The sequence below is a fragment of the Paenibacillus sp. DCT19 genome (assembly GCF_003268635.1).
In the GTDB taxonomy this organism is placed as follows: domain Bacteria; phylum Bacillota; class Bacilli; order Paenibacillales; family Paenibacillaceae; genus Paenibacillus.
In genome coordinates, this window is the sequence record NZ_CP029639.1 from 5,084,724 (window position 1) to 5,537,500 (window position 452,777).

General features: G+C 45.0%; 362 protein-coding genes, 26 tRNA genes, 4 rRNA genes, 21 pseudogenes, 1 riboswitch and 2 other annotated features (2 of these 416 cut by a window edge). Of the genes and pseudogenes, 78 read left to right on the forward strand and 335 right to left on the reverse strand.

The window, feature by feature from the left end:
* The 3 genes from DMB88_RS23235 to DMB88_RS23245 form a co-directional block, all read right to left on the reverse strand.
* Positions 1–214, reverse strand: the 5' portion of a protein-coding gene (locus DMB88_RS23235; protein WP_128103257.1) for a PRC-barrel domain-containing protein. The gene continues 308 nt to the left of window position 1, outside the view; 214 of the gene's 522 nt are visible here — the first part of the coding sequence; the start codon lies at positions 212–214; its stop codon lies beyond the left edge, outside the window.
* A gap of 164 nt (positions 215–378) precedes the next feature.
* Complete coding sequence (locus DMB88_RS23240) at positions 379–1,530, reverse strand: cysteine desulfurase family protein (RefSeq protein WP_128103258.1); 1,152 nt, start codon at positions 1,528–1,530, stop codon at positions 379–381.
* 143 nt (positions 1,531–1,673) lie between these two features.
* Entirely contained in the window at positions 1,674–2,093 is a 420-nt protein-coding gene (locus DMB88_RS23245) for a cysteine metabolism transcriptional regulator CymR (RefSeq protein ID WP_128103259.1), read from the reverse strand.
* A gap of 439 nt (positions 2,094–2,532) precedes the next feature.
* On the opposite strand from DMB88_RS23245, the gene mnmA reads away from it, so the two are divergent.
* On the forward strand, positions 2,533–3,657 hold the full coding sequence (gene mnmA / locus DMB88_RS23250) for a tRNA 2-thiouridine(34) synthase MnmA (protein WP_128103260.1): 1,125 nt from the start codon (positions 2,533–2,535) through the stop codon (positions 3,655–3,657).
* A gap of 185 nt (positions 3,658–3,842) precedes the next feature.
* Here mnmA and crcB (DMB88_RS23255) read toward each other — a convergent pair whose 3' ends face one another.
* The 4 genes from crcB (DMB88_RS23255) to DMB88_RS23270 are packed head-to-tail and all read right to left on the reverse strand — an operon-like array spanning position 3,843 to position 6,804.
* Positions 3,843–4,199: a fluoride efflux transporter CrcB gene (gene crcB / locus DMB88_RS23255; RefSeq protein WP_128103261.1), complete on the reverse strand. Its 357-nt coding sequence runs from the start codon at positions 4,197–4,199 to the stop codon at positions 3,843–3,845.
* Positions 4,196–4,594, reverse strand: coding sequence for a fluoride efflux transporter CrcB (gene crcB / locus DMB88_RS23260; RefSeq protein WP_128103262.1), 399 nt, complete (start codon positions 4,592–4,594; stop codon positions 4,196–4,198). Before crcB (DMB88_RS23260) ends, crcB (DMB88_RS23255) begins: the two co-directional genes overlap by 4 nt.
* Before the next feature lie 2 nt (positions 4,595–4,596).
* A complete protein-coding gene (locus tag DMB88_RS23265) occupies positions 4,597–5,904 on the reverse strand; it encodes a replication-associated recombination protein A (RefSeq protein ID WP_128103263.1) in 1,308 nt (435 codons plus the stop codon).
* Positions 5,905–5,922: 18 nt separating this feature from the next.
* A complete protein-coding gene (locus tag DMB88_RS23270; RefSeq protein ID WP_128103264.1) occupies positions 5,923–6,804 on the reverse strand; it encodes a LysR family transcriptional regulator in 882 nt (293 codons plus the stop codon).
* A 170-nt stretch (positions 6,805–6,974) separates the two neighbouring features.
* On the opposite strand from DMB88_RS23270, the gene DMB88_RS23275 reads away from it, so the two are divergent.
* Positions 6,975–7,850: a DMT family transporter gene (locus DMB88_RS23275; RefSeq protein ID WP_128103265.1), complete on the forward strand. Its 876-nt coding sequence runs from the start codon at positions 6,975–6,977 to the stop codon at positions 7,848–7,850.
* Positions 7,851–8,043: 193 nt separating this feature from the next.
* Here DMB88_RS23275 and DMB88_RS23280 read toward each other — a convergent pair whose 3' ends face one another.
* From DMB88_RS23280 to DMB88_RS23325, 11 genes and pseudogenes are all read right to left on the reverse strand, one after another.
* Entirely contained in the window at positions 8,044–10,221 is a 2,178-nt protein-coding gene (locus DMB88_RS23280; RefSeq protein ID WP_128103266.1) for a HelD family protein, read from the reverse strand.
* A gap of 228 nt (positions 10,222–10,449) precedes the next feature.
* On the reverse strand, positions 10,450–12,108 hold the full coding sequence (locus DMB88_RS23285; RefSeq protein WP_254438321.1) for an ABC transporter ATP-binding protein: 1,659 nt from the start codon (positions 12,106–12,108) through the stop codon (positions 10,450–10,452).
* A 188-nt stretch (positions 12,109–12,296) separates the two neighbouring features.
* A pseudogene (locus DMB88_RS23290) lies at positions 12,297–13,592 on the reverse strand (NCS2 family permease).
* 312 nt (positions 13,593–13,904) lie between these two features.
* Positions 13,905–14,663, reverse strand: a complete 759-nt coding sequence (locus DMB88_RS23295) for a tRNA threonylcarbamoyladenosine dehydratase (RefSeq protein WP_128103267.1) — start codon at positions 14,661–14,663, stop codon at positions 13,905–13,907.
* A gap of 17 nt (positions 14,664–14,680) precedes the next feature.
* Positions 14,681–16,459: an aspartate--tRNA ligase gene (gene aspS, locus DMB88_RS23300; RefSeq protein ID WP_063567716.1), complete on the reverse strand. Its 1,779-nt coding sequence runs from the start codon at positions 16,457–16,459 to the stop codon at positions 14,681–14,683.
* 241 nt (positions 16,460–16,700) lie between these two features.
* Positions 16,701–17,951, reverse strand: coding sequence for a histidine--tRNA ligase (gene hisS / locus DMB88_RS23305; RefSeq protein ID WP_128104574.1), 1,251 nt, complete (start codon positions 17,949–17,951; stop codon positions 16,701–16,703).
* 722 nt (positions 17,952–18,673) lie between these two features.
* Positions 18,674–19,123: a hypothetical protein gene (locus DMB88_RS23310; RefSeq protein WP_128103268.1), complete on the reverse strand. Its 450-nt coding sequence runs from the start codon at positions 19,121–19,123 to the stop codon at positions 18,674–18,676.
* A gap of 105 nt (positions 19,124–19,228) precedes the next feature.
* Positions 19,229–19,735, reverse strand: coding sequence for a type 1 glutamine amidotransferase domain-containing protein (locus DMB88_RS23315; protein WP_128103269.1), 507 nt, complete (start codon positions 19,733–19,735; stop codon positions 19,229–19,231).
* 345 nt (positions 19,736–20,080) lie between these two features.
* A complete protein-coding gene (locus tag DMB88_RS30350) occupies positions 20,081–20,248 on the reverse strand; it encodes a hypothetical protein (RefSeq protein ID WP_164848778.1) in 168 nt (55 codons plus the stop codon).
* A gap of 79 nt (positions 20,249–20,327) precedes the next feature.
* Entirely contained in the window at positions 20,328–20,783 is a 456-nt protein-coding gene (gene dtd / locus DMB88_RS23320; RefSeq protein ID WP_128103270.1) for a D-aminoacyl-tRNA deacylase, read from the reverse strand.
* A 12-nt stretch (positions 20,784–20,795) separates the two neighbouring features.
* On the reverse strand, positions 20,796–22,973 hold the full coding sequence (locus tag DMB88_RS23325; RefSeq protein WP_128103271.1) for a RelA/SpoT family protein: 2,178 nt from the start codon (positions 22,971–22,973) through the stop codon (positions 20,796–20,798).
* 382 nt (positions 22,974–23,355) lie between these two features.
* Here DMB88_RS23325 and uraA point away from each other — a divergent pair, with 382 nt between their 5' ends.
* Positions 23,356–24,672 (forward strand): uracil permease, encoded by a 1,317-nt coding sequence (gene uraA / locus DMB88_RS23330; RefSeq protein ID WP_128103272.1) that lies wholly within the window; start codon positions 23,356–23,358, stop codon positions 24,670–24,672.
* Between the two features lie 205 nt (positions 24,673–24,877).
* Here uraA and DMB88_RS23335 read toward each other — a convergent pair whose 3' ends face one another.
* The 6 genes from DMB88_RS23335 to DMB88_RS23360 all read right to left on the reverse strand — a co-directional run bounded on the left by DMB88_RS23335 (position 24,878) and on the right by DMB88_RS23360 (position 31,402).
* Entirely contained in the window at positions 24,878–25,390 is a 513-nt protein-coding gene (locus tag DMB88_RS23335) for an adenine phosphoribosyltransferase (RefSeq protein ID WP_128103273.1), read from the reverse strand.
* A 37-nt stretch (positions 25,391–25,427) separates the two neighbouring features.
* Positions 25,428–27,836: a single-stranded-DNA-specific exonuclease RecJ gene (recJ, locus tag DMB88_RS23340; RefSeq protein WP_128103274.1), complete on the reverse strand. Its 2,409-nt coding sequence runs from the start codon at positions 27,834–27,836 to the stop codon at positions 25,428–25,430.
* Positions 27,837–27,876: 40 nt separating this feature from the next.
* On the reverse strand, positions 27,877–28,851 hold the full coding sequence (locus DMB88_RS23345; RefSeq protein WP_128103275.1) for a cation diffusion facilitator family transporter: 975 nt from the start codon (positions 28,849–28,851) through the stop codon (positions 27,877–27,879).
* A 72-nt stretch (positions 28,852–28,923) separates the two neighbouring features.
* Positions 28,924–29,832 (reverse strand): protein translocase subunit SecF, encoded by a 909-nt coding sequence (gene secF, locus DMB88_RS23350; RefSeq protein WP_128103276.1) that lies wholly within the window; start codon positions 29,830–29,832, stop codon positions 28,924–28,926.
* Positions 29,822–31,072 (reverse strand): protein translocase subunit SecD, encoded by a 1,251-nt coding sequence (gene secD, locus DMB88_RS23355; protein ID WP_128103277.1) that lies wholly within the window; start codon positions 31,070–31,072, stop codon positions 29,822–29,824. Before secD ends, secF begins: the two co-directional genes overlap by 11 nt.
* A 90-nt stretch (positions 31,073–31,162) precedes the next feature.
* Positions 31,163–31,402 carry a post-transcriptional regulator gene (locus DMB88_RS23360; RefSeq protein ID WP_056701711.1) on the reverse strand — a complete coding sequence of 80 codons (240 nt, stop codon included), beginning with the start codon at positions 31,400–31,402 and terminating at the stop codon, positions 31,163–31,165.
* A 227-nt stretch (positions 31,403–31,629) separates the two neighbouring features.
* On the opposite strand from DMB88_RS23360, the gene spoVB reads away from it, so the two are divergent.
* On the forward strand, positions 31,630–33,243 hold the full coding sequence (spoVB, locus tag DMB88_RS23365) for a stage V sporulation protein B (protein WP_128103278.1): 1,614 nt from the start codon (positions 31,630–31,632) through the stop codon (positions 33,241–33,243).
* Positions 33,244–33,251: 8 nt separating this feature from the next.
* Here the strand turns inward: spoVB and DMB88_RS23370 are convergent, their stop codons facing one another.
* Positions 33,252–33,959, reverse strand: coding sequence for a YetF domain-containing protein (locus DMB88_RS23370; protein ID WP_128104575.1), 708 nt, complete (start codon positions 33,957–33,959; stop codon positions 33,252–33,254).
* Between the two features lie 226 nt (positions 33,960–34,185).
* On the opposite strand from DMB88_RS23370, the gene DMB88_RS23375 reads away from it, so the two are divergent.
* Positions 34,186–34,578 carry a TIGR04086 family membrane protein gene (locus tag DMB88_RS23375; RefSeq protein ID WP_128103279.1) on the forward strand — a complete coding sequence of 131 codons (393 nt, stop codon included), beginning with the start codon at positions 34,186–34,188 and terminating at the stop codon, positions 34,576–34,578.
* A gap of 165 nt (positions 34,579–34,743) precedes the next feature.
* Here DMB88_RS23375 and yajC read toward each other — a convergent pair whose 3' ends face one another.
* The 65 genes and pseudogenes from yajC to DMB88_RS23700 all read right to left on the reverse strand — a co-directional run bounded on the left by yajC (position 34,744) and on the right by DMB88_RS23700 (position 100,105).
* Positions 34,744–35,055: a preprotein translocase subunit YajC gene (yajC, locus tag DMB88_RS23380; RefSeq protein ID WP_128103280.1), complete on the reverse strand. Its 312-nt coding sequence runs from the start codon at positions 35,053–35,055 to the stop codon at positions 34,744–34,746.
* A 67-nt stretch (positions 35,056–35,122) separates the two neighbouring features.
* A pseudogene (gene tgt / locus DMB88_RS23385) lies at positions 35,123–36,258 on the reverse strand (tRNA guanosine(34) transglycosylase Tgt).
* Positions 36,259–36,311: 53 nt separating this feature from the next.
* Positions 36,312–37,340, reverse strand: a complete 1,029-nt coding sequence (gene queA, locus DMB88_RS23390; RefSeq protein WP_128103281.1) for a tRNA preQ1(34) S-adenosylmethionine ribosyltransferase-isomerase QueA — start codon at positions 37,338–37,340, stop codon at positions 36,312–36,314.
* Positions 37,341–37,347: 7 nt separating this feature from the next.
* Positions 37,348–39,435 (reverse strand): SpoIID/LytB domain-containing protein, encoded by a 2,088-nt coding sequence (locus DMB88_RS23395; protein ID WP_128103282.1) that lies wholly within the window; start codon positions 39,433–39,435, stop codon positions 37,348–37,350.
* 168 nt (positions 39,436–39,603) lie between these two features.
* Positions 39,604–40,614, reverse strand: coding sequence for a Holliday junction branch migration DNA helicase RuvB (gene ruvB / locus DMB88_RS23400; RefSeq protein WP_056701201.1), 1,011 nt, complete (start codon positions 40,612–40,614; stop codon positions 39,604–39,606).
* Between the two features lie 55 nt (positions 40,615–40,669).
* Complete coding sequence (ruvA, locus tag DMB88_RS23405; RefSeq protein WP_056701199.1) at positions 40,670–41,284, reverse strand: Holliday junction branch migration protein RuvA; 615 nt, start codon at positions 41,282–41,284, stop codon at positions 40,670–40,672.
* Positions 41,281–41,784 (reverse strand): crossover junction endodeoxyribonuclease RuvC, encoded by a 504-nt coding sequence (ruvC, locus tag DMB88_RS23410; RefSeq protein ID WP_056701196.1) that lies wholly within the window; start codon positions 41,782–41,784, stop codon positions 41,281–41,283. The genes ruvA and ruvC overlap by 4 nt, the downstream gene beginning before the upstream one ends.
* Before the next feature lie 374 nt (positions 41,785–42,158).
* The gene (locus DMB88_RS23415; protein ID WP_128103283.1) at positions 42,159–42,857 is read right to left on the reverse strand and encodes a BofC C-terminal domain-containing protein; all 699 of its coding nucleotides are present in this window, start codon (positions 42,855–42,857) and stop codon (positions 42,159–42,161) included.
* A 139-nt stretch (positions 42,858–42,996) separates the two neighbouring features.
* Positions 42,997–43,070 (reverse strand) — tRNA-Pro (locus DMB88_RS23420).
* Positions 43,071–43,077: 7 nt separating this feature from the next.
* Positions 43,078–43,156: transfer RNA gene (locus DMB88_RS23425), tRNA-Leu, on the reverse strand.
* A gap of 14 nt (positions 43,157–43,170) precedes the next feature.
* Positions 43,171–43,247: transfer RNA gene (locus DMB88_RS23430), tRNA-Arg, on the reverse strand.
* 4 nt (positions 43,248–43,251) lie between these two features.
* Positions 43,252–43,326, reverse strand: a tRNA-Gly gene (locus DMB88_RS23435).
* Positions 43,327–43,385: 59 nt separating this feature from the next.
* Positions 43,386–43,463: transfer RNA gene (locus tag DMB88_RS23440), tRNA-Asp, on the reverse strand.
* A gap of 11 nt (positions 43,464–43,474) precedes the next feature.
* Positions 43,475–43,548, reverse strand: a tRNA-Met gene (locus DMB88_RS23445).
* Positions 43,549–43,567: 19 nt separating this feature from the next.
* A tRNA-Val gene (locus DMB88_RS23450) sits at positions 43,568–43,643 on the reverse strand.
* A gap of 122 nt (positions 43,644–43,765) precedes the next feature.
* Positions 43,766–43,837: transfer RNA gene (locus tag DMB88_RS23455), tRNA-Glu, on the reverse strand.
* Between the two features lie 4 nt (positions 43,838–43,841).
* Positions 43,842–43,917: transfer RNA gene (locus tag DMB88_RS23460), tRNA-Asn, on the reverse strand.
* Positions 43,918–43,997: 80 nt separating this feature from the next.
* Positions 43,998–44,114 (reverse strand): 5S ribosomal RNA (gene rrf, locus DMB88_RS23465).
* A 77-nt stretch (positions 44,115–44,191) separates the two neighbouring features.
* Positions 44,192–47,114: ribosomal RNA gene (locus DMB88_RS23470) — 23S ribosomal RNA — on the reverse strand.
* A gap of 307 nt (positions 47,115–47,421) precedes the next feature.
* Positions 47,422–48,974: ribosomal RNA gene (locus tag DMB88_RS23475) — 16S ribosomal RNA — on the reverse strand.
* The 16S, 23S and 5S rRNA genes sit together here with 9 tRNA genes alongside, the layout of an rRNA operon.
* 536 nt (positions 48,975–49,510) lie before the next feature.
* Positions 49,511–51,130 carry a LysM peptidoglycan-binding domain-containing protein gene (locus DMB88_RS23480; RefSeq protein ID WP_128103284.1) on the reverse strand — a complete coding sequence of 540 codons (1,620 nt, stop codon included), beginning with the start codon at positions 51,128–51,130 and terminating at the stop codon, positions 49,511–49,513.
* 204 nt (positions 51,131–51,334) lie between these two features.
* Entirely contained in the window at positions 51,335–52,213 is an 879-nt protein-coding gene (ilvE, locus tag DMB88_RS23485; RefSeq protein WP_128103285.1) for a branched-chain-amino-acid transaminase, read from the reverse strand.
* Between the two features lie 144 nt (positions 52,214–52,357).
* Positions 52,358–53,239: a prephenate dehydratase gene (gene pheA / locus DMB88_RS23490; RefSeq protein WP_128103286.1), complete on the reverse strand. Its 882-nt coding sequence runs from the start codon at positions 53,237–53,239 to the stop codon at positions 52,358–52,360.
* Positions 53,236–54,204, reverse strand: coding sequence for a homoserine kinase (gene thrB, locus DMB88_RS23495; protein WP_128103287.1), 969 nt, complete (start codon positions 54,202–54,204; stop codon positions 53,236–53,238). Before thrB ends, pheA begins: the two co-directional genes overlap by 4 nt.
* A complete protein-coding gene (gene thrC / locus DMB88_RS23500) occupies positions 54,201–55,271 on the reverse strand; it encodes a threonine synthase (protein ID WP_056697925.1) in 1,071 nt (356 codons plus the stop codon). The genes thrB and thrC overlap by 4 nt, the downstream gene beginning before the upstream one ends.
* A 286-nt stretch (positions 55,272–55,557) precedes the next feature.
* Entirely contained in the window at positions 55,558–56,844 is a 1,287-nt protein-coding gene (locus DMB88_RS23505; protein ID WP_128103288.1) for a homoserine dehydrogenase, read from the reverse strand.
* Positions 56,845–56,946: 102 nt separating this feature from the next.
* Positions 56,947–57,384 carry an ACT domain-containing protein gene (locus DMB88_RS23510; protein WP_128103289.1) on the reverse strand — a complete coding sequence of 146 codons (438 nt, stop codon included), beginning with the start codon at positions 57,382–57,384 and terminating at the stop codon, positions 56,947–56,949.
* A gap of 235 nt (positions 57,385–57,619) precedes the next feature.
* Positions 57,620–58,928 (reverse strand): annotated as a pseudogene (gene obgE / locus DMB88_RS23515) (GTPase ObgE).
* Between the two features lie 17 nt (positions 58,929–58,945).
* Complete coding sequence (locus DMB88_RS23520; RefSeq protein ID WP_128103290.1) at positions 58,946–59,683, reverse strand: Spo0B domain-containing protein; 738 nt, start codon at positions 59,681–59,683, stop codon at positions 58,946–58,948.
* A gap of 151 nt (positions 59,684–59,834) precedes the next feature.
* The gene (gene rpmA, locus DMB88_RS23525) at positions 59,835–60,146 is read right to left on the reverse strand and encodes a 50S ribosomal protein L27 (RefSeq protein ID WP_128103291.1); all 312 of its coding nucleotides are present in this window, start codon (positions 60,144–60,146) and stop codon (positions 59,835–59,837) included.
* Between the two features lie 23 nt (positions 60,147–60,169).
* On the reverse strand, positions 60,170–60,499 hold the full coding sequence (locus tag DMB88_RS23530; protein ID WP_128103292.1) for a ribosomal-processing cysteine protease Prp: 330 nt from the start codon (positions 60,497–60,499) through the stop codon (positions 60,170–60,172).
* Positions 60,500–60,513: 14 nt separating this feature from the next.
* A complete protein-coding gene (gene rplU / locus DMB88_RS23535) occupies positions 60,514–60,825 on the reverse strand; it encodes a 50S ribosomal protein L21 (protein WP_128103293.1) in 312 nt (103 codons plus the stop codon).
* A gap of 155 nt (positions 60,826–60,980) precedes the next feature.
* Entirely contained in the window at positions 60,981–62,231 is a 1,251-nt protein-coding gene (locus DMB88_RS23540; protein WP_128103294.1) for an Rne/Rng family ribonuclease, read from the reverse strand.
* 107 nt (positions 62,232–62,338) lie between these two features.
* Complete coding sequence (locus DMB88_RS23545) at positions 62,339–63,199, reverse strand: M50 family metallopeptidase (protein ID WP_128103295.1); 861 nt, start codon at positions 63,197–63,199, stop codon at positions 62,339–62,341.
* Positions 63,192–64,076 (reverse strand): M23 family metallopeptidase, encoded by an 885-nt coding sequence (locus tag DMB88_RS23550; RefSeq protein WP_128103296.1) that lies wholly within the window; start codon positions 64,074–64,076, stop codon positions 63,192–63,194. The genes DMB88_RS23545 and DMB88_RS23550 overlap by 8 nt, the downstream gene beginning before the upstream one ends.
* A gap of 225 nt (positions 64,077–64,301) precedes the next feature.
* A complete protein-coding gene (minD, locus tag DMB88_RS23555) occupies positions 64,302–65,096 on the reverse strand; it encodes a septum site-determining protein MinD (protein ID WP_056697960.1) in 795 nt (264 codons plus the stop codon).
* 3 nt (positions 65,097–65,099) lie between these two features.
* Positions 65,100–65,762 (reverse strand): septum site-determining protein MinC, encoded by a 663-nt coding sequence (minC, locus tag DMB88_RS23560; protein WP_128103297.1) that lies wholly within the window; start codon positions 65,760–65,762, stop codon positions 65,100–65,102.
* 73 nt (positions 65,763–65,835) lie between these two features.
* On the reverse strand, positions 65,836–66,369 hold the full coding sequence (mreD, locus tag DMB88_RS23565) for a rod shape-determining protein MreD (RefSeq protein WP_128103298.1): 534 nt from the start codon (positions 66,367–66,369) through the stop codon (positions 65,836–65,838).
* Positions 66,369–67,241, reverse strand: a complete 873-nt coding sequence (mreC, locus tag DMB88_RS23570) for a rod shape-determining protein MreC (RefSeq protein WP_128103299.1) — start codon at positions 67,239–67,241, stop codon at positions 66,369–66,371. Before mreC ends, mreD begins: the two co-directional genes overlap by 1 nt.
* Before the next feature lie 220 nt (positions 67,242–67,461).
* The gene (locus DMB88_RS23575) at positions 67,462–68,496 is read right to left on the reverse strand and encodes a rod shape-determining protein (protein ID WP_056697973.1); all 1,035 of its coding nucleotides are present in this window, start codon (positions 68,494–68,496) and stop codon (positions 67,462–67,464) included.
* 205 nt (positions 68,497–68,701) lie between these two features.
* Positions 68,702–69,391 (reverse strand): RadC family protein, encoded by a 690-nt coding sequence (radC, locus tag DMB88_RS23580; protein ID WP_128103300.1) that lies wholly within the window; start codon positions 69,389–69,391, stop codon positions 68,702–68,704.
* Positions 69,392–69,426: 35 nt separating this feature from the next.
* Positions 69,427–70,038, reverse strand: a complete 612-nt coding sequence (locus DMB88_RS23585; RefSeq protein ID WP_128103301.1) for a Maf family protein — start codon at positions 70,036–70,038, stop codon at positions 69,427–69,429.
* A gap of 95 nt (positions 70,039–70,133) precedes the next feature.
* Complete coding sequence (locus tag DMB88_RS23590; protein WP_056697981.1) at positions 70,134–70,376, reverse strand: DUF4321 domain-containing protein; 243 nt, start codon at positions 70,374–70,376, stop codon at positions 70,134–70,136.
* Positions 70,377–70,519: 143 nt separating this feature from the next.
* Entirely contained in the window at positions 70,520–71,110 is a 591-nt protein-coding gene (locus tag DMB88_RS23595; protein ID WP_128103302.1) for an SPOR domain-containing protein, read from the reverse strand.
* The gene (locus DMB88_RS23600; protein WP_128103303.1) at positions 71,038–71,739 is read right to left on the reverse strand and encodes a hypothetical protein; all 702 of its coding nucleotides are present in this window, start codon (positions 71,737–71,739) and stop codon (positions 71,038–71,040) included. Before DMB88_RS23600 ends, DMB88_RS23595 begins: the two co-directional genes overlap by 73 nt.
* A gap of 221 nt (positions 71,740–71,960) precedes the next feature.
* Positions 71,961–73,280 carry a UDP-N-acetylmuramate--L-alanine ligase gene (gene murC, locus DMB88_RS23605; RefSeq protein WP_251384244.1) on the reverse strand — a complete coding sequence of 440 codons (1,320 nt, stop codon included), beginning with the start codon at positions 73,278–73,280 and terminating at the stop codon, positions 71,961–71,963.
* A gap of 56 nt (positions 73,281–73,336) precedes the next feature.
* Positions 73,337–74,712, reverse strand: a pseudogene (locus DMB88_RS23610) (folylpolyglutamate synthase/dihydrofolate synthase family protein).
* Between the two features lie 79 nt (positions 74,713–74,791).
* Positions 74,792–77,458, reverse strand: a complete 2,667-nt coding sequence (locus DMB88_RS23615) for a valine--tRNA ligase (protein ID WP_128103305.1) — start codon at positions 77,456–77,458, stop codon at positions 74,792–74,794.
* Positions 77,459–77,516: 58 nt separating this feature from the next.
* Positions 77,517–77,794 (reverse strand) — a binding site (T-box leader).
* 392 nt (positions 77,795–78,186) lie between these two features.
* On the reverse strand, positions 78,187–79,716 hold the full coding sequence (locus tag DMB88_RS23620; RefSeq protein ID WP_128103306.1) for a LysM peptidoglycan-binding domain-containing protein: 1,530 nt from the start codon (positions 79,714–79,716) through the stop codon (positions 78,187–78,189).
* 328 nt (positions 79,717–80,044) lie between these two features.
* Entirely contained in the window at positions 80,045–80,944 is a 900-nt protein-coding gene (locus DMB88_RS23625) for an RluA family pseudouridine synthase (RefSeq protein WP_128103307.1), read from the reverse strand.
* Positions 80,941–82,245 (reverse strand): glutamate-1-semialdehyde 2,1-aminomutase, encoded by a 1,305-nt coding sequence (gene hemL / locus DMB88_RS23630; protein ID WP_128103308.1) that lies wholly within the window; start codon positions 82,243–82,245, stop codon positions 80,941–80,943. Before hemL ends, DMB88_RS23625 begins: the two co-directional genes overlap by 4 nt.
* A gap of 39 nt (positions 82,246–82,284) precedes the next feature.
* Positions 82,285–83,286, reverse strand: a complete 1,002-nt coding sequence (hemB, locus tag DMB88_RS23635; RefSeq protein WP_128103309.1) for a porphobilinogen synthase — start codon at positions 83,284–83,286, stop codon at positions 82,285–82,287.
* A 146-nt stretch (positions 83,287–83,432) separates the two neighbouring features.
* Entirely contained in the window at positions 83,433–84,995 is a 1,563-nt protein-coding gene (gene cobA, locus DMB88_RS23640) for a uroporphyrinogen-III C-methyltransferase (protein WP_128103310.1), read from the reverse strand.
* 4 nt (positions 84,996–84,999) lie between these two features.
* The gene (gene hemC, locus DMB88_RS23645) at positions 85,000–85,956 is read right to left on the reverse strand and encodes a hydroxymethylbilane synthase (protein ID WP_128103311.1); all 957 of its coding nucleotides are present in this window, start codon (positions 85,954–85,956) and stop codon (positions 85,000–85,002) included.
* 2 nt (positions 85,957–85,958) lie between these two features.
* On the reverse strand, positions 85,959–86,609 hold the full coding sequence (locus tag DMB88_RS23650) for a precorrin-2 dehydrogenase/sirohydrochlorin ferrochelatase family protein (protein WP_128103312.1): 651 nt from the start codon (positions 86,607–86,609) through the stop codon (positions 85,959–85,961).
* Positions 86,610–86,614: 5 nt separating this feature from the next.
* Entirely contained in the window at positions 86,615–87,442 is an 828-nt protein-coding gene (gene ccsA, locus DMB88_RS23655; protein WP_128104576.1) for a cytochrome c biogenesis protein CcsA, read from the reverse strand.
* A 14-nt stretch (positions 87,443–87,456) separates the two neighbouring features.
* Positions 87,457–88,845, reverse strand: coding sequence for a glutamyl-tRNA reductase (gene hemA, locus DMB88_RS23660; protein ID WP_056698023.1), 1,389 nt, complete (start codon positions 88,843–88,845; stop codon positions 87,457–87,459).
* 296 nt (positions 88,846–89,141) lie between these two features.
* Positions 89,142–89,786: a ribosome biogenesis GTP-binding protein YihA/YsxC gene (gene yihA, locus DMB88_RS23665; RefSeq protein ID WP_128103313.1), complete on the reverse strand. Its 645-nt coding sequence runs from the start codon at positions 89,784–89,786 to the stop codon at positions 89,142–89,144.
* A 152-nt stretch (positions 89,787–89,938) separates the two neighbouring features.
* Positions 89,939–92,277 (reverse strand): annotated as a pseudogene (lon, locus tag DMB88_RS23670) (endopeptidase La).
* A gap of 86 nt (positions 92,278–92,363) precedes the next feature.
* Positions 92,364–94,121, reverse strand: a complete 1,758-nt coding sequence (lonB, locus tag DMB88_RS23675) for an ATP-dependent protease LonB (protein WP_174715314.1) — start codon at positions 94,119–94,121, stop codon at positions 92,364–92,366.
* 214 nt (positions 94,122–94,335) lie between these two features.
* Entirely contained in the window at positions 94,336–95,433 is a 1,098-nt protein-coding gene (ispG, locus tag DMB88_RS23680) for a flavodoxin-dependent (E)-4-hydroxy-3-methylbut-2-enyl-diphosphate synthase (RefSeq protein WP_128103314.1), read from the reverse strand.
* Positions 95,434–95,555: 122 nt separating this feature from the next.
* Complete coding sequence (clpX, locus tag DMB88_RS23685; protein WP_128103315.1) at positions 95,556–96,809, reverse strand: ATP-dependent protease ATP-binding subunit ClpX; 1,254 nt, start codon at positions 96,807–96,809, stop codon at positions 95,556–95,558.
* Positions 96,810–96,821: 12 nt separating this feature from the next.
* Positions 96,822–97,412, reverse strand: coding sequence for an ATP-dependent Clp endopeptidase proteolytic subunit ClpP (gene clpP / locus DMB88_RS23690; RefSeq protein ID WP_056698043.1), 591 nt, complete (start codon positions 97,410–97,412; stop codon positions 96,822–96,824).
* A gap of 374 nt (positions 97,413–97,786) precedes the next feature.
* Positions 97,787–99,127 (reverse strand): trigger factor, encoded by a 1,341-nt coding sequence (tig, locus tag DMB88_RS23695; protein ID WP_128103316.1) that lies wholly within the window; start codon positions 99,125–99,127, stop codon positions 97,787–97,789.
* A gap of 138 nt (positions 99,128–99,265) precedes the next feature.
* On the reverse strand, positions 99,266–100,105 hold the full coding sequence (locus tag DMB88_RS23700; protein WP_251384242.1) for a hypothetical protein: 840 nt from the start codon (positions 100,103–100,105) through the stop codon (positions 99,266–99,268).
* Positions 100,106–100,558: 453 nt separating this feature from the next.
* On the opposite strand from DMB88_RS23700, the gene DMB88_RS23705 reads away from it, so the two are divergent.
* Positions 100,559–100,632 (forward strand) — tRNA-Arg (locus tag DMB88_RS23705).
* Between the two features lie 289 nt (positions 100,633–100,921).
* Positions 100,922–102,151, forward strand: a complete 1,230-nt coding sequence (locus tag DMB88_RS23710; RefSeq protein WP_128103317.1) for a CynX/NimT family MFS transporter — start codon at positions 100,922–100,924, stop codon at positions 102,149–102,151.
* 140 nt (positions 102,152–102,291) lie between these two features.
* Here the strand turns inward: DMB88_RS23710 and DMB88_RS23715 are convergent, their stop codons facing one another.
* The 3 genes from DMB88_RS23715 to DMB88_RS23725 all read right to left on the reverse strand — a co-directional run bounded on the left by DMB88_RS23715 (position 102,292) and on the right by DMB88_RS23725 (position 107,913).
* On the reverse strand, positions 102,292–106,338 hold the full coding sequence (locus DMB88_RS23715) for a S8 family serine peptidase (protein WP_128103318.1): 4,047 nt from the start codon (positions 106,336–106,338) through the stop codon (positions 102,292–102,294).
* A 401-nt stretch (positions 106,339–106,739) separates the two neighbouring features.
* Positions 106,740–107,513: a class I SAM-dependent methyltransferase gene (locus DMB88_RS23720; protein ID WP_128103319.1), complete on the reverse strand. Its 774-nt coding sequence runs from the start codon at positions 107,511–107,513 to the stop codon at positions 106,740–106,742.
* Positions 107,514–107,839: 326 nt separating this feature from the next.
* Positions 107,840–107,913, reverse strand: a tRNA-Arg gene (locus tag DMB88_RS23725).
* A gap of 310 nt (positions 107,914–108,223) precedes the next feature.
* Between DMB88_RS23725 and DMB88_RS23730 the strand changes: the two genes are divergently transcribed.
* Positions 108,224–108,517, forward strand: a complete 294-nt coding sequence (locus DMB88_RS23730; RefSeq protein ID WP_056702834.1) for a magnetosome magnetite crystal formation protein family — start codon at positions 108,224–108,226, stop codon at positions 108,515–108,517.
* A gap of 78 nt (positions 108,518–108,595) precedes the next feature.
* On the opposite strand, the gene DMB88_RS23735 is transcribed toward DMB88_RS23730, so the two are convergent.
* Positions 108,596–108,952, reverse strand: a complete 357-nt coding sequence (locus DMB88_RS23735; protein ID WP_128103320.1) for a hypothetical protein — start codon at positions 108,950–108,952, stop codon at positions 108,596–108,598.
* Between the two features lie 24 nt (positions 108,953–108,976).
* Entirely contained in the window at positions 108,977–109,276 is a 300-nt protein-coding gene (locus DMB88_RS23740) for a hypothetical protein (RefSeq protein ID WP_128103321.1), read from the reverse strand.
* A 190-nt stretch (positions 109,277–109,466) separates the two neighbouring features.
* Here DMB88_RS23740 and asnB point away from each other — a divergent pair, with 190 nt between their 5' ends.
* The gene (asnB, locus tag DMB88_RS23745; protein WP_128103322.1) at positions 109,467–111,311 is read left to right on the forward strand and encodes an asparagine synthase (glutamine-hydrolyzing); all 1,845 of its coding nucleotides are present in this window, start codon (positions 109,467–109,469) and stop codon (positions 111,309–111,311) included.
* Between the two features lie 177 nt (positions 111,312–111,488).
* Here asnB and DMB88_RS23750 read toward each other — a convergent pair whose 3' ends face one another.
* From DMB88_RS23750 to DMB88_RS23790, 9 genes and pseudogenes are all read right to left on the reverse strand, one after another.
* On the reverse strand, positions 111,489–113,183 hold the full coding sequence (locus DMB88_RS23750) for a methyl-accepting chemotaxis protein (protein WP_128103323.1): 1,695 nt from the start codon (positions 113,181–113,183) through the stop codon (positions 111,489–111,491).
* Between the two features lie 328 nt (positions 113,184–113,511).
* Entirely contained in the window at positions 113,512–114,375 is an 864-nt protein-coding gene (locus DMB88_RS23755) for an STM4011 family radical SAM protein (RefSeq protein ID WP_128103324.1), read from the reverse strand.
* Positions 114,372–115,748, reverse strand: a complete 1,377-nt coding sequence (locus DMB88_RS23760; protein ID WP_128104579.1) for an STM4012 family radical SAM protein — start codon at positions 115,746–115,748, stop codon at positions 114,372–114,374. Before DMB88_RS23760 ends, DMB88_RS23755 begins: the two co-directional genes overlap by 4 nt.
* 94 nt (positions 115,749–115,842) lie before the next feature.
* Positions 115,843–116,628: an STM4013/SEN3800 family hydrolase gene (locus DMB88_RS23765; RefSeq protein WP_128103325.1), complete on the reverse strand. Its 786-nt coding sequence runs from the start codon at positions 116,626–116,628 to the stop codon at positions 115,843–115,845.
* On the reverse strand, positions 116,621–117,859 hold the full coding sequence (locus DMB88_RS23770; RefSeq protein ID WP_254438322.1) for an STM4014 family protein: 1,239 nt from the start codon (positions 117,857–117,859) through the stop codon (positions 116,621–116,623). Before DMB88_RS23770 ends, DMB88_RS23765 begins: the two co-directional genes overlap by 8 nt.
* 2 nt (positions 117,860–117,861) lie before the next feature.
* Complete coding sequence (locus DMB88_RS23775; RefSeq protein WP_128103326.1) at positions 117,862–118,704, reverse strand: STM4015 family protein; 843 nt, start codon at positions 118,702–118,704, stop codon at positions 117,862–117,864.
* Positions 118,705–118,941: 237 nt separating this feature from the next.
* Positions 118,942–119,564, reverse strand: a pseudogene (locus DMB88_RS23780) (XTP/dITP diphosphatase).
* Positions 119,565–119,566: 2 nt separating this feature from the next.
* Positions 119,567–120,325 (reverse strand): ribonuclease PH, encoded by a 759-nt coding sequence (gene rph / locus DMB88_RS23785; RefSeq protein WP_056702812.1) that lies wholly within the window; start codon positions 120,323–120,325, stop codon positions 119,567–119,569.
* A gap of 173 nt (positions 120,326–120,498) precedes the next feature.
* On the reverse strand, positions 120,499–121,554 hold the full coding sequence (locus tag DMB88_RS23790) for a GerMN domain-containing protein (RefSeq protein WP_128103327.1): 1,056 nt from the start codon (positions 121,552–121,554) through the stop codon (positions 120,499–120,501).
* 157 nt (positions 121,555–121,711) lie between these two features.
* On the opposite strand from DMB88_RS23790, the gene DMB88_RS23795 reads away from it, so the two are divergent.
* On the forward strand, positions 121,712–122,278 hold the full coding sequence (locus DMB88_RS23795) for a phosphatidylglycerophosphatase A family protein (protein ID WP_128103328.1): 567 nt from the start codon (positions 121,712–121,714) through the stop codon (positions 122,276–122,278).
* Between the two features lie 308 nt (positions 122,279–122,586).
* Here the strand turns inward: DMB88_RS23795 and DMB88_RS23800 are convergent, their stop codons facing one another.
* The 5 genes from DMB88_RS23800 to DMB88_RS23820 all read right to left on the reverse strand — a co-directional run bounded on the left by DMB88_RS23800 (position 122,587) and on the right by DMB88_RS23820 (position 126,682).
* Positions 122,587–123,246 carry a ferric reductase-like transmembrane domain-containing protein gene (locus tag DMB88_RS23800; RefSeq protein ID WP_128103329.1) on the reverse strand — a complete coding sequence of 220 codons (660 nt, stop codon included), beginning with the start codon at positions 123,244–123,246 and terminating at the stop codon, positions 122,587–122,589.
* A 70-nt stretch (positions 123,247–123,316) separates the two neighbouring features.
* Positions 123,317–124,366 carry an FAD:protein FMN transferase gene (locus DMB88_RS23805; RefSeq protein WP_128103330.1) on the reverse strand — a complete coding sequence of 350 codons (1,050 nt, stop codon included), beginning with the start codon at positions 124,364–124,366 and terminating at the stop codon, positions 123,317–123,319.
* Entirely contained in the window at positions 124,363–124,689 is a 327-nt protein-coding gene (locus tag DMB88_RS23810) for a hypothetical protein (protein WP_128103331.1), read from the reverse strand. The genes DMB88_RS23805 and DMB88_RS23810 overlap by 4 nt, the downstream gene beginning before the upstream one ends.
* Before the next feature lie 236 nt (positions 124,690–124,925).
* Positions 124,926–125,915, reverse strand: a complete 990-nt coding sequence (locus DMB88_RS23815) for an MBL fold metallo-hydrolase (RefSeq protein ID WP_128103332.1) — start codon at positions 125,913–125,915, stop codon at positions 124,926–124,928.
* 20 nt (positions 125,916–125,935) lie between these two features.
* Complete coding sequence (locus DMB88_RS23820; protein WP_128103333.1) at positions 125,936–126,682, reverse strand: class I SAM-dependent methyltransferase; 747 nt, start codon at positions 126,680–126,682, stop codon at positions 125,936–125,938.
* Between the two features lie 242 nt (positions 126,683–126,924).
* Here DMB88_RS23820 and DMB88_RS23825 point away from each other — a divergent pair, with 242 nt between their 5' ends.
* Positions 126,925–127,800, forward strand: a complete 876-nt coding sequence (locus DMB88_RS23825; RefSeq protein WP_128104581.1) for a DUF72 domain-containing protein — start codon at positions 126,925–126,927, stop codon at positions 127,798–127,800.
* A gap of 353 nt (positions 127,801–128,153) precedes the next feature.
* Here the strand turns inward: DMB88_RS23825 and DMB88_RS23830 are convergent, their stop codons facing one another.
* The 9 genes from DMB88_RS23830 to DMB88_RS23870 form a co-directional block, all read right to left on the reverse strand.
* Complete coding sequence (locus tag DMB88_RS23830; RefSeq protein WP_254438323.1) at positions 128,154–130,472, reverse strand: glycoside hydrolase family 88/105 protein; 2,319 nt, start codon at positions 130,470–130,472, stop codon at positions 128,154–128,156.
* On the reverse strand, positions 130,382–131,215 hold the full coding sequence (locus DMB88_RS23835) for a polysaccharide deacetylase family protein (protein WP_128103334.1): 834 nt from the start codon (positions 131,213–131,215) through the stop codon (positions 130,382–130,384). The genes DMB88_RS23830 and DMB88_RS23835 overlap by 91 nt, the downstream gene beginning before the upstream one ends.
* Before the next feature lie 49 nt (positions 131,216–131,264).
* Positions 131,265–132,551, reverse strand: a complete 1,287-nt coding sequence (locus tag DMB88_RS23840) for a Gfo/Idh/MocA family protein (RefSeq protein WP_128103335.1) — start codon at positions 132,549–132,551, stop codon at positions 131,265–131,267.
* A 99-nt stretch (positions 132,552–132,650) separates the two neighbouring features.
* A complete protein-coding gene (locus tag DMB88_RS23845; protein WP_128103336.1) occupies positions 132,651–134,267 on the reverse strand; it encodes a glycoside hydrolase family 43 protein in 1,617 nt (538 codons plus the stop codon).
* 103 nt (positions 134,268–134,370) lie between these two features.
* Entirely contained in the window at positions 134,371–137,721 is a 3,351-nt protein-coding gene (locus tag DMB88_RS23850; RefSeq protein ID WP_164848779.1) for a glycosyl hydrolase, read from the reverse strand.
* Between the two features lie 429 nt (positions 137,722–138,150).
* Positions 138,151–139,662 (reverse strand): extracellular solute-binding protein, encoded by a 1,512-nt coding sequence (locus DMB88_RS23855; protein ID WP_128103338.1) that lies wholly within the window; start codon positions 139,660–139,662, stop codon positions 138,151–138,153.
* An 18-nt stretch (positions 139,663–139,680) separates the two neighbouring features.
* On the reverse strand, positions 139,681–140,568 hold the full coding sequence (locus tag DMB88_RS23860; RefSeq protein WP_056702765.1) for a carbohydrate ABC transporter permease: 888 nt from the start codon (positions 140,566–140,568) through the stop codon (positions 139,681–139,683).
* A 23-nt stretch (positions 140,569–140,591) separates the two neighbouring features.
* Positions 140,592–141,566, reverse strand: a complete 975-nt coding sequence (locus DMB88_RS23865; protein ID WP_128103339.1) for an ABC transporter permease — start codon at positions 141,564–141,566, stop codon at positions 140,592–140,594.
* A 285-nt stretch (positions 141,567–141,851) separates the two neighbouring features.
* Positions 141,852–144,257 carry an AraC family transcriptional regulator gene (locus tag DMB88_RS23870; protein WP_128103340.1) on the reverse strand — a complete coding sequence of 802 codons (2,406 nt, stop codon included), beginning with the start codon at positions 144,255–144,257 and terminating at the stop codon, positions 141,852–141,854.
* A 229-nt stretch (positions 144,258–144,486) separates the two neighbouring features.
* Here DMB88_RS23870 and DMB88_RS23875 point away from each other — a divergent pair, with 229 nt between their 5' ends.
* From DMB88_RS23875 to DMB88_RS23885, 3 genes are all read left to right on the forward strand, one after another.
* Positions 144,487–145,842 carry a dipeptidase gene (locus DMB88_RS23875; RefSeq protein WP_128103341.1) on the forward strand — a complete coding sequence of 452 codons (1,356 nt, stop codon included), beginning with the start codon at positions 144,487–144,489 and terminating at the stop codon, positions 145,840–145,842.
* Between the two features lie 731 nt (positions 145,843–146,573).
* On the forward strand, positions 146,574–147,149 hold the full coding sequence (gene dhaS / locus DMB88_RS23880; RefSeq protein WP_128103342.1) for a dihydroxyacetone kinase transcriptional activator DhaS: 576 nt from the start codon (positions 146,574–146,576) through the stop codon (positions 147,147–147,149).
* Between the two features lie 215 nt (positions 147,150–147,364).
* A complete protein-coding gene (locus tag DMB88_RS23885) occupies positions 147,365–148,951 on the forward strand; it encodes an oleate hydratase (protein ID WP_128103343.1) in 1,587 nt (528 codons plus the stop codon).
* Positions 148,952–149,157: 206 nt separating this feature from the next.
* On the opposite strand, the gene DMB88_RS23890 is transcribed toward DMB88_RS23885, so the two are convergent.
* From DMB88_RS23890 to DMB88_RS23905, 4 genes are all read right to left on the reverse strand, one after another.
* Positions 149,158–149,529, reverse strand: a complete 372-nt coding sequence (locus DMB88_RS23890) for a hypothetical protein (RefSeq protein WP_128103344.1) — start codon at positions 149,527–149,529, stop codon at positions 149,158–149,160.
* Between the two features lie 141 nt (positions 149,530–149,670).
* Positions 149,671–150,888, reverse strand: a complete 1,218-nt coding sequence (nagA, locus tag DMB88_RS23895) for an N-acetylglucosamine-6-phosphate deacetylase (protein WP_128103345.1) — start codon at positions 150,886–150,888, stop codon at positions 149,671–149,673.
* A gap of 70 nt (positions 150,889–150,958) precedes the next feature.
* On the reverse strand, positions 150,959–151,687 hold the full coding sequence (gene nagB / locus DMB88_RS23900; protein WP_128103346.1) for a glucosamine-6-phosphate deaminase: 729 nt from the start codon (positions 151,685–151,687) through the stop codon (positions 150,959–150,961).
* Between the two features lie 4 nt (positions 151,688–151,691).
* Entirely contained in the window at positions 151,692–152,555 is an 864-nt protein-coding gene (locus tag DMB88_RS23905; protein ID WP_128103347.1) for a MurR/RpiR family transcriptional regulator, read from the reverse strand.
* Between the two features lie 178 nt (positions 152,556–152,733).
* On the opposite strand from DMB88_RS23905, the gene DMB88_RS23910 reads away from it, so the two are divergent.
* On the forward strand, positions 152,734–153,099 hold the full coding sequence (locus DMB88_RS23910) for a hypothetical protein (protein ID WP_128103348.1): 366 nt from the start codon (positions 152,734–152,736) through the stop codon (positions 153,097–153,099).
* 105 nt (positions 153,100–153,204) lie between these two features.
* Here the strand turns inward: DMB88_RS23910 and DMB88_RS23915 are convergent, their stop codons facing one another.
* From DMB88_RS23915 to DMB88_RS23940, 6 genes are all read right to left on the reverse strand, one after another.
* Positions 153,205–153,429 (reverse strand): helix-turn-helix domain-containing protein, encoded by a 225-nt coding sequence (locus DMB88_RS23915; RefSeq protein ID WP_017692532.1) that lies wholly within the window; start codon positions 153,427–153,429, stop codon positions 153,205–153,207.
* A gap of 241 nt (positions 153,430–153,670) precedes the next feature.
* Complete coding sequence (locus tag DMB88_RS23920; protein WP_128103349.1) at positions 153,671–154,651, reverse strand: YhcN/YlaJ family sporulation lipoprotein; 981 nt, start codon at positions 154,649–154,651, stop codon at positions 153,671–153,673.
* A 227-nt stretch (positions 154,652–154,878) separates the two neighbouring features.
* Entirely contained in the window at positions 154,879–155,829 is a 951-nt protein-coding gene (locus tag DMB88_RS23925; protein WP_128103350.1) for a DUF4340 domain-containing protein, read from the reverse strand.
* Positions 155,826–157,220, reverse strand: coding sequence for a GldG family protein (locus DMB88_RS23930; protein ID WP_128103351.1), 1,395 nt, complete (start codon positions 157,218–157,220; stop codon positions 155,826–155,828). Before DMB88_RS23930 ends, DMB88_RS23925 begins: the two co-directional genes overlap by 4 nt.
* A 4-nt stretch (positions 157,221–157,224) precedes the next feature.
* The gene (locus tag DMB88_RS23935) at positions 157,225–157,941 is read right to left on the reverse strand and encodes an ABC transporter permease subunit (protein ID WP_128103352.1); all 717 of its coding nucleotides are present in this window, start codon (positions 157,939–157,941) and stop codon (positions 157,225–157,227) included.
* Positions 157,938–159,086 carry an ABC transporter ATP-binding protein gene (locus DMB88_RS23940; RefSeq protein WP_217363758.1) on the reverse strand — a complete coding sequence of 383 codons (1,149 nt, stop codon included), beginning with the start codon at positions 159,084–159,086 and terminating at the stop codon, positions 157,938–157,940. Before DMB88_RS23940 ends, DMB88_RS23935 begins: the two co-directional genes overlap by 4 nt.
* Positions 159,087–159,431: 345 nt before the next feature.
* Here DMB88_RS23940 and DMB88_RS23945 point away from each other — a divergent pair, with 345 nt between their 5' ends.
* The 5 genes from DMB88_RS23945 (at position 159,432) to DMB88_RS31525 (ending at position 165,685) form a co-directional block, all read left to right on the forward strand.
* Complete coding sequence (locus DMB88_RS23945; protein ID WP_128103354.1) at positions 159,432–160,505, forward strand: glycosyltransferase family 4 protein; 1,074 nt, start codon at positions 159,432–159,434, stop codon at positions 160,503–160,505.
* A 458-nt stretch (positions 160,506–160,963) separates the two neighbouring features.
* Complete coding sequence (locus tag DMB88_RS23950; RefSeq protein WP_128103355.1) at positions 160,964–161,977, forward strand: S-layer homology domain-containing protein; 1,014 nt, start codon at positions 160,964–160,966, stop codon at positions 161,975–161,977.
* Positions 161,941–162,300 carry a hypothetical protein gene (locus DMB88_RS23955; protein WP_128103356.1) on the forward strand — a complete coding sequence of 120 codons (360 nt, stop codon included), beginning with the start codon at positions 161,941–161,943 and terminating at the stop codon, positions 162,298–162,300. Before DMB88_RS23950 ends, DMB88_RS23955 begins: the two co-directional genes overlap by 37 nt.
* A gap of 821 nt (positions 162,301–163,121) precedes the next feature.
* Positions 163,122–165,305, forward strand: a complete 2,184-nt coding sequence (locus DMB88_RS23960; protein WP_254438324.1) for a DUF5704 domain-containing protein — start codon at positions 163,122–163,124, stop codon at positions 165,303–165,305.
* Positions 165,302–165,685, forward strand: coding sequence for a hypothetical protein (locus DMB88_RS31525; RefSeq protein ID WP_254438325.1), 384 nt, complete (start codon positions 165,302–165,304; stop codon positions 165,683–165,685). The genes DMB88_RS23960 and DMB88_RS31525 overlap by 4 nt, the downstream gene beginning before the upstream one ends.
* Before the next feature lie 212 nt (positions 165,686–165,897).
* On the opposite strand, the gene DMB88_RS23965 is transcribed toward DMB88_RS31525, so the two are convergent.
* Both DMB88_RS23965 and DMB88_RS23970 read right to left on the reverse strand, forming a co-directional pair.
* On the reverse strand, positions 165,898–167,382 hold the full coding sequence (locus tag DMB88_RS23965; RefSeq protein ID WP_128103357.1) for a DHA2 family efflux MFS transporter permease subunit: 1,485 nt from the start codon (positions 167,380–167,382) through the stop codon (positions 165,898–165,900).
* 401 nt (positions 167,383–167,783) lie between these two features.
* On the reverse strand, positions 167,784–168,143 hold the full coding sequence (locus tag DMB88_RS23970) for a hypothetical protein (RefSeq protein ID WP_128103358.1): 360 nt from the start codon (positions 168,141–168,143) through the stop codon (positions 167,784–167,786).
* Between the two features lie 187 nt (positions 168,144–168,330).
* Here DMB88_RS23970 and DMB88_RS23975 point away from each other — a divergent pair, with 187 nt between their 5' ends.
* Complete coding sequence (locus DMB88_RS23975) at positions 168,331–169,569, forward strand: glycosyltransferase family 4 protein (protein ID WP_128103359.1); 1,239 nt, start codon at positions 168,331–168,333, stop codon at positions 169,567–169,569.
* On the forward strand, positions 169,566–169,736 hold the full coding sequence (locus tag DMB88_RS30355; RefSeq protein WP_164848780.1) for a hypothetical protein: 171 nt from the start codon (positions 169,566–169,568) through the stop codon (positions 169,734–169,736). Before DMB88_RS23975 ends, DMB88_RS30355 begins: the two co-directional genes overlap by 4 nt.
* A gap of 276 nt (positions 169,737–170,012) precedes the next feature.
* On the opposite strand, the gene DMB88_RS23980 is transcribed toward DMB88_RS30355, so the two are convergent.
* The 18 genes and pseudogenes from DMB88_RS23980 to DMB88_RS24065 form a co-directional block, all read right to left on the reverse strand.
* Positions 170,013–170,729, reverse strand: a complete 717-nt coding sequence (locus DMB88_RS23980; RefSeq protein ID WP_164848781.1) for a glycosyltransferase — start codon at positions 170,727–170,729, stop codon at positions 170,013–170,015.
* A 290-nt stretch (positions 170,730–171,019) separates the two neighbouring features.
* Positions 171,020–171,775 (reverse strand): glycosyltransferase family 2 protein, encoded by a 756-nt coding sequence (locus DMB88_RS23985; protein WP_128103361.1) that lies wholly within the window; start codon positions 171,773–171,775, stop codon positions 171,020–171,022.
* The gene (locus tag DMB88_RS23990) at positions 171,772–172,713 is read right to left on the reverse strand and encodes an NAD-dependent epimerase/dehydratase family protein (protein WP_128103362.1); all 942 of its coding nucleotides are present in this window, start codon (positions 172,711–172,713) and stop codon (positions 171,772–171,774) included. Before DMB88_RS23990 ends, DMB88_RS23985 begins: the two co-directional genes overlap by 4 nt.
* Entirely contained in the window at positions 172,695–173,522 is an 828-nt protein-coding gene (locus DMB88_RS23995) for a dTDP-4-dehydrorhamnose reductase family protein (protein WP_128103363.1), read from the reverse strand. Before DMB88_RS23995 ends, DMB88_RS23990 begins: the two co-directional genes overlap by 19 nt.
* Positions 173,519–174,505: a polysaccharide biosynthesis protein gene (locus DMB88_RS24000; RefSeq protein WP_128103364.1), complete on the reverse strand. Its 987-nt coding sequence runs from the start codon at positions 174,503–174,505 to the stop codon at positions 173,519–173,521. The genes DMB88_RS23995 and DMB88_RS24000 overlap by 4 nt, the downstream gene beginning before the upstream one ends.
* Positions 174,498–175,589 carry a non-hydrolyzing UDP-N-acetylglucosamine 2-epimerase gene (wecB, locus tag DMB88_RS24005; RefSeq protein WP_128103365.1) on the reverse strand — a complete coding sequence of 364 codons (1,092 nt, stop codon included), beginning with the start codon at positions 175,587–175,589 and terminating at the stop codon, positions 174,498–174,500. The genes DMB88_RS24000 and wecB overlap by 8 nt, the downstream gene beginning before the upstream one ends.
* A gap of 14 nt (positions 175,590–175,603) precedes the next feature.
* Complete coding sequence (locus tag DMB88_RS24010) at positions 175,604–177,235, reverse strand: glycosyltransferase family 4 protein (protein ID WP_128103366.1); 1,632 nt, start codon at positions 177,233–177,235, stop codon at positions 175,604–175,606.
* A 63-nt stretch (positions 177,236–177,298) separates the two neighbouring features.
* The gene (locus tag DMB88_RS24015; RefSeq protein ID WP_251384176.1) at positions 177,299–178,438 is read right to left on the reverse strand and encodes a CgeB family protein; all 1,140 of its coding nucleotides are present in this window, start codon (positions 178,436–178,438) and stop codon (positions 177,299–177,301) included.
* A 165-nt stretch (positions 178,439–178,603) separates the two neighbouring features.
* The gene (locus tag DMB88_RS24020) at positions 178,604–179,698 is read right to left on the reverse strand and encodes a CgeB family protein (RefSeq protein WP_251384175.1); all 1,095 of its coding nucleotides are present in this window, start codon (positions 179,696–179,698) and stop codon (positions 178,604–178,606) included.
* A 353-nt stretch (positions 179,699–180,051) separates the two neighbouring features.
* Positions 180,052–180,396 carry a hypothetical protein gene (locus DMB88_RS24025; protein ID WP_128103367.1) on the reverse strand — a complete coding sequence of 115 codons (345 nt, stop codon included), beginning with the start codon at positions 180,394–180,396 and terminating at the stop codon, positions 180,052–180,054.
* Between the two features lie 4 nt (positions 180,397–180,400).
* Entirely contained in the window at positions 180,401–180,697 is a 297-nt protein-coding gene (locus tag DMB88_RS24030; protein ID WP_128103368.1) for a hypothetical protein, read from the reverse strand.
* Complete coding sequence (locus DMB88_RS24035; RefSeq protein ID WP_128103369.1) at positions 180,694–181,035, reverse strand: alpha-helical endospore appendage domain-containing protein; 342 nt, start codon at positions 181,033–181,035, stop codon at positions 180,694–180,696. Before DMB88_RS24035 ends, DMB88_RS24030 begins: the two co-directional genes overlap by 4 nt.
* Positions 181,036–181,058: 23 nt before the next feature.
* A complete protein-coding gene (locus tag DMB88_RS24040; protein ID WP_056702634.1) occupies positions 181,059–181,346 on the reverse strand; it encodes a hypothetical protein in 288 nt (95 codons plus the stop codon).
* A 122-nt stretch (positions 181,347–181,468) separates the two neighbouring features.
* Positions 181,469–182,221, reverse strand: a complete 753-nt coding sequence (locus DMB88_RS24045) for an amino acid ABC transporter ATP-binding protein (RefSeq protein WP_128103370.1) — start codon at positions 182,219–182,221, stop codon at positions 181,469–181,471.
* Positions 182,218–182,928 (reverse strand): amino acid ABC transporter permease, encoded by a 711-nt coding sequence (locus DMB88_RS24050; protein ID WP_128103371.1) that lies wholly within the window; start codon positions 182,926–182,928, stop codon positions 182,218–182,220. Before DMB88_RS24050 ends, DMB88_RS24045 begins: the two co-directional genes overlap by 4 nt.
* A gap of 4 nt (positions 182,929–182,932) precedes the next feature.
* Positions 182,933–183,674, reverse strand: a pseudogene (locus DMB88_RS24055) (amino acid ABC transporter permease).
* Between the two features lie 24 nt (positions 183,675–183,698).
* On the reverse strand, positions 183,699–184,538 hold the full coding sequence (locus tag DMB88_RS24060; protein WP_128103372.1) for a transporter substrate-binding domain-containing protein: 840 nt from the start codon (positions 184,536–184,538) through the stop codon (positions 183,699–183,701).
* A 485-nt stretch (positions 184,539–185,023) separates the two neighbouring features.
* Positions 185,024–185,230: a hypothetical protein gene (locus DMB88_RS24065; protein WP_128103373.1), complete on the reverse strand. Its 207-nt coding sequence runs from the start codon at positions 185,228–185,230 to the stop codon at positions 185,024–185,026.
* A gap of 266 nt (positions 185,231–185,496) precedes the next feature.
* On the opposite strand from DMB88_RS24065, the gene DMB88_RS24070 reads away from it, so the two are divergent.
* Entirely contained in the window at positions 185,497–186,033 is a 537-nt protein-coding gene (locus tag DMB88_RS24070) for a GNAT family N-acetyltransferase (protein WP_128103374.1), read from the forward strand.
* Between the two features lie 119 nt (positions 186,034–186,152).
* Here the strand turns inward: DMB88_RS24070 and modB are convergent, their stop codons facing one another.
* Entirely contained in the window at positions 186,153–186,836 is a 684-nt protein-coding gene (modB, locus tag DMB88_RS24075; protein ID WP_128103375.1) for a molybdate ABC transporter permease subunit, read from the reverse strand.
* Positions 186,833–187,705 carry a molybdate ABC transporter substrate-binding protein gene (modA, locus tag DMB88_RS24080; protein ID WP_128103376.1) on the reverse strand — a complete coding sequence of 291 codons (873 nt, stop codon included), beginning with the start codon at positions 187,703–187,705 and terminating at the stop codon, positions 186,833–186,835. The genes modB and modA overlap by 4 nt, the downstream gene beginning before the upstream one ends.
* A gap of 352 nt (positions 187,706–188,057) precedes the next feature.
* On the opposite strand from modA, the gene DMB88_RS24085 reads away from it, so the two are divergent.
* On the forward strand, positions 188,058–189,116 hold the full coding sequence (locus DMB88_RS24085) for a substrate-binding domain-containing protein (protein WP_128103377.1): 1,059 nt from the start codon (positions 188,058–188,060) through the stop codon (positions 189,114–189,116).
* A gap of 155 nt (positions 189,117–189,271) precedes the next feature.
* On the opposite strand, the gene DMB88_RS24090 is transcribed toward DMB88_RS24085, so the two are convergent.
* The 14 genes and pseudogenes from DMB88_RS24090 to DMB88_RS32205 form a co-directional block, all read right to left on the reverse strand.
* Positions 189,272–189,604 carry a DUF3024 domain-containing protein gene (locus DMB88_RS24090; protein ID WP_128103378.1) on the reverse strand — a complete coding sequence of 111 codons (333 nt, stop codon included), beginning with the start codon at positions 189,602–189,604 and terminating at the stop codon, positions 189,272–189,274.
* A 103-nt stretch (positions 189,605–189,707) separates the two neighbouring features.
* On the reverse strand, positions 189,708–189,977 hold the full coding sequence (gene rpsN / locus DMB88_RS24095) for a 30S ribosomal protein S14 (protein ID WP_128103379.1): 270 nt from the start codon (positions 189,975–189,977) through the stop codon (positions 189,708–189,710).
* A gap of 34 nt (positions 189,978–190,011) precedes the next feature.
* A pseudogene (locus DMB88_RS24100) lies at positions 190,012–191,210 on the reverse strand (GTP-binding protein).
* A gap of 252 nt (positions 191,211–191,462) precedes the next feature.
* Positions 191,463–192,677, reverse strand: coding sequence for a staphylopine family metallophore export MFS transporter CntE (locus tag DMB88_RS24105; protein ID WP_368028216.1), 1,215 nt, complete (start codon positions 192,675–192,677; stop codon positions 191,463–191,465).
* Positions 192,678–192,721: 44 nt separating this feature from the next.
* Positions 192,722–193,915 carry a staphylopine family metallophore export MFS transporter CntE gene (locus DMB88_RS24110; RefSeq protein WP_128103380.1) on the reverse strand — a complete coding sequence of 398 codons (1,194 nt, stop codon included), beginning with the start codon at positions 193,913–193,915 and terminating at the stop codon, positions 192,722–192,724.
* A gap of 14 nt (positions 193,916–193,929) precedes the next feature.
* Positions 193,930–194,676 carry an ABC transporter ATP-binding protein gene (locus tag DMB88_RS24115; RefSeq protein ID WP_128103381.1) on the reverse strand — a complete coding sequence of 249 codons (747 nt, stop codon included), beginning with the start codon at positions 194,674–194,676 and terminating at the stop codon, positions 193,930–193,932.
* On the reverse strand, positions 194,677–195,486 hold the full coding sequence (locus DMB88_RS24120; RefSeq protein WP_128103382.1) for a staphylopine uptake ABC transporter ATP-binding protein CntD: 810 nt from the start codon (positions 195,484–195,486) through the stop codon (positions 194,677–194,679).
* Positions 195,467–196,363 carry a staphylopine uptake ABC transporter permease subunit CntC gene (opp1C, locus tag DMB88_RS24125; RefSeq protein WP_128103383.1) on the reverse strand — a complete coding sequence of 299 codons (897 nt, stop codon included), beginning with the start codon at positions 196,361–196,363 and terminating at the stop codon, positions 195,467–195,469. Before opp1C ends, DMB88_RS24120 begins: the two co-directional genes overlap by 20 nt.
* Positions 196,363–197,295, reverse strand: a complete 933-nt coding sequence (opp1B, locus tag DMB88_RS24130; protein WP_128103384.1) for a nickel/cobalt ABC transporter permease — start codon at positions 197,293–197,295, stop codon at positions 196,363–196,365. Before opp1B ends, opp1C begins: the two co-directional genes overlap by 1 nt.
* A 13-nt stretch (positions 197,296–197,308) precedes the next feature.
* Positions 197,309–198,898, reverse strand: coding sequence for a staphylopine-dependent metal ABC transporter substrate-binding lipoprotein (gene nikA / locus DMB88_RS24135; protein ID WP_128104586.1), 1,590 nt, complete (start codon positions 198,896–198,898; stop codon positions 197,309–197,311).
* 194 nt (positions 198,899–199,092) lie between these two features.
* A pseudogene (locus DMB88_RS24140) lies at positions 199,093–200,411 on the reverse strand (opine metallophore biosynthesis dehydrogenase).
* 136 nt (positions 200,412–200,547) lie between these two features.
* Positions 200,548–201,342, reverse strand: a complete 795-nt coding sequence (locus tag DMB88_RS24145) for an SAM-dependent methyltransferase (RefSeq protein WP_128103385.1) — start codon at positions 201,340–201,342, stop codon at positions 200,548–200,550.
* 29 nt (positions 201,343–201,371) lie between these two features.
* Positions 201,372–201,677: a histidine racemase CntK family protein gene (locus tag DMB88_RS32200; RefSeq protein ID WP_368028217.1), complete on the reverse strand. Its 306-nt coding sequence runs from the start codon at positions 201,675–201,677 to the stop codon at positions 201,372–201,374.
* An 8-nt stretch (positions 201,678–201,685) separates the two neighbouring features.
* A complete protein-coding gene (locus DMB88_RS32205; RefSeq protein ID WP_368028218.1) occupies positions 201,686–202,237 on the reverse strand; it encodes a histidine racemase CntK family protein in 552 nt (183 codons plus the stop codon).
* A gap of 325 nt (positions 202,238–202,562) precedes the next feature.
* Here DMB88_RS32205 and DMB88_RS24155 point away from each other — a divergent pair, with 325 nt between their 5' ends.
* A complete protein-coding gene (locus DMB88_RS24155; RefSeq protein ID WP_128103386.1) occupies positions 202,563–203,291 on the forward strand; it encodes a biotin--[acetyl-CoA-carboxylase] ligase in 729 nt (242 codons plus the stop codon).
* Between the two features lie 314 nt (positions 203,292–203,605).
* Here the strand turns inward: DMB88_RS24155 and DMB88_RS24160 are convergent, their stop codons facing one another.
* From DMB88_RS24160 to DMB88_RS24210, 11 genes are all read right to left on the reverse strand, one after another.
* A complete protein-coding gene (locus DMB88_RS24160; RefSeq protein ID WP_128103387.1) occupies positions 203,606–204,862 on the reverse strand; it encodes an amidohydrolase in 1,257 nt (418 codons plus the stop codon).
* A gap of 73 nt (positions 204,863–204,935) precedes the next feature.
* Positions 204,936–205,994: an LLM class flavin-dependent oxidoreductase gene (locus DMB88_RS24165; RefSeq protein WP_128103388.1), complete on the reverse strand. Its 1,059-nt coding sequence runs from the start codon at positions 205,992–205,994 to the stop codon at positions 204,936–204,938.
* A gap of 67 nt (positions 205,995–206,061) precedes the next feature.
* A complete protein-coding gene (locus DMB88_RS24170; RefSeq protein ID WP_128103389.1) occupies positions 206,062–206,934 on the reverse strand; it encodes a LysR family transcriptional regulator in 873 nt (290 codons plus the stop codon).
* Positions 206,935–207,023: 89 nt separating this feature from the next.
* Positions 207,024–207,572: an NADPH-dependent FMN reductase gene (gene ssuE / locus DMB88_RS24175; protein WP_128103390.1), complete on the reverse strand. Its 549-nt coding sequence runs from the start codon at positions 207,570–207,572 to the stop codon at positions 207,024–207,026.
* Positions 207,573–207,696: 124 nt separating this feature from the next.
* A complete protein-coding gene (locus tag DMB88_RS24180) occupies positions 207,697–208,614 on the reverse strand; it encodes an ABC transporter permease (protein ID WP_128103391.1) in 918 nt (305 codons plus the stop codon).
* Between the two features lie 18 nt (positions 208,615–208,632).
* The gene (locus tag DMB88_RS24185; protein WP_128103392.1) at positions 208,633–209,565 is read right to left on the reverse strand and encodes an ABC transporter permease; all 933 of its coding nucleotides are present in this window, start codon (positions 209,563–209,565) and stop codon (positions 208,633–208,635) included.
* 42 nt (positions 209,566–209,607) lie between these two features.
* Positions 209,608–211,248, reverse strand: coding sequence for an ABC transporter substrate-binding protein (locus tag DMB88_RS24190; protein WP_128103393.1), 1,641 nt, complete (start codon positions 211,246–211,248; stop codon positions 209,608–209,610).
* A 690-nt stretch (positions 211,249–211,938) separates the two neighbouring features.
* Positions 211,939–213,282 carry an LLM class flavin-dependent oxidoreductase gene (locus DMB88_RS24195; protein WP_128103394.1) on the reverse strand — a complete coding sequence of 448 codons (1,344 nt, stop codon included), beginning with the start codon at positions 213,280–213,282 and terminating at the stop codon, positions 211,939–211,941.
* A 460-nt stretch (positions 213,283–213,742) separates the two neighbouring features.
* Positions 213,743–214,021: a glutaredoxin family protein gene (locus tag DMB88_RS24200; protein WP_128103395.1), complete on the reverse strand. Its 279-nt coding sequence runs from the start codon at positions 214,019–214,021 to the stop codon at positions 213,743–213,745.
* A 630-nt stretch (positions 214,022–214,651) separates the two neighbouring features.
* A complete protein-coding gene (locus DMB88_RS24205; RefSeq protein WP_254438326.1) occupies positions 214,652–216,223 on the reverse strand; it encodes a glycosyltransferase family 2 protein in 1,572 nt (523 codons plus the stop codon).
* 67 nt (positions 216,224–216,290) lie between these two features.
* Positions 216,291–217,115: a GT-D fold domain-containing protein gene (locus DMB88_RS24210; protein WP_254438327.1), complete on the reverse strand. Its 825-nt coding sequence runs from the start codon at positions 217,113–217,115 to the stop codon at positions 216,291–216,293.
* 193 nt (positions 217,116–217,308) lie between these two features.
* On the opposite strand from DMB88_RS24210, the gene DMB88_RS24215 reads away from it, so the two are divergent.
* Complete coding sequence (locus tag DMB88_RS24215) at positions 217,309–217,593, forward strand: hypothetical protein (protein ID WP_128103396.1); 285 nt, start codon at positions 217,309–217,311, stop codon at positions 217,591–217,593.
* A gap of 322 nt (positions 217,594–217,915) precedes the next feature.
* On the opposite strand, the gene DMB88_RS24220 is transcribed toward DMB88_RS24215, so the two are convergent.
* The 4 genes from DMB88_RS24220 to DMB88_RS24235 all read right to left on the reverse strand — a co-directional run bounded on the left by DMB88_RS24220 (position 217,916) and on the right by DMB88_RS24235 (position 221,548).
* Positions 217,916–218,647 carry a sugar phosphate nucleotidyltransferase gene (locus DMB88_RS24220; protein WP_128103397.1) on the reverse strand — a complete coding sequence of 244 codons (732 nt, stop codon included), beginning with the start codon at positions 218,645–218,647 and terminating at the stop codon, positions 217,916–217,918.
* The gene (locus tag DMB88_RS24225; protein ID WP_128103398.1) at positions 218,644–219,417 is read right to left on the reverse strand and encodes a glycosyltransferase family 2 protein; all 774 of its coding nucleotides are present in this window, start codon (positions 219,415–219,417) and stop codon (positions 218,644–218,646) included. The genes DMB88_RS24220 and DMB88_RS24225 overlap by 4 nt, the downstream gene beginning before the upstream one ends.
* Positions 219,417–220,496, reverse strand: coding sequence for a glycosyltransferase (locus DMB88_RS24230; RefSeq protein WP_254438328.1), 1,080 nt, complete (start codon positions 220,494–220,496; stop codon positions 219,417–219,419). Before DMB88_RS24230 ends, DMB88_RS24225 begins: the two co-directional genes overlap by 1 nt.
* 167 nt (positions 220,497–220,663) lie before the next feature.
* Positions 220,664–221,548: a glycosyltransferase family 2 protein gene (locus tag DMB88_RS24235; RefSeq protein WP_254438329.1), complete on the reverse strand. Its 885-nt coding sequence runs from the start codon at positions 221,546–221,548 to the stop codon at positions 220,664–220,666.
* Between the two features lie 733 nt (positions 221,549–222,281).
* Here DMB88_RS24235 and DMB88_RS24240 point away from each other — a divergent pair.
* The gene (locus DMB88_RS24240) at positions 222,282–223,847 is read left to right on the forward strand and encodes a M4 family metallopeptidase (protein WP_128103399.1); all 1,566 of its coding nucleotides are present in this window, start codon (positions 222,282–222,284) and stop codon (positions 223,845–223,847) included.
* A gap of 220 nt (positions 223,848–224,067) precedes the next feature.
* Here DMB88_RS24240 and DMB88_RS24245 read toward each other — a convergent pair whose 3' ends face one another.
* Complete coding sequence (locus DMB88_RS24245) at positions 224,068–229,011, reverse strand: WIAG-tail domain (RefSeq protein WP_128103400.1); 4,944 nt, start codon at positions 229,009–229,011, stop codon at positions 224,068–224,070.
* Between the two features lie 279 nt (positions 229,012–229,290).
* On the opposite strand from DMB88_RS24245, the gene DMB88_RS24250 reads away from it, so the two are divergent.
* Entirely contained in the window at positions 229,291–230,421 is a 1,131-nt protein-coding gene (locus tag DMB88_RS24250) for a YheC/YheD family endospore coat-associated protein (protein ID WP_128103401.1), read from the forward strand.
* Positions 230,422–230,507: 86 nt separating this feature from the next.
* A complete protein-coding gene (asd, locus tag DMB88_RS24255) occupies positions 230,508–231,299 on the forward strand; it encodes an archaetidylserine decarboxylase (RefSeq protein WP_128103402.1) in 792 nt (263 codons plus the stop codon).
* Positions 231,300–231,696: 397 nt separating this feature from the next.
* On the opposite strand, the gene DMB88_RS24260 is transcribed toward asd, so the two are convergent.
* Both DMB88_RS24260 and DMB88_RS24265 read right to left on the reverse strand, forming a co-directional pair.
* Positions 231,697–232,482: a helix-turn-helix domain-containing protein gene (locus DMB88_RS24260; protein WP_128103403.1), complete on the reverse strand. Its 786-nt coding sequence runs from the start codon at positions 232,480–232,482 to the stop codon at positions 231,697–231,699.
* A gap of 199 nt (positions 232,483–232,681) precedes the next feature.
* The gene (locus DMB88_RS24265) at positions 232,682–234,136 is read right to left on the reverse strand and encodes a MocR-like pyridoxine biosynthesis transcription factor PdxR (protein WP_368028219.1); all 1,455 of its coding nucleotides are present in this window, start codon (positions 234,134–234,136) and stop codon (positions 232,682–232,684) included.
* A gap of 141 nt (positions 234,137–234,277) precedes the next feature.
* Between DMB88_RS24265 and DMB88_RS24270 the strand changes: the two genes are divergently transcribed.
* The 3 genes from DMB88_RS24270 (at position 234,278) to DMB88_RS30610 (ending at position 236,783) form a co-directional block, all read left to right on the forward strand.
* On the forward strand, positions 234,278–234,895 hold the full coding sequence (locus tag DMB88_RS24270) for a pyridoxamine 5'-phosphate oxidase family protein (RefSeq protein ID WP_128103404.1): 618 nt from the start codon (positions 234,278–234,280) through the stop codon (positions 234,893–234,895).
* Between the two features lie 133 nt (positions 234,896–235,028).
* Positions 235,029–236,327 (forward strand): aminotransferase class I/II-fold pyridoxal phosphate-dependent enzyme, encoded by a 1,299-nt coding sequence (locus DMB88_RS24275; protein ID WP_128103405.1) that lies wholly within the window; start codon positions 235,029–235,031, stop codon positions 236,325–236,327.
* Positions 236,328–236,660: 333 nt separating this feature from the next.
* The gene (locus DMB88_RS30610; RefSeq protein ID WP_217363759.1) at positions 236,661–236,783 is read left to right on the forward strand and encodes a YjcZ family sporulation protein; all 123 of its coding nucleotides are present in this window, start codon (positions 236,661–236,663) and stop codon (positions 236,781–236,783) included.
* A 231-nt stretch (positions 236,784–237,014) separates the two neighbouring features.
* On the opposite strand, the gene DMB88_RS24280 is transcribed toward DMB88_RS30610, so the two are convergent.
* The 5 genes from DMB88_RS24280 to DMB88_RS24300 all read right to left on the reverse strand — a co-directional run bounded on the left by DMB88_RS24280 (position 237,015) and on the right by DMB88_RS24300 (position 241,921).
* The gene (locus tag DMB88_RS24280; protein WP_128103406.1) at positions 237,015–238,232 is read right to left on the reverse strand and encodes an ABC transporter permease; all 1,218 of its coding nucleotides are present in this window, start codon (positions 238,230–238,232) and stop codon (positions 237,015–237,017) included.
* 2 nt (positions 238,233–238,234) lie between these two features.
* Complete coding sequence (locus DMB88_RS24285; RefSeq protein ID WP_056702492.1) at positions 238,235–238,987, reverse strand: ABC transporter ATP-binding protein; 753 nt, start codon at positions 238,985–238,987, stop codon at positions 238,235–238,237.
* 27 nt (positions 238,988–239,014) lie between these two features.
* Positions 239,015–240,385, reverse strand: a complete 1,371-nt coding sequence (locus DMB88_RS24290; RefSeq protein WP_128103407.1) for a DEAD/DEAH box helicase — start codon at positions 240,383–240,385, stop codon at positions 239,015–239,017.
* Positions 240,386–240,632: 247 nt separating this feature from the next.
* Entirely contained in the window at positions 240,633–241,406 is a 774-nt protein-coding gene (locus DMB88_RS24295) for an SDR family NAD(P)-dependent oxidoreductase (protein WP_128103408.1), read from the reverse strand.
* A 56-nt stretch (positions 241,407–241,462) separates the two neighbouring features.
* Positions 241,463–241,921 (reverse strand): chemotaxis protein CheX, encoded by a 459-nt coding sequence (locus tag DMB88_RS24300; RefSeq protein ID WP_056702483.1) that lies wholly within the window; start codon positions 241,919–241,921, stop codon positions 241,463–241,465.
* A 425-nt stretch (positions 241,922–242,346) separates the two neighbouring features.
* Here DMB88_RS24300 and DMB88_RS24305 point away from each other — a divergent pair, with 425 nt between their 5' ends.
* From DMB88_RS24305 to DMB88_RS24315, 3 genes are all read left to right on the forward strand, one after another.
* Positions 242,347–242,727, forward strand: coding sequence for a VOC family protein (locus DMB88_RS24305; protein ID WP_128103409.1), 381 nt, complete (start codon positions 242,347–242,349; stop codon positions 242,725–242,727).
* Positions 242,728–242,983: 256 nt separating this feature from the next.
* Positions 242,984–243,886 (forward strand): LysR family transcriptional regulator, encoded by a 903-nt coding sequence (locus DMB88_RS24310; protein ID WP_056702477.1) that lies wholly within the window; start codon positions 242,984–242,986, stop codon positions 243,884–243,886.
* Positions 243,887–243,917: 31 nt separating this feature from the next.
* Positions 243,918–244,727 carry a histidinol-phosphatase gene (locus tag DMB88_RS24315; RefSeq protein ID WP_128103410.1) on the forward strand — a complete coding sequence of 270 codons (810 nt, stop codon included), beginning with the start codon at positions 243,918–243,920 and terminating at the stop codon, positions 244,725–244,727.
* Positions 244,728–244,988: 261 nt separating this feature from the next.
* Here the strand turns inward: DMB88_RS24315 and DMB88_RS24320 are convergent, their stop codons facing one another.
* The 6 genes from DMB88_RS24320 to DMB88_RS24345 form a co-directional block, all read right to left on the reverse strand.
* Positions 244,989–245,630: a GNAT family N-acetyltransferase gene (locus DMB88_RS24320; RefSeq protein ID WP_128103411.1), complete on the reverse strand. Its 642-nt coding sequence runs from the start codon at positions 245,628–245,630 to the stop codon at positions 244,989–244,991.
* A gap of 163 nt (positions 245,631–245,793) precedes the next feature.
* Positions 245,794–246,543 (reverse strand): metallophosphoesterase family protein, encoded by a 750-nt coding sequence (locus DMB88_RS24325; protein WP_128103412.1) that lies wholly within the window; start codon positions 246,541–246,543, stop codon positions 245,794–245,796.
* A gap of 59 nt (positions 246,544–246,602) precedes the next feature.
* A complete protein-coding gene (locus tag DMB88_RS24330) occupies positions 246,603–247,550 on the reverse strand; it encodes a metallophosphoesterase (protein WP_128103413.1) in 948 nt (315 codons plus the stop codon).
* 204 nt (positions 247,551–247,754) lie between these two features.
* Complete coding sequence (sdhB, locus tag DMB88_RS24335) at positions 247,755–248,519, reverse strand: succinate dehydrogenase iron-sulfur subunit (RefSeq protein WP_056702459.1); 765 nt, start codon at positions 248,517–248,519, stop codon at positions 247,755–247,757.
* Positions 248,520–248,955: 436 nt separating this feature from the next.
* On the reverse strand, positions 248,956–250,698 hold the full coding sequence (gene sdhA / locus DMB88_RS24340) for a succinate dehydrogenase flavoprotein subunit (RefSeq protein ID WP_128103414.1): 1,743 nt from the start codon (positions 250,696–250,698) through the stop codon (positions 248,956–248,958).
* An 82-nt stretch (positions 250,699–250,780) separates the two neighbouring features.
* The gene (locus DMB88_RS24345; RefSeq protein WP_128103415.1) at positions 250,781–251,449 is read right to left on the reverse strand and encodes a succinate dehydrogenase cytochrome b558 subunit; all 669 of its coding nucleotides are present in this window, start codon (positions 251,447–251,449) and stop codon (positions 250,781–250,783) included.
* A gap of 572 nt (positions 251,450–252,021) precedes the next feature.
* On the opposite strand from DMB88_RS24345, the pseudogene DMB88_RS24350 reads away from it, so the two are divergent.
* Positions 252,022–252,944, forward strand: a pseudogene (locus DMB88_RS24350) (LysR family transcriptional regulator).
* Between the two features lie 48 nt (positions 252,945–252,992).
* On the opposite strand, the gene DMB88_RS24355 reads toward DMB88_RS24350, so the two are convergent.
* Positions 252,993–253,664 carry a potassium channel family protein gene (locus tag DMB88_RS24355; RefSeq protein ID WP_128103416.1) on the reverse strand — a complete coding sequence of 224 codons (672 nt, stop codon included), beginning with the start codon at positions 253,662–253,664 and terminating at the stop codon, positions 252,993–252,995.
* A gap of 17 nt (positions 253,665–253,681) precedes the next feature.
* Positions 253,682–255,022: a TrkH family potassium uptake protein gene (locus DMB88_RS24360; protein ID WP_128103417.1), complete on the reverse strand. Its 1,341-nt coding sequence runs from the start codon at positions 255,020–255,022 to the stop codon at positions 253,682–253,684.
* Between the two features lie 398 nt (positions 255,023–255,420).
* Between DMB88_RS24360 and DMB88_RS24365 the strand changes: the two genes are divergently transcribed.
* Positions 255,421–257,118: a CPBP family intramembrane glutamic endopeptidase gene (locus tag DMB88_RS24365; protein WP_128103418.1), complete on the forward strand. Its 1,698-nt coding sequence runs from the start codon at positions 255,421–255,423 to the stop codon at positions 257,116–257,118.
* Here the strand turns inward: DMB88_RS24365 and uvrC are convergent.
* Positions 257,087–259,189, reverse strand: a complete 2,103-nt coding sequence (gene uvrC / locus DMB88_RS24370) for an excinuclease ABC subunit UvrC (RefSeq protein WP_128104592.1) — start codon at positions 259,187–259,189, stop codon at positions 257,087–257,089. The two genes, DMB88_RS24365 and uvrC, sit on opposite strands and share 32 nt — an antisense overlap.
* A 226-nt stretch (positions 259,190–259,415) precedes the next feature.
* Entirely contained in the window at positions 259,416–259,733 is a 318-nt protein-coding gene (gene trxA / locus DMB88_RS24375; protein ID WP_036605788.1) for a thioredoxin, read from the reverse strand.
* 443 nt (positions 259,734–260,176) lie between these two features.
* On the opposite strand from trxA, the gene DMB88_RS24380 reads away from it, so the two are divergent.
* On the forward strand, positions 260,177–260,332 hold the full coding sequence (locus DMB88_RS24380; RefSeq protein ID WP_095292061.1) for a YqzM family protein: 156 nt from the start codon (positions 260,177–260,179) through the stop codon (positions 260,330–260,332).
* A gap of 102 nt (positions 260,333–260,434) precedes the next feature.
* Here the strand turns inward: DMB88_RS24380 and dnaI are convergent, their stop codons facing one another.
* The 11 genes and pseudogenes from dnaI to DMB88_RS24435 all read right to left on the reverse strand — a co-directional run bounded on the left by dnaI (position 260,435) and on the right by DMB88_RS24435 (position 281,532).
* The gene (dnaI, locus tag DMB88_RS24385) at positions 260,435–261,385 is read right to left on the reverse strand and encodes a primosomal protein DnaI (RefSeq protein WP_128103419.1); all 951 of its coding nucleotides are present in this window, start codon (positions 261,383–261,385) and stop codon (positions 260,435–260,437) included.
* 224 nt (positions 261,386–261,609) lie between these two features.
* Complete coding sequence (locus DMB88_RS24390) at positions 261,610–264,474, reverse strand: alpha-mannosidase (RefSeq protein WP_128103420.1); 2,865 nt, start codon at positions 264,472–264,474, stop codon at positions 261,610–261,612.
* Between the two features lie 4 nt (positions 264,475–264,478).
* Positions 264,479–267,636: pseudogene (locus tag DMB88_RS24395) on the reverse strand (beta-galactosidase).
* An 11-nt stretch (positions 267,637–267,647) separates the two neighbouring features.
* Positions 267,648–268,967: a glycoside hydrolase family 125 protein gene (locus tag DMB88_RS24400; protein WP_128103421.1), complete on the reverse strand. Its 1,320-nt coding sequence runs from the start codon at positions 268,965–268,967 to the stop codon at positions 267,648–267,650.
* Between the two features lie 82 nt (positions 268,968–269,049).
* Positions 269,050–272,157 carry an alpha-mannosidase gene (locus DMB88_RS24405; protein ID WP_128103422.1) on the reverse strand — a complete coding sequence of 1,036 codons (3,108 nt, stop codon included), beginning with the start codon at positions 272,155–272,157 and terminating at the stop codon, positions 269,050–269,052.
* A gap of 3 nt (positions 272,158–272,160) precedes the next feature.
* Complete coding sequence (locus DMB88_RS24410) at positions 272,161–274,479, reverse strand: glycoside hydrolase family 3 N-terminal domain-containing protein (protein WP_174715315.1); 2,319 nt, start codon at positions 274,477–274,479, stop codon at positions 272,161–272,163.
* A gap of 33 nt (positions 274,480–274,512) precedes the next feature.
* Positions 274,513–275,433: a carbohydrate ABC transporter permease gene (locus DMB88_RS24415; protein WP_128103423.1), complete on the reverse strand. Its 921-nt coding sequence runs from the start codon at positions 275,431–275,433 to the stop codon at positions 274,513–274,515.
* A gap of 24 nt (positions 275,434–275,457) precedes the next feature.
* The gene (locus DMB88_RS24420; RefSeq protein WP_128103424.1) at positions 275,458–276,387 is read right to left on the reverse strand and encodes an ABC transporter permease; all 930 of its coding nucleotides are present in this window, start codon (positions 276,385–276,387) and stop codon (positions 275,458–275,460) included.
* Between the two features lie 78 nt (positions 276,388–276,465).
* A pseudogene (locus DMB88_RS24425) lies at positions 276,466–277,937 on the reverse strand (ABC transporter substrate-binding protein).
* 282 nt (positions 277,938–278,219) lie between these two features.
* Positions 278,220–279,743, reverse strand: coding sequence for a response regulator transcription factor (locus DMB88_RS24430; protein ID WP_128103425.1), 1,524 nt, complete (start codon positions 279,741–279,743; stop codon positions 278,220–278,222).
* Between the two features lies 1 nt (position 279,744).
* Positions 279,745–281,532, reverse strand: a complete 1,788-nt coding sequence (locus DMB88_RS24435; protein WP_174715352.1) for a sensor histidine kinase — start codon at positions 281,530–281,532, stop codon at positions 279,745–279,747.
* Positions 281,533–281,786: 254 nt separating this feature from the next.
* On the opposite strand from DMB88_RS24435, the gene DMB88_RS24440 reads away from it, so the two are divergent.
* A complete protein-coding gene (locus DMB88_RS24440; RefSeq protein WP_128103427.1) occupies positions 281,787–284,543 on the forward strand; it encodes an endo-beta-N-acetylglucosaminidase in 2,757 nt (918 codons plus the stop codon).
* Between the two features lie 369 nt (positions 284,544–284,912).
* Here the strand turns inward: DMB88_RS24440 and DMB88_RS24445 are convergent, their stop codons facing one another.
* On the reverse strand, positions 284,913–286,448 hold the full coding sequence (locus tag DMB88_RS24445) for a replication initiation and membrane attachment family protein (RefSeq protein WP_128103428.1): 1,536 nt from the start codon (positions 286,446–286,448) through the stop codon (positions 284,913–284,915).
* A 665-nt stretch (positions 286,449–287,113) separates the two neighbouring features.
* Positions 287,114–287,407 (reverse strand): YuiB family protein, encoded by a 294-nt coding sequence (locus DMB88_RS24450; RefSeq protein WP_128103429.1) that lies wholly within the window; start codon positions 287,405–287,407, stop codon positions 287,114–287,116.
* A 266-nt stretch (positions 287,408–287,673) separates the two neighbouring features.
* Between DMB88_RS24450 and hemQ the strand changes: the two genes are divergently transcribed.
* A complete protein-coding gene (gene hemQ, locus DMB88_RS24455; RefSeq protein ID WP_128103430.1) occupies positions 287,674–288,420 on the forward strand; it encodes a hydrogen peroxide-dependent heme synthase in 747 nt (248 codons plus the stop codon).
* Positions 288,421–288,508: 88 nt separating this feature from the next.
* On the opposite strand, the gene DMB88_RS24460 is transcribed toward hemQ, so the two are convergent.
* Together DMB88_RS24460 and DMB88_RS24465 are read right to left on the reverse strand one after the other, a co-directional pair.
* Positions 288,509–288,757 carry a hypothetical protein gene (locus tag DMB88_RS24460; protein WP_128103431.1) on the reverse strand — a complete coding sequence of 83 codons (249 nt, stop codon included), beginning with the start codon at positions 288,755–288,757 and terminating at the stop codon, positions 288,509–288,511.
* Positions 288,754–289,947 (reverse strand): NAD(P)/FAD-dependent oxidoreductase, encoded by a 1,194-nt coding sequence (locus DMB88_RS24465; protein ID WP_128103432.1) that lies wholly within the window; start codon positions 289,945–289,947, stop codon positions 288,754–288,756. Before DMB88_RS24465 ends, DMB88_RS24460 begins: the two co-directional genes overlap by 4 nt.
* 592 nt (positions 289,948–290,539) lie before the next feature.
* On the opposite strand from DMB88_RS24465, the gene DMB88_RS24470 reads away from it, so the two are divergent.
* Both DMB88_RS24470 and DMB88_RS24475 read left to right on the forward strand, forming a co-directional pair.
* Positions 290,540–291,541 (forward strand): NAD(P)/FAD-dependent oxidoreductase, encoded by a 1,002-nt coding sequence (locus tag DMB88_RS24470; protein ID WP_128103433.1) that lies wholly within the window; start codon positions 290,540–290,542, stop codon positions 291,539–291,541.
* A gap of 153 nt (positions 291,542–291,694) precedes the next feature.
* Complete coding sequence (locus DMB88_RS24475) at positions 291,695–291,946, forward strand: hypothetical protein (protein WP_082560585.1); 252 nt, start codon at positions 291,695–291,697, stop codon at positions 291,944–291,946.
* A 22-nt stretch (positions 291,947–291,968) separates the two neighbouring features.
* Here the strand turns inward: DMB88_RS24475 and DMB88_RS24480 are convergent, their stop codons facing one another.
* Both DMB88_RS24480 and DMB88_RS24485 read right to left on the reverse strand, forming a co-directional pair.
* Positions 291,969–292,112, reverse strand: coding sequence for a sporulation histidine kinase inhibitor Sda (locus DMB88_RS24480; protein WP_024632651.1), 144 nt, complete (start codon positions 292,110–292,112; stop codon positions 291,969–291,971).
* 353 nt (positions 292,113–292,465) lie between these two features.
* Positions 292,466–293,125, reverse strand: coding sequence for a YheC/YheD family protein (locus tag DMB88_RS24485; RefSeq protein WP_128103434.1), 660 nt, complete (start codon positions 293,123–293,125; stop codon positions 292,466–292,468).
* Positions 293,126–293,582: 457 nt separating this feature from the next.
* Here DMB88_RS24485 and DMB88_RS24490 point away from each other — a divergent pair, with 457 nt between their 5' ends.
* Both DMB88_RS24490 and DMB88_RS24495 read left to right on the forward strand, forming a co-directional pair.
* Positions 293,583–293,837: a hypothetical protein gene (locus DMB88_RS24490; RefSeq protein WP_128103435.1), complete on the forward strand. Its 255-nt coding sequence runs from the start codon at positions 293,583–293,585 to the stop codon at positions 293,835–293,837.
* A gap of 26 nt (positions 293,838–293,863) precedes the next feature.
* Positions 293,864–295,390, forward strand: a complete 1,527-nt coding sequence (locus DMB88_RS24495) for a Ppx/GppA phosphatase family protein (RefSeq protein ID WP_128103436.1) — start codon at positions 293,864–293,866, stop codon at positions 295,388–295,390.
* On the opposite strand, the gene ppk1 is transcribed toward DMB88_RS24495, so the two are convergent.
* Positions 295,350–297,431, reverse strand: coding sequence for a polyphosphate kinase 1 (gene ppk1 / locus DMB88_RS24500; protein ID WP_128103437.1), 2,082 nt, complete (start codon positions 297,429–297,431; stop codon positions 295,350–295,352). The two genes, DMB88_RS24495 and ppk1, sit on opposite strands and share 41 nt — an antisense overlap.
* Positions 297,432–297,678: 247 nt before the next feature.
* On the opposite strand from ppk1, the gene DMB88_RS24505 reads away from it, so the two are divergent.
* Positions 297,679–297,906, forward strand: coding sequence for a hypothetical protein (locus tag DMB88_RS24505; RefSeq protein ID WP_128103438.1), 228 nt, complete (start codon positions 297,679–297,681; stop codon positions 297,904–297,906).
* A 512-nt stretch (positions 297,907–298,418) separates the two neighbouring features.
* A pseudogene (locus DMB88_RS24510) lies at positions 298,419–299,398 on the forward strand (arabinogalactan endo-beta-1,4-galactanase).
* A 624-nt stretch (positions 299,399–300,022) separates the two neighbouring features.
* On the opposite strand, the gene DMB88_RS24515 reads toward DMB88_RS24510, so the two are convergent.
* From DMB88_RS24515 to DMB88_RS24525, 3 genes are all read right to left on the reverse strand, one after another.
* On the reverse strand, positions 300,023–300,952 hold the full coding sequence (locus DMB88_RS24515; protein ID WP_128103439.1) for a response regulator: 930 nt from the start codon (positions 300,950–300,952) through the stop codon (positions 300,023–300,025).
* Positions 300,949–302,772, reverse strand: coding sequence for a histidine kinase (locus DMB88_RS24520; RefSeq protein WP_164848782.1), 1,824 nt, complete (start codon positions 302,770–302,772; stop codon positions 300,949–300,951). The genes DMB88_RS24515 and DMB88_RS24520 overlap by 4 nt, the downstream gene beginning before the upstream one ends.
* 206 nt (positions 302,773–302,978) lie before the next feature.
* On the reverse strand, positions 302,979–303,620 hold the full coding sequence (locus DMB88_RS24525) for an NAD(P)-dependent oxidoreductase (protein ID WP_128103441.1): 642 nt from the start codon (positions 303,618–303,620) through the stop codon (positions 302,979–302,981).
* Between the two features lie 251 nt (positions 303,621–303,871).
* Between DMB88_RS24525 and DMB88_RS24530 the strand changes: the two genes are divergently transcribed.
* Entirely contained in the window at positions 303,872–304,189 is a 318-nt protein-coding gene (locus DMB88_RS24530; protein ID WP_128103442.1) for a hypothetical protein, read from the forward strand.
* A gap of 115 nt (positions 304,190–304,304) precedes the next feature.
* Here DMB88_RS24530 and DMB88_RS24535 read toward each other — a convergent pair.
* Positions 304,305–304,660: pseudogene (locus tag DMB88_RS24535) on the reverse strand (HesB/IscA family protein).
* Between the two features lie 562 nt (positions 304,661–305,222).
* On the opposite strand from DMB88_RS24535, the gene mqnE reads away from it, so the two are divergent.
* Both mqnE and DMB88_RS24545 read left to right on the forward strand, forming a co-directional pair.
* Positions 305,223–306,329: an aminofutalosine synthase MqnE gene (mqnE, locus tag DMB88_RS24540; RefSeq protein ID WP_056702363.1), complete on the forward strand. Its 1,107-nt coding sequence runs from the start codon at positions 305,223–305,225 to the stop codon at positions 306,327–306,329.
* Positions 306,330–306,627: 298 nt separating this feature from the next.
* Positions 306,628–307,689 carry an NAD(P)/FAD-dependent oxidoreductase gene (locus tag DMB88_RS24545; protein ID WP_128103443.1) on the forward strand — a complete coding sequence of 354 codons (1,062 nt, stop codon included), beginning with the start codon at positions 306,628–306,630 and terminating at the stop codon, positions 307,687–307,689.
* Here the strand turns inward: DMB88_RS24545 and DMB88_RS24550 are convergent.
* On the reverse strand, positions 307,686–307,940 hold the full coding sequence (locus DMB88_RS24550; RefSeq protein ID WP_128103444.1) for a YuzB family protein: 255 nt from the start codon (positions 307,938–307,940) through the stop codon (positions 307,686–307,688). The two genes, DMB88_RS24545 and DMB88_RS24550, sit on opposite strands and share 4 nt — an antisense overlap.
* 80 nt (positions 307,941–308,020) lie before the next feature.
* On the opposite strand from DMB88_RS24550, the gene DMB88_RS24555 reads away from it, so the two are divergent.
* Positions 308,021–308,269 (forward strand): NifU family protein, encoded by a 249-nt coding sequence (locus DMB88_RS24555; RefSeq protein ID WP_128103445.1) that lies wholly within the window; start codon positions 308,021–308,023, stop codon positions 308,267–308,269.
* 127 nt (positions 308,270–308,396) lie between these two features.
* Here DMB88_RS24555 and DMB88_RS24560 read toward each other — a convergent pair whose 3' ends face one another.
* Positions 308,397–309,161 (reverse strand): SDR family oxidoreductase, encoded by a 765-nt coding sequence (locus DMB88_RS24560; protein WP_128103446.1) that lies wholly within the window; start codon positions 309,159–309,161, stop codon positions 308,397–308,399.
* Positions 309,162–309,376: 215 nt separating this feature from the next.
* Between DMB88_RS24560 and DMB88_RS24565 the strand changes: the two genes are divergently transcribed.
* Positions 309,377–310,324 carry a DUF2167 domain-containing protein gene (locus DMB88_RS24565; RefSeq protein WP_164848783.1) on the forward strand — a complete coding sequence of 316 codons (948 nt, stop codon included), beginning with the start codon at positions 309,377–309,379 and terminating at the stop codon, positions 310,322–310,324.
* Positions 310,325–310,641: 317 nt separating this feature from the next.
* Positions 310,642–311,646 (forward strand): DUF2167 domain-containing protein, encoded by a 1,005-nt coding sequence (locus DMB88_RS24570; RefSeq protein WP_128103448.1) that lies wholly within the window; start codon positions 310,642–310,644, stop codon positions 311,644–311,646.
* Positions 311,647–311,785: 139 nt separating this feature from the next.
* On the opposite strand, the gene DMB88_RS24575 is transcribed toward DMB88_RS24570, so the two are convergent.
* From DMB88_RS24575 to DMB88_RS24600, 6 genes and pseudogenes are all read right to left on the reverse strand, one after another.
* Positions 311,786–312,622 carry a MetQ/NlpA family ABC transporter substrate-binding protein gene (locus tag DMB88_RS24575; protein ID WP_128103449.1) on the reverse strand — a complete coding sequence of 279 codons (837 nt, stop codon included), beginning with the start codon at positions 312,620–312,622 and terminating at the stop codon, positions 311,786–311,788.
* Positions 312,623–312,707: 85 nt separating this feature from the next.
* On the reverse strand, positions 312,708–313,367 hold the full coding sequence (locus tag DMB88_RS24580; protein WP_128103450.1) for a methionine ABC transporter permease: 660 nt from the start codon (positions 313,365–313,367) through the stop codon (positions 312,708–312,710).
* Position 313,368: 1 nt separating this feature from the next.
* Positions 313,369–314,405, reverse strand: a pseudogene (locus DMB88_RS24585) (methionine ABC transporter ATP-binding protein).
* 125 nt (positions 314,406–314,530) lie between these two features.
* Positions 314,531–314,673: riboswitch (SAM riboswitch) on the reverse strand.
* 140 nt (positions 314,674–314,813) lie between these two features.
* Complete coding sequence (locus DMB88_RS24590; protein ID WP_128103451.1) at positions 314,814–315,554, reverse strand: Cthe_2314 family HEPN domain-containing protein; 741 nt, start codon at positions 315,552–315,554, stop codon at positions 314,814–314,816.
* A gap of 218 nt (positions 315,555–315,772) precedes the next feature.
* Positions 315,773–316,711 carry a COX15/CtaA family protein gene (locus DMB88_RS24595; RefSeq protein WP_128103452.1) on the reverse strand — a complete coding sequence of 313 codons (939 nt, stop codon included), beginning with the start codon at positions 316,709–316,711 and terminating at the stop codon, positions 315,773–315,775.
* A gap of 434 nt (positions 316,712–317,145) precedes the next feature.
* On the reverse strand, positions 317,146–317,490 hold the full coding sequence (locus tag DMB88_RS24600) for a thioredoxin family protein (RefSeq protein WP_128103453.1): 345 nt from the start codon (positions 317,488–317,490) through the stop codon (positions 317,146–317,148).
* A 116-nt stretch (positions 317,491–317,606) separates the two neighbouring features.
* Here DMB88_RS24600 and DMB88_RS24605 point away from each other — a divergent pair, with 116 nt between their 5' ends.
* Positions 317,607–318,878 carry a DUF2515 family protein gene (locus tag DMB88_RS24605; RefSeq protein ID WP_128103454.1) on the forward strand — a complete coding sequence of 424 codons (1,272 nt, stop codon included), beginning with the start codon at positions 317,607–317,609 and terminating at the stop codon, positions 318,876–318,878.
* Positions 318,879–318,998: 120 nt separating this feature from the next.
* On the opposite strand, the gene DMB88_RS24610 is transcribed toward DMB88_RS24605, so the two are convergent.
* The 11 genes and pseudogenes from DMB88_RS24610 to DMB88_RS24660 form a co-directional block, all read right to left on the reverse strand.
* Positions 318,999–320,627 (reverse strand): putative polysaccharide biosynthesis protein, encoded by a 1,629-nt coding sequence (locus DMB88_RS24610; RefSeq protein WP_128103455.1) that lies wholly within the window; start codon positions 320,625–320,627, stop codon positions 318,999–319,001.
* Between the two features lie 63 nt (positions 320,628–320,690).
* The gene (locus tag DMB88_RS24615) at positions 320,691–321,131 is read right to left on the reverse strand and encodes a DUF456 domain-containing protein (protein WP_056702865.1); all 441 of its coding nucleotides are present in this window, start codon (positions 321,129–321,131) and stop codon (positions 320,691–320,693) included.
* Between the two features lie 54 nt (positions 321,132–321,185).
* A pseudogene (locus DMB88_RS24620) lies at positions 321,186–321,934 on the reverse strand (Cof-type HAD-IIB family hydrolase).
* A 279-nt stretch (positions 321,935–322,213) separates the two neighbouring features.
* Positions 322,214–323,085 (reverse strand): annotated as a pseudogene (locus DMB88_RS24625) (metal ABC transporter permease).
* The gene (locus tag DMB88_RS24630) at positions 323,085–324,047 is read right to left on the reverse strand and encodes a metal ABC transporter permease (protein ID WP_128103456.1); all 963 of its coding nucleotides are present in this window, start codon (positions 324,045–324,047) and stop codon (positions 323,085–323,087) included. Before DMB88_RS24630 ends, DMB88_RS24625 begins: the two are co-directional and overlap by 1 nt.
* A gap of 3 nt (positions 324,048–324,050) precedes the next feature.
* Complete coding sequence (locus DMB88_RS24635; RefSeq protein ID WP_128104594.1) at positions 324,051–324,836, reverse strand: metal ABC transporter ATP-binding protein; 786 nt, start codon at positions 324,834–324,836, stop codon at positions 324,051–324,053.
* An 81-nt stretch (positions 324,837–324,917) separates the two neighbouring features.
* Positions 324,918–325,829 carry a metal ABC transporter solute-binding protein, Zn/Mn family gene (locus DMB88_RS24640; protein ID WP_174715353.1) on the reverse strand — a complete coding sequence of 304 codons (912 nt, stop codon included), beginning with the start codon at positions 325,827–325,829 and terminating at the stop codon, positions 324,918–324,920.
* A 267-nt stretch (positions 325,830–326,096) separates the two neighbouring features.
* Positions 326,097–328,064 (reverse strand): peptidoglycan D,D-transpeptidase FtsI family protein, encoded by a 1,968-nt coding sequence (locus DMB88_RS24645; RefSeq protein WP_128103457.1) that lies wholly within the window; start codon positions 328,062–328,064, stop codon positions 326,097–326,099.
* A 210-nt stretch (positions 328,065–328,274) separates the two neighbouring features.
* Positions 328,275–330,302 (reverse strand): peptidoglycan D,D-transpeptidase FtsI family protein, encoded by a 2,028-nt coding sequence (locus DMB88_RS24650; protein WP_128103458.1) that lies wholly within the window; start codon positions 330,300–330,302, stop codon positions 328,275–328,277.
* Between the two features lie 102 nt (positions 330,303–330,404).
* Positions 330,405–331,550 (reverse strand): transglutaminase domain-containing protein, encoded by a 1,146-nt coding sequence (locus DMB88_RS24655; protein WP_128103459.1) that lies wholly within the window; start codon positions 331,548–331,550, stop codon positions 330,405–330,407.
* Between the two features lie 202 nt (positions 331,551–331,752).
* Positions 331,753–332,208: an ATPase gene (locus DMB88_RS24660; RefSeq protein WP_128103460.1), complete on the reverse strand. Its 456-nt coding sequence runs from the start codon at positions 332,206–332,208 to the stop codon at positions 331,753–331,755.
* Positions 332,209–332,421: 213 nt separating this feature from the next.
* On the opposite strand from DMB88_RS24660, the gene DMB88_RS24665 reads away from it, so the two are divergent.
* Together DMB88_RS24665 and DMB88_RS24670 are read left to right on the forward strand one after the other, a co-directional pair.
* Positions 332,422–333,603 carry an MFS transporter gene (locus DMB88_RS24665; RefSeq protein ID WP_128103461.1) on the forward strand — a complete coding sequence of 394 codons (1,182 nt, stop codon included), beginning with the start codon at positions 332,422–332,424 and terminating at the stop codon, positions 333,601–333,603.
* Positions 333,604–333,772: 169 nt separating this feature from the next.
* Positions 333,773–334,120 (forward strand): toprim domain-containing protein, encoded by a 348-nt coding sequence (locus DMB88_RS24670; protein ID WP_056702325.1) that lies wholly within the window; start codon positions 333,773–333,775, stop codon positions 334,118–334,120.
* 122 nt (positions 334,121–334,242) lie between these two features.
* On the opposite strand, the gene DMB88_RS24675 is transcribed toward DMB88_RS24670, so the two are convergent.
* Entirely contained in the window at positions 334,243–334,854 is a 612-nt protein-coding gene (locus tag DMB88_RS24675) for an SCO family protein (protein WP_128103462.1), read from the reverse strand.
* A gap of 467 nt (positions 334,855–335,321) precedes the next feature.
* Between DMB88_RS24675 and DMB88_RS24680 the strand changes: the two genes are divergently transcribed.
* Positions 335,322–336,302, forward strand: a complete 981-nt coding sequence (locus tag DMB88_RS24680; protein ID WP_128103463.1) for a metal-dependent hydrolase — start codon at positions 335,322–335,324, stop codon at positions 336,300–336,302.
* A gap of 107 nt (positions 336,303–336,409) precedes the next feature.
* Here the strand turns inward: DMB88_RS24680 and DMB88_RS24685 are convergent, their stop codons facing one another.
* The gene (locus tag DMB88_RS24685) at positions 336,410–336,631 is read right to left on the reverse strand and encodes an alpha/beta-type small acid-soluble spore protein (RefSeq protein ID WP_056702318.1); all 222 of its coding nucleotides are present in this window, start codon (positions 336,629–336,631) and stop codon (positions 336,410–336,412) included.
* A 118-nt stretch (positions 336,632–336,749) separates the two neighbouring features.
* Here DMB88_RS24685 and DMB88_RS24690 point away from each other — a divergent pair, with 118 nt between their 5' ends.
* The gene (locus DMB88_RS24690; RefSeq protein WP_128103464.1) at positions 336,750–336,947 is read left to right on the forward strand and encodes a hypothetical protein; all 198 of its coding nucleotides are present in this window, start codon (positions 336,750–336,752) and stop codon (positions 336,945–336,947) included.
* A 119-nt stretch (positions 336,948–337,066) separates the two neighbouring features.
* Here the strand turns inward: DMB88_RS24690 and trpS are convergent, their stop codons facing one another.
* Positions 337,067–338,059 (reverse strand): tryptophan--tRNA ligase, encoded by a 993-nt coding sequence (gene trpS / locus DMB88_RS24695; RefSeq protein ID WP_128103465.1) that lies wholly within the window; start codon positions 338,057–338,059, stop codon positions 337,067–337,069.
* An 89-nt stretch (positions 338,060–338,148) separates the two neighbouring features.
* Positions 338,149–338,427 (reverse strand) — a binding site (T-box leader).
* 330 nt (positions 338,428–338,757) lie between these two features.
* Here trpS and DMB88_RS24700 point away from each other — a divergent pair.
* Both DMB88_RS24700 and DMB88_RS24705 read left to right on the forward strand, forming a co-directional pair.
* Positions 338,758–339,732, forward strand: coding sequence for an aldose 1-epimerase (locus DMB88_RS24700; protein WP_128103466.1), 975 nt, complete (start codon positions 338,758–338,760; stop codon positions 339,730–339,732).
* Between the two features lie 217 nt (positions 339,733–339,949).
* A complete protein-coding gene (locus tag DMB88_RS24705) occupies positions 339,950–340,183 on the forward strand; it encodes an alpha/beta-type small acid-soluble spore protein (protein ID WP_024634588.1) in 234 nt (77 codons plus the stop codon).
* Positions 340,184–340,260: 77 nt separating this feature from the next.
* On the opposite strand, the gene DMB88_RS24710 is transcribed toward DMB88_RS24705, so the two are convergent.
* Both DMB88_RS24710 and DMB88_RS24715 read right to left on the reverse strand, forming a co-directional pair.
* Positions 340,261–340,674: an O-methyltransferase gene (locus tag DMB88_RS24710; RefSeq protein WP_128103467.1), complete on the reverse strand. Its 414-nt coding sequence runs from the start codon at positions 340,672–340,674 to the stop codon at positions 340,261–340,263.
* A 357-nt stretch (positions 340,675–341,031) separates the two neighbouring features.
* Positions 341,032–342,831, reverse strand: coding sequence for a M3 family oligoendopeptidase (locus DMB88_RS24715; RefSeq protein WP_128103468.1), 1,800 nt, complete (start codon positions 342,829–342,831; stop codon positions 341,032–341,034).
* A 180-nt stretch (positions 342,832–343,011) separates the two neighbouring features.
* Here DMB88_RS24715 and DMB88_RS24720 point away from each other — a divergent pair, with 180 nt between their 5' ends.
* Entirely contained in the window at positions 343,012–343,194 is a 183-nt protein-coding gene (locus DMB88_RS24720; protein WP_128103469.1) for a YycC family protein, read from the forward strand.
* Positions 343,191–343,424, forward strand: coding sequence for a hypothetical protein (locus DMB88_RS24725; protein ID WP_056702306.1), 234 nt, complete (start codon positions 343,191–343,193; stop codon positions 343,422–343,424). The genes DMB88_RS24720 and DMB88_RS24725 overlap by 4 nt, the downstream gene beginning before the upstream one ends.
* Positions 343,425–343,447: 23 nt before the next feature.
* On the opposite strand, the gene DMB88_RS24730 is transcribed toward DMB88_RS24725, so the two are convergent.
* From DMB88_RS24730 to DMB88_RS30360, 3 genes are all read right to left on the reverse strand, one after another.
* Positions 343,448–344,179 (reverse strand): DUF2225 domain-containing protein, encoded by a 732-nt coding sequence (locus DMB88_RS24730; protein WP_128103470.1) that lies wholly within the window; start codon positions 344,177–344,179, stop codon positions 343,448–343,450.
* Positions 344,180–344,220: 41 nt separating this feature from the next.
* Complete coding sequence (locus DMB88_RS24735; protein ID WP_128103471.1) at positions 344,221–344,598, reverse strand: globin domain-containing protein; 378 nt, start codon at positions 344,596–344,598, stop codon at positions 344,221–344,223.
* 264 nt (positions 344,599–344,862) lie between these two features.
* Positions 344,863–345,027 (reverse strand): hypothetical protein, encoded by a 165-nt coding sequence (locus DMB88_RS30360; RefSeq protein ID WP_164848569.1) that lies wholly within the window; start codon positions 345,025–345,027, stop codon positions 344,863–344,865.
* A 155-nt stretch (positions 345,028–345,182) separates the two neighbouring features.
* Between DMB88_RS30360 and ylbJ the strand changes: the two genes are divergently transcribed.
* Entirely contained in the window at positions 345,183–346,460 is a 1,278-nt protein-coding gene (gene ylbJ / locus DMB88_RS24740; protein ID WP_128103472.1) for a sporulation integral membrane protein YlbJ, read from the forward strand.
* Positions 346,461–346,563: 103 nt separating this feature from the next.
* Positions 346,564–347,367 (forward strand): NAD kinase, encoded by an 804-nt coding sequence (locus DMB88_RS24745; RefSeq protein ID WP_128103473.1) that lies wholly within the window; start codon positions 346,564–346,566, stop codon positions 347,365–347,367.
* Positions 347,368–347,431: 64 nt separating this feature from the next.
* On the opposite strand, the gene DMB88_RS31530 is transcribed toward DMB88_RS24745, so the two are convergent.
* Together DMB88_RS31530 and lipA are read right to left on the reverse strand one after the other, a co-directional pair.
* Positions 347,432–347,854 carry a YutD family protein gene (locus DMB88_RS31530; RefSeq protein WP_251384583.1) on the reverse strand — a complete coding sequence of 141 codons (423 nt, stop codon included), beginning with the start codon at positions 347,852–347,854 and terminating at the stop codon, positions 347,432–347,434.
* Between the two features lie 10 nt (positions 347,855–347,864).
* Positions 347,865–348,764 (reverse strand): lipoyl synthase, encoded by a 900-nt coding sequence (gene lipA / locus DMB88_RS24755; protein ID WP_128103474.1) that lies wholly within the window; start codon positions 348,762–348,764, stop codon positions 347,865–347,867.
* A gap of 216 nt (positions 348,765–348,980) precedes the next feature.
* On the opposite strand from lipA, the gene DMB88_RS24760 reads away from it, so the two are divergent.
* Positions 348,981–350,057, forward strand: a complete 1,077-nt coding sequence (locus DMB88_RS24760) for a M23 family metallopeptidase (RefSeq protein WP_174715316.1) — start codon at positions 348,981–348,983, stop codon at positions 350,055–350,057.
* 104 nt (positions 350,058–350,161) lie between these two features.
* Here DMB88_RS24760 and yunB read toward each other — a convergent pair whose 3' ends face one another.
* The 3 genes from yunB to zwf (DMB88_RS24775) all read right to left on the reverse strand — a co-directional run bounded on the left by yunB (position 350,162) and on the right by zwf (DMB88_RS24775) (position 353,937).
* Entirely contained in the window at positions 350,162–351,058 is an 897-nt protein-coding gene (yunB, locus tag DMB88_RS24765; RefSeq protein WP_128103475.1) for a sporulation protein YunB, read from the reverse strand.
* 224 nt (positions 351,059–351,282) lie between these two features.
* Positions 351,283–352,176 carry a phosphogluconate dehydrogenase (NAD(+)-dependent, decarboxylating) gene (gnd, locus tag DMB88_RS24770; protein ID WP_128103476.1) on the reverse strand — a complete coding sequence of 298 codons (894 nt, stop codon included), beginning with the start codon at positions 352,174–352,176 and terminating at the stop codon, positions 351,283–351,285.
* Between the two features lie 306 nt (positions 352,177–352,482).
* On the reverse strand, positions 352,483–353,937 hold the full coding sequence (zwf, locus tag DMB88_RS24775) for a glucose-6-phosphate dehydrogenase (protein ID WP_128103477.1): 1,455 nt from the start codon (positions 353,935–353,937) through the stop codon (positions 352,483–352,485).
* Positions 353,938–354,351: 414 nt separating this feature from the next.
* Between zwf (DMB88_RS24775) and DMB88_RS24780 the strand changes: the two genes are divergently transcribed.
* On the forward strand, positions 354,352–354,672 hold the full coding sequence (locus DMB88_RS24780; protein WP_056702287.1) for a winged helix-turn-helix transcriptional regulator: 321 nt from the start codon (positions 354,352–354,354) through the stop codon (positions 354,670–354,672).
* Positions 354,673–354,886: 214 nt separating this feature from the next.
* Here the strand turns inward: DMB88_RS24780 and DMB88_RS24785 are convergent, their stop codons facing one another.
* The 10 genes from DMB88_RS24785 to DMB88_RS24830 form a co-directional block, all read right to left on the reverse strand.
* Complete coding sequence (locus DMB88_RS24785; protein ID WP_128103478.1) at positions 354,887–355,702, reverse strand: hypothetical protein; 816 nt, start codon at positions 355,700–355,702, stop codon at positions 354,887–354,889.
* Positions 355,695–356,183, reverse strand: coding sequence for a hypothetical protein (locus tag DMB88_RS24790; protein WP_128103479.1), 489 nt, complete (start codon positions 356,181–356,183; stop codon positions 355,695–355,697). The genes DMB88_RS24785 and DMB88_RS24790 overlap by 8 nt, the downstream gene beginning before the upstream one ends.
* Before the next feature lie 71 nt (positions 356,184–356,254).
* Entirely contained in the window at positions 356,255–356,650 is a 396-nt protein-coding gene (locus DMB88_RS24795; RefSeq protein ID WP_128103480.1) for a DUF6258 family protein, read from the reverse strand.
* 38 nt (positions 356,651–356,688) lie between these two features.
* Positions 356,689–357,543, reverse strand: coding sequence for an SMI1/KNR4 family protein (locus tag DMB88_RS24800; RefSeq protein WP_128103481.1), 855 nt, complete (start codon positions 357,541–357,543; stop codon positions 356,689–356,691).
* 49 nt (positions 357,544–357,592) lie between these two features.
* On the reverse strand, positions 357,593–357,874 hold the full coding sequence (locus DMB88_RS24805) for a DUF7660 family protein (RefSeq protein ID WP_254438330.1): 282 nt from the start codon (positions 357,872–357,874) through the stop codon (positions 357,593–357,595).
* Between the two features lie 50 nt (positions 357,875–357,924).
* Complete coding sequence (locus DMB88_RS24810) at positions 357,925–358,215, reverse strand: hypothetical protein (protein WP_128103482.1); 291 nt, start codon at positions 358,213–358,215, stop codon at positions 357,925–357,927.
* An 84-nt stretch (positions 358,216–358,299) separates the two neighbouring features.
* Positions 358,300–358,596 (reverse strand): barstar family protein, encoded by a 297-nt coding sequence (locus tag DMB88_RS24815; RefSeq protein ID WP_128103483.1) that lies wholly within the window; start codon positions 358,594–358,596, stop codon positions 358,300–358,302.
* A gap of 213 nt (positions 358,597–358,809) precedes the next feature.
* Entirely contained in the window at positions 358,810–359,553 is a 744-nt protein-coding gene (locus DMB88_RS24820; protein WP_128103484.1) for a DUF3600 domain-containing protein, read from the reverse strand.
* Positions 359,550–360,131 (reverse strand): sigma-70 family RNA polymerase sigma factor, encoded by a 582-nt coding sequence (locus DMB88_RS24825; protein ID WP_128103485.1) that lies wholly within the window; start codon positions 360,129–360,131, stop codon positions 359,550–359,552. The genes DMB88_RS24820 and DMB88_RS24825 overlap by 4 nt, the downstream gene beginning before the upstream one ends.
* A gap of 502 nt (positions 360,132–360,633) precedes the next feature.
* A complete protein-coding gene (locus DMB88_RS24830; protein WP_128103486.1) occupies positions 360,634–361,044 on the reverse strand; it encodes a hypothetical protein in 411 nt (136 codons plus the stop codon).
* Between the two features lie 725 nt (positions 361,045–361,769).
* Here DMB88_RS24830 and DMB88_RS24835 point away from each other — a divergent pair.
* Positions 361,770–362,309, forward strand: a pseudogene (locus DMB88_RS24835) (ATP-binding cassette domain-containing protein); the annotation flags it as partial.
* 423 nt (positions 362,310–362,732) lie between these two features.
* Here the strand turns inward: DMB88_RS24835 and DMB88_RS24845 are convergent.
* Positions 362,733–363,512, reverse strand: a complete 780-nt coding sequence (locus tag DMB88_RS24845; protein ID WP_128103487.1) for a hypothetical protein — start codon at positions 363,510–363,512, stop codon at positions 362,733–362,735.
* Between the two features lie 240 nt (positions 363,513–363,752).
* Here DMB88_RS24845 and mprF point away from each other — a divergent pair, with 240 nt between their 5' ends.
* From mprF to DMB88_RS24885, 8 genes are all read left to right on the forward strand, one after another.
* On the forward strand, positions 363,753–366,383 hold the full coding sequence (gene mprF / locus DMB88_RS24850) for a bifunctional lysylphosphatidylglycerol flippase/synthetase MprF (protein WP_128103488.1): 2,631 nt from the start codon (positions 363,753–363,755) through the stop codon (positions 366,381–366,383).
* A gap of 50 nt (positions 366,384–366,433) precedes the next feature.
* Entirely contained in the window at positions 366,434–367,081 is a 648-nt protein-coding gene (locus DMB88_RS24855) for a phosphatase PAP2 family protein (protein WP_128103489.1), read from the forward strand.
* Between the two features lie 8 nt (positions 367,082–367,089).
* Complete coding sequence (locus DMB88_RS24860) at positions 367,090–368,175, forward strand: sensor histidine kinase (protein WP_128103490.1); 1,086 nt, start codon at positions 367,090–367,092, stop codon at positions 368,173–368,175.
* A gap of 163 nt (positions 368,176–368,338) precedes the next feature.
* Positions 368,339–368,842: a DedA family protein gene (locus DMB88_RS24865; RefSeq protein WP_128103491.1), complete on the forward strand. Its 504-nt coding sequence runs from the start codon at positions 368,339–368,341 to the stop codon at positions 368,840–368,842.
* 28 nt (positions 368,843–368,870) lie between these two features.
* Positions 368,871–369,452, forward strand: a complete 582-nt coding sequence (locus DMB88_RS24870; protein ID WP_128104598.1) for a class I SAM-dependent methyltransferase — start codon at positions 368,871–368,873, stop codon at positions 369,450–369,452.
* A 90-nt stretch (positions 369,453–369,542) separates the two neighbouring features.
* Complete coding sequence (locus DMB88_RS24875; protein ID WP_056702257.1) at positions 369,543–370,223, forward strand: response regulator transcription factor; 681 nt, start codon at positions 369,543–369,545, stop codon at positions 370,221–370,223.
* Positions 370,224–370,272: 49 nt separating this feature from the next.
* On the forward strand, positions 370,273–371,316 hold the full coding sequence (locus DMB88_RS24880) for a sensor histidine kinase (RefSeq protein ID WP_128104599.1): 1,044 nt from the start codon (positions 370,273–370,275) through the stop codon (positions 371,314–371,316).
* Positions 371,317–371,349: 33 nt separating this feature from the next.
* Positions 371,350–371,949, forward strand: a complete 600-nt coding sequence (locus DMB88_RS24885) for a class I SAM-dependent methyltransferase (protein ID WP_128103492.1) — start codon at positions 371,350–371,352, stop codon at positions 371,947–371,949.
* Positions 371,950–372,004: 55 nt separating this feature from the next.
* Here the strand turns inward: DMB88_RS24885 and DMB88_RS24890 are convergent, their stop codons facing one another.
* The 6 genes from DMB88_RS24890 to DMB88_RS24915 all read right to left on the reverse strand — a co-directional run bounded on the left by DMB88_RS24890 (position 372,005) and on the right by DMB88_RS24915 (position 376,905).
* Positions 372,005–372,397, reverse strand: a complete 393-nt coding sequence (locus tag DMB88_RS24890) for a hypothetical protein (RefSeq protein ID WP_128103493.1) — start codon at positions 372,395–372,397, stop codon at positions 372,005–372,007.
* Between the two features lie 25 nt (positions 372,398–372,422).
* Complete coding sequence (locus DMB88_RS24895; protein ID WP_128103494.1) at positions 372,423–373,205, reverse strand: SDR family NAD(P)-dependent oxidoreductase; 783 nt, start codon at positions 373,203–373,205, stop codon at positions 372,423–372,425.
* Positions 373,206–373,293: 88 nt separating this feature from the next.
* Complete coding sequence (locus DMB88_RS24900; protein WP_128103495.1) at positions 373,294–373,872, reverse strand: TetR/AcrR family transcriptional regulator; 579 nt, start codon at positions 373,870–373,872, stop codon at positions 373,294–373,296.
* Between the two features lie 55 nt (positions 373,873–373,927).
* Positions 373,928–374,926 (reverse strand): NADP-dependent oxidoreductase, encoded by a 999-nt coding sequence (locus DMB88_RS24905; RefSeq protein ID WP_128103496.1) that lies wholly within the window; start codon positions 374,924–374,926, stop codon positions 373,928–373,930.
* An 84-nt stretch (positions 374,927–375,010) separates the two neighbouring features.
* On the reverse strand, positions 375,011–376,096 hold the full coding sequence (locus DMB88_RS24910; RefSeq protein WP_128103497.1) for an alkene reductase: 1,086 nt from the start codon (positions 376,094–376,096) through the stop codon (positions 375,011–375,013).
* Between the two features lie 50 nt (positions 376,097–376,146).
* A complete protein-coding gene (locus tag DMB88_RS24915; protein ID WP_128103498.1) occupies positions 376,147–376,905 on the reverse strand; it encodes an SDR family NAD(P)-dependent oxidoreductase in 759 nt (252 codons plus the stop codon).
* A gap of 791 nt (positions 376,906–377,696) precedes the next feature.
* Here DMB88_RS24915 and DMB88_RS24920 point away from each other — a divergent pair.
* Positions 377,697–379,175 carry an Lsa family ABC-F type ribosomal protection protein gene (locus DMB88_RS24920; RefSeq protein WP_128103499.1) on the forward strand — a complete coding sequence of 493 codons (1,479 nt, stop codon included), beginning with the start codon at positions 377,697–377,699 and terminating at the stop codon, positions 379,173–379,175.
* 252 nt (positions 379,176–379,427) lie between these two features.
* Here DMB88_RS24920 and DMB88_RS24925 read toward each other — a convergent pair whose 3' ends face one another.
* From DMB88_RS24925 to DMB88_RS25035, 22 genes and pseudogenes are all read right to left on the reverse strand, one after another.
* Positions 379,428–381,278, reverse strand: a complete 1,851-nt coding sequence (locus DMB88_RS24925; protein ID WP_128103500.1) for a hypothetical protein — start codon at positions 381,276–381,278, stop codon at positions 379,428–379,430.
* Positions 381,279–381,510: 232 nt separating this feature from the next.
* Positions 381,511–382,800: a cyclic GMP-AMP synthase DncV-like nucleotidyltransferase gene (locus tag DMB88_RS24930; RefSeq protein WP_254438331.1), complete on the reverse strand. Its 1,290-nt coding sequence runs from the start codon at positions 382,798–382,800 to the stop codon at positions 381,511–381,513.
* A gap of 14 nt (positions 382,801–382,814) precedes the next feature.
* The gene (locus DMB88_RS24935) at positions 382,815–383,888 is read right to left on the reverse strand and encodes an SAVED domain-containing protein (protein WP_128103501.1); all 1,074 of its coding nucleotides are present in this window, start codon (positions 383,886–383,888) and stop codon (positions 382,815–382,817) included.
* A 250-nt stretch (positions 383,889–384,138) separates the two neighbouring features.
* Complete coding sequence (locus DMB88_RS24940; protein WP_128103502.1) at positions 384,139–384,423, reverse strand: nitronate monooxygenase family protein; 285 nt, start codon at positions 384,421–384,423, stop codon at positions 384,139–384,141.
* Between the two features lie 340 nt (positions 384,424–384,763).
* Entirely contained in the window at positions 384,764–385,987 is a 1,224-nt protein-coding gene (locus DMB88_RS24945) for a cytochrome P450 family protein (protein ID WP_128103503.1), read from the reverse strand.
* A 326-nt stretch (positions 385,988–386,313) separates the two neighbouring features.
* Positions 386,314–386,658 (reverse strand): hypothetical protein, encoded by a 345-nt coding sequence (locus tag DMB88_RS24950; RefSeq protein ID WP_128103504.1) that lies wholly within the window; start codon positions 386,656–386,658, stop codon positions 386,314–386,316.
* Between the two features lie 9 nt (positions 386,659–386,667).
* Positions 386,668–387,609, reverse strand: a pseudogene (locus DMB88_RS24955) (IS30 family transposase).
* A gap of 322 nt (positions 387,610–387,931) precedes the next feature.
* The gene (locus tag DMB88_RS30365; RefSeq protein ID WP_164848785.1) at positions 387,932–388,108 is read right to left on the reverse strand and encodes a hypothetical protein; all 177 of its coding nucleotides are present in this window, start codon (positions 388,106–388,108) and stop codon (positions 387,932–387,934) included.
* Positions 388,109–388,311: 203 nt separating this feature from the next.
* Positions 388,312–389,839, reverse strand: a pseudogene (locus DMB88_RS24970) (DUF5597 domain-containing protein).
* An 81-nt stretch (positions 389,840–389,920) separates the two neighbouring features.
* Complete coding sequence (locus DMB88_RS24975; protein WP_128103507.1) at positions 389,921–392,746, reverse strand: alpha-L-rhamnosidase; 2,826 nt, start codon at positions 392,744–392,746, stop codon at positions 389,921–389,923.
* A 48-nt stretch (positions 392,747–392,794) separates the two neighbouring features.
* Entirely contained in the window at positions 392,795–394,318 is a 1,524-nt protein-coding gene (locus DMB88_RS24980; RefSeq protein WP_128103508.1) for an ABC transporter substrate-binding protein, read from the reverse strand.
* Positions 394,319–394,529: 211 nt separating this feature from the next.
* On the reverse strand, positions 394,530–396,848 hold the full coding sequence (locus DMB88_RS24985) for a GH36-type glycosyl hydrolase domain-containing protein (protein ID WP_128103509.1): 2,319 nt from the start codon (positions 396,846–396,848) through the stop codon (positions 394,530–394,532).
* 20 nt (positions 396,849–396,868) lie between these two features.
* Entirely contained in the window at positions 396,869–399,310 is a 2,442-nt protein-coding gene (locus DMB88_RS24990; RefSeq protein WP_128103510.1) for a glycoside hydrolase family 2 TIM barrel-domain containing protein, read from the reverse strand.
* Between the two features lie 10 nt (positions 399,311–399,320).
* Complete coding sequence (locus DMB88_RS24995) at positions 399,321–401,795, reverse strand: glycoside hydrolase family 3 N-terminal domain-containing protein (RefSeq protein ID WP_128103511.1); 2,475 nt, start codon at positions 401,793–401,795, stop codon at positions 399,321–399,323.
* 152 nt (positions 401,796–401,947) lie between these two features.
* Positions 401,948–404,503 carry a glycoside hydrolase family 3 N-terminal domain-containing protein gene (locus DMB88_RS25000; RefSeq protein ID WP_254438332.1) on the reverse strand — a complete coding sequence of 852 codons (2,556 nt, stop codon included), beginning with the start codon at positions 404,501–404,503 and terminating at the stop codon, positions 401,948–401,950.
* Positions 404,504–404,658: 155 nt separating this feature from the next.
* Positions 404,659–406,227 carry an ABC transporter substrate-binding protein gene (locus DMB88_RS25005; protein ID WP_128103512.1) on the reverse strand — a complete coding sequence of 523 codons (1,569 nt, stop codon included), beginning with the start codon at positions 406,225–406,227 and terminating at the stop codon, positions 404,659–404,661.
* 84 nt (positions 406,228–406,311) lie between these two features.
* Positions 406,312–407,196: a carbohydrate ABC transporter permease gene (locus DMB88_RS25010; protein WP_056690827.1), complete on the reverse strand. Its 885-nt coding sequence runs from the start codon at positions 407,194–407,196 to the stop codon at positions 406,312–406,314.
* 26 nt (positions 407,197–407,222) lie between these two features.
* Positions 407,223–408,188, reverse strand: coding sequence for an ABC transporter permease (locus DMB88_RS25015; RefSeq protein ID WP_128103513.1), 966 nt, complete (start codon positions 408,186–408,188; stop codon positions 407,223–407,225).
* 189 nt (positions 408,189–408,377) lie between these two features.
* Positions 408,378–410,072, reverse strand: a complete 1,695-nt coding sequence (locus tag DMB88_RS25020) for a sensor histidine kinase (protein ID WP_254438333.1) — start codon at positions 410,070–410,072, stop codon at positions 408,378–408,380.
* Positions 410,069–411,664, reverse strand: a complete 1,596-nt coding sequence (locus DMB88_RS25025) for a response regulator (RefSeq protein WP_128103514.1) — start codon at positions 411,662–411,664, stop codon at positions 410,069–410,071. The genes DMB88_RS25020 and DMB88_RS25025 overlap by 4 nt, the downstream gene beginning before the upstream one ends.
* A 283-nt stretch (positions 411,665–411,947) precedes the next feature.
* Entirely contained in the window at positions 411,948–414,356 is a 2,409-nt protein-coding gene (locus DMB88_RS25030; protein ID WP_128103515.1) for a cellulase family glycosylhydrolase, read from the reverse strand.
* A gap of 18 nt (positions 414,357–414,374) precedes the next feature.
* Positions 414,375–415,130: an SDR family NAD(P)-dependent oxidoreductase gene (locus DMB88_RS25035; protein WP_254438669.1), complete on the reverse strand. Its 756-nt coding sequence runs from the start codon at positions 415,128–415,130 to the stop codon at positions 414,375–414,377.
* 386 nt (positions 415,131–415,516) lie between these two features.
* Between DMB88_RS25035 and DMB88_RS25040 the strand changes: the two genes are divergently transcribed.
* The gene (locus DMB88_RS25040) at positions 415,517–416,779 is read left to right on the forward strand and encodes a helix-turn-helix domain-containing protein (RefSeq protein ID WP_128103516.1); all 1,263 of its coding nucleotides are present in this window, start codon (positions 415,517–415,519) and stop codon (positions 416,777–416,779) included.
* 94 nt (positions 416,780–416,873) lie between these two features.
* Here DMB88_RS25040 and DMB88_RS25045 read toward each other — a convergent pair whose 3' ends face one another.
* The 15 genes from DMB88_RS25045 to DMB88_RS25110 form a co-directional block, all read right to left on the reverse strand.
* Positions 416,874–417,764, reverse strand: a complete 891-nt coding sequence (locus tag DMB88_RS25045; RefSeq protein ID WP_128103517.1) for a carbohydrate ABC transporter permease — start codon at positions 417,762–417,764, stop codon at positions 416,874–416,876.
* Between the two features lie 11 nt (positions 417,765–417,775).
* The gene (locus DMB88_RS25050) at positions 417,776–418,708 is read right to left on the reverse strand and encodes an ABC transporter permease (RefSeq protein ID WP_254438334.1); all 933 of its coding nucleotides are present in this window, start codon (positions 418,706–418,708) and stop codon (positions 417,776–417,778) included.
* Between the two features lie 49 nt (positions 418,709–418,757).
* Positions 418,758–419,081 (reverse strand): DUF3502 domain-containing protein, encoded by a 324-nt coding sequence (locus DMB88_RS31535; protein ID WP_368028220.1) that lies wholly within the window; start codon positions 419,079–419,081, stop codon positions 418,758–418,760.
* A 230-nt stretch (positions 419,082–419,311) separates the two neighbouring features.
* A complete protein-coding gene (locus DMB88_RS31540; RefSeq protein WP_254438336.1) occupies positions 419,312–419,926 on the reverse strand; it encodes a type 2 periplasmic-binding domain-containing protein in 615 nt (204 codons plus the stop codon).
* 11 nt (positions 419,927–419,937) lie between these two features.
* Positions 419,938–420,159: a hypothetical protein gene (locus DMB88_RS25060; RefSeq protein ID WP_128103518.1), complete on the reverse strand. Its 222-nt coding sequence runs from the start codon at positions 420,157–420,159 to the stop codon at positions 419,938–419,940.
* Between the two features lie 264 nt (positions 420,160–420,423).
* A complete protein-coding gene (locus DMB88_RS25065; RefSeq protein ID WP_254438337.1) occupies positions 420,424–422,031 on the reverse strand; it encodes a response regulator transcription factor in 1,608 nt (535 codons plus the stop codon).
* A gap of 16 nt (positions 422,032–422,047) precedes the next feature.
* A complete protein-coding gene (locus tag DMB88_RS25070) occupies positions 422,048–423,784 on the reverse strand; it encodes a sensor histidine kinase (RefSeq protein ID WP_128103519.1) in 1,737 nt (578 codons plus the stop codon).
* Positions 423,785–424,042: 258 nt separating this feature from the next.
* Positions 424,043–424,897, reverse strand: a complete 855-nt coding sequence (locus tag DMB88_RS25075) for a DegV family protein (protein WP_128103520.1) — start codon at positions 424,895–424,897, stop codon at positions 424,043–424,045.
* Positions 424,898–424,909: 12 nt separating this feature from the next.
* Entirely contained in the window at positions 424,910–427,081 is a 2,172-nt protein-coding gene (locus tag DMB88_RS25080; protein ID WP_128103521.1) for an MMPL family transporter, read from the reverse strand.
* A 342-nt stretch (positions 427,082–427,423) separates the two neighbouring features.
* Positions 427,424–427,693, reverse strand: a complete 270-nt coding sequence (locus DMB88_RS32210) for an Asp23/Gls24 family envelope stress response protein (RefSeq protein ID WP_128104605.1) — start codon at positions 427,691–427,693, stop codon at positions 427,424–427,426.
* Between the two features lie 134 nt (positions 427,694–427,827).
* Positions 427,828–428,481, reverse strand: coding sequence for a response regulator (locus DMB88_RS25090; protein ID WP_128103522.1), 654 nt, complete (start codon positions 428,479–428,481; stop codon positions 427,828–427,830).
* Positions 428,482–428,486: 5 nt separating this feature from the next.
* Positions 428,487–429,704, reverse strand: a complete 1,218-nt coding sequence (locus tag DMB88_RS25095; RefSeq protein ID WP_254438338.1) for a sensor histidine kinase — start codon at positions 429,702–429,704, stop codon at positions 428,487–428,489.
* Between the two features lie 786 nt (positions 429,705–430,490).
* Positions 430,491–430,850 (reverse strand): helix-turn-helix domain-containing protein, encoded by a 360-nt coding sequence (locus DMB88_RS25100; RefSeq protein ID WP_128103523.1) that lies wholly within the window; start codon positions 430,848–430,850, stop codon positions 430,491–430,493.
* Between the two features lie 339 nt (positions 430,851–431,189).
* Positions 431,190–431,978: a TrmH family RNA methyltransferase gene (locus DMB88_RS25105; RefSeq protein ID WP_128103524.1), complete on the reverse strand. Its 789-nt coding sequence runs from the start codon at positions 431,976–431,978 to the stop codon at positions 431,190–431,192.
* A gap of 21 nt (positions 431,979–431,999) precedes the next feature.
* A complete protein-coding gene (locus tag DMB88_RS25110; protein ID WP_128103525.1) occupies positions 432,000–432,662 on the reverse strand; it encodes a potassium channel family protein in 663 nt (220 codons plus the stop codon).
* Between the two features lie 188 nt (positions 432,663–432,850).
* On the opposite strand from DMB88_RS25110, the gene sspI reads away from it, so the two are divergent.
* Entirely contained in the window at positions 432,851–433,084 is a 234-nt protein-coding gene (gene sspI / locus DMB88_RS25115; protein ID WP_056698227.1) for a small acid-soluble spore protein SspI, read from the forward strand.
* Between the two features lie 368 nt (positions 433,085–433,452).
* Here the strand turns inward: sspI and DMB88_RS25120 are convergent.
* The 13 genes and pseudogenes from DMB88_RS25120 to DMB88_RS25175 all read right to left on the reverse strand — a co-directional run bounded on the left by DMB88_RS25120 (position 433,453) and on the right by DMB88_RS25175 (position 444,212).
* Positions 433,453–435,035: pseudogene (locus DMB88_RS25120) on the reverse strand (peptide chain release factor 3).
* A gap of 352 nt (positions 435,036–435,387) precedes the next feature.
* Positions 435,388–435,786, reverse strand: a complete 399-nt coding sequence (locus DMB88_RS25125) for a DoxX family protein (protein WP_053783291.1) — start codon at positions 435,784–435,786, stop codon at positions 435,388–435,390.
* 520 nt (positions 435,787–436,306) lie between these two features.
* Positions 436,307–437,857 carry a glucose-6-phosphate dehydrogenase gene (gene zwf / locus DMB88_RS25130; RefSeq protein ID WP_128103526.1) on the reverse strand — a complete coding sequence of 517 codons (1,551 nt, stop codon included), beginning with the start codon at positions 437,855–437,857 and terminating at the stop codon, positions 436,307–436,309.
* Between the two features lie 320 nt (positions 437,858–438,177).
* Complete coding sequence (locus tag DMB88_RS25135; protein ID WP_128103527.1) at positions 438,178–438,948, reverse strand: YwmB family TATA-box binding protein; 771 nt, start codon at positions 438,946–438,948, stop codon at positions 438,178–438,180.
* A 236-nt stretch (positions 438,949–439,184) separates the two neighbouring features.
* Positions 439,185–439,856 carry a response regulator transcription factor gene (locus tag DMB88_RS25140; RefSeq protein WP_128103528.1) on the reverse strand — a complete coding sequence of 224 codons (672 nt, stop codon included), beginning with the start codon at positions 439,854–439,856 and terminating at the stop codon, positions 439,185–439,187.
* Entirely contained in the window at positions 439,813–440,913 is a 1,101-nt protein-coding gene (locus DMB88_RS25145; protein WP_128103529.1) for a sensor histidine kinase, read from the reverse strand. The genes DMB88_RS25140 and DMB88_RS25145 overlap by 44 nt, the downstream gene beginning before the upstream one ends.
* A 30-nt stretch (positions 440,914–440,943) precedes the next feature.
* Positions 440,944–441,237 (reverse strand): cell wall-active antibiotics response protein LiaF, encoded by a 294-nt coding sequence (liaF, locus tag DMB88_RS25150; RefSeq protein ID WP_254438670.1) that lies wholly within the window; start codon positions 441,235–441,237, stop codon positions 440,944–440,946.
* Positions 441,135–441,590: a hypothetical protein gene (locus DMB88_RS31545; protein ID WP_254438677.1), complete on the reverse strand. Its 456-nt coding sequence runs from the start codon at positions 441,588–441,590 to the stop codon at positions 441,135–441,137. The genes liaF and DMB88_RS31545 overlap by 103 nt, the downstream gene beginning before the upstream one ends.
* 150 nt (positions 441,591–441,740) lie before the next feature.
* The gene (locus tag DMB88_RS25155) at positions 441,741–442,448 is read right to left on the reverse strand and encodes a PspA/IM30 family protein (protein WP_128103531.1); all 708 of its coding nucleotides are present in this window, start codon (positions 442,446–442,448) and stop codon (positions 441,741–441,743) included.
* A gap of 1 nt (position 442,449) precedes the next feature.
* On the reverse strand, positions 442,450–442,947 hold the full coding sequence (locus tag DMB88_RS25160) for a PspC domain-containing protein (RefSeq protein ID WP_128103532.1): 498 nt from the start codon (positions 442,945–442,947) through the stop codon (positions 442,450–442,452).
* 17 nt (positions 442,948–442,964) lie between these two features.
* A complete protein-coding gene (locus tag DMB88_RS25165) occupies positions 442,965–443,189 on the reverse strand; it encodes a PspC domain-containing protein (RefSeq protein WP_128103533.1) in 225 nt (74 codons plus the stop codon).
* Positions 443,190–443,194: 5 nt separating this feature from the next.
* Positions 443,195–443,869 (reverse strand): PspA/IM30 family protein, encoded by a 675-nt coding sequence (locus DMB88_RS25170; protein ID WP_128103534.1) that lies wholly within the window; start codon positions 443,867–443,869, stop codon positions 443,195–443,197.
* A 34-nt stretch (positions 443,870–443,903) separates the two neighbouring features.
* Positions 443,904–444,212: a LiaF transmembrane domain-containing protein gene (locus tag DMB88_RS25175; RefSeq protein WP_128103535.1), complete on the reverse strand. Its 309-nt coding sequence runs from the start codon at positions 444,210–444,212 to the stop codon at positions 443,904–443,906.
* A 434-nt stretch (positions 444,213–444,646) separates the two neighbouring features.
* Here DMB88_RS25175 and DMB88_RS25180 point away from each other — a divergent pair, with 434 nt between their 5' ends.
* Entirely contained in the window at positions 444,647–447,058 is a 2,412-nt protein-coding gene (locus DMB88_RS25180) for a helix-turn-helix domain-containing protein (protein WP_128103536.1), read from the forward strand.
* A 265-nt stretch (positions 447,059–447,323) separates the two neighbouring features.
* Here DMB88_RS25180 and DMB88_RS25185 read toward each other — a convergent pair whose 3' ends face one another.
* The 17 genes from DMB88_RS25185 to DMB88_RS25265 form a co-directional block, all read right to left on the reverse strand.
* A complete protein-coding gene (locus DMB88_RS25185; RefSeq protein ID WP_164848787.1) occupies positions 447,324–448,250 on the reverse strand; it encodes a class I SAM-dependent methyltransferase in 927 nt (308 codons plus the stop codon).
* Between the two features lie 554 nt (positions 448,251–448,804).
* A tRNA-Leu gene (locus DMB88_RS25190) sits at positions 448,805–448,883 on the reverse strand.
* A 29-nt stretch (positions 448,884–448,912) separates the two neighbouring features.
* Positions 448,913–448,986: transfer RNA gene (locus DMB88_RS25195), tRNA-Cys, on the reverse strand.
* Between the two features lie 9 nt (positions 448,987–448,995).
* Positions 448,996–449,070, reverse strand: a tRNA-Gly gene (locus DMB88_RS25200).
* Positions 449,071–449,074: 4 nt separating this feature from the next.
* A tRNA-Gln gene (locus DMB88_RS25205) sits at positions 449,075–449,149 on the reverse strand.
* Positions 449,150–449,164: 15 nt separating this feature from the next.
* Positions 449,165–449,237, reverse strand: a tRNA-His gene (locus DMB88_RS25210).
* Positions 449,238–449,264: 27 nt separating this feature from the next.
* Positions 449,265–449,338 (reverse strand) — tRNA-Trp (locus DMB88_RS25215).
* 6 nt (positions 449,339–449,344) lie between these two features.
* Positions 449,345–449,430, reverse strand: a tRNA-Tyr gene (locus DMB88_RS25220).
* 5 nt (positions 449,431–449,435) lie between these two features.
* Positions 449,436–449,511 (reverse strand) — tRNA-Thr (locus DMB88_RS25225).
* A gap of 15 nt (positions 449,512–449,526) precedes the next feature.
* Positions 449,527–449,602 (reverse strand) — tRNA-Phe (locus DMB88_RS25230).
* Positions 449,603–449,693: 91 nt separating this feature from the next.
* Positions 449,694–449,771: transfer RNA gene (locus tag DMB88_RS25235), tRNA-Asp, on the reverse strand.
* A gap of 25 nt (positions 449,772–449,796) precedes the next feature.
* Positions 449,797–449,870 (reverse strand) — tRNA-Met (locus tag DMB88_RS25240).
* A gap of 17 nt (positions 449,871–449,887) precedes the next feature.
* Positions 449,888–449,963: transfer RNA gene (locus tag DMB88_RS25245), tRNA-Val, on the reverse strand.
* A 69-nt stretch (positions 449,964–450,032) separates the two neighbouring features.
* A tRNA-Glu gene (locus tag DMB88_RS25250) sits at positions 450,033–450,104 on the reverse strand.
* Positions 450,105–450,121: 17 nt separating this feature from the next.
* A tRNA-Ser gene (locus tag DMB88_RS25255) sits at positions 450,122–450,213 on the reverse strand.
* Between the two features lie 3 nt (positions 450,214–450,216).
* Positions 450,217–450,292, reverse strand: a tRNA-Asn gene (locus DMB88_RS25260).
* Positions 450,293–450,363: 71 nt separating this feature from the next.
* Positions 450,364–452,777, reverse strand: a 23S ribosomal RNA gene (locus tag DMB88_RS25265) (it continues 509 nt past the right edge of the window).

Below are 452,777 nucleotides of genomic sequence, written 5' to 3' on the forward strand. Positions count from 1 at the left end.
CCTGTTGATTACGGATCATGACGGCATCTTCGCCGTAGGCAACGATATCTTGCCACTGCACGATTTTGACATGACTGGTAAACAGGCCTTTGTTCTCAAGTTCAATGCCTTCAATTTTCCAATCGTCACTCACAATGAAATCCTGGATTTTGCCGACCTGTTTGCCATCCTCAACATCAAAAACAGCTAGACCGATCATTTCCTGAAGCTTCATCGTAGGGTCCCCCTCATCTTCTTATCATTAAATAGGCGCGGTGTTATCCTTGTTAGGTATGCCCAAAGCTTATGAATTGCAATCAGATACCCACATCCAAACCGCTCTATCCAACCGATGAAATGGAACTTCTTCCCTCCTTATGTCCCAGTGTAAAGATCCCCTTAGGGTCTATTACGCAGTCGCCCAAGAATGGTTCCAATTTTTTCGGCGGTTATCCTGATTTCTTCCGTAGTATTACCCAATCCCCAACTAAAACGAATCGCTGAGTGCAAAAATGCCTCTGGAAGCTTCATCGCTTTGAGTACATGGGACAATTCAAGAGAACCCGATGTACATGCCGAGCCGCTGGCAACAGCGATCCCCTCCATATCGAGGTTCATTAACATCGTCTCTGTGGACACTTCCGGGAAGCTGATATTTATAATGTTGGGAAGCGTAAATTCGGGGTGGCCGTTCACATGAAAATGCTCTGTTCCCACGTGCTGCTCCAACTGTTGAAGCAATAATGCTCTAAGCTGCAGATCATGCTCGTAACGCATTTGTTGTTCTGCCGAAACAAGTCGTAATGCTTCAGCGAATCCGGCAATGCCCGCCATGTTCTCTGTTCCTGCACGTCTCTGCCGCTCCTGCAACCCTCCGTGTGCTCTTGCTTCCAGCACGATTCCACGCCGCACATAGAGTGCACCGACACCTTGTGGTCCATTGATTTTGTGAGCAGAGAAGCTAATCAGATCCACAGGCAAATCATGGCATGAGATCTGTTGTGTACCCAGTGCTTGAACCGCATCGGTATGGAACCAGATATCATGTTGTCTTGCAAGCTCACCAATCTCACGTATCGGCTGAATTGTTCCTACTTCATTGTTGGCAAACATAATCGTAATCAGAATTGTGTCTGGACGAATCGCATCACGTAATTCATCCACGTTAATTCTTCCATACTGATCAACAGGCAGATAAGTTACTTCGTATCCTTGACGCTCCAATTCCTGACATGTATGCAATACAGCATGGTGTTCAATAGCCGTTGTAATGACATGACGTCCACGATCTTTTCTTGCTGATACGGCACCAAAAACAGCTAGATTATCACTTTCCGTTCCACCTCCGGTGAACACCAGCTCATCTGGCAAACAGCCCAAAGCCTTCGCTACAGCATCTCTCGCGCCGCTGACAACGCGTTTGGCATCACGTCCAAATGCATGAATGCTGGATGCATTACCATATTGCCCTGTCATAACTTTCATCATCGCTTCTGCGACCTGTGGATGCATTGGTGTGGATGCAGCATGATCCAGGTAGATTCTTTGCATTTCACTTCACTCCGTTTATCGTTAAATTACGAATTCGCAATTAAATTACATGTATACACATACGACTTAAATAGCTCGTTGCATGGCTAAAGCCCCATAATGGGGGCTTTATTATGTGTGATCTCTGATGCTCGTCATCTTATTTAGATATAGAACATGTAGCTATCTTTTTTCTCCTGATCCTCGAACGAAATGAGATCCTTCAATGTTGTAGAGTCCAGCACCTCTGCAATGCTATCACGAATACGCAGCCACAGATCTCGCTTAGCTGGGTCATCCTCTTCGGTGAAGTCCACCGGGGAGATTGGTCCTTCTAGAACGCGGATCACGTCACCTGCGGTTACTGTTGCAGGATCGCCTGCGAGAATGTAGCCACCGTAGGCACCGCGAATACTTTTAACCAGTCCTGCATTACGCAGCGGAGCGATCAATTGCTCCAGATAATGCTCGGAGAGCTGGTTGCGCTCGGCAATGCTTTTAAGTGATGTAGGGCCTTCGCCTGTTCTGGCAGCCAGCTCCATCATGATTGTGAGACCGTAACGGCCTTTTGTTGATATCTTCAAAGGAGTCACCTCTTTCAATTTTCGAAAAAACGCACGATAAATCTTAACTTACCCTATGTGATTCATGACCGTCTTTCCCTTACTGTGTGGTTAAGGATGGGAAAATACAGGTCTTATACTTCTAATCCTACGTATTCCGATCATAACCCTCAGCTAATGTTAACATATCTGTCTGTGTTATGGAAAACAAAGATTGACGATTTTCAAAAAATGTACGCCTACAGTGGACACTATCCAAAGTTAGCCGGGTGTATCGTAACTTAGACCGGGTTATGCTAGAATAAGAAAAGCGTCTATTGACGTGCTTCACAGAAGCTTGATCGCATTCAGCCAAAATGTTTCTTACCCTATTTAGAAAGATGGTGCTCCGAGACTTACACTTTCTGATATGATAAGGAACGAGAACGAAACACATTTATTTATAGAAGTGGTGATAACGATGTCCAAAACAATTGAAAATACACGGGTCGTCGTTGGCATGTCCGGGGGTGTCGATTCTTCCGTAACTGCGCTCCTATTGAAAGAGCAAGGATACGATGTCATCGGCATTTTCATGAAAAACTGGGATGACACAGACGAGTTCGGCCACTGTACCGCTGAAGAAGATTCAGAGGATGTGCGCCGGGTATGTGAACAGATCGGCATTCCATACTACACTGTCAACTTCGAGAAAGAATACTTTGATAAAGTATTTTCCTATTTCCTTGATGAATATAAGTCAGGTCGCACGCCAAATCCTGATGTCATGTGCAACCGCGAGATCAAGTTCGGCGAATTCCTTAACAAAGCGCTTGATCTGGGTGCAGATTATGTAGCAACAGGTCACTATGCCCGCCTGGTTGAAGAGGATGGCCAATTCAAACTGCTGCGTGGTGTGGACAATAACAAGGATCAGACTTATTTCCTTAACGCACTCAATCAGAACCAGCTATCCAAAGCAATGTTCCCAATCGGTCATCTTCCCAAACCGGAAGTGCGTAAAATCGCTGAAGCAGCCGGTCTGTACACTGCGAAGAAAAAAGATAGCACAGGTGTCTGCTTTATTGGCGAGCGCAACTTCAAAGAGTTCCTGAGTAACTACCTACCTGCCAAAGGTGGAGATATGGTAGATATCGTTACTGGTGAAGTAAAAGGTCGCCATGATGGCCTCATGTACTACACACTTGGACAACGCCAAGGTCTCGGAATTGGTGGGTCTGGTAATGGTGAGCCTTGGTTTGTTGCTGATAAGGATCTGGAGCGTAATCAACTGCTTGTTGTACAGGGCGATGCCCATGCAAGCTTGTACTCAACAGGTCTCACAGCAACCGGTGTAAACTGGATTGCTGGTGCAGAGAAGGTGCCTAACGTACCATTCCGCTGTACCGCAAAATTCCGCTATCGCCAGCCAGATCAAGGCGTAACGCTGACATGGCAAGAAGACGGTAGTGTCGATGTACAATTCGACCAGCAGCAAAAAGCCATTACACCAGGACAAGCTGTCGTTTTCTACGACGGAGAAGTGTGTCTGGGCGGCGGAACGATAGATCAGGTGCAAAAAGTACCTGTACCCGCAATGCAATAAAAACGCTCTTTATGATGTACTGTAGGGCTGTTTGCACAGTCCTTCCTTCCTCATAAAGAAAGCCTTGTATCTCGATAAGAAAAGCCATCTTTCATGTATACCATGAAGGATGGCTTTTTTCCTGCTTTTTATTGCAAAAAAAATAAATTTTTCTATCTTGGCAACCCGACTGATTTTCCCGCTCGTCACCCGACCCAGGTTCCTACATAAGCGGCGGTTACACCTAGCACAACTGAACTAGCTACATACACAGCAGCTCGGGCATACCTTGCTTGATTCAACAAGCCAAGTGTTTCATATCCGAAGGTGGAGAAGGTAGTATATGCTCCGCAGAACCCTGTACCTCCTACCACCCATAACCAATCCGGTATTATCGCCGACTGATGCCAGCTATACAGCAAACCCAATAATAGAGAACCACTGATATTAATCATCCAGGTTCCCCACGGAAATCCTGTACTGATGGAGCCCGTAATCCATTTTCCGAGACTATAACGAAGCACTGCACCCACCATACCGGCACACCCAATCCACAGGATCATGAAGCACCTCCTGCCGACGATTTGCTGAGCATACGATGTCCAATTTTCATGCCAAGCCCACAGAGAAGCAGTCCTGCAACCAAACTAACTAACAGGTATATGAGAGCTCTCTCCCATAGTCCTCCCTCGATCAACCGCACGATATCTAGACTGAACGTGGAAAATGTAGTGAACGCCCCTGTAAATCCAGTGCCGATTGCTAGGCGGAGTTGAGGTGTTATTTTACCCGGGACAGCAACGGTGAAGAACCATCCCAGGAACAAGCTGCCAAGCGCATTAATCAACAGCACCGCCCAAGGAAAACCTTCATTCGCTGCAGGCATCCAGACCTGTACTCCATACCGGGTAAGTGTTCCTACCAATCCACCACACGCCACATATATGAATTCTTTCATAATTACAGATCTCTGCGTCGCTGTTGATTCAGCCGAATTTTCGATTCATTCCCCTGCTCTGTCGCTTCGTAAAATACACGGCGTGATAGTTGCTTAGGTAGGTATTCCTGCTTCACATAATGTCCTGGATAGTTATGCGGGTATTGATAACCTTCATGTCCAAGTTTGACTGCACCAGAGTAATGCGTATCCCTCAAATGAAGAGGAACCTCTGCCGATTTCACTTCATCAATGGCATTCATCGCTTTGGATATGGCCGTATAAACCGCATTCGATTTAGGGCTCTCTACCGCGAATAGAATCGCTTGAGCAATGTTCAGCTTGGCTTCAGGCCATCCGTTGTTCCGGTATGCATCCAATGCGCCAATGGCTTGTGTCATCGCTTGTGGATTAGCAAGTCCAATGTCCTCACTGCTCGCTGCAATCAGGCGACGAATAAACGTCATCGGGTCCATGCCGAGCTTCTCCACTGCATATAAAAACCAGAATAACGCCGCATCACTAGAACCACGAATACTCTTGTGGAAGGCAGATAACACATCATATTGCGTTGATTCATCCGCTTTTACGATGGGACGCCGAATCGACTCCTCCGCTACACCAAGCGTAATATGAATCGTACCATCCTTCTCCGGTGGTGTCGTCAGGGCAGCCAGTTCAAGTGCATTTAACGCTCGGCGAATATCCCCATTAGCCATCGTAGCAATATGCTCCAACGCTTCCTCGTCTACCTGCAGCTCCATAAAGCCTAGCCCTTTGTCCGCATCCGCAAGCGCACGACGCATCGCAATTAGAGAATGCTCCTTGTTCAAGGACTCTAACTGGAACAGGGTGGAACGACTCATTAAGGCTCCATTAACATAGTGAAAGGGATTCTCCGTCGTAGCTCCGATAAAAATAATGGTGCCTTTCTCAACTGCCGGAAGAAGAGCATCCTGTCTAGAGCTATTGAAGCGATGAACTTCGTCCAGAAACAGAATCGTTTTGGAACCATACAGCTGTTTGTTCGTCTGCGCCTGTTCGATCACTTCACGCACATCTTTGACAGAGGCATCCACTGCGTTAAGACGCACAAACTGCCCTTGTGTATGCTTGGAGATGATGTTGGCAAGAGTTGTTTTGCCACAGCCTGGAGGGCCGTATAATAAGATGGAGGAAATCTGATCCGCTTCGATTGCACGTCGCAGCAATTTCCCCTGTCCGATAATGTGTTCTTGTCCAATATATTCATCAAGCTGCTCTGGCCGCATCCGGTCAGCGAGCAGTCTTGCCTGTGGCTGTGAATCTTGTTGAAATGAAAATAAATCCATAACCTATCACTTCCTTAACTAATGACCTCTACTCTCTATCATATCATACTCTTTCGGTAACAAATCCATAAATGCACGTAGAGCACTACTCACAAAGGCATCTTTGCGAGTGATAAAATACGTCATCATATGACTCATACCCAAAGGAAGTGAATGTTTACGCAATAATCCTTGTTGCAAATGATGTCGAATTACAATTTCAGGTAACAATGAAATCCCCATACCTGAAGTCACCCCACTAATGATGGCTTCAAGCGTACCAAACTCCATAATTACGGGACGATTAACACCATTGCTTCGTAGCCAGTCTTCTAAAATTTGACGGTAGGAGCACCCCATACTGTACACTAAAACAGGCTTCTCAACGAGTTCTTGATTCTCTGGACGAATGCCAGAGGATACAATAAATAATTCCTCTTCGTAGACGGGTACCCCGGAAAGATCAGGATGATCACATAAGCAGCTTATAAAAGCTCCTTCCAGTTCATATCCCAGCACCTGATCTATTAGATATTGTGAGTTGCCTGTGCTTAATGACAGGGAAACCGATGGATACAGCGTATAATAACTCGCAAACAGTTCTGGCAATCGTACAGCCGCAGCCGTCTGTGTAGAGCCTATTCGTAGCGGGCCTGTTGGCTCATTGGTGGCCCATAGTGCTTTCTCTGCCTCATTCAGTAATCCGATAATCTTATCGGCATAGGTAAGCAACAACTCCCCCGCAGGAGATAATGTCATCCCCCGATTATGACGAATGAATAATAACGTACCGACCTCGGCCTCCAGGTATTTGATTCTTGCTGTGACATTGGACTGCACATATCCCAGGCGCTCCGCTGCCTTGGTTAGATTGCCTTCCTGGGCTACAACTTGAAATATTCGTAGATCTCCGCTCTCCATATGATCATCATATCCTCCTCACTTGACATCATTATTAATGATACCAAGATCACTAACAATCATTATACAGCATGACAGATCAGCCCTACAATTGAGGATATCAGGATACAGCACATAACCGTTGCTGGTCAGATTTTGTAACGTAATTCATTTAAAGGAGTACTTTTGGTATGAAAACCGGACGATACACACTACTGATTATCATCACTACGTTCATTATGGGAACTTCATTTCCTGTTGGTAAAATAGGCATGCACTACGCTCCGCCCTTCTTGCTTATGGGACTGCGTTATATCCTAGCCAGCATCATAATGGTCTATATTGTGCGTAAACGCCCGCTGCCCGTAGGATGTCGACAATGGTTCCAGGTAGCCTTGATCGGACTATTCCAGTCCGCCGGTGTCATGGGCTGCGCGTACTACAGTATGAATTGGATCACTTCGGGAGAGTCAGCCATTCTGACCTTCACTAATCCCCTACTGGTCATTCTATTCAGTGCAGTTTTATATGGGGTGAGCTACCGCTTGAGCCAGTGGGCTGGTGTGCTGCTAGGTTTTATAGGAGTTGTGTTAACGTTTGGTCTGCAGCTGAGCGTAAGTCCTGGAACATGGATTGGTCTTGCCGGCTCCTTTTGTTTTGCCGTGTCCACATTACTGATTAAACGCTGGGGAGCTGCGCAGGATACATTTGTACTTACCGCATACCAAATGCTCGCTGGTGGCATAGCTCTCCTGATCTTAAGTGCTTGGACGGAAGAACCCCATTTTGTTCTAAATGTGACCTCTGTCTTTGTCCTGCTGTGGCTGGCACTCATCTGTTCGATCATTCAATTCTCACTCTGGTTCTATCTGCTACAACACAGTGATCCCGCCAAAACAAGTTCTTTCCTCTTCTTGGCTCCGTTCTTTGGTGTACTTTCAAGCTGGATTTTGCTATCCGAACGCATGGCGTGGATGATGGGTGTAGGTGGATCGTTCATCTGTATCGGTATTTATCTGGTCAATCGACGTCAACGTATGATACAGCTGAGTACAACGAATTCGTAATAGCTGACATAAGTAGCTAGTACGAGTGGTCATACATGGGCTCTAAACGAACGGTCAGCACAAGTAGACAGTACGAATAAGTAATATGAGTAGGTAATACCAGTAACTTATACAAGTACAAAAAAAGTCATGGGGCTCTCTAAGCACCATGACTTGTCGCATTTATTTATCGATGAATCAATTTCATCTCGCTCTAAACTTCAGGCCACTGCTGAATCGATACCAGGTCACCGTCCGAATTATGCGTTGCAGAAGCATAAGCTGGTAGATCACCTTCATGAAACAGCCATAGCTCATGCAAGGCACGTGTACACCCTACATATAGCAACTTCGCATCCCCTGCATTAGGCAGATAATGCGTCTGATCCACATCCGCCACAATGGCTGCATCAAACTCCAGCCCTTTGGACAAATACACAGGCAGGACGGAGTGACCACCAGTATACTCTTTTTTGCCGCCATCAATCAGATTAAGCTCCCACCCCGCCTGCACTAAATCACGATGTAACTCCTTCGCTTCATGCAAGGTACGCGTTAGAATAGAAACTGTCCGATAATCCTTGACTGTGAGCAGCTTCAAAGCACGCTCTAGACTCGCAGTCCGCCCCTCACTACCATAAGGCAGTGTCCGGACAGGATCACCACTCCGAAACACAGGGATCGCTGTAATCCCACTCTTAACGCCCTGTTCCAGAATGGTATTCGCATAATCAATGATCTCCATTGTCGAACGATAACTACGTGTTAGTGCAAAATAAGCATTCTGCTCTGCTGGAAACAAAGAACTCATCTCTTCCCATGTGTGTACACCACGGTACTCATGAATGCCTTGCGAGAGATCGCCAAGAATCGTGAAGGAATGCCCTTTTACAAACAGATCCAGCAATGCCACGTGAAACGGGGAAAAATCCTGCGCTTCATCAATAACGACGTGATCGAACCGATCATTGCCTTCGATATCATTAACCAACGTATGAATATAAACGAGCGCAGGCAAATCCTCTTCCCGCACACGATTTTCCTTCAGGTCTGCTGCCGTCTGCTTCATAACCATCTTCGGAATCGCTTGCTGTGCAGATGCTGGTACTGAACCACCTTTAATCACTTTGAACAATTGCTTATACAGCGTTAGCGGCTCATATTGCGGCCACTTTTTGGCATAAGCCTTTTCCCGGGTAGCTGCTTTCTTTTTGCGTTCCTTGCGTACAGCCTCCGGTGCAGGTTTTTTGAGTTCCATCTCAATCCAGCGATGAATACGTGCCATGACGCGTTCTTTTCGTTTGGCGAGTGGGTAGTGCTTGTATTCGTCTCCAAACCAACCCTCGATCTCGGCTTTACTGAGCACTGCCCCATCCCATGGGCTGAAGTCCATATCTGGCACGGAATCCTCTTCCATCCCGGACAGCCATTCCTTAATCAGCTCCATGAAGCGGATCGATCCTTTGTAGCGCCCAGGAACATCATCATTCAGCTCAGGACGAGCGGCTGGTGTTTCGAACCATGTGTTTAATGTCTCCGCCGTATCTGCCAAAGGCATCTCTAGACCGAGCAGATTCATCGCCCAATCCGGGAAAGTTTGCTGCTGGATATCACCTACACCCAGTTCGGGCAGTACATCGGAGATGTAGTCAAGGAACATATGGTTCGGTGCAAAAATAACCATTTTCTCCGCAGATACCTGCTCCTTATATTGATACAGCAAGAAGGCAAGGCGGTGCAGGGCAACTGTTGTTTTTCCAGATCCAGCCACACCCTGGATAATCAAAGCGGTGTTTCTTGCCGCCCGAATGATCTGATCCTGCTCTGCCTGAATAGTAGAGACAATATCACGAAGCTTGTTATCCTTGTTCTCACCCAACCGATACACGAGGAATTCATCCGATACGGCTGGCTGGTCGCTGTCGCGATTATACGTATCTGCCACACGCTCCAATATCCGCTGCCGAATGACAACGTTTCGTTTCAAGTACACTAGACCTTCAATAAGCCCTTCCGGGGCTTCATACGTAGCGGAGGCTTCACCTCCTGTAAAAGAGTAAAACAGACTCGCGACAGGAGCACGCCAATCGATGACGAGCGGATGCTCGCCCACCTCTTCGCGGTCTACGCCGATCTTGCCAATATACAGCGGTTTCCGTGCACCGCTGCCCTGCTCTTCGAAATCCAAGCGTCCGAAATAGGGTTGCTGCGCGCTCTTGGACAAGGCGGTGCGGCGCTCTTCGCGTCCCGCTTCCAACACTTGCTCTGTGAAGTCGTGGCCGGTATAGACCGGAACATTCCGCAGTCGTTCCAACTGACGATCCACTTCCTCCATCGTTCGCTCTAACCTGTACTCTTCTTCTTGATAGGCACTTTGAAAGCTGTCTGACATGTTTCAGTTACCTCCTAAGAATATGTTTGCTCTGCATAGCCAATCACTGACCACGCAAAAGGATACCCAATATATCACATTGATCTGCAAAAAGCTACAGGCACACCCCATACCAGCAAACTAAAAACCGCTGTTCTCGTTTGTAAGAAACGAAAGAACAACGGTGTATAGCTTCAGCTTGTTGAATATCTGTGGTGAAATACGCACAACTGTACCTGTAATTAGAAATTAATTATTCTGACCTTCCTGAGCCACAAACTGTTTCTGAGCCAGCTCACGGTACACCGGATGATTGCTGATCAATTCCGCATGTGTTCCTGTTCCAGTCACATGTCCATGCTCCAACACAACAATCTGATCCGAATCGACGACCGTAGACAACCGGTGTGCAATCACAATCGTAGTTCTTCCCTCCATAAGATTGGACAAGGCCTGTTGAACTTCATGTTCTGAGGTACTATCCAAGCTGGATGTCGCTTCATCCAACATGAGAATATCCGGGCTGCGGAGCAGTGCACGAGCAATAGCGATCCGTTGACGCTGGCCCCCAGATAACTTGATACCCCTTTCGCCCACTTCTGTCTCATAACCCTGAGGTAGCTTGTCGATGAAGTCAGCCGAATACGCCATCTCCGCAGCCCGCCTGATCTCATCCATCGTAACCTCACGAGTCAAGCCGTATGTAATGTTGTCCTTGACCGTACCAGCCATGAGCGGACTTTCCTGTGATACATACCCGATCTTGCCCCGCCAAGAGGATAAAGAATACTCCGAAATCTGTTGTCCACCATACGAAATGTGACCTGAATCCGGCATATAGAACTGCTCCAATAAGGAGAACAACGTCGATTTACCACTCCCACTTGGTCCAACAATAGCCGTTACCTTCCGTGTAGGAACCGTTAGATCAATTCCATGTAGCACTTCTTCCCCTGTGACATAGGAAAAATGCACATTGTGAAATTCAATGGTTTCATTCCCCTTAGGCGCTACCTTTGTGCTGTGGTTCTGTTCTTCTTCATCGGCAAGAATAGCCTGAATGCGTTCCGTTGCTCCGACTACCTTTTGCAAACGAGAATATAATGTCGTGAACTGTCCCATAGGCATGATGACTTGGAACAAGAGCAGTATGAAAGCTACCAGCTCTCCTGGCGACAGAATACCAGACGCTACGCGCATTCCCCCAACACCTAGAATAACGACCAACACAGCCGTCATGACAAATGAAAACAACGGACCGATCAGAGCCAGAATGCGTGCTTCCTGCAAACCAAAAGCAAACATTTTGCGAATCCGGGAATCTCCTGCTTCTGCCTCCTGTTTCTCCGTACCATAGGCTTTAACCAATCGAATCTCGCCAATCACTTGGCTAAGTACCGACGTCAGACCCGCCATCTCATCCTGCTGTTTCTTGGAGATCTTGTACATCTTCTTCCCAACCGGTAACAAAATTAATAACGTAAGTGGCACAAGACTTAGGATAATGAGCGACATCACCCAATCCAGATAAAATAACAACGCCACCCCACCAATAACGGCAATGATATTAGATACAAACGATACAAGATAATCCGCAATTAAAGTCATGATCTGACTTGTATCATTGGTGATCCGACTCATCGTATCCCCGGTGCGATTGCGGTCAAAATACGGCATTCGTAGAGATAACACCTTGTTCCATAGCTTGGTTCGCAATGTTGCGACCACTCGTTGCCCTGCATAATTCAACATATAAATACTGATGCCCGAAGCAATGGCCTGAATGACAAATGCCCCAACCAATAACATAATAATGGACTTATCCAGTGCGGAAGTCGTCAGTCCATCGATCAGACCCTTGGTCATCAGAGGCACAATCAGTCCGGCTGTAGTCTGAATCAAAGTCAAAATGAGAGCCAGAACCAGAATTAATTTGGGTGGATTCGTGGAAGCGATGAGCTTAACGAAATCCTTAAATCCTTTTTTCCAACCTTAGGCTCATTCAATTCTTGTTGTTGCTGCTCTTCCATTCCCGTTCCTCCCGTTCTCATCTACCTAGGATCATACGTATGAACTTACATTAGGTTCCTGCCCTTTTACAACACCCCATGCAGCACGAAATTAGCCAAAAATAAAATGGAGATACCATACATCACTACCGGCACCTGTTTCCCTTGACCTGCGGCCAGCTTCGCTAGTGGATAAGCGATGAATCCAAACGCCATACCATCCACGATACTATACGTAAAGGGAATCATGACCATGATTAAAAAGGCCGGGAATGCCTCTGTGAAGTCGCCAAAATCCATGTCCTTCACACCTTGTACCATCAAACCACCTATAATAATTAAGATCGGTGCAATCGCACTATCTGGAATATAACCAAGCAATGGGATGAAGAAAAAGGTTGCTCCGAACAGCAATGCTGTCACGAGCGGTGTCAAACCCGTGCGGCCCCCTGCAGCAATACCAGCAGTCGTCTCCGCTGCCGCAACCGGCGGGCTGCTTCCGAATATACCTGCCAGCACCGTGCTAATGGAGAGTGCCCGTAGACTGCCTTTGAATCGTTCCGGGCGGCCAATCATCTGCGTCTGAGCGGTAATGAGTCCAATATTTTCGAACACTACAATGAGTAACAATAGGAACACGGCAATCCAGAAAGCGATGTCCGCCAGCTTCATCAATGATAACTCGCCAAACAAGTCCCATACTGGCGTAGCGCCTCCATTGCAGATACCGACTCGCCTGGGTGTACTGCACCGAGGACATAGGCAAGTCCTGTACCAATCAGAATACTGATGAGTAATCCACCTTGTACATTACGGATAAACAAAATTACCGCAAGAATTAGCGTTACGCAGGCAGTAATTACATTTGGATCGTTGAAATGCCCAATTGCTACAAACGTAGTCTGGTGCGCGATTACGATCCCGCTTTTTGCAAACCGATGAACGTCAAAAACAAGCCAATCCCTACGGTAATACCATGCTGTAGATTTTTGGGGATTGCTTCGCTGATTATTTTATATAATGACGTGAATGCAACGATTGCAAACAACACCCCTGTAACGGCTACAACAGCCAGCGCTTCCTGCCAGCTCAGCTTCATCGAATGTACCAATGTATACGTAAAGAAAGCATTAATCCCCATACCAGGCACAACCACAATAGGCGACTTCCCGCCAAATGCCATAAGTAAACAACCTGCAATAGATGTGAGTAACGTGCCTACCATAGCCGCCTGTAATGGCATTCCGGCATCAGATAGAATTGTAGCATTGACCATAACGATATAGACCACGGCAAAGTAAGAAATGGCTCCTGCCACAATCTCCTTTTTCCACTGATCCCCGGCTCGATACCGAGTCGTCTGGACATCCATCCATGTTTCATTCGTTCTATTCCCCTCTCAAGCTGCGAATCTCTATGTATTTATCATCATTTCGCACAGCAATCCATATCATACACGGTTTTCACATTGAAGTACATGACGTAATCCTGACATATCTAAATGCACGTCTAATTCACTTATCACAGCATATACGTGACTGATATAGATGGGTATGTCGATTGAGCTTTTCAGAAGATAGGTAGTAAACAAACACCAAAAAACGCAGGTGCACAAAGGCACCCACGTTCTATAAGGTAGAGGAATTTATTCAATAGATATACCTCTTACTTGCTGCTTGCTTCTTATTGTTTCTGTTATGCCTCTTGCTTCTCTGCTTTTTCAAGCAGTTCTTTCACCGCAACGCTGACCATAATCAGTCCAGCTACCGGTGGAACAAAGGCATTACTCGCTGGTGGCTGTTTGGCTTTACGTATTTCTGGTGCGTTCTCCGGTACGATTTTCTGCGTAACATCTGCGCGTGGTTTGAGTGGCTCTTCTGTTGAGAATACCACCTTCACGCCTTTTTTGATACCGTCTTTACGAAGCTTCGTACGCACTACACGAGCAATCGGGTCCATGGATGTCTTGGAAATATCCGCAACCTGGAATTTCGTCGGATCCATTTTATTTGCCGCACCCATGCTGGAGATCACTGGAATGTTACGTTTCAGGCACTCTTTAATGAGGTGGACTTTATAGATGATTGTGTCGGATGCATCCAACACATAATCCAATTCATATTTGAACAGTTCCTCGTACGTTTCTTCCGTGTAAAACATATTCAGCGCAATCGCATCACACTCAGGATTGATCAGCTTCACCCGTTCAACCATCAGATCGGCTTTTTTCTGACCTACGGTTGTTGTCAACGCGTGAATCTGGCGGTTGATATTCGTGATATCCACCACGTCTTTATCAATCAGGATGATACGTCCAATACCGCTGCGCGCAAGGGCTTCTACTGCAATACCGCCTACGCCGCCAATGCCGAGTACAGCTACGGTACTATTTTTGAGAGCATCTAGACCTGCAGGTCCGATGGCCAGCTCTGTTCTGGAAAATTGATGGAGCATTGAGATCGAAACCTCCTTTATTTCTTTTCCGCTACCGGTTTACGGGCTACACGGATGTGAAGTTGTTCCAATTGCGAGTTGTCTACTTCAGAAGGTGCATTCATGAGCAGATCGGTTGCACTTGCCGTTTTCGGGAAGGCAATCGTTTCACGCAGGTTCGTACGACCAGCAAGCAACATCACGAGACGGTCAAGACCAAAGGCAATACCGCCATGTGGTGGCGTTCCGTATTCGAATGCTTCGAGCAAGTAACCGAATTTCTCATTAGCCACTTCTGGAGACAATCCCAGGGCTGCAAACATTTTTTCTTGCACGTCACGTTTGTAGATACGCATCGAACCGCCACCGACTTCATAACCATTCAGAACAAGGTCATAGGCTTGAGCGCGAATTGCACCTGGGTCTGTGTCGAACAAATGTACATCTTCATCTTTTGGACGTGTGAACGGATGGTGTTCCGCCACATAACGTTTCGCATCTTCATCATATCCAAGCAGTGGGAAGTCTACAACCCAAGCAAACTTGAATTTGCTATCATCAATCAGACCGAGTTGACGGCCAATTTTCAGACGCAATGCGCCCAGAACGTCAGCAACGACTTTTTTCGTGTCAGCGGAGAAGAGCAACAAGTCGCCTTCCTCTGCACCTGTACGTTCTTTAACGGCTTCAATCTCTTCAGGCGTGAAGAACTTCACGATTGGCCCTTTGAACTCGCCATCTTTCACTTGAATCCATGCCAGACCTTTAGCACCGTAACGCGCTGCGAATGGTCCGAGGTCGTCGATTTCTTTACGGCTCCATGTACCACAGCCTTTAGCGTTCAGTACTTTTACTTCTCCGCCTTTTTCGATGACAGAAGCAAATACTTTAACACCGCTATTCGCTACGATATCGTTCATTTCTACCAGCTCCATGCCAAAACGCAGATCTGGTTTGTCTGAGCCGTATTTACCCATTGCATCTGCATACGTGATACGTTGGAATGGCAGTTCAAGCTCAATACCTTTTGTTTCACGAAGCAATTTAGCCATAAGCTCTTCCATCATTGGCAGCAGGTCATCCTGTTGCAAGAAGGAAGTCTCGATGTCGACTTGCGTGAATTCCGGTTGACGGTCTGCACGCAGATCCTCATCACGGAAACAACGTGCGATTTGATAATAGCGCTCCAATCCACCGACCATCAGCAATTGCTTGTAGATCTGTGGGGATTGTGGCAGGGCGAAGAATTCACCTTCATGCACACGGCTTGGTACAAGATAGTCACGCGCACCTTCCGGGGAGCTCTTAGTCAAGATTGGTGTTTCTACCTCAACGAACTCTTCTCCATCCAGATAATCACGGAATACTTTAGATGCTTTGGAACGCAGTTTCAATGTTTCGAACATTTCCGGACGACGCAGGTCCAGGTAACGATATTTCAAACGAAGTGATTCATCAACTTCAACGCCATCTTCGATGAAGAATGGAGGTGTTTTGGCTGCATTCAGCACTTCGATTTCTGTAATTTGAACTTCAATCTCGCCTGTAGGCAAGTTTTTGTTTACCGTCTCTTCGTCACGCTTAACGACTTTACCGGTAACAGCGATTACGTACTCACTACGTACACGGTCTGCGATTTGCAGAGCTTCGCCTGAGTAAGCTGGGTTAAAGACAACTTGTACAATTCCACTACGGTCACGTAGATCAATGAAGAGTACGCCCCCAAGGTCACGGCGAGTCTGAACCCAACCGTTTAATGTTACTGTTTCACCGATGTGTGCGGGTGTTAATGCGCCGCAATGATGACTTCTTTTCATAACCAAACTCCTCATTATGTGAATTTCCGTTCTGTGTTGATAGCAGGCAGATCCCGTTATCACCAGTGCGGTTGTGTGAAGACGATTTTATTAGAAAAGGCGTTTTTCTTACAGAATCACTCAACCTTCCACATCAAATCGTGTTTAGTCTACGTTCGTCTGTAAGATCGCCGGATCATATGTTACTTCTTATGTTTTGTTGCATTAGATACAGTTTTCAAAAGATTTTACTTACCCTGATCTACTTACCTTGGATTGCAGTGACCAAGTCTTCAAGCTTCACTGTCTGTTGTTCACCGGTATCCATGGATTTCAGTGCAATCTCACCGCGCTCTAGCTCATCATCACCGAGAATGGCGGTGTAACGTGCTTTGAAGCGGTCTGCCGACTTCATCTGAGCTTTCATCTTACGACCCAGGTAGTCACGTTCTCCAGATAAACCGGATTGGCGAAGTTTGAACAGCTGACGGTTCACTTCGCGATCCGCTGCCTCGCCTAAAGCGACAAAGTAAACATCGAGCGGAGCAAGCGTGGTAACGTCAATGTTTTGGTGTTCCAGAATGAGCTGAATCCGCTCCAAACCAATCCCGAATCCAATCCCTGGCTGATCTGGCCCGCCGATATCTCCGACAAGACCGTTATATCGACCACCGCCACCTACAGTATCAATTGCACCAATACCTTGTGCCTTCAACTCAAAAGCAGTGAGTGTATAATAATCCAGTCCACGTACGAGACGATTGTTCACGGCATAGTCTACACCGAAGTCATCCAGATATGCTTTTAGCTTGGCAAAGTGATTCAGAGACTCTTCATCAAGACTGTCCAGAATGGACGGTGCACCAACGAATTTATCCTGATCTACTTTGCAATCGAGCACACGCAGGGGGTTACGCTCCATCCGAGATTGGCAATCTTTGCAGAGGGTATCCTTCATCGGTCTGAGGAAGCCCAGCAATTGTTCGCGGTAAGCCGCACGACTGGTTGGATTGCCCACGGAGTTGATCTCAACTTTGACATCCTTCAAGCCAAGCTCTACACATAGTTGGTAACCGAGTGCAATTACTTCTGCATCAATAGCTGGATCAAGTGCTCCGATCGCCTCTACGCCAAACTGATGAAACTGACGCTGACGCCCTGCTTGCGGACGCTCATAACGGAACATCGGACCAATATAGTACAGTTTGCTTACATCGGGTTCACCATAGATTTTATTCTCCACATAAGCTCGCACCACACCAGCAGTGCCCTCAGGACGAAGAGTCATACTTCGATTACCCTTATCGTCAAACGTGTACATTTCCTTCTCGACAATATCCGTCGTCTCTCCTACACCTCGCACAAACAAAGAAGTCTGTTCGAAAATCGGTGTGCGAATTTCACGATAGTTGAAGCGGCGGCAGAGGTCACGTGCTTTTTCTTCTACGTACTGCCACTTCTCTACAACGCCAGGCAACAAATCTTGTGTACCTGTTGGTTTTTGAAAAGCCATCATTCATCCCTCCAGCATTGATATATTTTGGAACAATCTCTTTAAATAGCAAAAAATCCCTCGCCCTGTCGCTGTATACAGCAAACAAAGGGACGAGAGATTGTGTTTAACATTCACCCGTGGTACCACCCACATTTCGGAAACCTGAAACATTAGCCGTTCAGGTGATTCGTCTGATCATACAACAAGTGCACTTGTATGAATTCATTCAGAACCATTCCGCTCAACGTGTAACGCACGTCTGCGCAGGGCTGCTACTGACCATCATAAGAAGCTCAGAAGTGTTCGCAGTCTGTTCTCGGGGAAGTCATTCGTCCGCTCATCAAGAGAATCCTTACAGCCTGGGGATTCCTCTCTGGTCATGTGGGCACGGAGTACTTGGTCCCGTCATCAAATCATCGTTATATGTCCTTTAACGCTCTAATCTAACGTTTGAAGTCAATATTATTTCCTGATTGTAATGGACCGCAGTGCTAAAGTCAAGGGTTAACCTGAAAAGACTGCAAAAAAAAGCCCGCACACGGTGTGCGGGCTCAAATCATATATAAAAAAAGGGGGTCATGTGTGTTATTATAAGCCCACTATGTTAAAGCCTTATGTAACTAATATTACAGTAATATTACAAAAATGATAGCGCTTTATAAACAAGCTATTTTACATGTGCAAAGCCCCTGCAACGCCTGAAAGTCAGACGTTACAGGGGCTTGCTAGCCTTGAATATATTATTCGTCCAATTCCTCTACATAGGCATGGTTAGAGCGGAGCTTATGAACGATATCATCATAGTCCTCATCGCTCACTTTGGCAGACAAAACGTAATGCAGATCACTATAATCTCCCGGAGACACATCCGCAGCATTTAGCAAGTCTCCATCCTCATTGATCCGATCACGAGGATCTTTCTCTGCATCACGATCTACATCCGCGACTACAGGAACAACGTTCCCCGCTCCTGGAGCACCAGGTGCTGTTCCCACACCTATACCTCCACTCGTTCCTGCACCACCCGTGGCGGTGTATGGCACCAAAGGTATCAGTATGCGATTATTTCTACCTACCGCACCATCCAGTTGTCCTACCTCCAAATGCTCTGTGCGATACGCTTGAAGTGAGATTCTTGCTCCCTCTGCCTCATCTTCTGTTCGAAAATACGCCTGAATATGTTTTGCCATGTCAAACCCTCCTTTATCGAGTTGAACTGCCATAGTTCTAAGCTAAAACATCGTTTAGGAATTCTAAAATTCTAAACTATATTAGGCTCATTCATTTAATGGAAATTAAATGACTTTCAACAATTCACGGACAAATGCTGGCTCATCCTCAGGTGTTCTGGATGTAATATAGTTTCCATCCACTACAGCTTCATGATCCTTAAATTCTGCCCCAGCATTCACCATATCATCCTTAAGCGGTGGATATGACGTCACGGTACGACCTTTGAGCAAATCAGCACTTGCCAAAATCTGTGGACCATGGCAGATTGCCGCGATTGGTTTCTTCGCACTATTAATCTCCGTTACAAACTTCAAAATGTTTGCATCTGTCCGCAGATTTTCAGGAGAAGAACCACCAGGTATAACTACCGCATCATAATCGGATGAGGAAACCTCTGAGATCGCCTTATCTGAGGTATAGGTTACTTTTCCTCCCTTACCTTTTAGCGATTCTCCTGCTTTCAAACCAATGATCTCTACTTCATGTCCAGCTTTTTTCACTTCATCATATGGCACCTGCATTTCCGAATCTTCAAAATCATTCGCCAATAAAAAAGCAACTTTACTCATAACGTATGTTCTCCTTTCCGTGTTCGAAATTTCTTGAAATCGGGGTTCTGCAGAACTGTGTATATTTATCCTATCTGTTCTTTACCCGTTAGGTTGTCGTATGACTTGGCGCATCCCTGCGCCTCGTTTTGTTATTACCCTAACTGAAGGCGTTTATAACAATTCGTCTTCTTTTCTTTGCAACTCCATTTATGTTTCAATCGTGCCTCTCGCTCCGTACCAAAAAGACCTGATTCATATCAAATGAATTCAGGTCTTCTCTGTGGCAGTGGTTATTTCAAACGGAATTCCGTTCATTAATCCGTTTCAGGCTAACTCTAAGTTCCATGCAATATCACTCTTAACTCAGCTACGTGGAAGCCTGTTCTGCTCCCCTTTATCTGCATTCTCCAGCTCCCACACTGTTGATGCATATTCAGCAGCCGCACGAGCCAATTGGAGCGATTCATATAAGTTTCCTGGAAGAAGTAAAGGTTCAACGCGTGATCTTGTTTCCTTGACAGATTGACGCATAATGGCAGGATACTCCTTTGACAATAAATTTCATCGACTGGATATCCTTCATTATGACCAGATCACGATCTGAATATGCTCATGCGCTTGGATTATTAGGACTTTCAAGCATCAGGGTGACTGGCCCCCAATTCGTGAAGGTCACATCCATCATAGCGCCGAAACGCCCCGTTTCCACCTGAATCCCTTTATCCCGTAGTAACTGATTGAACAGCTCATATAATGTTTCAGCTATATCTGGTTTAGCTGCAGCCGCGAAGCTTGGACGTTTCCCTTTGCGGCAGTCACCGTATAACGTAAATTGAGATACAGACAACACGGCTCCGCCCACATCCAATAAGCTAAGATTCATCTTCTCCTGCTCATCTTCGAAAATGCGAAGTCCTGCAACTTTGTCAGCCAAATACTGAGCGTCCTTTTCCGTATCCTCATGTGTAATGCCAACGAGCAGCATTAGTCCCGACTCAATTCGTCCCGTCAATTCGTTATCCACAGTAACCTGAGCCTCTTTACAGCGTTGCACAAGCACTCTCATTGCACAGGCTCCTTACTGCATGATCCGGTGCACCGAATAAACATCCTTCACCCGTTTGATTCGTTCTACCACGGAATGCAGATGATCTGTATTACGAATCAAAATAGTGACATGCACCAATGCTAATTTATTTTTGTCTGTCCGTCCTGTAACGGCAGAAATATTCGTTTTACTTTCAGAGACAGCTTGAAGTACCTCATTAAGCAAGCCATTGCGATCATGACCTGTAATTTCAATATCCACACTGTAGCTCGCTTCAATATTCTCTTCCCACTCGACCTCAATTACACGTGCTGCTTCTTCTCCATCTGCGCTTGTTGGGATATTTGGACAGTCGCTTCGATGGACAGAAACGCCGCGTCCACGTGTAACATATCCGATAATTTCATCTCCAGGCACAGGGTTGCAACAGCGGGCAAAACGAACGAGCAGATTATCTATTCCTTTGACACGAATGCCATTTGTCGGACGATTTTTGCGTTCTGGTGCAGGCTTCAACTCACGCATCTCGGAATTCAGTTCCAGCAAGCTGGATTCTTCCTGCTCTTTGCGCAGCTTCTCTGTTGCTTTGGTCACAATCTGCGCAGCCGTGATTCCGCCGAACCCAACAGCTGCAAGCATATCGTCAATGTCGTTAAATGCGTATTTTTTGGCTGCTTCCTGTAACTTGTCGTCCGTCATCCAAGCAGATGGATCAAGCCCCATACGTTTGAGCTCACGTTCACAGCTCTCGCGTCCTTTTTCCACATTCTCTTCACGTCGTTCCTTCTTAAACCATTGCTTGATTTTAGCTCGCGCATGTGACGACTTGGCGATTTTGAGCCAGTCCTGACTCGGACCATACGAATGCTTGGACGTCAAAATCTCAATAATGTCACCGGTCTTCAGGTGATAATCGAGTGGTACAATACGACCATTCACCTTAGCTCCAATCGTACGATTACCTACTTCCGTATGAATCCTGTACGCAAAATCGAGTGGCACAGAGCCTGTCGGAAGTTCAATGACTTCTCCCTTCGGTGTAAATACAAACACGAGATCAGAGAAAAAGTCCATTTTGAGCGATTCCACAAACTCAGAAGCATCTTGAGCCTCATTCTGAAGTTCGAGAATTTCACGGAAGAACGTAATTTTATCCTCAAAATTATTGCCTGAAGCCACGCCTTCCTTGTACGCCCAGTGGGCAGCGATACCGAACTCAGCGGTACGGTGCATATCCCAAGTTCTGATCTGAACCTCGGTTGGTTCACCGTTAGGGCCAACGACCGTTGTATGCAAGGATTGATACATGTTGGCCTTCGGCATGGCGATATAATCTTTAAAACGTCCTGGCATCGGTTTCCATAACGTGTGTATAATTCCGAGCGTAGCATAACAATCCTTAATATTATCCACAATAATACGGATGGCAAGCAGGTCATATATCTCATTGAACTGCTTGTTCTTCGTTGTCATTTTCTTAAAGACGCTGTAGATATGTTTCGGACGACCTGATAGGTCTGCCTGAATTCCCATCTCTTCGAGCTTGCTCGTAATTCCGTCCATAACCGTATCAATGTATTGCTCTCGTTCTGCACGCTTCTTGTGCATCAGATTCGCAATACGGTAGTATTGCTGCGGATTCAAATAACGGAGGGCGATGTCCTCCATTTCCCATTTGATTGCAGATATACCAAGGCGGTTGGCAATTGGACAGAAAATCTCCAACGTTTCATACGAGATGCGACGCTGGCTTTCTTCCGATTGAAATTTCAACGTCCGCATATTATGCAGTCGGTCTGCTAATTTAATGACGATTACACGAATATCCTGCGCCATAGCAATAAACATCTTACGATAGTTCTCGTTCTGTTGCTCTTCTTTGGAGCGGAACTGAATTCGTTCCAGCTTCGTCAAGCCGTCAACAAGCATAGCACACGTATTGCCAAAATGATTGCGAATTTCTTCAAGGGACACCGTAGTGTCTTCTACTACATCATGAAGAAGCGCTGCAATAATGGAGATGGTGTCCATCTGCATGTTCACAACAATATCGGCAACCGCAAGCGGATGCAGAATATAAGGTTCTCCCGATTTTCGCGTCTGTCCGTGATGTGCCTGATCCGCAAATTCGTAAGCTTCACGTATGCGAATCAGATCGGGTTCTTTGATGTAGGCTCCGGCCTTCTCGAGTAATTGCTCTATGCCCATTCTGATCTGTTCCGTGTCCTTTCTATACAAAATGGAACCCGTGACATTGCATGAACACAGGTTCCCCGTAAAAGTAATTTCCTATAATTATGACGCTTCACCCGTTTCCCGTCAACTGCTGACGAATAAGAGTAAGTTTTCCATTTTTTTAGGTTAAAATATGTATTCTGTCCCCATGATGACGCTTCGTATAAATGTTCGGTTTAATCAAAGAAAAATAGGTATTCCTCTGTATTATTATTCCCCATCCTAGCTGAAATAGAATATAAAGTATAAAAAAACACCTCAAACCCATGCTATTACACAAAATGTTATTGCTTAATTAAGAGAAACTCTGTAATCTATTGAAAGTTTGTGTTTCGGAAAAGGAGATGAACATTCAGTGCAACGCGAAATTCAGGTTAATCAAAAGATGCCGCTCGGCTCAGGTTCACTGCTAAGCCTTCAGCATTTGTTCGCCATGTTTGGAAGTACGGTGCTTGTGCCGAATCTCTTCGGTGTTGACCCAAGTATGATTTTGCTAATGAACGGTATTGGTACATTACTTTACATACTCATGTGTAAGGGAAAGATTCCTGCGTACCTCGGTTCCAGCTTTGCCTTTATTGCACCAGTACAGTCTGTCTTGCTCACTCATCCAGGCAACGGATATTCAATGGCTCTTGGTGCTTTTATCATCACAGGTATCGTGTTCTGCCTTGTAGCTCTCATTATTAAGTATGCAGGCACAGGTTGGATTAACGTTGTGTTTCCACCAGCAGCTATGGGTGCGATTGTAGCGTTAATTGGGTTAGAGCTCATTCCTGTTGCAGCCGGAATGGCTGGGCTGATTAATCCAGAACCTCTTAAAAATCCTGACTGGGTTCCACAGGCTAAACCTATTATTTTATCGATGGTAACCTTAGGTGTGACTGTACTGGGTGCTGTAACGTTCCGTGGCTTTCCCAAAATCATTCATATTTTGATTGGGATTATATCCGGTTACGCACTTGGTTTCTTAATGAAAGCTGTCGAAACGGATAAGATTGCTGAAGCTAGTATTGTCTCTCTTCCGACAATCACCACACCAACGTTTGATTGGTCGGTCATTCTAACCATTTTACCTGTAGCTCTCGTTGTTATTGTAGAACATATTGGTCACTTGCTGGTAACGAGCAGTATTGTAGGTAAAGATCTGTCCAAAGACCCAGGTCTGCATCGCTCCTTGCTTGGTAACGGCGTCTCCACCATTCTATCTGGTTTTGTTGGATCTACTCCAAACACAACCTATGGCGAAAATATCGGCGTTATGGCCTTAACCAAAGTATACTCGATCTATGTGATTGGTGGCGCAGCCATTATAGCGATTGTACTTTCCTTCTCAGGTACATTCTCGGCCCTGATCTCGTATATCCCTCCAGCAGTTATGGGTGGTGTCTCACTACTTCTGTTTGGAGTCATTGCAGCATCCGGATTACGTATTCTGGTTGAACAAAAAGTGGACTTTACTAAACCAACCAATTTGATTCTGACAACCCTCGTGCTCGTGGTTGGATTAAGTGGAGCGGAAATAAGCTTCTATGGTGTTCATCTCAAAGGTATGGCACTTGCAACAATTGTTGGTATATTTATGAGCCTGCTATTCAAACTGTTTGAAGTGATAGGCTGGTCTAACGATAAGTCAGAGAAACAACCTTTGACAGAGAAAACACCAGACTAATATATAATTGGGTTCAAAATAATACTTAAACACGAAATAGCCCTCGCCCATAATAAAACCTAACCAACGCAAAAAAAGCCTGTTCTCTCACACCATCAAGGAATGAGGGAACAGGCTTCTTTATAATAGTTAATGCTGTATATTATTTCCCGGGAAACGGGAGATCCAATTCTTGTTCAATCACAGCAAGCACTATGCTGAAATCTTAGTAATTCATCAGTGTAAATACGTCAATTTCAGGCAACTTGGAACGACCATTCAGATCAGACAGCTCAATCAGGAAAGCTGCACCAACAACTTTACCACCCAATTGTTCAATCAGATTGATCGAAGTCGCAATCGTTCCACCCGTTGCAAGCAGATCGTCAGCAATCAGAACATTTTGTCCCTTTTCGATCGCATCTGTATGCATAGCGAGCGTATCTTTGCCATACTCGAGATCATATCCAACTTCAATCGTCTCTCCTGGCAATTTTCCGCTTTTACGGATCGGGGCAAAACCGACACCAAGAGCATAAGCCAGAGGAGCGCCTACAACGAAACCACGTGCTTCAGGTCCGGCAATTACATCAATTTTGAGATCAGAAACCATTGTTTTGAGCTCATTGATCGCATTGCGGTACATTTCTCCATCCTTCAACAATGTCGTAATGTCCTTGAAGCTGATTCCTGGTTGTGGAAAGTCAGGAATGACACGAATATACTCTTTAAAATCCAAAATAATCTCCTCCTAAAATAAATAGCACAACTTCCATCTAAGATACGCCCTTCATCCGGGATATCATCCATTGTGTCAGCTGAGGCGTAGATGCATCCAGCATCACTTGCTCCGTCTCGGCCATACTTTCCAGCGCCTGATAATGACGCGACGCGGTTAGCTCACGTTTGGGTGGGTTATCCACAAACGCAATTTTTCCAAAGTCTCTTGTAATGAAGGATAACTCCTCAAATACATCAAGCATCATGGTGATCATACGTGGAGAACAGCCACACTGACGGCTGAGTACAGGAGTAATCTCTTTTTCCTCCACCGGTTCAGCTCTCCATTTCGATACCAGCATATAGATGCGCTTGAAAAGTTCTCTGGAAGGCATCTGAAGGCGATCTCGGCGGTTGCCTGATCCGTGCAGAAGGATGATATTCTCGGCTCCGCTGAACATAGCCAGCATAGCATCAAGTTGTTCCGGTGTTTCCGGCGTATCAAACACAAATAACGTCCGGATCTGTTCCTGTCCATATTGCTGCGCAGCAGCATTACACGGAAATAACCCGACCTTTCTATCATATACCCAAAGGCACGGTTCATACAATGAATTTCCCTCAGAAACATTCGTTTCGTTCTTCACAATTGCACCAACCGAACCTGATTTGTATCTTAAATGTACTTCTAGTGTGCTCAGGAACTGCTTCATTGTACTCAGCGGCTCACCATTTCCTCTCAAATCAAACACCTGTGCTTGAGGCACATGAATATCCTGGAGCATCAATTGTGGCTTGCGCATTCCATTCCACTCGTTAATCGACAGCTCGCCCATAACGTCAATAATGGAACCCACCGGTAAAAACTCAGCGAGTGCTCCTTTGCCAAAGGCCACGGTCTCTAATTGGTGTCCTTCTTGCTCCAGCACAAGTTTCAGATGACGTTTCTCTCGCCCCATCGTTCGGGTCTCTTTAACCGTAACATTTCTAAATACGAAACGAGGAGAAGGATTGCTCATCCCGAACGGTTGCAGTCTGTCAATCTCTTGAATCACTTTCAAAGGCACATCACTGATACAACATTCATCATCAGCAAGACGCTGAGGTACAAAATCCTCTTCGGTTAAAACATTAGCAGCAAACTCATTCAAGCCTCTCTCCAGCTCTTCCAACTGATTTCGATGAAGTGTCATGCCTGCCGCAGCTGGATGCCCTCCATAATGATCCATGGAGTCTTTGCAAGCCGTTAATGCTTCGTAGATATCCAATCCATCGATGGAACGAGCAGAGCCTTTGCAAACCCCACTCTGCGCGTCAATGCCCAGAATGAGTGTTGGCCGATAGTAACGTTCCAGCAACTTAGATGCAACGATACCTACAACCCCAACATTCCACCCTTCTCCCGCAAGAACGATCACATCGGGAACCGCACCAGAGTTAAGCTCAATTTTCTGTTCTAACTGAGCTGTTGCTTCCTGAAGAATCCCCTCAACAACCTGTTGCCGCTCTCTGTTAAGCAGATCCAGTTGTCCTGCAAGGGTATGAGCTTCGTCCAAATCTTCAGTCGTTAGAAGAGATACAGCTCGTCCTGCATGATCCAAGCGTCCACTCGCATTAATACGGGGTGCCATTGCAAAAGCAATGTTAATCGAGGTTACCTGACTCTGATCCACACCACTGATTTCAAGAAGAGCACTTACACCAGGAAGACGTGAGCCACGCATGGACTCAATTCCATAACTGACAATAACTCGATTCTCACCTTCGAGTGGCATCAAGTCAGCGATGGTGCCAATGGCTGCAATCTCCATCCATTCACCTGGCACTTCACCAATAAGAGCCTGAGCCAGCTTTAGAGCCACGCCTGCGCCCGCCAACCCCTTAAATGGATAAGGGCACTCCGGTAGTTTCGGATTAATGAGTGTGTACGCCTCGGGAAGTATTTCAGGAGGTTCATGGTGGTCAGTAACGATTACTTCTATCCCTAGCGTAGACGCATAGGCAATCTGTTCTACTGCACTTATGCCAGTATCGACGGTAATCACCAGCGTCACACCCTGTTGATGCGCCCAATCTAATGCATGATTGTGAAGTCCATAACCTTCGTTGGAACGATGCGGAATGTAAATATCGTAGGACGCACCCAGATGGCGCATCAGATGGATCATCAGTGAAGTACTGGAAACACCATCTGCGTCATAATCTCCATAAATCAAAATATGTTCTTCTCGTTCAATAGCCTGGCGGATTCGAGGTACAGCTTCTTTCATACCAAGCAGCAGATAAGGATCATGCATCTGATTCAGATCTGGATGTAAAAACCGTTCGGCCTCCATTTCATTATGAACCCCGCGACTAACTAACAAACGTCCAACAAGAGATGACACGGAAAGCGCCTGCGAGAGTCCCGCAGCCGCATCCAAATCGATATGTCGTGTATTCCACCGGTATTGCGAATAAAGCAATAATAACGCTCCTTTCTTGATCTACAGGATCCGAGCTCCATTACTGAATTAATGTCGCTTCATGATCGGGCAGTTCATGATTGGATTTATACGGATACCCAGGGTCATAGGGTACTGCCTGAATTTGTACTTCCTTGACATGGCTGAACCGAGTGAAGAGCAGCGTTTTGGCTCGATTAGATATCTCCTGAGCCTCTAATACGGAGATCCGTGGATTTACGCTAATAATGAGTTCAATGGTAACGGCATGCTCCTGTTCGCGGGCAACCAATTGTTCAATTGTAATGACGCCGTACACTCGCTGTACAGTCTCTTTGAAATCCAGGGCCTCTTCCTGTTGCAGCTCTTGAACTAGAGAACCATATACTGTGTCTACAATCATTCTATAACCTTTATGAAACACGAAACAAGATGCAATTAATGCCGCTGCTGGATCCATGTACAGAAGCATACTCCATCCTGACATCTCCCCGATCATTGAACCAATGATCCCAACCAATACCGTAAGGGAGCAGTAAAGCGCTCGGCGATGCTGCTGAGCATAGGTCAGTGCTTGTGCTTGATTTCTTTTCCGGAAATACCTGTATTGAAATTGGAAAATGGCTTCCTTAATAGCTAAGGCTGCAAAGGCTGCGACAAGTGCATGCTGATATTTATCTGATGCCACAGGAGTATCACCTATCAGGCTACTTAAGGCTGAAATTGCAATCTGTAATCCTCCCATAAGAATGAGAACAGACAGCAAAACCGAGATTCCAGGTCTCGCTACACGTGAATGCTCCTTAGAGCGCGTAGCTGCTCGTTCTGTATCCCTACTCTTATGCCGTACAGAATGGGAAGGGAATAGTCCTGCCAGTGAAGAGGCAGCTTCTGAGGCAGAGTACAGACCATCTGCAAGCAACGATTTGCTATTGGCCAAATACCCGACAACAGCCTTAATTACTGCAAGCGTCATATTCCCAGCAATACCGCTCCACGTTGCCGCTTGAACCGTTGGAATATGTTCTCTGGCCATGGAAATTCCCCTTGTTTCTGTCTCTAAAGTTACAAAGCCGCGCCTAGTAGACGCGGCTTCACAATAAGATGTTTAGTTAGATGCTTTAGCCGCTGTTTTTGGCTTATCAATTTGTTTACCTTTAAGCGTCAGCCATAGTGGAGCAGCGATAAAGATGGAAGAATACGCACCGAACAGCGTTCCGATTACCATGGCAAGCGAGAACATCCGAATGGACTCCCCACCGAAAATGAACAAACAGATGGAAGCTGCAAATACGGTGAATGTCGTATTTAGGGAACGTGTCATCGTTTGTGCCAAACTGCTGTTAACGATCTGGCGTAAATCTGCCTTGGTAGTCTTTTTGGCAAAACGTAAATTTTCACGAATTCGGTCAAAGATAACGATCGTATCGTTGATGGAGAAACCGACGATGGTTAATACAGCGGTAATAAAGGTTAGATCCACTTCCAGACGGAAGATCGAGAACACACTTATTACAACAAATGCGTCATGGAAGAGAGCAATTACTGCCGCCAAACCGAAGCGCCACTCGAAGCGAATCGCTACATAAATCATGATCCCGACACTTGCAATGAGAACGGCATAAATCGCATTACGTTCCAGTTCCTTTGCCATTTCAGGGTCTACCGTGTTTACTTCGTAAGAAGCAGTGGAATCCAGTTTGCTGAATTCCTGCTTGAATGTACTCTCTTGCGTCTCATCAAGCTCATTGGAAAAACGAACATTAACCCGATCTGAACCCGGTGTGATCGTTACATCGCCCTCATCAACACCAAGATCAGCAACGATAGGTCTAATCTGTTCCGTTGTAATCGCCTTGGATACTGAAATATCAACATTCGATCCAGCACGGAAATCAACCGCATAGTTCAAACCAAGCGTTAGAATACTAACAATTCCAGCTACGGTTAGGATAATTGAGAAAATATAGGCAAATTTACTGCCTTTAATATAATCATAATTCCAATTAAAGCGCACGAATTTCACTCTCCTTCACTCCGAAGTACTTAGGCTTCTTCAAGACGTTACCCCGTACGAGCAAGGTTAACAGGAAGCGGGAGAAGAAAATATTCGTGATAATACTTGTGACGATGTCAAAAATCAACACAAGTGCGAAGCCTTTAACTGCACCCGTACCAAAGTAGAACATAACAGCAGCAGCAATGATCGTAGTTATGTTAGAGTCAATAATTGTGCGGAAGGAATGCTTACTACCCGCTTTGACCGATGACAAGATCGACTTACCACTCCGCATTTCTTCTTTGATCCGTTCGTACGTGATGATATTGGCGTCAACCGCCATCCCTATACCTAGAATAAATGCCGCGATACCCGGAAGGGTAAGGACAAACTCCCCTAAGTAGAAAATAGCAAGCACCAACCACGTATGTGTAATCAACGCAAAGCTCGCAATGATCCCCGGAATACGGTAAATCCCAATCATAAATACAAGGATGAGCACTGACCCAATCAAACCTGCTTTGATCGTCTGATCCAATGACAATTTACCCAGCGTTGCACCAACACTTTGGGAATACTTCTCTGTCAGTTTCAGCGGAAGCGCACCTAGGTTAATCGTATCACGAAGCTGATTTGCTTCTTCGCGCGTATAAGAACCTGAGATTTGAGCAGAACCATCTGTTAGTTGTTGTCTGACCGTAGGCGCAGACAGCAGCTCATCATCCAAATAAATCGCGAGTGGTTGTCCAACCAAACGTTTGGTGATCTCAGAGAATTTAGCTTTGTCTTTCACTTGAATGTCAATCATCGGTTCATTCAATTGCGTGAATACAACTTTTGCAGCATTCTCTACAAATTCATTACCACGAAGCTCAATCTTGGTGTACTCGCCTTCCTTGTCGTTCTCTGCTTTACTACGGAAGGTCAAGACGGCAGGTTCTTTCATTTTGGCTCTAACTTCAGCCTCATCCGTAACCCCAGCCAACTTCAATCGAATCCGGTTAGTTCCTTCAGTAGTTACCTCCGGTTCGCTTGTTCCGAGCGCATTGGCACGGCTTTCTAGACTCTTGGCCGTTTGCACCAAAGATGCTTTGGTGACTTGTTGTCCCCCATCAAGCGGCTCCGCTTCATATAAGATCTCGTAGCCTCCCTTTAAATCAAGGCCCAAGCGTATATTTTTGAGCAGCTCCGGGCTTGTTCCCACCATTACCCCTGTGGTGACAAGCACGACCAGAATGAAACTGATAATTCTTTTCATGCCGTTCCTAGATCCCCTTTCGTTCTCAATATTCCTATTATAGCGATGCCGTAAAAAGCAGTCAATTTTCAACAAAAAAGATCCCTTTCGCTAGAAAGAGGATCCCCGGTATGCAGACACGGTCATAAAGTTCATAAAGCTTGTTGCTTTCAGTGACAAAATGTCGTTCACCAGCTGGTGAAGCGGTGGAATGCCCTGCTTTTCATATTTATGACTGACGCAATTCCAGACATCTTTGCTGGTCACATATTCATAACCTACAAGCCTAAACTCTTCCGCCTTGCTGCAGCAGAGCATCTCAATGGACTGTTCCATCTCCATATCGTTCATTTCCTCCAACGGGGATTAGCCTCCCTTCCCACACACAAGCCTTTATGCGGCATCAATATTACATCATTCGACTTCACCTGGTCATATTCCTTCTTGCTGGTGATGGATCTTTTTGTTAATCGTGATCAAATTGTCATGAGAGGATCATGGACTGGCATAGGATGAAGAACAACGGCTTTGTCCCATTAACGAAACCTGTTATTTTCATTCGGGAAAGAGGGGTAGTCTTGAAGAAGCAGACATTTATCCAGGGAGCTATGATCCTGCTCGCCGCAGGCATTATTAATCGTATTCTCGGATTCATCCCACGTATTGCATTACCACGGGTTATCGGAGCAGAAGGCGTCGGAATCTATCAGTTAAGTTACCCCTTCTTCATTGTGCTCGTAACCTTAATTACCGGCGGCATACCACTTGCCGTCGCTAAACTCGTAGCTGAAGCAGACACAGGTGCAAATCGTTTTTCTCCTCAACGGATCCTGCAGATTAGTTTAGCCTTTACGTTGACGCTTGGTGTAATTTTTATGTTTCTATGCATTGTTTTTGCCCCTTGGGTCACCCGTTATGTTCTTACCGATGAACGAGTATACCACACATTTGTTAGCATGAGTCCCATGATTGCAATTATCGCTGTGTCGGCTGTTTACAGAGGTTACTTCCAAGGTAAGCAAAATATGATTCCTACGGCAGCTTCCTCTATTGTTGAAACGATTGTTCGTATTATTTGCGTGATTTGGTTTGCTTGGTTGTTGCTTCCCCAAGGTATTGCTCAAGCTGCCGCTGGTGCAATGCTAGGTGCTTTGGTTGGTGAATTCATTGGCATGCTCGTACTGTTATGGAGCTACCATAGACAAAAAAACGATACAGAACACCTCTACATTCCAAAATCAGTCGTGCCTCAAGAAAAAAACAATCTCGGTGCAGTTCCTCAAACGGATCATTCACAGCACAGCCTTATTCGCCGGTTGTTAGCCATCTCTGTACCTGTTACAGCAGGACGATTGGTTGGTTCCTTATCCTATCTTGCCGAAACCATTGTAACCGCGCAAAGCTTGGCCATTGCAGGAATTTCACGAGGGTTAGCTACCGCCCAATACGGAGCACTGCAAGGCATGATTATTCCATTATTATTGCTTCCAGGAGCACTTACCTCATCGCTGGCAACATCTCTCGTCCCTTCATTGTCTGAAGCCTCTGCGCAGGGTGATCGTGCCTTGATTCATAAACGCATGCATCAAGCTCTGAGGCTTGCACTCGTTACAGGTGCTCCTTTTTCTGTTTTTATGTATGTGCTTGCCGAACCGATGTGTCTTATTCTCTACAATGATGCATCGATTGGAAGCATGCTGAAACTGATGGCTCCTTTTGCTCTCTTTATTTACATTCAGGCTCCTCTGCAGGCTGCATTACAGGCACTCGATCGTCCGGGAAAAGCATTGCTCAATACATTTATCGGTGCTGTAATCAAAATCACACTGATTCTACTGCTCGCTTCACGTCCTGAATACGGCATCTTTGGTGCTATTATTGCTATATGTGCTAACTCGACAATCGTAACTTTATTACATGCAAGAAGTGTGCGTACTTTGCTCCAATTTCGTTTCAAATTGATGGACTGGGTTAAGACAGGCACAGGCATGTTCATCATGGGTGCAGCAACTCTTCTTGTTTATGAGCATACGATCGTTATTCTGCCACTATGGGCAAGAATGATTCTTGCTCCTTCGATAGGATTAATCGTGTATTTAATCGTAATGGGTTTGACACGTATGATTGATTTTCATGATTTGTCCCGTGTGCCTATTATCGGTTCATGGTTTGAACGTAGATCACGTAAATAAGCGATATCTTATTTGGAATCATCCTTCAGGCTAACATAGACTTTGCCATTATGATCAATGGAACAGATAAATACTTCCTTGAAATCAAGAATGCCTTTTTGCTGAATCTGATTTTTAAGCCAGAATCTTGTTTTCTGAATAAGTTCAAGATTTTGATCCTGAACTTTGCCATCCATGATTAGTGGCAAGGGCAGACCTTCATATTTGATATTCTGGAATCCATCCACTCGTTCTTGCCTAGCTTTTTGTTTGGTATGGGAGCTGCCTCCATTATTTGATGATCCGTTTCCACCTGAATTGCTCTGATTGCTCGGAAATACTGTTAATTTACCTGTTGTCTCAAGAATGGCAAACTCGACGTCGCCAATGCTATCTATATTTTGCTCACGCAACTGAAGTAACAGATCATCCAGATTGTATCGTTGCTTACGCATCTCATCCCGATGCAGAGTACCTTTGGAGATGAGAACCGTCGGTTTGCCATCAATCATTAGGCGAAGTCTACGACTCTTGAGACTGATAAATGCCACACCAATCTGCATTATAAGTACAGTTAGCATGGGCACTATTCCGTGAGAAAGAGGTTTTTCCATATCCTCGATGACGAAGGCCGCAATCTCTGCAAGCATAATGGACACGACGAGGTCAAACATGGACAGCTTTCCAATTTCCCTCTTCCCCATCACCCTGATCGCGCCATAGACAATGAAATACATGAGGATTGTTCGAAAAATATGGGCTCCGATATCTGAGAAGTTCACGACAAGGTTCCTCCTTTGTTTGAGTTATCCATAGGCACCTGTAGCGTAATCCCTATTTTGACCCGAAGCTAACATGCTCATGCAGAGCAAATCCATTCATTTAATGGAAAATTCAGTTCATAAGTCCGAAGGCTTGACCATACACTGTATTAATTTCAAACTTGTACAAGGGGGATGCTTCATGCAGCTGATTCGCCGAGTGATCTCGTTTCGAATGTCCAACCCAATTTTGTCGGGACTCTGTCATGCCTTTGTTTGGATGTTACTAGGAGCATTGGTTCTTTCTTTATTTCTCTGGATGACTGGAATGCGGGAGCAGGATCTTTCCCTGTATACTTACGTTGTTCATGGGCTGTCGCTACTCATTGGTGGATTTGTAGCTGGCAAAAGATCTGGTGAAAAAGGATGGTATCACGGTGGTCTTACGGGTGTCGTTTATGGCTTCATTGTACTGGTCATTGGTTTCCTGGCATTGGATGCCTCGTTCAACTGGAAAGATAGCTTACAACTCGCAAGTGCATTTCTAATCTCTGCTCTGGGTGGAATTTTTGGGGTAAACACACGGCGGAACTAACAGCTAACGAGTGTTTGTCTGACATGGGGCATAAAGGCATCTGGGTCATTCTAAAAACAAAAAAAGAACCGGAGCCCTATAGCAGGAGCTCCGGTTCTGTAATAAATAAAATTAACTACTGTGAGCGAGATCTAAGTACGTCTACAACTTCTCGCTCATTTATAATTATTCAGCAGTTTCACGACTTACTGCACTGCTGATCGCATTACGATCAAATGTAAGCTTCGTTACATCGTTTACGCGTAGAACAACCACGTCTTCTGTAATTTCAGCGATTGTACCATGGAGACCACCGATTGTTACGATTTTATCGCCTTTTTTCAACTGGCTAAGCATCGAATTACGCTGTTTTTGCTTCTTGTTCTGTGGACGAATCATCAAGAAGTAGAAAATCGCAACCATAAGTACCAAAGGTACAATCAAAGATACAATACCTCCGCCTGGATTAGCCGCTTGTAGTGCCATTCCTTGAAACATGTAAACTCCCCTTATCGACTATACGTACAAGATAATGCTTGTTCCTCCGGTTCCGCAATAAACCACATTAGAAACCTTTGTCATTGTCATGAAGACCATATTGATCGAAAAATTCATCCCGGAAATCAAGCAGACGATCTTCCATAATGGCTTTACGCACGTTGCGCATCAAATTCTGCAAGAAATGAAGATTATGGATGGTCGTCAGACGCAAGCCAAACGTTTCATCCGCCTTGATTAAATGACGCAAATAGGCTCTGGAATAGTTACGACAAGTGTAGCAATCACATTCAGGGTCAAGTGGCCCAAAATCAGTTGCAAACTTGGCATTTCGAACTACAAGCCGTCCTTGGCTAGTCATCGTTGTTCCGTTACGGGCAATTCGCGTTGGAAGTACGCAATCGAACATGTCTACTCCACGAATCGATCCCTCAATCAATGCATCGGGTGAACCTACCCCATTAAATAACGTGGTTTGTTGGAAGGCAACAAAGGCACCGTATAATCCAACACGCCATACATTAAATGTTTCGGTTCTCCAACACTCAGTCCACCAATAGCATACCCCGGGAAATCCATGGAAGTCAAATCTGCCGCGCTTTGGCGGCGCAGATCTTCGTGCATTCCGCCCTGCACGATGGCGAACAGACCTTGGTCATGTGGACGGGCATGACTTTCCAAGCAACGCTCAGCCCAGCGGCTAGTACGTTCAAGAGATTTTTTCACATATTCATATTCTGCAGGGTATGGCGGACATTCATCAAATGCCATCATAATATCGGAACCCAGTGCGTTCTGTATTTCCATAGCCACTTCTGGGGACAAGAACTTTTTGTCTCCATTCAGATGTGAGCGGAAATTCACGCCTTCCTCTGTGATTTTACGCATTTCACTGAGAGAGAATACTTGGAATCCACCACTATCGGTCAGAATTGGGCGATCCCAATTCATGAATTTGTGCAAGCCACCAGCTTGACGAATAATCTCATGTCCGGGTCTCAGAAACAGATGATACGTATTACTCAGAATAATCTGCGCATCCATTTCCTTTAACTCTTCAGGACTCATCGTTTTAACGGTTGCTTGCGTGCCTACTGGCATGAACGTTGGTGTCTCAATGATTCCGTGAGGTGTATGTACACGTCCTAATCGGGCACCAGATTGTTTACAAGTTTTAATATGTTCGTACGTAATTGCTGCCATTGGTTTTAATCATCCTCTAAAAGTTAATCGTTAGACCTGTATTCGTGAATCAATTAATAGATCAACATTGCATCGCCAAAGCTGAAAAATCTATACTCTTGCGCAATAGCTTCCTCATAGGCGTGCATAATGTGTTCTCTACCTGCAAGCGCACTTACCAGCATGACCAATGTAGATTTCGGAAGATGGAAATTCGTCAGCATGCCATCAATAACCTTGAAGGTATATCCAGGATAGATGAAAATTTTAGTCCAGCCACTGCTCTCCTGCAATATCCCATGCTCAAATTTACTTCCTACCGTTTCAAGTGTACGACAACTTGTCGTACCTACGGCAAAAACACGATTCCCACGTTGCTTCGTTTCGTTAATGAGATCCGCCGTCTCCTGTGAGATAGAGTAATACTCCTCATGCATAACATGATCCTCTACCACATCTACGGACATCGGGCGGAATGTTCCCAGCCCCACATGAAGCGTAATGAAGGTTACGTTAACACCTTTTGCTCGAATCTGATCAAGTAGTGCATCTGTAAAATGAAGCCCAGCTGTTGGTGCGGCCGCAGACCCTTCATGCTTCGCATATACCGTCTGATAGCGTTCACGATCATCCAGTGTTTCTTTAATATATGGAGGCAACGGCATTTCACCGAGTCGATCTAAGATTTCCTGAAAGATTCCCTCATACGAAAATGTAAGCATACGCGCGCCCATTTCGCCTTCTTCGTCGATCACGGCTTTCAGTTCATCTCCAAAAACGATAACAGAACCGGCTTTCAGCTTTTTACCTGGCTTAACCAGTGCTTCCCAGCGATCACCTTCCACGTTTTTGAGAAGTAACACTTCCGCTTTGGCTCCAGTATCCTCTTTTGTTCCAAACAAACGAGCTGGCAATACCCGTGTATCGTTGAGCACAAGTGTGTCACCAGGCTGTAGAAAATTAATAATATCCGGAAACGTGTGATGGTTAACTTCACCGCTCTCCTTATTCAACGTAAGCAAGCGAGACGCTGTCCGATCAAGCAACGGCGTCTGTGCAATAAGCTGTTCCGGCAATTCAAAATCATATAAGTTCACATTCATGTTCAATTCATTCCTTAACAATAGTCGCATTTTGGTAATAGTGTTTCAATATTTCCTGGTAATCATACCCTTCATCTGCCATGCCTTTGGCTCCCCATTGTGACAAACCTAATCCATGACCATTTCCTTGGCCAATGAACATAAAGTTCTGTCCCTGAGTTACGGCTCTTGCCTGACCATCACCGCTCATGACAACAAGGGCATTACCGGAAGAAGTCCCTGTACCTGAGGCAGACAATACGGCCGCCCCTTGAGACCCGGTCTTACTCGCTGTATTCCCGTCAGCGCCTAATACAGTATAACTTCCAGTACCTGCAATATCAAATAAAGTACTAGGCAATCCACCTAGCGCCGAGCGGTACGTATCTGCATATTTAACAGTTAGCGCTTGTCCATTCGCACTTACTTCAAGTGCTCGACCAGAAGGTCCGCGCTTCGTGACTTCTAATGTTGAGATAGATGAAGGAACAGCCGTTGTTGTTTTACCTTGTAACGTTTTGACTAATTGAGCAGAGGTAAATGGCCCTCTCACCCAAGCGTAATCATTGGATTGCGCTACTTTTGCCAAAACAACGGCTTCGTTTCCTGGATTCATTTTGGCTACCGGCTCAACGGTAGATTGAATTAGCGGGATGGCACGAACATTCGTATTCTGTGCCGTAACGGTAACCTTGGAAAGACCTGCATCAGTTTTGGAGCTTAGCTCCTTCACATTGTCCTCACGGATATATCCACTGATGCCTGAGTTGAGCAGTACATGATACCACGTATGCAATCCAGCCTGCGCTGATGTATCTCCAGAGCTATCCACATTGGTGAAGACTCCTGCTCCCCCGTTCCAAACCTCGGAAGGATGTGCCGTTTGTCCACCCGCATTAGATGAGAACACAGCCTCTACAATTTTATCCCCACTTTTGACAACTTCTCCTGCCGTAGCATCCACTGCGCTGGTTACTTTATCATTCTCCGAATCAATGCCGTTATAGGCTTGACTTAGTGTAGTATCCACAACATTAGCAATTTGGAAGCGAGTGCCCTGTTGAAGAGCATAGGATCGAGCAGCAACTGCTTGTACTTTCAGAGCCTCTGCTGGCCAGGAGGAATACACCTCTGCTCCAACAACGGAGTACAAATATTGTTCTAGTGGAACGACATTCACTAAGGCCAAGTCACCATTTACGATACTTAGTTCCATATTCCCTCGATATGTCCGCTGGGAACGTTCCAACACTTTGATACCACTTCCATCTCCTTGTACCCAAGCTTTGGCTACCGTACCTGCAATCGTGTAGTGTACCGCGGTCTTAGGCGTGTCAAGGCTTAACCCTGCATCCTGCCGGATGATTAGAGCGGAGCTATTATTAGCTACAGGAGATAGACTGATACCAGCTGCTTGTGCCTCAACTGACTTTTTCACAGCAGTCAGCTCCGCATCTGTTACAGCTTCACCGACCCATACACTGTACCCCGAACTACCAGCGTCCAATGACAGTACGGTATAGGAAGTGACGCCTGATACTGAGAGAGAAGCTTGCGCCGCTTGTGCTTCTTGTAAGGAGCTATAGTTTCCAGTAGATAAATGTTTAGTTCCGGTTATGACTGGTTTCTGTCCACCCAATTGAGCTGCTGCAACTTTCTGAACACGAGCAACTGCTTGTCCAGCAAGTGCCTCTGTAGCATAGTTTCCGGTATAGAGCTGATACACCGTTTTGCCACTCACACTTGAGCTGAAGAGTAGCGGCTTATCGCTGGTTGGTTGCAATAATTTGGCTGCTGCCGCCGCTGTTTTGAAATCTGCTGTCTCCAACACCTTCACACGGAAACCATCCGCACTGAATCGAACCTGCCCAGCTGGAAGACTTACATTAGTACCCGTCTCAGATCCAACTGTCCAACTTCCATTAGATTCAAGAGTAATTAATGGTGTTGTTGATTTATATGTGCTTCCTAGATTTGCAAACATCGCAACCCGAATTAACTGTCCATCATTTTCTGCTGCATAAGCGGGTACCTGCAGACATCCTGCCATCAATACAGCAGCAGCCAAAACCTTTAACCGGCGACTCCATTTTTTATTTTGTATTGCTTTCCCCACGATCAAGCTCCTCTCCGCACTTTTCCTTGTGTATATAAGTTCAACTAAAAAGTTTAGTTGAACTTATATACATTATAGATACATCTATAAATTTTAAAATTCATTATATTTTATTAGCTGGTTGATGTACTAGAAGAGTGTCCTTCCCACTGCCCATCGCACTACTTGTTACTTTCCATCTCGTGGCGGAATCGGCAAACCTAAATGATGGTAAGCCATATCTGTAACAATCCGACCTCTTGGTGTACGTTGAATCATACCGATCTGCAATAAATAAGGCTCATAGACATCCTCAATCGTTTGACTCTCTTCACCAATCGTAGCTGCAATCGTATCCAGACCAACCGGGCCTCCCCGGAAGCTATTGATCATAGATTTAAGCATCTTATGGTCGATTTCGTCCAATCCTCTAGGATCAATCTGTAGACGTTTAAGCGCTTCTTCTGCTAATGCCTGTGTAATGACTCCATCGCCTCGTACCTGAGCGAAATCTCGAACCCGCTTCAATAAACGATTGGCAATCCTCGGCGTTCCACGGGAACGGAGGGCAATCTCTTCTGCAGCGTCTCCAACAATCTCAACCCCAAGAATCTCTGTAGAGCGAGAGACAATGTAGGCTAGCTCATCAACCGTATAAAATTCCAGACGGCTAATGACACCAAAACGATCCCGCAGAGGCGCAGACAGCAAACCAGCGCGTGTTGTAGCCCCAATAAGAGTGAACGGTGGTAGGTCAAGACGCACAGATCGCGCACTAGGCCCTTTACCGATCATAATATCCAATGCAGAGTCTTCCATCGCAGGGTACATCACTTCTTCAACTGTACGATGCAGGCGATGAATTTCGTCAATAAATAACACATCACCCTCCTGAAGATTGGTCAGCAATGCTGCCAGATCTCCTGGTCGCTCAATCGCAGGCCCTGACGTGGTGCGCAGGTTAACGCCCAATTCATTGGCAACGATGTTGGCAAGTGTCGTTTTACCGAGCCCTGGTGGACCATACAATAAAACATGATCCAAGGCTTCATTACGCATTTTGGCTGCTTCAATATATACTTTTAAATTTTCCTTAACCTGATTTTGTCCAATATATTCATTCAAATACCGGGGACGAAGACTCAGCTCAACAGCTTGATCATCCATCATCAGGTTAGCGGAAATAATACGCTCATCCATATTTATCCCTACCTTTTTAGTACGAGCCACTGTGCTGTCGTGGTGGTAAAGTTAGTTATCCAGTGAATAGCATTTGCAGTGCTCGTTTCATCAACACATCAACCGAATCCGCAGATGTAACATCTTTTTTCAACTTGAGCCATACTTTATCCAACTCGCTGTCTGTGTAACCAAGTGCTTTGAGACCATCACGTGCCTCATCCCAAGCAGAGCCGCTTCCTGCTTCTTCTGAAGGAGGGGCAAATAAACCTGTTGCATACGCCGCGGCACCGAACCCGTCCAGCTTATCCTTCAGATCCAAAATCATACGCTGAGCTGTCTTTTTACCGATTCCCGGCAGCTTGGTCAGGAACGTCAGATTCTCTTGGTAAATCGCTGTAACGACATGATCAGGCGTGCCTCCCGCCAAAATGCCCAGGGCAACTCGTGGTCCAATACCGGACACCTCGATCAACTTACGAAACAAGCGCTGTTCTTCTCTTGTAACAAAACCATATAGCAACATGGCATCTTCACGCACGTGATGATGGGTGTAGACCATGATCTCACCTTCTTGCTTCGCGAACGCATACGGATTAGGACAAAATACACGATAGCCCACACCTTGAACATCAAGCACAATATATTCATTCTCCACATGCACGAACTGTCCTCTAAGAAAATCAATCATTTTCGCAATACCTCATTTAACTTAGAATTTAATGTATATGAATGTGCATGACATACAGCTACTGCTAACGCATCTGCTACGTCATCTGGCTTGGGAATCGCCTGTAAACGCAGAAACATTTTGACCATCTCTTGCACTTGACGTTTCTCCGCCTTGCCGTATCCTACAATCGCCTGTTTAATCTGCATCGGCGTGTACTCAGCAATAGGTAGCCCTTTCTGTGCAGCCGCCAAGACCATTACCCCTCTGGCCTGACTGACGGACATCGCTGTTGTAACGTTCCGATTGAAGAAAAGTTTCTCCAGTGCGACTGCATCTGGCTTATATTTATCGATGAGCTGCACCATGCCCTCATATACGTGAAGCAATCGTTCCTCTTCAGGTGTATGTGCCTCTGTCTGAATGCAGCCATATTGTACAGGAACCACTTTACTACCGATCTTATCCACAAAACCAAACCCAACAATCGCAATTCCCGGGTCTATCCCCAAAAAACGCAAACCCATCTCTCCCTTACAATAAAGCGAACATATGTATCGTTCATTTCATTATAACAAAAAGATAGACCCTGCGGCAGGAAACTTTGACTACATTTTAATCCTCAAACAAACTACCCCTCACTCTCCTATCGAGCCATAGAAAACACTGTCGTTTAGCCTTTATCGATGTAACAAAACATATTCCAATCCTTCGGTGCCCAAAGTAGATCAAGGCCTAGAATATTTTCAGACCAGTAGTGTATCACGCTGTTCCATAGGCGAACTTATTTCCCCAGGATCACTCAACACACGACAAAAAGGACATCTTTTCGATGCCCTCCTCCAGCAAACTCATATCCCGTCTTAGATTTTATGCTGTTCGAAATTTATTGGAGTCAGCCACCATTTCGAATGACTTCTTCCGTCTCTCGATCAATCGCATAGTCACTAAATGTCGAAATCACACTGTTATACTCATCTTTATCCTGTACTCGGATTCCTTGCTGCAGCTGCTCCCATACTCCTTCAGGCAGAGAAGACTCAAGTGACCCAACATCCATCTGAAAAAAAGTACGGATTACTTTGTCTTCTGCAGGGCGACCTTCGTACAGATTTAGATTACCCAAAGCATCTATGCTAATATAAGCCTGCTCTTTGCATAGAGGAGAAAGGTCGTCAACGTGTTGCTTAACCCGTAATGCATCTGCTGCAACTTCTGCATCCCATTCAGGATGTTGAATTAACAATACTTCGATTTGCGAAGCTGTCATTTTGCCTAATTGCTCTGTCTCGACTCCACAGACATAGTGGACTTCCAGTACAACAGCAGTTAAATCATCAGGCGCATTAGATACTAGTTGTTTAAGTATGGCTTGTACCTCTGCTTCTGAACGTTTCTCTTCTATAGGAGCTGCCCCCATAACAGTAACGGTCTCACTAAAATTAGTTGTTAATAAACGTTGAATGTGAGAGGAGATGGACAGTCCACTATACGCCAGTAATGTTACAGCCACTAAAGCTAGACTCATCCATGCAGTTCGTTTCCAACGTCGCCAACGTCTCTTCCATTGTTTCTTTAATTTAAACGTGTTCACGTGAACCCCTTCTATCACTTTTTTAAAACTAGTGTGACCGAAAGGGTTATCGTTTATGCACAATCAATTCTGCATTTAAACATCACTTACACAAATACAAAAAGAGACTATCCTATTATAGATAGTCTCTTTTCTCAGATCGGGATGACACGATTTGAACATGCGACCCCCTGGTCCCAAACCAGGTGCTCTACCAAGCTGAGCTACATCCCGTTATGTATACCGGCGAGAGGACTCGAACCTCCACGGTTTCCCACTCGATTTTGAGTCGAGCGCGTCTGCCATTCCGCCACGCCGGCATATAAAGTTATAATGGCGCGCCCTGAGAGATTCGAACTCCCGGCCTTTTGATTCGTAGTCAAACGCTCTATCCAGCTGAGCTAAGGGCGCAAATTGGAGCGGAAGACGGGAATCGAACCCGCGACCCTCGCCTTGGCAAGGCGATGCTCTACCGCTGAGCCACTTCCGCATACGGTAAGGTGTAGACAAAAACAAAATGGATTCTCATCCCTGAAGCATAAACTTAAATGGCGGAACCGACGGGATTCGAACCCGCGATCTCCTGCGTGACAGGCAGGCATGTTAGGCCAACTACACCACGGTTCCAAAATAAAAAATTGCGGGGGCAGGATTTGAACCTGCGGCCTTCGGGTTATGAGCCCGACGAGCTACCGGGCTGCTCCACCCCGCGTCGTTAAAAAAAGTATATATGGTGGAGGCTGAGGGGATCGAACCCCCGACCCTCTGCTTGTAAGGCAGATGCTCTCCCAGCTGAGCTAAGCCTCCATCTATATGACCCGTAGGGGATACTCTCACTTCGTTCGAGACTGCGATGCAGTGCTAACGAAGTTTATCCTCCGACGAACCTTTGGGATTCTCATCCCTTGTTGAAGCAATAGAAATTGCTATGACCCGTAGGGGATTCGAACCCCTGTTACCTCCGTGAAAGGGAGGTGTCTTAACCCCTTGACCAACGGGCCTTAATGGCTCCCCGAACAGGGCTCGAACCTGTGACAACTCGATTAACAGTCGAGTGCTCTACCAACTGAGCTATCAGGGAATAACATACATTTACATAAGTAAATGTAATTCATCGTACAATGTATACAAGTAAAACTTGTACCTATGTAAGAAAAATTTGCTTGGCGGCGTCCTACTCTCCCAGGACCCTGCGGTCCAAGTACCATCGGCGCTAGAGGGCTTAACGGTCGTGTTCGGGATGGGTACGTGTGGAACCCCTCCGCCATCGCCACCAAACGCGTAGCTTACATCTCAGAGTGTTGTTCTCTGAAAACTAGATTCGAAACGAAAGTCTGCGATTTAAAACGTGCTAATTGGATAAGCCCTCGACCGATTAGTACTGGTCAGCTCCATGCATTACTGCACTTCCACCCCCAGCCTATCTACCTCGTCGTCTTCAAGGGGTCTTACATACTGGGAAATCTCATCTTGAGGGGGCTTCACGCTTAGATGCTTTCAGCGCTTATCCCGTCCGTACATAGCTACCCAGCGGTGCTCCTGGCGGAACAACTGGTACACCAGCGGTACGTCCATCCCGGTCCTCTCGTACTAAGGACAGCTCCTCTCAAATTTCCTACGCCCACGACAGATAGGGACCGAACTGTCTCACGACGTTCTGAACCCAGCTCGCGTACCGCTTTAATGGGCGAACAGCCCAACCCTTGGGACCTACTTCAGCCCCAGGATGCGATGAGCCGACATCGAGGTGCCAAACCTCCCCGTCGATGTGGACTCTTGGGGGAGATAAGCCTGTTATCCCCAGGGTAGCTTTTATCCGTTGAGCGATGGCCCTTCCATGCGGTACCACCGGATCACTAAGCCCGACTTTCGTCCCTGCTCGACTTGTAGGTCTCGCAGTCAAGCTCCCTTATGCCTTTGCACTCTTCGAATGATTTCCAACCATTCTGAGGGAACCTTTGGGCGCCTCCGTTACTCTTTAGGAGGCGACCGCCCCAGTCAAACTGCCCACCTGACACTGTCCCCGCACCGGATTACGGTACCAGGTTAGAACCTAGATACGATCAGGGTGGTATCCCAACGGTGCCTCCACCGAAGCTGGCGCTCCGGCTTCAAAGGCTCCCACCTATCCTGTACAGATCGTACCCAAATTCAATATCAAGCTGCAGTAAAGCTCCATGGGGTCTTTCCGTCTTGTCGCGGGTAACCTGCATCTTCACAGGTATTAAAATTTCACCGGATCTCTCGTTGAGACAGCGCCCAAGTCGTTACGCCATTCGTGCGGGTCAGAATTTACCTGACAAGGAATTTCGCTACCTTAGGACCGTTATAGTTACGGCCGCCGTTTACTGGGGCTTCGGTTCACAGCTTCGGATTACTCCTAACCGCTCCCCTTAACCTTCCAGCACCGGGCAGGCGTCAGCCCGTATACTTCGCCTTACGGCTTCGCACAGACCTGTGTTTTTGCTAAACAGTCGCTTGGGCCTTTTCACTGCGGCCCCCTCGTGCTATTCACACTACCGGGGCACCCCTTCTCCCGAAGTTACGGGGTCATTTTGCCGAGTTCCTTAACGAGAGTTCTTCCGCGCGCCTTAGAATTCTCTTCTCGCCTACCTGTGTCGGTTTGCGGTACGGGCACCATCACCTGGCTAGAGGCTTTTCTTGGCAGTGTGAGATCATGACCTTCGCTACTGTAATTTTCACTCCCCATCACAGCCCAGCCTTACGATGTGCGGATTTGCCTACACATCAGCCTCACTGCTTGGACAGACATCCATCCGTCTGCGTCACTACCCTACTGCGTCCCCCATTGCTCATAACGGCTTACGGTGGTACAGGAATTTCGACCTGTTGTCCTTCGACTACGCCTTTCGGCCTCGCCTTAGGTCCCGACTTACCCTGAGTGGACGAGCCTTCCTCAGGAACCCTTAGGCTTTCGGCGGATCAGATTCTCACTGATCTTTTCGTTACTCATACCGGCATTCTCACTTGTATAATGTCCAGCGCTCCTTACGGTACACCTTCAACCCTTATACAACGCTCCCCTACCCCTGATGCAAGCATCAAGCCATAGCTTCGGTGGTGTGTTTAGCCCCGTTACATTTTCGGCGCAGAGTCACTCGACCAGTGAGCTATTACGCACTCTTTAAATGGTGGCTGCTTCTAAGCCAACATCCTGGTTGTCTGTGCAACTCCACATCCTTTCCCACTTAACACACACTTGGGGACCTTAGCTGATGGTCTGGGCTGTTTCCCTTTTGACAATGGATCTTAGCACTCACTGTCTGACTCCCGGAAGTAAGTCTATGGCATTCGGAGTTTGACTGAGCTTGGTAACCCTTGCGGGCCCCGCACCCAATCAGTGCTCTACCTCCACGACTCTGTTTTCCGAGGCTAGCCCTAAAGCTATTTCGGGGAGAACCAGCTATCTCCGAGTTCGATTGGAATTTCTCCGCTACCCCCACCTCATCCCCGCACTTTTCAACGTGCGTGGGTTCGGGCCTCCAGTGCGTGTTACCGCACCTTCACCCTGGACAGGGGTAGATCACCCGGTTTCGGGTCTACGTCCACGTACTACATCGCCCTATTCAGACTCGCTTTCGCTGCGGCTCCGGCTCTTCACCTTAACCTTGCACGGGAACGTAACTCGCCGGTTCATTCTACAAAAGGCACGCCATCACCCCTAAAACGGGCTCTGACTTTTTGTAAGCACACGGTTTCAGGTTCTATTTCACTCCCCTTCCGGGGTGCTTTTCACCTTTCCCTCACGGTACTGCTTCACTATCGGTCGCTAGGAAGTATTTAGCCTTGGCAGATGGTCCTGCCGGATTCATACGGGGTTTCACGTGCCCCGCACTACTCGGGATCCGTCTCGGAGGGAACAGACTTTCAATTACAGGGCTTTTACCTTCTTTGGCGGGCCTTTCCAGACCTCTTCGTTTAACCGGTTCCTTTGTAACTCCATGTGAGACGTCCCACAACCCCAAAGAGCAAGCTCCTTGGTTTGGGCTGTTCCGCGTTCGCTCGCCGCTACTGACGGAATCACTATTGTTTTCTCTTCCTCAAGGTACTTAGATGTTTCAGTTCCCCTGGTATGCCTCACACTAACCTATGTATTCAGTTAGGTGTAACTGGAAATTACCCCAGCTGGGTTTCCCCATTCGGACACCCCCGGATCAAAGCTTGCTTACAGCTCCCCGAGGCAGTTTCGTTGTTCGCCACGTCCTTCATCGGCTCCTAGCGCCTAGGCATCCTCCGTGTGCTCTTAGTAGCTTAACCATTCGCTCGTGTTCGAGCTGTCGCTCCGCTTGGTTTGGACTACGTCCAAATCCAAAAGTCGCTCCATTTCGATCACTCGCTCCAGCAATCTACCGTTTTTATTGAAACTTGTTTACACAAGTTCAGCTAAAAAGGAATGTTCTAATTCGCATTTACTTTCGTTTCGATATCTAGTTTTCAAAGAACAAGCTCCATGCAAAAGCAAGCTGTTTGAGAGTTTGAGCTCTCAAAACTGAGCAACGAGTGAGTAGTTTGCAGCGAAGCTGCATATTTGAATGTTTCCGCTACGGGAAACGATTCTCCATAGAAAGGAGGTGATCCAGCCGCACCTTCCGATACGGCTACCTTGTTACGACTTCACCCCAATCATCTATCCCACCTTCGGCGGCTGGCTCCTTGCGGTTACCCCACCGACTTCGGGTGTTATAAACTCTCGTGGTGTGACGGGCGGTGTGTACAAGACCCGGGAACGTATTCACCGCGGCATGCTGATCCGCGATTACTAGCAATTCCGACTTCATGCAGGCGAGTTGCAGCCTGCAATCCGAACTGAGACCGGCTTTGTTGGGATTGGCTCCACCTCGCGGTTTCGCAGCCCGTTGTACCGGCCATTGTAGTACGTGTGTAGCCCAGGTCATAAGGGGCATGATGATTTGACGTCATCCCCACCTTCCTCCGGTTTGTCACCGGCAGTCTATCTAGAGTGCCCACCCGAAGTGCTGGCAACTAAATATAAGGGTTGCGCTCGTTGCGGGACTTAACCCAACATCTCACGACACGAGCTGACGACAACCATGCACCACCTGTCTCCTCTGTCCCGAAGGAAAGGTACATCTCTGTACCGGTCAGAGGGATGTCAAGACCTGGTAAGGTTCTTCGCGTTGCTTCGAATTAAACCACATACTCCACTGCTTGTGCGGGTCCCCGTCAATTCCTTTGAGTTTCAGTCTTGCGACCGTACTCCCCAGGCGGAATGCTTAATGTGTTAACTTCGGCACCAAGGGTATCGAAACCCCTAACACCTAGCATTCATCGTTTACGGCGTGGACTACCAGGGTATCTAATCCTGTTTGCTCCCCACGCTTTCGCGCCTCAGCGTCAGTTACAGCCCAGAGAGTCGCCTTCGCCACTGGTGTTCCTCCACATATCTACGCATTTCACCGCTACACGTGGAATTCCACTCTCCTCTTCTGCACTCAAGTCACCCAGTTTCCAGTGCGATCCGGGGTTGAGCCCCGGGATTAAACACCAGACTTAAATGACCGCCTGCGCGCGCTTTACGCCCAATAATTCCGGACAACGCTTGCCCCCTACGTATTACCGCGGCTGCTGGCACGTAGTTAGCCGGGGCTTTCTTCTCAGGTACCGTCACCTCAGGAGCAGTTACTCTCCTAAGCGTTCTTCCCTGGCAACAGAGCTTTACGATCCGAAAACCTTCATCACTCACGCGGCATTGCTCCGTCAGGCTTTCGCCCATTGCGGAAGATTCCCTACTGCTGCCTCCCGTAGGAGTCTGGGCCGTGTCTCAGTCCCAGTGTGGCCGATCACCCTCTCAGGTCGGCTACGCATCGTCGCCTTGGTGAGCCGTTACCTCACCAACTAGCTAATGCGCCGCAGGCCCATCCTCAAGTGACAGATTGCTCCGTCTTTCCAATTTCCTTCAGGAGAAGAAAACAAATATTCGGTATTAGCTACCGTTTCCGGTAGTTGTCCCAAGCTTGAGGGCAGGTTGCCTACGTGTTACTCACCCGTCCGCCGCTAACCATCAGAGAAGCAAGCTTCTCTTCAAGTTCGCTCGACTTGCATGTATTAGGCATGCCGCCAGCGTTCGTCCTGAGCCAGGATCAAACTCTCCAATAAAGTATTGAAAAGAGCGATTAGCTCATTTTGAATCTGACGAGATTAAAAATCTCATTTATGCTTCGAAATCATCCAGTCCGAAGACATGTACTGATTTCTTAGCGTCGATCTTGCAAGCAAGATCGTTACTCACTCGTTGTTCAGTTTTCAAAGATCAAACTTTATTGCGTCAGCGCTGCATTTCAGCGGCGACTTAAATAATATATCATATCCGCGAATCCAATGCAACACCTTTTTTATAATTTATTAATTTGGTAGATTCAGTATCCTCTATACCACATTAACTACAAAAAAGCACATCGTCATCACGTATTCATTATACTATCATACTTACAACACAGTTTCCAATTGTTTTACATTTTCCTTCAATTTTTTTATACATACACTTCAGTATAGTTAGATGCATGACACCGCTTCTATAATGCAGACTCACTCAAAGTAATTATCGACGGCATAGTCAAAGAGAGCCAACCCGTAACGGTTGACTCTCAATTCGTACTAAATCCAACACTTTATCTCAATATTTGCTACCGCACTTATTGCTGTATCCAGGGGTTACGACGGCTCTTTGCTGAGCTGCGTTTATTGGTTTGCGTTTTGCGAGTTTCAGCTTCTTTGGAAGATACCGATACTTTTGAAGTACTTTTGCCTGCTGACTTGGCAGTTCTTCGTTTCGCTACCCCGCTTTTCCCCGTTGTTTGTTTCGCCTTGCCACCACTGTTGTGACTTTCGTTATCTTCTACATTAGTATGATTAAGATTAGCTTCCTCAAGTCCACCTTTTTTACCACCCGTATGCTCTTGAGATGGATAAAGTTCACCAAAAGCGCCTAACGGAGATGGCGGCACCATATTTTGTGATGGATACGGATTTTGATAGGCGTACTCAACAGGTTGATACGGAACTACCGATGGAGCCATATTGGGATGCCCACCGTATGGACTGTACATCCCCCAAGCAGGATCGTTATATCCTGGAGATACATGGCCGTAATGTGATCCATGCATATGTCCTCCGCATCCACATGGTGGATAAGGAAGTACCGAATATGGCGAGATAAATGGCGGCTGATTCATGGAATGCTCAGGAGCGAATGAAGGAAACGGACTATTCACCTGTGCAGAAGGCGCTATCGGATATGCATTATTACCCACCGCAGGAGCAGTATTCGGCATCATATTGTTATGATTAAAATCCGGTTCATTATTAGTTGATAAGTGTTGCGCCTCATATGGATTGATTTCCGTTATTCCAGGGAATCCAGCATTGTTACTATACCCAGCAATATACGTTGCTTGTTGCGTCGTATACACCTCTTGTGCGGGTACAGGAACCTGAGTATACGGATATTCGGCTGGCGCATGGTGAAGCTTACTTCCACAACCACATGGAGATTTGGTAGCAGGTGACACCTCAACTGGCGCTTTTGTATTCGGGATGGCTGGTAGAGGCATAATCTCAGGTGACAAATTCGGCATGGTGTACTTTGGCGCTTCTGGAAGAGGCTTTACTTCTGCAATTGGCGCAAGGTTTTCTTTTTTCTCCACTTCCTTGGCTGGCTTAACTTCTGGAATCTCAGGTAATTGAGGTAGCACTTCCAGCTCTGGCATTACATTAGGTACGGGATTAGCCGGTTTAGGCGTTGGCGCAGGTTGTTCATTGATTGGTTCAGGTACAACCGGTGTAGGCGGTGGTGATGATGGTAGTGGAGCTTCTGGTTTTGCTGGCTCCTCTTTTACACCTGTATGTTCTTTTCCTTCAGGAGAAAGTTTTTCATGAGCTGCAACATTACTTGCTCCGTTCTCCGATCCTGTGTTCCCCTGAACTTGCATGGAAGGAATGTATACTGTCTCCCCCACCAGAAGTGCATTTGGATTTTTCAGTTGTGGATTGGCATTAATCATATCCTTCAGCGGGACACCCCATGCCTGCGACAACTTCCACAATGAATCTCCTTGCTGAACTTTATGACTGTGCAATACTCCCTCAGGTTTGGGTGTTACAGGCGCAGCAGGAATCTTTACCTTCATCCCAATATCCAGCTTATCCGGATTGCTGATTTGCGGATTGGCCGCAATAATTTTGTCGAGCGCCACATTATATTTTTGGGACAGCAGGTACAATGTGTCGCCTTTTTTCACCATGTGTATTTTCACTGGGAACTAACCTCCTAGACGTGATACTTGGGCAGTACATTCGCCCATACCGTTACTACATCCTATGCAGAAACTAGGCTAATGACATCACCTAAACAAAAAAAATCCTTCTCTCTTCAAAAACCGCATACTTTGGGGTATGACGATCCCTGATAGATCAGAAGGATTTCACGTTCTATATTCAGCTATATTCGTTGTTTAGGCTTACCAAACTTTGTATCCGTCTTTGTCCACAATTTGTCGGAACGCTTCAAGAAGTTGCAATGTTATCGGGCCAGCAACCCCTGAACCGATGGTTCTTCCATCAACCTCATAAGCAGCGATAACTTCTGCAGCCGTACCTGTGAAAAAGACCTCGTCCGCGATGTATACATCATGGAGGGTAAACGGAATCTCTTTCAGCTCAATGTTCAGCTCACCACATAGATCAATAATTGCCTGACGCGTAATGCCTTCCAGAGCACCAAGGTAACAAGGTGGTGTGTAGACGACCCCATTTTTAATAATAAAAATGTTATCACTAGAACCTTCTGTTACATAGCCTTGGGAGTTCAACATGATCGCTTCACCAGCACCTGCATAGTTGGACTGAATTTTGACAAGTACGTTATTAAGATAGTTCAACGATTTAATTTTGGGATTAAGTGCATCCGGAATATTACGACGTTGGGAGACAGATACAGCTTTCAAACCAGTAAGATACGCTTCTTCTGGATAGATGGCCAGTTGCTCCACAATAATAATGACAGAGGCTTTTGGACAACGCAGTGGATCCAATCCTAAGTTACCAGGACCCCGCGAAACAATCAAACGAATATAACCATTACGCATATCGTTACGACGCACCGTTTCAGCCATCACGTCTAACATTTCTTCATAAGACAGAGGGATGTTTAGATTAATGGATTTTGCTGAATCATACAGTCGATCCAAATGCGCCTTACATCTGAAAATGTTTCCGTTATAGATTCGAATACCTTCGAAGATCCCATCTCCATACAAAAAACCATGATCGTATACCGAAACTGTTGCGTTCTCCTTGGTCACAAATTGACCATCCAAATAAATCCATTGCTCTGACATGGATGACTGCACCTCCGTTAAATGTCCTAATCCTTCACTCTCGAAAAATATCATCAGTCTCACTGTATTGTACAACAATTGACAAGCATTAACGTGTGAGATTTACCCTTTTTTTAGCTCCTATCTCTATTAATCCAGCCCATATTAGGTTGTCTTCAAAGACGGATAAGTAAAACAAGGATAGCTGCCAAGGACACGCACCTGGCAATTCAAAGCCTCAATCTCTGCCATCGCTGCAGTCAGCAGCACAGAATCAACAGCTTCTTTTACATCAATATAAAAATAATAACTGCCAAGCCGCTTCTTCGTTGGACGCGATTCAAGCCTGGTCAGATTCAGCTTACGCCAAGCAAACGCGGACAACACCTGATGAAGAGCACCCGGTGCATCCTCAGGTAATGTAACCAATAGACTTGTCTTTACATGATCCGGCTCACGAGGAATCTGAACAGGTTCATGACCAATCAAAACAAAACGAGTGTAGTTATTATCATGATCGGTAACTCGCTCAGCCATAATATCCAAGCCATGCTTCTGAGCAGCCAATCTTGTACCAATCGCAGCCCAGCCTTTACCTGGGTTCTTCTTAACCAGCTCCACCGCTTCGGCTGTACTGTTTACACCCTCTAGATCCGCATCAGGGGAATGTGTACGAATGAAGTTCTGGCACTGCGGGATAGCCACCGGATGTGACATGAGCTTAGTAATTTTACCAAAATCATATCCACCCTCTTCATTCCTGAACTCCGAGCCATGTCCGATGACATTCTGAATCGATGGGTATACCCATTCGGCTTGCATCGCAATATCCACTTCATTAACGAGCCAGTCCATATGTAGACTAACCGAGCCTTCAATCGTATTTTCGATTGGAATGACGCTATATTGAGAATTCCCGCTATCCGTCGCACGGAAAACATCTGAAATGAGTTTGGAGTGAAGCAATTCTAACGGTTCACCATTAAACAGGAAATCGACTGCTTCATGGGAGACTGAACCTTCTGGCAATACTGCAATTCGTTTCATGCATTAACGTCCCCTTTAACTCTGTGCAAAAAAGGTGTTTCGTCTTGATCAGGCAACACCGTGACACCATCCAGATCCGGATCAAGCCACATCGCTGTCGCTGTGATGCCTTCACGCCCCATGGTATCGATTAAATATTGCTCAAGTTCATTTTTTCGTTGACTATGGCGATCTACAAAGGTAATGACAGTTGGACCAGCACCACTCAATGCAGCACCAAGCGCTCCGTGATCTACCGCATGCTCCAAAATCTCTGCCATCCCTGGAACTAATGAAGCTCTGTAGGGTTGATGCAAACGATCAGACATCGCTTTATGAATCATATCTAACCGGCCACTCGACAGTGCAGCAACCAAAAGAGAAGACCTGCTGATGTTGTGCACAATATCAGACATGCCGAACTGCTGTGGAATGATACCTCTCGCTTTGGTTGTGGATAGTTGAAAGTCCGGGACAATGACAAGCGCCTCTAAATCCTGTGCCGGCTCAATGCGAATATGATCTACATGATGTCCATCCCAGGCCGCTGCGATAATGCCGCCATACAAGGAAGCACCCACGTTGTCTGGATGTTTCTCTAGCGATGTAGCCATATCCAGAAGCTTCGCGTCCGATAAAGGTGTACCAATTAACGCATTAGCTGCGGCCAGAGCACCGACAATGGCGGATGCACTACTTCCCAAACCACGTGTCAGTGGAATATTGGACAGCATGGATATCTCCAGTTCAGGAACGGAGACTCCTGCTTCATTGAATACCATCTGTGCAACCTCATAGATCAGGTTAGATTTATCCGTAGGTAAACCAGTTAGATGATCTCCATGCAGATGAAAGCTCGTCTGCTCAGCTGGTTTCATCTCAAGCCAGGCATATAAAGATAAAGCCATACCCAGGGTATCAAACCCTGGGCCTAAATTTGCTGTACTTGCAGGTACTTTGACTGTAACTTTTTGTTTCAAGCTCATACGGATTGTTGCTCCAGTTGTGCAATTGCCGCCATAACCGCTTCTTCAGTATCTTCCACGACAAGTGGTTCCGTTGCTACTGTTTTGATCGCGATATTTGGATCTTTCAAGCCGTGACCTGTCAATACACAGACAACAGTCTCTCCACCTTTAAAGTATCCTTCTTGTTTCAATTTATATACTCCTGCCACTGAAGCAGCAGATGCAGGTTCGGCAAAGATACCCTCACGAGCCGCAATAGTGCGGTATGCTGTCAAAATTTCTTCATCGGTTACATAGTTGATCTGTCCACCGGACTCTTCAGCTGCAGCAACCGCTGTTTTCCAGCTTGCTGGATTACCAATTCGAATAGCTGTAGCCACAGTTTCAGGTTCCAGGATCGGTTCACCTTTAACGATAGCCATAGCACCCTCAGCCTCAAAACCAACCATACGTGGCAAGGAATTCGATTTACCGGCCTCTTTGTATTCTTTGAAGCCTTTCCAGTATGCAGAGATATTCCCCGCATTACCCACAGGAATCGCCAATACGTCAGGAGCTTGACCCAATTGATCTACCACTTCGAACGCAGCTGTCTTTTGTCCTTCAATACGGAACGGATTGACAGAGTTTACAAGCGTGATAGGATGTTTGGCAGTGATCTCACGGACAATCTCCAGGGCACGGTCAAAGTTACCATTGATCGCAATGACTTTAGCTCCGTAGATCATAGCTTGAGCAAGCTTACCCAGAGCGATGTTGTTATTCGGAATCAACACGATACAATTCAATCCACCGCGAGCCGCATAGGCAGCAGCAGCAGCAGACGTATTACCTGTTGAAGCACACATGATCGTGCGGCTTCCTTCTTCCATTGCTTTTGCTACAGCCATAACCATACCACGGTCTTTGAATGAACCACTTGGATTCAAGCCTTCGTATTTGAAATATAAGTTCAAGCCAAGTTCTTTGGACAGATTCTCTGCATGAACCAGAGGTGTATTTCCTTCCTGCAGCGTAAGCATAGGTGTGTTTTCATTAACCGGAAGGTATTCTTTGTAAGTTTGCAATAGTCCTTGATATCTCATTGTAAGTAAGCTCCTTTGTCGTTTAAAGTTCCAATTTGGGTTCTATATAGGTTCAACCAAAGAATGTTTACACTTGCCACTCCGATGACAGAATAACCTTCCGATCGCTGTTATCCCCAGATTTTTTTGAATCCCTTTCTAAAAGGGGAAATCCGGGGATAAAGGCGAACGCTCCGCTTCTCCATGTTATTTCTGTCCTCTCCGTTCTCGTGTAAAAAGTTTAGTTGAACCTATATACATTCACTAAATATAGAACATTACATTTATTGTAATTCGATGCTGAATGTTAGCCTTCAACTCGGTATACACTCTTAATTCGGCGAATAACGTTAAGTGATTCGAAGTGCTTAAGCACCTTGTCCATGCTGGCCTTGCTTGCATTATGGGTAACAATAATGATCTCGGCATCAGGGTTAGTCTCATTAGGCTGCTGAACAACCGATGCTAGACTCACCTCATACTCTGCAAAAATTTGCGTGATTTGCGCCAATACTCCTGCCTTATCGTCTACATGCAACAAGATGAAGTTCTTTGACAAAATCTGTTCGTCGCTTTGTAGTCTTTTAGGTTTATAAGGCACGATCGCTTTTAGACCATTTACGCCAAGCTTTAAGTTTTTGATGACGGCCACAATGTCAGCTACTACAGACGTTGCTGTAGGAAGCTCCCCTGCTCCTGCACCATAGAACATCGTCTCACCTACCGCTTCACCATGAACATAAACGGCGTTGAATACCCCATTAACGGAGGCAATCGGATGATTTTGTCTAACCATCGTAGGCTGAACACTAATCGTGATCTCATCATCTTGACGATCAGCAATACCGAGTAGCTTCATTTCATATCCAAGTCTTCTAGCATACGTAATATCTTCACGAGTCACGGATGATATACCGCGGACTGTCACATCCTGCAGCTCAACATTGGTACGAAAACCTAAAGTACTCAATATCGCCATTTTACGAGCGGCATCAAGTCCCTCTACATCTGAGGTTGGGTCAGTCTCTGCGTAACCAAGTGCCTGAGCCTCTGCCAAAACCTCCTCATATGAGGCGCCTTCCTGGCTCATTTTAGTCAAAATATAGTTCGTTGTCCCATTCACGATCCCCATAATTCGGGTTATTCGATCCGACGAAAATCCCTCAATTAGTGTACGGATGATTGGAATCCCACCAGCTACGCTGGCTTCATAAAATACGTCACATTGTTTCTCCTGTGCCTTCGCCAATATCTCCGAACCATGCAGAGCCATCAGATCTTTGTTCGCTGTTACAATATGTTTGCCACGCTCCAGCGCTTCAAGAATGTACGCTTTTGTCTGATCAATGCCACCCATAACTTCAACGATAACATCGATATCGGGGTGTCGAATAACTTCCCAAGGATCCTCTGTGAGCTTCGCACGATCAACAGGAATAACGCGATCTTTCTCCGTATTCTTTACAGCAATCTTCTCTATAACAATGGGAGAGCCGACCTGACTACTCAGATCTTCCTGGTTCCCCTCCACGATGCGGACGACCCCTGTACCTACAGTTCCCAAACCCAACAATCCTACTTTTACCGGTTTCACTAACGACATACCCCCTATATCTCTTCTTGCTGTCACCTCTGTACATTTATACATTTGAACAACTTGTTCAACTATATTGAACGTTATGAAGATAACGTCTCGTTAACCTTGACCTACAATGCGGGTTCGACGAACGCCAGGCATTTCTTGCATTTGCTCCAACATGTCTCCAATCTCTCCGTGAAGATGCGATGTTTCTACCGAAATAACAACGTTCGCTCTTCCTTGAAGAGGAATACTCTGATTAATGGTAAGAACGTTAGCACCATAACCAGCGACATGTCCTAATACACGAGACAATATGCCAGACTGATGCTCCAGATCAATGGAAATGGTAACGATTCGTTCTCGCTCCAATTGATTGATCAGATGAATGCCGTCCTTGTATTTATAAAAAGCACTGCGGCTTAATCCAACCTGCTCTACGGCTTCATGCACCGTTTTGACATCTCCCGAAGCAAGAAGCTCTTTCACTTGCATGGTCTTCACAACAGCTTCAGGCAAAATGTCCTCACGTACCAAGTAATAGCGTTCGTTCACAGAACGTCCTCTCCTCAAAGACTCATGTATTCATATAGTGGACATTATATAGGATGTGGCGCAAAAGGGCAATACATTACATGTCTATTTTTGAAAATATGTTCCTCACAGTATACAGCTTATCCTACTTCCATGTTAGTAAAAAAACAAAAAAGCACAGAGCTGCGGGTTGTTACCCCACTACTCTGTGCAATTATTTAAATCACCTTATGCATCAAATCAACGTGAATGACGCTTAATAGTAACTGCTGCTCTCAACGAATTCAAATTCAAACTCGCCAATACGTACAATCGTACCCTCTTCTGCACCACGTTTACGCAACTCATCATCCACACCCATATAACGCAATGTACGCGCAAGTTTGAGAATTGCCTCGTGGGAGTTCAGCTGCATACGTTTCATCATACGTTCAATTTTGGCACTTTCAACAATGAAGGTATCATTCTCACGTACGATACGGAAGCCTTCATCCTCTTTTTTGTCCAAACTAAACACTTTACGTTCCGAAATATCTGCTACTTCTTCCACAACCGGTTCATCCGGGATCTGATCCAACAGATCAGCCGCGCGGTACAACAGCTCTTGAATCCCTTGGCGAGTAAGCGACGAAATTGGCATAACTTCAATATCCGGCTTCACTTCACGAACCTGCTGCAGGAACTTCTCTAGATTCTCTGCAGATTCCGGCATATCCATTTTGTTTGCTGCCACGATCTGTGGTCTCTCAGCCAATGTAGGATTGTAGAGTTTTAATTCATCATTGATTTTTTGCCAATCTTCAAAAGGATCGCGTCCTTCCGAACCAGACATGTCAACCACATGCACAATGATACGTGTACGTTCAACATGGCGTAGGAACTCATGTCCAAGTCCGACACCTTCATGTGCACCTTCAATAAGTCCTGGCAAATCCGCCATAACGAAACTGCGACCTTCACCAACACCAACCACACCCAGATTAGGTGTTATCGTTGTAAAGTGATATGCACCAATCTTCGGCTTGGCTGCCGAAACGACAGACAGCAATGTTGATTTACCAACACTCGGGAAACCAACAAGCCCCACATCTGCCATGACTTTAAGTTCAAGCACGATGTAACGCTCTTCGCCTTCTTCACCGTTCTCAGCAAGTTCAGGCGCTGGATTCTTCGGAGTGGCAAAACGAATGTTACCCCGACCACCTCGGCCACCCTTGGCAACAACGACTTGCTGACCATGACGTGTCAGATCTGCCAATACTTCCCCGCTGTCCTCATCAACAACGATTGTACCCGGCGGGATACGAACAATCATATTCTCCGCATTGGCACCATGTTGACTTTTGTTCCGGCCTTTTTCACCACGAGGAGCCTTGAAGTGTCGTTGGTACCGGAAATCCATTAATGTCCGCAAACCTTCATCCACGCGGAAAATGATGTCAGCTCCTCGGCCTCCATCCCCCCGGCAGGTCCGCCGTTTGGTACATATTTCTCACGACGGAACGAAACAATTCCGTCCCCCCGTCTCCGGCTTTCACATAAATCTTCGCTTTATCTACAAACATTGGTTAACCCCTTCTTCCTATATTCCACACGGCATTCGGAATTGTATAAACGTATCCTCAGACGGAAGCTGCTCCGTCCTGACTTTTTTCCCTTTAAGTACAGCCTCAAGATGCCGCACTGTTTCTGGATCGGGTGTTTGATCCCCGTCCAATCGGACGACCACATCTCCATGATCCTGTCCAAAGCTCAAGGTCAGTTTGCGAACCTCTCCCCAAGACGACCGGCCGCCGCCAAATTGATAGGCTCGAATTGCATCAGCAATCGCCCCTGTAAGTGACTCGCCATCCTCGGGAGAAACCAGAGCATTAAGCTGCAACTCTTCCTCAACTTCAACATGCAATTCCAATGCAACTCCACTAGCTCGAAAAGATTGCAGGTAAAACACGAGTGAAGGAATACCTAATTTCGAAATTCGGCTTTCCTCAGTAACTCGTTCCTTTATTCTTTCCACACATTGCACTGATTTATCAAGTTTGCCTAGTCGAAGATATCCATACAATACCTGAAGATCGTTCATCCAGTCATGCCGATGATGATTTAATGATGCGATTGCTGTTTTTTCCATAGATTGTACAATTGTTCTGCGTTCTGCCTCCGCTTGTCTGTTCATCCAATAGAGCGAAACCACCAGCACTGCAACGGACCACAACGCACATACAATACCTGAAATGACTGATGGATACAGCATAACGAAAACCAAAGGAATCAGAAGCGAACATGCCGCAATCCACGGCACTCTTTTCCAAGATTTCATGGCTTCTCCCCGTTCTACACTAACTCGGCTAATTTAACCCCACCGTATCCAAGTATAACATGTCTTTTCTGTCAGTTCATTAGCGATTACTCTTAAAATACAAAAAGCCTCCGGCAAAAATGCCGAAGGCTCCTTAGGCGGAATGCCGATATTATGCTTCTACTGTAGCTGCTACTGGAGCAACGTCTACAGGATAGATGCTTACTTTTTTACGATCGCGTCCCCAACGTTCGAATTTCACAACGCCGTCAACTTTCGCAAACAAAGTGTCATCTTTACCGATACCCACGTTAGTACCTGGGTGGATTTTCGTTCCGCGTTGGCGAACGAGAATGCTACCACCAGTTACTCTTTGGCCGTCAGCACGCTTAACGCCAAGGCGTTGTGCATTACTGTCACGTCCGTTCTTCGTGGAACCTACACCTTTTTTCGATGCGAACAACTGAAGATTTAATTTCAACATGATTGGTTTTCCTCCTTCTTAAATTATTTGGATTGCTCTATCTTAATATACTTTCCGTATGACTCTGCAATATTAGAGAGCATAACTACCATGGATTCGAGTAACAATTGTACCTGAGCAAAAGTTTCCTCTCTTGGGAGCGAAGGTAAAGAACCACTTAAAAAGCCATTCTTCATTTTGGTATCCATCTCGACACCAGTCAATGCCTCAATCGAGTTAACTGTACCTACTGTAACAGCAGATACCCCGGCACATACGATATCTTCTCCCCGTTTGGCAAAATTAGCATGCCCTTGGATCGAGAAGCGTTCGATGCTCCCGTCCTCATTACGAAAGATTTGAACGATAATCACTTATCGCACCTACCTTACGCTTTGATTTTTTCGATAGTTACTTTAGTGTACGGTTGACGGTGACCTTGCTTCACATGGTAGTTCTTTTTCGGTTTGTATTTGTATACAACAACCTTTTGACCTTTGCCATGTTTCTCCACTTTAGCCGTTACAGTAGCTCCGGAAACCAACGGTGTACCTGCTGTCAAACCTTGATCGTTAGATACAGCCAGGACACGGTCGAACGTTACGCTTTCGCCATCGTTCGCAGCCAATTTCTCGATGAACAGAACATCGCCCTCTTGGACTTTGTACTGTTTACCACCTGTTTCAATAATTGCGTACATTTGCCTTGCACCTCCTCATGTCTCAGACTCGCCCGGTCTCAGGTGACAGCTCCTCGCGGAACCATTCTTGTACCCGGCCAGTGCGGTTACAGCATGTGCAAGACCGAATAGGCTAAACACATACTTGAAGATTATATCACGCAATATATTAAAAATCAATGCAAAGGTGAAATATATCTTTTACCCGTTCCATGACAAGATGTACACAGCTCTACATAAGGTAGGGTGCTCTCTTCACGCACCTTTTTACGCGTTAGCTCCAACAGTCCCAACTTGGTCCAGCCCATTACAAAAGCTTTGGTGCGATCCTTCTTGAGCTCACTCTCCAGCGCTGCGGATACTTCTTGACGATTGGAGGCTTCCGTCATATCAATGAAATCTACGATAATCATGCCACCGATATCTCTTAGCCGCATGAGACGCGCAATCTCAATCGCTGCCTGCATGTTCGTTTCCGTCACGGTCTCCTCAAGACTATCTCCACCCGCGCCAGTGTATTTGCCCGTATTCACATCGACCACCGTAAGCGCCTCTGTATGCTCTATGACGATGTATCCACCTCCAGGTAACCACACCTTACGAGCAAAATCCTTATTCAATTGCTCCTGCACGCCATAAGCGGCAAATATCGGTTCTGATCCCCGATGTACCTGTACTTCTGGCTGGTGACCTGGACAGATCTCCTCAAGCAGAGCTGTCACCTCACGGGCTTGCTCCTCGCTATCCGTAATCACTACATCACTGCCTGGCGTGTACACATCCCTGATGATTCGCTGTACCATACTTTGATCCCGATGAAGCAAGCTTGGAGAAGGCAAACTGTTCGCTTTTTCACGAATCAAACGCCACTGCTCACGCAATGTTTCGAGGTCAGATTCAATCGCCTCGCGCTGTTCCTCTGCAGATACGGTACGGATAATAAGCCCTTCTTCATCCCTCTTGAGCTGATCACCAAGTGCTTTGAGGCGGGAACGATCCCCTTCACGGGCGATCTTCTTGGACACGGCTATGTAATCTGCCATCGGCATATAGACAAGCCATCGACCAGGCAGAGAATAATGAGTCGTCACCCGAGCACCTTTACCTCCTACGGGTTCCTTCAGAACCTGAACAATCACATCCTGACCTGGACGAAGCAATTCGGAAATAGAAGGCTTCACTTTAGGCTGTTTCTCCAGATGAGGATGCAACACGTCATCAACATATAGGAAAGCATTTTTTCTCTGACCAATATCCACAAAAGCAGCCTGCATACCCGGTAATACGTTGACTACACGCCCTTTGAAAAAGGAGCCTAGTAGCCCTCGCTCTCGTGTACGCTCTGCTGTAAACTCCACAGCTTTGCCTTCTTCCAGAAGCGCCATTTGCATGAGGTTATGTTCGTTATGTACAATCATTTGTTTCATGGCTTCACCTCTAGAAGACAATTCACATCATCCACATCCATTTCTATATCATTGCAATACCCATATGTATATGTATTACCCCAATGAAGAGCAGGTTCACCAGCAACTTATGACTTATCAGCATTTTGTTTAAAATAGGAACTGATAATCCGTTGCTCAGGCAACACAGCTAAAATTCGCCCCTGTCGATTCATCACATATACCATATGGTATCTCTCTCTCTTTAATAGACGCAAAATGGTGTCCAAAGGTTTCGCGGGAAATGAGATTATCGGCTGCGCCAAACTACCTATAGCCGCATGATGGACAAAAGCCGCTTCTCTATTCATTAAGAAGCGGATAAATCGATATGGAATATTCCGGTAATCAGTAACATTGGAGTAGAACAGAAACAGCCCCACTAACAGGATATTTAAGGGGAGTCCGTAATCGCCAGCAATCCAGCGCCCTACAGCATATACAATAACCCCTATACTGACGAGAATACTTATTCTGTACGTCCACATGAGGGTTGTATAATAAGGAGCGACCAGGCTGACTAGTGCCTGTACAATTTTCCCACCATCAAGTGGCAAGATCGGCAGCAGGTTGAATAAAGCAATAAGCAAGTTCCCTTGGATAATGTAGGACAAGAAGATTGGATCTCCAACATGCATGTACTGCAATAGCAATACCACGCCCACCATCAATATGTTCTGCATGGGTCCGGCGAGCGCAATCACAATCTCTCGCCAAGCCGTAAGTTTGCCCCCATCCTCAATTACCGCTACCCCACCAAAAGGGAGCATCTGAATAGATACAACACGGCAACCCAGAAGAGCTGCCGCTGCCGCATGTCCACACTCATGGATAAACACAATGGCAAACAATGTGATGAGCTCAATAAAATGACCGGTTACAAGCGAAGCCAGCATGATGATAACAAAGAATGGATGCATGGAAACGCGGACACCCCATAATCTAATCAAGGGCAACCACTTCAGCGGGATCTACGTACTGTTCGCCCTCTTTAACAGCAAAATATAATGTAGCGGGTTGTCCATCATTACTTGATTGTAGGTTCCCCACAGGAGACCCTGCCTCTACCCAATCATTCACTTCAACTTCGCTCTCATGTAATCGTCCATATATAGCAGTCACATTGCCCGTATGCTGAATCACAACCGTTATGCCACTTTCCGCTTCCCCCAGAACCTGAAGCACGCGTCCAGCATCCGAGCTGGCTACTTGTATGAGGCTTGAACCAGCAGCTTCCGGCACGATTTCCACACCCTTCATGCTCAAGGCAAAAGGCTGAACAATGGTTCCCGAGATCGGTTTGGCCAATAGTGAACGAATACCTGAGCCATTGACAGCATCTGTTGTATGTCCTAACACAGGTAGAAAGGATGGCGGACCGCCAAAGTTCTGATTATACCATGCGGCCATGGAGGCAAAGTCCATATCTCGATGAAGAGCGTCCGTGATCACTGTTTTGGGGGAGACGCTCCATGTGTTGTTCAACTGAAACAAGCCCCATACTGCACCAAAAATAACAATACTAATCACCGTACGACGCACAAACGATTTAACTAGATTAAAACGAACCGGATGATCTGATCCATAGTAGCCGTTCTCTTTTTTCCACAAAATCTCCGGATCTCGCTCTTGCTCCGCTACCGAATTCTTCACATTGAAAAATCCATTCTGACGATCTGCAACCGGCTCGTTCGGCTGTTTCCTCCATACATTCGCATCTGTCCTCGAATTGACTTCCCGCTCTTGAATAATCTCCCTCGTTGCATCATTCAGTAAACGCCGGATGCGCTCTTCTCTTCTCTGCTTGATTCTGAGTTTCGCATTCATAATATATCCTCCCGCCGAGGCTTGTTTAAGATATTCACTTGGATAAGCATCACAATTCTCTTACTACATCCTATGAAGGTTCCACTCATAATATGAACAAGCCCTAGGTTATTGCAGAAGACATTCTATAACTAGGTCGTGTCTGAAAAATCGCTGAAGAAAATGCAAAAAAACCGGGCTGATTGCCCGGCTTTATGTAATAGATATCTCATCATGGGAATGTAATTAACCCATACCAAAGAATTTTTTGAAGCGTGTGAACGCGCCTTTTTTCTGCTCTAGCTGCATCAAAGGAACTGTGTCCCCCAGAATACGACGAGCAATATTGCGGTACGCAATCGCTGCATTCGAATCTGGATTCATGACCGTAGGTTCTCCAGAATTCGCGGCTTTGATAACCAGTTCATCATCAGGGACAATGCCGATTAGATCAATGTTAAGCACCTGCAGTATACCGTCAATATCGAGCATATCGCCCGACTTCACCATGTTGTTACGAATCCGGTTCACAACGAGCTTTGGAGATTGGATGTGCGAGCTCTCCAGCAAGCCGATTACACGATCCGCGTCACGCACAGCAGCGTTCTCAGGTGTAGTTACTACGATCGCTTGGTCTGCACCTGCAACTGCGTTCTTGAATCCCTGCTCAATCCCAGCGGGACAGTCAATAATAACGTACTCAAAATCTTTTTTTAGCTCCAAAATAATATCCTTCACCTGTTCTGGTGATACGGAGTTCTTATCTCTCGTTTGTGCTGCAGGCAGCATATATAATTCTTCGAAACGCTTATCTTTAACTAAAGCTTGATTCAGACGGCAGCGGCCATCTGCCACATCACATAGATCATAAATGATCCGATTTTCGAGTCCCATTACGACATCAAGATTTCGAAGACCGATATCTGTATCTACTAGACAAACTTTTTTTCCGAGCAATGCCAGCGCAGTCCCGATATTTGCTGAGGTGGTGGTTTTACCTACGCCGCCCTTACCCGAAGTGATCACGATTGCCTCTCCCATGAGCTACACTCCTTTAAACACATTAAAATCTCGGCGCAACCGAACGATATTGCTCATCTTGTCGATCTGCATCTGATTGTCCTGCAAATAAGCAAATTCCATCCCAGCCTCTCGGCTCTCCCATTCATCAGGTGGACGACTGATAATATCCGCAATACGTAGCTGAGTCGGTGCAAAGACCGATGCCGCGATAATCGCTGTTTCGTCCCCACTGATGCCTGCGTGAGCCATGCCTCTGAGTGAACCCATTACATATATATCCCCGGTACACGTTACTGTGCCGCCCGGGTTGATATCTCCAAGGAACAAGAGATTTCCATCATGATGAAGCACCTGACCTGAACGCACCATACCACACATCGTCATAATCGGCGGTGGCCCTTTAACCTCAGGTTTAAGGGCTGGTGAATCAATGGAACGAATGAGCAAATTACCTTTTTGCTTCAATATATCCAGAATCGCTTCTTTCTGGTTCTCCGTGACCTCGCGACTGCCTAACTTAATATCCACATGAACGATCGGCCCGGTCAAAATATTTTGATGGCTGTGTTCCAGCTTATAGCGGAGCTCATAGAGCAATTCCTCGAATTCACATTGATCGTCCAACAGGAAAACCAAGCCGTCTCGGATGCCTTTAATCGTTACGTGATTCGATTTTACCGTCATAAGCCTGTCCCTCCCATCTCATTACATTTCGTGCCGGAGTCCCTAAGTTCCTGCTTCTCGTCTCACAAATGGTTTAGGATGCTTCTTGTGACTTTTTCTGTCTCTTCGTAATTCGCTCCAATTGCTTGCGCAATGGAACATAAATGATCAATGTGAAAACAAAATGAATAAATAAATTAGGAATCATATATTCAAACAATGCCCAGTCAAATGTCACATGGTTCAGACGGAAAAGCTTATATAGGAAAAATAGTACCGTGTCATTGAGCAAACTCCCTAAAAAGACAACCGTAACCATGATGGGCAGCGGTGCTCGTGGAGCTTGAAAAATGAGTCCGATCATATAAGCAGACAGCCCCATGGAGAATCCGTAAGGTCCGATCATTTCACCATAGAATACCACATCATGGAGCAATCCAAACAGTATACCGAGCACTAACGCTGTATGCCGATGATGATAGACTGCGAAAAAGAGAATCACAATATACACGAGATTAGCAGAAATCCGCATCTGCCATGCCTCAGGAATCAGCAGGGGAAGTATCGTTCCTTCCGCAATGAACAGCACGAACAACAACAGAATCAAGACTTGCTTCCGCGTAACCACTATTCCTTCACCTCAGGTGGAATGATTACGATCAGCTCTTTCCAATCTAGAAAACTCGCATAAGGCTCAATCGTCGCCGTGCTTGTTAAACCGAACTCGCTCTTCTCAACACTTTTGACCTCGCCAATGCGCATGTACTTCGGAAAGTTATTGATGATGCCTGAAGAAATAATCTCGTCGCCTGCTTTGATATTCGAATCTTCGGCGATCTTGGTCATTTTCAGCATGCCTGTCTTCGGATCATAACTCTCGATCATACCAAACACTTTCTCTTTGCCAACGGCTGTAGCCGCAATAGCATTCGAATTGGGATCATTCGCATCCATTGAAGTCAACAAATTAACGGTTGAAGTGTATGAGCTGACATGACTGACTACACCAACAAGTCCCTGCTGTGAAGTTACCGCCATACCCGGCTGGATACCTGCATTTTCACCAATGTCGATGTTAATCGTTCTGCTGTTTGGATCAGAATTGGCACTAATAACTTGTGCAATACGTGACCCGTAGTTATACCGGTTCTTCTGTTCATCTGTAAAATTAAGTGCTTCTTGTAATTGCTTGTTCACTTGCTCCATATCATTATACTTCAATCGATCTCGGGTGTAGTGCCCCAGTGCGATCCGCAGTTCTTCATTCTCTGAATATACCGCACGCATGTTCGCTACATCTTTGAAAAAGCCCGCTACATAAGAAGCGGGCTTGTAAAATACGTATTGTACAAATCCGACTGAATCCTTCAGGAATTTCTCCGGCCAGGATAGAGCGGTTCGCGGTCCGAGCGTAAAGCCCATCAACGCGATAAATGTAACAAGGCCCACCAGCAAAACAAAAAGTCTTTTGTTGCCCAGCAGCTTAAACAGTTCCAACACCCTCTAACATCCATTATTCTCTTCCGAGCCATGCCCGGTGGGGAGACTGTCAGATCATAGTCCCGTCGAGAATATTCACAGGCCTCCCCGGGCAGCGGGTAATAGCTCTTTCGGCTGTACCGACCCTCTTCATTGGCTAGGTCGTTTCTGAAAACTCCCTAATGTCTCTTGAAGGTAATCCATCTACAACAGAATACCTCAATAGACAATTCGAATATGATTATCGTTTAGAACGAACTGCTGAACTGCTTCTGCTTTTGAATAAATGGATGTTCTCAAGAGCTTTTCCTGTCCCGATTGCTACGCAATCAAGTGGGTTCTCCGCTACAATAACCGGCATGCCAGTCTCACCTGCAAGCAACTTGTCCAAGTTACGCAGCAAAGCGCCGCCGCCTGTCAGAACGATTCCGCGATCCATAATATCCGCAGCAAGCTCAGGTGGACACTTCTCCAGTGTCACTTTAACTGCGTCAACGATTGCATTTACCGTATCTGCCAGTGCTTCACTGATTTCGTCGGATGTGATCGTAATTGTTTTTGGCAGCCCCGTAACAAGATCACGGCCGCGAATTTCCATAGTCTCCACTTGCTCAAGCGGCATAGCTGAACCGATATCCATTTTCAGTTGTTCGGATGTACGCTCACCAATCATCAGGTTGTATTGACGTTTAATGTACTGGATAACGGATTCATCCATCTCGTCACCTGCCACACGTACCGAACGGCTTGTTACAATCCCGCCAAGAGAAATAACGGCTACTTCCGTCGTACCGCCACCGATATCTACAACCATGCTGCCTGTTGGCTCCCAAACTGGAAGATCTGCACCAATTGCAGCAGCAAAAGGCTCTTCAATGGTGTATGCTTCACGAGCTCCAGCTTGTTTGGTTGCATCTTCTACAGCACGTTGTTCAACGGCTGTAATCCCGGAAGGTACACATACCATTACATTGGGATGACGCTGAAACATCGAACGTTGTTTTTGTGCCTGACGAATGAAATATTTAATCATCGTTGCTGTTGTATCGAAATCAGCAATAACGCCGTCTTTCATTGGACGAATGGCACGGATATTCCCCGGTGTACGACCAATCATTTTTTTAGCAGATTCACCTACAGCTTCAATGCTTTTAGTATCTGTGCGCAGAGCAACTACGGAAGGTTCCCGCACCACGATTCCTTTTCCACGTACATAAACCAATGTATTTGCTGTCCCCAAATCAATCCCCAAATCTTTCGTAAAACCACCAAACATAACGTAATCTCCTTTTCTGCCTCATATAGCCGCTCCAGCTTGAAAGCTAGAGCGTTTCATTTGCATTCATACCGCAATCGCGGAGCTAATATTTGCATTCATTTTTTTGTTGTATCCATTGTTTAGTTGCATCAGTAAAGTGAACCTATCTTCTACGGACAACGCCGTCATCATTCATAGGAAAACATCAACGCCAACCATTATATTATACTAAGCCCTTCTCCTTCAAACTTACGTATGTTCCATCTCCGATAATAAGGTGATCTAGCACGTCTATACCTACAATGCTACCGGCTTCAATCAGTCTCTTGGTGATTTGGATATCCTCCGGGCTTGGCGTTGGATCACCGCTAGGATGGTTGTGCGCACAGACAATAGAGGCGCTACTACATTTGATGGCAGCCCGAAATACTTCACGTGGATGGACAATCGAAGCATTAAGGCTACCCATGGAGAGTGTTTCCTGGGCAATAATATGATTTTTGCTATTCAAAAAAAGGCAAACAAAATGTTCTTTTTGCAAATAACGCATCTGTTCAACCAGAATATCTGCCGCATCTCGTGGTGTCCGGATGGAAGGCGATTGCGTTAACTTGCTCTTGGCAATACGATGTCCAAGCTCAATGCTCGCTTTCAATTGCACTGCCTTAGCTTTTCCGATCCCCTTCATGGCCGTCAGCTCTTCGAGACTTTGATCCATTAACGAGCGGATTCCGCCTGCGTCAGTTATAATCCGCTGTGCCAGATGCACTGCTGATTCATTCTTCGTACCTGTGCGAAGTAAAATAGCCAGCAGCTCTGCATGGCTTAATGCGCCCGCCCCATATTCCATCAAGCGTTCTCTCGGGCGTTCTTCTTGGGGGATGTCGCGCATCATATACTGAGCCGACTCCATAGGTTCCCTCTTTTCACATCGTCAATCCCCAAAATTTATGCTCTTGGCAGTACATGGATTCCGAATCCATCTAACATGTCACTTAGCAAAGGTAAAGACAAGCCTACCACATTAAAGTAACATCCTTCAATGCGGTCTACTAGTGAAGCGCCAATACCCTGAATCGCATATGAACCAGCCTTATCCATCGGTTCACCTGTCTGAACGTACCCACGAATGGTCGCATCAGACAATTCCTTCATGGTCACATCTGTCTGTCGGTAATTCACTACAGATTGCCCATTACCTGCATCAATACACGCTATCCCTGTAAACACGCGATGTGTGCGACCCTGAAGTTTGGTCAGCATTCGTTCAGCATCCTGTTCATCTACGGGTTTCCCTAAAATCTTGCCATCCAGAACCACAATGGTGTCGCTACCTACAATGACTGCATCCGATCCACGACCGTCAAGATCCCGAAAAACTGCGAGTGCTTTGCGCATAGCGAGTTCCTGAACCGTCTGTTCAGGAGTCCATTCTACTGGCGTATCTTCATCTGCATGACTTGGTATTACTTCAAAAGCTAAATGAAGTGAAGCGATCAGCTCTTTGCGCCGCGGCGAAGTGGAGGCAAGAATTATAGGGCGCTGTTGTACATTTTCCACAATAAATGGCTCCTTATGCTACAGCGACATCTGCTCCTCGTATCACAAAAATTGATGTCGTTGGTCTATTTTTTTCGTCATAATCCGTCATTCTCCTACAGTCTGCGGTACAACCACACGGCAAAAATAATGCCAAACAGACTTAGGAGGCTCATTTGAAATTGAAGTGAAATGTCATAACTAAAAATATCTAGATCAGCCTGAGGCGACCAACGGATGGTCGTGGCTTTAGTAAGAAAAGCTACAGCCTTAACGGGCTGTAGTGCCTTGGCGATCCAAGCTCCAGCTAACCAGCCGAGCAATAGGAACAATATTAACATGCCGAAGTTTTTTTTCATCGGTTATCTTCCCTCGCCATTTTTTGACACCCACATTATTATACGGGGTTTTGTACGTCAATACAAACACAAATCCGGCAAGGGGAACTATTTCCAGTTCCTTGCCGGACAGGGATTCCAAGCGACTGTTATAAGAAGAAAATTTATTGTTTCATCATCTCAATCCACTGCTTCTGTTCCAAAACATATTCCATCAAGTTAGCCTGAACCGTCCACATGTGCACATCAGCCGGATTTTTATTATATTCAGTTACAGCCGTAATTGCATTGTGCATTGACTTCTCCATGTTAGCAACGATCGCACTTGCCTCTTGATTAAGCCCTTGAGCCAAGCTGTTGATCCCACTCAACCACGATTGATGCTGGTTCTCCAATACAGTCATTGCTTCAGCAGAAACGGCCTGAGGTGTGGTTTGTCCAAGTTGACTGATCGATAGAGTAGATAACTGATCTACCAGCGCAGAGCTGCTCGCAAATAGATTCTCCACATCCTTTTCTAATCCGCCCCATGCAGATAAATTAATAGCAGGTACTGCGATTTCTTTGACATACAATTCAACGCCCTCAGCCTTCAATCTTGTGCTTAGCAATTTGGCTTCTTCCCGATCTGCAGAGATACCTGCATACACCCGATTTCCATCCTCTGGATCAGTACCTGCAGCTATCCCCACCTGAGCCAATTCAAGCTTGGCTTGTTCCGCACGTTCAGGTGAACTGAAGACGCCATATTGCAGAGCATAGTAACTGCCCCGGTCATTGCCGCCTGATTTACATCTCCTGCCCCGGTTGTTACTTCTTGCTCCGCCACGGTAGACACCGTCTGATTCCCTGGTAAGTTCACAATGGAGTCCGTGCCATCTTTATTAAAAAAGGAAAGGATCACTATTCCGAAAAGTGCCCCGGTTACTAGAGCACCTGTCACTGATCCAATCATTTTCCAACCTCTTGGAGGACGATTACGCTTATACGAATACTGATCATGGCTTGCTAACCAATCATGGTCTGTGAATTCCGGGTTATTCCTTGCAGTTGTTTGGTCATCTTCAGGCAAGTAATCATATGGTTCTGAATACCCATAAGGAGACTCTGTAGCCACAGGCTTGTGATCTTGTCCTCTTTTGGAAATGGAACGAAAATCAGAATCAGGCTCGGGTGGGTTCACGCTAGTTAGAACCGTCTCCCCCCAATCTACCGGGATATCTTCTGGTTCCCATGCTGGTGTTTTCGCTATATGCAAAGGCTCTTGGTTCCGTGGAATCTCCTCTTTTAACACAAAAGGTTCCTCTACCATTGACTGTACCTTGCTTACAGGCTTGTCCGACTCCTTATCCCCAAAACGAAACGTCATTCTAGCATTACTCACCCCGAACCCTCTCCTTTGTCCCATAATAGAGGTTGCTCAAAAAGGATCATCCTACCTTTCCGAATACTGAAACCGGTCTTTTTGAACAAGCATGTATTACAGCTATATGCAGTAAACGGGTAGAATAGAACCTTTTACATGCAAAAACCGCCTGCTTCACGAAGAAGACAGACGGCCCTGAACACATATGTTGTTGATGACTTAATTACATTACACAGGAGTTACTTCAAAGATTTGGCCAACGTGTCGCCAACCTTCCAAATATCCCCTGCACCCATTGTAAGTACAAGATCTCCTGGCTGTAAACGGTGCTGCAGATCAGCCACAACATCTTCCTTCGTTGGAAGATATCGTGCAGAAGCATTGCTGTTCTGAACAATCAATTCTACCAATTTCGCAGAATGAACACCTTCGATTTCTTTTTCACCAGCAGGCGAATAAATGTCTGTAATCAGCACCTCATCCGCTTCGGCAAAAGCACGACTGAACGCATCCAGCAAGAAGAACGTCCGGGTGTAACGCTGCGGCTGGAACACGGCAATAATCCGTTTTCCTGTCGCTTTGGCTGCACTAATGGTCGCTTCGATTTCCGTTGGATGGTGGGCATAATCGTCGATAATCAACATATCACGGGCTTCACCCAGCACCTGGAATCTGCGTTTGGCTCCATGAAACTGAATAATCGCAGCCGTAATTTGCTCGAATGGAATACCTGCTTCCAGACAAGTAATGACAGTAGCCATCGCATTATAAACGTTATGTTTACCTGGTACAGACAGTTCGACGGTTCCCATCGCAGCACCTTGGTGATTCATTGTGAATGAAATGCGGCGATCGCCCAGTACAATATCTGTTGCTGTATAATCCGCAGCATGATCGATACCATACGTGGTCACACGTGACTTCAATGCCGGAAGAATGGCTTGCACATTCTCATCGTCAGCACATACAATCGCCGTGCCTTCTGGACGAATCTGACTTAGAAACTGTACATACGCTTTTTTGAGTTCCTCAAAGTCGCTGTTGTAGTTTTCCAAATGGTCAGCTTCTATGTTCGTCACAATACCAAGCCAAGGATGATATTGCAAAAATGAACCATCACTCTCGTCGGCTTCAGCAACGACCCAGTCGCCTTGACCAGCCTTCGCGTTGGTGCCCACATTCATGATCTCCCCACCAATAATATACGTTGGGTCTGTATCACATTTTTCCATAACAAGGGCAATCATGGACGAGGTTGTTGTTTTACCGTGCGCCCCAGCAACAGCTACTCCCTTACGCTCGTTCAACAAACGCGCAAGCATCTGAGCTCTGTGCAAAATTGGGATATTGAGCTGCTCTGCCGCAACCCGTTCCACATTGTCCGCCGGAGCTGCCGTTGAATAAACAACCAAGTCTGCTCCGTTGACGTGCTCCGCCGTATGTCCGATATATATTTTCGCTCCTTTGGCTGCCAACTTCTCGGTCAACTCCTGTGAAGCGACATCCGATCCGGTAACGGTGTATCCCATCTCAAGCATAACTCTGGCGATGGCACTCATACCATATCCGCCAATTCCTATAAAATGAACGTGTTCCGATGTATTTAACAAAACTTTCACCAACCTTTTTCAGAATCGGTTTGATGCAAAAGGGCTGCTCGCACATCTGCAATTAAATACAGTGTACCAGACACTACCCCCAGATCCTCCGCTTCCGTCCGTGACTTTAATAAATCAAGTGCCTTCGCCCATTCAGGCTCGACGATGATTTCCAGCTCCGGCTTCGCAATGGCAGGACGCACCCGTTCGACGATCTGCAGCAGATCGGCTGCATCCATTTTGCGGCGGAAGTCTGGTTCAGTCAGGATCAGCGTATCCACTAGTGGCAGTATATGCTGCAAATACGCTTCGTGATGCTTATTCGCCAGCATACCCATCATCAAATTTAACTTGTTGTGGGGATATACGTCGATAATGCTCTTGGCTAGTGATTCGGCACCTTCAGGATTATGTGCTCCGTCCAGAACAATTCGAGGTTCATCGATGACTTTCTCGAACCGTCCTGCCCAGAAGGCATGCTCCATTCCAAGTAGAATATCTTCTTCATCCAACATAAATGCCATGTACTGGCGTAGCAATTCAAGTACCATAAGCGCACCCGCTGCATTGTCACATTGATGGACACCTTGCATACGGATACGTACGTCAAGCTCACGGAAAGGTCCTGTAAAATGGAAAGATTGACCCTTCACGTCGCTATCCAGCCTATGATAAGTAAACTGTCTACCAGCCAAGTACATGGTTGATCGGAGTCGCTCTGCCGTCTCTTCAATCACCCTCACTGCTTCTGGTTGAGTTGCAAGAGTAACGACCGGCACACCCGGTTTAATGATCCCCGCCTTCTCGCTTGCAATCAATTCAATGGTATCGCCGAGTACATCCGTATGATCCATACCAATGTTAGTGATAATCGATACGACGGGTGTAACGATGTTCGTTACGTCCATCCTTCCCCCAGCCCGGTTTCCCATACTACAACATCGGGGTAACACTCTTCAGCGTAATAAAGGAGGGCAAGTGCCGTCGACACCTCAAACATCGTAGGTGAACCAAGCTCGGTAGCTGCCATATCATGTACCAAAGGATGTAATCGATTAGACAATTTCAACAACGTCTCTTCAGGAATATCTTCCCCGTTATACTGGAAACGGTTCGTAAACTTCGTAATATACGGAGATGTAAATGTGCCAACATCATATCCCGCCTGAAGAAGAACTGACGTCAAAAAAGCGCAAGTCGAACCTTTGCCGTTCGTTCCCGCGACATGAATAAATTTAAGACGTTGATGTGGATTACCGAGCCGGGACATCAATTCTATGATTCGTTCCAGTCCGGGTCTGATCCCAAAAGGAATAAGGCCATTAATCCAGTCCACAGCCTCATTATACGTTCGTAAAGGCGTATTCACACCTGTCTCATTAAGTTCAGTCATCTGCTTCACCTTCGGTCATGAGTTTGATTGAAAAAAGCGGCCGGATGGCGTCATTCATCTCCACCCGACCCAGTTATTCTTAACCTTTCAGTTCCTTGATCCGGGCAATGACTTTATCCCGTTTATCCGAATAATCCGCTTGTTTGGCACGTTCTTCTTCAATAACTTTGGCCGGAGCCTTAGCAACAAAGCCTTCGTTTGCCAGCTTTTTCTCTACACGGAGTACTTCGCCTTCAAGGTTCTGTAACTCTTTCTCCAGGCGAGCCACTTCCTGCTCAATATCAATAAGTCCTGCCAGTGGCAAATACAGCTCAGCCCCTGTAATGACAGCAGTCATTGCTTTATCGGGTGAATTGAGATCAAGCCCGCTGTCGAACTCAGACGTATTACAGAATCGTTGGATGTAATGGCTATTGCGCTCAATGATGCTATACGCCTCTGGGCTGTTCGCTTTCACCATCAACTCAATCTTCTTACTCATTGGCACGTTCACTTCAGCGCGAATGTTACGAACGGCACGAATTGTGTCCATCAACAGATTCATCTCTGCAACGGCTTCCGGGTTCTCCAATGCTGGATCATATACCGGCCAAGCAGCCAGTGTAATGGTCTCGCCTTCATGCGGTAGATGCTGCCAAATTTCCTCGGAGATATATGGCATAAACGGATGAATCAAGCGCATGGTCTGGTCGAGCACATAAGCCAGTACGGACTGTATCTTTTTCTTCGCCACAGGATCTTCGCCGTAGAATGACAGTTTGGCAAACTCAATATACCAGTCACAGAGATCATCCCAGATGAAGTTATACAGCAAACGGCCTGTTTCCCCAAATTCGTATGCTTCGATTAGACGCGTAATATCTCGGGAAGTTTCGTTCAGACGGTGCAAAATCCAATAGTCTGCTGTTCCGAGCTCTCCAGAGATGTCGCGATCTTCGAACGTGAAGCCTTCCAGATTCATCAGAGCGAAACGAGAAGCGTTCCAGATTTTGTTCGCAAAGTTACGCGCCTGCTCTACACGTTCCCAGCGGAAACGTAAATCCTGACCCGGTGTGCTGCTCGTTGAGATCATATAACGCATCGCATCCGCGCCATATTTCTCGATAACATCAAGCGGATCTACACCGTTGCCCAGTGATTTGGACATTTTGCGTCCATCTGCATCACGAACAAGACCGTGCATCAGAACATCCTTAAACGGAATTTCATCCGTGAATTCCAATGCCGTAAAGATCATACGGGATACCCAGAAGTAAATAATGTCATACCCCGTTACAAGTACACTTGTTGGGTAATAACGTTGCAGATCTTCTGTGTCTTCCGGCCATCCGAGTGTGGAGAACGGCCATAGAGCAGAACTGAACCATGTATCCAATACATCCTCATCTTGTCTAAGTTTACGTCCCGCGTTTTCAGGCAAGATTGTTGGATCTTCTGCGGATACGATGATTTCACCTGTCTCTTCGTCATACCATGCAGGGATACGATGTCCCCACCACAACTGACGGGAAATACACCAATCGCGAACATTTTCGATCCAGTTCAGATATGTTTTCTCAAAACGGTCTGGGACGAAGTTTACGCCATCTCCACCTTTTTGCTTCTGAATGGCTCTTTCTGCAAGAGGTTTCATCTCTACGAACCATTGTGTGGACAGATATGGCTCAACTACAGCTCCAGTCCGTTCACTGTGTCCAACTTGGTGTGTATGATCCTCAATGTTAATCAGTACACCGAGTCCCTTCAGATCGGCTACGATCTGCTTACGGCAGTCACTGCGATCAAGTCCTTGATATTTGCCAGCCTCTTCATTCATCGTACCGGTCTCATCCATCACCGTGATCTGAGGCAGATTATGACGCTGACCTACTTCAAAGTCATTCGGATCATGTGCAGGCGTAATTTTAACCGCGCCACTTCCGAACTCTTTATCCACATAATCATCGGCAACAATCGGAATTTCGCGTCCGATAATAGGCAACACGAGCATTTTGCCAACCATATCTGCATAGCGCTCATCCTTCGGATGGACAGCAACCGCTGTATCGCCAAGCATCGTTTCAGGACGTGTTGTTGCTACAGTAACGTAACCACTTCCGTCTTTGAGTGGATAACGCAGATGATACAAGTGACCCTGTACTTCTTTGTATTCAACTTCAATATCGGACAAGGCCGTCCGGTTTACTGGATCCCAGTTAATAATACGTTTGCCTCTGTAGATGAGACCTTTCTCATACAATTGAACAAAGACTTTACGTACAGCTTGAGACAACCCTTCATCCAGCGTAAAACGCTCACGGGAATAATCGAGAGAAAGCCCCATTTTACCCCATTGCTGACGAATGGTTGTTGCATACTGATCTTTCCAGTCCCATACTTTATCCAAAAACTTCTCGCGTCCAAGGTCATAACGAGTTAGACCTTCTTCACGTAGTTTCTGCTCAACCTTGGTTTGTGTAGCGATACCGGCATGGTCTGAACCTGGCAACCATAGCGCATCATATCCTTGCATCCGTTTCGTACGAATCAGAATATCCTGTAGTGTAAAATCAAGTGCGTGCCCAATATGCAGCATTCCTGTTACGTTAGGTGGCGGGATTACAATTGTGAAAGGCTCAGCGTCCTTACGTTGTCCTGCCTTGAAATATCCACGCTCTGTCCAAAAGGAGTACCATTTCTGCTCGGCAGCTTTTGGATCATAGGTTGTTGGCATTTCAGGTGTAGCTGATTTTTTTTGTTCAGACATGTGTCATTCCTCCGTTACTTCATCATCATCGCCAAAAAACAAAAAAACCTTTCATCCATCAAAGGACGAAAGGTTAGCTTTCGCGGTACCACCTTTGTTTCACGCAGACCAATAGATACAGATCTCCCTTACGGGTACACGTGACACTTCAAGCAGATAACGGCTGCTACCGGCCTATCCTACCTCACAATGAAATCATCCGTCAGATCATTTCGTGAATTCAAATAGGCAACTCCCGGGCGACTTCGAACAGTTGGTTCCTGCGGAATTTCTCAGCGATACAATCCCACTCTCTGAAAGGTCATCCTGTCTACTACTCCCGATCCAAGTTATTCTTCAAAAAAACCTAAACACATCATACCCTGACCATGCGCGATAGTCAACCTGGCAACAGCGGAATAAGGCAAGCCCGCTCACACTTAGCACTTAAGACGTCATCAAGAAAGCCTGCTTGAGATTATAAACGATGAATACACAGCACACCAGGTGAAATAACCGACGTCCAATATAGGAGTTCAGCTATAATACGAAGGGATTGGGAGAATTGTTCCACTGCCACCTGGGAGCATTACATGGCTCATATTCTTAACTTCTTTAGTTCATTTCTAGATTTGCAGCATATCCTTACGAACAACCAGATTGGTTGGAGCACACGTTTCGTTTCAAAAAAAGTAGCAAAAACCCGTCATCCCTAGGGATAACGGGTTAAGTTAACTTACTAGTTACAACTACGGTATATATAAGATCTGTCCTTCTTCAACAACCTGTTCAGATAAACGATTGTAGAGCTGAAGCTCCCGTGTGCTTAACTGATACCGATCCGCAATCGTATCCAGTGTCTCTTCTCGCTGAACAATGCATAATTTCACTTTACGGAATGGAGTCTGTTCCACGATCGTACCAAGGAATAGATTTTTCCATTGTCCATCGTCAGACGAGTAAGCCTCGACAGGTACTGCATCTGTGGCTGCTTCATCTTCTCGATCTGTATCTGCCTCACGTACGGCTCTGCCAGAGGATAACAAGGAGGAGATGCCCACCCCATTTTCCTCTCTTAGAGAAGATTCCTTTTTGCTACCAAAAGCCACTTTAAGCTCCGGCTTGTCTTCCGTCTCAGCTACAGGTTCAGGGATCACTGCACTTGCTTCAGCGAACCCTTCCTCATCCGAAGCCTCCTGTAAAGGTCGGTCTGCTCCTGCCGTTTCTAATTCAGAAGGGGCAAACACTTCCTGCCAATTCTCCTGAGCCTCGGCAACTTGGGAATTATCCTGTTCAGGAGCCGATCGAGCAGATTCAAAATGCCACACATTAGGTGTCTCTTCTTGCACTGTCGGCTGATCTAATCCAGCATTCGTATGTAAGGTCTCCACAGAAGGCTCGGACCAAACAGACGATGGTTCTTCAGCCAGCGGCACTAAGGGTTCTGACTCAGGATAAGAGGCTAGACGATCCGCAGTTTCAGCCATAAAGGAAGATACCGGTGATGGTGTATCAGCGACATCATTCTGAGCCGGTTCCTCTCCTTGAAAAATGAAGGAAGTATACGCCTCGTCCACAGCATTTGGTCTGTATGCTTCTTCCTCGGCTTCCGGTTGCTCCGCATAGGTAGGTTCCGTGAATGACTGGGATACAAGCTCTGGGTGCTCTGCGTCTTCGCCGCGAATAGACTCATCCGTCGCTTGCTGTGAATTATCCTCGAACTGACCGGCCAACGCGGCATTGCCTGACTCGATCAATCCTTCCTCTTCACTACGTTGCAGCAGGTATTCTTGTGCGAAGGTATTCAGATTATTTTCCTGTTCTAACTCTGACTCTGTGGAACGCTGACCCTGCTGTGGGTCTGGTGAATGTACAACCGTAAACTCATCAGCTGTCCACACTTGTGGTTCTTCCACCGGGAAACCCTCAATACCTCGAAGGGATAGAACTCCAGTAATGTTCAGACTGCGATTCGTTAACAAGTCGACATCAAAATTTTCGATTTCGATAGAAATGTCCTCAATGGATCTTACTCGATTCAAGGGTACCGTGATTTCAACAGGAATAAAATGTTTCAGCTCCTCTGCCACTGTATCCTCACCGCGGTACGTACCTGTGAGTAGAAGATGGCCTCGCAATGTGGCATGATCGTCCTGACCGATGACTTGAATACGCGGGTATAACTCAATTTCCTCTAACTCTTCAATTGCAGGGACTCCCTCAGACAAATGAACGCGCTCATAAATATCGAACCGTAAACCATAGGGTTGATTCAACAAAGGTGGCGTCCTCCTTTCGGCATATGTTCACCATGATCCTTCTCATGGGACTGATCCATGGTCTAAATCCTTCGTTACCCAATCTATATGCCATGGATGAGATGAGCATGCCACCTTTGTTCAAACCTTCTATATTTATTAGTTGTTAGAGGTTGTTCAAAAAGTCCGCTTTTGATTACGAGGGATGCCTGACGGCATCTCAGCATCGAAGATGGAATTCAGCCGAAATGTCCGTTGCTCACGTAGCTCAATCTACGCTCCGCTACTCCATTTCTAACTTCATTCCATCTTCTCGGTACTGAAAACCGACCTTTTTGAACACGAACTATTACTTTTCACGATCAATCAGTTGTTTAAAATCATCGGGCCAAGGATCTGCAACCTCAATTGTTGCTCCGGTAAGAGGGTGCTTGAACACCAATAGCTCTCCATGGAGAGCTTGACGTCCAATGTGGTCCGGCTTCCCTCCATACAGTTCATCTCCAATTAGAGCATGTCCCGCATAACTCAGATGAACCCGGATCTGATGTGTTCGCCCGGTATCCAGCGTAAGTCGAACTAAGGTCGCTTTCGGAAAGACTTCTACAATCTGAACGTGAGTGATCGCCTCCTGTCCATTCGGAGAGACACGTCTACGTTGCTTATGATGTCTATCCTTGCCAATTGACGCATTAATCAGCTGTAGCGTCTTGGGTACCTGTCCCCCAGCAATCGCCACGTAATGGCGTCCGATCTCTTTACTACGCATCGCTTCATCCAGTTTGGCGAGGGCAAAAGCATTTTTGGCATATAACACAGGGCCAGTTGTATCCTCATCTAATCGGTGCACATGACGTACGCTCGCCTCAATACCGTTCATCTCATAATACGAAGCAACCGCATGATCCAGCGTAATTGCAGTGTCTGCTCGGCTCCCATCGGGATGCAACTTCATTCCAGCAGGTTTGTGCACAACCAGGCAGAAGTCATCCTCATATAACACATCAATCTCTGCCCACAGTGGTTCAACATCAAGTGGGCGAGATGCAAAAAGGGCCAGCCGAAGCCGGTCCCCTGCAAGTTGTATACCCTGATTCGCTTGTAGCTGACGTAGCATCTTCTCGGGGAGCTGGAGTTCAGATTGCAGCCATTGCTCCACAGCCATCTGCTTATCTGAACTACCTGTCACCACTTTGCCAGGCATCAGTTCAAGCCAATCGCCTCGGCGTTTCCAACTTTTGATGCTCATAAGGACAAGAGAGCTTTACGATTAGCTTCGATGGTATCATCGATGTCTTGCTCTGTGTGCACACCAGAGACGAACATTCCTTCATATTGAGAAGGAGCAACACTCACACCCTGATCAACCATTGCAGCAAAGTAACGACGGAATTGATCCAGATTGCTTTCTTTTGCGATATCATAATTTGTTACTGGAACGCTACTGAAGAATGGGCATACCATCGAACCCACCCGGTTAATCGTTATCGCCACACCTGCTTCTGCTGCATTCTTCTCAAATCCAGCCTGCAAACGAGCCGATAATGTCTCCAAACGATCATAAACCTCAGGTGTCAGTAGCTTGAGGGTTGTGTAACCTGCTGCCATTGCGAGCGGATTGCCACTGAGTGTACCTGCCTGATAGATCGGTCCAGATGGTGCCATTTGCTCCATTAGATCACGTCGGCCGCCATATGCACCTACAGGTAGTCCACCACCAATGACTTTACCAAGACATGTTAGATCTGGTGTCACACCATAACGCCCCTGTGCACAGTTCAGACCCACACGGAATCCCGTCATCACTTCATCAAAAATAAGCAAGCTGCCATACTTCGTTGTTAAGCTGCGCAGCCCTTCAAGAAAACCTGGAGCCGGAGGAACAACACCCATATTACCTGCAACTGGCTCCACAATTACAGCTGCCAGCTCTTCACCAAAGCGTTCAAAAGCAAGACTCACAGACTCCAAATCGTTGTAAGGTACTGTAATCGTATTTGTAGCCACACCTTCAGGTACACCCGGACTATCTGGAAGACCCAGTGTTGCAACACCTGAGCCTGCTTTGATGAGCAAGCTGTCCGCATGTCCATGATAAGAGCCTTCAAATTTCAAAATTTTGCTGCGTCCGGTTACACCACGAGCCAATCGAATTGCACTCATCGTTGCTTCCGTACCCGAATTCACCATCCGCACAATATCAATCGATGGTACACGTTCACATACAAGCTTAGCCATCTCGGTTTCAAGCAACGTTGGTGCACCAAAACTTGTTCCTTTGAGCGCTGTTTCCCGGAGGGCTTCTACAACATCAGGATGTGCGTGTCCCATAATGAGCGGACCCCATGAACCTACATAATCAATAAAGACATTGCCATCAATATCGTAAATCTTAGAGCCTTCGCCACGTTCTGCATAAATAGGCGTTAGCCCTACCGATTTGAACGCCCGAACCGGGCTATTCACCCCTCCCGGTATGTACTGCTTCGCTTCTTCAAATGCGCTGCGTGAGCGCTCATCATTTCGACGATTTCCTTGTTGTGCAGTCATGAATATCCTCCTTAATATCCTGTAATCAAACGCAAACTATTACTTCTCTGCCAACCAGCGTGAAGCATCTTTTCCGTAGTAGGTAATAATCATATCTGCGCCTGCACGCTTCATACTAAGCAGGATCTCCATCGCAACCTTTTTCTCATCAATCCACCCTTGGAGGGCTGCTGCTTTAACCATCGCGTACTCACCACTTACGTTATAGGCTACGAGAGGCAGATCGAACTGATCTCTAATCGTACGCAACACGTCCAAATAGGAAAGTGATGGTTTTACCATAAGCATGTCTGCACCTTCAAGCACATCGGTTTCGGCTTCACGTAGAGCTTCACGTGCGTTGGCGGGATCCATTTGATATGATTTGCGGTCTCCAAACTGCGGTGTAGAGTCGGCAGCTTCACGGAATGGGCCATAGAATGCCGAGGCGTATTTTACCGAGTATGACATGATTGGAATATGACTGAATCCATTCTCATCGAGTCCCGCTCGAATGGCTTGTACAAATCCATCCATCATGTTGGAAGGAGCAATAATGTCCGCCCCTGCTTTAGCTTGGGATACTGCTGTCTTCACCAATAGCTCCAATGACTCATCATTTAGAACATCCCCGCAAGTATGACCATCTACCTCAAAAGTGTGCACCATACCGCAATGTCCGTGATCTGTGAATTCGCACAGACAGGTATCTGCGATAACGAGCAGCTCTGGATACCAGGATTTGATCAATCTCGTAGCTTCCTGCACAATACCATCTTCGGCAAAACCCGATGAACCAACACTATCCTTCGTCTCTGGAATACCAAACAGCAGCACAGCCGGAATACCTAGTTCCGCAATCTCGGTCACTTCTTCTTGAAGACGATCTAACGAGAAACGGAATACACCTGGCATCGATTTTATTTCGGATTTTACATTCTCTCCATACGTCACATAAATGGGCTGAATAAAATCATCCACACTTAGCTGATTCTCTCTGACCATGTTACGGATACCTACAGATTGACGCAAACGACGATGTCGTACAATTGGAAAACTCATCGTTAAAACCTCCTTCAAAAGTTATATAGAGCAAAAAGGGAAGCGCGCTGGTTCTTAACGAATTCAGCACGCTTCAGCCATCCGGATCTATGCAAACGCTACGTGAAATCGCAATGCATATCAACTTGCGATTCTGAAGTATTTAATCAATGTGAGGAAGATTCAACCGTCGTCGGTGTCCGCTTCCAATCACACAATACGGAGATCATACTCTCGATTGTTGCCTGTTCTGCCATCAAGGTCACCTTCAACCCAGCAGTTTCTGCCGTCTTGGCCGTGACTGGTCCGATGCAAGCAATCTCCACATTTTCTAATAAAGGTAGTGGATCTTGAATCCCCATACGCTTCAGAATGTTCATAAAGTTCGTAACTGTAGATGAGCTTGTAAATGTTACGGCATGAATACCGCCCTCTTCTAACAGTTTCAGTAATTCATCGTCATCCTCACCAGCAAGAATTGTATCGTAGATGATCGCTTCAGTGACATGAAGCCCTCGTTCCTTCAGTTGCTCTGGCAACCAGGAGCGCGCAAGGTCTCCATGAGGAAGCAACACACGCTGTCCTTCCTTCAGCTCGCTTTCGAATGCTTCAAGCATGCCTTCCGCCTGGAAAGGCCCTTTTACCATTTCGGCTGCAATGCCATGTTTGCGCAAAGCTTCTGCTGTAGAAGGACCTACGGCTGCAATTCGAGCACGATGGATGGAGCGAATATCTTGGCCTTCTTGTTCCAGATGACGGAAGAAAAATTCAACGCCATTCACACTCGTGAAAAATACCCAGTCAAATGTATTTAACGCATCAAAGGCTTGTTTGACACTTTGCTTGGAAGACTCGCTTGTTGGCATAATCGTCTCAATGACTGGGAACTCGTAAGGTTCGCCGCCAAGCTCCTCAATCCGATCTACTAATTCGCTGGCCTGACTACGAGCCCTCGTCACCAAAATCCGTTTACCAAACAACGGAAGCGCCTCTGCCCACTTCAATTGTTCCCGTTGATTCACCACATCACCGACAACAATGACAGCAGGAGGCTGAAAATTAGCAGCCAGCACTTTAGCTTCTATATTTTCAAGCGTACCCGTAATTGTATCCTGCTCCGCTCTCGTGCCCCAGCGTACTAATGCCACTGGCGTCTGAGCTGGTCGACCATGGCGAATCAATTGTTCGCTAATATAACCAATTTTGGCGACACCCATCATAAATACAAGTGTACCCGTTGCATTCGTTACTTTATCCCAATGGATGCTGCGATCCAGCTTGTCCGGGCTCTCATGTCCTGTAATAATAGAAATCGACGAAGCATAGTCGCGGTGGGTCACTGGAATTCCGGCATAAGCAGGCACACTAATCGCTGCTGTTACACCAGGCACGATCTCAAAAGGAACGCCGTTTTTACGTAACAAATCCGCTTCTTCGCCAACGCGTCCAAATATGGTTGGATCCCCGCCCTTGAGTCTCACAACCACTTTTCCTTCTAGCGCAAGATCCACCAACAACTGATTGATCTCTTCCTGTTTCATTGTATGTCGGTCAGGTCGCTTGCCCACGTAAATCTTGACAGCTCCTGGCTTCATTTGTTTCAACAGCCTTGGACTAGCCAAGCGATCATATACCACCGCGTCTGCCTTGCCAATTGACTCCCATCCTTTTACGGTAATCAGCTTAGCATCTCCCGGGCCTGCTCCTACCAAAAAGACCTTTCCCACCATGTCTTCATCCCCTAACTTCTGCCAGTATCTGCTCTGCTCCCCGTTCAATTAGCCTCCACGCGACTTCTTCTCCTAGACGAACCGGATCTTTACCGGTCAGAGCTTCTTTCAGTATCAGTCCGCCATCAGGCGTACCAACCATACCTGTTAATTGTAACTTGTTTTGTCCATTCGGGGAATCTGTATCTTCCTGTGGCACCCAGACGGCATACGCCCCAATCGGAACCTGACAACCGCCATTCAACACGCTCAGGAAACGACGCTCCGCCAGTACAGGCCCGGCGGTCTCTGGATCATTGTACAACTGCAATAAATGCAACAATTCTGCATCATCTTCACGGCATTCGATACCCAATGCACCTTGACCTACAGCAGGTAGGCAAGCTGTCTCAGACAGATATTCTGTAATGCGATCCTCCCAGCCCATACGGTACAGCCCAGCAGCAGCCAATATAATCGCATCCAAACCTTCTGTCTCCAGCTTGCGTAGACGAGAATCAATGTTGCCACGCAGTGACTCCAGTTGAAGGTCGGGACGATAAGCTTTCAACTGGCTGGAACGACGCAAGCTACTTGTTCCGACTCTAGCACCCTCTGGCAATTGATCCAGTGTGAGACCTCCATTCGAGATCAAGGCATCGCGGGGATCGGCACGACGAGGCACTGCACCATTAATCAAGCCCTCGGGTAATTCGGACGGCATATCCTTCATGCTGTGTACAGCCATATCAATTTTGTGATCTAACATGGCTTGCTCAATTTCTTTTACAAACAGCCCTTTGCCTCCCACTTTGGACAGTGTCACATCGAGAATCAGATCTCCCTTAGTCACGATCTTATGTACTTCAAAATCAAATGCTAATCCTTCTCGCTCACAAATCTGGCGCAAATCGTTAATAACATGACCTGTCTGGGTTAAAGCAAGAGCGCTCTGTCTACTTCCAACTTTAATTGTACGCATGTCTATATTTCCTCCTGATTGCGGGATATCCATTCCCCGATTTGTTCTTCTGTCCACCATTGAAATCGTCCGCTGCGAATATCTTCAAGTACGTTCATTTCCGTCAATTGACGAAGTAAAAAGCTGCGCTGACGCGAGGACGAGACACGCGCCTTCACTTCGCCCCTCATCTGATGCAAAAATTCAATATACGTCTCGTATTCATCTCCGAATTGTTCCTCCAGTACGGCACGGATCTCAGCCGCAGCCGCTGGCCCTGCTCCAGCTGTTGAGATAGCTATGCTCAATCTTCCTCGCCTCACGACACTGGGCGTAATAAATGAACTGTTGTAAGAGGAACTGGCGTCATTCACCAGTATGCCCTCTTTCATCGCCTCTTGGACTACAGCCGTGTTAACTTCAACATGGTTGGTCGCCGCATATACGAGAAAGGCCCCCCGCAAATCACCTTTGCGGTAGGACCGGTCTATCCACTCCAATCGGGAATCTTGATGCAGTTGTTTCAGCTCAGCTGTGATGTCCGGACTTATCACTTTGATATGTGCGTCCGCATGGAGCAGACCTTTAATTTTACGTTCAGCGACACGGCCGCCGCCAATGATACAACACATTTTGCCTGAAGTATTCACATATATCGGGGTGTACCGATCCATAGGATTCACTCTCCCGTCCAACGATGAAACGCTGAATACGCATTGGATAAAAAACTGATAATGACTAAGGCATAACCAATCAATGTCCATCTCGCCATAATGATCATGGAAAATTGTTTGCGTTGCTTCGCAACAAAGTATCCTACATATATCGCTATCGCAAGAAATGTCGCAATCACTTTAAGATCCAAAAGTAAACTCCAACGTGTCTCCGCAACAATTGATAATACCGCCAACATCACCGAAACACCTAACAGTGGGGTTCCGATTAACGTTGCTCCGTCCATATATTTGCCGATCACTTCAAGGCTAGGCATACGCCGTACGGTATCATTCCATTTCTTGTTCTTCAGTTTACGATGCAAAAACAGATATAACAGAGCAAATACCGTTCCTACCGTCAAAGCGGCAAAGCCTAGATTCGCTAGTGTAATATGCATGATCAGCAACCCGTGTACGGTCTGCCAATTATGCAAAGAAATTTCTCCGGCTGTAAACCATAACCGGTTCAGCACGGTAACCGAGAACCCAACAACATTCAGTAGCAAAATGGCGAACTCAGAACGCTGTACACGCGTCATCACTAATGACATCAGTACAATGCTGAATGAAAATAAAAATAAAAAGTCAAACGTTGTATAGATCGGAAAATGTCCTTCATCCCACATTCGCATAATTACATGCGCAATCTGCAGCAGAAGTACAACTACAAGAAACCCTGTGCCCGTTCGCTTCGCCCCCGCATTGCGTCGAATGCAGTCCGAGAAATAGAACAGAAGGCTCAGGGCATACAAGTAAATTAGAGCTTCGTAAATTTGTTCAGCGAGGGTCAAGCTGCCCACCCGCCTTATACGCCTGCCGGGACATAAGCCGGCATAGCATCTTGCCGGTTGTCGTTAAGATGAACAGCGGCTGGTTTGCGTAAAGCTGAGGCGTCGCTTTGATTTACTTTCTCCGCGGCCGTCTCCACTGCATCCTCCAAGGCAAAAATTTGAGTGAACATGTTCAAAGCTTCATCACCATGCTTCGTACCAGCCATTTCCTTGATTCGATTAATCGGATCTGTCGTCATTTGGTTGACGATGCTCTTGGTCAAACGACGGATCACTTTGCGTTGATGTTCATCAAGCTCTGGCAATTTGTTGAACAGACTCTCCATTGTCTCTTCATGAATCGAGGCACCCTTCTCCTGCAAAGCACGAATGACAGGGCGAACACCTAATGTTTTGAGCCAGTGATAATAATCTTCCATCTCCAGTTCAATCATCTTCTCAATCTTGGCCGCTTCGACCTTGCGCATCTCCAGGTTGCTCTCCACGATTCCCTCCAGATCATCAATATCATAGAGGAAGACATTAGAGATCTCACCAATCGCCGGATCAATGTCACGAGGAACAGCAATATCAATCAAGAACAATGGGCGAGACTGCCGACGCTTCATGCTATCGCGAACAACGGATGCGTCCAATACATAGCGATCAGCCCCAGTGGAACTAATAACAATATCCACTTCATTCAGTCTCTCTAGTGCTCTTTCCATCGTGCAAGGCGTTCCTCGAAACTTCGCTGCAAGCTCCTCTGCCCGTGCAAGTGTACGGTTGGCAACGATCACCTCGGAAGCACCGTTGGCGTACAGATGTTTGACGGTCAATTCACTCATCTTACCAGCTCCCAGAATGAGAACCTTCTTATCCGTGAACATCCCAAAGATCCGCTTGCCTAGCTCCACTGCTGCATAACTGACAGATACCGCACTCTCGCCAATCGACGTCTCAGAATGCGCTCGTTTACCTAAGGTAACCGCCTGCTTGAACAGCATATTAAACCATGTTCCCGTCGCTTTCTCTTGCTGTGCAGTGAGAAAAGCCTGTTTCACCTGTCCGAGAATCTGCGTTTCTCCAATGACCATTGAATCCAATCCGCAAATGACCCGGAACAAATGACGGATCGCTGTATCATCTTCATATATATATAAGTGTTGCGTAAATTCTTCCCGCGGAACATTAAACCATTGTTCCATAAACGTACGAATGAAATAACCACACATGTGCAGACGGTCTACCACAACATACAATTCTGTACGGTTGCATGTGGCCACGATTACACCTTCCAATACACTCTTGGTCAGCTTGAGCTGCTGCAGCGCTTCGGATAAATCCTTTTCTGCAAATGTGAATCGTTCCCTAATCTCTACAGGCGCCGTGCGATAATTCAAACCAACAACAACGATGTGCATTGCAAGTTCACCTGCCTAATAAATTTCCAATCAAAGTGTTTTCTACATATATACATCCATCTATAACGGACATGGTTAATTATATCACACATCATGTCCCCCACCGGGGATTTTTATGAAATGTTTATGAAATTCACATGTAAATCATCTTATGCATTGTCATTTATTGTAGTGTCTCACCAATCTTCGCCGTTATGCGTTACGATTCTATTTCGTAGATTTCCATATTATAATTCGATACTAAAACAAATAGCCATGGAATGTTTCCATGACTATAGTATGATCGTCCGTTCCCATTAAGCTTCGTTGTTTTCTTCGAGTTCAGAAGCTTCGAGAGCCTCAGGTGCATACTTGCCTACAGCCGCATGACGAGAGATGATCTCCCATAACTCCTCTTTGCCTATTCCTTCTTCTGATGAAAATGCTACAAACAGATCTCCCGAACGAAGACCTAGTCCTTCTTTGATGATCTTGATATGTTTTGGTCGACGAGTTTTGGGGATCTTATCCAGCTTGGTCGCTACAACAACAAGAGGAAGCCCGTGATGGCGCAGCCACTCATTCATCATCTTGTCATCTTTGGATGGCTCATGCCGAATATCTACCATCTGCATAACAAGCTTCAATTCTTTGCGCTGTAGCAGATATTTCTCCATCATTTTTCCCCAAGCAAAACGTTGCTCCTTGGATACCTTCGCGTAACCATACCCCGGGAAATCGACGAAATAGAGATCCTGATTAATTTTATAGTAGTTGAGTTGCTGCGTCTTACCCGGCGTAGAGCTTGTCCGTGCCAAATTTTTACGACTGATCAAACGGTTGATGAGGGATGACTTTCCCACATTGGAACGTCCCGCCAGAGCAATCTCTGGCAACCCGTCATCTGGGTATTGTTCAGGCCGAACGGCGCTGATTATAAATTCGGATTGGTTTACTTTCATGATATATCTGTCCTCTCTTGATCTCCTGTAAAACGTACTGAAGGTATTATGCCATGGTTTGTTGTTCTATCATACCAAAAAAACCGTTCTTGCGGACGCCGAAGCCTCCGCAAAACGGTTTATTCTTCATACGCTCCCTTAGATGTTATGGATTACAGGTGAATTCCTGCCTGCTCTACAAGTGCGTGCTCTAACACCTGATCCATATGGGCAACCGGGACAAATTCCACATCTTCCTTGATGCTGTCTGGAATATCCCGTAAGTCCCGTTCATTATCTTTGGGCAATAATATTTTTTTGTAGCCTGCACGGTGAGCTGCGAGTGATTTTTCCTTCAGTCCACCAATTGGCAATACACGACCACGAAGTGTGATTTCTCCAGTCATGGCAATGTCTTTGGATACATGCTTGTTCGTGAGTGCAGAGATCAATGCCGTTGCCATTGTGATCCCCGCAGACGGGCCATCCTTCGGAATAGCACCTTCCGGTACATGGATGTGGATATCATTTTTCTCATGGAAGTCAGATGCAATCCCTAGTTGAGCCGCTTTGGAGCGAGTATAACTGAAAGCGGCCTGAGCCGATTCCTTCATGACATCTCCCAATTTACCGGTCAGCGTAAGTTTGCCTGATCCAGGCACAACGGTGACTTCAATAACAAGAGTATCTCCGCCCACCTCAGTCCACGCGAGTCCAGTTACGGTACCAATCTGATCTTCCAGTTCAGCCATTCCATAACGGAACTTGCCTGGGCCAAGGTAATCCTTCACTTCATCAGCTGAAATATTAATCTGGCCTTCTACGCCAGATACAATATTCTTAGCTGCCTTACGGCATAAAGACGCCATCTGTTGCTCCAGATTCCGCACACCGGATTCACGTGTGTATTCACGAATGACTCGAAGTAAGCTATCGTCTCCTACATTCAGCTGATCCTCTTGCAGACCATGATCTTGCTTCTGCTTCGGCAACAGATAGTTTTTGGCGATCTGCAGCTTCTCCAGTTCAGTGTATCCAGGAATATTCAGCATTTCCATCCGATCCAGAAGTGGACGCGGAATACTGTGCACGGTATTCGCCGTTGTAATAAACATGACGTTGGATAAGTCAAACGGCAATTCTACAAAATGATCACTAAACGTATTGTTCTGTTCCGGGTCAAGCACTTCTAGCAACGCTGCCGAAGGATCACCACGGAAGTCTGAAGCCATTTTGTCAATCTCATCCAGCAGGAACACAGGATTAAGCGAGCCCGCTGTCTTCATTCCTTGAATAATACGTCCCGGCATTGCCCCAACATACGTCCGTCGGTGACCGCGGATCTCTGCTTCGTCCCGTACCCCACCAAGTGAGATACGAACGAATTCTCGTCCCAGCGATCTGGCAATCGAGCGAGCAAGTGATGTTTTACCTACGCCTGGAGGGCCTACAAGACATAGAATCGGTCCTTTGAGCTTTTTCACGAGCTTTTGCACAGCCAAGTATTCAAGTACACGTTCTTTAGGTTTTTCCAAACCATAATGATCGGCATTCAGGACATCCTCGGCCTTCTGAATATCGAGGTCATCCTCCGTCATCTGACTCCATGGAAGAGCAAGCAGCCAATCCACGTAGTTGCGGATCACTCCGCCCTCAGCAGAGCTTGCAGGCATTTTCTCTAAGCGATCAATTTCTTTTTCTACCTTTTCCTTCACCTTCTCTGGCAGATCAAGAGCTTCCATCTGATTGCGAAGTTCCTCGACTTCACCAGCACGACCTTCTTTTTCACCCAGTTCTTTCTGGATCGCCTTCATTTGCTCACGCAAATAATATTCCTTCTGGGTTTTCTCCATCTGCTTTTTCACACGTTGACTGATTTTGCGTTCAAGCTCCAGCACTTCACGTTCATTGTTAAGAATATCGAGAAGTTTCTCCAAGCGTTCACGCACGTCCACCGTCTCTAAAATCTCCTGCTTATCCTTAATCTTCAGAGACAAGTGACTTGTAATCACATCAGCTAACCGACCAGGCTCTTCAATATCAGACACGGCTGCCAATGTCTCGGGGTCACTTTTTTGGACAGATTAATATAATTTTCAAACTGGTTGAGAACAGTCCGCATCAGAGCATCCGTCTCTGGATGGTTATTCTCCTCCTCAGGCAACTCCTGCGCCAGTACCTCGTAATATTCCTCGTTGTCCATATATTCAATGATTTCAGCCCGTTCCAAGCCTTCTACGAGTACACGAATCGTACCGTTAGGAAGCTTCAGCATCTGTCTGACCTTGGCTACGGTTCCGATTCTGAAAATATCTTCTTGTGTTGGTTCCTCAATATTTACTTCGGCTTGAGAACATAGGAGAATCAAATGTTCCTCTACCATCGCTTTTTCTAAAGCCTTGACCGATTTCTCCCGGCCCACATCGAGATGCAGTACCATACTCGGGTAGACGAGAAGTCCTCTTAAAGGCAGTAAAGGAAAACGACGACCTTTCGCTTTGCTCGGTCCCATCGCTTTCGCACCTCCAATGGCTCTCAGGTTGTAGTCATTCATTATTCTATCAAATGTTCACATAAAAAACCAATGAAGGGAAGCGCTTAGCAGCTTCCCGAATCCGTAACTCGCCCTGAACGAGGCACATCCGCACGCAATAATGATGCTGAAGCTGGTGGGAAGATCTCGGTTGCTGGAACTGGAGATTCTTCAACAAGCTGTGCCTGCTCCGATGATTGTATATCTGGAACCCACGCGAAAACTTCACGAAATACATCTTCAACCGTATCTACTGCAACGACACGTAAGCCCTCCAAATTTTCAAAAATGGATTGCCAGTTCTCCGCGGGAATGATCACGGTCTTCGCTCCTGCCTGGAAAGCCGCCTCCACTTTAGCCAGTACACCGCCAATAGGCTTCACGCGTCCATGAATACTAACTTCACCCGTCATCGCCGTCTCATGATCAACAGGACGTCCCTGAATCGCTGAGGTAATCGCAGTTGCCATCGCAATCCCTGCAGACGGCCCATCAATCGGCGTGCCTCCCGGGAAGTTGATATGCAAGTCATAATCCGTTGGACGAAGACCCATCGCTTTTAGAACAGTTATGACGTTTTCAACAGAACCTCTGGCCATACTTTTTCGCCGGAGCGTGCGTGAACCGCCTCCAATCTCTTCCTCATCCACAACTCCTGTAATATTAATTACACCTTGATCCTTATGCACAGGCACAGCGGACACTTCAATTTCGAGGAGTGTGCCCATATTCGGTCCATACACAGCCAGCCCATTCACAAAACCAACTTGTGGTCGCGAGGGCACTTTACGATCTGGCCGTGGTTGAATCTGACTACTACCTGCCACCCACTCCACATCAGAAGCTTGAAGCGTTTCACGCTTTTCAGTTAATGCCAGTCCCGCAGCTAACTGTATGATATTAACCGCCTCACGACCATTCGTTGCATACCGCTTAACTACCTCCACGGCTTCCGGACAAGGGCTAAAGCCAATTTTCTGTACCGCATCCTTGGCAATTTCTCCGATCTCTTCTGGCAATAACGAGCGGAAATACACTTCCATACAACGCGAACGCAAAGCTGGTGGTAACTCATGAGGTGAACGGGTTGTCGCTCCAACCAGACGAAAATCGGCCGGTAAACCATTTTGGAAAATATCGTGGATATAAGCAGGAGTATGCGTGTCTTCCGAGTTATAGTACGCACTCTCCAAAAAGACCTTGCGGTCTTCAAGCACTTTCAACAGTTTATTCATCTGAATAGAATGCAATTCACCGATTTCATCAATAAAAAGCATTCCTCCATGCGCCTTCGTTACAGCTCCAGGCTTAGGCTGAGGAATACCGGCCACTCCCATTGCACCTGCACCCTGATAGATCGGATCATGCACCGAGCCAATCAACGGGTCAGCAATACCCCGTTCATCAAAACGGGCTGTTGTCGCATCCAGCTCCGTGAATTTTGCATCTGGTTTAAACGGAGAAGTTGGATTTTTCTTCGCTTCCTCTAAAACCACCCTCGCTGCTGCCGTTTTCCCCACTCCGGGAGGACCGTAAATAATAACATGCTGTGGATTAGCACTGCATAACGCCGCTTTCAGTGCACGTAGTCCATCTTTTTGCCCGACAATATCGTTAATTGTGGTTGGACGTGTCTTCTCCGCAAGCGGCTTGGTTAAGGAGATGGAGCGCAGCTTGCGCAATTTCTCCAGCTCTTTGCGTGACTCACGCTCGACCGCACTGCGGTTCGTTTTCTGTCCCCTTAACAGGTTCCAGAAATATAGACCTATCACCACACCAAAAAATAACTGAATCAACATGAAGACCATTCCAAAATCACCCATGTCTCAACATCCTCCTATTCTGTCTCCTATTCATATGTGATCATGCTAATACTTGGTAGTATGACCTTTTCGCGGAGACGTAAACGGGAAATTCAGAATTTCTGTTGGGAAACACACAAAAAGCCCGTCATGGCTGACGGGCTTTCTCCGTAATATATTAAGGTAAGTTCACAAATCGAGAAGCGATTCTCGAAACAACCTTTGTATAAATTAATTAGTGCGAGCGACCAGGAATGACTCCTGTAGCTTCATAGGATTCCACAATTTTATCGATTTCTTTTTTCAATTCTTCGACCATCGTTTCTTCCGGCACTTTACGAATCATCTTACCATGCCGGAACAACAGACCCTCGCCTCTAGCACCTGCTATGCCGATATCGGCTTCCTTCGCTTCACCTGGACCGTTAACTGCACAACCGAGCACGGATACCTTGATTGGCACCTTAAGCTTGGAGATGTACTCTTCGACTTCGTTAGCGATGGAGAACAAATCGATATCCAAACGACCACAAGTCGGGCAGGAAATCAATGTCGCTGCATTCGAAATCAGTCCAAAGGTTTTGAGCAAATCACGTGCTACTTTAATCTCTTCTACCGGGTCTGCACTCAGAGAGATTCTCATTGTTGAACCAATCCCCATGGATAACAGAGCCCCCATACCTGCGGAGCTTTTGATTGTACCCGAGAACAGTGTACCCGCCTCAGTGATCCCCAGATGCAACGGGTATTGAATAACCTGAGCGGCTTTCGTGTAAGCTTCAATGGCCATTGGCACATCCGATGCCTTGAGGGAAACGATAATATCATGGAAATCAAGCTCTTCCAAAATACCAATGTGATACAATGCACTTTCTACCATAGCATCAGCCGTAGGATAACCGTACTTATCTAGCAAATGGTTCTCTAACGAGCCCGCATTTACACCAATTCGAATAGGAATTCCACGTGCTTTACATGCTTTTACAACTTCTTCGACTTTTGCACGTTTACCGATATTACCCGGATTAATCCGTACTTTATCAATACCGTTCTCAATCGCCAGAAGAGCGAGCTTATAGTTAAAATGAATATCTGCTACCAGCGGAATGTTAATGCGTTTCTTGATCTCTTTGATCGCCGCCGCAGCTTCTTCATTATTTACTGTTACACGAACCACCTGACAGCCTGCTTCCTCAAGTCGCAAAATCTCTGCCACGGTTGCCTCAACGTCTGCCGTTTTCGTTGTACACATACTCTGGATTATGACATCATTATTGCCACCAATCGTTAAGTTCCCAACTTTGACTGGACGTGTATCTTGTCTTAAATACATGAGTGATTTCTCTCCCCACAACGTCAAATCTCCACCCTGACAGAGACATCAAATTCGTCTTCTGCCAAAGTGGAGGACTGACAAGTCTATATTTCAGAGCTTAATGGAATAGGCCACCTAAATTAGGCGCTTTCTTCCTGCTTATCGTCCTTAGATTGGCCGAGTTCAGGCACAACTCTTTTCTCAACGACTTCTTCTGTGATCACACAGTTGGTAACATCTTCACGTGAAGGCACTTCATACATGATTTCAAGCATGATACCCTCAATGATTGCACGCAATCCACGCGCGCCTGTGTTACGTTTGATTGCTTCTTTTGCAATGGCAAGCAATGCACCCGGTTCGAATACCAAGTTAACATTGTCCAGCTCAAGCAATTTTTGATATTGCTTCGTAAGTGCGTTTTTTGGTTCGGACAGAATCCGTACCAATGTATCTTCATCCAGCGGCTCCAATGTGGAGATTACTGGCAGACGACCTACGAACTCTGGAATCAGACCGAATTTCAGCAAATCTTCCGGCAATACCATGCCAAGATATTCGCCTGGTTTCAGATCTTTTTGCTCTGCGACTGTATTGAAGCCAATGACTTTTTTGCCGATCCGGCGTTTAATCATTTGCTCCAAGCCATCAAATGCACCACCGCAGATGAATAGAATATTCGTAGTATCGATCTGGATGAATTCTTGATGTGGATGCTTACGTCCACCTTGTGGTGGTACTGAAGCAACCGTTCCTTCCAAAATTTTCAGCAATGCTTGCTGAACACCTTCACCGGAAACATCACGTGTGATAGAAGGATTCTCGGATTTACGAGCAACTTTATCAATCTCATCGATATAAATAATGCCGCGCTCTGCTTTTTCAACATCATAGTCAGCAGCTTGGATCAGCTTGAGAAGGATATTCTCGACGTCCTCACCAACATAACCTGCTTCTGTCAAGGAAGTTGCATCTGCAATCGCAAACGGAACATTAAGAATTTTCGCCATCGTTTGCGCAAGTAATGTTTTACCGGAACCCGTAGGTCCTAACAGCAAAATGTTACTCTTCGACAACTCAACATCTTCAATTTTGCTTTGGGTGTTGATCCGTTTGTAGTGGTTATACACCGCAACAGACAACGACTTCTTCGCTTGTTCTTGGCCAATAACATATTGATCCAGAATTCCACGAATTTCTTTTGGTTTCGGAATATCTTTCAGGTCGAGTTCTTCATCATGACCCAATTCTTCCTCAACGATCTCGGTGCACAATTCGATACATTCATCACAAATGTAGACGCCTGGTCCTGCAACCAGTTTACGCACCTGTTCCTGAGATTTACCGCAAAAAGAGCATTTCAGTTGCCCTTTCTCATCGTTAAATTTAAACATGAAACCACCCCTTTAGGAATTGATCGGTCTACTGAGCACCTGGTCAATAATGCCGTACGTCTTGGCTTCTTCAGCACTCATGAAAAAGTCACGGTCTGTATCCCGCTCAATTTTCTCAAGGGACTGACCTGTACGATCGACGTATATTTGATTCAGTTTCTGACGTGTTTTAATAATCCATTCTGCGTGTATCTTGATATCCGCAGCCTGTCCTTGAATGCCGCCGAGCGGCTGGTGAATCATTACTTCACTGTTCGTCAGCGCATATCTCTTGCCAGGTGCGCCGGCTGTCAGCAATAACGAACCCATACTTGCTGCCATTCCTACGCAGATGGTAGATACATCCGGCTTGATATATTGCATCGTATCGTATATACCCATCCCCGCAGTAACAGAACCACCAGGTGAGTTAATGTACAAGCTGATGTCCTTTTCAGGATCGTCCGCTGCCAAAAACAAAAGCTGAGCTATGACAAGATTGGCTACATCGTCATCAATCGCACTGGTTAGGAAAATAATGCGATCCTTCAGCAAACGGGAATATATATCGTAAGACCGCTCGCCTCGATTGGTTTGTTCTACAACCATTGGCACCAGACTCATGAGACCAACCTCTTTTCTACATGTAATTAGACATAGGCTATCTGTAAAGCAAACCCAAATTCATTTTATCACGTTCCTGTGCCAATGTCATTTCTCACAGGTCGTGTACAGCATAGGTGAGTTTACTTTATAGCCTGATCATATTTAACCATGTTTTCTATGTATGTGCAAATCGAAGCATTCCTATGCCGTTTAACCATTTTTTATTTGCATTAAGCACATAGGTAAGTATGCCATAAAAACATTATGAATATGTTAACCATCCATTTTATTAATCTTTTTCCTATAAAATGGATGTCATAATTTAAAAATAAGGCACGCAATGACTCACGTGCCTTATCGTTTATTCAACTGTTCATCAATAACAGCTTGTCTTATTTTTCAGCAGATTCTGCAGCAGCTTCTTCAGCTGGAGCTTCAACTGGCTCAACCACTGTGCTGTTCTCAACGAGAACATCAATCGTTTTGCGCAGTTTCACTTCATCACGAAGGCTGTCAAGGGAACCATTACCTTCGAGAATGCCACGAATCTCTTCAACAGGACGTTTGTAAGATTCAGCCATTTTCTCGAGCTCTTGATTCACTTCTTCGTCAGATACTTCGATGTTTTCCGCTTTACCTACAGCTTCGAGAACCAGGTTGTTGCGAACACGTTTAGAAGCATCTTCTTGCATTTGTGCTCTCAGGTCAGCTTGAGTTTGACCGGAGAAGCTCAGGAACATTTCAAGGTTCATACCTTGGTTGCGAAGACGATTGTCGAAATCGCGCATCATGTTCTGTACTTCGCTGTCAACCATTGCAGAAGGGATGTCCACTTCAGCGTTTTCAGCCACTTTTTCTACAACTGCGTTTTCTTGTGCACCTTTGAACTCATCCGCTTTGCGGGATTCCAATTGTGTTTTAAGATCAGCTTTGTATTCTTCAAGTGTTTCGAATTCGCTCACATCTTTTGCAAACTCATCATCCAATTCTGGAAGCTGTTTGCGTTTGATTTCGTGTACTTTCACTTTGAATACCGCTTGTTTGCCAGCCAGTTCAGCTGCATGGTAGCTCTCTGGGAAAGTTACTTCAACGTCTTTGAAGTCGCCTGTGGACAGACCCACAACTTGCTCTTCAAATCCTGGAATGAATGTGTTGGAACCCAGTTCCAAGGAATAACGCTCTGCTTGTCCACCTTCGAAAGGTACACCATCAACAGAACCGTCGAAGTCGATTACAGCAACATCGCCGTTTTGAGCAGCACCTTCGTCAACTACAGTAAGTTCTGCATGACGTTGTTGGAGACGCTCAAGCTCTTCTGTTACTTCTTGTTCTGAAACTTCACCTTTAGCTACAGCAACTTCAATACCTTTGTAGTCGCCCAGTGTAACTTCTGGTTTAACTGTTACTTTCGCTTTGAACTTGAATGCTTGTCCTTTAGCGAATTGCTCGATATCTACATCAGGACGATCAACTGGGAAGATATCCGTTTGATCGATAGCTTCTGTGTATGCCTCAGGAAGCAAGATGTCAATCGCTTCTTGATACAAGCTTTCCACACCAAAACGAGCTTCAAAGATTGGACGTGGTACTTTACCTTTACGGAATCCAGGTACATTCGCTTGTTTAACTACTTTATTAAAAGCTTTGTCGAGTGCTTCAGTTACACGATCTGCACCCACTTCAACTTCAAGAACCCCAAGGTTCTTCTCTATCTTTTCCCAAGTTGCTTTCATTGTATACTTTCCCCTCCAAAATTCACATGTTCACGTAGGCGATCACGTACAAAATAACCATTTTAGTATAAACAAGATTACATTCTTTTTCAAGGGGAATCCCTTGATGCTGTTTGAGGAAAACGTTTCCCGCCGTATTTAGCCGTCCAAACCGGCAGAAACAAACTGTTTCATTGAACGATATGCTTGCTCCAAACGGAACCTCATAGATCCCGTCACAGCATACATAGAGCGCGTATCTTCTTCATTATGTGAGCCGCTTAAACTATCCGCAACAGTCATATGTAGTGCTGCAGCCCAAATGTCCGTCATGGAATCATTTTCCTCAAGCATGGAGGCATAATCGCGGGTACCATACACCGCCATGACAAACTGGATCCACAGTTCTTGGGCAAAATAAAAGAGCGTAGGTTCATGAACCTCCGTCTGATCCGCCACCCTTTCCAAAATACGAATAATCTGCAGCGGAAATTCTTCTGGCCTGAGAGGTACTGTGTCAATCTCGACTTCTACCTGCTCCTCATTTCTGCTAAATATCACTTCACCATGAGCACCGCGACGTCTCAAAGTCTGCAATACACGGAACTGTAGCAATGGATGAAGCGCCTTATCCTGAAGCCAACTCGTCAATGCATCGTCAATCTCTGGAAGATCAAGATAGGCAAGTTGTTCTAACGCTAACATGGTTTGTTCAGAGAGCGGCTCCTCCATAACTGTCCGAAGCAGCTTATCTGCATAACCATCATCCTGTTCCAGCTTGGATTTCGCATGATGACGAGCCATATCCTCTTCGCTGATTTCCTCTTCTTCCCGCACCTCACGAATGACCGGTGATTCTTCCCCATAATGAGGGAATGCAGCCTGAAGCCATTCAAGCAAAGCTCGCCATTCATCGTAATGCCGTTCTTCCTGTCCTTGACATTGCAACAAAAAACGAAGCAACGCGATCGCTTCACCGTATCGTTCGTTTTCCAGCATCACTGTCAATTGAATCTGGTAATAATCCAACGTTTTGGGAAACAGTACAATGTTGTTGCTGTTCTCGGTTTCCGGGGTTGTGGATTCTTTAATAAGAGCACCTCCTCTATATCCTGAATTTTTAATTGGAAACGATGATAAATAGATGTATCCACGTTTTGCATCATTCGATCGTCCTCTTATCGAGTTCACGGGATTATGCTGTAGATGATTGGGATCACCTTGAACTACACCGTGTTATCGAAAAAATGCTTAGCATGTATTGCAAAAGGCTCGTATATTAAGCAAAAAGCGATCTATTTTCTGAGTTCTCCTGATATTCTAACATAACCTGAATTATAATGAAAAAAACACATTGGACGCCAAATATCATATACGAAAATAATACGTAAATAAAATGTTTGATATTCATCATTATTTATGATAAAATCATTTTTGCTTGAAAAATTTCATGTCTCAGTAGCTCAGCAGGATAGAGCAACGGCCTTCTAAGCCGTCGGTCGGGGGTTCGAATCCCTCCTGGGACGTATTAGAAAAACTTCCTTTGGGAAGTTTTTTTGCGTTCTAGGGATGAGAACCCCAACGGTTCGTCGGAGCATACACTTCGATAGCACCGCTTCGCAGTCTCGACTGTAAGGAGAGTATCCCTCCTGGGACGTATTAAGAAAAACTCCCTTTGGGAAGTTTTTTGCGTTCTGGGGGTTTTCTTCCAAATTCATTGCCCTGGATTGACACAGAGTGTTATGCTTAAGGAATGGATATGTAACAATCCATACATATTAATTATCATTCTTTGGAGAAACAGGAGATCTAATTATGTCACCTTCAACACAACAATCCTCGTCAGTACATGACGAAACCACCCATACTTCCGCTACCAAAAGATATGGCTTATTGTTAGCAGGCATCATTGTCATAGCCGCGACTATGCGTTCACCTATTACAGCAACAGGCCCCGTCGTGGAAATGATCCGTGCAGATACGGGAATCGGGCATACGTTGGCTGGTCTTCTGACCTCACTTCCCTTGCTAGCTTTTGCGGCTGTATCACCGTTTGCACCACGTTTGGCTAAACGACTAGGAATAGAATCTGCACTGTTAATGGCTGTGCTCATTGTAACGATGGGTGTGCTTTTGCGTCTGTTGCCCTCGGTTGTTTCTCTGTATATTGGAACTGGTATTTTGGGGTGTGGCATCGCGTTGAGCAACGTATTGTTGCCGAGTTTAATCAAACGTGACTTTCCACTTCGGGTAGGCATTGTGACCGGGTTATACTCCGTGTCCATGAACATATTTGGTGCAATCTCCTCAGGTGTCAGTGTACCCATCGCCGGAGCAACCTCTATGAGCTGGCGTGCTTCGTTAGGCATATGGGCAGTGTTATCCTTGCTAGCGCTCCTCCTGTGGATACCTCAAGCTACCGCGGGACGTCAACGCCGTCTATACGTTACTTCTTCGAGTGAAAGCACACCTGTGCGTCTACGAACCTCTTCGCTCGCCTGGTTTATTACGTTGTTTATGGGACTACAGTCTTTAATCTTTTATACAACGATTACTTGGCTGCCAGAGATTCTCACCGAGCAAGGTTTCAGTGCGACATCAGCAGGTTGGATACTTTCGCTTATGCAGATGGTGAGCGTACCCGCAACCTTTATCGTTCCAATCCTCGCCGGGCGAACTCAAGATCAACGTATACTGACAACAGTAACGTGTTCGTCGTTAATTATTGGTTACGCCTTATTGTTAACTGGAGTCTCTTTCCTTGTGACTATAGGTGTTATCTTGGCAGGAATAGGCGCTGGAGCTTCGTTTGGATTGGTGACCATGTTCTTCGTCCTTCGTACAAAGGATGCGAGACAAGCCGCCAATCTGTCTGGTATGGCTCAATCCTTCGGATATATGCTCGCAGCTGTTGGCCCATTGCTGTTAGGTATGCTTCATGACTGGACAAAAGGGTGGACTCTGCCTTTATTAGTTCAAGTAGTCCTTGCCGTCGGATTGTTAATCGTAGGCATTCAAGCTAGCAAGAATCGAATGATCGGTTAGTTCCACAAAATTGTATTGTCTGTTCTGTTTAAATAGAACGATAAATAAAACGGCCTCCATCCCGTAAATCCGGAATGGGGGCCGTTATGTTCTCACACTTTCCTTCATTAATACATTCTCAAGAGCAATAAAACTTTACCTTACTTTACTTTAACCGTAATCGTATCCGTGCTGGTCACTCCCGCCGCGTTGATCAGCTCTGCTCGATACGTGTATGTGCCTGATGCCTTACCAGACAATACGCTGACAGCAGTCTGAGCTTGAGGCGTTGCCGCTTTGAGCTCTTGTGTATCGATCAATTGTTCATTTTCATATAGGCGGTATTCCGTGGCATTGGTTCCCCACCACAAGTTCATCGTTACTTTGTAGTTCCCATCCCCATCCCAGTTGTCTTGGGAAAGAATAGCTTTTCCTGGCGATGCATTGGCAACCCGCACAGTCAGTGTCTGACTACGCGTTGTTCCCTTGTCATTCGTTAGCTCAGCTACATACGTATATGTGCCATTGGATTTGCCCGTAATTTTCGTCTGAGCAAATTGTGCCGCAGGAGCATTGTACGTCAGTTTTTGCGTGTCAATTAAAACTCCATCTTCATATAACTTGTAGCCCGTTGCGTTCTCGCCCCACCACAAGTTCATGCTAACTGTGTACGAACCTTCCAGCAGGCCATTGCCACCACCGTTATTGTGAGACAATACAGGTGTTGCCGGCGCTCCTTTTGCAGGAGTTTCCGGTTCAGTCACCGTCGATTGAATGGTCAGCGTAGTGATCGCTGTTCCGGAAAGTCCCTGTTGGTCTTTAACCGTCAATTCAACAGTATATTTACCTGCCGCGCTATCCTCCAACGAAAGATTAAAGCTACCATCAGGTTGTATTTCGAATGAACCCTCTTTATCAATCGAACCATCTTCCTTTTTCACCACATACGAAGCATCCAAGGAAGCCGCTGGATCAAAATCAATGTTCCAGCCATTCGCGAGTGCATCTGCAACCCGGAAATACAAGTCTTCTACACTACCATTAATGACAACAGACTCATCTTGTTTAAATTCCAACGTTTCTGGTGCAGTCACAATAGGAGCTGTTTTCTTCACCAAAAATGGAGGTGTATCTTCTTTGTACGTCTTACCATCAGCACCAAGTGTAGTGATATCCACCGTGTATAAACCATCCGGAATTTCAGTCACTTCGTCGGTAATATAATCGGAATAGTTACCACTCCATGCTAGATTATATCTAGCATTGGCATTGAAGTTGAAATAGTTACCAAAGATAGATCCGATGTATCCATCTTCATAATATCCACCCTCTGGATCAAGACCATCATAGATTTCAATCAGTGCAAACGTCATTGGATTATAAAATTCCATGGCTACATTAAGCGTGTCTAATGTTCCATCAGCCTTCAATGGATAATGGAATGGATTTTTCACATTACCTGTAACTGTTTCAATGTACTTAACCCCACTCAACGTAACGTTGAAATGAGCAACATATGGCACTGTAAAAGTATTCGTTCCATTCGATAATTCAATATATCCTTGCGCCTCTGTTACAGCAGTAACTCCTTGAGGAACGGTAATTGTAACCGCCAGCTCTTCCTCACCATTCAGTGTGAAAGAAGTCTTATCTACAGCAACGGATACTCCTGGAACTGTACGAGTTGGATTAACATTGACTGTGTAATCACCACCACTACCGTTCAGTGCTTCAACTTTAATCGTTTTGGTAACTGTCTTTTCATCTGTTCTCAAAAAGTTACCATAGTTAATACTTCCGGTGATGTTCTCTTTTTCGACAAGCGAGCCACTCTCTGTATATTGTGTTACATCTAGCACTTTAACAAGTGCTACAGGATCAATCGTATTTACAGCCTGGATACGACCTGCACCTTGATCAAACACATCAAATTTGTTCGTATCAAGCACCTTACCATTGTTCATAAGTGCAACTTTGATATCAAACGGTGTCCAATCTGGATGTTTCTCAATCAGCAATGCAATAAGACCTGCTACATGCGGTGTAGCCATACTTGTACCTGTTTTACGATCATAAGCTTGCGTGTAGTCTGCATCAGGCTCGTCTTTGCCGTAAGCCGGAATTGTAGACAGGATACTTGTACCCGGAGCAACGATATCTGGTTTGATATCCAGAGTTACCTTCGCTGGACCACGGGAACTGGATGAATTCATTTCATCGCCTGGTGTTTGATTACGTTCGAAATCACTAAAGCTTACTTCAACAGGTTGTCCCGCATCGAGTGCTGCCTTGATGACCTCTCCATCTTCCTTCGTCATACTCAGTGTTGGAATAAGCTCAAAATTATCTCCCAGACTTACCCCGATTGGCCCTGGAATATTGTTATATACAATAACAGCTACGGCTCCAGCCGATTTAGCATTAGCGATCTTCTCAACAAATGCCAGTTCACCACGCTCTATCAATGCTACTTTTCCTGTAAAATCCTTACCTTCAAACTCAGCCGGTTTACCAAGTCCAGCGAATTCCAACTCATATTCGTCTGTCAAAACCGATTCAGGATCCGCTGACAAACTCCAGCCCATCAGATCGAGTCGATACACTGACTCTGTAACAGCCAGCGGAGCTATTTCCGTTGCAGTCGGAGCAACAACCGATTCCTCTTCTACTGTAACAGCAGCTTCAGTAGAAGCTTCTTCTATGGCAGAAGGCGAAGCTGGTTGAGCATTATCTTGTGTGGCAACCTCTTCTTCATTTAACTCCTCAACATTAGCAGTTGCTTCTGCTGCACTTCCATCTGTCTCTGAATTGGTAGAAACAGCTTCATCTGAAGTCAATGACTCCTCACTTGCTGTACTTTCTTCAGGGGTAGTCACTGCCACTTCTTCCTCAGGTGTGGATAGCTCTGTGCCTTGATCCTGAACAACAGGTACTTCTGTTTCAGGTGCTGTTCCAAGTTCCGGAGACTGCTCTAACTCAGGTTGTTGCTCTGGTAACGTTCCATCGCCCACTTCACCAATTGCAAAATGAGTATTAGCTGTAATCAGCTGGCTAGGCCCAGTCGAGTTACCCACCGTAATAGCCATAGCTGACGCACCAGGAGAACCTAGTGTGTACCGGTTAGGTCCACTGTTACCACTCGCTACTACCGCTGTAACACCAGACAGCATCGCATTGTTAAGGGCTACCGATGTAACATAACTTGGGTCATTCGCTGCATTTCCCAAAGAGAGGTTAATGACATCCATACCATCTTCGACGGAACGGTCTATTCCCCCAAGTACCCAAGAGGTTTGACCACTGCCGTAAGGCCCAAGAACACGATAAGCATAAACATCAGCTTCAGGAGCAACGCCCACAATACCATAATCTCCTGCTTCACGAGCTGCAATTGTACCCGCTACGTGCGTACCATGAGAGGTATAATAAGCACTTCCATTAGCATTAAACTCAGGTTGACCAGAAACTTTCCATTCTTGATAGGTCGCTTCATAAGGATCATTGTCGTTGTCTACAAAATCCCATCCACCCTTGTAAGCTTCCTGCAAGTTCGGGTGCTCGTAATCAATTCCTGTATCAATCACGCCGACTTTGATGCCATTTCCTTTGTAACCCAGATCCCATACTTCAGGCGCACCAATAAAAGGAGCTGTGTCTTTCATATACGGATTGACTTCATCCGTTTCAGGGCCCAGTGTAACTTCCAGATCCGGATAAATACTGACTACACCAGGTATGCGAAGCAATTGTCCCAATTGGTTTCCCTTCACTTCAATGGCTACACCATTCAGGGCATATGCGTAATTTTCCAATACTTCATGTTTGATTTTTTTCTGAGTGAGGCTATGTACAAATGACTGTTGTTGCTGCTCGACTTGAGTCACAGCCTTTGTTTCCATAGAGGAGGTAAAAGATTTTCCTTCGAGGGTTGATTCACCTTGCGCTACAGCGACGGGTTTATCGGAAAGCTCAACGATGACTCGTGTATTCTCTCCGCCTAGACCTTCCAAGCTTTCATCCAAAAATGGATCTGCTGCAAGCCTAGCCTCTCGCCCTGCAAGAATATCCCTCCACTGTTTCGCTTCGGCCTTGCTTGGCATATTCTCAAGCAGAACAACTGAATCTGCGGGAGCGGCTCCAGCCGCTGGTAGAATAATAGAAAACATCATAAGAACACTTAATAACATGGATATCAATCGTTTACTCAAGGCTATGCCCCTCCTTTATAATGTGAATACCTCACCAAATGATGGGTTCCTGCGCTAACAAGCACTGCAATACCTGCGACAATTTCACCTTCCAATCTGCAAGAGGATTGACCCTTGGTAAATTATTCTACCAAAATACCACATTTTCCTTCTAAATAATAACAAAAATGATATAGAAATTACTTATATGGTTCTTATGTACCTAAAAAACATTAAAATTGCATTTTTTGTCGATATCATTCCATGCCGAGTAGGACCAATCAAATAAAGGATCAAAAACCTCTATGAAAGAGGATTCTGATCCCTGGTCATTGTAATGCACAATCCACACAAAGGTTTGACTTGCTAAGGTTGTCCCTAATTCATTTTAATTCACATAACAACTTAATTGCCTTTGTTATCTAAATAACAGGTTTCACCGCTTCCACCCGTAAACGTTTATAATCAGCATAGATCGCATCTTCTTTCCAGAGCTGCGGCACAACGCGTTTGCTTGTTTCGAGACATATCTCCTGGATCTGCTTTGTATCTAGCCCTTGAAAATAATCGCCCCCAAATTGGGACAACCAACCCTCGATTCCCTGTTCTCCATCGGATAGCTTAGTAGGTCGGTCATAATGATAGGCCTGTCGCACCATAAATCCCTGCTTCTCCAAAAGAGAGCTATATTCTCCGATCGTTGGAAAATACCACGGATTTCTAGCAGATGCATCCATACCTGTGCTACGCTCCATCACTTCTTCCAGTGCATGAACAATAATATCAACGTTACCTTTCCCGCCAAACTCAGCCACAAAACGACCTCCAGGCTTCAAAGCATTCCATATGCTGCTGACCACAAGCTCGGGATCACGCATCCAATGTAGAGCGGCATTAGAGAAGATGGCATCAAAAAGCCGGTTTGTCTCAAAATAATGACCGTCCCCTGCCTTAAATTCCAGATGGGGATATTTATCACGCGCACGCCGAATCATATCTGAGGACGCATCAATACCAACTATCTCAACCTCGCACAAAGATATCTCATGTGTTAGATCTCCTGTTCCACAGCCCAAGTCTAATATATATTCCCCCTTCTTAGGCTGTAGCCACGAAATGAGATTTTTGCCGTACCCCGAAACAAAAGCCAGTTTATTGTCGTATTCATCTGCCTTCCATTGATTCAATGACTGCATCTGTACCACCTACGCTTTCATCGTTGATACATGTATTGTGGCACAAAACATCTTATTAATAAAATATATAAATATTATATATATGATAGGTAATAACTATAACAAAATCCTAACGAAGCCTATGCTCCGACGAACCATTGGGGTTCTCATCCCTTGGACGCAAAAAACTTCCCGAAGGAAGTCTTTTTTTCTTACGTCCCAGGAGGGATACTCTCCTTTTAGTCGAGACTGCGAAGTAATCCTAACGATGCCCATGCTCCGACGAACCGCCGGGGTTCTCATCCCTTGAACGCAAAAAAAACTCCCCGAAGGAAGTCTTTTGCTTACGTCCCAGGAGGGATTCGAACCCCCGACCGACGGCTTAGAAGGCCGTTGCTCTATCCTGCTGAGCTACTGAGACAAATATGTATTAAAAAATACCGCGTGATCTCTATTATACGCTCATTTCAATATTTTTCAATACTTTTATGAAAAAATTAATAATTTTCATCATTAATGCTTCAAACAACTCGTTTAACACACTCCACTTTGTCTTCACAATAAATAACACATGTGCAATTAAACTAGCGAATATGATGGCAAAAAGCGGGCACTATGGATATCAAGCCCCACATCTAATGAAATAACCGTAAGATCGGTTTGTGACCTGACCTAATGGGTAATCTTTTGCATACATACTTATGATGAAACGAATAAAGGAGAGATCCGATATGAGACAGTTACTATCCGCATTATCCTACTTTAGCATCTTCTTTGCCCCTTTCCTGTTCCCAATCATTGTGTGGATTGTTGCACGGGATCGTTATATTGAGGGGCACGCCAAGCGAGCTTTATTTTCACACATATTCCCCTTCATAGCGGCAATTCCTTTGATTTACTTTTTCGTGACTGCCCAGAGCGTCGCTTCGGCTTTTGGATTTGTCATTCTATTCTTTATTATTTACGGCCTGAGCTTTGTGTACAATGTGTTCAAGGGAATTCAAGTACTGCGTGAATATGCCTGAACTACCTATGCCATATGGCTCGTAGATAGCACGAAAACCCGCTAAACTCAGCGGGTTTTTTGCTGTATTCCATCCAGATTAAGCTTGACCAACTAAATACCTTTGTAACGTGGGACCGAGCAAGCCAAATGCAAACAATTCACTTTGAAATTTGGCTTTGTCTTCTAACGCAGTCCTCCCTTCACTATTTTCAAATGCCGTTTCAGTAGCATCTTCAAAGGCAGTATGCATATTATTATTGTACCAATCCAGAACAGCATCTGAGTGGTTACGGACAACTCGTACAATCTCCAATGTGTTCGTTGGAGCAGTTGCAGCTACATATACAAGTAAAGAAGGATCTCCTGCGTTTCCAGGTTGCACCTCCACTTCAGCACAAGCCAATCCATCTACTTCGGTTAATCTACGTATTTTAGCATCCTGAATTGCATACATTCCTTATCGCGCTCCTTTGTTCATTCATGTACTTTGTTCAATGACAGAACGGGTTTCCGGTGTTCCTAACTGATAAATTTCCCGATACACTCGCTGTAATACTTCTTCGTAGGCACGGTTCACAGACTCCTCAGGAGTATCAGGCCAAGGGAACACCATTCCCGGAAAGGCCTCTTCTTCTTTTTCCTGCATCAGTTGAAGAAGCCCTCTTAAATGCTCAGCCTCCTGAGGTGTCGCCTGAATGACCCACTCATAGGTTGAAGTGTGCTGATCAGGCAACACGGAACGCCCAACCACGGATACATAATAGGTGGTACCTTCCATCACAATTCTCTCCTTCACAGCATGCTTGAGGCTGTTATCCCTAGAGGTAGTTTCCGAAGAGGACAGACATTTTATGCCTACTTTCGGCATATATTTGTTACGAACTCTGACGGAAACGAACATATTGGCAGAGCTTAGCTCTGCAAACACCACTCAGATCAACGACTCGACTAAGAAAGGATGAACAACCATGTGCGGTATAACCGGCTTCATACAGTGGAATCGGGATTTGACCCAGGAATCGGAGCTGCTGGTCCGAATGACGGACAGTTTGTCGAACCGAGGACCTGACGCTTCAGGTACATGGATTTCCAATCCTTGTGCTTTTGGACATCGGCGACTCAGCGTAATGGATCCAGAGAACGGAGCTCAGCCGATGCATGCGTTACAAGGAGACACCTCCTATACCGTTGTGTATAACGGAGAACTATACAATGCTCCCGAACTTAAAAAGGAACTGCTTCAGCGTGGGCATCACTTCCGCACGCAATGTGATACAGAAGTATTGCTCGCCTCTTACATCGAATGGGGACCGGCTTGTGTTGACCGGTTTAACGGCATATTTGCTTTTGCTATCTGGGACGGCGGACGCGAGCAGGTATTTATGGCGAGAGACCGGCTTGGCGTCAAACCTCTTTTTTACAGCAATGAAAAAGATGCTCTCGTGTTCGGCTCTGAGCCCAAATCACTATTGCATCATCCAGATGTAGAAGCTGCTGTAGGGCCGGAAGGGCTGGCAGAAGTATTTATTGTTGGCCCTGCGCGGACACCGGGACACGGCGTGTACTCTTCTCTTCACGAACTGAAACCTGCTCATGCACTTATCTTCAACAGGAACGGAATCCGAACCTACCCTTATTGGAAGCTGGAAAGCGTACCCCATGAGCATGATCTAGACGCAACAGCGGCCGAAGTACGTCGTTTGTTACAAGATACCTTGGAGCGCCAACTCGCCTCTGATGTTCCGGTATGTTCTCTCTTATCCGGAGGTCTCGATTCCAGTGCTCTGTCAGCACTCGCAGTAGACTATTACAATCGGACCGGTCAAGGCCAAGTGAGCACATATTCGGTTGATTATGTCGATAACGCGAAGCACTTTCAGGCTCATTCCTTCCAGCCCGGTGCTGACGGCCCTTGGATACAACGTATGGTAGACGAACTGAAAACAGATCATCACTGGATTGAGATTGAGAACGGTGAGCTCGTAAAGGCTCTGACTCAAGCAATGCTTGTACGTGATTTACCAGGTATGGCGGATGTGGATTCCTCGCTCTATTTGTTCTGTAAAGAAATCAAGAAAGGAGCCACCGTAGCTATCTCAGGAGAAGCTGCAGATGAAGTTTTTGGAGGATATCCATGGTTCCATCGGGATGAAATGCTTAATTCAGGTACGTTCCCTTGGTCCGTTGCTCCAGATATGCGAGCGGGATTGCTATCCCCAGATGTACGCGAATGGATTCGGCCACTGGACTATCTTGCGGACCGCTATTCCGACGCTGTAGCTGAAGTACCTTTACTCGCTGGTGAAACAGGTAAAGCTGCTCAGATGCGGGTGATGTCCTATCTTAATATCACGCGATTCATGCCTACACTGCTTGATCGTAAAGATCGAATGAGTATGGGCGCAGGACTGGAAGTGCGTGTACCTTACTGCGATCATCGCCTGATTCAATACGTATTTAACATTCCCTGGGAAATGAAAATAACTGGTGGTAGAGAAAAGGGAATCCTCCGTAAAGCACTCGAAGGCGTACTGCCAGACGATGTTTTATACCGTAAAAAGAGTCCTTATCCCAAAACACATAATCCTGAATATTTGGCTGCAGTCAAACAACAAGTGCTTGAGATTCTGGACGATGCCAGCTCTCCAATATTGCCTTTAATCGACAAAGCGCAAATTCGCAAACTCGCCTCTTCACCAGATGCAGCTTCGAACCTGCCATGGTTCGGGCAATTAATGTCCGGCCCACAATTGTTTGCTTATCTAACTCAGATCAACTCTTGGCTACGGACGTATAACGTGGCGATTCGTTAAAGCTTCAAGGATTGCTCATGCGTAAAAAAGGTGCCTGGTGAAACAACAGAATCGTTGTTTACCAGACACCCTTTTACTGTTTTAGAGCTTACTGCTGCAAACGAATGAAGCCAATGAACCTAATCTCGAACGCAAAACGTAGTATCCATTTTCTTTTATAATATCTCATCCATCCCATCACACTTTGAAACGATTAATAGACTGCTGCAATTCTTCCGCCATAGACGATAGGTCATTCGCCGCCGAAGCAATCTCCTGCATCGCGGATAATTGTTCCTCCGAGGTCGCGCTAACCTCTTCCGTTCCTGCAGCCGCATTCTCCGTCACTTCCATAATGGTTTGCATGGACACATTAATCTGCTCCACGCCCGCAGCCATTTGCTCAATAGATGCAGACACCTCCTGAGTTTGACCCGCAACATTGCTCACCGCTTCGCGAATCTCCTCAAAGGTACCGCCTGCTTTATGAACAAGCTCTATCCCTTCTTGAACCTCGGTATTCACATTGTCCATAGACTGCGCTGCGTTATCCATCCCCGTACGGATCGCAGCAACAAGTACGCTAATCTGTTCAGCAGATTTTGCCGATTGATCCGATAGCTTCCGTACCTCGCTAGCAACGACCTCGAACCCACGACCATGCTCACCAGCTCTTGCCGCTTCAATCGCCGCATTGAGAGATAGCAGATTTGTTTGCGCTGAGATTTCGGATATACTCTCCACCATGGTTCCAATCTCCTGAGAATGTTTACCCAACTCTTCAATGACTGTAGAAAGTGTTCGCACAGTCTCATGTATCGAGTTCATTTGCCCAACAGCAGATTGAACGGCCTCATTACCATGCACTGTTCTGGCTGATGCACGAGTTGCTTCATCCGACATATTCTGTGTGTTCACAGTCATCTGTTGAAAACCCTTCGACAATTCAGTGATCGTCTGGAATCCATCTCCAACCATGTTCACCTGCGTATCCATTCCTGTTGCAATTTCCTCCATCGTTACAGCAACCTGCTCCGTCGCTGAGGCGGTCTGCTCTGTACTAGCTGTTAGCTCTTCGGATGATGCAGCCACCCGATCCGCATTGTTACCTACTTGATGAATTAGAAGACGTAGGTTATCCACCATCTTGTTGAAGGATTGAGCCATATCTCCTATTTCATCCCGGTTACGAACAACAATGGCTTCACCTGTCAGATCTCCATCGGCAATCCGGCTTGCCGCATGGGCTACTTTGGCAACGGGTTTGGAAATCATTCGCCCCATCACCAATGCAACAACTGTCCCCAGTACAATAGAGGCGATCCCGATAATAACGATCAACCGGAGAGTTTGTTGAATGAGTGCATTGGCATTGACAATACCTGTGTTGAGCGAATTCTGCTGATGCGCTTCCATAGCGGTGACGATTTCCTCAAATCCAGCAACGAGTGAAGGCCCCTTTTCCAACATTAAGCTTGTCATCTCGCTAGTTCTACCTTGCTTCTTGGACTCAATCACATCTTGACCAAATGCATAATATTCCTCTGCAGTGCGATCCGAGCGATCCAACAGGTCGATCATCGTTTGAGTTGTGCTATTTGCTCGTAACTCTTCACTTAATTTATGATAATCCTCATAGTATGATGTAAACGCTTGCTCGCTCTGATCATTTTCTTGTGTTATGAAGTTTCTTAATTCCACCTGCTGGGACTTCACATCAATGACCATGTTTTTGACCGTTAACAGTTTGGATGTTCGCTCGTTAATTAAATCCGTAAACGTTCGCTCAACGGAGATAAATTGCATATACGAAATTACAACCACGGCAGCCAATAATGTAAGCACTGTCAAAAAACTCAACAAAAGTTTCACGCTAATGGATATTCTCTTCATGTCTTTTCCCCCGCCTGCTTAAAATGCCTTGCTAGTCTCCATATGTATTAAGCCTGACTAAATCACCTCTATCCTCCTTTCAGTGCAGAACTGGATAAATAAATTGCGATAATTTAATTTTGTTAGCATACTCACACACAACAATTAGGTCTTTAGTATCAATCTATACTATATTTCATATTTATTGAGACGAATTCGACATTATACTACACAACTTATATCCAAATTTTAAAACTTTGAAACTTTAGACCTAAATAAAAAAGACTTTACTCAGCTTGCCCGGCTGAAATAAAGTCTTTAGTCTTATAAATGAGTGCCAATCATGATCTTAACGGTGGATCAACTCTGGATTTCGCTCAAGAAGTCCGGTGCCGAAAATGTCTCTAAACGGTGAATCTTCCATATGAATGTAGCCAATATAACAACCACATTTCTTCATGCTACAAGGACGGTCTGCCGCCAAAGCTTCTAAACCATCGCGATACAAATGTCCAATGATCCGGCGATCTTTGTAACATCTCTTTACATGTCCTGACCCTTGCACATAAAACACATTAGAACCAGCCGCACAACGCTTGCCCAAGCTGTCATAATCCTGCAGATTACCTTCAAAAAGCGGGTCAATCTGCCGCAAAAACTGAATTTCCTCTGGGGTGTAATACTTGGGGCGATCCTTGAAGGCATTGACCCACATATACACATCGCTCGGTAGATGCTCCCTCATCGATTGAATAGCAGGGAAGGCGCTACGTAATCCCACCGTGCCTACACTGAATCCAATGCTCATTTCTCGCAAAGTCATACACTGTTTCACAAAGGAAGACTCTTTCGTTTCACGCGGATGATATGTTGCCCAGAATGCCGCTTTGTGCTTGTTAAGTTCTCGAGCCCAATCCAGTTTGACAGATAGATTGGTCTGCACAGCAATTTTATCTACATGAGGCATATGGGATAGCTCTACCATCGCTTCACGGTACCAACGCCGAACCAATGCTTCTCCATACGGATTAAAGAAAATGGAAAATTGGTCTCCTGTACCCTCCTGTTCTCTCACCCAGTTTACAAATTGACGTAGTTGCTGTTCGTCCAGCGCCAGCGTCTCTTTGGAATCTACCGTTTTACTGAACGGACAATAGGGGCAGTCGTAGTTACAAGATGACAGCTTGCCGCGATAATATAAGGTGGCTCTCATGAGAATACAAACCCTTCCATTTGTTCACGGATTTCGGATGATATTAACCAATCTCCAATGGCATCCGAGTACCCTAGCCCTTCTTCTGTCAAACGTAAGAATTCCACACCCATTTCCGTCTTAAGCTCCGCCATTCCTTCGGTCAGCAATTCACCAAGCCAGCTGTAATCGGACATCACATTTGTTCCAAATCGCTGATCATAATCCTGTAACGCTAAGCCCTCTCGGTGAAGAAGCGCTTTGAGAATGAATCTCCGCTTCTGCTCCTCATGACTCAGCACAATCCCATAGTCAGCCACATCATATCGCTCCGTAGCCACATAATCTGCTATGATGCTCTGCGTCGCTTTATAACTAACCCCGTACTTCGAAGCATAGTGCACTTCGCTTGTATATGAGCGAGCCCCGCAACCAAGTCCAACCATGCCTTCCTCCTGACAGCTATAAGGTAAAAGTACCTTCGCTCCCGTAGAGGATTGCTCCTTGGCAAATCTGCGCATGGAATACTGCACATATCCGCGATTCTTCAAGGTCTCCCGTGCCGCTCTGTATAGCTCCATCCGAATGTCCGGCCCCTGGCGCTCTATATCATCCGGTTTCACAATCGTATTCTCTCGCGTATAAAGTGGATATATGAAAATCTCACCCGGTTCATATGCAAGGACACGTTCCAGCGAATACAGCCATGATTCAACGGTCTGTCCAGGTAGACCATAGATTAGATCCAGATTCAATAGTGGAAAATCATATTTTGTTAGCTTTTCGAGAGCTCGCTCCACTTCCTGCGGTTTCTGCGGGCGATAGATCGCTGAAGCCTCTGCTTCAATGAAGCTCTGGATACCCATACTCACACGATCGACACTTCGCCCCTTCATAATGGCAAGCTTGGCATCTGTTACCGTATCGGGAGATGTCTCTACTGAGATGGAGGCTTGTTGTGGGTTAAGACCCATCACATTTTCCGCAATATCAAACAGTCGATTTAACTGTACTTCGTTTAATAACGTAGGTGTTCCTCCACCGATAGCAAAACGCGAATAGGGTCTACGCGAAGTGATTGGTGCCCATTGTTTCGCTTGACGCTCCAAGGCATCCACATAGCGCTCATGCGTATCATCTCTCCGATCTGGTAATGTAAACAGGTTGCAGAATCCACAACGTGCTGCACAAAACGGGATGTGCATATACAAAAAATAAGTATCTGTATTCTCACGTTCCCATAACGGTGCGAGTGGCATAGGTGGATCTAGCTCACGATAGGCTGTCTTATGAGGATAAGAGTACAAATACGAACGATACGGCGATGTAAGGACTTCTCTAAGACTTGTAGCTGTATTGGACGACCCGGACTTTACGGAATGACCTGTTGTCATTGTGTAATCTTGACGATTCATCGGTTTCCTCCTATCTCCGGTTAATTTAAAGTACGACTACTGAAAGTCGTACTTTATTGAATATTCACTATATCTATAACACAAATTCACGATACGGCACGTTCCAGACGACGTCATGTGCCAAGCGATGTCCTTGATAGCCATCCTCACCATATGCGGTTCCATGATCGGAAAACGCGAGGCAAAATGTCGGCCTAGAACGTTCTCTCATCGCTTCAAATAACGGTCCGAGCGCTTGATCGACATAACGTAGCGCAGCTCGCTGCGTCTCAATGGAGTCTTCTCTGGCTCCCTCTACAAAATACCGATTCGGACCATGAATAGCCGAGACATTCAGGAATAGAAACAGCTTCTCCTCCGGAGGAATTTGCTTGAGCAGTTTCAATGCATGCTGCACCTGATTCTCGGTTGAACGGGGGTTCGTCACTCCAAAGTTCATACGCCAATAGCTCTGCTGGAAATAACCTGGAAGCACTTTGGCAAGCGGGTTTTTCTTTGTAAAAAAAATAACACCGCCAATGCATACTGTGCGATATCCCTCAGCCGCAAGCCCAGACACGATATCGGGCGTGTCGAATAGCCACGTATGAGGATGAGTCTTCAATCCCGTATTCCGGGAATGAAACAACCGCACATGAGAAGCTTTGTCCGTATTGGCAGGCGTTGGCATAAAGCCACCAAAAAAAGCATGGTGTGCCGCATAAGTGAAGCTGCCGGGCGTATGCCGTTTCTCCCATGAACCTGTGCCGCACAAGTTGGGACAATTCGATTCTTCCAATTTGGCCACGTCATACCTCAACGTATCGAGCGTAATCATTAATAGATCATGAGAGCCCACGATGGTGTTCATATCAGGCATAGTAGTCGGGCTCCTTTCGTAAAAGTTCCATTTGCCAATCATATGTACCCAGCCCATGATGCTGTACCCGATATAAGAGATCCCCAAACGGGTTAACATCCAGAACGTAAGCACGTGGTTCAGTTCCACTGAGCATGACATCGATTCCCGCAGACCATGAGTTCGGAAATGCAGACAGTGCCGCTTGGGCAGCGTTCTGAATTAATAACATCTGTTCATCCTTCAATCCTGCCTCTGTAGGCAGCAGACGATCATTCCTTAAATGAAGGTTCGTGATCGGTGTCTTGCTTAGACGAACGATTGCGTGACCCACCTGTCCACCAGCGACAAGCTGACGAACATCAAATACACGTGAGCCAATGGTTGATTTCGCCATCCAGCGTTCAATCTGTGCTCCTTCCGCACATAACCAGTCCAAAAGAATTCTAATCTCTTCCGTACGGGTATATCTGCGCATGCTACCTTCATTATAAAAAATCACTTCTGCCCCATTCCGCTCCATTCCCACAGTTGTTATAGCAATCTCAGCACCCGTTCGTGGATTGAACTGATATGCTACTACACCGGAAGCGCCTGAGCCACAAGCGAGTTTAACAAATATACGGTGCATCCCTTCAGACTTCATAGCCGTACGTAACTCGCCATAACTCCGAATCGGAACATCAGCTTGAAGCGAAGGCGGTACGGTTATACCGTTAGCAGACAACTGCTGCTGGCAGCGCCTTTTATCAAACATGGTTATGATGTCTGTAGGATGATTTAGAAAGCGAGCAGATGGGAAGAATTGCTGAACTTCCTTGTCTATTCGTTCCAAACACGCCTTCCAGCCGTCAAACCATTGAGCAGGTGCGTAGATCCGCCCCCATTCCTGCTCTAGCAACAACGCCTGTTCCTGCGGAACCATCATACGGTGATCTTCCTGATGAAGCGCCGAGTATACGCTCGCACCCAGAGACAAGAGTTCACGTTCCACATTCCAGTTCTCGCCCGGTGCATCCATTCGTATGAAGAATGAATAATCGTCAGCATCTTCTTGGCCTACACCTTGTGAGATCACTTCTGAGACTGCATCCCTGAGTGTCCGTCCTTGCCTCCACGTATGTAGCAAATCAATATAGGACAATACCATTGCAGGTTTCAACCCTTGCCTCAATCTCGCTTGCTGCAAAGCAAATGTACGCCGATTATCCGGATTCCCAATAAGCAGAAAAGGTCGTTCTTGATCGCTCACCTTTATTCCGTCAAGGACGGATACCGCCAGTCATCCTCATCACTTTGCTGCTGATCACTCACATCGACAGAGATCCCCGAACGTTTCCATTGAATGAGCATTTCGTCGGTCATGTAGTGATAGCTCAGATCCAGATGCTTTAATTTTTTGATCTTGTCGCTAGCTAGAAGAGCCTCAGCCCCTGCATCAGATAAAGTGCCCTGGGAGAGATCCAACACTTCAAGTTGATCCAGAATAGGAGCCTCAGCAATTGCCTGTGCGATCTCATCCTGAATTTCACTATCTTTCAGACCCAGATACACGAGTTTCGGGAATCTTCCCTGTTCAAACAGCGGGCTTACATCCTCTAATGAACCATCGAAGCCATAATCTTCGACACCTAAATATAACTCCAGCTTCCGTAGCTCAGGTAAATTGGCATGAGTAACGGAGGATATTACTTTTTTCGGTAAGCCCCCACAAATAATCACCAGTTCTTCTAGGTTTGCATGCTCCAACGGTTCCAGACTAAGGTCATTACTTCCTTTAATCCAGAACGATTTTAATTGAGGAAACGTTCTTAATAATGGCGTTAGATCTGTTTGGATAATCCAAGATACTTCACACTCTTCGAAACCCATATCCCCGATAAACAATTTCTTCAGCGACGGAAAATTCGGAGCCAGCTCAACAAGCTTAGCTATGAAACCATCAGGTGAAGTCTCGTAGGCTTGTCCCCAATCTCCAATGACCAAACTTTCGAGTGTGCGACTTTCCGGTTTAGCGGCAAGTTCTTCAAGTAAATTCTCAATTCGAATTCCATTCTCATAGTCATCATAAGATACTGTAAGCTTCACTTCCTGCATAAGCCAATCCCCTCCGTTTGAGTTCAATAATTGGTCGTTATCTTGAATGTTACCCCATCCCGTATGAAGCTTGCAACTTCTTCCAACTCTAGTCCCAACTCGATTCTCAAACGTGCAAAACTCCAATTGGTGATCATAGGTATAAGAACTCACGTTCTCATCAAAAGCACAAAAAAAGCACGAATAGCAGAATGGTCATTGCATAAAATGACGTGTCCTACTATTCATGCGATTTCTTTAATTCGCCAGTCTGGAAACGAGTGCTCTAAGTGCATGGCCGCGGTGACTGATGGCTTGTTTCTGTTCAAGTGTCAATTCAGCCATAGTCATCTCGTACTCAGGCACATAGAAAAGTGGATCATATCCAAAGCCACCAGCACCTGCTGCTTCAGCCATAATCCAGCCTTCCGCAGTGCCTTCCGCCTCAAACTTATCTCCGGTTGCTGGATCATACAACACCAACGCACAGACAAAGCGTGCCGGACTAAGCAACGGTTGCTCTGTATCTTCCCAGATTTCAACGTTTCAAGCGCATCCAGCAATTTAGCATTGTTCTGCTCATCCGTTGCCCCTTCACCTGCATATCTTGCTGAATATACTCCTGGATCTCCGTCTAATAGATCAACGCATAACCCGGAATCGTCAGCGAGTACCGGAAGACCAAGCGCATCACCTACGGTTTTGGCTTTCTTCCACGCGTTCTCCGCAAACGTTACGCCATCCTCAACGACATCTGGTAGTTCAGGATAATCAAACATACTCTTGACCTCTTTGCCAAGGGGAGCAAAGGCATGAGCGAACTCCCTTACTTTCCCTTGATTACGAGTAGCAACAATGATAATGGAACTATCCAAGCTCATGCTTAAGCTTCCCCTAAGCCGCGTGCACCAATTTTGAGTGCGATCGGTCCAAGCACTTCTTTTTGCCGCTCAATCATTTCCAGGATCCCTTGCTCACCTAGTTCCAGCATCGTATTCAATTCACGACGGTCGAACGGAGCTTCTTCACCTGTTCCCTGTAATTCTACGTACTTCCCGCTACCTGTCATGACCAAGTTCATATCAACTTTAGCTTTGGAGTCCTCATCATAATTCAGATCCAGCACAGGCTGTTCACCTACAACACCCACACTTACCGCTGCAATGAAGTCTGTGATTGGGAATACTTGCAGTTTGTGCTGTTGTGCAATTTTGTTTACAGCGAGCGCCAAAGCAACAAACGAACCGGTGATGGACGTTGTACGCGTGCCTCCATCTGCTTGGATCACATCACAATCCAGCGTAATCGTGCGCTCACCAAGCGCCTGCAAATTAACAACCGAACGCAGTGCCCGGCCAATCAGACGCTGGATTTCCATCGTGCGTCCAGTCAATTTACCGCGGTTAGCTTCACGTTGATTCCGAGTGTGTGTTGCACGTGGCAGCATGGAATATTCTGCTGTTACCCAGCCTTTTCCTTGCCCTTTCATAAAGGGAGGAACACGTTCCTCCACTGTAGCTGTACATATCACTTTGGTATCTCCGACTTCTATCAGTACAGAACCTTCGGCGTATTTATTCGTGTTAATTGTTAAATTCATCGGCCGCAGCTGTTCGCTGTTTCGTCCGTTAGATCTCATCATTTCTGCCTCCTACGACTTAAGCATCCTGTAATGTCGAGCTGTATCACACTTTCACTAATCTCTTTTATTTTACCAAAGAGTTCTTGCAAAAGCACCTATATCCGTTGAATGTTACTTCAACGTGTGCCGCTTCAAGGTTAAAAGGATTGTAAATATGCTCATCCCTAGATTGCTTAAATCGGAATTTCATTGATATGCTCTGGCTTAGATACAGGCGCACTATAATCCTGATTATCATCACTCATGACGGTTTTTTGCCCATTCCATTCAATCTGCACTTTGGTATCTTTGCTTACCGTATTTTCTGCCGTAGTGAGCACCACGGATTGCAATAATTCACTTGGCACGATATCACCCTCGGTAAACATATCATCCTTAAGTGCAACGGTTACTGTCCCATCTTCTGATGTTTTGACCGATTGCAGTTCCGTACCGCCCGTCATGACCTCTTCCAGCTCGCCGCCTTTTGCTGGGCCTTTGATCAGTTCGTTCAGTGCAGCTTGTACCCGGTCTCCCTCTGGAGTCACGAGACGTGTCACTGGAACGTAATACTGAATTCCTGCTGGTGATGCGGCTGAGAAATAAACGGTGACCGGACTGCTGTTCGTAGTAAAGCTATCGCCCAGGTCGAGATTAATACCTACAGCCCGGTTCAACGGCTCTGGCAATGGCGTGCTGTTTACCGGCATTTGTGATAGCTTTTTGCCATCTACCCAGATCTGCACGTTCTCCACATCCGGTGTACCTGTCAACGTCCATGTTACAGCCTCCAGCAATTTGCGCTCATCCTTGGCATCATACTTGGCAAAATTGCCAGAGAACTCAACCACCGCGAGCTTATCCTCTGCATGAATAGTGACATTCTGCACGACAGTTCCCTGAGGAAGCACACCTTGGAACCCTTCAGGAAGCATCCCCGCATATGGGCCACCTGTGACTAATGTATCGAGTGCCGTTTTGGGACTACCTATATCCGTACCGGATGGAAGCGTCAGTGACACTGGAGCGAGTAATCCCTGCTGATTTTGCAAATAAACAGTAGTGAGCGGGAGTGTAGCCAATACACCATTTCCCTCAGCGGCTTGAATCATGGCAGCTTCTTGGATCGGCGGCGGTGGATCTACTGCTTCGGAAGACTGTGCATTAAACATACTACAGCCAGACAACACCATTGGTATGCTCAGTAGTGCAGCTGCTGATGCTTTACGGAAATTACGGATCTTACTCATGATCTCGTTCCCCTCATCATTTTTACAGTTTGTACTACCATGTATACGAGCCTTCGTTCAAAAAATAACTAAAAAATAATAAAGAAACCTGAAACGGTTAATAACGTATTAGGAGACAAGAATAGTGGCATTGCTAACATCAGAGGAGGAATCGCCCATGGAACATTCTGAGCAAGAAAAAATCCCTTATAGCCTCAATAGCCGCAAAGTCGCGGAGGCAACCCGGGAATGGCTACATAAACGGGGCGTTACGATCCTTGAGATCGCGGAACTCGTCATGTTTCTTCAGAAGAAATATTACCCAGACCTTACCATGGAAGAATGTATTGAAAATGTGGAGATGGTGCTGAAGAAGCGTGAGGTTCAGAACGCTGTCCTGACAGGAATTCAACTCGACTTGCTGGCAGAGCAAGGTCAACTCCTTGCGCCTTTGCAAGATATGATCGAAAATGATGAGGGGCTGTATGGCGTCGATGAGATTCTCGCCTTTTCCATCGTGAATGTATACGGGAGCATTGGCTTTACCAATTACGGGTATGTGGACAAGCTGAAGCCAGGGGTGCTTGAACGTCTAAACGATAAGAGCCAGGGCCCTGTGCACACGTTCCTTGACGACATTGTAGGTGCAATTGCATCCGCAGCAAGTAGCCGTATTGCCCATCGCAAACAATCCGAGCGCGAAGAAGAGCTTGGTGAGAAGCCCGTAAGCGATGATGCCATTTAAAAGGTTGTCATAAAAACGCTTTTGATTACTATTGATGCCTGAAGGCATCTCAGCGTCCCTTTTTGAACACACCATTTAAGTCATAAACACATATTTCCCGCTCAAGCTAATCTATCCTTTCTCTTCGAGTAACTAGAGACAGGATGATTAGCTTGTTTGTCATTTTTAAGGAGAAAGACTGATACGTTGTGGGTGCAAAAGATGGGTGCAGAAGGTGCACTTGCCACGCGAAGATGATAGAAGCTCTTTCAAACTACGCACAAAACAACAAAAAAATTGGCTCCGTAGAGCCAATTTTGTCCACAAAACTATTTCAAGTGCTCCTGTCTGCCTACGCCGACTTTTGCCAACTGATATAGCTCATTCCAGTTCCGTTCAACGGTGGATTCAGGCTGTACGGGTTTGCGACCGATCGTAATCTCAGGACCCTTACGCTCCCGCATCAAACCACGCAACACGGTCATTCCGATAATACTTAACCCGGTGAATACATACATCAAACGAATCAATACGTTGCTAGAATCCGAGCCTGTCACAAATCCATGAATGAGTAAACCGATGAACACCGGATAGGACAACATATGGAAGATAAACCACCATTTGCGGCCAAGCTTGTTACGAAGATCACTAGAGAGTAGAACAATGACCAGTCCATAAAAGGATAACGTTCCTAGTCCACTTCCAATCGGATGCACCGAGGCTGTAAAAGGAATTAACAATTCACTCCAGCTAAACGGACTGTAATGATCAATATACAGGATTAACGCATGGGCAATCCCCAGCCCAAAAGCTAGCCATGTGGTTCTCGTATGCCATTTATACATCGCCGCTTTTGGCTTTCCCTTTGCTGCCGGCATGCCTTGAGCAATGCCTAGAAACACTCCTGCAAAGAGCAACAGATAAGCGGCTATACCACTAATTCGAATTAAACTCCAGGTTGGTAGATAATCTACAATCCATTGTGCCATAAGCGGCTCCCCCACATCCGATAGAATTGTTTTTTAAACTGCGAGCTCAAGCGACTTTTTGAGCAACCTCTTAAATCAGGCTAAAACGGTGATCGGGATCAATGCCAGGCCAGCGCTCAGCTAGTTTATCTGTATTTCCTCTGAACCACATACTGCCGTCCCGTGTTACCCATAACACGTCATGACGGTCATAATGCCGATTCAACCAACGAATCGCTTCTTCACTTCCCAGGATGCAAACGGTCTTCGCTATAATCTCGCATTGGGAGGTGTGTTGTCCCAGAACAGTACACTGTACGATATCCGTATTCGCGGACTGCAGCGTTCGAGGGTCGATTAAATGATGAGCCATTTGACCATTACCACTAGGATGTAGCCATTGTCTCCGTACCAGACTCGACGTCGCGACTGCTCCACGATCTAGCTGAATGCTGCCTGTTAGATTGCGCTTCTCCAAGAACGGGTCAGTGATATAGACCGTCCAGCTGGAATGAGCAGGGGTGCCCCAGACCTGAATATCGCCACCAGCATTAATCATCCCAGCAGGGATATGAAGTGAACGTTGCAGCCAATCCGCTATACGTTCTACAGCCCATCCTTTGACGATACCGCCAAGATCCAGCTCAGTCCCAGGATCCAAGTGAACCATTCGACTCCCCTCTCTGTGCATCCAACCCGGACGACAGTAATCAAATATTGCATCCGATGAGGTGGAAGACACCAACTGTGCTGTATTACTCCAATCCTGCTGCTTGGTAAGCATCCCTGATTGCAACTGCTCAAAGCTTACATCGTATCCTTGCTGACAAAGTGCCTGAGAAATGCCTGGCTGAAAGATACCTTCCGTCTGACCAATGTATCCGTAGGCGAGACTCAGCACTTCATCCATCGCAGCCGATACAGGCAACCAGCCTGTAGAGCGATTTAGTCGGTTAAGTTCACTATCTGGTACAAAGCGGCTAAAACGTTTCTCCTGTGTTTCAAACCAATTCTGTACTAGGTCTGCAGCATGCTCAGCTTCCTCCTGCCCCGTGACTAAGTGCACCTCGATCACCGTATTCATCGCGCGGAAGCGCGAAACTAGCGGAAGGACTGCCTGTTGCTGCTCAACCCGGCTCATGATGCACCTGTGCGTGACTGATAACTGCCACTATAGGATCTGGAATCGTTTTGCTGATTTTGTTGGTTGTTTCCGTAATCCTGGTTGTACCGAAGACCAGGATCAGAGCTGTCCGTTCGACTGTTGTTCCATTCATCCATTACGTCATCTCGCGTAGCCACCTCACTGTTGGGGGTGTTACTTGTAACTATTCCATTAGCAGATGCATAAGCGACGTCAAAAGCATCCGAAGATCTTACATATTGAAAGAGTGCAGCCACCGCTAATGTTGCTGCGGCCGAGGCTTGCCATTTTCTCCATTGGTTACGTTTTTTCTTCATCATCGATCTTCCCTACCTTCTATGGTGAAGTTCATGTTCCTATCATAGGCAGGCTGGCTTAAAAGTAGATGAATGAACCGTTAAGAAAGGCTAAAGCTTTACAGTTAGATCAAGGAATTTACATTACAGGTTCCGCCACAAAAAGTTCAACACAAAAAGGCTCTGGTCAGAGATCCTCTCTGGTACCAGAACCTTATGGTTAAGCGCCACGCTAGCAAAATGTAAACATCATAATGCATTCACTTCTTGATGTTAAACAAAAACGTACCGTCTCTCTGTTCCTGCTGAACAACGATTGCTCGCCGGATCAACTCCTGTAGATGTGCTAACGTTTCGCTCATCGCAAATCGCAGCTGATGGATGCTCAAGCGGTCGCTAAACATGAATATACAAAGGTCATAAGCACTCACAGGTGCCTCCGCTACTCGCTCAGCCATCTTCTGAAGTCGTTCCTCATGATGTGTGAGCAGGTGAACCGTTCGTTCATTGAAATGAAGAAACGGATTACGATGCCCAGGATAAGCTCGCTCCACATCCAGAGCTCCAAGACGATGCAAACCCTCCATATAGGATAGTAAGGGCTGCGTATCACTTCCGGGCTGAAGACTGACATTAGGTGAAATCTGTGGCAAAACGGCATCCCCGCACAGGATCTCTCTCGACTCCGGAGCATAAAAGGTTAAATGTCCTGGAGCATGTCCTCCTGTTTCCACCGCCAGCCACCGCTGGCCCCCCATCTGCAACCACTCACCATCTTCTATAGGAGTTATCTCTGGAAGAGGGGTAATCTGCGAATCAAAGCTCTCCATGTGCTCATGAATCTGTTTTGTCTTATCTGCTGGCATCCCATGCTGTCCATAATATTCAGGTAGCACGACATTAATGGTGGCGTTCTGCCCCCACATGTACTCCGCTTCTTTCATGGATCGACTAGACATGCGAACAGGAGCACCTGTCTTTTGCTGCAGCCAGCCAGACAAACCCAGATGATCTGGATGGTGGTGCGTTAATACAATTTGGCTAATGGATTGAAAGGATAATCCTAAATTTGATAGCGCTTCCTGCCACTCTAGTTCAGTCTCGCTGCTACGCGGCCCTGGATCTACAATCGTAATCGTTCCATCGCTCTCACGTAATACATAACTGTTCACCCAACGCAAAGGAAAAGACATCGTTATCTTGACCCGGTGTATGTATTCCGGCATGGTTATCGCTTCTGATCTCTTCATAAATGATTACTCTCCATTCCTTACTCTTCAGGACGATGACCCACAAAGATCATACGTGACGATTCCTGTTCATCATATTTCTCTTCATCATATCCTCCATGAACCTGATCGACGATCAGACCTGCTTCATGTAACAAATGGTTTAATTGTTCACGGCTGTACAACTTGACCCGTTCATGATACACACGTGCTTTCTGGTCGGGTATGGTCGTGTCGGTAATACGTATTTCCTTTTGTACAAATCCATCCTCTATCTTGCGAAACTCTTCAATGTACTGTCCTTCGTCTTCACGGGTTGATTGGACTACCAGATGACGAGTCACGTAGGCTGTATTCATAAAATCAATGATAAAACTGCCCCCTGGCTTCAGCATTCGGCGAATAACCTGTAGTACCTTGAGCTGCTCTCCGTCTTCCTTAAAATAACCGAAGGATGTAAACAGATTGACTACAGCATCATAGCCACCTTTTAATGGTAGATCTCGCATGTCCGCATGAACCCACTCTACACGGTTGTCTGTATCCATATCTCGCGCTTCGCGCAAAAGTACATCAGATAGATCAATACCTGTCACTTGGAAACCCGCGTCAGCAAGTGCCAATGAATGTCGCCCCATACCGCAGCACAGATCCAGCACTCTCGAATTAGGCTCAAGCCGTAACCAGTTGATCATTTTATGTACTTCTTGAACTGCACCTTGAACATCGCGATGTTTGTACACCAGAAGATAGTCCTCGCCGAAACTCTTTTCATACCATTCCGTCATTGCTTCTCGCCCTCCATATGGTAAATAGCCTTTCTATCTGTCATATGCTGGTACACTTTCATTTTCATGATAAGCTTTTAGCCATTGTATCGTCTTTATCGTTTAAACTCAAAGCTGCCATCGCCATCCCTCATCCGCATTGAACGGCCTGAAACGTCACGATATAATGTTAAACATAGTCGAAGCGATTCGAACCGGGTAATTATTCAGATATCCCTGCATTTACACTGGAGGTGAACATCATCATTCGGATTGGACTCACCGGATGGGGAGATCAGGAAGATCTTTATGCACATCGTACAAAAGCCAAAGACAAGCTTGCCTTATATGGGCAATTTTTCTCAACCGTTGAGGTTGATAGCACCTTCTACGCTGTGCAACCCAGGGATCGGATGGCACGCTGGGCGGCTGAGACACCAGATTCCTTTGCTTTTATCGTTAAGGCGTATCAGGGAATGACAGGGCACCTGCGGGGCAAGCCCTATTTCAACAGTATATCTGAGATGTATAAAGCTTTCAGGGAGTCACTGGAGCCGATGATGGAGGCTGGCAAAATGCAGGCAGCCCTGTTCCAATTTCCGCCCTGGTTTGACTGCAATCGAGAGAATGTAAATGAACTGCGTGAAGTTAGGTTAAGAATGGAAGGTATTCCATGTGCCATTGAATTCCGTCACCGCAGTTGGTATGAAGATGCCATGCGTGAACGTACGTTATCTTTCCTGAAGGAACAGGGCTGGATTCACAGTGTATGCGATGAACCCCAGGCAGGACAAGGCTCAATCCCTATTGTACCTCGGGCTACAGATCCAGAGATGACACTGGTTCGTATGCATGGTCGAAACGTATCAGGCTGGCATCAGAATGGTGCGCCTAATTGGCGCGAGACCCGTTATCTGTATCGATATAATCAGGAAGAACTACAGGAATGGAAAGGTTATCTGGAGCAATTGCAGGAGCAGAGCAAGGATGTATATGTTATTTTCAACAACAACTCTGGCGGAGACGCCGCAACAAATGCACGTATGATGATGGATCTGCTGGATATTCCATTAAAGCCATTTCCCGATAAGACGATTGTGGAAGAGGAGCCAGGGCCAGAACAACTCGAATTATTTTGAAGAGGTTGTTCAAAAAGTCCGCTTTTGATTACGAAGGATGCGCGAGCGGCATCTCAGCTTCGAATATGGGATTCAGCCGAAATGTCCGTTGCTCACGTAGTTTTGCCTACGCTCCGCTACTCCATTTCTATCTTCATCCCATTTTCTCGGTACTGAAAACCGACCTTTTTGAACACGCACTTAAACTTAAATAAGATTCCTTTTGTTCCTCATCAGGATTATCGTTGTGTTTACACGTAGAAAAGCGGCCAGCTCTTGAGCTAGCCGCTTTTCTCATTTCATAGCATAAATAGTCTACATGCACTCCCATTACACGATATCCTGCTTCATATCACAGGGAGCATGTATAACGTTTAGCGTTGACCTGCCGTAAGTGAGGTGGGCAAACCAATTTGACTCAGTTGCTGGTTCATCCTGTGAGCCTCAACCCCAGCAAGCAGCACGATACCAATGCCGTGTGTATCATTCAGATTCCAGCCCAGATCATCTCGATAATATAAAGCTGTGAAGGAGTAACCTGATCCACGACATACGCCATACACATTCCCCTGATAATCAATAGAGATACGCGTAATCCCTTTCCAGCCTTTGCGCACGGCCTCCAAATATGGTTCAAAGTCTTCTAGCCAACCCTCTCGGATACCACGAGCGTAGGCATAGATAAACATCGAAGTACAGGATGTCTCTTCATATGAATCAGGCCGATTCAATACCTGGTGCCAGAGACCATTCTCTCCCTGCAATGACAGGTAGCCTTGACACAAATCACGATAGAACTGAAGCAGCTCCGGTCGCTTTTCATGATCATTCGGCAGAATCGTCAGCAACTCGGTTAGAGAGAAGAGCACCCAGCCGTTGCCTCGCCCCCACGGAATACCTGTTGCCCGTCCACGCACAAAATCATACACATGAGACATGATCTGTTGCTGTGGAATATATAGATATTTGCGGAACAGCAAGAATTGATTAATAGCATCGTCCCAATATGATGTTTCTCCCGTGAGCTGACCATAACGCATTAAAAAAGGTGTACTCATATAGAGGTCATCACACCACATCGTTTCATGACGCATCTCTCCGCTACCCCGAACTCGATAGAATGCGCCATCCTCCAGCCGTTCCTGTTCATCCGTAATATAACGAGCAATCCGGTGTGCTGTATCGAGTCCGCCGCGAATCTCACCACTTGCCATGCTCGCCAGTAACGTAGAACCGAAGGAGCCACAATCATCAAGACTGTCAATGGCAGACAGCTGATTGTTGATACCGGCTGCACCATAATGGTCTCGATCCCATAATCCATAACGGTCAAAAGAGGTGCTCAGTTCAATATGCGCTCGTACATACTGCACGTAATCGTCTCGCTTCAACTCTTGACCTGTCTGAAGCAAACCAAGCAGGGTTACTCCCAGTGGATAATTCCATTTGCCATAATGCGTATTCTCCAAATAAGGACGAACGCTGGTCTCGGGCAGATCTACTTGCCAGTAAACTCCGGTACTGCCGTTATCAAACACCCTATCGGTTACAACGATCTCACCCGCAGTGGGTGCAGATTCGAGGGAAAAACTGCCCGTATACAGCCAAACATCCGCGCATCCCGCAACCGGATGTGGAGATGATAACCTCCATCCTTTGGAGGAAGCAGTATCAGAGGTAGTACCACCTATCGTGAAGCCCCAGCTGTCCTCTACCACCAAGCATTCGCCTTTGGCAACTAAATGAACAGCTCCATACTTACGTGGAAGTTCAACCTTGAATTCACCACTTGTCTTCCCCGAATATACTTCCTGATCGTTCACAAATAAGGTGAGTCCACCTGTGTGTGTACCTTGCAAAATGACTGGGGTCGTTCCGGGTACCGTAACATCAAGTTTGGTCCATGCATACGCAGCAGCAGGCTCTTCTGTACCAAATATCCGGCCAAAGTTACCAGCGTTCAGCTCTTGCTCTGTCCATTCCCTCTGTGGAAACCATGTAAGTCCTGTCTCCGCTTCGGTCATGCCTTCATGTGGAAGTGAGGTGAGTGGTTCATCCACAGGTTCCGAATACAGCCAACCTTCCTGACCCTGACGGTCAACGCCAGGCGTCAGAAAATGAAGAGGGAAGTTTTTGAACGATGCGGTTCCATATATGCCACCAAAGCCTACTTCGGTTTTTACAAAACATAACAGTACATCATTCCAGCCGTATTTTACATGGATCGGAAATTGAGTTCTACGCTCTGGATACAGCTCCTGAAGCAATTCGGATTTGAAAATCTCTTCTCCATTCACGTAGACAGTCACTGGACTATAACAGTTCAGACCTGTATTTAATGTGGCGTCCTGCTGGCTCCATAACTTCCCCCACACATATACATATTGTCCTGCATGTGCATCGCTCCATTTCTGATCCAGATTCAGATCATAACGGTAGTCTGCAAGCCTGCGGAAACCACCGCGGTGGTAAGCTCTGAATAAAAAGGAATGCTTGGGATGATCCCCCATATAACGCTGAGCCACTGTCGTCAGTACGTCGGGTATTGAATCATGAACCTTGCCTGCAATCGCCTCGTTCTCATGAAAATAACGGATGATTGTCAGCTCCTTTCCCCAAGTTGAATCAGCTCTTTTAACCGCAGCGTCTCTCCGCCTTTCACTTCCACCACTTGTTGATCTGCCGTTAGCCAAACTGAAATCGAAGACGGATTATGAATCATCGAACGATCTGCTGAGCATTCCAGCCGCTTCACTGCTTTCCAGTAGGCAATAATCTCTATATTAGTGGCATACCAAATATCATCTCTGCCACCAATCTGCTCTCCGAACCGTTCAATAATTTCCCAATTATCATTATCATTGAATTCATAGCTGTGACCCCATACGTAGAAGAGTAGTGGTGTACCTGTCTTTGTATGCTGAATAAATCGTTCAGTTAAAGATTCCAAATCATGGTTATGGTGGCATGTCGGATGCCATTCAAGCGGTCGTTCAGGCAATGTGAATTGCCCATGGGATTCAACAGTTCGTGCATAATCCAGACCTAGCCATTCCAACTTGGTGCTGAGTGAACGATCATATCCACCATTGGGATAGGCCATTCCTCTCACAGGATAATCAACAAGCCTTTCCAATACTCTTCGATCTTCCATAATTTCTTCGGTGAGCAGTTCATCCGGAACATATGGCAACGTAGGGTGAGTGACAGTATGTACAGCCACTTCATGACCTGCATACAGCTCTGCAACCTCATCTTCACCAATTCGCCCCACTTTACCGAGCACACCAGAATTGAGATTAAATGTTCCACGCAACCCATAACGATTGAAAATATCCACCAGTCTACGATCATGCACCACACCATCATCGTAACTGAACGTCAACGCTTTCATTACTCCACCCGGATACCGGTCGAACTGGATACGATGTCCCATATGTTTCTCCTGTCTCCCTCCGAATTAGCGGACATTTCACTTATCCCGCTTAAAATTTCACCAAATCATCTATGCGTACAGGCAGCCCTGTACGGATCGCCTTGTTGGCTGCAATACCCGTAAGAATAGAGCGAGCTCCGTCCACATGGTCAGCAGCACGGTTGAATTTGTCTGGTACCGGATCACCAAAAATATCATTCAGCAACACTGGATCACCACCACCATGACCGCCTTCTCCCTCTTCAACCTCCACCTCGTAAGGTGCATCAAACATTGGGAATACGGTGATACTGCGACCTTTAAGCGCTCCTTCATTAGCACGGTCACCACCCGCATTAACATACGATTGCTCTACAATATTCATTTCGATACGTCCTTTGCTGCCGTTAAAAGCGATGCGATATCCTTCCCAAGGCATGTAAGCATTCAGGGAATATGTTAGAACCGCTTTGTTCTTATAGCGAACAAGTACACCGAGTGTATCTTCAATACTGATTCCATCGCCAAACACATTCTGATCCCGTTGATAACCATCCTCATGCTCTGCATCCAGATACATTGCCTTCAGTTGCTCACTCTGATCCAAATGTAATGCAAATGGATCGTTCTCTGCCTGCGGATTGCCTGTCGCTCTCGCATAGCTATGTTGCTCTCCGCGGCGCTCAGCGTTCTCTTTGCCATAGAACAGCAGGTCTCCGTATGCAAATACACTTTCCGGCTGTGAGCCGATCCAGAAATTGACCAAGTCGAAATGGTGTGTTGATTTGTGGACAAGCAAGCCACCACTGTTACGTTTATCCCGATGCCATCTACGGAAATAATCTGCACCGTGACGTGTATTCAGCAACCACTCAAAATGCACGGAATGGATATCGCCAATGACTCCGTCCATTATCAACTCGCGTGCTTTTGTATGATGTGGTGCATAACGATAGTTGAACGTCACACGCACATCGCGTCCTGTACGTTGTACCGCATCCAAAATCTCCTGACATTTCTGCTCATCCACCGTCATTGGCTTCTCCGTGATTACATCACAACCAAGCTCCATAGCTCTAATGATGTAATGATGGTGTGTGCGATCCACTGTAGTCACAATCACCGTATCCGGCTTATGCTCTGCGATCATTTCTTCAAAGCGATCTGCGGTATAGGTAGGTAGCTCGTGGTATCCGCAATCCTGCGTCAAAACCTTGTTGGCATAATCCATCCGTGTCTGGTTCGTATCACACAAGGCGAGAAGCTCTGAACGATCCTTATATTCCTTCGCTAACGCGGTATAGAAAAACCCTGCTCTGCCACCTGTTCCTACGAGTACATATGTTTTTTTGCTCATTGTGTATCTCTCCTCATTAAGTTGGATTGGTATGAATGCGACTATATTTAATCCGTATTCGCGCCTTATACTGATCAACAGAACAATGTGCGATAACGGTTATTCCTGAATTTCCTTCACGGCAAAATAACGATACTTACCTTTGCCCTCACTAGGCTCAGACTTCGTATTAATAGCAAACAGTCCCATCTTCGCCCCAACCCATAGTGCAGTCGTTGCAACAAATGTTGTGCCTATCGGTGTATAACTCACGCCATCTTCACTCCAGCTAAACTGTACATGTGCAGGTTCGATAAGGGTAAGACGTAAATGAATAGTCCAACCGGAAGCCGTTGAACCTTCTCCCTTCCAGTCTAGCCCTTCTTCCTGCCATTCGTCTGCATGCAGATCACTATTCTTTTGCTTCTCCCCACGATTCAGGGATAATCGAATGGCTCCATCCTCAGTCTGCGTTAAGCAAAGATAGGCATAAGCATCTCCAAACAAAATGAGTCCTGCTTGATCGCCAGCCTGCTTCGGGTGAAAAGTCAATTGAGTTGTGGCTTCAAAGGCTGACGCCGGTAACTTTTGCATCAATAGCTGTGGAACACCAAATAACGATTGAATGCCATCAGGATAAGGAAGTGTGTGCAAAATAAGTCCTTGTTCTGAATTCAGATCAGCCCACTCTGGCTGGGCGTTAGCCTGCCATTGCCACTGCAGCCCTAGACGATCCGCCCTAAAATCATCGGATACTTCAGGTACTACTACGGGGTGTGTGCTTCCCACGTTGGGCTTCTTATGCAAGATCACTGGCTCACCGGTTCCGTCGCCTTCCTGATCCAAGCCAATGATTGGCCACCCTTGTTCATCCCATTGCATGGGCTGTAGATGAACAATTCGTCCATAAGCATCACGATCTTGAAAATGGATAAACCAGGACTCCCCGGAATCCAGCTCTACATACCCACCCTGATGCGGGCCATTAATGGAGGAAGATCCCTGGTGCATGACAATTCGATCTTCATATGGGCCAAATACCTGCTTCGACCGTAACACGGTCTGCCATCCCGGTTTCACACCACCTGCGGGAGCAAAGATATAATAATCTCCATCACGCTTATAAAACTTGGGACCTTCTATCGTTGGATGGTGCTCTGTACCGTCAAATACGATCCTTCCTTCATCCAAAAGCCGGCTTCCATCCGGTGCCATACGGCACACCTGTATTTTGCTTTTGATGCCACAGCGGCTATTGGCAAATGCATGCACCAGATATGCCTGCCCGTCGTCGTCCCATAGTGGGCAAGGATCAATCCACCCCTTAACCTCATGCACCAGATGAAGAGGTGACCATTGTCCTTCAGGGTGTGTCGCCGTTGTCACATAGATGCCTTCGTCCGGTGTACTGAAAAAGATCCAATACTTGTTGTCATGGTAGCGAATGCTTGGTGCCCATACACCTTTACCATGCAGGGGAACGTCATACCCCGGAAGATCCAACCGTTCAATGGCATAATTCACGAGCTTCCAGTTCACCAAATCTTTTGAATGCAAGATCGGTAAGCCTGGTGTATGCGAGAAGCTCGAAGCGGTCATGTAAAAGTCGTCGCCTACACGAATGACATCCGGATCCGAATAATCTGCGTGTAGAATAGGATTACGATAGGTTCCATCCCCCTGATCTGCGACCCAGATCGGTTCAAATTTTTCTAGACTGGATTGAGATGCAGCCATTAGATTGCTCCTTTCCTTTTGACCTCAAAGTAGTGATTACTCCAATTTATGGATCATTGTGGTGAGATTTTAAAGCGCTATCATGACAGTGTGCTTTGACCAGCTATCCATCAGTCAATCCCCGACCTGCTTCACGCAGCTGATGACTTAAGGAATCAAAATACGTACCTTCAAGCAAACCGACTAATGTATTGGTCACACGTACTTCAATCTCATTATCCCCGGCGCGAAGCCACGAAGATTGACCCTTCCAGCGATAAGGAGACCAGCAGCGAACACCCAGACTGTATCCGTTGACCAGAACTTCAGTAACATCCTGAACTCGCCAATCACTGAATTCCAGTTCGAAGAACGGAATATCTGGACTCCGTTGATCCAACCAAAAGCTTCGCTTGTAAATCATCTCTCCTGCAAAATGTGGATATAACGCTTGAGGCTCCGGTTGAATCTGCACAGCCGTGTCTGGTTCCCTAACTAAGGAAGCCATACCCTCATGATGAAACTCCACTCCAAATCGTCCTTGTAAGTACAAAGGATCAACTATTCCATCTTCATCTTTCGTGATCTGAACTGTAACCTTCAGCTCGTTAAGACCGCTGTGCAGCCATGGTGTAATGTCATAACCGATATTATCAAAATCCGTAATCTCGACTGATTCAAACGCATCCGGACGGATAGAATGATCATTAATGATTAACGTCCAGTCACCCGAAATGGCTCTTCGATCCATGAATAACAGACACTCAGATAAGGCTGTTCTTAGTTCAAACGAAGTTGCGTAATGGCACTCCAGTGGATACGCAATGGATGGCTTCTTTGGTGTGCCGAATACTTGATTAAACTGGAGCGGGAGCAAGTTATGTGCTGAACAATCTGCTGCCTGATCAATGAACGGCTTGACCTCAGAATGGCTATCCTCAAAAATTACACCGTTGTAATTTTTCGCCGTAAGGTGGAAATGCCCCATACGCAGCACGTTAGGCTGAACCGTTTCAAGTCGCCAAGGCCCCTCGGAAGGAATAATTATTGAATGAAATTCATGATGACTACGGTCTATATTTTTTATACCAAGAGCAGATTGCTTCTTCTCAGTACCCTCTGTGAACTGTTCTTCTGATGAACTGTGCTCATCATCCCAGGTTAGTCGTATAGCATGTGCATCATAAGCTGCGAATTGTAGTGAAATATACCCTTCGTCTCCACGATGATGGATGGGGAGTGCATACCGTTGTCCCTGCTCCAAATCTAATCGCTCTACCCGCAAGCCTTGATTAGGTGCGCGTTCAGCAACTGTCCATAATGCATCAACTGCGATCTTCAATTCGCCTTCTAAGCATTGATCTTCCTGATTGGTCAAAAAGACCATATATTCGCCTTCAGACAATTGTCTGGTCTGCATAAGCAGTGAAGAACTTTCGTTCTTCATCACCCAACGCACGGGTTCGGGCAGAACCTCATCCAGAAGCAAGGACATCGACTCAAGTACAGCCTGATTTATTGAATCAATACCTGCCATAGGGAGGAAATAAGCCTTTCCTTTACCACGCCGCCATAGGGACTTACCCTCATGCTGTTCCGGTTCACCATTACCCCAATACGGTATCTCTGGGTGATCGCCAGCTCCGAAAAACTTCGCCGCTTCATCCCCTGCTGGGCTTCCTTCCTGAATAGGTATATACGGAGGCAACCCGACAGAAATAACGATCCCGCCCTGTTGTACCCATTGCTTCACCTGTTTCCATGCCGCTTCTTCCAAATTCAGCATGGGTGGGAGAATCAGAACCTCATAACGAGCTGCACCTATTTCAATCCTGCCATCAACCATCTGGGCTTCCGCCAGCAGTTCCGGATCAAGATGGTCATAATCCCGTCTGCTCTGCAATAAGTGCGTAGTGATCCTCATCCAGTCATTCGTGAGTCGTTCCAGTCTTGCCCGTTCTGCTTCGTCTTCTCCGCTATATTCAAAACCATGTAGTGGATTACCCATTAAACTCCAGAGTGTAGTCGTTGGGTCCAGCACAGCGATACGGATATCGGCTGTCCCGGTGCTCATCAGGTAACCTAATCTTCCGGTGTAGTCACCGAGTTCCCGAAAGTGTTCCCAGTACGGGTTTTGCAGGAACTGTGATGGGGGAGCATCATGCTTCGCCAGCCCGCCAATCGTATAGAAAAAAGCATGAAAGTTGAAAAAGTTCGTGCCCATGGCCGCCATTCGATCAATCATCCATTTGGCATCCTGCAAGGTCATTGACCAGCCTACACTGTGAAAACATTCAATCAGATTTCGTTCCCGTCCCAGTTGTCTAGCTAATGAGCTGACCATTTTGGGATTGTCGCGCATTCTTTTTCCGTAGCGTTCAAGAATCCAGGACAACGAACGTCCGATCTTCTCGTGGGCGGAATCTCCACCTGGCATGTGGCTGTATATCTGTGTCGTCATACGCACACCAGGAACCTCTGCCGCATATTGAATTCCAGCCTGCTCGCACCAGTCGTGAACTTGCTTATGATAAGAAGAACGGAGCAATACGTGCAGGGATTGAAAATAGTCATAGCGGATTCGCTCGAAATCCGGAATATCTCCATACAACAGCGCAGGTAGAGATTCAATGAGGCTATAACCACAACGTTCACTGAAGTAACCAGGCAATTGTGGTGACCATGGAATCTTCCCGAGAGGTGCAATCTCATCTGAAAACACACCTTTGATTACGCTTTCAAATTGTTCTCCAAACGCTGACTGATAACGATCATGGGTGAGTTCGATGAAACGACTCATTGCCTCCTGATGGCAAGGGTCAACAAAGTTCCCGTAATATTTAAAATCATCGATCTCTTCTTCTTGAAATACAATAACTTCCCATTCTCCAGCCGGAGCCTCCCACAACAAGCGAAAAGCCGTATGGTATGTAAAAAATCGCTTGCGATTATACGAAGTCAGCCCCGTCTCCTGGTACACCTGATCTGTCTGCACATTACCAATGAATCCTCGCAGATTGATCGATTCATGCCATACGCGCTTCCCTTGGGCATCCTTAGGAACAGCTTTGGCATATAAAACGCGTCCCCAGGGCAGCTCATAATCGAGCAATGTGCCACCTTGTACATTCAGATCATGATGAATAAGCTGACGTTGCTTCGCTTCCGGGAATTCAAGTGTTACCTCGCCTCCGGCCATACCACTCGGATATGGATATTCGTCATACAACCAGACCTGCATGCCAAGTTCATACGCAGCTTGGGTAGCTACTTTTACCTTATCAAACCATGCTTCAGATAAATAAGGAATCTGTAGTCCCTGACGCGGACATATAAAGAACCCGCCCACACCCTGCTTATGCATTTCTGCGATCTGACGCTTAATCTGGCTCTCTTCCATATCCCCATTCCAAAACCAAAAGGGATGAACCCGGTACTGCGCCTCGGGATTTTCAAAAGCATCCCCGTTCCACATGTCGCCTTCCTCCCAAATACATAAGAGTGGTTGTTCATCTTCCATTATCGTTCATTTTAGTTCAAATGGGTTTGTTTCGCTTTGATTATACAACAAAAACGAATGCTGGGAAGCCATAATTCACAAAAAAATTGTTAAATTGGATGAATATTGAATAGCCCGGCCGCCTGCACTACGACACTAACGGCAACCGGGCTGTAGTATAAGAGGTTGTTTAAAAAGTCCTCTTTTGATTACGAAGGATGCCTTGAGGCATCCTAGCGTCGAATATGGGATTCAGCCGAAATGAGTGGATGCTTACGAAGTTTGTTTCCTTCGGAAACATGAAGTTGCTCACGTAGTTTTGCCTACGCTCCGCTACTCCATTTCTATCTTTATCCCATCTTCTTGGTACTGAAAACCGACCTTTTTGAACACGTACTATAAAGATTATTTAAGCGCAGCGTAAAGCTCATTTACTTCTTTAACATAGTCGTTACCGCCGCTCTTTCTCCACAATTCAACTGCAGCTTGGAAGCCTTTCTCATCAATCTGCCCTACAATAAACTTGATGCGAGCATCATTGATGATGTTATCAAGCTGTGGTCCCTTCTGGGCATATACATCCGAGATCAGTGGTTCGCCCGGATTCGCGATGACAATCTCCTCATTAGCTTTCTGCACTTCAACAACCTTCTGTCGAACAGGGGTTTGTTCTACACGTAACGTTTTGTCCTCGGGAATAAACATCAGAATCTGATTCAAACCCTGTACATCCCGCAGCGCTAGTTTATCTGTTGTAGGGATGATGTAATCGCCTTTTTTCTCATACTGCTTCCCATCCAATCCGTTGCCAAGTAATGCCTGAAGCTCAGGTTCGTTCAATTGATCCAAGAACGTCAGCACCTTCTTCAGATCCTCCTCGGTTTTCACACTGCTCTTGGAGATGACGACCATCCCAGAGTATCCAGAAGTCGGCATATCACGCAGACCTTTTGGCCCCTCCATCGCTTGCAATACGTCCACACGTCCCGTAGCCGCAGGGTCTTTCTCCAAGATTTTCTGATCCATGCGCTGTGCATTATCTGCAACATCCACCATGACACCAGCCTGACCATTTACAAACGGATCTGGAAGTTTCGTTGCGTCCATAACCGCAAAGTCCTTATTCACCAGACCTTCACTATAGATCTTGCGGAAGAACTGCAATGCTTCCATATACTCAGGGGTGTCGTGTGCGGGAATTAATGCCCCGCTGCTGTCCTCTCCCCATTTGTTTGGTGCGCCAAACCACACCTGCATGTTATCCCATGGACCTGTGAATTTACTCGCCACCAGCCCATACGTATCCTGCTTACCGTTTCCGTCCGGATCATCATTGGTGAACGCTTTCAACATATTGTAGAACTCATCAATGGTCTTCGGTTCTTCCAGCCCCAGATTCTCCAGCCAGTCCTTCCGGATCGTTACCCCGTTACGCCCAAGAGCACGAGCACGATATATGCCATACGTTTTGCCATCGATCGAAGCATTGTTCGTAATGATCTCATTCATTTGGCTCAGGTTCGGATAATCCTTCAGGTAAGGCCCAAGCTCCCAGAATGCTCCCGTTCGAGCTGCGTTGATGAAACTCGGCGACTTCCCGAGCACCACCATAATATCCGGCAATTTGCCCGAGGCTAAGGTGATATTGAATTTGTCTTCATACGAGCTGCTGGGCACCCACTGAAAGTTAACATCTATCTTGGTCAGTTCCTCCAGCTTCTGGATAACCGGACTATTCTCCGGTGGATTCTCTGCTTCAAAATTAGGGAGCATGATCGTCAACTGATCTGTGCCACTCGCCGCTTCCCCCGTATTCGATTGTTGTTCCCCGCTACATGCAGCGAGCACTGTGCTTAATAGCATAGATGCACAAAGCACAATAGCCATCTTCTTCAATCCTGTTTTTGGTTGTCCCATACATTCTCCCCCTTGGATTTAGCCTTTAATTGAACCGAGCATGACACCTTTGGCAAAATGCTTTTGCAAGAACGGGTACACCAGCAAAATCGGGATCGTACCCACAACAATAACCGCCATTTTTACGGACTGTTCCGGTGGTTTTACAAAGTTGGGATCCATGTTCGCCATATCTCCAACACTGGCCTGCGACAGCAGTACAATTTGCCGTAACATAACTTGCAGCGGCCATTTGGTACTATCGGAAATGTAGAGCAATGCAGAGAAAAAGTTATTCCAATGTCCCACGGCGTAGAATAATGCAAATGTAGCAATGACCGGTTTGGACAATGGCAAAACAATACGCCACAGCACCCCAAGATCAGAACAGCCGTCGATGCGAGCCGCTTCCTCTAGCCCAGGCGGCATCTGTTGAAAAAAGTTTTTGACAACAATAAGATTAAAAGCGCTGATCGCGCCAGGAAGCATCAAAGACCAGTAGGAATCAAGCAGTCCAAGACCACGTATGACGAGATAGGTCGGAATCATGCCTCCCCCAAATAACATGGAGAAAATGACCATATTCATTAGCATATTCCGTCCCCAGAAGTCGCTGCGAGATAGCGGATATGCCATCGTCAGCGTGAAGAATAAGTTAACGAACGTACCTACAACGGTAATGAAGATGGATACACCAATACTTCGAAACATCGTGGAGGATGAAAAAATATACTCATATGCGCTAAGGGAGAACACCTTAGGAATAAGGAAAAAACTACGTTCAGTAATTTCAGCTTCGGTCGCGAATGAATTCCCTATAATATACAAGAAAGGAAGAACGGTTAGTAACCCCAGAACGCCGAGCATGATGTAGTTGAGCACATCAAATACTCTGCCAGCAGGGCTGTTGTACAGACGACTGTTCATGAGCGGTTACCTCCTAAGGTCTATTAATAAATACCGGGATGACCAAACTTTTTGGCAAGTTTATTACTACCAAGCACCAATATAATCCCCACAACAGACTTAAAGAGTCCCACGGCTGTACTGTAGCTGAACGCACCTTGCGTAATCCCCACGGTATACACATAGGTATCGAATACATCCGCTACATCCCGATTCAGTGAGTTCGTCATCAGGTAAATCTGCTCGAATCCTGTGTCCAGAAAGTTCCCGAGTCTTAGAATGAGCAAAATTACAATCGTAGTACGAATCGCTGGCAGGGTAATATGCCACATTCGGCGTAAACGTCCTGCCCCATCCACAATGGATGCCTCATACTGTTCTGTATCTACTCCAGCAAGTGCCGCAAGGAAAATGATTGTCCCCCACCCCATCTCCTTCCACATCATCTGAATAATGATCAGCGGTCGGAACGTATCCGGGTTGGATAGCACATCTATCGGTTTACCTGTGATCATCGCAATCAGCTCATACAGCACCCCGCCTTGAGGTGTCAGAAATACATAAGTGATACTGGCGATAATCACCATAGATACAAAGTGTGGTACATATACAAGCGTCTGAATCGTTCTTTTGAAAAAAGCTGTTCGAATCTCATTTAATAAAAGTGCAATAATGATCGGTGCCGGGAAAAAGAAAATGAGATCGTATAAGGCAAGAAGCAACGTATTCCGTAGCAATCGGAAAAAGTCTGGATTCGAGAAAAAGGTTGTAAAGTTCTCCAACCCTACCCATTCACTATTGCGAATCCCTAGAAAAGGCTGATAATCCTGAAAAGCAATAACGATTCCCCACATGGGCAAGTATTTAAAGATTACAAAGTACAGAAAACCGGGAAGTACAAGTACGTATAACCATTTATTTCGCTTGATCTGCCGCTTCCAGTTGGACTCCCGTTTTACGGAGTAACTTGAAATATCCGCCTGCGTTGTTGTAGCGGCACTTCCATTCTTCCCGTTCATGCCCTCTCCCTCCATTCTTGTAAGCGTTATCAAATTATCTGATACTCAGACTATACAGCGCCCTTATTTCCGGCAACCTTCATTTTTTGCTTAGTACTTTTCATACCTGTACAAAGCCCGATATAGCGCCAATAGCGCTCTTGATTTGCAACATTTTGAAGAAGAGGATTGCACATTTTTGCCGTCTTCTCTTTATTTGTATTTGCACCCCAGCCACCTTTATAAAACAAAAAAGAACCGGAATCCCTATATGGAATCCCGGCTAACGAAGCTTCTGAAAATCGATTAAGATGTAAACCACTGATCCCGATACTGGCTTGGTGTTGAACCCTCTTGTTTTTTGAAAATTCGATTAAAATAACTATGCTGGTATCCTACTGCGCTTGCAACATCATTTATTCTCATTGATGTCTCACGTAGTAACTTTTTCGCGTTCTCCATACGTACCTGGGTCAAATAATCAATAAAATTCATTCCGGAGATCTGTTTAAATGCCTTGCTGAGAGCATAAGGTGTCATCTGTTCCAGATCAGCGCATGCTTCCAATGAAATATCGTTGCTGTAGTTGTCATCAATGTACTGCATCGTTCGTTCCACCACCTGCTTAAGCGGCTCTTGAGATCTAAGCTCGATCTCTTGCAAATACGGTCTAATCACTTTCTCCTTCATCCACTGCATCATCTGTGCTGGTTCACGAATGCTCGACAGTCGTTCATACATGTTACAGCCGCCGAACAGCTGGTAGGGGATAACGCCCGTTTGCAGCATGACGTGCTGAATACTACCCAATAACTGAAGCATCATCTGCTGTACCTGAAATTCCGTACTATCGGTTCGAGTCACCTCGGTCAGAAATTGTTCCATTCCCCGTTCTGCTTCATCCCGCTTCCCTAGTCTCAGCGCCTGAATAAAATCACGTTCTAGCCCAAGGGGATAGGTAGCTCCTTCCGTTTGGCTGAAGCATTGCTCATCATCTAGATCAAGGATTTGGCTGCCTACCTCCACACTGCGATAAACGACAGCTTGCTCCATCTCCACGAATAAACCAGGCAATTCCTGCAACGTTGCGGCTGGTCGACTGACCACCACGGTGACCTGCATTTTCAGCGTTCGGTGAATCACTTCCATAAGCTCCTCTCCCCACAACAACGCCTGCGGCTTCAAGGAATCCTTCTCTGGAGCTATAATTAACATCGCCGAGGATAGATCGTGGAAATTCATCACACTAACTTGGCTAAAATACCCCTTCGCAACCTCTTCTATAATGTTGACTGCGGCAAACGTAATCAGTCCTGTGTCCCTGCTGCCAAATCGTTCTCGTAATGTCACATGTCCTGTAAAATACATCTGCAATAACAAAAACTGCTGCCCCTCCACCTCAAATCCAAGGTTTGTCATACGCCGGCACAGATCCTGCTCGTTGTATGCGTATAGATGGCCTTGCACCAGTTGTAATACAAAGCTGTCCCGTAGATGAGGAAGTTGTTCTTGTAGCTGGCGGTGAGCTGTCAGACGATCTGAAGTCAGTTCATTCCAGTGCTGTTCCAACAGTTGGAATTCGTCCAACTTCACATCGGTAGACACTTCGTTTCTTCCAGGTGTCAGCAGATGAACCATCCGTGCAACCGGTGAATAGATTCGGCGTGAAGCAAACCATGACAGCAGTAGCCCTAATACAAGACTTCCTATGCTCGCCATCACAATGATTTTGGATACCAGCTTGACGGGTGAAGTAACCGAGGTCAATGGAGCTGCAGACACGTACGTCCAATCCGCATCGATTCGATTTAACGAGCCGGATGATACGGAGTAAGTCTGATCCTCATATTTGAATAGAAAAGAATGACTATCCTTGTGCAAGGCGACTGCATCTTTTAATTGCTGTTCAAAGACTGAATCCTTGGCGCCTGCATCCGTATTACCAGTAATCAGTGTATTGCCTTCGGCATCCATCAGAAAGGTTAACCCTTCATCATATGGAGTAAGCGTTTTCAATAAACTTGCGATTTTTGAGTTATCCAGCGTGATGATTAGGGCGCCGAACGGCTTGACACTTTCTCCCGGAATTTTATGTACAAGAACGAGCGCATCACTTGCACCTGTATGTAACAAGCTGGGATTGGAGGTCAGGGATTGCTTAATTTCCTCTTGACCAGATACCCAATCTGTCCAATACACATGATTGCCCATACTCAGGTATCGATCATACGCCTCGATCTGGCTCTCATCCTGCAGTTCGTTATATTCCCGATTGAATACAATCGGCTGTGGCTCTTTCAAATATAGCTGTGCAGATTGAATTAATGGATGCGAGCCCTGTAGAACGTACAATGTCGTAACAATCTCTTGTGTTTCTTTGAAAAAATATACAAAATCCAGCGTCCGGAGTGCATTGCCGAATCTGGGTTCGAATGCCCAGTGCGATAAGGTCATCTCCAAATAGGCGAGCTGATCATCTACATTCCGCGCTCGGTTCTCAATCTGGTTTTGATGCATCTGGTTAAATTCTTTTTCCATCTGATTCACGACCAACCCATACATCACAATTCCTGTAATCAGACCGGGAATGCTTGCAATCAACAAAATAAGCATCAGGCTGTTTCGGTAGAAACGCCCCTTCTGTCGCCTCGTCCATCTTCCTGGCAAACGAAAAAAACGACCCATGTCCCGTACACGACTAGTTGGCTCCATCAGCGGTCACCTGCCTGCTTGTGAGTAATCTGCCTGTCATGGGAACTGCTTCATCTCCCTGCTGAGTGATTTGTATGATCTGTGAATGACATCCTTTTTTTATATTATACTCAACATTTCCCAGTGAATGAAACGAGATTTAATGTAACGTTTTTTTAACCAATGTTTTATTAACCCGTAAAAATGGATTACAATAGGATGAAGCAGAACATGAAGGAGGCTTTTAATAATGAAAGAACAAACGTATTTTCAACAAAACAGAGATAAACACTTGGCCGAACTGAATGAATGGTTATCCATTCCAAGTATCTCAGCCATTTCGGAACATAAAGAGGACATTAATCGTGCAGCACAGTGGGCAGCCGATGCACTTACGCGTGCAGGCATGGAGAATGTTGAGGTTATTCAAACCGCAGGACACCCGATTGTGTATGCCGACCATTTGCATGCACCTGGCAAACCAACAGCATTGATCTATGGTCACTATGATGTACAGCCAGTTGATCCACTTAACCTGTGGGATACACCTCCATTCGAGCCTACCGTACGTGATGGGAAGTTGTATGCTCGCGGAGCAACGGATGATAAAGGACAAATTTTCTTACATATCAAAGCGGTAGAAGCTTTGCTCGCAGAGAGCAACGAGCTTCCTGTTAACGTGAAGTTCTGCATCGAAGGCGAAGAAGAGATTTCCAGTCCGAACCTGCCAATCTATCTTAATGACAATACGGACAAGCTGCGTGCTGACATGGTTCTTATCTCCGACACATCCTTGCTTGAAAAAGGTAAACCCGCGATCTCTACAGGTCTGCGTGGTCTCTGCTCACTTCATGTGGATCTGTTCACTGCTAACACGGATCTGCATTCAGGTTCGTTTGGTGGCGGTGTTCCGAACGCACTGCATGCACTCGTTTCCCTGCTCGCTTCATTGCATGATGAACAAGGACGCGTTAGTGTAGATGGCTTCTACGATGGCGTTCTGCCACTGTCCCCTGAGATGAGAGAAGAATTCGTGAAGCAAGGCTTCAACGAAGAACAGCTTCGTCAGGATCTTGGCCTGGAGCAGTTGTATGGTGAAGAAGGTTACTCCTTCGTGGAACGTGTTGGAGCACGTCCAACCCTCGAGCTGAATGGTGTATGGGGTGGATTCCAAGGCGAAGGTACCAAAACCGTTATTCCTAAAGAGGCCCATGCCAAAATTACATGCCGCCTTGTGGCCGATCAAGATCCACAGCAAGTATTGGATCGTATCGAAGCCCATCTCCGTGCTCACGTTCAACCAGGTGCAACGTTACAGGTGAAACAGATCGAGAAAGCTTTTGCATTTAATACAGATCCATCCAACCCTATTCTGCAAAAAGCAGCAGATGCTTATGAGCAGGTATACGGCGTTCGTGCCCTCTTCACCAAAGATGGCGGCTCCATTCCGATTGTTGAGAAGCTCTCACGTGTACTTGAAGTCCCGGCTGTCATGATGGGCTTCGGCTTGCCTGACGAGAATCTGCATGCACCGAACGAGCACTTCAACCTGGAGAACTTTGACAAAGGGTTGCTGACGATTGTTCAATTTTTGAAAAGTTTGTAGCTTTTTAGTTAAAACCAGATCATTGGGGGAGTGCATCGTAGACGTTCCGGTGACGAATCGTTCTTACGATCGCTGTTATCCCCAGATTTCTTTGATTCCCTTTTCTAAAGGGAGAAATCACGGGGATAAAGGCGAACGCTCCGCTTCTCCAGAATCGATTTCGTCCCCTCCACTACGTTGCTGCACCCATGAACTGATTTTAAGATAAGAGCCCCACCTTTAGTGGGGTAGTGTATAGGGATTATAAGCAAACGGCCTACGGGTCGTTTGCTTTTTTGGTTTAGAAATTGTTTTTACATCATTAAGGTATAGGTTAAAGGTTTTTTTATGGGTTGGGTTGGGTTGGGTTGGGTTGGGTTGGGTTGGGTTGGGTTGGGTTGGGTTGGGTTGGGTTGGGTTGGGTTGGGTTGGGTTGGGTTGGGTTGGGAGCTGACTTTTAGAGTTTTTGGATTTTAGGGGATTTATTTTGTTTGTTTTTTTGTTTGTTTGTTTGTTTGTTTGTTTTATTCATTTCTGTTTTAGTTCTTGAATTCTACTTATTGGGTTATTTCCCCTTGCTCCTGGTCTTTGTTTGAATCTTAGTTTTGGTTTTTGATTCAGTTTTTTTCTCATACCGTCTTTCTTTGTGCTTCCTTTTGATTTCGGTTTTGCTTTTTGGTGCTTTTGATCATGGAGTCTGCTAAATAGTTGACTGATAATGAAGACTAAACCTAACAAAGAGGTGAAATGATATGTCTGCTTCTCACCTAACCAAAAACGCGCTGGCTCGCTCGCTTAAATCACTGATGGAGCATACACCGCTGAACAAGATTACAGTCAAACACCTGGTTGACGATTGTGGTGTGAACCGGCAAACCTTTTATTATCATTTTCAAGATATTTATGCGCTGCTTGAGTGGATCTATAAGACCGAAGCGGTGGAGAGTCTAACGGAGTATCGAAGCTACAGCACATGGACGGATGGATTTTATAAAATCTTTTGTTATATCGAGAATAACAAGGCGTTCTGCTTCAACACTCTGGATTCTCTTGGACGAAACCACCTTGATGGATATCTCTATGAGGTAACGTATGATCTAATCATGGGGGTCATTGATGAACTAGCTTGTGGAATCCAGGTGCGAAGTGAAGACAAGGAGTTTGTTGCGAACTTTTACACCTTGGCGTTTACTGGGCTGATTATTCAGTGGATGAGGAGCAACATGTCCGAACAGCCAAAACAAATCATTGAAAAGCTTAGTGAACTGATCGAAGGCAGCGTGGTACGCGCTTTACACAGATATGAGAATAAGCTGCCATCCACCTAAGGATGCGCAGCTTATTTCGTTTATCGCTCACTTACTTACTTACTTACTTACTCTTTTTTATTTACTTGCACTCACGATTGATTCCGCCGATATCAAAATTTAGACATTTTTCCAAAAGTGACTAAAAAGTAGACACTCCCGTTCTTTTGACCATACCTTACTTCACCTGCAAGGCTTACATTAGGGATGTGATTACAGAACCTATTTGGAGGCGAATGATCGTGAACAACGAATACGGTAATAAACAGGTCTATTTTGTAGGCGGCGGCATTGCTTCATTGGCAGGTGCAGCTTATCTTGTTCGAGACTGCGGCTTCCCCGGAGAACATATTCACATTATCGAGGAAATGAACATTTTGGGCGGTAGCAACGACGGCGCTGGTAACCCCGATCAAGGTTATATCATCCGCGGTGGACGCATGCTTAATGACGAAGCTTATGAAAATCTCTGGGAGCTGCTGGCTTCCATCCCTTCTATCGATCGTCCTGGTTTGTCGGTCAGACAAGAAATTACCGAGTTTGATAATGCTAACCCTACTCACTCCAACGCTCGACTCATTAACCGTGATGGTGAGGTCGAAGATGTGCTCTCCATGGGCTTTGATATGGCCGACAGGCTGGCGATGGGCAAGCTGATTATCACACCTGAAGATACATTAGGTAAATTACGGATCAGTGATTGGTTTGGCCCTCACTTTTTCAAAACAAACTTCTGGTATATGTGGGCTACCACCTTTGCTTTCCAGCCTTGGCACAGTGCTGTAGAATTCAAGCGATATATGCTCCGCTTCTTTCACGAATTCCCAAGAATTCAAACGCTTGAAGGTGTTACACGCACTCCATATAATCAATATGATTCCATCATCTTGCCTCTGCAAAAATATCTTGAACCATTCGGCGTAGATTTCACCTTGAAATGCACCGTAACCGACCTGGACTTCAAAGAAGGCGATGGTATTACAGTTCAGCGGATGCATGTGCGTCGGAACGGTAACGAGGAATCTATCGACATTCAAGAAGGTGATCTGGTCATTGTTACCAACGGTTCGATGACCGAGGGAGCCGACATCGGTTCCATGTCTTCCGCTCCGAAGCTAAACGGCAAGGGCAGCTCTTGGAAGCTATGGGAGAACATTGCCGCCAAGAAACCTTTGCTGGGCAACCCTTCTTCTTTTAACGATCATGTGGATGAGTCCAAATGGGAATCGTTTACCGTTACTTTTCAAGATTCGGTATTCTTCGATCTGATGGAGAAATTTACGCGCAATCGTGCAGGTACGGGTGCTCTGGTCACTTTCAAAGATTCGAGTTGGTTTATGTCCGTCGTGCTTGCTTTCCAGCCACATTTCCGTGGGCAACCGGAGCATGTCAACGTATTCTGGGGTTACGGCTTATATCCCGATAACGTAGGCGACTACGTGAAGAAACGCATGTGTGATTGTACGGGAGAGGAGATTATGCAGGAACTCATCGGCCATCTTCATTTCCAGGAACATCAAGAAGCTATTATGGCTACTGCAAACTGTATTCCATGCATGATGCCTTATATTACAGCGCAATTTATGCCAAGATTGAACAGTGATCGGCCTAAGGTCGTTCCCGAAGGCTCCACCAATCTTGCTTTTATCAGCCAATTCTGTGAGATTCCTGATGACGTGGTGTTCACGGAAGAATATTCGGTTCGGGCGGCACGGATTGCCGTGTATACTCTACTCGGAATAAACCGACCTATTGAGCCAATCCATCAGTATCAGTATGATGTCCGCACGTTGTTCAGTAGTTTTGTGACCTCGTTTAGATAATAAAATTTACAATATTAAAAGGAGTGCCGTCCTGATTTTGACAGCACTCCTTTTTGATAAATACAAACATTAGATGAGGATAGTAAATCCGTTGCCAACTGAATTAATTGAAGGTCAAACAACCTGCGCATTAGACGTGTATAGTGCCCTTCGGTGCCTCAATTCCTCAATGGCATGTACTTTCGTGAGGTTACACACGGTTTTCTCTATGTGCGAAACGTGGTGAACTTCAACATATGTACCAGTTGGGATAAATGTGCGATGTTCTGCTGTACTTCTGAGGTATCCGTACCTGCCATTGCCTGATTTGCTCGCAACGTTCTCCGGGTATTCAGCATTCCTTCGATCAGTTTCATGACCGTGTTGCGTCCACGATGATCCACAATCATATACTTTTTGCGTGCATCCAACTCTACCCATACGATATTGCTGAACGATGTAAATAGTTGTTTACGATACTGCTCCATATCGGTCTCATTGTAATGCTCGCCATAGAAAGCATAATATCCGTGAATATGCAGCTTCTCTGCCAACACTGTGATAAAAGGATCATGCTCAAGCATAACATTGCGTTTCATATTTCACGCCTCCGTGATGCGTAATCCGTAGATCCCATCTTATTTTGAGATCTATTTTATCATATAATCCAGACCATTTCCTCTCTCGCAATATATGCCGAGACTGTCTATCTTATATAACTCGTAGAACGCCGGAATGATTCAGTTCAGTGATTCAGCGATTCGCCGTCCTTTTACCCACACACCCGCAACATCCAATCCCTCATTCAGCAAAACGATATCTGCCTGCTTGCCCTGAGCGAAGGAGCCTGTCCGATGATCGATGCCCAGCAGACGAGCTGGAGTCAGACTCGCTGCTCGTGACGCAGCCGTAACACTTAAGCCAACCTCTTGCACAAGATAACGGAAGCCCCGCACCATCGTTAGTGTGCTTCCTGCGAGCGCACCACCATCCTTCAGGCGTGCCACACCATGCTCAACAATAACAGGAAGATCACCAATTGCGTATTCCCCATCCTCTAGACCTGCGGCAGACATCGCATCCGTGATCAACACCAGTTGATCTAATGGTTGCTTCAGTTGTGCCAGAATGGAGATGGCTGCTGGATGTACATGAATTCCATCTGCAATGACCTCTGCACTAATCCGCGGATCGCTAAGTACGGCTCCGGCAGCACCGGGAAGCCGATGATGCAGTGGCGTCATGGCGTTGAATGTATGTACGGCATGATGCAGCCCCGCCTCTACTGCACGTTGTACCTCATCATAGCTGGCATCTGTGTGCCCCAGTGCTACCGTAATTCGTTGGCTTCGCAGCCATGCAATTAGCTCCAACGCACCTTCACGCTCTGGCGCCAATGTAACCTGCCGGATCAATCCAGGATATTGTTGCTCCCATTCTTCTAGCCACGATACATTAGGCATTACAATGTGCTCCGGATTTTGCGCTCCGGGCCATTTAGGGCTGAAAAACGGTCCTTCCAGATGCACACCCTCCAGTTGTGCAAAAGGCATCGTTTCGGATCGATATTTATGAACCTCATACAGCACCTGATCCAGTCTATCCTTCGGTGCGGTCATCGATGTAGCCAGCATAGCGGTCGTTCCTTGGGTGCAATGGAATGCAGTAATCGTATCCAATACCTCTTGGCTTGCATCCATAAAGTCTTCGCCATTGCCGCCATGCACATGGATATCAATGAATCCGGGCACAATCATGCCATGTTCAGGCACAGGCAAAAATTGCCCTTGTCGACGAAACGAATCAGGTAGCCCTTCGGGCGAGCCTGCATATATTATTTTTTCATCACGCCAAGCCAAAATTCCATCAGCAATCACACGATCTGGGAGCACAAGCTTACCCTGTAGCATAGATATCTTATCGCTAGCCGCAAGCTGTTGCGTATCATCTGTGCTCATCTAACCAACCTCCTAACCCAACCTCTGATCCATAACGTTCTCAGGATTAATTTATAATTTATTAAACTTATTATCTTACCCATTTCCCCGCAGCTCGGTCTAACAATACAACTACATTGGGGTGACATTGCAGCAGTGAAGCTGGGCATTCAGTCGTGATTGGCCCCATAAACGCTTGCCGAATAATCTCGGCTTTCTCCTCACCACGAGCGATCAGCAGAATCTGCTTCGCTTTCAGGATCGTCCCAACTCCCATGGTAATCGCCTGCGTCGGAACCTGATCAATATTGTCAAAAAAGCGAGCATTGGCTTTTCTCGTCTCTTCCTTCAACGCCACAACATGTGTCCGACCCGTCAGTTCTGTGCCAGGCTCATTAAATCCAATATGACCGTTATGTCCAATACCTAGAATTTGCAGATCAACCGGACCACGATCCTCAAGCCGTTGTTCATATGCCTTGCACTCCTGAGCTAAATCCGGTGCGTTACCATCGGGAATATACGTCCTTTCCAGGTCGATATCGATATGATGGAACAACTGTTCATTCATGAAGCTGCGATAACTTTCGCTATGCTCGGCGGGTAAACCTACATATTCATCTAGATTGAAGGAAGATGCCTGTGCGAAGCTAACCAGATCTTTTTGCACCATCGCAATTAATTGTTTATATATCCCCACTGGAGAACTGCCTGTAGCAAGCCCTAGTACCGCTCGCGGTTTCGTCTGTAGCAGACTCGTAATGATCCCGGCACCTGTAACGTTTAAATCTTCTTCATGTTCAAAAATACGAATGTTCATCTCGTTAAGCACCTCCGTTGTTATGAACCCGATAGGACTGTACATTGTGGTACGATTGCTCAAGCTTTGGAATGAATCGGTCAAAATCGGAACTCACCATGCCTGTGAACAAAATGTCGATGACATGTAATAAGGCAATTCGTGAAGCCATATCGCCTCTTCGCATGCCCTTCTCAAGTGAGGAAGTAAATAGAGGGATATCCGACACCGCAGCCAGTTTGTTATTACTGTAGGACGTCAGCGAGATCGTTGAGGCTCCCGCTTGTTTGGCACAATGCAGTGCATCAATCGTCTCAGGCGTTTCGCCCGAATACGATACAGCAACTGCAACATCCCCCTCTCCTAAAGAAGAGGCAGAGGTGATCTGCATATGGGAATCTGAGAAAGCGGTACAGCTCTTCCCTATCCGAACTAGTTTCTGATAGAAATCCTGAGTCACAATGGACGACGTGGCAACACCGTAGAGATCAATTCGGCGTGCAGCGCACAATAGTTCAATTGCATTGCCCACCCGCTCCAGATCAAGCAAACGAGTTGTGTCTGCTATGGAAGCCAGATGATTCGCTTCAATAGCCTCTACGATTTTGGACAACGAGTTGCCTGCCACAATATCCTGATATGCCGTTTCTCCTGTTGGGTGTGATAATTCGGCAGCAAGCTTCATTTTGAAATCAGGAAAACCTTTGAAATGAAAGGATTTACAAAAACGGGTTACCGTCGCCGGGCTCGTCCCGCTTTGCTGCGCAAGATGGTTAATCGTCCAGCCTGGAATGTCTGAGGGCGAACTCAATATCACTTCTGCAATTCGCCGTTCTTGAGCAGGCAGGTCTTGCAATTCTTGCTGCAACGCATGTAATATGGCTGCCATAAGCGCGCTCCTTATGAAAATTATTTTTATATTATTTAATGTATTAAAGAAAATTATTTTTATATCATCATTTTATACAACGATGACCTGTAAATCAAGAAGATTTCATTTACTTGTTTCATCTTTAGAGAGCCCTTATATTGGAATAATGAATTTGCACCAAGGAGTTGATCGGATAATGAATAAACGTCAGCAGAAGAAGATCATCCCGTCCATATGGATCATCGCCGAGAGGCAAAGTGAATATCGACCTTATTACGTCTTATATGCGATTGATTGGAAGCGAGCAGGCCGATTAAGCTGGGAGGGTTGGGATCGTCCGCATGACTTGTTGCAATTCCATGTTCCTATTAGACATAAGATAGGGAGTACAAGAACCACTACTCAGCCCTGTGCCAAAATTGCCAAAAAAGCGATATTTCTATCTCTAAATGAAGGACAGTTCGAGACTTTAGAGCAGCTGTTTTATCAGCCTTTTTCCAAGAAACGATGGAAAGAATTTTTGAAGCCACACTTATCGTGTTCATCTAGGCTGGTTACATGAAGATTGGAAGATCATCAAATAGCATAAAAGCCTTGCCCCATTCTTCATGACAAAGAATAGAGAAAGGCTTTCATGCTGCTACTTAACCCTAACTGTAATTCGCAACTAAATCTTCAGTTCTCCGAGCTTAATCAGCTCTACAACTGCTTGCGAACGACCCTTAACATTGAGTTTCTGCATCACATTCGAAATATGGTTACGCACCGTTTTCTCGCTGATGAATAACTGCCCTGCGATGTCACGCGTCGTTTTGTCTTGAACCAATAACTCGAATACTTCGCGTTCACGGTGGGTCAACAGAAATTTACTTTTATGATCGATACCCTTCAATGTTCACCCCTCCTTGCTCGGGTTGTGTTGGTGTAACAAGGTTAAGGGGATACAGTCAACTCATCTTATGTCAGGTCAAGGGCGATGGTTCAGTTTTAGAAGAAAAATGGGCAGTTATTTGCATATATCGCTCGAATACACGTAGTGCATATGTAATATAGGAGATGATGTAGATAACAAACATGCCTTTGCACTAGATGTGAACATCTACACAAAGGCACATTTGTCTCATTCGTTCTGATTACCGGAAATTATGATTCATAAGACCATCACGATTGGTGCGATTCATTGTACCGTCACCGAGAATGCCATCACGATGATTTGGATTCATTGCATTGGTTGGGAAAATGCGTTCCACCATCGAAGAGAAGGTATCGATGATGCCGCTGATCGGCTTACCGTTACGAATGTCTGTTGCATACGATTCTGTATGCTCAACAAATTCCGGGTTAGCGGATACATAGACATTTTCGACGTTAGGTGCAAATTGCTTGATTTTGGCTGCGATTTTGCCTTTGATTTCCTCTGGGGTATTATCATCCGAGCTATGCACTCGTTGCCCCTCGCTTTTGGTGCCATAGCGACCTTCATCCGTCGTGCGCGCTTTGCCACTGTTGGTCAATCCACGCATCATTCCAACCGTTCCTGTACCCATCGTACCGTAAAGTCCACGGTCATTCCCCATGTGACTACGATCTGTTGCAGCACCTGTGTTGAGTCCTGGCGCTATACCACTTGTAGTATATGGAGACATCGTTCCATCCCCACCATGAACGCGCAAACCGCCCATATCTTCGCTCATACTTTCAGTGCGCATGGTACTGTTCGGGTGAACGCTCATACCTCTCATATTCCCACGTGTCGACTTACTCTCCAACTTGCCAGCATGTCCATCGGTTAATCGAACGGCAACATAAGCATTGCGATCCGTTAACAACACGTTAGCTGACTTAACTTCCTTCATTTCTGTAATACGTTTAGCTAGTTCATCACTTGATTTTAAACTTGTGACACGATGACTACGATAATTGTTGGTGCGAATACCATCCATCCCGTTGCTTTCCACACCATAACGGTTAAGTCCCTTCACCTCATGGCGCACACTTTGGGAATGCATGTTGTTAGCATCCTTACTTGTACCGCAACCTGTTAATCCCGCCATTACAAAAATCGCACTCGTCAAAGATAAGGTTATTGCTTTCGCCTTTTTGGCTGTTGGCATGTCTCATCCTCCAATGGGTTATGGTTTTGGTCACAGAGATAGGATGCTCCTCTACGCATACAGGTATCCTGAAAGGATATGGAACCTTAACCTATGGTGGGGAATCTAATGCCTGCCTTTGACTTAGCTGGAAAATGTAAAAAAACGGTGCTGCAACTTATGCAGCACCGTTAGATAGATCTATAACATGATTACAAATATTTTTGTATAAGAATGCTTCACCACATTCATTTTTTCAGCGCCTCAGCGGAATTCTCTACATCCTGCAACACATCTGTTTGGAGACCGTAAGCCCATTCGCCATCCGGTGTAATTACCCAGATCTGGTCTGGGTCAGAAGCTACCATAAGCCCACGATATACATCTGTAATCGTCTCTCCATTCACATTCTGTTCTACTGTAAATGTAAATCGAGGGACAGTGTTTTTCAGCTCAGAAGCTCGGCGGACATCATCGGCAGTCGTTAAATTTTTTATTTTCCCGATCAAGGAGACCGCATCTGTTGCTTCCAATTCAGCGCCATTAAATGTCCACTGTTTCTCCATCGCACCTTCTTGAGCCGTTGATTTTAATATCCAGGTGGCTGCTTCACCCTCCCAGTCCAGAGACTGCACATTCGACTCATCGAGGTTGAACGGTGTTGTATCCAGCAGCTCACGCCGTGACAACTCGATACCACTAATCGTTTCACTCTTAACTGCGACAATAGCGCCTGAGTCTACACGAACATAACGAGCATCGTCGGCTGGCAGTTGACCTCCAATCGTGAGTTCGATTTTACGTTGATCCTTGAGCTGTATGTCCAGCTTTGCAGCATTTGTACCTAGTCCATACTTCTCAACATTCGTCGGAGTCTCCTCAACGACAAGATCCTGATCCGCTGCACTTAAAGCATCCAGCAAACTGCTTATGGCATAACCGTTCAGAGGGTAAGCTTTTGGTTCAACCATATGCCAGACCCCTTGCTCCAGTTTCAGTTGCGAAGTTTCTTCGCTTGCCACACTGTTCCCTTCAGTCGTTGGGCTATGAATCGTAATTGCCTCGATGTCTCCAGCTTGAATCCCAAGCAATTTTACCTGCTCCGCTGCTTCTTCTCGAAAATAATTTTGACTGGCTGCATACATCCAGCCCACCATCAGAACCAATACGGCAAGTATCGTTGGCATCCATTTTCTCATACACGTCTACGCCTCCACCATAAGAGTACTCCAATGATCACAAAGACGAGCGGGAATGCCACTAGCGCCACAAAGAATATTACTCTGGCTTGTTCACCGTTTAGGTAGGCCACTTGATAACCAGCTTGTATACGAGGTCTGATCGTTAATCCATCCTGCTTCTCACTTAAATAATTCGCCACATTCAGAATAAAATCACGGTTCCCTCCATTGGCAATCTCTGAATCCTGCATGAAGATTGAGGAGCCAAGAATGACCGCTTTTGGTTTACCATCCGTCGTATCTGCTGCATACCCAAGCTCCACCGGACCTTGTACATCCTGCTGCGGATCGTTAGAGGTTTCGTTTTGTAGCAGACCCGCAATATCTTTCTCCCCATAACTATCGTTTGACGAATGAATAAGTGGGGACAACGTATATTTGTCCTGCTCTTTACTCGTTAACGCAATGGACAGAGATAACATTGGATATAGCTTACTTTCGGCTAATTTATCCGTTATTGCATGAGATTCATATTCAGGTACAACCCACAAAGGCCCCATCGTACTCGCTTGTTGTTGATCCACCATCACCGCATGCTCATCCACGACACCGTAGTCCGCAGCAAGGGCATCAATGTTCTTCCAACCTGACTCCATATCTTCATGGAATCCGAGGGACAGCAACAATTTACCACCATTACTTAAATAGGTGCGAATGGCTTTCAGCTCCGTATCGCTAATGTCACGCTGTGGACCAATAATGGCAAGTACATCGGCATCAGCTGGAACTTGCCCCGCTTGATTTAGTTGTAATTCCTCTGTTGTGATGTTGCTCTGCTCCAGAGACGAACGAAGTGTTGTCAGCTGATCCAAACCAAGCTCTTCATGCCCGGTCAGGAACACCATTTTATGCATCTCCGTTGAAGATAGATTCATCAACGCCTGAGTTAGCTCTTCTTCACCTGTAAATTGGTACGATCCATCACTTCCATCACCTGCTGCTGTAAATAGACTCGCAATATCAATAACCTTATGCTGATCTCCCTGCTCCAGAACGATGGAACTACCTGTAATCCCATACTTGGATGCGAGCGTAGGCTCCTGCGTCAGATTATATTGCTCCATTTTCAGCTTGCCGTTACGTTTCGTATATTCCTGTACCATATCTGTCACTTCACGATTAAGGACAGTATTATTCGCATTTTCGACGGTTAACACCAGAATGTTGACGTCCTCTTTTACATTTTTGATGGCGGTAAGCGTCTGATCAGATAAGGTGTATTGTTTGTTAGAAGTTAGATCGAGTTGGAAACCTCCAAGAGAATTCAGAAACAGCGTTAGCAAAATAAAGATGCCAATGACCGCTACTGACAGTACGGTGCTGTTGGTATGACTTAACCATTTTTTCATCTTCTCACCTCCACCGTTTCCGTTCTACAATTTGAATGCTTAACAGCAGAAACACACCAGAGAGCGTTACATAATACAAAATATCCGGGCCACTGAGCACACCTTTGGTGAAGCTGTCAAACCGATTCGTTAGCGCAAATGGATCGAGCCATTGCTGCAAAGTAGAACCTGTATTGCCTGCAAATGAATCAAGCATCCACAATACGAGCAATATAATAAAACCCGCTACCGCAGACACCATCTGATGCTGAGATAACGTTGAAGCGAACAATCCAATCGCCATCATACTGCTGCCTAAAAAGAATAAACCTAACGCCGACAACCATACCGATGTCAAATCGAGCTCTCCGAAGAAGGACATAATGAATGGATATACCAAGCTACACAGAATAAGCACAACCAGTATGGCTAGTGAAGCCAAGTATTTACCGAAAATAATTTCCGTAACTCGTGCAGGTGAGGTTAGCAGCAATTCATCCGTTCCTTGTCGAAACTCTTCTGCCACAAGTCTCATCGTTAATAACGGCACTACAAATAACAGCATGGACAATGTATCACCAAGCACGAGGCGATAATCCACTATACTGGGTTGATAATATACAAAGCTCGAATAGAACAACAAACTTGTCATCAAGACGTACACCGCAAACGCAAAATACGATGTTGGTGATAGGAAGTAGGCCTGAAGCTCCTTATTGCAAACCGCCATCATTCGTCTCATTTGGAGTCCTCCTCCTTCCGAGAATGGGGCAACTCATCAGACGTTGTCGTTGACTCTTCTGTGGATTGATGGTTGTCTGTCACTAGGTCTGGCTTCAGATCAACGCTTGTTGTCTGATTTACACTCGTTTCTGGATCTGTAGTGGACGTAGCAGGATGAATGTCCTCCGCTTCGTGCGATACAACTTCTGCTTGTGTCTCCGTTGTCGTAAGTTTCAGGAAGATCTGCTCCAGACTGAGATTTTCCTTTTTCATCTCCAGGATCGGTAGTCCTGCTCCAGACAATAGATAAAATAACTCTTCTCGGAAATCCTCAGAGGATTCGCCGGTAAGCAACATTTTAACCGTATCTGAATCTGTTCCACCTTCCGTTCCAGTTGATGCAACAACCTCACTTCGAACCTTCTCCCAAGGAGTAAGCAAGTTATGTAACTGTTCCTCGGTTGCCTTCACCTCAATTGCGACTTTAAATTGATCTCCAATCGCCGAGCCAAAGTGTTGCGGTGAACCATCAAGAACAAGCTGACCCTGATTAATGATTAACATGCGATTACAGAGAGCGCTGACTTCAGGCAAAATATGTGTACTTAGCAGCACAGTATGGTTCTCACCAAGCTCGCGAATAAGATCGCGAATCTCAATAATCTGATTCGGATCGAGTCCAGATGTTGGCTCATCCAACACAAGCAGATCAGGCTTATGGATAATTGCCCCGGCAAGTCCAAGGCGTTGCTTGTACCCTTTGGACAGCCCACGAATCAATTGTTTTTCTCGGCTCTGTAGACCCAGCCTACTAATCATCTCGCTAACGCGCAGCTTCACTTCACGTGGTGCAACATCTCTCAGATTCGCCACGAATTTCAAATACGATTGCACAGTCATATCTGGGTACAAAGGAGGAGTCTCAGGCAGATAACCAATCTTCGAACGCACTCTTCTGCCTTGTTCATGCACAGACACGCCATCTACCGCAATCGATCCTGTCGTTGGTTGCAGATAACCGGTTATCATTCGCATCGTCGTTGTTTTCCCCGCCCCATTAGGCCCTAGAAATCCCACGATCTCTCCGCGCTCCATTGTGAAATCCAGTTGATGTACGCCACGTTGTCCATCATACACTTTACTAACTTGTTTCACTTCGAGCACATCATTCATCCTTTCCCGTTAAAGAGTTTGCTCAAAACGTCCGTTTTTTTGAACTCACACTTAAAATAACCCGTGTGCCATCGTTTGATCTGCTGACGGCTCTACACGGGATGTTTATTCCAGCATAGCTGCAATACCCTAAAGCTAGATTAATGTTCCTTAAAAGGAAGCTTAAAAAAATATGTCCAAAATGTGAATAGGGTTACATTCACCCACACCCTGTGCTTTGGGGAAACGTACCATACCCTAGGAGCAGTTATACCCATTGCCAAGGATATGATAACAATCTGTGCAGACTACAGGAGCCACATGTACAATCCTGCACAATAGTCAGAGGTGAACCTTGTGAAAGTTCTATTCACATTTTTTGTGCCGAGCGGTGGGGTAGACACCTTGAATCGGCTACGCACAGCCGCATTGAAACGTCATGGCATAGACGCACATGTGTTATACCTGTACCCAGGCTCTGGGCTACAGAATGGCACCGGAACTCCCGTATTTACCGCCTCCAATGACGCGGAGATTAAGGTATTGCTTGATCAACATCAGTATGATGCCATTATTGTCACTTCGGATATATCCATGCCCGGCAGACTTAGAGGATTAGGATATGAAGGACGAATTATCTTTGAAGCACAAGGACTCGGCACACGGGATCAGGCACTGGAAACAATCCAAATGGCCATTCCCTATCTGCAAGCATACTGCGATGCCGCCGTTATTCCTCCTACCGATCATTTATTAGAAATGTTCATTCACATCTGCCCTTGGCTACATCGATTTGTCATCCCGAATATGCTAGATACGCAGACCTTTAGCCCACTTAAAGTGGATGTGCCTCCTTATCCGGTTATCGCCTGGGTTGGTCGACTGGAACATAATAAAAACTGGCAAGAATATCTGCATATTTCTAGTGAGATTATTCACCAAGTTCCCAACGCCAGAATGTGGATGTTCCATGATCCAACACTTGCCAATCCTGAAGACGAAGTATTATTCAAGCACATGTTGGCTGAAAAAGGACTTGAGGATCGCATTGGAATTTTCGTTAACGTCCCCCATTCGCAGATGCCTACCTTCTATTCCATGACTGCGGAATCAGGTGGGTTGATGTTATCCACTTCCATTCTTGAAGGATTCGGATATGCGGTGGCTGAAGCGATAAGCTGTGGATGTCCTGTGCTTAGCACAGACTCAGATGGCGTGCGTTCATTTATTACGCACAATAAAACAGGCAAGTTTTACCCAATCGGTCATGTGAACACTGCTGTTTCGGAGGCCATAGATCTCATGAATAACAAAAGGCTACGTGAACGAATCCGTAGGCAGGGTCGTCAGCACATGAGCATTTCCTTTTCACCTGATCGCTATGCTGCTTCGTTTCGAGAAATGATGACCGCCTTAAGGATCTTCTTTTAAAGATCTCAAACAATCTCTAGTTCCTCTTGAAAACAGCACAGACTCCTTCAAAGTTAGCCGGAAGATGTGCTGTTTCCTGTTTGTTATAGTTGAGAAACAAATTATTATATTCGGATCATGGTTCCCTTTTCATAAAGACTTAAATGACACCTTTTCAAATGATTGGAAATCGGTTATGCTTGTTTTATATTTTTCTCTCAAGTAATTACATAGGGACGACCAACACCTTAAAGTATAAGGCTATGAATCTACGGATTCGTGGCCTTTTTTTGTTTTTTAAGGGTACATAGGTCTCAGGAAGGGGATTAAAACCTCTGTTGGTTGAATATTTCTGAAAAATAATACCATTGAACTAAATACACATGGTAGAATATTGATTATTATGTCAAATTTAGTATCTGGTAGAAAGAAGTACATACCACAGAACGAAAAACAAAGATTCGAGAGGAGTAGTAAGCATGAAAAAGATGATTGTTGGCGGGATTACGACTTTAGCTTTGTTAACGGGGATTGTGAGCAACATTGGAGGTGCTGGGAATCTAATAGAAACTACGCACGCTCAATTACGGTCAGACCTTCAAACAACAAATGTAGCTACACCTCTTAATGCTGAGATCACAGCGAACTCCAATAGCCAAAACGTACAATCTACGCGCAGTCAATCAGATCAAAGCTTTAGAGATATTGTTGGACACTGGGCAGAAAAAAGTATTAATGGCGCACTGACCCGTGGTTATGTAGATGGTTATCCGAATGGTACCTTCCTCCCCAACAACAATGTATCTCGTGCCGAATTCGTCAAAATGCTAGTTTCTGCATTGGATTTAGAGGTCAGTAGTAACGCAAGTGCTTCTTGGTATACACCGTACGTTAACGCTGCACAAGCAGAAGCAATATATCAATCTGGCGATTTTAAGGATTCCATCTGGACAAAAGCCATTAGCCGTGAAGAAATGTCAAAGGTAGCTGTGCGAGCAATTGGTGTTAGCGATGTGGAAAAAACTCAGTGGATGTATATGGCAACCAAAAACGGCTTAATATCTGGCACATCTCCTGGAGTGATTGCTCCAGAAGGCAGTACAACAAGGGCACAAGCGATCACTGTAATCGAACGTGTTCTCTCTGTTAAACAAGGGACAAAATTACCCGTCGATAAGTATGCCGTATCTGCTGCGGAATTACTCTGGCATGACACCAACATTATGACCATGTTACCAAGATACTTCAGTGATTCATTTAATGGAGAAGCATTCAATAACAAAGCTATGGTAAGTACATCCCCAATGGCAAAGCAGTCTGCAGAATCACTAAACTTGTTGCCATTGACCTTGGTGATCCCAAAGATCCGAACCGTAAAATCATTGAAGATACGGAGTATGCATGGATTGGGAACGGAAAGTATTACAAGCTCCTTGATTCTGATGGGTATGCCGTTATGGGAATCAGTCAAACAAAAATATCTGGCAAAATGAACGTTAAAGAATTATTTCCATGTCTAGTTTCATTTCAAAACGATGATTGGTATGAGATGCCCGAGAATTTTAAGAGCCCCAAACAGCCTAATAGAACGTATGGAATTATGCCATGGAATCCGAAGTATGAACAATTTCATTCATCTTTAGATATTACTGAAATTTCAAATGGAACCCTTACTTTTGCTACAGGTACACTGTTTCCTAAAACAAACTTTATTTCAGACAAGCCGTTCCGATTTATGTATGGTGGAATGGGTAATTGGCAAGGTTCTTATTTTACAATATACCAAGGTAAATTAAATCCAGATTATCATCAGTAGGTGATTACACTTTGAAAAAAATTGTAAAAATCGTTATGATGATGTATCTCCTTCTCACCATAACGAATTATTTCGGATATACCACAAAGGCATCTTCAGCCGTACCAAGCAACTATGAACCTATTGGAGACGTAATGCTGTATGGTGACATTGGGAAAGTCGATTCTGAGAACAATCATTACATTCCATTAAGTAAATTAGTATATTCCAATGTTAATGTTCCTAAGAAAGGAAATTCAGGCGCCACTTCTGTTGCAATATACGACATTAACGGCAAGTTTATAAAGAATCTAACCAAAATAAACGATACCTCCTGGAAAATCGGAGAAATTCAAGGAGAAAAAATCAACCTTACAGCTAAAGATGAATTAATAAGAGGATACTTTGCATGGTTCCGCTCACCATCAGGAAATTATTGGATGTATGACTTGGATGGGGAACGACATTTTATAAGATCAAATAATGATCCTTTTCCTCCAGTTAGAGGGGATTATAATGTGGGAACAGCAGGAGATATTCCAGCTTCAGGATGGCAAGAAAAGAGGGACACCAACATAGCTTGGTCTGAGAGGAACTTAACATTCAGTTCAAAACTCTCCAATCCATCTATACCTCAAATGGAATTTGAGGTATCTCAGGTTTCCAAGGTAATTGTAAACAAAAACGATATAATATACCGAAAATGTTTAGAAAATTGTATGCTCGCTGACAAAATACATGATGTTCGTATAGTAAAAATTGATGATTCTAACAAACCAAAAGTCACTCTCAAGTTCCAATTTTCTGCTACATTTGACAGTTCCCTACCAGGTCACGAGATTATGAGCAATGATGAAAACGGATTAGTACGGAGATGGTTTAATGCATGGGATGTAACTTTTCATGGTGAGATCTACAAATATCCCGAAATGAAAATTTATGCAAAGTACGATGGCCCTGAAACGCCTCAAAATCCCGGTGGCGGTGGTGGTGCATGTACACCTAATATCGGGCCACCTTCACAGGGAACCACAATGAATAAGAGTGACCTCGATCCGAATGCTCGCGGAGTAATCAAGGCAGATAACAGAGACGCTGAGCAATTCGACGTACTCAAAGGCATTCCGACCTCCGAATCATTGTATACCAATGCGATTGCGGACAACTACCTGTTTGACCAATCTTGGGCTCGGATGACGGGTAAGACAACGTACGATTGTAGTGTCACTCTCACCTATGAGCGAGAATGGACGATTCCTGGACCAGAAGTTTGCCCGCCAGAAGGCGCTTGTTCACCTGGACCGCCCGTAAAAACAGGGGATACCGTAACCAAACCTTATAACTTCCAGATCACACGAGATTATTCGTACTGGAAAATCAACAAGCTGGAAGTCTACCAGATCGCTAAAGCAACCATGGAGAATTATGCTCTTCCAGGTACCTCGGTAACCATGCTTCCTTCGGGCTACACACCGCCAACACTCGAGTCCAGAAATGATGAAGCGGTGGAAAGTCATGTCACACCCGCACCAACGGCGGCAATCTCCTATACACCACCGAAGCGAACAGGCGGTTTAAACTCGCCACCGGATGTACCGGATGATACTGCACTGTTAAAAGGTATGGCCGAGTCGAACACGCCTCAAAGTAAAGTCAATAATGACCTCGTCAAATTTAACAACACTAAGGTCATGGACGACGCAGAAGCAACCAAAAACGGCCCTACGCCAACGAACATTCCTGATCCAACACCGATTGGTCGAGATGTGCTGTATAAGCCAAATAACATGATTAGCAGTTCACTGCTGAACAAAGCAAATACGACGAGTTCGGGCGAGATCTTTTACGATCTGCTTCCCGGTAATGTGAACGGCGGGGCGAACAAAACATTACCTATCCCGGGGATCAACACCGTCACGGTACATACCCCTGTCGTCAACTACGCGTGGGTGTCGGATGATCAGCCACACAACCAGAAAACGGTACCCGACCCAACTAGTTCGGCGCTAATCTTAGAGCGTCCCTTTATCGTGCGTATTCCAACGTCGGGACAACACTTGGACGTAGCCAATTATCCGGGGTATGGCAACCGAGATTATGCTAAGTATTTTCGGATCAAACAGGTTCAGTTTCCCTTTGATGTCTACAATGCTGACCGAAGCCAGTTCATCCCTGCGGAAACATGGGTAGATATCCCGGTGAACCAGCTGGATACTCCGTTCTATCTCCCCGTATGGGTCGATGAGGGACATTACCAAGTGAAATTCCGCAATATCGCGGAAAATGCACCCTCGACGTTTACAACCCAACCGGATGCAAACACCAATCTGGCTCACTATGTGGCTACAGATACGGTACCTGTGGAAGTCATTGGGCGGTTGTATGATTTTCATGTGACGGATATCTCGGACTACAATTGGGAGAATGTATTTCGCAAACAAATGGGTAGCTCTGTAGCTAGTGGCGTCAGCTACTGGACAGGTACCAACGGGATCGATGGTGATCCGAGAGGTAATTTGGCACCATTTGTCCTGCCTATTCGTCCGGGGAGTCATCCTGTACAGGGATTTCGGAATATCGCGGTGAAAACAGGTTATCATGTCAAATTCGACCTGAAGACCAAAGGCAATATGTTCGGCACAACCGATGGTGTTCGTATTACACCTACCTTTGATTTTGTGAGTAAGGATGGTACTACACGGCAGGCCGTGGATCTCTACTACCACCGTGGACAGGAACGCCTGATCCGGATCGGATCGCCGCAGGATTTGGAGAAAAGATTCGTCGTGCTGAACTCACGACTTCGCAATGTACCGGGCACAGAACTTGGAGATACAGCACGTTACCGGTACACCTATGAACTAACGGCACAGGAACGCAACCAAACGACGCTGGCAGAGTACATGGTTCAACTGGTCGACCAGATCTCACACCAGAAAACATGGGTAGGTCGCTACGATTGGATGATTCTACCCGCTTCCATCCGTACACTTATCGGGCCTAAGACCAACATTCCACGAGTGTGAATGTTGACCGAGCCAATGCCGCCATTCAGCGGTGGTACGGTGAATATAGCTTGCCAGCCGATGTGTATGCTGTGCCAAAGGGAACGGATCTCACGCCACTAGCAAGGCAAAATGTACTTGATGAGAAGGCGGATGTATTTTTGAAAAATGGATATATCGTCGTTAATTTCAATCTGGAAACGTTACGCGATGGCAATACAGATGCACCACATCTGCAATACATCCATGCACCACTCATGAATCAGTGGCGATTAGAAGGTTTCAATACGAACCAAGTGGATGATCGCGGGAGATCGTTGCCTGTGAAAGATGGAGATGTGGTCTTTTACCACGCTGATCAATCCAGCCGGAATGACTTCCAAGCCCAAGTGCCTCACTAAATGCGGTAACAAGGTTCCTTGATCCAATGTCTATAGGTTAATTCAACATGTTCAACTTCAACATATGTGTACAAAAAAACCGTTCCCTTCTCAATGGTGAATCACTCTCCCATCTGAGAAGGAACGGTTTCTTTTGCTTTTAGATCAAATTTTTAGGTCTTATTTTTAGACCTAATTTTTAGATCTTATTTCCAGATCATATCATTAAGAAATTAGTGACCTATCATCATTGCTGGATCAGGCTGATCTCCTGTCTCAAGCGTCTCTTCTTTCATCTGTTTCGGTTTACGAAGAATTAGACTCAGGATGCATCCAAACAATGCAATACAAGCTGCCAAGAAGAATGTGTCGTTGAAGCCAGCGACCAGTCCATTGGCTGCATTCGCTCCGCCAGTTCCTGTGGTGTGATCAGCAACTCGGGAAGTCAAGAAACCCGTCAGTCCTGCAACTGCAAAGGACACAACGACTTGCTGAGCCGCAGCAGTGAGCGGCGTAACGCGACCTACCAGTTTACGAGGAGCAGCGTTCAATACATGTGTATTCAGTGGCATCATGGACAGACCCATACCAAGTCCCATCATAACCAGACTAAGGATGATCAGTCCAAGACTTGTTTCGGCCGTGATGGAAGACAAGATAAACAGTGCTCCGGAAATGATGCCTAAACCTGTGAATGCCAGTGGTCTAGCACCAATCTTGTCAAACAGACGACCGCCGAGTGGCATACCTACGCCAGATGCCAGCGCCTGTGGAAGCAGAATCAGTCCTGTCTCCAGTGCAGTGTATCCTTTGATCTGTTGCAGGTAGAGCGGAATCAGAATCATCGCCCCGAATAGAGCTACTTGTGATACCCAAGCAAGGATAATGCCGCGTGAGAAATCAGATGATTTGAATACCCGCAGCTCTAGCAATGGATGCTTGTGGCGCAGCTCTACAATAATGAACAGAATTAATGCTACCCCACCTACAATCACACCAGTCAGTGTAGTTGCAGACGTCCAGCTCGTCCCGCCTTCACTAACACCATAAGCCAGCATGGAGAATGCAATTGGTGCCAGAATCATACCTAATAGGTCAAGCGCAGGTGTCCGTCCACGATCCGTGTCCGGCAAAAATTTGAGACATAGAATAAGCGCAACGATCCCGATCGGAAGATTAATAAGGAAAATCCAGTGCCAACTGAACGACTCAATGAACCATCCAGATAATACTGGACCTAGTGCTGGAGCTAATAACATCGGAATCCCCAGCATACCCATAATGGAGCCTCTTCTCTCCGGAGGAGCCAAACGGAAAACCATAGCCATACCAATCGGAGCAACCATACCTCCACCAAGCCCTTGAATGATGCGGAAAATAATTAATTGCTCTGGCGATTGTGCAACCGAGCATAGTACAGATCCTAACGTAAACATTGCAATTGTAAATAAAAATACTCTCTTGGAACCGAATCGATCGGTTAACCATCCAGCCAGGGGAATAACAGCAGACAAAGCCAAGGTGTATCCCGTCACAGTCCATTGAATCGTTTTGAGATCTGTCTCGAAATACTGAACGAGATTAGGAATCGCCACATTCACCACCGTGCTGTCCAGAATGACCATAATCATACCTACAATGATGGCCAGCAGCGGTAGAATAATCGTTTTTATCGAGAACTCCGCTGGATTCTGGGGAATTGCTGTTTGCTCTTTCAAATTCTCACACTCTTTTCCGGCCTGGAGGCATCTCTTGCCTCTCTATCAGCCTTATAATCACAACATGTTTCAAACCTTTGTTTCAAACTGTCGTTTTAAACTTTTGTTTTAATCATAGTATATTTTAACGAAAATACCTTTGCTGTCAAGATATTTTTAATGTCATTAATTATATATGTAAATTTTAACTCCTTTTCCGCTAACTGCTTCAATATGTACGAGATATAGATCCATACGATCCAACTTGTCTATATCTAGTTACACTAATCCAATTTTGGAAGTTATGTAATCGCCAAATTCTAGACGCCAAAAAAATGAACCAGGCTCCGACCTGCTTCATCCGTTTGGTCACACATTGTACCCGTTATATCATCGAACTAAACGTTCAGACTGCTTCACTGTTAATCTGCAAGTTTGGTCATCTGGTGCTCCGTGAGCACACCCAAAGTCTGTCCATATGCGCTCCGACAATACAAACGAACTGCAAGATGATAAGGACGGGAATAATTCGTAATAATTCGAAGTTCCCAGCTGGCTGAAGACACATCCAAATTAGGAATAACATAATTGCGCATGCACCCATGATGCTCTGATCCAATCTGAAACAGATAACGATAGATCTCTCCACCTACATCGTTCGTTCCACCTATAAATACATCCGCTTCGTCATCCCCTGCCCAACCTACCTCAATGTCTACATATCTGACTGGAACAGCCGTTTGGAGCATACTCTCATGCATCACAAGTAGATATACAGCCACGTACTTGCCCTCCCTCCCATTTCCACCGATCCGTCCTTATGTAGTTTATGCAACCTCTCGTCCAATGCCAGTTGTATTCACCCATTTTTGCACGTAAGCATAGAAATGCCCGACCTCAGGCACCCCATTTTTCATAGAATACAAAGATAGAAGAACGGTCTGCGCAGGCCGCGATAAGGAGGTACCTATGAGAGTTCTGCTCGTGACCTATTGGGAATTAACCCAAATGGGTGGGATATGGACATATCTAAGACAATTGGCCGATCACCTGACATCACTGGGTGTGGAGGTTGATATTATGGGCACTAACGCAGCGAGCAATGAGGTTTATGTCCGTAATCTGAATCAATCCTTCTCCAAAACTAAAGTCTGGCCGATGCTGCAAACGAAGCTTAATCCCACCGACCTGCCTCAATTCACCGCCGACTCCCTTCTCGCTTATTATGAGCTTAATCGTTATGCCTTTGAGATGGCTGCTGCGTATCTTGGGGTCAATCATTATGACATCATCCATGCTCAAGATCCAGTGGCCGCTGTAGCCATGAAGCGTATTCTACGCCGTAACACTCCACTCGTAACAAGCTATCATGGAGCGCTTGCACGTGAAACCTTTTATGATGCTCAAAATTCAAATCCACAACTTACGCTCCCTACCTATTTGCAATCCAAAAGAGGTCGGTACTTCCTTTCCTTGGAGAAAAGAAGCGCTGCACAATCCGAGCTGATTCTCGTGTCTAGTCATTGGATCAAGAGCACCCTTACAGAACTGAACGTGCCTGAATCGCAATTCCGTCTTATTCCTTATGCCATCGATCTCCCGTCTTATAAATCTTCAGCAGCAGTCAAATTCCGTCATAGACCTCCGGCAGGTAAAAAAGTAATCGCCTTTACCGGTAGACTGGAGTACATCAAAGGTGTACATGTATTGATTAACGCACTTGCTGGTCTGAAAACGATCCGTTCGGATTGGGTCTGCTGGATTGCGGGAGAGGGTAATCTGATGGAGGAACTACGTGATCAAGCATCCCGTACGGGTGTGGGAGACGACGTTGTCTTTTTTGGAAAACTGGACAATATCCCCTCCTTCCTGCGCCGCGCTGACATCTATGTTCAACCTAGTCTGCAAGACACCCAGCCTTTCTCCGTGACCGAAGCACAGCTTGCAGGCGTTCCTGTCATCGTTAGCGGTACTGCCGGTATGCCTGAGATGGTTGACCCGGCTAACACGGGATGGGTCGTGCCTCCCCAAGATGCCAACTCACTCTGCAGTTTATTACATGCACTATTAGAGGATGATGCTACCCGCCAACGAGTAGGCATGCAGGCCAAAGCATGGGCAGAACAGCATCGCTCACTGGAAGAGATGGGAATGCGCACGTTACAGGTGTACCAAGAAGCCATACACAGAGGAGGATATTCCGTATGACGATCCTTGTACCCAGTGATTTATATAATCGCTGGTTCTCCACTCCAGTATCCACACCACATATTGAGGTAGAATATGATGTCATGAATACGTTGATGCAAAAACTGCCAAAGGGATACACCTTACCTGACCCCGTATCGATGGAGATACTAAACCAGAATGATTAATGACTTGACTTGCCCCTCTTGCCCAAGAGGGGTTTTGTTTGTTTACCATTCACGTTTTACAAGCGAAACCCGTTACACACCTCAGCTTTTAACCATTCAAATTGATAAAAACCTCAGCTTCCTTTGCTATGTCATTGCTTATGTTCATGACTCTCCAAAGGTCAATAACAGCTAAAAAAAGAGTATTCCATTGTCGCCGTCAACCATACGACATGCTGAATACTCTTATTTCCATATAACATATCTATAACGATTCTCGCACCTCACAGACCTACCTTATTGCCAATACCCACCTACCTGAAGCAGGTTAAGCAATGTGGGGCGATGCTTTGTCTGAACACGTTCCATCTCTGCCTTTAGTTCATCAAAATGACGCTTCGTACCCATCTTTTCATGCACTCGATAAGACACTAACGGATCATTGAAATAGAACAGCTCATAGACCGGAAACAGCCTCAACCACATCTCATAATCATGCGTATAACGAAAATCGGTATCGAACATACCGAATTTGCGAAAAGCATCCATCTCCAGCATCACAGTACAGCCGTTAATTGGACAACCTTCCAGAAGTACCTGCAGCACCTCCAAGCGGCTTCCCACCTCAGGACGGATGGTATCCATCCACTCATTGTCTGCATTCACGTAGTGATAGGCTCCATGACAGAACAATGCCTTCACTTCCAGCATAAATTTCAGCTGCTTCTCTACCCGATCCAGCAACATCACATCATCTGAGCTAAGCCATACAAAATAATCTCCAGTTGCATGTTTAATGCCTTCATTCAGCGCGGTAGCCGTTCCACCATTTTTTTTGCGAATATAAGTAATCCGATCCATAAACGGCTGTACCCGCTCGACAAACTGCGTAGAACCATCATCTACAACGATGACTTCAATATGAGGATATGTCTGATGAACGGCACTGTAGATGGCCTGATCAATGTATGCACAGTTGTAAAAAGGAATGACGATCGATACCTTAGGCTCCATCCGGCTCTCCCTCCTCTTGGTTGCAAATCTAAAATATAACTCCTCGTTCCCTAGTATATGAAATGCTTTTCGATGCGTATGGGACATCTGTAGGGATAAGATCGCACAAGTTTTTTTCTAACCCACCATTTAAAGAAAACACTTAGAGAAATATAGACTAATTCCACCTTAAGGTTATTACGACGTTCACGTGGTAAGGCTCACTAATCCTTAGTTCAAGTTAACTAGGGTACACCTACCTAACTTCAGCACGTTGCAAAGTCAACTCAAGAAAAAAGGGACTACCAGGCTTAAAAGATCCGCCTAATACCCCCTACTTTCTCCAAGCTTTTATCCCCCATGCCCGCGATTCGCTGCAACAGCGGATCACGATATCTCGACCACACCATGGAGGCTTCTTGCCCAATAACTGTAGCGTGTCTCATGGATCCCATACCCTCATGCCAGCGATAGGCGGTATGAGGCTCATTCAGATACGGGAAGTGATGTCCGTTCAGCAGAATCCGCAACCAGAGATCCAGATCGTGAGTGTACGGCAAATATTCATCGAAGAGACCTACGGCTCCGAACAGATCTTTACGAATCATTACTGTACAACCATTTACCGGATTACCGTTCACGAACCTGCGCAACCAATCAACAGGAGCCATCGGCTCTGCTCCGCCAAGCAATTTGGTCACAGCAGCATGCTCATTAATATAGTGAAAATTAGTATGAGAAACCAACGCTTGCTGCTCTAGCATAAACTGAACCTGTTGCCGAATTTTGTCTGGATAAAATAGATCATCTGAACTGAGCCAGGCAACATATTCACCGGATGCATGGCGTATACCGTGGTTCAGCGCAGACGCTGTTCCTCCATTGCTTTTGCCAAGCACATGAATATAAGGAAGATACGGCTGCAACAGATGGGCATACTGCGTTGAGCCATCGTCAACAACAATGATCTCGGTCTCAGCATATGTCTGATTCAAGGCGCTTTGAATGGCCTGAGGTACATAAGGACAATTGTAGAACGGAATGACTATGGACACCTTCGGATTCAAACCGTTCCCCTCCCTTGCCGGATACGAACATCACTTAGAATATCCTGAAGGGATTGTGCAAACGGAATGAGTGGCTGCCAACCCAGTTTGCGCAGCAGCGACAATTGTTCCTCTTCCCCAGCGCCGTCTGGGCCTGAGGTGGCTCCATCCCAGCGCACAGGTACATTTGCACTCGACATCGACAATAACGTATCCGCGATCTCACCCAGACTACGCTCCGTACCAGAGACAACAGGGTACACCGTACCCGTCGTTCCGTGAACTAACAATGTAGCGTAGGCTCGCACTGCATCACGTACATCCAGAAAATCACGGGTGTTCTCCCGACCTGAGAGGCGAAAAGCTTCCGTCTTGCCCTCCTGCTCACAGGCAACAATATGACGCGCGAGCAGTGAGCAGATTCCTGTTGAAGGACCGGCACCGATCAGATTGCCCGGTTCAGCCATCATAATCTGCTGACCAAAAAGAGACATCCACGACAGGGTCACCATCTCCTCCAGAGCTTTACTAAGGCTATAGGGATGCGGAGGCTGAGGGACTTTACCTGGTTCTGGTGTGTATTTTAATCGTGAGCCTACAATGACCGTTCTTGCAGCAGGACAGCTGCGCAGTGCATCCAGCAAATACAGCACCGCCATGACATTCGTCTCCAGTACAAGCAGCGGATCAGCCCATGAATCTGGCACGGAATTTTTACCTGCGAGATGCAGCACATAATCAGGCTGCACCTCGTCAATTAACTCACGAACTTGGTCTTTGTCATTCAGGTCACAGACGTGCACATGTGTACCCTTAGTGAACGTATAAACATTCTCACGTCTAACGACTGCGGCGACCTCTGCACCAACGGCTTGAAAAAACGCTACAGCATGTCGTCCGGTAAAACCTGAGGCACCTGTAATGAGCACCTTCTTGCCTGTTAGCTCTGCTCCATCCATAATGCCAGCTCCTTCAGCATTGTAGAATACTCCGGAAGGTCTGTCTTCACATCCACTCGTGTTGATACAAGCGTGCGATCCTGCACCATACGATCATCGGGGACAATGACGACATCCTCCTTGTTCCAGATCTGCTTCAATAATACGAGCAGATCATGCTTGCTTAGTGGATGTGGATGGGCAAGATGGATCAATCCGCTGACAGGTGAAGCGAGATAATGATCTACCCATTTCGCCAGCTCAAGGGTTGTAACCCCGTTCCATAACACACGGGTATATCCACCAACCTCCCCCGTGCTGGACATGAACCAGTTCATTAAACCAATGCCGCCCTTCCGGATTTCGGGACCAATAATAGATGTTCGGATGGTCAGATGTCCTGAATCCTGAATTTCACCCAATGCCTTCGTGATCGCATAAGAAGAGGTGCCATCCGTAACATCCGACTCGGTATAACCTCCACGGTCTCCACTGAACACACAGTCTGTGCTGATATGGATGAGCCGTGCACCAATCGTATCTGCGACCCGGCGTAGACGGTGTGGAAGAAAACCATTAATATGATAAGCATTGATTTTGTCTACATCCGCAAAACTGTTCAACACACCCACAGCGTTCACAATTACATCAGGGTGCACAGCTTCCACCAAACGATCCACCATGAAACTATCGTTTACATCCAGTAACAGTCCATTAGGATCAGAAGCATCCCGAGTGGTATAAAACACACTGTGCACACCTTGACGGCGGAAATAGTCGACCATCACATGGCCGGCCATTCCGTTTCCCCCAAGTATCAGCAACTTCATGACAAGAATCCTCCGCGCTTGAGGATTTCACGAATCTCCTCTTTGGTCATCAATTGGTGTTCGGAACTAAAACTACTGAAGGAGACCGGAGGGCAGTCGGTGTAATGCTCCTTGAGCCCTGGAATACCGAGCGTAGGCAGAATAACTAAATACTGCTCGTCGTAGACAACCGTAGTCATACTTTCGAACTCGCTCATCAGAATTTCATGAATCTTCTCGCCTGGGCGGGTGCCACGCTCTACAATGCCAACATTCTCAACACCTGAATCTTCAATCAATACCTCAGCGAGATCCACAATTTTGCAGGTAGGCATCGTCATGACAAATATTTCGCCACCCACGCTTTCCACCGAAGCCTTGAACAATAAAGTGATCGCATCTTTCAGCGTCAGGAAGAAACGTGTCATGTTCATATCGGTAATCGATACCTGGCCCTTTTGACGGATCTGATTCTTGAACAGGTGGACAACGCTCCCATTGGTGCCAAGCACGTTGCCTCCCCGTACCGTGACGAAGCGTGTGTTGCTGTGCAGCAGATTGGCATAAACAATTAATTTTTCACCGATGGCCTTTGTCATTCCATAGAAATTCGATGGGTTGGCTGCCTTGTCGGTTGAAATATAAATGACCTTTTCCACCTTGTTCTCAATGGCCGCTTCAATCACATTCTGGGTACCGATCACATTGGTCTTCAACGCTTCATACGGCTGATCCTCACATACCGGAACATGCTTGAGTGCAGCCAAGTGAAACACATAGTCCACCTGCTGGCATGCCGCAGTTAGTGCTTCTTTGTCACGAATATCACCGATGCGGAAATGCAGACGAGGATCTTCGAAATCACGGCTCATCGCCACTTGGCTTGATTCATTGCGTGAGTACACAATAATTTCTTTGGGTTGCTGAGGCAGCAGTTGAGCTACAAGTTCATAACCCCATGATCCAGTACCGCCAGTCACGAGTATACGCTTATTTTCAAACATGCATTTTCCCTCCAAGCAGAAATTTGACCACTTTACTGGATACATCTGTAGCCTTGTAACCTTGCGGGCACTCCCAATCATTGGATAGCTCCGTCATCACCTTCACACAATCTGCAATGCGCGCAGCATCCAGCCCAGACACCACATTACTGCCACAGTCCAACGTCTCAGGACGTTCTGTTGTCCGTCGCATCGTTACCGTTGGAACCCCCATAATGCAGCACTCCTCTTGCACAGTACCGCTATCCGTAAGTGCGAGGCGGGCATGACGTTCCAGCAGCACGAAGTCAAAGAATCCGAACGGCTCATGAAATTCCACTAATGGATTCATCTCCAACTGCAGATGCTCTGCAATCCGGATGGCAGTTCGTGGATGGATGCTACAGATTACCCGGAGGCCATACGTTTCAGCAACATGATTCAAGCCCTTCATAATTTCCAATAAATGCGGTGGATGATCTACGTTCTCAGCCCGGTGTGCTGTAACAAGAAAATATTGTCCGGACTTCAGCTTTAATTTCCGCAAAATTTTACTGGCATCTACCTGCGCTTTATAATGCAGCATCACTTCGTAAATCGGATTGCCTGTCAGTACGATTCGCCGACTGGGCACGCCTTCACTGACCAGATGTTTTTTGCTCTGTTCGGTATAAGGCATATTTATTGTGGATATCGCATCAATGACGCGACGATTTTTCTCCTCTGGTACGTCCAGATCAAAGCAGCGGTTACCTGCTTCCATATGAATGACGGGAATCCCCATACGTTCTGCCAACACAGCACAGAGCGCACTATTGGTGTCACCAAGCAGCAACACTTTATCTGGCTTCTCTTGCAGCAAGATGTCTTCCATTTGAGAGAACATGGAGGATAATTGTCGACCTAAAGAGGCCGCCTCATCCTGAAGCACATAGTCTGGAGCACGCAGACCCATCTCTTTGAAAAAAAGACCACTCAGACTCTCCGTGAAGTTCTGTCCTGTGTGCACCAGAATGTGCTTGGATGCGTACTGATCCAGCTTGGAAATGATCAGGCTGAGCCGAATAATCTCAGGTCTCGTGCCCAGCACAGTCATGATCTTCATCGTAATCCCTGCCTTCATCGTGTATTCGACATGCTACGGCGAACCCGGCTCCCCCTTGCCTTGGCAAGACCACGTTTGCGAACAGCCGATGATTTTTTGTGCGAAAGATGCTTCTTCTTCTGACCGATTTTTCTTTTGCGTTTGCCTGATCCTTTGCTACGCTTGGAGGCATCCCGCACTCTTGAGTGATCTAGAGCCTGTCGTAGACTGCGACCTGTGCGATTCCGGGCTGTTTTCCTTTTTCTCGTTCTTAAGTCTCCAGGCTCCGTAGCTTTCTGCATGGGTTCATGAGATCCAATTGCCAGTGGGGGCAGTGAAGATAGCGGCAAGGTATGGATCACAGAAAGTGGGAATACACATGCTCGAATTGCATCCGGTCTCATCATGAGCACAGTGCGCAGTTCTCCTTCTCCCCATGCGTATACCGGTCCGTTCGGCGGCTGAATGTAGGGGAACCATGCAGGAAAACGAATGAGCCACTGTGTCACCATCGTATGCATCTCAGTCCTATAGGTTGCGATGCCGTACAATCGTTCCGCTTCTGTCCGGTTCCGCCAACCGACATCGGATGCAAGTTCCGAATCATTTAGTAGTGTGGTTGCCAAAACGGCTAGCGCTTTGCTATCTCCAGGCGGAGCCAGAAATTCTCCACTTCCCACCGTTTCTAATAATTCGGAAAGACCACCCTGAGCAAACGCGATAACTGGCTTGGCGAAATACATTCCCTCCAGGGCAGTCATGCCAAAGCCTTCTTTAACCATGCTTGGAATCACTACAATATCCATTGCTGTATAGGCCAGCGATACATTTTCCTCAAATGTGGTGAAGGTAAATCTTCGATAATAGCCTGATTTTTTCACCCGGGTTACGCATTCGTCATAATACTTTTTGTCCGATGGCGTACCGATGATCCAAAATCGGGCACGCGGATGGGTTTCACACAATTGCAACGCCATCTCAACAAAGGGCTTCAGCCCCTTGGCATCATAAATAAAAGAAGAAATGTAGCCAATACAGTTCTGGAAAGGCTTGATCCCCAGTTCCTTCCGCTTCCGCTCACGCAAATGCAGCCAGCGATCAGGATCAGGTAAACCCGGATCCCATGTTGGAGGCAAGATGGTTAGCTTGTCGCCCATTCCCGCTTGTTTAAACGGTGCTCCAGCTGTTTCAGATATACCAATGATCCAGTCCGAATACCGACCAATCATCTGCACAGCCTCATTGATGTGGTCATTGGACTGTATGATTTCGGTGATTTTCCAGATGACCGGAATCTGCAATGATTTGGCAGCGACGGCAGGCATCACATTCACACACGTATTGGTCAGCACCAGGTCAGGCGCGGACTCCCTTAATAGGGAGAGCGCCTCCTGATAAGCAGGGCTTTGACGAAGCAGCTCTGCATCGTTTGCAATGCCGTGATATGGGGTATAGACACCGTGCAGCATGGGAAGAAAACAGACTTTCACCGGAATATCGAACCTCCGTGCGAGCCCTGCAAGCTTCCCTTCCTGAGGGACAACTAGCATACAATCGAAGATCGCACCCATTTCCCTCATAAAATGCAGTAACAGCTTCTCCGCCCCGGTAATACTGCGGGTATTACACACATGGGAAAACAACATTAGTTTAGGTTTAGTTGCCATAGCCGCACGGAGCGCCGTATGCGAGCATACGGGTTCTGTGCACACCTCCTTCCGGCTATAAAGTTAAGGAAAGATAATACTGAGCATTTCATTGATTCTTTTGCCGTAGGTGTGATCCTTGAGCGTACGTTCCAAGCCTCGAAGAGCAATTTCACGCCGCTCTTTCTCATGAGCGAGATAGTACTCTACTTTTTCGAGCAACTCCTGAGGAGAAGAATATGTCTCGATCTCTACACCTGGTTTGTAGAAGCGAGCAAGATCGTCACGTGCATCCGTAAGCTGTAGGGTTGCGGATGCCGAAATCTCGAAGGTTCTTGGATTCGGAGAAGCAGGTGGAATTTTGAGATGGTTGTTGTTCACTGAATCATCCTCGTGAGAACGGTGCAGGTTAATTACGATTTTGGTGCCGTTGTATACATCATTGGTTTCCTGCGGAGTCATCCAACGGCCAAGTTCGATTTTCTCGCCATAGGACGTGTAGTCGGGCAGACGATCCCACCAAATTCCGTTAAATACCGTTTGGTGTGTCATCAGCTGTGCCATGATTGGATTGAAGAAGTAAACCCGGTTCCAATATGCCGAGCCAATAAAGCTAACCTCGCGATGTAATGGCGAAGGTGTCGTGATGGGGAAGTAATGATTCGTGAATGCGGCAAAGGGCAGATAATGCACAGAAGCACAGCCGCTTTGTCGGTAAAGGTCAACGCAATTGAGTTCCAGTGTGAATATATGGTCAAAATGTTTTACAGACTCAAGCGTCATATCCGTGTAGTAAGGATCATCGGTAAGCCAGATCGCTGTCGGTATTCCTGCTTGACGAATGGCATCAATATGCTCCATCGGAATATCCATTCCATCCAGTACAAGCACCAGATCAGGGCGCGATTGCAGGGCAATCTCAGACACTGGCTGACGTGGGTCGGTTAATGTGACTTGAGACACCATGCTTTGGAGTGTAGCCATGATGGCTTCATCTAATGGTGAATATGGGAATCCTTTGCCTGAAGATACGTACAGGACATGAATTGGACGAAATGGCAGTGGCTCCTGCGCACAATTGACAATATAGTTGGCACGACCACGCAGGTATCCCTCTTCCTTCCCCGCATCGTATCCGGCATGCTGTCCATTCTTGCGAGCCTGATCTGCCAAACTAAGCACAGGCGCATGAAATTGCTTGTTCTTTCTGTGTTTGATAGACATACCGCCACTCCTTCTCATATAAAATGACTTCACCGTAATAATTCTCCTCGTATGCGTTGCAAACGTTACATTCGGCTGAATCCCATATTCGATGCTGAGATGCCGCTCGCGCATCTTTCGTAATCAAAAGCGGACTTTTTGAACAATCTCTTATTGAGGCTGCATTTACAGATGTCCCAGCAATTGTGCCATACGGTGGGTAAACGTATGCTGGTTCAACGTTGTGAGCAGCCCACGCCAGGCGATCGCTTCCCGTTCCTTATGGTGCTGGAGGTAATAACCAATTTTGTGCTGAAGCTCGGCTGCTGTCGTGAAGGTTTCAATGTCATAACCTGGCCGATAATACCTTGAAAGGTCACTCCGTGCATCCGTAATCTGCATCGTGCCACACGCACTGATCTCGTAAGTGCGTGGATTGATCGACCGGCCTTCCAGATGATGTGTATTTCGATTATCCTCGCCGTTCTTGCACGTGCGGTGGACATTGATAACAATTTTGGCACCGTTGTAATAGTCCACTGTTGCTCCAGGATCGAGCCAGCCTTCACGAATGAATCGACCCAGAATATCCAACCGAGTCAGTCGATTCCATTGACTCCCTGCAATAAATACTTTCTTGTCAGCCAAAAACGGAGCGAGTTCATCGAACAAGGCAATTCGATTCCAGAATCCCGTACCAATAAAACAAATGTCGTATTGATGCTGTGGTTCGGTACGTCTTGGCTGAAACATGCCCGGATTTACCCCAAGTGGCAAATAGATGACACTCCGTGCTCCATGAGCTTGATAAAAGGGAATGGCAGCTTCCTCATGAGTAAACACAACATCATAATGCTGACAGATATGAACCGTATCCTCGGTAAAATACGGGTCATCTACGAACCAGATGGCTGTTCGAATGCCAAGTCCGCGTATCCCATCCACTTGCTCCAGATGATCTGGAGGAAATACATGCAATCCATTCATAACCAACACAACATCAGGTCGATGCTCGCTCGCTTGCTGCAGCATCGTTGCCGCCGATCCGACAACACACTCCCGAACAGACTGCTGCAGTGCTTCAATGACGCCACCATCAATGGCATCAAATCCCTGTGGGATATACAGCACCTTCATATCACGCTTCGCTGGCTCAACCGGTTGAACGCGCTCCAACATGGCCTGACAACCGCCGAATCGACGGCCTTCTGCATATCCGCCGCGGTATGCTACCTCCGCTTCGCTGAGCGTGCGGTGTCGTTTCTTCGCCACATTCTTCACCCTGTCTTCCTTCAGGAGATGCCTCTTTAGCTTCTCCCCGAGATTGGTGTTCCCTCTAAAGGATATGCCCCGGGGTCAGATGCATCATGGACGGGTGTCCTGCAAGGCGCAAAATTGGCGCTTGCCCTCCACATCCGCCTGTACGGGCATGTCCGCTTATGCGGCCAAGCAAATAGCCCGGGAAGAAAGTTCCTCCCGGGCTAACGGACTTTTTGAACAACCTCTTTTAGTTCGTTCATGTACTCTGCTTAGGAAATCGAGCATGCATGATAACAGTATCCGCATCCTATACGCAGCATTTAATTAGGGTACGTAGAGGAATACGTTCAGTTTTCGCAGTTAAGATGACTCTGTTATTGTGCCTTGTAAGCTAACTGATGACCGTCCTCGAATCCCTTGGCGAAACCCGCGTTGAATCCCTCGTTGTACGCCTCGGTGTATCCTTGGCTGTACGCGTTGTCCGGGTTTGGATCGGTAGGGGTAGCCGGGACGAATGGCTGTGCTACTTGTTTCACACTCCGATGCCGGCGTACCACACGTTTCTTTTTTTTAGGCCACGCACTACGTCCTTTGAGGGTGCGTTTATGCAATACACGTTTACTTTTGAGGGCGCGAAGCTTACGAATTCTGCGCAGACGAGCTCCACGAGCCACGAGTGCACGTTTCGTTCTCAATCCTGCTTTTTTCTTCTTCAACATATCATCATTCCTCCTGTAAATCCCGAACGATGCGGATCGCATAGTCTGGGTGTTTGAGCCAAGGTAATCCCGGCTCGCCATACTGAATACGAGCTAATCGAATTCCTGTCACCATGCGAGACATTTCTTCTTGATAGCGACTTAATAGACGGATGTTCTCGGCAAGATTACGGGCAGATACCTCTGAATGAGCAGATACGCTGGCGACGCTATCCAGAATACGAGCCAGCGCCTGCTGACTGTGCGCAATCGATTCAATAAGGGCCAGTTTCGCCTCCTGCTCACGTCGCAACAGACTCATTTTCCGATATCCCCTAGATCCATACCGCCAAACATGCCACCGTCCATACCGCCGCTGTCTCCACCCTCATCCTGTATCATGACAGCTTTTAAGTTGTTACAGAGTCCCGTTTCCATGCGAGTTAGCCCTTCCAGCATTTCAACCAATTGCTCATGCATCTTCAGCGGCTCTGCAACCTGATCGCCATGGGTCATAAATGTCTCCCCATTCAGATGATTGAGTGTCCAATTTCGCACTTTCTCTGCTTCGATAGCCTTCGCTTCCAAAATCAGCGCGATGTTCCATTGCATTTTGGCTGCAGCATCCAGCATGAGAACAAGGCTTTGCTCTCTACTCATGTCCGTTCACCCGCCTTCCGGGCTTATTCTTCTTCTTGGCCTGCGATCTCCCGCATGACCTGACTCAGCGTTTCCGCCACAGCTTCCTCTAAATCTGCAAGACCTCCCAAGTAAGAGATAATGCTTTTGTTGATCTGTCCTGAACTGTCCAGCATGCCTTCCACACCATCAAGCTCTGGTTCCATATCGGGCAAATGATTAATAATTTCAGACATGCGCACAGCAACCTGACGTTTAGCATCTAATACGCGCGCAAGCTGCTGATGAGAATGTGCAATATGTGTGAGTATTTCATCGACTTTGCTCTGCATACTCCTCCTCCTTGCCGTCACGGCCTGCTTCAACCCATACAAAAACCCGGCCTATCAGCATTTGCCTGCTACAGCATATGCCGGGCCGGGAGTGTCAGTTACTCCAGCTTGCGCCTATATCATCAGATAACATAACTCCAATCAGAGGAATATCGGCTGAGGAATTGTCTCGTTCGTTCCTGCTTAGGTCGCACAAAAATATCTTCTGGCGTGCCTTCTTCGACGATCACACCTCCATCCATAAATATGACGCGATTCGCCACTTCGCGAGCAAAGCCCATCTCATGGGTGACAACAACCATCGTAATCCCCTGCTGGGCGATGGAGCGTATAACAGAGAGCACCTCACCCACCAATTCGGGATCAAGTGCCGAGGTCGGTTCATCAAATAGAATGACCTCTGGATTCAATGCAAGAGCACGCGCAATGCCTACGCGTTGCTGCTGTCCACCGGACAGCATGCTCGGATATTCATTCACCTTGGCAGCAAGTCCAACTTGTTCCAATACACGTAATGCACGTGCCTTGGCATCAGCTTTGGGAACTTTTTGAGCTACAATCAGCCCTTCCGTCACATTATCGAGCACCGTTTTGTGTTTGAACAGATTATAATGCTGGAAAACCATTGCCGTCTTGCGCCGAAGCTGCACAATATCATGTTTGCGTGCATGCTCACAATCCACAGTCAATCCACTGATCTGAACCTTACCCTCATCCGCTCGCTCTAGAAAATTGACGCAGCGCAGCAATGTCGTTTTGCCTGATCCACTAGGGCCCAGTATGGCCACAACATCCCCCTGCTCGACGGTCAGATCAATGCCCTTTAATACTTCCTGTTTACCAAACGTCTTGTGTATATTCGTGAGTGAAATCATGATACGCCTCCTTTGCTGTACACGGCAACCCGACGTTCAAGCAGAGCCGTGATGCGCTCCGCAATGATGGTCAGCCCCCAATAGATCAATGCTGCGGCAATGAAGGCCTCCAGAAATTTCAAGCTAACCGATGCCACAACGTCCGCTTTGCCGAGAATATCCATCTGAGAGACGGTAAAAGCAAGGGTAGACCCATGCAGGAACCCAACAAACATACTACATAGATTCGGCAACACTGCTCCAATCGCCTGGGGAATAATAATGCGTCTCAGTGCCTGGAAAGTACTCATGCCTACAGCATGTGCAGCTTCCATCTGTCCTGGGTCTACAGCCAGAATACCGGAACGAATAATTTCAGACATATACGCCCCAGCGGTCAGTGAGAAAGCAATCAGTACAAATACAAGGATCGGGATCGATGACGATTGAAATGCCCAATGGTAACGTTCAGCCAATTTATCGATAATCATCGGAATCCCATAATAGATGAGGAACAGGTGCATCAGCATTGGCGTTCCACGCAGGAATGAGACGTAAAAAGCAGCAATGCGATGAATCCAAGGTACTCGATAAATGCGAATCAGGGCTGTTGCCAGACCAATCCCGAAGCCTGCAATCAACGGAACAACCGTAATGACAAGTGTAAGTGGCAATGCCTTTAGAATTTGGAAAAAGGACGTGTAAATAAACTGAAGATCTATAGACATCTGCTCACCCCGCTATTCGTTTCAGGCGTTCCGCTCGAACCACCGGTTTGTGTACAACGCTCTTGCGTTCATGGCGCTGTAATCTACGCTCAGCCTGAGCGAAGCCTTTTTCAAGTACAATGACAATAACGTAATACACGATGGATAAACTGATGTACACCTCAAGGGCATGGGAGGTAGCAGAGATTAACGTCTGCCCCCTGCCGACCATATCCATCACACCGATGGAAAACGCCAGCGACGTATCCTTCAATGAACCAATCAACGTATTGGCCATGTTCGGAAAAGCAACAATGAGCGCCTGAGGTACAACGATACGGCGAAAAGACTGAAAGGACGTCATCCCCGCTGCATATGCAGCTTCGGTCTGCCCTTTATCCACACTTTTCACAGCACCCGAAAGATTTCGGCGAAGGATGCTGCATCACTCAAGGCGTACGTGACGATAACAAACAGTAGGGATCGGTTCTTGATAGGTCGATACCGATCGGTTTGAGCAACTCAGGCAGACCATAATACACCAGAAACAGCTTAATCAGGATCGGTGTGCCCCGCATGAACGAAATGTACAGGGTGGCTACCTGGCTTAATACTGGAATCCGGTATAACCTTGGAACAGCGAGCAATACGCCCCCAACCAACCCCAATACAATAGAACCACCCAGCACAATCAATGTTATATGCAAATATCGTAGCAGTTCCGGGACAAAATCCAGAACCAATGATAGATCGAATGCTTTTCCCATTACCGCCTGCACACCTTTCTCAGACTACTCTTCGACTGTATAGTCAGCGCCCAGCCACTCTGTGCTCAGTTTGGCTAATGTTCCATCTTCCTTGATTGATTTGAGCGCTTCATCCACTTTGGCTTTGAGCTCTTCCTCATCCTTGTTCAAGATGAAGTATACTTTGGAGTTGGACAGTGGGTCTCCTACCGTCTTCAACTGAGCATCCACCGCTTTATTCTGATAATCAATGGCAAACTGTGTGCTGATCGTTGCATCTACCCGTCCTGTCTTGATCTGGGTAATGGTATCCTCACCTGCTCCAGAATAGACAATATCAATGGGACTGCCATTTGCAGCATTCCATTTCTCAGCCAGTACAGCTGCATTACTTGTGGCACCAACGATCAATTTTTTACCTTTGAGGTCATTGATCGATTTAACTTCTTCATTTTTCTGGCTTACAACAATTTTATTAGGGAAAATATTATAGGCTTCATCATTAAATAAGAACTTCGCTTGTCTTTCTTCATTAACTTCCATCTGATGAGCGATAAGGTCGATTTTTTTCGTTTCTAAGCTAAGCAATAGGTTCTTGAAATCCATTGTGCTAAATTCGAATTCATATTCAGGTAAACGTTTATCAATCTCGCGGATCAGCTCCACATCGTACCCTGTTAATTTACCATTTTCATCAATGAAGCAGACGTTCGGGAACTGCGTACCTGTTCCTACAATGATCTTTTTCACGTTGGTGTCGCCTGCTGCTGAAGCAGATTCGGAATCATTCCCGGCAGTGCCTGTGCTGCATCCAGCCAATACCGCAAGCATCGTAATGAACAGCAGTGCTGTTCGGAATTTCTGAATCCCCCGTTTATTAACCATTCCCAATCTCCTCCACAGGCTGTTTTCACAGCTAATATGATGTGTGCTTCCATTCCTAATCCCTTTTAACTAACCATTCTTACTTGTATAGTCGGAATTGGATTGAACAAAGAATATCATCGTGCGTCCTGAATAGGCAATAAGCAGGTTAATAGGACATCCTGATAACGTTATAGAACTTCTTTATACTTCATTACATCTCTTGTCTGTTCAATAGAAAAAAAGCCATTCTTCCCTTTAAACGAACTTGGGAGAATAGCTTCATTTCTAATCTTCATCTCTCTTGTCGAATTCATCGTTAATCTGGTCTCTATCCAAACTCCAACGAAGACTTTGATTCATATTGCTTATCTATGTTCTACGGCTTGCCCACTTAATTTTGCGTGCCACTTCTACACGTTGTACTTGAAGTAGACCGATGCGTGCTTCAAATTTCTCACGTTCGTCCTTCGAATGTGCAGCATGCAATTGGTTACATAGCCCTGTTAACTTGCTGTTAATATGATCCAGCCTTGTCCAAAGCTCTTCTTCAGGTGATCGTTGTTGTTGCTGCTCCCCGCCGGCTGAAATACTTTGAGCTGGTGGATCAGGGACTGCTGCCACTCTTGATCCTGAATTTGGATGGCAAAATGCAAAAGATCCAGATAGTCGTCAATTTGCAACGATACGCCGCAATCAGGTTTCGTATTCATTCGTCGTCTCTCCTTATTTCAGTGCTGGGCTGGAATCAGTTACTTCTATTTTACAGGATAGACCCCATTTAGGCGAGAGGTGAAAGCGCTAAATTTGGTTTTTTTTTATTTTTTCCACATATAGAAGCTTTCGATTGTCTTATAGACAGAATGGATTGGAGTTTTCTACACTTGAAAACCGTTCCATGATAAAATGACACCTAATCTATAATGTGCACTTATCGGGTTGGAATAGTTGTTATTTAATCATGAAGGGAAGGTTACCGATGACAGAACATTATCGCCTAGCCACACTGGAAGACGCTGAATCGCTGCTTGCCGTTACTTTGGATGCATACGAGACCATTCGTGCGCTAAATATTCCTTTTCCTGCAGGACATGCCACATTGGAGGTTATTCAGAATAACGTAACTCAGCATGAGTGCTATGTGCTTGAGGAAGATGGGCAGATCATTGCTACTGTAACCTTAGATCGTGCACAAGATGTGAGGCGACAGGCCATCAGCTCCTATCCCTTTATTCGGTGGTTCGCTGTGAGTCCTAACCATAAAGGGAAAGGTTATGGTTCGAGATTGCTGGACTGGGTTGAAAAAGAGGTCATTCTGAACAAACTGGATGCACCCGCTGTTTATTTGGCAACGGCGACTCGGCATCCTTGGCTGGCTCCAATGTATGAACGTAAAGGCTACACTCCGTTCCATACCCAAGTCGTGCAGACTCCGGATGCTTCAGAAGAAATTGTATTTATGATCAAAGTGTTAGATCCCAAACGTTATCATGCCCAATCTGTACAAACAGGCTAGCTCTTAGGTTTTATTCTCATAATCTAATATCCGTATACGGATATAACTCAAAAACCCGCTTAAAGGAAGAAGCTTTCCTTAAGCGGGTTTTCTTACTTTCATCCACTAGTGTCCATTGATCAATCATTATTGCTTCGTGATTGTCTGGTCAGAAACAGCATAATAAATGAAATCACGACAATCGTACATGTCCAAGCCCAAGCCATCGTCTGGTTCCCGGAATCCACTGCAACATAGATTGCCGTAGGCACCGTTTGCGTTTTGCCTGGAATATTACCTGCAATCATCAATGTAGCGCCGAATTCACCGAGAGCTCGAGCGAAACCCAGTATAAATGCGGTCATCAATGCTCTGCCAGCCAACGGCAGGGAAATGTACCAGAATACTTGCCATTCATTCGCACCAATGGATCGACCTGCGGCTTCCAGATCCCGATCTATTCCAGAGAATCCTGATTTCATCGTTTGGTAGACCAGCGGAAAAGCCACCACAACAGCGGCGATTACCGCAGCCCACCAAGAAAAGATCACTGGTGCGGAGAAGATGGCTTCAATCCATTGACCAAGCAGACTTTTACGTCCTAACAGCACAAGCAGCAGGAATCCAACGACCGTTGGAGGTAACACAAGCGGAAGCATAAAGAACGTTTCTAGAAATATTTTCCCCCGAAACGACGCTCGCGACATCTTCCAGGCTACAGCAATCCCCAGCACGGCAGCAATAACACTGGATAGAAGTGCGACCTGAAGGGATAGTCGAACCGGTGACCAAAATACGGACCAATCTATGGCGTTAACATTCATTCCGGAATGGAGAACCCGTATTTGGCGAACACGTCCAGTACCTCAGGTGATTGCAAATACGTATAGAATTGTTCCGCTTCTGTCCGGTGCTTCGTTCCTTCAATGATCCCTACTGGATAATTGGCTGGTGTATAGCTAGTTTTATCTACTTCAAACGCAATTTTAACCTGATCGGAGGTCAACGCATCTGTTTTATATACAAAGCCAGCATCTGCATTTCCTGTCTCCACATACTGTAATACCTGTCTTACATCCTTGCCCTGTACAAGCTTGCTCTCCAGTTGATCCCATAGCTTCGCATTGGTTAATGCTTCCTTCGCATATGTTCCCGCAGGTACACTTTCTGGGATACCGATCGCAATGGTTTTAATCGTATCTGAGGTAAGATCACTCTCAGTGCTTACTTCATCCGCACGATCAGCAGAGACAACAGCCACCAATGAGTTTTGAAGTAAATTTTGCTGATCTGCTTCAGCGATCAAATTCTCTTCCACAAGAGCATTCATGTTTTTGCTTGCAGCGGAGACAAAAATATCAGATGGTGCCCCTTGCTCGATCTGTTGCTGTAATGCGCCCGAAGCACCGAAGTTAAAGTTAAGGTTAATGTTAGGGTTAGCCGCTTCAAAGTTGGTCTCAATTTCTTTCATCGCATCTGTCAGACTTGCAGCAGCCGAGATAGTCAGATCCACCGTTTCCTGAGGATCCACATTCTCTGTTGCACTGCTCTCTCCTGATGTTGCTGTATTAGAAGCTGTCGAATCCGTTGCAGAGGATGTATCCGGGGTATCTGTGCTTGCTCCGCATCCGCTCAACACAAGAGCTAGTCCAAGTGACATACTTCCTAGTACATATCCGATTCTCTTTCTCATTCGTTCTCCCCCAATGTTATGTTTCGTTATAATTAGTTATAATTAACTATAATTAATTATACACAAGACGAATAAAATGGAAAGGTGACATAGATCACATTCTATTTTTAATGACGTTTAGATCGGATGATTGCACGCTCTCTGGTTTATGGTTCCCCTCAATTAATGGTATAGTACAAGAGATATCAATGAAGAAGAATGATTCGATACCTTAGATGAAGATGAATTAATTTCTCTTCGTACATCTGTACATTTCTCTATCTAAAATGACTTCATAAAGCTCTGCCATCGAAGTGGCGAGTGTCCTATGTTTTAATTCATTTTTATATACCTTGAAGGAGGATCTTCACTAATGACGGAGGAGCAATCCTATACAACCGAAGAAATATCGAAGCTACTCAAAATATCCAAACTTACGGTCTATGACCTGATCAAAAAAGGTGACCTCGTTGCTTACCGTGTAGGTAAACAGATGAGAGTTGACGCCACCGATCTGGAGGCATACAAGCATCGCTCCAAACAGCTCCAATCCGGCGTGAATCGAACTGCTTCCGCGGATTCAGCTGCTCGTTCTCAAGATTCTAGCGAAAAGGGTAAGGATTCAATAAACATGGACTCGACCCTACATCCGGTGCACGCACCCAGTTCTTCATCTACTGTAACTGCGTATCCTCCTGTAAACGCTCAGCAGAACCACCTGTCCGCCCGCCACCTCGTCATTACAGGTCAGGATGTCAGTCTAGATATTCTCATGCGCCATATGGAGAAACAAACGCAGAATATCCGTCCACTCCGCTCATTCATGGGTAGTCTGGACGGATTAATCTCGATGTATCGGGGCGAGTCTGATCTTGTCAGCACTCACTTACTTGATGGAGATACAGGAGAATACAACTTGCCGTATATTCGCAAAATTTTGATTGGCTGGTCTTACGTGGTGGTGAACCTTCTGTCACGCCCAGCTGGACTCTATGTGCCGCGGGGTAATCCACGTGGCCTCAAGGATTGGAGTGACCTGAACCAGCCTGGTCTCCGATTGGCTAATCGCGAGAAGGGTTCAGGCGCAAGGGTTTTGCTAGATGAACAGCTTCGGCTCCACGGTATCTCTCCCTCCCAATTGACAGGATACGATATAGAGGAAACCAGTCATATGGGCGTCGCCGCGAAAGTCAGCACAGGTGAAGCTGATATAGGCGTGGGTATTGAGAAGGCGGTTCGGCTCATTGGCCAGGTTGATTTTATCCCCCTTGTGCAGGAGCAATACGATCTAGTTATGCTTAGAAAACAAGGAAATGAAGCGTGGGTAGACTCGGTGCTACGCATCCTGCAATCCTCAGAATTCAGACAGGAGCTGCAAACGTTTGAGGGTTATGATGTTTCACGTACAGGGGAAATTTTATACGAAGTGTAGTATCTAGACTGGGCGTAATGCTTACATGATCATGTAGCATGATCATGTACAACTTAACTAAACTGTGCGTGATGTTCATATCTCGCTTGTGATATAAATAATTAAAATTAAAATGCCGCTGCAATCCATGCAGCGGCATTTGTCCGTTCTAAGCATCAGCGCCAAAATACACCTGCTTCATCTCGTTCCACCTGTTCAAGTAAATCTTCGAAATGCTGGCAAGGTTCTATTGCATCCACCGTATTCCAGCGATCATGTTCATCTTTGGCGAATACCTTCCAGCGATGTTCATCCCACTCGAATCTGGCAATATCCAGCTTGTCCCATCGGTAACGCTCCTCGGCTGGTCTTTCCTCGGTCAGAATCAGCTCGTTCTGATGCACACGATAGGTCAACTTCACCATGGTTCGCAGCGGTGCAGGTACTTTCTCGTGGATATACCCGTTCAGCACAGACTCAATTCGCCAAACGGTAAAGGAGTCTAGCATGATGTGACCTCCCTATCTAATCTTGGTACAGACAACCGGACTTCTGAACACGCTATTTAACACACATGGGTATTCGTTACCAGTTAATACACATGAGTATCCGTTACCAGCTTGACTTCGTCACGCCTGGAATCTGTCCTTTGTGAGCCAGCTCACGGAAGACAATCCGTGATACTTTGAATTTGCGTAGGTATCCTCTTGGACGACCTGTAACCTCACAGCGATTTTTCAATCGAGTAGGAGAGGCATTGCGTGGTAGTTTCTGCAACGCTTCGTAGTCTCCTTTTTCTTTGAGCTCACGGCGCAGCTCTGCATAGCGAGCCACAATTGCTTGTCGTTTTTTCTCACGAACAACTTTAGATTTTTTGGCCATATTTACATCTCCTTATCGTTCTGGTATATGTCTCTTAAACGACTGCGTCTACAGGCCACGGCAGTGGATTGTCAAACCCAGCCCAATTGGATTGCATCTCATCATCACTGAGTAAGCACTGATCCAGTTCTTCCTCTATGATGGCGGGGTCCATCTCAATCCCGATCATAACTAGCTCGGTCTGGCGATCCCCCACTGGGCATCCCACTTCGCTCGAACCTCAGGCTCACTCTGCCATATTTCTTCCCGCTCCGCTTCCGGCAACGCCGCTACCCAGTGTCCCGCAGGCCCAAACTGAATCGATGGCCCTGCTTGGCTAAGACTGGCTGCCACATCTCCTTCAGCTGCGAGCCAGACCAATCCTTTTGCACGTACAACTTCTTCTGGCCAATAACTCATAAATTCCGCCAGACGGGAAGGATGGAATGGTTTTCTGCGGCGATACACGAAGGAGCCTATGCCATATTCCTCTGTCTCGGGAGTATGTGTTTCTTTCTCCAGTTCCTGAATCCATCCGGCAGACATACTCACTTGTTCTAAGTCGAAGCGGCCTGTGTTCAGAATTTCGGACGGGTTCACTTGACCATTCACTGTACGGATGATTTTGGCATGAGGCTGAAGCTTGCGAATGATACCTTCAAGTTTATTCAACTCCACCTCATCGACCAGATCACATTTGTTCAGCAGCAACACGTCGCATGTCTCAATTTGGTCAATCAACAAGTCTACAACATCCCGTGTATCGTCATCCCCGGTAGCCTGATTCCGATCCAGAAGACTCTGTCCTGAGGCAAAATCATGCCAAAACCGATTAGCATCGACCACGGTAACTAAGCAATCCAGTTTAGCTAGACGGGTCAGATCAATACCCGATTCTTCATCGGCGTATGTGAAGGTCTGTGCAACCGGAACGGGTTCACTAATACCTGTCGATTCAATCAGAATGTAATCGAACCTGCCTTCGTGCACCAGCTTCTCAATCTCCTGCATCAGATCATCCCGCAAGGTGCAGCAGATACAGCCGTTAGATAGCTCCACCAGCTTCTCTTCCGTCCGCGAGAGTGTTGCTTCGCCTCGAACTAATGCGGCATCAATGTTGACTTCACTCATGTCGTTAACAATCACGGCAACCTTCAAGCCTTGCCGATTGTGTAGGACATGATTCAGCACCGTTGTTTTACCTGAACCGAGGTAACCGCTGAGTACAGTTACCGGCACTTGCTTTTGTGTCATGTGTATCTACTCCTTATAGGTACAGTTCATTTGGATGAACCTTAATAGTAATTATTACGATTAACAAGAAAGACTATAATCCTGTTCGTCGCTGTTGTCAAATTATTTTTCACAACATGACCTTAATCTTGAAGGCAAAAAAAGGCTTATGCCCTGTTCTCCTGCGGTTTCTACCCTGATGATAGATCGAGGAAATTTCAGTTCATAAGCCTTCTCTACAAAATATAAACAATCACATACTCACTCTGCTGCTCAGTTCGCCACCACAGACCTGTCGCTATTGCCCGCTTCCATTCGCTGACGGAATAGTACGACCAGAACCAAGGCCACCACGGAGAACAGTGTACAGATCATAAACATCACCGAATACGAGCTCACTTGCACAATGATACCCATGGCGAGTCCACCGAGGGAGAAGCCCAGATCATACGAGGACATGAAGATACCCATGAGCACATATCTGGAATCCGCAGGCAGCACGAAAGAGAGATACGTCGTCAGTGTTGGATACAGCAAAGCTACGGCAAAACCGCTAAACACTGCCGAGAGATATACGAGTGGTCCGATCGTCTCCAGCAGGCTGAGCAACTGCGTTCCCAGTGCTGCACTTAGCAGTAATCCTGCCATCAGCCAGGTACTCCAGCTCCCGTCCGACGGGATTTTTTTGCGCAGGATGAATCGGCACAGAATAACCACCAAGCCTTGAATCGTTAGAAACAGCCCCGCACTCGCTGCCCCCGTGGACACCATATACAAGGGAAGAAACGTCGCCGTTGCTCCAAACACACATGAAGCAAAGAGCATCACGATACTGCTAATTAACAGGGGTGTACTACGCCAGATGCCGCTGAATGAACGTAGCATATCGCCCAAAGTGTACGATTTGTTCTGTACTGTACTTTGGGGCAGATCTACAGAGTAACCAATCAATAAGGGAAGTACCGCGAGCCCCAAGATCAGCACAGTGAACCACAGGTCATTGGCATTCTCCCAGATCTGAATGGCAAGGATCGGAATCACCAGCGTGGGAACCATCGTAAATAGCGTGTACATGGACAAACCTTGTGCACGGTCTTTATCCTCAAGCTTTTCCACAATCCCCGCTTGCATCGTCATTGAGAAAAACGCTGTTGCTACACCCTGCAATGCCCGCAGCCACAGATATGCCTCCACACCAAACACAACAAATAGCAGCAGCGTTCCCGCATGCAGAAGCAGTAACCCCTTCATGACACGAAGCGGCCCATACTTGCCCAGCAGTTGCGCTGCAAAAGGTCTTAAGAGCATACACGTGAACATGTATGCCCCCATCATGAGGCCAATCTCTGCCTGATTTAACCCTGCTGCCTCGCTCCGCAAAGGTAGAATAATCGTCAGCGCAGCATTGGCTGCAAAAAATAAAAAGGCCAGCATATAAAACCGAAAGAAAGATAAGGATGCCGGGTTTAATTTTTCATGGGATGTCACCGTTTCAGAATCCTTCAAAGCATCGTACCTACTTTCTCTGGAAATCAGCTCACAGATGTACCTGTGACCGCATTACGCCGTTCATAGGCAAAAACGATCATCACCGCTCCCAGAATAGCACAGATCATGTACATCATTGAATAGGAAAATAAGTCAGCCAGTGGCCCCATGATCACACCGCCGAGAGAAATACCCAAATCTGCTGTCGCAATAAACAAGCCGATCAATACATTGCGGTTCAACTGAGGTAATACAAATGACAGATAGGTCGTTAATGTCGGATACAGAATCGCTTGAGCAATGCCCATCAGAATCGCACCGACATAGAAGAGAAGAATACCGCCTGTGATCGACAAGCTCACGCAGAGCGCCGCTACGGCGAGTAGAAACATCGTGCCCATTATAAAAGGTGCGTGCCATCTGCCATCGGAAGGAATTCGTTTCCTAAGCACAATTCGTGCAAGCACCACCGTCCCCGCTTGAAGCATCAGATAGATGCCGGCATTGCCGCTTGGAATCTGACTCGCATACAGCGGAATAAACGTTGTAATCGCCCCAAATACAATGGATGCACTGAGCATCAATACGCTGCAACGAAACAAATGTGAATTCTTCACCAACTGTCCAAAGGACTCCCACATACTGACAGACTGATCCTGTGCATTCCCTTCAGGCTGAGCTTTATTCTTTTCTATCTTGGCGGTATAACCGAAGACTCCCGTACAGATGGCAATTCCGATTAACACAACCGTGAAATAATCCATACCGCCAGCCTGCCAAATCCCTAATGCGAGCACTGGCCCCACAATGCCCGGGATGTAACTAAACAACGAATAATACGAAATGCCCTGTGATCGGTCTTTCTCCGGGAGTGCATCGATAATGCCAATCTGTAGAGCCATGCTAAAGAACGCGGTAGATATCCCCTGCAAAATTCGGGCTAATAGATATCCACCCAGACCCGTAAACGTATATAAAACGAGGGCCAATCCGTTAATAATCAGAATAAGACGTAAAATGTTGATTGGCCCATGCTTTTGAATAATCTTTCCAGCCCATGGTCTAAAAAACATCGTCGTAAACATGTACGCACCCATGATTAACCCAATGGTCGTGCTGCTAGCTCCTAGGAATTCTCCCTGTAGAGGGATAATCACATTAAGAATAGCATTGGCACTGAAATAGAGAAGCACCAATATGTACAAACGCAAAAAAGGCCACGACATTGCTCCGCTCACAACGGGATAACCCCCTAAAATGTAATAAGATGTTTCAATAATTTCTTCGCATAATCAGACTGAACATCTTTCAATTGCTCGGTAGGAATGATCTCTTCGATCTGGCCTGCCCTGAAAATAATCACCCGGTCACAGATATAGGCGGCGGCCTGAATATCGTGAGTAATGAAGACATAACTCATCTGGTAGATGTCTTTCAGTTCCTTCAGTAGTTGAAGCACCTGGATCTGAACCGACACATCCAGAGAACTGATCGCTTCATCCAATACAATGCATCTTGAAGATGTAGAGATCGCTCTGGCGATACAGACGCGTTGTGCCTCTCCGCCGGATAGCTCATGTGGATATTTGGAACGGTAAGTGGAGTCTAATCCAACCTGAGTCAACAACAGATCTACCTTTCCTGCTATATCCTGCCCACTCTTCTTCAGCGCTTGAATCGGCTCCATAATGGCATCCTCTACCGTAAGAAACGGATTCATGGAGGACGTATAATTCTGAAACACAGCGCTGATATTGCCGATCCGGACGCGCCGATCACACACATTCCTTCCTTCAAACTGGATCAGGCCACGATCCGGTCTTTCAATGCCCAGAATCAATCGTCCCAAGGTAGACTTGCCACTTCCACTCTCACCGATAATGCCCAGACATTCGCCCTGCTTGCACTCAAAGGTAACGTTGCTCAGAATCTGCTGGCGTTGTTTTGAGAACAGCCCACCTTGGTTATATGATTTTCCAACTCCATCCACCTTCAGCATCTATGAGCCCTCCTGCATCAATGTCTTGAAATGATTGCTCAGCTCCAACCGGGTAGATACCAGATACTGCGTATAGGCATGTGCGGGCTCCGTTAATACAGACTGCATGCTGCCCCGCTCCACGATCATTCCATCCTTCATAACGATCACATCATCCGCAATTTTCTTAACAACACCGAGGTCATGGGAGATAAATATCATGGAACAGCCGATGCGTTGACGCAATTGAATTAATTGTTCCACCACTTCGTATTGGGAAATTGTATCCAGTGCCGTGGTTGGCTCGTCCGCAATAATGAGAGCTGGTTCGAGCACCAGTGCCAGTGCAATCATGATTCGCTGCAGCATTCCGCCAGACAACTGATACGGATACTGATTCAGGATCTCAGGAGGGTTCTTCAGCATGACACTTTCCATCGCATGGCAGATTCGGCGCTCGATCTCACGGGCATTCCAATCAAAATGCTGCTGCAGTGTCTCCCGAATATGGACGCCAATCACACAGGAAGGGTCGAATGCACTCATGCCATTTTGCAAAATCATACATAGCTGCTTGCCTCTCTTGCGCCGCATCTCTTGTTCTGTCAACACGTTTAGATCCTCACCCTGAAACAGCATCGTTCCAGATTGACGGATCCACGGCTTGTTCAGCCGCATCAGCGCCCTACATGTGACCGATTTACCGCTACCACTTTCGCCGACAATCGCCATGCAGCTTCCCTGCCTGACTTGGAATGAACTGTCATGAATAATAATTTTTCCTGTATTGGTGTCCCATACTTTCAGATGTTTAACCTCGACTATATTCATAAGCTGTCTTTCTCACCTCGCTTTCGTGAGGTTGGACGGACTCGCCCTGTGAAGTCACCAGTTTAGGATCTAGAGCAACCTGAAGTGCATCCGATAAAAAATTAAATGCCGACACAACGATGACAATCGCCAGCCCAGGTGCCAACATTAATTCAGGTCTGGAGAACATCACTTCTCTCGCTTCATTAAGCATCATCCCCCACTCTGCATGAGGGGCCTGGATACCCAGCCCTAGGAAGGATAGCCCCGAGACTTGCAACATCATAGAGCACATCGCTCCACTAGCGATAACCGCAATATCCGCAAAGGTAACTGGAACAATGTGCCTGGTGATGATTTTCAGGTTAGGTATGCCAGAAGCTTTGGCGAATTTCACATAATCCATGTCAGAGAATTGCATGACAGAGGTTCGAATGACGCGGGCAAACCAGGCCCATTTCATCCATACAAAGGCAATCAATATATTTTCCAAACCGGCTCCCAAAATCCCCACCACAGCCAGTGTCATCACATACCCAGGAAAAGACAGCATAATGTCACAGATTCGCATAATCCACGCATCCACTCTGCCCTTGAAATAACCGGCTACAAAGCCGACAATGGCTCCGATCAGCACGGATAACGCCAAGGCAACGAGCACCCATAACACACTGGGACGAATGCCATAAATGAGCCTGGATAACACACATCTGCCCAGGTGATCATTGCCTAACAGATAAGTCCAGGAGGAAGAAGCATAACGAAGCTTCATGTTGACGGCTCCAGGATCATGCGGTGCGATGAAAGGGGCAAAGATGCCCACAATAATCGTAGCCAAGATGATGCACAACGAGGTCATTGCAAGCTTATCTCTGCTCAGATTTTTCAGTATTCGCATCAGAATTCCTTTCTTAACCTTGGATTCATCGCAGCATTGATAATGTCGGAAAGTGTGTTGAACAGGACAAACGTGACAGCCAAAATAAGCACATAAGCCTGAATAATCGGAAAATCTCTACTTAAAATGGACTTCACACTAAGCCTGCCGAGTCCTGGCCAAGCAAATACATTTTCAATGACAACGGTGCTGCCCAGCACAATAGGAATGGCCATGCAGAAGATCGATACCGCCACTTGCAGTGAATTACGCAAAATATGAAGCATGACCTTCCTTTCACTCAGACCGCTTGCCCGCGCGTACAACACATAATCCTCATTCATATTGCTTAACATGGAGCTGCGAACAGTTCTAAAATAAATGCCCGTATAACTAACCGTAATCACAATAACCGGCAGAATATAGCTGCGATACGAGTCCATGCCACTGGTCGGCAATAGATCCAGCTTGACGGAGAAGTACCAGATCATGATGGCAGCAAGCCAGTAGGACGGCATCGCCGTGAGGAAAAATGAAATGCCTCTGACTGATTGATCCAGTAGTTTTCCTTCCCGCATGGCACAGACCACACCTAGTAGAATCGATAACGCGATAATAAATACCGAGGAAACCAGCGTTAATTTCAACGTATTCAGAAAAGCCGGGCCAATTAGCGTCCAGACAGACTCACCGGATACATACGAGTGACCAAAATCAAACTGCATGACGGCTATCGCCCAGTTCATATATTGGATCAGGAACGGCTGATCAAAACCCAGTTCTTTATTCGTTTGGGCAATGAGCTCAGCCGTAATCTGAGGAACTTCCTGTGCCTGTAATACCACGACAGCTGGTTCTAACGGCGATAGGTTAATGAGCACAAACGTTATAAATGAAATGACAATCAGTAAAGGGATAGCTAACAGAATTCGTTTGACGATATAACTTCCCATATCCATCTCCGCTCTATTTAAAATTCATCTGTTCAAAAGGCAATTCATACTGCGTCTGTTTGAATCCAATGCCCTCCAGGTTCTGGGGAGCAACCACCGTCACACGTCCATTCGTAATGGGGATGAATACCGCCTCATCATGCACGATTTTCATAATATCGGCGTATAAGGACTTCCGGGATGTCTCATCCGTAGATACCATAACCTCGTCAATCTTCCGATACAGTTCATCTGCTTGAGCTATACCACTCGTTGTGTGCTTGTACGCCGAATCTGATGTAAACGCAGCAATGGTGCTTTGAGGATCATAAGCAAGTCCCCAGGTCTGATTGAACAACAGATCGTATTCTCCAGTCGCTCTTCGATTAGCGATGGAAGTTGATTCTTCGCCCACAAGCTCCAGCCCAATCCCCAATTCTTTTCCTGCATGTTGAATTATCTCGGCTTGAATTTTCTGTGAGGAGGAGTTGCTGTCATAGTATAGTTTCATCGTTAAAGGCTGACCGCTCTTCGTTCTTACAGCTTCTCCTGCCGCTGCTGTCCAGCCTGCTTGATCCAACAGTGCTTTTGCCGTTTCTGGATTATATTCTCGCCGCTTCAGATCAACATTGGCGTAGTTAACGTTGGATGAAAATAGTGTATTCGCTACCGTCTGGGTTCCATTGAAAATATCGTTGCTGATCGTCTCCCGGTCAATGGCATACCACAGCGCTTCCCGAACAGCCGTTTCTTGCACTGGGCTGCCTTGTCTGCTGCTGTTAGCAACGATCATACTTGTATTCATCGCCTCACTTCGGACGACCTGATAATCGCCTGATTGAGCTAACCGTTCCATCGCTTCAACATCGATGCTGTCCGCACCCCGATCATCTGTGAACACAACGTTGATTTCTCCCTTTTGCAGTGCCAAAAATGTGGTTTCTCCTGCCGGAAGCACCTTAGACGTGATTTTCTTAATTTGGGGTGCTCCTGCCCAGTATTCTTCATTGGCTTCAAAGGTAGCGCTCTCTTCAACCTTATGTGCAGTAAGCTTGTATGGCCCTGTGCCATGGTGTCCGCTTACGCCGTCTTTGGTTCCACCGTCAATAAAATCCTTCGGTGAAATGAACACATATGGTCGTGTCATAGACAATTCGACCATTGCTGGATAATAGGCATCTGATAGTGTCAAGACCACGGTGTGCTCATCAATGACTTCCACACTCGTAATTTTGGTGGACAATTTAATCCAGGCATGTTTTTCAGCGTTGGCCTGTACGGCTTCAATGTTCTGTTTCACGGCCTCTGCGTTAAAGGGCTCACCATCATGAAACTTCACCCCTTGGCGCAAATGAAATGTATAGTTCTTCCCATCCGCTGAGATATCCCAAGATTCAGCCAACAATGGCTTAATTCCGTCCGGTGTGTTCTCCACTAGAGACTCGTATACCATCCCTTGGGCAGGCATCGAGCCTGTATATAGGTGAGGGTTCATATCGTTAATATCTTTGGCTGACGCATAGATTAATTCACTTTGGACTTCAAGGTTAGCAGGCTCTGTCGAAGCCTCATTGGGTTGCCCGCAACCAGCAATAAGAACCAGAACAGATACCAGCATCAACATATAAATGAACGGACTACTCTTCTTCACAATATTTCCCCCTGATGATAAAAATAAAAATGTGCGAATCCATATCACAATAGCTTTAGTTGCTTTAATCAGAACTAGATATGGATCCAAAATCAGTTTGATTCATGTGCGCATTCATGCCAGCCGGCATGCTTCGTAACAATACAGCGGACTCTTTGAAAGCAAGGCTATACATCGCGATATATCGCATCCCTGTGGTTTGCAAGTCCTTGGCAGATCATCTCAATGTCCTCAGCAAAGGATTGAATTACAAAGGCATCGGATAAGCGCTGACCACGATGAGCTTGAGCTACTTGCTGAAGCTTCGCCTCATATGTAGCAATAAATTGATCAATCGTCGGACAGCTTACGTCCAAATGTCTTGCGATACCCTGGATAATTTTGATGCGATAATAATCTTCTTTGGGCATCCGTGGAATATCCACATCCCCTCATGATTTACAAACATTTTCCGAAAGGGCACGGCCGAAAAGTCAAAATAGGTTCCTTCTGAACTTGGCTTAGAAAAAGGATCAATCAATAATGAGGTGTATCGTATGTACAATAAATACTCTTGATGTATGGGTTGCAATTGATTAAAATTCACGATATCGTGGCGGGATAAACTCTCTAATCGTACAGGATAATTGTCATCGGTCATGAATTGCAGCAGGTTGATCCCCTGAATATGGAGTTTGTCTGTAATTTGCATAATCTCTTGCCACTGAGCCCGCAGATCCCGAATCAAATATTGGGTAACTGGGCCTTCTGGATATATTTTGTACACATACGTTTGGATATCCGACTCCCCAAAGATCGCCTCAAGCGAGAAGTCATTCATGAACAGTGCAGGGTGCACATACAAAGATATATTTCTCGTTTCCGCCTCCAGCGGGGTTACCATGACCTCCATGTGAATGCCTATTCGCTCGTACAACCGGCACAGGTTGTGTACATTGTCAGAAGCAGATCGGGTGGAACCGATATAAACCTTCCGCTTCACTCCTGTCGTAATGACATGATTGGACGGTTGCTCGTGCATCCAGCGGGTATCTCCTAGATACGTAGAGAAGCTAATCACTTCCGGAGTCGCATTTCTCTGTTTCATATACTGGCTTACCAGACGATTGGAACCAAAAGTAGGGGATACCAAAATGATACATTTCACTTGTTTGACGAAGTGTTCCTTCATTTCCCGCAATACGTCGATGTAAGCATCTGCTGTGACAGCCAAAATCAGCGTATCCCATTCACCCTCAATGGTATCGTAGCCATGAAACATCTGATCGACGGTGCATTCACCGGCGAGCGGTTGATGCTGTTCATTTTGGATACTTGCTTGGATGCGTTGATCGTTCTGTTCCAGTGCTGCAAATATCGATGTCGATCGCACGGACTCTCTGCCCACAATTCCGATGGAGCAGTTGAGATACGTTTGGAACAGTACGGCAAGCTGAATGGATACAGGCCCTGTTCCGGATATCAGAATTCGCTGAAAACCGTCCATATAAGCCTCCTTATGTTCAAAATAATACCTGCAGATTGGAATCAGCTTAGCTCTTAGCTCTTAGCTCCTAGCTCTAATGAAGCAAGATCAACCTCTGTTCAGGTTTAATCGTTTTCGTGAAAGGTGGTTGTAACAACTACGCTTTTTGATATAGGGCAATATCGAACACATCATCAGGACGTAATACCGTGTCTGCAAGCTTCCATTTCTGACTGTCCGTTTCCCTCATAGGATAATTGAATAGAGATTTTAATTGGTCGCCATATCTCATCGCTACAACGACATGATCATTCGTCAGGTCATGCAATTGATCGAGCAGATCATACTTATTCGCTACTGTAGAGCTGAAAATAATATGTGTTGCTTCCCGGGTGTAGTCCAGCTGTTCGAGCAGTATGCGTTCCAGACGAATGTTCAAGCCAGCTCCCAGAATCTCCACAACCTTCTGTCCTAACGTAATCGCCTCTTCGTCGATATCGATTCCCACGACCTCGGCTCCTGTTCGCTTGGCGATATACAAGGGAGTCATCGGAAATGAACCCGAACCTACCAGCAATACCTTGGACTGAGATGTGACGTGGAAGCTGCCAAACTCTTTATCAATGCATTCTTCGATGTTCTTGAAATAATCCGCGATCTGCACGTCACCACGCTGCAATCGTAATGCACGATACTTCTCCATAATGGCTACACAGTAGGCTGATTGCTGCCTTAGTTCCTCCACGAGAGGATGAAGGCTGTCCAGCTCTTGTTCTGCAAGCTGTTCCCAGGCTGCCTTGTTCTCCGGATCTGTCACGAATTTGGAATAATGATCGATCAGCGCTTCAAGCTCTGAACTATGATGCAGCGTATGATCATATTTGCTTCCCAGCTCATTGAATTTCATCGCGTATTCACGCAAACAGGTCTGAAAATGAACCAATGTGACCATTTCTTATCCCCCTACATCTTGTCATCGTGTTACGTGTGATGTGTCTGTAAAAGTGCACTTGCTGGGTCATCGATAAATGCTCTGCCTTGTGCCACAATGCCCACAGTTCCCTCAATGGTAATACTCTCAAGCTCTGCTTCATGCCACTTGGCTACCACCTTAATGGCACCACCAGGCTGCTTGATATATTGAGATATTTCCCGTTGCTGGCTCCATGCAAGGTATGCTCCTAGGGAGGCTGTACCTGAACCACATCCTCTTTCCCAGATCAGACTATCCAATTGAGGTACATAGATGAGTGGAGCTAGCTCTGCTGACGACGATTTATATAACATAATACCGATCAGCTTATCCCCATCGTTAGCCCAAGTAAGCGAGCCAAGGCTTGAGCCCTTCTCTTCATCGTCTCATCGAATTCTTCAACTTCAATCACAATATGGATAAATTCTTGGTAGCGCACGATGATGATATCTAGATCCATACCTTCATACTTAATGGATCGTTGCTCAATCTGCTCAGGGATTGGCATAGACACCTGGCAGTCATATCCGCTGGTTTGCCTTTTCACATGACACACGATTAATTGCTCTGTTCCGGAAGCCGTAAGCACAACGTGCATCTGATCATGTTGTTCCAACTTAGCTTCTGCTGCGATATGTGCAGCGAGTGCCATACAGGCATTGCCACAGAACTCTCCTCCCGCCATCTGTAAATGTGCAACGGCTCCCTGCTGCATGGATCTCTCAATGAATCCCACCTGTTCAGCGTACACATGTTCATACGACATTAGTTGGGATGCAATGTGTGGGTAGCTCTCGGCTGGATGATTCGTCTGAACCAGAATCGTCATGTTCTGGGTCGGATTAAATTTGATAAACTCGATCTCCTGTTTCATCGCAGCGATTACTCCTATTCTTATCCTCAGAATATAAAGGTGAGCTAATTTTCCTCCATTCGACATTAATCGTAATTATTACGATTAGTAGACGAGAAAAATATAGCATAGCGATTTCAGATCGTCAACAAATATTTCCATTTTAGAGAAAAGAGCTCTATCCGTTATACAACAATCCATTTTTCTATTGGCAGCCTATGGCTAAGGTTTACTTCAATCATAAGGATGTAAAAAAGCGGGAATTCTCTTGTCCGAGAATAGGTTCATGTTATAATTCAATCGTTAGTTCAGGTGCGTTGCATCAGACATGATTGGGGGATCTTCCATGGATATATTACAATACGACACAATTGATAGCACCAATATAGAAGCCAAGCGACTGATCCAGAGCGGTAAATCTCCAGGCTTTGCCGTTATGTCCCAGAATCAGACTGCAGGTAAAGGACAATACGGACGGGTGTGGCAGACACCTTCGGGGAATCTGGCACTTACCACCGTTTGGCCGCTATCAGCCAATCCGGCTCTTCGACCAACCATCGCTTTGATGGCAGGACTTGCAATTCATAATGTCATTGAGCCGTATCTTACAGCCAATCAGCGTCTGCAGATCAAATGGCCCAATGACATCCTTATTAACGGAGCTAAACTATCTGGTACGCTCGTTGAAGCTGATCAATCCGCTATTTACATCGGAATCGGTATTAATATGGCGTATCGACCAGAACATGTGCCTTACTCCACCATATGTTTATCCGAATTCGCCGAGGTTCGCCCTGACGTAATCGCAGAGCAGCTCGTGCAGAGCCTAGTGGACTATCATCAATCCTGGATTATGGATGGATTCGAGCCACTGATCCCGCTGTATCAGGAACGCATGTTTAACTTTGGAAAAGAGATTCAATTCATGGTTGATCGCAAGAAAAGCGAATGGATCGAAGGACAATGCCTAGGGGTCGACAGCCATGGACGTTTGCTCATTGAGCAGGCAGACGGGCAGGTCACTGCGCATGCAAGTGGGGACGTCGTGATTAAGAAATTGGATGGTTCAAGCTAAGGAGTTATATTTCAAAGTTATATTGCGAATTAATACTTTGAAATAATCATAAGGATCACGCGGTGCGATAGTCGAGTAACACAAAAAGGCTTTATGGGAACCCTTAGTCCATAAAGCCTTTTGGCATGATCATTTGCAAAGAAACGTACAGTAAGCAGGCAGATTCTCTACACCGAAAAAAAGACAAATTTGCCTGCAACGTCTTTCTTTTTAGCATTTATTCTTTGGTAGCTGTTCTTTAAAATCTATCCTTTGTCAGCTACTCTATTGCCATCTGTTTTCTGACATTTCGTGCTATTCCAATCTTCAAGCAATTAGTCAGCCGCTGGCTGTTGTGCCTGTAGGTTCTCAAGAGCCTGTTCCGCAAGGGCTGCCAAGAGATGTGCCCCAAGCGGGAGTGCTCTTTCATCGAGATCGAATGCAGGGTGGTGCCATTCATGGCGTCCGGATGTGCCAAGGAAGAGAAATAGCCCCGGAACTTCTTTTTGGTAAAAAGCAAAATCCTCACCTGCCGGAGACGGCAATGGTTTAACGCTTTTCAATCCGATATGCTCAGCCACCCGTTCTGCTTCAGCGGCTAACGAGGCATCATTCACCACTGCCGGTGGGCCTTGTATCCAGCGTACTGACGCACGTGTACCATAAGCCGCCGCTACACCTGAGACGACCTGATTGAAGCGTTCCCGAATCCGCGCCCGTACCTTCTCATCAAAAGTACGCACCGTTCCATCCAGAATCGCTTCATCAGGAATGACATTCCATGCAGTTCCACTGTGGATTTTAGTTACACTGACTACAGCACTTTCCTGCGCACCAACATTTCGACTTACGATTGCTTGCAGCGCTGTGACGATGTGGGAAGCGACTACGATTGGATCAATGCCCGCTTCAGGAACTGCCGCATGAGTGCCAACACCTTCCACTTTGACGACAAACCCATCTGCTGACGCCATAAGTGCTCCTTCGCGGATGCCCACTGTACCTACCTGCAGATCCGGTTTGTTATGCAAGCCAAATATGGCACCAACGTTGGTGAGCGCACCACTTTGAATGACTTGTCTTGCACCTGTTGCCTTCTCTTCAGAAGGCTGGAATACAAGCCTCACCTTGCCCTGAAGCTGGGCTTCACGCTGTTTGAGCAGCCGTGCAGCCCCGATGAGAATAGCCGTATGCGCATCGTGACCGCAGGCATGGGCTTTGCCATCAATCTGGGATGCGTATTCAAGTTTCGTCTCTTCTTGTAAGGGCAGAGCATCAATGTCCGCACGCAGAGCAACAATCGGGCCATCTCCCTGTCCGATCTCTGCGATCAATCCAGTACGCAGCTTATAATCCGTCGCAACGATTACGCCCTCTTCTTCCAACCAGCCTCGAATGGCTGCGGTCGTTTCGAATTCCTCTCCGGATAATTCCGGATTACGGTGAAGCTGACGCCGGATTTCAATCAAGCGAGCAGCCAATGCTTCATCCTGTTCTGTAGGAGTTGCTGGCTTGTGATTGAGATGAGGCTCTGGCTCCACTTGCTGTAATTCATGCCCTTCACGCTGTTCCGACAGTTTCAGATCACTCATGTCATCGCTCCCTCTCTCCATGATCGTGTACGAATTCTGTAATGATTAGGACGTGTCTGAAAACACACCCTAGCTATATCACGGATTCCGCAACATTTACGGCTTCCACATCTTCAATTAATCCGTGCTCCTCCAGAGCTTCTCGCAGCAATTCAAACGAACGGATTCGTTTCGCAAAATCACGCGTGGAGGTCGTTATAATCAGCTCATCCACAGCAAATTTTTGCTGAAAATCACGCAGCGCTTTCCCCACAGATTCCTTCGTACCTCGGGTCACGCTTGGTTCTAGCACTTCGGTTCGATAGGATTCATTCGTTTGTTTAGCAAATTCAGCTACCTGTTCCTCTGAAAGTACCGTCAGCGTTTTACCACTTTCCAAAAAAATCTTGATCGGTCTATGCTCTCCGATTAGCTCCTCGGCTTCTTGCTCACTCTCTGCCACAATTAACGACAGCGCAAGTGCCGCATATGGCTCACGACCTGTAGAACGGTCAAATTGTTCACGATAGATTCGCAAGGCTTCTTGAGCCACCTCTTGATTACTGTTGATAAACAGGGAGAACACATAGGGCAATCCAAGCTCTGCTGCCATACCAGCACTGTCCGGGCTTGCCCCGAGTACATACAGCTCGGCTGGAATTTCGGATACAGGTGAAGCTTTCAATCCAGCTAAAGGATGGGACGAATCTTGTTCAGGCTCGTTATGAATAAACTTCCTTACTTGAGCAATCTTCTCTTTAAGCGAGGCTGCCTCTTGGATACCTTGTTGCAGCGCTTGGGTCGAGCGGGGCAGTCCTCCTGGTGCACGCCCAATACCCAGATCAATTCTTCCCTCTCCGAGTGCCGCAAGGATATTGAAATTCTCGGCCACTTTATAAGGGCTGTAATGCTGAAGCATTACACCTCCGGAGCCCAAGCGAATCCGTTTCGTGTGATTAATCAGATGAGCAATGAGTATTTCTGGTGAAGAGCCTGCCACATGCTCTGAATCATGATGCTCTGATACCCAGAAACGATGAAATCCAAGCGCTTCCGCTCGCTGAGCAAGCTCAACCGTATGCCGAAATGCATCCGCTGGCTTCTCCCATTCATAGATTGGAGTCTGATCCAATATCCCAATACGAATGCCCATGTGAAGTTCCCCCTAAATTAATCATTCGAGTTCAAACATATGATTCGCAGTACGAATATCCAACATGCTATAGCTGCCGCAGCAGCTCCCCAAAAGGCTCTGCAAACGGAGAATGTTCTTCTTTTAACGTAACGACACTAATCTGCAAGGAGACCCCGGCAACCTCGTGTACCTGAATAGGAAACAGTTGTTGCTCTTCCACTTCCTTCTGCACCGTGAGTGCAGGCAAAAAGGCAATTCCTGCGCCCTGCATAACGAGTTTCTTCGCCGTTTCCGAATGATCTACATGATATGTAATATCCGGCGGATGTTCCAGTGAGTCAAAGGCTCTGTGAATACGTAGCCAGTCCAGTGATCCGCATTCGAAGAAGACCAACCTCTCGTCTCGAATCGCCTCCATGCTGACATGCCCACGTTCAATAAACGGATGCCCTTTATACACATACAACTGGATCGGATCTTCATAAAAAGCGACTGTCCGAATTGCCGGATGCATGACCTTACGTACAAAAGCGAGATCAATCTCTTGATTCAATAACTTGGCGACCAACTGGTCGGTCGGAGCTGTCGTTAATTTAATGCTGACTTCCGGGTAGGCTTCCTTAATCTTGGGCAGGAAATCCGGTATAACATAATTCGAGACAGAAACAGTGCTCCCGAGGCGCAGCGCATCAGGCGTAGTCCGGCGTTGTTGGATTTTCTGTCTGCCCTTCTGAATCACTTGCAGCACCTGCTGTGCATAAGGGAGGAATTTACGCCCCTCCTCCGTTAGCACAATCTGCTTGCCCAATCGGTCAAACAACTTGCATCCGAGTTCACGTTCAAGCGACTGGATACGTGCGGTCACGGAAGGCTGGGACAAAAAGAGTACTTCGGCAGCCTTATTGAAGCTTCCGTAATGATTAATGTATACAAACGCTTCAATATTTTCGATATTCATAAGTGCCTCCGTATCCACGTCACTGACGCTTTGCTCCAATCAGTTGACCTTTAAATTTTATTTTATTTTACCGATCTAATTACTTGGTTTTAGGCTATCGTAATACCATCCTTTTCCAGTGTCAATCTTAATTCTTCGAGTGACCGATCCAAACGTGTTGTAATCTCGGCCGATAATACATACTTATCTCCGTCCAACCGTTCGATACCTTGATCGACTGCGTACACTCCACCAAGGATATGTCTACCTCCAAGAGCTGTCAGTACAGGCTTCAACGCATAATCAATCGCAAGCAGATGTGCAATAGACCCACCAATCACTAGTGGAAGCGACACCTTGTCTCGTAGTCCTTCTTGAGGAATAAGATCCAGGAACAACTTCAATACGCCTGAGTATGCAGCCTTATAGACCGGGGTAGCCACGATTACTGCGTCTGCCGCTTCAACTACCGCTAGAGCATCCCGAATGAACGTGCTATCAAATCGAGCCTGCACCAAATCTTCGGCAGGTAGGTCTGCTACATGAATAACTTCAACGGTAACTCCTGCCTCGCTTAGCTGGCTTACACTGTAGTCAATTAGCCCCGTCAAACGTGAGAGTTTGGACGGAGAACCTGCAATAATAACGACATGTGACATTAATAATTCCTCCTTATGGATGTTGTTCAAAAAGTCCCACCGACATTTTTGAATACGCACTTATATAATGCATGTTCAATTCCCTGTAGTCTTTGGTATCAAAAAGATAGAATAACGTTAGGGTCTACGCCGCCCCATTTACTTTGGGATCAAGTCGATCACGGATATCGTCTCCAATCAGATTAACCGCCAGTACAAACAACGTAATTGCCAGCCCTGGGAAAGTACAGATCCACCAAGCCACCGTCAGATAACCTCTTCCTTGGGAGAGTAACGCTCCCCAATCAGGGATTTCCTTCAACACCCCGAGGCCTAAGAAGCTAAGCCCAGATCCGGTCAAAATGGACGTTCCCACCCCGAGCGTTGCCATAACCAACAACGGTGATAAGGAATGCGGAAGCACATGACGCCAGAAAATACGTGTATTGGAACCACCGAGCGAGCGTGTTGCGGTAATAAAGGGAAGTCCTTTGACAGACATAACCTGCCCACGCATAACCCGTGCATAACCCGGAATGGAAGCTACCGCAACCGCCAAAGCAATGTTTAGCAGTCCTGGCCCAAGAGCGGCCGCCACAGACAAAGCAAGCAGCACACCAGGAACAGCCATCAATATATCCACTGCACGCATGATGATTGAATCTACAATACCACCGATATAACCGGATATAATCCCAAGCGCGCTGCCTGCAAGACCGCCTACGAGAACAGAAGCGAAACCAATCAACAACGAATCTCGGCTACCGTACACAACCACGCTAAAAATATCTCTGCCAAAATAATCCGTTCCAAACAGGTGAGCCCAAGAGGGAGCCTGAAGGATGGCATCAGTCAACATCTCCGTTGGCGAATAAGGTGCAATCCAGCCCGGTACAATGGCACAAGCAATCGTAAATACCACAATCAGTAAGGCAGCATAGAAGAATGATCGCGAGATGGCGAGCGAGAAGCGTGCTTGCCATGAATGGCGATTCCATAAGCGAATACGTCCTCTACGCCCCAACCATGCTTTTTTGTCACCAACCAATGGTTTCATGCTCATGAAGATTCCTCCTCCCGATTAAGCTCGCACTGCACGTCTTACTCTTGGATCGATGTACGCATATGATATGTCCACGAGCAAGTTCAACACCACATAGATGATCGCTGTAAAAAATACGACACCTTGCACCACCGGCAAGTCTTTAGACATAAGGGCATCTGCAATAATTCGGCCAATTCCTTGTCTGGAGAAGACTGTCTCCACGACAACAGTCCCTGCAAGTAAATCACCAATAAGCATACCGATAACCGTTACAGCTGGGATCAATGCATTTCGTAGTGCATGACCATACATAATGACCCGTTCCGAGAGCCCCTTGGCTCGCAATGCCACGATAAACGGTTCATTGATCACTTCCAGCATACTGTTACGTACCATTCGCACGATAAATCCTGCACCCACTAAACCTAGTGTTGCCGCAGGCAGCACCAGTGAACTGAATCCATCTGAACCCATCGCCGGAAACCAACCAAGCTGCACGGAGAACAAAAGAATGAGCAGAATTCCCGTCCAGAAGGTAGGCATCGAAATCCCGAATAATCCCACAAGGCGAGCAATAAAGTCAATTACTCCATTACGATGAATGGCTGACAACACACCTAGAGTAATGCCAATCGTGATGGCAATCAGGGAACTAAGCGCCGTCAGTGCCAGTGTTGCAGGGAAATGCTCCAAGATTTTAGGCAGCACCGGGTCAGAATTAATCATGGATTTACCAAAATCCCCACGAAGCATATCGCCAAAATAGTGTGCGAACTGGATGTAAAACGGCTGATCCAGACCTAGCTGAACCCGCAAGTTCTGGATCATCTCCGGTGTAGCAGAGGATGGGTCTAACATCAGCAGAACCGGATCACCCGGCAGAAGATACATGATGCAGTATACCAGCACCGAAGCTCCGAAAATAACGAAAAGTGATGTTGCTAGCCGTGTCAGTACCGTTTGAACCATACCGGGTCGTCTCCTTCCTAACTACGTAAAATGCTGAACATGTTATGGCTGAATGGTTACATCGTTGAACAAAGGGTATCCAAGTGCATCGAACTTCACACCTTGAACGGTCTTGGATGCAGCGACAGTATAAGGGAAGACGTAGATTGGCAAAATGACAGCCTGATCAATCAAATATTGCTGAACCTGATGGTAGATTTCCACCCGTTTGTCCGGATCGGTCTCCACCGCGCCTTGCTCCAACAGTTTGTCAATTTCAGGATCTGCCAGACCAGACAACGTTGGACGCTCCCCTTCTGCACTCGTATGATAGAAGGCATACAAGGCATTAGGATCAGAATTGACCTGACTATTACCGTATAGATCATAATCCCAGTTCTGATATATGACAGTGGCAATATCTTTTGTAATCTCAACCTCAACCGCAATGCCCACCTGTTTCAACTGTTGTTGAATAATAGCCGCGATATCATTGCGTTTTTCCCGGTTAGGAGAGCCATCTACATAACGAAGTGTCAGCTTCTTCCCATCCTTAGCACGAATTCCGTCCGTTCCTTTAACCCATCCCTCTTCATCCAGCAATTGATTCGCCTTGTTGATGTCCGGATTAATGCTGCCTTCTAACGAAGCATCGTAACCCAAAATTCCTGGAGATAGCGCAGACCATGCACGTTCGTAATTGCCTAGATACAGCGTTTTGACGATGGTCTCCACATCCACGGCAGATTGAACGGCCTGACGAACTTTCACATTATCCCAAGGGGCTTTGCGTAGGTTGAAAAAGAGGGTGTAAGGCAGTCCCACAGTATTCGCCTGCAACAGCTGCTGATTCGGATCACCCTTCAGCGCCGCAATATTTTGCGGTGGAACCGTCTCGGCTGCGAGCACCTGACCACTTTGTACACTTCCGATACGCGTGGCTTCTTCAGGTACAATTTTGAAGGTAATTGTATCTAGGTGAGGCGCAGCCTGATTTTCTACGGTCTCAGGTGCCCAGGCATAATCTTTATTTTTGGCAACAACAATATCCGCATTTTCATCCCATTTTACAAACGTGTAAGGCCCGGTACCTACCGGGTTTTTCCCCAATTGATCTCCATATTTCTTCGCAGCAGTTGGAGACACAATGCCAAGCAACGCTTGACTTAGGTTGCCGAGGAATGCCTGTGATGGCTGTGCCAAATTAACTTTAATTGTGTATTCATCAATGACCTCAGAGGAGCTATACGGTCTAATGAGGGCTAGAGAATTGGCAGCTTTGGTAGCTGGATCGATAACGCGATCCAAATTATACTTGACCGCTTCTGCATTAAACGGCGTGCCGTCATGGAATTTCACGTCATCCCGTAGCTTGAACGTGTAACTTGTGCCGTCGTCCGATACACTCCACTCTTTGGCTAACCAAGGCTTAATGGAGCCATCTGGTAGTTGAACCACCAGGTTGTCATAGATCGTCCGAATTGCACGTACCGTTACCGCTAATCCGCTTCGATGAGGATCAAGCGTGTCAGGAGATGTCGCAAGTGCATACGTCAGATTGCCGCCTTCTGCTGGTGCAGACTGCTTACCACCCGAAGCTTGAGCAGCTCCGTCTGATGTGCTGCCAGCTCCACATCCGGATAATACCAGTATTAGTGCTGCTGCCAAAGCCATATATTTCATCCATCGAATAGACCTGCTCATATCGCTTCCCCCTCTGTGTATACAGGTGTCATTGAATCATTAATCAATATAACCTATAAGATAACTTGGTTTTAATTCGTAAAAAAATGACCTATCGGCATGCCGCGTAATCAAAAACGAACTTTTTGAACTTCCTCTTCAAATACATGTTCAGAAAGGACGGTTTTCAGTACCTAGAAGATGGGATGAAGATAGAAATGGAGTAGCGGAGCGTAGGCAAACCTACGTGAGCAACGGACATTTCGGCTGAATCCCATATTCGACGCTGATGATGCCGCAAGGCATCCTTCGTAATCAAAAGCGAACTTTTTGAACTACCTCTTCAAATACATGTTCAAAAAGAGCGGTTTTCAGTACCTAGAAGATGGGATGAAGCTAGAAATGGAGTAGCGGAGCGTAGGCAACTACGTGAGCAACGGACATTTCGGCTGAATCCCATATTCGACGCTGATGATGCCGCAAGGCATCCTTCGTAATCAAAAGCGAACTTTTTGAACTTCCTCTTCAAATACATGTTCAAAAAGGACGGTTTTCAGTACCTAGAAGATGGGATGAAGCTAGAAATGGAGTAGCGGAACGTAGGCAAAACTACGTGAGCAACGGACATTTCGGCTGAATCCCATATTCGACGCTGATGATGCCGTCAGGCATCCTTCGTAATCAAAAGCGTACTTTTTGAACTTCCTCTAATTATGCTTGTTGTGGTTCGGCTTGTTGGCGGGCTACAGTGTACCGATTAGCTGGAATCTGCACGCCCAGATTGCCTCGTAATGTATCATGCTCATATTCCGTACGATAGAGACCACGCTCTTGCAGGATTGGGACAACAAGTTCTACGAAATCAGACAGTCCGCTTGGTAGCTCAGAAGCGATAATGAAACCATCTGCCGCTTCGGCTTCGAACCATTCTTGCACTTTGTCTGCCACCTGTTCAGGTGTTCCAATAAACTTGCTCTTAGGTGTTGCTGCTCGCAATGCTACTTCGCGCAAGGTAAGCCCTTGCTCTTTGGCATTCTGCTTAATTTTATCTGTGCCGCTACGGAAACTGTTGCTTCCAATGCCATGCAGCTCAGGGAATGGTTCGTCGAGTGGATATTGGGAGAAGTCATGATGCTCGAAGAAACGACCTAAGTAATCAAGTGCTTTCTCAATTGTCACTAGATTTGCAATTTCCTCATATTTACGCTCCGCTTCTTCCTCAGTACGTCCCACAATAGGATTAATTCCCGGAAGGATCACGATATCTTCTGGTTTGCGACCATAGGAAGCAGCGCGAGTTTTGACATCCTTATAGAATGCTTGAGCCTCTTCGATCGTATCATGCCCAGTGAAGACTGCATCCGCCTCTTGTGCCGCTAGTGTCTTACCATCCTCGGAAGAACCTGCTTGGAAAATGACCGGTTGACCTTGACGTGAACGGGCAATATTGAGTGGACCTTGAACGGAGAAGAACTCGCCCTCATGATTGAGCGTATGCAGCTTGGATGAGTCGAAGAATACGCCACTTTCTTTATCCCTTACAAATGCATCATCTTCCCATGAATCCCACAGCCCTTTAGTCACCTGCAAATATTCTGTAGCAATCCGGTAACGCTCGGGATGGGTTGGATGATTGCTTTTACTATAGTTTTTGGCGGAGCCTTCCAGCGGAGAAGTTACAACATTCCAACCAGCACGGCCATCACTGATGAGATCCAGAGAACCGAACTGTCTAGCAACCGTGAAAGGATCACTATATGAAGTCGATAGGGTTCCAACCAGACCAATTTTGGACGTGATTGCAGCCAGCGCAGACAGAATGCTAATTGGTTCAAATCGATTTAGAAAATGGGGAATGGATTTCTCTGTAATGTACAGACCGTCTGCTATGAATACCAGATCGAACTTGCCTTCTTCTGCTTTTAACGTTTGGCGTTTATAAAAATCAAAGCTCACACTTGCATCCGCCTGTACATCTGGATGTCTCCAAGTGGTCATGCTACCTCCAACCCCGTGTACAATCGCTCCAAATTTCAAACTACGTTTTGCCGTCATATCCGCTTCCGCCTCTCTCTGAGTAAATGATGGGATAACCACTTATATTCGTTAACCTAGAAGTTATTGATAATGACCCACGTTCGCAGAGCAACCATCCCAAACGCTGTTCTCTCAGGCTTTCCGACTATTCAACAATTTGAGAAAACAATAAAAGTTAACTATTCCTATGAGTTTGGTTTGTTTTAATTTCACAAATCTTATCACTGCCCTGCTAATGGGTCAACTATGTTTCTTATAGAACTTTTCTATATGTGCATTGGATAATCCAAAGGAACACTTTACCTTAGTCATGTATAGGTCAAAATTAACTCTCCCGACTACCCTATGCCGTGATAACAGCCCATCGCAGCCGGGAAAGTTTGCTTTTACAAAAAGATCTATTACGATCCAACTTAAAGTGCGTGTTCAAAAAGGTCGGTTTTCAGTACCGAGAAAAGGGGACTTTTTGAACAACCTCTTAAACGGCTGCCGCTTCGTCCTGGCGTTCAAGAAGCTCTACCAGTTTTTCCAAATCCGCCTCTAGCAAGGCTTCATACTTGCCGTCTTTGCCTACCTCAATCACAGGTACATGACGGATACCATACTTGGCTTCCAATACATCTCTCAATACGTCGTTGCCTTGTACTTCAATGTTCTCAAAAGGCTGGTTTCGCTCGGTCAAAAATGCCTTGACCTCCCCGCAAAAATGACAACCTGTTTTGCTCCAGAGCACTACTTTTTTGGATGAAGAAGACATCGACATACCTCCTGATTGGATTCAAGATTATGATCAGGGGTTACTATCCCAGACCATTAATTCCTATCTGTTAAATAAGAATTATGGCTATAAATGTACTCCCGTGCCTATCAGGCGTCAATCCATCTGCTAATAGAATAAACCTATAACCGGATAGAAAGATTAAATTTAAAAATTTAATTTGGGGCTCAATTAAAAAAGAAAGGCTACTCTTATCCGCTTATATAAGGCGGCTTCACAGGCTTCTGGGGAAATAGGACATGTTGCACTCCTAGAGGAATATTTCTCGCAAGCTTGCATGCATTGAACCATCTGTTGCGCGTTATGCACATACAAAACAAAACAATCATCAGCAAAGGCTAACCCGTCACTACGAATTAGTCTGGTCATACAAAAAAGCCCCTTCCCATCTATGATAGCTGTCTTCATCAGAAGCAGTCACCGCAGATGGGAAGAGGTCTTGAATGGCACATTGGTTATTTTTCGCATGGATGGGGGCTGAAGCGTTCCCTTCCCACACCGTATGTAATCATTGAATGTGGAATGAAGGCGGCGTAATTTGATCGTCGTGCCACAACACTTCATTCCACATCAAGCGAACCCTAAGCCTCACGAACGCTGCTCCAATCATTACAAATCTTCGTTCAAGAGCTGCGGTGGGGCAATAATAGGCCAGCTTTCTTCGATCAAGCGTAATTGCTCTACAGGCATGTGCACAACATGCGCAGAATGTACGCCCCAGCGCTCGGATACATAAGTCGTTACAAACCTTCTGCGTTTGCCCCCGCTAATCTGGTAACAGATCTCCGGTGCATCTGCTGCTGCAACAATCGTTCCTTCCGGCCAAACCTTTTGTGAGCCCTCCATGGATGAGCCCTGCACCTGATGAAATTCCAGCGGCCATGCCTGTACTTCGCTCGTTGATTCCACCGCCTCTCCCACAGGAATGCTGAGCAGTTCAGGTTTGGCAATCTGAACGGGTGAAATACCGCGTGGTACAGGGATATTTAATTTGCGACGCTGTCCACCAACCAAGGTGTAGACCTCTCCTTTTGCATCCGATATGAATGAGCCCTCTGGATAGAACTCACTGCTGCGTCTGAATGATAATGTAAGATCTGCGCTTCCCTGAGTGGATATGCGTTGTCTTGGATCTACCTGTTGCTTGTTCACCGAGACGGTGGAAGGCATTCCACGAAGTGCAAGTTGGTTTGTTTCTGTAACAAGCGCATGAGGATCTCCCCATTTTTTTGAAAAAAACTGCTCGTTCCCTTCGTTGACCACCACGTAATTCTGCTCACCTAACGCCTTCATGCTCACACTTCCGAAATGATGGATGAAAGCATCCCCAGCTACCGCAAGCTCATATCCAGCCAGCTTCACACGGATGATCCAATCATCATCCTCGAAGTTGCCGACAGCATAGCCTTCGTCCAGATAACCGACACGCTCCCATAACTCACGCGTGAACAGCCAGCAGAACCCAACCAGTCGATCCGTTAACCGATGCTTCTTCGCATCCGGACGATTATGCTGGCTCGCAAATGACCACATATCCGCCACTTCACGATAAGGAACCTCGATCTGCTGATCACCGCCGATGTAGTTCGTTACTGGCCCAACCACACCGATCTTCGGATCACTATCCAGACATGCCATCATGTTGTCGAGCCAGCCTGGTGTGACTAGGGTATCATTGTTCAGAACGACGATATGTCTACCTCGCGCCATCATCAAGCCATAGTTTACCCCGCCTGCAAATCCACGGTTCACGTCCAACGCAGCCACTCTGACCACACCGCCAATGCGAAGCAAGGCTTGTGCTGTACCATCTTTGGAGGCATTGTCCACAACGATAATCTCGTAGGGGGCTGGTGTATGTTTTTCAATGCTCGCAATACATTTCAACACATAATCACGTTGATTGTAAGTGGGGATAATGATACTTACCCCTTCAAAAACAAGACCGAACGAGCTCTGTCCCTGCGCTACTCCTTGATCGTACCCTCTGCGATAACCCTGCTTATATAACTTTGCACCTTTGGCTGCCCGTCGTCCAGTTCGTCTGCGCTTAGACTTTTGCCCTACACGTTTGTTTACCGAGTGTAAAGTAACACGCTCCGATTCAAGACTGCGTGTAGCTGCGGTCATTCCAACAGCACGTTTCCCTGAACCACCAGATGTATGACTACTGCTCCTCATGCTTCCCCCTCCATTTCTCTTCAATGAGAGCCGAGCGCAGATGATATAGCTCTGCCCTCGGCATTCATTAGAGATGAAGCTCTCCTGTAACCAGTTTGTCAGCTAAATGTCCAAAATCCAACGCAACTCTGCCAAGTTCGCCTGCAATTCGGCGACATATGATCACGGCCGGAATTCCGGCAGCAACGAGTGCAATGTCAAAAGCCGTCTCTGCTGTCTGCTGCATCACCCTTGGAATATCTGCATATCCTTCCACAGAACCGATAACCCCCACAACATGAATGCCATGAGATTGAAACAGTACCCCCAGTTCATGAGCCTTGCTGCCGATTAACAATACCCGCCGCCCATGTAGAACAGGCAGCAATAGACCTGACTGATGCAATCCGTAATTGATGGTGGAGCTAGTCAGCTTCAGACGTGACCAATCGATTCCAAAGTGCCGTAAGACAGGAAAAAGCAACCCTTGGAATGTGGGTGCCCGCGAGATCGGAACCCCGACACAATCTGCACCTTGAATGGCTTCGGCGAGCGTAGCCCGAATCTCAGGTGTAGAACGTGGCACCCCTGCATAAGGCAGAAACGGTGCGAGTTCCTGCACCTCCTCCGCGGGCAGCACCGTATCGGCTGCCAAGGCCAACAGTTCGCCATCGCCTAGGCGAACGACGGAAAGGGGGCGCTGGGCATCCAATGCGCCCACAAGCTGTTCAGCCACCTCATGGGGGCTGGACAGCCTCGCCAGGCTGGGCGCGTATTGGCGGAATCCCGCCGCGATCAGATCTGCCGCCGCAACGGCGGGCAGAATATGATCCGGCGGGATGTGCTGCGCCACCAGCGCCTCCCCGCCCGCGAACACACCGTCGCGGTAGCCCTCGGCATAGCCGCCGGGCACAGCCGCCGCATGCACTGCGTGCTGCGCTGGCGGCAAGCCCTGTGCGCTGCCCATACCTGGGGCAGCGCCTTCCCGCCCCGCGGCGGCGACACCCTGCGGGAGTGTCGCTTGCGGGGCGGCGCCAGCACCGCTGGCAGGCAACGCCCTTGGCGTGCTGGCCTGCGGTGCTGGCGTAAGCGCACGGCGCGAAGCCGTGCGCTGGGTGTTGCGGGCGGCGATCGCTCGCCCGCCGGGCGCTGCTCCGGGCTTGCGCCCTGCGCTTGCCCGTGAGCCATGGCGCGTGCGTGCTGCAGCCCGCGCGCCTGAGGGCTTGCGCGCAGCCCGTCTGCGACCTGGCAGCGCAACGCTTGTGCCCCGCATTTTGGACGGGGCACCTGAACGAGCACTCGCACCAGCCTTGCTCTTGGGCTTACTTGCGGCTCTGCTCCTTACCGAGACTTCTCCACTCGCACGCTGTTCGCGAGGTTCACCATGGTGAAGAGAAGCGCCTGCTTGCGCATGAAACAGCGTCTCCGCTGCTCGGATCACTGTAGTTCGCCCTGAAGCGCTGCTCATACCCACACGTGGCCGATTAGAATTGCTATTTCCTGTGCCTTTCCAATGTCCTTGACCCTGAAATGCTGCCGGATGGGTACCCCTGGACTTGCCGGTTACCCAGGCTCCAGCGGGCCTGTTGCGTTTGGCTACTTTCACGGCATTTCCTCCCCTGATCTTCGTTAGGAGTGCCACTGCTCCTCAGCATCGGCGCAGGATCATCTGCTCTTCCATAGGGCACCGCACAGCAGCATATGAAAATCATTTTACGGCAGTTGGCCTTTCATTCGAACGGACGCTTCCTGTAGAGATTCAAACGTACCAGCATCGCTCCAATATTTTTGCAAAATATCGTACTCCAGCCCACCTGCCGCTGCATAATGATTATTTACATCAGTGATTTCAAGCTCTCCACGGGCAGAAGGTGCAATGCTACCGATGAGGTTGAACACATGATCATCGTACATATAAATTCCGGTCACACAGTAGGATGTCTTTGGATGACTTGGTTTTTCCTCAATATGCGTAATACGTTCTGGGTGCTGGGGATCAAATTCCGGTACTCCATACCGTCTGGCGTCATCCACTCCCTTTAACAACACACGAGCTGTTCCTTCAGGTTGCTGTACATAGCGATCAACATAAGGTTTCAGATCATCACTGAACAAGTTGTCACCCAACAGCACAACAAATCGTTCTCCCGGAAGGATAAAAGACCTTGCCAAATCCAAAGCTTCTGCAATGCCGCCTGCTTTCTCCTGGATCCGATAAGTCAAACGAACACCCAGCTCTGCCCCGCCACCCAAAAAATCGGTATATAGACCGGCCGACTGTTTGCCCATCACGATCAAAATATCTTCAATCCCCGCCTGACGGAGCCTGTCGATTCCATATACAATCATCGGATGTTTACCGACTGGAAGCAGATGCTTGTTGATCAGCCGCGTCAGAGGGTACAGTCTTGTTCCTGTTCCGCCAGCAAGAATAACACCTTTCATTTCACGTTGCCTCCTTCATCGGATGTCTCAATATATTCAAGAGGATCGACCTGCCATTTGTTGATGAAAATAGAGCGATTACGCTCCAGTAACTGTTTCCATGTATCCGGATCCGTCTTCAGAAAACTTGCACTACCTTGATGATGAACGAGAACATCGCCGCATACCCGTAAACGAAAGCCCTTGACCCGGGCGCGATAACAATAATCATCATCCTCATAATGTCCCGGCGAATACGCCTCGTCAAGCAAGCCAATGGAATCGAGTACGCGTCTCCGAATAAGCATACATAACCCAACGATCCGTTTAACCTCTATCCATTTCTCAGGGTCGCTTACATTGTTCTCTCTCGCCAGCTCCTGAAAATGCTCCATGCTGTGAAAATCCACCTTAACCTGTTGAATTCCGCTGGCGTAATTGGTGACAGGCCCAGTAATTCCAACCTGCTCATCACTATAGAGCGCAGTTCGTAAATTTTCGAGCCAGCAAGAGGTCACCGTAACGTCATTATTCAAAAGGAGAAGCTCATCTCCAATAGCTACACGTAGCCCTGCATTGCAGGCAGCAGGGAATCCACGATTTTCAGGCAACCGGACAAATCTTAGACGTTCCTTGGCGCAATAAGCGGCCGTACCATCTGTAGAACCGTTATCCACAACGACAATCTCGTAAGGGGTATTTTCACCTGTATATTGACGGATCGACGCAATGCAGGATTGCAATAGATCTAATCCGTTATAGGTTGGAATGATGATACTCGTACAAGTCATCAGGTGTTCCTCCTGTAAGCCACTTCACTGCGGGATAACGTGGGTTCCAGCACCTCTTTACCTACTACATTCAGCCATTCGGCAATCGCTTCAAGATGATCTCCAATAATGAGTTTAGCAACTGAATTGCCGCTACCTACATTGGTGGAACGAAGACGATTGGAACGAATGACGTCCACCTGGCTAGGTGCCCTTACTCTTAATCCATGTTGGATTGCCAGAGCTTGCGCTTTAGGCGGAACAACGAGAGACTCCGGATTCACTGCCTGAATCATACGCCGAGATAACGCATGGGGCACAGCCGTAAGAGAATTCGATTGAAGATCGGCTCTACCCAATGTGCGATTGAGATATGCCTTCATACGAGTAACCTCATCTTGGCGTGCGAATGCAGGCAATAAGGAGGAGAGATCGTTGAGTGCCACATCGTCTCCGCGATCAACTGCATATAGAAAAGGCGCCAATTGCTCAGCAGGAATGACCATATCCCCATCCACAAACAGAACGGTTTCTGCTGTCGTTACCTTAGCACCCATTGCACGACCAACATCATGACCTGCACGATTCGGCTCATAGACAAGGGTCACTCTTGAATGGGCAAGCACCTGCTCCAGACTTTGGTCGGTTGTTCCGTTCAATACAACAACGATTTCTGTCAGAGGAAGCCGTTTGAGTTGTACGATCACTTGTGCCAACGTGCCCTCTTCGTTACAGGCACTGACTACAGCCGCCGCAGTACGATGAAGATGCACAGGTACAATATTCAGTGACCGTCCAGCCGAACGGGAATACCCCTGCATAAATGCCTTCCCTGCCTGCATAACATCCTCATAATGATCCAACCGCTCGGATAAAGTAGGCCAGCATTCGCGCCAAGCAAGATGTGCCTGTTGCTCCATGGAATCCATATTCCCCGAGCCATGCCGCCCCGCTTGTTCACCGCATTGCCATGACTGCTGGAACACCGCTCGATTCGTTTCCTGCTTCGTGGTTTGTTTCTTCAACAATTGCCCTCGCCTTGCTCGCATACCTCTTTTTAGTGTTCGCTGATGGCGAACGCCAACGACACGGGCTTTCATGTTGTCACCTCCAGCATATTGCATCATTCAACCTACAAACTTCCGAACACCATAACTTTAGAGCACAGATATTTTCCAAGCTGCCGTCCATCAAAGGATAAAGATGAACACACCTCATGCTCTATCGCGCGGTGCCTGGAAGCCCTTTGTGAATGCTTGCAAAATGCTCACCTCGCCAGGCTACGTACCCGCTCCAGATCGGAATGTCCGCCACGGGAACCAAGTGTATCCGTTATCCATTTGATCGCCGTTAGATGATCAGTCAAGATCACTTGGCTTAATAGATCGGCGCTTCTTCGTTTGCGTAACCGGACTGCGTTCATTCTACCTACAGGCACATGGTGCACTGCACGTACCTGCAATCCACCGACCACTGCTTTGGCCTGTGCCAGTGGAGGAATCTCCAAACATCCAGCACCTATAACCTCAAGAGCCTTACGACTTATCGCATGTGGAATGGCTGTCATCGAGGCTCCCTGCAGATCCGGTCTCGTTAACATACTATTCAGCACATGTTTGGCTTCCACCACCGGATGTATAGGGTTTCGTGTAATTGGACCGTTATAGTCGTTCAGAGCGACGTCTGTTCCATCCATAATCGCTTGCACATAAGGCGCTAGCTGCTCTGGAGAGATCGGAATGTCTGCATCTGTGAATAATAATATGTTGCCACGAGCCACCATCGCACCTGCTCGCCGACCACCGTCATGACCCAGAGCCTCTGTATAACTGATTACACGTGCACCTGCCGCTCTTGCAGCTCTAGCCGTACCATCTGTTGAGCCGTTGACCACTACAATGACTTCCGAATTCCGGCATATACGCCGAGCGAAACGAACCACCTTGCCTATCGTTTTCTCTTCGTTCATTGCCGGAATAATGACCGAAAGCAATGGGCTGTGCTCTGATCGCTCCATAGCTGGAATGACATACCTATAGGTCTTTGTACCTTTTCTACGTATCGATTTCAATCGCTGTCTCTGCTGCTGTGTCCTACTTCGTTTGGAGCTTGGTTTGGCACCAGTCCGAGCTATACTACGGCGGTTTTGCAACCATATCACCTCCCAGTGAAAATCATCAGCATGCAAGGGAGTACACGTTATTCTATGTATTCGTGGAGAAGTGGAAACGGCGTTTGTCCTTGATTGACGTGCACTTCTCCCAGCAAAATCCGCTTTCACTCCGTCTCTTCCAGACAAATTCCGTCAAATTATTGGTAAAAGGTTGCTTATCCCCTACTTTAGACATAATTTTGGGCAAAAACTAAAAATTCTTCTTTTCCAAACTTTTACATTGTGATACTATACGTTCAAGCCTTTAACTTACAAAAAAATCCTTATACAGAACATAAGTTCCTAATCGAACTTTTCACGTCTGTTAATTAACCTTAGGACAATTCTTAAGTGCGTTTCAATTCATTGCTTACATCACTTGAGAGGAGGGATGCCGTTCACGATATACAACCCAATTCCCGGTTACGCGAACCTGGTAGGAACACCCCGGCTGCGTAAGACTTCTTCTGCTTCGCAAGTAGACAACACCCCCTGGCATCCGAAAGAGGAAAGGCAATAGACGATATTGAGCAAGCGACCGGATCGGAAACAGTGACCTTGCTAATCTGGTATGAGACAAGCTGTCCGAACGATTGACTTATAACCGTCTGTGTAACATTCCACGCTTCAGGATTAGCCCCACGCTCCGCGCTGCCCACGTCGCAGTCGGAACTCCACCCAAGAATGGCATGATATGCTTCCCCCAAAAAATTGAATGAATGGAGCGTTTACTATGAAATTTGCCAAAGTTATGCCAACAATTCTTGGAGGAGCACTTTTGCTCGCTTCCGTATCTTCTGCAGGAGCAGCTCCGTTGTCAGATCAATCCATTCCGTTGCAAACGCCATACGTATCTGAGGAGGGGATTCCTTTGAACAGCGGCTCCGACGAAACCATCTTCAATTACCTTGGGCAACAAGAACAATTCCTGAATTCGGACGTAACGTCCCAGCTCAAAATTATAAAAAGAACCACGGACACCTCTGGCATAAGACACTTCCGTTTGAAGCAATACATTAAGGGAATTCCGGTCTACGGTGCAGAGCAAACGATTCATTTGGACAAAACAGGAGCCGTTTCCTCCGCGCTTGGCGATCTTCCTCCTGTTGAAGAGCAATCCATCCCGAACGACGGTGTGGCTGAGATCAGTGCTGAAGATGCCATTCGTATTGCCTCTGAAGAAGCCACTTCCCGCATTGGCGAGCTGGGCGAAGCCCAAAAAGACCCACAAGCTGAATTGAACATCTATCACCATGAAGAGGATGGTCAAACCTACCTTGTATACATTACCGAAGTCAATGTACTTGAACCTGCCCCGCTGCGGACAAAATATTTCATTAATGCCGTCGATGGCAGCATCGTATCTCAGTTTGACCTCATTAACTTTGCCACAGGAACAGGTACAGGTGTCCTTGGTGACACCAAAACCCTAACCACTACTCAATCGGGAAGCACATTCCAATTAAAAGATACGACCCGTGGTCGAGGCATTGAGACGTATACGGCCAATAATCGTTCCTCACTGCCAGGTACCTTGCTCACCGATTCAGACAATGTCTGGACAGACCGCGCAGGAGTAGATGCACATGCATATGCTGCTGCCACCTATGACTTTTACAAAAACAAGTTCAACCGCAACGGAATCGATGGTAATGGCTTAATCATTAAATCAACCGTGCATTACGGCTCCAACTATAACAATGCTTTCTGGAACGGTGTGCAAATTGTATTTGGTGATGGAGACGGTACAACCTTCACTTCCCTATCTGGTGATCTCGATGTGGTAGGACATGAATTAACTCATGGTGTCATTGAATACACAGCAGATCTCGAATACCGGAATGAACCTGGTGCATTGAATGAAGCTTTTGCTGATATTATGGGGAACACCATCGAAAGTAAAAACTGGTTGCTTGGAGATGCCATATACACGCCTAACATTCCGGGCGATGCATTACGCTCCCTCTCTAATCCTACCTTGTATGGACAACCTGATAAGTACAGCGATCGTTACATCGGTTCACAGGATAATGGTGGTGTTCATATTAATAGCGGAATCATCAATAAAGCTTATTATCTCGCAGCACAAGGCGGTACTCATAATGGTGTAACGGTAACTGGAATCGGACGTGACAAAGCGGTGAAAATTTTCTACAGTACACTTGTGAATTATTTGACACCAACGTCCAAGTTTGCCGCTGCCAAAACAGCAACAATTCAAGCAGCCAAAGATCTGTACGGCGCTAATTCGACTGAAGCAACAGCGATTACCAAAGCCTATCAGGCTGTAGGACTATAATTAATCTCTAACTGTGGTGAACGTTCCGACACCCCTCACTGTCCGAACGGATCAACCCTAATGATGAACAAAAGCGGTGTCCTGGACAAATCCGGGAACCGCTTTTGCTTGTTATAATGTAGAAATATATATAGTACATGTTCAACAAAGGCAATTTTCAGTACTAGGAAGATGGGATGAAGTATATTTCGTATCAAAAGCAGACGTTTTAGTCAACCTCTTATAGGGAAGGTCCCGCAGCGATCCATGACAACAAACCATACGTATGCTTGCAGCCTACCGCACGCGAAACCTCCAGCACTGCCTCATCCTCACTTTGAGATAGCAGAGATACCTGAAATCCACGATCATTGCTCATCGCAACAATAACATAATGCTCTGATGCAAATGACTCTTCAAATGCAACCGTCACCTCTACGCATTCTTCATTCTCAGGCAAGATGAATGCCTCCATACCGAATTGTTGCACAACCAGTTGACGGCTGACACTACGTACAGGTTGGAATGATAGATGCTGAGGCTGAACCGCGCCTGCTTGTAACTGCTCGCTACCCACAATATTGTCACACAAATGCTCTTGTTGAACGGACTGTTCATTGAGCTGGAACGTATCATTGCTGCTACTTGCCTCGGTTACATCTGACGCTTCCCCCGCTGTTGGAGTCCATTCGTCCCTCAATATTTCAGTCTTTGGTTCTATAACCGATTGTTCCTTCCATTCTTGAACAGATGTCTGAAGGAACTGGATTGCCTCGGCATGTGCCACAGTTTGTTCTTCCAATTGTGTAAGTTGCTGTTGTTGATCTGCTAATGTGAGTTGTGTCTGATGATCCGACTCGTTCAGTAAACTGAGCTGGTTAACCAGATCCAGATGATCCGAGAAGTTAGACTGGTTGATTGGATTAATGGGGTCGAGTGGATTCAATTGATCTTCTTCTACATTTGCAGGTGCTTCCTGCCTTTTTGTGGCCTCAAGCTGTTCCAGCGTTTCTCCACTCACCTGACGAATTGCAGTCCAGATATCCTCACTTAAATGTGAAGCATTCACAATCCCTTCATTTAAATGACGAGATGTGATGCTCTGCTCACTGAGCTTGCTTCCGTTAATGGCACCATCCGCAAATTTCTCTGCTGTGATAGCTCCATCTTGAATGTGAGCTGTGTTGATGCTTTGTGCTTGGATATGATCTGCTTGTATGGCTCCGTCCTGAATATGGGTTGCGTCGATGCTTTGCGCTTCGATATGATCCGCTTGAATAGCTCCGCCCTGAATATGAGCTGATTGTACGCTCTCTTCAGACAGGTGTGCACCAGATACTGCTCCTTGCACCAGTTTGCTACCATCCACACTACCTTCAGCAAGTTTACCCAACGTCACGGATCCACTCTGTAAAGCTTCTGTTGTTACGCTCCCCACTTCCAAATGAGAAGCGTGAATGCTCCGCTCTTGAATGTGTTCTCCATAGATACTCTGTGCTTGAATATGATCTGCGTTAATGCTTTGCCCTTGGATATGACCGGCTTGAATGGCTCCGTCCTGAATATGGGCTGCATCGATGCTTTCCGCTTCGATGTGGTTCGCTTGAATAGCTCCGTGCTGGATATGATCTGCCAGAACAGCCCCGCCTTGAATATGAGCTGATTGTACGCTCTCTCCAGACAGGTGTGCACCAGATACTGCTCCCTGCACCAGTTTGCTGCTATCCACACTGCCCTCAGCAAGTTTATCCAACGTCACGGATCCACTCTGTAAAGCCTCTGCTGTTACGCTCCCCACTTCCAAATGAGACGCCTGAATACTCTGTGCTTGAATATGATCTCCGTTGATGCTCTGTACTTGAATGTGATCTGCGTTGACGCTTTGCGCTTGGATATGATCTGTTTGAATGGCTCCGTCCTGAATATGGGCTGCATCGATGCTTTGCGCTTGAATGTGATCTGTCTGGATAGCCCCGCCTTGAATATGAGCTGATTGTACGCTCTCTTCAGACAGATGCACACCAGATACTGCTCCCTGTAACAATTTGCTGCCATCCACACTGCCCTCAGCGAGTTTATCCAGCGTCACGGATCCGCTCTGCAAAGCCTCTGTTGTTACACTTCCCACTTCCAGATGAGACGCCTGAATACTCTGCTCTTGAATGTGTTCTGCGTTGATGCTTTGTGATTGGATATGATCCGCTTGAATGGCTCCATCCTGAATATGATCTGCGTTAATGCTTTGCGCTTCGATATGATCCGCTTGAATAGCTCCGTGCTGGATATGACCTGCTTGGATAGCCCCATCTTGAATATGAACTGACTGCACGCTCTCTTCAGACAGATGTGCACCGGATACTGCTCCCTGCACCAGTTTACTGCCATCCACACTGCCACTTGCCAGCTTAGAGCGAGTCACGGATTCTTCTTGCAAAATAATAGAACTGACGGATTCTTCTTCCAGATGAGATGTACCAATGCTCCGTTCGTGGATATGATGGGCGAAGATTGCTCCATCGTTAATATGGCGTGATTGTACCGCTCCTTGCTGAAGCTGAACAGTGCTGATTGAATCTGCTTTCAAGTGCAATCCACTGATCAAGCCCGGTTGCAGGTGCGCCTCTGTCACAGATAACGGTGCCAGATGATCCGTCTGAACGGAGCCGGGGAGGATATGATGGGAAGTAATGGCCTGCTCATTAATATGTTCCCCATGAACACTGTCTGCCTTCAGATGATGTGAATGAATAACCTGATTGCTCAGATGATCAGACTTGATGATGCCATCAGCCAGATGAATGGATGTTACTGCGGATGGCTGCAGATGCTCACTGCTCACTGACTCGTGCTGTAATGTGTTCGAAGATACGGAATCTGCAACGAGATGTTCTGCATTAATCGAACCTGGACGCAATTTATTACCTGTAATACTTCCATCTGCAAATAACTCTGGGGACCGAATCTCATCTGCCAAGTGCTCCAGTGAAACGGAGTGCTGCTTCAGATGATAACCACGAAGCGTTCCTGCAGGGATATGCTTAGCTGTAATACTCTCAGCCATGATTTTACTGGACGTGACGCTACCATCTGCGAGTTTGGCTGAAGTCACAGCCAGATCTGCTAATTTATCTGTGGCAACACTCTCTGGTGACAATTTCGGTGAAGTCACTGAATGATCTGTGAGATGTGGCGGGAAAATACTACCTCCAGCGATCTGGCCGGAAGTCACACTTCCCGGAGCCAATTTATCGGTGGTAACCGCGCCACGAGATATGGCATCCGTTTGCACACTTCCAGGCTGCAGATGGGGTACCCCTACAGCATGCTCGGTTAGGTGCTCCGACTTCACCGCATAAGGTCGAAGAGCATCTGAACCAACGCTTCCTGGCGAAAGATGAGCCCCCGTCACTCCGCCATGTGCAAGATGTGATGATGATACACTTCCTGGAGCAATGGCTCTGCTACTGATCGATGCTGAGCCTAGTTTTTCTTCCGTTATACTTTCATCCGCAAGCTTCGCGTCTGTTACCGCACCATCCTGCAGTTCATACGTACCTACGGCAGACTCCGTCAGATGCTGTGTGGAGACAGCTCCGGGTGCAATTGCATCTGCAGACACACTGTCTGTGGCTAAATGCGTAGCCTCAATGCTCCCACTCGCAATATGGATGGAATGGATCGCTGCATTATCCACATGCACAGGCGATATGCCTCGGTTGGCAATATGCTCTGCACGAACAGAACCTTTGGCGATATGCTTGCCATGTACTGCCTCATCTGCAATTTTGGAAGCAACAATACTCTGATCCGCAATCTTGGAAGCTGTAATTGACTGTTCCAGTAGTTTCGCTGTCCCTACAGATTGATCAGCCAATTTACTGCTGGTTACGGCGCCATCCACCAGATGTTCATTGGTCACTTCGCCCGTACCGATCTGTTCTCTGCCTACAGCAGCCGTCCGAAGCTGATTGGATCCTATTGCTCCGTCTACCAAATGTCTTCCGCTCAGCGAGCCTTCAGCCAAATGTCTTGCTTCAATTGCACCGTCTTCAATCTGCTCACTTCCAATGCTACCCGCCGCGAGCTGGGAACGATTGATTGCCCCTTCCGCCAGATGAGTCTGTTTAATCGCACCTGACTGAATGTGACGAGATTCCACCGATTGTTCTTCAAGCTTACTGCTGGTGACCGCTCCCTCACGAATTTTAGCTGTGGTCACTGCTTCGTCCGCTAATTTGGATGTATGCACAGCCCCACCTGTCAGGTGGCGAGTATCTACACCGCTGATGGCAATTTTATCTCCAGTAACGGCTTGGTTTTTGATTAAGTCCTCCGTAACGAGCATGCGACTAAGGTGCCTTGTGCCAATTGAACCATCTGCAATTTTGGCGGCATCAATAACCTGATTGCCAAGCTTTTGTGATGTGATGCTGCCATCTCTTATTTTCTCGCCGCCAACAGAAGCATTACGTATTTTGTAGCCAGATACTGAGCCATCAATTAAATGTTCCTCTGATACGGAAGCTTCAGCCAGTTTAGCAGACACAATCGCACCATCTGCGATATGAATGCTAGTCACCGCATAGTCCTGTAACGCTTCGCTACCAACAGCTCCGGGCTTCATTTTGGATGCATCCACCGAGAACGGCGCAAGCCTACTCTCTGTTACCGCATACTCACTTAGGTCATCCGTATAGATATATGCTCCCGTTGAGCCTGGCATCTGATTCTGATTCAAGATATATCGGCGATCCTGACTCGTGATTTCCTTCGGCTCTTCTAGAACACTGGGTGCCACACTACTTACTTGGATTTTCTTGGGTTCATCCACGACCACAGGCGTAGACAACTCTGGTTCGCTTGCCACTTTTGGCTCTGGTTTCACTGCTGGTGCTTCAGATTGTACTGCTTCTGGTTCAGATCGTACTGCTTCTGGCTTGATGGGCTCTTCCGCGTTTGTTGCATCTGCAGTATGATTCGTCGATTCCGAAGAAGATTCTACAGGTGTCTGATTCTCAATAGCTTTAGAAGCTGGTACATGTGTCTCCAGCCGTTCTTCCTTGTGCAAGAACGGATCCGATTTAATCGAGCCGATACGGCGATCCGTCAGTTCCAATTCCTTAAACTTCGGGCTCACATGCCGCAGTTTCGGCGTAAGAACCTTCTTTTTGCCTCTTTTACTCATGCAGCTTGCTCCTTCCTCTCACGTTCGTCTCCGGCATCATATGCTTCAATCTAGGCATCTGCCACTTATAATCCGGACTTTTATCCATAAAGAATCCATCATGTACAAGCAAGAACGGATGGGATGAACCCCCTACAGTGAAATAGGCTACGTACGGTGACATCGAAAAAGGCGGCTGTCCATGCCCTCTGAGCAAAAATGTCATACGATATCGTATAAGTACGGGTATGCCATGAACGGACGAACTAGTGCCTTGATAACTTTGAAGGAGGAGCGGTCATGCCACAAGAGACGATCGGCATTATGTTCGATTCACGCATGTACCGAGGGATACCGGCCGGAAGAACCGGCCAGGAATCACTCGCCAATTATGAGCAGGCAGCAGCCTGCCACGGATTGATCCCTTGTTTTTTGCGGCTGGAAGATATCGATTTCAACACCAAAACCTGTATAGCCTATGTAAAAAAAGAAGAGGGATATGTTCGACAAAAAATGCCCTTGCCCACAGTCATTCATAACCGTGCGCTTCAACTCCGCAGAGCAGAACAGCATCAAGTTACTACCTTACTTTTGCAAGGTATTCAGGTATATAACGTTCGTAATCGTTACAGGAAGGATCACATTCACGACATGCTCCGTCAGGAACCTTTACTGAGAGAGCATCTGCCTCATGCCGTGAGAGCCACACCTGAATCGTTAACCGATATGATGGAGCAGTATAATGATTTGATCATTAAGCCATGTAGCGGAAGTATTGGGCATGGCATTATCCGAATATTCAAGCAAGACGGGCATTGGAAATTAACGCGTGAAACGAGAGCTTCTCGCAAAGGCTGGGCCACCTTTCGATTAACGAAGGGGCAGCTGCCCTCGGCGATTCTCCGCAGAATTTTCCGGTATGCATACCTCATCGAAGAACGCATTCCTCTCATACGTTATGAAGGCAGACCCGTGGATCTGCGTGTTTCAGTGCAACGTGGAATGGATGGATTATGGGAGGTGACTGGATTATTCGCCAAGGCCGCTCCAACACATACCTTTGTCACCAATATCGCACAAGGCGGCAAGGTCATGAGACTGGCCGAGGTGTTTGGTTCTGATATGAATAGTTCTGAGCTCGCACAACTTGAATCCAGAATCCGTCTGGTCTCGCTACGCATCGCCAAAACGCTGGCAGCTAGCCTACCCCATCTTGCAGATTTAGGTCTTGATCTGGGCATTGCCCGCGATGGACAGATTTATTTTATTGAATGCAATGGACGGGATCAGCGTTACGGTTTCCGTAAAGCCGGTCTGCTGGAACAATGGAGGGCAAGTTATCACGAACCGATGGCATACGGGCGTCTTCTACTGGAGCAGAATTCGCGTATCCCTAGACAACCACAGACGTACCGTAAGTACCCGTATTGATTTCGGAGGCATTATGTGTCAATATTATGCAGAACGGCCGGGTCCTACCGGCCTTGATGTTCGCACTAACCCTAAGGGGGATATTCATGGCAAAAACGCTGTTACGGTTAATGACTGAGCTTTCTTCTCGCAAATGGATCTCGCGAACTGTGGGAGCCTTCTCCAAGAGCAGAGGAAGCAAGGCATTTATTCCTTATTTTGTCCGAACCTACGACATCCCTGTTCAGGAAGCAGAGAAAGACTGGAAGGAATACCGTTCACTGAATGATTTTTTTACTCGCAAATTAAAACCAGGCATGCGCCCACTAGACCTATCGGAGCATGCGCTAATTAGCCCAGTGGATGCCAAAATTACGGCAGCGGGTCCAATATCCGCAGGCACACTCCTGAATGTTAAGGGACAAAACTATACACTTGCTGAATTGTTGAACCACTCACCACATCTGGAGAAATACAAACACGGCTATGCCTTCGTCCTTTATCTCAGCCCTCGCGACTATCACCGCATTCATGCACCTGTGAGCGGACGCAGGATTGAGAGTGAACATATCAAGGGGAAAGTTTATCCCGTGAATGATTTTGGTCTGACACATATGAGATCGGTGCTGAGTCGCAACGAACGACTGATTACGTACATCGCCCATGATTATGGAGAGGTAGCTGTGGTTAAGGTCGGTGCGATGAATGTGAGCAGTATTCAGTATGCTGATGCGGATACCAGCACATGGGCACAAGGTGATGATCTAGCCTATTTTGAATTCGGTTCTACGGTGGTTCTCCTAACGCAAAGTGGTACGTTCGAACCTACGCCTGGTCTACAGCCAGGAGATTCCGTCAAAATGGGAACATTGCTCGGCCGCCTGAAACCAATTCACTGATAACTTTGAGGCAGCTCTCATGCACAATTAAAAAGGATGGCGGAACACCTGTATTCAGGGACTCCGCCATCCTTTTTAGATTGATCTGTGTATCATGCTATCATGATACACCTGTTACACTTCATGTATACAAGCATTACGAAGCCTCACTTCGTAATCATTGATCGACTGATATCTCTTCAAAACCATACGTCCTGCAACTCATCTGCGGGTTTCGACCGACGCAGACGGTTCCGGAAAATAAGGCATCCTTTTGTAGAGCATCCCCGGTTGCGGATCCGCCGTTTTCCGTTCATCCCAAGTCCCCCTTCGTTTGTTCATCTGGAATGCTTTTTACTTACCCCTGACTCCCAGATTTGAAACGTTATGCTGTATCTTGGCATGAAGACCTAACGACCTAACGAATCTCGGAAGGACTTTTGCCTGTATACTGCTTGAACTGACGACTGAAAAAGAAGATATCCCGGTAACCTAAAGCATCCGCCACTTCGGTGACATTCATACCGGTATGCACAAGCAGATGCTCAGCACGTTCAATACGCATACGAATGATATACGATTGTACAGAAGAGCCAATTAACTCTTTAAACTTAATAGAGAAGTATCGCGGAGACAGCCCCGCACGTGCAGCCAGATCCTCCACACGATGCGTGATCCCTGGATGCTGACGAACATAATTCGCCACTTCCTGAATGACATCTGATAGCTGGTTACTCACCTTTTTCTCAACAGGTGCTTCCGTATCCGCACGCAATAGATGAATCATCAACTGCTTCAGAATCAACCGGCTTTCTTCCGTGCGACCGTATACGTCAGACAGGAACAGCCTTACATACCGTGCCAACAAATGTTCAAACTCCACCGTCTCCTGTACTTCACGATAGGACTGAGGCACATCCGTAACATCCACATCCACATCAAAATGGATATACGTTAGTACAAGCGGTTTCTGTCTATTATGTGTTGCACTTGTATGATCTCCTGGTCTGAATAGGAAACAACTGCCCTTACCCACCTCGTAAGGCTGGTCATTCAGCACAACAGTTCCCTCACCACTCCACACATAAAATAAATCATAATTCTGCATCGGTTTTTCCCGCTTCTGCCACTTCCATCCCGGTTCGCAGACTATTTTGGCGACAGCGGGCAAAATAACAAATGATGACGGCGATGCCTGCAGCATGTCGCCACTCCCCCTTGAATGTTAATCTCTAGCTATTGCATCATACCCATTCTTATCGATTGGGGCTTAGGTTTACGAATTGTTCATCTCAGGTTGCTTAAGACATGTACGCAAATCCTTGTTGAAATGATGCAACAAGCTCATATATGTTCTCTGCTCCCATGGGAGCAGAATGTCTTATTCTATTATACAGCGGAATTCATCGAAACGAAAATGTACTCTTCTCCCAAGCGATCCGCATTCGGTTAATGCCCTCCGCAATCTCATCTTTCTCCAAATGTGCAAAGCCAAAACAGACTGCAGGATGACCTGGCGTAAGCTGATAGCGGGCCGCATCACGGAATATTACACCATCTTCCTGAGCTAACGTTTTGAATCGAATATAACGCTCTCGATCATCATTCCACGACGCATAGATATGCAGCCCTGCATCCCCTGGCTGCATGGTAAATGCTTGAGGCAATTGCCGCTGCATCTCACGAACAAAAAAGGCATGTCGCTCCCCATACAACCGGGTTAAGCGTCGTAAATGGCGCAGATATCCTCCTCGCATCATCAACTTCGCGAGTGCACGCTGTTCGAGCAGTGCAGGTGACACAGGCTCATACAACGCTTTAGCCGCAAGAAGGGTATCTACGAGCGCCGGAGGCAGCACTGCATAACCAAGCCGGAACGAAGCCACCATCGTTTGTGAGAAGGAGCCTACGTAGATCACACGTTGTTCCCGATCAAGCACTTTGAGTGGTTCGATCGGCCTTCCACCCCATCGAAACTCACTGTCATAATCATCCTCAATAATGACGGCATTTCGTTCACTTGCCCAATTCAGTAATGCCTTTCGCCGTTCCAGACCAAGAACAGCGCCTGTTGGAAATTGTCTTGTAGGTGTCACGAATAACACCTGTGCTCGCCAGTCCTGAGGAATAATACCTTGAGCATCAATGTCCGCTGGAATAATCACGCCACCGCATGATTTCACAGCGTGAGCTATGCCTTGATATCCTGGGTTTTCTAATACGGCTGCGTCTCCTTCCGAGATCAGCAACTGCGCTAACAGCACAATCCCCTGCATGGAACCACTGAATAGTACAATCTGTGAGGCATCCGCATCAATTCCCCGTGTCCATCTAAGATGCGAGGCAATCGCTTCTCGTAGCTCTAGATCTCCTGCGGCACTGCTATGTTCACGCCAATCGCTGCGGTGAACAGCGGCCAGTGCACTCTTCCACTCTGCCTCTGGGAAATGCTCTGCCAGCATGCGCTGCACCTGAAAGTTAATGGTGGATTTTCCTTGCGCCAGCGCAGGCGTATCTCCCTTTTGCGTATCCAACGCTGCTACTCGCTTTCCCCATGCAGACAAGACAATTTGGGCTTCTGTGTTCTTCTGAGTCGATGTTGTTAACGTCTCTGTTACAAATGTACCTTTCCCCCGATAAGCCTCAACGTAACCATCTGCAAGCAACATATCATACACCTGTGCTACAGAGCCGCGTGACATACTGTACTGAACCGCGAGTTCACGTGTGGAGGGAAGTCTTGTTCCTCCGGTCAACGTGCCTACATGTATCGCATCACGCAACGCATGGTATAGTGCAACATATTTGTATCGGTGCTGCTGCTCATATGTATCCATCGGTAGCCATAGTTCCATCATACGTCTCCTTTGTTTCTATCAGCTTTTCTAAATTGGACTATAAAATTGAATGTAAATTGGATCTATTTATATGTCAATGTACGCTCTATTGTTAGGATAAAGCAACATTTTCGATTAAAAACCAATTCAGGGGGAACAACGATGAGACGAAAAGAATTTACAGTAGAAGAAGAACAAGAGATCATTACCTTTCTAGACCAATGCTCCTTTGGTTTTCTAGGAACGATTAGCCCGGATGGACAGCCTCGGGTCACGCCACTGAATTTTGTATATATGGATGGCTGTTTTTATTTTCACGGCAGTATCGCTGGAGAGAAAATGAAACAGATCAAGCAGAATACTTCGGTTAGTTTCACAGTTGCCGAAGAGTTTTCGCTGATTCCATCCTATTTTACTGACCCAGAGCTAGCTTGTCCGGCAACCTCCTTTTTCAAAAGTGTCATGGCATTTGGTCATGCAGAGCCGGTAAAAGACCTAGAGGTAAAAGGGTGGGTTCTACAACGATTTATGGAGAAACTTCAGCCACAAGGTGGCTATGTCCCTATCGATGCAACCGACCCACGTTACACTGGACAACTTAAAGCTGTAGCCGTTGTGCAAATTACGCCTGAGCGACTAACCGCCAAGTTTAAATTTGGGCAAAATCTCTCGTCTGAAGAGTTCGAGAATCTCAGCAATAAGCTGGAAGCCCGAAATGAAGGAAGGGATACAGAGACCGCTGAAATGATGCGAAAATACTGCCCTTTTCACCAGCAATAAACCTGCATTTTCAATCCACAACAACGCGGTGAAGTGATATAACTGTCATTATGCGTAATTTCCGTGACGGGGGGATGTCAAGGTGTTATAATGTTAGGCAGTTGAATCTCAAAGACTTGGAAGGATGAAAAGAATGAATCCACTGGCTGAACAGTTGAACGAAAGCATTCAGGCAGGCAGCAATCACGTCTACTCGATGCTGTCGCAGCTCGGCAAAGAAATTTACTTCCCGAAAGAAGGTATCTTGAGTCAGTCTGCAGAAGCAGCAAGTCTGGCCAAGACCTATAATGCCACGATTGGTATCGCCCTAGAAGGCGGAGTGCCTATGCATCTACCTGTTATTCAGGAGAAGCTGTCCGCATTCCAACCCAAGGATCTATACCCATATGCTCCTCCTGCAGGCAAGCCTGAATTGCGGAGTGTTTGGAAAGATAAGATGTTGAAAGAGACCCCTTCATTGGCAGGTAAGTCTTTTGGCAACCCAATTGTAACGAATGCATTAACTCATGGACTCAGTATTGTAGCCGATTTGTTCGCAGATGAAGGCGACGCTGTTATATATCCAGATAAAAACTGGGAAAATTATGAGCTGACTTTCGGAATTCGCCGTCATGCTCAGTTGGTTCATTATCCTCTGTTTGATGATCAATTAAACTTCAACAGTGAGGGATTGCTTGATGCGCTGCTTGCTCAGAAAGACAAGGGCAAAGCGATTGTGTTACTTAACTTCCCGAACAATCCAACAGGCTATACACCAGGCCCTGAGGAAGCAGACGCTATTGTGAATACAATTCATCAAGCAGCTGAAGCGGGCGTAAATGTAGTTGTTGTAACGGACGACGCTTATTTCGGACTTTTCTTTGAAAATTCGATTCACGAGTCCTTGTTTGGCAAACTGGCAAGCATCCACCCACGTGTGCTGACCGTCAAAATTGATGGTGCAACGAAAGAGGAATTCGTATGGGGCTTCCGTGTAGGTTTCATCACGTATGCCCATGAAGATGCTGCTGTGCTGCATGCACTGGAACAGAAGACCCTTGGTATTATCCGGGCGACCATTTCCAGCGGGCCACACCCTTCTCAGACATTTGTACTGGATGCACTGAAAGCGCCAGAGTTTGAAGCTCAGAAGCAGGAGAAGTTTGAAATTATGAAAGGCCGTGCCAACAAGGTGAAGGCTCTTCTCGATAGCGGCAAGTATGGAGATGTATGGGAGTATTATCCGTTCAACTCCGGTTACTTCATGTGTCTGAAGCTGAAAGAAGTCAGCGCTGAGGCACTCCGTACCCATTTGTTACAACAATACGGCGTCGGAACAATTGCGCTGGGTGAGACTGATCTGCGAATTGCGTTCTCCTGCATTGAAGAATCCAACTTGGAAGATCTCTTCGATACCATCTACCGTGGAGTTCAGGAATTACAGACCACTTAGTATATCATTGTCATTGGATTAACATAAATAGGATAGGTTCATTACGAACCTATCCTTCCATACAAGACGCCCCTCTCGGTGAGTTACTCATCGTTTAGAGGGGCGTTTGTCATGTTATCCATATAACAAGGTTGATAGCAGGTCGAACCATTAGATCGACCATCTTCCCTATCTGCTTTTGCTCGATATCCTCATGGTCGTCTTAGCGTACACCGCCCAAAATGGTTATTTCTCCATGAATACGGGGCAAAGACCCAATCAGCCAACACCCATGGCACATAAGATACGGTGTACGCAAGGGCGTAACAACAACAAGTTGAAAGGGGAATGACCATGTCTGGAGTTGAAGAAACAAGAGGCGGTTATGGATACGGATTCGGAGGATTTACAAACACAGGTGCCATTCTTGTATTGTTCATCCTGCTTGTAATCATCACAAAGTCGTTCCTCTACTAGTCCTGATCCGGTGCACTTGTTCGTAGGTATCTATCCATAATAGGCATCGTAACATTTAAAAAAACCTCTTACGGCAATCACCGTAAGAGGTTTACTTTCATACAGACGAAAAGATTCAGTGAATCACATAGTGAATATCGTTGGCATTACCACAACGGCATTCTACTGGACATCGAGCCTTGAACACCATTACTGTTGCTTGTGAGCATATCGGGATTACATAAGAGAAATCTACTCCTCTTCTTCTTCCTTCAGCCACTTCTTACTTTGAGAACGTCGCATCAACATAATAACCAGCACGCCCAAAATCAACCCTACTCCCGCTATCGTGATTCCACCGATTCCACTCGACAGCATCGGCAACCACATCAGCAGAGCAGACACAGCATGCAGATTCGAAATGAAGCCCAGCACCTGTGAACGGCGGCTCTCCCCGGAGATCGGGTAGATCATAATCCAGAATGATTCCGCGTGACTGCGGCGAAGTGCACCGATCTGCACGCCAACCAGCAACAGGAACAACAGGTATGCGCCGATACCAAAATAAGTACCTGCCGTCCACCAAGACAACAGCATACCGAGCACCACTAAACGTAGAACAATGGAGAATACTTCTGTCCGAATGAATGTCTTCGTAATAAGGTAGCGGTAAGCTTTGCCTGCATTCCATGCAAGCCCACTTCCCCATTTGCTGAGCCAGCGCCGTGAGCTAACCTTTTGACCTGAGGAAGGTACGTCTACGAACCACCCCAACGTCCGCATTACACGACCTGCTTGGCTTTGCTCAACCTGAATTAGACGTTCCCATGCCACCCGGTGTTTCACAGGTAAACGTAGTGCTACTAAATAGACCGCGGCCAGCAATAGCAAAAACCAAATACTACGCGCTGGTGGCTGCCATACCCAAGCGGCCACAGCAAGAATGGCGATTGCCCAGCGTAGCAAACGAAATGCCCTGGATGCACCAACCTGAACCATACGCAGCTCTTGCCATGCACCGTAGCTTGATAGTCCCTTCCACACAAGTAAGAGCAGGAGAAACCAGGTGAACGGTTTGGCATCCTGATCTGCCCTCACATAGAGCGGCCACAGCGTAAAGAATATGAGCAGCATGCCTAATGTTTTGTAGATTACCCCGCGGGCAAAGCTGTTCTTCAAATATTCATGCATCCGATGTTCCTGTGGACGTAAAAAAACGATATCCGCTGGATGAAGATATGTACGGTATCCGCTGAACAACACCAAAGGGGTAAGCAGAAGCAATGTGATCCAGCGAATCGGAAAGCCTGCAGGTATGTTCTGTACAAATGAGGTGTACCAAGCGGAAAAAGCAATGATGAGAAATAGAAATACCATCGCTACCCCACTTTGAATGACATATCCCAGATAAGGCAGAATTGTGTTCCAAAAGCCCGTGCGTCTTTGCTTCCATAACAGCTTCAGATCCATACTCAATCCCTGCCTTGTACGAGGGAATAGAACATATGCTCAAGCGTAGTATTCGACTCTCCGTACTGAGAACGCAGCTCCTCCAGCGTGCCATGTGCAATGACCTGTCCACGGTGCAGAACAATGAACCGATCACAATAATTCTCAATAGTAGAGAGAATGTGTGAGCTAAGCAGAATGGATGACCCGGATGCTTTCATCTCCAGCATGAAATCAAGCAATGAACGAATGCCAAGTGGGTCGAGACCCAAGAAAGGTTCATCAATGATATAGAGTGGTGGCCCTGCTACAAATGCACACATAATCATAACTTTCTGCCGCATTCCTTTGGACAAGTGGGTGGAAAGGCTGGTACTTTTCTCCCGCATACGGAATAAATCCAGTAATTTCTCCGTACGCTGCTTGAAATCTGCCTCCGATACGCCATATGCCCTCGCTGTGAATTCCAAGTGCTCCATAACCGTCATCTCGTCATACAATTCAGGTGACTCAGGAACAAAAGCCATCGCGGATTGGTAGATCTGAGCATCCTCTTCTCGTGTCTTGCCCATTACGCGGACTTCACCCTGTTGCGGCGTCATCAAACCTAAGATATGTTTCATCGTTGTACTTTTACCAGCGCCATTTAATCCGATCAGTCCGACCATTTCTCCGCGTCCAACTTTCAGATCAATGCCGTGGAGGACAGGCCGCTTGGCACTATATCCTCCGCTTAACCCGCTGATTTCCAATACGGGGGATTGAACATTACTCATGAATCCCTGCACCTCTTTCGTCAGGTTTTATTCTTCGGAACGCGGTGTGTTCCCCTTGCTCCATTTTGGCGCTCCCTTGTTCTTGCGATCCTGGTTACGATCCGTTCTTCCTGTATTACCAGCTGGTTTGCTACTTGCATCACGTTGATTCGATACCACTGCTCTTGCACCACCATTACGTGTTGCCTGTCCGGGTTTGCGCCCTTTCGAAGAGCCCGGCTTCCGACTGAAAGAATGCCCTTCAGGTCTTGTGTCAGGACGGGGATCTGCTTCCAATACTTTACCACCGAACAACACACGTTCTGCCAGCTCAATTCCGAGCTCACGTGCAAACTTACGCATAATAAAAATCTGTGTTTCATCTACAATAGACAGTACAATGCCACTTCTTCCCATACGCCCAGTACGACCTGCACGGTGGACATAGTGCTCTGAATCGAACGCAGGATCATAGTTGATAACCATCGGCAATCCTTCGATATCCAATCCTCTCGCGGCAACCTCACTCGCAATCAACAATTGGATTTTACCGTTACGGAAAGCGGACAGGACATTGCTGCGTGTAACCTTATCTGCATCACCGTATAACGCGGCTGCGGATAGACCCAAATGATTCATTTTGGCTTCAACTTCACCGATATCTTCCGTAGCATTCACGAAGACAATGGCACGATCCGGATTGTACTGTCTTACGAGACGACGCAGCATATCAATTTTGTTACGTGTTTCCTCGACAAAATAAAAATGCTCAAGCCCTGCTGCCGTTGCGCGCTCTGGTTCAATTCCGATATGAACAGGCTCCTTCATCTCCCGTTTGGCAAGACCAGCCGTATGTTCATCAATTGTTGCCGATAAGAAAATCAGCTGACGGTCGCGGAGTGCACTGCGCAGTACGAAATCAACGTCACTTACACCGCCAAGCTGGAATACTTGGTCTGCCTCATCGATGACAATCGTGGAGACGTTATGCATTTTCAATTTTTTGAGCGTAATTAATTCCTTCAACCGTCCTGGTGTTCCCACAACAAGCGCTGGATGCTCGCGTAATTTCTCAATCTGGCGTTTCACCGCTGCGCCTCCAATTAAGCCTAGAACACCAATTTTACGCTCTTCTCCATAACGCTGTGCTTCACGCACAATCTGCATAGCCAGTTCTTGTGTAGGGGCGATAATAAGCTTTTGTGTGCCTTTTACATCACTTTTGATCGTTTGCAGAAGAGGCAACAAATAAGCAAGCGTTTTGCCTGTTCCCGTCTGGGATTTGGCTACGACATCTCGCCCTTCCAAAATCACCGGTATTGTCTGCGCCTGCACAGGAGAAGGTTCATTAATGCCATGTCCGGCAAGTACTTTCTCAAGATCCTCTGCTACGCCAATTGAAGCAAATGTATTCGTCATGTATGTCCATCCTTTAAGTTTATTCTTTTATTATTCCGTGGGATAAGCCTCTCATCACATTAACTTTCATTATATGCGAAAAGCAGCCATGAACCAAATCTTATTGTTAACGAGGTGGCTCACTTGTACGTTATGCTTGGACAAAAAAAAGAAAAGCTCCTCGGCGGAGCTTCCCGTAATTCAACCGTGATGTCCATTGCAATATGAAACTTGAACACGCTGTCACACGATGATTCATATCCGTCGCTCATTTCTGATTCATGAAGCCATGAGACAGGCGATCCGCAAGACGTGGGAACAACTGATACAGCCATATCCCTACAGATGCCATTCGAGGTAGGTTCACTTCTTCTTTACGCTTTTTCATCGCCTGAACCATATGTCCTGCAACATCCTCTGGCTTCAACATCATCCAGCGTACATTGTTAACATAATTGCCAGATGGATCTGCACGATGGAAGAACGGTGTATCGATCGGCCCAGGATTAATAGTGGTTACCGTTATTCCCGTTTTGCGTAACTCCTGACGTAGCGCATTACTGAAGCCGAGTACCGCGTGTTTGGTTGCTGTATAGGAAGCTGACTTTGCCGTTCCGATTTTGCCAGCCATGGAGGCTACATTCACAATCTGTCCTGTGCCACGCTTCAGCATGTGCGGCAACACAGCCTTCGTGCAACGAACAATGCCCATGTAATTCACGTCCATCATCTCATCGAATTCCTGCACAGTCATATCCGTCATCGCAGCAAACGTTCCGTATCCCGCATTATTCAGCAATATATCGATTCGTCCGTACTTCTCTAACATATTACTTATTGCCGCCTGCACCTGCTCATCATTGGTGACATCGAGCGTAAGGAGTTCATGTTGCCCATTCAACGAAGCACCGATCTCTTCAAGCTTGTCCCGCGAACGAGCAGCCAAGATAGGAATGGCTCCTTCTTCTATCAGCATCTGAGCACAGAGTGCGCCAATCCCACTCGACGCGCCAGTAATGAAAACAACCTGATCTTTCAGCATATCTGATGTCCTCCCGTAGTGAACACATATTGCCTCTTGAGGCCTATGGTACTATTCTACGAGATCATCACCTGAATATCCATCTCACCAATGCCATCCATCAATAATGGAATGCTCAATGCTTTCGTTGCACTAAATGCAGTCAAATGCTCCGATTTCATGACTTGTGGAGGTGTAATATCCACAACAACGCCTTGATTGGAAAGAATGGTACTTGCATTACCGCTGATCATATTGCCAAGCTCGGAGATTGCACTTTTACTCATATCGTCCATTTCGGTGATCACAAAACCGCCCATCATGGCTGAAACAATTTTCAAAGCAACCGACTCTTGAATGCCAAATACAATATTTCCGCTCATTTGTCCGGTCATTCCAATCACGATCCAGACATGATCAGCAATGTACTCTACATTTTTCACGCCAAGACTTCCGGTGGAAGGCGAAACCTGGATGAGCTGTTCAAATACGTTACGTGCTGATTCCAGGAAAGGATTAATCACTTCCGCTTTCACTGTTTATGTCCCCTCGCACTGGGTTATTGGTCACACACCAAAAGTCCCATATTCTATAAATTTATTATACTTTATCACGTACAAGAATACATCATGAATTCATCAATGAATGTGTACTATAATTTATCGTCATCTGTGCGGCAAATGTTTATAGCTAATTTTGGCGAAATAACAGGGTTTTTCAGATATTTTTCAGGTAACTTTTTCCTCCATAAGCCTGTGCAAAGGAGTTTAGGACTATTTTACTGTTTTATTGAAAAGACTAGAAAATAAGATGTGCAAAATTAAAAATAAGTTCTTAAGCATTATTTTCGTGAAAATCAGATAAGCTGCCTTTCATCATGAAAAAGCATGACTTCTGTCCCCCGCTATGGTATAGAAGAATAGGAGACATATCATCATCTAACTAGGGAGTGAACCATTGAATGATTAACCAAGTCGGTCAAATCATGCTGTACGTCAACAACCAGGAACAGGCTCTACAATTTTGGACAGAAAAAGCGGGTTTCCATCTCATCGCAGAAGAAAACATCAGCCCAGAAATGAAATGGTACGAGATTGCTGCAAACCCGGATGCCGAAACGAGCCTTGTTCTTCAAGACAAACAGGTCGTTGCCAAAATGTCGCCAGGTGTCAATCTAGGCACACCTTCCCTGATGTTTTTCACTCCGAACATTGATAAGCTCTATCAGGATTTCAAGGATAAAGAGATTACAGTTGGCGAACTGGTAGATTTGCCTTTTGGCAGAATATTTAACTTTTCCGATGATGAAGACAACTACTTTGCCGTTATGGAGCGCAAATAAAATAGGTTTACACTCAACAGATCATGAGCGAGATATCGTTATAATCTTCGGGCGGCTGACGCATAGTCAGTCGCTTTTTCTTATTAAAGCTGCCTCATCCTATGTATTCCTATGTTCTACAAACTTCGTGATGTTAGATTTATTGCCCTGTCCCGTTGAATCACCTATAATTTAAGATAACGGAACAATGAAACGTTACGGATTCCACTCACATGCTTGATATGTAGTCGATACTTTGCCCGCTAGGAGGAAATACATGAATATCAGCCAACTGGAGACGCTGATCACGATATCCAAAACGATGAGTTTCCGCAAAGCTGGAGAATTACTGAATCTCACTCAGCCTGCCGTCTCTGCCCAGATCAAAAGTCTGGAGGATGAATTCAACACCGTTCTTGTAGATCGTAATCAACCCGTCACACTCACTGACCGTGGCCAAGTATTTCTGGAACATGCCGAGCGCATGCTGGATATTGTGGATGAATTGAAACAAAAGCTATCCGATCTGGATGAAACACCACAGGGAAGGATTGTACTCGCTACAACAACATCCATCGCCATTCAAATTTTACCAAGGGTATTGTCTTACTTTCAGGATCAGTTCCCTCTAATTAAAACAAGCATTCAGTCCCTACCATCCTCACAGATTTATACTCAGGTCGAAAATGGTTTGGTCGACATCGGTATCGGTTATCTTACGGAACGTAATCCGAATCTGAATACCGCCGTGTTGTATTACGATACGTTTGAACTCGTCGTTTCTCCTGCCCATCCCCTGGCGAAGCAAAAGCACGCTGCCGTGGACGTATTGCGAAACACCCCCCTGATTCTATTGTCCCCAGATACTGTGGGGCGTCGTTTTACAGAAGCTGTGTTCAAAAAGTATGATATTCAGCCCAACATCGTCATGGAGTTGTCGAGTAGCGAAGAAGTCAAACGTATGGTTGAGATCAACTTAGGAGCTGCTGTCATATCCAAGCAATCCGTCGCACATGAGCTGCGGCAAGGTACGCTGCGGATGATCCCACTAAGTGAACTTGAGGTCAGTCATCCCGTCGGCGTCATTTACAAATCCAGCCGGTATCTCAACTCAGCCATGCAGCAATTTCTAAGTGATCTCAAAGGTATGCCTGAGACACAGTTCATCAGTTCTGAATGACAAATGAGCTATGAGAAAGGAAGGATTTCTAATGAAATTTGATCTTCATACACATCATTTTCGTTGCGGTCATGCAGACGGTAATATTCGTGATTATATTGATGCGGGTATTGAGGCAGGACTTCAAGCCATCGGTATCTCCGACCATACGCCTTATTTTGGCAGTGAAGAGGAGCAGGCGTTTCCGCGAATTGCGATGGGCAAGTCGGAATTACGTAACTATGTTGAAGAAGTCTTGTCATTGAAACAAGAATATGCGGGCAAAATTGACGTATTACTCGGCATTGAATCCGATTATTTCCCCATCCATGCGGAGCTGTATCGTGACACGCTTGGGCAGTACCCTTTTGACTATATTATTGGATCTGTCCACCATACCGAGGATGTTAGCATTTTCAATAAGACACGATGGAAGGGACTTAGCAACGCACGCAAAGTTGAAGTGAAAGAGAGTTATTATTCTTTGATTGCTCAGTCTGCTCGAAGTGGTATGTTTCAGATTCTCGGTCACATCGATGCGATGAAAGGCAACTACCCGCCCTTCTCGGAAATTATCGCGGATGATGCGATTGATAAGACGTTACAGGTTATTGCCGATGCGAACGTAGCGATTGAAATTAATACCTCAGGCAAAACAAAGCTCAGCGGAGGCTGGTACCCTTCGGATGCCATTCTCGAACGTGCCCAGCACTACGGTGTGAAAGTAACGTTTGGATCGGATGCTCACAAACCTCAGCGTGTAGGGGACGAGCTGGAAGAAGTGCGTACTCGACTGCTGGAGATTGGGTTTACGGAATGGGTATATTTCAAACAAAAGCAGATGCAGATTGTTCCTTTGTAATGGCTCAGTCCGCTTATATTAAGTCAAGAATCCCACTTGGAAGCTCATTCCGTAGTGGGGTTCTGTGTTTTCGTTGCGATCTGCTTATATGAGGACAAAAAAAATGAACCCGTTCGCACGGGTTCCAACAGCATAATATATTTATCAAAAAGGGGGTCATGAGATAAGTTTACCCGCTGTCTGTTAGAGTTCAATTGCAGCTATATTTCATTTGTGTAACAAATAAATTGAAGTTCAAATACGTGTTTCAACTCTCTTATTCTATGTCACCTGAGGCTTGTCGAAGACCATAGCCTGGAGGTTACTTTCCATGATGGCTTGAACCTGTTGATCCCGGTACATGCTGTATACTTTAACGTCCATCAACGTATCACTTTCACTGGTGACGTCATGCTCCACTGAACCAAAAGAAGGCAGCGTTCGTTCGTAAGACATACCGCTTTTGTATAACACCCGCTCAGATGATACGTTAGCTTCGTAACAACGTGCTTCCACTTTCGATAAGTGTAGCTCCGTAAATCCGAATTCAATCATCCGTCGTAGCGCCTCCGTAGCTATGCCTATGCCCCAACAAGATCTGCTCACGATGTATCCAATCTGAGCTGTACCCTGCTGCTCATTCCAATGTTGAAACGAAATGATACCAATGAGTGGCTCTCTTCCTTTCCAACATATCCCGTAATGCAACGATTCAAGCTTCGCACTGCTACTGCGAATCTGATTCAATAATCGCCGGGCACGAACCGGTGTTGGCTGGTTCCCCCTGTTCACATAACGGATGATCTGTGGATCGGAAAACAATTCCGACAATGTGCCAAAATCATTCTGACGTAACGATCGTAGCACAAGGCGGTCTGTCCATAGTACAGGCAATCCCTGACTTAGCATTTTTCGGGTCAGCATGACAATCGCTCCTTTTGCCTATCGGGTTTGAGTCCGGTAAGACAAGCATGCTCTGGAGATGATCCGGAAGTATAATATTTCAATGATCCAATTCGAAAAGGACGACTAGATATCGTATGGTTCTAACACGGCTTACGTTATTATGCCAACACACGCTGAGCTGTTATTCCTCTGTCACACTTTTCTCCTGTAATCCACGATAAACACCTGTACGAATCTCTCGAATGTATAGCTCAAGTGCTGGCACCCCGGCTTGTTGTGCAACCTGAACCTCCTGCTCGATATCATAGGGGACTCGGACAAATTGAATATTGATGGTCTGGTTTATATCTCCGCTGCTCTCTCCCTCAAGAATACAATACGAAGCCTGAGGAATATCCAGTGGATTGCCCACACTTCCCACATTGAACAAAACTTTCCCATTTAGGTGCTGTAGATAAGCATTGTGTACATCGCCATAACCAACTATATCTGCCTGTCCGAGTTCAGGCTCATTCGCTGGGGCATCAAACATTGCAATACGTTTGTCCATTTCGTCCCATGGTTGTACGCGATGATATACGCTCTGTGGTGAAGCATGTAACAATCGAACGGTACGACCACTTAACTCGAATTGGTGACTAAATGGAAGATTCGCTAAATAGTCCAGCCGTTCCTGCCCAAGCTTGTCTGCTTGCCAAGTAAAGTTCTCATTATCCCGATTCACGGCGACCAGCTCATCCCAATTGCCACGAACGACTTGTTCACATGTCTCTCTCACCTGATCAACCACCTGAACCGGATCAGGCCCTTTGCCTACAAGGTCGCCAAGACAAAAGATTCGCTTCAGCCCGCGACTCCGAATATCGTTCAACACTGCTTTCCATGCCGTCATATTGCCGTGAATATCGGATACAATCGCAATTCGTTCCATCCTGGCTAACCTCCATTCATAACTTGCATATTCATGTATTGTATTATGTTAGATGTATATTATGTTTGATGACTCTGCAAACGAAATACGGTGACTTCTGGTCTGCACAAAAAACGAATGGGCAAATGGGTCATCCCGAACCCCCGATTCACATACACCGGCATTTTCGTCCAACCGGCATAATACAATCCCTGCACATATTTGTGTGCACCACGAGGAGCAGATAATGCCCCAATCCAGGGAAAACGAACCTGACCGCCGTGGCTATGCCCAGACAACTGCAAACCAAAACCATTTGCAGCAGCTCTATCCGCATAATCTGGCTCATGCATGAGTAATAGCTTCCAAGTGTCCTCATCCAGACCATCCACAGCTGTAGCCAGATTAGGCTTACCCGTTAACGCATCATCTAAACCAACGATAGCTATTCGATCTTCATGATGCCGGATAACTACATGAGCGTTCCGAAGTAAGGTAAAGCCAGCTTGCTCAAACATTTTCTCTACTTCTTCTTGCTGCTTCCCCCGGTAATCATGATTACCGAAAACTGCAAATTTGCCAAACTTAGCTTGCATGGAAGACAGAGCCGGAATACACTCCCGCATAGGTTCTGCATCTCGCTCCACGATATCTCCTGTAAAACATATCAGATCCGGCTGCTGCTCTTGAATCAGATCCGCCAGCTTCTCGATCTGCTTCACGCCAGTATGGAACCCGATATGGGCATCACTGAACTGAATTAGTCGCAAGCCATCAAAGGCGCTGGGGAGTTTAGGGAGATTCAATTGTATCTGCGTTACTTCCACACGACGCGGCTCCCATAGCGCATATCCACCTGTAAACACAGTTGCGATCGCTGTCATTAGAGCCGTCTTTAACTTTGTACTTCGCCGGGAGGGATCATGATCCTTTTCCTGACCAGGAAAAATGGGCTGCTCTGTCTCATTCTTATCGGCTCCGCGCCTGATTAGCGTCTCCTTACTACTCTTATACGGCACCCTTGCCATGTTCCCTCTCCTCCTTCCGCACGAAAAACATCCCCTCATTATAGCATATTCTGCATGATAAGCTCGGTTCCTTCGCCCCATTACAAAAAGAAGTCATGTCCCCAAACAACCACGATCGGAGAACACGACTTCTTATCACATATCATATTTGACTGAAACTTATAAAATTCTACTACAAAACCATTTGCGCTAAACTAGCTACGCTTAAACGCCCAACCAACGTTTGAACATATGCTTCGTTGTTTGTTTGTTCATTTCAGCAATAGAAGTAGTCAGCGGAATGCCCTTAGGACAGGATTGAACACAGTTCTGCGAGTTACCACAGCCTTCAATTCCTCCATCCTCCATCAATGCTTCCAGACGATCCTCAGCGTTCATCTCACCTGTTGGGTGAGCGTTGAAGAGACGTACTTGCGAAAGTGCTGCAGGTCCAATAAAGTCTGTCTTTTCATTCACGTTAGGACAAGCTTCCAAACAAACACCACATGTCATACATTTGGATAACTCATATGCCCATTGACGCTTCTTCTCTGGCATACGCGGACCTGGACCAAGGTCATAGGTACCGTCAATTGGAATCCACGCTTTTACCCGTTTCAGAGCGTTAAACATCCGGTTACGGTCAATGACAAGGTCACGTACCACCGGGAATGTTTTCATTGGTTCAATACGCACCGGTTGCTCCAGCTTATCGATCAATGCAGCACACGCTTGACGCGGCTTGCCGTTGATCACCATAGAGCATGCTCCACATACCTCTTCCAGACAGTTCGATTCCCAACATACTGGAGCAATTGACTTACCCTCTGTATTGACCGGGTTCCGCTGAATTTCCATCAGGGCACTGATCACGTTCATGTTGGGACGGTACGGAAGTTCGAACTCTTCGTTATACGAAGCTGATTCTGGGCTATCCTGACGTGTGATGATAAACTTGACGGTTTTGTTCGCTGTTGCTGGTTCCGCCATATCGTAGTCCCCTCCTTGGTGACGATGATTGTATTGCTATCGTTATAAGACCAACGTGTTACACGTAGCCACTCCGCTGACAGAAGATACTTCCGATCGCTGTTATCCCCAGACTTTCTTTGATCCCATCTAACAGGGTTTAAATCCGGGGATAAAGGCGAGCGCTTCGCTTCTTCAGTATTCTTCTGTCTTCTCCGTTAAAGTGGTAACTGTTTGGAATTTATAAATATAAAAATAAATTTTCTTGTTGATTCGTAGTTAAGAGCGGACACTTCTCTAGGTCATTTCCGCTCCCTCCGCTACGTCGTGCACATGCGTTACTTTACTAAAACGATAATCCAATCATGCTGGATTGTAATTAATTTGATTAATGCTGGAGATGCTGAGTGTCAGCCATTCTTCGGTTATTAAAAGGTAGTTTCTGAACCTACCACGATTAGTCTTTGGAGTAGTCGCGGATCCGTGGTGGGATCAGGGAAACGTCTACTGGCTCGTACGAGATTTGTGGCCCTTCCTTCGACCAGCTTGCAATGGTCGTTTTGAGGAATTCCTCATCGTTACGTTCCGTGAACTCAGGTTTGTAATGTGCGCCACGGCTTTCGTTACGCAGCAGTGCGCCCAGCGTCATGGCTTCAGCCAACTCAAGCATGTTCCACAATTGGCGTGTAAATGCAGCACCCGGGTTGTTCCAGCCTGAAGTGTCGTACATATTGATTTTGCCATAACGTTCTTTCAGTTCCTTGATCTTGCCAATGGTTGCTTCGAGCTTGTCATTGTAGCGTACAACCGTCATGTTGGCTGTCATCCACTCGCCAAGCTCTTTGTGAATGACATAGGCATTCTCGTTACCCTGCATCTTCATGATGCCTTCGTATTTATCCGTTTGTTGTTTCGTATAGTTATCAAAGACAGAGGAAGAAATATCAGCAGAAGACTTTTTGAGTCCTTTGATATATTCAGCCGCTTTTGGTCCAGCAACCATACCGCCGTAGATGGCCGACACCAAAGAGTTCGCACCAAGTCGGTTCGCTCCGTGGTATTGATACTCGCACTCACCTGCTGCAAACAGCCCCGGAATGTTAGTCATTTGATTGTAATCTACCCACATACCGCCCATGGAATAATGGACTGCCGGGAAGATTTTCATTGGGATTTTACGTGGATCATCACCCATGAACTTCTCATAGATCTCGATAATTCCGCCGAGCTTCACATCCAGCTCTTTTGGATCTTTATGGGACAGATCGAGGTATACCATGTTCTCGCCGTTGACTCCAAGACCCATATCTACGCAGACGCTGAAGATTTCACGAGTCGCGATGTCACGTGGTACAAGGTTACCGTAGGATGGATACTTCTCTTCAAGGAAGTACCATGGCTTACCGTCTTTGTATGTCCAGATCCGTCCACCTTCACCGCGTGCAGATTCTGACATAAGACGGAGCTTATCATCGCCCGGAATAGCCGTTGGGTGAATCTGAATGAACTCACCATTCGCATAATTTACACCTTGTTGATACACGGCACTTGCCGCTGTACCTGTGTTAATGACCGAGTTGGTTGTTTTTCCGAAAATAATACCAGGGCCACCACTCGCAAGAATGACAGCTTCGGCCGGGAAGGTCTGCACCTTCATCGTTTTCAGGTCCTGAGCTACAATGCCTCGGCATACACCTTCATCATCGACAACAGCCTGTAGGAATTCCCAGTTCTCATACTTCGTAACCAGACCTGCTGCTTCCCAACGCCGTACCTGCTCGTCTAGTGCGTAGAGCAATTGTTGTCCTGTTGTCGCTCCTGCAAACGCCGTACGGTGATGTTTCGTACCTCCGAAACGACGGAAATCAAGCAAGCCTTCCGGTGTCCGGTTAAACATAACGCCCATTCTGTCCATCAAGTGGATGATGCCTGGCGCTGCTTCACACATCGCCTTAACTGGAGGCTGGTTCGCGAGGAAGTCGCCGCCATATACCGTATCGTCAAAGTGTACCCAAGGAGAATCTCCCTCACCCTTGGTATTTACCGCACCGTTGATGCCGCCTTGGGCACATACGGAGTGAGATCTTTTAACGGGTACTAGTGAAAATAAATGAACATGGACTCCGGCTTCAGCCGATTTGATCGCCGCCATCAAACCTGCGAGACCGCCGCCCACAATAATTACATTAGATGATGCCATTGTTGTTCACTCCTTTATAAGTCAGCAATTATAGAAGTTGTTCAAAAAGTCCCCTTTTTGAACATGAATTGAAAGCTACTGCCTAGATCAGAACTGATTTAACTGCGTCAATCATCGAAGTTGCAACTTGGAAATCGATGCTACGGAAAGCAAATAATGAAGCAATAAACATGATAGAAACAATACCGAATAAGCTCATGCATACGTAAGAGGATACACGCTGCGCGCGCGGACCAACTGTAATCCCCCAGCTAACGAGGAACGACCACAGGCCATTCGCAAAGTGATATGAAGCCGCAACCACACTGATCATATATATAACAAAGGTTATCGGATTCGTCACAGCATCATGAATGACGCCGCCTATCTCTTCATGTGTTACGTTACCCAACGCAATTTGCACACGCGTCTCCCATACGTGCCAGATTACGAAAACAAACGTAATGACACCACTGACCCGCTGTAATGTGTAGCGCCAGTTACGCTCATTGCCATAACGACCCACATTAGGCTTAGCCTGATAGGCAATATAAAGACCGTAGACACCGTGGAAGAACAACGGTAACCAAATGAGCGTCGCCTCAATAACAATAACAAGAGGTAAGCCATTCAGAAATGCAACGGCATCGTAAAACGCTTCTTTGCCGCCTTCAACTGCCGTGAAGTTCGTCACCAAATGCTCAATGAAGAACAAACTGAGCGGAATGACGCCGAGCAAGGAGTGCAGCTTTCTGGAATAAAACCCTTTCATAAAATGTCGATCCCCTTTCGCTAAATACAACGTTTTCATAAATTAGTTCACTATCACACACAAACCTTTCCTAAGGAAAGGTTCGACAAATTGTTCCGTTTTCGTCAGGTGTGAACAACTTGTGTCACAATTCATGTTACTCTTTTTTTTCTTATAAGGGAATTGCAATATAATTATTAAATGTTATAACCTATAGGTATAAGCATTGAAACATTGGACAAATACCACATACATCATACAAAATCATTTTTCAAGGATATGCATCACGCTTGATACCAAAAGTGCGTGTTCAAAAGGTCGGTTTTCAGTACCGAGAAGATGATGAAGATAGAAATGGAGTAGCGGAGCGTAGGCAAAACTACGTGAGCAACTACATGTTTCCGAAGGAAACAAGCTTCGTAAGCATCCCGCTTATTTCGGCTGAATTCCATCTTCGACGCTGAGATGCCGCTCGCGCACCCTTCGTAATCAAAATTGGACTTTTTGAACAACCTCTAAAAACAGATCTTACCTTCAATATGCACATATAATCGCATTTAAAGACATCTGAAATGGAAGCGAGGTTAGCGTCTATGTTTGAGGATTTAAACGCCTTTGCGGCGGTCGTGGAGCAATCGAGTCTAAACCGGGCATCCAAGCTGCTGAACCTGTCACAGCCCGCCCTATCTCGCAAAATTGCCAAATTGGAGGATGAGCTCGGGGTAGCTCTCTTTCATCGTCGGGGTAAACGGCTTGAATTAACAAGCGTGGGCCAGCTCGCCTATACGTTTGCCGTTGAACAGAAACAGCAGCAACAGAAGTTTCTAAACATGCTCGCCCAGTATAAAGACGAGGAACAGAGCACGATCACCCTGGGAGCCAGCCTGACCACACTTCAAACGACGTTACCCCTCTGGTCAATGCATTTATGGAGAAACATCCGAACGCCGAGCTTAAGCTGTTAACAGGTAAAACCCATGAAATCGTTTCTTTTGTCCGTGATAAAAAAGCAGACGTCGGTATCGTCGCCTCCTCCATTAATGAAGCGGGGTTAAACTGCATTCCGCTCTTTGATGACCATCTGGAGCTTGTTGTACCGCTAACTCACCCGTTGTCAGGGCGTGAAGCAGACATGGAGAATCTACATGAGCTACCGATGATCACTTTTTCCAAAGGCACATGGTATCGCAAACTAACGGACGATCTATTCCATCGTTGTGCGGTTATGCCTGATATTCGTATGGAGATCGACTCCTTCGAAGCCATCATACGTCTATTACCTACATGCAAAGCTGCTGCTCTCCTACCCAAATCGTATCTTCGTCCCCAACTGCTTGCGGATAATGACCTGGTATCCGTTTATCTCCCTGAATTGCAGCAGACTAGGCGAACTACGAGCATGATCTACGGTCATAAGGAAGATCTGAGCAAGACATCGAGACAGTGGATAAAAGAAACCGCTGCGCTGTTCACAGCAAAGGCGCCGCTATCCTCTAAGAGAACAACGACGCCCTAGTTTTCATGATCCTTTTTTGCTTAAATTAATCAATGCCATAGGACGATCTTAGTCCTCTTGGCTGATTACCTCTTCTTCAAAGCGCTCAATATTGTCGTTGGTACCGATAATGACCATAATATCCCCGGTCTGGAGGGAGTCTAGCGCCGTAGGAGCAATTATGACGCCTGCCTCCTTCTGCAACGCAACGATGCTACATCCAAAGCGTACACGCGCATTCAGTGAGGACAGCGTCTTGTTATGCAGACATTCAGGAACTTTCATTTCGACAATACTGTAGTTATTGGATAGCTCGATATAATCCAGCAAATTCGGAGTTACCAGCTGATGGGCAACCCGCACTCCCATATCCCGTTCAGGATACACGACACGGTCAATGCCGAGTTTATCCAGCGCACGGCCGTGAAGAACAGAGATGGCTTTGGCTACCACCGTTTTTACACCAAGCTCTTTTAACAATATCGCAGTCAGGATGCTTGTCTGAATATCGTCCCCAATCGCTACGATGCCACAGTCGAAATTCCGGATGCCGAGGGAGCGCAGCACTTCCTCATCTGTTGCATCAGCTACAACGGCATGAGTGACCAATTCACTGATATCTTCGACAACCTCTTCATTTTTGTCAATACCGAGCACCTCATAGCCAAGTTCCATTAATTCCTGTGCCAAACTGGAGCCAAACCGTCCAAGCCCAATCACTGCAAACTGCTGTTTTTTCATCGTTCTTCACGAACCCCTTATCCAATAATCATTTTGCCTTCCGGGTACCTGTATAACTCTTTACCCTTTTTCTGTCCAAGTGCATACGCTAGCGTAATCGGCCCGAGTCGACCCGCAAACATGGTAAAACAAATTAATAGCTTGCCAAATGTGGTCAGCTTCAGTGTAAGTCCCATAGATAAACCTACGGTGCCAAAGGCCGATGTCGTCTCAAATAAAATCATTAAAAAGCTGCTATCCTCTGTTGTACTCAGTATCATGGTTACCGTTATAATGAGCAGCAGTGCAAGCAATGTGATCGTAAGTGCTTTGAAGATCCGCTCCTGTACTAGCCTGTATCTAAAGAAAACGATATCCTCCCGACCACGCATCATGGCAATAACCGCACCGATCATAATCATAAACGTAGTCGTTTTGATTCCACCCCCTGTCGAACCAGGGGATGCCCCAATGAACATCAGTATAATCATAAAAAATTGCGTAGCTTGCCTCAAGCCGGCTATATCCACCGTATTGGCACCAGCTGTTCGAGGTGTCACCGATTGAAAGAACGAACCGAGAATTTTACCACCCCAATTCAGCCCACCAAGTGTTCGCGGATTGTTGAACTCGAAGACAAAGATCACTAAAGCTCCCAATACAATAAGTAGACCCGTCGTTAACAGCACAACTTTGGAGTGCAGCGAAATCTTACGGGTTTTATGATAATCAATGAGATCGGACAATACGACGAAGCCAATTCCCCCGGAAATAATGAGGAACATCGCCGTGAAGTTTACCAATGGATCATAGACATAACTCGTCAAACTGCGAAAATCGCCAAACATATCAAAGCCTGCGTTATTAAACATCGATATCGCATGCCAGTATCCGTAATACATAGCTTGCCCCAGCGGCATATCAAAAGACCAACGAATCGCGAATAATGTGCCACACACCACTTCAATAATGAGGGAATACGCCACGACTTTGCGAATAAGCCGTACAATACCTTCCATCGTGCTCTGGTTCATCGCTTCTTGTAAAATGAGCCGTTCTCGCAAAGAAATTCTACGTTTAAATGCAATTGCCACGAGTGTAGCCATCGTCATGAAGCCTAGTCCACCAATCTGGATTAAAAAAGCGATGATAACTTGACCAAGCACCGAGAAATGAGTACCTGTGTCTACAACGACCAATCCAGTCACACAAACGGCTGATGTTGCCGTGAATAGTGCATCAATAAAAGAAAGGCTTTCCCCACTCTGACTCGATGCTGGAAGCATTAGCAATAATGTTCCTAGCAGAATAATCCCAGCAAAGCCGAGCACCAGAATCCGAGGCGGGGACAGGTTCAGCCATTGAACATTTAATTTCACTTATGGATCATCCACCTCTACTAAAATGAAAACAACTCCACCATGTGGAGTTTCAACCTAAACGGTATGATTCGTATGGATTTAACGTATACATAAATGTTGAACTATATTGTATTCGTTCCCTTAATACGTTGCAGACATGCGGATTGTTACACATTTGCTTCAAAAATTATAATCGCTGGAACGTTTGCGAACAAAACGATTTTTGATGAAATAGCATCGAATTTCGCCAAAAAGGGAAAAACTCAGATATCGGTATGGATTGATCTGATTATTTCGATCATTTTCATTCATTTTCAAGGATTTACACAGGTTCTCGTTTCGCTATTGGCGTTCAAGGCTTCGCCTGTGATATCTTTACTTTAATATCCATATTAATAAAGGAGGAAACATATTAAATGAATCCCTTAGGGCAGCCTTTAGAACTCAAAGCGAACTTCAAGCGTTTAGGGTTGCTTGCGGCGATCGGCCTGATTCTGTTTTTCGTTTTTCAGATCCTTCCATCTACGTCATCTCAAACGACAGACATCACGTCCACACCCGTTATAAGCAAGGAGCAAGCAACGCAATCAGCAAGATCCTTTGCGGCTTCCGTGGCCGATTATACCCTTCCTAGCAACGAAGAAGAGCCTCTGGTAACGTACCAGACCCATTCAGACATATACGGGTATATGTCCAAAACGAAGCAACTAGATGCTTACAATAAGCAATGGGAAGCTACCTATCCCTATGATGTATACCGCGTACGTTTGGTCGATAACGATCGAGGCGGTTACTTAAATGTCGACGTACATATGAAGACTGGCAAAGTGGTCGGATTCACCCGAGAGCTTCCTTCTTCCCTCTACGCTTCGGCTAATGTTGAAGAAGATCAACAGAAACCCGATGCGACGATTCGTGTGGCTGAAGGAAATATATCTTTAGAACAGAAAGAACGTCTTGCTGCAGGTGTACTTACCGAATTTGGATATGAAATTCCCAAGCTCCAGTTAGATACACAGGATGGAGAAGGTGGACTGAAATATACGGACTTAGATAAGCAAATCGGGGACTCCAACCTGGAGTTAAACTTTACGTTTGAAGGTGGCGCGGTTCGTTCCTTTGAAGCTGTTTTCTCCGTGCCTGACTCCCATACCCAGTATGTAAAAGATCAGACGCGCCAGGCTAACTACATGACATATGGTGGTTACGCATTTTTGACGTTTGTACTCGGCGTATTGGCGATCATCTACAGTATTCTAACAAGAGCGCACACTTCGTTTAAGCGTGGCATCATCTTATCCTTGATTTATTTTGCAGCTTCCGTTATTGGTACGTTGAATATGCTGCCACTCTTAAAATCTCAAGGATTAAACAGCTTCATGCTCAGCTTCCTCATAATATTTCAGATTGGAGTCACGCTCGTCATGAGTGCCACGATCTACCTATCGCTCGTTGCGGGTGATGGGATGTGGAGAAAAATCGGGCTGAACCCTTGGCCACGTGCCAAAGAGCCGGGATACGGTAAATATGTGCTTCACAGTATGTATACAGGTTATCTCTGGGCACTGATCTTGCTTGGTGTGCAATCCATTCTTTTCTTCATCTTAGAGCGTAGTATTGGAACCTGGTCAACAACATCTGCCGATCAATCCACATACAATATGAGCTATGCATGGCTCTTCCCAATCATGGCTTGGATGGCTGGGATCGGGGAAGAGACCGTCTATCGTTTATTCGGTATCCGCATGATGCAGAAGATCGTACGCAACACCTTTATCGCTTGTCTTATTCCGACCATCATCTGGGCATTAGGACATACCTTATATCCAATCTATCCGGTCATTACACGACCAATCGAATTAACTGTGATTGGACTCCTGTTCAGTTTCATTATGCTACGTCATGGCTTTATCGCGGTTGTTTTCAGCCATGTAATATTCAACAGCCTCTTGATGGGTCTGAGCCTTGTCTTCATGGGTGATGCATTCAACGTTTCCGCAGGAATCTTCTGGATTGTACTTCCTGCAATCGTGGGTTATGTCATCTATAAATGTAATCCAAACAAAAAAGAGAAGCCGTATGTCACGACTCCTCATCACGAAGTGCTGCAATAATCTGATTTGCCAGTTTGTCACCAATAGATAGAGGCCGGAAGTCTTCGACGCTGGCCTCTTTTATTTTGCGTAAAGAGCCAAAGTGCTTGAGCAAAAGCTTACGTCTTTTCTCTCCAATGCCCGGAATGGAATCCAAACGTGAAGTTACCATTGATTTGCCACGTTGCTCTCGGTGGAACGAAATGGCGAATCGGTGAACCTCCTCCTGAATCCGTTGCAGCAAATAAAACTCTTGGCTATCTCGCGGTAGCGAAATAACCTCCGGTGGGTTACCAATCATCAGTTGGGATGTTTTGTGTTTGGCATCCTTCACCAGACCACATACAGGAATGAACAAACCTAATTCGTTCTCCAGCACATCCACTGCCGCAGAGATCTGGCCTTTACCTCCGTCCACAACGATCAGATCCGGCTGAGTGAGGTTCTCTTTCAATACACGTTCGTATCTACGACGAATAACCTCTCTCATCGTCTCGTAATCATCGGGGCCTTCAACGGAACGAACCTTGTACTTACGGTACTCTTTCTTATCCGGTTTGCCATCTGTGAACACAATCATAGCCGAAACGGGATTAGTTCCTTGGATGTTCGAGTTATCAAACGCTTCAATTCGGCGTAATTGATCCAGCCCAATCCAGCGCCCTAGACCTTCCGAGGCTTTCGATGTCCGTTCCTCGTTACGCTCAATTAGTCTGAATTTCTCTTCTAACGCCACGCGTGCGTTGTCCACAGCCATCGTAATCATCTGCCGTTTCAAACCGCGCTGCGGAATATGGACCTTGATCTCCAGCCATTCTTGTAACGCAGCGGCTGCCTGGGCTGGCTCTTCCAATCCTGCGGGTTGCGATTCACGCGTTGATGAAGTTGAATCTGGATCGTTATGCTCGGGATCCTCCGTAAGAGCCGTTGATTCCTCTAGAGCTGATGGAGTCTGTGCTGGCTCCATATTAGTTTCATAGGTTACAGACGTTTCGGCCACAAGGGGTTCGTCGGTCTTCACCTGCCACTGCTCTTCCGTCGTCTCCGCGGTTACTGCTGCAGAAACTACTGCTTCTGATTCAGCCTCGTTTTGAATAGTGTCAGCCACTTCCAGCTCTTTAGGCATGTCAGGCAATAAAATCTCTTGCGGCAATGCCGGGTTGTCGCTGTAATACTGAGTCACGTAGGACATGAAATCACTGTACGCTTCGCCGTAAAACGGAAATGTGGATACGTGACGTTCGATCATTTTACCCTGACGCATATATAATATCTGGACACACATCCAGCCTTTATCAATAGCAAAACCAAATACATCACGGTCTCTGGCGTCCGCCATGGTGATCTTCTGTTTTTCCATAATTGCATCAATGGCAATAACCTGATCACGCAGCTCTTTAGCCCGTTCAAAATACAGATCCTCAGCAGCCTCCTGCATTTTGCGCTGTAGATCCTTCTTAATCTCTTCATGCCCACCACTCAGGAAGGAACCAATCTCTTGGGAAATCTCATCGTACTGCTCTTTGTTGACTTCCTCGACACAAGGTGCAAGACATTGACCCATGTGAAAATAGAGACAGACTTCCTTCGGCATCACTCCGCATTTACGTAATGGATACATCCGATCCAGCAGTTTTTTCGTTTGATGAGCCGCATACGAATTGGGATACGGTCCAAAATACTTGGCTTTATCCTTCAGCACCCGCCGGGTTACTTCGAGCCGTGGATGCTTTTCATTCGTGATTTTGAGATAAGGAAAGGTCTTATCATCCTTGAGCAATACGTTATAACGAGGCATATGCTTCTTGATTAGATTACACTCTAGAATAAGTGCTTCCATATTACTGCCCGTCACGATGTATTCGAAATCGCGGATTTCGGATACGAGGCGTTGCGTTTTACCATTATGACTACCCATAAAATAAGACTTAACTCGGTTCTTCAGAACTTTCGCTTTACCTACATAAATAATCGTACCTTCTTTGTTCTTCATCAGGTAACAGCCAGACATATCTGGCAGCAGCGCCAGCTTGTGACGTATATGCTCTAATGCTTTTTCTTGCTCTTGTAAATCTGTCATAAATCCGTCCATCACTCTGTGAATCCTCCTTCCCCGAAAAGGTACACATCAATTGTTCACTTCACACTTCAAGGGGATTAATTATGCCCTCGCCATTTTCATTTATAATACACGTTCAAAAGGGTGGTTTTCAGTGCTTCTTATAATGAATAGTATACTTTATATTGTCCTATATGATAGCATTCGACGCAAAACGCCCCCGGCATATAAACCGGAGGCGAACGTTAAGCCTAGTGTCTTATTGGTGTTTCTCAATAATTCCTTTGAGTGCATCTTTAGAGTTCAGACCAACCACTTTATCAACCGGTTGACCGTCTTTGAAGAAGATCAATGTTGGAATGCTCATTACGCCAAAGCGAGAAGCAGATTCCGGATTTTCGTCCACATTGACTTTTGCAATTTTCACTGCATCGCCAACTTCAGTGGACAGCTCTTCCAGGATTGGAGCGAGCATTTTACAAGGACCGCACCAAGGCGCCCAGAAATCAACAAGAACCGTTCCTTCTCCTTCGACTTCTGCGTTAAAGGATTGATCGGATACGTTAACAATAGCCATGATAATTGTCCTCCTTATATATGCTTACGGTTATTATAACCTGTAACGTCGTGAACGACACTTCCAGTATAACACATGTACTCTTGACTTGTGAAATGAACGGAACAATGTTCATCTATCAAACATCAAATCTTCATAATTATTGATTTCAGGTGTAAATGCAAAATCTTTACAAACGCTTTCTTTTCCAAGTATACTGAACTTACTCCGGGTTTCAGCACCAATAAAGTGCAGGTTCAAAAAGGGTGGTTTTCAGTCCCGAGAAGATGGGATGAAGATAGAAATGGAGTAGCGGAGCGTAGGGAAAACTACGTGAGCAACGGACATTTCGGCTGAATTCCATATTCGATGCTGAGATGCCGTTAGGCATCCATCGTAATCAAAAGTGGACTTTTTGAACTACCTTATATAGGTAGCTGAATATCCCCAAAGGAGGCAATTACATGGATGCAAATGTGCGGATCAGTGACCCGCGTGAACATGTCAACGAAGAACCCCGTAACGATCTATTTGATCTGATTGCAGGTGTAGCTGGCATGGGTGGCCTAATGACCGTGATCTTTTTCGGTATGGTTATCTTCAAATTTCTAACCGAATAGGACAGGACAGTCACACGCAAGATCCAAAAAAGCCTGGCTTTCGCATTGCGAAAACCGGGCTTTTTGCTGAGCATTGTTTAAACTTATTTCAAGCTAGTCGGATCAACGCTTACCCCGCTGATTCTCCCCACGAACGGATACTACATCAACAAATGGACGAATTCGATCCATCAGACGCTGACCCTTGTTCACTTCCTCGCCGTCTTTGCTTGTGAAGCTCAAATGTTTCTCCAGCCCCTCCAAGTTGTAATTCGACGTGTAGAACGTAGGCTTGCGATTCATGCGGTAGTTCAATATGGAACCCATCACATGGTCACGTACCCATGGATTCAGATTCTCAGCTCCAATATCATCAAAGATCAGCAGGTCACAGCTCTTCAGAATATCTGTCGTTTCCTTAACCTTCTGTCCATCCGTAATCATCGATTTCAGATCCTCTACAAAATCAGGCATATAAATGATAACACCGGTATGACCGGCGACCGCCAGTTCGTGCAACAAATAACACATGAGAAACGTCTTGCCTGTTCCAAATGATCCTTCCAGGAACAGTCCATTAGAAGACAACCCATTCTCTTTAGTTTCGTTAATATAACGAAGAACTCGATTTACCGCTGGTGCACGCATCCGATCTTTGCCCATAATTTCCACATCATCATAACCCGCATTTAGGGCACGCTCGTCCACATAGAAACTACGTATTCTTTGTTTAATCAGATGTTCATTCTGCCGAGCAATGTGCTTGGAGCAAGGTGCTTTTTTATCTATAATTTCGGGTTTTCCGTTAAAATGTTCTACTTCCAGCTTGCAAAAATGACCCTGAAAATCGTTAGGACAGTTGTCCAGTCCCGGACAATTCGCACAGTTCTTAGAATCTTTGGCATACTGAAACAGCTTGCTCAGATCAGTCATCATCTGTGTGTCTTTCAGTTCAGGATGACTCGCACGGAACTCTCGTACGTATGGATCATCCATCAATTCTGCCGCGATTCGCCGAGACTGCTCACGAAAGGAAGGGTTAAGCTGCTGAAGCAGTCCTCCCAAGGATTCCATGGCTTCAAGCCCCCTTAATGGTGTCTGTATAGAATGAACAATGAACCGTTACTTATACCATTACGATGGTATAGTAACCTTCAATCGCTTTGTAATTCTACTGTTCATTCTATAGAAAAGCAACCAATAACTCAACTGAAACTGAGCGGATACCTCTGGAAAATAGCATAATCCCTTTGTCACGACACAGATGTCAGATCCTACAAACTAGAAACTTGCACTTATTAAAGCCGAAGACCCACGGTTACAATTTCACATGCTCTCGTCTGCATGATCCATTCTTTACTGGCAAAGGATACGGATGAAGCCCCTTCAATTGGACTAGCCTGTTGCGTTTCTGCCTCTTCCTCCAGTATGTTGCTCTTATACATCGTTTCAAATGACTGTGAATTGGTCTGTGAGGCAGCCAGTCTCAGCGTAGTCGCTTCTGTTGTCATGTTGTACCAGCGAAGCATCAGATCGCCTGAATCCGCATTGACCTTGAGGGATGAAAATGCCACCCCTTCCCCTTGCCACGCAAGTGGGGAATGACTAGGTGTGAGATCGCCTGGATGCACTTCAGTCTGTACCAGCGTCCATGGAACTTGGAACTGATAAGCCTCAATATATGCATCTGCAGATGCAGCACGGCCATGATGCGGGATGATCTCCAGTTGAAACGAATGCTCTCCGATACATTGGGCTTCTGGTGTCGGGAACAATCCCCAGTCTCCGAGTTCACCGACAGCTCGCAGTAAAGTAACGGCAATCGTATTGCGTCCATCCTGAAGGACTTCATACTCGTTCAGACCCAGGTTGGCAACGACTAATCCCACCTGATCCTCACTCACATTCACAAAGCTCTGCTGATGCTGCGTATTGCTAGGATTTTGCCACTCTGTTGCAGGGATATTATCCCTTGTAGTGATTTCGAACATGGAATCCGCATGGTGCACAGCAGTCTTCAGATCCGTTGGGAAAAGAGCCCGCACCCGATGATCCTTCGCTTGATTGTCAAAGGTGGTTTCCATGTGAATTCCTTTTCCACATCGACTGAGCGATAGAACCGTCCGAATCTTTAACGGGATCATTCTCGCAGAACGTTGCGCTTTGCGATATGGATAATAGATCAATTCCCGTTGCTCACGATCCAGTAATTCATCTGCAGACTCAGGAACTTCCCAATGTTGAACAATTTCGTAGGAGACACGATAGGCTGTATCCTCAATGACTCGAATCTCTGCCACAAGATCTTGTGTGGTTCTAGCCACTTCGTTTTCTGGCTGCTTGAACATGTACTCGTTCCCAATATCGCCAACATCCTCGTACATACCAAGATCATGATATGTACGACCTGTTTGTTTATCTGTAAGTGAGAACGAACCGTTGTTTGCAATCACGACCGATAAATGTTCATTTTCCATACCACGCTCTGTATGCCTTAATGCGGCTCCATTGGAGAGCTCTCCTTCATGAACGTCTTCATTAACTCCCCCTTCACTGCGAACCCAGGCAAATGTCTTCAAGCCAAGTGCAGGCACCTTCTCGGCTTCAAAAGTGATTCTGATCCGTCGGCAGCTGTATGGCTGGCGAAAACGGTCATCTGGGAGATCATAGCCGAATTGCAGACCAAGATCATCTACTGTGCATGGAATAGATGTACCATGTTCATCAACCAGAATGCGATTGGATAGGTCAACTTTATTCATCTGAAGAGCCATTTCTTCCAAGGAATAGCCATCACGGAAATATCGGCGCGCAGCATCTAGTTCCATCTGCACAACACCACTACGTTCCCAACCTGTTGTATTGAAGGTAATGAGTGGTCGTGCATCCTCGCCATAGCTGCTAAAAATGGATGTATCCACCATGCTAGCGATCTCGCTGCTGCTCTGCTCAGCCAATGCTTCGGCTACATGACGGCTCTTATCGAATCGCGTGACCATTTCACGATGAACCTCGTCCACACTGCACCCACAGATACTATCATGTGGATGGTTTTGCATTAACGTTTTCCAAGCATATGTCAATTGATCATGCGGATAGGTGTGTCCGAGCAGATACGCATAGGACGCCAGTGGCTCAGCCACTTTTTCCAGCATCGCTTGCCCCAATTGATTCATTTGTTTGAGATACACACGAGCGGAGGCCGTATTCACAAGCGTTCCCCAACCATCCGTACGCTGACTACGCAATTCTCCTTTTACCGTGGATAGCTCATGTTCGGCATTTCCTTTCAGTGCTTCTAGATAATCTGGAAAGTTGGAATGAACAAACTCAATATCGGGGTATAATTGTTCCGCCATCCGAATGGCTTCCGGCAGATCCCGCTGGATCGGCTGATGATCGCAACCGTTCATGTACAACAACTCATTGGTCGAAGCATATTTCTCTGCGTCTGCAAGCTTGGTTTCCCAGAACTTCCGAGCTGAAGCCTCATCCACCGGAACCTCATTCCCGTTCGAGTACCAGTTAGCAAACAAAACACCGAGCACTTTCGATCCATCCGGTCCTTCCCACATCAACTCAGAGAAGCTGGATTCATATCCTTCATCCGATACCGTATTGTTAAAGCCTGTAGGTTTAACGCCCCGACCAAAGAAAACATTATCAATCCCCGATTGCAGCATGAGCTGCGGAGTCTGTCCAACAAGACCAAACGTATCAGGAAAATAACCGATCTTCGACGGTGTGCCATAATGCTTGGCATCCTGATGTCCAACCTGCATATTGCGCACATTGGCTTCCCCGCTCGTCAGGAATGCATCCTGCAAAATGTACCAAGGACCAATCACAATTCTTCCGTTACGGATATGTTTCTCCAGTCGTTCCTTCTGCTCTGGACGAACCTGAAGATAATCCTCAATAATGATCGTCTGCCCATCCAGATAAAAGCTTTTGTAATCCAGTCCCTTATCCAGTTGATCCAACAGCGAATCTACCAGTTGTACTAAACGCATATGATGCTTCTCATACGGCAGGTACCACTCACGATCCCAGTGCGTATGGGAGATAATATGTGCTCTCTTTGATTTTCGAGGTCTGCTTACTGATTCCGTAGTTAGATCTTGGCCTGCTTGTGTGGCTGGTTCTGTATGGTGTTGGGTCATCGTGTTATCCTACCTCTCCGTCTTGTTGTATAATCTCAACCTCATCAGGACGATACACTGCAAGCAACTTGCCATCTGAGTCTGTGGCAAACAGCACGGAACGGTCTTTCTCCAGTTGGAACGTATATGAAACGCCGGTACGTTTATCTCTTACTTGTACTTGATGATTCATTGAAGACTCTGATACAAACACAAATACATTCCCTTTTGGGAAACTAAGCTTCCGCCCGTAGACGCCCGCAATGTCTCCGCCAGATTTCCATTCCAGCTCCTCATGCACACCAGCAATACCCGTCGCATAACGATACAACGCTGCCAGCGGCTCATCCCGTCCGTTTAACTCCAGTGGTAGCGGCGTCCAGATCAATTTACCTTTCCCCCAGGCCCTAACGGTTACCTCATCCGGCTTCCCATAATCCCGACCAGATAACGTCTCCTTCGCCACTTCAGCAATGCGACGCCGTCCATACGTCACACGGTGATTTACTCCATTAAGACTTAACATTTCTTCCCGCTGTACGTTACCCAATGTACGTTTACCCACGATATGATCTGCAAAGTCATTTGGCTTCCAGTAGGCATCCAACCCAAGTGGCCCAGTGATCAGCAGACTTATTCCTTTTTGCTCCGTAAACGCAAACAATTGACGCAATGCATCACGATCCATATTGTGTGCACTCGGTACAATCACTAACTTCGGTGGCTGCTGCTCCAACGCTTCGAGGTGATACTCCGATACGGCGCGAAATGGTAGTTTGAGATCATAGGACATCACACGCGTGAGCTTGGTTGTAGCATCATAAGCCAGGGATCGGTTCGAAAAGTCGTTAGAATAGGGGAATACCACCGCAATCTCCTCAAGCTCCCGATCCTCGAAAAGATCACGAACCTGATCAATAAATCGACCGTAAGCGTACGATACATCCGCCTCCGGTTTCTCCGTACCATCTGCACGAAGCGCTCCAATATGGGACTCATTCGCATTATCCATATAAAAGTTGGTGTTCCATATCCATTGCACCGCTCCTGCACCCCCTGTAGCAAACGCATAAGCGTATTTGCGTTCAAGAATGTGTTGAAGCTCGGCTTCTGTGCGTTTGGCTCTTCCGTCCGGTGTCTCCACATACATAATGCCTGTCTCCTGAATGAGATTTGGCTTATGAGGCGTTTTCGTAAAAATACCATCCCAGATCAGATCATCGTTCAGCCACCAGGAATGTACTGTTGTGTAGTCCACCTCACGTTCATAAAAGAATGGCGAAGGACGCTGTGCGCCAAGGGCCTCGTCCTGTCCAACCGTGACCAGATGATTGGGCACCAGATCCTTAATTGCATGAACAAGCTCTTGAACCCATGCATTGTGCATCTCCATAGAAAAGAGACAATAATCAAGCCAGCGTGTTCCTTTCTTCGCCTTGTGCATATCCTGTACGTCAAAATTAATGTCTTCCGGCTCTGGAATGACTGCGGCTGCAAAATCAGGAAGCTGCTGAGGTGACATGTTCCATGCCTCCTGAAGCACTTCAATCGATTCATGCCGCTGTTGAAGCCACTTCACAAAAGCCTGCTGTTCATGCGAATCCCTAGCAGAACGTGGACCATCTGAGAAAATACGTACTGGATCGAACATGGATGGCTCGTTAATCAGATCCCAATCCACATGGGTCGTATGTTTATGTCGACTGACGATACTGCGGATAAACCGCTTCTGTGCCTCAACACTTTGTGGATCCAAATACGGATTCGTGCCTTCCCATGTCTCGGGTGTAAAGGAGAAGAACGTGAAGGTTACCTGCAAGCCGTGGCGCTTAGCCGTTAACAGGAAGGCATCAATCGCACGTAGCACATCCTCTGCCATATGACCATCCACCTGCATCATATTGCGATAGGCTGTCCAGATTCCTGTTCGAATCCAGTTAATGCCCGCTTTCGCCATCTGTTCCATATCCCGATCCCACACGTCCGCATTCGGCAGGAACAGGAATTTGCGTGCCACATCAGAGGTCATATAGGTCATACCAACCACAGGCAATGGCCGGCCGTCTTTTACAAAATAATCTCTACTGCGGGTGATAACTTCTCCCTCTTCAAGCAATGGAGCATCCTGTCCCCAGAAGCCTTGACGCAGAATTCGCACTTCCCCATCCGCTGCCTGCGCACGACATATGATACGGTATAGTCCAGGCTGCACAGTAATTGGAAGGGGCAGGCGAATGAACTGCTGTTCACCGGAAAGCGTCATCTCAATCTGGTGACTCCATACGTTTTCGGATGTGCCTTTTGCACGATCCTCCCGTTCAATCGTTACATCAAATGTCCACAATTCAGGCGAAATAGATCTGAGTCCTGTACGATTCAAAATCTGGCCTTGGAAGGTCAAAACGGGCTGTTCACCAAGCTCGTAAGTAGCATAATTCGGTTTCAGAGACAGCTCGGTGACACCTCTGGCACAGAACTGTGCCCATCTCAACATCTCCTTCCCACCATCCTGCTCCCAAAAGGAGGTTGTTAGTGGCACATGGACAAACATCCAGCGTGAACCGCTAAACGTACTGCGTGAATTCTCCCATAACACAACAGGAGCTGAGATTTTACGTTCATCCTTACTCCATCCACACAGCAGCGGGTAGATCTGTGTACTCATCGTTCCAGCCGAACCCATCTGGTGAGGCAGATCGCTGTTTTTAGTCGTGTGCGGAACTAGATTCCACGTGTCAGCGATCTGAAACAGTCCCTCTTTGCCAGCAAGAAGAGGAATTTGCTCCGTAGTAGCAATCGTTTGAACTTTGGCAGAAGATACGCTTAATGCCTCATGAATGTATAGTTCTTGATGATATGCCGTTTGCTCCGATTCCACGATCCATACTCCGGCCTCATCTCGCACAGGTCGCTTAAACGGCGCACCTCCGATACTGATCAGACTTCCCCCTGCTGCAGGTAAGCGATAATTGCTGTCCATGCTGACTTTGGAAAATAGGGTGCGTGCAGATTCACCAGACAGCCTCCACCCGCGGTGGAATGTAACAGCTCAGCTAGTTGATGCGCATCTGCAACAACGATTTCTTGTGTCGCTTGCCATGTATCCACAGCCTGCTTGGAAGGGAGAGCACTCTCTACCGGAAAATTGGGGTCAGCAAAAACGATCAGTTTGGGTTTAATCATCTGTGCATTGCTCATAGCAGGCCAGCCTTCATCGATTTATAAACCAACTGGGAGAACAGGCTGTTCGACCATGCAAACCATTTTCGTGTAAAAATAGTTGGATCATCGGCATGAAAGCCTTCATGCATATAACCGGTGTCCGCATCCGTTGCTTCAAGCATGCGAATGATCTCCAGCTTTTCCTCATCTGATTGTGCAGTCAATCCTTGCATTGATAAGCCCATATGCCAGATGTAATTCGGTGGTGTGTGCGGGCTGCCGATGCCTTTGGCAACTTTCCCTTCATAATAGAAAGGATTCTCTTTGCTTAGAGCAAACCGGCGAGTATTTTGATAAATTGGATCATCCGCTGTGACGTAACCGAGATATGGAATAGACATGAGTCCAGGTGTGCCCGCATCGTCCATTAGACAATAGTTTCCGTAGCCATCCGTTTCGTACGCATAGATGGGTCCAAATTCAGGATGTCGATAAATCCCGTACAATTGAATACCATAATCCACATCCTGCTCCAGATCCTTAAGCTCCTGCAACAATGCCATATCTCTGAACACCCATTCCGCAAACTCCTGCATTTGGCGCAATGCAACAACCGCAAACATATTTCCCGGGATGTTGTAGTGGAAATCACACGCATCGTCACTGGAACGGAAGCCTGACCAGATCATTCCCGTATAATTCACAGGCATGCCTTTACCATGATTACGGAGAGAGTCTGTTGGGATGCCGTTATTACGCGTGAAACGATACGGTGATTGCTCCATATGGTGCTGTTCTACTTTGAACAGATCAACAATTTTACGCATCGCCGCCTTGAAGCTGGTATCAAAAATATCCGTCCGTTCGGTTTCCTTCCAATATACATACGCCAATCTCACAACGAAGCATAAGGAGTCGATCTCGAATTTGCGTTCCCATACCCATGGCGACATGTCCGTCTCGTCCGTTGTGTTCCAGTGCCAGTCATTAGCGGTTTCGTTGAAGGCATTGGCATACGGATCAATGTGAACATATTGGATGTGACGTTTAATCAGCCCGCCAATAATGCGTTGCAGCTCCTCGTCTTCCTTCGCAAAGGGAATGTAGTGTATCACCTGTTCAACGGAATCACGCAGCCAGGAAGCTGGAATATCTCCAGTAATCACAAACGTTGTACCATCCTCCATTAACTTCGTTGTTGTCTCAATGGTATTGGGAAAACAGTTCTTGAATAACTGAAGCAGCTTCGGTCGGTGAGCCAGCTTCTGTTCCGCCTCTTCAAGCACCGCCTGAATGGATTGTGGCAAAGCAACAGGTGGCATCGATATTTTGGGTAATCGGAATTGTTCCATAGATAAGTGCGCTCCTTTAAATAAATTGAGTGATGTATATGAAAAGAGAAAAATCGTTCTCGTATAGAAAGTTCAAAAACGTTTAGCGCAGTAGCACCGTTTTAATCTCGTAAGGCTCAAAGGTCAGTGTGATCTGACCATTGGTGATATCCAATGACTCCCCAACCTCTTCCAAAGCGTTTGAGAGGCAGGCTTGCTCACACCCTTGCGACCATTGCAGAGTTACACGTTCCCGTGTACCTGAAGATTCATAGAAACGAAGCACCTGGCCGTAGCCATTCTCCGCCGGTTTAACGGTATCCAGCACGACATGATGACTATCCAACTGGATCCAGCTTCCTCTTGCCGGAAGATCACCTTCGCTCTGTTCCGTATGCTGAACAGTTATTTCATGATTCAGTTCGGCTGCTTGACGGACGATATGTGCTTGTTGCCAATCTCCTTCATGCGGGTACAGAGAATAAGTGAATGTATGCTCTCCAAGGTCAGCCGTTCGGTCAGGCCATTTAGGTGCACGCAGTAGAGATAAACGCATCGTGCTGCCTTGCACGTCATAGCCATATTTGCAATCATTAAGCAGGCTCACGCCGTATCCGTATTCTGATACATCTGCGAAACGGTGCCCACAAACTTCATATTGGGCTTGCTCCCAGCTTGTGTTACGGTGGGTTGGCCGTTCCAATGCGCCAAACGGTATTTCGAATGTAGCCTTGGATGTTACTACATCAATTGGGAAGCTAACTTTCAGCAGCTTGTGTTCTTCATTCCAGTCGACATGGGTCTCAAAGTCGATCCGAGGTGAGTCGTGATAAAAGACAACATCCTGCGTAATCACCGATTGGTGAAGCTTCCATTGGAAGCGTAGTACATCCTTCGTTGTTCCCGCCAGCACCAGCTTTTTCTCCAACAGCTGCACTTCACCAGCGATCTGATCTTCATAACGGTTATCGATATCCCAAGCATCCCAGAGTGTCGGACGGTCATGGAAAAAGTAAAATTGATTGCCTCGTTCACCTGGCTTCAGTATCTCGCGCTCTGCGCGCTTATCCCATAAACGAGTGATCTCTCCGCGTTCGTTAAATTGTACATAGTAAAATGCCGTTTCCCATGTATCGTTAAAGCTCTGTTGTCCCGCGAGGATTGCCGATTCTCGCACATGTGTATCCCTAGTATTTTCCGGTACCAGCCAAATGGTCTTGTATCCAAACGCCGGGATATCTGTCACAAGAACAGACATGCTGTCCTCTTCCAGATCTAATCGCAAACGCTGACCTTCTCCATCTATGGCATATCGATCAAAGCCATCATGGAATGGAAGACGAACGAGTGCATTCCGTTTCCAACCGAGACTGTTAAACACAACGTAGGCTACAGAACCAGCTGGTCCTTGTGTGTCCATTCTCTTGATCAATGCTGTAATTCCTTGATGAAGAGCGGTTGTACCCAGTTCAAATACTTGCCTGTATTCCTCATCTGAGGTCACGTAAGATTCTGTAATGGCCGAGCCTGGAATAATATCGTGGAATTGATTCAGCAAAATCAGCTTCCAGCCATCATGTAGTGTCGAACGCATCTCAGCTTCCGTGTCTGCGCTCATATCCGGAAAAGCGAGAGTGCTCCATAACTCGGCTTCACGATACAGCACTTCTGCTTTGCGGTTATTGCGTTTGTTGCGTGCATGGGTCGTATAAGTTCCTCGGTGCAGCTCCAAATACAGATCGCCATGCCACTTCGGAAGAACTGGATGTTCCTGTTCAATTCCAGCAAAAAAGGCTCCGGCTGTGCTATATCGACTTGCAGGCTGGCCTACCATAAGACTCGCCCGATCCACGTACTCCAGCATCTCGCGCGTTACCCCGCCACCACCATCACCATGTCCGTATAAGAGCATTTGCTCGGGATGTGCTGCTTTCTCCCGGTATGACTGCCAGTGATCGTGGATATCCTTCGGCAAGGTATGTTCATTGACGCCATGATTGAGGTAAGACAAAATCGCTGTGCCGTCGATACCAACCCAGTGAAAGAGATCATAGGGGAACACATTCGTGTCATTCCATCCCAGCTTCGTGGTCATGAAATAATCGACATTGCCATGCTTCAGAATCTGAGGGAGAGAAGCACAGTATCCAAACGTATCCGGCAGCCACTCGATATTCGATGTCTTGCCAAACTCCTCCATGTAGAAACGTTGACCATATAACATCTGGCGAATCAAGGATTCACCACTTGGGATATTCAGATCCGGTTCAACCCACATGCCACCAACTAACTCCCACCGACCCTCCGCAATCCGCTGCTTCACCCGTTCATATAGCTCGGGATCATGCTCTTTCAGGAAGGCATACAGCAAAGGTTGGCTCTGGGAATACACATATTCAGGGTATTCATTCATTAGAGCATCCACGGTAGAGAACGTCCGACTTGTTTTGCGCACCGTCTCGCGTACAGGCCACAGCCAAGCAATATCAATGTGTGACTGTCCCACCATATGCTCCAGCCCTTCCGCATTACCGCCGATCTGATGTACTTGATGCCTCAGGCTCTTCTCAATCTGACAAATGTGTTCTTCCTGCCTGATCTCTTCATTCGTTAAACCAACGAATTGATCCATGGATTGATACAATGCTTCCAGTAACCTTACCCGCCGAAAGTCACTCTCGGGCAGCAATGTCGTCGAATCACGTATAATAATGACCGTGTACATCAAACTACGAACTGCTTCGTTCGGTCTCACCAGCAAGCTGGTAATCGAAGTTATCGGTGGTTGAATAACCGCTTGTTGATTCAAGGGATCTACAGGTTCAGGTACTGGATCAAACATCTCAATCTCAAGTTCAGGTGAGATGCCGACTTGGGACGGATCAAGCGTAACGTAGGTATGATTGCGATCCAGCCCTTGATATGAGCGTCCATTTACCCGTAACAAACCTTCTCCTCCAGTTTCAAAGACCAATCCGTACGGTGCATCCCGCCAAGAGTCAGGAATCTCTAAACGTGTTCTGAAGAAATAGGTTGTTCCCTGCTTGCTCGGAAACCGCTCAAAATCCTGCCCTTCCAGATACACACCCTGATCCTTGTAGTCTCCCGGTACATTATAATAAGCACGATGAATGTCCCAACTGCGCAACTGCAATTGCTCCAGCCACTGCTGCTCGGATAACTCGCGAATAAATCGTCTGATACGTTCCAAGATTTACGCCTCCTCTACGGTCAGCTCGACCATCTGGGTATCGTTTACGTTGCGACCGATATGAATGTGGAATTGTCCTGCTTCAACAACAGGCTTCAGATCGCGTCCAATATATTGAAGCTGCTCTGCCCCAATACCAAATTCAATATTCCGGGTCTCACCCGGCTCTAAATTCACTTTGACAAACCCCTTAAGTTCCTTCGCCGGCCGGGTGATGGAGCTTATGACATCGGAAATGTACAGCTGTACTACCTCGGCTCCTGCACAGGTGCCGGTGTTAGTCACATGCACCGATACGGTGACTGATTCATTCTTAGTCATGGAATTCATGCTAAGCTTTGGCGCGCTGTATTCAAATGACGTGTAACTGAGGCCATATCCGAATGCGTAACGTGGCTGCAGATCCTCTTCTAGATAACGCTTGCCACGAGATCGTTTACCGTTATAGTAGACTGGTAGCTGACCCACATGTTTGGGGATGGAGATTGTCAAACGACCTGATGGATTCACGTCACCAAACAGAATGTCAGCAATCGCATGTCCTCCCTCTTGACCCGGGTACCATGCCTCCAGAATGGCATCGGCATGTTCGTCAACCCACGGTTCTGCAATAGGACGACCATTGATGTAGACCACAACCAGTGTTTTTCCAAGTTGATGAATCTCTTTAATAAGTTCCAGTTGTACACCGGCAAGCCCTAAGGTCATGCGATCAATACCTTCACCGCACTCCATATCATTCCATGTGTTATCAGATACCTTCGAAGCTCCCGTCTTCAGGTCAATCGTGCCCTCTCCAAAATCACGAGCGCTGGAGCCACCCACAACCATAATCACGGTATCTGCTTTACTTGCAACCTCTATAGCCCGCTCAAAACCTTCTCTTGAATCCCCTCTAATCCGACAACCTGGTGCATAGAGCACTTGCTCCGAGGGCTGCACCGTCTCAGAACACATGAACTTGCTTCGAATACCATCCAGTATCGTCTGCACTTTGGACTTCGGTTGGGGCGATGTGTAGTCGCCAAGCTGATTATAAGCATGATCCGCATTGGGTCCGATAACGGCAATCCGTCCCACCATGGCTGTAGATAACGGGAGTGTAGCGGCTTCATTTTTGAGCAACACGACTCCTTCCGCTGCCAATTGATGAGCCAGCTTGATATGCTGCTCATTGCCAATCACTTCGGCCGCTTGATCAGCATCCACATACGGCTGCTCGAATAGCCCTAATCTGAACTTCAATGCCAGTACACGACGGACAGCCTGATCCAGAACTTGTACTTCAAGCTTATCCTCTGCCACAGCCTGCTCCAGATATTGTCCAAACATCTCGCCAGACATTTCCATATCAATACCCGCCTGAATCGCTTGAATCGATGCATGCAATCCGTCGGATGCAACGTCATGCCCACTGGCTAGCATGTTAATTGCACCGCAATCTGTAATGACCACTCCTTCAAAGCCCCAATCTTTACGCAATACGCCATTGAGTAATTCGTTATTTACCGTACAAGGTATACCATCAATTTCGTTGTAAGCCGGCATAATAGAGGCTGCACCAGCCTCCACCGCTTTGCGAAAAGGATATAGATCAACTTCCAGCAGCTCACGCCAGCCCATATGTACAGGCCCTGCATTACGCCCGCCTTCTGAGCTGCCATAACCAACAAAATGCTTCAATGTCGCAGCCACCGCGTCTTCCTGGTCAAGGCTCTCACCCTGAAGACCCTGCACCGAAGCAACGGCCAATTCCCCGATGAGGTACGGATCTTCACCGAAACATTCTTCGGTACGTCCCCAGCGTGGGTCACGCACGACATCCAGTACCGGTGAGTACGTGACTGCACCGCCTTGGGCACGAGTCTCTCGTGCCACCGCCCGACACATCTCTCGATACAGATCTACGTTCCAGGTGCTCCCCAGCAGAAGAGGAACTGGAAAGACGGTTCCATCAATCGCCATATGCCCATGCGAGCATTCTTCACCGATGAGGATGGGAATGCCCAGTCTAGAATGTTCTACAGCATAACGTTGGATGAGATTAACTGCTTCTGCCCCTTCTCTCGCAGATAACCCGTTCTCTAGCGTAACGCCAGTCCAAGGGTCTGCCCGAAGTGCACCATAGAGGGAGCCGATGCCCCCCTGTTCTACTTGCTGCTTGAAGGAATCACTCAGCGTGATGTGACCCTCGTTATTCGTATAGGTCTGCCAACCGAAGGGTTGAACTAGCTGCCCGATCTTTTCCTCAATCGTCATTAGACTCAGCAAGTTCTCCACCCGTTCAGCCACCGATTTACTGGCGTCCTTATAAATCATCATCCTGCATCTCTCCAATCCTATCGAGTGATTCGGTTATTCTTTGACTGCTCCCACTGTCAATCCTTGCACGAAATAACGCTGGAAGAATGGATAAGCGAATATAATCGGCAACGTTGCAAGCACAACCATCGCCATACGGGACGTATCCTGTGGAATGGACTGCATCGCTGCCAGACTCATTGAACTGTTGGCCGAGTTTTGCTGGATAAACTGGATGCTTGATTCAATCCGCATCAGCATCGATTGCAGAGGAACCAGATTAGGGTTATCAATGTACAAGAGCGCATTAAACCAATCGTTCCAGTAACCGAGTGTACTAAACAGTCCAATGGTCGCGAGACCTGGCAAGGACAACGGAATCACGATTTTCATAAACGTATAAAATTCGCCTGCACCATCAATTCTTGCTGACTCAATAACGGCATCCGGCACACTCGTAGAGTAGAATGTACGCAGAATCATAATGTAGAAGGCGTTCATCGCGAGCGGCAGTATGAGTGCCCATACGGTATCCTTTAATTGAAGCAATTGGGATACGACCATATAGGTCGGGATCATCCCGCCGTTAAACAACATCGTCAGGATGGCAAAAATAGAGAAGAATCTCCGATAACGGAAGCTCTTACGGGAAATCGCATAAGCATACAGTGACATTAGAATTAAACTGATGATCGTACCAAGCACGGTTACCAAAATAGTCACACCATAAGCACGTAGCAATGTGTCGCCACTCTGCCAGACAAACTGATAGGCCGCTAGGCTCCACTCTGCTGGAATCAGTCGGTACCCGTCACGAGCCAGCACCTTCTCGTCCGTAAACGAGATAATTACGACAAAAATAAACGGAAATACACAGATTAGAGCGAATAGACCGGCAATGAGGTTCATTATCACATTCCAGCCACTGGATACATGGTGGAAGTCGCGTTTTTTTACAAGTTGAGCTTGAGCCATAATGGTTCACTCCTTTCCCGTGTTCTAGAATAAACTGCTATCTTTATCAATTTTGCGAACGACATAGTTGGAGATGATTACAAGCACAAAGCCCACAACGGATTGATACAATCCTGCTGCTGTACTCATTCCAATCTCCCCGCTTGTTTTCAAGCCACGATAGACATACGTATCAATAACGTTCGTAACCGAGAAAAGTGTACCCGAGTCCCTTGGCACCTGATAGAACAGTCCAAAGTCGGCATAGAAGATGCGGCCTACGGCCAGCAAGGTCATAATGGTAATGATTGGCGACAGCAATGGGATCGTAATGTTGCGAATCTGCTGCCATTTGTTCGCTCCATCAATCATGGCTGCTTCATACAGCGAACGATCAATCCCCAGAATAGATGCCAGATACACGATGCTGTTGTAACCAATGGTTTTCCATAATGCGACAAAAACCAGAATATACGGCCAATACTTAGCCTCGGAGTACCATTGGATCGGCTCCATTCCAAACCAGCCAATAATCTGATTCAACATCCCTCGATCCATACTCAGGAAGCTGAATACGAAGTAACCAACGATAACCCAGGACAGAAAGTAGGGGAGAAACATCCCCGTTTGATATAACTTCGCTAGCCGTTTATTAATGAGCTCCGAGAGTAAAATCGCTAGCCCTACTGCAAAAACCAGCCCTAAAAAAATAATGGCGATATTATAAAAAAGGGTATTTCGCGTAATCAGCCATGCGTCATTGGTGCTGAACAGAAATTTGAAATTATCCCAGCCTACCCACTCACTCTTCATCAGGCTTGCCCAGAAGCCTTCGCGACTGACTCGATATTCCTTGAATGCAGCCACCGTGCCCACGAGTGGCAGATAAGAGAAGAAGAAAAACCAGATGGCACCAGGCAGTACCATGAACAGCATGACTCGGTTTTTAATCAGATTTTTCAAAAATGTAGTCATTGTGGATATCCTCCTTCAAGCTCTGAATAAAAAAAGATCGGACGCGATAAGCAGCCGCCCGATCCTTACGAATTACGTTTACTTGTTTTCCGCTCTCCAGGCGTCCAGTTGGCTTTGGGCTTCAGCCATTACCTTCTCCAGTCCGGCTTGATTGAATTTCTCAATCACTTGATCCAGATTGGTTGCCGGGTCTAGTGTACCTGTCATCAAAGCTGCCCAATATTGCTCTTTCACGTTCTGTACTGCCGTAAGTTCAGCAGATACATTACTTGCATCAAAGTTGAAGCTGAGGATTGGAGAATTCACACCTTCAGCATTAAACTTTTTGAACTCATCCCATTTGTTGTCCGGGTCATTGCTGTTCAGATACAGGAGCATGTTATTCCCGAGGGAGTATGAAGGCATATCGTAGTTTTTCGATTCAGGCAGATTCTCCATGTGGGTGTCATCTACTTTTTTGTAATGCGTGCCCTCGATCCCGGAGTCAACCATATTGCGGAGAACCGGATCTGTATTCAGCAGGTTCAAGAATTCCATCGCTTTCTCTGGATATTCCGAGTTCGCTGAGATCGCCATAATCGATCCTTGTACCGATGTATTCGTAATAATTGCATCACTTGCTGGTGTGGAAACGACAGGATATCCATAGCTTGCAGACCATTGGTTATCTGCCATCGGTTGTGTCTGTGCACGATCTAGGAACCAGTTGCCTGATGTCGTGAGATCATTCGTAGATCCCGTCGTTGCAGCTTCTGGGGACACATAACCTGCCTTATAATATTTATTCATAGTGGTAAGTGCTTCTTTCATCTCAGGTGTTTCTAAGATGTTCACAAGTTTGTAGTCGGTTGTATCCAGTTTGATTGCCATTGGAAGGTTCTGAATAACATAATCGTATGGCACATATGGAACGTAGTTCTTATCCATAGCAAACGGCGTAACACTTGGCTCATTTTCCTTGATCGTTTTGAGCAATGGCTCTAAACTGTCTAGCGTTCGAATGCCGGACATATCCAGCTTGTATTTATCTAGCAAGGTTTGGTTGAAACGCCATACCTCTTGCTGTGGCAACTCTTTGTTGGCTGGAATACCATAATTGTGTCCGTCTACCTTGGAGCCACTAAGGAAGGCCGGATCGATTGTATCCGTCAGCTCCTTACCGTATTCAGGAAGCAGCTCATCTAGCTCCATGAACGCACCTTTTCTCGCATTTAGGACATAATCGAATCCGCCAGAAGCAGTAAACAGAATATCCATCGGTTCACCTGACGCTACGTTCACCTGCATCTTCTGTGGATAATCACCCCAGTCAACCATCTTCATTGTCACTGTGGCATTAATCTTTTCTTTGGTGTACTTGCTAACTTCCTCCATCACTTTATTAACATCCTTTTGCGGTGTACCAATGGTGTACCAGATCAACTCGACCGAGTCGTCTCCCGCTCCTCCGGATTCTGAGGCCTCTTTGCTCCCCCGCATGCACTAAGAACAAGCGTAACAGCCATTAACAATGCAAGAACGAGTGAGAAACGTTTTTTTGATTTACTCATTTTATGACCCTCCCTTTTCGTGTTCCCTTCAGCGCTACAAACTAACTACATTAACCTTATCGAATGAAAGCATTTACAAAAAGAAGATAAACTTAAGGTTTCGAGGTACAAATTAAAGAGAAACAGGTTTAATCATTCAAATTTTTATTATTTTAATAAAACGCTTACACAAAAGAGACATGCCAGGTAACATATTGCCTATGATTCTTTCCATGCCACTGTTTTATCTGAATGTCTTTTTCATCCTGTTACTTCGCAGTCCCATTCGTCGCTAATCCTACATCATCCAAACACTTTAAAATCAGTCGGTGAAATACCTACATACTTGCGGAATTGTTTGTAAAAATATCCTGTCTCCCAATACCCTACATTCCGAGCGATCTCATGCACCTTCAGATTGGAATTACGTAACTGCTCCTTCGCACGTTCAATCCGGTATTTATTGAGGTATTCAGCAAATGTCTCTCCTGTCTCCTTATGAAACAATTGCCCCAGATACACGGGATGCAGATGATAATGGGCGCCTAGCAGCTTCAGGGATAGCTCGTCTGCGTAATGTTTGTCGATATGCTGAAGCACCTGATTCACGATCGGATTTTTCAAATCCTGTAGCAAGGACTGGATGGTCTTTAGACCCACCTCCTGAAGAGCTAACACTAGTTCATCAAAGGTGTTGCTATCTAATACAAGACGAAGCCCCTCCTGATACATCGCCGTTTCATCTGAATGTTTAATGGCCTCTAGCTCCATTTTGAAACGAATAACGACTTCCAATGCGGTATTCTGAAGCTCCCCTGGCGTAAGTCCATCACGGTGTTGTTCAAAATCTGTGCGAATGCGGTTAGCAAGCTGTTCAACATTGCGGGACAGAATAAGCTTGGCATATTCCCTCCAATCAATAAAGAACGTAGCTGCATGATCTTCGCATTTGTCTAACATCGCATAATCAATAATTTTCAGATCGGGATAGATCATGACATACTGAAGTGCTGTCTTGGCATCTGCATAACTGGACGGCGCATGATATAACCCTTGCATCAATCGTCCCATCCCGATCCGCACTGATGGATGTGTTACTGAGATCGCTTCATATAAGTTCTCTAGCCCCTCCATCAATTTCTTTTCCTCATCTGCATGCCCATCCATATTAGCTATGATGACGATATCTCCGTCCATATCATGGAACACGTTGAGATGAGGCTTAACGCCTAGCAGCCGCCCCACTTGTTCAAACATGTCTGAGTTTTGTCCTTGATCTTTATTACGCAAGATGGCGACTGCAACATATGACGCTTCCAGCGAAATGTTCATAAACCGGGCACGTTCCTCAAATTCAGTATCTGCAATCTGTCCTGTTAACCAGCGGTGAAGGATATTGTCCTTCAGAATCTGAATACCATAGGCGTCATTATTTAGTTTAGGTGGAACTGCACGATCTAGCTTGGAAGCTGTATTGGTCAGCGTCGATTCCAATTCTTCCACATTAATGGGTTTGAGCAGATAATTCTCAATGCCAAGTTTCATGCCTTCTTTTAAGTATTCGAATTCATTGAAACCACTTAAAATAATCACTTTAACCTCAGGTTGCAGCCGTCTTGCTTCGCGAATCAGATCTAGGCCATTCATAATGGGCATCGATATATCCGAAATGAGAATATCCACAGATTGAGAAGAAAGTGCTTCAAGCGCTGCTTGCCCATTACCCGCATGATTTACGATCTCCAACCCGAATGAAGACCAGTCCACTATATCGTACAGCCCTTCAATGATGAAAGGCTCATCATCTACAATAAAAACTTTATACATATTACACACCTGTCCTTTCTGTATGTGGATAACGCACCGTGATTGTTGTCCCTTCTCCGAAAGTGCTCTCAATCGTAATTCCGAACTCTGGTCCATATAAGTAGCGCAACCGACTATGGACACTTCGCAATCCAAACATCTGACCTGACTCCTCAGGACGTTCCAACTCTTCCATGATCTCTGTCAGGCGTGAAGGCTCAATGCCCTTTCCGTTATCCCTGACCTCTACCTGTAGGATATCTCCTTTCTCTTGCACAACAATGGATAACCGATTGTCAGAGCGTTCTATGCGAATTCCATGAACGACGTAATTTTCAATAATCGGCTGTAGAGAAAGCTTAACCACGGGATGCTGATAAAAAATAGAATCGATCTGGATCGTATAGACGAATATATCCTTGTAGCGGATGCGGAATAGCTCCAGATATAAACGGCAAGCCTCCATCTCATCCTTCAACGTGTAGTTTTTCTTCTGTTGTACCAAGCTCTTGAACAATACAGATAGACTATAGATCATCTCACCCACATCTCTAGCTCCCTGAGATATAGCCCTCATCCGAATGACTTCGAGCGTATTATACAGAAAGTGCGGGTTAATACGTGCCTGTAGCGCAACGAGTTCGGTCTCCTTCTGTTTGATCTCAGCTTTGTACACTCGCTCAATGTATAGGTTGAGCTCGTCCAGCATATCGTTGAAGCTATGCGAGATTTGCCCAAGCTCATCATCCCTTGCGTCATCAATGCGCGCCTGCAAGTTCCCGTATTTTACTTTTTGGGTAAAGCGAATAATTTTTCGGGTACGCTTCGCAAAGTTGATAATGAAAAATGCCGGAACGAGTACAGCGAACAAAAGACATACGATACTAATGGAAACGATGGTATTTCGAATACCCGCGTAAGCTTCAGCCATTTCTTCCACAGGAACTGTGCCAATGACGACATAGCCTTGATCGGCCGAGACAAACTTATTGACGTACATGTTCTGCTCTTTCTTCATCTCGTCCATATCCGTCTGGTCAAACAGTGAGTCAGCCATATTCACGTAAGGGTACTTCTTCCCGTAATAATTGTTGTTGGAGTCAAATAACACGGTGCCTTTGGCGGATAACACCACGATATCTCCCTTTAGATTGCTGTCATAGTTATCGAGCGCATTACCGATTCCTTTTGAATCATAGAACACAAGAAACTGCCCGAGATTGCGAAGCGTCTGCGTATCATTAATCGGAACACGAATGGCATACAATGCAGGGTCCCATTGATTGATCTCTTTACGAATCCATAGATTCGGTGCACTGATATTAGGCGTTTCCATCGCCATCACGTCAGGAATGTAAGAGTGCGCTGCATTGGTACTTAGCTTGCGGAACGGTTTGTTTTGATTAAAGACAGACAGGTCCTGCTGCTCAGCACTGTATAACATCAGATGATGAATCTCTGAATTGCGATCCATGATATTCTGGAAATGTTTAAGCACATCTGCCGAATAATCATCCTGATTGGCGTAATAACCATTCGTCAAATGTTGAACATACTCCGCATATGTGTGGTTCATCAGATAAGTGATGTTGGCGGATAATGCCTCATTCTGATGCATGTCCCTCACCATATTCTGCACTGCTTCAAATTGCTGATGAATGGTTCGATCCACATGCTCCATCGCGGCTTTCTGAATGGCTAACTCCCTGCGAATAGTCGAGTCGGATACCGATAGAAAGATAAGATAAGACAGCGTTATGATCGTAACAATTGATATCATCGAGAAGATGAACAGCATTTTCATAAACATATTATTTTTGAAGAAATTATTGTAAACGCTAACAATTTTCAAGTCGCGGGTTCCCTCCGATGCTGTTTTTCTGTATTGAATTATATCATTCGCCCCCTGACATAGACCGGACACCTTGAATTTTTCTTTAATTTATACATATGTTTCTTTAATTTCGCCCTATATGAAAACGCTTTTATACACTATCGTTAACCATAAGTTTAGCTTTCTGTAAAAGAAAACCATACATTCATCCCACTTGAAGGAGGAACAGCATGACACGTAAAATCAAACCGAAGGGCTTCATGCCCAAAGTAACGTCCATGGTGCTCACAACCGCACTACTCGGACAGATTCTGGCCTCGTCTGTATATGCGGGAGACACGCTCCCTTATACTGGCGAAAGTGCCAAGGGGATTAATCAGCCCTATCAGCATGGCTACACTGCTGCTCAGATTCTAAACTGGACACCGGAGAGTGATATCTATGGAGACCTACTTCGTGCCCACGTCCCCTTGCAACCGCGTAATGAGGCATTTGCTGCTACACAGGCTTACCCCGAGCTCAGCCCAGAAACTCAACTATTCACCATGAGTGGTGATTATGGTAATGCGTTCTTTGATAGCACGCCATATACCAATGAATTTAGTCAATATCTCTTTAATTATTGGCAATATACGGACTACTACAGCTACTGGCACGGCATGGCGTCTGCTGGAGTTCCTGAAGAGTTATACGACCCCAGCAAGGAATGGACGGAGAAGTATTTTGAATTCGGCATTCTGAACATTCCAAACCCAGCTTACACCAACGCAGCTCACAAGAATGGGGTGAAGTCCATTGCCAACATCTTTTTCTCCGATAATGACCGCGGCCCTCAGACTTATAAACAAATGCTGATCCAAGACGAAAACGGAAACTTCCCTGTAGCTGAGAAGTTAGCCGAGATGGCGGAATACTACAACTATGACGGATATTTCTTCAATCAGGAGGAGGTTGCCCGTGGTGTAGCTCCAGAGGATATCCCATCGTACAAAAAATTCATGAAGTATCTAAGAGATCAAGGATTATATGTGCAATGGTACGATTCCACGGTCAATACAACCGGCAAAATTCAGTATCAGAATGAGTTTAATGGACTCAATAGTCCCTTTGTCCAAGATTCGATTCTGGGCAGAGTCTCTGATTCCATCTTTTTGAATTATGTGTGGAACCACAATATGCTTCGCGATTCGCGCGACCATGCCATCAGCCTAGGACTTGATCCACTGGAAACCGTATTCGCTGGTGTTGAAGGCGGACATGACAAGTTTGGGCGCTGGAAGCAATCCTATGATCTACGAAACAACTTGGATGAGAACGGCCAACCGATGAACAGCATTGCAACTTTAGGTGCGGACTTCACCCATAACGCGCTAGATGAAGAGATGGGCGACGGTAGCACCAATCATCGGGCAGAGGATGAGTACCAATGGATGACCTTTGTTCGTGATCGTGCTTGGTGGTCTGGGCCGAATCAGGATCCTACGAATGCACGGCGCAACGCCACAGCTAACCTATCGGATGTGTATGCATCTGGTGCCAACTGGGATGGTATTGCCGCATACCTTACTGAGCGCTCCGTCATCGAAGGCTCCAACTTTACAACCAGCTTCAATACTGGACACGGCCTACAATATTATCTGAATGGCTCTGTATCCAATGATAAAGAGTGGTCCAACATCAATATTCAAGATATCCCTGTCACCTGGCAATGGTGGATGGATAGTCAAGGTAGCAAACTCAGTGTAGATTTCGATTATGGTCCAACCTATGAAAAAGGCGCTCGATATAACTATGACGCCATTGGCGCATTCAAAGGTGGCAGCTCTCTTGTGGTAAACGGTACACTCAGCGCAGATAACTTCCTTCGCCTGTATAAAACTGATCTGTCCGTCAATGCACAGTCGAAACTGGATCTGACATATAACAAGCCGTCTACTGATGATGCTTCCTCTCTACGCGTAGGACTAATCTTCCAAGACGCACCTGAGAACGTAGTCTACGTTAATGTCCCTAATTCGGGTAAACGTACAGCTGGCTGGGAGACTGTTTCACTGGATTTAAATGCATATCAAGGTAGGACGATTGCCGCTTTTGGACTCTCCTTTGATCCGAACCATACAACCATTGAAAATTATCAGATGAACATTGGTCAGATCCGCATTACAGACGGTTCAGCGATTGTACCCGACGCTCCTACTGAATTCCATATTACCAGAGCATTAACCAATACGGATGAACTGGTCGTCGCATGGGACATGAAGGACTATTCAGAGGTCAAGCAATACAATTTATATGAAAATGGTGCATTTGTCGGCGGTGTGTATGATTCCACGTTTTACATCAAATCCCTTAAACAGCGGTCTGGTGAACTATCCATACGAGCTGTAGGGGCAGATGGTACTGAGAGTGAAGCAGCCGTTCTACCTTATAATTTGAATACAGCAGTGCAAGATATCGACGTAAAATTCAAATCGAATGGTGATGCCATCGTTAGTTGGAAGAAACCTAAGAAATCTAAGGGCAATGATACCATCCAGCTTACGCTTGAGACGGAATATACCAAGGAACCTTTCACCAAGTCACTTCAATTGAAAAATAATAAACCATCCACCATCCTGACGGGACTCCCGACTAATGGTGAACATTACGTATTGAATATCGCCGTCGGCGATCATGCTCCAGTGACCTACACTGGTAAACTGGCAGATCTCCAGATTACTCCATACCCCCAAGATAAGGTTACGGTAAAAGACGGTAAATACACACTTGCCCTGCCTGACTTGGAGGACTGGTACAAAATCTATGTATATGAGAACGGGGTAGCCCGCGAGTTCGGGGTTACTTATGTTACGCAGAAATTCCCGTATATCATCCGGGGCAGAACGAAGCTCAGTGAACTGACCTTCACACCTGCATCCAGTAATAGCACATTGAAGCTGGTTATCGAAGATTATGCAGGGAATCAGGCGACAACCATTCTGAGGTAGGATGATCAGAGAATGTCCGAGATATAGTTCGAGCACCCCTTGCATCAACGTCAGCAAAAAATACAGCCCTTCACTTCCACCAGGAAGTTGAAGGGCTGTATTAGCTGCGCTCGGAGTGTATCAGATCATCTCTATCAAGCGACCCGCCTTTATTATCCTTATCTATTAGAGGTTGTTCAAAAAGTCCGCTTTTGATTACGAAGGATGCGCGAGTGGCATCTCAGCATCGAATATGGGATTCAGCCGAAATATCCGTTGCTCACGTAGCTTGATCTACGCTCCGCTACTCCATTTCTATCTTCATCCCATCTTCTCGGTACTGAAAACCACCCTTTTTGAACACGACTATTAGAGACTAAACACGCGCTGTTATGACGTGCCTTTTTGTTTATTCGCCTGCATCTGCTGAGCGAACCTCATCATCTCTTCGAATTCTTCCTCGGACACGGCATCGCCATCGGCTGTCATGTCCTGTACAATCGGAATTTCCGGCTTGGCTTTGGCTCCTTTGCCGTATGTACGGGTACGGGTTCCAGCTGCACCAGCAGCCTGCTTGCCTTTCACTTTCGATTGATCACGAATGTACTGAACTGCCTTCTCGTACGAATTCACTTGCTTCAGCAGCATGTTGGACGCAATAGCCTCAACAAAATTACGGTTGATCCGTTGCTCACCGCCTGAGACAAGAAGCTGCATCAAGTAATGAATCAGTACATTAATGACTTCTCCTGGCAACTTGTAGCTTAGATCAATTTTCTCAAAAATATCCACTAGATTATCCGGCACGGCTCCCGGAAAGAATGTCTGAAGAAGTCGTGTATAAGGTTCGTTACGTAACATCATATTATATTGGTGAATGTCACATTTGGTTGCGAATTGTGGAGGGACTTCAACGTAATATTCCATCTGTACCACATGCTCTACAGGTGGTTCCTCCGAATCATTCTGCTGTTCTGGCTCATCCATATGCTGGCGAAGGGCAACGACCTTCGCGGCTTGCACGGTCTGCTGTTCCTGACGCTTCTTCGTCTGTCTGAACTGCAAGCTCGCCTTATGCTGAAGATCATCCAGAAGTAGCTGTCCCTGTGGACTGAAGACATCATCTTCATCCAATAAACGGCATACATCCTGCACACTGAGATTAAACTTGTTCACAACATAATTCACAATCCCAAGCTGTTCATGATCGAATCTCAGTTTCTCCACATGACGACGGTTCACGGATTCGCGTGGAAAACGCAAAATAATGTCGGCATAATTCAAGCTATTCTCTTCTGCAGCAAGGGTTGTCCCGCTACGCTGAGCTGAAGTCGATACTTCGGACAGGGCTTGCTCCAGCTCATAATCAATGACATGGGTATTAAGTTCAAATATATCGTAAAAAGGAACGGAAATATTCTCTTTATTCGCTGCCGGATAAGGCGCATCGCCATTCTCTACTGCCGAGAATCCGGAACGTAAGGAAAGCACGGCAAACTTACCAATCTTGTCACGAAGCAACAGTGTCAAATGCTGTGTACGGAAAAATTCCGAGGGCGACAGTGGTGGCTGTAGCTCATATTCATAGATGTAATCATCATTCTCCGGAATATATAAACGCGAGGTCTGAAGTAGACCTACCGCTTCTAGCTTCGAAGCTTGTTCGATCAAATATTTACGCCCCTTCTCGCTAGGCTCAAGACCGAGCGTCATGAACAATCTTCGTTGTTGTTCAAGCGGGGAATAACCTACCTGTTCGCCGGGAAGATGCTGAAATAACAGCCGATACAAGCCAACCGCAAAGGCACCTACCATAGGCTGGTATGCTCCGGTAAGCATACGGTCATCCAGGGCACTTAGTCCAAACTCCCTGTATACGCAGTAGCGGTGATGTTCAGTATAATGCAGCAAGTTCTTCATGCGCATGGCTTGATCTCCTTCTCCCCAAAAATCATGTTAAAATATGTGTTCAAAAGCGAATCTTTTGAACAGCCTCCAAAAGTGTGTTTATCTATTCTATCACAAATATAGAATCCTCAAATGTTCAAAAACAGGTAAAAAACGAACCCGTTCTCGCTCCGTTTCGTCCTACGTCGACATCATTCACGTTTTCGTAGAGTTGCTAGAATACTATAAAAATAAAATGCTGACAACATGAATCCATTTCAAAATACCTTAAGCAAACACAAGTGAACATCTTGAGAACGTGCTCTTCCATATATATGGAGTTGTCTCCCCTCACTATTCCATATCTTTAGAGGTTGTTCAAAAAGTCCGCTTTTGATTACGAAGGATGCGCGAGCGGCATCTCAGCGTCGATTATGGGATTCAGCCGAAATAAGCGGGATGCTTACGAAGCTTGTTTCCTTCGGAAACATGTAGTTGCTCACGTAGCTCCATCTACGCTCCGCTACTCCATTTCTACCTTCATCCCATCTTCTCGGTAATGAAAACCGACCTTTTTGAACAGGATCTTTAGTCAAGCCAAAAAGCCCTTCCTGTCCCCCACGTAAGCGGTTACGACAAAGGCAAGAGCTTTTTATTCACATCCGTATTTAACGCTACTTAACCATCTCATAGAACAACATCTCTTAGAACATCTTGTACCCGCCTAGACGGAGCTTACGTATGGTCCAACCGCTAATCACTGCCCCAGCAAGTCCAGCCACGCCTGTAAGATAATCTACGATCTGAAACGATCCTAGATGTGACGTAAGCGGCACAGTCTGATCCCATAACGAATACACAACTACAGGTAGGATCACGATCACAAACAAGTATGAGGGAAACCAGGTTGTCTTCATCAACATATTCAGAATGAAACCGATCCCGAACATCATTACGAAAAATAATACCATTAATACCAGCACAGGTATAAACTGCATCGGGTGACGTTCACCTCATCTTTCAACCGACTCGTGTTACGTTCTAGCTCGTAGTTAGTTTACCGTAAAAAATGTGGCGAAGCAACGAACTTTCTGGACAAATTCCCCTGTCTTCACGCTCTGTTCATTTGCCCTTCTGCTTCTTGTTGGGATACAATGTAAACGATTAAGAACTTAACCATCCCTTATTTTGCGTCTTCAAAACAAACTTTTGAACAACCTCATATAGGGATTTGGAAATATATTCTGCAGGAGGAAAAATACCGATGAACGAAGCAGCATCAACTCTAGAGGGCTGGTACGCCTTGCATGATTTCAGATCTATTAATTGGGCCGCCTGGAAAGCAGCCGACGACGAGGAACGCGCTGTCGCACTGGACGAGCTTCAAGAATTCTGGAAAGAATGGAAAGAGGTCGAAGATACATCCAAAGGAAGCACAGTCGTCTATACCGTTGTTGGTCAAAAAGCCGACCTGGTCATGATGCACCTGCGTGAGACGTTGGAAGACCTGAAGGCCGTTGAGAATGCGTTCAACAAAACGATGTTCGCTCAATACACGACCAAATCCTATTCCTATGTCAGCGTAGTTGAGCTCAGTAACTACCTTGGCAAGGAAGGCGAAGATCCGATGCAAAACCCAGAGATCATCGCTCGCCTGAAACCTGTTCTACCACAACGACAATACATCTGCTTCTATCCGATGAACAAAAAACGCGAGTTGAATGACAACTGGTATATGCTGTCTATGGACGAGCGCCGTACGATGATGCGCAGTCACGGCATGATTGGCCGCAGCTATGCGGGCAAAGTGAAACAAATTATTACCGGTTCCGTCGGATTCGACGATTGGGAATGGGGCGTTACCCTGTTTGCGGACGATGCATTGCAATTCAAAAAGCTCGTTTACGAGATGCGTTTTGATGAAGTAAGTGCCCGTTATGGTGAATTCGGCTCCTTCTACGTTGGTAGTTTGCTGAATGAATCTTCATTGGAAGATATGTTGAAACTGTAAAATGCACAAAGCACCGCGAAGCCATCCTTTACCAGAATGGAACGCGGTGCTTTTATTTATTACTTGTAATGGTTGTAAACTATACTATTCAATCCTCTTCATCAACCGCTTTCAATGACTCCAAAAACTCAGCCGTTGCCCGATCACGGTCACGACCCTTCTCCTTAAGGCGCTCAATTGCAGGCAGAATAAGAATGTCTACTTCTTTTTGCACGACATAGGCTAGATCATACTGATTTTGATCCTCCAGGTAACCCCCAACCTGCATCAGGGCGTTATATCGATCTAACTCATCTCGTGTTAATAACCCTCGAACTTGAACACTGCAATGTCTCATCCAAAGAACCGCCCTTTCTTCAGAACCAGGGGAATGCCACCAATAATAAACAAATACCGGAGATCGACCAGCTTCTTCAGCTGTGCTGCCTTCCAGCCTTTATATTTCTTATCGCCTACAACCGCGATTGCTTCACCTTTTCCTAGCGAAGCCACCGTACCTTTACTCGTAAATACAAAAGGCTGCCGCTCTTTTTTGCGAATGGCTGCAACGACATTGATCGCACAGTTCACTCCCTGCTGCATCGCAATCTGAGCTGTCGGAGGATAAGGACGTCCTTCCTTGTTGAATACAAGCGAGTTGTCTCCAATCACATATACATCCTCATGACCAGGTGCACGCAGATATTCATCCACCTTCACCCGTCCACGCATAACTTCTAGACCTGCCTGCTCCAATAACGCGTTACCACGAATCCCACCCGTCCAAACGACGGTAGCGGCATCAATCTTCTCGCCTTCGCCGACAATAACTCCATCCGGCAGACACTGTTTAATGGGAACGCCGATTTTAAAGGTAACTCCTTTTTTCTTCAGCACGTTCATCGCATGTTCGACAAGTTCCGGATCGAAGCCCGGAAGAGCCGAAGGTGCCGCCTCTACATTATATATGTGGACATTTTTGGGATTCACGTCGAATTCTTTGCATAACTTAGGAATACGATCCGCAAGCTCAGCGACGAATTCGACACCACTAAAGCCTGCCCCACCTACAACGAAATTGATTCGATTGCGTTTATTGTCATTTTTGTACATGGCAAATTGATACTCAATGTGCTCACGGATCAATCTGACCGAGTTAATGCTGCGAATAGTCATTGCATGATCCAGCATCCCTGGAATGCCAAACGTCTCCGGTTCACCACCTAGACCAATAATGAGGTAATCGTAGGATAATGTACCGTCCTCTAAAATGATTTTACGATCCTGTAAACGAATCTCTTTCACGTTAGATTTGACCAAATCAATTTTGAATTCATCAATCAGCTTCGAAATGGAAACCCTTGCGTGTTCAATTGTATCTGTACCGGCTGCCGGCATATGTAGATGTGTAGTTATATAGTGATAATCATGCCGATTCACTAATGTGACGTCGGCCTCGTTATAATTTAATTCTTTCTGAAGCCTCTGGGCTGTCAGGATTCCGCCATAACCCGCGCCAAGGATGACGATTTTGGGAATACTGCTCATGTCTTTACCCCTTCCGGTTTCGCTCGCATCAGCCATTCGTGTGGATCATTACAACATGCATTTAATTAAAAATATGGATGAGGTCTTATCCATTATGACGACAAATGTTAACTTCGCGAATTTATTTGAATTTTTACTTCAGCATTTTACAACAATTTATATGGTCATGCGAAAATTGCATTTTTAAGAGGTTGTACAAAAAGTCCCTTTTTGATTACAAAGGATACTTAGAGACATCAAAATTGTGAAATTATACACAAGATTCGCTAACTCACACCTATTCCTCGACACACTAAAAAAGAAGAATTGTATTAGACAAAAAAACACATAGTACAGGTCAAGGATATCTGTATTTCTGGCAAAGATCAAGGATTTTTTTGTTATTTTTCATAACCTTTCATTTCCAATTTCACCCTATTCTCATGTGATCTTCATCATTTCTTCTCAGATTAGTGATGCAGCTAACTTTGCAACCCAGAATACACCGTTTATAATAGGAAAGACAGTTCGGTACCTACGCTGGTTACAATATGTATCGTGCATATTTCTTCCTGCTAACTACCTATTAAAATACGAAAGGTGTTGTTGATTGTTGACTGCACAAACTAACGGTCATGAAATGACTGATTTACTTATTATTGGTGGCGGCCCTGCAGGACTATTCGCCGCATTTTATGGTGGAATGCGTCAAGCTTCCGTTACCCTGGTTGAAAGTATGCCTCAGCTGGGTGGACAACTTGCAGCTTTGTACCCGGAAAAGTACATCTATGATGTAGCTGGGTTCCCGAAAGTCACTGCTCAAGAACTCGTAAACAACCTGATTGAGCAAATGAGTCACTTCAACCCGAATATCCGCCTTGAAGAAAAAGTGGTATCCGTGGAGAAAAAAGAAGAACAGCATTTCATCGTAAAGACAGATGAGAATGAATATCATGCCAAAGCTGTTATCATTACAGCAGGTGTAGGTGCATTTGAACCACGTCGTCTGGAACTTGAAGGCGCAGCGAAGTTTGAAAAAACGAACCTGCACTACTTCATCAGCGATCTGAACGCCTTTGCTGGCAAAAAAGTACTCATCAGTGGTGGCGGAGACTCCGCTGTAGACTGGGCACTTATGCTGGAGCCTATCGCAGAGCAAGTGACTCTGATCCATCGTCGTGATAAATTCCGTGCACACGAGCACAGTGTAGAGAACCTCATGAACTCTAAGGTTAATGTGGTTACACCTACCGAGATCACTGAACTTCATGGTGATGAAACGATCACTAAGGTTACACTTGCTCACGTCAAAACGAAGGAAACTCAAGAGATCGAAGTCGATGACGTTATCGTTAACTTCGGATTTGTGTCCTCTCTCGGCCCTATTGCAGAGTGGGGTATTGAGATCGATAGCAATTCCATCGTGGTTGACTCACGGATGGAAACATCGATCCCAGGTATCTTCGCTGCTGGTGACATCACAACATACCCTGGTAAGCTTAAACTGATTGCCGTAGGATTCGGTGAAGCACCGACAGCAGTCAACAACGCGAAGGTATACTTCGACCCAGATGCTAAATTGTCCCCAGGACACAGCAGTAACATGAAACGCTAATTCCATTCGGACAAGCCAAATAGATTAAGTTCAAAGAGGATCGTTTATCCTCACTCAGAAGAATAATAGGATGATTGCTGACTTTTTGAATAACATAAAAGCTACAAAAAAGGGTATCTTACTCCTGAACACTACAATTCAGGAGGGATACCCTTGTCTTATATATGCCCGCTATGTAACGGTCTGGTTGTACCGGAGCAGGCTTGTCCCCACTGCCTTCAGGGACTATCAGAATGCGGCAAATTGAACGACTACACCGGACCATATAGTCCTTATGCGACTTCGATCACTTCCAGTACTTCAGATGAAGAAGGAAGCAGTTGCATTCATCTCATGTATTGTCACCACTGTCAGACAGGCACTTTACAGCCTGTCGCAATGTGGGACATGTCCGGAAACTTGTAAACATTGCCTGCAATGAGGATCTCTAGTGAAGAATGGCAGATACGTCGGTACCCAGTTTGCGCTTATGAATTTCTGCCAAAAGCAGCGCGATGAAATCTCTCTCGAGATCAAGTTCAATCGCCTTATGGTAGGAATCCAACAACATCTCATCGGATAACATAGCCATTTCCCGCCACAACCTTTCCTTTATTTTCCTCAAAACTATCATATCAGAGATTCATATAGAGAACAAGCGTTCTGTTATCCACAAGAGTTTGTGGAAATCCTGTGCATAGTTTGTTGATAAATGGTAAAAATGTTGATTAAACAACGTGGATAATGTGGACAGAATTTATACACAGGATTCATCCGTTTCTACCAGAACGTTTAACATCGAATTTTTTTGGCAACAATTCATAGTTTCAGGAGTAGTTGCGTGTAATTTACCCGAAGTGATCTCATTTCAAACGTCTTTCATATGGTTTTATCTATTAAATATTATCGGATTCACATTTGGATTTATTTAGTGTTTTTCACAATTCATTGGGGTCTGGTATTTACTTCGAGAATCCATATCTTTCCGCTGTAATCTATACCATAATCAAACCCAAGCTGCCCTACACCTGGAAATTGAACTTCCATGATGCGTGTACATGTGAGGGTCAAAGCACGCATTTCACGACGTTTATGTCTGCTCGAGATATGAGGAAGTGAGAGCTGCAGTGCTCTTCTGCCAGACAGCATGGTTCCACCCTTGCTTAGATTGGTAATGCACAGCCCTGGACGGGCCAAACGCCCCACTAATGCTCGGAACACCCAGCCTCGTTCCGTCTTAACTACCTTCACCCTGTAATCCACAGGTCTACCTTGAATTGTAGCTAAGTGGATGCCTTGTTGAATCAAGTATCTGCGTTTGGCTTTTACTCGCATTAGAGAACGATACATCTGACTGTAGTTGGTAAATGTCCGGGTTACTTTCATATGGGTATAACGATAGCTCCCACCGCTTGTGGATACTTTGATTACACCGTAACCCCCTCCACCCACAATCGGTTTAATATATACCATGCCATAACGGCCAAGCATAAGCTGCAGATTTCTTGCATTGAACGCCATCGTCTGTGGAATATGAACGGCTGCTACCGGATATTTCAATAAGGCTGCTGTCTTTCGCCACTTGCTCGCAAGTTGTCTCGACATCCGTTAATCTCCTTTCCTGTGCCATGGTTCTTCTTTATACATACTCAACAGGAGTTCATTTTTCTTGGATGTCTGTCCAAGGCTAAGGCCCCTTTTGTAGTGAAAAAGTCCAAAGGCTTGTTCAAATGAATGTTCAAAAAGGACGGTTTTCAGTACCGAGAAGATGGGATGAAGATAGAAATGGAGTAGCGGAGCGTAGGCAGGACTACGTGAGCAACTACATGTTTCCGAAGGAAACAAGCTTCGTAAGCATCCCGCTTATTTCGGCTGAATTCCATATTCGATGCTGAGATGCCGTCAGGCATTCTTCGTAATCAAAAGCGGACTTTTTGAACAACCTCTTCAAGGAAACTGACATATGCCCGGTTTGCTTTTCAAACGCTTCAATCTGTCGTATGCTACTAAAGAATGGTTTAGCAAGGCTTAAATATGTGGGTTTAAGGAGCGTTCAGAAGAAATGGAGTCATTTTTCAAATCACTATATGGCGTAGCTTATGTTGCAATGTCCATCGTTCTGGTAGCTGTCACTATACTACTGTTTGTAACAGGCATTCGACTGTTTATGAAGAAACGTAACCGCGGCTTTGCCCTAAGCTGTATTCTATTTGCTTGTTTTATCGTCTTCATCATTGTAGTCATGCTTACTACGCCCTTCTCCGCCACGCCTCCAGGTTCACCGGAAGCAATGGCTGCCCTGCTTCATTTCGGGTAGATCACCTCTAATAGAAGGAGATGCATATGAAACAAAACGAAACGCTTGGCATTATTGATATTGGCTCGAACTCGATCCGTCTCGTCATCTACGAACTGGATCAAAATGGAGCATACCGGAATATCCATGAAGATAAATATGCTGCTCGCCTAAGCAATGCAGTTGAAGCAAACGGACAAATTCTTCGTCCTTCATTGGACAAGGCTATAACCGTCTTGAAGCAATTCAAGGCTAAATGTGAAGCATTCCAAACCCATCGTATTCGTGCTGCGGCTACGGCAGCTATTCGTAATGCTACGAATGCTCAAGAGATTATCGGTTGGCTCGAACAGGAAACAGGACTCGAAGTTGAATGTGTATCCGGGGATCAAGAGGCCTATTATGGTTTCCTTGGCGTTATCCAGTCCATTGATCTGGCTGACGGATACGTCGTGGATATTGGCGGAGGTAGTACGGAGATCACCGTGTTTCGAGACAGAAAAAGACTACATAGCATCTCCCTTCCCATCGGTGCTGTAAATTCCTATGCACGGTATGGTGGCGAGGATACTTGGTCAAACGATCATATTGAGGCACTATGTAATCAAGTTGCTGAGGCACTACGCGAACATGATTGGGTAAGACAGCATCCCGGACTTCCCTTGATCGGTCTTGGCGGCACCATGCGTACCTTGGCCAAAATTGAGCAAAAAAGAACGCAATATTCGTTGCCCGTAACCCATCACTATGAGATTAGCGCTGCTTCCATGGATAACATGTGTAAATCTCTGCCTCATCTCACTTCAGCACAGCGCAAAAAGGTACCGGGCCTAGCCAAGGATCGGGCAGATATCATCGTTCCAGGTATCCTTATTCTACGTACGGTCTTCGATATGATCCAAGGAGATCATTATGTGGTTAGTGGCGCAGGCCTGCGTGATGGAATCCTTCGGGATCTGATGTCACCGCTCTGCCCTGAAGCACCCAATGCACTGGAGATCAGCGTACGTAATTTCATTCATTTTGGCCCTCCAGTTCCTGAGCAACATCTGAAACGTGTGCATCAGGATGCGGTTGTTCTATACCGCGCCTTAATGGGCGAAGCTCCTGAACCAGCGGATGCGCGAATTCTATATACAGCCGCCATGCTGCACGGCGCAGGTAAACAGATTAATTATTTCCGCTATACCCAGCATTCTTCGTACTGGATTATGAATGCAGGGATATACGGACTTTCTCACCGGGAGACGGTACTGACTGCCATCGCAGCCGATTACCATCCCAAAAAAAGAACGCCCCAATTGCTGAATAAGCATAGGGACATTCTAAAAGATTCAGATGAGCGCCATGCCCATCGACTCGGCTCCATTTTACGTGCATCGGAAGCCATCAATCGGTCAGAGAGTATCTCTGCTGTAATGGCAACGACAAAAAACGGCTCGCTGCAGATGCATTTCATCTGTACAGCAGAGCCGTTAATGGAACTCAGTGGGCTGGAAGACGCCCTCAAAGATTTGGAAGACGCTTGGGAAGTTAAGTCAGTATACTCCATTCAGCAGGCTTCCAAGGAATAATACCCATCGCCTCCGTCTGACTTCTCAGCGGGGGTTTTTCGTTTTTTACAAAGACATAGTTGCCTCCAGGCATCAGCTCTCTTGCCTTGACGTTATCGTTAAGAGATAAGTTCAGAATGTCGACCAGCATTCGCTTCAGCTCAGGATCAAACACCGGGCACATCAATTCAATTCTACGTTGCAGATTCCGTGTCATCCAATCCGCACTGGAGATAAATACATCCGGGTTGCCGCCGTTCTCAAAATAGAACAACCGTGAGTGCTCCAGAAACCGGTCCACAATACTGATCACTCGAATATTCTCACTCAGTCCCTCTACTCCAGGACGCAAACAACATACGCCGCGTACAATAAGATCAATCTGTACACCAGCTTGAGAAGCAATATACAGCTCATCAATCATATCCTGGTGAGATAGCGAGTTGATTTTGGCGATGATTCGAGCCTTGCGCCCCTGCTGAGCGTGTTCTGTTTCCCGGCGGATCAGTGCAAAAAGTTCATCCTTCATACCATCCGGAGCAACTCGGAACGCTTGTAATGCCTTCGGTCCAGAATATCCCGTAATCTCATTAAACAGTCCTGAGGCATCCTCACCGATAATCGGATTGGATGTGAACAGCCCTACATCTGTATATACCTTGGCAGTACTCTCGTTATAGTTACCTGTTCCAACGTGAACATAACGTCGTACGCCATGTTGTTCTCTTCGCACGACAAGAATAATTTTGGCATGAGTCTTCAAACCAACCAGTCCATAGACCACGTGACACCCTGCCTTCTCCAGCTTCCGAGCCCAAGCAATGTTACGTTCTTCATCGAAGCGAGCCTTCAACTCCACAACGACCGTAACCTGCTTACCACTCTCTGCCGCGAGAGCCAGCGCTGGTATCAAGCGCGAATCACCGTTAACCCGATATAAGGTCATTTTGATCGCCATTACTTTGGGATCTTCTGAAGCTTCCAATATAAAGTCGGTAACCGGCTCAAATGATTCGTAAGGATGGTGAACGAGAACATCCCGTCTTCTCAATAATTCAAAATGACTTTCACGTGGAACGAACTCTGGCGGATACACCGGTTTAACCGGGCTGTATTTCAGATGCGTAAATCCTTCCAAACTATCCACAAATCCAGCCAGAAAACTCAGATCCAGTGGTCCATCAATCTCATATACCGGATCTTGGATCTCGAATTCTTCCTGCAGTTCGTCGAGAGCATCTTGTCTAAAGTCTTTGCAGACTTCCAGTCGCACCGGTGCTCCCCGGCGTCTACGACGCAGCTCTTTCTCAATCGCTTCAAGTAAATCTTCAGCCTCTTCTTCATTAATGGATAAATCCGCATTACGGGTTACCCGAAATTCTTGTACAGCAAGCGGTACATATCCACTGAAGAGTGTATGAATATGATGCTTGATCAGGTCTTCGATCAGGATGAACGTTTTCTTTTTACTATTGGCTCGAAGTGGAATAGGCACAACCCGTGGCAAATTAGAAGGCACCTGAACAATCGCCAAGAACGGCTCGTCCTCTTGCTCCCCTTCCTTCTGCAACATCACGGACAGATATACCGATTTATTGTGTACCAATGGAAACGGACGACTCTGGTCAATCGCCATCGGTGTTAGTACAGGAAAAATAATCTCGTGATAATACTGATCCATCGCACGCTGTTGCGTCGCATTCAGATCCATATATTCTTGTAAAACGACACCTTTTTTGGCGAGGAGACGAATGAGCTCCCGATAAGTTTTATACTGCTCGGTAACCATAGCTCCTGTGCGTTTAATCAATCTTCGATATAAACCAGACGGGGTATACCCCGAGAAATCCTTTTGCGTAAAACCCGCCTTAATCTTTTCTTTGGTCTCCGCTACCCTTACACTCATGAACTCGTCAAGATTGCTGGCGACAATACCGAGAAACCTTAACCGTTCCAATAAAGGAGTTGTCTGATCCTGAGCCTCTTGAAGTACACGTCGATTAAATTCAACCCAACTTAAATCACGGTTAACATAGTTGCCTGTTTTGATATCTCTATGCATGAATGCCCCTCCGAATATGTTGCATATCAATCCTTGGTTAGTGTTCTTCACTAATTGTACTATCCGTGATTGGATATAAGCGTCAGCGTAATGTAAATGCAGTGTAAAATTTGTGTAAATGATACCTGATTGTCCGAACTTTTTCCATCCCTTTACAAAGATCAGCAGACAGAGTAAAGTGATGTACAGTGTGAAATAGGTCGGCTATTGTCCTCTTATAAATAAGCATATCTTAAAGGAGCATATAATGAAATCGAACAAACCTAGAACATTGCAAAAAAATATAGAATTTTTCACTGCTGCCCTCTCCCAATGTATCGTAACAGCATGGCAGGAGGATCCAGCAGGCGTATACTGTGAAGTTGGCCGAGGCATAGTTGAACGGATCAGTGAAGATAGCGTGCGCATTCGCAATGATAATGGTACGAAGAGTCACTATGCGCGCGATATTACGATGTTCCAAACGGAGAAATAAGGAATTGTTCACTCTTCATTGGGCTGAGTAACCACTTTACTTCTGTTAGTGCCATGAGGCACTTCGTGAATCATAGCAGATATTTGGAATATTCCCTAAAAAAAGATTGAAAAAAGACTAGCTTTCCGAAACAAGGTGTTGTATACTCTTGCCACAAGGAAAGGAGGTGCGTCAACATTTCTAATCACATGTTGAACGTGTCCCTTACCCGATCCACTAGCTCAAAATAAAAGAGACTGGTTGGAGGCGCGGGATACGGATCAATGTTTTAAAAAGCGCCACGGGTAGAAAAGCCGTCTTTGGACGGCTTTTTGTTTGCCTTTTTTTTGTAGAGAAGTTGAGAAAACAACCAAAATATTGGAAATAAACCCTATAGTTCAGCAATCCTTGCCCACTATAATTAGGACGTATCTTAAATACTCAATACAAGGAGGGATTCTGTAATGTTTAAATTTGTAAGGGGTTTCAAAACATCCATCGCTTTGGCTTTTGTGCTATTGTTCACCTCCATTATGCTGCCTGCTGGTCAGCAAGTTAGCGCAGCACCTAGTTTCGCCAAGGGCGCAGATATTAGCTGGGTTCCCGGGATGGAAGCCCAAGGATACAAATGGAAAGATAAGAACGGTGTTCAGCGAGACATCATTGATATTTTGAAAAAAGATTATCAGATCAACTCGGTTCGTATCCGCGTATTCGTTAATCCTTCGAATGATTATGGTAACGGTTACATGAACAAGGATCGTGCTGCTGCTCTGGCGCAACGTGCCAAAAATGCAGGTATGAGCGTGATGTTGACGCTACATTACAGTGACTCTTGGGCAGACCCAGGCCAACAGACCAAACCGGCTGCATGGAAAAACTACACCTTCCAACAGCTGATGGACGCCGTCTGGAATCATACACGCGATGTAATGACTACGATGCAAAGCAAAGGCGTAACCCTGACTGGGTGCAGATTGGCAACGAAACGAATAACGGTATGTTATGGGAGGATGGTAAAGCCTCCAACAATATGAAGAACTATGCATGGCTTGTGAATACAGGTCATAACGCTGTAAAGTCCATTAGCAGCGGGACCAAAACGTTGGTTCATCTCGCCAATGGAAACGACAATAATCTGTATGTCTGGAATATTGGAGGTCTGATCAGCAACGGTGCTAATTTTGATATGGTCGCTATGTCCCTGTACCCTTCTCCTTCCGGATGGAATTCGGCCGTAACCAGTACGATAAACAATGCCAAAGATCTCATTAATAGATACGGGAAAGAAATCATGATCTCAGAGATCGGTATGGATAACAACCAACCGGCGATCGGAAAGAGTTTCGTAGCATCGATGAAAAATCAAATTCGCAATTTGCCGAATGGCAAAGGTAAAGGTGTGTTCTACTGGGAGCCTCAGGCTACACCAGGTTATAACAGTGGCTATGGCAAAGGCGCTTGGCAGGCCAATGGTGTGCCAACCATCATCATGGAAGGGTTTATCGACTAAGCCACGGGAGCAGAAGTAGGGGGTTGGAGCAGCTGGTGGTCGTTCCGGGGATGGATCGTTCTTCCGATCGCTGGTTGTCCTCGGATTTCTTGGATTCCCCTCTTAAGGGGAAAATCCGCGGACAAACGCGAGCGCTTCGCTTCTCCAGAATCGATTCCTTCCCCTCCACTACCTAGCTGCTCATGGCTAACTTCTGCAATCCATGTTAAGTCGATTATTGGAGTAATAGGGTAGATCCGGAGCAGCTGGTGGGCGTTCCGGGGATGGATCGTTCTTCCGATCGCTGGTTGTCCTCGGATTTCTTGGATTCCCCTCTTAAGGGGAAAATCCGCGGACAAACGCGAGCGCTTCGCTTCTCCAGAATCGATTCCTTCCCCTCCACTACGTCGCTGCTCATGGCTACTTCTTCAATCCATGTTAAGTCGATTATTGGAGTAGTAGGGTAGATCCGGAGCAGCTAGTGGGCGTTTCGGGGACGGATCATTCTTCTGATCGCTGGTTGTCCCCGGATTTCTTGGATTCCCCTCTTAAGGGGAAAATCCAGGGACAAACGCGAGCGCTTCACTTCTCCAGAATCGATTCCTTCCCCTCCACTACTCGGCTGCTCATGGCTACTCCTGCAATTCAGAGCATTTTTTTCATTTCATAGTATTCTGCTTTTTTCTCATCGCCGCGTTCGCTATAAAACTGAATTAAGACATTCAATGCGTTGTCGAACCTTACCTCGTAAGGCTGCTGTATGCTTAACGTCCATGAATACGGCTTATTTTCAAGTAACATGCCTGTGTATAGTTCCACCATTTGTTCGAGCATTTCCATCTTACTCTTATCTTCATTATAACGTTCACTGAAATGATCGAACTCAAGCAAATCCAATTTCATGTCTTCGAGGCTCAGACTAATATTCCCTAGTCTGCTCTTAAGCATATGTTGGATTCCAAATGTGTCGAGTCGCTTCTTTAAGTAGTATTGCGTCGTATATAAGTTTGCATAGCCCTTTTCCATCACCAATTCCGGCCATAAGTCATTGATGATTCGTTCTCTAGACACGGATTTGCCGTTCATGCATAACAAATAGGCGAACAGCTCTTCCGTTTTTTTAGTTCTCCAATGATCGTCAATCAATTTCCCATCAATCGTTACGGCAAAATCGCCAAAGCACTTGACCTCAATTTTGTGTCCATCGCTGCTTTTGGTTCTAATCTTCTTTATTTTTTCCAGTGTGACATAAAGCTGTTCGAACTTCACCGGCTTCACGAGGAAATCCAACGCTTTTGTCTCAAGCGTTTCGGTTACATAAGCATGATAAGCAGATGTAAAGACAAAATCCATATCTGGTCTTTTTTTAAACATCATCCCGAGCAAGGTTATGCCATCGGTCTCCGGCATTTCAATATCCAGAAAAGCTAGGTCAGGCCGTGTTATACTCAACTCATCCAAGGCTATGGCTGGATCTTCATACATTGCAACAACTTCGACACCCGCAATTTTCTCCAACTTGGTTTTCAAGTTCCGCAGCGCATAATATTCGTCGTCTATAATAATAATCTTCATGGCTGCTCCTTAATGGGTACAATAAAACGAACTGCCGTTCCTTTACCCTTCTCACTGACGATTTGAAGTTGTGTTCCATACTCGGCCATAAGCCGTGCGTTTATACTGGCAAGCCCAATGCCTTTGCCCGCCGAATACTCAAGCAGTTTATCTTTGTCCACCTCTTCAATGCCAACACCGTCATCTTCTACCGCTATCAAGTAACCCTGTTCAAGCTCATTGACCCTAATCGTGACTGTACCTGCGATTTTCCGTTTGCGTATACCATGTTTAATCGCATTTTCCACCAAGGGTTGGATGACCATACGTGGCACCCTTAACTGAATGCCTGAGTCAATTTCATAGTTGACCATGACTTTATTCGGAAATCTAGCTTGCTCAATGCGAACATAAAACTTGACGGCATCCAGCTCCTCATCGATAGAAATATATCTTTCCGAGTTGCTGTAATCGAATATATTTCTTAGATAATGGGATAAATCATTAACCAGGTTTCCCGCTTTTTCTTGATTCACAGCAATAACGCCTTCGATCACGTTCAAGGTATTGTGAATAAAATGTGGATCCATCTGTGCGCGTATAAAAGCAAGCTCAAACTGCTTAGATTGAATCTCCGAGTTTACATATAAAATATGATTGTGGTGCTTCTCTTCATTAAGAGCATTAATGATCTCTGCGACAGAAAGGGCAAATGCAATCGCCGACACACAAGAAAGAAAAAATAAGTAATAATTCATGATGTAACTTTGAGGCAACGCACCAAGAACCATCATATAAAATATAAGCACCGACACCAAACATAAGAGCCATGCTGTAATGAGATGCGGCGAACGAATGGTTTTGCTCCTTATTCCTTTAAACATAATGATAAAATACAATACATACATCAAAGTAGATGCACCCGCACCAAATGCTCCCAACTCTTTACTAACGAAAAGAAACAGCAATAACGTGATGGGGTAGAAACCAATGAGCAGCTTCAAACAAAAATCGATCCTGGGAAACCTGGTTTGGGTCTGAAAAATGGCTCTCATGAAAATCGCGATGGCAAGGGACATGAAAATACCGATGCCCGTCGAATATTCCGCAAGCCAGTAGGCGTACTTGAAGCCGGTGATGTTCACAAGCCCTGTCATAGCTGCATTCCATAACAAGGTCGTGGATACATAAAAGCAGGATTTTATAAACGTTTTGTTTCTAATAGCAACGCCCATGAATAAGTTATAAAAAAACAAGGCTACGGCAATGCCGACCAAGATGCCTCCTGCCCACACATTGATCATACTATTCTTTCTAAATAAATCCTCATTCAAGATCCCTACAACAAAGTTTTGTCCATATAGCGATTTGCTTGTCATATATATGTACTGATTATGATCAAAATTAGATGGAATTTTGATTGCAGGGTAAACATAGTTGATCTCATCGGAATTGCCCTTATATGCGTATCCAAAATGCTTTGTTATGTAGTCATTACTTGTCGGGAGATATATCGTTACATCTTCAAAAAGAGGGTTGTTTATCGTGAGGTAATTAACTTCATCCCCATTATACCGGTTTAATTTTATTTTGAACCATAATTGAACCGGGGAGTAGCCAACCTTAGAATAGTTGCTCGGTAAAGCTTTGAATTGCTCACTAACTTTAACATCGGACAAGGTCATGTTTCCTGATTGGTCTCGTAATATTTCCATACTGATCGTATCTTTGGATTGGTTCAAATCCTGAAAGTAAATGACGAAAACAAAAGCAGTGCAAAGTGATATAGTTATAAAAATGGTCATTACTTTCACTAAAAATGCAGTGGATTCGGATCTCATAAACAACTCCCCAGTAAACTCGAACGATGTCGACTCATGGGGTAATTTTACCATGGTTCTGTCTATCCTACAAAAGGATTTGTTATAACGTTTTGTGGGAGCTAATGCTTTGTCACGCCTGAAATATTTAACTAAACTATAAAGAAACGGACGTCGATCTGTGGAGATCAGCGTCCGTTTATGCTTAATCTATGGGTGCATCAAAATTACTTCGCTTCGCCAACTACAGTAAAGCGTTCGTTTTTGTGTTGCGGTTTCTCGATCTCATCTACCAATGCGATTGCATAGTCTGCATAGCTAATGTAGCTATTGCCTTCGCTATTAACAAGAATAACATCATTACCTGCTTGATACTTACCTGTGCGAACGCCTTCTGGGTTGAAGAATCCAGCTGGGCTCAGGAATGTCCATTGAATACCAGAAGATGCTTGCAGATCTTGCAAGTTTTGGCCTTGGTTCGTAGCAGTTGCTTTGTATGCATCAGGGAAACCTGGTGATTCGAATACGCGCAATGTTTTGGATTCGTCTGTGAACAGACTTCCTGCACCACCTACAACGATTAGACGCGTATTAGGCGCATCCTTCAAAATATTGATCAACGCTTGTCCTGCTTCAACATGGCGATGTTCTTGTCCTGGCGCTGCGCCAAATGCGTTAACGATAACGTCAAATGCTTTGATATCCTCAGCTGTAAGATCAAAAACCTCTTTTTCCAAAACGTTAAGGGACTTGTCTTCCACTTTCGCTGCATTACGAACGATTGCTGTTACTTCATGCCCTCTGTCTACCGCTTCTTTCAAAATTACACTTCCTGCTTTACCCGTTGCACCAATAATTCCAATTTTCATGATAATCTCTCCTTCGGCTATGTGTTGTTTTCCTAAAATCTATAATGTAACTATAATTGTTACAACTAAACTTGTCAATACCTTTAATCTCATGTTCTGATAAAAGTTATTTCTTTCCTCACACCCTTGAAGTGTTGCTTTCCGTGCATCATGGCAGGGATTATGTTTAGTATGTCGAATATACGTGTCTGTGATTACTATTTAATTGAACTTACGTCCAGCAATAGCCCATTGAGAAGGAGCTGAGTGATATGAGCTTTGAAGATCAAGTCGCCATGATATTAAGACAAGCGAATCGTTCCGCTATTTCCACTGAAGCACTTTTTCAAAAAATAGACTCAGCCCTCCATCATTTGATTGAGCGGTTAATTCAGACGGGTACTCAAGCAACGGTTGACCGCAGAGAAGAAACTTCGCCTCACACCTGGGAGATCACAGTCGAAGGCTTCTCGTTCGTATTATTTTCAACAGATATTTTGGAGACCGCTGAAGAGAATGAAGATTATATTGAGGCGGTTGTCGAGGAGCTTTTTATCCAAGAGCTTGAGCACGCTGTTTCTGGCGAGTGAAAAATTAGTATACACGTAGGTATGCAGATGTCCCTAAAAAGGGCATCTTTTTTTGCACAAAAAAACCTCCACAACGCAGTTGAACTACGCCGTAGAGGTATGATTAAACTAAATCTTAGCAATCTTTATCCGGTACGCCCGCTTCTTCCTTTGTACGGAAAGAAGATCCGCAGCCACATGTTGCTACTGCATTCGGGTTATGAATAGTGAATCCGCCGGTCATGCCGGACTCTTCAAAATCAATTTCGAGACCATTCAGATACTTCAGGTTCTCCTTCTCCACGACAACCTTCATATCCTGAATATCCATATAGAGATCCTCATCGGATTCTTTATCATCAAAGCCCATGGCGTACGAAAATCCGGTACAACCCCCGGTGTTACGCCAAGACGCAGGAACATGCCAGGTGTCTCTTGCTGTGCAAGCATTTCTTTCAATCGGTCAGCAGCCGTTTCGCTGATGTTAATCATGCCAGGTCACTCTCCTTTTTCATATATAATCATGTTCAAAAAAGCATCCTTCGTAATCAAAAGCGGACTTTTTGAACAACTTTACATTAACTCTTCCTAAATTATACTCCACCCCGTCAAGGGCCTCAAGTGAAGTTTGCCCGTTTCCGCGTTCCTCCTGAACTCCTTTTTCTTCCCAGTGTATTGAACCACCGGGACACGAGGTTTATAATGGATAGGTGGTCGCTCTGAAATGTCGATATTTTGTCATGACTTATTCAGATGATGGTCATAATTGGAGTTGTAATTTTTTTCACATTTCGAGACTGCAACGCAGTCCCCAATGCATATAGAGTCATTAGACTCCTTTTTCTCGAACAAATAAGTCATAGCACAATGCAGCATATGCTGCACCGGGTAAATAAAAGTTAGTTTAACTATAGAAGGCGGTGTTGACCGCATTTTTTTCTATGTGAGCTTTTGCATCCATCCAGTTAGCTGTTTTTTAAGCTTCACCATACTGATGTAGCTCTGCAAACAGGCCTATACTACTTAATCCGGTTAAGAACAGGAGGAATAACAAATGTCTACATTAGTTACACCATTTACAGACAAAAGAATGGCTGAGATCGTCGAGAAGGTTCAGAATGGCGTAAGATTGAGCGTGGAAGACGGTGTCTATCTGTATGAGACAGATGACTTGCTCACACTGGGCCAACTGGCTAACGAAGCCAACCTGCGGAAGAACGGTAAGAAAGTATATTTCATCGAAAACATGAGCCTTTATTTCACCAACGTATGTGAAGCTCGCTGCGCGTTTTGTAATTTCCGCAAAGACCAAGGTGAAGAAGGCTCTTATACGTTGTCTGGTCAGGAAATGATTGATTATGTGGAAGAACATATTCACCCAGGCGTCCGTGAGTTTCATATCGTAGGTGGGCATAATAATCATGTTCCTTTTCAATATTATGTCGACTCTTTGCGTGCTTTAAACGAAAAATATCCTGATGTCACGCTCAAAGCTTACACAGCTGCTGAGATTGATTTCTTCACTCGTATTAGCGGTTTGAGCATTAAGGAAGTTCTGCAAGAGCTGCAAAAAGCAGGTCTGAAATCTCTGACTGGCGGCGGCGCGGAAATTCTGTCTGATGAGTATCGCAAAAAAATGCGCGTAGACAAAGCCAATGTTGATCGCTATCTCGAAGTACACCGCACTGCTCACAACCTGGGCATGCGTACGCATACAACCATGCTGTACGGATCCATTGAATCCTACGAGGATCGTGTGAATCACATGGTTCAAATTCGTGAGCTTCAAGATGAGACAAATGGTTTTATGGTGTTTATCCCGCTCTCCATGCAGCCTAAGAGCAAAAGTGCAAGCATTATGCGTCGTAACTCTGCTTACGAGGATCTCAAAACCATTGCGATCAGCCGCCTGATGCTCGATAACATCGACCATGTTAAAGCGTACTTCATTAATATTGGTCCACAATTAACACAAGTTGCTCTGAGCTTCGGCGCTTCCGATGTTCATGGCACCATTGTACGTGAAAAAATCAGTCATGCTGCAGGTGCACTTACACCAGAAGGATTAACTCGTAAAGAATTGATCTGGTTAGTTAAAGGTGCTGGGCGCATTCCTGTAGAGCGTGATACTTTCTATAACGAAATTCAAGTATACGAGTAACATCTGCTTTTATATTTCCCAGCCACATCCAAGTAATGAATCGGATTCAGGCAAGATATAGCTCGGCTGCTTCTTCTCAACAATTCATTGTAAGGTTAGCACTTTCGACTATATCTTCACCCCTGAAGTCACCTCCAGGGTTGTACCATGGTACAACCGTGCTACACGATATCTGTAATTTGAAATGCATATTTTCTGAATATCAAAATAAAAACAAATTGGAGCAGCTATGGAAGCATAGCTGCTCCAAAGGTTGCAGCCCCGCTTAACGGGACTGATGCAGAAAGGAAGCCGAGTCATGAAAAATTTCGTCGTTCTCGGAGGCGGTTACGGTGGCCTCACGATTATCAAAGAACTTCTTGAAGGTAAAATTCCAGCAGACACACAAATCGTACTGGTGGATCGCAGCCCTTTTCAAGGATTAAAGACTGAATATTACGCACTCGCAGCAGGCACCGTATCTGATTACGACCTGCGCATCCAATTTCCAGTTCATGAAAAAGTTACGTATCGGTATGGAGAAGTGACGGCGATTGATCTGGAACAGCGTCAGATTGAATTTGAAGGCCAAGATCCGTTGGAATATGACAAACTGGTGATTGGATTAGGTTGTACCGATCGTTTCCATAACACACCAGGAGCAGAGGAATATAGCTGCACCATTCAGAGCTTCAGCAAAACAAGAGAAACGTATCTTCGTCTTAGTGAAGTAAAAGCTTATGGACAAGTACACATCGTTGGTGGCGGTCTAAGTGGTGTAGAGATGGCCGCAGAGCTTCGTGAGAGCAGACCTGATCTTAATATCAGCATCCTGGATCGTGGGGAACGTGTATTGTCTGCCTTCCCACAACGTCTATCCGCATATGTTCATGAATGGTTTGGTGAACATCAGGTCGAGACACGTGGACATATTGCCATTTCCCGTCTGGAAGCAGATGGAATTTATAATCAGGATGAGGAAATTTTGACGGACGCCGTAGTATGGACTGCTGGAATCCAGCCGGTCAAAGTCGTACAGGACTTGGATGTCACCAAAGATCCCCAAGGCCGTGTTGTCCTTAACGAATATTATCAAATTCCTGAATATACAGATGTCTATGTTGTCGGTGACTGCGCTAGCGTGCCTTACGCTCCAAGTGGTCAAGCAGCAGAAGTACAGGGTGAACAGATCGCTCATATTCAGCATGCCCTTTGGAAAGGTGAAAAACCCAATCCACACCCTCTTAAGTTACGCGGCACGTTAGGTGCGCTTGGTAAGAAGGCTGGTTTTGGGCTAATGGGCAAAACGTCCATGATGGGACGTGTGCCTCGTATTTTGAAAAGCGGCGTGCTCTGGATGTCCAAGCGTCATCTCGGTTAGTCGAGATCCAGTTCACTCCAGGCATCGGCTTCAGCAATTTTGGCTAAGATGGCGTTGTATAGATCTTCAACTTTGTCGGTAATGACTAATTCGCCATTCACTAGTGCAAAAGGAGTCATGTAACATTGGCCACAATTGCTGAGGCAGCCGTATTCAATAACATCATAATCTGGATTCTCATCCAGTTGATCCATGATTTCATCTGTGCCAAAGTGCATGTTATTCGCACAAAATTCAATAATTGGTCTCATGTAGGTTCACCTGCTTTGTTTGACCATTTTAATTTATGGTCATTTGTAATATAATATATAGAGGAAAGGAGTTGAAAAAAATGAGCGAAAACGCACAAAGCACCATGATGTATGATGAGGTATCCGATGTGCTTGACAAACTTCGTCCGTTCCTGCAACGCGATGGCGGTGACGTGGAATTGGTTGACGTAGAAGATGGCATCGTTAAGCTGAAACTGGTCGGTGCCTGCGGCAGTTGCCCAAGCTCCACCATTACCTTAAAAGCCGGGATTGAACGCGCCCTTCTTGAAGAAGTTGACGGTGTCGAAGAAGTCGTACAAGTATTCTAATCAATCCTTCACGAAATAAACCTCAAGAGCCTTTCGCTTCAATGAAGCGGAGGGCTCTTTTTTGTGCCTATTTCATTTTAACATAGTTCACATATCCTTCGCCCTACCGTTTCGCATTCTGCTACGTCTAAATTGTTGGACGAATTGGATCAAGTCCTCCAGACACATCCATAATGTTACCTGTAATAAAATCGGAATGGTCTAGACAGAGATACGTAATGACACGTGCAATATCTTCACCGCTGCCAGGACGCCCTCTTGGTGTTTCCTCGTCCGTTATCCCAGCAATTTCATCTATCGTTTTCTCTTTATTAGTGCCGCGGATATCCCCAGGACATACCATATTCACTGTTATGCCGTTAGACGCTTCTTCTACAGCTAATGTTTTGGTAAAAGAAACCAAACCCACCTTCGCAGCTGCATATACAGCTCGATGAGGCCATGATCTAGCTTCTCCGGCATGACTGAATCCAAAGTGGATGATACGCCCCCACTGCTTACGCCGCATCTCTGGCAGCACATACTGATCAAGCAGCATAGGCCCAAGCAAATTACCCTGTACTAACATTTGTATTTCCGCTTCTGCATATTCGGCAAACAAACGGCGCTCTCGGACAAAGGGGCCAGCATTATTCACAAGAATATCGATGCTCCCGAGCTGTTCTTCCACCTGTTTCACCAAAAATGTAATCTCCTCGGTCTTCGAAATGTCAGCCTGGATCGCAATACAATTTACGCCTTTGGCTATGATCTGAGCTTGAAGCTCCTCCGCTTCGAGTCGGCTATTCACATAATTCAGGGCAATATGGCATCCCTGATCCGCCAGACTGAGGGCTGTCATTTTTCCAAGGCCTTTGGCACTTCCCGTTATGAGGGCAATCTTCCCCTTCACGTCCATCCCCCTCTTCAATGAGCAGTCATTCATTAGTATAAAAGATTTATCATCCCCTCACAACTTGCATATTTTATAGGGATTTTATCTCTTTAATTCCAGATATATCTTGCCAGTGATAACTAGCTATGTTAGTGTCGGTGATATCGTGCGAAAGAAACTTATTATGAAAGGGCTGTGTGATGAACATTTTTAAAAGAAGATGGAAAACATTTATGCTGTTAATATTCATTAGTTTCTTAGCTTTCTCAGATGCTCCTCAAGTAACCGCAACAACCGATGAAGAGCAATCTCCTGATGCGTATAACTGGATTGCTGGGCCGGCTACTGTAGATTTAGATAGCAAAGCCACTTTAGAAATCCCTGAAGGCTATTTTTTTCTGGATAAAGCCAACACACAACGTTCAATGCTCAATGCAGGTGGAAAACCTAACGGTAATGAAATAGGTAGCTTGTACAATAATAGCGATTCAGGTTCATGGTATGTCGTGTTTGAATACGTGAGAACCGGTCATATCCGAGATGATGATCAGAAGCTGGATGCGAACGAACTTTTAAGCAGTTATATTCGTGGTACAGAAGCGGGGAACCGAGAAGCGGAGTTTGAAGATCGAACTTACGTAACAGGTTGGGAAATTGAACCTACATATGATAGCAGCAAACATCAATTAATTTATTCTCTGGGTTTCAAGGATGCTTTTGAACAGGCCATGGTCAATTACAATGTACATATACTAACACGTGAAGGGTATGTATCTGCGATTTTGGTTACAGATCTGGCTAATTTTCAACAGAACAATAAAACATTTGAGGAAGCTGTTCTTAACCAATTGAGTATCAGTGCAGGATATACCTATGAAGAATACGATGCCTCGACAGACAAAACCTCAACGATCGGACTCAAAAGTTTAATTTGGGGCGGTATCGGTTATACAGGCAGTCCCACGAACAACTTATTGCTTTTTCTCAAGAAGTCATGGTTTATAATTTTAATTGTAGTCGTTGGGCTGATTGCTTGGATTAGATTCAAACGATCAAAAGGTGATGAAGAACAGCTCTCTCCTACGGAGCGAATGGTTCTGCAGGAGGCAGATGAACAGCAGAATGCCGATCAAAATGAATTATCATATTATCGCAATTCTGGGCAGCCGCCTCATCAATAATTGCAGTTAATAGCAGCATAAAGGCCGTATATCTCTCCTATGGGGGTACACGGTCTTTGTGTTGTACTTTAGCTCAACCGCCTCATTTGCAAAAAAGTGTAAGCCTCGGACTAAATACTTATATTCCCATCCTTTACTTTGTTATCAATTAGGTCTTTAGAAGGAAAATACCACCTAAATAACCATATATACCTTGTCTGGTAGGGGTGTCTATGGTAATGTCGATAAGTCGTTACTTCCTGTGAAAGTAATGACACAATACATATGGTCATGTAAATATAATCATTACATGGCAACGCTGAAAGGATTTATAGCAAATGATGAAAAAATGTGTAGCATCCCTGATCGCCATACTGCTTGTACTTACATTACAAGCCCCCTTCTCCATCACAGCTTCTGCAGAAAGTAACAGTAGCACCACTGAGGATTATCAATGGATAGACGGACCACAAGATGTCATGCTCGACAGCAAAGCCTCCTTGAAAGTAGTTGAAGGACTTACCTTTTTAGATGAAGCCAACACAAAACGTTTCATGGAAGACACCGAATCCTTCCCGAACGGAACAGAGATCGGTAGTATCTATGGAGCGGGTGAGAACTCCAACTGGTACGTGATCTTCGAGTACAATGACACTGGACATATTGACGACAGTGACAAGGATGACCTCGATGCTGAAGAGCTCCTGGACAGCTACAAACGAGGTACAGAGGAACAGAATGAGAAAACGACTCCTGATAACCAACTGTTTATTACTGGCTGGGACATTGAACCGAACTATGATAGCGCCAAACACCATTTGCTTTATTCCATTGGTCTCAAAGACGCTCAGCAGGAAGCCCTCGTTAATTACAATGTGAACGTTCTGACACGTCAGGGCTATATCGGCGTTATTCTCGTTACAGACAGTGCTAATTTTGAGGAGAACCGAAGACAGTTTGAGGACAACGTTCTCTCCAATCTTACCGTCACTGCGGGTAACAAGTATGAGGAGTTTGACGCTTCGATCGACAGAAAATCAGAACTCGGCTTAACCAGTCTCATCCTTGGTGGTGCAGGAGTGGCTGTTGCCAAAAAAGTAGGATTGTTGTTATTGCTCAAAAAAGGATGGTTTGTCATTGTAGCTCTAGTCGTTGGAGCATTCGGATGGCTACGTAATAAGCTGACTGGACGCAAAAAAAATGATGCTGATCATCCTACGGATGAGAACTCTCTTTCTCCTGCTGAACAGGCATATCAACAGCATGCAGCTGGACAGGAATCCATCGAGCACACCCATTCATCCACTGGTGATCATTCAGAGAATGACCCGAACAAGCGCTAACAGCTTCAATCACGAATAATCAACACACAAAAGCCCTACATCCTTGTTCAAAAGGTGTAGGGCTTTTTTTGCATCGATACAGCGCTCCGTATCATCAATAATAAGCGGAATCGACTTTTTATGTTCGTTAAGCTATTACTTAAAATGCAGGTTCAACTGCACCTTGGTAACGATCTTTAATAAATGTTTTTACTGCTTCGGAATTCAGGGCTGCTGCCAGTTTCTTGATTGCATCTGAATCTTTGTTATCTTCACGAGCTACAAGAATGTTAGCATACGGGTTACCTTGCAGATCTTCGATTAGAAGAGCATCTTTTTCTGGATTCAGATTCGCTTCCAGTGCAAAGTTTGCATTAATGAATACCAGGTCTGCTTCATCCAACTGACGCGGCATCATCGCTGCATCCAACTCAATAATCTCCAGGTTTTTCGGATTTTCAGTAATGTCTTGCAGAGTTGACGAGATGTTTGTGTTGTCTTTGAGCGTAATCAGACCTTCTTTTGCAAGCAACAACAATGCACGGCCACCATTGGATGGGTCATTCGGGATCGCAACTTTTGCGCCGTCTTTCAATTCATCCAATGATTTGATCTTTTTGGAATAGCCACCAAAAGGCTCTACGTGTACAGGAGTTACAGTTACAAGGTTAAAACCACGTGCTGCATTTTCTGCATCTAGATAAGGTTGGTGTTGGAAGAAGTTAGCGTCCAATTGTTTGTCAGCCAATTGCTGATTCGGTTGAACATAATCATTAAATGTTACAACTTGCAAACGAATACCTTCTGCTTCAAGTTCAGGCTTGATACTTTCCAGAATTTCAGCATGAGGTGTAGGAGATGCTCCCACTTTCAGTTCAACGGTACGTGGTGCACCAGCAGAATTGTCTGCTCCGCTATCCGCATCCTTGTTGTTACCGCAAGCAGCTAGTACTGCAATCAGCAAAATACTTAGTAGAGCAAATGACCATTTTTTCATGTGTAAAACCCCTTCTCCAATCAATTTTTGTTGCATTAGCTGAGCCTGATCAATTTGATCATGCGTCAGACATGCTGTCTATGTGTTATTTCCTGGTGAACCATTTAACCAAGCGATCTCCAGACATCTGAAGGACTTGTACCAAAATGACGATTAATACTACCGCTACAAGCATGACCTCGGTCTGGTAACGATAATAACCATAGTTGATCGCCAGCGTCCCAAGTCCACCGCCGCCAACCATCCCCGCCATTGCCGTATAGGAAACCAACGTAACAATGGTGATCGTTATACCTGCCAGCAAACCAGGTAATGCCTCTGGTAACAGAACACGTCTTACAATCTGCCCTGTCGAGGCTCCCATCGCTTGTGCAGCTTCTATGACTCCACGATCCACCTCACGCAATGTCGTCTCCACAATCCTAGCGAAGTACGGCGCTGCTGCAATGACAAGTGGTGGAATTGTACCCAACACACCTGTAGCCGTTCCAACAAGCGCACGGGTAACTGGAAGTAGAGCAACAATTAAGATGATGAATGGAACAGATCGCAATATATTCACAATCACCGACAGAATCGAATAAACGAGAACCGATTTTGCCGATGAGGATCTTGCCGTCATGAATAGCAGCACACCCAATGGTAAGCCAATAATTACAGTAAACAGACCGGATACAAGAAGAATCTGCAACGTCTCAATAGACGCCTTGCCAACCTCTTCCCAGCGTACAGTTGAAAAATCCATGTTAACGAAGCACCTCCACATCAAGCCCCTGCTCGATTAATTCACGGGTAGTTGAGTTAATCGCCGCAGAGGATCCCTCGAAACGAACGATAAGTTGTCCATAAGGGACTTGTTTGATCGTAGAGATTGTTCCTTGCAGAATCGCGAAATCAACGCCGGTACGGCGAACGGTTCTTGACAGAATGGCTTCATATGTCTTCTGTCCCAAGAACGAAATTTTCACCAACTGAGATTGTTCGCCGTTCTCACGGTTGTTCTCTGAGCTTGATAGACCTTCCTCTTGAAGTAACAACAACTCGGTCGCCTGACCTTGCTGCATGAAATCACGTGTGATAGCATGCTTTGGCTTGAGGAACACTTCTGTGACTGGCCCCTGTTCAACGATGCCTCCCTGATGAATGACTGCAACCTGATCACAGATACTCTGGATCACATGCATCTCATGAGTAATCAGCACAATCGTTAACTCATACTTCTCGTTAATATCCAGCAGAAGCTTCAGAATAGAACTTGTTGTCTGTGGATCAAGAGCAGAAGTGGCTTCATCACAGAGCAGCACATCCGGATCACTGGCGAGTGCACGAGCAATACCCACCCGTTGCTTCTGTCCTCCTGACAATTGTGCAGGATACTTGTTGCTATGCTGTTCAAGTCCGACCAAGGTGAGCATTTCCTTTACCTTACGATCGATCTCCGCTTTGGACGTATTGACCAACTTCAGTGGAAATGCAACATTGTCGTAGACCGTAGCGGATGAGAGCAGATTGAAATGCTGAAAGATCATACCGATCTTGCCTCTTTGCTTCTGCAATTCCGACTTGCTCAGACTGGTTAAGTCCACTCCATTCACCCAAACTTCACCTTCTGTAGGTCGCTCCAGTAGATTTATACATCGAATCAATGTACTTTTACCGGCGCCTGAATGCCCAATGACTCCAAAATCTCGCCTTTGCTAACATTCAGATTCAGATCCGCAAGCGCAGTTGTTGCCTTTGCGCCTCTACCATATGTTTTGGTTATTCCTTTTAATTCAATCAAATAATACTCTCCTTCCCACTGCCTACACCTATCTTTACCCGAAAGAGAGGAAAACTCCCATTCATGCAATAAAAAAAGAACCCTTTGCAGAAACTGAAAGGGTTCTTCGCTTGAAAGAATATACCTTCTCATCTGCCAAAATCGCGCTTAACGCCATTTTGTAGGAATTAGCACCTAACATCTATAAAGAATGACACGTTTGCCATTGTCGTTATAAATCGGTTGCCGGGCTTCATCGGGCCTGTCCCTCCGCCGCTCTCGATAAGAAATATGATATTGTAAGTTTGTATAAGTTCGTGTAATTCAACAGTTATACTGTTCAGATAATTCATGTTGTAACATATTACATTTAATGTCCTATTAGGAACTCAGTATAATCCAAGTATTCCGATTTGTCAAAGGTAAATATTATGATTTTATCCCTTTACTACGCTCTCTAAAGCCTTGTTGATGCCACATTTTATTCATGTAACCATACGATGCCTTCAACGTTGCACACACCATATCTAATCCTTGACGCAATTCGTTCAGATGTTGATCCAAGTCCTCCAGCTTCACTTTCCCCTGCAATGTCTGGTGCAGTTGCCACAGATCGTCCTGCATTTCAGAATTCATGTAATGAATCTCCATGTTCCTGCGTTTACGTAATCTGCTCATGGGCTCTCGGTATGCATCCTTGATTTCGATCAGCTTAGCCGCTAGTTCCCCATGCATCTTGGCGTATCCAAACTGTCGCAACACGGTAAAATAAGAGAAATGCGTTTTTACTTTGGTTGTATTGAGCTGAAACAGTTCATTCAATACAGTACCTGTCTTGTCCAAAATGGCAAAGCAACGAATGAATCCATCCTTGTAAAAATAAACGTACCGGGCATATTCCGCCTTTTCCTCGCTCGTCATGTCTTCTGTAGAGCCTGCTTTTACCTTCTTGCGAAAGTGAGATGCAGCAAAGCAGCTCTGCTCCAGTTCATCTAACGAGGAGATTAACCCCTGCGTCCAAACATACAGCTTACGATAATCATGCGTTGGGTCTTGGTTCTTCTCCAGTTGGCGTTGCAGTAACTCCAAAGTCTCCACCATTGAATCAATAGCTTCCTCCAACATACCCTCATTTTGGCGTGGCGGTTCGCCTAGCAACGTTCGCAGCATATACAGCCTCCTCTTTGCACTCTGCTGATCATGGGATGCTTAATCATGTTAAACAAAATCGGGATCAGAGTAAATGCATGAATGCTGCTTCGCTTAGGTTGCCCTGCCATGCCTAACATCAAACAAAGTCCACCTCTCCAATGATCTACATCATTGAAAGGCAGACTCCGTAAGTTGTCGCAATATAACTTCGTATAACTTAAATCTGTATACTTGATCTAGAAACGATTAACTGGACGATGCAGTTTGTATACAAGGAAACTCATGTATGTTAGAACTCCGAACAATATGGCAATATCCAACATATGAGCAAGCGCAACGAACATGTACACTTCTGGACGACCAATCGTAAGCATCATCACGAAACCAATGAAGACTTGGAGCAGAATGAGCACTACAGCGATCACACCTAATCTCCGAAGTTCGGTATTATCAGGATGTTTGCGGTATGCATAATGACCCAAAATCGCGATGACAATAACCAAGGATAATGCAGCCAAACGGTGAGCAAATGCTACAGCTACCCCTCCGGACAACTCTGGAACAATCTGTCCATTACATAATGGGAAACCTGAGCAGCCTCCCGCTGAGTCGGTATGGCTTACAAACGCACCTGTGTACACAACAAGATACGTGTAAACCGTGGAAAACCAGACCAGATTACGGAACCCTTTAGTTACCCGAGGGTAATTATTCAATCTTTCCAGTCCTCCGTGACGCGCCTCCTGCCTTATTCCCAGCGCCATCATTAGAGAACTCGCGAACGCTATGATCGAGAATCCAAAGTGCAGCGCCATGACGGCAGAAGATTGGGAGAACACCACGGCAAAGGCTCCCATGATTCCCTGGACAATAACAAATATGAGCGTTAGTAATGAGAACAATTGTAGATCTCGACGAGACTTACCGAACCGCAAAAATGCTACAAAAGAGGCAATCGACAGCAGACCTGCCAATGCGCTTACGGCACGATGTGAATATTCAATTAGGGATGCTACCGTATGTGCTGGAACAAGCTTTCCGTTACACAAAGGCCACTCTGTGCCACAACCTAATCCGGATTCTGTCTTGGTAACAATGCCCCCACCGAACGTTGCCAGGAACATCACAAGACAAGTTAATACGGTTAACCATTTAAACAAGGTTAAATGCTTCAATTTTTTCTCACCTGCTGTTGGTTTAAGATGGCGAAAAACATCGTTTCTCGCTTGATTCAGTACTTTGACACGTAATTCACAACTAAACTCATTATACCGGATAAAAGTGTCATTGACGCCGCGCTTTGTGACAAAATGTTAACGTCTATTGAAAAAATGACCGAAAGGTCATTTCAATTCAAATTTTAGACACAAGGTGTTCATTCTATGCTTCCGCAATTTAAATGAATACGATAAGATTGCCCCACTCAACTGACCTTTTCCTATTGATGAAATCCCGTTGCTCATCGATTTTCGAGAGCTCAAACGGTATGTATAGGCTCATACCCACATCTTGATAGTGTCTCCTGAACTTTAACGAACATACCAACAGCCACTTCTCCGATGATGGAAAAATGGCTGTTAACATATGTAACCTTTAAAATTGATTGTGTTTATTTGTGGATCGTTTTGTACACTTCGACAGCACGATCAAGGAACTGCTCAATCTCTTCTCTAGATTTACGAAGCTTGTTCACATAACGAACCAATTCACGTCCATCCGTATACGCTACAAAACTCGGTATGCCGAGGATATTTTGTTCTTCACTCACTGTGCCCACTTGATCGACATCAACCTCAATCAATGTCAGCTCACGAGCATACTTGTCCTCTACTTCAGGCATAAATGGATCGATGTACTTGCAGTCTCCACACCAATCAGCCTTAAATACGGCTACGGTCAGTCTGGGAGATTGAATGGCTACATCAAATTCGGGTTTGGAAGTTATTTGTTCCATGATCACATCTTCCTTTCTTTACCTTGTCTTAACCTAAGTGAAGCAAATTGCCGAGTGGAAGTCAAATATTCAGTACATACTGAGGGTAGAGCAATTATGAGAAAGGATGACGAGCAATGCATACTCACAAAACAGATTCGCCTCCACTGGAGTCCTTTTTTCAGATTGTGCGCTCCATTCCTGGTGCGGCGAGGGAAGTCTGGCGTGGCAAACAGGCAGCGTGGCAAGCCTCCAATCAACTACGTCATCCTTTACGTGATCTCGCTTGGCAATCCGATGTCGCGCACTCCTTGCAAGAAGAAGTTGAACGGTTATTGCCTGGAACGGAGTCGGCCGCCACTAGACATGCCCGGAGCGCGATTGTATGTGAAGAGGACTGCAATATTTTAGAAGAAATCCATAGACTGACGTCAGAGCATAATCGAAGTAATATCACCCGCACAGCAGCTTATTTGGAATGTTATGAACAGTATCCGGAGCTTCATTGGGCACTGCTGGCTCATATGGTATCACGCAACGGTGGATATCATATGACAGATCTACAGAGTGGTCTGATGCACAACCTGCAAAATCAAACCGATCGAGAACACATGTATCGCATGCTGGAGCGTTGTAATGCGCTTATCTTCCAAGATGCCTACCCCCAATTGTTGTTGTACATGAATAGCCGTAAACTGGGACGGAGTTGTTTCCACCTGCTCCCCCACTTCCATATCTCCGCCTTTATGACGCCCTTTTGGGAACGATTTTGGCTCGAACGATGCAGCTCGTTGCTTAGTGTGGCATTAATTATTAATGAGCAGAACTATATTGAGAGCCGTGTTGTGCAACATCCTTATTTCAAAAAAGAAGTGCTATCCAAGCCTGCCTTTCATCTGCATAACCTGGCCGGGCTCAATCATATTGTATTTCCTCTGGGACGTGGAAAAGGTCTTGCGGGCCGAGTCATTGAACATTTTGGCAAGCTGGATGAACGTATTATGTTTGGAAAAAGTCTGTATGCCATGCTGTTCGGTACCCAGCAAGTGTTCACGCAAGTGCTGGAATTCGCCCGCTCCGTACCCCACCGCGGATCGCGTGCCGAATATTGGCCAGGCTTGTTCACTGCCCATGAGGAGCATGCTGGAAAAAATGAGTTTTATAGCAAAGAATTAATGGAGCAGGAATGGCTGCCAGAGGGTGATCGACTGTATAGTCCTGAATTGCTGGCTGTGTGGCAGGACACACCCTATGAGCCAATTACAAGACAGGACTGGCTTCAGAGCAGAGATTGTCTCGGCCATCTAACCACACCCCGTAGACCCTGGTTATTCGAAATGAGTCATGAACACCGATATGGACTGCTGAAAACATCAGTCGCGCATGACGCCAAAGCTTTATTACATTAAGTATCATCACATAAAAAGCCTGTCCACTGAATAAATACAGCGAACAGGCTTATATGCAATGCTTGGATAGCTATTATAGGCAAGACATTAAGTTTAGGGCATATGAATGTTTACCAACGACTACCCTTGTTGCTCTACTCCACGTTGCAGACGCATCAGTGGACGTAAAACCTTTTGCAAAATACGTGGATAACTTCCGAGTTCATCCTTACGCAGCACACGCAGCACAATCAGGAGCACGAGATAGATAACAACGACCAGTGCACCAACAACGAGACAGGTCATCAGGAACGATACGCGGGATGGCAGGAATGAGCCAAAGACCACATTTCCTAACCAGTTTGTCCCGAAGCCGGCACCTGCAGCAAGCAGTACGGTCAACAGGAACCCTTTCCAACGATCACCCATGATCGAGAAGGTAACGATTTTTCTCAATACTCGAAGATTCAGATACGTAATCACTAAGAAGCAAAGCGCTGTAGCGATAATGATGCCATAAATGCCAAAGAACGGAGCAAGGATCAGACTCGCCACCAATTTGACGACTACACCTATAGCCACACTGACCATCGTAATCCGCGGTTTACCCACACCCAGCAAGATGGAGTTTGTCGTCATCATCGTAATCTGGAAAATGGTACCGAAGGTTAACAACGCAATGATCGGTGTTCCATCCAATGAAGTAAATAATAGTCCGTTCACGGAATACGCAGCAGTACAGAGCGCAATAACAATAGGCATACCTGTCAGAATTGAAATGCGCAACGCCAGCGTAATCTGATTCTTCAGATGAGTCTCATCCTTACGAGCGAATGCTGCCGAAATAATAGGCACGAGTGATTGACTCAGAGCAATGGCTAGAATCGGTGGAATACCGGCAATACTTTGCGCCTTCGCTCCCAGGATCGCAAGAACGGCTGTCGCCTCTTCCAGTCCAATACGACCACTCAGCAATGGCACGACAAGTGATGAGTCAATGAAGTTAATTGCAGGAACCGCGAGCGATGATAGCACAATCGGAATGGACAGCTTGAAAATATCTGCATATATACCGCGCATCGGCAATTGCTGAGCTCGTTCCATCTCAAACTGAGCTTCACGGTCTTTGCGACGTAGTTTCAAGGTGAAGTACAACATAACAGAAAATGCGCCAATACTTCCGAATACACCACCGAAGGAAGCACCCGCTGCGATCGTCTGATCATCATAATTCCATTGAAGCATAATGTAGGCCACAATAATTGCAGTGCCTACACGAGCAAATTGCTCAACAATCTGTGAAATACCACCGGCCGTCATATTACCTCGACCTTGGAAATACCCACGCATCATGGCGATCGCAGGGAAGAGCAGCAAGGCTGGAGCCAGAGCCCGAATGGCGCTAGCAGATTCCGGTACCTTCGAGATATGGGTCGCATAGAACGGTGCAGCAAACCACAGCAGTGTCGACATAACAACACCAGCAACAGCAGCAAAGATCAGGGCTGCTCGGTAGATCTGCTGTGCTTCACCTGCTCGTCCTAGTGCGTAGCGTTCGGATACCATTTTACTCAGCGTACTTGGTATACCTGCCGTAGCAACCGTTAACAGCATTAAATATACCGTATTGGAAATGGTAAACGATGCATTACCGATATCGCCGAGGATATGCTCAAGCGGCACACGTTGCACAAGACCAAGCACCCTTGCAATGAGAGCTGCTGCCGCCAGAATGAGCGTCCCCTTAATAAATGTTTCCTTCTTAGACAAACCAATTCCCCTTCTTTCCTCCACACGGACGTGCACCTAGATGACGCTCGCACTCACTAACGTCTATGCGAAACGAACCACCCAGATAATAAAGAGCACAATCATGACGATTTGCAAAATGATTTTCATCACCGTACTAGTAAACAGTCCCACCACGGAACCAAAACCAACTTTGGTCGCTTTGGAAGGTGATGATCCTCCGATAAGCTCCCCAATAAAAGCACCGAGGAATGGACCCAGTACAAGCCCGAACGCCGGGATGACAAATGGACCAATGATTACACCGATTGTACTTAACGTGGTGGATAGCTTGGAACCGCCGAATTTCTTAACGCCCCAGGCACTAACGACATAATCCGCCACGAATAGTACAACAACAATCAAAATCTGTGTAATCCAGAACCATACACCAAACGGGTCAAAACTAAAGAACCAACCATAGACCAGAAATGCGAAGAATATCGCTACAGCACCCGGTAAGATTGGATAGACGGTTCCCGCCATGCCTACTGCAAACAGAAGTACAATTAAAATCCAACCAACGGTTGCGAGCAAAGGTTACTCCCCCTTTAGAATATGTTCACGAATGACTTCAACGATGCCATCTTCGTTATTGCTCGCTACAATGAGATCTGCCGCTTCTTTCACTTGCTCCTGGGCGTTACCATAGCCACACCTAGACCTACAGCTTCAATAACTGCTAGATCGTTCAAGCTATCGCCAACAGCGACTACCTCGGACATCTCAATGCCAAGCAACTTACACACTTCAGCTACACCGCTCGCTTTGGATATGCCCACAGGGTTAATCTCAATATTAACAGGTGAAGAATTCGTCATTTGCAGACCGCCAAGTTCCTGTAGTTCCAGCATGATCTGGTGACGCACTTCATCAATCTCGGTGGTATATCCGAACTTCAGCCATTCCAAGCCTTCGATATTGTCTGTCCAGCGGTCACGGTTGAACAGCTCTTCCACGGAGTATGCCCAGTACCAGCTGTTATATTTCTCCCCGATCTGTTGCAGCTTGCGGATTAATGCCGGATCCATCAGATGGCGAAAATGTAGATCATTCGGAGCTTTCCACACTTCACTACCGTTCACGGTAATCATCGGCGTCTCTAGACCAAGCTGCACGGCGTAAGGCATCGCATGAAATACCGCTCTTCCTGTAGATAAACATACATGTACGCCGCGGCGCATCGCAATCTTAATCCATTTGGTCGTTTCCTGTGTAATCTCGTGATTATCGTTAAGCAATGTTCCATCCATATCGAGTGCTAGCAGTTTGTATTTCAGTTCGCTCATGTCGTATTCCTCCTCAGTTGTCTCTCTTTAGTCCCATCCAACATACTTTCACACAAAGATCGCCCGGTATCCGCACAAGCGGACGCCCCGGACGTCACAGCTAACGACATTTTACCACAGATCATCCATATGCAACAAAATAACCAATATGAATCAACGTAAACATCATCGTGTTTGTGTTGAGTCAGATGATCAGTTAAATCTCGTTTCCTTAGCAAAGAAAAAACGCCTGCAATTAGCAGACGTTTGAACTCTTTTCATCCGATGTCATTTTCCTCATTAACGTGTAGCAAATTTACGGCGAGCATAGCGGAGGATAATCCCGTGCTTCGGAGACAACAGCAGCGCGAGTACAAATAAAATACCAGCAACCGCCACCATGCACCCTGCAATGGAAGCATCCAACATGTAAGCCATGATATAGCCTCCAACTGAGGAAGCAGCTCCAACCAGCACGCTGTACAGAATCATTTTGCCAAGTCGATCAGTTAACAGATACGCTGTTGCCGCGGGTACAATCAACATACCTACAACAAGAATGGAGCCTACACTTTCAAATGAAGCCACTGACGTCATGGATACAAGTCCCATGAGCAAGTAATGGAACAACACGACCGGAATTCCGCAGGCTGCCGCCAATGCTGGATCGAAGGCGCATAGCTTGAACTGTTTATAGAACAGCCCAATAACCACCAGGATGACCAATAACGTAATTCCCAGCATCCATACTGCCCTTGGCCCAACATCCGTACCACCAATCATTAGGGTATCCCACTGCACATAGGCAATCTCACCAAACAGGACGCAGTCCAGATCCAAGTCAATATGCTGTGCATTCAGACTGATCAAGATGACCCCTACCGCGAATAGCGCCGTAAATACAATCCCAATGGATGCATCAGAGGATAGCCCCCAGCCTGCAAGCTTTGGATCAGAAACACTGTCAATAGACCAAAGATCGTTGCACCAAGCAGCATCCACAACGAATCTCGGGAACCACTCCATAAGAAAGCAATGGCAATCCCGGGTAGTACAGCGTGGCTAATGGCGTCACCCACTAATGCCATCCGGCGCAAAATTAGAAAACAGCCCAGAATTGCACAAGCTGACGAGACAAGTACTGCCGTTAAAATAATCCAAAAGGTTGCCATTACATCTCACCCCGTTCTTGCTGCCCATTTCGCTGCGCAGAGAGTGTCTGAACGGCGGCATGTTCTTCTCTCAAGTAAGCCGACTTGGCTTGAATGCTTCGTAAGCGCCTAGCCAGTAAGCCCCTGCGCGGAGCAAGCAGCGCTGAACCTGCGAACAGGACAGTTGCTGCTAGCACAGTGACAGGGCCTGTTGGTAAATTCGGAACCATCGTGCTGAACAACGTACCTGTTGCACCACTCATGGCACCAAATATACCTGAGAGTAGCACCATAAGTGCGAGTGAATCCGTCCAGCACCGTGCTGCAGCTGCTGGCGTGACCAGCAGGGCAGCAACGAGAACTACACCTACCGCCTGAATGCCTGCAACGACCGCAATAACGGTCAATAGCAGAATGAGCTGTTCCAGCATAGCAACAGGCAATCCCATGCCTCTTGCGAATCCTGGATCGAAGCTCACCAGCTTGAATTCCTTGAACCACATGAGGCAAGCGATGAGCAGCACGAGACAGACGCCGCCCATGACATACACATCGGTCATAACCATGGAAGCCGCCTGACCAAACAAATACTTGTCGAGTCCGCTCTGGCTTCCACTTGCACTATGCTGAATGCGTGTCAACATCACTACGCCAATGCCGAAGAACACCGTTAACACAATTCCCATTGCAGCATCCTGCTTAATACGTGAATGTCGTGTGATCCACGAAATCCCGAAGGTGGCTACAATGCCAGCAACGAGCGCACCAAACAAGAAGAATCCCACGGATTTGGTCTCGGTTAGCATAAATGCAATACAGATTCCGGGTAACGCTGCATGTGCAAGCGTATCGCCCATAAGGCTCTGACGTCGTAGAAAGGTAAATGAGCCGATGATCCCACTACTGAATCCAAGTAATAAACATCCGAGAAGAATCCAGCGCGTATTCGGGTCAGACAGAATGGAAAGTACCCAGTTCCACATGCATTACACCTGACCTTTCTCCGTCCGGCTTCCAATCATCGCAATCCGGCCTCCGTATGTCTCTTGTAGTGTGTCAGGTACAAATACCTCATGAGTAGGTCCACCTGCTACAAGTCGTCCGTTTAACAACAACACATGGCCAAAATATTCCTCCACCGTTGCCAAATCATGATGCACAACTAGCACGGTTTTGCCTTGTTGCTTCAACTGCTCCAGCAAGGATATAATCGCCTTTTCTGTTGTTGCATCAACCCCGGCAAACGGTTCATCCATGAAATATAGATCCGCATCCTGAACTAATGCGCGTGCTAGAAATACCCGCTGCTGTTGACCGCCGGAGAGCTGGCTGATCTGACGGTACATGTAGTCGCCCATGCCGACCTGCTCTAAACAATGCGCTGCCAGCTCACGTTCCTTTTTGCCTGGGCGACGGAACCACCCCAGATGACCATAACGCCCCATCGTCACCACATCCAGCGCATGGGTAGGAAAATCCCAATCCACCGACTCCCTTTGCGGAACATACCCAATCCGTCTCCGTTGTTCACGATAGGATTGCCCGAAAATACGTACATCGCCATGCATTTTGGGAACCAGCCCGAGCACTGCTTTGATTAGGGTTGATTTGCCTGCTCCATTCGGACCTAATATGCCGATAAGCTGCCCTTCTGGAATATCGAAGGATACTCCGCTTAGAACAGGTTTCTTGTGGTAAGCCACCGCCAAATCTCTCACACTGAGAGGAGATGTTGCAGATTGCTTTTCCTGTTGAGCATGATTGTTCGTCATGCCTTGAAGAGAATTTTTAGAAGATGTTAACTTGTTCATTCACGTTCCACTCCTCTCTTGATGTTTCTTTCATTACTTCGATCACTTCAATGCCCCGACAATGGTCTGAATGTTATGCCGGATCATACCGATATATGTGCCTTCCTCCGTACCTTCAGCTCCCATGGCATCCGAGAACAATTCGCCGCCAATGGTGACCGTATGTCCTTTTTCCGCCGCGCCAGCAATAATGGCTTCCATCGCTTTTGCAGGCACACTCGACTCTACAAACACAGCTTTGATCTGATTCTCTACAAGATAATCACGCAGCTCACTGACATCCTTCGCACCATATTCCGCTGCTGTACTAATTCCTTGCAGTCCCATGACGTTCATGCCGTAAGCCTGCCCGAAGTATCCAAAAGCATCATGGGCGGTGACGAGCACTCGACTTGCCTCTGGAATTTCTTGAATCTGCTGACGAACTTCTTCGTCTAATGCTTGCAGTTTGCCGAGGTATTGTTCCGCTTGTGCTTTATATTTTTCCTCATGCGCTGGATCTGCCTTAATCAGCGTATCTCGAATCGACTCTGTCGCATGAATCCAATGACCAACATCGAACCAGACGTGAGGATCGTATTCTGTACCACCGGTGTCTTTACCAGAACGTAATTCTTCAACAGGAATATTTTCCGTTACAGCTGTGACGATTTTGCTCTTGGACATCTTCTCCAAAATATCTGTCATCTTGCCTTCCAGATGCAGTCCGTTATACAAAATCACACTCGCTTGCTCCAGCTTGCGTATGTCTCCTTGAGACGCTTTGTACAGATGGGGGTCTACGCCGGGTCCCATTAATCCGGTAACGTCAACATATGCTCCGCCTACCTCACGTGCGACATCTGCAATCATTCCTGTCGTAGCTGTTACTTGCACTTTCCCATTACTTCCGGTCTGTGCCTCGCTCGAACAAGCGGTAAGCACCACAATAATTGCCAAAGCCGCAAGCGTCATAAATCCTCGATGAATACTCCTCATCTTCACCAACAACAATTCAAGCAACCCCTTTCCTTCTCCTAAAATATTTGTCCATACCTAATTTTGTTGTACAAGGTATTAAAATTTAATCTAAGCTAATAATGTTTCCCTTGTGCAAATTTTATCCGATGAAAAATAAAAAGGCAAGGGAAAATTTCCCCTGCCTGTCCTAAATCAATCGTGAGCCGTCGATTTAGGCTCATGATCTCGAATGTATTTTACAAAATTAAATATTCCAGAATCTTATTGTTGCTCTGCATTCTTCTTGCCTTTTGGAACACCATTTAGACCATATACTTCGTCGTAAGCATCAAAGATTTTCCGGGCAACTGGAGCGGCACTAACCGAACCAAATCCCCCTTCGGGTACAACGACTGCTACCGCTAGTTTCGGATTATCCCGCGGTGCAAAAGCGATAAACACACCATTTTCCTTCTTATTAGGCCCTGTACCTTGCTCCGAGGTTCCTGTTTTTCGAGCAAAATCATAGGCGAAACCATCAAATGAGCTTACTTTTGTCACCATCCCGCGGTGTACCTCATTCCAATACGCATCCGCAAATTCGACCTCATTTAATACTTTGGGTTGGATCTTCTTGACCACATTACCATCAGCATCACGGATCTCCTTCACCAAATGTGGCTCCATCCGTTTACCTTTGTTGGCAAGCATCGTTGTATATTGTGCAAGCTGAAGGGTTGTGTACTTCGCTTGTTGGCCGAATGATGCAAAAGCCAAACGCGTCAGTCCAGATTCATGTTCCTCCTTGTATTCCAATCGTCCCAAGAACTCACCAGGAAGATCTACACCCGTAGATACGCCAAGGCCAAAATCCTTCATATATTCATCCCACTTATTAATACCTTCTACCGAACCATACTTATTCAGTAGTCGTTTACCTACCATATCAATCATGAAGGCATTCGATGATTTCTCAATTGCTCGCCTCGCCGTAATGTGTCCGTTATATGCGGAATGCGAGTTTTTCACTTGTCTGCCGTCTTTACCTAAGATCGCATAACCCTGATCATGATAGGTCTGTCCAGCTGTAAACAGCCCTTCCTTCAAGCCGATCAGTACACTGAGCGGTTTGATAACCGATCCAAGTAGCACAACGGATTCTGCTTTCTTTCTCGAATCGTCCGGTGGGAAAGAGGCCATCGTTCCGTTACGATACACAAACTTAATTTTGTCATAATCCCAATCGTTTGGATCATAGTCTGGCATGCTCGCCATGGCTACGACATTCCCCGTGTCCACTTCCATCCCTACTGCATAACCGGTAACCGCTTTAGGCAGTCTACGCAGTTCATCGGTGATAGCCTCTTGTGCTGCCAGCTGAACTTCTTTATTAATTGTGGAGACCAGGCTATATCCCTTCTGCGGCGGCGTCTGCTCCATTGCACCCTCCGGCAAATTACGGGCATTGATATCGATCGACTGATAACCACTGCGTCCGCGAAGCTCTTCCTGATATTGAAATTCCAGACCGTCTACCCCAACATTCTCCTGCTGGGTATAGCGAAGCCCAGGGTCACGCTCCGTCGATTCAGCCTCACCAATTTTTTTATACTTTTCTGAGTTTTGCTGTTGTCCCTTGAACTCTCTCGTATATCCAATGGCTTGAACGGCAACACCATCAGGATCATATCTCCGTACGTTCTCCTCCAGTACCATCGCACCTGGGTACTCTGCTTTTTTCTCCATGAAATAAGCAATTTCTTGCGTATTCAGATCCGACTTTACAAGCCTTGGCGTATAGCCATGCGCTTTCTGAGATTCAAGATCCAAGCGTTTAATAATCTCTTCTGCATCCGGTTGCTCCGGATCTCCTGGGTTAAACTGCTGGAACACTCCTGCCAGATCATCAGCTAACTCCCGCGCTTCTTCTTGCCTCGCTCCTCGGCTGTAGTCCTCGTATAACATGACATACAGAGACTGTACAGGAACGGAATATGCCAGCGCCACCTCTCCGGTCGCATCGTATATTGGTCCACGTACGGGTGCAAGTGGAATATCCTTCGTGTTACGGCTCGTTTCCATGTAGGTGAGCTCAGGTCCCTCAACAAATTGCACAAAGGCTAACCGGAAAATCAGTATGCTAAATATGACAAAGGCTGCGAAAAAAAACATATTAAGCCTTGCGCTCGATAGCTTATTAACAGGTGGATCTTCCGTAACAATTTTGCTCTTTTTCCAACGGTTAAACATGTATTTAGCTCTCCGTTCCTAAGTTCATATTCGCTGTTCTTCTATGAGTTTATCAAAGGTAATCCACGATGTCCCCCAAATATTGGTTACATTTTCGTCATAGGTAAATAGATCATTATAAATGGTAATACACCAAATAACTAACAACATGAACCATGCCAAAATAAAAGAGGTTCCCTAGAGGGAACCCCTTATATACTAACTGATACGTTATTGCTGCGTATTCGTTTCATCATTTTGATTTTTCTTCGGAACTCCGTCCAGTCCAAACTCCTCATCATACGCATCGAAGATTGCACGCGCAACAGGTGCCGCACTGCTCGAACCGAAGCCACCTTCAGGAATGACTACGGCTACCGCAAGCTTCGGATTGTTGCGAGGAGCATAAGCAATAAATACCCCGTTATCGACATTTTTACCGCCGACGACCTGTGTAGATGTCCCTGTTTTTCTCGCAAAATCATATGGGAAGCTGCTAAAGGCCGAAACCTCTGTTGCCATACCACGCTGCACTTCATTCCAATATGCATCATTGAAATCTACAGTACTCAACACTTTCGGCTTGATCTTCTCTACAATGTTACCTTCGGAATCCCGGATCTCGCTCACTAATTGAGGCTCCATCCGTTTTCCTTTGTTAGCTAGCATCGTTGTATATTGAGCAAGCTGCATGGCTGTATATTTACCCTGTTGTCCAAAGGAAGCATATACAAGTCGAGTAAGCGAACTTTCGGCATCATTGTTGTAATCCTTAAGACCGGCATATTCGCTCGGTAGGTCAACGCCCGTTTTTACGCCTAGTCCGAATTGTTCCATGTACCCATTCCACACATCAATACCTTTAGCGCCATAACGGCTATATAAGTTTTTACCGATCTCATCAATCATAAATGTGTTAGAGGAGTGACGAATGGCATCACGAGGACGCAACAGACCATACACGTGACCGCCTGAGTTCTGCACTCTACGATTATCTCCACCAAACGTCGTTGAACCTCTGTCCGGGTAGACTGTGTTTGTTGTAATAAATCCCTCTTTCAAACCGATCAGCACACTGAGTGGTTTAATCGTGGAACCGAGCAATACAACGGATTCCGCACGCTTTCTGGAATCATCAGGCGCGAATCCCCGAATCGTACCATTTAGATAGATATACTTAATACTATCGTACTGCTCGTTCGTAATACTTCCGGTTCTCCATACGTTGGTATCGTAATCCGGCATACTGGCGGCAGCAACAACTTTTCCCGTGTCTACTTCCATCGCAACCGCAAAACCTGTTTTTGCATTAGGATGTAATTTACCTGATACTGGATTCCGATGAAGCCAATTGAGCTGATCCATGATCGCCTGCTCTGTCTTCACTTGCACGTTTTTGTTAATGCTGGCAATCAGATCATAGCCCTTCTCAGGAGGGGTCGTCCCCGCTACACCTTCTGGCAAATTCCGCAAGTCTACGTCCACCGAGTTATATCCGCTCTTACCACGCAGAGCGTCCTGGTACTGAAACTCCAATCCATCGAAGCCGACAAACTCATTCTCTGTGTATACAAGACCTGGATCCTTCTGTGTTTTATTCGCCTCGTCAATCGCTTGATATTTGTCGAGGGATTTGGAACTTTTGAATTTCTTCAAATAACCAATGGTCTGAACAGCTACGGTATCTGGGTCATAGTACCGTACACTTTCCTCCACAATCTGGATACCCTTGAACTCATCCTTATGCTGGAGAAAATAAGCGACTTCCTCTTCGGACAGATCACTCTTAATCAGACGTGGCATGAAACCATTGGCTTTGCGCGAATTCAAATCCATCTCTTCGATGATATTTTCCACGGTAAGTGATTCAGAGTCTTTTAATTTGTATTTCTCAAACACATCATGAAGCCGAGTAGCGATATCTTCCGCTTCTGGCATATACGGACTAGGTTTTCCACCTACATCGCCATAGTTTTTATACAGCGTCAGGTAAAGGGACTGAATGGGCTTGGAATAAGCCAGCTTCACCTCACCTGTGGAATCGTAGATCGTACCTCTCACCGGAGCAAGCGGAACATCCTTCGTAATGTTGCTGGCTTCTTCTTGACTGAGCTCTGGCCCCTCAACAAATTGCAAAAACGCCAAACGTACAATAATTACGCTAAAAATAACAAAGGAAACGAAGAAAAATACGTTAATACGATAACTAAAACGCCGTTTATCCGTAAATTCATCCTTCTCTTTTGAATGATTGTTCATTCATCCTACCTCTTTCATGACTTGGTGCATACCGCTTAATATTCATTCACGGCATGATAACATGGCAACGTCGTCATATCCGGACCCATGCCCGGTGTATTGTTATGTTGTCTGATCTTTCAGATGGGTATCGGCAAAATTCGGAGGATTGAACCAGTCGCCACTCACTGCCCATGTCGGGTCCAGTGGAATCCAGCTCTGGGAATCACTCAAAAAAATCTCGTTCCATGCATGCGGGCCATAACCGCCCTGCCCATTGTAGCCGAGACCTGTTACAACCTTAACCTCAAGCCCTTGTGATCGAGCCATCACCGCATATAAGCGGGCATAGTCGATGCACACACCCATACGCGTATCAAATGTATTTTGCGGCGTTTGCTCATGCCAAATGCCTTTCTGTTCATAATCGTCTACTTTGCCGTAATCATACTCAATTCGTGAACCTACCCAATCATAGAGCGCCCGCGCCTTTTCTTCCTCCGTGGACTTACCCTGCACAATTTCCTGTGCCGCAGACTCGATATCAGCCGGGATATTATGGTCAATAACATCATACTTCCGCTGTAGAATACCGCCCAGTTCTTTCTGCACAGCCTGGGTAAACACAGGAAGCTTGTCCTTGATCAGATTACCCGACAATGGCTCAATCACGGATTTGGCTCCTTGCATGTAGATGGGTGAAGCCTCCACGTAACGACTGAACATGCTGCCTGGATAGAGACTTACGATCATGAATAAAATGGCAATCACAATCATTCCACGCGCAGAGCCGATAATTGCACCAATGATTGCTCCGGTTAAACGGCTAAAGAAACCTTTAGGCCAGCTCTCCTGATCCGCTGAATCATTCCTTTTATAGAAAAAGGACGATAGGAATCCGAGAATCAACCGGATGAACCCATAGCTAATGACAAATAACACAGCGAACCGCATCAACGGAAAATCAGCAATAGCTGTAACTAATGTATAATACATCTGCTCCCAGCGATTCAAATCTCGATTAGGGATCGTCCCGGCATACGTAGACAGCCATTGTTGAACATATGGCGCCAGCCATAACGTCAGGCCGACAGACAGCAGAATACTAATGACCACCATAATACCATCCATTAGGAAGCCAAACAGTCTGCCTGCAGAACGCGATGCTCCTCTAGACCACCCTTGCAGCAATGAAGCTGCCACAATTAACAACAGCACAATGGTGATACCGTTGAATTCCTTCAGGCTGTCCAGCCAACTTTGCAGCACGAATTCATTCCCCCTTTACTAAGAAGCTGGTATTCAAAAAGGACGGTGTTCAGTACCGAGAAGATGGAATAAAGCTAGAAATGGAGTAGCGGAGCGTAGATCAAGCTACGTGAGCAACGGACATTTCGGCTGAATTCCATATTCGACGCTGAGATGCCGCAAGGCATCCCTCGTAATCAACATCGGACTTTTTGAACAACCTCTAAGAAGCTGGTGCTGTTACGTTTCCTTTGGCTTTATCAACAAAGACACGTATCGTTTCGTTATCCAAATTCCATTCACCTAGCGAGATCCCGCGAAGCGTGACATTGACTTTGTCCGCGCCTGCCGTGCCTTTAATCTCTACATTGGGGCTTGTAATAGTGAACTCTCCATTTTGTCCTTTCGCATAGGTCGCTTTAGACGCTTCGTTCACCATAAGATTCGTTGCTTCCTTTTTCAATGTGTCCATTGTACTGCTTTGAACATCCGTTACCGTCTGTTTGATCTGGTCAATGGAGATACCACTGTATATCAGTAGAGCCGCAATAATGATGATGGCAATCGCCCATTTCAATACCGTTTTGACGACATTCAGAACGAAGAACAAAATGATCAAGGCAACAACGATCACAAGCCAGTTCTGCATCACAAACTCTTTAATTACTTCTATGTCCATGACTACACCTTCCGAATTAGAGTTGAGTACACACTTCCCGAATATTATACATGATTTCCGAACCTGCTGTCAGCTAAGCCTATAAGTGCAAAAATAAAGGGTCTAAGTTCGTCCCTCCGGGCGTACAAGTAGTACCATGAGGTTCTGCGTGATAAACGCGTATACCCGATACACCACCGATGAACATGCATCGTTTAACAAGGAGGGGCTTTTGTGAAAACGGCCATATGGCTCTATTTATTTTTGTTTCTTGCTGTTTTTGATCTGCATGCCCAGTATCCAATACTGACGCCATTCGCTATTTCGCTTGGGGCGGCTCCAACATTCATTGGTTGGATGATGGGCATCTACTCCTTGACTCATTTACCTGGTAATCTCATTGCTGGTACGCAAATCGACAGACACGGCAGCCGCCGCTACATTGTGTTCAGCCTGTTAGGCGCGGGCATCATTCTGCTCATCCAAGCCCAGATCCACACCCCATGGCAGCTGCTCGCACTTCGCTCCATTAGCGGGTTTGTTCTCGCCTTTTTATCTCCTGCCTGTCTAGCCCTGCTAGCTCAGTTGTCCCGTGATCCCGTTACCCAGGGCAAGTATATGTCTGGTCATGGTGTAGTTCATACACTCGCATCCGTTGTATCTCCTGCGGCAGGAGCACTCATCGTAGGTAGTTTAGGATTTTCGGCAACCTTTGCGAGCCTTGGTTACTTGCTCATTCTGACAGGTGTTATTGCCTTCTTCTCCATGCCTAAGGGATTAATCGAGCCACAGCATGAAAAGGTCACTGAGCCTGCCCAGCCAAGCCCTCTACCTGACAGCAAAAAGGTGTTCCTGCCCGTATCCTGGCGTTATTTCGCGCTGCCACTTGTCATAGCCTGTGCCCAAGGCATTCTTTTCTTTGAACTACCTCTTCGAGGTGGAGGTCATTCCTCCATCATGTCTACAGGCCTTCTATTTTCCATCATTAGTATTGGAGCCTTATTTACATTGAGTATGCTATTCCTTAATCGATATTCACCTAAGCTACGTTTAACCGCAGGTGTATTATTGATGTCCCTTTGCTTCTTCGCCTTAGCAGCGATTCCTCAGTTGCCTTTGCCTACTGTCCTGTTTGTACTCGGGATGTCCAAGGGCATCACATTTCCTGCAATGGCAACCTTATTTATCAGGCTAAGCGGTGGCAACAAGCTGGGTCGGATTTTCTCCCTACAATCCATCGCGACATCCATCGGCTCCTTCATTGGCCCAATCGCAGCCGGACAGATTCGTGTGGGAGTCTCTCCTTATTTTATCGGATTCATCTTACTGATGGTTGGTATTCTTCTGCTTCCATATTTTAATTCCAGACAAGAAGCTTCATTATCAGCTTCTGACCCCAAAAGTATTCTGGGTTAATATGATAATAGACGTTCCTTGTGCCTCTATCCCTGCAAGAGTTTGTTTTTTTTGCTAGTCCTTTGCATCATTCCCCTATTTACAGCTACACTATATATGATCCGTCGATTTCCGCGACAACATTTCCCGGGGAATGTCGACACAAGCTCTCGAACAAGAGGTGAATATGATGCCTATTCATGTCATCGTGGAAGGTAAAAATGATCGTAGCAAACTCAAACGACTGGTTGGGCCTGAGATCAACATTTTGTGTACGTTTGGAACACTGAATTCCTTGAAGCTTGAGACGCTGAAAAAGCAGGTTGGTTATGATGAGGTCTATCTATTTATGGATAATGACAGCTCTGGCAAGAAAATTAGAGGCGTTCTGCGCGATGCTTTTCCGGATGCGGAGCAGATGTACACGAGACGTGGTTATGCGGGGGTAGAAGGAACACCGGATGAATACATCATTGCCCAGTTAGAAAAAGCAGGATTAGAGGCATATATTCAATATCCGGAACAGCCGTCATTTTAAATACGGCCAATACAAAGAGGCACCGACTCAGATCTTTGTCCGATCTGGGCAGTGCCTTTGATTGTTATACATTACTGTTATACGGATCATGAGATACGCTCCGTACCCCACCATTTCGTTGTTTACTCCTTAATCAGGTTGCGAATATCTTCTGCGATTACTGCTGGATCAACATCATTTGTAGCTCCTGCACTGTATATCTTACGCAGTTGATTGTTGCGATCCACCAAACCAATCAGGTTCATATGGGCAAAATCATCTTTAGTCTCACCCTCAATCAGAATCTGGAAGGATTCTCTGGCGAATTTCTTCGTCTCTTCCATATCCCCGCGAAGGAAATACCACCCATTATAATCAGCATGGAAACGATCGGCAAATTCCTTAATCTTCTCCTTCGTGTCCACCTCTGGATCAAAGGAAATCGATACAAACGAAGCATCATTGCCAAATGTGTCATCCTCTTTCAACAGATCCTGCACTTGAGAAAGTGTGAATGTCGTTATAGGGCATACATCTGGACAACTGGTGAAATAAAAGTAGAATAAACGGACTTTGCCTTGAGTATCCTCAAGCGACACGGTATTCCCATCTACATTTTCCATCGAAAAGGATTGGATCTCCCGGATTTCGGGTAATTTCTCCTTGCTAGCAAATACATTTCCCCACATGAGATATACAGCCATAGCAAGGGCTAGTGCGAGCAATATCCATGTCCACATATACTTTTTGAGCATTAATCCTCTTCCTTTCTCCCATGTCATTACAATGAATACGCATACATACGATGAAAAACCTAAAAGCTTAGTTTTTGCCTACTCCCACAAATAATCACGATCATAAATGACGGTCTTATTGCTAAATTATGTATGACGAGAAGATTCATCTATTGCAGAGCACTCTACTATTGTACCTGTTCTTCAGCATCATGCCTACGAAACTTTTTGAACATGCCGTTTGAAACGGTAAAGCCAGTCCCCTTTATATCCGATATAAAGTTTATCACAGAAAATCCCAAAAGAGTGGAACAATGCTTGTACAAATATCGAACAAAAAATGGGACTGATCTAACCTTTGTTGGGCTGGTGACCTGTTTTGCTTCTAGTCAGACGGATAATATACACTATAGATGGGTATCACCTAGATAGAGAATGATTAGAGGTTTAGTATGATGAGAACGATCTACACAACAAAGGAGACTTCTATGGATACTTCTACACATTTTGTCATGGGCATTGGTTTGGCTGGGCTAGCTTATGTTGATCCTGTTGTAGCCTCAAGCCCTATGCTTGCGGCAGCGGTAATGGTCGGTACGATCGCTGGCTCACAAGCTCCTGATATCGATACTGCGCTGCGTCTCAAGAGTAATTCCCTGTATATTCGAAATCATCGAGGGATGTCCCATTCCCTGCCATTTCTCCTGTTATGGACATTGCTCATTACAGGTGTAATCGCATTGATCTTCCCTGGTGTCGCTATTGCACATGTTGCTATATGGACGGCTGTTGCGGTGTGTGTACACGTATTTACGGATCTATTCAATACGTATGGCACTCAAGCGGCAAGACCATTTACGGATAAGTGGATCGCGTGGAATATCATTCATATTTTTGATCCGTTTCTATTCAGTTCCCATGCTGCGGCAATCCTACTCTGGGCTTTTGATGTTGTAGCACCTGCTCCATTGTTCGTCACGCTGTATATCATCATCGGCTTGTATTACATCTGGCGAATTATTGCTCATGCTCAGGCTGTTGCTAAGGTGAAACGAATGGATTACAGCACAGATGCCATTCGTTATGTCGTTATTCCCACGATATCCTGGAATCGATGGCATGTAGTGAAGCGTTATGCAGATGATCGGTATGAGATTGGAAAATTAGATGGTTCCGACCTGACTTGGAATTTGCAAGCTTCCTCCTCTACTCATGCAGCTGTAGCAGCTTCTCGTCAGTCACCTGAGGTGCAGGCTTTCCTATACTTTACGTCATATGCTGTAGCTGAGGTCGAGGAATTGCCTGTTGGATATAAAGTCCGCTGGGCGGATGTCCGTTATCGACACCGCAAACAATATCCATTTGTCGCTGTCGTTGTCATGGATCGAAATTTCGAAACGATCGACACGTATGTGGGCTGGTTAAGTGACGAAAAAATGGATAAAAAACTTTTGACGGCACGCTCTTGACGAAAGTGTGCCAAGAAGGGCACAATCAACATAGGAACTAAACCGCGCGAAAGCCCGGAGCATTCCGCTCCGGGCCTTCTGTGTTGTTGCCGTTTGGTTATAATAAATTATTTGCCAGACCCAGCCAGAGACTGCTCAGCGATTTGTACCAGACGTTTGGTAATATATCCACCCAGAGATCCTGTCTCACGGGAAGTGTAGTTACCATAGTAACCGTCTTGTGGAATAGTTACACCCAGTTCCTGTGCAGCTTCCATTTTCAATTGTTGCAATGCTGCAGTTGCTTGAGGTACCACCAAGTTGTTAGAAGAACGAGATCCTTGAGCCATATTTTAAATCTCCTTTCAATCTGTGTCTGTAATGTAATGCAAGCTTGCAAGATTATTATGTCTCGCACGCTTCAGGTTATACGGAGATTCATTAAATTTATGATGGAGGTTTTTTCCAATGAGCAAAGGTCTATCCTTATGGTTTGCATTCTCTTCCATTGCTTTGTTAACGGTTACAGCCATTACAATGTCATACTCTGGCTGGCTAGCTGCATTAGGATTCATTTTGTCGATTGGTAACATCGGTTGGGGGTTTGTCATTCGTGCCAAAAAAGAGCGTCGCGAACTTCAAACATCTACGGGTTCAGCTTCTTAATTCTGTGTTCTGAAGCGACGCTTCTACACTAGCCAAACAACAAAAGAGGAGCCTATGGCTCCTCTTTTTGCTATATCTAAAACTCATTGCTCTATATAATTGAATTCAAATACGACTTACTATCGTGTACGTCTTGGTACAAAGCCCATACGTTCCTTCACATCATTAAGTGTTTTGGAAGCCACTTCTTCCGCACGACGAGCCGAAGCATCCAAAATATCAGCCAATTCACCAGATTCGCGGATCTCATGATACCGTTGTTGCAATGGCTCAATGACGGAAACGACTGCTTCTGCCAAGCCTTTTTTGAATGGACCATACATCTGACCTTCATACTGATCTGCAACCTGTTGCAGAGTCATACCTGCACATTCCGCATAGATGCTCATGAGGTTACTCACTTCCGGTTTGTTCGCTGGATCATACACAACTTCACGGCCTGAATCTGTTGTGGCACGGCTGATTTTCTTGCGAATCTCTGCCGGTGTGTCCAGCAATGCGATATAGCTGCCTGCATTCGGATTACTTTTACTCATCTTCGAAGAAGCATCATCCAAAGACATCACACGCGCACCCACTTGCGGAATGTACGGGTCTGGAATGGTGAAATACTCTCCATAACGGTGGTTGAAGCGACCAGCGAGATCACGCGTGAGCTCCAAATGCTGCTTCTGGTCCTCCCCTACAGGAACGAGATCAGCATTGTATAGCAGAATGTCGGCTGCCATCAGAGATGGATATACAAACAGTCCTGCTCCAACGGAATCTTTGCCTGAAGACTTATCTTTGAATTGAGTCATACGCTCAAGTTCACCCATGGAAGTGAGTGTTGTCATCAACCATCCCAGCTCAGCGTGCTGAGGCACATGGGACTGCAAAAATACGTTTGATTTGGTCGGATCAATGCCAGCGGCGATGAACAATGCAGCTACCGCCTCGGATTGCTCACGGAGTGCAGCAGGCTCCTGAGGGACAGTTATGGCATGAAGATCCACCACCATGAAGTGACATTGATAATCATGCTGTAGCTTCACAAAATTTTTGATCGCACCAATGTAGTTACCAAGCGTAAGTTTACCACTCGGCTGAATGCCAGATAATACTGTTTTCATAAACGTAATGCCTCCTCGAATTTGACTCTGACTTGGGTTAATCCTGGTAAAACATCTATTCTCCGCGGACGCAAAAAGATCCCACGCCCGCAAGGGACGTGAGACCGTGGTGCCACCCTTATTCGTGTCCCTTGATAAGTAGATTCTCTGTACTTACGCACATCGATTCATCAACAAGGAAACACCTTCATTGTTCCGTAACGTGGAATATACGTCAGAATCTACTGCGGGATCAAGCCAATATCAGCTACCCGGTTCAACACTGCACTCAAGGGCCCATTCGGCAAAGAGTTCACACCGGTTCACATCACCCACCGGCTTTCTGAAGAGAGTGCCCTCCACTTACTTGTCCCTATCATCGCTTTAAGAAGTTGTTCAAAAAGTCCGATTTTGATTACGAAATGTACTGAAAACCGACCTTTTAAACACGTATTTTTAAGTTATTCAACTCGTGAATACGCCTATATCTGAATACCATCTTAATGCGATCCACACGGATTGTCAAAATTTAAGAACGAGCTTTTTTTACCCACTCCACTGAAATCTGTTATGATGGAAATGGAATGGCTTAACCCCTATTCCACGCATTCATGTGGAATGCTTACAGATTTGCTGGCATGTACACAATGACACGCTTGCAGCGGAAAATTATGATAGCCGCTTGCAGACAGATTTCAAGTGGGAAAAGGAGCATCGATATGAAACAAGTGACCAAAGGCCAATGGAATGGTTACGACACGTATATCCTACATAGCCGTGAATTGGAGATTACCCTGCTACCGCGTCTTGGAAATAATATCATCTCGATTCGCGATCTCGTGCAGGAACGCGATGTCGTCCGCAGTCCAGAAGAAGATGAGCTTGCATTTTATCTGCAGAAACCGTATCACTTCGGTGTTCCGCTTCTCATTCCACCTGGTCGAATTCATCGCGGACAATTCGAATATGAGGGCGTCCATTACCAGTTCGATCAGAACACAGCCAACGACAACCACATCCATGGTCTCCATCGCACGCAATCCTGGTGTGTCAGTGACATTGAAGAGGATGAAGATGGTTGTGCCATCACTACGGAATTACTTACCGAGAACGAAGAGCACTGGATGGAGCAATTTCCTATTCCACTCAAGCTAGAGATGACGTTTAGGCTGCAAAATGCCGTCCTGAGTCAGCATCTGCGCGTGACCAATTTGAGTTCAACTCCTGCTCCGTTTGGAATGGGATATCATACATGGTTCCTCCTTGACGGCGCACCTGCCGAATGGACACTTCAACTGCCTGTATCAGGTTTATATTCACAGAATGAGGAACAGCTACCTACAGGTGATATTGCTGAGTTAGGTGAATGGTCTGCCTTGAACGAAGGTGTTAATATGCAAGGACGGAATTGGGATACACTTCTCAAGGCTGACGAGCATCAACCAGCCATCGCCAAGCTCCGTCGTCAGGATGGGTATCTGCTGAATTATTCTGCAGATGAACGATACTTCAAACATTGGGTTCTCTATACCAAAGGTGAATCCGATCAATTCCTGTGCATTGAGCCCTACACTTGGCTCTCCGATGCCCCGAATCTGCCTTTATCAGATCAGCAAACAGGATTAATTCGACTGGAACCACAGCAGCCAGTAGAGCTGGTTACACGGATTGAAGTTGTTCCTCCAGTAGAATAATGTAACGAAGAAATAACTCTATCATGACTTCATCATACCTCACAGAGGTACGTTCTTTATTTTACCTATACAGCAAGAAGGCCGATCCATATTGGATCGGCTTTTTGCATATATCCTTCACATCATTAACCCCTAAAATTTCCCTTTCGCCATATCATGTATATTTCTGCATTCTCTAACCATACTAACATCACCAACCCATAAGGAGGTGACACACATGTACGGAGGCCAAAACCAAGGTAATAGAAACAGCTCTAACAATCTGGTTGTTCCCCAAGCAACAGCAGCTTTGCAACAATTGAAAATCGAAGCAGCGCAAGAGCTGGGTGTAACCATTCCACAAGATGGATACTACGGTAACTACACTTCCCGTGAGACAGGATCTCTGGGAGGTTACATTACTAAACGTCTGGTACAAATCGCTGAGCAGCAATTATCGGGTCGTTCTTAAGAACTCGAACGCATGCTTAAGTTGATAAAGCTAAAAGCGGCCTTCTTCAGAAGTGCCGCTTTTGGTTATGCTGGCGCTTAGGAAGTTGATTCCATTCCTGAATCCTTGTATGTATTAGTCCTAGGATAACGAATCATTAAGTTAGCCATATTGTAATTGGATTCCATCGTTGCATCTACCAGAATCATGCCTTGTCTTACTGTAAAATCGTAAGAAATTTCTCCATGCGTCCAGTTCTTCTTGAATTTCAATGTTTCTAATGCCATAACCCGGAAAGAAGATCGCTGAGCTTCATTCAATCCCTCATTTTCCACTTCCAACTGTCCATTCCGTCCAGTTATCGGATTATGTCGAATTCCAAATTTCCCAATTACGTTATTTCGTATTTGCACAAAAACTACACCTGAATCTAACCCTGCCAACTCATTATCTAGCTCTTTGAACACCAGATCTAACTGTCGTGCTAATGAAAGCTGGTCAATTTTTACCATATTGCTCCTCCTTTATGCACTTCATCCCTTCGTAACAAGGACTTACGACTCATTATATGACAATATATATGGTCATTCAACAACATCAAACAAACTTGGGTATTTATTACTATGGTTTGCACAATTAATTGCCATTCTTCCGCTTAAAACTGAGTTTTTTCTCTGTATTGCGACAAAATAATCGCATCTGTCATGTCAGAAAAAAAGACTGCCACCCCATCATATTTCATTGGGCTAGCAGTCTTATAACGTTATATAAATCGCAATTTCATATCGGTAAATATCAACCATAGTCTATACATGCATGTTCAAAAGGGCTTAATCAAAAGTGGGCTTGTTGAACAACCTTTATGGTGCTTATTGGTGATTTTCCGTCATCTCAAGGAACTGTTCAATATCAGCAACAACTAAATTGGCGGCATTTTGCCAGAATTCAGGCTGGGTTAGGTCTGTTCCCAGATGTTTATGTGCCAACTGTTCTACCGTCATCCGACCCGTATCTCTCAGCAAGTCATCATATTTATCCGCAAAGGCTGTTCCCTCTTGCTGTGCTCTAGCATAAATTCCTGCACTGAACATATAACCAAACGTGTACGGGAAGTTATAGAAAGGTACACCTGTCAGATAGAAATGCAGCTTCGATGCCCAGAAATGCGGATGATCGGATGCCAACACACCACAGAATGCTTCTTGCTGAGCATCAACCATTAATTTGGACAGTTCATCAGCACTAACAAGTCCCTTTTTACGTTGCTCGTAAAAACGATTTTCGAATAAGAAGCGAGCGTGAATATTCATAAAGAAGGCTACACTGCGTTGAATTTTATCTTCCAGCAAAGCCAACTTCTCTTGCTCATCCGTCGCCGCCTGAACAAGTGCATCTGCAACGATCAACTCAGCAAAAGTAGACGCCGTCTCCGCTACATTCATCGCGTAACGCTGATTCAGCGCAGGCAACTCTTCCATGATGTGCTGGTGGTATCCATGTCCTAACTCGTGAGCGAGTGTCGAAACATTTGATGGAGTCCCAGAGAATGTCATGAAGATCCGCGTCGCTTTGCTCAGCGGCAGAGATGTACAGAAGCCACCTGGACGCTTACCAGGACGGTCTTCAGCTTCGATCCAGCGCTTCTCAAACGCCATTTCAGCAAATTTTGAAAGCTTGGGACTGAACTTCGCGAACTGTTCGACAATATTAATCGCAGCTTCATCATACGTCACTTTGCCACCCGATTTTCCAACAGGAGCATCGACATCACTCCAACTCAGCTTTTCTACACCAAGAAGCTTCGCTTTGCGCTCCAAATACCGAACCAATGCAGGTTTGGCTCCGTTAATAACATTCCACATCGTATCGAGTGTCTGACGCGACATGCGGTTAATGGCCAAAGGTTCTTTGAGGATATCATCCCAGCCACGCTTCTCATATAACTTCAGACGGAAGCCGGCAAGGTGATTCAGCGTATCCGCACAAAAATCCTCGACGTCAGTCCAAGCTTCTTCCCATTGTGCAAAAACCTTTTCGCGTACAGTACGATCACTGTCACTAAGCTTGTTGGAAGCCTGCCCTGCTGACAGCATGACCGTTTCTCCATTTTGCTCAAAAGGAATGTTAATCTTTCCTACAATGGTGTTATAGAATTTGCCCCAGCCATGATAACCATCCACACCTAAATCAAGGGCAAGACCTTCGAGTTCAGGTGACAGCTTCTCACGAGCTTGTGTGCGACTTTCGTTCAGGACAAAAGATAGTGGCTCAATGTCATCCCGAGCAATCCATGCTTCCCATACGTGGTCTTCTGTTTCACTGAGTTTGTTATCAAACTGGGACTTACTGCTGTTCAGCATCGCTGCAAGGGAACTAATCGCTCCTTGAAGCTGTGTAGCCTTCTTGTCCTTCTGATTCTGTGAAGAAAGACATGATACAAAAGCTGATCCTTCGGAAGTCCGAATGTAACAGCTCTGCAACAATTCCAAAATCGGATCAAATGTTTTCGTTTCTTCCAGATTGCTTGGTACTGGTGTTTCTCTCAGTAGTTGCTGAAGGTTGCGAACATCCTGCTCAAGCTCAACGAGGTATGCAGCAAATGACTCGGAGGAAGAACCTCCACTAAAGATGGACTCCAGATCCCATACGGGATGTAATGGTGTTTTCATTAATTAGGCACCTCTCTCTACAGATTGAATAACAAATGACGAAACAATGAACCCTATGAAGGCTGTGATTCCATTTTTCATTCAACACAAATGTAATTACCTGAATAAAGACTGGTTTTATGAAGACTGTATCTCTATACTAGAGGAATAGTTTAAGCTATTCTTTAGGAGGTAAACGTGATGAAACCTTTACAAGTATCGGCTGACACAGCCGTAAAATTAGCGGAATCCCTTGGTGTGCCACTGGAACACTTGATGCATATGCCCCAGCATATCCTGCTGCAGAAAATTGCCGAATTAGCCAAAGCTGAAGCGTCCAAGCCAACTGCATCCGAAAAAGCCTCGGAAGGCGAACAGGAATGATTCCTTTTGAGAACAGTTGGCCTTATGACATTGTGATGGGGGACATCTATGTACAGCAATGCCCGTTCTGCCATGCAAGCAATGTGCTGCTGCCCCTTAAACCGAAAGAGCTAGTACGCATCCGTGAAGGCAAGAAGAAATTGCTGGTCTTTCCTTGTTGTAACGGGAGTATGACGGTGATTGACAACGATAGTGACTACCTGCTGTCCAGCCGTCCTATTCGCAATTAATTGAATTTAGTTACGATTGATGCTTAGATGGGGCTACGCTTAGTAGCCCCTTTTTCGGTTTCAATCATCTCTTCAGGCAGCTCCATTTTGCCAGAAATCATCTGTTCCCGCAGTAAGGCCCATTGTTCTCTTGAAGCACGAATCATGGCTGCGTCTGTAATACGCTTGTCCTGAATGACTCTTCCAAACCATTTGACCGCCTCATGGAAGCGACCTATCCTACGATTTAATTCCCCCAGCAAATAGAGCAATCTGGCTTCATTTCCACCTGTGCCTTCCCGCTCAAACACCCTCACATACGAGTCTAAACTAAACTCAAGAAATCGACGTTCCTGCTCATGATCCTCTCGGTAGCGGTACAACCAGGCAATATGATGAAGTAAACCTGCAACGACACGATCCTTCTCTTGGATCACTTGCGCACACAACAACCCAAGCTTATACGTTGCAAGTGCTTGATCAATCGTCCGTGCCCCGCTATAATCTCGTTTTTCCCAACGATTACCGATTTGATTTTTGAAGTTTTGCCGCTGTGTATCACTTAGTCGTTCCGTTGAATTCTCTGTCGAAGCAAATCCACATTCAGGACAGATGCGCACAACGTAAAAGTCCGGGTTCTCTAGTTTGTAATAGGCGCAGAAGTCGGAATCGGTTCGGTAAGGTCTCTTCAAACTAGGTCTTACCCGTGAAGTTTCAAACTCATTTTCACAATAATGACATGTTATTTTCACCTTATACAGCGGTTCTAGTTCCACTCATTCCATCCCTCTCCCGTTTGCTTGCTTGTATATCGGAACTAAGGCGTATTCACAAAGTGATGTGCCGGTCCCGATAAACGCTGCAAGATAAACGAATGCAACGGTTCTTCAACACCGATCTGTGTCAACGCTTGATTCATACATGAGAGCCATGCTTCAGCTCGTTCAACCGTCACTTCAAAATGCATGTGGCGGGCGCGCATCATCGGATGACCATAGGCCTCAGAGAACAAGGCAGGTCCCCCGAAAAATTGAGATAAAAACATGTACTGTTTATCCATCACTGGCTGAATATCTTCAGGAAACAATGGCGCTAACTGCTCATTCTGCATAACAATCGGGTAAAAGGCTTCTACCAAAGCGCGTACACCTTGTTCCCCGCCGAGATTTTCATAAATACTTAGCGTAGGTTTCATTGATTTGCCCCCACACTAGTTGTGTCGAATTTTGGCATATATTACACTCCTATGCTTAATTGTGAACTAAAATTATAGACAAGGCTACATACACCCTAATCCTCATTCTATCAAAAAAAAACCAAAAGTCCTATCTAACATCACACAAGATATGGATTATTATTTAACAATTTTGCGGATGACAACCTAATATGGACTTGCTCGCGACTAGATCATAACAACAAAAAAAGCGCCAAACCTAAGGTTCAGCGCATCATTTATTCATTAATAGCTTCGCCAGTCCTCTTCTTCAGAGCGTACAAGCGACGCACGTATAACGTATACAAAAGCACAGACTAGGACTCCGGTGACAAGACTCATAATCATCACTCCATCCGAATTGAATTCACCCGTTAGCAGATTGAGGTGACGTTCAGGCGTTTTTTTCATTTTAGCATACATCATTTAAAAATACAGCCATTTTTGCAAGCGCTTTCTATTGCTCATAGGTATTCATTTGTACTGTTTGTCCGCTTAAGCTCATATATTGATCGCACAAGACCTTATTCTGTCAAAAAGCCATTTTGCTAAAAAGGAGAGGGATCATGTCTGCTCTAGGTAAGCTGCAAAAACTGACCCATGTCATGTTTATATTTGCTCTCCTCGTCCTCTGCATGCTCATGATTCTGTTTCCGGCAGAAACGTGGCAAGCGGGTGTACGCGGACTTGCCATCTGGTGGGACGTGTTATTCCCCTCCCTTTTCCCATTTTTAGTTTTGTCAGAGCTGCTCATCGGGTTTGGAATTGTTCATTTCCTCGGTACGTTACTTAACCCACTTATGCGTCCACTTTTTCGTGTACCGGGTAGTGGCGGGTTCGTATTCGCCGTCAGTTGCGCATCCGGTTATCCTACAGGAGCCAAGCTGACTGCACAGTTGTGGGAACAGAAGTTGGTTACCCGAGAGGAAGGAGAACGCCTCGTTGCCTTCACCACCTCATCTGATCCCATTTTCATGATTGGTGCCGTATCTGTCGGCTTCTTCCATAATGTCGCAATTGCACCCGTGTTGGTTGCTTCACATTATGCAGCCGCATTTATCGTTGGACTACTGATGCGTTTCCATGGCAGAAGACCAGGACACTCCAATAAGCACTCAAATAACGAATCCACAGTTTACCCGTCACATCCAAAAAACATACATAAAAATAAGCTGAAGCTCGCCATTGAGGCAATGCATCAGGCACGTATGGCGGATGGTCGGGCTTTTGGCGAATTGTTGCGCCAGGCGATTGCCTCATCCCTTCGACTTATTATTATCGTTGGAGGGCTAGTTGTATTCTTTTCCGTCATCATGGAACTATTGGTACAAACAGGCTGGCTGGGTCTGTTATACCAATGGACGGAATCAGTTTTAATTCATGCTGGGCTGCCCCCAGCTCTGTCCCAGAGCCTTGTAGGCGGGTTATTTGAAGTGACTTTGGGAGCCAAAGAAGCCGGAGCGGCAGGAGCAAGCATCCCCTTGATGTATAAGGCGGCAGCAGCAGCATTTGTATTGTCTTGGGGCGGACTCTCGGTTCACGCACAGATTATGAGCATACTGAGCAACACACCTATGCGTTATGGGCCTTTCCTATTGGCTAGAGTCATCCATGCACTCATCGCACCACTACTTGTGTTATTGTTGTGGGTACCGATCATGGGAACTTCTATGGATTTGCCTGCTTTTGCTCCGACTGTCCCTGATTTCTTACCATTTACATACACCCCGCACTGGGGGACGATTGTTATAACAGGTCTAATCACCCTCGGGATCGTGATGCTCTTGCTGCTGCTCTGCTCCTTAATGATTTCTCTATTTTCAGACAGACCTGTAAAAAGATAACCCGTTTCTCCATCTTTATTGGCAGGAATATCAATCCAACGTTGTGTTCTTCTCCGGAATTGATTATCATCGGTAGTATAATGACCACAAAGGAGCTTTCATCTTGAGATACTATGTTCAAGACCGCGGAGACCAGTTATCGATTGATCTCAGTCAGCAATTTCACGCGCTGGCCAAAGAGGAAGGATTCAAGCTGGATGCAGAATCACCCGAAATTGTTGTCTCTATCGGAGGCGATGGTACGATGCTGCAGGCGTTTCATAACTTCATCGACCGGATCCCGGACATTGCTTTTGTTGGGGTTCACACAGGGCATCTCGGATTTTACGCCGACTGGAAGAAGGAAGAATTAAGAGAACTGGTAAGACTGATGAGCGGAAAAGGGGATTCGGATCATCTCAAACCCCGGATTGTGCAATATCCGTTACTGGAGCTGGAGATTCATAAAAAGTCAGGCAATTCCTCTTATATTGCGTTAAACGAATTTACGTTAAAAGGGGTAGATGGTACCGTCGTTGCTCAGGTTGATATTAATGACGTTACTTTCGAAATGTTTCGTGGGGATGGCATCTGTGTATCGACGCCTTCGGGTAGTACGGCATACAACAAGGCACTTGGTGGTGCCATGGTGCATCCTACAATTGATGCAATCCAGATCGCTGAGATTGCTTCCATTAACAATCGCGTTTATCGAACGCTGGGTTCACCGGTTATTTTGCCGAAGCACCATCACTGTGATATCTTCTCACGGAAGGATCAGCGTCTATTGATGACGATTGATCACGTTAACGTTATGGTTGAGGATCTTATCTCTGTACGTTGCCAAGTATCTAGTCATAAAGTTAGTTTTGCGCGGTATCGCCCTTACCCGTTCTGGAATCGAGTGCGCACAGCCTTTCTGGACTAGCTTCATCACTTGCCATGCCAATGAGAATTATTCCATAGTAAAAAGCAACAAAAAAGCGGCTCTTCTAAGAGCCGCTTTTTGCTTTGGCTGGTGGCTGCTCTTTGCTCTTTTGTAGAACAAAGTACGCACAACCAAAGTTGCAATATTCATTAATATAGTCCACCAAACTGGCAATCGTTGAATCCTTCGTAGCTTTGGGATGATTGTCCCGATAAAAGCCCTTCAGACGTAACTGACTATAACCCCAGTCTCCGATAATATAATCGTACCGTTCCAATACCTCACTGTATCGATCACGGAAAACCTCAGCGTTCCATCCTTCTTTGTGGTTCTGTACGATTTCGTAATTTTTCCCACCAACTTGAACGATGATCTTTTCTTGAGGTTTGTCTTGTGAATTTTGTTGGGCGTTATCCTCCGGTTTATCTTGCACCGTGTCTTGAACCTGTTCTATACTTCCTTCTTGCACTTCTATATCATCCATCATGTATCCTCCATCATGCGTGTGTTGCCGCCTGTTCCGCATGTTTGGTAGCTGACTTCACCTGTTCATGCGCATGGTAGGAACTACGCACCATCGGTCCGGATTCCACGTGGCTGAATCCACGTTTCAAGCCTTCCTGTTTCAGTGCAGCAAATTCCTCTGGCGGATAATACTTTTCAACAAACAGATGTTTCTCGGAAGGCTGCAAGTATTGACCAATCGTCATAATATCGCAATCTACCGCCCGAAGATCATCCATCGTTGCCAGAATTTCATTATATTCCTCTCCAACACCCAGCATAATACTTGATTTTGTTGGGATGTTCGGCTGCATTTCTTTGGCACGAGCAAGCAGTTCCAGAGAACGTTTATACTTCGCCTTCGCACGTACTTTATCTGACAGACGCTCTACTGTCTCAATGTTGTGGTTCAAAATATCCGGTTTGGCATCCATAACAATCTGCAACGATTCACGATCGCCCAAGAAGTCTGGAATGAGCACTTCAACACTACAGAGAGGTAGACGTCTACGCACAGCCTTCACCGTCTCTGCGAAGATTGTAGCCCCGCCGTCCTTCAGATCATCACGAGCTACGCTGGTAATAACACAGTGCTGCAGATTCATCTGTTCCGCTGCCTCTGCTACCCGTTCTGGTTCTTGTAAATCTAGTTCCGTTGGCAAGCCGGTATTGACTGCACAAAAACGGCATGCCCGTGTGCAAATATCGCCCAAAATCATAAAAGTTGCCGTTCGATTGGCCCAGCATTCATAAATGTTGGGACAGCGTGCTTCCTCACATACTGTATGCAGCGTTTTGGAACGCATCATCTCTTTCATTTCCTGATAATTATCGCCGGTGGTCAACTTGATCCGAATCCAATCCGGTTTCGGTTCTTTAACACGTTTAGCCAATGCGTAAACCTTCTTTCTACTGAAGTTAGGCTGTTGCTCGGAACATATTATACCATGAAAGCGTTGGAAAAACTCCCATTTGTCTCATCTTGTGCATGACAACTCTTATATGCAAAATCCTTACATGGATAAAATCACGACTTTTGAAGAACCTAGGATATAGCTTATTTCACTCGGCAGTTGTGTTCATCATCTACGGAAAGGGGCTGCTTCCCTGTGCAAGATCGCTTCACATTGCGGTTTACCTACACTTTCTGGATTAAAACGATTCTCGCAGGCACCTTGCTTCTCCCACTCTTGCCTGTAGATGTCCATGGTAAACCCTCCATAACCACATCACAAGCCCAGAACCAGGTTGCAGAACAAAAGCCTGCTGAAATCTTCGCTGCACGCCGCAATTTATATGAAAGTATCGGGCAGGTATCCGGAATTCCTTGGTACAGATTAGCTGCGATTGATCAATATGAACGAACCATTACACGTGCGCATCCGAAGGATCGCAAGCATCCCGAACGGCTGACAGGCATCTACATGACGTCTCCAGCGTGGAGAGGCTGGTTAAACCCGGATGAAACAGATCAGCAGCCGGCATCGATTCTATTTTTTAATGGGTATGGTCGAGATGGTTCAGGAGACGGCATTGCAGACCCCAACAACGATCAGGATTTGCTCTACAGCATTGCTAGTGTCATTCAGAAGTATGGAAACCGTCAAGAAGATTTTAACATCGCTTTATGGGAGTATTATCACAACTCCAGATCGGTACAACGCATTCAGCAATTTGCTAAGTTATACGAGCATTTCGATAATCTTGATCTATTTGGACATGCTTTTCCCGTCCCGTTAGGTACCAATTACTCTTATCGTAGCACATGGGGCACGAAACGAAGCTGGGGTGGCTACAGAATTCATGAAGGTACAGATATCTTCGCACCACACGGTCTTCCTGTTCGCAGCACCTGCTATGGCGTTGTGGAGATCAAAGGCTGGAATCCATTCGGCGGTTGGCGGATTGGTATTCGGGACTTGAATAATCACTACCACTATTACGCACATCTATCTGGCTTTGACAAGAACGCCCATATCGGCGAAGTCGTAACGCCAGGTCAAGTCGTCGGTTGGGTAGGCAGTTCCGGTTACGGAAAACCAGGAACCCAAGGCAAGTTTCCTCCACATCTCCATTACGGTATTTATCGGGATAGTGGTCTGACGGAATGGTCGTTCGACCCCTATCCCTCGTTATCTCATTGGGAGCGAGAAGAGCGTAAACAAAAGAAAAATAAAAGTAAATAGAGTTATGATTACCACGCCAAACGTCAAATGTTGAAACAATACAAGTCAAACCCAAAAGAGCCTTATGTTAAGGCTCCTTTGGGTTTGATTCTTTTCTTTTAGACTTAATGATTTCCATTCATATTAGGCTGTGTACCATCAATCTCTGGCATCTCATGCTCCAGGTCAAACACGCCTCCCTGTGAGCCTCCAGATGGGGTCTGCTGTTGCGAAGGAGCTGAAGGGTTCGTGGATGGACTACTTCCCGGATTGGATGTAACCCCTCCCCCGCTTGATACCCCTGAATGACCTGATGGGAGTGCAATAGCTGGAGCCTGACTGCCATTGCTGCCTACTGGCTTGCCTTGATTATCATAGTAGTACATCGGTACATCACCCACAACAAGCAGGTACGAGATCGGGATCTCCGTATCCACCGTTTCAGGTTCCATATCAAATGGTACCACCACAGCAACCTCTGCAATGATGTGGATGTATACTTCGACCAAGATCATATTGATACCGGCATTTTGTTGACGGGTGTTCAGATCTACTTTGACCGCTCCCTGAGGTTCAATACGAACGGGAATATTGGGGCCAAATGATGCCATCACAGGGCTGCCTAACGCTTGCCCCAGTGGTATTTTCTCCTTTAACATATGCACATTCTGTAGGGTGGACTGTACAATGTTCATGGTACTTGCGGTGATTCGCATATGCTCGTTGTAGTTCAGCATAAAACCAGACACTTTTCCAGCAGTATCGGTCTTCCAATCGATCAAACCTTCCGTCGTCTTGCCTTCGGCAACCTGTGCCGTAATCGCTTTGTTGATCGCTTCGGTGGCGATCTGCTTCACTCGAATCTTGGCTAGATGCATAATAGGGGGCTTCATTTTCTTATCCACATAAGCAAACCCCTGCATTAAACAAAAAGCTGTTACTAATAAAATGATCAACCACATTTTACGCCTGCCACTTGGCGGCTTACGGCGTCTCCGGCTTCGCCATCTTCTTCTCATCATTTGAGTGTCCCTCCCCTGCGGGATGAGCTATACGAGGTTGTTTAATACGACTAGGTATATGTTATCCTTATGCACTGTTGTCCCGAAAAAGAAGGACAGCACCTCTGATATGATGAGTTGGCAAATGAACGCGTTTATGAACGACAAAAAAAGTGCACCCTCCCACTACATCAGTGGAAGAGTACACTTGGTTACCATGGGCTACCATGGCTAAAATATATGAATTAGTTCTTTTCGACAGCGTGACCGCCAAACTCATTACGCAGCGCAGCTACCACTTTACCTGTGAACGTATCTGTCTCCAGGGAGCGATAACGCATCAACAAGGACAGCGCAATAACAGGTGTAGCCGTTTGAAGGTCAAATGCTGTTTCAACTGTCCAACGACCTTCACCAGAAGAGTGCATAACACCTTTGATTTCATCCAGGTTCGCATCTTTGGAGAATGCACGCTCTGTCAATTCCATCAACCATGAACGAATAACGGAACCGTTGTTCCATACACGTGCAACTTGCTCGAAGTCGAAGTCAAAACCGCTTTTCTCCAATACGTCGAAGCCTTCACCGATGGAAGCCATCATACCGTACTCGATACCGTTGTGAACCATTTTGAGGAAGTGACCGCTGCCCGCTTTACCTGCATACAGGTAGCCGTTCTCAACGGAAGTATCTTTGAATGCTGGTTCAACCACTGCCCATGCTTCTGGGTCGCCACCGATCATGTAACATGCACCGTTACGTGCACCTTCCATACCACCGGAAGTACCTGCGTCCATGTAATGGATGCCTTGTGGTTTCAACTCTTCATAACGACGGATCGATTCTTTGTAGTGGGAGTTACCCGCTTCAATGATGATGTCGCCTTTGGAGAGAAGTGGGCTAATCTCAGCCAATACTGCATCAACGACGTTGTGAGGAACCATAATCCACAATACGCGTGGAGATTCAAGAGATGCAACCATGTCTGCATAAGAGGATACGCCTTGTGCGCCGTATTCTGACATTTCTTTCACAGCTTCAGTGTTCAAGTCAAAAGCTACGACTTCATGTTTGTGATCAATCAAGTTTCTTCCGAGGTTCAATCCCATTTTACCTAATCCAACGAGTCCAAGTTTCATGATAAATCCTCCTGTAATGTGAACTATGTTTAAATTTTTTTTGCGCTCAGTATAAAATTAAGGTTTGAATCCGCATCAATCGTTGCGGTTACGGATCGTTCTTTCGATCAATTCCGTCCCCTACACTACGGCGATACTCCAAAAGTTAATTCAACTGAAGACATCTATATTCAAAAATTTTCACTGCCTTCTAGGTAAAGTTACACGGAAGGTCTTACGCAAAATTGGAATGGTACAATTGGAACTTTGAAGCATCGCTTCTATAGAAATTGAAATCGCAATGTTAAGTTGCGTTGTACTACTTCATTACCACCAACGGAAGCCATTCTCTGCTGTCAGGCGATCTGCTGACTCAGGGCCATGTGAGCCTGCTGCATACGTATCCAGTGGCACACTTCCTTCTTGGAAAGCTTCTTGAATTGGTTGAACCCATTGCCATGCCAGCTCAACTTCATTCCAGTGTGCAAAGAAAGTGGAGTCTCCACGCATAGCGTCAAAGATCAAATTTTCATAAGCTTCCGGCACATTGCGTTTGCCTGAGCTGAACGTCATGCTCATTGGTTCCACTTCACCATGGTTCAATGGATTCTTCGCATTTAATTGAAGAGAGATGCTTTCTCCTGGTCCAATTTCAATGGTTAACAGGTTCGGCTCCATCGTGTTCTCGGATTCATGCCCTGTTTTCAGTGGAGCTTTGAATTCAACGACAATTCGAGTGGATTTCTCAGCCATACGTTTACCTGTACGGATATAGAAAGGAACCTCACTCCAGAATGGATCATCAACCCACAATCTTGCCGCTACATAGGTTTCATTCTGAGAACCAGCTGGAATTCCAGGCTCGTCCAGATAACCAACAACAGAAGAACCTTGCAATTCGCCTGCTGCATATTGAGCACGAACAACCTCGGTAGCGATATTCTCTTTCGTCAGTGGACGAAGAGACTCGGCAATCTTACGTTTCTTAAATTGAATTTCTTCCGGTGTACAACGCTTCGGTAAATGCAAGCCGATCATCATCAGCAACTGAAGCATGTGGTTTTGGAACATGTCACGCAGTGCACCACTTTGGTCATAATACGCAGCACGCTCTTCGACACCAACCGTTTCACTTGCTGTGATTTGTACATTGGCAATATAGCGGTTAGACCACAAAGCCTGAATCACTGGATTCGCGTAAGTTAATGTCTCCATATTCTGAACCATCGGTTTACCGAGGAAGTGGTCAATACGATAAATTTCTTCTTCTGCAAAGGTATTGCTAAGCTTTTCATTTAGTTCACGTGCAGATTGCAGATCATGCCCAAATGGTTTTTCAATAATCAGTTTCTTCCAGCCTTTCGTGTTACCGAGTCCACTTTCTTGGATATTCAGTGCAATCGGCTCGAAGAATTCCGGTGCTACCGACATGTAGAACATGCGATTCTCAGGAATGCTAAGCTCTTGTTCACGCTGCTGAACCAATTCAAGCAGTTTGGTGTAATCTTCAAGCTTCGTATTGTTTAGAGAACAATAGCGGAAAGCCCCAATGAAATCACGTACTTGGGACGCTTCCTCCGGAGTTTGACGTGAAAATTCATGCAATGACTTTTCAACATTTGCCTGAAAGTCTGCATCTGACAATTCACGCCGACCCAGACCAATAACGGAAAAGGATTTCGGCATTTTTTGATCCATGTACAAATTATATAATGCAGGGTAAATCTTGCGTTTTGCTAAATCGCCTGTTGCCCCAAACAGGACAAATGTCATTGCATCCATTGGAGTGCCTCCTGTGCTCTGTGCAGTATAGTATATGATGTTGCAAAATGTTCAAATCCAAGCATGACAAAAGACGGAATAAGTGGGCATGCTACCCGCCTTGCCTCCGTTTACATATCCGGCCTGAATTTAACATGGAACATTCCTTCTCTCCACAACTCATTTGTAGGTTATAAATTGTAACCATTTGAATTAACGTTACCCATATTACACCTGTCGTCACAATTCGTCAATAATCATGTCGAACCTGTGAACACCAGTGTTTACAGGGTTTTTCTTTGATGATAACGCTTTATGTGGTAACAATAATAACAATTGGCATGTGACTTTTTATACATAAAGCAACTAGACACCAAGGTTACAATAAGTATACTAATGCTATAATAAGCATAACCAAACTAAAGGAGTACAATTATGAGCGAGGATAAGAATGCCAAGCAAATGTGCGAAAAAGTGGAACAATCTTATCAGATCATTGGCCGCAAATGGGTAGCCCTCATTATTCATGCGTTGATGGAAGAACCCAAACGTTTCAGTGAAATTCACGCTTATATCCCTGACTTGAGCAAACGTGTGTTGAATGAACGAATGAAGGAACTTGAGGAAGAAGGACTCGTGGTTCGTCATGTGGTTACAGAACGTCCGGTTCGGACAGAATATATGTTGTCCCGCAAAGGGACAGAGCTCGGGAGGGCATTAAGTGCCGTGGAACGATGGGCTGATAAGTGGCTTTAAGATGGAGCTAAGCTAGTAGCTGTATTAATATTAGGTTGAAATTTAATTTATATTTTGTGGAAATTTCATTGTTATGTTATGTGGATTATAGCGAAATTTTAATGTTGATACTTACACTATATGACCAGGAGCGAGATCGAATCGACGAGGTTTAATTCGTCGTTCGGCATTTCGCTCCTAGCCCTTATTTTCAAAAATAATACAATTACACCATTCACTTTGGTAATGTAAAAATAACCTCCAATAGATCTTTGCCTGCAAAAAATGCATCGTACAATTGCTTCACTTCAGGTGAATCCAAATCCTTCTCTTGCGAGTTAATCAACTCTTCCAATGTTTCCAGAACGATTATTTCTCTTGCTGACAGCACCTTTGATTTCAGCATGAGTTCTTTTTGATTAGGAAGCAATCCTCTAGGCCAGCAATCCGCATAAACGCCATGGTAAGTATCATACAAGAACGTAATTTGGCTTACGCCGGCATATTTTCTGACATGTGGATGCACCAGTAACAGAAATTGTGCAATGATCCCAGAACGCCATCTTATACTAGAGATTTCTTTGGCCTCATTGAGTAGTTTTGATTCCTTTCCTGGCGATCCGGTCACATCATCCAGTTCAAATCGGGAAAGGATTGTGATGGTCTTTTCTTTATCCACATGTTGTATTAATTGAATCACGATCTCTTGTTTACGCACCCCAGCATGAACAAATCCATTTAAGCAAGATATAATATCGTCTAAACTCGTAGCATGATCACGTATACATCGGATATATTCATTGAAAAGTTCATCAGAATATTTAACACTGATCTCATCCCAATAATACGATTGAACGATCGTCTCAATTAATGAAGCTCGATCATATTTATCATCGATTCGTGGTAGAAGTTCTACCATATATTTCACAAAATCATCGCCACAATACTCTAGAATCGGCGGGATGTATTTTATTTTCTCCAATAAAACAAAAAATGTCAGGTATTCTATCGTATCTTTATCTTTGGTTAGATATTTAAGCATTTCATGCATATGAATACAACTCCAATTGTTCTAACTGTTTCAATGCGATGTGCTGATAAGGCTCGCACAGTCCGGTAATTTTATGAATAAATAGGGGATTATCTAATTGTTTCTCGTCTGCATAAACTTTTTTCCATATGTCATAGAAATTCACACCATAATGGATTGAGGATCCCGTCGCTGGGTCATCTTCGTTACTTAATTTATCAATGATATTACGTAGACTTAATCTATTATCAATGAATTGCAGGTAATAATAACCAACCGTAGCATCACTAGGTGAAAAGTTATTTTCCTCGTAATAGCGTTCTTCTATTCTTTTTTCACATACAGCTGTCCCCAGCTCCACGATATCTTTCGCTAATGATACGTCATAAATCCAGTACTCCACCTGACTTTTAGTTAGAATCTGATGATCTGCCCAGTCCTGCCAATCTGCCTTCTCATAGTATCCACTCTCACATGCTATGTACAAATAATCTGCGATCATGATAGATTGCCTCCTTAAAAAAACTCTGAAAATACGTTCTGGAACCCATACAATTGGAGTTACGTCATTGATTAATCTATTAGTTGCTTACCTGGGTTCATTGGGTCTTCCAAATGAATTCCGCTAGCCACTATACTTGTTATCACTTCAACTGAATCATGACCCTTTGCTGAATATGCCGAGAAGGTGAACAAAAACATGCCATCGTCCAGCTCTTCCACCTTCAATTCAGTAATGCTATCGTTTGGAATGTAGCCACTCGGCTCCATCCGGATGGATTCAACATTAGAGAACACAATGTATCCATTAATAATGTCTTCATCCGAATAATAATCCCATGTAGTCGTTCTAACTCTAGATACTGTGGTCACTTGTATTTTCACTAGAGAGTTCCAGCCATCCATAATGATTTGCTTACAACCGCGATCACCAAGATATACTGTTTGAATAAACGCTTTAGGATGCATGAAGCTACATTCCCCTCATTTTCATTTGCTTGGTTGACTCACATCGTTTTGATCATTCTCTTCCAGGTTCTTTGAAATGCATCGAAATTATCTGCAACTTTATAAAGCCCCTCATTCCTGGTGGGATCATCATAGTCCATATCCCTCCAATAATAAATCCTCTCCAGATCATCCATCAAAATCTTGCCTCCTGCAGCAGCTTCTCCAATGAGAATGTGCCCGGTTGGAAATTCATCCTTAAACATATTCCAATACGCAAGATCATATCGTTTCTCTACCTGAACACCGAATATAACGTGTAATGGAATAATCTCATTTAATTCCTCCACTGCAAACGTACAGTAATGAACAAGCACTTTACCTCCATTATGATTTCTGAGATATGTCCTGTAGCCCTGAGGCAATTTCCTGTTTATCTTTTGCTCCAGATCATCTAATATCGCATCGGTAGCGTTGCCGAAACTTCTAAGAAAACTTGGATGTCCTTTCTCAATCGCTTGCCTATATTTCTCAACTTCATCTATGAAACGTTCCACATCTTCTTCATGAAGAGCATAAGGACTGAACAACCACTGGACATAATCACGTTTCGTCACATAATCCATCCTGATCCAATGAGAAGGTTGATTTCTTAACATATAGGACAAGCAACGCTCCCAGATCCAGTCCTTCTTTTGTTCTAACCAGTTTGACCAACGCTCTATCTTATTAACATCTGTAGCCGACTGAAGCCCTACAATCGTTCTCAATACACGCTGAGCCAACGCCGCAGTAAACGGACTTGCCTGTATCTGGTTATCAGAAGGACTGAGGTTAAATTTCGCTTCAAGTAATACTCTATGGAGGGCAAGCAATTCAGTCTCTTCCTCAACGATCAGTTTAGAACTGTCCATCCCATGTTCCTCCCTCTTTCTCTCTAACCTTGGTTCTCCACCATAATGTCTACTCGTATCGACTTCCTGTATATAAGACCATTGCAATAAGCTTCCAATCTAATTGTTCCAATTGTTCTCTCTCGGATTCTGGGTACAGCCCACCCATATCCTCAATCCATGATGCCATTCCGTTTAAATAATCCTCCAGCGAAATATTCGCCCAATCCTTCAAATTATTCTTCAAATCCTCCACCAAAGAAGAAATAAATCGAACCATATCTTCTCGATTCTCAATCTTCTCCAGATTCTCATAGATATTAGACATATCATTTGCTTCTGGAATACTCATACTAATCACCACCACTTTCTCATCGCTATGTATTGTGTCTAGACGCTTTGTTAGGTTTGAGCTTCCGTTTCTGACTGAGCCTTCTCTAAGCTTCTACCGATCCTAATCAGTAACTGAATATGCTCATTACGTAAATGTTCATGCAATCCATCAACCTCATCATCTAGAAAATTATGGCCGATCTGTTCCAGACATGTAGATAAGATAGCCATCATACCGTATGGATTATATTGCTCCCAACCTTCATCTAAATTCCCCCAGTTCTCAATCACTTTAAGAAAACTTGCAAAGTCATGAACACCTTCAAACGGTTTATTCCACTCTGCATCAGTAGCATTCATTACATTCGCTCCCACTCATTCTTGATATTATGTATCCCAAATCTTAACCACATCACGTCGGCTATCTGTTCATATCTTGATTCTTCAAAATGATACATACTGCACTTCACACGCCCAAGTTGGATGTTTTTCATTCAACCTATTAAGTAACTCTTTCATTCGAGCGGCATCTTGAGGGATATGATCTTCAACAGATTCCCATCCTACTAGAATTAATTTTTGGGGCATATCAACCAAACCCGCTATGGCATCCCAAAATGCATCCCAATTCATGCCGTAGAATTCTGGAAAGCTAGGTACATCTATATCCCCGACAGATCTGATCCGCATTATTGGAAACAGCTCGACTCTAATACGAACTAAAGCTATTCTCAGTTGCATTCGTTATGCCTTTTTCACTCTACGATGTAATAAGTCTATAATTTAAGTTTTGCAAAGTAAAATAAAACCTCAACCCAAAAAACTGGAGCGGAGGGCATAGCCCCACCAGGCTCCAGTCTATGTGTATCTTGACCCCCGCTACACTCTCATGCACATCACTTAACGTCAGCAGGTACTTATGGACATTTAGTCTATTCCCTGTATACCTTCTCTCTATCTCATACTAAATCCTAACTGTCTCAAATATGAATCAAATTGCTCTCTAACACGCTCCAGATCCTGCTTCTGTTCTGCTGATAATCGCTCCTCATGAATGCTGCCATCCTTATCCACAACGATAGCTTCATACTTCTCCATGTTCTCGAACAAGGCTTGAAATTCAATGAACTCTTCCTTTGAAAGCCTCTCTTCGGCAGCCTTGTATGTTTCAGTTCGGAATTGTTCACGATCCATCATTTCCTTCTCTTCACTCGCGCCCTCTAACCGTTTGAAGAAAGGCTCCAAACTTGCCGCCAGCTGGTTGTAATTCTCCTGATCCACTGTGCTCCATTGCTCTGGATGCAATTCTCCTTGTGGATCAGCATGCGTTAGAGCCATCTGTCCCAGCTGTTTTAGTAGACTCATATACTGCGTGAACTCATCGTCACTAAAATACGCCTTGGCTTCCTGCAGCTTCGCTTCCAAACGATTGTAATCGGCCGCAGTGCCCCCCAACACGCTTATGTTTTGTTCAGAACCATAGATATCATCTGCAAGATAGGTGTAACCTGCATATGCTCCAGTAGGAATGATCAGCACCGCCGCAATCACGGCTGCGACTAACCATTTGCGTGGACGTCTTTTTCCCCTGTACTCACTTCGGATCGCTTTGAGCATATTCTCTTTCCCTTCTAGTGGGTTAGACCACTTCCTTGTCTCCTGGCGATAGGCCGAACGTAATTCATCCTCTAGTTTCATGCCAATCCTCCACCTTTCCTTTTCTCAAATGAATGGATTACACTCGTCTTCTGACGCAGCTTCTTAAGTGCAGCATGAATTCGAGATTTAACAGTACCGAGCGGAATATCTAGAATCCAGGCAATTTCTTCTTGGGTGTATTCGTTTAAATAGTGCAGGGTAACCACCTGCTGCAATTTGTATGGCAACCGACGTACTTGTTCTAACAGAGGCTGATGTGCCAATTTACTGATTAGATCAACGGAGAAATCAATCTCCATGCCGGTGTCTGACTTCTCAATCCGTTGATTAAACCGAAATTGGGTCAGCCTCCGTCTCCTATAATTTTTCACCTGTCGCATCGTTATACCCATAAGCCACGGACGAAAAGCACGCCCTGAATCATATCGATCCAACGACCGATACGCATGAATATAAATATCCTGCACCAAATCTTCCGTATCAGAGACATGATTAATCAGAAACCGGACAGTCCGGTACACATCTGTTACCGTTCTTTCATACAGCTCTCCATAGGCTTCATCATCACCAGCTCGTGTTAACGCTACAAGTTCTATGTATTCGTGTTCCTCGCTCATCTGCCAGCCCCTCTCCTCTATTCACTATATATTGGCATAACGAGCCTTTATCGTTCGATTTATTTTAATTACAGGTGCCTCTACACGGTTAGGAAAAGCAACGACTAAGCAATTCACTGAACAGGGATGGAATGTCATAGACTGGTTGAGTTCACCTGCTGTCTTCGAGATACTGGCAATGATCATTGATGAGAGGAAAACCTGTGCACAACTAACCTCCACGGTAAGGAAGTGTTCACTTTTGAAAGAAAAGATAATAAACCTGACTGGACTGAGACTGTGCTCATGTCCGGGTCAGGTTTTTGATTAGCCTTAATTTTCAGTTCTACACCAAACTCATTAGTTGAATTTTAAAAGAAAGACATTTAATAACTTATAGTGATATTCTTAAATTTTTTAATCTGTCGATCGTAATTTTTATTATTTACATTTATCTCATATGTATGTGGTTTATAATACTTATATTGTTTGCTCTCTTCATCATAAGAAGCTTCTCTGTCAATTATTTCAACCTCTTCTGCCCCAATAAAACATAAAAGAACATCGCGAAATAAAGATAGCAGCTCGACATGTGAAAGACTCCGCAAATCCCCTCATATACCACATTTCCAAAAGTATCACTTGTCGTATACATACCTTTTTTATTTTCATCAATGAACATAATCTCTTCATCGTGAACAAAAATTGATGTTTGATCTCCATTAAAACTAATAAACAAATCCTGTTTCTCTCCATCAAAACATATAAATTGAATTGGTGTACTTGATGTTATTTCAATCTCTCTATCGTCTTGAGACAATGTTCTTATAGCTATAGATGAGTTATTCTCGAATTTAGTTATAAAATACTTATAAAGTTCTTCATTAGAAAATTGCATACATACACTGGAACCATAATTCACTTTTTCTGGCATTGATTAAACACCGTCCTTGGTACAAGCGTAAAAGTCATGATAATATTTACATCAATTAAGCGTGTTGTTGACATAAAAGTGCCGATATTTCTAATCATTAAATATTCTACATTAATTCCCACGATTTTCTCAAGGTAAGCTAAAGCTTCATCTAGGGATAAAAACTGAAACTTAAAACAATGCAGCCACACATAAATGGAAAACAATATCGCTCCCTATATACAATATCACTTGCCAGTGTTGATGTTTGTTGACAGGTTCACATAAACATCTACGATTTCTAATTCAGTCATCACCAGTCCCCCTTTAAAAGCTCAATAATTTAATACAGAAAACGTAACATGGAATATAACTAGGGTCAAGGTATGGGTGTCCTTCAAGGATATGTACGTGGGCATGGTTCACAACATAACTAATCAGAATCCGGCACTTTATCCTCCTACTATATAGAGTCACTTGGCACTATATCCTAGTCGCTAGGTTTCTTCACCGTATAATTAGGTTGATGTAACGCAAAAAGGCACCGGAGAATGGAACTTTTTTGTGTTTTTCATCTAAGGAAATCCGGAAATTTTGACTAACCTAAAAAGTCTTAGATAAAGTCATTCATTTCAGAGACAATCTGAAATTCTGATTATGTTCAAATGTAAAAGTGAAGCAATCCATGTCATGGTAGCTACTCTGCCGGACTAACTTTTATATTTCACATAAAAAGGATGATCTTTATGTCGTTAATTAACGTTACTAACCTTACCTTCGCCTATGATGGCAGTTACGATAATATATTTGAACATGTAAGCTTTCAGCTAGACACCGATTGGAAATTGGGTTTTACCGGCAGAAACGGGAGAGGCAAAACAACCTTCCTGCAATTGCTGCTTGGTAAATACGAGTACAGTGGGCAGATCTCGGCTAAGGTTGATTTTGAATACTTCCCTTTCAAAGTAAAGGATAAGAGCATGATGACCCTAGACGTCGTCGAGGACATTTATCCTGAATACCTGCATTGGCAGCTCGCGCGTGAACTTAACCTGTTGAAAGTATCTGAAGATGTTCTGTATCGGCCTTTCGATTCCTTGTCTCAGGGGGAACAAACCAAAGTCATGCTTGCAGCCTTGTTCCTGAAGGATAATCAGTTCGAACTCGCCAGCAATGACAAACTAATGAAGGATATCAAGCGTTTATCCGACTCAGCCAAACGGACGGGTGGATGGTCGCATGAAGTGGAGAAGAGTAAAAATGGCACCAGATCTTCCGTATCCGAGACATGATTAATCAGAAAGCGGACAGTCCGATACACATCCGTTACTGTTCTCTCATACAGCTCTCCATAGGCTTTATCATTACCAGCTCGTGTTAACGCTACAAGTTCTATGTATTCGTGTTCCTCGCTCATCTGCCAGCCCCTCTCCTCTATTCACTATATATTGGCATACCGAGCACATATCGTTCGATTTATTTTATAATTAAAATTTCTTGCTGCTTCGCAAGCCAATGAGATCATGCAAAAAAAAGCCTACCCCATAACAACAAGATGGATTCACCCATCATTAACGTTGGATAAGCTTGCATTTTGTCTTGGATAAGTTCTTTTTCAGTTATAAATAGCCACAATAGCAACTAGAAGTATAATGAGTACGAGTCCACGCGCGGTCTCTGTTTAATAAATAATTTAATGCTTCAAACTATTAATCAAGAATTCGTTCGCTTAACGCTTTTTCAAGCAATACAAATATTGTTTTCTCCTTATAGTGCAACGAATAATTGGGATGATAGGTACGGTATGTATGGTACGGCAATGTCGAATGCACTACACGTGACAACACATTGGCTCCAATATCCTCAATGGATTCGAACCTCAAAGACTCATCGATGTTCCCCACACGACTAAATGTCTCTATCAGCCTATTATCGTAATACGGCCCCGTCAAAAATATGACAACGTCAGGTGCAAGCGCTGAAATTTCCATGGGCAAGACATTGTACTCCTGTTGAAGCAAACTTTCAATTGCATGTGGTGGTCTTGTATTGGCGTAATCAAACCGAACTAATTCAGTATGCAAAAATCCATCATCCCCCACCCCTGGCGAGATCACCCGGTAGAGCCTTCTCATTCCTTTCCAGAATGGCGTATGGTCATACTTACGGTGATATCGCAAATCCTCATACATCCATTGCAGAAACTTTACTATTTTCTCTCGTTGTATCTCTTTGTCATCATTAGCAAAAGTCTGTAAAGTCGTTTGGAACGGATCCCAACCATTCGTTTCTTGTCCTACAAAAAGAACCTTTCTCTTAGCCTTCCTGTAGGCCGGCAATACTTTAACTAAGAACGGGTTAGATAACTTTGCTAAGTCATCCGAATCTAATTGCTCCATCAGCTCCATTAACCTATACCAGCGCTCATCATAGGCCGCCTTCAACTGATTCTCCATATCCATCTCACGCGTGAATGCTTCTATGCTCATCTCAAAGTCTCCTTAATATACAACTAATTTCCCATTCGGATATTCGACTTTCCATCCAGATAACTTACGGTTTCAATCTACTCCTCCAATTCTTCAGATTTTCTTTAGAAATATACCCATGAAATCCTTAGTTTTTTTCAATATGATTCCTGTACGGCAGGAAGCTCGCAAAATATCCGTGACTCGTGCCCTATAAACGTTAAAATTCTATTTTTTCATAAAGGTGGAGTCCAAGACACAATGAAAGATTTGCTTCAAAACCTTAAATTATTTCAGTTTCTAAAAGCTTGTTATCAATCCAAAATAATCAGAGTGCTCATTCCTGTAACGATTCTGGTCATCATCTATGTATACGGTAGACATGAGATTCAGCGTATTAACATAGCTAGCATTATTCATGAAGTACATATGAAGCCAGTTCATGTCATCATTCAACTGATCATTGCTTCGTTTATAGCCGTATCTGTCATGAGCACGTATGATTTTCTAATTCGAAAACAATTTAAGCTCGATATTCATTGGATAACCACTTATCGCTATGCCTGGATCGCTAATACATTTAATAATATGGTTGGGTTCGCAGGTCTTACCGGTGTAGGATTACGTGCATTTCTTTATAAGAAAAGCGGTATTCCGATGAAAACAATGGGGGCTGCTGTCCTTTTTTTATCACCTATCTTATTAGTAGGTCTGTCCTTGCTGGGTGGTCTTGCACTAATCGGTATTTTTCCTGTAGAACCACTACTTGAACAACATCCCTGGCTTCGGCTCGGCGTATGGGGAGTTGCATTATACTTGCCATTTTTCTTACTCATGCAACGATCCTCCCTATTCGCAAAATGGTTTAATAAAGGCAATGGAAAGCTACCTTGGAACATGGTTATTGCTTCACTCGGTTGCTCTGTTCTGGAATGGGCATGTGCTGGAACATTATTTTGGTTGTTTGCTTTTTCTGATATGCATCCCTTACCGTTCGCTCCAGTATTCGGGGTATACGTTGTAGCCGCCATTGCGGGAATCATTAGTATGGCTCCAGGCGGCATTGGTGCCTTTGATCTGATCGCGCTGCTTGGGCTGCAAACATTAGGTGTTGAGCCTTCACGAGCACTAATGATTTTGTTGTTGTTCCGCATGTTTTACTTTGTCATTCCTTGGCTCATCGGTCTGTTGTTGGCTGGGCTTGAGATGAGCCCAAACCGTGAGCAATGGCTTGAAATGATGAAGACTTGTTTCAATGCTATACGTAACATTTGGGACAGATTCTGGAATTGGCCGTCCCGTTTCAATTTGCTTAGTGATCTGGGTGCATGGGTGCTTGGCAAGCTCGTATTTGCTAGCGGTGTCCTTCTACTATTCTCTGCGGTTACACCAGGCCTTATGAATCGCTTGCGCTTCATGGAACATCTGTTACCTTTATCGCTGATGCGCTTATCTGAACAATTGTCCGTAACCATCGGTATCATGCTTATCGTCATCTCACGAGGGATATCCATGCGTATTCGCCGAGCTTACTTATGGACTGGAGCTTTGTTATCAGCAGGAGCTATTTTCACATTTGCCAAAGGCTTTGATTACGAAGAAGCTCTTATTTTACTGACCGTGGCTTTCATTCTGTGGATATCCCCTACTCAGTTTAATCGAGAAAGTGTCCGTATATCTGCACGCAGCTTCTGGATCTGGACGATTCTTGCTCTAGTCTCATCGTTGTCGTATTACATTATAGGTTCACATCTACATCCAGCTATTCTGCAACATTTGCCTCTGCCGGCTCAAGAATGGGTGCTGCACCCTCATGATTATGTATTAACAGCGCTTGGTGGGTTAATGGGGGCTTTAATTGTGCTGGCTTTTGTCTTCACATTGCGTCCGTCTGTCTATACAGAAATGCGCCCTGCTGAAGAAGATATCGAGAAATTCACTCAGTTTATCGCCACAGAAGAGGGTAATCTGTTAACGCATCTCCTCTATCTGGGTGACAAAAATTTTTACTGGGCTCAAAATGATCAGGTTCTGATTCCCTACGCTCAAGTACGTCAGAAACTCATTGTACTTGGTGATCCAATCGGCAATAAAAACCTTGTTGGTGCTGCGATTCAAGAATTTCAGAACTATGCGCATCACTATGCATTGACCATTGTTTTTTATCAGGCCACACCTGAATATCTATCCATCTATCATGAGAATGGCTATAAATTTTTTAAATTAGGCGAAGAAGCTTTAGTACCTCTAGATATCTTTACATTAAGTGGGAAAAGCAAACAAAACTTACGCACAGCTATAAATAAATCAGATCGCGAAGGACAGATCTTTGAAGTATTATCCCCGCCATATACATCAGAGTTACTATCTGAATTGCGTCAGATTTCGGACGAGTGGCTTGGCGATCGTAAAGAAAAAACGTACTCATTAGGGTGGTTCAACGAAGCCTATATCCAGCGATCACCCTTAACACTACTTCGTAATGCACAAGGCCGTATTCTGGCCTTTGCAACACTCGCTCCATCCTATAGTCGTAATCAGGTCATCTCTATTGACTTGATGCGCCATCTGAATGATACACCAAACGGCACGATGGATGTGCTATTTGTACGATTGATCGAATGGGCCAAAGAACAAGGTTATTCTTACTTTAATCTCGGAATGTCCCCTCTCTCCAGCGTCGGTGAGAATCAGAACTCACATCGTGAAGAAAAATTAGCTCGTCTGGTCTTCCAATATGGTGGGTACTGGTATGGATTTGAAGGATTGCGTCGGTACAAAGAAAAATTCTCTCCGGAATGGCACTCACGATATTTAGCTTATCCTTCAGGGATGGCACTTCCCATGCTTACACTTGATCTTGTCCGCTTGGTATCCCGTTGTCCAGAATGATATTTCTCTTGAACCCGATACATTGATAAATCTGTATAGGAGTTGAGCACTTGAACCGTTTCAGTCAGTCCTCCACTAAATCAACCTGGCTTTCCCTGCTTTGGCTAGCAGCAGTTCCACTATTAAATATTTTCTACGGTATACTAAATCGACCGGGGGATCATGTCTATAGTCTTGCAACAACACTCGATCCCATGATCCCCTTTGTCCCATCTTTTATCATTCCTTATGTATTATGGTACCCGTTCATTACAGGTGCATTAATAGCACTTGCATTCAAGGACAAGCGAACCTATTTTCAAACGCTAATTGCACTTTGCAGCGGTCTGGTGATCTCATACGTCTTCTTCGCTCTGTTCCAGACAGCGATTGAGCGCCCAAACATCCAGGGTGAAGAAGGCTTTCTTTACATGATGGTTAATTACATCTACCTTAACGATCAACCCTACAACTGTTTTCCGAGTATTCATGTGCTCACCAGTTATCTGATCCTTAGAGGAACCCAAGTATTTGGACGAGTGATATGGACGATGACTTCCACCCTCTCCATTCTTATTATGATGTCTACCGTACTGGTGAAACAACATGTCGTCGTAGATATTGCAGGTGGAATCCTGGTTGGAGAGCTTTGTTTCCGATTGGCTGGAATAACCCTCTATTCACTCTCAACCCGTGTTAAATCGATTCGATTGGAGTGAGATGAACGGTGACAGAATTTCCATGGATTTATCGCAAGCATAGTATTCGATTCCATATCCTTATCCGTTCTGGTTTCAGTTTTCTGATAGCCTTTCTCATGACCTTCATATCCCTGCTGCCACTTACCGCATTTCATCATCTAGCCAAGCTGTATCTGTTCCAATTTCATCTGACATACCTTGTTCCTATCCTATTTACTACTTTTTTTGTCATATCCTTTTTTATTCTGACCCATCGTATTGTTAAAGAAATTGCCACTTTGGACAACGCGATACACATCATCTCGGGAGGGGACTTGAGCTACCGGGTGCCTCCATTTCAGCTTGTTGAATTAAGAAAAATTTCGTCTCAACTTCATTCCATAGTGGAGCAATTACAGGAACAAATGATCGGGGAACGTGAGCGCGAGACCGCCAAAAGGGAATGGATTGAAGGCATATCCAATGAGCTTTACGCACCTCTAAAAGGAATAATTCAAAACATGGAGTTATTAAAATCTAAATCAGTTCCGAACCAAGAAGATTATATGCGAATTGTACACGAAACACATACAGCAGCCTTTCAATTTCGAAATCTAATGAATGATTTAATCCAACATGCCCGACTATCCTCTCATGATCACCAGTTGAATTTAAAAGAAACCGAAGTAGTTCATCTTATGAAGCGAATCACTGCTGACTTCATATCGATAGCGCGTGAGGATGACTTTATGGTGGAAAAAGAATTTCCGCCTTCTCCTGTTATGGCCTGTATCGACCATGAAAAAATAGAAATGGCACTCCATAATCTGCTGTATCATGTGCTCAAACACTCTGCTCATCCAGGCATCATTCGCCTAATCTTCAAAATAGATCACAGGCAGCTCATCATTGGAATTGAAGGCAATCTCTACTCCCATTCTAATGAAAACAGTGAGCATATAGATCATACGCAGCAGCATAGATCATCTAGCAATGCATCAGATATATATACCAGAACTGCAATGGGTCTTCATATCGCCAGAACGATGATCAAATTGCAAGGTGGCACGTTAACATTAAATGACGAGAACAACATTATGATTGTGACTTTGCCACTTCATCAATGCTCCTGACTATCCACACTATCAAGTCTTGCCAGTACTTGGCAGGGCTTTTTTTCTGTGTAGTTGTTTGGTTTTACTTATGTATTCTTTAGATTTTCTTCAGAAATATACTCATTAATTCCTTAGTTTTTTTCACTATGATTGCTATATCGACAAGAGAGGAGGCAAAACAATGATCAGTAATACGATCTTAGAGTTACTTCAGCAGCATGGATATCTGATTTTTTATTTTGCCTTCTCGTTAGGGCCTTTCGGCATTCCAATCCCGAATGAGATCACAATTATCAGCGGTGCCATTTTGAGCCACACGGGTGTTATCAATTCATGGATCACATACTTCTGTATTTTATCAGGACTATTAACGGCCATTACCTTCGCTTATTTTGCAGGAAAGTTATTTGGATCCAAGATAAAACACAGATTTCAACATAACAAGCACTTCGTCAAGGCAGAACTGATTCTGAATAATCGCGGCAATTGGGCGATGTGTATTGGTTTGTTCATCCCAATCGTACGGTATGTTCTCCCTTTGGTCATTGGACTGAGCGGCGTACAGTATAGAAAATTTGCTCTCATCTCATATTCCAGTGCTTTACTTTGGAGCATAACCTATTTTACGGCTGGAACCTACTTTGGCGCTCCCATCTTATCTACGCTTCAATTATTTCATTTTTGACCGGATTGAATCACATATCATGACTTGCATGGAGGAACCCAAATTGAATTCTAATAACCCTGTTTTATTTCTGAAGAGCTTTCTTCAAAGTCCTAAACATGTTGGCAGCATCATACCCAGCTCCCGGTTTCTCGCCAACAAAATGGTGAATCAAGCTTCTTGGCTAGAGGCAAAAGCAGTCGCCGAACTCGGATCAGGTACAGGTGCCATCACACGTTATATTCATCAACAGGCGCAGGATCGTACCAAAGTATTATTGTTTGAGATGAACGAAACGATGAGGAATAATCTGCACATCACATACCCGCAATTCTCCTGTTATCCAGATGCAGCTCGATTAGTAGAGTCCATGAATCAAGAAGGCGTTCAGCAACTGGATTATATTTTTAGTGGGTTGCCTTTCTTCAACTTTGAGCCTGAATTAAGAAATACGTTGGTAGAACAGATCCATAAGGCACTCAAACCTGGAGGGTTATTTATCGCCTTTCAATATTCACTTCAAATGAGAAAAACATTATCTGAACACTTTATCATCGAAAAAATAGAATTAGTGCCTATGAATATCCCTCCTGCGTTCGTTTATGTCTGTCGCAAAAAGGAAACAATTTAAACATCCTGGGCTATCGCTTACACTGGTGTTATCCTCTCTATAAGGAATATTGATTTTATTTATAACAGGTCATAAAAGGAGTGTTGAAGTATGAGTACCGTTCTCGTTGTTGATGATGAACCCGATATCCGAGATGTCATTCATGTCTATTTACGTAACGAAGGATATCACGTCATTGAAGCAGCCAATGGTGAAGAAGCTCTAAATATTATCAAAACAACATCAGTACAGCTCGTTATACTGGATGTTATGATGCCCGTTATGGACGGAATTAAAGCCTGCTTCAAAATAAGAGAAGTATCCACCACTCCCATTATTATGTTATCCGCCAAGGAAGAAGACATTGATAAAATAACGGGGCTGACTACCGGGGCTGACGATTACATGGTCAAACCGTTTAATCCATTAGAATTACTGGCTCGTGTTAAGGCTCAGCTTCGGCGTCAAACACTGATTGGCAAAGCAGAATTCAATTCTCTTATCCTAATTAAGGATCTTGTTATTGATACAAGTAAACATTCTGTGAAGCTCAAAGAGAATGACATTTCACTAACTCCACTGGAGTTTTCCATTCTAGTGTTGCTTGCCAGCCATCCTGGACAAGTATTTAGCTCCGAGAAGATTTACGAAACCGTGTGGAAAGAACCTTACGGATATTCGGATAATACGGTGATGGTTCATATTCGTAATCTAAGAGAAAAGCTGGAAATGAACCCGAGAGAACCTCAGTATATTAAAACAGTATGGGGAGTGGGCTATAAAATTGATTAAACGATTACCACAGTTTAGAAAAAAGATACAGATTAACATCCTATATCGAATGTTGATCAGTTTATTGATTTCGTTTGTTGGCTCTGTCGGTGTAAATAATATGTTGATCATAGGTGCCGCAAAAATTAGTGAAAGATTTAATTGGCCATCGCTTCTCTACATCTTTCCTTACGTTCTAACACCAATCTTCATCGTAATTTTCACGTTAATTTTTTTGTTTTCCACACGCAAAATTGTGAAAGATCTCATTACATTAGAGCAAGGGCTTCAATTCATATCTGAGGGTAATCTGGACTACCGGGTACCCGTTAATCGACAAGATGAGCTGGGTCGAGTCGCTTCCAACATTAATCACATGACTGAACAGTTGCAGCTACAAATGATCAAAGAACGTGAGTTGGAGAAATCCAAGATGGACATGATTACGGGTATCTCTCATGACCTACGCACACCGCTTACCAGCATAATCGGATATATTGAGCTTCTTAGAACAGAATCCTTTCAAGACAAAGCAGAGTATGACCGCTTCATTCAGAACACCTATAACAAAGCAACGCATTTAAAGAAGCTACTTGATGATTTATTCGAATACACACGTCTGACCTCAGTAGATACCCAATTGGATCTGAAAAAGGTTGACCTATATCAGCTCTTAGACCAGTTGTTGTTTGAATTCGAACCTTTAGCTCAGGAGAATGGTATTCATATCGAGAAAGAGATCGGTAATACCCCAATTATGGCCTACGTGGATAGTGATAAGATTGCGCGCGCTATCGATAATCTTCTCATTAACGCCCTGAAGTACTCCTTTAAACCCGGTGTGATTCATATTCGAATGAGTGTGCATCATGAGCAGATTACCATCCAAGTCGAGAATAAAGGTGCACCGCTCACAACGGAGCAAAAAGATAAATTGTTTGATCGCTTTTATAAGGTTGATTACTCTCGAAGCAGCGAAGGCATTCAAACAGGGTCTGGTCTGGGTCTTTCGATTGCAAGAAATATTGCGGAGTTACATCAGGGCACCTTGACACTTCAACATACCCACAACTTATTTACGTTCCAATTAAGCTTGCCTTCTAACATCAAGTGATACATCATGAATTCAACAATGGAGGATACCGCGATGAAAACACCCGAACCCCTTCTTTTCCTACAAGGATTCTTAAAGAACCCCAAACGAGTGGGAAGTGTCCTACCCACTTCCAAATTTCTAGCCCACAAAATCGTCCAGTCTGTAAGGTGGGATGAGATTAGAACCATTGCTGAGCTGGGGCCAGGAACAGGAGCTATCACACGTCTCATGAGAGAGCAATTGCCGCAATCTGCAACCGTGTTTTTATTTGAGAGAGACCCCAAAATGAGAAGTAATCTGAAGAAAACATATCCTGAATTCATGTTCCATTCGAATGCATCCTATCTATTAAAAAGGATCCAGCAAGAAAATGTGCACCAGTTGGATTGTATCATTTGCGGACTGCCCTTTTTTAATTTTTCCAGAGAAATGAGACAAAACATCCTGTCACAAATCCATACAGCGCTCCGACCTGGAGGTATGTTCGTGTTATACCAGTACTCACTTCATATGAAAAAACGATTAGCTGAACTATTCGAGATTGAAAAAATCCAATTTGAGCCCTTCAGCTTCCCTCCTGTTTTTGTGTATATTTGTCGTAAGAAGGAAGATGAAGGACAGAGTGAAACGAGAGAAATGAGGGAAACCTGATTGCATTATGACTACAGCACACCATTGACTTATGCATATGTGTTTTGTTACCTTCTCATTTTACGGATGCCAGCCAAGAAAAAGCCTCGTCTATGTCATTGAATTCTTCAGATGGATTGGATATATCCATTCCAGAGAGCATTCGGTTTGCACTTGATTTAGCTATCGCCTTATGAGGTACAAGCAATGCTGAATACTTAATTCCTGCTTCCTTTGATCTCGGATACCAATCTTTTGCAACCCACTCTTGGTCATCTGGCGAAATAACGGCCAAGTGACGGCTATCGTACAACGCCTTATTCGTGCGTTTTTGCACCGCTAACTCCAACACTTTATTTAGTGGTGTACGATATGGTTCACCTTTCGCAAAGCTCTTCCATTGCAAAACAACGACCTTCTTTTCTTCATTCCATGTAACGGTTGCTTGAGGGGAATCATAAAAAATCATCTCAACCAGCTCCTTTTTTTAAAGTTTAATGTCCTGTCTTGTCTTGTGAGGATCTAATCACGCGAGTCATCATCTTACGCGGTAACAAGCGTGGCATAAAGGCAATGAATCGGTTCCGAGCACCAGGCATAATTAACGTCTTGCCACGCAAAAATCCTTGATATCCTTCTTCCGCCACCTGTCCCGCTTCCATGATCGGACCCTGCAGCATCTTCGAAACCCCCATACCCGAACGATCAACAAATCCGGTGGATGTCAGGCCTGGACATAGTGCGGTCACCGTAACACCAGTTCCGCTTACTTCATTTTCCAAAGCTTCGGTGAATGATAACACGTATGCCTTTGTTGCATAATATACCGACATCATCGGTCCAGGGAAAAACCCTACCAACGAAGCCACATTCATCACGCCACCGTATCCACGTTGGATCATACCTGGCAAAAACAACTTCGTCATGACGGTTAATGCCTTGATATTGACATCAATCATATTGACTTCTTGTTCCATATCCGTCTCCATAAATGTCCCGAATAGACCGAAACCTGCATTGTTGACAAGATAGTCAACAACAATTTCCTTTTCCTTTAGTTCATTGAAGATCTCCTGAGGTACCCTAGGTGCCGCTATATCTTTAGCAATAACCTTCGCCTGAATGCCGTATTTTTTCCGATACTCCTGTGCAAGATCCAAGATTTTATCCTCGCTGCGAGCGACCAATACAATGTGATGTCCACCTTTGGCAAACCGATCTGCTAACTCTTTACCGATCCCACCCGATACCCCTGTAATTAGAACTGTCTTTCTCATGTTGCTGCCTGCCTCTCTTTCTATCAAATGTGTTTAAATGAAATGCTGATATTAGAATAATCATTCTAATATAGAGATAAAATATAGACTACTTCAGTATGTGATCCATGGATAGAATAGCAATACGAAGCAGTTTCTCCTTGGTCATCGAAGTCTTGACCATCACCCTTAGCCCAACGCCTACATTATGCAGATATTCCGCCAATTCCTCGGCGTTGTACTCCGCTGTGAATTCACCTTCTTGTTGTCCCCACAAAATAATGTCCTGGATTAGATTCTCTGTATTTGCAAACATCTCAATCGATCGGTTGTTCATATCGTCATCCCTTGCGGCTAATTCTACCGTCGAATTAACGAGCAAGCAGCCTGATGCTGCATGCTCTTCTCCATAAATTAAAGAAGAAAATATAAACTGAAGTGCTTCCGTTGCGGTCTGAGAATACTTTACGCCTGTTGCAAGGGCGAAGCTCATTTTCTGATCATACAGATCTACTGACTTTAGAAACAAGGTATGTTTGTCGCCAAATGTGTCATACAAGCTTCTACGATGAATTCCCATATGATTGACCAGATCCGTCATAGACGTATTCTCATAGCCTTGTTCCCAAAAAAGTCTCATCGCTTTATCTAGTACAACAGACTCTTCAAACTCTTTGCTTCTCGCCATTAGCTTCCCTCCTGTTCAGAAAACAAACCTGGAATAATATGTTCTCGTTGGGTATTTAAAAGGTCAGAATTACTTTACCCTGGGAGTGACCCGTGGATACTTTAATTAATGCCTTTTCAATGTCATCAAACGTATACGTTGAATCAATGGAGGGCTTGATACCTTCTTTTTCTATAAGGGTTGTGATTCCTTGTAACTGACTGCCACTGGAATGCACGAACATAAAGCGATATTCATTTTGATTCTTACGCGCTAGAGAATCCAGACGTGCACCTACAAGACCAAACAATGCTTTTTTCCACATCGGAAAATGACTGTCCACTGCAAAACGATAATTAGGTCCCGCTTTCAACGAAACTAATTTGCCCTGTGGCTTCAAAATGCTCAGTTCGGCTTTGATTTCATTCGCACCCAAGGTATCAATTACATAATCGATATCCGACAGAATATCAGCATAATGCTCCGTCTTATAATTAATGAATTGATCTGCTCCAATTGATAGTGTACGTGCTCTGCCTCTCTCGCTGCCACTTGTAATAACCGTTAAACCCATGGACTTGGCAATCGGTATGGCCATCGCTCCGAATCCCCCGGTTCCTCCAGGAATAAACAGTTTTTTGTTCGGTTCAGCCCGGAGTACATCATGCAATGCTTGATACGCGGTCAAGGCCGTAAGGGGCACGGCAGCAGCTTCGATAAAAGATAGATTTTCTGGCATTAAGGATAATGCATCCTCATGCACAGCCGCATATTCTGCAAAAGCACCAATTTTATTCAAAGGCAACCGGGTATACACCGAATCACCCACTTTAAAATTCAACACATCATCACCAACGGCTTCAATGACACCTGATAGTTCATTCCCTAAAGTTAAAGGTAACGTATAGTCGGCAATCATCCGAACACTGCCATTCATATTTAAAATATCCAGCGGATTTACACCCGCAGCTTTTACTTTGATAAGAACCTCATGGCCGTGGATCTGTGGTACGTCAATATCATTGATTCTCACTTGGATTTTTTTGGAGTATTTCTGTATTTGGGCTGCTCTCATCCTTCATCTTCTTCCTTTGTTTATAGACTAGGAACATGGCGCACAATGTTCAGTTGTACGCCACATCACGTTACATGCTTTGTGCTAGTGTAGCCCCTCTTGCGACTTTAATTCTTCCAACGTAGGATAATCTGTGTAGCCCTTACTTCCCGAACCAAAGAATGTTGTTGAATCTGCTTCATTTAGTTGCGCAACTTGTTGAAGTCGTGCCACTAAATCTGGATTAGCCAAAGACCATACACCCACTGGAACCAGATCAGCCAGACCGCGATCTAAATCTACACTGAGATCCTCCAACGTTCTTCCAGCCCGATTGACCAATAATGGATTTTGCCAGATCGAACGAATGTCATGCAGAAGATTCTCATTTCCAAGATGCATGATATGAAGGTACGCTAGATCCAATTGAGCTAATTCCTTCACAAGGTAGCGATACAGATCAGGACCCTGTTCACCATCCTGAATTCCACCCAGCGGTGTCCCTGGCGAAATACGGAATCCTGTTCGTGCTGCGCCTATTTCCTCCACGATGGCCTTCGTTACTTCAATCGCGAAGCGAGCACGATTTTCGATAGATCCACCATACTCATCTGTGCGTGTGTTCGAATTCTCTCCTAAAAATTGATTGATCAAATATCCATTAGCTCCATGAATTTCAACACCGTCCGCCCCTGCTTTGATCGCCGCAGCTGCAGCTTTTCGGAAATCTTCGATGGTGGTTTGAATATCCTCTTGACTCAATTTCCGGGGAACAGGGATATCCTGCATGCCTGTGGCCGTAAACATTTCTACACCCGGTGCGATTGCAGATGGAGCGACCGGTTGACGATGATGCGGGGTATTGTCCGGATGTGACATTCGGCCGGCATGCATTAATTGGATGTATACATATCCGCCAGCTTCATGCACAGCGTCCGTTACTTTTTTCCATCCTTCAATATGCTTATCCGTATAGATACCAGGTGACCACAAATAACCTTGTCCGTCATCAGAAGGCTGTGCACCTTCCGTTATCAAGAGTCCCATAGTTGCACGCTGAGCATAATAAAGTGCCGCCAATTCTCCAGGTGTACCATCTTCTTGTGCTCGACTGCGTGTCATGGGTGCCATCGCTAGTCGATGAGGCAGTTCCATATTGCCAATTTTCGTTTTACTCCAGATCTTTTCCAATTAAAACACTCCTCTTTATTACTAATTTATTGAATTTACATTTATGATAATTAACTTAATTCTGAAATAACTGGATATATTGCGCCTCTCAAGTGGAAATCATAGTTCTGATCTACAATTCCTACGACTACGTCATCATGTTCATAGAGATCCATCATGAATCCAGCCATTTCTTTGGCTGTGTGATACTTAGGCATATTTGCTTTGTAATCAAAAGCTTCAGCATCTATTGATTTTTGCACGAACTCTGTTTCCGTGATCGCTGGTGCCAAAATCTTCGCTTTTAGCTTTGCACCTTTCAGCTCCAGTTCTTTGGCAAGACCTTCTGTAAAGGCACTAACGTAGTATTTTGATGCAGAATACGCAACACTGCCCACTGCAATTGCATATCCGAGTGCGGAAGAGACGTTAATCAATTGAGTACCTTCGACATCCGCATAATCTCGTACATACAATGTAGAGAGAATGGTCAAAGATTCGATATTAACACGCAGCATGGTCTCCACTTTATCCAAATTCTGTTCAGCAATGACTGATCCTTCTCCAAGCCCTGCATTGTTGATCCACGTTTCAATTTCATATTGCTTCAAATTGTTATAAAGTGCGTACGCCTCTGTGGTTACAGACAGGTCACTTTGTTGAACGATAACATTTACTTTAGGATCAATACCTTGAATGGTTGATTGAAGCTCTTCCAGCTTATCTAATCTTCTGGCTACCAAAATCAGGTTTTTACCACGTGCTGCAAATGCCAACGCCGTTTCATATCCAATGCCTGAACTTGCTCCTGTAATTACAGTGTATTTCATGATATTCTCTCCCTCTTATTCTTTGGATTAGTGTAATTTAGTTTTTAGAACGATCGTTCTTTAATGTGCAAAAAAAACAGTTAGATCTAACTTGCTGTTAGCATATCATTTCTAGAACGAACAGTAAAGAATTATTTCAGCCTTTTATATTTCATTTGTTGCTTTTAAACAGCCGTAAATTAAATAATTTGACGTTGATAAGTTCCTGTACTGCTGACGAACTACTACAGATTGAAATTTTATAACCATTACAATCTGTAGTAGTTCGGAGGATCAAGTGATAGAATTTTCGTCCTCCCTTACGGTAGCAGGACACTCATACCTTGACCCTAGTTATAATCCATGTTACGTTCTCTGTATTAAATTGTTAAGCTTTTAAAGGGGATCGTGTGATGACTGAATTAGAAATCGTAGATGTTTATGTGAACCTGTCAGCAAACATCAACATTGGCATGGTTCACAACATAACTAATCAGAATCCGGCACTTTATCCTCCTATATATAGAGAACACCTGGCGCTAAACTTTAGTCGTCATGTATCTTCAACGTATATTTAGGCTGATGTTACGCAAAAAAGGCACCGGAGAATGGGCCTTTTTTGTGTTTTTCATCTAAGGATATTCGGAAAATTTTGACTAACCTAAAAATTTCTCAAACATTAGATAAAGTCATTCATTTCAGAGACAATCTGAAATTCTGATTATGTTCAAATGTAAAAGTGAAGCAATCCATGTCATGGTAGCTACTCTGCCGGACTAACTTTTATATTTCACATAAAAAGGATGATCTTTATGTCGTTAATTAACGTTACTAACCTTACCTTCGCCTATGATGGCAGTTACGATAATATATTTGAACATGTAAGCTTTCAGCTAGACACCGATTGGAAATTAGGATTTACCGGCAGGAACGGGAGAGGCAAAACAACTTTTCTGCAATTGCTGCTTGGTAAATACGAGTACAGTGGGCAGATCTCAGCGCAGGTTGACTTCGAATACTTCCCTTTCCAGGTAAAGGATAAGAGTATGATGACCCTCGATGTCGTCGAGGACATTTATCCTGACTATCTACATTGGCAACTCGCGCGTGAGCTTAACCTGTTGAAAGTATCGGAAGATATTCTATATCGGACTTTCGATTCCTTATCTCAGGGGGAACAGACCAAAGTCATGCTTGCAGCCTTGTTCCTGAAGGATAATCAATTTCTGCTTATCGATGAGCCCACTAACCATCTGGATCTGCATGCGCGGAAAATCGTGAGTGAGTATCTTCGTAATAAAAGTGGGTTTATCTTGGTATCTCACGATCGATCTTTCCTGGATCACTGTGTAGATCATATCTTGTCCATCAACAAGACAAACATCGAGATTCAAAAGGGGAATTTCTCCGCTTGGTGGGAGAACAAAAGAAGACAAGATCAGTTCGAACTCGCCAGTAATGAGAAACTAATGAAGGATATCAAGCGTTTATCCGACTCAGCCAAACGGACGGGTGGATGGTCGCATGAAGTGGAGAAGAGCAAGAATGGCACCAGAAATTCTGGTTCCAAAGTAGATAAAGGATATATCGGACACAAGGCTGCCAAGATGATGAAACGTTCCAAAAACATCGAACAGAGACAGCAATCTGCCATCCAAGAAAAGTCTAAACTACTTAAAAATCTGGAAAGCGCAGAACGTTTACAGATTCATCAGCTCGATTTTCACAAGAATGAACTGGTCGAATTAGAGAATGTAACGATCGCATACGGCTCTAATACGGTGTGTACCGATGTAAGCTTTACGATTGAAAGAGGAGATCGTATTGCTCTATACGGTAAGAATGGATCGGGTAAATCAAGCCTGCTTAAATTGATCTGTGGTGAGAATATTTCATATACAGGTCTTTGTCGCAAAGATCCTCAGCTCAAAATCTCCTATGTGTCGCAGGATACGTCCGATCTTAGCGGTAATTTATCTGAGTATGCGTTTAATCAGAGAATTGATGAGAGCCTGTTTAAATCCATTCTGAGAAAACTCGATTTTTCCAGACTACAATTGGAGAAGGATATTTCAAGCTTTAGCGCCGGGCAGAAAAAGAAAGTACTCATTGCCAAAAGTCTCAGTGAGCAAGCTCACATGCACATCTGGGATGAACCACTCAATTTCGTGGATGTTATATCGCGTATGCAAATTGAAGATTTGCTGCTAGAGTTTGCGCCAACACTTCTCTTTGTAGAGCACGACAGTGAATTCTGCGCCAATATTGCAACAAAAGTGATTGATCTATAGTTAGCAAACGGAACGGAAAAATAAACACAAGAAAAGCCGCCTTTGGCGGCTTTTTGATCTTTAAATATCAAAAACGCATTATGTGCATATACACAACTTCATACTGCTGTGGTTTATATCATCAATTGAGACTAAAATCATTTGATATAACGTGTTTTTATATCATAATTTAGTTTTTTTTATATCGTAGTATAGGATAAACATATCTCTTCTATACTATAAAATGAGATTATTCCGCTGACTAAGTAATGTTTATAACATATCCTTGATTTTATCACGTGCACGGCTAACTAAGATTACATCTGGAGAAGTGCGAGACATTTTAGCCTCAATTCTCCTTAGTACTGTCTCCACTCCTTCATTCTTTGATCCGATATATTCTGCTATCCTCCCCAATTGTTTTGTAATAAAACCAGCAAAAGGTACAGTAGAATTAGTTAGTTCAATTATAGAATCAAGCGTAACGCCCCTCACATCCCATACGTCTAATCTTTTTTTATTTTTTTCGAAGTGTTTCACACTGGCATTAAACCTTGCTATTGTCTCGGTTATTTGATCTTTTGTTTGGTTATGAGATAATTTCATAATTAGTTTCCGCAATTTTTCTATCTCATTTCCTTCAAATGCCTCTGCTATTTCAAGTACTGGAACATGTTTAGATATAGTAAGTATTCCATCAGTAATTAAATTAGGAGATGTGGCTATTTCAAAATTCCAATTTCTGTTTACACCAGAGTATAGATACGCTAAATTCTCTTCATTTCTTGCTAATGGCCCTACCGGGCAAAGAACCGCGTTATTCGCTGCAGCCCACTCAATTGAATTTGCTGCTTCTATTATTTCTAATTCGTAATCATTACCTGTCAGAGATTTAATTGTATTATGAATAAAAGGTCCTAGCCCTGTTACATACGTTCCCAACGCTCCATTCATAGCAAGTAATTCATACATCTGACTCCATGAATTCGACAAGCCTAACGCTAAGCTTTCAACCCATTTATATTCAGTACCATTTTCATATATATTTAGACTATTTCCTAATTCTAAAAGGGATGATAGGAATTTTCTCTTTTCCTCTGTATTGAAAGGAAGAAATGTAAAGGGATTTCTTATCCTTTGATTTCTCAATGTGTTACATGCTAATTCTCTACTGAGCATCAAACTTTTTGGGTTTACAGCAATGACTTTCTCTAAAAAATTCATTTTGTAATAATTAATAGAATGAGGAAGAATTAGCTTTATTCTATTCATTTCAATTAGCCTGAGCAGATCAACTTCATTAACACCCAAATCACTGAAAAATTTCTCATGAATCCATTCTTGCGGAATTATTATATTTATTTCTTTAAACAGTGTTAAGTAATTTCTTATATCATTTGCTTCTCCCAAACTTCCATTTACAAGACAAGCCGATTGATTGTAATTCTGTTTAATAAGTTCATTTGAATCACTCCAAAATAATTCTTCCCTATTTTGTAACCACTTCTCCTCATCTTCTTCCCACTTGCTAAGTAATTCTTTAGAATAATTTAATGTTGAATGTTTACTGACAGCAAGTGTTATACCTTCAAAACTTGTATTAGCTAACTGTTGTTCATTTTTAAGGTGCTCTCGCTGAGTGAAATAAACCTCTATTTCATAACCACATAGTTTTGATATATGGTATTTAACTACCTCACACTCATTAGCCGAGAGAACCTCAACACTCATAACTTTCCACATTTCAGTTTTATGATCATAATCTACCCATACTGAAGAAAGTTTTTTTGGTAAATTCAATGATAGTTGGATATTGAAATCATTTATTGTTAAAGGATTACCTACCAAATTAATTATATCTTTTTGAGATCGCTCATTAATTTTTTGAGCTAGATTAGGTAACTCAGTCACTAATTTAACTGGGCAACCCATAACTCTAATTTCTCTGTCAAAAGTTTTAGTGATATCAGTATACGCACTTTTCATCGGAACAGTATTAAGATTATCACATAGAATATAATACCAGCTTTGCTGTTTATATAACCATTTCACTACTAATTGAGGTTGCTGCAATTGGAGACGTTCATAACTATACAATGCATATTTTTCTATGAATTCTTTCATAATCCTCATCCTCCTTTGATTTAAGACAAATTAAGATCGAAGGAAATATTTAAACAAATATTTCATTTAACAATAATTATAAGACAACATGATTGTAATTCTCCTCTTCATTTATACAAAAAAAGCTGCTAGTAGCAGCTCTCAGTTTGTTAGATTTACGGAATATTCATTTTTTCTCCAGCAGTTTATAAAAAAATCTAAGCGTAGATATACTGTGATATATGTGCACCATTTATTTAATTTGAATCCTTACTTCGTTTTCACAAACAACACTACCATTACGGTACACACGACAAATCATCCTATGACCACCTCTGTATGCGGTGTTCTCTGTTACGCTGACTCCTTCAGATACATGCCCTAGATCATCCAGTTCAACACATTCATCACCGTTATTTCTTACTTCCCACTCAATTCTTGAAAAATCAAATATATTGGGCTTGGCAGTAAAGCGTATACTCTTCCCTTTCGGAATAGGACCTAACACTTCATTAAGAGGTATATATTGACCTGGATGCCATTCTACCATCGCTACAATGGTTACAGAGTAGTTTCCATACATTCTTTTTGATAGTATAGTCCGATTTTCAGCAGACTCTGTAATAAGTTCACCCCAATAATTATGATTGAAAAATTCTTTCCATGCATTTAAAGCTTCCTTTTCAGTACATACAGTTTTAAACAACACATCAAGCTTACTTATGTAACTTTTTAAACGAGTATACAGATTTTTGACTTTCTGATGGTCTTTTGCATTAAACAACAGGCTTGTTTCATTGTTAGTTGGATTATATACTTCTTTGTTTTCTTCAAGTCGATCTCGTATTTTTGTGATTGTGTAGTAGAAGGTCTCATCAATTCTATCTTTAGACTCTATACACTCTTCAACAAGTACAGATTGAATCAATCCACCTGGCATTGACCAACCACTTTTTGATTTACAAAACATTTTTAGTAATCGAACAACAATACGAACATTCCCGTTATTATCTTTGTTACTCTTATTGAACCAGTTTGTAATTACTTCTGGATCACGGTTCCGCCATTCACTTCCACAGTGTTCATACACATTATTTCCATCTTCATCCTCTGATTTACGGTACACTGCAAAGTCAATGTGGTATCCACTCGCGTATTCAATACGAACGCAATTAGTCTTCGCCTCTGGTTCAGTTTTAAACCTTTTACATTTTCTTTTTAGTGCATCAACTATAATATTTTTTGCTGCTGTCGTTCCGCCAGGAAGATCATCTTTGTTAAAAATAATAGCTACATCAATATCATATTCATTTTCCTCATTTTGTACGATTGTACTCATAGCCATACTACCCTGAACTTTATGATTAGTTAGCTTATAATCTGAATTGTTATCTGTATTATATTCAGTTAAACCAGATTCCAACCTCTCTATATTTAGGTTTTTCTTTTCCCTTAAATTCGTTTGTTCAGCGGCAGAGAGCACGACATGATCATCATAGAATTCTTTAAATTTTGAGCTAGCATTATACATACTTGTGGACATAGAAGTTCCCCTTTCTAAGATTGTACGTATTTGCCTTGCTGATCTCCATTAATAATTATCCCCCATGGATATTTCGGCTCAGATTGTGTGTTGTATTGATAGCTAATAACCATAGGAATACGTGTGTCCTCAATCAATTGACCAAGCTCAAATGCAAAGCAGCTTTGAGATGAAATAATAAGATGAATTTTATTTAGATGCGAAATTTTCTCATTTGCATCTATCAATAAATCATATGTAGTCTTCACATATGATTTCAACTGTTCTTTGTATTTAATTATATTATCATCTGGATTAGTTACAGATAGAAAAACGTGGGGACAAGTAAACTGAGCTAATTGATCGTTGTTGATTGAAGCTGTTATGCTAATTGCAATAGCAATTTCATTACAGTTTGCTGATCGTAGACGAGAAATGGCATCATTTTGAACTAGTGTTAATCTTGGAAATCTCCTCTTTGAGGTAAGTCTGTAGTAAACTTGTTGAAACTTATTGTACTCGAAATACTCATTCATGACTGAACGATTGAAGAACTTTCCCGCCAACAAAACAAACGGAATTGCTGCAATCCCAGTATATCCCCGTTTTTTATCTTTGCTTTCTTGTTTAAACACTTCGACTTTGTACTTTATTTCTTGAATGATTTCACTGGCTACCTTACTACTCATCTTTCTATTATACAAACGGACAAAATCAACCTCCTTTTCTTTGAACTGAAAAGGATTCAACCCTACCTCTTTATGATGATTGTCAATTCTACGATCATGGGACATACCATTTAGATTTAAAATATACATCTTGTTTTTACTATGTAACATGAGAAATAATCCTAACGCCAATAAAATAAATCCGGATATTAATTGGGCATAATTCGTACCTACATCTTTGTGGCTCAGAAAAGCAAATATTTTATCATCTAATGTACCGAATGAAGTTGCAATAACCTCAGCTGCAAACATGATGATAACATATGCGATACCTTCCTCATGTTGATGATTCTTAAAGTGTCTTACCACGAAAATGATGCCTATAATAAGTAAAACTGCCATTACACCTACAGTGATCATAGTGCTCGTACTTATAGTCAAATAATCCCTCCTTTCTAACTCTCTCGATTATATCACTAACCCGTTAACATAGCTCTTTGAGGAGCCAAATTAAATGAAGGGGTTTACGCAATACTCTGTTAAAAAGTATCCTCAAGAGGAATTTAAATCTTTATAAATTTACACTCCTTAAACTTGATATAAATGAATTGTGTCCTTGTCGGTGAACGAACATTAGCAGTAGCTAATTGAAACGAGTGAACTACACCATCACATGAAACTAAATTTCTTATCACTCTGTTTTCCCCCATTTTCCACGTATGCTCTCTGCCTCTTTAACCATTCTGTCTATTAAGTGGGAGACAGTTGGAATATCGCAGATCATGCCGGTCACTTGGCCTGCCCAGCCGAAGCCTTCTTCTTTGTGACCATCATAAATCCATCGCTTATTAGCTTCGCCACTTATACTGTCTTTCAGCGCATCATAGATAGGTGTCGCACGTTCAATAGCGAGTATGTTATCACTGTAACTGCTGCGTAATACCCTGCCAGGGGAGCCGATAGAATGTTTGATCACAGCCGTATCTGACTCTGAACTTTCTACTAGAGCCATCTTATAAGATGTGGGTGCATCAACACATTCCTGGGTTCCTTCCAGAATTATTATTATTCAAGATGTTATCAATTTTTTCAAAATAGGGGTTTCGGAAAAACGGAATGTACTTCTCCATTGAGTGCTTTTGAACCAACTTATGGATATGAACATATTTAACATTTTAAGAAAAAAGAGCCTAAATCCAAGGCTCTTTCCTAACATCAAGCAAACTTCATATACAATAATGAAGATTGTAGGATATTGCATGTCCATAGGATGTAATTAACTATCTACTGTTTCTCTTCAAACTAGAAATTCATCTTTAAAAAGTAATTGGTAACGTCTTAAGGCCACGGATAATCATACCTGATCTCCATTCTAATAGATCAATCTTCGTATTCAATTTCATCTCAGGGAGTTTCTGGAGAAGTGAAATTATAGCAATTTCACCTTCAAGTCTTGCAAGGGGGGCACCAAGACAATAATGGACACCTTTACCAAAAGAAATGTGGTCATTAACTTTACGCGTAATATCAAATGTATCAGGTTCCTCAAACTTTTTGGCATCTCGATTCGCAGAAGCCACAGCAACAAACATCATATCACCTTGACGTATCTGATGACCGTCCAGTTCAACATTTGATGTTGCCCAACGAACATTACTTACTTCTACAGGACCATTGAATCGTAGAATTTCTTCGACGGTAGCCTTAATTAAATTAGGTTCTTCTACTAATAGCCTTTTTTGCTCTGGATGCTCTAGAAGAGCTAACAATCCATTGCCGATCAAGTTCACTGTTGTCTCGTGACCAGCTATAATCAGAACAAACACGAGTGCATAAAGTTCTTGTTCTGTAAGCTTGTCTCCTGCCTCTTCCACATTGATAAGATCACTGATAAGATCATCTTTAAGCTCTTGTCTACGTTCGGCGATAAAGCCTTGCAGGTAGTCAACAAAAGCCTTCATGACCAGGTCACTTTCCTGACTCATCTGAGGGTTGCTGACGCTCTCCATAATTGTATTCGACCACAATTGAAATTTGTCTTGATCTTCTATTGGAACACCTAACATTTCACAGATAACAATTAGCGGCAGAGGAAAAGCATATTCTTCGATTAGATCGATTTCACGTTTGCCCGATAAAAGTATCTTGTCTAACAATTCATCACTAATTTCCTCAATTCTTCCACGTAACCTTTCAATCATACGTGGTGTGAAAGCCTTCTGAATTAATCGCCGTAGACGTCGGTGATCTTCTGGGCTCACGCTCAGTAGATTTTGCGAGATAATCTCCATATGTGGAGCTTGTTCCCCGGCTTGTCCTTGGAGAGGATGACTCGTGACAAAGCGTCCATCTTGTAGAATATTTACGGCATCCTCATAGCGTGAGACCATCCACGCATAATGCCCACCCGGCAATAAAAAACGATGAATCGGTTCATCCGCACGTAGCTTCTCGTAGACTGGAAAAGGGTGCTGAATAAAGGAACGATCCAAAAAATCAACTTTAGAACCTGAGAGATTTGAATTTTCGTTTTTAGACATTAATACTCCTCCTCAGCAATTTTGATCACATTGAAATCATTAAAAATCCAACTACAAATACATGCAATTTATCAATTATCTTTCAGTGGTTTATCTAGCAACCTCTTTTTAGAGTATAGTCCTCTTGTTTCCTATATACTGGTATGATTGTTATAAAAATTGTATGAAATTATGTTAGTTTAAACTCCTAATATTAGATTCGAACAAGTTTTCTTTATTTCCAGTAACGGTAGGTTGGGTGGCATACATTTGTTTATATTTAGATCTAAAAAGCAGCTGAACAAAGGATATTTTCTCCATGTCCAACTGCTTTTTTTGTTGATATTTTATGAACCAAATTGAAGCTGGAGCTTGGCGTACATGTCATCTAATGTAAACCGAGGATCTATAGAATGATACCATCGGATTAACCGCTCATTCTGGTTATGCACATATCGCATGTCATTCGTAATTCTTGGAGCAGGTTTCATTTCATAGCCGTATTCGTGATCATCCAGTAAGACGCTGACCGCTGGAGTATCTCGCAAACTCCACATTTCACCTTTGGGCCACCCTAATGACGCACCCATCTGAAAATTGAAGTCCACCAATTGCTGATATAAATATGCCCCTACTTTGCCATGCGGTTTCACTCTGACGGCAAGTTCCGCGATACTAACTCGAATATTCACGACGGATTGTCAAGCCAAGTGCGACAGTTCCTCTGAAAAGGATTCGTGCGCGGTTCTCCAACCCAAACATTTACGTGGTCTGTTATTGATTAAATCGAGTGAGAGGGCGAGGTCGTCATCCTGCACTCCAGCAAGATCCACACCTTTCGGAAAAAACTCTCGAAGTAGCCCGTTCGCATTTTCATTGGAACCCCGTTGCCAGGATGAGTATGGATCGGCAAAATAAACGTCCAGCTCATGAGTTGCTTCCACACTTGCATAGCAAGCAAACTCTTTGCCACGGTCTGCCGTAGCGGTCAGAAATGTTCCCTTCGGGTACTGTGAAATGGCTACACCGAGGGCGATTTCCATGGACAAGGCCGTTCGATCTGGCATGAGTATGGCGGTATATAGACGCGTCTTGCGTTCAATGAGCGTGGCTACGCATCCCTTACTTTTTCCACGACTCGAAACCATCGTGTCTAACTCCCAGTGTCCAAATGTTTCACGAGAGCGAACTTCGCTGGGACGCTGCGCAATAGGCTTTCCAATGCTGAATCTACCGCGAGTTTCAGCTGGTTTCCGACGCTTTCCTTTGTGACGGAGTACCTGAAGCAGACCACGCATCAGCCGGCCATTGTAGATCCAGCGATAGATCGTTTTAAAGGAAACGACAGGTAAGCCGTCCATACGAAAACGTGCCATAATTTGCTCTGGAGACCACGTCTTGTGGAGTTTTTGCTCCAGCGAAGTCGCTAGAGCTATAGACCACTTCCCTGTGGATACCGAAGCCTTACGCCTCTCATGGTAGGCTTGCTGGGCTTGTTGTGCACGGTACTTGGAAGATGCCGTGCGATTTAACTCTCGGCAGATCGTTGAAGGATGTCTACCGAGTTCCTTGGTGATGGCTCGTGAACTTTTCCTTGCTCATGGAGGATTTCTAGGTTCGATTATGCTAAGATGTGTGCTCATGGTGGATTCTCCTTGTGTGAATGGTTGTTGTAGTGACTTCATTCTACACGAATCCGGCCATGGGCCATTTTTATTTATTTCCAGTAGGTGTCGCACTTCATATTACAATCCGTCTCACGTAAACATTATTAGGGATAAGCCATAGTGGAATATTTGAATTTAAAATGATATTGGCCGCATTAATATCATTGCATAAATTGAACTCGAATATTCGATCAGGCCATTGCCCTCCACCAATACATACTGCAGTCAATCTGTCGGCAATTGCTGGTTCCTGCAAATATACCGCTGCCAAGTCAGTTATCGGATCAAGGAATATAGCCTAGAGGGGCTTCGGATCGTCTGAGAGGGCTTTACGAATAATTAACTCTGCACCTTCTGACATCGATGTAGCTTCTTCATCTGATAGGGCTCTTTCTGAACCCTTAAAGACAGAAACTTCCCGAGTCAGATCCATAAGTTCCAATACGTTGATCACTTCATCATAGCTTTCCTGCATCGAATTGGTCGTTCTGAGTTCTCCAAAATGAGCTGCAAGCCTTTAATATTGAACCTTGGGTCAGCAATGCATGAACAATTGCAAATTAATCATCAGCTTCATTCTTAGCGTCAGTATTAATTATTAAACGGATTTATTTACTCTCAGGAATGTCAAACGAATGTTTCATCACAATTCTGGCCTCCATTCAAATCACAACGTACTTAGTGTAGCTCTACTCGGAGTGCAGATGGGCGACTCCCAATAGAGAATCCGTAAGCTGCTTCGTCTCCATTCAACACGCGTCCACGAACCCACTCGTCTTGCACAAAAGCCCCTTCCTCTATACGAACATACTCTGAATTGTAATCCCCTTCTTTAAGTAGAAATTCAACCGTAAAACCTATACCTACAACAAAAAATTCGTTATCATTGGCCTCGATGACGAGTCCCCTGATAGGGTTTACCATCTTTTTTGAGCTTATAAGTGACTTTTAAATTGTATTTGGAGAACGACAGTATGCAGCCTGGCTCATTATTTTGGAAGAAACCTGTCATTTTCCCCGTTCCACGGTTCTCCTGTAAAACGCCTAGCATATTACTGAGCAACTTATAACTCTGTGCAAGGTAGGAACCTGTTCCGGTTGCATCAAATGCAGAAAAATCGATATTGAGACTTATTAATATGCTAGGATCATAATCCGAATCTTCTTTAGGCGGAGCTAAGAAGTCCTCGATGCCAAATGGGGAATAACACAAAGCATTATACTTTCCAAAAGCATAAAAGACTTTCGCCACAGATGCGACGTCTCTTCTCGCTTCGGGAATAAATAACGGATTTTCGTTCCCAGACGTATATTCCTCACAAACCTCTGTAAAATTCTCGACATATATATCCGGCGCATAAAGACAGATTGACGGAGCAGTTGCTTTCCAGAGCGGTATCACCTTTGCAATCGGCCCACCACTTGGATATGATCCCGGATTCCAAGGAAATTGTTCAAGCCAGGCATTCACAAACACAGGTAACGGGTATTCTTCAATTCCGTTACTTGCGATCAATTCAACTGCCCGAGCATAATGGTATGCCATAAAATATTCTTCTGCCTCATAACCAAAAGCTTCTTTCCACGTTCCTGATCTCTCAAAAACGGCCCCTACTTCATCAGGAATAAGAAAGTTGAACCGTTCATTTGCAGCATCTGAATAGTCACGGTCACTACCAAGAAACCCCATTTCATTCTCCACTTGAACCATAATCACAGTATTATGATCACTGTCCACTTTTTTCAGATGGCTCATGAATTGCCTAAAAGCATTGGCATCGGCTGTAATTGCTTCTTCGCATAACGGAGAAATCGTATTTGAAGTCGTTTGATTACGATAGGCTGTGCGGAAATATGTTTCCTTATTTCTCTTCACCCAAGCAGGGACATAGGATGAAACTCCATTTTTCCACAACCCAAACCATAAGAGTACCAAACGAACGTTTTCTTCGCGTGCCTGTTCGATAATACCCTCCACAAGCTCAAAATCGAATTCGCCAGGATTCGGTTCGATAAGTTCCCAGTAGACCGGAGCTATTACCGTATTCAAGTGTAATCCTCTTAGGTTTGGCCATACGTTATCTCTCATATAATTCAGGTCAGACGCACTGGAGTTATGAATCTCACCTGCTAAGGCAATATAGGGCTTATTATCAACATAAAGGTTAAATACTCCGTCTTCTTTTTTTAAGTAAGGCAATGTCATGATGCAAACTCTCCTGTCATATTTGTAATAAATGTATATTAATTCATTTATATCGACTTTGAAGATTAATTCCTGTCAGAATTACCTAATCGCCTTTAATTTTTCATCTAACTCCTCAAGTATGCTTGTATCCATAGGAAAATGAGCGACAATATCTCTGATTGAAGCGTCTCGAACCTTGTACCAAATCGAACTTGGTTCCATCTCAAAACCAGGAGGAACTACTGGTTCAATCAGCTTACGTGCATGTTCGTTCACAACCAGATCAACAAGCGATGTATATGTGCTAAAAGTTTTAATATAGCTCCTATTCGGCATATATTGAAACAGGTAGTTTCCACTCTCTAATTCAAGCTTTACATCCTCTCCATCTTGAACCATGGGCACATTTAACTCCAAACTGTTATTAATTGAGATTGTACCCACAGTTGCTCTTGGCAGGACAACATAAGCCGTTGAATGAAACGGAATCTCGAAACGGAATTCAAGTCTCCCGTCTTCATCAAATGACCATTCACTCTTATAAGTGCCTACCGCCGAATCGACCACAGCTTTCGCCCACTGTAAACGAAAATTCGGCTTTGGTGTCAAAATGACTCGGCGAAAACCCGGTACTTCTTCATCTGGATTCATTCCTGCGATTACTCGGTACATCCATTCTGCAATCGCACCATAGACATAGTGATTCAGGGAGTTCAACCCAGGTGGACCGATTTTGCCATCCGAGTCAATGGAGTTCCAACGTTCCCAGACCGTCGTCGCTCCAAGCTTGACTGCATAGAGCCAGCTCGGATGATCTTCGTTGAGTAATAGTGAGTAGGCAAGTTCTTCACAACCATGGTTTGACAATGCGAAATTTAGATAAGGAGTTCCGACAAATCCAGTCTGGAGATGATAGTCATCCTTCCGAAGCCGAATGACTAAACCCTCTATAACACGCTTCTGATACGCAGCCGGAACTAGGTCCATATACAATGCTATGGCATATGCAGTCTGGGTATCAATCGCAAGACGGCCATTTTTTGAAAAAAACTCGTCCTCTATCGCCTGTTTGACTTCCCTGGAAATCCGTTCGTAATAGACTTGGTCATCTTCGAAGCCAAGCACCTTTGCCGCTTTGGCGACCAATTTTGAGGAATAGTGATAATAGGCAGAGGCGATAAAGGCCGTGTCAGTGGCTCCTATTACCGACTCAGGATTGTTCCCGTCTAGCGCAAGCCAGTCTCCTAAATGAAAACCGACCGTCCACAGTCTGCTGCAGCCCGAATCCTCGTCAGCAAGAATAATAAAGTCAACCCAACTCTTCATGCTCTTGTACTGCTGGCGTAATATGCCCATGTCTCCATAATGAAGATACACGTTCCAGGGAATAATCGTGGCCGCGTCAGCCCATGCACTTGAGCCACCGCTGGGAACGTTCACTGCGGGAACGACCATTGGTACCATTCCCCCGCGATCCTCTTGTTCAAGAGCCATATCATAACCATACTTTGAATAGAAAGTGTACGAATCCATGTTAAAACAAGCGGTTCCTGAGAACACTTGGGCATCTCCTGTCCATCCCATTCGTTCGTCTCTTTGAGGGCAATCTGTAGGAACGTCCAGGAAATTACCTTTTTGTCCCCAAAGCGCATTCTCAAACAACCTATTTACAAGCGGGTTGCTCGTCTCAATTACTCCAATTTGTTCCAAATCAGAGTAAAGGACACAGCCTGTGAAGTCGCTAGGATCGAGCTCTCCCGGCCAGCCTTCCACCTTTACGTACCTGAAGCCATAGAAAGTGAAGAACGGACGAACGATTGTTTCTTCCCCATTAGCTGTATAAACATATTCCGCCTTGGCTGTTCGAAGGTTATCGCGATAGAAGTTCCCGTCCTGCAGAACCTCACCATGTTGAAGACGAATCACCGTTCCTTTCGAAGCATGTGTACGGAATTTTATCCAACCAACCATGTTTTGACCCAGATCAAGCACTGTATCACCTCCCGGTGTGACAATGACCTCAATCGGCTTTAATTCCTCCTTCACTACAACAGGAAGACTTAACCTTGAAGTAAGACGTTCGAAGCCTAGATTACCTTCACGAACTGAATGTAATTCTGTGGCCTTGAATGTTGCATCGTAGACTTCGCCATCATACAAATTACCACTCAAAACCGGGCTTCTACTTGCAATCCAATCCGTATCAGATTTCAGAATCTCCGTTGTTCCGTCAGTATACTTGACCCGAATTTCACATAATAGCGAGAACTCGTTACCGTATAATTCTCTGGAATAACCATCAAATCCGAAACGTCCTTTGTATAACCCGTTCCCGAGAATCACCTCTACCTGGTTTTCGTCTTCGCGCAATAACCCTGTAATGTCATACGTCTGATATTGTAGCCACTTGTTATAGGCGTTAAAGTGAGGGGCGAAATACTCGTCACCTGCCTTGATACCATTAATCTGCATCTCGTACAATCCAAGACCACATACGTATGCACGGGCGGAATCAACTGACTTTATGAGTTTGAAAGTTCTGCTAAGGACTGGGTGATGCTCCGTGTCCATTACAGGTATGATCCACTTCGCCTCCCACGATTCGTCTAATTTTGCCGTTTCGAACCAAGCAACATCGCTTACAGCATGGTCTCCATTGTCTGCCCACACCTCTACCCGCCAGTAATAGCGAGTTCTGGGTTGAAGCTCGATCCGAAGCTCGAAGGAAAGGCTGTCGATATCAGTTTGCTTACCACTATCAAATATGATGGAAGAAAAATCTTCGGCCAGTGCTACTTCGTACCTAGCTGCGGTCTGCTTCTTAGCATCAGTACACGTGACTACATAAGAAAGTCTAGGCCAATCACCCAAGGAGAATCCCAACGGATTCATAATTCGATTCGTTTTGAGTTTCGTAATAATCATCAGGCATCGTTCCCTTCCAAAGAATTGGATGATACAATAGGCAGCAATTTATTGGTTGGATTTCGCCCATATGTCGAGTTGTCTCTGTTTCTCCTCAATCACCTTGTCAATTCCTGCAATCTTCAAGTTGTCTAAAAACTTCGGCAGCACATTATCTGGATCAACACTTCCCGTCTCAAGAGGGAGGCGGTATTGTGAGATAACATTTCCAATGGCTGCAATTTCTGTTTTGACCGCTGTTGGATCGAACGTGAAACCAAGAGCCTTTGATTTTACAGCTGACTCATTAAACTGTTTTACTTTTTCCCAGATATCCGGATCTGTTCCTTGCCAGACATGGGCGATAAATTGATTACCAAACATCCAACCGGTATTTAATCGATATCCTGAAGTTTGATCATTGACACCTTCAGGAAAATCGATGATATTACCAGATAAGACTTTGTAATGCCTGCCTTCAATTCCCCAAATCAATAGATTCGAGATGTCTTTATCAGAGTACATCAGATTAAGAAATTCCATTGCTTTATCTGGAGATTTAGAATTGGAAGTGATCCCCCACATTGTGTTTGTAATATGAGCCGTTGTAGACACGGGAGGGTCTGAGAATGCTATGGTTTTCATTGGTACTTTACTGGTAGATTTATCTCCCTCTTCTTCAAAGTGAAGTGCTCCGGGATGAGCATTTAGTAGAAACGCAAAACCACGATTAGAATCGATTAGATCTTGTGCATTAATCTGATTCGTTGAAGCATCTTTAAGAATTAAACCATCCTGGTACCATCTTCTAAGCATGTGAAGCTGCTCTGCGTATTCTTCTGTACCATACCAATTAACAACTTTTAGTCCATTATCAAAATCAGGAAGGACGCCTAGATGATTATCCAATCTGTCAAACGTCTGATAGTTATCAAGAATAGATGCCCCTGTTGACGGGATTAGAGGTGCTGTATCCGGCTCACTATTTTTAACCGCTTTCAAAACTTTTTCTAGATCTTCAAGCTTTCGAAGTTTACTTGTATCAATTTGTTTTTTTTCGAGAATATCTTCTCGCATTGTGATGCCATTAACATAAGCCATTTCGTGTAAAGTTGGTACACCAAATATGGCTCCATTCACCCTTGAAGCATCCAGATAAGCTGGATCCAATGCTGCAATGATACCTTCTCCATGCTTGTTAAGAAGTTCATCCAGCGGAATCAATTGACCTTGAGTTATTGCTGTGTTGTAGGCATAGATTGTTGGCATTAGATCCAGCTTTTCTCCGCTTGAAAACATCAAGTTTACTTGCTGGATCCAGTTGGAAAAACTAATAGGCAATAATTTGACTTTAACATTAATTTTTTCTTCGGCTATTTTACTAACTGCTTCTTCAATCAAGGACATATCCTTCGGAAGTGCAGCAAAAATGGGAAAAGCAACCGTCAGTTCAGTCAGTTCGCCGGGTTTTGCAGATGGATCGGATTCTGCCGTTGTCTCTCCATTATTGTTATTGCTGCTGTTATTACAGGCTGACAACAGTAACATGGCAATGATAAGCAATGCGTTAAGCAAACTTCGATTTTTTGGCATATTATCCTCCTCGATATAAGAAATATTTTTCAATAAAATGTATACATTCACATTTTAATTTCTTTCAACCTGGGAGACTGCTCACTTAACGACATTTTGATATTCATTTGACGACGAACTAACAGATCCAACATCAATCGATCTCTAAATAATTCAAGCTCCATCTTTCGTTTCGCTCCTGATGGGTATTTAGAGCAACCTACGCTTGGTGTTAAACGACAGGATTAAGAGTAACTTCTACATGATGAATCTTTCCGTCAGAGAAGTGAGGGAGAAGATTTCCGATTATACGATTGCCGTCCACCTTTATCTCCGGTTTTCCTTTGAATAGCTTCATTGGATTCTTGATGGTGATCTCATAACGCGTGCCGCGGAATTCCCTGTACACCTGAGCCTGCTCCCAATCAGCAGGGAAACATGGGTCAATTCGGAGACCATCATAATCCCGCTTGATCCCCATAATCCCCTCCAAAAGCGATATGAGTCCCCAAGCCGAGGTTCCTGTTGTCCATGATTGATAGGATTTTCCATAATATTTGGGGTGGATCGAATAACAATTCGTGAAGACATATGGCTCTGCTCCGGATTCTGTAGATGGATTCGCTTCACTGTCTGGAATGATTTTCAGTAGTGTACGTATCGCTTCTGCTCCTCTGCCTGCCTTGCAATCGGCCATAATCTTGAAACCAGTTGCATGACAATAAACGCCGCCGTTCTCGAATAGCCCCGGTAGCATGCCGGACATTCGGCCAACATGTGGGGAATATTCCATATATGGAGGCATATTGATCGGGAAGCCAAAATCATGCTCCATGCTGTCCATGGATTCCAGCACTTTGGGCAACTTCTCTTCATCCGGAATATCTGCAAGAACAGCCCACGATTGAGCGTTAATATAGATTTTACTTCCTGTGCTATCTTTGGAGCCAATATTCTCTTCTTTACTAAGGGCACGCATATACCAGCTTCCGTCCCAAGCCACATTGTTAATCGCACTACGAAGGATATTGTACTGATCATCCAGATATCCTGCATAATCAGCGTCTCCCAGTCGCCGGATCAATGTTGAGAGCTCTTTCAGGGCATAACAGGATTGCTCAGACAACATAACAGATTCCGCATCGGGATCAGTTGTAATATTCAAAGCATCATTCCAATCCGCGAAGAAAATGCGTACCAGACCATGTTTTCCTTTGTCCTCTATTAACCGGTTAACTGCAGCCTTTACATGTTCCAGCATCGTTGCTGAACCTTCGTCCTGATATTCAATCTCCATATCCAGAAGAGAATAATCTCCAGTCTCCTTAATCAACTCACATACAGACCAGATAATCCAGAAGGGCTGGTCTGAATAACGGGTAGCGTCATATGGATACCATGTTAGTACGGCATGCCCAGCCTTAAACTGATGCCGCAAGCATTCAATGATCTCCTCCTTGGCCCTCTCCTGCCTGTAGTTAAGCAGTCCAACTGCAATCTGAAGGTTGTCCCTTACCCCCTTCTTGCCAACAATACAGAAGTCCACCTGTTTTTTAATCCATTCATTCATAATCACGTTCAGCTTCTCATCAGGTGTGTTAATTTGGAGACTCGCGTATTTGCTCATCTGGAATTCCTGTGTTTCAAGTAATGCTCGTGTTATACGATCACCTGTGCTATAGTCCACGACGGTTTGAACAGCCTCTTCGAGTGATTCGCTGACTCCAAGCACATAATACAGTTCTTTCTCTTCACCGGGTGCCAGTAACAGCTTGTTCTGCAAAACGCCACCAAGATTAGCAAGCGTAGTGAGAGAATTCGTACAATCTCTACCCTTAACCACAACATCAGGCCGCTGGAACAATGGCGCCGGCATAGAATCCAATCGGGTATACGTCCCCAGTTCCCCCAGAAACGTTCCAAGATTGCCATCAAAGGCGTGGACAGTTTCAGAACATGCGATATAACCGTTATATCTATTGTGTGGTGCGAACGGATGTTTGGACTCACAATAAATTCCATTCAACTGCTCATTGAAAAAGGTTTCACAACTTCTGTACATTTCGTAATACCGCGGGTATTTAAAGCCTTCCAATTCAAAGCTCACGGTAGAAAATACGCTGATTCGCTTCATTACATCCGTATTATTTTTCACTTTAACCATCCAAACCTCATTGTAGCCTTCATGGGGAACAAAAAGCTTCCAGGAAGCATGGACACCGTTCTTTTGGGACTGGAGGATGGAATATCCGATATTATGTTCGCATGAGAAATCCTCAACTTCTTCGTTTAGTGGGCCTTCCCCAATATTCCAGAATACATTGGCATCATCATCACGTAGGTACAAATACTTTGCATCCTGATTATTGATCATACACATATCAGCTTTTGAATTGATGTAGTAGCTTCGGCCATGCCCGATTTGGGAAACCTGTGTGCAATACCCTTGTTCACTCCACAAGTAGTTGTACCAATGTCTTGGAGTGCGTGGCGTATTGATGATGCAGGAATTACCATCTTCAGTAAAATGGTGTATTTTATTTACTTTCATTTTATCACTCCTAATTAAAACTATTGTACAGGGATCTCAATTGATTCGTGATTCAGTCCGTCAATCTCAACCATCATTGTTGACATACCAACTTCATAGCTTGCACGAACGATAGCAAGCAATCTCCCTTGATACGAAGTAAATTCGCCTTTCGTATAGTTCTCTGTGGTTTGCGGCCTGCCCGTCCCAAAAGCTGCCAATGTTGCCGCACCAGACAACTTTGCTGTTGCTTTTAGTTCAGCTGTTGGTACCAATGTCCCTTCTGCATCAACGATCTCTACAACTGCATAGATTAAAGATTGTCCATTTGCAACAAGCTCTTTCTTGTCGGTAACAATCCTAATACCTTCGGGTTTTCCAGCGGTGATGAGGATATCAGATGAAATGCGCTTGTCATCTATATAACTCACCGCTTCCAAAGTACCTGGTTCATATATAAGTTCAAAACTGGCTGTGTACCTGTTCGTCTTACCCGCAGGATTTCTGCCGAGACTCTTTCCGTTAAGAATCAGTTCCACTTCTTCAGCTCTGGAGTAAATATCTACCTGTATAGGAAGCTTCTCCGAACCCGTCCAACTCCAATGATGCTCACATTCTGGCCAACCCCATCTGCTCAGAATCTCCAGCTTCCCGAAGTTTCCCGGATTTCTAACAGCTATGAAGGTCTCATCGGAACCCCAAACAATTTTTCGGTAGAATAGCTGAGGACGTGCAAACCCACAGAGATCAAAATCTGAACAATTGGCCAAACGCCATGGGTAAGGAGAATTGCCAATACTGTTATGAGTATTACGGGTTTCATCCCGATGGATATATTTCACTTTCCCGAGTCCTGCTTCGCCAATGTAATCATGGCTCGTCCATACGAAATCACCAATTACATGGGAAAACCGTTCTACATCATGCCAGTACTTATCACACTGAGGTGGCATGCTTTCGGTGCCGCAGATCACCCGGTCTGGATAGTGCTCGATAGCATTCGCATAATGATAGTTCATGTAATTATATCCCACGACATCTAAAGGTGCGGCGAACGCTTCTGAATACTCAGGCCAGATTTTCATACCAAAATCAGTATCATAATTTGGGGTGAAACCTTCGCCATCTTCGAGAAGTAAAGACATTTCCTCATAAAAAGTAGCAGTATCTTCATCATCAAGACCGTTAAAAAAAGAACATAAGGAATTCGTAACTAACCTAGTAGGATCAAGTTCACGCACTCTTGCCGCCAATTGCGCTGCCAGACGGTAACCATCTGACATCCCTCCGCGTTCAAGCACCTCATTGCCTGTTGCCCACATGATGATACTCGGATGGTTCCGGTCTCGTAGCATAAATGTTTCCAGATCATTCATCCAATTTTCTACAAAGTACAGACTATAATCTTGAGCGTTTTTCTCCATCGTCCAAACATCGAACGCTTCATTAATAACCAGCAGCCCTAAACGGTCACAAGCGTCTAGTAAATCTCTTGACATCGGATTATGGGCAAAACGAATAGCATTATATCCATTATCTTTGTGTAGCTTCATTTTGCGGAATTCACTGTCCCTAAACGAAGCTGCACCTAAAATGCCATTGTCATGATGGACACAACCACCTTTAAGCTTAAGTGAACGTCCATTTAACATAAATCCGTTAAGCGGGTCAACAGATATCGTTCTTATCCCGAATTGAGTGCTATCATGATCCAGAACTGACTTATTGTCGGTCAACTCTGCAGTGATTCTATACAAATTAGGAGAATCGATATCCCAAAGATCTGCATGTTCAACTGCAACCCGTACCCTACCGACAACCTTCTCTCCAGCAGGCACATGTACTTTCACACGCCCGGTTCCCGCTTTGATTCCGGAGACTTCTCTCATCATATTGACATTCAACCAAACATCGGCGGGAGCCGAATTAAAATTTTCAACTGTCGTTTCAACAAAAACAAATGCAGTTCCGTTTACAATATGTGAGGTATGGGCAAAAATGCCCCATGGAACGATATGCACCTTCTGAGCTACAAGCAAGTCGACATGACGGTAAAGCCCTGAGCCTGAATACCAGCGTGCATTTGGTTGTGCGCCGTTATTGACAGTAATTATAAGATTATTAGGTATGCCCGGCTTCAAATAAGGCGTAAGATCGGCGTGAAACGGAGAATAGCCATAATGATGTTTCGTAACCACATGCCCGTTTAATTTCACCGTCGCGTTCATGTAAACACCGTCAAATTCAACCATAACCCTTTTATCAGCATATTCTTCGGGAATATCAAGAATCTTTGTGTAAGTTCCAATTCCCCCATCGTAATAACCCGTTAATGAACCTCCCGGCGCCTCTGGCTTTGTATCTATCTCAATCATGAAATCATGCGGTAAATTCAATAATCTTCCTGTCTGGGCGGAGCCAGGTACTATCGATGGGATACCATGGCTAAACTCCCAAGCCCGGTCAATATTTTCTCTAATCATTTTCTCCCCCCTATAGTTCTGTAATTGTTACCTGTGATGAGAACACTTTACGTTCGACAATAAGTTTCTCGCCTATAATTGCAAATACACCTTTTAAACGGATATCTTGGGAGGACGCACCTATATACATTTCCATCTTACCTGGCTCAACAATCTGATCCATATTTAAATCATGAAATGCCAGCTGTTTCATACTTACCTTAAATTGAACTATTTTTGTTTCATTAACATCCAGGGTAACCCGTGCAAATCCAACCAACTGCTTCACAGGTCTTGCAACACTGCTCACTTGATCCCTAATATAAACTTGGACTACTTCTTCACCTGCAACTTGTCCGGTGTTTTTTAACTTAAATGCGATGCTGAGGTCACCGTCTGCCTGAACCGCGGCATTCTGTACCAATTCGCTGTATTCAAATTGGGTATAGCTTAATCCATGTCCGAATGGGTAGAGCGGGATGTTTTGGTTAGTTTTGATATATTCAGCATATTCATTAATGTCAACATAGAGTGGTAGTCTACTGCTATACATAGGAATCTGGCCAGATTCTTTTACTATGGTTACTGGCAATTTTCCACTAGGATTGATCTTGCCTGTAAGGATATTTACAATAGCTTTTGCCCCAAACTGAGCCGGAAGCCATGAATAAAGGACCGCTTTACTCTGTTGGCTCACATAAGTTGTAGATAGCGGTCGCCCATCAACCACAATAGAAATAACAGGTTTATTCAGCTTAAATACTTCTTCCATCAAGTCTAATTGGGGCTTCTCAAGACCTATATTGATGTTATCTTTGTTTTCACCACAGGTAGCTTCAGGATCGATCATGCTTTCTTTGCCGCCTAACACTGCGATGACAATATCCGCCTGTTGGACAGCAGCCTTTACTGTTTCTATTCCCCCATCTATTGCTTTGAATATATCGCAACCTTTGGCGTGTAACACACAATCTTTCCCGAACTCTTCTTCCAGAACATCCTTCACAGATTTACAATCTGGATAAAACATTTGAACAAACTCTTCATTCGTTCTATAGACTCTGTTCGAGGAATCATCAGAATTCAAATTCTGTCTGATCATATTTAAAATAATGGATTTCTGTTCAGGAGTAGGTTTTTCATCAAACTCGATACCCATCGATTTTAATGATTCTTTATTATCCGTAATGGTTCCGGTGTATAGCATTCTCAGAAAGCTATCTTCTTCAGATTTATCAAAATCACTGCTTTTTGTGCTAGCCGATCCAACGGATGAATAGCCTCCAAAGAAGTTTGTTTTGGTATCCGAGTTTGGACCAATCAGAGCAATTTTCAGCTTCTTGTTGAGTGGCAGGATACCATCCTCATTTTTTACTAATACCATAGATTTTTCTGCAATTTCCAATGATAATTCTTCATTCTCAACCTTTTTAATTTCATAAAAGAAGTCGCCGGCTTCATAAGGATTTTCGAATAGTCCCAATGTGAATTTCGTTTCAAGAATTCTTCTTAATGAAACATCAATATGCGCTTCTTCAAGTTCACCTGACTCAACTGCTTCTACCAAGTGCTGATAACATTGATTTCCAGGTTGCTCCACATCCATTCCAGCTTTGAATGCTAGTATACCTGCCCCCTTCGCATCTTCAGCCACTCTATACCGTAAAAAAGCATGAGTAATGCTACCGTAGTCTGCTACGACCAATCCCTGAAAACCCAGCTTGTTTCTTAGAACATCAGTGAGTAGCCATTTGGAAGTAGACACAGCCTGGTCATTAAGCATGCCGTAACTGTTCATTACCGCTTTTATTTTTGCTTCATGAATGGCAGCTTCAAAGGGGAAACAATAACTATCTAGCAATCTTCGCTCAGATATTTGCTGTTCGCCACCTCCTCTTCCACCTTCTGCATTTCCATAACCAACAAAATGCTTCGCTGTAGCCATAATTTCATGATCACCCTGTATTCCTTTGACAAAAGCTACACCCATTTGAGCAACTAAATAGGGATCTTCACCATAGGTTTCACCAACTCGTCCAAATCTCGGATCTCTGGCCAAGTCAAATAGTGGGGAATGCACTGCTCTAAACCCAAAAGAGATGAGTTGTTTTTTGACGACTTCGCCCATTTTTTGTGCTAAAGTCGGTTCCCAAGTCGAAGCAAGGTTAAGTGACTGGGGGAATGTAGTTGCGCTAGGGATCTGCGCACCAGCTATGCCTTCACTATGGAACAATCCAGGAATGCCTAATCTGGTTTCCTCGACAAGATATTTTTGTATCCCATTTATAGTCTCTCTATCTTTCTTCAGGTCACCTGTAAAAGAATCATTCAGATAACTTACGGTACCAATCCCATCCTTCAATTTATGCATTCTGCTATCATAAACAGATTCTCCTCCATAAGAATTTGCACAATATAACTGAGCTACTTTCTCCTTTAAAGTCATTCGTTTAATCAGATCCTCAGTTCTCTCATGAATAGACTTGCTGGCATCTTTATAGATCATGTCTTACCTCCAAGTATTATTGATTTCAAAAAGAAATCCAGTCTAGTTTAAGTTTACGTTGACCGTGAAGCGGCTCTACTCTTAAAACTACTTTGCGTTCTTCATGTGCCGACTTTAGGAGTGATGAAATACGGATCATTAAAAGCATTTATTCAGATAGGCTGTAAAAACTCAAACAATGCTTCCTTCACATCAAATGAACTCGATCCGATATATACCTTGAATTCGCCAGGTTCAGCTCCATGCTTCAAATCCAAATTCCAGTACGCCAGATCTTCAATTGTGATACTGAAGCTGATGTCTTTCGATTCACCTGGTTCTAACTTTACTTTTTTAAATCCTTTAAGCTCCTTTACAGGGCGGACAACACTTCCATAAATATCCTGAATGTACATTTGGACGGTTTCTTCTCCCGCTAGCCCTCCAGTATTGGTAACCGTTACACTGGCAAATATCTTTCCCGAATCCGTCATCAGGGGTTGAGATAATCGAATATCCGAGATCTCAAAAGTCGTATAGCTTAGGCCGTAACCGAACGGGTATAGCGGATTATTAGAGCCATCGATATATCTGGAAAAGAACTTTTCCTCTTTATTACTTTCCGTTACGGGTCTCCCTGTTTTAAAGTGATTGTAGTATACCGGTAGTTGTCCGATATGTACGGGGAAACTCATTGTCAGTTTTCCGGATGGATTATATTCACCGAAGAGCACATCTGTGATGGCATGTCCAGCTTGCGACCCCAAGAACCATGTTTCTAATATGGCATCAACATGTGACTCAAACCAATCGAGGACCAGAGGCCGTCCATTCGTCAGGACCAATACAGTTGGCTTGCCCACACGAACGATAGTCTCCGCAAGCTCCTGCTGAACCTTCGGCAGTGTAATGTCCATACGGGACGCAGCTTCGCCAGACATTTCGCTGCTCTCTCCGAGTGCCAGAATAACAATATCCGCTTGTTTTGCCGCTGTAACAGCTCGCTCTACTCCCCCGTCCAATGATTCTTCAACCTTACAACCTGCTTCCATCAGAATGTGGGTGTTCGGAACTCCCTTCTCTTCCAGAGCTTCTCTTAATGTAACGGTCTCCTTCGAATACCGGGACCACTGCCAGGGGCCAAGCATATCCTTGCTATCACCGAATGGACCGATCACCGCAATTTTTTTTGCTTTGTCTTCAATGGGAAGAACACCGTTATTCTTTAATAGAACAATGGACTTCTGAGCCAACTTCCGGCTTGCTTCCAGATGTGCCGGATGAAAATGATATTCTTTTTCTTTCTCGGGACGAATATAACGGTATGGATCGTCCATAATACCGATCTTATATTTAAATGTAAGAATTCGACGTACTGCTTCATTTATTTGTTCAATGTTTACGATTCTTTGCTCAATTAATTCGTTTAGATGATCATATGAACGAGTTACCATTTCGATATCCATCGTAGCATCCAGTGCTTTTTTTGCTGCTTCTTTACTGTCTTTCGCATTTCCATGAGCGACAATTTCATCAATGGAGCCGTAATCGGAGATCAATATTCCGTTAAATCCCAACTCTTTTCGAAGGAGTTCATCAAGAATATATTGGTTACCCGCAACCGGAACTCCCTGATAGGTGTTAAAGGAATTCATAACCGACCCTGCACCAGCATTAATGCCTGCTTGAAATGGTGGCAGATATACATTCCGTAGTGTTCCTTCAGATATATCTACTGTGTTGTAGTCCCGACCGGCTTCAGCAGCACCGTATGCAACAAAATGCTTCAAGCAAGCTATAATTGTCTCTGAATCGAACAGGCTATTCCCTTGAAGACCTTCCACTTGAGCTTTTGCGATTAAACTTCCCAAATAAGGATCTTCTCCTGCCCCCTCAACAACACGTCCCCAGCGTGGGTCTCTTGTAATATCGACCATCGGCCCGTGGTTATAGGTTATTCCTGTAGCACTTGCTTCCTTTGCGGCAATCACACTGGCTTCTCGGATCGCTGTCATGTCCCAACTACATGACCAGGCGAGTGGTACCGGAAATATAGTCTGAAATCCGTGAATTACATCAAAGTTAAATAACAGTGGGATACCATGCGGAGATTGTTCTACCGCAATTTTCTGTAATTCGAACACACGATTGCTGTTAACAGCCGACAATACTGAGCCTGCTCTTCCTTCGGAAACAAGCTTTTCTGGCGACTCAGAATCAATATCAGATCCCAGAGAAAGATTGGTAGACATGCACTGGCTCATTTGACCAATCTTATCAGTAACGGACATCTTCTTTAGTAACGTGTCAACCTCATGACGGATCTCATTATCACTCCGTTGTTTTACATTTTGTTTCCTGTAATTAGAGAGTTTAGAAATGAGCAAATCTTCAAGGGATGGTCCAGTTCCTTCTGCCCCTATAACAAAGAACTCTTCCTGATAGGGAATCTTGATTCTTCCTTGGAACTCCTTGCCCTCAAAAGTTAAATCAAATTCAAAACCCTCTCCTGGTACAAATTGAGACGTACCCCTTGCCTGCAATAGGTTACCATCGATTTTCACATTATTAATATCAACTGGAAATGGAAAGGGCTCAAGAATAACAGATAAGGTGAAATTCTCCTCTTTTCCAATAATGAACTGCATTTTTATGGTCGTATGAACGGTCTCATATAAGAAATGCCAAGTGCCAATCATAGTGTTCAACTCACTTTCAATAAAATACAATCGTAAGATCCTCGCCCTTTTTCTGAAGGAGGTAGCATAGTTTTATAGAAGGAAGCTTAAATTATTTGTTAGAAAGAGCGCAGTACACATACTGCGCTCTCGTAGACTGAATTATCATCAGTAAAAAAATTCATTTCGTTGGAAAGAAGATATTTCTACTTCTTCTTCGCGAGAAAAGCATCAACTTGTGTCTGTGCCTCTTCTTTGACCTTTTCCAGACCAGCACTACTTAAGTTTTTATTCAGTTCATCAAATGCTTTGTCTACATCCTTAACTGCACCGATGTAAATCGGGTTGGCATACTGTGTGGATGCATTGGCCAAGTTTGCAATCTGTGTTTTCACGTTCTCAGTGTTGAAGTTAAATCCATTAAGTGCAAAGTCTGAGGTATTGTATTCGCCCTGTTTCTCCCAGAAGTCAATATAAGTCTTCGGCCAAGTGCTCATTGGCTTAAACAAAGCTTTATTTACGAACCAGAATCCTGCGGAATCAGGAGGATAGGTATTTGTTTCAGCTGTCACCCCTTCCGGCAAACCGACTTTTTCATCCTTGACCACATAGTTCTTACCTTCTATCCCGAAATAAGTTAAATAAACATATGATGGATCTTCCATAATAAGGTCAAATGCTTGCATTACACGTTCTGGATTTTTGGAATTTGCCGCAATTGATATCCCAGCCCCAATGTGATTGCCCATCGGAACTTTACCGTTTGGCATCAATGACGGGATAATGTAAGTTTCAATTCCTTTTGCTTCAGCAGCTTCAATAGTCGCTGCAATATCAATACTGTTGCCAAACGCTACCGCAGATTTTCCTTCAACAAAATTATCTTTGGAGCGAATTTTATTGGCATAAGGATTTTTGTTGACGTATCCTTTGTCATACCAGTCCTTCATGATATTAGCCGCATATTTCTGGGCACTTAAGTAAGGCTCTTCAACCATGCTATAAATTTTTCCGGACGGATCTGTGAAATCAAAAGCCGCTCCCTGAGACAAAGGTCCACCGCCAAGTGAGCCGCCCGTAAAGCCCACTTTCTCACGCATCAGATGTTGATACGGTGTTGGCAGGTCAACCTGTGAGTCCAAGTTTAGGCCAACCATATCTGGATGATTTTTCTTCACAGCTTCCAGATAAGGACCAATCTCAGAGAGACTCTTTACATCGGTAAGGCCGGCTTCCGCCATAATATCTTTACGAAGTACAGATACGAAGACATTACTATCAGGGGTTGTCTTCGGAATCATAAAGATTTTATCCTTAATCTTGGCTTCATCCCAAGCAGCAGGATCCATTGCTGCCGATTTTTTCGGCATATTTTTGGCTATATCCTCTGGTTTCAGCTCATAAAAGGCTCCTTTATTCGCTTGTTCAACATAATAATTCCAGTCTGCTGAGAAGATAAAGTCCAAATCTTCGCCCGTAGCCAACAACAATGGGTACTTAGATTGCACATCTCCCCAATTGATATAATTCAACTCAATCGTAGCATTGATGTCATTTTTAAGTTTCTTATTCAATGTCTCAAGTACCTCAGGCATACCTTTAGGCGCCTCACCAAGTAGATAGCCTTTTAGAACAACTTCACTTTGCCCTGTTGAATCTTCATTGCCAGTAGTGCTTGTATTGCCTTCATTACCTTTTGAACAGGCAGACAATAGCAATGTGAACGATAGCATCATAGCAAGAATGACCTTTATATTTCTCTTAGAATTCTTCATTTTTCTTCCCCCTTATTTAATTTTTTTATATAAATCCCAATGAATTAAATAGGATTCATATCAAGTCTAGGATTCTGATAACATTTAACCTTTAACAGCACCAATGGTGATCCCTTTAACAAAATACTGTTGAAGAAATGGAAACAGGATTACAACCGGACCTGTAGCTATAACGGTCATAGCAAGCTTGAATGTTTCCTTCGGCATTTCAAGAGAGGATACATGCTGAGCTAGGGCAGCTGACATATTCATTGAAGACAACATTTTATAAAGCATGTACTGTAGGGGCACATACTCCTGTTTGTCAGTGAACATCATAGGTGTCCACCAGTCGTTCCAGTAGGCTAAAATAGTGAACAGCCCAATTGAAGCAAGTGCTGGTTTGCAGAGGGGCAGAACCATTTGCCAAAAAATTCGAAAGTCTCCTGCTCCATCAATTTTTGCCGATTCCACCAGCGGCTCAGGCACCGAACCTTTAATGAAGCTTCGGAGGATCAAAACGTACATCACGTTGAACATAGGAAGCAGTATCAAAACTGCAAGCGTGTTCTTCAGATGCAAGTAACTAGTAACCCAGATGAAAAAGGGAGCTAAGCCACCACTGAATAATGTGGTGAAGAACAGGAAAAACGCCAGTTTGTTCCGATACTTCACCTCTTTGCGGTACATCACATAGGCTGCCATCGTGGAGATTAGCAGTGACAGAACGGTTCCAACCACTGCGACAATTATCGACACCCGATAAGCAGAGAGAAGTTCAGCAGGATTGCGAAAAATAAAGGCGTATGCATCCAATGAAAAGCCTCGAGGAATAAAGGAATAGCCCTTTGCTAAAACCTGTCCTTCATCTGAAATGGAACCTGAGATAAGAACGATAAATGGAAGCAAACACAAAATGGCGACAATTGCTACTACAGTGTAAGAAAAGGCTTGAAAAATCGGAGCTGAATTTAGTTTATTTTTATTCACAATATTTCCTCCTTTCTAAGTTTTAGTTAGAACAGTGCGTTCTCTTTGTCATAACGACGTACGAGATAATTAGCAATCAGGATAATGATTAAAGTGAGTACGGACTGATAAAGACCCACTGATGAAGCCATACCAAAGTCTTGTGTGCCCATAAGAGAACGGAAAACTAATGTATCAATAATATCTGTAGCATTCATAAGTGCCCCGTTGTTGCCGATTAGCTGGTAGAACATATCGAATTCACCGCGCATGACTCGTCCAAGTCCAAGTAATATCAGTACCACCGCTGTAGGTTTTAACAAAGGGAGCGTTATTTTCATAATTTTTTGGAAACGACTTGCCCCATCAATTGTTGCTGCTTCATAGATCTCCTGATCAATCCCGACAATCGCTGCCAAGTATAAAACACTTCCAAACCCAACCCACTTCCACACATAAAGTAAAGGAAGCAATAGGTACCAGTAGCTTTCAGTTGAATAGATATCCATAGCTTCCAGACCGAGATTTCTCAGGAATACGTTGGCTATACCAAACTCATAGTTGAAAAAGTTATAAACGAACGCTGACACGGTAACCCAGGATATAAAGTAAGGCAGAAACATTAATGTCTGAGCAGTTTTTTTGAAAAATTTGTTATACGTCTCTGATAGCAGTACCGCAACCAATATCGAGAATAGCGTATATAATCCTAAGAACACTACGTTGTACAAGATCGTGTTTCTTGTGACGATCCATGCCTTACCTGACTGAAAGAAGTACTCGAAGTTCTCGAGCCCATTCCAGGGACTCATGAAAATTCCATCCCTGTAGTTGAATTCTTTAAAAGCCATTACAATACCGGTCATCGGTATATAGGAAAAGATGATAAAAAAAACAGCAATCGGTACAAACATTAAATACAAAACCCAGTTTTTCTTTATCTCCTGTAGTGGTGACAGCCCTTTTATTTTTTTTGGTTTCGTCACTACAGATCGCTCTAACTTGACGTTCATATGCAACCTCCTTCTGAATGCCTCTCTCCTTTCACATTGTAATGGAACGGTGATTCTCATCCTACGAGGGAAAGCTCTGATCTTCTTTAATATTCTTTGTTAACGCTTACTTTTTTGGTATACATATTTGTACAGAGGTTCCCTCGCCCAATTGGCTTTTGTATAACAATCCGTACTGAGATCCATAATTTAGCTTAATACGCTCCTGAATGTTCCATATGCCAAATCCCCCGTACCTTTGCTAACAGAGCTGTTTAGAATATTTTCTAACACCTCTTCGTCTATACCGACACCATTATCGTTAACTTCCACAAGCAAATTTCCTTCCTCTGTTCTTGCGGAAACAAGTATTTCACCTTTTTCAGAATCGGTTTCCAAAATTCCATGCAAAATTGCATTCTCAATCAGAGGCTGAAGCATAATTTTGGGTACTTCACAATGTAACAGCTCTGGTGAAACGTTAATGGTCAATGTAATCGCATTATTAAATCGCATATTCTGAATCGATACATAGGATTCCACATGCTTGAGTTCACTCTCCAAAGTGACACTTTCTCTACCATTAGATAAGCTCAACCTATAGAACAAGGCTAATCGATCCACTACTTTGGAGATTTCCTCATTTCCGGAGCTGATCGCCATAGCATTGATCAGTTCCAGGGTATTGTATAGAAAATGAGGATTAATTTGTGCCTGTAGCGCTTTTAGCTCCTTATTTTTCACTTCACGCCCAAGCGTATAGGTCTCCTCAAGTAATCGTGATACATTATCCACCATCACATTAAAATTACTAATTAGCTCACCAATTTCATCCTGATTGACCGGAAGTGGATTCATGCCAAAATCGCCATTCTTGACCTTACGCACATGTCTCGTAAGTTTGCGTAAACGTTTAGTTGCAGAACCCGCAACGACGAATGATAGAACCAATGTGAGAGGAATGATCAGCAAAAATATAAAGATTAACCGATCACGCATAGCATTGCTTGATTTCAAAATATCCGTATAAGGTACAATCATCGCTACACGCATATCCGTTTGAGGTATCTCCTGAAGACCTAACAGAATCCGCTGTCCATTAAACTCCAGATTATCTTCCCAAATATTCATACGTCTTCCTGTCAAAGCCTTTGACAATATCTCTTCAAAATCTGTATTTGTATATTCAAAAGTCTTAGAGGTACTGAGAATTTCACCCTGTTCGTTAAATAAAGCAACGGAAGTGGACGGAGTCGCCATAGCATGTTCCAATATAACTATCATTGTGCTCTGTGAGATCTGAGCCCGTACAATACCGTCCATTTTCGTGATATTATGAGGACTTGGAATAACGCGCAGTACTGATATGGCATTATTGTCTTTTTTTTCTTCCATGACCGAAGAAGGCAGCCAAGTCAGGACAGAATGGCTGTCTAAGAAGTTTCTGAACCAGAGACTGTGCTTCAAATTCTTCATACTCAAAAAATCCGTACTCTCAGTCACTGATGCGAGCCCCTGTTCCATATAGACCTGTACGGATTCAATATCCGAATTGTAACTAAACTGTCCCACAACACGGCTTAGTCTGTTTGCATCCAATCCCCAGAGGTTAACATCCTCATACCGTTTGGGATCTTCAGAGACAAGATTCTGAACCGTGTCACTGAATGCAATTGAATTCAATACTTCTTTGACCATTTCAGCACGATATTGCAGATGCGACTTGGTCTCCTCCAGCATTTTTTGAGCTGAGTACTTTGCCTGCTTCTCTGTTTCATTGGTGCTCAGATACAGATGAAGCAAGAGCAGCAGAATCAAAGGCAGGATGATAACCATTAAATAGGAAGCAAACAGCTTGTAACGGATACTAAAGTCAGCGAACGTCCTCCAGTTAATCCGTTTCATTTGGCCATCCTCTCCCTGTACTCCGAGGGCGTGCAACCTGCATATTTCTTGAAGAAGGTTGTAAAGTAATTGGCATCAGAAAAACCAGTCATGTCAGCTACTTCATACAGTTTTAGCCCTTTCGCCAGTAGAAGTTCTTTGGCTTTCTCCACTCTCAGGGAAGAGATATACTCTTTAATTGTACTTCCCCTCTGTTTTTTGAATAAGGAACTGAGATACGTCTCATTTAAACCTACATGATGGGCAATATCCGGAATTGAAAAACCTTTTTCATGAAAACGTTTGTGTATATATTGCAGTATTTCCCGCATCTTGGCGGAACTACCGTCCTGTTCAGACGATAACTGGAACAGATCCAGGAAGGAAAGAATGTACTCCTCCATACTTGAGAGATCGGGAACCTGGTCAATTTCCTTCCAGATGTATCGACGTTCTGTATCCTCATCCGTATCCGTGAACCCTAACTGTACAGCAACATCAAGAATGACCAGTAAAAATTGAAAATAGGAGTCCTTGAGCCGAATAATATCCAAATCACAGGCTAACCTTGCTTTCTTAGTCCAATTCATAATTAATTTGCGGGCAGCTTCAATATCTTCCTGTTGCAGAAAGTTACGTAAACGGCGAACCAAATCCCAATCCGTAGCCAATTCTTGGTTATCTCCAAGTTCACTGGCAAAAATTAATCGACTGCCATCGCTATAGTAATGAAGGCTACACGCATCCATCGCTGTTCTGTAGGAATCTGGAATCTTTACTCGTTCTTTTACTGACTCCCCAACTCCCATGCAAAAACGTATATTGTTGCCTATTATGTCGGTTACTTCTGCATAAAGTTTTTCCAGCACGCTACGTTGTTCCCTATAGGTGCTTCCGTAAGCTTCTGGTAGTATGAAAATCAAAAATTGTCTAGAGTCGAATCCACAAATGCAACGAAGTGAAGTAAGTGTGCTATTCATGCTCAGCCTACGTAATAAATCTTCCTGTAACTGTCTTGAGTCTTCAATACACTGAAGCCGCCTCCAGTATATGGATGAGACAATCGCGGTGTACACTCCTTCCGAAGGCAAAAGAAAAGTCTCTCTGCTCTCAAGAGCTCTCTGTACATTGAGTGAGCTCGGAACCGCGATTAACTTACGAACCATCTCCTGTCTCAGATAAGGGAGTCCTTCATCATAGGCGTTTTGCATTTGGCGTTCCTCAAGCCTTTTTTTCTCATCATGTTGTCTTGATTTAACGGCTTCCCCGACTGCCTCTCGAACTTTATCCAGATTAATTGGCTTCTCAATATAGTCAAGGGCATTCAGACGAATTGCTGACATTAAGTACTCTTTATCTGAGAATCCGCTCATGAACAACAGTTTGCATGATAAATCTTCTTCCCTGAGTAATTTAGCAAATTGTATGCCATCCATCTTCGGCATCCGGATATCACAGAGAACAATATCAGGGAGAAAACTACGGCATAAGTCTAGAGCAGCCAATCCATTACGTGCAGTCTCTACCTCATGAATACCTAATTTTCTCCATTCCACATGATTACACAGCATGTCCCTGGTTCTGTCTTCGTCATCTATGATCAGCAGCTTCATGATGTATTCCTCCTAAAAATCTCTATTGCATTAAGTTCTGATAACAAGAAAGCCGGTGGATTCCCCCCGGCTTAAATCTCATTTATTAAAAGTAGCCAATCCCCGTCCTTTAAATGGTCTATTGTGCCATATTCACAAAGTGAGGATTACGAAATCACCATACTTGTGTATGGTGATTCATTTATTTTATTACTGTTGAGGGTGTACAATCTACAGGGTAAAACTTGGATATTCTTTGTTTATTTTGTTAGCGCTTACTTACGCAATGCCCAAGTCTGCATATTTATACGAACTCCAGAAGGAAATGTACTGCCGGGATAGTCCCGTCAAGATTAAAAACTACACCACCATCAGTAGGTGTTCCTATAATGTTGGCAACAGGCGTACCCACTGTGTCCAGGGCAATGAGGGTTGCCGTCTGGCTTTGGACGAACAAAGAACCCTCAGCGGTGTCTGCATACAATTTACCTTGATGATCAACTATCGTAGTAAAACCATCAGAAGTGAAAATCGTTTCGTCCATTCCAGTGGGACCGATTAACGTAATAAGAAATGATTTTGCAACATCTATGTGATCACAGTTCACAGGTAATAAAGCGGCGGACAAACGATCATTGTTAACATTCAGGACAATATCCTTTGTTAGCGTTATACCTCCGGCAGGATCTCCACTAAAGTAGCTACAACTTGGAGTTTGGATACCGAACGTACCCGCAATGGGATCAAAGCTTATCTCACCCGTATCAGAGATTAGGGCATTACCAACTAAACCACGGTCACTAGGTAGAAGCCCCCAACGCTTGAGTGCTATGTCCAGGTTAGATGCAAAAGCAGTATAATCGCCATCTCCAGCCAAGGAAGTGATGTCTTCAAATACCAATAGCTTGTCGCCCAATTTCGCACCAGTCAATTCTTCATCAGTCTGCTCTGCAAGTCTCTCTAATCGTCCTGTACCAGACGTGTGCCTCATGGCATCCCTAAAGGATGACCAAGAGAAGTAAACTGCGTGCTTGGCCTGAGAGAGATCACCGTTGTTGACAAAGCCTCCAGTGATAGCGACATCGGCATCGCCAGTATAAGTATCCCCCTGATCCAGAAATACATTACGTAGGCTAGTGATGTATGGAAGAAAAGTATTCGGCATGCTAAATGAAGACGGAAGGGTTTTTAGATCATTTTTGGTAAAAACGAGATCCATTTGATGCTCAGCCGGACGTACCAGACTTCCCAGAAATAATGATGCCATAAAACCAAACTGGCAAATAAGTGACGGATCATTGTAAGCATCAAAAATGTCAGTGATGACATCATCAGGCTGGTCGTTCCAGCTTTCTGATGTATGATAACAATAGACCATAAGACCGTCCCAGTCATTCAGACAAGCATATGCTGCCATGGATATAAATGCTGTGGAGTGAAAAGGATTAACACCATACTCATTCCATTCGCTTAGGATAAAAGGTTTACCGGCAACCACTGCGGTAGTAGCCATTTGCAGCATTTCGGTACGCATGAATATTCCGTCCTTGTGTACAGTCAGTGGATTAGAAGTTACATATTCTCGCATCCCCGGCACCACCAGAGTTTCCTGGTGAAATGGCGGCATTGGATGGTTAAAGTATGTATTATTCTCCATAATATCCCCATCTATATGTGAATAAACATCCGCTGTACCATTCAGGAGGTTACTTGTGTTTACAGGGACTTTTGCTCCTAAAGACCTGATATGATCAATCATGGTGTTGTAGTAACGACGATTTACATCAATACCAAATTCCATAAAATCGGCATAACGTGCTGGACTTACATTCCCTGCCCATTCTCCCATTGGATCATTGGTTACCTGATAGAAGCTGCCTTCTGGAAAACGAACCTTCCCTGCTTCTGGATCTTCTTCTTCCCCCAGCGCACAGATGTTGTTATACGTCCATGCTTTTGCAAGATTCTTCCTTGTATCGTACTTGGCGAGCAGGTGCCGGTTAAAACGACGCTGTAGCTCTTCTCGGTATGGTATTATGCCTTTCTCATCCTTAATGTCTTCCGTCCCCCGAAAGATGGAATCCTCATTATTGACCTGAATGGTCATGACTACAGGGTCGTCAATTAAAGCCAGTCCAGTATATGGATTCACATGACATAAGAGATTGGTTGCATATTCCTTCTGAAGTTCAATTAATCTGTCATTAACATGAGTGAAGCCTTTAAAGAAAAAGGGCGGTGAATCAGCATAATCCAGATCATCTCCGTTTTGGAAAACACGCGCCACCAGTAGATCGATCTGCACATAAATGCCCTTTTCCTTTAGCTTCGCAATGAAATAATCAAAACGATCAAGACCTTTCTCATTTAAGTTCCTGCTGGAACCGCTATCATAATCAATCAAAGGATTGTCCATACTTGAACTCCATCCAGAAGGACCAGGTGCAGCGTCAGCAGCATGAAGTCGAATGACATTAACCCCCATAGATGCAAAGCGCTCAGCCAATCGCTCAGCAGTATGATGATCAGGTGTATTAGAACGAGTAGGTAAATTGAAACCTATAAACTTCGCACGGGTACCATCAGCAAAGTATAAATTGCCATCTCTAACTTGAGTGAAACCATGCTTACCCGCTGGAGCATCCAACAATTTCGAAAAATCCAATACCCCGTTATTGGGTGTTGCCTTGTCGATCTTGATTCTCTGCTTCATTCTTAGTCCTCCTTAATGTTATAGAGTTAATCCACCATCCACGGCGATGATGGAACCTGTAATGTAACGCGATTTATCTGAAGCCAGAAAGTCGACTATTTCCGCGATCTCTGATGGTTCAGCAAAGCGTCCGATGCGCATATTAGGAAACTCTTCTGGTGTATAGCCTGATTCCTGCATCATCGTAGGAACAGATTGTGTCAGTGCTGTATCGACACCACCAGGACAGATGGCATTCACGCGAATACCTTTACGAACGTATTCAATGGCCGCTGCTTTCGTCAAACCAATAACGGCATGTTTACTTGCTGTATATGCAGACATACTATGTTCAGCACGAATTCCTGCCGTGGACGCTGTATTAATGATTGAACCAAACCCCTGTGCGTTCATTATTGATAGCACCTTCTTTAATCCCAAGAAACTACCTCGTACATTTACGTTCATCACCCGGTCAAACTCCATTGTTTCAAGGTTCTCAAGTAAAGAGAAATTTTGCAAAACTCCGGCATTGTTGAAAAAGACATCTATTCGACCATAAGCTTCTACCGTAGCCTTCGTGTAACGTTCGACATCTTCTTCCTTTGTAACATCTGCCTGTAAAAATAGGCTCTCCCCACCTCGTTGCTGAATCAGATTAACCGTTTCTGTACCAGACACGGTGTTGAAATCAACAGCCACAATCTTGAATCCAGATTCAGAAAGTTTTAGACATGCAGCTCGGCCAATACCTCCACCTGCTCCGGTTACAATAGCAACTAGCCCATTTTCCAAATTGTTACTTCTGTTTTGGACAGTCTCTGCTGAACTCGGCTGGGCAGTTGTAGAGATAGACGATAGATCTGACAAAATAACTGAAACAAGCTCTTCAGGAATATTGGCCTGTGGAATAGCACTAAGTTGCTTCAACGTAAAACTATTTGCCATGCTAATCATTGGATTAGTAGAAATCCCAGGCAAATATTTTTCTAAAATTTTGACCGCTTCTTCGTTGGCAAGTAATTCCTTTAATTTTGAGTTTTCTGTAAAAGCCAATTTAATCACCTCGTTTAAGTTATGAAACTAACACTAACACTAATTCTAATATTAAATATGTATTGTTTATGGTATGATTCTTATTAAAAAAGTATAAATCAATGGACTTGTAGGATGTGAATTGAATGAGATCAGTTCAAAATGATGAGCGGTTACATAATTCATGTAAGTTATTGCTAGAGAGCTTACAACTACCTATCTGTTACACTTGGATGGATGATAGTGACGAAATTATATCTTACCTCCATGAAGGCATACAGGTTAATCCCCTTTTTAACCATCACTCCGAGCTTGTTGGGCTTCTGAAGCAACAAGTTCAGCCTTTGCTTATCCCCAATATTCATACAACTCCTTTAGGAGAATCCTTCATCGTTGTTCCGTTACTTCATGATCGTGTTATGGAGGCAATCGTCGTTATGGGACCTACTACCGTGATCTCCATGAACAACGAAATTATTAACGATCTACTTAGAGAATGTGATTACACCGTAACACCTGAATGGGCTTCTTACTTGCTACAACTACCTCTCTTCTCAACAAAACGTCTTAATCATATCGGAATTTTGGTACACCATCTACTGAATGGAATCATGCTTGATATCACTGATATTATGGAAAAGCATTTTCGATTTGAGCCTGACTCTGATTCAAGTAAACTTGCCGAGATCGTTATTTCCGACCGACGGGAATCATTCGAATTCAGTGGTGTATTTAATATTGAGAAACAGCTGTTAAGGTCTATTAAAAACGGTGATAAAACTGCCTTTAATCAAATGACACTTACAGCTAATTACGATGGCCCTGGTATTCTGTCTAACTATAACCAGTTGCGAAGGATAAAAAATCTTGGTATCTATTCGATTGCACTCGCTGCGCGAGCTGCAATTGAAGGAGGTCTATATCCGGAGATCGCTTATACTCTCAGCGATCTTCATATTCAGCATATCGAAGATCTTCGTGAATACAGTGCGGTAGTTGCTGCCATTGGCGATGCATTAATAGACTTTGTTGATCGGGTTTCTAACAGTAAACGGAAGAATCTCTCCAAGTCCATTGCATCTTGCCAGGATTATATTTTTAACCACTTATATGAAAATATTACTTTATCTGTTTTGGCAAAAAAGGTCGGTTTACAGGAAAATTACTTGTCTCAGCTCTTCAAAAAAGAAACGGGAGTAACGATTACCCAGTTCATTCAAGCAGAAAAAATTGAAGAAGCAAAAAAAATGTTGGAATTAACCCAACTACCTGTTACTGCAATAGCAGCTAAATTGAATTTTTATGATCAAGCCCATTTTATTAAGATCTTTAAAAAACATACAGACTCGACACCAAAAAAATACAGAGACAAGAACAAATTTAACATTGTGAACGACGATGAAGAGTAAATTAGGGTGGACAACATCTTTAATAAAATCAAAAGCCCATCATGTATTGAACATGATGAGCCTTTGATTGAAAGTCCAAGTACTGCTATATCGCTTAACCTTTAACCGCTCCCAGAGCTAAACCTTTGACAAAATATTTCTGTAGAAAGGGATAGGCTATCATAATGGGAGCAATGCTGATTACGGCAATAGCCATGCGGAAGGCCTCTGTTGGAAGCTCTTGCATGGAGCCACTTGCCAATGAACTTACTGAACTGTTGTTGGAAAGGAACTGAATGTTACTCATTAGTTGATTCATCACGGTTTGTAAGCTGTATAATTCAGGATCCGTCAGATAAATCAAACCATTGAACCAATCATTCCAATACATAAGTCCTTGTAACAAACCCACAACAGCCAATATAGGCAATGAAAGCGGTAACACGATTTTGCGATAAATTGTAAACTCTCGAGCCCCGTCTATACTTGCTGACTCCAAAACAGAGGCTGGTACGGTCGTCATGAAAAAACCTCTCATCATCAGTACACTGAATCCGTTCATTAATAACCCTGGAATAATGAGAGCTGCAAGTGTATTTTTCAGATGGAATATTTGAGTATATATGATGTAAGTTGGAGCTAATCCTCCGTTGAATAACAAAGCAAAGAACAAAAGGAATGCTACAAATTTTCCACCAGGCAAATCTGGTCTTGAAAGAGGATAAGCTAGCATTGAAGTAATAAGTAAACTGGATGCAGTTCCAACTACGGTAACAAAAATCGTGATTCCATAGGCATTAAAAATGAGAGAGGATTGCTGCCATATATATTCATAAGCTGCAAAACTAAATGTCTCCGGGAAGAAGGAATAGCCTTGTTGAATAATAGATTGCTCATCAGTTAATGAGGATATTACAAGAAGCAGGAATGGACATATGCAAGCAAGAGACAACAAGATCAAAATAATATTAGAACCCCAATGCCAAAAACGTTCTTCTTTAGCCATTACAATACCTCCTAGAACAACGCATTTTCTTTGTTAATTTTTCGAACAGTATAATTTGAAAGAATGACAAGGATGAAACCTACAACAGATTGGTACAATCCTGCCGCAGCAGACATCCCAATATCACCAAGCTGCATAAGTGCGCGAAATACATACGTATCAATAACATTAGTTGTACTGTATAAGGCACCTGAATTCATGGGCACTTGGTAGAACAGTCCAAAGTCTGAGTAGAAAATACGCCCTATACTTAATAGGGTCATCATGACAATAATTGGTGTTATTAATGGAACTGTGATCTTACGTATCTGCTGCCATTTACTAGCGCCATCCAACTTGGCTGCCTCATAGTACTCCTTATCAATACCAATAATGGCTGCAAGGTACACTACACAGGAGAAGCCTATACCCTTCCATAAGTTTACGATGACCAATATGAATGGCCAGAATTTGGGCTCATTATACCAAGATACAGAGTCTATGCCTAAGGCCGGTAGGACCGTCTTGTTCATTAGCCCTACATTCACACTTAGTAACGAATACACCAGATAACTTACCAGCACCATAGAAATTAAATAAGGCAGCAGCAAAACACTTTGATAGAACTTGACTGCCAGCTTATTCTTGATTTCATTCAGGAGAATAGCTGTTCCCACTCCAACAATAAGTCCGATAATAATAAAAGCTGCATTATATAGAATGGTATTACGGGTAATAATGAATGCATCGGACGATGAAAATAAAAACTTGAAGTTATCCATACCATTCCAGTCACTACCCCATATCCCCTTAGCAAAATTAATATCTTTAAATGCAATACTTATTCCATACATAGGCATATAGTTGTTAATGATCAGATAAGCAACTCCGGGTAACATCATTAAGTAAAGGGAACCATATTTCCATAGTGTCCTTCTTGCATCATTTAGTCTGCCTTTCATCATGCAACACTCCCTTCTTTCATTTCGATCTATTGAGACGTTGACGTTACAGTTAATTCTGTTCTTGCGTCCATTCGTCAAGCTGCATTTGCTTCTCTGCAATCACCTTGTCAATGCCTGCTGCTTTTAAGCTTTCTATAAATTTAGGCAGGATTTTATCAGGGCCTAAACTCCCTGTTTCAAGTGGAAGCGCGTATTGAGTAATAACGGTTCCGATAGATGCTACCTCAGTCTTAACTGTCGATGAATCAAAAGTAAAGCCCGATGCTTTTGATCTCGTAGCCCATGCATTAAACTCTTTTACTTTCTCCCATAATTCAGGGTCAGTCCCTTTCCAGACGTGTTCTATGAATTGATTACCAGATAACCAACCCATATTCATATAGTATCCCGAACTCTGAGCATCAACACCTTGAGGGAAGTCGATAACATTACCAGATTTGATATCATAATGCTTCCCCCTCAATACCCCATATCAGTAAGTTCGCAATGTCTTTATCAGAGTACATCAGATTCAGAAAATCCATCGCCTTATCCGGGTTTTTGGAGTTCACAGTGATTCCCCACATCGTGTTTGTTATTTGAGATGTTGTGGAAACAGTAGGGCTATGTGAATTTGTAAACTTTCATCTCCATACCATTAGACCTAGCTGTCTCAATTAGAGCTGCCGGATGTGCACTGGTTAGAAATGAGAATCCGCGTTCAGCATACTCTTTAGTATCATATAGGTTAACTACCTTTAAATTATTATCGTAATTTGGGAGAACACCTATAGTGTTGCTTAGTTCATCAAATGTTTTGTAATTATTAAGTATAGACGCACCTACAGTAGACGGAATTAAAGATGCCATATTGGGCTCTCCAGCTTTAACTGTTTTCAGCACTTCTTCGCGATCCTGAATGGTTTGCATTTTGCTAGTATCGACATCATACTTCTGAACAATATCTTTTCGCATGGATACTCCGTTAATCATAGCCATTTCATGCAATGTTGGTACACCGTAAATAATCCCTTTAACTTTTGAGGCATCTAGATAAGCAGGATCCAGAGCCTTAACAATTCCTTGTCCATGGCTTGCTAATAGCTCGACTAGCGGAATCAATTGCCCCTGTAGAACGGACTGACTGTAATTATAAATGCTTGGCATAAGATCAAGTTGTTCACCACTGGAGAACATCAAATTCGTTTGCTGCATCCAGTTGGAAAAGCTAATGGGCATTAATTTCACCCTCACGTTGATTTTCTTTGGGCCAATGCGTTAACGGCACCTTCAATCAGAGGCATATCTTTCGGGAGTGCACCAAAAATAGGAAATGCAACCTTTAGTTCAGTCACTTCTTCATTATTGCTCTCACCCTGATTGATACTGCTGTTCTCACTGCTACTACATGCAGATAATAGCAACACGGAGGTTAGTACCAGCAAGCTGAATAACTTCAATTTCTTTTTCATAACTGTTCCCCCTCATGATTATTTCTCTACTTATGAAGACCTTTAAAAGTGTGGTGTTCAGAAGTGAGTACTTGTAGTTTACAGAAAGCTTTCCTGTAATTCTGCTGTTTGTACGACCTTTCAATATTCATTTAACGACCATGATTAGTCCATCAGCTTGAGTAATAAAATGAACCCGCCAAGCGTAAACTTGACTGGTTCATTTATAAAAATATTACTATATAGTTGCACAGCTAGAGTATGTGCTCTCTTCCACTTCGCTAATCATAATTCTAGTTTTGGATGTTGATGTGTATTGCGAAATTCATTCGGGTTCATATTGGTATGTTTCTTAAACATCCGTGAAAAATGAGAAAAATTCACATATCCAATATGTGAAGCTATTGCACTGATTTGCATATCCGTTTTTATCAAGAGTTCTTTGGCGATCCGTAACCTTTCTTGAAACAAATAATCAGATACAGCAATGCCTGTTTCTTTTTTAAAAATACGTGTTAAGTAATCTGGATTAAGGAAGACATGATTGGCAATTTCTTCTCGGGAAATATCCTTTGAAATATTAAGTTGTATGAACTGCATTACTTTCTGTACAACAGTCAATGATTGTTCTAGCGAATGTACATATTCTTTTGCTTTTTTTAAAGCGTGTTCAACCCACTCAAGTAAATTGGTTATGGAACGAGGAGCATTCAAAATCATTTGCTGTGAAAAGGGATCACTGTATAATTGATGTGCTTGAATTCCTTTTGTTTGTAGTACAAAATACATCATCTGTTGAAAGTCCTGATAGACTCGGTTCAAAAGATCGGCGTTTAGAATCCCTCTATCCAGACCATTTAAATACTGGGTAGATTCACTTAATACTTCATCAAATAAATCTTTAGCTAACATAACACTCCATAACTTGATATTTGCGGGCTCATAATATGAGGATTTATTTTGAGATTTAGAAAGGAAAAACACCTTATTGTTGTACGCAACATTATTGCGATCCAATTCATTGAGTTTGTTCACCATATCCAACATTTCATGACCATGAACAGGTTGTCCAATATAACATGAGATGTCACAATAAAAATAATGACTGCATTCCTCAACATAGCGTTGCCCTTCTTGCTCTAATGCGGCTGTGAGATCCTCTTTTTCTTCTAAAGATAGTATGGTAAGGATTCTTCTATTGCTTAGCGCAATAACCAATCCTTCTTTTTTTGACTTAAGAAGTATTTCCTCAGCAGAATTTTTAAGACCATACTCCAATATCTTTTCCTCACGTAAGGTTAGGGATTTATGCCATCTTTGAATGTTAATCAAGATTGGTAAAAATAACATTTCAGCTAGATATTCAATATTTCGATCTGCAGCAGCGAGACTCAGAGCTTGTGGATTGGATGGAATAGTTTGATTCAAAATATCCTGCCAGAACCGTTCGTTTAACATCGGTTGAAGCTGGAACCAGAATTGCCCAAATTGACTGATTTGAATAAACTCTGCTTCTTTGTGAATCCTTTCTTTTGCTTTGAGGATTACCTTTTCCAGTTCATTGAATGGTACAGGCTTTAAAATATAATCTAAACTTCCTAATCGGATCGCCTGCTTGGCATAGTCAAAATCAGCGTGACACGTTAAAAAAATAGTTTCTGTTTGAGGAAATCGTTCTCGAACCCATTGGGCTAACTCCAAACCGGATGCTTGAGGCATCTCGATATCACAGAGCATGATATCAATACGCTCTTCCTCAAACAATTCTTTTGCCTGCTTAACCGTATGCGCCGTTAAAACTTTATCAATTCCCAGCTTACTCCAATCCATACCCAGGCGAATCCCTTCGACAGCATGTATCTCATCATCAACAATAATTAACTGGTACATCATGATAGAAACCACCTTTCTAAATCTCTTCAGCGTAAGGAAGTCGAACCACTACTACAGCGCCTTGTGGAAAGCCATTATAACAGGATAATGACGCATTCTGACCATATAGTAGAAGTAACCTTTTCTTAACATTCCATATGCCTATGTGGTCACCTTTCTCATCAACGATTCGGTTTCCCGAACGAATTTGTGTTAAAACATCTTCTGGAAATCCTCTACCCGTGTCTCTAATAATGATTTCAATAAATGGATTTAAACCTGTTTCTCGTAATTCAAGTATGACCGACAGATGCAAAGGTTCCTCTAAAGTAACGCTATGTTTGATTGAATTTTCAAGAAATGTTTGAATGAGCAGTGGAGGGATGTTTAAATGTTTTAACGTTTCAGGATATTCTATAGTACAAGTCACTTGTTCTGGGAAACGCAATTCCTGGATTCGAACATAATTGCGGACATGTTCAAGTTCCTCAGTTAGCGTTACAAAGGAAAGATTGCTTCGGAACATAAACCTGAAGTAGCGAACCAGGCATAGAGTCATGTCTTGAATAAGAGCAAAATTCTTCACTTGAGCCAAGTTATATAGAATATTTAATGAATTCATAAAAAAATGAGGATTAATCTGAAGCTGGAGGTGCTGAAGTTCGATTCTCTGCTTACTCAATTGTTCTTCATACACATCAATTTTTAATTTCTCAATTTGTTTAATCATCTTATTAAAAGTGTGGTATACCATTAAAAATTCGTCGGAAGTTTTGTAATTCTCCACGCGAACATGTAATAAGCCTTTATTAATTTTATTCATGACTGCAATGAGACGGTTTAAAGGCACTAACAAGGTGCGATGTAGAAAAAATAGACTTACTGGCACTAGTCCTATGGCAGAAAATGAGATCCAACCGATTAGCCATGATAACATAGGCAGATTCTGTAGAATCTGATCATTGGGTATGATTGCAGCCAGACTAAACTCACCCTCTTTAGAAGATTGGCCGACAATCATCAAGTTATCTTTGTCACCTGTTAGATAATAATGTTGGAATCCTCTAGTAAGATCAATATGTTCAAGATTTATATCCGTCCGAACCATAGGTTTCCCTTCAGAAGTTATGAGGAGCCCAGTACCGTTTTTCCCAAGATCTATTAAACTAAGGGGGCTAAGTAGTGTATTGGCATTAACCCAAGCTCCGATAAATAAATGGTCTGCTTTAGTGACGCGGAGGAGATAACTGTGACCTCCTATATTTCGGATATACCAGGAGTTGCTTATCAGTTGGGACGAATTAGATAAATGATTTAAGTGTTTAATCAGATTATCCTCTACTTCTATACGTTCTTGAAATGATACTGAGGATTGCGAAATATTCAGTAAATCTTGACGTTCAGGTTTGAAAACAAAAAATGAATCAATTGATTTGTATAAATACATATTATTAGATAGATTGAAGGAAGCATTATACTTCGCTATTTGATATTCATCTTCGGAATTTGGTGCATTCATAGACTGAATATCATAATTAACTGTTGCCAGTCCGAGTATATTCTTCTCGGCAAGTTCTAACCGGTCATCAATCTGGTTCATATATAAAGAGATCAAATTCTTGTTAGAGATAGCTACTTGGTTACGGACCACATCAATACTATAGCGATTGTTGTAGATAAGGAGAGTAATAAGCGGTAATGTAACAGCAAACAAGCCCACAACCAGTTTGAAACGAATCGAGTTCCATGAAAAACGAGGAAAATGTATACCCATTTTTATTCCTCCTATGTATTGAAAGTAGGACGGTAGTATCTAGTAACCATAACTGCCTACTCTTATTAATTTGATCATAATTCAGAAATTATATCTACCTAATTCATGACATCTCACTGTGCTTCTGCCGACATTGTGTCTTAAATGAATCTTCCTTTTCTAATTTAAGATTTAATGTTCAGTTAAATTGAAAATCTGAATATCAAATAAGAAGTCACCACAGGGGTAACTTCTTATTTGAATAAATGAATTCATTAACTAACTCAACTTCATAATGAAGCTGATTGCGAGACTGTGTGGACCGCTGTGAGAACAGATCGCACAGCCACCTTCAATAATAAATACATCACGTATACAGGTTTCTTCAAGGATTATATTTCTAACCCATTCTGCTGATTCTGCCTCCAAAGTATGGGCAATGATAACCTGATCATGATCAATACGGTGAATATGTGAAAGTATGCTGTCTAGCAGTTTACGGAGAACTCGCTCTTTGTTCCCACGGTATTTCACACCAGAGAAAACGCGGCCTTGTCTTACATAAAGGATTGGCCTGATTCGAAGGATACTACCGACTAAATGTTGTAGATTACTTACTCTTCCGCCTTTATGTAAATAATCAAGTCCATTTACTAGTACGTTTAATTGTACTTCATCTCTCAGCTGATGAATTTTCTCTGAAATACTTAGTGCACTTTGTCCCTCTACTGCAGCCCTTGTAGCCAAGAGGACAATCATGGCTGCTCCAGCCGATACATTTAATGAATCTATTACTGTGATTCGACCAGCCGGAAATTCTCGCGCTGCAATTAATGAGTTCTGATAAGTAGATGATAACTCAGAAGACATACTGATAAACAGTACATCTTCTCCATTTTCAATTGCAGGACTGAATATTCGAATAAAATCAGCAGGTGAAGGTGCTGCAGTCTTTGGTAACTTGCCAGATTCCTCAACCCTTCTGTACATTTCATGGGTATCTATCTCGATGCGATCGAGAAACGATTGGTCTTCAAATACAATATACAAGGGCACAATGCCAATGTTGTATTTCATGATCCATTCCTGAGGGATATCCGATATGCTATCCGCAAATATGCGAACCTTAGCCATATTCCCTCCTCCTTATTCCGATTTCTTCTGGCTATTCATTACCGACTCTCCCTCAACATCAATATTCGGCAAGATTCGATTTAACCATTTCGGCAAATACCATGCACTCCGACCCAGGATCGTCATAATCGCTGGAACCAGTGTCATTCGAACAACAAAGGCGTCAATCAATATACCGAAAGCTAAAGCAAGTCCCATGGATTTAATAATGGTATCTTCTGCAAATATAAAGCTGGCAAAGACAGCAATCATGATAAGTCCAGCTGCGGTAACAACTGGTCCGCTGTGCGTCATACCACTTTTAACAGATTGACGTGCATCTCCGGTGTGGCTGTAATCCTCACGCATACGACTCACAAGGAATACCTCATAGTCCATCGCAAGACCGAACAGGATACCCGTAATCAAAATCGGCAGGAAGTTTAAGACAGGCCCAGGTTCTGGAATTCCGAATAGACTACCCAAATAGCCATCCTGAATGACCCACACAACAAAACCAAGTGTAGCACCCAGGGTAAAGAGGAATCCAAGGACAGCTTTGATTGGAACCAAGATGGAGCGGAATACCATCATCAACAATACAAATGCAAGTCCAACGATTAATAAGGCAAATTTAGGCAAGGCTTCAGACAGTTTCTCTGAAATATCAATGTTAACGGAAGTGGTTCCAGTAATAAGAACTTGAACTTTATCCTCTTTAAAGATTGCATCTCCTTGATTCCGAATGGACTTTACAAGTTCTGTAGTACGAATATCATGCGGACCTGTCTTAGGTAACACATTGATAATGGCTGCATTACCCGAAGGACTTGGAATAATCGGGCTCACACTAGCTACACCTTTTAGCTTCTCAATAAATGCAGTAGATTTGGCAATATCAGCCTGAGGATCAGAGCTCCCAGCTGCTTTGGCAACAATAATTAGAGGGCCATTAAACCCTTCACCGAATCCTTCTGCAAGCAGATCATATCCACGGCGCTCTGTTGTTTCTGTTGACTTTAGACCATTATCAGGTAATCCAAGCTGCATATGCATGAACGGAAGTGTGCAAACCGTTAAAATAACAATACATAAAATGGCCGTCAACCACGGTTTTCTTGTTACAACTTTGCCCCAAAAATTTTCGGATTTATGTTTCTTTTTGTTTCCTGACCATTTGCGAAGCAATTTGTTCTCACGTGCCGGGCTGATTCGTTCTCCTGCCGCTGCGAGTACTGCAGGTACGAACACTACAGCAATGATTACTGCGACAAAAACACTTACTGCAGCTGCTAGCCCCATCGTCGTAATAAACGGAATTTGCACAACCGACAAACCCACAAGCGCAATGATTACTGTCAGGCCTGCGAATACAACAGAGCTACCTGCAGTTGCATTAGCCTGAGCTATTGCTACATGGCGTTCGAATCCTTCTGCAAGCTGCTGGCGATATCTCGACATGATGAACAGAGCATAATCGATGCCTACAGCGAGTGCAAGCATCACTGCAAGTGTAATGGAGAATGAGGACATCGACACAAAATTCGAACCTATAATAATCGTCATAAGTCCAATTCCCAGTCCGATTACAGCAGTTAGAATCGGCAGACCAGCTGCAAGAAATGAGGTGAATGTGAATGCCAAAATCATGAAAGCAATCAAGATCCCAATGACCTCTGATGTACCTCCAACTTCAAGCTCGGACAGGACAACACTGCCAGCAAGTTCTGTTTGGATACCCTTATCATTCAAGGAATTTGCAACTTTAAGTGCATGTTCTTTGGATTTTTCGGTTACTTCTGCTGCAGGTAACTTGTAAGTGACATCTGCATAACCAATTTTTTTATCCTCGCTTAATGTATACCCATCATAAGGACTAAGGAAGGATTTTACCCCAGAATCTGTTTCCATATTCTTTAGTGCTTTATTAATCAAATTTTTATTAGCTGGCGTTTCCAAGGTGCCTTGCTCTGCCTTAAAAACCAATCTAATTTGTCCTTCGTCTGCTGAAGGGGGAAATTCCGCTTTTAGTACATCTGCTGCTTGTTCAGATTTAGTACCTGGAATCGTCATTGAACCAGTGAAGGAAGGACCCTTTCCTAAACCAATGGAAGCAAGTAAGATCAATAAAACAATGCCTCCTATAATGATCATCTTACTTTTTCTAACCGACCATTCGCCTAGTCGGAATAATAATTTTGCCATGTGTAATAACTTCCCCTCTCAATTCCCATATCTTGAGTTCGTTTTAAGGACGAGCTCATGGATTCATCATAACTCGGAAGAATAATTAATGAATCGTACAAAAGGGCAAGAAGCATATGTACTTTTGGGAAGAACGAGAGGGAATATTGAGTAATTATCAATCCAATATTGTACACAGTTACACATTTAGAATCATAAAATTGGTTAGAGTCCTTCTTTAATTAGTAAAAAAACAGTACGTCCCTCGGAAATTGCATACGAGGCGCACTGTTTGAATAAAAATACTGTGTTAAATTGATAATCCCACTACTTGAACTTGAATTTCACTTACATAAAGACCTGTTAATTCTTCCATTTTTTTTGTAAATAGTTCTGTAATTCGCGACAAACTAAATGCATTTTACAACCATATTCTACAATTACACTCAACTGAATCATTACAATTGAATGATCTATCTTAATGTCAACTCCCCTGTAAAAACTTTTAGCACTTATAATTTTAGCAATATTTCCAATGATTCCTGGAGATATCGATTTGATACCATATACCTGCTGTGTTAAATGATCAAAAATAGAATGAATAGCATTGGTTGAAATATGAATTTCACCTATTCTGGGGAATTAAGGTTGATATTGTTGTATAGTAGATATCACTGTCTTTATTCCACTCCTATAATTTCAACCTATTTATTCACTCATACATTTAAAGATTACAGAAAAGAATTTCGATTTTTTATTTAAGAAATTTACAAGTGAAGAATTCCATTTTCCACTGAGACAGCAACAGCCTCAGATCGTGAATCAACCCCTAGCTTATTATAAATATTAGTTAGATGAGCTTTTATTGTCCTTTCTGTAACACCCATATCAAACGCAATTTCTTTGCTACGCATTCCACGTGCAACGGCTTGAAGAATGATTAATTCTTTCTCGGTTAACAACGTATTTCTCTCTGATTTGACGTTGCTGACAGGTTCCCTTTCCCTGAATGAAAATACACGCGCTGTTACTTCAGGTTGTAATAATGTTTGACCGCGAAGTGCTGATTCTAAAGTACGAAACAAATTTTCCCGACTTGTATCTTTAAGAAGATAACCTTTTGCACCAAGCGCTAGACCGTTGATCATCAGGTCATCCTCATTGTATGTAGTCAAGATAATCACTGGTATCTGAATTTTTTTCTCATGCATCTTCTTCAAAGTGTCCAGTCCACCTAGACCACCTGGCATATTTAGATCAAGTAAAACAACATCAGGATTGAGATCCTCCATCAGCTGTAAAGCTGCTATACCTTCTTCAGCTTCGCCTGCTACAGAAAATTTATCATTTGTTTCTAAAATTAACTTGAGGCCTTCTCTTACAACCCAATGATCATCAACAATTAAAACCGAGTTTTTCATTATTGTTACCTCCTATGGGAAAAGGGTAGAATTAACTTAATAACAGTTCCTAGATTATGACTTTCTATTTGAATTTGTCCCCCGATCAAACGTGCACGTTCATGAATTCCTATTAGCCCATAATGACCGGATTGCTTACCTATTTTTTCCGCATTAAATCCTCTTCCGTTATCTTGAATATATACTAGGAGCTCACCTTTCCAGTGTTCCTCAATGATAATATTGACATGATCCGCTTGGGCGTGTCGAGCTACATTCATAAGCGATTCACTCACTATATGAAGAATATGTTCCATCTTAAAACCAGATATAGGTTTGTTGATTTGACAAGTGATATCGGTTTTGATGCCGGTGGCTATAACAAAGCGATCAATTGTATTATTCATTGCTTCAGTAAAATCAATCGAAGGAGTAGCCCTGCTTCTTAAATTGTCAATTGCTTTTCTAGCATCTGCCAAGGTCTCTCTAGCTTGTCCCATCGATTTGATAATAATCTCATGAGCTCGTTCGGTTCTTCCCGTGCTTAGATGGGCATCGACAGCCTCTAATTGCATAATGACTCCCGCTAAACCCTGGGCAAGTGTGTCATGCAAATCTCTGGCAATCCTCTGTCGTTCATTAGCAAGCGTAAGTTCCTCAACTTTTTGGTGAGCAAGTTCCAATTCCAACAAAAAAGTCTGTGTCCTGACTCTTGCATTGACTTGCCTATAGAACAGAAAAGCGTATGCTACGACAACAATGATCATAAGTAACAGAAGCGGAATTAATACAGCTAATTCTTGCGCACCTTTTGAAAGGTAAATATTCATAATGAAGCAGAAATATAAACTTAAAGCAATGAGCACTACTTTCGTTGTTTCATAAAAGATCGTTATCGTCTGCCCAATTAATACAGGAATTAGACCAATCAACACGGCAGGAAAACCGTCTGGCATCATCATAGCGCTACCAAAAATTAATCCTCCTTGGATTACTACATATATCAATCTGGAATGTTTGATGATGTCATTTACACGCCAGTATAGATATATATGTATCAACATGACTACGCCGAAAAACACACTTGGTAGTAACAAAGGCGCAGCCATCGTTTGCCACACAAGTGTAATGAGGGATACAATGATCACCCATACAATGACGGGTATACGTGTAGAAGCTATCTTATCATCATCGTTAGCAATACCCGAATTCAAAAAACTTGACGGTTCGTTTGTCTTACTCACATGAATCACCTCTTAACTTTGGTTCAATCATTATATAATGAATTGTTGCTGAAGGTATGTACCTTGGTACATGTCCATTCGGGCATTCCCCTAATTTTTTTCCAGTGTGAACACTTGGTTTTAACTTTTCAGTAGTCATAAATAAGAACAGACATGTCATTTAACGAGGGGGAGACTTCCTCATGATAAATGCATGCCTACCTTGATTTGGTTTTTCCAAGTCCATATTATGTGAGTTGTTTAACCATTCAATACATTGAGATGGAGTGTTTATTAATCTCAGAAGTGATTTCGTATCCAAGTTTGGTGTTCAATTTTGCCGCAAGGTGATCCTCCTTTTTTACTGTCAGGGAGCTAGTATGATAACCTTTGTGAGATTGCTTGCTCTTCCGCATGTTGAATGGGTCGAGATCCAATCCCCAATCCTCTGCTTTCTGGCATCGCTGCCAATGTCGAATGTGGTATTCGCCTTTGAATCCTTCTTTGAGCGTTATAGTCGAAATAACCGCTCTTGGATTCATTAGGTTATAGGTTATAAGGTCGATCAGCCCTGAAGTAACTTCAATTAGCAGATGGTGAATGGTCCCACTAAATAAAGATTTGATTTATGGATTGCTTGGTTCCAACGGAGATTGCAAAACGTCATTGCTTAAAATTATGGTAGACACTTGTCCTCATAATAGTAGCTTAGTTATTATTGAGAACTGAATAAGGTCGATGAAACGAGATTGAAAAGTGTGACAAGAAAACACCGAGCGAATAAATCACTTTTAATTCTCTAAGCAATTATAAACTCCCTTTACTCCTCAATCTGTACTTTAATTTTAAATCTAAAATACCTTCTAACTCTTCTTTATCATTCTTATTCAGCTTTCTAAGATCTGCTATAAATTTTGATTCGAAATCATCTAATTGAACACTAAAAACTTGTTTACTTTTATCTAAATCATCCTCAAAGATAAACCACTCCAAATCAATATTAAATTTCTTTTTTAATGCGATTACAGTATCTACTGATGGTTTGTATTTATTTTTTTCTAGCTCACTTAATGCTCCCTGTGAAACACCGATCATCTGTGAGAATTCTGTTTGATTAAGTTTGTTTAATTTCCTTATATATTTTAACTTTTCTCCTATGCTAGTCATTTGTTCCACCTTCTATCCCAAAAAGTAATTAAACAAAAAAGAGCAGCCCTAAAAGATGAAAATTAGGACTGTGCAAGGTTAGCGAAAAATTATTAAGTTTGACCCAAGGAAGTTTGTCTCACATCATAATATAAGAAATCACTTATCCACTTTTAATCCAAATCAAAAAAAATTAAAACAGTAGTTTGTAAAATACGATGGTCGATTCAATCTAACGGCGCTATTACTGGATAAACAGCATTTTATGAGTCTCATTTTTATGTTATAAATTATCTCATTGGACGATATAACTAGTCTCAATTGATGTTATAAACCACAATGTCACACTACAACTACTTCCTAAACCAACCGCTGCCTCATCGCCTCAAACAACAGAACGGTAGCAGCCATCGCTGCATTCAGCGACTCCGCTTGTCCTTGCATGGGAATCGTAATGGCATCATCCACTAACCGTGCGGTGGACTCCGAGATGCCTTTACCCTCATTACCAATGACAAGCCACACTGCCTGCGTAAAATCATAACTATAACACGAGTATTCTGCCTGCAAAGATGTGCTCACAAGCTTCACACCAGCCACCTTGGCTTCAGGCAGCAACGTCTCCAGTGATCCTTCAACAATTGGCAAATGAAACAATGAGCCCATCGTCGAACGAATTGTTTTCGGGTTATAGACGTCCGCACAGCCTGTTCCCAGCACAACACCAGCCGCACCTGCGGCATCAGCGCTACGAATAATCGTTCCCACATTGCCCGGATCTTGTACGTTATCCAATACAACGACCAGATTTCTCGTCTCAGAGAGTAGATTCTGCATCGGTTCCTTGGACTTCCGAACAATCGCAAATACGGGCTGCGGAGTCATCGTATCCGTACATTTGGCGATAATTGCAGGTGTTACACTAACCCATTCAACCTTCTGAAGTGGGTTTTCGAATCCCGCAAGTTCGTACGGTACGCCTTGCTCTCCATCATAGACGATACACTCTAGATCAGCGCCAGCGCGGAGCGCCTCCTGAACCAAATGAATGCCTTCAATAATATATTTATGTTGACGGGTACGGTGCTTTTTCTCCAGCAACTGAGCCCATTCCTTCACACGTGCATTTTGCGGTGATACAATATCCATCTTTCCATCCTTCCCATCTCATCACTTCGGATAGGCCAGTTCCATCTTCGTCAGATGATCCTTATGCCCTACAATGATCAATACATCCCCATCCTCAATCCGATCATCGGCATATGGAGAGATGTTCATCGAATTACCACTACGAATCGCCATCACGTTACAACCGAACCGTGCCCGAATGTTTAGCTCGAGCAAGTTTTTTCCGATCATTTGCTCAGAGGCTCTCATCTCAAGGATACTGTAGTCCTCAGACAGCTCAATATAATCTAGTATGTTTGGTGAGGTTAGATGATGCGCTACACGCAGACCCATATCCCGTTCAGGATATATGACTTTGTCCGCACCAATTTTTTGTAATACTTTACCGTGGAGCTCATTTTGAGCTTTTACAATAAGAACTGGCACACCCATATCCTTCAGAATGAGCGTAGTCAGGATACTTGCCTGAATATCTTCACCAATTGCCACCACGACAACATCGAAATTTCGTATGCCCAGCGCACGTAGCGCTTCTTCATCTGTAGAATCGGCTGAGACAGCATGGGTCACCACATTAGACATTTCCTGTGTCCGTTGCTCATCTGCATCAATTGCCAGCACATCGAATCCCATACCACTTAATACATTGGCTACACTTGATCCAAATCGTCCCATGCCAATCACAGCATACTGTTTCTTTGCCATTAGGATTTTACCCTCCCGCTGCACTTCAGCACTACACATTATTTTGATACTTCTTAAGATCATAAATACATGCCATACTTACTTAAATAATCCTTCGTAGTATACCACAAAGCCTAACAAACTTGAATGCGCTCACGCTTCCCAGGGAAGAGTATAAGAGCAGCCGAATATACGAGGAGGGAATTGCGATGCCAATTACATTAAGCCTGCGTGACGCGATTGTTCATAAGGTTCATGACAAAAGTGATGATCAGCTCCGAGAGATGATTGAAGGTTCCGTTGACGGGCCTGAGGCAGCTTTACCTGGACTTGGCGCCATTTTCGAAATGATCTGGAAGAACACAGAACCTGCCAAGCAGGAAGAACTGATTCAGATCGCGCAGGAGCATCTGCACACCATTCCCGTACAACCGCTTCGATAATCGAGGCAATAAGGGAAGGTAACCATCAATACGTTTGTTCTGTCTGCAAAAGAAAGCTTTCCCTTATTCGGCTAGGTCACCCCTGCCTAAGGTAAGTGGATAGCAATAGATCCCTCCACCAACCGGCGGAGGGATCTTTATCTTTTTACCAAGTGCTAACACACCGCACTTGCTTATACTACATGATATAAAACAAATTTACACAAAAAAACGGAGAGGACAGAAATAACATGAAGAAGCATAGCGTTCGCCTTTATCCCGGATTTTCCCTTTAAAAAAGGGGGATCAAAAAATCTGGGGATAACAGCGATCGGAAGGTTATTCTGTCATCGGAGTGGTTTGTGTAAATTTACACAGTAAGACTTAACTTAAGGCGCAGTTTCCAAGAATTTCGCCGTAGGATTTTTGTCCATTGCTGTTCTCATCGCGTATTCATTCTCGAAGAGTACAACGTAATTGCCTTTTTTATCTTTTACCAGCGTAGAGTTAATACGGAATTTGCTTGGATCAAGGTTTTCGTCCACAATCCAACGTGCGAATTGATACGGCATACGCTGCAATTGCACATCTACCCATATTCACCCTTCATCCGGTATTCAAATACTTCAAATTGGAGCTGACCTACTACGCCGAGCAACGTCTCGTCGAAGCTAACGGTATTGAAGACCTGAATGGTTCCTTCTTCCGTCAATTGGTCGATCCCTTTTTGATACTGTTTATGTTTGAGCGCGTTTTTGACAGTTACTTTGGCGAAAATCTCTGGCGAGAACGTTGGCAATTCGTCGAAAACAACTTCACTGCCTTGGCTTAGCGAGTCGCCAATTCGGAAGATTCCCGGATCGAACAGACCGATGATATCTCCAGCATATGCCTCTTCAACGATATCTCGATCTTGCGCAAGGAATTGCTGTGGTTGAGACAATTTGATCTCTTTCCCTACACGGTTGTGCTTCACGCTCATTCCACGTTGGAACTTACCAGATACGATCCGCAGGAACGCAATCCGGTCACGGTGTGCCGGGTTCATATTCGCTTGAATTTTGAACACATAACCACTGAACTTCTCATTGGTCGGTTCAATATCACCCGCTGTACTACGGCGAGGTTCAGGTTTCGGTGCCAGCTCAAGGAAGTTCTCCAGGAACGTCTGCACACCGAAATTGTTAATCGCACTACCGAAGAAGATCGGTGTCAATTCACCACGTTGTACCTTTTCCATATCGAACTGATCCCCAGCCACATCCAAAAGCTCAAGCTCCTGGCACAATTGGTCATGCAGGTACTCTCCCGCCATTTCACGGATAATTGGATCTTTGTATCCATCCACTTTTTGCACTTTGATCGTCGAGTGATCGTCACCTTGGAACAATTCAACCTGGTTTTTCATACGGTCATATACACCACATAGATCGCGACCTGTGCCAATCGGCCAGTTCATCGGTACAGAGCGAATACCAAGGACATTCTCAAGCTCTTCCATCAGATCAAACGGGCTTTGTCCTTCACGATCCAATTTGTTAATAAATGTGAAGATAGGAATGCCACGCTTCGCACATACTTGGAACAACTTAATCGTCTGTGCCTCGACACCCTTCGCCACGTCGATCAACATGACCGCACTATCCGCAGCCGTCAGGGTACGATACGTATCCTCACTGAAGTCCTGGTGACCAGGAGTATCCAAAATGTTAACGCGGTGATCCAAATAATCGAACTGCATCACGGAAGAAGTTACCGAGATACCACGCTGTTTCTCAATTTCCATCCAGTCACTTGTTGCATGTTTGCTTGCTTTCCGTGCCTTAACTGTACCCGCGAGACGAATCGCTCCCCCGAATAACAGTAGCTTCTCGGTTAAAGTTGTTTTACCCGCATCCGGGTGAGAGATAATGGCAAACGTCCGGCGTTTGTCCACTTCTTGTTGAAGAATGTTATCTGCAGCTTTGCTCATAGCTTCTATCCCTTTCATCCGTTCATTCACGTTTAATCCGGCTGAGCCGGTCTATCATTCAATCTTTATGCAAATCCGGCAAAGCCGGTTGATTGTACATTAACTTCCGCCGCAACGTCGTCGGCATATTAGATTCATTTTACACCATTACAATGGAGTTCATCCTCTCCAGATCTGTGTTCCCTTTTATACGGTAATACTGATTCTAAACCCAACTCTCCTATTGTACCATAATCTGTAGTGAAAATAACCGATTACGTTCCGCAGATTTCTCACTTTTACACATCGAAAAAAAGCACCCTTCAGCCGGTTTAGCCTCCAGGTACTTCCATTCCTTCTTCATTTATACGATTTAGAAAATTAAAGCATCCAAGGCGTACTGTCCGCCACCTGTCAGTGCCAGTGCTACACCAACGACCAGAATCGCGAGGTTATACTCGAATCCATTTTGTGTAGACCAGTAACCGTTAGCACCGTGAACCTTCACAATTGCAATCACCATCGTTAACGCGATGAGAATACCGCCAACTGGTGTAAGCAGACCAAGTGCAAGCAGCAATCCACCGCCGAATTCTGCGAGCCCTGCCAGCAATGCCACCAACGCACCAGGCTTCATACCCATGGATTCAAACCAACCGCCCGTACCTTTGATCCCATATCCACCGAACCAGCCAAACAACTTCTGAGCACCGTGCGCCATAAACGACAAACCAATCACCAAACGAATCAACAACAATCCTACATCCAACATTACTTTTTCCTCCATTCAATATTTACAAATTGGTATTCTTAGATTAAAGATATTATGCCAAAATTTTTTTCATGAACTTCATGTAACGTGTACCCCTACTCGTTGCAATTCTGTTTCATGTGCGCTTCATCTGACTAACGTCAATGGTTAAACCGCATCTTTGTTTTTGTTTTGCGTAATTTCTTTATCTGTTGAATTGAGTATAAGTTATCTACTTACTTTTTGTCAACAAATTATTTTAAGTAATTATATTTCAACCATTTTGCTCTTTCCTACACCTTCTCTTCCTCACCAGTATACGTATATCCCCATTCAACATATGCCTCTTATTTCTAAGCCACACATTTTCACGCTATACCATACCTCTCTCAGTAAAGCATCTACCTTAACAATATATACCGTCATTTAAAATCTATCCACTTCATACATTCATACATGTTTTCTCTTCACTCTAAAAAAGATTCAAGACATTCGCCCAGTAGCGAACATCCTGAATCTCAGCTTATGAAGCTTTAGCTCATTAATTATTCACTTGCCAAATCACTCGGTCTTCATCTTGGCCATTCACTGGCCACCAGTGGTAACCGTCCTGCTCAAGCAGCTTATCCGTTGCTTCTGGCCCCCAGGTGCCTGCTGAATACGTATGAAGTTCACCATGATTCTCCGCCCACGCAGCAGCGATCCGATCCACAAATGACCACGCTGTTGCGACTTCATCCCAACGGGTAAAATACGTCGAATCTCCTTCTGCCGCGTCATGCAGCAGCCGTTCGTATGCTTCCGGTGAATTGATGCCAATCATGCAGCTTTGACAGAAGTCCATCGCAAGCGGTTGAATTTCCGAATCCGAGCCCGGTTTCTTGGCATTAATTTTGATATATATGCCTTCCATCGGGTTCACACGAATGACCAGCAAGTTTGGTTCTAGTTTATATTTTTTGCCGAGATATACGTTGTTTGGCATCGATTTGAACTCGACTACGATTTCGGTTGTTTTCACTGGAAGACGCTTACCTGTCCGAATGTAGAACGGTACACCAGCCCAGCGGAAATTATCAACAAACACACGTGCTGCAAAATAAGTTTCCGTAGTGGATTCTGGATCAACCTTGTCCTCCTCTCGATACCCTGGAAGCTGCTTCCCTCGATACTCGCCCTTCGTATATTGTCCCCGCACCACATTACTGCTTACCTCTTCATCTGTGGCAAAAGCACGCAGTGATCGCAGTACCTTAACCTTCTCATCTCGAATGTCCTCGGGGAATAGTCGGCTTGGCGGTTCCATGGCAATCATCGTTAACATCTGCAGCATATGGTTCTGTCCCATATCACGCAGCGCACCAGAGTGGTCATAATACCCTCCGCGCTCCTCCACACCAACCGTCTCACCGAGTGTAATCTGAACATTCGCAATATGCTTGTTGTTCCAGAGTGGCTCAAAAAAGGCATTACCGAAGCGGATAACCTCAATATTTTGTACCATTTCCTTACCTAGATAATGATCGATTCGATAGATTTCCTCTTCCCGGAATACTTCACGAATTTGCTCATTCAACTGTTCAGCTGATTGCAGGTCATACCCGAAGGGCTTCTCGATCACAAGCCGATTCCAGCCCTTACTCTCCAGCATCCCGCCATCCCTCAGACTGAAGGACACATTGCCGAATAGCTCTGGCGCAAGTGCTAGATAGAATAACCGATTACCCGGCGTGTTGAACTTGGCTTCCAGAGCCTCTGTCTGCTCACGCAGCTCTCGGAAACCATCAACGTTATTAATATCAAGTGATTTGTATTCAAAATGTTGGACAAAATCATCCCATTCCTCCGGATCTCCAGCTGGATAACGACAGAACTCTCGAATGGATTCATGGATGTCTTCCCGGAATTGTTCTGGTGATCTCGGGCGCCGTGCTACACCAATAACCGCGAAGTCATCGGCTAGCTTGCCCTCACGGTATAGACTATAAATGGCCGGAAATAACTTCCGGCGAGCCAAATCGCCCGTTGCTCCAAAAATGAAAAATACTGCGCCAGGTGTCTGCACTTCATCTTGCATTCGTTTTTCGACCATAGGCTCCTCTTTCTTCCGGGGAAGAACACACGCCTAAGCACTCCCCGAGCTATGTAATGGTGTTAAGTATGCACAACATACAAACGTCAATTACCAGCATGTTCCTTCATGGATGTGATGCCATTTTAGCATATCAACTAGGGCGATGCACTAATTTCTGGCAGTCTTGTACAACTATTTTCAAAAACTTATCATTAAAACTTCATCGATAAATATTCCATTCATGGTATGAATACTCCTTAACCAAGATCACCGTGGTTCAAACGATATCCTCAATGCGCTCAAAGCGTAATACTCCACATTCCAATACATTTCAATACTCAGTACTCAATCGTAATGAGAGGAAAACCCAAAGTAACGCGGTTCGTTCCTAACACATCATCTTGATGAACCGCCAGCTGCATATTTAATTGATGCAAACCACTGTTCACAGCCAGTGATAACTCAGGAACAACATAAGATACACTTGTTGTGCTGGCATCTTCATAATGCTCCACTGCACTCAGTTTCAGCTTATCTGATAATGCTCCTTCAATGTGTCTAACTGTTGTAATCGCTTGTACTTGAACGTTGTTAGGATTTTCTGCTCCTACAATAGCCTCTTCCCCTGTACCTTGTACGGAAAAGTTCCACGTTGCTTTAATACCGACCTCTTTAAGCAAACGCTCCACCTGTTCATGCAGATGGAGATACACACTCATATCACTCTCTTCATTCCCAGATAACTGGATAATCGTATAATATTCCGCTTCCCCTGTAACAACAACGTTGACCAGAATGCCCACGCCTTCGTTTGACACCTTCAGTTCACTGCGATATACATCATGCCCTGTTTGACGTACTAATTCAGGCTTCTCGAGCTGTAGCTCATCAGCGAGTAACGACGCTATCTCCTGTGCATCTCCCTTACCTTGACCCTGCCATTTAAGTACTAAGCGATCGACTTGTTCTATAGCAGCACCTGCCGTGTTCAGCATTTGATCTAACTTCTCACCTTCAGATACACTTTTCTCTGCGTATACTTGAGTAATACCGATTAACATAATGATTGCTACTGCTAGTACAGCTGTCATCATCCACCGTTTTAACATGCTGAATCCCCCGCTCGTTTTCTATTCTATGAATCTATCAACAGCATGCCCGCTTTCTCTTCGTACTAAACGCTTTATTGCATACAAAAAAAGCCCCATCAACCAATATCCCTGGTTAATCGGACTTTCTCACCTAACTCTTCTATATTCCGCTAAGCTTATCGTGTAGATCTGATAGCCTGAATAGTAGAACCACCTGTTCCTCATCTCTATCCATCGTCACATTTCCAACGCCCTTACTCAGCAAGTCCATTCTTATAGGCATATATTGCTGCCTGTGTGCGGTCATCTACGCCTAACTTCGCGAGCAGGTTGGTCACATGAAATTTAACCGTCTTGATCCCGATAATCAGATCATCGGCAATATCCTGGTTAGATTTTCCTTGAGCGAGCAAACGAAGGACATCCATTTCACGATCCGTCAGTTCTTCATGAGCCGGTGCTGCGGCTTGAGGTTGACGGAAACGATTCATCATCTTGGACGCTACCTGTGACTCCAGTACGGATTGGCCACGTGCTGCAGCACGAATGGCATCAGCCACCTCGTTAGCTCGGGAGGTTTTGAGCAGGTAACTGAACGCCCCAGCTTCAATAACCGGATACATCTTCTCATCATCCAAGTAACTCGTCAGAACGATAACCTTGCATTCAGGATACATTTTCAGCAATTGTCTAGTAGCTTCAATGCCGTCCATACCTTCCATGACTAGATCCATCAGAACAACATCCGGCTTATACTCCTGTGCTAACCGAATACCTTCTTCCCCGCTTCCTGCTTCACCAACAACTTCAATGCCATCCTCCGTATCAAGAACTGCGGCGAGACCAATCCGAACCATTTCATGATCATCCACGAGCAGCACCTTAATTGACGTTTCTGACTGTGTGTCCACTTCCGTCTCCTCCATTGACATGTCCTTCCTCACTTTCATCGCTCATCAAAGGTATCGTAATTTCAATCCGTGTTCCTTTACCAGGTGCTGTTACAAATTGAATGGCTCCACCGATCTCTGTCACACGTTCACGCATGTTCGCTAGACCATAAGAAGCCTGCTTCTGTTCATCCAGATCAAAGCCTTGACCATCATCACGAATTAACACTCTAACTGCATCTGTCCGTCGCTGTAGCCTAATCTCCATTTTCTCCGCCTTTGCATGACGTAATGTATTAGACATCGCTTCTTGAACAATACGGAACAGATGATTTTCAATTCCTTTAACCAGATCAATATCCTCATCGATTTCTAGAACAATGTCCATAGGCACTTTCGTCTTCAGTTCCATGACCAGATCATTCAACCCCTGCTCTAGCTGTTTGCCTTCCAGATAGACTGGACGCAGGTGCAATAATAAAGCACGCATCTCTGACTGAGCCACTGAAGCCATCTCTTCGATTAGAGCAACCTGCCGCTGAGCACGTTCAAAATCCTTTTCCATTTTCCGTCCAACCGCTGTTGCTGTCATGGAAATGGCGAATAACTGCTGTGATACCGCATCATGCAATTCTCTTGCAAGACGCTGCCGTTCTTCCACAATTGCCGTAACTCTTGCTTGTTCAGCAAGCTGAGCATTATTAGTAGATAGTCGCTGTAGTGAGGTAACCTGATCCTCCCACTTCTTCCCGATCCGCCCAAGCTGCTCGCTTAGACGCCCAACGTCGTCCATACCTAGATCAGGTACTGTGCGGGAGAGAGAACCTTTTTCCCATTGCAGCAATGTTTCCCTCAACAATTCTAGTCTGCGCTTCACCCGGTAGCTCTGGTAAAAACCAAATGCAGCTCCAATTCCAATTAACAACAGTAACAATGCCACACCTGATTGGATCAGATGTCTCCAGCCTGCAAACGGAGCCAGATAACCATATGTATATAGTACATACAAGACAACCGCGAGCACAATGAAAACAAGGAGGATCCCTTCACGCATACTTCGGGTTACCATGTCGGTATGTCGTTTTGTGTTCATACAGGTCTCCTCCTTTGTTCTTTTTAATTACTACGGATTACTGATGCTTAGGTCGCCAACAATATAAGAAATTACGAATTTTGCTTTATGTTCACTGGACTCATAGCCAGGAGTTCTCCATATTATTTTATTCATCATCCCACTGTCCTGCTCGCCATTTAGATTAACGCGGCCAAACAATACGAATGCTTCAATTTCAACGCCATAATCTTCAGGCAAGGTCAATCGAACATTACCCATGACGCCCTGAAGTAATACAATGGTTTGTTTCTCTTCCGGAATAGATAGCGATAGATCTGCGTTAACTTCCCCATGGCATGCCACAGACTCATACTCTGTAACCGCCAAGCCTGTTGATCCCAATAGTACCGTGCCAAGAAATTTTGTCTACGCATAACATTTTCGTTCAGATGAATCTTCTTTGTTTTGGAATAGAAAAAAGCGAGTGAGGCAAGTACGATCAAAAATACAATCATCAAATTATCTAGCAACAATAGTGCTGCACCGATTCCCAAGCATCGATACCCTTTACGTGTAACACCTTTTTGAACTTGAACCATTCCATACGTCAGCAGGATCAGTGCGGCAAGAGTTAGAAAGTTCATATTTTGATTCAATAACATTAAGACGCCAATCACAATGATGAGCACTGCAAGCCATTGATTTTTCTTATTCATCCCCACCGCACCTCCTCTGTAAACGTAATCTTCTCTATTCGATGGAAAAGCCATACCAGGCGCTGAGGTCCCGTATGGCTTAACCTTTGCTCTACAAACCGTTCTCTATTCACGATTTATAGAATATCATATTGTTTGCATAGCGAACAGTTATTCTTTTGAAGTGTTGCCTGCATCATTTTTTGCGCCATTGCCCATTTTGTTTTTCAAAGCTTGCAGCTGTTGATCAACTTTGAACTGTTTTTCCGCATCCACGGGATTAGTGTACGTGGATTGTGTGTTGCGATACGGTGCACGGATTACGTCAGCTTCAGCTTCCATTTGCATGATTTTTTCTTCCATGCGGTGGAATCCAAGTGATGCGCCTCCGCTCTCAATGCTGTGCAAGCTGTTGATTTGGGACATTTGCTTTTTCGCTTTAGCCATCTGAGCACGAGATACCAGTTCATTGCGTTTGTTACGCATTTTGTAGAACTCATCTTTCATGTCATGAAGCTGTTGTAACAAGTCTTTGGCTTGTGCTTCTGATTGTGCATGAAGATCGCTGTATTCCGTAATTTTTTGATCAAAATAGATTTTCTCTTCCAGCAATTTGCGAGCTACTTCTTCCTGACCATTAGCCAAAGCAGCTTCAGCTTGAGACTCACGTTGTACAGATGTGCGCTCTGCTTCATCCAAACGTTGCTTCATGCGACGCTCATTTGCCATTTGTTTGGCAACAGTTACCTCAGCCTCATGAATTTCAGCCTCCATATCACGCAGATACTGATTCAACATTACAATTGGGTCTTCCACTTTATCCAACATATCATTAACCGATGCTTTCGTCATATCCTTAATCCGTTTAAATACTCCCATTTTACTTTTCTCCCTTCTCGTAACGAGATAATTTTTGGCGAAGCTCTTCAACTTCTTTTTTCAGTGCTTTTTTCTCAATATCTTTCATCATGGAGTCCAGATCACTTTCTTGATGTGCCCCAGCTCCGTAGGCATTGTTATCATAGGAACGTGGATCAGATTGCGGTCTACCGTTATACCCTGGGCCAGGTCCGAAGCTTCCATGACCTGATTGGTTCGGGTTGTTTTGATAAGGGCCTCTTGGCGGCTGATGATCATAGTTGTTGTATCCTCTGCCAGGACCTGATCCGTATCCGTATGGATCATATGGCGGATAGGGTTCTTTGGGGACTACCAGTGCTGCAATGAAATAAATTAACAACGACGTGCCGCCAGTTACGAAGATACTGATGACGAAGATGATCCGAAGTAGTGTGGAATCCATGCCAATGGATTCGGATATCCCGCCACACAAACCGGTTAACATTCGGTCACGCGTTGAGCGGTATAATTTGCTCATGTGCTTACTCCTTTCGTTTACTTGTGTCCTCTTACGTGATCGTATGGATCAGCGTAGTAGGGTTCCTTCGGCACCACCAATGCAGCGATGAAGTAGATGAGCAGTGATGTACCTCCCGTAGCGAAAATACTGATGAAGAAGATGAGACGTAGCAGCGTGGTACTGAGTCCGAGATTCTCGGAGATGCCGCCGATCAAACCTGTCAGCATCCGATTACGCGTTGAGCGGTATAATTTACTCATTTTAACTACTCCTTTTTGTCATTGTTTAACTTCTGTTTTAGCCTTTCCAGCTCTTTATCCAGCGCTCCGGAAGACATGCTTCCTGCTGATCCAGAGCCATCCTGACCCATACGGCGTATGTCCCGTAAACTTTGTGCTTCATATTCAAGATCAGAGACTTGATCATCCAGTCGATTGAACATACGTGGGACATTCTGTCCGTTATTATAGTGACTTCTCTGATTCATTCGTTGTTGTAACTGGATGGTTTGCATCCGTGCGTAGTAATATTGGCGCTTACTGTAGACATTTTGATATTCTACTTTGAGCTGATCAATCTGTTCATCAAGCTCCTGTAATGCCGCATTACTTTGGGCGTACAATTCGTTGTACTGATCCATTTTTTCTTCATGCAGAATTTTTTCTTGGAGAGCAAGTTTGGCCAGATGCTCCTCACCAGCTTTTAAGGCCATTGAAGCCTGTTCTTCACGTTTGTGTACCATCGATGCTGCCTGATCAGCTTGCTGTTTCATCTGTCTGGTGTGACTTGCATATTGATGACGAAGCTTCTCAGCTTCACCGATGTCTTGGCGGGTCGAGATCAGAAACTGGTCAATCAGTTTGACTGGATCCTGACTTTGCTCCAAATGTTCATTCAACGTAGCTACGGTAATATCCCGCATTCGACGAAATACACTCATTATATTCTGTCCTCCTTCTCATAATCGTGAAATCTTAGTAACGGCGATGACTGTTGCGTTTGTTTCCTAGCATCGATACCCCTAAGATAATCAACCCGATTGCGATAATTGGTCCCAGCAACCAAGATAACTTACCGATCAGTGCAAAGATACCTATGATCAGTACGATCCATCCTAGCGTTGTGTTACCACGCTTCACTCCGTAGTACCCCAGTGCAATCATCAGAATGGGAATCAGATATCCCATCATGTATCCTAGAAAAGGTGTTAACTTTCCGAAGAGGATGAGTGCGCCTAGCGCAATCAGTACAATCGCCCAGCCGTTTCCTTTATTCCATCTCATTATGTTTTCCACCGCCCTTTCCGAGTGCGTTTGTTTCTTGTTTAACCTTATGTCCTTATTCTAGGGCAATTTGAGACTTTTCAAAACAGACTGTGGACGGTTTTTCATCCTAGACTCAGGTCGGGGATCATCTTCGACCTTTGGCTATCCCTATATCAGACCTTAATCTGACAAGGTTCGCCCAAGCCTCCTTATCCCTTTATTACCTGTACTCGAGCCCTACATGACCTTCCATTTACAGATACCAGTCCTTACCTCTGAGTTACGTTTATGATGAGTTCGCGTTTCTACATAATAGCCCTAGAAGTGAAATATCCAACGCAACCCTCATTACATATTACTTTTTTATCCATATAATCTAAATTTAGATTGTTTTAATTGTAAGCGTTTACTAAAATAGGAATATGACCACCCTTTACGTCAGGAGATGACCTGTGCGATCCTTAACTTATTTACATAAAATGATAGTGTATGGCATTCTGCTAAGCACGTTACCCATTCTTTTAACCGGCATTGCTGCTTTTCTCTATTCTTCGCATCAGATGGAGTCACATCGTATTCAAGCGAATCAACAGCTACTTTCACAAATGCAATCTAACGTAGAACACAAACTGGCTACGGTAAGTTATATGTTGGATCAGGCAACTCGCTCTCCACTTACTGTACAATCTCTGGCTACACCTCAACTAAGTCCAAAGCCGGCTATTGCGAACAAATTGCAATCCGAGTTTCAACATATGAGATCCTGGGAGCCGTTAATGGATATTACACTTGTTAACCAAACTCAGGATTGGCTTATTGATCATGCAGGACTTTATCTGAATACAGATTTCCCACTGTCTCTACCTATGAAAGACTTACTGTCAAATACGCTCACATCAGGTTGGCAACTTGTCCCGTCCTCTGTCTTTAACAACCAAGAGCGGATGAAGAGTTCTGGCTGTAATTATCACATTGCACTAGCTAGGTCGATCCAAACGAAAAATGATTCAACAAACTCGGCGCTTATTGCTGGAATACCTGCGTGTTCACTACAGACGCCTATTGAGTCAGTGGATGCGAGTTCATCCACTTCAGGACTAATCATAATTAATCGTGAACAACGTATCATTGCACATCCAGACCCAAGCTACATGGGTAAGCCTTTAGCAGCGACTGGCTTAATTTATAGTGACAATGGAGTAAGCTTGAGTGAGCAGCTCTCTCCTGCCTCGCTTCCAGCATCCTCCTCCTACGGTGAGCTGCGCACGTCAGATCAGCACTATTCCATGGTATACGCCCAATCCCCATTAAAAGGATGGAGCTATATTCTGATTACGCCAATGAATGTCCTGAACCGTGAGTATATTCAAGTCGCACTACACACGATGTATATCAGTATGGGAATGTTACTTCTTTCTCTACTGCTTTCCTGGCTAGGTTCAAAGCGAATGCACACACCTATTCGTAGACTTCTCTCTCAAATTGGTATTCATGATCAAGTAGCGGCAACAGCTACAGGTTCACTGCAAGGGGCGAAATCGGCGCTCTCCATGGATGAATTCGAACAGATCAGAGCTGGGGTCTCTCAATTATCCGCATCCCGTTCTCAGCTTGAGCACAAGTTGAATCATTATGTGATGCAGTCACGTAGCCATTTCTTAATGAATATATTTCTGGGAAAATATCCACCCATTAAGCTACAACACATCTTGAATGAACAAGGATATGCCTCTCAGCTCAAGCAATGGCAACATATTTCCGTTATAACGATACAAGCAGATCTTGTGAATCATACAAAATATAGCCCACAAGACCGGGAACTGCTCCTGTTTGCTATTCAAAACATGCTAGAGGAGACCATCTTGCCCGAGATGCAACTGCTTCCGATCTTAATCGAGCAGACGGTTGTAACCGCCATTGGAACCTATGAATCTGATCCAGATGAGTTTACGAAGCAACTATATGCTCAAACTGAGCAACTGCAAAGGCGAGTTGAAGATCTACTCAGTCTACAGGTAAGCATTGGCATCAGTCAGCCTTATTCTACCCTATTGGAAGTCCATCAAGCTTACAATGAGGCTATGGAGGCTCTCCAGCATCGTCTCAAATTAGGAACTGGCGTTATTATCCCATATGAAACAGTTAAGACTCATATTTCTCATTGGTCGCTGGCTTACCCGGAGTCATTCGAGTATGAATTAATTCAAGCGATGCATTCCGTAGATGACGCTGAAGCTAATTCTATGCTCCATCAGCTGCTTGAGTATGTATTTCATATGGAATCGACACCAGAAGAGTATCAGTTGATGTTGATGCGATTGCTCACACGTATTCTGTTAATGATGCAGGAAGTTGGCATACCCCTCGGGCAGATTACAACCGGACAGGGCAGTATATTCAAAGAACTCTTTACACTACAGTCTGCAGCTGAAGTCGAACAATGGTTTACTCAACGTATTATCATGCCAATTGTAACTATTCTCAAAGAACGACAGTATGCGCAGTACCAACATATTTCTGAGAAAATGATTGCTCTTATCCAGCAGAGTTATGATACAGATCTTACATTAGAGGAGTGTGCTACCCTTCTCCACTATAATGCCAATTATCTAAGTGGTGTATTTCGCAAGGAAACAGGGTGCTCCTTCAGTGAGTACCTCACCAAGCATCGATTTACGATAGCGAAGAAGTGGTTAGAAGAGACCGATTTAACGGTAAAGGATATTGCGGCTCGGCTCCGGTATAACAACCCTCAGAACTTTATTCGTTCTTTCCGTAAGTGGGAGGGTATCACACCTGGACAATACCGGGAACGTAAACGTCGTGCTGGCTATGTACAGGAAAGCCGCTCATTAGGAAAATAAGTTTGCATTGGTGCCAAAATCATTACACCGACGCGACAGTCAGGAGATACACTCGGTGCGGCTATCTAATCTATCTCATCACAATACGTGTATACCGTCTGTTCGTTATTGGAGATCGGAGATGACGGAAAGGGTCGGAAATGAAAGCAAAAAGGAGCAGATCAAAGGAGCAGATCATCTGCTCCTTTTTATTTTAATAACACTCATTAACATTACTTACTTGATATTCTTCAATAACAATCATTGTTATTATGAGATACTTATTTTATTTGTTTGTGAGAACCTTCATGTTTGGCTGCTCCAACTGAATCAGAATTTTACCAAACCGTCCTCCTCTTAAGAACGTCACTGTTCCATTATCATATGTCTTTCTAATGTATTGCTCAGCCAGGCTAATGGATTGTTCGTCCGTTGGTAGACTATACGTATTCAGCCATTCAGGTAGCTTCTGTACAACTTCTTCCACAGGCAGTTCAACGGTGTTCACTTCCTTGGTAATTAGCGTTGTATAGGAGTACCCCTTCAGATAGAGCAACTGTTGAATGAATCCCATATCACTTGGTTTAAATGGGGTCTGCACTTGAAGCACTGTTCTTAGTTCATCAATCAGTGTGTGCTCCCGTTGTCCAGCCATCGTACTGATATACACATACTTACGGGCAGAATTAATGGCCTGCTCAATCGTTTCCCAATCGGACATTGCTGGACACATTGAAGCAAAAGCAACATCATACTTTTTCCTCCACCCTTTCTGCTCAATAGATATTTCTTCAAACCGCTCGCACACGATTTCAATCTTAGATGTCAAAGCTGCTGGAATTGTCTCCTTCATCAAGGAAACGAGTAGCTCAGAAGGTTCGACCGCTGTTACGGTTGCACCCTTCTCTGCGAACGGGATTGTGAAAATGCCAGAAGCTGCCCCAATATCTAAAACCGACATTCCTTCAAAATCTACACCTTGATTCTCGATCCATCCCATAATGCGCTCAGAACGTGCTTTTCCCTCTGTTGTAAAGGATTGCTGATGATACTCTTTAGCCCATCTCTCAAAAGCTTCTGCTGTATCAAAAGGGGCGCTTGGCTTTTTATATTTGGGACTCCTCGGTCTATTCTTCCAAGCCTCTTCCCACACAGAAAGATCAAATAATCCTTGGGGAATATCTAATTCTTTGCTTGGTATCACTTCTGTCATCTCTACACACTCCATTTCTTCATTCAGATTATTAGATCCACTTCATTGATTTAACTCATATTTGTACAAGGATTCATATAAGGAAATAACTCAGACATGATTTCATGATTTCATGACATCATGAAGTTGATATTGTATGGCTTCGAGGCTTTACCACGTAGAGACTCTACGGCTTAGAAACTTGATGATATTTAAACTTTTCGAATTAACTTCATCTTTCCTACTTATAGCTCAGATGTTTTTTATAATAAATATAAATATGAATACAAATACAAATATAAAGGAGTCATTATATCTTTAATTAGATGCAGCAGCATATCAATGATAACTCCTTTGTACCCACATCATTATTAGTTAATATAAGTAGAGCATTCAAGTCGATTAAGGACTTTACTTATCTATAATATACCCAATGCCAGATTACGTCAATATACAGACAACAGAAATGACTGAACGGATATAGTTTCAACTTACACATCATTGAACATTAAGTATTCTCTCTTTACAAAAAGAACCCTATGAATTGCAAGTGCAATCCATAGGGTTCTACGTTATACCGGCGAGAGGACTCGAACCTCCACGGTTTCCCACTCGATTTTGAGTCGAGCGCGTCTGCCATTCCGCCACGCCGGCACATATTCTTTTCGTATAGAGAAAATAACTGGAGGCGCCACCCAGATTCGAACTGGGGATAAAGCTTTTGCAGAGCTGTGCCTTACCACTTGGCTATGGCGCCGTATTAATTTGGAGCGGAAGACGGGAATCGAACCCGCGACCCTCGCCTTGGCAAGGCGATGCTCTACCGCTGAGCCACTTCCGCATAATGGCTGGGGATATAGGATTTGAACCTATGCATGACGGAGTCAAAGTCCGTTGCCTTACCGCTTGGCTAATCCCCATAGACAAAACAAAGGGGCGATCGAGGGGAATTGAACCCCCGAATGCCGGATCCACAAACCGGTGCGTTAACCACTTCGCCACGATCGCCATATATACTATACTTTTAAAATTAATTGGCAGGGGCAGCAGGAATTGAACCCACACCAACGGTTTTGGAGACCGTTGTTCTACCTTTAAACTATGCCCCTAAAAACTGGTGGAGGATGATGGATTCGAACCACCGAACCCGTACGGGAGCAGATTTACAGTCTGATGCGTTTGGCCACTTCGCTAATCCTCCATAAGTGGTGCCGGCGAGAGGACTTGAACCCCCAACCTACTGATTACAAGTCAGTTGCTCTACCAGTTGAGCTACACCGGCGTATTAAGTTATAAATGGTGGCTCGGGACGGAATCGAACCGCCGACACGAGGATTTTCAGTCCTCTGCTCTACCGACTGAGCTACCGAGCCATAATAAAGTTCAAACTTAAATGTTACACTTTACCTTGGGCGTCGGTGCCTTATATCAGATCTAGTGAACAGTTTCCTCATGTGGAAAATATGGCGGAACCGACGGGATTCGAACCCGCGATCTCCTGCGTGACAGGCAGGCATGTTAGGCCAACTACACCACGGTTCCAGATCACTTTCGTAAGAAAGTATAATTGCGGGGGCAGGATTTGAACCTGCGGCCTTCGGGTTATGAGCCCGACGAGCTACCGGGCTGCTCCACCCCGCGTCGTTATAAAAGATATATGGTGGAGGCTGAGGGGATCGAACCCCCGACCCTCTGCTTGTAAGGCAGATGCTCTCCCAGCTGAGCTAAGCCTCCGAATAACACATTTATGATCTTAACATAAAACCGCTATTAAAATCAACTTCTTTTTTTTGAAGAAAAGAATGACCCGTAGGGGATTCGAACCCCTGTTACCTCCGTGAAAGGGAGGTGTCTTAACCCCTTGACCAACGGGCCTTGCTAAAAAAATTATCTGGCGGAGAGAGAGGGATTCGAACCCTCGAGACGCTTGTGACGCCTACACGATTTCCAATCGTGCTCCTTCGGCCAGCTCGGACACCTCTCCATATGGCTCCCCGAACAGGGCTCGAACCTGTGACAACTCGATTAACAGTCGAGTGCTCTACCAACTGAGCTATCAGGGAATATAATACATCCAGAGTGTTGTTCTCTGAAAACTAGATTCGAAACGAAAGTCTGCGATTAGAACTTGCAATTGGATAAGCCCTCGACCGATTAGTACTGGTCAGCTCCATGCATTACTGCACTTCCACCCCCAGCCTATCTACCTCGTCGTCTTCAAGGGGTCTTACATACTGGGAAATCTCATCTTGAGGGGGGCTTCACGCTTAGATGCTTTCAGCGCTTATCCCGTCCGTACATAGCTACCCAGCGGTGCTCCTGGCGGAACAACTGGTACACCAGCGGTACGTCCATCCCGGTCCTCTCGTACTAAGGACAGCTCCTCTCAAATTTCCTACGCCCACGACAGATAGGGACCGAACTGTCTCACGACGTTCTGAACCCAGCTCGCGTACCGCTTTAATGGGCGAACAGCCCAACCCTTGGGACCTACTTCAGCCCCAGGATGCGATGAGCCGACATCGAGGTGCCAAACCTCCCCGTCGATGTGGACTCTTGGGGGAGATAAGCCTGTTATCCCCAGGGTAGCTTTTATCCGTTGAGCGATGGCCCTTCCATGCGGTACCACCGGATCACTAAGCCCGACTTTCGTCCCTGCTCGACTTGTAGGTCTCGCAGTCAAGCTCCCTTATGCCTTTGCACTCTTCGAATGATTTCCAACCATTCTGAGGGAACCTTTGGGCGCCTCCGTTACTCTTTAGGAGGCGACCGCCCCAGTCAAACTGCCCACCTGACACTGTCCCCGCACCGGATTACGGTACCAGGTTAGAACCTAGATACGATCAGGGTGGTATCCCAACGGTGCCTCCACCGAAGCTGGCGCTCCGGCTTCAAAGGCTCCCACCTATCCTGTACAGATCGTACCCAAATTCAATATCAAGCTGCAGTAAAGCTCCATGGGGTCTTTCCGTCTTGTCGCGGGTAACCTGCATCTTCACAGGTATTAAAATTTCACCGGATCTCTCGTTGAGACAGCGCCCAAGTCGTTACGCCATTCGTGCGGGTCAGAATTTACCTGACAAGGAATTTCGCTACCTTAGGACCGTTATAGTTACGGCCGCCGTTTACTGGGGCTTCGGTTCACAGCTTCGGATTACTCCTAACCGCTCCCCTTAACCTTCCAGCACCGGGCAGGCGTCAGCCCGTATACTTCGCCTTACGGCTTCGCACAGACCTGTGTTTTTGCTAAACAGTCGCTTGGGCCTTTTCACTGCGGCCCCCTCGTGCTATTCACACTACCGGGGCACCCCTTCTCCCGAAGTTACGGGGTCATTTTGCCGAGTTCCTTAACGAGAGTTCTTCCGCGCGCCTTAGAATTCTCTTCTCGCCTACCTGTGTCGGTTTGCGGTACGGGCACCATCACCTGGCTAGAGGCTTTTCTTGGCAGTGTGAGATCATGACCTTCGCTACTGTAATTTTCACTCCCCATCACAGCCCAGCCTTACGATGTGCGGATTTGCCTACACATCAGCCTCACTGCTTGGACAGGCATCCATCAGCCTGCGTCACTACCCTACTGCGTCCCCCATTGCTCATAACGGCTTACGGTGGTACAGGAATTTCGACCTGTTGTCCTTCGACTACGCCTTTCGGCCTCGCCTTAGGTCCCGACTTACCCTGAGTGGACGAGCCTTCCTCAGGAACCCTTAGGCTTTCGGCGGATCAGATTCTCACTGATCTTTTCGTTACTCATACCGGCATTCTCACTTGTATAATGTCCAGCGCTCCTTACGGTACACCTTCAACCCTTATACAACGCTCCCCTACCCCTGATGCAAGCATCAAGCCATAGCTTCGGTGGTGTGTTTAGCCCCGTTACATTTTCGGCGCAGAGTCACTCGACCAGTGAGCTATTACGCACTCTTTAAATGGTGGCTGCTTCTAAGCCAACATCCTGGTTGTCTGTGCAACTCCACATCCTTTCCCACTTAACACACACTTGGGGACCTTAGCTGATGGTCTGGGCTGTTTCCCTTTTGACAATGGATCTTAGCACTCACTGTCTGACTCCCGGAAGTAAGTCTATGGCATTCGGAGTTTGACTGAGCTTGGTAACCCTTGCGGGCCCCGCACCCAATCAGTGCTCTACCTCCACGACTCTGTTTTCCGAGGCTAGCCCTAAAGCTATTTCGGGGAGAACCAGCTATCTCCGAGTTCGATTGGAATTTCTCCGCTACCCCCACCTCATCCCCGCACTTTTCAACGTGCGTGGGTTCGGGCCTCCAGTGCGTGTTACCGCACCTTCACCCTGGACAGGGGTAGATCACCCGGTTTCGGGTCTACGTCCACGTACTACATCGCCCTATTCAGACTCGCTTTCGCTGCGGCTCCGGCTCTTCACCTTAACCTTGCACGGGAACGTAACTCGCCGGTTCATTCTACAAAAGGCACGCCATCACCCCTAAAACGGGCTCTGACTTTTTGTAAGCACACGGTTTCAGGTTCTATTTCACTCCCTTCCGGGGTGCTTTTCACCTTTCCCTCACG

Bases quoted from the DNA above. Each gene is read 5' to 3' on its own strand.
- DMB88_RS24640 (WP_174715353.1), bottom strand. From the start codon at position 325,829: ATGACGCTTGCGGCTTTGGCAATTATTGTGGTGCTTACCGCTTGTTCG.
- DMB88_RS24635 (WP_128104594.1), bottom strand. From the start codon at position 324,836: ATGACGAACAATCATGCTCAACAGGAAAAGCAATCTGCAACATCTCCT.
- DMB88_RS24945 (WP_128103503.1), bottom strand. From the start codon at position 385,987: ATGTCTAAAAACGAAAATTCAAATCTCTCAGGTTCTAAAGTTGATTTT.
- DMB88_RS24980 (WP_128103508.1), bottom strand. From the start codon at position 394,318: ATGCCAAAAAATCGAAGTTTGCTTAACGCATTGCTTATCATTGCCATG.
- DMB88_RS23935 (WP_128103352.1), bottom strand. From the start codon at position 157,941: ATGAGACGAATGATGGCGGTTTGCAATAAGGAGCTTCAGGCCTACTTC.
- DMB88_RS23815 (WP_128103332.1), bottom strand. From the start codon at position 125,915: ATGAAGAGATCAGAAGCGATAACCATGCCGGAATACATACACCGGGTC.
- DMB88_RS24495 (WP_128103436.1), top strand. From the start codon at position 293,864: ATGAAACAAAACGAAACGCTTGGCATTATTGATATTGGCTCGAACTCG.
- DMB88_RS25105 (WP_128103524.1), bottom strand. From the start codon at position 431,978: ATGGATATTGTATCACCGCAAAATGCACGTGTGAAGGAATGGGCTCAG.
- DMB88_RS24875 (WP_056702257.1), top strand. From the start codon at position 369,543: ATGAGTACCGTTCTCGTTGTTGATGATGAACCCGATATCCGAGATGTC.
- DMB88_RS24195 (WP_128103394.1), bottom strand. From the start codon at position 213,282: ATGACGGCAAAACGTAGTTTGAAATTTGGAGCGATTGTACACGGGGTT.
- DMB88_RS31535 (WP_368028220.1), bottom strand. From the start codon at position 419,081: ATGGGTTGGTTATCTGGTAATCAATTCATAGAACACGTCTGGAAAGGG.
- DMB88_RS24280 (WP_128103406.1), bottom strand. From the start codon at position 238,232: ATGGATCTGAAGCTGTTATGGAAGCAAAGACGCACGGGCTTTTGGAAC.
- DMB88_RS24015 (WP_251384176.1), bottom strand. From the start codon at position 178,438: ATGTCTATCAAACACAGAAAGAACAAGCAATTTCATGCGCCTGTGCTT.
- DMB88_RS24045 (WP_128103370.1), bottom strand. From the start codon at position 182,221: ATGATTTCACTCACGAATATACACAAGACGTTTGGTAAACAGGAAGTA.
- DMB88_RS23590 (WP_056697981.1), bottom strand. From the start codon at position 70,376: ATGAAAAAAAACTTCGGCATGTTAATATTGTTCCTATTGCTCGGCTGG.
- DMB88_RS23855 (WP_128103338.1), bottom strand. From the start codon at position 139,662: ATGGGACAACCAAAAACAGGATTGAAGAAGATGGCTATTGTGCTTTGT.
- DMB88_RS24390 (WP_128103420.1), bottom strand. From the start codon at position 264,474: ATGACCCAACACCATACAGAACCAGCCACACAAGCAGGCCAAGATCTA.
- DMB88_RS24685 (WP_056702318.1), bottom strand. From the start codon at position 336,631: ATGGCTCAAGGATCTCGTTCTTCTAACAACTTGGTGGTACCTCAAGCA.
- DMB88_RS23765 (WP_128103325.1), bottom strand. From the start codon at position 116,628: ATGCCTGATATGAACACCATCGTGGGCTCTCATGATCTATTAATGATT.
- DMB88_RS24030 (WP_128103368.1), bottom strand. From the start codon at position 180,697: ATGAGTCTGTTGCGACGTGAGCAGGAGGCGAAACTGGCCCTTATTGAA.
- DMB88_RS23265 (WP_128103263.1), bottom strand. From the start codon at position 5,904: ATGGATTTATTTTCATTTCAACAAGATTCACAGCCACAGGCAAGACTG.
- radC (WP_128103300.1), bottom strand. From the start codon at position 69,391: ATGGAGTCGGCTCAGTATATGATGCGCGACATCCCCCAAGAAGAACGC.
- DMB88_RS24645 (WP_128103457.1), bottom strand. From the start codon at position 328,064: ATGTTTAACCGTTGGAAAAAGAGCAAAATTGTTACGGAAGATCCACCT.
- DMB88_RS23885 (WP_128103343.1), top strand. From the start codon at position 147,365: ATGATCGTGAACAACGAATACGGTAATAAACAGGTCTATTTTGTAGGC.
- cobA (WP_128103310.1), bottom strand. From the start codon at position 84,995: ATGGTGGGAAAGGTCTTTTTGGTAGGAGCAGGCCCGGGAGATGCTAAG.
- DMB88_RS23615 (WP_128103305.1), bottom strand. From the start codon at position 77,458: ATGTCTGAACAAAAAAAATCAGCTACACCTGAAATGCCAACAACCTAT.
- dhaS (WP_128103342.1), top strand. From the start codon at position 146,574: ATGTCTGCTTCTCACCTAACCAAAAACGCGCTGGCTCGCTCGCTTAAA.
- DMB88_RS24345 (WP_128103415.1), bottom strand. From the start codon at position 251,449: ATGAAAGGGTTTTATTCCAGAAAGCTGCACTCCTTGCTCGGCGTCATT.
- DMB88_RS23910 (WP_128103348.1), top strand. From the start codon at position 152,734: ATGAATAAACGTCAGCAGAAGAAGATCATCCCGTCCATATGGATCATC.
- DMB88_RS24120 (WP_128103382.1), bottom strand. From the start codon at position 195,486: ATGAATATAGTCGAGGTTAAACATCTGAAAGTATGGGACACCAATACA.
- DMB88_RS25075 (WP_128103520.1), bottom strand. From the start codon at position 424,897: ATGGCTAAGGTTCGCATATTTGCGGATAGCATATCGGATATCCCTCAG.
- DMB88_RS24805 (WP_254438330.1), bottom strand. From the start codon at position 357,874: ATGAGTATTCCAGAAGCAAATGATATGTCTAATATCTATGAGAATCTG.
- DMB88_RS24715 (WP_128103468.1), bottom strand. From the start codon at position 342,831: ATGAAAACACCATTACATCCCGTATGGGATCTGGAGTCCATCTTTAGT.
- DMB88_RS24900 (WP_128103495.1), bottom strand. From the start codon at position 373,872: ATGGCGAGAAGCAAAGAGTTTGAAGAGTCTGTTGTACTAGATAAAGCG.
- DMB88_RS24890 (WP_128103493.1), bottom strand. From the start codon at position 372,397: ATGATTTTTTATGATTCCCCTCAAGCAACCGTTACATGGAATGAAGAA.
- DMB88_RS24145 (WP_128103385.1), bottom strand. From the start codon at position 201,342: ATGGTCACATTGGTTCATTTTCAGACCTGTTTGCGTGAATACGCGATG.
- ppk1 (WP_128103437.1), bottom strand. From the start codon at position 297,431: ATGCATAGAGATATCAAAACAGGCAACTATGTTAACCGTGATTTAAGT.
- ispG (WP_128103314.1), bottom strand. From the start codon at position 95,433: ATGTATTTAAGACAAGATACACGTCCAGTCAAAGTTGGGAACTTAACG.
- nagB (WP_128103346.1), bottom strand. From the start codon at position 151,687: ATGAACATTCGTATTTTTGAACATGAAGAAGATTTAAACGTTACAGGT.
- DMB88_RS24530 (WP_128103442.1), top strand. From the start codon at position 303,872: ATGAGCTTTGAAGATCAAGTCGCCATGATATTAAGACAAGCGAATCGT.
- DMB88_RS23810 (WP_128103331.1), bottom strand. From the start codon at position 124,689: ATGATGAAGAAAAAACGTAACCAATGGAGAAAATGGCAAGCCTCGGCC.
- DMB88_RS24460 (WP_128103431.1), bottom strand. From the start codon at position 288,757: ATGAGACATTGCAGTGTTCAAGTTCGAGGGTTATTAACACGAGATGAG.
- nagA (WP_128103345.1), bottom strand. From the start codon at position 150,888: ATGAGCACAGATGATACGCAACAGCTTGCGGCTAGCGATAAGATATCT.
- DMB88_RS23845 (WP_128103336.1), bottom strand. From the start codon at position 134,267: ATGGCTGCATCTCAATCCAGTCTAGAAAAATTTGAACCGATCTGGGTC.
- DMB88_RS24285 (WP_056702492.1), bottom strand. From the start codon at position 238,987: ATGAGTAATGTTCAATCCCCCGTATTGGAAATCAGCGGGTTAAGCGGA.
- nikA (WP_128104586.1), bottom strand. From the start codon at position 198,898: ATGTTGATGCTGGTATCTGTTCTGGTTCTTATTGCTGGTTGCGGGCAA.
- DMB88_RS25160 (WP_128103532.1), bottom strand. From the start codon at position 442,947: ATGAGCAAATTATACCGCTCAACGCGTGACCGAATGTTAACCGGTTTG.
- DMB88_RS23905 (WP_128103347.1), bottom strand. From the start codon at position 152,555: ATGGCAGCCATATTACATGCGTTGCAGCAAGAATTGCAAGACCTGCCT.
- DMB88_RS23790 (WP_128103327.1), bottom strand. From the start codon at position 121,554: ATGAGTAAGATCCGTAATTTCCGTAAAGCATCAGCAGCTGCACTACTG.
- DMB88_RS23755 (WP_128103324.1), bottom strand. From the start codon at position 114,375: ATGAGAGCCACCTTATATTATCGCGGCAAGCTGTCATCTTGTAACTAC.
- lonB (WP_174715314.1), bottom strand. From the start codon at position 94,121: ATGGGTGATTTTGGAATGGTCTTCATGTTGATTCAGTTATTTTTTGGT.
- DMB88_RS23375 (WP_128103279.1), top strand. From the start codon at position 34,186: ATGCAGCTGATTCGCCGAGTGATCTCGTTTCGAATGTCCAACCCAATT.
- DMB88_RS23840 (WP_128103335.1), bottom strand. From the start codon at position 132,551: ATGAGCAAAAAAACATATGTACTCGTAGGAACAGGTGGCAGAGCAGGG.
- DMB88_RS24525 (WP_128103441.1), bottom strand. From the start codon at position 303,620: ATGAAAATTGGAATTATTGGTGCAACGGGTAAAGCAGGAAGTGTAATT.
- DMB88_RS25060 (WP_128103518.1), bottom strand. From the start codon at position 420,159: ATGAAAAAGAAATTGAAGTTATTCAGCTTGCTGGTACTAACCTCCGTG.
- DMB88_RS23520 (WP_128103290.1), bottom strand. From the start codon at position 59,683: ATGAAATCTTGGAAAAGAGTGCCGTGGATTGCGGCATGTTCGCTTCTG.
- DMB88_RS25005 (WP_128103512.1), bottom strand. From the start codon at position 406,227: ATGAAGAATTCTAAGAGAAATATAAAGGTCATTCTTGCTATGATGCTA.
- DMB88_RS23850 (WP_164848779.1), bottom strand. From the start codon at position 137,721: ATGTGGAACGGGGATGCTTTTGAAAATCCCGAGGCGCAGTACCGGGTT.
- DMB88_RS23775 (WP_128103326.1), bottom strand. From the start codon at position 118,704: ATGCAGGAAGTGAAGCTTACAGTATCTTATGATGACTATGAGAATGGA.
- modB (WP_128103375.1), bottom strand. From the start codon at position 186,836: ATGAATGTTAACGCCATAGATTGGTCCGTATTTTGGTCACCGGTTCGA.
- DMB88_RS23835 (WP_128103334.1), bottom strand. From the start codon at position 131,215: ATGGGACATCGTATCCAGTTCGACCGGTATCCGGGTGGAGTAATGAAA.
- uvrC (WP_128104592.1), bottom strand. From the start codon at position 259,189: ATGGACGGATTTATGACAGATTTACAAGAGCAAGAAAAAGCATTAGAG.
- DMB88_RS24450 (WP_128103429.1), bottom strand. From the start codon at position 287,407: ATGCAGTTTATACCTGTGCTGGTATTAATGGTATTATTTTTCGTAATG.
- mnmA (WP_128103260.1), top strand. From the start codon at position 2,533: ATGTCCAAAACAATTGAAAATACACGGGTCGTCGTTGGCATGTCCGGG.
- DMB88_RS24310 (WP_056702477.1), top strand. From the start codon at position 242,984: ATGAATATCAGCCAACTGGAGACGCTGATCACGATATCCAAAACGATG.
- rph (WP_056702812.1), bottom strand. From the start codon at position 120,325: ATGATGAGATCTAACGGACGAAACAGCGAACAGCTGCGGCCGATGAAT.
- hemC (WP_128103311.1), bottom strand. From the start codon at position 85,956: ATGCGTACAATTAAAGTTGGAAGTAGACAGAGCGCTCTTGCTTTAACC.
- DMB88_RS23735 (WP_128103320.1), bottom strand. From the start codon at position 108,952: ATGTATGCAATTCAGGATGCTAAAATACGTAGATTAACCGAAGTAGAT.
- DMB88_RS24050 (WP_128103371.1), bottom strand. From the start codon at position 182,928: ATGTCTATAGATCTTCAGTTTATTTACACGTCCTTTTTCCAAATTCTA.
- DMB88_RS24435 (WP_174715352.1), bottom strand. From the start codon at position 281,532: ATGTTTATGAAAATGCTGTTCATCTTCTCGATGATATCAATTGTTACG.
- DMB88_RS24575 (WP_128103449.1), bottom strand. From the start codon at position 312,622: ATGAAAAAATGGTCATTTGCTCTACTAAGTATTTTGCTGATTGCAGTA.
- DMB88_RS24580 (WP_128103450.1), bottom strand. From the start codon at position 313,367: ATGGATTTTTCAACTGTACGCTGGGAAGAGGTTGGCAAGGCGTCTATT.
- DMB88_RS23310 (WP_128103268.1), bottom strand. From the start codon at position 19,123: ATGGCAAAACATATTCAGGCGTATTTTCGAACAGAAGATGAGGCAGAG.
- DMB88_RS24905 (WP_128103496.1), bottom strand. From the start codon at position 374,926: ATGAGAGCAGCCCAAATACAGAAATACTCCAAAAAAATCCAAGTGAGA.
- DMB88_RS24295 (WP_128103408.1), bottom strand. From the start codon at position 241,406: ATGCTGAAAGATCAGGTTGTTTTCATTACTGGCGCGTCGAGTGGGATT.
- DMB88_RS24025 (WP_128103367.1), bottom strand. From the start codon at position 180,396: ATGTTGAAGAAGAAAAAAGCAGGATTGAGAACGAAACGTGCACTCGTG.
- DMB88_RS23930 (WP_128103351.1), bottom strand. From the start codon at position 157,220: ATGAAAAAATGGTTAAGTCATACCAACAGCACCGTACTGTCAGTAGCG.
- DMB88_RS24505 (WP_128103438.1), top strand. From the start codon at position 297,679: ATGAAATCGAACAAACCTAGAACATTGCAAAAAAATATAGAATTTTTC.
- DMB88_RS25045 (WP_128103517.1), bottom strand. From the start codon at position 417,764: ATGGCTAAAGAAGAACGTTTTTGGCATTGGGGTTCTAATATTATTTTG.
- clpP (WP_056698043.1), bottom strand. From the start codon at position 97,412: ATGAGTCTGGTGCCAATGGTTGTAGAACAAACCAATCGAGGCGAGCGG.
- DMB88_RS24670 (WP_056702325.1), top strand. From the start codon at position 333,773: ATGCCTATTCATGTCATCGTGGAAGGTAAAAATGATCGTAGCAAACTC.
- DMB88_RS24200 (WP_128103395.1), bottom strand. From the start codon at position 214,021: ATGTCTTCTTCATCCAAAAAAGTAGTGCTCTGGAGCAAAACAGGTTGT.
- DMB88_RS23360 (WP_056701711.1), bottom strand. From the start codon at position 31,402: ATGAACGATATGGAGATGGAACAGTCCATTGAGATGCTCTGCTGCAGC.
- DMB88_RS25090 (WP_128103522.1), bottom strand. From the start codon at position 428,481: ATGAAAAACTCGGTTTTAATTGTTGATGATCATTGGGTTGTAAGAGAA.
- crcB (WP_128103262.1), bottom strand. From the start codon at position 4,594: ATGAAAGAATTCATATATGTGGCGTGTGGTGGATTGGTAGGAACACTT.
- DMB88_RS23890 (WP_128103344.1), bottom strand. From the start codon at position 149,529: ATGAAACGCAATGTTATGCTTGAGCATGATCCTTTTATCACAGTGTTG.
- DMB88_RS32205 (WP_368028218.1), bottom strand. From the start codon at position 202,237: ATGAAACAGGAGATCGAGTTTATCAAATTTAATCCGACCCAGAACATG.
- DMB88_RS24165 (WP_128103388.1), bottom strand. From the start codon at position 205,994: ATGGGCATTCGTATTGGGATATTGGATCAGACTCCAATCTATGAATGG.
- DMB88_RS24810 (WP_128103482.1), bottom strand. From the start codon at position 358,215: ATGAATGCTACTGATGCAGAGTGGAATAAACCGTTTGAAGGTGTTCAT.
- minD (WP_056697960.1), bottom strand. From the start codon at position 65,096: ATGGGAGAGGCAATCGTGATCACTTCGGGTAAGGGCGGCGTAGGTAAA.
- DMB88_RS23800 (WP_128103329.1), bottom strand. From the start codon at position 123,246: ATGGCACAATGGATTGTAGATTATCTACCAACCTGGAGTTTAATTCGA.
- DMB88_RS24085 (WP_128103377.1), top strand. From the start codon at position 188,058: ATGACGGAGGAGCAATCCTATACAACCGAAGAAATATCGAAGCTACTC.
- DMB88_RS25165 (WP_128103533.1), bottom strand. From the start codon at position 443,189: ATGAGTAAATTATACCGCTCAACGCGTAATCGGATGCTGACAGGTTTG.
- DMB88_RS24320 (WP_128103411.1), bottom strand. From the start codon at position 245,630: ATGCTGACCCGAAAAATGCTAAGTCAGGGATTGCCTGTACTATGGACA.
- DMB88_RS30350 (WP_164848778.1), bottom strand. From the start codon at position 20,248: ATGCGTCAATCTGTCAAGGAAACAAGATCACGCGTTGAACCTTTACTT.
- DMB88_RS23740 (WP_128103321.1), bottom strand. From the start codon at position 109,276: ATGGAAGGTACCACCTATTATGTATCCGTGGTTGGGCGTTCCGTGTTG.
- DMB88_RS30610 (WP_217363759.1), top strand. From the start codon at position 236,661: ATGTCTGGAGTTGAAGAAACAAGAGGCGGTTATGGATACGGATTCGGA.
- DMB88_RS24250 (WP_128103401.1), top strand. From the start codon at position 229,291: ATGCCACAAGAGACGATCGGCATTATGTTCGATTCACGCATGTACCGA.
- DMB88_RS23550 (WP_128103296.1), bottom strand. From the start codon at position 64,076: ATGAATGCGAAACTCAGAATCAAGCAGAGAAGAGAAGAGCGCATCCGG.
- DMB88_RS24090 (WP_128103378.1), bottom strand. From the start codon at position 189,604: ATGCTAGACTCCTTTACCGTTTGGCGAATTGAGTCTGTGCTGAACGGG.
- DMB88_RS24815 (WP_128103483.1), bottom strand. From the start codon at position 358,596: ATGCAACTGAGAATAGCTTTAGTTCGTATTAGAGTCGAGCTGTTTCCA.
- DMB88_RS25100 (WP_128103523.1), bottom strand. From the start codon at position 430,850: ATGACTAGCATAGGAGAAAAGTTAAAATATATAAGGAAATTAAACAAA.
- DMB88_RS24515 (WP_128103439.1), bottom strand. From the start codon at position 300,952: ATGAAGATTATTATTATAGACGACGAATATTATGCGCTGCGGAACTTG.
- DMB88_RS24930 (WP_254438331.1), bottom strand. From the start codon at position 382,800: ATGTCCACAAGTATGTATAATGCTAGCTCAAAATTTAAAGAATTCTAT.
- hemL (WP_128103308.1), bottom strand. From the start codon at position 82,245: ATGACTGCACAACAAGGAAATCGTCGAAATGATGAGCGCTCACGCAGC.
- minC (WP_128103297.1), bottom strand. From the start codon at position 65,762: ATGACGGTAAAATCGAATCACGTAACGATTAAAGGCATCCGAGACGGC.
- DMB88_RS24605 (WP_128103454.1), top strand. From the start codon at position 317,607: ATGCATACTCACAAAACAGATTCGCCTCCACTGGAGTCCTTTTTTCAG.
- asnB (WP_128103322.1), top strand. From the start codon at position 109,467: ATGTGCGGTATAACCGGCTTCATACAGTGGAATCGGGATTTGACCCAG.
- DMB88_RS24880 (WP_128104599.1), top strand. From the start codon at position 370,273: ATGTTGATCAGTTTATTGATTTCGTTTGTTGGCTCTGTCGGTGTAAAT.
- DMB88_RS25125 (WP_053783291.1), bottom strand. From the start codon at position 435,786: ATGTTGGATGTAGGATTGTTGTTGATTCGTTTGGTGATTGGTTTGTCG.
- dnaI (WP_128103419.1), bottom strand. From the start codon at position 261,385: ATGGAATCCTTGGGAGGACTGCTTCAGCAGCTTAACCCTTCCTTTCGT.
- DMB88_RS24225 (WP_128103398.1), bottom strand. From the start codon at position 219,417: ATGACTTGTACGAGTATCATCATTCCAACCTATAACGGATTAGATCTA.
- ssuE (WP_128103390.1), bottom strand. From the start codon at position 207,572: ATGTCACATGTCGTTATTATTGCAGGTTCTCCGTCCAAACTCTCACGT.
- crcB (WP_128103261.1), bottom strand. From the start codon at position 4,199: ATGATCCTGTGGATTGGGTGTGCCGGTATGGTGGGTGCAGTGCTTCGT.
- DMB88_RS25020 (WP_254438333.1), bottom strand. From the start codon at position 410,072: ATGAAACGGATTAACTGGAGGACGTTCGCTGACTTTAGTATCCGTTAC.
- DMB88_RS31530 (WP_251384583.1), bottom strand. From the start codon at position 347,854: ATGATGGATGATATAGAAGTGCAAGAAGGAAGTATAGAACAGGTTCAA.
- DMB88_RS23865 (WP_128103339.1), bottom strand. From the start codon at position 141,566: ATGAACGGGAAGAATGGAAGTGCCGCTACAACAACGCAGGCGGATATT.
- DMB88_RS24465 (WP_128103432.1), bottom strand. From the start codon at position 289,947: ATGAGCAGTATTCCCAAAATCGTCATCCTTGGCGCGGGTTATGGCGGA.
- DMB88_RS24820 (WP_128103484.1), bottom strand. From the start codon at position 359,553: ATGAAACTAGAGGATGAATTACGTTCGGCCTATCGCCAGGAGACAAGG.
- mprF (WP_128103488.1), top strand. From the start codon at position 363,753: ATGAAAGATTTGCTTCAAAACCTTAAATTATTTCAGTTTCTAAAAGCT.
- pheA (WP_128103286.1), bottom strand. From the start codon at position 53,239: ATGAAACGAATTGCAGTATTGCCAGAAGGTTCAGTCTCCCATGAAGCA.
- DMB88_RS24870 (WP_128104598.1), top strand. From the start codon at position 368,871: ATGGAGGAACCCAAATTGAATTCTAATAACCCTGTTTTATTTCTGAAG.
- DMB88_RS24070 (WP_128103374.1), top strand. From the start codon at position 185,497: ATGACAGAACATTATCGCCTAGCCACACTGGAAGACGCTGAATCGCTG.
- DMB88_RS25155 (WP_128103531.1), bottom strand. From the start codon at position 442,448: ATGGGAGTATTTAAACGGATTAAGGATATGACGAAAGCATCGGTTAAT.
- sspI (WP_056698227.1), top strand. From the start codon at position 432,851: ATGCCAATTACATTAAGCCTGCGTGACGCGATTGTTCATAAGGTTCAT.
- DMB88_RS24410 (WP_174715315.1), bottom strand. From the start codon at position 274,479: ATGATGATTTATAAGGACGCCAGTAAATCGGTGGCTGAACGGGTGGAG.
- DMB88_RS23345 (WP_128103275.1), bottom strand. From the start codon at position 28,851: ATGGCCAGAGAACATATTCCAACGGTTCAAGCGGCAACGTGGAGCGGT.
- DMB88_RS24565 (WP_164848783.1), top strand. From the start codon at position 309,377: ATGCTGTTAATATTCATTAGTTTCTTAGCTTTCTCAGATGCTCCTCAA.
- DMB88_RS25065 (WP_254438337.1), bottom strand. From the start codon at position 422,031: ATGATGTACCAGTTAATTATTGTTGATGATGAGATACATGCTGTCGAA.
- DMB88_RS24260 (WP_128103403.1), bottom strand. From the start codon at position 232,482: ATGCTGCAGGCATCGCCGTCATCATTTGTTATTTTGCCCGCTGTCGCC.
- DMB88_RS25170 (WP_128103534.1), bottom strand. From the start codon at position 443,869: ATGAGTGTATTTCGTCGAATGCGGGATATTACCGTAGCTACGTTGAAT.
- DMB88_RS23575 (WP_056697973.1), bottom strand. From the start codon at position 68,496: ATGTTTGGTGGTTTTACGAAAGATTTGGGGATTGATTTGGGGACAGCA.
- DMB88_RS24660 (WP_128103460.1), bottom strand. From the start codon at position 332,208: ATGGACATAGAAGTAATTAAAGAGTTTGTGATGCAGAACTGGCTTGTG.
- DMB88_RS23625 (WP_128103307.1), bottom strand. From the start codon at position 80,944: ATGAGCATCAAAAGTTGGAAACGCCGAGGCGATTGGCTTGAACTGATG.
- hisS (WP_128104574.1), bottom strand. From the start codon at position 17,951: ATGGCTTTTCAAAAACCAACAGGTACACAAGATTTGTTGCCTGGCGTT.
- hemB (WP_128103309.1), bottom strand. From the start codon at position 83,286: ATGAGTTTTCCAATTGTACGACATCGTCGTTTGCGTCAATCTGTAGGT.
- DMB88_RS24990 (WP_128103510.1), bottom strand. From the start codon at position 399,310: ATGATTAGAGAAAATATTGACCGGGCTTGGGAGTTTAGCCATGGTATC.
- DMB88_RS24160 (WP_128103387.1), bottom strand. From the start codon at position 204,862: ATGAGTGATCTGAAACTGTCGGAACAGCGTGAAGGGCATGAATTACAG.
- secD (WP_128103277.1), bottom strand. From the start codon at position 31,072: ATGAAAAGAATTATCAGTTTCATTCTGGTCGTGCTTGTCACCACAGGG.
- DMB88_RS24415 (WP_128103423.1), bottom strand. From the start codon at position 275,433: ATGGCTCAAGCTCAACTTGTAAAAAAACGCGACTTCCACCATGTATCC.
- DMB88_RS23750 (WP_128103323.1), bottom strand. From the start codon at position 113,183: ATGAAGAGAATATCCATTAGCGTGAAACTTTTGTTGAGTTTTTTGACA.
- DMB88_RS24550 (WP_128103444.1), bottom strand. From the start codon at position 307,940: ATGAGACCAATTATTGAATTTTGTGCGAATAACATGCACTTTGGCACA.
- DMB88_RS23650 (WP_128103312.1), bottom strand. From the start codon at position 86,609: ATGGATCGGTACACCCCGATATATGTGAATACTTCAGGCAAAATGTGT.
- DMB88_RS25080 (WP_128103521.1), bottom strand. From the start codon at position 427,081: ATGGCAAAATTATTATTCCGACTAGGCGAATGGTCGGTTAGAAAAAGT.
- DMB88_RS25030 (WP_128103515.1), bottom strand. From the start codon at position 414,356: ATGAAGCAGAGAATCAAGATCGACAAGGCAACACCCAATAACGGGGTA.
- modA (WP_128103376.1), bottom strand. From the start codon at position 187,705: ATGAGAAAGAGAATCGGATATGTACTAGGAAGTATGTCACTTGGACTA.
- DMB88_RS24705 (WP_024634588.1), top strand. From the start codon at position 339,950: ATGTACGGAGGCCAAAACCAAGGTAATAGAAACAGCTCTAACAATCTG.
- dtd (WP_128103270.1), bottom strand. From the start codon at position 20,783: ATGAGAGTGCTTGTGCAACGCTGTAAAGAGGCTCAGGTTACTGTGGAT.
- DMB88_RS24115 (WP_128103381.1), bottom strand. From the start codon at position 194,676: ATGCTGAAGGTGGATGGAGTTGGAAAATCATATAACCAAGGTGGGCTG.
- sdhB (WP_056702459.1), bottom strand. From the start codon at position 248,519: ATGGCGGAACCAGCAACAGCGAACAAAACCGTCAAGTTTATCATCACA.
- DMB88_RS23990 (WP_128103362.1), bottom strand. From the start codon at position 172,713: ATGGATGGAGCAGAGCTAACAGGCAAGAAGGTGCTCATTACAGGTGCC.
- DMB88_RS24315 (WP_128103410.1), top strand. From the start codon at position 243,918: ATGAAATTTGATCTTCATACACATCATTTTCGTTGCGGTCATGCAGAC.
- DMB88_RS24710 (WP_128103467.1), bottom strand. From the start codon at position 340,674: ATGGTAAAAATTGACCAGCTTTCATTAGCACGACAGTTAGATCTGGTG.
- DMB88_RS24365 (WP_128103418.1), top strand. From the start codon at position 255,421: ATGAATCCCTTAGGGCAGCCTTTAGAACTCAAAGCGAACTTCAAGCGT.
- DMB88_RS30360 (WP_164848569.1), bottom strand. From the start codon at position 345,027: ATGAAAAAAACGCCTGAACGTCACCTCAATCTGCTAACGGGTGAATTC.
- murC (WP_251384244.1), bottom strand. From the start codon at position 73,280: ATGAGTGCCATCGCCAGAGTTATGCTTGAGATGGGATACACCGTTACC.
- DMB88_RS24305 (WP_128103409.1), top strand. From the start codon at position 242,347: ATGATTAACCAAGTCGGTCAAATCATGCTGTACGTCAACAACCAGGAA.
- DMB88_RS24420 (WP_128103424.1), bottom strand. From the start codon at position 276,387: ATGACTACATTTTTGAAAAATCTGATTAAAAACCGAGTCATGCTGTTC.
- gnd (WP_128103476.1), bottom strand. From the start codon at position 352,176: ATGAAACTTGGACTCGTTGGATTAGGTAAAATGGGATTGAACCTCGGA.
- DMB88_RS23975 (WP_128103359.1), top strand. From the start codon at position 168,331: ATGAGAGTTCTGCTCGTGACCTATTGGGAATTAACCCAAATGGGTGGG.
- DMB88_RS24035 (WP_128103369.1), bottom strand. From the start codon at position 181,035: ATGAGTAGAGAGCAAAGCCTTGTTCTCATGCTGGATGCTGCAGCCAAA.
- DMB88_RS23700 (WP_251384242.1), bottom strand. From the start codon at position 100,105: ATGCTGGAAAACGAACGATACGGTGAAGCGATCGCGTTGCTTCGTTTT.
- rpsN (WP_128103379.1), bottom strand. From the start codon at position 189,977: ATGGCCAAAAAATCTAAAGTTGTTCGTGAGAAAAAACGACAAGCAATT.
- DMB88_RS24720 (WP_128103469.1), top strand. From the start codon at position 343,012: ATGAAACCTTTACAAGTATCGGCTGACACAGCCGTAAAATTAGCGGAA.
- DMB88_RS24000 (WP_128103364.1), bottom strand. From the start codon at position 174,505: ATGTTTGAAAATAAGCGTATACTCGTGACTGGCGGTACTGGATCATGG.
- DMB88_RS24190 (WP_128103393.1), bottom strand. From the start codon at position 211,248: ATGAGCAGGTCTATTCGATGGATGAAATATATGGCTTTGGCAGCAGCA.
- DMB88_RS25175 (WP_128103535.1), bottom strand. From the start codon at position 444,212: ATGAGATGGAATAAAGGAAACGGCTGGGCGATTGTACTGATTGCGCTA.
- DMB88_RS24785 (WP_128103478.1), bottom strand. From the start codon at position 355,702: ATGCATGAAATGCTTAAATATCTAACCAAAGATAAAGATACGATAGAA.
- DMB88_RS24725 (WP_056702306.1), top strand. From the start codon at position 343,191: ATGATTCCTTTTGAGAACAGTTGGCCTTATGACATTGTGATGGGGGAC.
- DMB88_RS23325 (WP_128103271.1), bottom strand. From the start codon at position 22,973: ATGGGCATAGAGCAATTACTCGAGAAGGCCGGAGCCTACATCAAAGAA.
- DMB88_RS24590 (WP_128103451.1), bottom strand. From the start codon at position 315,554: ATGCTGCGAACGTTGCTAGGCGAACCGCCACGCCAAAATGAGGGTATG.
- DMB88_RS24780 (WP_056702287.1), top strand. From the start codon at position 354,352: ATGAGCGAGGATAAGAATGCCAAGCAAATGTGCGAAAAAGTGGAACAA.
- yajC (WP_128103280.1), bottom strand. From the start codon at position 35,055: ATGTTTCAAGGAATGGCACTACAAGCGGCTAATCCAGGCGGAGGTATT.
- DMB88_RS24060 (WP_128103372.1), bottom strand. From the start codon at position 184,538: ATGGTTAATAAACGGGGGATTCAGAAATTCCGAACAGCACTGCTGTTC.
- DMB88_RS24920 (WP_128103499.1), top strand. From the start codon at position 377,697: ATGTCGTTAATTAACGTTACTAACCTTACCTTCGCCTATGATGGCAGT.
- DMB88_RS25145 (WP_128103529.1), bottom strand. From the start codon at position 440,913: ATGAACACAAAACGACATACCGACATGGTAACCCGAAGTATGCGTGAA.
- rpmA (WP_128103291.1), bottom strand. From the start codon at position 60,146: ATGTTGAAATTAAATCTTCAGTTGTTCGCATCGAAAAAAGGTGTAGGT.
- DMB88_RS24330 (WP_128103413.1), bottom strand. From the start codon at position 247,550: ATGGCAAGGGTGCCGTATAAGAGTAGTAAGGAGACGCTAATCAGGCGC.
- ruvB (WP_056701201.1), bottom strand. From the start codon at position 40,614: ATGGATGAGCGTATTATTTCCGCTAACCTGATGATGGATGATCAAGCT.
- DMB88_RS32200 (WP_368028217.1), bottom strand. From the start codon at position 201,677: ATGTTATATAAATCGTCGTCAGCAGAGCTAGCTCCACTCATCTATGTA.
- DMB88_RS25185 (WP_164848787.1), bottom strand. From the start codon at position 448,250: ATGACAGAAGTGATACCAAGCAAAGAATTAGATATTCCCCAAGGATTA.
- DMB88_RS24895 (WP_128103494.1), bottom strand. From the start codon at position 373,205: ATGAGAAAGACAGTTCTAATTACAGGGGTATCGGGTGGGATCGGTAAA.
- DMB88_RS24675 (WP_128103462.1), bottom strand. From the start codon at position 334,854: ATGCTCAAAAAGTATATGTGGACATGGATATTGCTCGCACTAGCCCTT.
- zwf (WP_128103526.1), bottom strand. From the start codon at position 437,857: ATGGTCGAAAAACGAATGCAAGATGAAGTGCAGACACCTGGCGCAGTA.
- DMB88_RS25140 (WP_128103528.1), bottom strand. From the start codon at position 439,856: ATGGAGGAGACGGAAGTGGACACACAGTCAGAAACGTCAATTAAGGTG.
- hemQ (WP_128103430.1), top strand. From the start codon at position 287,674: ATGAACGAAGCAGCATCAACTCTAGAGGGCTGGTACGCCTTGCATGAT.
- DMB88_RS25040 (WP_128103516.1), top strand. From the start codon at position 415,517: ATGAGATCAGTTCAAAATGATGAGCGGTTACATAATTCATGTAAGTTA.
- yihA (WP_128103313.1), bottom strand. From the start codon at position 89,786: ATGAAAGTAAACCAATCCGAATTTATAATCAGCGCCGTTCGGCCTGAA.
- queA (WP_128103281.1), bottom strand. From the start codon at position 37,340: ATGAATGTGAACTTATATGATTTTGAATTGCCGGAACAGCTTATTGCA.
- DMB88_RS24615 (WP_056702865.1), bottom strand. From the start codon at position 321,131: ATGGCGGGAACCGTCTATCCAATCTTACCGGGTGCTGTAGCGATATTC.
- aspS (WP_063567716.1), bottom strand. From the start codon at position 16,459: ATGAAAAGAAGTCATCATTGCGGCGCATTAACACCCGCACACATCGGT.
- DMB88_RS24570 (WP_128103448.1), top strand. From the start codon at position 310,642: ATGATGAAAAAATGTGTAGCATCCCTGATCGCCATACTGCTTGTACTT.
- DMB88_RS23280 (WP_128103266.1), bottom strand. From the start codon at position 10,221: ATGTCAGACAGCTTTCAAAGTGCCTATCAAGAAGAAGAGTACAGGTTA.
- DMB88_RS25135 (WP_128103527.1), bottom strand. From the start codon at position 438,948: ATGTTAAAACGGTGGATGATGACAGCTGTACTAGCAGTAGCAATCATT.
- DMB88_RS31545 (WP_254438677.1), bottom strand. From the start codon at position 441,590: ATGAATAAGAAAAATCAATGGCTTGCAGTGCTCATCATTGTGATTGGC.
- ilvE (WP_128103285.1), bottom strand. From the start codon at position 52,213: ATGTCAGAGCAATGGATTTATTTGGATGGTCAATTTGTGACCAAGGAG.
- DMB88_RS23270 (WP_128103264.1), bottom strand. From the start codon at position 6,804: ATGGAGAGCGGAGATCTACGAATATTTCAAGTTGTAGCCCAGGAAGGC.
- DMB88_RS24170 (WP_128103389.1), bottom strand. From the start codon at position 206,934: ATGAATATCGAAAATATTGAAGCGTTTGTATACATTAATCATTACGGA.
- trxA (WP_036605788.1), bottom strand. From the start codon at position 259,733: ATGGCTATTGTTAACGTATCCGATCAATCCTTTAACGCAGAAGTCGAA.
- DMB88_RS30365 (WP_164848785.1), bottom strand. From the start codon at position 388,108: ATGCAGGAAAGCTATGATGAAGTGATCAACGTATTGGAACTTATGGAT.
- DMB88_RS24430 (WP_128103425.1), bottom strand. From the start codon at position 279,743: ATGTATAAAGTTTTTATTGTAGATGATGAGCCTTTCATCATTGAAGGG.
- DMB88_RS23980 (WP_164848781.1), bottom strand. From the start codon at position 170,729: ATGGAGCCTAAGGTATCGATCGTCATTCCTTTTTACAACTGTGCATAC.
- DMB88_RS23870 (WP_128103340.1), bottom strand. From the start codon at position 144,257: ATGGAGCCAACTAGTCGTGTACGGGACATGGGTCGTTTTTTTCGTTTG.
- wecB (WP_128103365.1), bottom strand. From the start codon at position 175,589: ATGAAGATCATGACTGTGCTGGGCACGAGACCTGAGATTATTCGGCTC.
- DMB88_RS24155 (WP_128103386.1), top strand. From the start codon at position 202,563: ATGGATATATTACAATACGACACAATTGATAGCACCAATATAGAAGCC.
- DMB88_RS24265 (WP_368028219.1), bottom strand. From the start codon at position 234,136: ATGATGGAACTATGGCTACCGATGGATACATATGAGCAGCAGCACCGA.
- DMB88_RS24485 (WP_128103434.1), bottom strand. From the start codon at position 293,125: ATGTCGAGACAACTTGCGAGCAAGTGGCGAAAGACAGCAGCCTTATTG.
- DMB88_RS24680 (WP_128103463.1), top strand. From the start codon at position 335,322: ATGGATACTTCTACACATTTTGTCATGGGCATTGGTTTGGCTGGGCTA.
- opp1C (WP_128103383.1), bottom strand. From the start codon at position 196,363: ATGCGAATACTGAAAAATCTGAGCAGAGATAAGCTTGCAATGACCTCG.
- DMB88_RS24445 (WP_128103428.1), bottom strand. From the start codon at position 286,448: ATGCGCATGAAGAACTTGCTGCATTATACTGAACATCACCGCTACTGC.
- DMB88_RS24885 (WP_128103492.1), top strand. From the start codon at position 371,350: ATGAAAACACCCGAACCCCTTCTTTTCCTACAAGGATTCTTAAAGAAC.
- DMB88_RS23295 (WP_128103267.1), bottom strand. From the start codon at position 14,663: ATGCTCCATCAATTTTCCAGAACAGAGCTGGCCATCGGACCTGCAGGT.
- DMB88_RS24240 (WP_128103399.1), top strand. From the start codon at position 222,282: ATGAAATTTGCCAAAGTTATGCCAACAATTCTTGGAGGAGCACTTTTG.
- sdhA (WP_128103414.1), bottom strand. From the start codon at position 250,698: ATGGCATCATCTAATGTAATTATTGTGGGCGGCGGTCTCGCAGGTTTG.
- DMB88_RS24800 (WP_128103481.1), bottom strand. From the start codon at position 357,543: ATGGACAGTTCTAAACTGATCGTTGAGGAAGAGACTGAATTGCTTGCC.
- DMB88_RS23805 (WP_128103330.1), bottom strand. From the start codon at position 124,366: ATGAGCCGGGTTGAGCAGCAACAGGCAGTCCTTCCGCTAGTTTCGCGC.
- DMB88_RS31540 (WP_254438336.1), bottom strand. From the start codon at position 419,926: ATGCCCATTAGCTTTTCCAACTGGATGCAGCAAACGAATTTGATGTTC.
- DMB88_RS23820 (WP_128103333.1), bottom strand. From the start codon at position 126,682: ATGACGGAATGGTATGAAAAGAGTTTCGGCGAGGACTATCTTCTGGTG.
- DMB88_RS23795 (WP_128103328.1), top strand. From the start codon at position 121,712: ATGGAACATTCTGAGCAAGAAAAAATCCCTTATAGCCTCAATAGCCGC.
- asd (WP_128103402.1), top strand. From the start codon at position 230,508: ATGGCAAAAACGCTGTTACGGTTAATGACTGAGCTTTCTTCTCGCAAA.
- DMB88_RS24400 (WP_128103421.1), bottom strand. From the start codon at position 268,967: ATGGAACAATTCCGATTACCCAAAATATCGATGCCACCTGTTGCTTTG.
- DMB88_RS24205 (WP_254438326.1), bottom strand. From the start codon at position 216,223: ATGAGGAGCAGTAGTCATACATCTGGTGGTTCAGGGAAACGTGCTGTT.
- DMB88_RS25015 (WP_128103513.1), bottom strand. From the start codon at position 408,188: ATGAACGTCAAGTTAGAGCGATCTGTAGTGACGAAACCAAAAAAAATA.
- ruvA (WP_056701199.1), bottom strand. From the start codon at position 41,284: ATGATTGATTTTCTTAGAGGACAGTTCGTGCATGTGGAGAATGAATAT.
- DMB88_RS24700 (WP_128103466.1), top strand. From the start codon at position 338,758: ATGAAACAAGTGACCAAAGGCCAATGGAATGGTTACGACACGTATATC.
- DMB88_RS23860 (WP_056702765.1), bottom strand. From the start codon at position 140,568: ATGAACAGTCGTCTGTACAACAGCCCTGCTGGCAGAGTATTTGATGTG.
- DMB88_RS23540 (WP_128103294.1), bottom strand. From the start codon at position 62,231: ATGAAACAAATGATTGTACATAACGAACATAACCTCATGCAAATGGCG.
- DMB88_RS24995 (WP_128103511.1), bottom strand. From the start codon at position 401,795: ATGATCTATAAAGATGCCAGCAAGTCTATTCATGAGAGAACTGAGGAT.
- DMB88_RS24795 (WP_128103480.1), bottom strand. From the start codon at position 356,650: ATGCATCCTAAAGCGTTTATTCAAACAGTATATCTTGGTGATCGCGGT.
- DMB88_RS24825 (WP_128103485.1), bottom strand. From the start codon at position 360,131: ATGAGCGAGGAACACGAATACATAGAACTTGTAGCGTTAACACGAGCT.
- DMB88_RS24845 (WP_128103487.1), bottom strand. From the start codon at position 363,512: ATGAGCATAGAAGCATTCACGCGTGAGATGGATATGGAGAATCAGTTG.
- DMB88_RS24480 (WP_024632651.1), bottom strand. From the start codon at position 292,112: ATGGCTATGTTATCCGATGAGATGTTGTTGGATTCCTACCATAAGGCG.
- DMB88_RS24545 (WP_128103443.1), top strand. From the start codon at position 306,628: ATGAAAAATTTCGTCGTTCTCGGAGGCGGTTACGGTGGCCTCACGATT.
- DMB88_RS23875 (WP_128103341.1), top strand. From the start codon at position 144,487: ATGAAAGAACAAACGTATTTTCAACAAAACAGAGATAAACACTTGGCC.
- DMB88_RS24650 (WP_128103458.1), bottom strand. From the start codon at position 330,302: ATGAACAATCATTCAAAAGAGAAGGATGAATTTACGGATAAACGGCGT.
- DMB88_RS24865 (WP_128103491.1), top strand. From the start codon at position 368,339: ATGATCAGTAATACGATCTTAGAGTTACTTCAGCAGCATGGATATCTG.
- DMB88_RS24325 (WP_128103412.1), bottom strand. From the start codon at position 246,543: ATGGAACGAATTGCGATTGTATCCGATATTCACGGCAATATGACGGCA.
- DMB88_RS23760 (WP_128104579.1), bottom strand. From the start codon at position 115,748: ATGACAACAGGTCATTCCGTAAAGTCCGGGTCGTCCAATACAGCTACA.
- DMB88_RS23730 (WP_056702834.1), top strand. From the start codon at position 108,224: ATGAGACAGTTACTATCCGCATTATCCTACTTTAGCATCTTCTTTGCC.
- DMB88_RS24630 (WP_128103456.1), bottom strand. From the start codon at position 324,047: ATGTGGAACTGGGTACTTTCCATTCTGTCTGACCCGAATACGCGCTGG.
- DMB88_RS24185 (WP_128103392.1), bottom strand. From the start codon at position 209,565: ATGGTTCAAACGGTACTGACACGGCTAGCAACATCACTTTTCGTTATT.
- DMB88_RS23960 (WP_254438324.1), top strand. From the start codon at position 163,122: ATGAGCAATGATGAAAACGGATTAGTACGGAGATGGTTTAATGCATGG.
- zwf (WP_128103477.1), bottom strand. From the start codon at position 353,937: ATGGATGCAATGACATTTGTCCTGTTTGGGGCAACAGGCGATTTAGCA.
- DMB88_RS23275 (WP_128103265.1), top strand. From the start codon at position 6,975: ATGAAAACCGGACGATACACACTACTGATTATCATCACTACGTTCATT.
- DMB88_RS24220 (WP_128103397.1), bottom strand. From the start codon at position 218,647: ATGAAAGGTGTTATTCTTGCTGGCGGAACAGGAACAAGACTGTACCCT.
- hemA (WP_056698023.1), bottom strand. From the start codon at position 88,845: ATGCACATCGTTGTTGTTGGTTTGAATTATCGCACGGCGCCTGTAGAG.
- yunB (WP_128103475.1), bottom strand. From the start codon at position 351,058: ATGATGAGAAGAAGATGGCGAAGCCGGAGACGCCGTAAGCCGCCAAGT.
- opp1B (WP_128103384.1), bottom strand. From the start codon at position 197,295: ATGGGAAGTTATATCGTCAAACGAATTCTGTTAGCTATCCCTTTACTG.
- DMB88_RS23950 (WP_128103355.1), top strand. From the start codon at position 160,964: ATGAAAAAGATGATTGTTGGCGGGATTACGACTTTAGCTTTGTTAACG.
- DMB88_RS24010 (WP_128103366.1), bottom strand. From the start codon at position 177,235: ATGGCAACTAAACCTAAACTAATGTTGTTTTCCCATGTGTGTAATACC.
- DMB88_RS25110 (WP_128103525.1), bottom strand. From the start codon at position 432,662: ATGGCAAAGAAACAGTATGCTGTGATTGGCATGGGACGATTTGGATCA.
- DMB88_RS24520 (WP_164848782.1), bottom strand. From the start codon at position 302,772: ATGAGATCCGAATCCACTGCATTTTTAGTGAAAGTAATGACCATTTTT.
- DMB88_RS23920 (WP_128103349.1), bottom strand. From the start codon at position 154,651: ATGCCAACAGCCAAAAAGGCGAAAGCAATAACCTTATCTTTGACGAGT.
- DMB88_RS30355 (WP_164848780.1), top strand. From the start codon at position 169,566: ATGACGATCCTTGTACCCAGTGATTTATATAATCGCTGGTTCTCCACT.
- DMB88_RS24380 (WP_095292061.1), top strand. From the start codon at position 260,177: ATGGATGCAAATGTGCGGATCAGTGACCCGCGTGAACATGTCAACGAA.
- thrB (WP_128103287.1), bottom strand. From the start codon at position 54,204: ATGAGCTTGAAACAAAAAGTTACAGTCAAAGTACCTGCAAGTACAGCA.
- DMB88_RS24985 (WP_128103509.1), bottom strand. From the start codon at position 396,848: ATGAAAGTAAATAAAATACACCATTTTACTGAAGATGGTAATTCCTGC.
- ylbJ (WP_128103472.1), top strand. From the start codon at position 345,183: ATGTCTGCTCTAGGTAAGCTGCAAAAACTGACCCATGTCATGTTTATA.
- DMB88_RS25025 (WP_128103514.1), bottom strand. From the start codon at position 411,664: ATGAAGCTGCTGATCATAGATGACGAAGACAGAACCAGGGACATGCTG.
- DMB88_RS24245 (WP_128103400.1), bottom strand. From the start codon at position 229,011: ATGAGTAAAAGAGGCAAAAAGAAGGTTCTTACGCCGAAACTGCGGCAT.
- mqnE (WP_056702363.1), top strand. From the start codon at position 305,223: ATGTCTACATTAGTTACACCATTTACAGACAAAAGAATGGCTGAGATC.
- DMB88_RS24735 (WP_128103471.1), bottom strand. From the start codon at position 344,598: ATGAAACCTACGCTAAGTATTTATGAAAATCTCGGCGGGGAACAAGGT.
- DMB88_RS23955 (WP_128103356.1), top strand. From the start codon at position 161,941: ATGGGAATCAGTCAAACAAAAATATCTGGCAAAATGAACGTTAAAGAA.
- DMB88_RS23370 (WP_128104575.1), bottom strand. From the start codon at position 33,959: ATGTATTTCATTGTCTATGGCGCGATCAGGGTGATGGGGAAGAGGGAA.
- DMB88_RS24555 (WP_128103445.1), top strand. From the start codon at position 308,021: ATGAGCGAAAACGCACAAAGCACCATGATGTATGATGAGGTATCCGAT.
- tig (WP_128103316.1), bottom strand. From the start codon at position 99,127: ATGAAAGCAACTTGGGAAAAGATAGAGAAGAACCTTGGGGTTCTTGAA.
- DMB88_RS24790 (WP_128103479.1), bottom strand. From the start codon at position 356,183: ATGATCGCAGATTATTTGTACATAGCATGTGAGAGTGGATACTATGAG.
- trpS (WP_128103465.1), bottom strand. From the start codon at position 338,059: ATGAAAACAGTATTATCTGGCATTCAGCCGAGTGGTAAACTTACGCTT.
- DMB88_RS25070 (WP_128103519.1), bottom strand. From the start codon at position 423,784: ATGGGTATACATTTTCCTCGTTTTTCATGGAACTCGATTCGTTTCAAA.
- DMB88_RS24690 (WP_128103464.1), top strand. From the start codon at position 336,750: ATGAGCAAAGGTCTATCCTTATGGTTTGCATTCTCTTCCATTGCTTTG.
- DMB88_RS23720 (WP_128103319.1), bottom strand. From the start codon at position 107,513: ATGCAGTCATTGAATCAATGGAAGGCAGATGAATACGACAATAAACTG.
- DMB88_RS24040 (WP_056702634.1), bottom strand. From the start codon at position 181,346: ATGCAGAGCAAAGTCGATGAAATACTCACACATATTGCACATTCTCAT.
- DMB88_RS24275 (WP_128103405.1), top strand. From the start codon at position 235,029: ATGAATCCACTGGCTGAACAGTTGAACGAAAGCATTCAGGCAGGCAGC.
- clpX (WP_128103315.1), bottom strand. From the start codon at position 96,809: ATGTTTAAATTTAACGATGAGAAAGGGCAACTGAAATGCTCTTTTTGC.
- DMB88_RS24065 (WP_128103373.1), bottom strand. From the start codon at position 185,230: ATGAATACGAAACCTGATTGCGGCGTATCGTTGCAAATTGACGACTAT.
- DMB88_RS24440 (WP_128103427.1), top strand. From the start codon at position 281,787: ATGACACGTAAAATCAAACCGAAGGGCTTCATGCCCAAAGTAACGTCC.
- DMB88_RS24925 (WP_128103500.1), bottom strand. From the start codon at position 381,278: ATGAAAGAATTCATAGAAAAATATGCATTGTATAGTTATGAACGTCTC.
- DMB88_RS24290 (WP_128103407.1), bottom strand. From the start codon at position 240,385: ATGACGAATACATTTGCTTCAATTGGCGTAGCAGAGGATCTTGAGAAA.
- DMB88_RS23995 (WP_128103363.1), bottom strand. From the start codon at position 173,522: ATGAAGTTGCTGATACTTGGGGGAAACGGAATGGCCGGCCATGTGATG.
- DMB88_RS23925 (WP_128103350.1), bottom strand. From the start codon at position 155,829: ATGAGAAAATGGATGCCAACGATACTTGCCGTATTGGTTCTGATGGTG.
- DMB88_RS23240 (WP_128103258.1), bottom strand. From the start codon at position 1,530: ATGCAAAGAATCTACCTGGATCATGCTGCATCCACACCAATGCATCCA.
- DMB88_RS24490 (WP_128103435.1), top strand. From the start codon at position 293,583: ATGGAGTCATTTTTCAAATCACTATATGGCGTAGCTTATGTTGCAATG.
- DMB88_RS24600 (WP_128103453.1), bottom strand. From the start codon at position 317,490: ATGGAACAAATAACTTCCAAACCCGAATTTGATGTAGCCATTCAATCT.
- DMB88_RS24915 (WP_128103498.1), bottom strand. From the start codon at position 376,905: ATGAAATACACTGTAATTACAGGAGCAAGTTCAGGCATTGGATATGAA.
- thrC (WP_056697925.1), bottom strand. From the start codon at position 55,271: ATGAGATATCAAGGACTATTGCAAACTTACAAAGAATACCTTCCGGTT.
- DMB88_RS23315 (WP_128103269.1), bottom strand. From the start codon at position 19,735: ATGAGTAAAGTTGCTTTTTTATTGGCGAATGATTTTGAAGATTCGGAA.
- DMB88_RS24830 (WP_128103486.1), bottom strand. From the start codon at position 361,044: ATGCCAGAAAAAGTGAATTATGGTTCCAGTGTATGTATGCAATTTTCT.
- rplU (WP_128103293.1), bottom strand. From the start codon at position 60,825: ATGTACGCAATTATTGAAACAGGTGGTAAACAGTACAAAGTCCAAGAG.
- DMB88_RS24975 (WP_128103507.1), bottom strand. From the start codon at position 392,746: ATGATTATTACGAAACTCAAAACGAATCGAATTATGAATCCGTTGGGA.
- DMB88_RS23710 (WP_128103317.1), top strand. From the start codon at position 100,922: ATGTCACCTTCAACACAACAATCCTCGTCAGTACATGACGAAACCACC.
- DMB88_RS24180 (WP_128103391.1), bottom strand. From the start codon at position 208,614: ATGAGCATGAAACCATTGGTTGGTGACAAAAAAGCATGGTTGGGGCGT.
- DMB88_RS24230 (WP_254438328.1), bottom strand. From the start codon at position 220,496: ATGAAAGCCCGTGTCGTTGGCGTTCGCCATCAGCGAACACTAAAAAGA.
- DMB88_RS24355 (WP_128103416.1), bottom strand. From the start codon at position 253,664: ATGAAAAAACAGCAGTTTGCAGTGATTGGGCTTGGACGGTTTGGCTCC.
- DMB88_RS24270 (WP_128103404.1), top strand. From the start codon at position 234,278: ATGAGACGAAAAGAATTTACAGTAGAAGAAGAACAAGAGATCATTACC.
- DMB88_RS25050 (WP_254438334.1), bottom strand. From the start codon at position 418,708: ATGATGAAAGGCAGACTAAATGATGCAAGAAGGACACTATGGAAATAT.